At 47.2% G+C, this 461,373-nt stretch carries 419 protein-coding genes, 6 tRNA genes, 1 other RNA gene and 1 riboswitch (2 of these 427 running past the window's edge); of the genes, 158 read left to right on the top strand and 268 right to left on the bottom strand.

All coding sequences use genetic code 11. The features are described 5' to 3' along the window. A protein-coding gene (locus tag BFR57_RS03965) for a Glu/Leu/Phe/Val dehydrogenase dimerization domain-containing protein (RefSeq protein ID WP_006955776.1) crosses the window boundary here: on the top strand, positions 1-759 show its 3' portion. Its footprint begins 279 nt before the window's first position; 759 of the gene's 1,038 nt are visible here — the last part of the coding sequence; its start codon lies beyond the left edge, outside the window; the stop codon is at positions 757-759. 17 nt (positions 760-776) lie between these two features. On the opposite strand, the gene BFR57_RS03960 is transcribed toward BFR57_RS03965, so the two are convergent. Both BFR57_RS03960 and ppsA read right to left on the bottom strand, forming a co-directional pair. Beyond that, a complete protein-coding gene (locus BFR57_RS03960) occupies positions 777-3,812 on the bottom strand; it encodes an FAD-binding and (Fe-S)-binding domain-containing protein (protein ID WP_071462732.1) in 3,036 nt (1,011 codons plus the stop codon). Positions 3,813-3,829: 17 nt separating this feature from the next. Further along, entirely contained in the window at positions 3,830-6,196 is a 2,367-nt protein-coding gene (gene ppsA / locus BFR57_RS03955) for a phosphoenolpyruvate synthase (RefSeq protein ID WP_071462731.1), read from the bottom strand. Between the two features lie 129 nt (positions 6,197-6,325). Here ppsA and BFR57_RS03950 point away from each other — a divergent pair, with 129 nt between their 5' ends. Then, complete coding sequence (locus tag BFR57_RS03950; RefSeq protein WP_006955779.1) at positions 6,326-7,135, top strand: pyruvate, water dikinase regulatory protein; 810 nt, start codon at positions 6,326-6,328, stop codon at positions 7,133-7,135. A gap of 69 nt (positions 7,136-7,204) precedes the next feature. On the opposite strand, the gene BFR57_RS03945 is transcribed toward BFR57_RS03950, so the two are convergent. From BFR57_RS03945 to htpX, 3 genes are all read right to left on the bottom strand, one after another. Continuing rightward, a complete protein-coding gene (locus tag BFR57_RS03945) occupies positions 7,205-8,002 on the bottom strand; it encodes a DUF1338 domain-containing protein (RefSeq protein ID WP_006955780.1) in 798 nt (265 codons plus the stop codon). A gap of 46 nt (positions 8,003-8,048) precedes the next feature. Then, positions 8,049-9,407 (bottom strand): class II 3-deoxy-7-phosphoheptulonate synthase, encoded by a 1,359-nt coding sequence (locus BFR57_RS03940; protein ID WP_071462730.1) that lies wholly within the window; start codon positions 9,405-9,407, stop codon positions 8,049-8,051. 95 nt (positions 9,408-9,502) lie between these two features. Beyond that, positions 9,503-10,378: a protease HtpX gene (gene htpX, locus BFR57_RS03935; protein ID WP_071462729.1), complete on the bottom strand. Its 876-nt coding sequence runs from the start codon at positions 10,376-10,378 to the stop codon at positions 9,503-9,505. Positions 10,379-10,506: 128 nt separating this feature from the next. Here htpX and pepE point away from each other — a divergent pair, with 128 nt between their 5' ends. Next, positions 10,507-11,217 carry a dipeptidase PepE gene (pepE, locus tag BFR57_RS03930; RefSeq protein WP_071462728.1) on the top strand — a complete coding sequence of 237 codons (711 nt, stop codon included), beginning with the start codon at positions 10,507-10,509 and terminating at the stop codon, positions 11,215-11,217. Here pepE and bioD read toward each other — a convergent pair. From bioD to bioB, 4 genes are read right to left on the bottom strand one after another with little or no spacing between them, the layout of a single operon-like run. Next, a complete protein-coding gene (gene bioD, locus BFR57_RS03925; protein ID WP_071462727.1) occupies positions 11,206-11,880 on the bottom strand; it encodes a dethiobiotin synthase in 675 nt (224 codons plus the stop codon). The two genes, pepE and bioD, sit on opposite strands and share 12 nt — an antisense overlap. A gap of 12 nt (positions 11,881-11,892) precedes the next feature. After that, positions 11,893-12,669: a methyltransferase domain-containing protein gene (locus BFR57_RS03920; protein WP_071462726.1), complete on the bottom strand. Its 777-nt coding sequence runs from the start codon at positions 12,667-12,669 to the stop codon at positions 11,893-11,895. A 9-nt stretch (positions 12,670-12,678) separates the two neighbouring features. Next, entirely contained in the window at positions 12,679-13,809 is a 1,131-nt protein-coding gene (locus tag BFR57_RS03915; RefSeq protein ID WP_171903929.1) for an 8-amino-7-oxononanoate synthase, read from the bottom strand. Beyond that, positions 13,769-14,821, bottom strand: a complete 1,053-nt coding sequence (gene bioB / locus BFR57_RS03910) for a biotin synthase BioB (protein WP_071462724.1) — start codon at positions 14,819-14,821, stop codon at positions 13,769-13,771. Before bioB ends, BFR57_RS03915 begins: the two co-directional genes overlap by 41 nt. Positions 14,822-14,927: 106 nt before the next feature. Here bioB and bioA point away from each other — a divergent pair, with 106 nt between their 5' ends. Further along, a complete protein-coding gene (bioA, locus tag BFR57_RS03905) occupies positions 14,928-16,223 on the top strand; it encodes an adenosylmethionine--8-amino-7-oxononanoate transaminase (RefSeq protein WP_083405024.1) in 1,296 nt (431 codons plus the stop codon). On the opposite strand, the gene BFR57_RS03900 is transcribed toward bioA, so the two are convergent. Then, positions 16,216-16,578, bottom strand: a complete 363-nt coding sequence (locus BFR57_RS03900; RefSeq protein WP_071462723.1) for a hypothetical protein — start codon at positions 16,576-16,578, stop codon at positions 16,216-16,218. The two genes, bioA and BFR57_RS03900, sit on opposite strands and share 8 nt — an antisense overlap. 99 nt (positions 16,579-16,677) lie before the next feature. Between BFR57_RS03900 and asnS the strand changes: the two genes are divergently transcribed. Beyond that, positions 16,678-18,078 carry an asparagine--tRNA ligase gene (gene asnS, locus BFR57_RS03895; RefSeq protein ID WP_071462722.1) on the top strand — a complete coding sequence of 467 codons (1,401 nt, stop codon included), beginning with the start codon at positions 16,678-16,680 and terminating at the stop codon, positions 18,076-18,078. A gap of 75 nt (positions 18,079-18,153) precedes the next feature. Here asnS and BFR57_RS03890 read toward each other — a convergent pair whose 3' ends face one another. Next, positions 18,154-18,717, bottom strand: coding sequence for a nitroreductase family protein (locus BFR57_RS03890; protein ID WP_071462721.1), 564 nt, complete (start codon positions 18,715-18,717; stop codon positions 18,154-18,156). 109 nt (positions 18,718-18,826) lie between these two features. On the opposite strand from BFR57_RS03890, the gene sppA reads away from it, so the two are divergent. The 3 genes from sppA to BFR57_RS03875 are packed head-to-tail and all read left to right on the top strand — an operon-like array spanning position 18,827 to position 23,095. Continuing rightward, a complete protein-coding gene (sppA, locus tag BFR57_RS03885) occupies positions 18,827-20,677 on the top strand; it encodes a signal peptide peptidase SppA (protein WP_171903928.1) in 1,851 nt (616 codons plus the stop codon). A gap of 38 nt (positions 20,678-20,715) precedes the next feature. After that, positions 20,716-21,726: an asparaginase gene (ansA, locus tag BFR57_RS03880; protein ID WP_071462720.1), complete on the top strand. Its 1,011-nt coding sequence runs from the start codon at positions 20,716-20,718 to the stop codon at positions 21,724-21,726. A gap of 25 nt (positions 21,727-21,751) precedes the next feature. Then, positions 21,752-23,095: a sodium-dependent transporter gene (locus BFR57_RS03875; protein ID WP_071462719.1), complete on the top strand. Its 1,344-nt coding sequence runs from the start codon at positions 21,752-21,754 to the stop codon at positions 23,093-23,095. A 21-nt stretch (positions 23,096-23,116) separates the two neighbouring features. Here the strand turns inward: BFR57_RS03875 and BFR57_RS03870 are convergent, their stop codons facing one another. From BFR57_RS03870 to rluC, 17 genes are all read right to left on the bottom strand, one after another. Continuing rightward, positions 23,117-24,604 (bottom strand): bifunctional 2-methylcitrate dehydratase/aconitate hydratase, encoded by a 1,488-nt coding sequence (locus BFR57_RS03870; protein WP_071462718.1) that lies wholly within the window; start codon positions 24,602-24,604, stop codon positions 23,117-23,119. 292 nt (positions 24,605-24,896) lie between these two features. Then, positions 24,897-25,688, bottom strand: coding sequence for a YchF/TatD family DNA exonuclease (locus BFR57_RS03865; protein WP_071462717.1), 792 nt, complete (start codon positions 25,686-25,688; stop codon positions 24,897-24,899). Between the two features lie 15 nt (positions 25,689-25,703). Continuing rightward, the gene (locus tag BFR57_RS03860; protein WP_071462716.1) at positions 25,704-26,030 is read right to left on the bottom strand and encodes a hypothetical protein; all 327 of its coding nucleotides are present in this window, start codon (positions 26,028-26,030) and stop codon (positions 25,704-25,706) included. Beyond that, positions 26,008-26,880: a hypothetical protein gene (locus BFR57_RS03855; protein WP_071462715.1), complete on the bottom strand. Its 873-nt coding sequence runs from the start codon at positions 26,878-26,880 to the stop codon at positions 26,008-26,010. Before BFR57_RS03855 ends, BFR57_RS03860 begins: the two co-directional genes overlap by 23 nt. Beyond that, a complete protein-coding gene (gene tmk / locus BFR57_RS03850) occupies positions 26,880-27,497 on the bottom strand; it encodes a dTMP kinase (RefSeq protein ID WP_071462714.1) in 618 nt (205 codons plus the stop codon). The genes BFR57_RS03855 and tmk overlap by 1 nt, the downstream gene beginning before the upstream one ends. 20 nt (positions 27,498-27,517) lie before the next feature. Next, a complete protein-coding gene (gene mltG / locus BFR57_RS03845) occupies positions 27,518-28,465 on the bottom strand; it encodes an endolytic transglycosylase MltG (protein ID WP_253183602.1) in 948 nt (315 codons plus the stop codon). 46 nt (positions 28,466-28,511) lie between these two features. Beyond that, positions 28,512-29,300, bottom strand: coding sequence for an aminodeoxychorismate lyase (gene pabC, locus BFR57_RS03840; protein ID WP_071462712.1), 789 nt, complete (start codon positions 29,298-29,300; stop codon positions 28,512-28,514). A gap of 97 nt (positions 29,301-29,397) precedes the next feature. Further along, the gene (gene acpP, locus BFR57_RS03835) at positions 29,398-29,637 is read right to left on the bottom strand and encodes an acyl carrier protein (protein WP_071462711.1); all 240 of its coding nucleotides are present in this window, start codon (positions 29,635-29,637) and stop codon (positions 29,398-29,400) included. Positions 29,638-29,756: 119 nt separating this feature from the next. Beyond that, on the bottom strand, positions 29,757-30,494 hold the full coding sequence (gene fabG / locus BFR57_RS03830) for a 3-oxoacyl-ACP reductase FabG (protein ID WP_071462710.1): 738 nt from the start codon (positions 30,492-30,494) through the stop codon (positions 29,757-29,759). Between the two features lie 15 nt (positions 30,495-30,509). Then, positions 30,510-31,430, bottom strand: a complete 921-nt coding sequence (gene fabD / locus BFR57_RS03825) for an ACP S-malonyltransferase (protein WP_071462709.1) — start codon at positions 31,428-31,430, stop codon at positions 30,510-30,512. Between the two features lie 8 nt (positions 31,431-31,438). Beyond that, positions 31,439-32,401, bottom strand: coding sequence for a beta-ketoacyl-ACP synthase III (locus tag BFR57_RS03820; protein ID WP_071462708.1), 963 nt, complete (start codon positions 32,399-32,401; stop codon positions 31,439-31,441). A gap of 11 nt (positions 32,402-32,412) precedes the next feature. Further along, entirely contained in the window at positions 32,413-33,438 is a 1,026-nt protein-coding gene (plsX, locus tag BFR57_RS03815; RefSeq protein ID WP_071462707.1) for a phosphate acyltransferase PlsX, read from the bottom strand. Positions 33,439-33,454: 16 nt separating this feature from the next. Then, positions 33,455-33,625 carry a 50S ribosomal protein L32 gene (gene rpmF / locus BFR57_RS03810; protein WP_071462706.1) on the bottom strand — a complete coding sequence of 57 codons (171 nt, stop codon included), beginning with the start codon at positions 33,623-33,625 and terminating at the stop codon, positions 33,455-33,457. 16 nt (positions 33,626-33,641) lie between these two features. After that, positions 33,642-34,169, bottom strand: a complete 528-nt coding sequence (yceD, locus tag BFR57_RS03805; protein WP_071462705.1) for a 23S rRNA accumulation protein YceD — start codon at positions 34,167-34,169, stop codon at positions 33,642-33,644. Between the two features lie 49 nt (positions 34,170-34,218). Continuing rightward, a complete protein-coding gene (locus BFR57_RS03800; RefSeq protein ID WP_071462704.1) occupies positions 34,219-34,815 on the bottom strand; it encodes a nucleoside triphosphate pyrophosphatase in 597 nt (198 codons plus the stop codon). A gap of 12 nt (positions 34,816-34,827) precedes the next feature. Beyond that, a complete protein-coding gene (locus BFR57_RS03795) occupies positions 34,828-35,487 on the bottom strand; it encodes an HAD-IA family hydrolase (protein ID WP_083405023.1) in 660 nt (219 codons plus the stop codon). An 18-nt stretch (positions 35,488-35,505) separates the two neighbouring features. Then, entirely contained in the window at positions 35,506-36,453 is a 948-nt protein-coding gene (gene rluC, locus BFR57_RS03790) for a 23S rRNA pseudouridine(955/2504/2580) synthase RluC (protein WP_071462702.1), read from the bottom strand. 518 nt (positions 36,454-36,971) lie between these two features. Between rluC and rne the strand changes: the two genes are divergently transcribed. Beyond that, complete coding sequence (gene rne, locus BFR57_RS03785; protein ID WP_071462701.1) at positions 36,972-39,989, top strand: ribonuclease E; 3,018 nt, start codon at positions 36,972-36,974, stop codon at positions 39,987-39,989. 77 nt (positions 39,990-40,066) lie between these two features. On the opposite strand, the gene BFR57_RS03780 is transcribed toward rne, so the two are convergent. The 11 genes from BFR57_RS03780 to gyrA all read right to left on the bottom strand — a co-directional run bounded on the left by BFR57_RS03780 (position 40,067) and on the right by gyrA (position 51,790). Next, the gene (locus BFR57_RS03780) at positions 40,067-40,393 is read right to left on the bottom strand and encodes a ComEA family DNA-binding protein (protein ID WP_071462700.1); all 327 of its coding nucleotides are present in this window, start codon (positions 40,391-40,393) and stop codon (positions 40,067-40,069) included. A gap of 91 nt (positions 40,394-40,484) precedes the next feature. Beyond that, positions 40,485-41,189, bottom strand: a complete 705-nt coding sequence (pyrF, locus tag BFR57_RS03775; RefSeq protein WP_071462699.1) for an orotidine-5'-phosphate decarboxylase — start codon at positions 41,187-41,189, stop codon at positions 40,485-40,487. Further along, positions 41,182-42,336: a lipopolysaccharide assembly protein LapB gene (gene lapB / locus BFR57_RS03770; protein WP_071462698.1), complete on the bottom strand. Its 1,155-nt coding sequence runs from the start codon at positions 42,334-42,336 to the stop codon at positions 41,182-41,184. Before lapB ends, pyrF begins: the two co-directional genes overlap by 8 nt. 6 nt (positions 42,337-42,342) lie before the next feature. Continuing rightward, the gene (locus BFR57_RS03765) at positions 42,343-42,627 is read right to left on the bottom strand and encodes a lipopolysaccharide assembly protein LapA domain-containing protein (protein ID WP_071462697.1); all 285 of its coding nucleotides are present in this window, start codon (positions 42,625-42,627) and stop codon (positions 42,343-42,345) included. Positions 42,628-42,696: 69 nt separating this feature from the next. Next, a complete protein-coding gene (gene ihfB, locus BFR57_RS03760; RefSeq protein ID WP_071462696.1) occupies positions 42,697-42,981 on the bottom strand; it encodes an integration host factor subunit beta in 285 nt (94 codons plus the stop codon). Positions 42,982-43,009: 28 nt separating this feature from the next. Continuing rightward, entirely contained in the window at positions 43,010-44,686 is a 1,677-nt protein-coding gene (rpsA, locus tag BFR57_RS03755) for a 30S ribosomal protein S1 (protein ID WP_071462695.1), read from the bottom strand. Positions 44,687-44,802: 116 nt separating this feature from the next. Next, positions 44,803-45,495 (bottom strand): (d)CMP kinase, encoded by a 693-nt coding sequence (cmk, locus tag BFR57_RS03750; protein ID WP_071462694.1) that lies wholly within the window; start codon positions 45,493-45,495, stop codon positions 44,803-44,805. A gap of 118 nt (positions 45,496-45,613) precedes the next feature. After that, positions 45,614-46,939 (bottom strand): 3-phosphoshikimate 1-carboxyvinyltransferase, encoded by a 1,326-nt coding sequence (aroA, locus tag BFR57_RS03745; RefSeq protein ID WP_083405020.1) that lies wholly within the window; start codon positions 46,937-46,939, stop codon positions 45,614-45,616. Continuing rightward, positions 46,929-48,032, bottom strand: a complete 1,104-nt coding sequence (gene hisC, locus BFR57_RS03740; RefSeq protein WP_071462693.1) for a histidinol-phosphate transaminase — start codon at positions 48,030-48,032, stop codon at positions 46,929-46,931. Before hisC ends, aroA begins: the two co-directional genes overlap by 11 nt. Positions 48,033-48,072: 40 nt before the next feature. Beyond that, positions 48,073-49,158 (bottom strand): 3-phosphoserine/phosphohydroxythreonine transaminase, encoded by a 1,086-nt coding sequence (gene serC, locus BFR57_RS03735; RefSeq protein ID WP_071462692.1) that lies wholly within the window; start codon positions 49,156-49,158, stop codon positions 48,073-48,075. Beyond that, positions 49,151-51,790 carry a DNA topoisomerase (ATP-hydrolyzing) subunit A gene (gene gyrA, locus BFR57_RS03730; RefSeq protein ID WP_071462691.1) on the bottom strand — a complete coding sequence of 880 codons (2,640 nt, stop codon included), beginning with the start codon at positions 51,788-51,790 and terminating at the stop codon, positions 49,151-49,153. Before gyrA ends, serC begins: the two co-directional genes overlap by 8 nt. Positions 51,791-51,940: 150 nt before the next feature. On the opposite strand from gyrA, the gene ubiG reads away from it, so the two are divergent. From ubiG to BFR57_RS03700, 6 genes are all read left to right on the top strand, one after another. Next, entirely contained in the window at positions 51,941-52,675 is a 735-nt protein-coding gene (gene ubiG / locus BFR57_RS03725; protein ID WP_071462690.1) for a bifunctional 2-polyprenyl-6-hydroxyphenol methylase/3-demethylubiquinol 3-O-methyltransferase UbiG, read from the top strand. A 17-nt stretch (positions 52,676-52,692) separates the two neighbouring features. Beyond that, the gene (locus BFR57_RS03720; protein ID WP_071462689.1) at positions 52,693-53,355 is read left to right on the top strand and encodes an HAD family hydrolase; all 663 of its coding nucleotides are present in this window, start codon (positions 52,693-52,695) and stop codon (positions 53,353-53,355) included. Between the two features lie 326 nt (positions 53,356-53,681). Beyond that, entirely contained in the window at positions 53,682-56,015 is a 2,334-nt protein-coding gene (gene nrdA, locus BFR57_RS03715) for a class 1a ribonucleoside-diphosphate reductase subunit alpha (RefSeq protein ID WP_071462688.1), read from the top strand. Positions 56,016-56,030: 15 nt separating this feature from the next. Then, entirely contained in the window at positions 56,031-57,164 is a 1,134-nt protein-coding gene (gene nrdB / locus BFR57_RS03710; RefSeq protein WP_071462687.1) for a class Ia ribonucleoside-diphosphate reductase subunit beta, read from the top strand. Between the two features lie 8 nt (positions 57,165-57,172). Continuing rightward, positions 57,173-57,436 (top strand): class I ribonucleotide reductase maintenance protein YfaE, encoded by a 264-nt coding sequence (gene yfaE / locus BFR57_RS03705; protein ID WP_006955351.1) that lies wholly within the window; start codon positions 57,173-57,175, stop codon positions 57,434-57,436. A gap of 104 nt (positions 57,437-57,540) precedes the next feature. Continuing rightward, on the top strand, positions 57,541-57,807 hold the full coding sequence (locus tag BFR57_RS03700; RefSeq protein WP_006955353.1) for a GrxA family glutaredoxin: 267 nt from the start codon (positions 57,541-57,543) through the stop codon (positions 57,805-57,807). A 36-nt stretch (positions 57,808-57,843) separates the two neighbouring features. Here BFR57_RS03700 and hrpA read toward each other — a convergent pair whose 3' ends face one another. Then, on the bottom strand, positions 57,844-61,788 hold the full coding sequence (gene hrpA, locus BFR57_RS03695) for an ATP-dependent RNA helicase HrpA (RefSeq protein WP_083405019.1): 3,945 nt from the start codon (positions 61,786-61,788) through the stop codon (positions 57,844-57,846). Positions 61,789-61,799: 11 nt separating this feature from the next. Then, positions 61,800-62,852 carry an isoaspartyl peptidase/L-asparaginase family protein gene (locus tag BFR57_RS03690; RefSeq protein WP_071462686.1) on the bottom strand — a complete coding sequence of 351 codons (1,053 nt, stop codon included), beginning with the start codon at positions 62,850-62,852 and terminating at the stop codon, positions 61,800-61,802. A gap of 81 nt (positions 62,853-62,933) precedes the next feature. Between BFR57_RS03690 and BFR57_RS03685 the strand changes: the two genes are divergently transcribed. The 3 genes from BFR57_RS03685 to BFR57_RS03675 all read left to right on the top strand — a co-directional run bounded on the left by BFR57_RS03685 (position 62,934) and on the right by BFR57_RS03675 (position 66,332). Further along, positions 62,934-63,173, top strand: a complete 240-nt coding sequence (locus tag BFR57_RS03685) for a hypothetical protein (RefSeq protein ID WP_071462685.1) — start codon at positions 62,934-62,936, stop codon at positions 63,171-63,173. 98 nt (positions 63,174-63,271) lie between these two features. Continuing rightward, positions 63,272-64,732 carry an exodeoxyribonuclease I gene (gene sbcB / locus BFR57_RS03680; protein ID WP_071462684.1) on the top strand — a complete coding sequence of 487 codons (1,461 nt, stop codon included), beginning with the start codon at positions 63,272-63,274 and terminating at the stop codon, positions 64,730-64,732. Then, the gene (locus BFR57_RS03675) at positions 64,710-66,332 is read left to right on the top strand and encodes a GMC family oxidoreductase (protein ID WP_071462683.1); all 1,623 of its coding nucleotides are present in this window, start codon (positions 64,710-64,712) and stop codon (positions 66,330-66,332) included. The genes sbcB and BFR57_RS03675 overlap by 23 nt, the downstream gene beginning before the upstream one ends. A 24-nt stretch (positions 66,333-66,356) precedes the next feature. On the opposite strand, the gene BFR57_RS03670 is transcribed toward BFR57_RS03675, so the two are convergent. Both BFR57_RS03670 and BFR57_RS03665 read right to left on the bottom strand, forming a co-directional pair. Continuing rightward, positions 66,357-68,690, bottom strand: a complete 2,334-nt coding sequence (locus BFR57_RS03670) for an MMPL family transporter (protein ID WP_071462682.1) — start codon at positions 68,688-68,690, stop codon at positions 66,357-66,359. Position 68,691: 1 nt separating this feature from the next. Continuing rightward, a complete protein-coding gene (locus tag BFR57_RS03665) occupies positions 68,692-69,864 on the bottom strand; it encodes a YCF48-related protein (RefSeq protein WP_071462681.1) in 1,173 nt (390 codons plus the stop codon). A gap of 162 nt (positions 69,865-70,026) precedes the next feature. Here BFR57_RS03665 and BFR57_RS03660 point away from each other — a divergent pair, with 162 nt between their 5' ends. Then, positions 70,027-71,379 carry a DUF1329 domain-containing protein gene (locus tag BFR57_RS03660; protein ID WP_071462680.1) on the top strand — a complete coding sequence of 451 codons (1,353 nt, stop codon included), beginning with the start codon at positions 70,027-70,029 and terminating at the stop codon, positions 71,377-71,379. A gap of 47 nt (positions 71,380-71,426) precedes the next feature. On the opposite strand, the gene BFR57_RS03655 is transcribed toward BFR57_RS03660, so the two are convergent. Genes BFR57_RS03655 through BFR57_RS03645 form a run of 3 tightly spaced genes read right to left on the bottom strand, consistent with a single transcriptional unit; the run spans position 71,427 to position 73,869 of the window. After that, complete coding sequence (locus tag BFR57_RS03655; protein WP_071462679.1) at positions 71,427-72,317, bottom strand: NAD(P)-dependent oxidoreductase; 891 nt, start codon at positions 72,315-72,317, stop codon at positions 71,427-71,429. A 17-nt stretch (positions 72,318-72,334) separates the two neighbouring features. Continuing rightward, positions 72,335-73,111, bottom strand: a complete 777-nt coding sequence (locus BFR57_RS03650) for a methyltransferase domain-containing protein (RefSeq protein WP_071462678.1) — start codon at positions 73,109-73,111, stop codon at positions 72,335-72,337. Beyond that, complete coding sequence (locus BFR57_RS03645) at positions 73,108-73,869, bottom strand: Nif3-like dinuclear metal center hexameric protein (protein ID WP_071462677.1); 762 nt, start codon at positions 73,867-73,869, stop codon at positions 73,108-73,110. The genes BFR57_RS03650 and BFR57_RS03645 overlap by 4 nt, the downstream gene beginning before the upstream one ends. Positions 73,870-74,010: 141 nt before the next feature. Here BFR57_RS03645 and BFR57_RS03640 point away from each other — a divergent pair, with 141 nt between their 5' ends. Further along, positions 74,011-74,364 (top strand): hypothetical protein, encoded by a 354-nt coding sequence (locus BFR57_RS03640; protein WP_071462676.1) that lies wholly within the window; start codon positions 74,011-74,013, stop codon positions 74,362-74,364. A gap of 63 nt (positions 74,365-74,427) precedes the next feature. On the opposite strand, the gene BFR57_RS03635 is transcribed toward BFR57_RS03640, so the two are convergent. From BFR57_RS03635 to BFR57_RS03585, 11 genes are all read right to left on the bottom strand, one after another. After that, positions 74,428-74,679 carry a DUF3912 family protein gene (locus BFR57_RS03635; protein ID WP_071462675.1) on the bottom strand — a complete coding sequence of 84 codons (252 nt, stop codon included), beginning with the start codon at positions 74,677-74,679 and terminating at the stop codon, positions 74,428-74,430. 81 nt (positions 74,680-74,760) lie between these two features. Continuing rightward, positions 74,761-75,312 (bottom strand): DUF3833 domain-containing protein, encoded by a 552-nt coding sequence (locus BFR57_RS03630; protein WP_071462674.1) that lies wholly within the window; start codon positions 75,310-75,312, stop codon positions 74,761-74,763. Continuing rightward, positions 75,290-75,832 (bottom strand): chalcone isomerase family protein, encoded by a 543-nt coding sequence (locus BFR57_RS03625; protein ID WP_083405018.1) that lies wholly within the window; start codon positions 75,830-75,832, stop codon positions 75,290-75,292. The genes BFR57_RS03630 and BFR57_RS03625 overlap by 23 nt, the downstream gene beginning before the upstream one ends. Next, the gene (locus tag BFR57_RS03620) at positions 75,829-76,338 is read right to left on the bottom strand and encodes a DUF2878 domain-containing protein (protein ID WP_071462673.1); all 510 of its coding nucleotides are present in this window, start codon (positions 76,336-76,338) and stop codon (positions 75,829-75,831) included. The genes BFR57_RS03625 and BFR57_RS03620 overlap by 4 nt, the downstream gene beginning before the upstream one ends. Before the next feature lie 19 nt (positions 76,339-76,357). Further along, positions 76,358-77,590 (bottom strand): cyclopropane-fatty-acyl-phospholipid synthase family protein, encoded by a 1,233-nt coding sequence (locus BFR57_RS03615; RefSeq protein ID WP_071462672.1) that lies wholly within the window; start codon positions 77,588-77,590, stop codon positions 76,358-76,360. A 12-nt stretch (positions 77,591-77,602) separates the two neighbouring features. Beyond that, positions 77,603-78,340, bottom strand: a complete 738-nt coding sequence (locus BFR57_RS03610; RefSeq protein ID WP_071462671.1) for a DUF1365 domain-containing protein — start codon at positions 78,338-78,340, stop codon at positions 77,603-77,605. Further along, positions 78,333-79,607, bottom strand: a complete 1,275-nt coding sequence (locus tag BFR57_RS03605; RefSeq protein ID WP_071462670.1) for an NAD(P)/FAD-dependent oxidoreductase — start codon at positions 79,605-79,607, stop codon at positions 78,333-78,335. The genes BFR57_RS03610 and BFR57_RS03605 overlap by 8 nt, the downstream gene beginning before the upstream one ends. Further along, positions 79,607-80,332 (bottom strand): SDR family NAD(P)-dependent oxidoreductase, encoded by a 726-nt coding sequence (locus BFR57_RS03600; protein ID WP_071462669.1) that lies wholly within the window; start codon positions 80,330-80,332, stop codon positions 79,607-79,609. Before BFR57_RS03600 ends, BFR57_RS03605 begins: the two co-directional genes overlap by 1 nt. Further along, positions 80,329-80,763 (bottom strand): nuclear transport factor 2 family protein, encoded by a 435-nt coding sequence (locus tag BFR57_RS03595; protein WP_071462668.1) that lies wholly within the window; start codon positions 80,761-80,763, stop codon positions 80,329-80,331. The genes BFR57_RS03600 and BFR57_RS03595 overlap by 4 nt, the downstream gene beginning before the upstream one ends. After that, a complete protein-coding gene (locus tag BFR57_RS03590) occupies positions 80,756-82,162 on the bottom strand; it encodes a deoxyribodipyrimidine photo-lyase (protein WP_071462667.1) in 1,407 nt (468 codons plus the stop codon). The genes BFR57_RS03595 and BFR57_RS03590 overlap by 8 nt, the downstream gene beginning before the upstream one ends. A 1-nt stretch (position 82,163) precedes the next feature. Next, positions 82,164-83,099 (bottom strand): DUF523 and DUF1722 domain-containing protein, encoded by a 936-nt coding sequence (locus BFR57_RS03585; RefSeq protein WP_143441038.1) that lies wholly within the window; start codon positions 83,097-83,099, stop codon positions 82,164-82,166. 183 nt (positions 83,100-83,282) lie between these two features. Between BFR57_RS03585 and BFR57_RS03580 the strand changes: the two genes are divergently transcribed. From BFR57_RS03580 to BFR57_RS03570, 3 genes are all read left to right on the top strand, one after another. Further along, positions 83,283-83,861 carry an LON peptidase substrate-binding domain-containing protein gene (locus BFR57_RS03580; protein ID WP_071462665.1) on the top strand — a complete coding sequence of 193 codons (579 nt, stop codon included), beginning with the start codon at positions 83,283-83,285 and terminating at the stop codon, positions 83,859-83,861. A gap of 81 nt (positions 83,862-83,942) precedes the next feature. Then, positions 83,943-84,563 carry a sigma-70 family RNA polymerase sigma factor gene (locus BFR57_RS03575; RefSeq protein WP_040487855.1) on the top strand — a complete coding sequence of 207 codons (621 nt, stop codon included), beginning with the start codon at positions 83,943-83,945 and terminating at the stop codon, positions 84,561-84,563. Then, on the top strand, positions 84,556-85,236 hold the full coding sequence (locus BFR57_RS03570) for a ChrR family anti-sigma-E factor (protein ID WP_071462664.1): 681 nt from the start codon (positions 84,556-84,558) through the stop codon (positions 85,234-85,236). The genes BFR57_RS03575 and BFR57_RS03570 overlap by 8 nt, the downstream gene beginning before the upstream one ends. Positions 85,237-85,269: 33 nt before the next feature. On the opposite strand, the gene BFR57_RS03565 is transcribed toward BFR57_RS03570, so the two are convergent. The 7 genes from BFR57_RS03565 to thrS all read right to left on the bottom strand — a co-directional run bounded on the left by BFR57_RS03565 (position 85,270) and on the right by thrS (position 92,196). Further along, a complete protein-coding gene (locus BFR57_RS03565; RefSeq protein WP_006955394.1) occupies positions 85,270-85,566 on the bottom strand; it encodes an integration host factor subunit alpha in 297 nt (98 codons plus the stop codon). A gap of 3 nt (positions 85,567-85,569) precedes the next feature. Beyond that, positions 85,570-87,954 carry a phenylalanine--tRNA ligase subunit beta gene (gene pheT / locus BFR57_RS03560; protein ID WP_071462663.1) on the bottom strand — a complete coding sequence of 795 codons (2,385 nt, stop codon included), beginning with the start codon at positions 87,952-87,954 and terminating at the stop codon, positions 85,570-85,572. 13 nt (positions 87,955-87,967) lie between these two features. Further along, positions 87,968-88,948: a phenylalanine--tRNA ligase subunit alpha gene (pheS, locus tag BFR57_RS03555; RefSeq protein WP_071462662.1), complete on the bottom strand. Its 981-nt coding sequence runs from the start codon at positions 88,946-88,948 to the stop codon at positions 87,968-87,970. Positions 88,949-89,073: 125 nt separating this feature from the next. Then, entirely contained in the window at positions 89,074-89,427 is a 354-nt protein-coding gene (gene rplT / locus BFR57_RS03550) for a 50S ribosomal protein L20 (RefSeq protein ID WP_006955397.1), read from the bottom strand. Between the two features lie 14 nt (positions 89,428-89,441). Beyond that, the gene (rpmI, locus tag BFR57_RS03545; protein ID WP_006955398.1) at positions 89,442-89,639 is read right to left on the bottom strand and encodes a 50S ribosomal protein L35; all 198 of its coding nucleotides are present in this window, start codon (positions 89,637-89,639) and stop codon (positions 89,442-89,444) included. Between the two features lie 77 nt (positions 89,640-89,716). Next, positions 89,717-90,259: a translation initiation factor IF-3 gene (gene infC, locus BFR57_RS03540; protein ID WP_083405017.1), complete on the bottom strand. Its 543-nt coding sequence runs from the start codon at positions 90,257-90,259 to the stop codon at positions 89,717-89,719. Between the two features lie 20 nt (positions 90,260-90,279). Beyond that, positions 90,280-92,196 (bottom strand): threonine--tRNA ligase, encoded by a 1,917-nt coding sequence (thrS, locus tag BFR57_RS03535; RefSeq protein WP_071462661.1) that lies wholly within the window; start codon positions 92,194-92,196, stop codon positions 90,280-90,282. A gap of 151 nt (positions 92,197-92,347) precedes the next feature. Here thrS and BFR57_RS03530 point away from each other — a divergent pair, with 151 nt between their 5' ends. Beyond that, positions 92,348-93,232, top strand: coding sequence for an EamA family transporter (locus BFR57_RS03530; protein ID WP_071462660.1), 885 nt, complete (start codon positions 92,348-92,350; stop codon positions 93,230-93,232). Positions 93,233-93,267: 35 nt separating this feature from the next. Beyond that, positions 93,268-93,477 carry a CPXCG motif-containing cysteine-rich protein gene (locus tag BFR57_RS03525; RefSeq protein WP_071462659.1) on the top strand — a complete coding sequence of 70 codons (210 nt, stop codon included), beginning with the start codon at positions 93,268-93,270 and terminating at the stop codon, positions 93,475-93,477. On the opposite strand, the gene BFR57_RS03520 is transcribed toward BFR57_RS03525, so the two are convergent. Beyond that, positions 93,471-94,082 carry a riboflavin synthase gene (locus tag BFR57_RS03520; protein ID WP_071462658.1) on the bottom strand — a complete coding sequence of 204 codons (612 nt, stop codon included), beginning with the start codon at positions 94,080-94,082 and terminating at the stop codon, positions 93,471-93,473. The two genes, BFR57_RS03525 and BFR57_RS03520, sit on opposite strands and share 7 nt — an antisense overlap. A 94-nt stretch (positions 94,083-94,176) precedes the next feature. Between BFR57_RS03520 and BFR57_RS03515 the strand changes: the two genes are divergently transcribed. The 3 genes from BFR57_RS03515 (at position 94,177) to BFR57_RS03505 (ending at position 96,464) form a co-directional block, all read left to right on the top strand. Then, positions 94,177-95,151 carry a DUF3080 family protein gene (locus tag BFR57_RS03515; protein WP_071462657.1) on the top strand — a complete coding sequence of 325 codons (975 nt, stop codon included), beginning with the start codon at positions 94,177-94,179 and terminating at the stop codon, positions 95,149-95,151. A gap of 117 nt (positions 95,152-95,268) precedes the next feature. Further along, positions 95,269-95,345 (top strand) — tRNA-Val (locus tag BFR57_RS03510). A gap of 120 nt (positions 95,346-95,465) precedes the next feature. Then, a complete protein-coding gene (locus tag BFR57_RS03505) occupies positions 95,466-96,464 on the top strand; it encodes an NADP-dependent oxidoreductase (protein ID WP_071462656.1) in 999 nt (332 codons plus the stop codon). A gap of 45 nt (positions 96,465-96,509) precedes the next feature. On the opposite strand, the gene BFR57_RS03500 is transcribed toward BFR57_RS03505, so the two are convergent. The 3 genes from BFR57_RS03500 to BFR57_RS03490 form a co-directional block, all read right to left on the bottom strand. Beyond that, a complete protein-coding gene (locus BFR57_RS03500; protein WP_071462655.1) occupies positions 96,510-96,701 on the bottom strand; it encodes a helix-turn-helix transcriptional regulator in 192 nt (63 codons plus the stop codon). Then, positions 96,698-97,102: a hypothetical protein gene (locus tag BFR57_RS03495; protein ID WP_071462654.1), complete on the bottom strand. Its 405-nt coding sequence runs from the start codon at positions 97,100-97,102 to the stop codon at positions 96,698-96,700. Before BFR57_RS03495 ends, BFR57_RS03500 begins: the two co-directional genes overlap by 4 nt. Before the next feature lie 127 nt (positions 97,103-97,229). Continuing rightward, a complete protein-coding gene (locus BFR57_RS03490; protein WP_253183601.1) occupies positions 97,230-98,168 on the bottom strand; it encodes a GGDEF domain-containing protein in 939 nt (312 codons plus the stop codon). Between the two features lie 383 nt (positions 98,169-98,551). Here BFR57_RS03490 and BFR57_RS03485 point away from each other — a divergent pair, with 383 nt between their 5' ends. Further along, complete coding sequence (locus BFR57_RS03485; protein ID WP_071462652.1) at positions 98,552-99,226, top strand: restriction endonuclease; 675 nt, start codon at positions 98,552-98,554, stop codon at positions 99,224-99,226. 27 nt (positions 99,227-99,253) lie between these two features. On the opposite strand, the gene BFR57_RS03480 is transcribed toward BFR57_RS03485, so the two are convergent. The 6 genes from BFR57_RS03480 to zwf form a co-directional block, all read right to left on the bottom strand. Then, a complete protein-coding gene (locus BFR57_RS03480) occupies positions 99,254-99,955 on the bottom strand; it encodes a dUTPase (RefSeq protein WP_071462651.1) in 702 nt (233 codons plus the stop codon). 126 nt (positions 99,956-100,081) lie between these two features. After that, positions 100,082-100,642, bottom strand: coding sequence for a bifunctional 4-hydroxy-2-oxoglutarate aldolase/2-dehydro-3-deoxy-phosphogluconate aldolase (locus BFR57_RS03475; RefSeq protein ID WP_071462650.1), 561 nt, complete (start codon positions 100,640-100,642; stop codon positions 100,082-100,084). Positions 100,643-100,650: 8 nt separating this feature from the next. After that, positions 100,651-101,667 carry a glucokinase gene (gene glk, locus BFR57_RS03470; RefSeq protein WP_071462649.1) on the bottom strand — a complete coding sequence of 339 codons (1,017 nt, stop codon included), beginning with the start codon at positions 101,665-101,667 and terminating at the stop codon, positions 100,651-100,653. After that, the gene (gene edd / locus BFR57_RS03465; RefSeq protein ID WP_071462648.1) at positions 101,668-103,491 is read right to left on the bottom strand and encodes a phosphogluconate dehydratase; all 1,824 of its coding nucleotides are present in this window, start codon (positions 103,489-103,491) and stop codon (positions 101,668-101,670) included. A 9-nt stretch (positions 103,492-103,500) separates the two neighbouring features. Beyond that, positions 103,501-104,181 carry a 6-phosphogluconolactonase gene (gene pgl / locus BFR57_RS03460; RefSeq protein ID WP_216096862.1) on the bottom strand — a complete coding sequence of 227 codons (681 nt, stop codon included), beginning with the start codon at positions 104,179-104,181 and terminating at the stop codon, positions 103,501-103,503. 16 nt (positions 104,182-104,197) lie between these two features. After that, a complete protein-coding gene (gene zwf / locus BFR57_RS03455; RefSeq protein WP_071462646.1) occupies positions 104,198-105,661 on the bottom strand; it encodes a glucose-6-phosphate dehydrogenase in 1,464 nt (487 codons plus the stop codon). A gap of 128 nt (positions 105,662-105,789) precedes the next feature. Between zwf and hexR the strand changes: the two genes are divergently transcribed. The 4 genes from hexR to BFR57_RS03435 all read left to right on the top strand — a co-directional run bounded on the left by hexR (position 105,790) and on the right by BFR57_RS03435 (position 113,436). Continuing rightward, complete coding sequence (hexR, locus tag BFR57_RS03450) at positions 105,790-106,647, top strand: transcriptional regulator HexR (protein WP_071462645.1); 858 nt, start codon at positions 105,790-105,792, stop codon at positions 106,645-106,647. 15 nt (positions 106,648-106,662) lie between these two features. Beyond that, positions 106,663-107,721, top strand: coding sequence for a type I glyceraldehyde-3-phosphate dehydrogenase (gap, locus tag BFR57_RS03445; protein ID WP_071462644.1), 1,059 nt, complete (start codon positions 106,663-106,665; stop codon positions 107,719-107,721). An 87-nt stretch (positions 107,722-107,808) separates the two neighbouring features. Next, positions 107,809-110,442: a glycoside hydrolase family 16 protein gene (locus BFR57_RS03440; protein WP_071462643.1), complete on the top strand. Its 2,634-nt coding sequence runs from the start codon at positions 107,809-107,811 to the stop codon at positions 110,440-110,442. 30 nt (positions 110,443-110,472) lie between these two features. Beyond that, entirely contained in the window at positions 110,473-113,436 is a 2,964-nt protein-coding gene (locus BFR57_RS03435; RefSeq protein ID WP_071462642.1) for a TonB-dependent receptor, read from the top strand. Positions 113,437-113,553: 117 nt separating this feature from the next. Here the strand turns inward: BFR57_RS03435 and BFR57_RS03430 are convergent, their stop codons facing one another. Both BFR57_RS03430 and BFR57_RS03425 read right to left on the bottom strand, forming a co-directional pair. Then, a complete protein-coding gene (locus BFR57_RS03430) occupies positions 113,554-116,073 on the bottom strand; it encodes an exo 1,3/1,4-beta-D-glucan glucohydrolase (protein WP_071462641.1) in 2,520 nt (839 codons plus the stop codon). Continuing rightward, positions 116,073-117,347, bottom strand: coding sequence for a sugar MFS transporter (locus BFR57_RS03425; RefSeq protein WP_071462640.1), 1,275 nt, complete (start codon positions 117,345-117,347; stop codon positions 116,073-116,075). The genes BFR57_RS03430 and BFR57_RS03425 overlap by 1 nt, the downstream gene beginning before the upstream one ends. A gap of 121 nt (positions 117,348-117,468) precedes the next feature. On the opposite strand from BFR57_RS03425, the gene BFR57_RS03420 reads away from it, so the two are divergent. From BFR57_RS03420 to BFR57_RS03410, 3 genes are read left to right on the top strand one after another with little or no spacing between them, the layout of a single operon-like run. Beyond that, positions 117,469-118,860, top strand: coding sequence for a GH1 family beta-glucosidase (locus tag BFR57_RS03420; RefSeq protein WP_071462639.1), 1,392 nt, complete (start codon positions 117,469-117,471; stop codon positions 118,858-118,860). Next, positions 118,854-120,179: a glycoside-pentoside-hexuronide (GPH):cation symporter gene (locus tag BFR57_RS03415; protein ID WP_071462638.1), complete on the top strand. Its 1,326-nt coding sequence runs from the start codon at positions 118,854-118,856 to the stop codon at positions 120,177-120,179. The genes BFR57_RS03420 and BFR57_RS03415 overlap by 7 nt, the downstream gene beginning before the upstream one ends. A 1-nt stretch (position 120,180) precedes the next feature. Further along, positions 120,181-121,179, top strand: a complete 999-nt coding sequence (locus tag BFR57_RS03410; protein ID WP_071462637.1) for a LacI family DNA-binding transcriptional regulator — start codon at positions 120,181-120,183, stop codon at positions 121,177-121,179. 62 nt (positions 121,180-121,241) lie between these two features. On the opposite strand, the gene katG is transcribed toward BFR57_RS03410, so the two are convergent. After that, positions 121,242-123,416 (bottom strand): catalase/peroxidase HPI, encoded by a 2,175-nt coding sequence (katG, locus tag BFR57_RS03405; protein WP_071462636.1) that lies wholly within the window; start codon positions 123,414-123,416, stop codon positions 121,242-121,244. 214 nt (positions 123,417-123,630) lie between these two features. On the opposite strand from katG, the gene BFR57_RS03400 reads away from it, so the two are divergent. Further along, complete coding sequence (locus BFR57_RS03400) at positions 123,631-125,259, top strand: serine hydrolase (RefSeq protein ID WP_083405015.1); 1,629 nt, start codon at positions 123,631-123,633, stop codon at positions 125,257-125,259. Here the strand turns inward: BFR57_RS03400 and BFR57_RS03395 are convergent, their stop codons facing one another. Then, on the bottom strand, positions 125,260-126,471 hold the full coding sequence (locus BFR57_RS03395; protein ID WP_071462634.1) for a Xaa-Pro peptidase family protein: 1,212 nt from the start codon (positions 126,469-126,471) through the stop codon (positions 125,260-125,262). It lies immediately after the preceding gene. Positions 126,472-126,639: 168 nt separating this feature from the next. Between BFR57_RS03395 and BFR57_RS03390 the strand changes: the two genes are divergently transcribed. After that, on the top strand, positions 126,640-127,245 hold the full coding sequence (locus BFR57_RS03390) for a methyltransferase (protein ID WP_071462633.1): 606 nt from the start codon (positions 126,640-126,642) through the stop codon (positions 127,243-127,245). 12 nt (positions 127,246-127,257) lie between these two features. Here the strand turns inward: BFR57_RS03390 and BFR57_RS03385 are convergent, their stop codons facing one another. Further along, complete coding sequence (locus tag BFR57_RS03385; protein ID WP_290439323.1) at positions 127,258-127,629, bottom strand: thiol-disulfide oxidoreductase DCC family protein; 372 nt, start codon at positions 127,627-127,629, stop codon at positions 127,258-127,260. 217 nt (positions 127,630-127,846) lie between these two features. On the opposite strand from BFR57_RS03385, the gene BFR57_RS03380 reads away from it, so the two are divergent. The 5 genes from BFR57_RS03380 to BFR57_RS03360 all read left to right on the top strand — a co-directional run bounded on the left by BFR57_RS03380 (position 127,847) and on the right by BFR57_RS03360 (position 133,401). Beyond that, the gene (locus tag BFR57_RS03380) at positions 127,847-128,491 is read left to right on the top strand and encodes a hypothetical protein (protein ID WP_071462632.1); all 645 of its coding nucleotides are present in this window, start codon (positions 127,847-127,849) and stop codon (positions 128,489-128,491) included. Between the two features lie 58 nt (positions 128,492-128,549). After that, positions 128,550-128,927 carry a YchJ family metal-binding protein gene (locus BFR57_RS03375; protein ID WP_071462631.1) on the top strand — a complete coding sequence of 126 codons (378 nt, stop codon included), beginning with the start codon at positions 128,550-128,552 and terminating at the stop codon, positions 128,925-128,927. A 146-nt stretch (positions 128,928-129,073) separates the two neighbouring features. Beyond that, positions 129,074-130,738: a BCCT family transporter gene (locus tag BFR57_RS03370; RefSeq protein ID WP_143441036.1), complete on the top strand. Its 1,665-nt coding sequence runs from the start codon at positions 129,074-129,076 to the stop codon at positions 130,736-130,738. A 68-nt stretch (positions 130,739-130,806) separates the two neighbouring features. Then, complete coding sequence (locus BFR57_RS03365) at positions 130,807-132,660, top strand: DUF294 nucleotidyltransferase-like domain-containing protein (protein ID WP_071462629.1); 1,854 nt, start codon at positions 130,807-130,809, stop codon at positions 132,658-132,660. Between the two features lie 6 nt (positions 132,661-132,666). Then, positions 132,667-133,401 carry a 3'-5' exonuclease gene (locus BFR57_RS03360; RefSeq protein ID WP_071462628.1) on the top strand — a complete coding sequence of 245 codons (735 nt, stop codon included), beginning with the start codon at positions 132,667-132,669 and terminating at the stop codon, positions 133,399-133,401. 12 nt (positions 133,402-133,413) lie between these two features. On the opposite strand, the gene BFR57_RS03355 is transcribed toward BFR57_RS03360, so the two are convergent. The 8 genes from BFR57_RS03355 to BFR57_RS03320 form a co-directional block, all read right to left on the bottom strand. Beyond that, complete coding sequence (locus BFR57_RS03355) at positions 133,414-134,673, bottom strand: hypothetical protein (RefSeq protein WP_071462627.1); 1,260 nt, start codon at positions 134,671-134,673, stop codon at positions 133,414-133,416. Continuing rightward, positions 134,674-135,294, bottom strand: coding sequence for a hypothetical protein (locus tag BFR57_RS03350; RefSeq protein WP_071462626.1), 621 nt, complete (start codon positions 135,292-135,294; stop codon positions 134,674-134,676). Continuing rightward, positions 135,291-138,977 (bottom strand): ATP-binding protein, encoded by a 3,687-nt coding sequence (locus BFR57_RS03345; RefSeq protein WP_071462786.1) that lies wholly within the window; start codon positions 138,975-138,977, stop codon positions 135,291-135,293. Before BFR57_RS03345 ends, BFR57_RS03350 begins: the two co-directional genes overlap by 4 nt. A 152-nt stretch (positions 138,978-139,129) precedes the next feature. Beyond that, positions 139,130-140,311, bottom strand: coding sequence for a 2-methylaconitate cis-trans isomerase PrpF (prpF, locus tag BFR57_RS03340; RefSeq protein WP_071462625.1), 1,182 nt, complete (start codon positions 140,309-140,311; stop codon positions 139,130-139,132). Between the two features lies 1 nt (position 140,312). Further along, a complete protein-coding gene (gene acnD / locus BFR57_RS03335; protein ID WP_071462624.1) occupies positions 140,313-142,910 on the bottom strand; it encodes a Fe/S-dependent 2-methylisocitrate dehydratase AcnD in 2,598 nt (865 codons plus the stop codon). A 12-nt stretch (positions 142,911-142,922) separates the two neighbouring features. Beyond that, the gene (gene prpC / locus BFR57_RS03330) at positions 142,923-144,047 is read right to left on the bottom strand and encodes a 2-methylcitrate synthase (protein WP_006955442.1); all 1,125 of its coding nucleotides are present in this window, start codon (positions 144,045-144,047) and stop codon (positions 142,923-142,925) included. A 93-nt stretch (positions 144,048-144,140) separates the two neighbouring features. Then, positions 144,141-145,022 (bottom strand): methylisocitrate lyase, encoded by an 882-nt coding sequence (prpB, locus tag BFR57_RS03325; RefSeq protein ID WP_071462623.1) that lies wholly within the window; start codon positions 145,020-145,022, stop codon positions 144,141-144,143. A 2-nt stretch (positions 145,023-145,024) separates the two neighbouring features. Further along, positions 145,025-145,708: a GntR family transcriptional regulator gene (locus BFR57_RS03320; protein ID WP_071462622.1), complete on the bottom strand. Its 684-nt coding sequence runs from the start codon at positions 145,706-145,708 to the stop codon at positions 145,025-145,027. 157 nt (positions 145,709-145,865) lie between these two features. Between BFR57_RS03320 and BFR57_RS03315 the strand changes: the two genes are divergently transcribed. After that, complete coding sequence (locus tag BFR57_RS03315; protein WP_071462621.1) at positions 145,866-146,636, top strand: TerC family protein; 771 nt, start codon at positions 145,866-145,868, stop codon at positions 146,634-146,636. A gap of 117 nt (positions 146,637-146,753) precedes the next feature. After that, positions 146,754-148,316 carry a peptide MFS transporter gene (locus BFR57_RS03310; RefSeq protein ID WP_071462620.1) on the top strand — a complete coding sequence of 521 codons (1,563 nt, stop codon included), beginning with the start codon at positions 146,754-146,756 and terminating at the stop codon, positions 148,314-148,316. A 71-nt stretch (positions 148,317-148,387) separates the two neighbouring features. On the opposite strand, the gene BFR57_RS03305 is transcribed toward BFR57_RS03310, so the two are convergent. From BFR57_RS03305 to BFR57_RS03255, 11 genes are all read right to left on the bottom strand, one after another. Beyond that, entirely contained in the window at positions 148,388-148,867 is a 480-nt protein-coding gene (locus BFR57_RS03305; RefSeq protein WP_071462619.1) for a hotdog fold domain-containing protein, read from the bottom strand. Positions 148,868-148,937: 70 nt separating this feature from the next. Next, on the bottom strand, positions 148,938-151,163 hold the full coding sequence (locus BFR57_RS03300) for an NADP-dependent isocitrate dehydrogenase (RefSeq protein WP_071462618.1): 2,226 nt from the start codon (positions 151,161-151,163) through the stop codon (positions 148,938-148,940). Positions 151,164-151,236: 73 nt separating this feature from the next. After that, the gene (gene gloA / locus BFR57_RS03295) at positions 151,237-151,677 is read right to left on the bottom strand and encodes a lactoylglutathione lyase (protein WP_040487867.1); all 441 of its coding nucleotides are present in this window, start codon (positions 151,675-151,677) and stop codon (positions 151,237-151,239) included. 78 nt (positions 151,678-151,755) lie between these two features. Continuing rightward, positions 151,756-153,492 (bottom strand): thiamine pyrophosphate-binding protein, encoded by a 1,737-nt coding sequence (locus tag BFR57_RS03290; protein ID WP_071462617.1) that lies wholly within the window; start codon positions 153,490-153,492, stop codon positions 151,756-151,758. A 15-nt stretch (positions 153,493-153,507) separates the two neighbouring features. After that, positions 153,508-154,680 carry an alpha-hydroxy acid oxidase gene (locus BFR57_RS03285; protein WP_083405013.1) on the bottom strand — a complete coding sequence of 391 codons (1,173 nt, stop codon included), beginning with the start codon at positions 154,678-154,680 and terminating at the stop codon, positions 153,508-153,510. Then, complete coding sequence (locus tag BFR57_RS03280) at positions 154,649-155,350, bottom strand: M48 family metallopeptidase (RefSeq protein ID WP_071462615.1); 702 nt, start codon at positions 155,348-155,350, stop codon at positions 154,649-154,651. Before BFR57_RS03280 ends, BFR57_RS03285 begins: the two co-directional genes overlap by 32 nt. Further along, on the bottom strand, positions 155,325-156,170 hold the full coding sequence (locus BFR57_RS03275; protein ID WP_071462614.1) for an ion transporter: 846 nt from the start codon (positions 156,168-156,170) through the stop codon (positions 155,325-155,327). The genes BFR57_RS03280 and BFR57_RS03275 overlap by 26 nt, the downstream gene beginning before the upstream one ends. 32 nt (positions 156,171-156,202) lie before the next feature. Then, positions 156,203-157,003 carry an undecaprenyl-diphosphate phosphatase gene (locus tag BFR57_RS03270; RefSeq protein ID WP_071462613.1) on the bottom strand — a complete coding sequence of 267 codons (801 nt, stop codon included), beginning with the start codon at positions 157,001-157,003 and terminating at the stop codon, positions 156,203-156,205. Between the two features lie 95 nt (positions 157,004-157,098). After that, positions 157,099-158,481, bottom strand: coding sequence for a lysine-sensitive aspartokinase 3 (gene lysC / locus BFR57_RS03265; RefSeq protein WP_071462612.1), 1,383 nt, complete (start codon positions 158,479-158,481; stop codon positions 157,099-157,101). A 66-nt stretch (positions 158,482-158,547) separates the two neighbouring features. Further along, positions 158,548-158,717: riboswitch (Lysine riboswitch) on the bottom strand. Next, complete coding sequence (locus BFR57_RS03260) at positions 158,711-159,802, bottom strand: GGDEF domain-containing protein (protein WP_071462611.1); 1,092 nt, start codon at positions 159,800-159,802, stop codon at positions 158,711-158,713. (Overlaps the previous riboswitch by 7 nt.) An 83-nt stretch (positions 159,803-159,885) precedes the next feature. Beyond that, the gene (locus BFR57_RS03255; RefSeq protein WP_071462610.1) at positions 159,886-160,938 is read right to left on the bottom strand and encodes an NAD(P)-dependent alcohol dehydrogenase; all 1,053 of its coding nucleotides are present in this window, start codon (positions 160,936-160,938) and stop codon (positions 159,886-159,888) included. Between the two features lie 144 nt (positions 160,939-161,082). Between BFR57_RS03255 and BFR57_RS03250 the strand changes: the two genes are divergently transcribed. Beyond that, positions 161,083-163,995, top strand: coding sequence for a ligand-binding sensor domain-containing diguanylate cyclase (locus tag BFR57_RS03250; RefSeq protein WP_071462785.1), 2,913 nt, complete (start codon positions 161,083-161,085; stop codon positions 163,993-163,995). Between the two features lie 2 nt (positions 163,996-163,997). Then, entirely contained in the window at positions 163,998-165,806 is a 1,809-nt protein-coding gene (locus tag BFR57_RS03245; protein ID WP_071462609.1) for a DUF885 family protein, read from the top strand. Here BFR57_RS03245 and BFR57_RS12690 read toward each other — a convergent pair. Genes BFR57_RS12690 through BFR57_RS03225 form a run of 5 tightly spaced genes read right to left on the bottom strand, consistent with a single transcriptional unit; the run spans position 165,794 to position 171,295 of the window. After that, complete coding sequence (locus BFR57_RS12690) at positions 165,794-165,970, bottom strand: DUF2256 domain-containing protein (protein WP_083405011.1); 177 nt, start codon at positions 165,968-165,970, stop codon at positions 165,794-165,796. The two genes, BFR57_RS03245 and BFR57_RS12690, sit on opposite strands and share 13 nt — an antisense overlap. 1 nt (position 165,971) lies before the next feature. Beyond that, on the bottom strand, positions 165,972-167,342 hold the full coding sequence (locus BFR57_RS03240; protein ID WP_071462608.1) for a phospholipase D family protein: 1,371 nt from the start codon (positions 167,340-167,342) through the stop codon (positions 165,972-165,974). Further along, positions 167,339-168,508 carry a VWA domain-containing protein gene (locus BFR57_RS03235; RefSeq protein ID WP_071462607.1) on the bottom strand — a complete coding sequence of 390 codons (1,170 nt, stop codon included), beginning with the start codon at positions 168,506-168,508 and terminating at the stop codon, positions 167,339-167,341. Before BFR57_RS03235 ends, BFR57_RS03240 begins: the two co-directional genes overlap by 4 nt. Continuing rightward, positions 168,498-169,328, bottom strand: coding sequence for a MoxR family ATPase (locus BFR57_RS03230; protein ID WP_071462606.1), 831 nt, complete (start codon positions 169,326-169,328; stop codon positions 168,498-168,500). Before BFR57_RS03230 ends, BFR57_RS03235 begins: the two co-directional genes overlap by 11 nt. Continuing rightward, complete coding sequence (locus tag BFR57_RS03225) at positions 169,328-171,295, bottom strand: PAS domain-containing sensor histidine kinase (RefSeq protein ID WP_071462605.1); 1,968 nt, start codon at positions 171,293-171,295, stop codon at positions 169,328-169,330. The genes BFR57_RS03230 and BFR57_RS03225 overlap by 1 nt, the downstream gene beginning before the upstream one ends. Positions 171,296-171,361: 66 nt before the next feature. Between BFR57_RS03225 and BFR57_RS03220 the strand changes: the two genes are divergently transcribed. After that, the gene (locus tag BFR57_RS03220; protein WP_071462604.1) at positions 171,362-171,823 is read left to right on the top strand and encodes a tetratricopeptide repeat protein; all 462 of its coding nucleotides are present in this window, start codon (positions 171,362-171,364) and stop codon (positions 171,821-171,823) included. A gap of 1 nt (position 171,824) precedes the next feature. Here BFR57_RS03220 and BFR57_RS03215 read toward each other — a convergent pair whose 3' ends face one another. Together BFR57_RS03215 and BFR57_RS03210 are read right to left on the bottom strand one after the other, a co-directional pair. Next, positions 171,825-172,892, bottom strand: a complete 1,068-nt coding sequence (locus BFR57_RS03215; RefSeq protein ID WP_071462603.1) for an alpha/beta hydrolase — start codon at positions 172,890-172,892, stop codon at positions 171,825-171,827. Between the two features lie 18 nt (positions 172,893-172,910). Then, positions 172,911-173,234, bottom strand: a complete 324-nt coding sequence (locus BFR57_RS03210) for a DUF3392 domain-containing protein (RefSeq protein WP_083405010.1) — start codon at positions 173,232-173,234, stop codon at positions 172,911-172,913. Positions 173,235-173,381: 147 nt separating this feature from the next. Between BFR57_RS03210 and xthA the strand changes: the two genes are divergently transcribed. Then, positions 173,382-174,191, top strand: coding sequence for an exodeoxyribonuclease III (gene xthA, locus BFR57_RS03205; protein WP_071462601.1), 810 nt, complete (start codon positions 173,382-173,384; stop codon positions 174,189-174,191). 25 nt (positions 174,192-174,216) lie between these two features. Further along, positions 174,217-174,852 (top strand): energy-coupling factor ABC transporter permease, encoded by a 636-nt coding sequence (locus BFR57_RS03200; RefSeq protein ID WP_083405009.1) that lies wholly within the window; start codon positions 174,217-174,219, stop codon positions 174,850-174,852. Here the strand turns inward: BFR57_RS03200 and yfbV are convergent. Then, positions 174,849-175,280 (bottom strand): terminus macrodomain insulation protein YfbV, encoded by a 432-nt coding sequence (gene yfbV / locus BFR57_RS03195; protein ID WP_071462599.1) that lies wholly within the window; start codon positions 175,278-175,280, stop codon positions 174,849-174,851. The two genes, BFR57_RS03200 and yfbV, sit on opposite strands and share 4 nt — an antisense overlap. Before the next feature lie 213 nt (positions 175,281-175,493). Here yfbV and BFR57_RS03190 point away from each other — a divergent pair, with 213 nt between their 5' ends. From BFR57_RS03190 to BFR57_RS03170, 5 genes are read left to right on the top strand one after another with little or no spacing between them, the layout of a single operon-like run. Continuing rightward, on the top strand, positions 175,494-175,964 hold the full coding sequence (locus tag BFR57_RS03190; RefSeq protein WP_071462598.1) for a PTS glucose transporter subunit IIA: 471 nt from the start codon (positions 175,494-175,496) through the stop codon (positions 175,962-175,964). Then, positions 175,961-176,305, top strand: a complete 345-nt coding sequence (locus BFR57_RS03185) for a Spx/MgsR family RNA polymerase-binding regulatory protein (RefSeq protein ID WP_071462597.1) — start codon at positions 175,961-175,963, stop codon at positions 176,303-176,305. The genes BFR57_RS03190 and BFR57_RS03185 overlap by 4 nt, the downstream gene beginning before the upstream one ends. Beyond that, positions 176,305-177,444, top strand: a complete 1,140-nt coding sequence (gene dapE / locus BFR57_RS03180; RefSeq protein ID WP_071462596.1) for a succinyl-diaminopimelate desuccinylase — start codon at positions 176,305-176,307, stop codon at positions 177,442-177,444. The genes BFR57_RS03185 and dapE overlap by 1 nt, the downstream gene beginning before the upstream one ends. Further along, the gene (locus tag BFR57_RS03175) at positions 177,441-178,130 is read left to right on the top strand and encodes a M15 family metallopeptidase (protein WP_071462595.1); all 690 of its coding nucleotides are present in this window, start codon (positions 177,441-177,443) and stop codon (positions 178,128-178,130) included. The genes dapE and BFR57_RS03175 overlap by 4 nt, the downstream gene beginning before the upstream one ends. 2 nt (positions 178,131-178,132) lie before the next feature. Beyond that, a complete protein-coding gene (locus BFR57_RS03170; protein ID WP_071462594.1) occupies positions 178,133-178,285 on the top strand; it encodes a DUF2897 family protein in 153 nt (50 codons plus the stop codon). 20 nt (positions 178,286-178,305) lie between these two features. Here BFR57_RS03170 and purC read toward each other — a convergent pair whose 3' ends face one another. The 3 genes from purC to dapA are packed head-to-tail and all read right to left on the bottom strand — an operon-like array spanning position 178,306 to position 181,021. Next, positions 178,306-179,019, bottom strand: coding sequence for a phosphoribosylaminoimidazolesuccinocarboxamide synthase (purC, locus tag BFR57_RS03165; protein WP_071462593.1), 714 nt, complete (start codon positions 179,017-179,019; stop codon positions 178,306-178,308). 14 nt (positions 179,020-179,033) lie between these two features. Further along, positions 179,034-180,131 (bottom strand): outer membrane protein assembly factor BamC, encoded by a 1,098-nt coding sequence (gene bamC / locus BFR57_RS03160; RefSeq protein WP_071462592.1) that lies wholly within the window; start codon positions 180,129-180,131, stop codon positions 179,034-179,036. Positions 180,132-180,142: 11 nt separating this feature from the next. Further along, complete coding sequence (gene dapA / locus BFR57_RS03155) at positions 180,143-181,021, bottom strand: 4-hydroxy-tetrahydrodipicolinate synthase (protein ID WP_071462591.1); 879 nt, start codon at positions 181,019-181,021, stop codon at positions 180,143-180,145. Positions 181,022-181,180: 159 nt separating this feature from the next. Between dapA and bcp the strand changes: the two genes are divergently transcribed. Continuing rightward, positions 181,181-181,651, top strand: coding sequence for a thioredoxin-dependent thiol peroxidase (gene bcp, locus BFR57_RS03150; RefSeq protein ID WP_071462590.1), 471 nt, complete (start codon positions 181,181-181,183; stop codon positions 181,649-181,651). A gap of 42 nt (positions 181,652-181,693) precedes the next feature. On the opposite strand, the gene BFR57_RS03145 is transcribed toward bcp, so the two are convergent. After that, the gene (locus BFR57_RS03145) at positions 181,694-182,770 is read right to left on the bottom strand and encodes an AI-2E family transporter (RefSeq protein ID WP_071462589.1); all 1,077 of its coding nucleotides are present in this window, start codon (positions 182,768-182,770) and stop codon (positions 181,694-181,696) included. A gap of 136 nt (positions 182,771-182,906) precedes the next feature. On the opposite strand from BFR57_RS03145, the gene BFR57_RS03140 reads away from it, so the two are divergent. Continuing rightward, a complete protein-coding gene (locus tag BFR57_RS03140; RefSeq protein WP_071462588.1) occupies positions 182,907-184,379 on the top strand; it encodes a M48 family metalloprotease in 1,473 nt (490 codons plus the stop codon). Here the strand turns inward: BFR57_RS03140 and BFR57_RS03135 are convergent. After that, positions 184,371-184,838, bottom strand: a complete 468-nt coding sequence (locus BFR57_RS03135) for a TlpA family protein disulfide reductase (protein ID WP_071462587.1) — start codon at positions 184,836-184,838, stop codon at positions 184,371-184,373. The genes BFR57_RS03140 and BFR57_RS03135 overlap by 9 nt on opposite strands. Before the next feature lie 57 nt (positions 184,839-184,895). On the opposite strand from BFR57_RS03135, the gene arsC reads away from it, so the two are divergent. Genes arsC through BFR57_RS03120 form a run of 3 tightly spaced genes read left to right on the top strand, consistent with a single transcriptional unit; the run spans position 184,896 to position 186,230 of the window. Then, positions 184,896-185,246, top strand: coding sequence for an arsenate reductase (glutaredoxin) (gene arsC / locus BFR57_RS03130; RefSeq protein ID WP_071462586.1), 351 nt, complete (start codon positions 184,896-184,898; stop codon positions 185,244-185,246). Further along, positions 185,243-185,824, top strand: a complete 582-nt coding sequence (locus BFR57_RS03125; protein WP_071462585.1) for an NAD(P)H-dependent oxidoreductase — start codon at positions 185,243-185,245, stop codon at positions 185,822-185,824. The genes arsC and BFR57_RS03125 overlap by 4 nt, the downstream gene beginning before the upstream one ends. 1 nt (position 185,825) lies before the next feature. Continuing rightward, a complete protein-coding gene (locus tag BFR57_RS03120; RefSeq protein WP_143441035.1) occupies positions 185,826-186,230 on the top strand; it encodes a DUF2069 domain-containing protein in 405 nt (134 codons plus the stop codon). Here the strand turns inward: BFR57_RS03120 and hda are convergent. Further along, complete coding sequence (gene hda, locus BFR57_RS03115; RefSeq protein ID WP_071462584.1) at positions 186,223-186,951, bottom strand: DnaA regulatory inactivator Hda; 729 nt, start codon at positions 186,949-186,951, stop codon at positions 186,223-186,225. The genes BFR57_RS03120 and hda overlap by 8 nt on opposite strands. Beyond that, positions 186,951-188,048, bottom strand: a complete 1,098-nt coding sequence (locus BFR57_RS03110) for a DUF2066 domain-containing protein (RefSeq protein WP_071462583.1) — start codon at positions 188,046-188,048, stop codon at positions 186,951-186,953. The genes hda and BFR57_RS03110 overlap by 1 nt, the downstream gene beginning before the upstream one ends. A gap of 187 nt (positions 188,049-188,235) precedes the next feature. Here BFR57_RS03110 and BFR57_RS03105 point away from each other — a divergent pair, with 187 nt between their 5' ends. Then, entirely contained in the window at positions 188,236-189,525 is a 1,290-nt protein-coding gene (locus tag BFR57_RS03105) for an MFS transporter (protein WP_071462582.1), read from the top strand. Positions 189,526-189,546: 21 nt separating this feature from the next. Here BFR57_RS03105 and pgm read toward each other — a convergent pair whose 3' ends face one another. After that, a complete protein-coding gene (gene pgm / locus BFR57_RS03100; protein ID WP_071462581.1) occupies positions 189,547-191,178 on the bottom strand; it encodes a phosphoglucomutase (alpha-D-glucose-1,6-bisphosphate-dependent) in 1,632 nt (543 codons plus the stop codon). Continuing rightward, complete coding sequence (locus BFR57_RS03095; RefSeq protein ID WP_071462580.1) at positions 191,178-191,666, bottom strand: replication initiation regulator SeqA; 489 nt, start codon at positions 191,664-191,666, stop codon at positions 191,178-191,180. Before BFR57_RS03095 ends, pgm begins: the two co-directional genes overlap by 1 nt. 101 nt (positions 191,667-191,767) lie before the next feature. Between BFR57_RS03095 and BFR57_RS03090 the strand changes: the two genes are divergently transcribed. The 6 genes from BFR57_RS03090 to BFR57_RS03065 all read left to right on the top strand — a co-directional run bounded on the left by BFR57_RS03090 (position 191,768) and on the right by BFR57_RS03065 (position 195,253). Then, a complete protein-coding gene (locus tag BFR57_RS03090; protein ID WP_071462579.1) occupies positions 191,768-192,556 on the top strand; it encodes an alpha/beta fold hydrolase in 789 nt (262 codons plus the stop codon). Positions 192,557-192,615: 59 nt separating this feature from the next. Beyond that, positions 192,616-192,831, top strand: a complete 216-nt coding sequence (locus tag BFR57_RS03085) for a DUF2788 domain-containing protein (protein WP_071462578.1) — start codon at positions 192,616-192,618, stop codon at positions 192,829-192,831. 15 nt (positions 192,832-192,846) lie between these two features. Beyond that, positions 192,847-193,170, top strand: a complete 324-nt coding sequence (gene ybfE, locus BFR57_RS03080) for a LexA regulated protein (RefSeq protein WP_071462577.1) — start codon at positions 192,847-192,849, stop codon at positions 193,168-193,170. 3 nt (positions 193,171-193,173) lie between these two features. Continuing rightward, complete coding sequence (gene fldA / locus BFR57_RS03075; protein WP_071462576.1) at positions 193,174-193,701, top strand: flavodoxin FldA; 528 nt, start codon at positions 193,174-193,176, stop codon at positions 193,699-193,701. A gap of 62 nt (positions 193,702-193,763) precedes the next feature. Further along, on the top strand, positions 193,764-194,207 hold the full coding sequence (gene fur, locus BFR57_RS03070) for a ferric iron uptake transcriptional regulator (RefSeq protein ID WP_071462575.1): 444 nt from the start codon (positions 193,764-193,766) through the stop codon (positions 194,205-194,207). Positions 194,208-194,209: 2 nt separating this feature from the next. After that, positions 194,210-195,253, top strand: a complete 1,044-nt coding sequence (locus BFR57_RS03065) for a saccharopine dehydrogenase NADP-binding domain-containing protein (RefSeq protein ID WP_071462574.1) — start codon at positions 194,210-194,212, stop codon at positions 195,251-195,253. Between the two features lie 40 nt (positions 195,254-195,293). Here the strand turns inward: BFR57_RS03065 and glnS are convergent, their stop codons facing one another. From glnS to BFR57_RS03035, 6 genes are read right to left on the bottom strand one after another with little or no spacing between them, the layout of a single operon-like run. Next, positions 195,294-196,976 carry a glutamine--tRNA ligase gene (gene glnS / locus BFR57_RS03060; RefSeq protein WP_071462573.1) on the bottom strand — a complete coding sequence of 561 codons (1,683 nt, stop codon included), beginning with the start codon at positions 196,974-196,976 and terminating at the stop codon, positions 195,294-195,296. Positions 196,977-197,034: 58 nt separating this feature from the next. Beyond that, entirely contained in the window at positions 197,035-197,976 is a 942-nt protein-coding gene (locus BFR57_RS03055; RefSeq protein WP_071462572.1) for a biotin-dependent carboxyltransferase family protein, read from the bottom strand. Then, positions 197,973-198,674 carry a 5-oxoprolinase subunit PxpB gene (pxpB, locus tag BFR57_RS03050; RefSeq protein WP_071462571.1) on the bottom strand — a complete coding sequence of 234 codons (702 nt, stop codon included), beginning with the start codon at positions 198,672-198,674 and terminating at the stop codon, positions 197,973-197,975. The genes BFR57_RS03055 and pxpB overlap by 4 nt, the downstream gene beginning before the upstream one ends. 20 nt (positions 198,675-198,694) lie before the next feature. Continuing rightward, positions 198,695-199,471 (bottom strand): 5-oxoprolinase subunit PxpA, encoded by a 777-nt coding sequence (locus tag BFR57_RS03045; RefSeq protein WP_071462570.1) that lies wholly within the window; start codon positions 199,469-199,471, stop codon positions 198,695-198,697. 13 nt (positions 199,472-199,484) lie between these two features. Next, on the bottom strand, positions 199,485-199,889 hold the full coding sequence (locus BFR57_RS03040; RefSeq protein WP_071462569.1) for a hypothetical protein: 405 nt from the start codon (positions 199,887-199,889) through the stop codon (positions 199,485-199,487). Between the two features lie 11 nt (positions 199,890-199,900). Next, complete coding sequence (locus BFR57_RS03035) at positions 199,901-200,161, bottom strand: hypothetical protein (RefSeq protein WP_071462568.1); 261 nt, start codon at positions 200,159-200,161, stop codon at positions 199,901-199,903. A gap of 112 nt (positions 200,162-200,273) precedes the next feature. Here BFR57_RS03035 and BFR57_RS03030 point away from each other — a divergent pair, with 112 nt between their 5' ends. Next, positions 200,274-200,726, top strand: coding sequence for a hypothetical protein (locus BFR57_RS03030; protein ID WP_083405008.1), 453 nt, complete (start codon positions 200,274-200,276; stop codon positions 200,724-200,726). Here the strand turns inward: BFR57_RS03030 and BFR57_RS03025 are convergent, their stop codons facing one another. Genes BFR57_RS03025 through BFR57_RS03015 form a run of 3 tightly spaced genes read right to left on the bottom strand, consistent with a single transcriptional unit; the run spans position 200,727 to position 203,818 of the window. Beyond that, entirely contained in the window at positions 200,727-201,494 is a 768-nt protein-coding gene (locus BFR57_RS03025) for an SDR family oxidoreductase (RefSeq protein WP_071462567.1), read from the bottom strand. It lies immediately after the preceding gene. Between the two features lie 13 nt (positions 201,495-201,507). Then, positions 201,508-202,590 (bottom strand): phosphotransferase family protein, encoded by a 1,083-nt coding sequence (locus BFR57_RS03020; protein WP_071462566.1) that lies wholly within the window; start codon positions 202,588-202,590, stop codon positions 201,508-201,510. After that, positions 202,580-203,818, bottom strand: coding sequence for an acyl-CoA dehydrogenase family protein (locus tag BFR57_RS03015; protein ID WP_071462565.1), 1,239 nt, complete (start codon positions 203,816-203,818; stop codon positions 202,580-202,582). Before BFR57_RS03015 ends, BFR57_RS03020 begins: the two co-directional genes overlap by 11 nt. Positions 203,819-204,044: 226 nt before the next feature. On the opposite strand from BFR57_RS03015, the gene BFR57_RS03010 reads away from it, so the two are divergent. Beyond that, positions 204,045-204,968 carry an alpha/beta fold hydrolase gene (locus BFR57_RS03010; protein ID WP_071462564.1) on the top strand — a complete coding sequence of 308 codons (924 nt, stop codon included), beginning with the start codon at positions 204,045-204,047 and terminating at the stop codon, positions 204,966-204,968. Positions 204,969-205,042: 74 nt separating this feature from the next. On the opposite strand, the gene sucD is transcribed toward BFR57_RS03010, so the two are convergent. From sucD to sdhC, 8 genes are all read right to left on the bottom strand, one after another. Next, positions 205,043-205,915, bottom strand: a complete 873-nt coding sequence (gene sucD / locus BFR57_RS03005) for a succinate--CoA ligase subunit alpha (RefSeq protein ID WP_006955516.1) — start codon at positions 205,913-205,915, stop codon at positions 205,043-205,045. Then, on the bottom strand, positions 205,915-207,081 hold the full coding sequence (sucC, locus tag BFR57_RS03000) for an ADP-forming succinate--CoA ligase subunit beta (RefSeq protein WP_006955517.1): 1,167 nt from the start codon (positions 207,079-207,081) through the stop codon (positions 205,915-205,917). Before sucC ends, sucD begins: the two co-directional genes overlap by 1 nt. Before the next feature lie 138 nt (positions 207,082-207,219). After that, entirely contained in the window at positions 207,220-208,773 is a 1,554-nt protein-coding gene (gene odhB / locus BFR57_RS02995) for a 2-oxoglutarate dehydrogenase complex dihydrolipoyllysine-residue succinyltransferase (protein ID WP_071462563.1), read from the bottom strand. 13 nt (positions 208,774-208,786) lie between these two features. Next, positions 208,787-211,591, bottom strand: coding sequence for a 2-oxoglutarate dehydrogenase E1 component (locus BFR57_RS02990; protein WP_006955519.1), 2,805 nt, complete (start codon positions 211,589-211,591; stop codon positions 208,787-208,789). Between the two features lie 108 nt (positions 211,592-211,699). Beyond that, positions 211,700-212,413, bottom strand: coding sequence for a succinate dehydrogenase iron-sulfur subunit (locus BFR57_RS02985; RefSeq protein ID WP_006955520.1), 714 nt, complete (start codon positions 212,411-212,413; stop codon positions 211,700-211,702). Positions 212,414-212,428: 15 nt separating this feature from the next. Next, on the bottom strand, positions 212,429-214,195 hold the full coding sequence (gene sdhA / locus BFR57_RS02980) for a succinate dehydrogenase flavoprotein subunit (protein WP_071462562.1): 1,767 nt from the start codon (positions 214,193-214,195) through the stop codon (positions 212,429-212,431). Continuing rightward, positions 214,196-214,543, bottom strand: a complete 348-nt coding sequence (gene sdhD, locus BFR57_RS02975; protein ID WP_006955522.1) for a succinate dehydrogenase, hydrophobic membrane anchor protein — start codon at positions 214,541-214,543, stop codon at positions 214,196-214,198. After that, a complete protein-coding gene (gene sdhC / locus BFR57_RS02970; RefSeq protein ID WP_071462782.1) occupies positions 214,537-214,911 on the bottom strand; it encodes a succinate dehydrogenase, cytochrome b556 subunit in 375 nt (124 codons plus the stop codon). The genes sdhD and sdhC overlap by 7 nt, the downstream gene beginning before the upstream one ends. A 315-nt stretch (positions 214,912-215,226) precedes the next feature. Here sdhC and gltA point away from each other — a divergent pair, with 315 nt between their 5' ends. Further along, positions 215,227-216,507 carry a citrate synthase gene (gene gltA, locus BFR57_RS02965; RefSeq protein WP_071462561.1) on the top strand — a complete coding sequence of 427 codons (1,281 nt, stop codon included), beginning with the start codon at positions 215,227-215,229 and terminating at the stop codon, positions 216,505-216,507. 247 nt (positions 216,508-216,754) lie between these two features. Beyond that, positions 216,755-218,101, top strand: coding sequence for a KamA family radical SAM protein (locus BFR57_RS02960; protein ID WP_071462560.1), 1,347 nt, complete (start codon positions 216,755-216,757; stop codon positions 218,099-218,101). A gap of 18 nt (positions 218,102-218,119) precedes the next feature. Here BFR57_RS02960 and kdsB read toward each other — a convergent pair whose 3' ends face one another. Genes kdsB through BFR57_RS02935 form a run of 5 tightly spaced genes read right to left on the bottom strand, consistent with a single transcriptional unit; the run spans position 218,120 to position 224,173 of the window. Next, entirely contained in the window at positions 218,120-218,878 is a 759-nt protein-coding gene (gene kdsB / locus BFR57_RS02955; RefSeq protein ID WP_071462559.1) for a 3-deoxy-manno-octulosonate cytidylyltransferase, read from the bottom strand. Next, positions 218,875-219,072 (bottom strand): Trm112 family protein, encoded by a 198-nt coding sequence (locus tag BFR57_RS02950; RefSeq protein ID WP_071462558.1) that lies wholly within the window; start codon positions 219,070-219,072, stop codon positions 218,875-218,877. Before BFR57_RS02950 ends, kdsB begins: the two co-directional genes overlap by 4 nt. A gap of 9 nt (positions 219,073-219,081) precedes the next feature. Beyond that, a complete protein-coding gene (gene lpxK / locus BFR57_RS02945; RefSeq protein ID WP_071462557.1) occupies positions 219,082-220,062 on the bottom strand; it encodes a tetraacyldisaccharide 4'-kinase in 981 nt (326 codons plus the stop codon). Position 220,063: 1 nt separating this feature from the next. Then, complete coding sequence (msbA, locus tag BFR57_RS02940) at positions 220,064-221,812, bottom strand: lipid A export permease/ATP-binding protein MsbA (protein WP_071462556.1); 1,749 nt, start codon at positions 221,810-221,812, stop codon at positions 220,064-220,066. Positions 221,813-221,860: 48 nt separating this feature from the next. Next, positions 221,861-224,173 (bottom strand): DNA internalization-related competence protein ComEC/Rec2, encoded by a 2,313-nt coding sequence (locus tag BFR57_RS02935; protein ID WP_071462555.1) that lies wholly within the window; start codon positions 224,171-224,173, stop codon positions 221,861-221,863. Between the two features lie 48 nt (positions 224,174-224,221). On the opposite strand from BFR57_RS02935, the gene BFR57_RS02930 reads away from it, so the two are divergent. Then, positions 224,222-224,746: a DUF2062 domain-containing protein gene (locus BFR57_RS02930; RefSeq protein ID WP_071462554.1), complete on the top strand. Its 525-nt coding sequence runs from the start codon at positions 224,222-224,224 to the stop codon at positions 224,744-224,746. Here BFR57_RS02930 and BFR57_RS02925 read toward each other — a convergent pair. Genes BFR57_RS02925 through BFR57_RS02915 form a run of 3 tightly spaced genes read right to left on the bottom strand, consistent with a single transcriptional unit; the run spans position 224,743 to position 227,873 of the window. Further along, the gene (locus BFR57_RS02925) at positions 224,743-225,969 is read right to left on the bottom strand and encodes a lipoprotein-releasing ABC transporter permease subunit (protein WP_071462553.1); all 1,227 of its coding nucleotides are present in this window, start codon (positions 225,967-225,969) and stop codon (positions 224,743-224,745) included. The two genes, BFR57_RS02930 and BFR57_RS02925, sit on opposite strands and share 4 nt — an antisense overlap. Further along, positions 225,956-226,657, bottom strand: coding sequence for a lipoprotein-releasing ABC transporter ATP-binding protein LolD (lolD, locus tag BFR57_RS02920; protein ID WP_071462552.1), 702 nt, complete (start codon positions 226,655-226,657; stop codon positions 225,956-225,958). The genes BFR57_RS02925 and lolD overlap by 14 nt, the downstream gene beginning before the upstream one ends. Continuing rightward, positions 226,650-227,873, bottom strand: coding sequence for a lipoprotein-releasing ABC transporter permease subunit (locus BFR57_RS02915; RefSeq protein WP_071462551.1), 1,224 nt, complete (start codon positions 227,871-227,873; stop codon positions 226,650-226,652). The genes lolD and BFR57_RS02915 overlap by 8 nt, the downstream gene beginning before the upstream one ends. A gap of 85 nt (positions 227,874-227,958) precedes the next feature. Between BFR57_RS02915 and BFR57_RS02910 the strand changes: the two genes are divergently transcribed. The 5 genes from BFR57_RS02910 (at position 227,959) to BFR57_RS02890 (ending at position 235,486) form a co-directional block, all read left to right on the top strand. Further along, positions 227,959-228,570, top strand: a complete 612-nt coding sequence (locus tag BFR57_RS02910) for a PilZ domain-containing protein (protein ID WP_071462550.1) — start codon at positions 227,959-227,961, stop codon at positions 228,568-228,570. Positions 228,571-228,639: 69 nt separating this feature from the next. After that, the gene (gene mfd, locus BFR57_RS02905) at positions 228,640-232,119 is read left to right on the top strand and encodes a transcription-repair coupling factor (RefSeq protein WP_071462549.1); all 3,480 of its coding nucleotides are present in this window, start codon (positions 228,640-228,642) and stop codon (positions 232,117-232,119) included. A 16-nt stretch (positions 232,120-232,135) separates the two neighbouring features. Beyond that, complete coding sequence (locus BFR57_RS02900; RefSeq protein WP_071462548.1) at positions 232,136-233,242, top strand: CsiV family protein; 1,107 nt, start codon at positions 232,136-232,138, stop codon at positions 233,240-233,242. Positions 233,243-233,270: 28 nt separating this feature from the next. Further along, the gene (locus BFR57_RS02895) at positions 233,271-233,756 is read left to right on the top strand and encodes a MarR family winged helix-turn-helix transcriptional regulator (RefSeq protein WP_071462547.1); all 486 of its coding nucleotides are present in this window, start codon (positions 233,271-233,273) and stop codon (positions 233,754-233,756) included. Next, a complete protein-coding gene (locus BFR57_RS02890) occupies positions 233,753-235,486 on the top strand; it encodes an ExeM/NucH family extracellular endonuclease (protein WP_071462546.1) in 1,734 nt (577 codons plus the stop codon). Before BFR57_RS02895 ends, BFR57_RS02890 begins: the two co-directional genes overlap by 4 nt. Here the strand turns inward: BFR57_RS02890 and BFR57_RS02885 are convergent. Next, positions 235,483-236,475, bottom strand: coding sequence for a hypothetical protein (locus BFR57_RS02885; RefSeq protein WP_071462545.1), 993 nt, complete (start codon positions 236,473-236,475; stop codon positions 235,483-235,485). The two genes, BFR57_RS02890 and BFR57_RS02885, sit on opposite strands and share 4 nt — an antisense overlap. A gap of 99 nt (positions 236,476-236,574) precedes the next feature. Between BFR57_RS02885 and msrB the strand changes: the two genes are divergently transcribed. Beyond that, complete coding sequence (gene msrB / locus BFR57_RS02880; RefSeq protein ID WP_367158746.1) at positions 236,575-237,657, top strand: peptide-methionine (R)-S-oxide reductase MsrB; 1,083 nt, start codon at positions 236,575-236,577, stop codon at positions 237,655-237,657. 4 nt (positions 237,658-237,661) lie between these two features. Here the strand turns inward: msrB and asnB are convergent, their stop codons facing one another. Genes asnB through BFR57_RS02860 form a run of 5 tightly spaced genes read right to left on the bottom strand, consistent with a single transcriptional unit; the run spans position 237,662 to position 242,770 of the window. Next, the gene (gene asnB / locus BFR57_RS02875; protein WP_071462543.1) at positions 237,662-239,677 is read right to left on the bottom strand and encodes an asparagine synthase (glutamine-hydrolyzing); all 2,016 of its coding nucleotides are present in this window, start codon (positions 239,675-239,677) and stop codon (positions 237,662-237,664) included. A gap of 17 nt (positions 239,678-239,694) precedes the next feature. Continuing rightward, positions 239,695-240,762, bottom strand: a complete 1,068-nt coding sequence (locus BFR57_RS02870; protein ID WP_071462542.1) for an aspartate carbamoyltransferase — start codon at positions 240,760-240,762, stop codon at positions 239,695-239,697. Between the two features lie 4 nt (positions 240,763-240,766). Then, a complete protein-coding gene (locus BFR57_RS12945) occupies positions 240,767-240,889 on the bottom strand; it encodes a hypothetical protein (protein ID WP_290439322.1) in 123 nt (40 codons plus the stop codon). Continuing rightward, positions 240,886-242,307, bottom strand: coding sequence for a sodium:solute symporter family protein (locus BFR57_RS02865; RefSeq protein WP_071462541.1), 1,422 nt, complete (start codon positions 242,305-242,307; stop codon positions 240,886-240,888). Before BFR57_RS02865 ends, BFR57_RS12945 begins: the two co-directional genes overlap by 4 nt. Then, on the bottom strand, positions 242,300-242,770 hold the full coding sequence (locus tag BFR57_RS02860; RefSeq protein ID WP_071462540.1) for a hypothetical protein: 471 nt from the start codon (positions 242,768-242,770) through the stop codon (positions 242,300-242,302). The genes BFR57_RS02865 and BFR57_RS02860 overlap by 8 nt, the downstream gene beginning before the upstream one ends. Before the next feature lie 202 nt (positions 242,771-242,972). Between BFR57_RS02860 and BFR57_RS02855 the strand changes: the two genes are divergently transcribed. Then, a complete protein-coding gene (locus BFR57_RS02855) occupies positions 242,973-243,338 on the top strand; it encodes a 2-amino-4-hydroxy-6-hydroxymethyldihydropteridine diphosphokinase (protein WP_071462539.1) in 366 nt (121 codons plus the stop codon). Positions 243,339-243,340: 2 nt separating this feature from the next. Next, entirely contained in the window at positions 243,341-244,048 is a 708-nt protein-coding gene (locus BFR57_RS02850) for an SDR family NAD(P)-dependent oxidoreductase (RefSeq protein ID WP_071462538.1), read from the top strand. A 70-nt stretch (positions 244,049-244,118) separates the two neighbouring features. Here the strand turns inward: BFR57_RS02850 and acnA are convergent, their stop codons facing one another. Next, a complete protein-coding gene (acnA, locus tag BFR57_RS02845; RefSeq protein WP_071462537.1) occupies positions 244,119-246,794 on the bottom strand; it encodes an aconitate hydratase AcnA in 2,676 nt (891 codons plus the stop codon). Positions 246,795-247,054: 260 nt separating this feature from the next. Here acnA and tesB point away from each other — a divergent pair, with 260 nt between their 5' ends. Then, entirely contained in the window at positions 247,055-247,915 is an 861-nt protein-coding gene (tesB, locus tag BFR57_RS02840) for an acyl-CoA thioesterase II (RefSeq protein WP_006955550.1), read from the top strand. A gap of 68 nt (positions 247,916-247,983) precedes the next feature. Here the strand turns inward: tesB and BFR57_RS02835 are convergent, their stop codons facing one another. Both BFR57_RS02835 and udk read right to left on the bottom strand, forming a co-directional pair. Further along, positions 247,984-249,192: a NupC/NupG family nucleoside CNT transporter gene (locus BFR57_RS02835; RefSeq protein ID WP_071462536.1), complete on the bottom strand. Its 1,209-nt coding sequence runs from the start codon at positions 249,190-249,192 to the stop codon at positions 247,984-247,986. Between the two features lie 13 nt (positions 249,193-249,205). After that, the gene (gene udk, locus BFR57_RS02830) at positions 249,206-249,838 is read right to left on the bottom strand and encodes a uridine kinase (protein WP_071462535.1); all 633 of its coding nucleotides are present in this window, start codon (positions 249,836-249,838) and stop codon (positions 249,206-249,208) included. Positions 249,839-250,027: 189 nt separating this feature from the next. Here udk and BFR57_RS02825 point away from each other — a divergent pair, with 189 nt between their 5' ends. Then, positions 250,028-252,805, top strand: a complete 2,778-nt coding sequence (locus BFR57_RS02825; RefSeq protein ID WP_071462534.1) for a pitrilysin family protein — start codon at positions 250,028-250,030, stop codon at positions 252,803-252,805. A 54-nt stretch (positions 252,806-252,859) separates the two neighbouring features. Here BFR57_RS02825 and BFR57_RS02820 read toward each other — a convergent pair whose 3' ends face one another. Beyond that, entirely contained in the window at positions 252,860-253,315 is a 456-nt protein-coding gene (locus BFR57_RS02820) for a DUF3429 domain-containing protein (RefSeq protein WP_071462533.1), read from the bottom strand. Positions 253,316-253,383: 68 nt separating this feature from the next. Between BFR57_RS02820 and BFR57_RS02815 the strand changes: the two genes are divergently transcribed. Continuing rightward, entirely contained in the window at positions 253,384-254,709 is a 1,326-nt protein-coding gene (locus BFR57_RS02815) for a DASH family cryptochrome (RefSeq protein ID WP_071462532.1), read from the top strand. Further along, complete coding sequence (locus tag BFR57_RS02810; RefSeq protein WP_071462531.1) at positions 254,709-256,160, top strand: cryptochrome/deoxyribodipyrimidine photo-lyase family protein; 1,452 nt, start codon at positions 254,709-254,711, stop codon at positions 256,158-256,160. Before BFR57_RS02815 ends, BFR57_RS02810 begins: the two co-directional genes overlap by 1 nt. Here BFR57_RS02810 and BFR57_RS02805 read toward each other — a convergent pair. The 9 genes from BFR57_RS02805 to BFR57_RS02765 all read right to left on the bottom strand — a co-directional run bounded on the left by BFR57_RS02805 (position 256,157) and on the right by BFR57_RS02765 (position 265,558). Then, positions 256,157-257,746, bottom strand: a complete 1,590-nt coding sequence (locus BFR57_RS02805) for an EAL domain-containing protein (RefSeq protein ID WP_071462530.1) — start codon at positions 257,744-257,746, stop codon at positions 256,157-256,159. The two genes, BFR57_RS02810 and BFR57_RS02805, sit on opposite strands and share 4 nt — an antisense overlap. A 111-nt stretch (positions 257,747-257,857) precedes the next feature. Next, a complete protein-coding gene (locus BFR57_RS02800; protein WP_083405005.1) occupies positions 257,858-259,264 on the bottom strand; it encodes a diguanylate cyclase in 1,407 nt (468 codons plus the stop codon). Between the two features lie 66 nt (positions 259,265-259,330). Next, entirely contained in the window at positions 259,331-260,695 is a 1,365-nt protein-coding gene (locus BFR57_RS02795) for an ATP-binding protein (protein ID WP_083405004.1), read from the bottom strand. Then, positions 260,683-261,348, bottom strand: coding sequence for a response regulator transcription factor (locus tag BFR57_RS02790; RefSeq protein ID WP_071462528.1), 666 nt, complete (start codon positions 261,346-261,348; stop codon positions 260,683-260,685). Before BFR57_RS02790 ends, BFR57_RS02795 begins: the two co-directional genes overlap by 13 nt. 12 nt (positions 261,349-261,360) lie before the next feature. Further along, positions 261,361-262,002 (bottom strand): tetratricopeptide repeat protein, encoded by a 642-nt coding sequence (locus tag BFR57_RS02785; RefSeq protein ID WP_071462527.1) that lies wholly within the window; start codon positions 262,000-262,002, stop codon positions 261,361-261,363. A 5-nt stretch (positions 262,003-262,007) separates the two neighbouring features. Beyond that, the gene (locus BFR57_RS02780; RefSeq protein ID WP_071462526.1) at positions 262,008-262,796 is read right to left on the bottom strand and encodes an SDR family oxidoreductase; all 789 of its coding nucleotides are present in this window, start codon (positions 262,794-262,796) and stop codon (positions 262,008-262,010) included. A gap of 2 nt (positions 262,797-262,798) precedes the next feature. After that, the gene (locus BFR57_RS02775) at positions 262,799-263,458 is read right to left on the bottom strand and encodes an iron-containing redox enzyme family protein (protein ID WP_071462525.1); all 660 of its coding nucleotides are present in this window, start codon (positions 263,456-263,458) and stop codon (positions 262,799-262,801) included. A gap of 2 nt (positions 263,459-263,460) precedes the next feature. Continuing rightward, positions 263,461-264,921: an AMP-binding protein gene (locus BFR57_RS02770; RefSeq protein ID WP_071462524.1), complete on the bottom strand. Its 1,461-nt coding sequence runs from the start codon at positions 264,919-264,921 to the stop codon at positions 263,461-263,463. Then, positions 264,914-265,558 (bottom strand): thermostable hemolysin, encoded by a 645-nt coding sequence (locus BFR57_RS02765; protein ID WP_171903927.1) that lies wholly within the window; start codon positions 265,556-265,558, stop codon positions 264,914-264,916. Before BFR57_RS02765 ends, BFR57_RS02770 begins: the two co-directional genes overlap by 8 nt. A gap of 204 nt (positions 265,559-265,762) precedes the next feature. Between BFR57_RS02765 and BFR57_RS02760 the strand changes: the two genes are divergently transcribed. Continuing rightward, entirely contained in the window at positions 265,763-265,945 is a 183-nt protein-coding gene (locus tag BFR57_RS02760) for a hypothetical protein (protein WP_071462523.1), read from the top strand. Here the strand turns inward: BFR57_RS02760 and BFR57_RS02755 are convergent. Further along, entirely contained in the window at positions 265,942-266,850 is a 909-nt protein-coding gene (locus BFR57_RS02755; RefSeq protein WP_171903926.1) for a M14 family metallocarboxypeptidase, read from the bottom strand. The genes BFR57_RS02760 and BFR57_RS02755 overlap by 4 nt on opposite strands. Before the next feature lie 143 nt (positions 266,851-266,993). Here BFR57_RS02755 and BFR57_RS02750 point away from each other — a divergent pair, with 143 nt between their 5' ends. Together BFR57_RS02750 and BFR57_RS02745 are read left to right on the top strand one after the other, a co-directional pair. Further along, positions 266,994-268,175, top strand: a complete 1,182-nt coding sequence (locus BFR57_RS02750; protein WP_071462522.1) for an MFS transporter — start codon at positions 266,994-266,996, stop codon at positions 268,173-268,175. A gap of 5 nt (positions 268,176-268,180) precedes the next feature. After that, a complete protein-coding gene (locus BFR57_RS02745; protein ID WP_071462521.1) occupies positions 268,181-268,756 on the top strand; it encodes a manganese efflux pump MntP family protein in 576 nt (191 codons plus the stop codon). 12 nt (positions 268,757-268,768) lie between these two features. Here BFR57_RS02745 and BFR57_RS12685 read toward each other — a convergent pair whose 3' ends face one another. Then, entirely contained in the window at positions 268,769-268,894 is a 126-nt protein-coding gene (locus BFR57_RS12685) for a DUF3149 domain-containing protein (protein ID WP_083405003.1), read from the bottom strand. A gap of 146 nt (positions 268,895-269,040) precedes the next feature. Here BFR57_RS12685 and BFR57_RS02740 point away from each other — a divergent pair, with 146 nt between their 5' ends. Beyond that, entirely contained in the window at positions 269,041-269,658 is a 618-nt protein-coding gene (locus BFR57_RS02740) for a DUF2238 domain-containing protein (protein ID WP_071462520.1), read from the top strand. Beyond that, on the top strand, positions 269,642-269,836 hold the full coding sequence (locus tag BFR57_RS02735) for an AtpZ/AtpI family protein (protein ID WP_071462519.1): 195 nt from the start codon (positions 269,642-269,644) through the stop codon (positions 269,834-269,836). Before BFR57_RS02740 ends, BFR57_RS02735 begins: the two co-directional genes overlap by 17 nt. Here BFR57_RS02735 and BFR57_RS02730 read toward each other — a convergent pair. Next, positions 269,833-270,708 (bottom strand): mechanosensitive ion channel domain-containing protein, encoded by an 876-nt coding sequence (locus BFR57_RS02730; RefSeq protein ID WP_083405002.1) that lies wholly within the window; start codon positions 270,706-270,708, stop codon positions 269,833-269,835. The genes BFR57_RS02735 and BFR57_RS02730 overlap by 4 nt on opposite strands. 134 nt (positions 270,709-270,842) lie before the next feature. On the opposite strand from BFR57_RS02730, the gene BFR57_RS02725 reads away from it, so the two are divergent. Beyond that, complete coding sequence (locus BFR57_RS02725; protein ID WP_071462518.1) at positions 270,843-271,235, top strand: BON domain-containing protein; 393 nt, start codon at positions 270,843-270,845, stop codon at positions 271,233-271,235. 27 nt (positions 271,236-271,262) lie between these two features. Here the strand turns inward: BFR57_RS02725 and BFR57_RS02720 are convergent, their stop codons facing one another. From BFR57_RS02720 to BFR57_RS02705, 4 genes are read right to left on the bottom strand one after another with little or no spacing between them, the layout of a single operon-like run. Further along, positions 271,263-272,387 (bottom strand): methyltransferase, encoded by a 1,125-nt coding sequence (locus BFR57_RS02720; RefSeq protein ID WP_071462517.1) that lies wholly within the window; start codon positions 272,385-272,387, stop codon positions 271,263-271,265. 32 nt (positions 272,388-272,419) lie between these two features. Then, positions 272,420-273,673 carry an amidohydrolase family protein gene (locus BFR57_RS02715; protein WP_071462516.1) on the bottom strand — a complete coding sequence of 418 codons (1,254 nt, stop codon included), beginning with the start codon at positions 273,671-273,673 and terminating at the stop codon, positions 272,420-272,422. Then, positions 273,670-274,407: an ABC transporter permease gene (locus BFR57_RS02710; RefSeq protein ID WP_071462515.1), complete on the bottom strand. Its 738-nt coding sequence runs from the start codon at positions 274,405-274,407 to the stop codon at positions 273,670-273,672. Before BFR57_RS02710 ends, BFR57_RS02715 begins: the two co-directional genes overlap by 4 nt. Beyond that, positions 274,404-275,105, bottom strand: a complete 702-nt coding sequence (locus BFR57_RS02705; protein WP_071462514.1) for an ABC transporter ATP-binding protein — start codon at positions 275,103-275,105, stop codon at positions 274,404-274,406. The genes BFR57_RS02710 and BFR57_RS02705 overlap by 4 nt, the downstream gene beginning before the upstream one ends. Positions 275,106-275,227: 122 nt before the next feature. Between BFR57_RS02705 and BFR57_RS02700 the strand changes: the two genes are divergently transcribed. The 3 genes from BFR57_RS02700 (at position 275,228) to BFR57_RS02690 (ending at position 277,978) form a co-directional block, all read left to right on the top strand. Beyond that, the gene (locus BFR57_RS02700) at positions 275,228-276,313 is read left to right on the top strand and encodes a sensor histidine kinase (protein ID WP_071462513.1); all 1,086 of its coding nucleotides are present in this window, start codon (positions 275,228-275,230) and stop codon (positions 276,311-276,313) included. Positions 276,314-276,315: 2 nt separating this feature from the next. Further along, positions 276,316-276,912 (top strand): response regulator transcription factor, encoded by a 597-nt coding sequence (locus tag BFR57_RS02695; protein WP_071462512.1) that lies wholly within the window; start codon positions 276,316-276,318, stop codon positions 276,910-276,912. A 232-nt stretch (positions 276,913-277,144) separates the two neighbouring features. Then, complete coding sequence (locus tag BFR57_RS02690; protein WP_071462511.1) at positions 277,145-277,978, top strand: NAD-dependent protein deacetylase; 834 nt, start codon at positions 277,145-277,147, stop codon at positions 277,976-277,978. Here BFR57_RS02690 and BFR57_RS02685 read toward each other — a convergent pair. Beyond that, positions 277,975-279,141, bottom strand: coding sequence for a methyl-accepting chemotaxis protein (locus BFR57_RS02685; RefSeq protein ID WP_071462510.1), 1,167 nt, complete (start codon positions 279,139-279,141; stop codon positions 277,975-277,977). The genes BFR57_RS02690 and BFR57_RS02685 overlap by 4 nt on opposite strands. Before the next feature lie 280 nt (positions 279,142-279,421). Next, positions 279,422-281,263, bottom strand: a complete 1,842-nt coding sequence (locus BFR57_RS02680) for a S8 family serine peptidase (RefSeq protein ID WP_071462509.1) — start codon at positions 281,261-281,263, stop codon at positions 279,422-279,424. 207 nt (positions 281,264-281,470) lie between these two features. Between BFR57_RS02680 and BFR57_RS02675 the strand changes: the two genes are divergently transcribed. Next, positions 281,471-282,376, top strand: a complete 906-nt coding sequence (locus BFR57_RS02675; RefSeq protein ID WP_071462508.1) for an SPFH domain-containing protein — start codon at positions 281,471-281,473, stop codon at positions 282,374-282,376. A gap of 13 nt (positions 282,377-282,389) precedes the next feature. Here the strand turns inward: BFR57_RS02675 and BFR57_RS02670 are convergent, their stop codons facing one another. Beyond that, positions 282,390-283,022, bottom strand: coding sequence for an OmpA family protein (locus BFR57_RS02670; RefSeq protein WP_071462507.1), 633 nt, complete (start codon positions 283,020-283,022; stop codon positions 282,390-282,392). Between the two features lie 168 nt (positions 283,023-283,190). Here BFR57_RS02670 and BFR57_RS02665 point away from each other — a divergent pair, with 168 nt between their 5' ends. From BFR57_RS02665 to BFR57_RS02630, 8 genes are all read left to right on the top strand, one after another. Next, positions 283,191-283,928, top strand: a complete 738-nt coding sequence (locus BFR57_RS02665; RefSeq protein ID WP_071462506.1) for an SDR family oxidoreductase — start codon at positions 283,191-283,193, stop codon at positions 283,926-283,928. Position 283,929: 1 nt separating this feature from the next. After that, on the top strand, positions 283,930-284,913 hold the full coding sequence (locus BFR57_RS02660; RefSeq protein WP_071462505.1) for an LLM class flavin-dependent oxidoreductase: 984 nt from the start codon (positions 283,930-283,932) through the stop codon (positions 284,911-284,913). A gap of 91 nt (positions 284,914-285,004) precedes the next feature. Beyond that, entirely contained in the window at positions 285,005-285,997 is a 993-nt protein-coding gene (locus BFR57_RS02655; protein WP_071462504.1) for a GDP-mannose 4,6-dehydratase, read from the top strand. Further along, positions 285,994-286,728 carry a glycosyltransferase family 2 protein gene (locus BFR57_RS02650; RefSeq protein WP_071462503.1) on the top strand — a complete coding sequence of 245 codons (735 nt, stop codon included), beginning with the start codon at positions 285,994-285,996 and terminating at the stop codon, positions 286,726-286,728. The genes BFR57_RS02655 and BFR57_RS02650 overlap by 4 nt, the downstream gene beginning before the upstream one ends. Positions 286,729-286,732: 4 nt before the next feature. Then, positions 286,733-287,389, top strand: coding sequence for a TVP38/TMEM64 family protein (locus BFR57_RS02645; protein WP_071462502.1), 657 nt, complete (start codon positions 286,733-286,735; stop codon positions 287,387-287,389). After that, a complete protein-coding gene (locus BFR57_RS02640; protein ID WP_071462501.1) occupies positions 287,386-289,116 on the top strand; it encodes a glycosyltransferase family 39 protein in 1,731 nt (576 codons plus the stop codon). The genes BFR57_RS02645 and BFR57_RS02640 overlap by 4 nt, the downstream gene beginning before the upstream one ends. Positions 289,117-289,193: 77 nt before the next feature. Beyond that, positions 289,194-289,892 carry a phosphatase PAP2 family protein gene (locus BFR57_RS02635; RefSeq protein WP_071462500.1) on the top strand — a complete coding sequence of 233 codons (699 nt, stop codon included), beginning with the start codon at positions 289,194-289,196 and terminating at the stop codon, positions 289,890-289,892. Next, positions 289,879-291,444 carry a phosphoethanolamine transferase gene (locus tag BFR57_RS02630; RefSeq protein WP_071462499.1) on the top strand — a complete coding sequence of 522 codons (1,566 nt, stop codon included), beginning with the start codon at positions 289,879-289,881 and terminating at the stop codon, positions 291,442-291,444. Before BFR57_RS02635 ends, BFR57_RS02630 begins: the two co-directional genes overlap by 14 nt. Here the strand turns inward: BFR57_RS02630 and BFR57_RS02625 are convergent. Genes BFR57_RS02625 through BFR57_RS02615 form a run of 3 tightly spaced genes read right to left on the bottom strand, consistent with a single transcriptional unit; the run spans position 291,389 to position 294,497 of the window. Beyond that, the gene (locus BFR57_RS02625) at positions 291,389-292,936 is read right to left on the bottom strand and encodes a DHA2 family efflux MFS transporter permease subunit (RefSeq protein ID WP_071462498.1); all 1,548 of its coding nucleotides are present in this window, start codon (positions 292,934-292,936) and stop codon (positions 291,389-291,391) included. The genes BFR57_RS02630 and BFR57_RS02625 overlap by 56 nt on opposite strands. A gap of 13 nt (positions 292,937-292,949) precedes the next feature. Beyond that, positions 292,950-294,053: an HlyD family secretion protein gene (locus tag BFR57_RS02620; protein WP_071462497.1), complete on the bottom strand. Its 1,104-nt coding sequence runs from the start codon at positions 294,051-294,053 to the stop codon at positions 292,950-292,952. Between the two features lie 15 nt (positions 294,054-294,068). Continuing rightward, a complete protein-coding gene (locus BFR57_RS02615; protein ID WP_071462496.1) occupies positions 294,069-294,497 on the bottom strand; it encodes a MarR family winged helix-turn-helix transcriptional regulator in 429 nt (142 codons plus the stop codon). Between the two features lie 165 nt (positions 294,498-294,662). Here BFR57_RS02615 and BFR57_RS02610 point away from each other — a divergent pair, with 165 nt between their 5' ends. Continuing rightward, positions 294,663-295,655: a catalase family peroxidase gene (locus BFR57_RS02610; RefSeq protein WP_071462495.1), complete on the top strand. Its 993-nt coding sequence runs from the start codon at positions 294,663-294,665 to the stop codon at positions 295,653-295,655. Between the two features lie 221 nt (positions 295,656-295,876). On the opposite strand, the gene bcsG is transcribed toward BFR57_RS02610, so the two are convergent. The 3 genes from bcsG to BFR57_RS02595 are packed head-to-tail and all read right to left on the bottom strand — an operon-like array spanning position 295,877 to position 299,223. Continuing rightward, positions 295,877-297,484, bottom strand: coding sequence for a cellulose biosynthesis protein BcsG (gene bcsG / locus BFR57_RS02605; protein WP_071462494.1), 1,608 nt, complete (start codon positions 297,482-297,484; stop codon positions 295,877-295,879). Continuing rightward, positions 297,477-297,674: a hypothetical protein gene (locus BFR57_RS02600; protein WP_071462493.1), complete on the bottom strand. Its 198-nt coding sequence runs from the start codon at positions 297,672-297,674 to the stop codon at positions 297,477-297,479. The genes bcsG and BFR57_RS02600 overlap by 8 nt, the downstream gene beginning before the upstream one ends. Then, positions 297,664-299,223 carry a BcsE family c-di-GMP-binding protein gene (locus BFR57_RS02595; protein ID WP_071462492.1) on the bottom strand — a complete coding sequence of 520 codons (1,560 nt, stop codon included), beginning with the start codon at positions 299,221-299,223 and terminating at the stop codon, positions 297,664-297,666. Before BFR57_RS02595 ends, BFR57_RS02600 begins: the two co-directional genes overlap by 11 nt. A gap of 125 nt (positions 299,224-299,348) precedes the next feature. Between BFR57_RS02595 and BFR57_RS12845 the strand changes: the two genes are divergently transcribed. From BFR57_RS12845 to BFR57_RS02565, 6 genes are read left to right on the top strand one after another with little or no spacing between them, the layout of a single operon-like run. After that, positions 299,349-299,564 (top strand): hypothetical protein, encoded by a 216-nt coding sequence (locus BFR57_RS12845; RefSeq protein ID WP_071462491.1) that lies wholly within the window; start codon positions 299,349-299,351, stop codon positions 299,562-299,564. 1 nt (position 299,565) lies between these two features. Further along, entirely contained in the window at positions 299,566-300,315 is a 750-nt protein-coding gene (locus tag BFR57_RS02585) for a cellulose synthase operon protein YhjQ/BcsQ (protein WP_071462490.1), read from the top strand. Beyond that, positions 300,300-302,816, top strand: a complete 2,517-nt coding sequence (gene bcsA / locus BFR57_RS02580; RefSeq protein WP_083405000.1) for a UDP-forming cellulose synthase catalytic subunit — start codon at positions 300,300-300,302, stop codon at positions 302,814-302,816. Before BFR57_RS02585 ends, bcsA begins: the two co-directional genes overlap by 16 nt. Next, positions 302,813-305,047 (top strand): cellulose biosynthesis cyclic di-GMP-binding regulatory protein BcsB, encoded by a 2,235-nt coding sequence (locus BFR57_RS02575; RefSeq protein WP_071462489.1) that lies wholly within the window; start codon positions 302,813-302,815, stop codon positions 305,045-305,047. The genes bcsA and BFR57_RS02575 overlap by 4 nt, the downstream gene beginning before the upstream one ends. 3 nt (positions 305,048-305,050) lie before the next feature. After that, positions 305,051-306,211 carry a cellulose synthase complex periplasmic endoglucanase BcsZ gene (bcsZ, locus tag BFR57_RS02570; protein WP_083404999.1) on the top strand — a complete coding sequence of 387 codons (1,161 nt, stop codon included), beginning with the start codon at positions 305,051-305,053 and terminating at the stop codon, positions 306,209-306,211. After that, complete coding sequence (locus BFR57_RS02565; protein ID WP_071462487.1) at positions 306,201-308,033, top strand: cellulose synthase subunit BcsC-related outer membrane protein; 1,833 nt, start codon at positions 306,201-306,203, stop codon at positions 308,031-308,033. The genes bcsZ and BFR57_RS02565 overlap by 11 nt, the downstream gene beginning before the upstream one ends. A gap of 5 nt (positions 308,034-308,038) precedes the next feature. Here BFR57_RS02565 and BFR57_RS02560 read toward each other — a convergent pair whose 3' ends face one another. Together BFR57_RS02560 and BFR57_RS02555 are read right to left on the bottom strand one after the other, a co-directional pair. Then, complete coding sequence (locus tag BFR57_RS02560; RefSeq protein ID WP_071462486.1) at positions 308,039-309,856, bottom strand: ferrous iron transporter B; 1,818 nt, start codon at positions 309,854-309,856, stop codon at positions 308,039-308,041. A 30-nt stretch (positions 309,857-309,886) separates the two neighbouring features. After that, positions 309,887-310,123 (bottom strand): FeoA family protein, encoded by a 237-nt coding sequence (locus tag BFR57_RS02555; RefSeq protein ID WP_006955604.1) that lies wholly within the window; start codon positions 310,121-310,123, stop codon positions 309,887-309,889. A gap of 171 nt (positions 310,124-310,294) precedes the next feature. Here BFR57_RS02555 and BFR57_RS02550 point away from each other — a divergent pair, with 171 nt between their 5' ends. Continuing rightward, positions 310,295-311,236, top strand: coding sequence for a D-2-hydroxyacid dehydrogenase (locus BFR57_RS02550; protein ID WP_071462485.1), 942 nt, complete (start codon positions 310,295-310,297; stop codon positions 311,234-311,236). Here BFR57_RS02550 and BFR57_RS02545 read toward each other — a convergent pair. Further along, positions 311,218-311,760 (bottom strand): DUF6436 domain-containing protein, encoded by a 543-nt coding sequence (locus tag BFR57_RS02545; RefSeq protein WP_083404998.1) that lies wholly within the window; start codon positions 311,758-311,760, stop codon positions 311,218-311,220. The two genes, BFR57_RS02550 and BFR57_RS02545, sit on opposite strands and share 19 nt — an antisense overlap. A 119-nt stretch (positions 311,761-311,879) precedes the next feature. Here BFR57_RS02545 and BFR57_RS02540 point away from each other — a divergent pair, with 119 nt between their 5' ends. Further along, positions 311,880-312,350 (top strand): DUF4199 domain-containing protein, encoded by a 471-nt coding sequence (locus tag BFR57_RS02540; RefSeq protein ID WP_071462484.1) that lies wholly within the window; start codon positions 311,880-311,882, stop codon positions 312,348-312,350. Between the two features lie 129 nt (positions 312,351-312,479). Then, positions 312,480-312,710, top strand: coding sequence for a helix-turn-helix transcriptional regulator (locus tag BFR57_RS02535; RefSeq protein WP_071462483.1), 231 nt, complete (start codon positions 312,480-312,482; stop codon positions 312,708-312,710). 14 nt (positions 312,711-312,724) lie between these two features. Here BFR57_RS02535 and BFR57_RS02530 read toward each other — a convergent pair whose 3' ends face one another. Beyond that, positions 312,725-312,934: a DUF2892 domain-containing protein gene (locus BFR57_RS02530; protein WP_071462482.1), complete on the bottom strand. Its 210-nt coding sequence runs from the start codon at positions 312,932-312,934 to the stop codon at positions 312,725-312,727. 106 nt (positions 312,935-313,040) lie between these two features. Between BFR57_RS02530 and BFR57_RS02525 the strand changes: the two genes are divergently transcribed. Genes BFR57_RS02525 through BFR57_RS02515 form a run of 3 tightly spaced genes read left to right on the top strand, consistent with a single transcriptional unit; the run spans position 313,041 to position 315,911 of the window. Further along, complete coding sequence (locus tag BFR57_RS02525; RefSeq protein WP_071462481.1) at positions 313,041-313,457, top strand: YqaA family protein; 417 nt, start codon at positions 313,041-313,043, stop codon at positions 313,455-313,457. 8 nt (positions 313,458-313,465) lie between these two features. Continuing rightward, positions 313,466-314,047 (top strand): heme NO-binding domain-containing protein, encoded by a 582-nt coding sequence (locus BFR57_RS02520; protein WP_071462480.1) that lies wholly within the window; start codon positions 313,466-313,468, stop codon positions 314,045-314,047. Further along, the gene (locus BFR57_RS02515; RefSeq protein ID WP_071462479.1) at positions 314,040-315,911 is read left to right on the top strand and encodes a GGDEF domain-containing phosphodiesterase; all 1,872 of its coding nucleotides are present in this window, start codon (positions 314,040-314,042) and stop codon (positions 315,909-315,911) included. Before BFR57_RS02520 ends, BFR57_RS02515 begins: the two co-directional genes overlap by 8 nt. Here the strand turns inward: BFR57_RS02515 and BFR57_RS02510 are convergent. Both BFR57_RS02510 and BFR57_RS02505 read right to left on the bottom strand, forming a co-directional pair. Then, positions 315,908-317,701, bottom strand: a complete 1,794-nt coding sequence (locus BFR57_RS02510) for a phytase (RefSeq protein ID WP_071462478.1) — start codon at positions 317,699-317,701, stop codon at positions 315,908-315,910. The genes BFR57_RS02515 and BFR57_RS02510 overlap by 4 nt on opposite strands. 24 nt (positions 317,702-317,725) lie before the next feature. Beyond that, positions 317,726-320,269, bottom strand: coding sequence for a TonB-dependent receptor (locus tag BFR57_RS02505; RefSeq protein WP_071462477.1), 2,544 nt, complete (start codon positions 320,267-320,269; stop codon positions 317,726-317,728). A 194-nt stretch (positions 320,270-320,463) separates the two neighbouring features. Here BFR57_RS02505 and BFR57_RS02500 point away from each other — a divergent pair, with 194 nt between their 5' ends. Both BFR57_RS02500 and BFR57_RS02495 read left to right on the top strand, forming a co-directional pair. After that, positions 320,464-321,375 (top strand): GGDEF domain-containing protein, encoded by a 912-nt coding sequence (locus BFR57_RS02500; protein WP_071462476.1) that lies wholly within the window; start codon positions 320,464-320,466, stop codon positions 321,373-321,375. Then, entirely contained in the window at positions 321,353-322,357 is a 1,005-nt protein-coding gene (locus tag BFR57_RS02495; RefSeq protein WP_071462475.1) for a hypothetical protein, read from the top strand. Before BFR57_RS02500 ends, BFR57_RS02495 begins: the two co-directional genes overlap by 23 nt. 4 nt (positions 322,358-322,361) lie before the next feature. Here BFR57_RS02495 and BFR57_RS02490 read toward each other — a convergent pair whose 3' ends face one another. The 5 genes from BFR57_RS02490 to BFR57_RS02470 form a co-directional block, all read right to left on the bottom strand. Beyond that, a complete protein-coding gene (locus tag BFR57_RS02490) occupies positions 322,362-323,210 on the bottom strand; it encodes a TraB/GumN family protein (RefSeq protein WP_083404997.1) in 849 nt (282 codons plus the stop codon). Between the two features lie 31 nt (positions 323,211-323,241). Further along, positions 323,242-323,583, bottom strand: a complete 342-nt coding sequence (locus tag BFR57_RS02485) for a helix-turn-helix transcriptional regulator (RefSeq protein WP_071462473.1) — start codon at positions 323,581-323,583, stop codon at positions 323,242-323,244. Between the two features lie 3 nt (positions 323,584-323,586). Beyond that, complete coding sequence (locus BFR57_RS02480; RefSeq protein WP_071462472.1) at positions 323,587-323,982, bottom strand: hypothetical protein; 396 nt, start codon at positions 323,980-323,982, stop codon at positions 323,587-323,589. A gap of 110 nt (positions 323,983-324,092) precedes the next feature. Continuing rightward, complete coding sequence (locus tag BFR57_RS02475) at positions 324,093-325,169, bottom strand: MBL fold metallo-hydrolase (protein ID WP_071462471.1); 1,077 nt, start codon at positions 325,167-325,169, stop codon at positions 324,093-324,095. A 74-nt stretch (positions 325,170-325,243) separates the two neighbouring features. Continuing rightward, positions 325,244-326,440 carry a benzoate/H(+) symporter BenE family transporter gene (locus BFR57_RS02470; protein WP_290439321.1) on the bottom strand — a complete coding sequence of 399 codons (1,197 nt, stop codon included), beginning with the start codon at positions 326,438-326,440 and terminating at the stop codon, positions 325,244-325,246. 67 nt (positions 326,441-326,507) lie between these two features. On the opposite strand from BFR57_RS02470, the gene BFR57_RS02465 reads away from it, so the two are divergent. The 4 genes from BFR57_RS02465 to BFR57_RS02450 all read left to right on the top strand — a co-directional run bounded on the left by BFR57_RS02465 (position 326,508) and on the right by BFR57_RS02450 (position 330,130). Continuing rightward, complete coding sequence (locus tag BFR57_RS02465) at positions 326,508-327,032, top strand: XRE family transcriptional regulator (RefSeq protein WP_071462469.1); 525 nt, start codon at positions 326,508-326,510, stop codon at positions 327,030-327,032. A 64-nt stretch (positions 327,033-327,096) separates the two neighbouring features. Continuing rightward, on the top strand, positions 327,097-327,921 hold the full coding sequence (locus BFR57_RS02460) for a DUF547 domain-containing protein (RefSeq protein ID WP_071462468.1): 825 nt from the start codon (positions 327,097-327,099) through the stop codon (positions 327,919-327,921). A gap of 80 nt (positions 327,922-328,001) precedes the next feature. Further along, complete coding sequence (locus BFR57_RS02455) at positions 328,002-329,135, top strand: EAL domain-containing protein (protein ID WP_171903925.1); 1,134 nt, start codon at positions 328,002-328,004, stop codon at positions 329,133-329,135. Positions 329,136-329,212: 77 nt separating this feature from the next. Beyond that, the gene (locus BFR57_RS02450) at positions 329,213-330,130 is read left to right on the top strand and encodes an NAD-dependent epimerase/dehydratase family protein (protein ID WP_071462466.1); all 918 of its coding nucleotides are present in this window, start codon (positions 329,213-329,215) and stop codon (positions 330,128-330,130) included. A gap of 7 nt (positions 330,131-330,137) precedes the next feature. Here the strand turns inward: BFR57_RS02450 and BFR57_RS02445 are convergent, their stop codons facing one another. Together BFR57_RS02445 and BFR57_RS02440 are read right to left on the bottom strand one after the other, a co-directional pair. Continuing rightward, complete coding sequence (locus BFR57_RS02445) at positions 330,138-330,896, bottom strand: SDR family NAD(P)-dependent oxidoreductase (protein ID WP_071462465.1); 759 nt, start codon at positions 330,894-330,896, stop codon at positions 330,138-330,140. Positions 330,897-331,136: 240 nt separating this feature from the next. Next, the gene (locus BFR57_RS02440) at positions 331,137-331,346 is read right to left on the bottom strand and encodes a cold-shock protein (protein ID WP_071462464.1); all 210 of its coding nucleotides are present in this window, start codon (positions 331,344-331,346) and stop codon (positions 331,137-331,139) included. Positions 331,347-331,883: 537 nt separating this feature from the next. On the opposite strand from BFR57_RS02440, the gene BFR57_RS12840 reads away from it, so the two are divergent. After that, on the top strand, positions 331,884-332,051 hold the full coding sequence (locus BFR57_RS12840) for a hypothetical protein (RefSeq protein WP_171903924.1): 168 nt from the start codon (positions 331,884-331,886) through the stop codon (positions 332,049-332,051). Here the strand turns inward: BFR57_RS12840 and BFR57_RS02435 are convergent. The 3 genes from BFR57_RS02435 to BFR57_RS02425 all read right to left on the bottom strand — a co-directional run bounded on the left by BFR57_RS02435 (position 332,037) and on the right by BFR57_RS02425 (position 335,176). Further along, positions 332,037-332,738, bottom strand: a complete 702-nt coding sequence (locus tag BFR57_RS02435; RefSeq protein ID WP_071462463.1) for a GPP34 family phosphoprotein — start codon at positions 332,736-332,738, stop codon at positions 332,037-332,039. The two genes, BFR57_RS12840 and BFR57_RS02435, sit on opposite strands and share 15 nt — an antisense overlap. A gap of 74 nt (positions 332,739-332,812) precedes the next feature. Continuing rightward, complete coding sequence (gene arfB, locus BFR57_RS02430; RefSeq protein ID WP_071462462.1) at positions 332,813-333,223, bottom strand: alternative ribosome rescue aminoacyl-tRNA hydrolase ArfB; 411 nt, start codon at positions 333,221-333,223, stop codon at positions 332,813-332,815. Positions 333,224-333,283: 60 nt separating this feature from the next. Then, positions 333,284-335,176, bottom strand: coding sequence for a GGDEF domain-containing protein (locus BFR57_RS02425; RefSeq protein WP_071462461.1), 1,893 nt, complete (start codon positions 335,174-335,176; stop codon positions 333,284-333,286). Between the two features lie 190 nt (positions 335,177-335,366). Between BFR57_RS02425 and BFR57_RS02420 the strand changes: the two genes are divergently transcribed. Beyond that, entirely contained in the window at positions 335,367-336,638 is a 1,272-nt protein-coding gene (locus BFR57_RS02420; protein WP_071462460.1) for a DEAD/DEAH box helicase, read from the top strand. Here the strand turns inward: BFR57_RS02420 and BFR57_RS02415 are convergent, their stop codons facing one another. Further along, positions 336,639-338,795 carry a TonB-dependent siderophore receptor gene (locus tag BFR57_RS02415; protein ID WP_071462459.1) on the bottom strand — a complete coding sequence of 719 codons (2,157 nt, stop codon included), beginning with the start codon at positions 338,793-338,795 and terminating at the stop codon, positions 336,639-336,641. Positions 338,796-338,958: 163 nt separating this feature from the next. On the opposite strand from BFR57_RS02415, the gene BFR57_RS02410 reads away from it, so the two are divergent. Beyond that, positions 338,959-339,567, top strand: a complete 609-nt coding sequence (locus BFR57_RS02410) for a DUF938 domain-containing protein (RefSeq protein ID WP_071462458.1) — start codon at positions 338,959-338,961, stop codon at positions 339,565-339,567. Positions 339,568-339,681: 114 nt separating this feature from the next. After that, complete coding sequence (locus BFR57_RS02405) at positions 339,682-341,811, top strand: TonB-dependent siderophore receptor (RefSeq protein ID WP_071462457.1); 2,130 nt, start codon at positions 339,682-339,684, stop codon at positions 341,809-341,811. 69 nt (positions 341,812-341,880) lie between these two features. Here BFR57_RS02405 and BFR57_RS02400 read toward each other — a convergent pair whose 3' ends face one another. After that, positions 341,881-342,900 (bottom strand): NAD(P)-dependent alcohol dehydrogenase, encoded by a 1,020-nt coding sequence (locus tag BFR57_RS02400; RefSeq protein WP_083404996.1) that lies wholly within the window; start codon positions 342,898-342,900, stop codon positions 341,881-341,883. A gap of 202 nt (positions 342,901-343,102) precedes the next feature. Here BFR57_RS02400 and BFR57_RS02395 point away from each other — a divergent pair, with 202 nt between their 5' ends. Next, on the top strand, positions 343,103-344,383 hold the full coding sequence (locus BFR57_RS02395; RefSeq protein ID WP_071462456.1) for an FAD-dependent oxidoreductase: 1,281 nt from the start codon (positions 343,103-343,105) through the stop codon (positions 344,381-344,383). A gap of 78 nt (positions 344,384-344,461) precedes the next feature. Here BFR57_RS02395 and BFR57_RS02390 read toward each other — a convergent pair whose 3' ends face one another. From BFR57_RS02390 to BFR57_RS12835, 7 genes are all read right to left on the bottom strand, one after another. Continuing rightward, positions 344,462-344,944 carry a GyrI-like domain-containing protein gene (locus BFR57_RS02390; RefSeq protein WP_071462455.1) on the bottom strand — a complete coding sequence of 161 codons (483 nt, stop codon included), beginning with the start codon at positions 344,942-344,944 and terminating at the stop codon, positions 344,462-344,464. Then, positions 344,937-345,065 carry a hypothetical protein gene (locus tag BFR57_RS12940; protein ID WP_290439320.1) on the bottom strand — a complete coding sequence of 43 codons (129 nt, stop codon included), beginning with the start codon at positions 345,063-345,065 and terminating at the stop codon, positions 344,937-344,939. Before BFR57_RS12940 ends, BFR57_RS02390 begins: the two co-directional genes overlap by 8 nt. A gap of 136 nt (positions 345,066-345,201) precedes the next feature. After that, a complete protein-coding gene (locus BFR57_RS02385) occupies positions 345,202-345,567 on the bottom strand; it encodes a cupin domain-containing protein (RefSeq protein WP_071462454.1) in 366 nt (121 codons plus the stop codon). A gap of 30 nt (positions 345,568-345,597) precedes the next feature. After that, positions 345,598-345,936, bottom strand: a complete 339-nt coding sequence (locus BFR57_RS02380; protein WP_071462453.1) for a tRNA-binding protein — start codon at positions 345,934-345,936, stop codon at positions 345,598-345,600. 49 nt (positions 345,937-345,985) lie between these two features. Next, the gene (locus BFR57_RS02375; RefSeq protein ID WP_071462452.1) at positions 345,986-346,309 is read right to left on the bottom strand and encodes a hypothetical protein; all 324 of its coding nucleotides are present in this window, start codon (positions 346,307-346,309) and stop codon (positions 345,986-345,988) included. Positions 346,310-346,435: 126 nt separating this feature from the next. Beyond that, on the bottom strand, positions 346,436-347,332 hold the full coding sequence (locus BFR57_RS02370) for a LysR family transcriptional regulator (RefSeq protein ID WP_071462451.1): 897 nt from the start codon (positions 347,330-347,332) through the stop codon (positions 346,436-346,438). An 18-nt stretch (positions 347,333-347,350) separates the two neighbouring features. After that, a complete protein-coding gene (locus BFR57_RS12835) occupies positions 347,351-347,524 on the bottom strand; it encodes a hypothetical protein (protein WP_171903923.1) in 174 nt (57 codons plus the stop codon). A 263-nt stretch (positions 347,525-347,787) separates the two neighbouring features. Here BFR57_RS12835 and BFR57_RS02365 point away from each other — a divergent pair, with 263 nt between their 5' ends. The 5 genes from BFR57_RS02365 to BFR57_RS02345 all read left to right on the top strand — a co-directional run bounded on the left by BFR57_RS02365 (position 347,788) and on the right by BFR57_RS02345 (position 355,793). Further along, positions 347,788-349,308, top strand: coding sequence for a type I restriction-modification system subunit M (locus BFR57_RS02365; RefSeq protein ID WP_071462450.1), 1,521 nt, complete (start codon positions 347,788-347,790; stop codon positions 349,306-349,308). Beyond that, positions 349,298-350,578 carry a restriction endonuclease subunit S gene (locus BFR57_RS02360; protein ID WP_071462449.1) on the top strand — a complete coding sequence of 427 codons (1,281 nt, stop codon included), beginning with the start codon at positions 349,298-349,300 and terminating at the stop codon, positions 350,576-350,578. Before BFR57_RS02365 ends, BFR57_RS02360 begins: the two co-directional genes overlap by 11 nt. Positions 350,579-350,689: 111 nt before the next feature. Further along, positions 350,690-353,971, top strand: coding sequence for a type I restriction endonuclease subunit R (locus tag BFR57_RS02355; RefSeq protein WP_071462448.1), 3,282 nt, complete (start codon positions 350,690-350,692; stop codon positions 353,969-353,971). Between the two features lie 3 nt (positions 353,972-353,974). After that, positions 353,975-354,757 (top strand): M48 family metallopeptidase, encoded by a 783-nt coding sequence (locus BFR57_RS02350; RefSeq protein WP_071462447.1) that lies wholly within the window; start codon positions 353,975-353,977, stop codon positions 354,755-354,757. A gap of 61 nt (positions 354,758-354,818) precedes the next feature. After that, a complete protein-coding gene (locus BFR57_RS02345) occupies positions 354,819-355,793 on the top strand; it encodes a hypothetical protein (protein ID WP_071462446.1) in 975 nt (324 codons plus the stop codon). A gap of 131 nt (positions 355,794-355,924) precedes the next feature. Here BFR57_RS02345 and BFR57_RS02340 read toward each other — a convergent pair whose 3' ends face one another. The 12 genes from BFR57_RS02340 to BFR57_RS02290 form a co-directional block, all read right to left on the bottom strand. Continuing rightward, positions 355,925-357,733 carry an AAA family ATPase gene (locus BFR57_RS02340; protein ID WP_071462445.1) on the bottom strand — a complete coding sequence of 603 codons (1,809 nt, stop codon included), beginning with the start codon at positions 357,731-357,733 and terminating at the stop codon, positions 355,925-355,927. A 422-nt stretch (positions 357,734-358,155) separates the two neighbouring features. Continuing rightward, complete coding sequence (locus BFR57_RS02335; RefSeq protein WP_071462444.1) at positions 358,156-359,331, bottom strand: integrase arm-type DNA-binding domain-containing protein; 1,176 nt, start codon at positions 359,329-359,331, stop codon at positions 358,156-358,158. Positions 359,332-359,571: 240 nt separating this feature from the next. Beyond that, positions 359,572-360,510 (bottom strand): hypothetical protein, encoded by a 939-nt coding sequence (locus BFR57_RS02330; protein WP_071462443.1) that lies wholly within the window; start codon positions 360,508-360,510, stop codon positions 359,572-359,574. Next, on the bottom strand, positions 360,464-361,570 hold the full coding sequence (locus BFR57_RS02325) for a tyrosine-type recombinase/integrase (protein WP_071462442.1): 1,107 nt from the start codon (positions 361,568-361,570) through the stop codon (positions 360,464-360,466). The genes BFR57_RS02330 and BFR57_RS02325 overlap by 47 nt, the downstream gene beginning before the upstream one ends. 8 nt (positions 361,571-361,578) lie before the next feature. Then, the gene (locus BFR57_RS02320) at positions 361,579-361,761 is read right to left on the bottom strand and encodes a hypothetical protein (RefSeq protein WP_071462441.1); all 183 of its coding nucleotides are present in this window, start codon (positions 361,759-361,761) and stop codon (positions 361,579-361,581) included. Further along, positions 361,758-362,102 carry a hypothetical protein gene (locus BFR57_RS02315; protein ID WP_071462440.1) on the bottom strand — a complete coding sequence of 115 codons (345 nt, stop codon included), beginning with the start codon at positions 362,100-362,102 and terminating at the stop codon, positions 361,758-361,760. Before BFR57_RS02315 ends, BFR57_RS02320 begins: the two co-directional genes overlap by 4 nt. Positions 362,103-362,187: 85 nt before the next feature. Continuing rightward, positions 362,188-362,439 (bottom strand): hypothetical protein, encoded by a 252-nt coding sequence (locus BFR57_RS02310; RefSeq protein ID WP_071462439.1) that lies wholly within the window; start codon positions 362,437-362,439, stop codon positions 362,188-362,190. Between the two features lie 21 nt (positions 362,440-362,460). Further along, a complete protein-coding gene (locus tag BFR57_RS12680; protein ID WP_083405028.1) occupies positions 362,461-363,942 on the bottom strand; it encodes a replication endonuclease in 1,482 nt (493 codons plus the stop codon). Positions 363,943-364,145: 203 nt separating this feature from the next. Next, positions 364,146-364,505: a transfer-messenger RNA gene (gene ssrA, locus BFR57_RS02305) on the bottom strand. 104 nt (positions 364,506-364,609) lie between these two features. After that, positions 364,610-365,263: an isoprenoid biosynthesis glyoxalase ElbB gene (elbB, locus tag BFR57_RS02300; protein ID WP_071462438.1), complete on the bottom strand. Its 654-nt coding sequence runs from the start codon at positions 365,261-365,263 to the stop codon at positions 364,610-364,612. A 9-nt stretch (positions 365,264-365,272) separates the two neighbouring features. Further along, a complete protein-coding gene (locus tag BFR57_RS02295; protein WP_071462437.1) occupies positions 365,273-366,385 on the bottom strand; it encodes an NADH:flavin oxidoreductase in 1,113 nt (370 codons plus the stop codon). Between the two features lie 97 nt (positions 366,386-366,482). Then, entirely contained in the window at positions 366,483-367,613 is a 1,131-nt protein-coding gene (locus BFR57_RS02290) for a peptidase C39 family protein (RefSeq protein WP_071462436.1), read from the bottom strand. 146 nt (positions 367,614-367,759) lie between these two features. Between BFR57_RS02290 and BFR57_RS02285 the strand changes: the two genes are divergently transcribed. The 3 genes from BFR57_RS02285 to purN all read left to right on the top strand — a co-directional run bounded on the left by BFR57_RS02285 (position 367,760) and on the right by purN (position 371,011). Then, the gene (locus BFR57_RS02285; RefSeq protein WP_071462435.1) at positions 367,760-369,211 is read left to right on the top strand and encodes a TrkH family potassium uptake protein; all 1,452 of its coding nucleotides are present in this window, start codon (positions 367,760-367,762) and stop codon (positions 369,209-369,211) included. 92 nt (positions 369,212-369,303) lie between these two features. Beyond that, positions 369,304-370,359: a phosphoribosylformylglycinamidine cyclo-ligase gene (gene purM / locus BFR57_RS02280; RefSeq protein WP_071462434.1), complete on the top strand. Its 1,056-nt coding sequence runs from the start codon at positions 369,304-369,306 to the stop codon at positions 370,357-370,359. Between the two features lie 10 nt (positions 370,360-370,369). Further along, positions 370,370-371,011: a phosphoribosylglycinamide formyltransferase gene (gene purN / locus BFR57_RS02275; protein WP_071462433.1), complete on the top strand. Its 642-nt coding sequence runs from the start codon at positions 370,370-370,372 to the stop codon at positions 371,009-371,011. Here the strand turns inward: purN and BFR57_RS02270 are convergent. Then, positions 371,008-371,742, bottom strand: coding sequence for a DUF3108 domain-containing protein (locus tag BFR57_RS02270; RefSeq protein ID WP_071462432.1), 735 nt, complete (start codon positions 371,740-371,742; stop codon positions 371,008-371,010). The genes purN and BFR57_RS02270 overlap by 4 nt on opposite strands. A 174-nt stretch (positions 371,743-371,916) precedes the next feature. On the opposite strand from BFR57_RS02270, the gene fadE reads away from it, so the two are divergent. Further along, positions 371,917-374,379, top strand: a complete 2,463-nt coding sequence (gene fadE / locus BFR57_RS02265; protein WP_071462431.1) for an acyl-CoA dehydrogenase FadE — start codon at positions 371,917-371,919, stop codon at positions 374,377-374,379. A gap of 73 nt (positions 374,380-374,452) precedes the next feature. Here fadE and BFR57_RS02260 read toward each other — a convergent pair whose 3' ends face one another. The 4 genes from BFR57_RS02260 to rnhB form a co-directional block, all read right to left on the bottom strand. Further along, on the bottom strand, positions 374,453-375,673 hold the full coding sequence (locus BFR57_RS02260) for a multidrug effflux MFS transporter (protein WP_006955698.1): 1,221 nt from the start codon (positions 375,671-375,673) through the stop codon (positions 374,453-374,455). A 10-nt stretch (positions 375,674-375,683) separates the two neighbouring features. Next, on the bottom strand, positions 375,684-377,459 hold the full coding sequence (locus tag BFR57_RS02255) for a 5'-nucleotidase C-terminal domain-containing protein (RefSeq protein ID WP_071462430.1): 1,776 nt from the start codon (positions 377,457-377,459) through the stop codon (positions 375,684-375,686). After that, entirely contained in the window at positions 377,456-378,400 is a 945-nt protein-coding gene (locus BFR57_RS02250; RefSeq protein ID WP_071462429.1) for a 2-oxoglutarate and iron-dependent oxygenase domain-containing protein, read from the bottom strand. Before BFR57_RS02250 ends, BFR57_RS02255 begins: the two co-directional genes overlap by 4 nt. A gap of 66 nt (positions 378,401-378,466) precedes the next feature. Then, positions 378,467-379,033 carry a ribonuclease HII gene (gene rnhB / locus BFR57_RS02245; protein WP_071462428.1) on the bottom strand — a complete coding sequence of 189 codons (567 nt, stop codon included), beginning with the start codon at positions 379,031-379,033 and terminating at the stop codon, positions 378,467-378,469. Positions 379,034-379,126: 93 nt separating this feature from the next. On the opposite strand from rnhB, the gene BFR57_RS02240 reads away from it, so the two are divergent. After that, the gene (locus BFR57_RS02240) at positions 379,127-380,698 is read left to right on the top strand and encodes an AbgT family transporter (RefSeq protein WP_083404995.1); all 1,572 of its coding nucleotides are present in this window, start codon (positions 379,127-379,129) and stop codon (positions 380,696-380,698) included. On the opposite strand, the gene BFR57_RS12935 is transcribed toward BFR57_RS02240, so the two are convergent. Both BFR57_RS12935 and BFR57_RS02230 read right to left on the bottom strand, forming a co-directional pair. Next, positions 380,695-381,999, bottom strand: coding sequence for a PAS domain-containing methyl-accepting chemotaxis protein (locus BFR57_RS12935; RefSeq protein ID WP_071462774.1), 1,305 nt, complete (start codon positions 381,997-381,999; stop codon positions 380,695-380,697). The two genes, BFR57_RS02240 and BFR57_RS12935, sit on opposite strands and share 4 nt — an antisense overlap. Positions 382,000-382,078: 79 nt before the next feature. Beyond that, positions 382,079-382,495 (bottom strand): VOC family protein, encoded by a 417-nt coding sequence (locus BFR57_RS02230; RefSeq protein WP_071462427.1) that lies wholly within the window; start codon positions 382,493-382,495, stop codon positions 382,079-382,081. A 95-nt stretch (positions 382,496-382,590) separates the two neighbouring features. On the opposite strand from BFR57_RS02230, the gene BFR57_RS02225 reads away from it, so the two are divergent. Next, complete coding sequence (locus tag BFR57_RS02225) at positions 382,591-383,484, top strand: DMT family transporter (RefSeq protein WP_071462426.1); 894 nt, start codon at positions 382,591-382,593, stop codon at positions 383,482-383,484. A gap of 51 nt (positions 383,485-383,535) precedes the next feature. Here BFR57_RS02225 and BFR57_RS02220 read toward each other — a convergent pair whose 3' ends face one another. From BFR57_RS02220 to BFR57_RS02185, 8 genes are all read right to left on the bottom strand, one after another. Next, positions 383,536-385,083, bottom strand: a complete 1,548-nt coding sequence (locus BFR57_RS02220; RefSeq protein ID WP_071462425.1) for a dihydrolipoyllysine-residue acetyltransferase — start codon at positions 385,081-385,083, stop codon at positions 383,536-383,538. An 11-nt stretch (positions 385,084-385,094) separates the two neighbouring features. Further along, on the bottom strand, positions 385,095-386,072 hold the full coding sequence (locus BFR57_RS02215) for a transketolase C-terminal domain-containing protein (RefSeq protein ID WP_006955708.1): 978 nt from the start codon (positions 386,070-386,072) through the stop codon (positions 385,095-385,097). Beyond that, complete coding sequence (locus BFR57_RS02210; RefSeq protein WP_006955709.1) at positions 386,072-387,259, bottom strand: thiamine pyrophosphate-dependent dehydrogenase E1 component subunit alpha; 1,188 nt, start codon at positions 387,257-387,259, stop codon at positions 386,072-386,074. The genes BFR57_RS02215 and BFR57_RS02210 overlap by 1 nt, the downstream gene beginning before the upstream one ends. 145 nt (positions 387,260-387,404) lie before the next feature. After that, positions 387,405-388,436 (bottom strand): succinylglutamate desuccinylase, encoded by a 1,032-nt coding sequence (astE, locus tag BFR57_RS02205; RefSeq protein ID WP_071462773.1) that lies wholly within the window; start codon positions 388,434-388,436, stop codon positions 387,405-387,407. Between the two features lie 4 nt (positions 388,437-388,440). Further along, entirely contained in the window at positions 388,441-389,160 is a 720-nt protein-coding gene (locus BFR57_RS02200; RefSeq protein ID WP_071462424.1) for a DUF599 domain-containing protein, read from the bottom strand. Positions 389,161-389,319: 159 nt separating this feature from the next. Further along, positions 389,320-392,499, bottom strand: a complete 3,180-nt coding sequence (locus tag BFR57_RS02195) for an efflux RND transporter permease subunit (protein ID WP_071462423.1) — start codon at positions 392,497-392,499, stop codon at positions 389,320-389,322. Between the two features lie 12 nt (positions 392,500-392,511). Then, positions 392,512-393,744, bottom strand: a complete 1,233-nt coding sequence (locus BFR57_RS02190) for an efflux RND transporter periplasmic adaptor subunit (protein ID WP_253183600.1) — start codon at positions 393,742-393,744, stop codon at positions 392,512-392,514. A gap of 183 nt (positions 393,745-393,927) precedes the next feature. Next, positions 393,928-395,892 (bottom strand): monovalent cation:proton antiporter family protein, encoded by a 1,965-nt coding sequence (locus BFR57_RS02185; RefSeq protein ID WP_071462421.1) that lies wholly within the window; start codon positions 395,890-395,892, stop codon positions 393,928-393,930. A gap of 195 nt (positions 395,893-396,087) precedes the next feature. On the opposite strand from BFR57_RS02185, the gene BFR57_RS02180 reads away from it, so the two are divergent. Then, positions 396,088-396,942, top strand: coding sequence for a GGDEF domain-containing protein (locus BFR57_RS02180; RefSeq protein ID WP_143441033.1), 855 nt, complete (start codon positions 396,088-396,090; stop codon positions 396,940-396,942). 10 nt (positions 396,943-396,952) lie between these two features. Here BFR57_RS02180 and tilS read toward each other — a convergent pair whose 3' ends face one another. From tilS to dnaQ, 9 genes are all read right to left on the bottom strand, one after another. Continuing rightward, on the bottom strand, positions 396,953-398,293 hold the full coding sequence (tilS, locus tag BFR57_RS02175; protein WP_071462419.1) for a tRNA lysidine(34) synthetase TilS: 1,341 nt from the start codon (positions 398,291-398,293) through the stop codon (positions 396,953-396,955). A 9-nt stretch (positions 398,294-398,302) separates the two neighbouring features. Beyond that, positions 398,303-399,259, bottom strand: coding sequence for an acetyl-CoA carboxylase carboxyl transferase subunit alpha (gene accA / locus BFR57_RS02170; protein ID WP_071462418.1), 957 nt, complete (start codon positions 399,257-399,259; stop codon positions 398,303-398,305). Positions 399,260-399,274: 15 nt separating this feature from the next. After that, positions 399,275-402,754: a DNA polymerase III subunit alpha gene (gene dnaE, locus BFR57_RS02165; RefSeq protein ID WP_071462417.1), complete on the bottom strand. Its 3,480-nt coding sequence runs from the start codon at positions 402,752-402,754 to the stop codon at positions 399,275-399,277. 75 nt (positions 402,755-402,829) lie between these two features. Beyond that, positions 402,830-404,122 carry an NAD(P)/FAD-dependent oxidoreductase gene (locus tag BFR57_RS02160; RefSeq protein ID WP_071462416.1) on the bottom strand — a complete coding sequence of 431 codons (1,293 nt, stop codon included), beginning with the start codon at positions 404,120-404,122 and terminating at the stop codon, positions 402,830-402,832. A gap of 99 nt (positions 404,123-404,221) precedes the next feature. Next, entirely contained in the window at positions 404,222-406,411 is a 2,190-nt protein-coding gene (locus BFR57_RS02155; protein WP_071462415.1) for a M3 family metallopeptidase, read from the bottom strand. A gap of 170 nt (positions 406,412-406,581) precedes the next feature. Further along, positions 406,582-406,658: transfer RNA gene (locus BFR57_RS02150), tRNA-Asp, on the bottom strand. Positions 406,659-406,684: 26 nt separating this feature from the next. Further along, a tRNA-Asp gene (locus tag BFR57_RS02145) sits at positions 406,685-406,761 on the bottom strand. Between the two features lie 139 nt (positions 406,762-406,900). Further along, entirely contained in the window at positions 406,901-408,205 is a 1,305-nt protein-coding gene (locus tag BFR57_RS02140; protein ID WP_071462414.1) for a TIGR03503 family protein, read from the bottom strand. Continuing rightward, on the bottom strand, positions 408,190-408,900 hold the full coding sequence (gene dnaQ, locus BFR57_RS02135; protein WP_071462413.1) for a DNA polymerase III subunit epsilon: 711 nt from the start codon (positions 408,898-408,900) through the stop codon (positions 408,190-408,192). The genes BFR57_RS02140 and dnaQ overlap by 16 nt, the downstream gene beginning before the upstream one ends. Positions 408,901-408,944: 44 nt before the next feature. On the opposite strand from dnaQ, the gene rnhA reads away from it, so the two are divergent. Then, positions 408,945-409,418, top strand: a complete 474-nt coding sequence (rnhA, locus tag BFR57_RS02130) for a ribonuclease HI (RefSeq protein WP_216096858.1) — start codon at positions 408,945-408,947, stop codon at positions 409,416-409,418. Between the two features lie 9 nt (positions 409,419-409,427). Here the strand turns inward: rnhA and BFR57_RS02125 are convergent, their stop codons facing one another. Together BFR57_RS02125 and BFR57_RS02120 are read right to left on the bottom strand one after the other, a co-directional pair. After that, positions 409,428-409,823, bottom strand: a complete 396-nt coding sequence (locus BFR57_RS02125) for a rhodanese-like domain-containing protein (RefSeq protein ID WP_071462411.1) — start codon at positions 409,821-409,823, stop codon at positions 409,428-409,430. A 2-nt stretch (positions 409,824-409,825) separates the two neighbouring features. Next, positions 409,826-410,596, bottom strand: a complete 771-nt coding sequence (locus tag BFR57_RS02120; RefSeq protein ID WP_071462410.1) for a methyltransferase domain-containing protein — start codon at positions 410,594-410,596, stop codon at positions 409,826-409,828. A gap of 59 nt (positions 410,597-410,655) precedes the next feature. Between BFR57_RS02120 and gloB the strand changes: the two genes are divergently transcribed. The 3 genes from gloB (at position 410,656) to BFR57_RS02105 (ending at position 413,735) form a co-directional block, all read left to right on the top strand. Then, positions 410,656-411,414, top strand: coding sequence for a hydroxyacylglutathione hydrolase (gloB, locus tag BFR57_RS02115; protein ID WP_071462409.1), 759 nt, complete (start codon positions 410,656-410,658; stop codon positions 411,412-411,414). A 49-nt stretch (positions 411,415-411,463) separates the two neighbouring features. Further along, positions 411,464-413,086 carry a LysM peptidoglycan-binding domain-containing protein gene (locus tag BFR57_RS02110; RefSeq protein WP_071462408.1) on the top strand — a complete coding sequence of 541 codons (1,623 nt, stop codon included), beginning with the start codon at positions 411,464-411,466 and terminating at the stop codon, positions 413,084-413,086. 127 nt (positions 413,087-413,213) lie between these two features. Next, on the top strand, positions 413,214-413,735 hold the full coding sequence (locus tag BFR57_RS02105) for a hypothetical protein (RefSeq protein WP_253183599.1): 522 nt from the start codon (positions 413,214-413,216) through the stop codon (positions 413,733-413,735). Between the two features lie 26 nt (positions 413,736-413,761). On the opposite strand, the gene ligA is transcribed toward BFR57_RS02105, so the two are convergent. The 3 genes from ligA to smc are packed head-to-tail and all read right to left on the bottom strand — an operon-like array spanning position 413,762 to position 420,208. After that, the gene (ligA, locus tag BFR57_RS02100; RefSeq protein ID WP_071462407.1) at positions 413,762-415,786 is read right to left on the bottom strand and encodes an NAD-dependent DNA ligase LigA; all 2,025 of its coding nucleotides are present in this window, start codon (positions 415,784-415,786) and stop codon (positions 413,762-413,764) included. An 18-nt stretch (positions 415,787-415,804) separates the two neighbouring features. After that, positions 415,805-416,704: a cell division protein ZipA gene (gene zipA / locus BFR57_RS02095; RefSeq protein ID WP_071462406.1), complete on the bottom strand. Its 900-nt coding sequence runs from the start codon at positions 416,702-416,704 to the stop codon at positions 415,805-415,807. A gap of 18 nt (positions 416,705-416,722) precedes the next feature. Beyond that, positions 416,723-420,208 carry a chromosome segregation protein SMC gene (smc, locus tag BFR57_RS02090; protein WP_071462405.1) on the bottom strand — a complete coding sequence of 1,162 codons (3,486 nt, stop codon included), beginning with the start codon at positions 420,206-420,208 and terminating at the stop codon, positions 416,723-416,725. Positions 420,209-420,360: 152 nt separating this feature from the next. Between smc and cysZ the strand changes: the two genes are divergently transcribed. Together cysZ and BFR57_RS02080 are read left to right on the top strand one after the other, a co-directional pair. Next, on the top strand, positions 420,361-421,113 hold the full coding sequence (gene cysZ, locus BFR57_RS02085) for a sulfate transporter CysZ (RefSeq protein ID WP_071462404.1): 753 nt from the start codon (positions 420,361-420,363) through the stop codon (positions 421,111-421,113). A 72-nt stretch (positions 421,114-421,185) separates the two neighbouring features. After that, complete coding sequence (locus BFR57_RS02080) at positions 421,186-421,539, top strand: hypothetical protein (protein WP_071462403.1); 354 nt, start codon at positions 421,186-421,188, stop codon at positions 421,537-421,539. Here the strand turns inward: BFR57_RS02080 and rmuC are convergent. Both rmuC and BFR57_RS02070 read right to left on the bottom strand, forming a co-directional pair. Continuing rightward, entirely contained in the window at positions 421,484-422,791 is a 1,308-nt protein-coding gene (rmuC, locus tag BFR57_RS02075; RefSeq protein ID WP_071462402.1) for a DNA recombination protein RmuC, read from the bottom strand. The genes BFR57_RS02080 and rmuC overlap by 56 nt on opposite strands. 3 nt (positions 422,792-422,794) lie before the next feature. Beyond that, positions 422,795-424,318, bottom strand: coding sequence for a fumarate hydratase (locus tag BFR57_RS02070; protein WP_071462401.1), 1,524 nt, complete (start codon positions 424,316-424,318; stop codon positions 422,795-422,797). Positions 424,319-424,500: 182 nt separating this feature from the next. On the opposite strand from BFR57_RS02070, the gene pabB reads away from it, so the two are divergent. From pabB to BFR57_RS02055, 3 genes are all read left to right on the top strand, one after another. Beyond that, positions 424,501-425,928 carry an aminodeoxychorismate synthase component I gene (gene pabB / locus BFR57_RS02065; protein ID WP_083404994.1) on the top strand — a complete coding sequence of 476 codons (1,428 nt, stop codon included), beginning with the start codon at positions 424,501-424,503 and terminating at the stop codon, positions 425,926-425,928. Beyond that, the gene (locus BFR57_RS02060; RefSeq protein ID WP_171903922.1) at positions 425,921-426,532 is read left to right on the top strand and encodes a CoA pyrophosphatase; all 612 of its coding nucleotides are present in this window, start codon (positions 425,921-425,923) and stop codon (positions 426,530-426,532) included. The genes pabB and BFR57_RS02060 overlap by 8 nt, the downstream gene beginning before the upstream one ends. A gap of 126 nt (positions 426,533-426,658) precedes the next feature. After that, positions 426,659-428,032 (top strand): L-serine ammonia-lyase, encoded by a 1,374-nt coding sequence (locus tag BFR57_RS02055; RefSeq protein WP_071462400.1) that lies wholly within the window; start codon positions 426,659-426,661, stop codon positions 428,030-428,032. Positions 428,033-428,057: 25 nt separating this feature from the next. On the opposite strand, the gene cysB is transcribed toward BFR57_RS02055, so the two are convergent. Next, the gene (gene cysB / locus BFR57_RS02050) at positions 428,058-429,032 is read right to left on the bottom strand and encodes an HTH-type transcriptional regulator CysB (RefSeq protein WP_071462399.1); all 975 of its coding nucleotides are present in this window, start codon (positions 429,030-429,032) and stop codon (positions 428,058-428,060) included. A 153-nt stretch (positions 429,033-429,185) separates the two neighbouring features. On the opposite strand from cysB, the gene BFR57_RS02045 reads away from it, so the two are divergent. The 3 genes from BFR57_RS02045 to yciH are packed head-to-tail and all read left to right on the top strand — an operon-like array spanning position 429,186 to position 430,940. Then, positions 429,186-429,812: a HAMP domain-containing sensor histidine kinase gene (locus tag BFR57_RS02045; protein WP_253183598.1), complete on the top strand. Its 627-nt coding sequence runs from the start codon at positions 429,186-429,188 to the stop codon at positions 429,810-429,812. A 30-nt stretch (positions 429,813-429,842) separates the two neighbouring features. Next, the gene (locus tag BFR57_RS02040) at positions 429,843-430,598 is read left to right on the top strand and encodes a hypothetical protein (RefSeq protein WP_071462397.1); all 756 of its coding nucleotides are present in this window, start codon (positions 429,843-429,845) and stop codon (positions 430,596-430,598) included. A 6-nt stretch (positions 430,599-430,604) separates the two neighbouring features. Continuing rightward, the gene (yciH, locus tag BFR57_RS02035) at positions 430,605-430,940 is read left to right on the top strand and encodes a stress response translation initiation inhibitor YciH (protein ID WP_071462396.1); all 336 of its coding nucleotides are present in this window, start codon (positions 430,605-430,607) and stop codon (positions 430,938-430,940) included. Here the strand turns inward: yciH and BFR57_RS02030 are convergent. Together BFR57_RS02030 and BFR57_RS02025 are read right to left on the bottom strand one after the other, a co-directional pair. Continuing rightward, entirely contained in the window at positions 430,921-432,603 is a 1,683-nt protein-coding gene (locus tag BFR57_RS02030; RefSeq protein WP_071462395.1) for a PP2C family protein-serine/threonine phosphatase, read from the bottom strand. The two genes, yciH and BFR57_RS02030, sit on opposite strands and share 20 nt — an antisense overlap. Beyond that, positions 432,603-432,908, bottom strand: a complete 306-nt coding sequence (locus tag BFR57_RS02025; protein ID WP_071462394.1) for an STAS domain-containing protein — start codon at positions 432,906-432,908, stop codon at positions 432,603-432,605. Before BFR57_RS02025 ends, BFR57_RS02030 begins: the two co-directional genes overlap by 1 nt. 103 nt (positions 432,909-433,011) lie before the next feature. Here BFR57_RS02025 and BFR57_RS02020 point away from each other — a divergent pair, with 103 nt between their 5' ends. Then, on the top strand, positions 433,012-433,806 hold the full coding sequence (locus tag BFR57_RS02020) for a response regulator (protein ID WP_071462393.1): 795 nt from the start codon (positions 433,012-433,014) through the stop codon (positions 433,804-433,806). A 48-nt stretch (positions 433,807-433,854) separates the two neighbouring features. On the opposite strand, the gene BFR57_RS02015 is transcribed toward BFR57_RS02020, so the two are convergent. Both BFR57_RS02015 and BFR57_RS02010 read right to left on the bottom strand, forming a co-directional pair. Further along, complete coding sequence (locus tag BFR57_RS02015) at positions 433,855-435,162, bottom strand: amidohydrolase family protein (protein ID WP_071462392.1); 1,308 nt, start codon at positions 435,160-435,162, stop codon at positions 433,855-433,857. 2 nt (positions 435,163-435,164) lie between these two features. Continuing rightward, positions 435,165-438,242, bottom strand: a complete 3,078-nt coding sequence (locus BFR57_RS02010) for an amidohydrolase family protein (protein WP_071462391.1) — start codon at positions 438,240-438,242, stop codon at positions 435,165-435,167. 145 nt (positions 438,243-438,387) lie between these two features. Here BFR57_RS02010 and BFR57_RS02005 point away from each other — a divergent pair, with 145 nt between their 5' ends. Then, positions 438,388-438,858 carry a cytochrome c gene (locus BFR57_RS02005; RefSeq protein WP_071462390.1) on the top strand — a complete coding sequence of 157 codons (471 nt, stop codon included), beginning with the start codon at positions 438,388-438,390 and terminating at the stop codon, positions 438,856-438,858. 19 nt (positions 438,859-438,877) lie between these two features. Here the strand turns inward: BFR57_RS02005 and BFR57_RS02000 are convergent, their stop codons facing one another. Next, positions 438,878-439,522 carry a cytochrome b/b6 domain-containing protein gene (locus BFR57_RS02000; RefSeq protein WP_083404993.1) on the bottom strand — a complete coding sequence of 215 codons (645 nt, stop codon included), beginning with the start codon at positions 439,520-439,522 and terminating at the stop codon, positions 438,878-438,880. An 88-nt stretch (positions 439,523-439,610) separates the two neighbouring features. Here BFR57_RS02000 and BFR57_RS01995 point away from each other — a divergent pair, with 88 nt between their 5' ends. After that, positions 439,611-439,976, top strand: coding sequence for a response regulator (locus tag BFR57_RS01995; RefSeq protein WP_071462389.1), 366 nt, complete (start codon positions 439,611-439,613; stop codon positions 439,974-439,976). Here BFR57_RS01995 and tyrA read toward each other — a convergent pair. From tyrA to ffh, 7 genes are all read right to left on the bottom strand, one after another. Beyond that, positions 439,948-441,114 (bottom strand): bifunctional chorismate mutase/prephenate dehydrogenase, encoded by a 1,167-nt coding sequence (tyrA, locus tag BFR57_RS01990; RefSeq protein ID WP_071462388.1) that lies wholly within the window; start codon positions 441,112-441,114, stop codon positions 439,948-439,950. The two genes, BFR57_RS01995 and tyrA, sit on opposite strands and share 29 nt — an antisense overlap. A 21-nt stretch (positions 441,115-441,135) precedes the next feature. Next, positions 441,136-441,735: a DNA-J related domain-containing protein gene (locus BFR57_RS01985; protein ID WP_071462387.1), complete on the bottom strand. Its 600-nt coding sequence runs from the start codon at positions 441,733-441,735 to the stop codon at positions 441,136-441,138. A gap of 72 nt (positions 441,736-441,807) precedes the next feature. Next, on the bottom strand, positions 441,808-442,164 hold the full coding sequence (rplS, locus tag BFR57_RS01980) for a 50S ribosomal protein L19 (protein WP_006956616.1): 357 nt from the start codon (positions 442,162-442,164) through the stop codon (positions 441,808-441,810). A 31-nt stretch (positions 442,165-442,195) separates the two neighbouring features. After that, positions 442,196-442,942, bottom strand: a complete 747-nt coding sequence (gene trmD / locus BFR57_RS01975; RefSeq protein ID WP_071462386.1) for a tRNA (guanosine(37)-N1)-methyltransferase TrmD — start codon at positions 442,940-442,942, stop codon at positions 442,196-442,198. A gap of 8 nt (positions 442,943-442,950) precedes the next feature. Continuing rightward, positions 442,951-443,496: a ribosome maturation factor RimM gene (gene rimM / locus BFR57_RS01970; protein ID WP_071462385.1), complete on the bottom strand. Its 546-nt coding sequence runs from the start codon at positions 443,494-443,496 to the stop codon at positions 442,951-442,953. Positions 443,497-443,522: 26 nt separating this feature from the next. After that, positions 443,523-443,771 (bottom strand): 30S ribosomal protein S16, encoded by a 249-nt coding sequence (gene rpsP, locus BFR57_RS01965; protein WP_006956612.1) that lies wholly within the window; start codon positions 443,769-443,771, stop codon positions 443,523-443,525. Between the two features lie 142 nt (positions 443,772-443,913). Continuing rightward, on the bottom strand, positions 443,914-445,278 hold the full coding sequence (ffh, locus tag BFR57_RS01960; RefSeq protein WP_071462384.1) for a signal recognition particle protein: 1,365 nt from the start codon (positions 445,276-445,278) through the stop codon (positions 443,914-443,916). A 157-nt stretch (positions 445,279-445,435) separates the two neighbouring features. On the opposite strand from ffh, the gene BFR57_RS01955 reads away from it, so the two are divergent. Together BFR57_RS01955 and BFR57_RS01950 are read left to right on the top strand one after the other, a co-directional pair. Beyond that, the gene (locus tag BFR57_RS01955; protein WP_083404992.1) at positions 445,436-446,233 is read left to right on the top strand and encodes an inner membrane protein YpjD; all 798 of its coding nucleotides are present in this window, start codon (positions 445,436-445,438) and stop codon (positions 446,231-446,233) included. A 69-nt stretch (positions 446,234-446,302) separates the two neighbouring features. Next, a complete protein-coding gene (locus BFR57_RS01950; protein ID WP_083404991.1) occupies positions 446,303-447,601 on the top strand; it encodes a CNNM domain-containing protein in 1,299 nt (432 codons plus the stop codon). Positions 447,602-447,624: 23 nt separating this feature from the next. Here BFR57_RS01950 and BFR57_RS01945 read toward each other — a convergent pair whose 3' ends face one another. Both BFR57_RS01945 and gshA read right to left on the bottom strand, forming a co-directional pair. Beyond that, positions 447,625-448,260, bottom strand: a complete 636-nt coding sequence (locus BFR57_RS01945; protein ID WP_071462382.1) for a hypothetical protein — start codon at positions 448,258-448,260, stop codon at positions 447,625-447,627. Between the two features lie 122 nt (positions 448,261-448,382). Then, positions 448,383-449,999 (bottom strand): glutamate--cysteine ligase, encoded by a 1,617-nt coding sequence (gene gshA / locus BFR57_RS01940; RefSeq protein ID WP_071462381.1) that lies wholly within the window; start codon positions 449,997-449,999, stop codon positions 448,383-448,385. Positions 450,000-450,156: 157 nt separating this feature from the next. Here gshA and BFR57_RS01935 point away from each other — a divergent pair, with 157 nt between their 5' ends. Together BFR57_RS01935 and BFR57_RS01930 are read left to right on the top strand one after the other, a co-directional pair. Further along, positions 450,157-452,763: a response regulator gene (locus BFR57_RS01935; RefSeq protein WP_071462380.1), complete on the top strand. Its 2,607-nt coding sequence runs from the start codon at positions 450,157-450,159 to the stop codon at positions 452,761-452,763. Next, entirely contained in the window at positions 452,760-452,942 is a 183-nt protein-coding gene (locus BFR57_RS01930) for a hypothetical protein (protein WP_071462379.1), read from the top strand. Before BFR57_RS01935 ends, BFR57_RS01930 begins: the two co-directional genes overlap by 4 nt. Positions 452,943-452,961: 19 nt before the next feature. Here BFR57_RS01930 and BFR57_RS01925 read toward each other — a convergent pair whose 3' ends face one another. The 9 genes from BFR57_RS01925 to BFR57_RS01885 all read right to left on the bottom strand — a co-directional run bounded on the left by BFR57_RS01925 (position 452,962) and on the right by BFR57_RS01885 (position 460,345). Beyond that, the gene (locus BFR57_RS01925; protein WP_071462378.1) at positions 452,962-454,089 is read right to left on the bottom strand and encodes a sodium ion-translocating decarboxylase subunit beta; all 1,128 of its coding nucleotides are present in this window, start codon (positions 454,087-454,089) and stop codon (positions 452,962-452,964) included. A gap of 3 nt (positions 454,090-454,092) precedes the next feature. Beyond that, positions 454,093-455,895, bottom strand: coding sequence for a sodium-extruding oxaloacetate decarboxylase subunit alpha (oadA, locus tag BFR57_RS01920; protein ID WP_071462377.1), 1,803 nt, complete (start codon positions 455,893-455,895; stop codon positions 454,093-454,095). Between the two features lie 24 nt (positions 455,896-455,919). After that, the gene (locus BFR57_RS01915) at positions 455,920-456,165 is read right to left on the bottom strand and encodes an OadG family transporter subunit (protein WP_071462376.1); all 246 of its coding nucleotides are present in this window, start codon (positions 456,163-456,165) and stop codon (positions 455,920-455,922) included. Between the two features lie 227 nt (positions 456,166-456,392). Further along, positions 456,393-456,469: transfer RNA gene (locus BFR57_RS01910), tRNA-Arg, on the bottom strand. A 29-nt stretch (positions 456,470-456,498) separates the two neighbouring features. Next, positions 456,499-456,575 (bottom strand) — tRNA-Arg (locus tag BFR57_RS01905). Between the two features lie 29 nt (positions 456,576-456,604). Further along, positions 456,605-456,697: transfer RNA gene (locus BFR57_RS01900), tRNA-Ser, on the bottom strand. Positions 456,698-456,875: 178 nt separating this feature from the next. Continuing rightward, positions 456,876-457,067: a carbon storage regulator CsrA gene (gene csrA, locus BFR57_RS01895; RefSeq protein WP_071462375.1), complete on the bottom strand. Its 192-nt coding sequence runs from the start codon at positions 457,065-457,067 to the stop codon at positions 456,876-456,878. A 133-nt stretch (positions 457,068-457,200) separates the two neighbouring features. Further along, the gene (gene alaS, locus BFR57_RS01890; protein ID WP_071462374.1) at positions 457,201-459,804 is read right to left on the bottom strand and encodes an alanine--tRNA ligase; all 2,604 of its coding nucleotides are present in this window, start codon (positions 459,802-459,804) and stop codon (positions 457,201-457,203) included. A gap of 73 nt (positions 459,805-459,877) precedes the next feature. After that, entirely contained in the window at positions 459,878-460,345 is a 468-nt protein-coding gene (locus tag BFR57_RS01885) for a regulatory protein RecX (RefSeq protein WP_071462373.1), read from the bottom strand. Between the two features lie 46 nt (positions 460,346-460,391). Here BFR57_RS01885 and BFR57_RS01880 point away from each other — a divergent pair, with 46 nt between their 5' ends. Then, the gene (locus BFR57_RS01880) at positions 460,392-461,096 is read left to right on the top strand and encodes an SIMPL domain-containing protein (RefSeq protein WP_071462372.1); all 705 of its coding nucleotides are present in this window, start codon (positions 460,392-460,394) and stop codon (positions 461,094-461,096) included. Here the strand turns inward: BFR57_RS01880 and BFR57_RS01875 are convergent. Continuing rightward, a protein-coding gene (locus tag BFR57_RS01875) for an agmatine deiminase family protein (protein WP_071462371.1) crosses the window boundary here: on the bottom strand, positions 461,089-461,373 show its 3' portion. It continues 702 nt past the right edge of the window; the window shows 285 of its 987 coding nt (coding positions 703-987); the start codon falls outside the window, past its right edge; its stop codon occupies positions 461,089-461,091. The two genes, BFR57_RS01880 and BFR57_RS01875, sit on opposite strands and share 8 nt — an antisense overlap.

Here is a 461,373-nt window from a genome sequence, read left to right as displayed (position 1 = left end):
GCCCTATTCCGTGCTTACGGTCGTTTCATTGAAACCTTAGGTGGCAAATACATCACCGCTGAAGACGTCAACATTCGCACGGCGGATATCGATATCGTTGCTAAAGAAACAAGCCATGTTGCCGGTACTGCAGATAAAGCAGGCGATCCATCGCCTCATACTGCGCTCGGTACTTATTTAGGCCTTAAAGCGGCGGCAAAACACCGTTTAGGTTCTGATGACCTTAATGGCGTAACGATTGCAGTGCAAGGTTTAGGTGCTGTTGGTTATGACTTTGCCGAATACTGTGCTAAGGAAGGCGCGAAGTTGATCGTAACGGATATCAACGAAGACGCCATGCAACGTGCTAAAGATGAGCTCGGTGCACAGGTTGTGGGTCTTGACGAAATCTATGGCGTCGAGGCTGACGTATACGCGCCATGCGCACTCGGTGCAACAATTAACGATGAAACCCTTAAGCAGTTAAAAGTTAAGATCATTGCAGGTAGTGCAAACAATCAGTTAGCGACTCCAGCCCACGACCAGAAAGTTAAAGACATGGGTATTCTATACGCCCCTGATTACGTCATTAACGCAGGTGGTGTTATCCACGTCTGTTCCGAAGCGGCCAACTTCTCGCTTGAAGAGACTGACAAACGTGTGCGTGATATCTACAACACACTCGATAAGCTTTTTGCACGTGCCAACGAAGAAAACCGTCCAACCGGCGAATTGGCCGACGAGATGGCGCGCGAAATCATCGCTAACGCGAAAAAATAACAGCGTAACGAGCTACCTTAGTGATTAAGGTAGCTCAAAATAACTTCAAGCGGGTGTCTCACCCGCTTACCTTCCAAACGTTTTACCTGCGAGCGGCAAGAGAATCCAGTCGCAGTAATACCACTCGTTCCGTACTGTTTAACCGCTTCAGCCCAATCCATTTGATACAAAGCAATACTCTCTTTCAAATTGCTACGTTCATGCCCAAATGTTCCGGCCATACCACAACAGCCCGCTTGGACAATATCGAGCTGCAAGCCAACACTGGTAAATAGCGCCTGCCAGTGCTTTGCTGACTCGGGAATGAAACTCTGCTCGGTGCAATGTAACAGCAAACCGTAACGCCGATGACTGCTCTCGAGTTCAAGTTTCTCCGCCTTGCCCTGTAACCACTCGATGACTGTTTGCACGTTCAATGCTTCAGCTTTATCACCTAACACCTGGTGATACTCGTCGCGGAATACCAATGCGGTGGACGAATCAACACCCACTCGTTCAATTTCGGTATCGAACAAGGGCGCTAGGTACTCATAAACACGTTCAGCCGTTTGCTTAAACTCCGATAAAAAGCCTTTCACATGTTGAGCTTTACCTTGCCCTACAAACGGTATTAATACAGGTTGATAACCTAAACGAGCAGCGAGTTGCGCGAAAGAATGCACGATCTCAGCTTCATAAAAGCTGGTGAAAGGATCCTGTACGATAGCCACCAGCTGCTGTTGCTGTTCTACTGGTAACTGGGCGAGCTCACTCGGCTCCGCGACTCGGAATTCTGACGTCTGCCACCGTTTAACCAAGTTAGGCACTGAAAATGCGGGTGTATCGACATAACCCACAACTTGTTTCAAGAAAAAGTTGCTCAGTGGGTTTTTGATAATGGCATTACTAAACTTAGGAAACTTTGCACCCACCTTAGCCGTGCTTTCAACACTTCGCACAAGATGATCTTTAATGGGGCGCGGATACCGAGAGTAGTAATGCTGTAAAAACTCAGCCTTAAACGTCGGCACGTCGACACTCACTGGGCATTGATTAGTACAGGCTTTGCACGCCAAGCACTTGTCCATTGACGCCTTCACTTCATGGCTGTAGTCATCTTTCGAATCATTGCGGTTGCGCCACTTTTCAAACCAAGATACTTCGTCATCAGGCTGCTTATCCGCGCGGTAATTCTGTTCCGCAGTTAAGCGCAACCATTCACGCATCAATGACGCACGCCCTTTGGGCGACATACGACGGTCACGTGTCACTTTATACGAAGGACACATTGCTGCTTTGGTATCGTAGTTGAAACACAGTCCGTTGCCATTACAACTCATGGCATTGTCGTAGTAGTCACGTGTCTCAATCGGAATTTGACGGTCAAAATAACCGCGCTTTTGCGCATCAACAGAAACTAACTGCGCTTCGCTGTTTAACGGCGTAGCGATTTTACCTGGATTAAACTGGTTAAACGGGTCAGCGGCTGCTTTTACCTTTTGTAGTTCTTGATAAAGCGCCTCGCCAAAGAATTTCGGCGCATATTCTGAGCGATAGCCTTTACCATGTTCTCCCCACATCAAGCCACCGTATTTGGCTGTCAATGCAGCTACTTTATCACTGATTTCGCGCAATAGAACTTCATCATCTGGATTGGTTAAGTCCAGCGCGGGGCGCACGTGCAACACCCCTGCATCCGCGTGACCAAACATGCCGTAATGGAGGTTGGCATCGTCTAAGATGTCGCGAAACTCCATTATAAAAGCCGCCAACTGCTCGGGAGGAACCGCGGTGTCTTCTGCGAAAGCAACGGGTTTACGCGCACCTTTAGTCGCACCTAACAGCCCGACCGCTTTTTTCCGCATTGCATAAATGGTTTGGATACTTTCTAGGTCATCGCATATTTGATACCCGATCACCCCTTTATTATCTTTAGCTTTAATAAGCTTATCCAAGCGTTTACAAAGCGCATCAATTTTCCGCTGATTTTCCGCTTGGTCCGTCGCGGCAAACTCGACCATGTTGATGCCATTCATGACCTGTCCCTCGACCTCTTCTAGCAGCGGAGAAACGCTATGCCAGATGATGTCTTCACGCGCCAAGTTCAGTACATTGGAATCAATGGTCTCTACTGATGTTGCTTCAGCTTCAACTAAGAACGGTGAGTTATTCAGTGCCGCTTGGAAGTCAGAATACTTTACGTTGATTAAGGTACGGTATTTGGGGATCGGTGTGATGTTGAGTTTTGCTTCTGTGACAAAGCCTAACGTACCTTCGGAACCCGCAATCAGGCGCGATAAATTGAGCGTATGATGCTCTGCATCGAAGGTGTGTTTTAAGTCATACCCAGTTAAAAAGCGGTTTAACGGCGGAAATTTGGCGTCTATCGCCTCGCGCATACCCACACAAGTATTTAGTGCTTGTTTATATAACCGCCCTACCCGCGAATCGACTTCGCTGTAAGTTTGTGCCTGCTGTAAGTCCACCGGTTCACTGGCTAACAGCTCACCACCTTGTAAGACCGTGCGTAACGATAAAATATGATCACTGGTTTTACCGTATACCAACGAGCCTTGACCCGATGCATCCGTATTAATCATCCCGCCGAGCGTGGCACGATTGCTGGTTGATAAGTCCGGTGCAAAAAAGTAGCCATGTGGACGCAACGCGTCGTTCAGCTGATCCTTTACCACGCCGGTTTGTACACGCACCCACCCCTCATCCGCATTGACTTCCAACACGCGATTCATATGGCGACTCAAGTCCACCACAATACCCGGCGTTAACGACTGTCCGTTAGTGCCCGTACCACCGCCTCGAGGGGAAAATGTCACTGAATGAAACTCATCTTGAGCTGCGAGTTTCAGTATCGTTTGAATGTCGGCTTCGTTGACAGGATAAAGGACGGCCTGCGGCAACTGTTGATAAACACTGTTATCCGTCGCCGCGATAAGCCGTCCTGAAAACGTGACATCAATCTCCCCACTAAAATCTGACTGTTCAAGCTCACTAATATATGCCTGATACAACGACGGCAGTGCGCGCTTGGCGTCTAACTTAGGGAGTTGTGTCATAACGTTTTATAGTCCTCTTACAGTTGCTCTGATAAGTACATCCAAGTTTCAATAACAGTGTCCGGGTTAAGCGAAACCGAATCGATTCCTTGCTCGACTAACCATTGAGCAAAGTCAGGGTGGTCCGATGGTCCTTGACCACAAATACCGACGTACTTACCACGTGCTTTAGCCGCTTTAATGGCCATTTCAAGCAATGCTTTAACAGCGTCATTGCGCTCATCAAATAAGTGCGCGATTAACCCCGAGTCGCGATCCAGTCCCAACGTTAGCTGGGTTAAATCATTCGAACCGATTGAGAAGCCATCGAACATATCAAGGAATTTATCCGCTAATAGTGCGTTTGATGGTAGTTCACACATCATGATCACACGTAAGCCGTTCTCACCTTGTTTCAGTCCCTGCTCTTCAAGTAAATCGATAACTTGGCGACCTTCCTCTAGAGTACGTACGAAAGGAATCATGATTTCGATGTTGCTCAGACCCATTTCATTACGTACACGTTTAATCGCTTCGCACTCGAGTGCAAAACAATCACGGAATTCCTCTGAGATATAGCGCGATGCGCCACGGAATCCTAGCATCGGGTTCTCTTCATCAGGCTCGTATTGACTACCACCGACTAAGTTTGCGTATTCATTCGACTTGAAGTCTGACATACGCACAATAACGCGCTCCGGCGCAAACGCCGCGGCTAAGGTTGAGATCCCTTCAGCAAGACGCGCTACATAATACTCACGAGGCGATTCATAACCAGCGATCATAGTGCTGATCGTTGCTTTCAACGCATCTGGTTGATCGTCGAAGTTAAGCAAGGCTTTAGGGTGTACCCCAATCATGCGATTAATAATAAACTCAAGGCGTGCAAGACCTACACCCGCATGCGGTAAACCAGCAAAGTCAAAAGCACGGTCCGGGTTACCGACATTCATCATAATTTTTAATGGTAAATCTGGCATTGCATCAACGCGCGACTCAGTAACTTCAAAGTCAAGTTCGCCCTCGTAGATGTATCCGGTATCACCTTCAGCACAAGATACGGTTACCGCTTGGCCATTGCTAATCAGCTGAGTTGCATTACCACAACCTACAACCGCTGGAATGCCTAACTCGCGAGCGATGATAGCCGCATGGCATGTACGACCACCGCGGTTGGTCACGATTGCCGCCGCGCGCTTCATGATAGGTTCCCAATCCGGGTCGGTCATATCAGTAACCAGCACATCACCAGGTTGGACTTTGTCCATTTCTTCGATGCTATCCAATACACGCGCCACACCTTTGCCAATGCGCTGACCAATCGCGCGACCTTCACAGACCACCGCACTGGTATCTTGTAGTGCAAAGCGTTCGATCGCCTGCCCTTTTTGGTTGGACTGCACCGTCTCCGGGCGTGCTTGCACGATATAGAGTTTGCCATCGATACCGTCTTTAGCCCATTCGATGTCCATCGGACGGCCGTAATGCTTCTCGATGATTAATGCTTGGCGAGCCAGTTCTTCTGCCTCTGCATCGGTAATCGAAAAGGTTTGGCTTTTAGCGGAATCGATGTCCTCGATCAATGTTTGCTTACCATGTGCACGATCTTCAGAAAACACCATTTGGATTTTCTTACTGCCTAAATTACGACGCAGCACTGCGGGACGTCCCGCATTGAGGGTTGGCTTGTGTACATAAAACTCGTCGGGGTTAACTGCGCCTTGAACGACCATTTCGCCTAAGCCATACGATGAGGTGACAAAAACAACTTGGTCAAAGCCGGATTCAGTATCAATCGTGAACATAACGCCTGATGAAGCAATGTCACTACGGACCATGCGCTGTACGCCAGCCGATAGCGCTACGCCTCTATGGTCGTAACCTTGGTGCACGCGATATGAAATCGCACGGTCATTAAATAACGAAGCGAAAACGTGTTTAATGGCTTCCATCACGGCATCGAGGCCACGGACGTTCAAGAAAGTTTCCTGTTGCCCCGCAAACGAAGCATCGGGCATATCTTCTGCCGTTGCCGAGCTGCGTACAGCAAAGCTAAATTCATCGTTGTCTTCACTGAGTTGGCTAAAGGCTTGTTTAATGTCGGTTTCAAAGGCGGGCTGGAAAGGCGTGTCGATGATCCACTGACGAATGGTGCGGCCCGCTTCGGTTAATTTATTGACGTCATTAACGTCGAGGCCGTCGAGCAATTCATATATTTTGTCATTCAGACCACTTTGCTCAAGAAACTGGTTGTATGCATCTGCTGTCGTCGCAAAACCGCCGGGGACTTCAACCCCTGCGCCTGCGAGGTTACTGATCATTTCACCCAGTGAGGCGTTTTTACCCCCCACTCTGTTGACATCTTGCATTCCTAATTGCTGATACCACAGTACGTTTTCTTGCACGTCTTTTTCCTCGATTTAATCCGATGGGAGGTATGATGTGGCCAACATTTTACACATACTTAGCCAACAAGTTAATATCCGATTTACAAAGCTTTCGATTTTTATCTATAGAATAAGGAATAAACGGTCATGAGAACCGCATTTTACGTCTCTGATGGCACCGCACTCACTGCAGAGGCGTTTGGTCATGCTTTGCTTTCGATGTTTCCCACCGAATTTAGACATAAGACACTGCCCTTTATTGATACTCAGGCCAAAGCGGAAATGGCGTGCAAACAGATTCAACGTGCCGCTGAAGACGATGGTGAACCGCCGCTCATTTTTCACACCTTTGTTAATGTAAAGCTTAAGCAACGCATTACCCAATGCGGCGGCATTAGTTATGATTTTCTCGATAACTTTGTCGGCCAAGTCGAGCACGAGCTAGGCATTAAAGCAAAACCGAAGACTCACCGTACTCATGGCGTGCATAAAGACTACAACTTTCGCGTAGAAGCGATTAACTACGCACTCGATAATGACGATGGCAAAAAGTTGAATCAGTTGGATCAGGCTGATTTGATTCTTGTTGGCGTGTCACGTACGGGTAAAACACCAACCAGTCTATACTTAGCCATGCAATACGGCATCAAAGTAGCGAACTACCCGATAACTGAAGATGACGATTTTGAGCGACTCAGTCTGCCCTATGAATTAAAAATGCAGCGTCACAAGTTATTCGGACTCACGCTCGATTCACAGCGTTTGCATGAAATTCGCAGTCAGCGTCGTGAGGGTAGCCAGTATGCGTCGATGCAACAGTGTCGCTTCGAGTTGTCAGAAGTCGAAAAATTATATCGCAAAGAGGCCATTCCCTTTATTAACTCGACACGTTTTTCAGTCGAAGAGATCGCTGCCAAAATCCTCGCACAAACGAATCTTCAGCGGCGCCGTTACTAATCCGTTATTCGTCAGCTAAAACAAAAACGGCGACCTCGTGGTCGCCGTTTTATATTTTTAACGCTTAATTTAACTTGCGTTGGTGCTTTCAAAAATCTTATCCGCAGATGCTGCAACGAAGCCTGAGTACAATTTACCCGGCTCAATTTCGTAGCGTTTAGCGAACTCATAAAAGCATGAAGGAATTTCTACTGTCTTATCGCTAAACTCGACCGGATGGTGATTAGCCATGGTTGAAGACTGCTCAAGATAGACTTCCGGAGAGCCTTTGATTTCGCCACCCGAAGTGTTCAGTTTAAAACCATTATCTTTAAGCGTTTGGTTGACCTCTTCTAGATCAGTGTAACCCGGTAATTGATTAACACTCACGGTGAAGTGGTTAGCACAGAAACCGAATGCAGCCATCCAAGCCGCGTATTCGCTTTCTTCTAATAACGCTTGATAATCTTCATGGCTGACTTGCCAGTGCGTTCCCGAATACAAGAAATCGTCTTTTTTGACGTCTTCTGGATTAATATGGCTCACCATCTCTTTGACCTTAGCCTGCAAGCTATCGCTAAACTCCTCAGTCATCAGCTCGCTGATGAAGACCTTAGGCAACGTTGGATCCTCGTGCTCAAAATGCTTCGCACGGAGTTTCTTAGCTTCAAAGTGATAGTCGCCACCCTCTTTATAGCCTAGATCTAAAAAGTGTTGCGCGAGCGCTTCAAGACGTACCGGGGCAATATCAAACGTTCGGAAAGCAACGTGATCGTTTACAATCGGATGTCCTTTCCCGAGGACTTCGTGCACCTTAGGTGCCGATGGTGTACGAGAAATGTAATCTTGCCAAAGACGTTCAAACAGCTGCTCGACATGTTGAGACATGAAATTTAATCCTTTTAACGTAGAAGTTACTCAAAAAAATGGCGAATTAACCGTGCCCGTTTCGTGCGGCCCCGAGTGACTCAGCGACCAAAAAGGCAAGTTCTAGCACTTGGTCGGCGTTCAGCCTTGGGTCGCATTGAGTGCGGTAGCGGCTGGATAAATCAGCTTCGCTAATTTGGTACGCACCACCCGTACATTCTGTCACATCTTCACCGGTCATCTCTAGATGGATACCACCTGCATAGCTCCCCTCTGCTTGATGTACCGCAAAGAACTGACGTAATTCTTTATGTATGGCGTCAAAGTTACGTGTTTTCAACCCACCATCTGCTTTTGTTGTGTTGCCATGCATCGGATCGCTTGACCACACCACATTGCGGCCTTCTTGCTGCACACGCCGAACCAGACGCGGAAGGTTGTCGGCCAAATTGTCAGCACCCATCCGTGAAATGAGCGTTAGACGGCCTGCCTCATTATCAGGATTGACCGCGTCAATTAACCGAATCAGCTCGTCAGGATCCATGGTCGGCCCCACTTTGACGCCAATCGGGTTGTGAATACCACGCATGAATTCAACATGCGCGTGGTCAAGTTGGCGCGTACGTTCACCAATCCAGATCATATGCGCCGAACAATCGTAAGGTAGACCGGTCAACGTGTCGGTACGTGTCAAAGCTTGCTCGTACGGCAATAATAAGGCTTCATGAGAGGTAAATAGCTGAGTTTCATGTAAAGTCGCATTATTTTCAGCATTAATACCCAACACTTCCATAAATTTAAGCGCGGACTGAATTTGCTCGGCAATCTCTTGATAGCGTTCTTTCAGTGGGTTCGCGGCCAAAAAGCCCAAGTTCCACTTATGCACTTTATGCAAATTAGCGAGGCCACCTTGAGCGAATGCACGCAAAAGGTTCAGCGTTGCTGCAGAGTGATGGTAAGCCTTCAACATGCGCTCTGGATCAGGCGTGCGAGCCGCATCAGTAAATGCCATATCATTTATGATGTCTCCGCGATAACTCGGTAAGCTCACACCATTGATCGTCTCAAGATCACTTGAGCGTGGTTTTGCATACTGCCCCGCCATCCGCGCGACCTTAGTCACTGGACACGAACCTGCAAAGGTCATCACGATGGCCATCTGCAAAATCACTTTGAATGTATCGCGGATCTTTGGTGCATTAAAGTCTGCAAACGATTCAGCGCAGTCGCCGCCTTGCAGTAAGAAGCCCTCGCCATGACAGACATCCGTCAACTGACTACGTAACGCACGTATCTCTTCTGCGAACACTAATGGCGGAAATTGACTCAGTTGTGACTCAACCTGTTGTAAGTGTTCTTTGTTTGGGTATTGCGGTTGTTGCTTGATGGGTTTATCACGCCAACTACGTGCACTCCACTGGCTCATAACATCCTATCCAGTTGTGGTTATCGAAACCACCAATCTAGCGGGGTCAGGCACGAAAAGCAATGCCCAACCCCGCGTGAATGCTAAGTTTTTATTCAAATTCTACGTAATGCTTCAATTCGCTCACTCAACGGTGGGTGTGACATAAACAAACGACTCAAACCACTGCGTTTACCATTGATACCAAAGGCCAACATTGAGCCCTTCAATTCAGGTTCCTGACCCCGCTGCAAACGCTCAAGTGCGGCTATCATTTTTTGCTTACCAACCAGTTGAGCCGACCCCGCATCAGCACGGAATTCACGTTTGCGTGAAAACCACATCACGATGATGCTGGCCAAAATACCAAATACGATCTCTAACACCATAACGATGCCAAAGTAAGCCAACGTGCCAAGACCTCCACCCTGCTGGTTATTACTACGTGTAGCGTTATCAATCGCACTTGCAATAATGCGAGCAAAGAACATCACGAACGTATTCACTACGCCCTGAATCAGCGTCAATGTCACCATGTCACCGTTAGCAATGTGGCTCACCTCATGCGCTAACACCGCTTCGATCTCATCTTGATTCATCTGTTCAAGCAACCCGGTACTGACAGCAACCAGAGAAGTTGACTTACTGCGACCGGTGGCGAATGCATTAGGCGCGTGAGACGGGAAAATAGCGACTTGTGGCATCGGTATACCGGCTTTTTGTGTTTGTTGCTTAACCGTTTCTACCAACCAGCGTTCAGCCGGTGTCCGCGGTTGCTCGATAACTTGCGCGCCTGTCGCCCTAACCGCCATCCAGCGCGAAATAAACAGTGATACGAAGGCGCCACCAAAACCAAACAGACCACACAGTATTAAAAGGCCTAGCGGATTTTGCACGGTAAGACCCGTGTTTGCGCTGATAATATTAAACACGAAACTAACGACCACCAAAATGGCTATATTGGTCATTAAAAACAGCAAGATGCGTTGCATACACATACCCTCAGTAAGCTAGGACAAATCGGTCTAGATGATATGCTAAATATGGGTGATTGGCTTACATTTCTAGTGACGAATACGTAAAATATTTTAATTATTCACGTTAGAACTAGAGCTAACCTATGACACAACACAAGAATCTACTACTTTTGAGCAGTTCTCGCGTCGGAGATACCGACTATCTTGCCCACAACAGAGAATGGATTAAGAACGCCGTAGGCGATGCAACCGTGCTTTTTATTCCCTATGCAGGCGTGGGTATGACGCATAGCCAATATACCGATAAAGTTCGCAACGCGCTTGCACCTGTTAACGTGGCCGTCACCGGTATAGAGGAATATGCCGATCCGATAGCAGCCGTGCGTGAGGCCCAAGCAATTGCTGTGGGTGGCGGCAACACCTTTCAATTATTGAATTTAATTTATCAACAACAGTTGATTGAGCCGCTTCGCGATACCGTAAATGCGGGGACTCCCTATGTTGGCTGGAGTGCAGGTTCAAATATTGCCGGTAAAACCATTAAAACCACCAATGATATGCCGATTGTTGAGCCACCGAGTTTCAATGCTTTGCGTTTAGTTGAGCTACAAATGAATCCACATTATACCGACTATCATCCGCCTGGCTTTAATGGCGAAACACGCGATGATCGCCTCAACGAGTTTATCGCACTCAATAGCGCCGAAACAGTCTTGGGTTTGCCCGAGGGTACAGGGCTCGAAATACGGGCCGGAGAATGTTACTGGCGCGGAGATGCACAGCCCGTGCTCATTGATAGCGCGGGCAAACAGATTCAACACAACTTAGAACGCATTCGCACATTAATCGGGTAAATTAATTAAGTGCCCGAGTGCCAAGTTTTGCCAGTTCGCATCAAAGCTTATCGAGCCAAGCTGCGAACTCGCCATACGCTGCTTTAAGGTGTCGAGGTTCTGTTCAAATCGTGCCATGGGTTCAACGCTAGGCTGATTAGCAATCCAACCTGTAATCGGCACTGACGATGAAAATATCGCTTGTTCAGTAAGCATTGCATGATTCAGACAGCCAAGCTTCATACCCACGGTTAGAATGACCTCAGCACTAATTGCTTTTACAAACTCGGGCATCATTAATCGCTCGGAGAGCGGTAAAAGCCAACCACCGGCTCCTTCAACAACAATGGCATCGGGGTTCAACGCAACAAGTCGCTCAAACTGCTGCAGCATATCCTCAAGTGATAATGAGACAGCGGCTTCTTGTGCCGCGATATGAGGCGCGATTGCCGGCTCAAATGCATAGGGATTAGTTAAAGCATAATCACAATCCAACGTCATATGGCGTCGTGCATTAGTGGCATCAGCATTAATCCAACGTGTGCCATCCCAGTCACAACCGCTCGCAACGGGCTTCATAGCCAGCGTTTTGAGGCCTTTGTCTGCAAGGTGTTGTAACACAGCTTGAGTTACAACAGTTTTACCAGAGTCTGTGTCAGTACCTGTAATAAAATAAACTTTCATATTAACCTTTAATTAATACATCTTGTCTTTAATTAATGTTGCTTCTAGCACTTTCCAGGTCAATGGGAGTCCTTTTGATGTGCGTTTTTGCTCATAATTGGTCTTCAATTTTTGCCATCGCGTCGGCGTCATTAGGCCGCGATCTTGCTGTGGTGTTTGGCTCGCACCTACACCTTTAATATGGCGCAGTAAACTCTCAAACTGCTCAAAATAATCCGTATGAACGACAACCTCACTGGTGACTTCAAATCCTGCCTGACGAAACTTAGCTTCGACTTCAGCTTGTGTGCGGTAAGCTATCGTATGCTGTTTATCATCAAGCGCTGAATAGACGTCTACCAGTTCAGCGAAGGTCCCCGTGAGTAGAGTGTTCATCAGCACTTGACCGCCCGACCGAGTGACACGAAAAAGCTCATTCGCCACGGTGTTTATATCAGGGCACCATTGCAATGAAAAATTAGCAAATACGGTGTCAAACTGAGCATTTTCTGCCGGAATACATTCTGCGCTACCCTGCTTATACGCAACCTGCGGAAACAACTTGCTCGCCTGAGCCAGCATGCCCACAGCGGGGTCAACACCGAGGTAACGACGACAGTGCTTAAGTAGTAGCTGTGTTTCTGAACCCGGCCCACACCCCAGATCTAAGCAGTCGCCCAGATTGCTACTTTGTGCTTTTTGGTATAAACGCTGCGCAAAGGCGTGCTGTGTTTTATTAAATTGCGTATATGTCGTGGCTGCTTTATCAAATCGCTTAGCTACTTGAGTGAGCCATTGTTCAGGTTGCATCGTCACCGGTTATGTCCTTTCTGCATTGAGATGATCGAACATCACATCAATCATCTTCATATCAACCGTACTACTGAGGCTAATACGCAAACGCGCTGTGCCTTTTGGCACCGTAGGTGGGCGCACGACGCTGACATCAATACCGGCTTGCTTTAACTGTTGGCCTGCAGCCATCGCTCTGGCCTCATCGCCCAAAATTATCGTTTGAATGGCGCTATCGGAATCTACCGAGCGATAATGATGCTTTTTGATAAGCTGTTTCACTCGCCAAATTCTCTCGTTTAACGCATCTCTTCGTAACTGTCCTTCGCGCCCTCTGACAATCTCAATCGATGCGAGTATCGCTGCCACCTGCATCGGTGGCATCGCAGTTGAATAAATATATTCGCGACAAAATTGGCGAATCTCATCGATGTCATTTCGGCTGCCAACAAGTGCCGCCCCACTGGCACCCAGCGCTTTTCCAAAGGTGACGGTGCCCAGCTTAACCTGTTGATTGAGCTGTCCTAAGTAACCTTCACCGTGCTCTCCGATGACACCAATACCGTGTGCGTCATCCAATAACCAGTGAACAGGTGATTGTTCAGTGAAGTCGCGGCCTTGGGCAATGCTAAGCCCATCCCCATCCATGCTGTAGATACTTTCACTGATAAACCAGTCGTGACTTTGAGCCTTTATTGGCCACGTTAAGTGAGGTATCCGTTTAAAGCGAATGCCGCTATTCAGCATGCCCTCAACCATGGACGCATGTATCAACCGATCAGCGTAAATGCGTCCGCCCTGTGCTTGACAATGAGCATGCAATAAACAGGTAATGGCGCCATGATTTGCCGCGAATCCTGTATTAAATAGGATAGCATCCTCGAACCCCAACCAGTCGCACAGTGTTTCTTCAAGCTGTTGATGCAACTGGGTGTGGCCACTCAACAACGGTGAGCCTGTACTCCCAACGCCCCACTCATTGATAGCTGCTTGCGCAGCTGCTTTTACCTGTGGATGTTGCGCTAAACCCAAATAATCATTCGACGATAACTGCGCAGGTCGCGCACTGGCGGTGCGCACCTGCTGCGTTCTATAGAGATTTGAGTTGCGACGCTGCTCAAGACGCGTCGTAATAAAGTGGCGGTTGTTGTTGCTCACTGATCGCCTCATTAATCACCGTTTGATGAACTTCGTCGTCATACCCATCGCGGGTTTCAGGTGTAATACCTAAGCGTTCAAAGAGCTTGAGATCAGCATCCGCCTCTGGGTTATTGGTTGTCAGTAATTTCTCGCCGTAAAAGATAGAGTTAGCGCCTGCAAGAAAGCACATCGCTTGCATTTCATCGCTCATATATTCGCGGCCCGCTGACAAGCGCACGTGTGAGGCGGGCATCAGAATACGCGCAACGGCGATGGTGCGCACAAAATCAATCGGATCTAAATCCTCTAAGTTTTCAAACGGCGTACCTTTCACTTTGACCAACATGTTAATCGGCACACTTTCGGGATGCTTAGGTAAATTAGCCAACTGAACAAGCAGTGATGCACGGTCCTCAACGGATTCGCCCATGCCAACAATGCCCCCTGCACAGACTTTCATGCCAGCGTCACGTACGTTGCGCAACGTATTAAGCCGATCCTGATAGGTTCGGGTAGTGATAATGTCACCATAAAACTCGGGCGAGGTATCCAGGTTATGGTTATAATAATCAAGCCCTGCTTGTTGCAGTGCAGCCGCTTGCTCAGGCGACAACATACCGAGCGTCATGCACGTTTCTAAGCCTAATTGTTTTACGCCTTTGACCATTTCAATGACATAAGGCATGTCCCGATCTTTCGGGTTGCGCCATGCCGCGCCCATACAAAATCGGCTTGCGCCCTTGTCCTTTGCAAGTCGAGCTTCTTCTAATACTTTTTCAACGGCCATCAACCGCTCACGATCAAGCCCCGTGTGGTAATGCGCACTTTGTGGGCAATATTTACAATCTTCGGGGCATGCACCTGTTTTAATTGATAGTAAAGTGCTGACCTGTACCTTATTAGGATTAAAGTGTTGGCGATGCACAGTTTGTGCCTGAAACACCAAGTCATTGAATGGCAAGGTAAGGAGTCGACTGACCTCATCAATGGACCAATCATTTCGTATAGAAGTCTGGCTTTGCGCGCTCATATCGCTGTTCTCATTTATTTATTGGCTTCTCATGCTCGACTAGATTACTGCTAATCGATAAACTGTCAATTTTTTACGAACGCAAAACTTTACAAGAGGTTATAAAGTGAGCAACTCGTTACAGCAAGCTATCCAGTTTGATCAGCAACACATATGGCACCCTTACACCTCAATGACGGATCCCTTACCTTGCTATCACGTGGCGTCGGCGCACGGGTGCGAGATTACGTTGAGCTCAGGTGAACGCTTGGTTGACGGTATGTCCTCTTGGTGGGCCGCGATTCATGGCTATAATCATCCTCAACTCAATGCCGCATTGCATGCGCAAGCCGATAAGATGAGTCACGTGATGTTTGGTGGGCTCACGCACCAACCTGCGATAGAAATGGTTGAGCGCTTAATTGATCTGGCGCCCGCACCACTTGACCGTGTGTTTATTGCCGATTCTGGTTCAGTCAGTGTCGAGGTCGCGATAAAAATGGCGCTTCAGTATTGGTTCTCTATCGAACAGCCGGAAAAAAACCAGCTTTTAACCATACGGGGTGGCTACCATGGCGACACCTTTGCAGCCATGTCGGTCTGTGATCCCGTTAATGGCATGCATCATATGTTTCGACACGCCTTATGTAATCAACGTTTTGTTGAGCGCCCAGCAGTAGAGTTTGGTGAGGAATGGGATCCGAGCAGTCTGAATGCTATTCAACAGGAATTGGAGCAATATCATGGTGCTATAGCGGCAGTGATTGTCGAACCTGTGGTTCAAGGTGCCGGCGGCATGCGATTCTATCACCCAGAATACTTAAAGCAGCTTAGACGCTTATGCGATCAGTATGATGTGCTACTCATCGCCGACGAAATAGCCACAGGTTTTGGTCGTACGGGACAACTGTTTGGTTGCGATCATGCGGGTATTGTGCCCGACATCATGTGCGTGGGAAAAGCGCTAACCGGTGGTTATATGACATTGGCAGCGACGCTCACTCATACAAAAGTCGCTGAGGCGATCGGTCAAGGTCAAGGGGGTGGCGCTTTGATGCATGGTCCCACCTTCATGGGAAACCCACTTGCCTGCGCTGTCGCAAGTGCTTCGTTAGCCTTGATTCAACAAGGCAAATGGCGAGCACAGGTTAAGCAGATTGAGCAACAACTGCGTGAAGAGTTGATTCCTTTAAACCAGCATCCTGAAGTAAATAGTGTGCGCGTTCTCGGGGCTATTGGTGTTGTGGAGCTTAATAACGCTGTCGATGTTGCCCGCACTCAGGCATTGTTTGTCGAACTCGGTGTGTGGATACGCCCATTTGGTCGACTCATGTACATCATGCCGCCTTACTACATTAGTACTCAACAACTCAGCAAACTGACTCACGCTATCGCGCAATACCTTAAGTCAGTTACTAGCTGAAGCCAAAAAAGAATAACAACAAACCGCTGATGCTGGCTAACCCCAGTATCAGCGTGTTAACCCAAATGTGTGTACGTCGTTTGTGATGCAACCAAATATTGAGTATGCAAGCAGTCACACTGACAACCAAGCCGAGCGCCATTAAGAATAGGTAGAACCCCACTAAACTGCTCACCCACGTTGTACGCAGATCGATACCGGTCCACTCACTAAACATCGTGCCCGTTTCGGGTTTGGCGAAATCGTAAATGATGAGTGCCGCAATAAAGATCAACCAGCCGAGGATCGAAAGCGCCCCCATCACGCGACGCCATGCACTTAATTTTTGCAGTCGTTTGCTGTCATTGCTACGCATATCGTCAGTTTTAATAGGATCCTACTTGAGTCTGTGCCAAAGACAGGTAACATAGCAACCTTTATTTAGTTAAATTTGCATTTCGGAGATTTCTAACCCATGTCGTATGCTTCTGTCGTGGATGTGTTAGCAGGAAAAGTCGCCGTTGATGAAACAGTTACGGTCCGTGGATGGGTACGGACACGGCGTGATTCAAAAGCGGGTATTTCATTTATTAACGTACATGATGGCTCATGCTTTGATGCCATCCAGGCTGTTGTGCCTGCTGAATTACCTAACTATGAGTCCGAAGTGCTCAAATTAACGACTGGATGTTCAGTCGCTGTAACCGGTGTGGTCGTTGAGTCACAAGGCAAAGGTCAATCGTTTGAGTTGCAAGCGACTGGCGTAAAGGTATATGGCTGGGTTGAAGATCCCGATACCTATCCGATGGCACCTAAGCGCCACAGCATGGAGTATTTGCGCGAATACGCACATTTACGCCCGCGCACCAACGTAACCGGTGCTGTAATGCGTGTACGCAATACATTGTCGCAAGCCATCCACCGTTTTTTCCACGAACACGGTTATCTGTGGGTCAGCACACCGATTATTACTACGTCGGACTGTGAAGGCGCCGGTGAAATGTTCCGTGTTTCGACGCTTGATTTGATGAATGTCCCTAAAACCGAGCAAGGTAATGTTGATTTCTCACAAGACTTCTTCGGTAAAGAGGCGTTTTTAACGGTCTCGGGGCAGCTCAACGTTGAATCCTATGCATGCTCATTGAGCAAAGTGTATACCTTTGGTCCGACATTCCGAGCGGAAAACTCAAACACGAGTCGCCACTTGTCAGAATTTTGGATGGTTGAGCCGGAAGTTGCGTTTGCTGACCTCGATGATGTCGCGCACCTTGCAGAAGACATGTTGAAGTACGTCTTCAAGGCAGTACTTGAAGAACGCCCTGACGATATGGCGTTTTTTGAGCAGCGCATTAATAAAGATGTGGTCGAGCGCCTCACTCGTATGGTCGATAGTGACTTTGTTCACATGGACTACACGGATGCCATTGAGATCTTGAAAAACTGTGGTAAGAAATTCGAGTACCCAGTCGAATGGGGAGTCGACTTACAATCTGAACATGAGCGCTACTTAGCCGAAGAGCACGTCGGTGCGCCTGTAATTCTGAAGAACTACCCTCGTGATATTAAAGCTTTTTATATGCGTCAGAACGAAGATGGCAAAACCGTCGCAGCAATGGACGTATTAGCGCCAGGCATTGGCGAAATCATTGGTGGTAGCGCGCGTGAAGAACGCCTTGATGTGCTTGACCAGCGTATTGCAGAGATGGACCTGCCGGCTGAAGAGTACGAGTTCTATCGCGACTTGCGTCGCTACGGTACCGTACCACATGCAGGTTTTGGCTTAGGCTTTGAGCGTTTAGTGTCTTACGTCACCGGTATGCAAAATATTCGTGATGTAATTCCGTTCCCACGCGCACCCAAATCGGCACAGTTCTAAGCTCGCCCGTTTATCCAATATGAATATAAAGAAGCCAGCAAATGCTGGCTTTTTTATTATTGACACTGGATTGCGTTACTCGCCCACTTGGCTCGCGCTTAAAAAGTAAGGCGAATAGTCCTTCTCAGGTTTTATAGGTGTGGGGACTGCCGGCGTTCCAATATAGAGAAAACCCACAATTTCGTCATCTTCGCTGCATTTAAATTGCTCGCGCACATAGTCGCTTTGAGCCGGCCAACCCGTACGCCAAATAGCCCCAAGTCCTTGTGCAAAAGCCGCCTGTTGCATCGCCATCAGCGCACAGGCTGTGGTAGCAAACTGTTCTTCGCGAGGCACTTTATCGTGCTTTTGATAACGCAAACAGGCAGTAATGATAAGTGGTGCACGAAATGGGATTTGACCCGCTTGTTCAACTCGTTCTTCGGAGAAATCGTTAAGCCTCGCAGCCTGTTGATAGATGTCTGCCAGTATTTGTCGATCACTGCCCATAAACTGATAAAATGCATAAGGGCTGAGGTTCACATGATCGGGAACCCGAACCGCAGCTTTCTTAATGATTTCAAGCTGTTCGGTGGTTGGTGCTGGCTCCATTAAGCGCGGCATTGATGAGCGTGTCTGTAGCAGTTCTAGCGCGTCCATATTACCTCTATTTTGTCTGCTTTTGTCATGCTTCGTTACATTCTTACTCTGGTTAAGCACATACGGATTGTATAAGCTATCGAATTATATCTTAAGTTAGGAAGGCCCTATGCGTTTTATTGGCTCTATATTTAAATATATTTGGCGAATCATCAATGGGTTACGTATCGTTATCCTCAATGTTATTTTTTTCGCCCTACTGATCGGTTTTATTTCCGTTATTGTGAGCGAGGAAGATCCCGTTGAAGTACCGGATAATAGCGTACTTGTATTGAATCCCCATGGTATATTGGTAGAAGAAAAAACTTACCGCGATCCGGTTGACCAGTTTTTCAATCGTGCGTTCGGCGCCGATGATGAGATCCCTGAAGTCCTATTATCGGACGTCGTTGATGCCATTGAAAAAGCAAAAACGGACGATCGTATCGGCGCGCTTTACCTTGACCTATCCTCAATGTACCCGAGTGGTGTCAACAAGCTGCAAGCCGTGGGTGAGGCGTTGAGTGATTTTAAAACCAGTAATAAGCCGATTATCGCAGCAGGTGACTACTTCGAGCAGTATCAATATTACTTGGCCTCATATGCTGATAAAGTCTATTTGAATCCACTCGGCTCAGTTGCTTTTGATGGGTTTGATTATTCACAAGTTTACTTCAAAGAGCTACTCGATAAGCTCAAAGTAAAACCGCACGTGTTTAAAGTCGGTACCTATAAAGCCGCGGTTGAGCCGTTCATACGTAATTCAATGTCTGACGAAGCGCGTGAAGCGAACGAATATTTGTATGATGCGATGTGGGACAACTTTAAAGCAGATGTCACTGCACAACGTCAACTTTCAGACACCATCACCAGCGGTCAACTCGACGACTACATGGCGGCGTTTGAATCAGCGAATGGTGATATGGCGCAAATGGCGTTAGATACCAATCTAGTCGACGCGCTTAAAACACGTACCGAAATTCGCAATGAGTTGATTAACCTGTCAGGTTACGATGAAGATACAAAAACCTTCCGTAACATTGGTTTTTCAGCCTACATTACTGAACCTGACGAAGATCTCAATCCACTTGCTGAATCCAAGAAAGATCAAATTGCGGTTGTGGTAGCCCGTGGTCAAATTGTCAATGGCACACAGCGCGCAGGTATGATTGGCGGTGATAGCACAGCGGCCCTATTGCGTAAAGCGGGTGAGGATGAACGCACCAAAGCAGTGGTTTTGCGCATCGACTCGCCCGGTGGTAGCGGCTTCGCTTCCGAAATTATTCGTCAAGAAGTCTTACAGCTGAAAGAAAAAGGAATCCCAGTTATTGCCTCAATGAGCAGTGTCGCTGCTTCGGGTGGCTACTGGATTGCCGCTGAAGCTGACGAAATTTGGGCAGCGCCAACAACCATTACCGGTTCAATCGGAGTATTTGGCTTAGTCATGACGCTTGAAGACAGCGCGGCCGCAATTGGCGTACATAGTGACAGTGTCAGTACCACAGAAATTGAGTCACTTAATACCCTTGAGGGTATTAGCGACAGCCAAGCACGCATTCTACAACGCTCGACCGAGAACTTTTACCAGTTCTTTATTACCATGGTCGCTGAAGCCCGTAATATGACCCCTGAAGCGGTCGATAACGTCGCACAAGGACGTATTTGGACAGGTCGCCAAGCGTTGGAGCGTGGTTTGGTTGATAACCTGGGTGATTTTGATGATGCAATCCAAGCGGCCGCTAAACGCGCTGAATTGACCGATTACGCGGTCAATACCGTGACACAGGACTTAAGCCCACAGCAGCAGTTCTTCGCTGAGTTTATGGGGCAGTCGAACCTGTCATGGCCGTTTGCTTCAAGTGAACAAAACTGGTTAGTGCGTAACGTACGTCACGTGATAAGCGAGTCAGAAGCACTGCAAAACTTTAACGACCCAAAAAATATCTATACCTACTGTGCACTCTGCGTCCAACCGCGGTAAACTGTGTGATAACACACAGTCACCCTTTGGAGTAGAGTTTGGAACGTAAGAATATTTACGTCGCCTACACAGGCGGTACCATCGGTATGAAGAAATCGGCTCAGGGCTACGTCCCGGCAGCGGGACACCTGAGCCAATGTGTCGAGAACTTACCCGAGTTTTTTCGGGAAGAAATGCCGCACTTCGACATTCATGAGTACGCGCCGCTGATGGACTCATCAGACATGACCCCCACCGACTGGGTTCGTATCGCGCGCGATATCGAACAAAACTACGATCGCTATGATGGTTTTGTTATCTTGCATGGCACAGATACGATGGCTTACACCGCATCAGCACTGTCGTTTATGTTGCAAGATTTAGGCAAACCCGTCATTGTTACCGGCTCGCAAATACCGCTATCCGCTCTACGCTCAGATGGTCAAATTAACTTGCTTAATGCGCTTTATATTGCAGCGAATTATCCAATTAATGAGGTAAGCCTGTTTTTTAATAACACGCTATTTAGGGGTAACCGCGCTACTAAAGCCGATGCCAATGGCTTTAATGCTTTCTCATCACCTAACTACCCTTCATTACTTGAGGCGGGTATCCAAATCAAACTCAATGCAGGCGAGCTCAGCACACCACCTTCCGTGCCTATGTCAGTAGCTGAGATGACGCCACAACCCATTGGCGTAGTGATGCTGTATCCGGGTATTTCACACAAGTTAATTGATAATATGATGCAGCAACCCGTAAAGGCACTCATCATTCAGAGCTACGGTGTCGGTAACGCCCCACAAGATAAAAAACTGCTCGATAGCTTTAAACGCGGCATTGAACAAGGCATTATCATCGTCAATTGTACGCAATGCTTTAAAGGTCGAGTCAATATGGATGGGTACGCGACAGGCAACGCGCTCGCGCAACTCGGCATTGTCTCGGGTAGTGATATGACAATTGAAGCGGCGCTCACTAAGCTGCATTATCTGCTATCGCAAAACCTCTCTCGCCAAGCCATCATTGAACACATTACAACGGACTTGCGTGGCGAATTGACTCAATAATCAACAACAATAAAAAGAACTCATTATGGCAACTCAAAAACCAGCTTTTGCCTCACGTTTAGGCTTTATACTTGCCGCCGCAGGTTCCGCTGTCGGCGTTGGTAATATTTGGGGGTTTCCGACGCAAGCTGCTAGCAACGGCGGTGGTGCATTCCTCCTTGTTTATCTCGTCATGATTCTGTTACTTGCGTATCCAATGTTAGTCGCTGAAATTACCATTGGGCGACTCAAGCGAACAAACCCCATTGACGCGCTCCGCTCTATGTCAGAACGTAAGCTCGTGCGTATGTTTGGCGCATTTTCAGGTATTGCCGGTTTAGTTGTTCTCGCGCTTATTTTAAGCTTCTACGCAATCGTGTCAGGGTGGTTACTTTCCTATATGCTCGCCCCGCTAATGACATTAATCAGCTTGGACACGACTGCCACATGGCTAACCAACTTTAGTGTTGAACGAAACCTCGTCGCGATGTTGGTGTTTATGTTGCTTACAGTGTATGTGGTTCGGGGGGGCGTCAATCAAGGTATTGAACGTTGGTCGCGGCGACTCATGCCCATGTTGTTTATCTTACTGATTGGTATGGCTATCTATATACTCAGCCAACCGGGTGCCTCAGAAGGCTTAGTCATGTACTTACGCCCTGATTTTAATGAGATCTTTAAGCCCGAACTGATTATTAGCGCCATGGGACAAGCATTCTTCTCGCTTTCGTTAGGCGTTTGCGTGATGATGACCTACGGTGCTTATCTCTCGAATCAAGAGAACATTCCTAAAACCGCCGGCTGGGTTACATTAATTGACACCAGTGTCGCTTTCTTGGCGGGCCTGCTTATTTTGCCAGCCATGTTTGTGGCACAAAATAATGGGGTCGAAATCTATGCAGCCGATGGCACTTTAAAGTCGGCCGACACACTGGTGTTCACGGTACTACCGGCCATGTTCGATAGCCTTGGTTTGGCAGGTCTATTCGTTGCATTTGCTTTCTTTATGCTCATGCTTATAGCCGCTATTACTTCTTCAATTTCGATGTTAGAGGCCCCTGTCAACGCGCTACGTGAAGAGTTAAATTTAGAGCGACATGCAGGCATATGGGTCGTTGCCACAGTTGTTACTTTCATTTCCGGCGTGATTGTCGTCAACTTCGAATCGCTGTTTGGCGCTGTCATTACGTTCAGTACGGTGTACATGCAACCCATCATGGCGCTTATCTTTGGTGTGATGTTAACCTGGGTTCTTCGCCAACATGTATTGCTAAAAGCGTTACAGCAAGGTGCTGAAAATATCGAGAAATCGTTATTTTGGAAGATTTGGCCGTGGTACGTGAAGTTTATCTGCCCGATCTTAATCGGATTAGTTATCTGGCAAGGTTAGACCTTGCCAGATAACGTTAGCTTAAGACATGGCAAATAACTGAATAAACTCATCAGCGGCGAGATCTATGGTCGCTGATGCATCATCACACTGGGCCATGATACGATTTGCCCGTTTAGCCGGGAAACAAGTCTTGAGATTGGCTAAAAATTTAGATTTTAGCACTTTCATACCCTCTTCTCTGCGTTTACGATGTCCAATAGGGTACTCGACAACCACCTGTTCTGTTTTCGAGCCGTCTTTAAAAAAGACTTGCACCGCATTGGCTATCGAACGTTTATTTGGATCGAGATAATCAGCACTGAAAGACTCCTTTTCTGAGACTTCCATCAACTCACGCAATTGGTCGATTTCTGGATGCTGCTCATGGAAGCTATCTTCGTAGTGATCAGCGTTAAGTTCACCATACGCTAAACATACGGCCGTCATATATTGTAAGCAATGATCACGGTCGGCGGGGTTATTCAGCGCGCCCCGTTTTGAAATAATTCGAATGGCAGACTCATGAGTCGTGATTTCGATGCGCTCAATTGCGTCTAAGCGACCTTTTACCTGACCATGTAGTTTTATCGCGGCCTCGCACGCAGTTTGGGCGTGGAATTCAGCAGGAAAACTCAATTTAAACAGAATATTCTCCATCACGTAACAGCCGTACTCCCGCTCGAAGAAGAAGCGACGCTCATTTTCCGGTTTTACTTGTTGGTCACGATTGGTTTTGCTAAACAGCACATCGTAGAATCCCCATTGCGGCGCTGACAGCGCACCTGGAATCCCCATTTCACCCCTTAATGCAATATCAGCCAATCTAATAGCCCGTCCGCAGGCATCACCTGCCGCCCACGATTTCCGTGATCCTGCATTCGGGGCGTGGCGATAAGTTCGCAGTGCTTGCCCATCGACCCATGCGTGTGACAAAGCGACTTCTATTTGCTGCTGACTGCCACCCATGAGCCATGTAGCTACAGCCGTGCTCGCGACCTTGACCAATAGAACGTGATCCAAGCCAACGCGGTTAAAACTATTTTTAATGGCCAAGTTGCCTTGTATTTCGTGCGCTTTAATCATCGCTTCAAGCACGATGTCTAACCCCACAGGGGCTTTGCCAGCAGCTCTATTTTGCTGGCTCACGAAATCCGCCACTGCGAGAATCGCGCCAAGATTGTCCGAGGGATGTCCCCACTCAGCGGCAAGCCATGTGTCGTTATAATCAAGCCATCGTATGATACAGCCAATATCCCAAGCTGCTTTCTCTGGATCGAGCTTAAAATGGGTGCCGGGAACACGCACCTGTCCTGCACTCGCATCGAGACCTAAACGTGGGCCCAGATGCTTCGTGCATTCTGGATAGCGCAATGCCAATAAGCCACACCCGAGGGAATCAAGTAAACACGCGTATGCTGTGTCCTTAGCCTCTTTACTCGCTGTCAGTGGTTGTGAAACGTAACTCGCTATTTCCTTGATTTCTTTATCAAAATCGGGACGTTCGTTACTATCAAATTGATCAGACACGAAGAACCTCCTTGCTATTGTTGTATCTTGTCATACGAGTACGTAAAGTGATTCGATCGCCTAAAGTCGGCTAAAAAAAACCCGGAGCAAACCTTTCGCTCCGGGTATAGGGGAATGGCTCATGGGATGAGCCGTGCGCTAATCAAAATAGCAACTGACTAAAAAGTAGTCGTTATAGTTTAGTCTAGAACAGATTTTGGAAAGATCTAATCATTTTTTAAAATTTTTAAACGTTCACTAAATCAAGTAGTTAAGGAGGAAGGAGTCAAGTGACCCACATTATACTCAACACTTATACACAACCTTTAAACAGGTTATAAAAATTCTGAGTTGTGACCCTAGCGACTTCTTCTAACGTGATACCTTTGGTGTCTGCGACGCATTTTGCGACCTCAGTTACGTACGCAGGTTGATTTTGTTTTCCCCTATGCGGGACGGGAGCTAGCCAAGGACTATCAGTTTCAATCAACAATCTCTCAAGCGGCAGTGCTTTAACAACATCTCTTAACGCCTCGGCATTACGAAAACTCGCAATACCAGAAATTGAGATATAGAAACCGAGTTCTTCAATGGCGCGTTCTGCCATCTCCAAGGTTTCGGTAAAACAATGTAATACTCCGCCGCAACGCTCAGCGTGTCCACTTTTTAGCAGTGCTAACGTATCTTCTCGTGCATCCCGGGTATGAATAATCAGAGGTTTATCCAGCTCTACAGCCACATCAATATGTGTTGCGAAGCTTTCTTGTTGTATCGATTTACTGTCAGGATCGTAGAAATAGTCGAGTCCTGTTTCGCCAATCGCAACTACACGCGGCTCACTCGATAGCTGTTTAAGGTGATCATGCATTTGATCGAGCGGGGTTTTATTGTCGCCAACATATAAAGGATGCAGGCCGCAAGAAATACTTACGTCTTCAAACTCCGCTACGGTATCACGCATATGCGGAAAGTCCTCAAGCGTAACATTAACACAGAGAATTTTCTCAATCTGCTGCGCGCGCGCATTATCAACCACTTGCTGTAACGTTAAACCTACTTTGGCAGGATCAATTTTATCCAGATGGCAATGGGAGTCGACAAACATTCTTGCTCCTAACGACTAAAATAACTGAGTCAAAATAGTACCACAGATTTGCCGATAGGGCTGAATCAAAGCCATACAACGTAACCGAAGTAAGGCCTCTTGCTCATCAATTATAAGTCCTACTAAACAGTGACCATCAATACCAACGAGTGAGCTTCCAACCACCAGTTTCCCGCTATACGGCGCTAATCCGTCAGGTAGCATAACCGATACTCGTAAACGTGCTGCCGGCTGCTGCCAAACGCGACACCACAGCATAAGCAGACTATCAATCGGTGTAATATGGTGAGCTAAGCTTTCGGGGGTGTCAAAGCGATAATTAAGTTGTGGGATCACCTGCATGCGCTTGCGTCCAAGTTAACCATTGGTTTTGCAAGATTATAGCCAGATTTAACCCACGTGCTTGAGTCGATAACTGCCTTAATTGTCGGAGCTCACTTATTTTTTGGTCAATTGGCTGCAATGTCGACAAACCGTTAATAACCAATGCTCGGTAATTATCGTACAGGTCGGGAAAAGCCAGTTGTGCCAGCGGTGCTGCGGCATATACGCGCCAAAGATCGGTCAACACGTGCTCGCTCACGTCAATCCATTGTTGAGCGTTTTGTTTGGCACCGAGCGTGGGAAAAGGTGCTTGCCTAGCGATTGCCCGAAGGAGTTGTTGTGCGAGCGCTTGTTGTTCCACAGAATGGTCTTTAGGAAACGATATCGGTAGCCATTGCATCCGGCTGCGTAATGTCGCCAGAATGCGCTCTGGCTGCTGCACAGTTAATAACCAGACTACATCCTCAGGAGGCTCTTCAAGAATTTTTAGAATCGCGTTGGAAGCCTGCTCCGTCATGCGATCCATGGCTTCAAGGTAAATCACTCTGCGCCCACCTTGATTGGCCGTTTGATGAATGAATCGCGTTAAACGGCGCACTTCATCAACGCCTAGCGTACTTTGCTTGTCGTCGACTTTAAATTCAATTATATCTGGGTGGTTATTCGCTTTTCGCAATAGACATGCTTTGCATTCACCACAGGCGCGTTTACTTGGATTTCGACAGAGCAATAACGAAATGAATTCCTGTGCAAACGCTTCCGTCCCATGCTCAGGCGCATGCTTATAGTAGTATGCATGAGAGAGGCGTTGGGACTGAAACGCCGCCAACAGCTGTTGCCAAGGTTTTCGCATCCAAGGAAAAGCCATTAGAACAAGTGCTCCTCTAAAGCGCGCAGAATGGCTTGATGGACCTTAAGCATTTCTTGATTGGCATTAATAATGACAATATTGGGGTCTCGTTTAGCTAACTCCAGATAGCGCGCGCGCGTGCGCCGAAAGAACTCGATATCCTCTTCTTCGATGCGATCCAGTTCACCGCGACCACGGGCGCGCTGCAAGCCCGTTTCTTCGTCCACATCGAGATACAACGTCAGATCGGGAACAAACGAACCGAGTGCAATGGTTTTCAGTTGTTTAAGCAGGTCGGCACCGAGTTCACGTCCTCCCCCTTGATAAGCTTGTGATGACAAGTCGTGACGATCGCCTATCACCCAAACACCGTCCGTTAAAGCAGGTTCAATGACCGTTTTTACCAGTTGTACGCGGCTCGCGTACATAAGTAACAACTCTGTCGCAGGTTGTACCTGCTCTTCCCAACGTTGTTTCACAAGATCACGAATGGCTTCAGCCATCGGCGTGCCGCCTGGTTCACGTACAGTTTCGGTGCGAATACCCTTGGCCTGTAGATGGCTTACGATGCTTGCGATAGCCGAGCTTTTACCTGCACCCTCTAAGCCTTCGATTACAACAAATTTCCCTTCCATTTAAACATCTTTCCTATTGGCTATTCGGTATCTTGATTGAGCTGATAACGGCGCACAGCCCGTTGGTGTTGATCTAATGTCTCAGAGAATACATGCTCGCCCTGTTTATTGGCTACAAAATAAAAGTAGTTGGATGCCACGGGTTGAGCAGCCGCGCGCACAGCCGCTTCGCTTGGAATGGCGATAGGCGTTGGCGGTAAACCATCAATCCGATACGTATTATAAGGGGTCTTTTCTCTTAAATGAGCACGTGTAAGATTACCATTAAAGTCATCAATACCGTAAATCGTTGTCGGATCAGACTGCAAACGCATACCGACACGCAATCGATTATGGAACACACTAGAAACTAAATCTCGCTCGCCCGCCAGGCCGGTTTCCTTTTCGATAATCGACGCCAATATGAGCAGTTCGTAGGGCGACTCCACTTCACATCGGGAATTACGCTGTTGCCACGACTCCTCCACGATACTCTTCATTCTATCATGTGCTCGGCGTAAAATTGATCGGTCGGTTTCATGTGCACGATAGTGATAAGTTTCTGGATAAAACCACCCTTCGGGCGATGCATGCTCAATACCCATGGCTGCAGGCAATTCATCAACACGATCAATTGTTTGCTTCATATATTCTGCTTTATTTAGCTGCCTCATCCATTGGGCTATGGTCTGACCCTCTATCAAGGTGATACTGAATAAAGCTTCTTCATTATTCTTAATTCGATGCCACACCGATAGCCACGTATCGTTGGGTGATAAACGATAAACACCGGCTGGAAGCCTGTCCACACCGACTAAAAACTGGCTTAAACGATAGTCAAGCGCACTAAAATCGCGGTTAAAACGTGAATTAATTCGACTCACAATAGAGCGGGCGGTATCGCCTACAGCGACTTCAAATACGTCGTCATCGTTACCATCTGCTGACGCAAGCGGCTGAGCCAATCGCCACTGAGTTAATGCGAACACCGAGGCTGACATCAAGACAAGGAGACATAAAAGTAAAATTAGAAGTTTAAGCGCACGTTTCATCAATAAATGTTTTCAGATCTGCCGGTATTTGAGTATTGATTACCTTATCATGGATTTGCGATACGGGAATCACTCCCTTTACCGAATTGGTGATAAACATCGAACTCACCGAACATAAATCAGGCACTTTAGCTTCTACTACTTTAAGCGCGGGGAGCACCCCCTGTTCGATTATCGCTTCTCTCATGACTCCCGCGACACCACAACGGTCGATCTTCGGTGTACACCAATAACCATCAGCATACCAAAATAGATTGCCTTGAATCGCCTCGGTAACGTAACCATTACTTGAACATACAATAAAGTCATCAAAATTCGATGTACTAAGCTCTTTATGGAGCAGTACCTGTTCGAGTCGATTGAGTGTCTTTAAACCAGCTAATAACGGTTGCTCTCCAAGTCGAGTGTCTGCGACAGCCACTTTAACTGGCGACTTGTTCGGCTGAGGCGCTGCTGACGTTGTTAAATACCAGTTCGGTTGACAGTCTGGTAGCAAACGATAGCCCTGACGACTATTCCCCCGAGTAATAATAATCTTAGCTACACCCGTCACTTGCTCTCGACAAGCAGCTAACAGACTGTTTTCGATTGCTTTTAGTAGCCTGTCATCCAATGGTATTCCAAGCCGCTCACTTGCCCCTATTAAACGCTGCTTATGATAGGGCCATAATTGGAGCTGTTTATGTTTGAACAGGATCGTCGTGAAATGACCATCCCCGAATTGTAGTCCGCGGTCAAATCCCTTATCCGCATCATAGAGTGTATCAAACATAAACCAGGCCTCCGCTGCGTAGCCTACTCTCGTGACTTTTCACATAAAAAAGGCGGCCATAGGCCGCCCTTTCGGTATTACAGCTAACTGCGTGTAATTAGTCGTCAGAGTGCGACTTAACGTAATCGATTGCAGCTTGAACAGTTTTGATTTTCTCTGCTTCTTCGTCAGGAATCTCAGTTTCAAACTCTTCTTCAAGCGCCATAACCAATTCTACTGTATCAAGTGAATCAGCACCTAGGTCATTTTCGAAAGAAGCTTCTGGTTTAACTTCTTCTTCTTTAACACCTAGTTGCTCGATGATGATTTTTTTTACGCGTTCTTCGATAGTGCTCATGATTATAAAATCCTTAAATAGTCTTCACGAGTGTCAAAATTTTCGGCTAGTTTAGTGAAACCAACGCGAAATATAAAGTAAAAATTTAAAAATATCCTAGAGGTCGTACCCCTTAGGCTTTACACCATGGCCATACCACCATTCACATGAATGGTTTCGCCAGTGATATAAGCTGCGCCCTTGCTCGCTAAAAACACTACGGCAGAGGCAATTTCTTCCGGCTGACCCAAACGCTCTGCTGGAATATTAGCATAGATCGCCTGTTTCTGATCATCCGTTAATGCTTTGGTCATATCGGTATCAATAAACCCGGGAGCGACGCAGTTTACGGTAATGCCGCGCGCTGCTACTTCTTTAGCCAGTGATTTTGAAAAGCCCACCAAACCAGCTTTTGCAGCACAATAATTGACTTGTCCAGGATTACCTGTCGTTCCCACAACTGAGCTGATGTTGATGATACGACCGTGACGGCGCTTCATCATGCCACGAATAACCAATTTACAGATTCGGAATACAGCCGTCAGATTGGTATCGATGACTGCGCTCCAGTCATCTTCTTTCATTCGCATCATCAGGTTGTCACGGGTGATCCCCGCATTATTGACGAGGATATCGATTTTTCCATGCGTCTTTTCAATATCTTTAATTTTTTCTGCAAGATCATCGACTTCGTTGACGTTTAATGCGAGACCTTGGCCCTTGTCGCCAAGATAGTCAGAAATTGATTCAGCGCCCTTGTCACTGGTCGCCGTACCGATAACAAAAGCACCTTGCGCTGCTAATTGCTCGGCAATTTTACGGCCAATACCACGACTCGCGCCAGTAACCAGAGCAACTTGTTCATTTAATGAAAACATGGTGTACCTCTATACTTATTCAGTAGTAAAAGCTTCGGGCGTGTTAAGTGCTTGGCACCCAAAGACTTTGGTAATTCGTTTTGAAAGGCCCGTGAGTACTTTCCCAGGCCCCACTTCATAGGCTGCTTGGACATCCATATCGGCCAGTTTTTGAACCGTTTCTGTCCAACGAACTGGAAAGTACAGTTGGCGAACCAGTGCGTCTTTAATCGCCTCCGGATCGTCATTAACCGTCACATCCACATTATTAATCACAGCACAAGACGCCGGTTTAAAAGTGACCGATTTCAACGCGGACATAAGCTGCTCAGCGGCGGGCTTCATCAGTTCACAGTGCGACGGGACGCTCACTGGTAAAGGAAGCACACGTTTCGCACCTGCATCTTTAAGTAGTTCCCCTGCGCGCGCAACCGCATTGCGGTGCCCAGCGATCACTACTTGCCCCGGTGAGTTATAATTTACCGGAGTCACCACCTCATCTTCGGCGGCTTTCTGACATAACTCAGCAATTAACTCGTCGTCCAACCCAATGACCGCTGCCATCGCTCCTTCCCCCGGAGCCACTGCATTTTGCATGGCCTCACCTCGCAATGCGACAAGACGAACAGCATCACGAAATTCGAGCACGCCCGCGCAGGTTAACGCAGAATACTCGCCTAAGCTATGCCCCGCCATCACGGTAGGTTGGTTTAACCCCTTTTCCTGTGCTAGGCGGAACAGCGCGACACTGGCTGTTAGCAGCAAGGGCTGCGTAATACGCGTATCGTTAAGCTTTTCCTCTGGCCCTTCTTGCGCTATGTGCCATAAATCATAGCCTAACTCTTCTGAAGCTTCCGCAAAGGTTGCCTGAATAACCTCATGCTCTTGCGCAAGGTCAGCAAGCATACCCTGAGATTGTGAACCTTGACCCGGAAATACATAAGCAATTTTTGTCATAGTGTCCTCTAAAATTTGACCAACGCGGAACCCCACGCGAAGCCGCCGCCAAACGCTTCTAAAAGTAAATTGTCTCCGCGCTTAACGCGACCATCACGCACTGCCACATCAAGTGCGATAGGCACCGAAGCAGCCGAGGTGTTGCCTGTTTTATCGAGTGTTATAATGACTTGTGACATCGGTAGTTTCAATTTTTTGGCGGTTGCTTTGATAATTCTTAAGTTCGCCTGATGAGGAATCAACCAATCCAACTGTTCAGGACTAAGATTGTTCTCGGCTAAGGTGTCAGTCACCAATCGACTTAGTTTGTCAACAGCGACACGGAATACCTCATTGCCTTTCATATACATCCAGCCGCCACACTCAGAAACGTCGGTACTTCGCGTTGGTTGCGCGGCACCTAATAAATGAGCAAACTCACCGGCACTGGCTAGATGAGTTGAGAGAATACCCGCTTCAGCGCTACTTTCAAGTACCACCGCCCCTGCTCCGTCACCAAACAAAACCAACGTATTACGGTCTTCAGGGTGGCATAATCGCGCTAATACATCGCTACCAATGACTAAAACACGTTGATGCTGTCCGGTTTTAATATACTGATCGGCCACACTGAGCGCGAAAATAAAACCTGAGCATGCCGCTCCGACATCAAACGCAGGTGTTTCTGTTATCCCTAATAGGGCTTGAATTTCACAGGCCGCACTCGGGAATGCATAATCTGCAGACGTCGTTGCTACGACGATCATATCGATATCGTCTGCGGAGATATTTGCGGCATCCAGCGCTTTACGCGCTGCAGCTGCGCCCATCGAGGCCACACCTTCGTCAACGCCGGCAATGCGGCGTTCCTTTATACCTGTGCGCTCTGTAATCCATTCGTCAGAGGTATCGACTTGTCGACTTAAGTCGTCGTTCGTGCGTCGCAGGTTCGGGAGATAATGCCCTGTACCGGCGATTTTTGAATACGTCATAAAATGGGTGCTTAATGTTGTTCTAATAGGACCGATTCGACACGATCTTGAATTTTTTCGGGAAGACGATGGTTCGCTTCCTTAATCGCGTGAGAAATCGCGCTTTCAAATGCTTTTGCATTCGCACTGCCATGGCTTTTGACAACCACGCCACGCAATCCTATCAAACTTGCACCATTGTAGTGGTCGGGCTTCAACCGCTGCCACGATTTTTTAGTTCGTTTTTGTAAAAACTTAAAGAACCAACTATATAACCAATGCGAGGTCAACGACGCCTTTAACTCGTCAATAATCAATGTAGCGAGGCCTTCACAGCTTTTAAGCGCGATATTGCCAACGAAACCATCACACACAATGACATCTGCTCGCCCACTGAAGAGATGATTACCTTCAATAAAACCAATGTAATTGACATGTTCCGATTGGCTCAACAGTTGTGCGGCGCTGCGCACCTCGTCATTACCTTTGAGTTCTTCCTCACCCATATTGAGTAAGGCGACTGAAACATGTTTATCCGACTCGAGTACTCGAGCCGCAACGGAGCCCATAACACCAAACTGAAATAACGTTTCTGAGTCGCAACTGGGGTTGGCACCTAGATCAAGTAAATACGATCGCCCGCCCGTCATATTTGGAATGGCCGCCATTAACGCAGGCCTTAAAACTCCTGGGATTGGCTTTAGAACAAAGTACGCTTGCGCCATTAAAGCGCCGGTGTTTCCACCACTGACAACACCATCGACTTCGCCATGAGCATGCATATCTAGCGCAATACGCATTGAAGACTGCGGCTTTTGACGCATGGTTGCACCGGGTTTATCGGTCATTTCAACCACTTGTTCGGCATGCACAAGTGTAACTTGGGGATGCTCGGAAAGATCGAGCTGATTAAGTAAGGGGGATAAGATAGCCTCATCACCGACCACGACGAATTGTGTCGTTGTGTTCTGCTTAAGGCTATTTTTTAAGGCTTCGATCGCAACAGAGGGGCCGTTATCGCCCCCCATTGCATCGATCGCTAGTTTTAATTCAGGCATAGCCTGGAATCAACAATTACTTGTTGACGACCTTGCGACCTTTGTAATAACCGTCAGCTGTTACGTGGTGGCGACGATGAGTCTCACCAGAGGTAGAGTCAACCGACAGTGTAGGGCCGCTTAGCGCATCGTGTGAACGACGCATGTCGCGTTTTGAACGACTTTTACGATTCTTTTGAACAGCCATTTACGCTATCTCCTAGTTATTTACGCTTTAATTCTTGCAACACAGCGAATGGGTTATCAGAAGGTTTTTCATCTTCCTCAATTTCGCCCCATGTCATTGCGTCACGGTCTACTGAGCAGTCCTCTGGTGCGTGTCTAGCCACAAGAGGCATTGCCAAAATGAGTTCATCTTCAATTAACCCATGAAGGTTAACTTCGCCGAATTCGTTAGTCTCGATCGCTTCATAGCGCTCTGGTAACTCTTCAGCTCCCTGCTTGGAAGAAACAGGAGCATACGCAAATTGCGCGGTAATATCAACCTCAAATGGCTGATTACAACGCTGGCAGGTTAAAATAACACTGACCGACGCCGTACCGGAAAAATAGCTCATGCCCTGCTCGTCTACGCCAAACTCGACGACCACTAATGGATCAGTCTCGCAAGGCTTCGCAAGCAACTCTTGCAAACGTTTCAATGTTTGAACAGGCACAACCCCATCAAACGTTTGCTTTTTATTCGCGCTCTTTACCGGGTCAACGCTGACCGGAATTCTGACCTTTTGCATAGGCGGCTTATAATACCTTTTATGACAGACTCTGACAAGCTTAATCGGGTTACGCGAGCGGGTTCACGCCGACATTACGTAACAGTTCAAGCAACTTAATAGTAGGTAACCCAATCAAACTGTTCGGATCTTTTCCTGATAACTCTGCAAACAGTGCTGTACCTAACCCTTCACTTTTGAAGCTACCCGCGCAATTTAGCGGCTGCTCAAGCTCGACATAGCGAGTGATTTCCGCCTCTGTAAGATCGGTACGGAACGTAACATAGAAAGGTTCGCATACGGTTTGTGCTTTGTCCGCGCCCGCATCGTACAAACTTAAGCCGGTGTAGAAAGTAACCTTTCGCCCTACGAAGCTGAGTAACTGCGTTATGGCTCGCTCTTTCGTGTGTGGCTTACCCAGAATCTCGCCATTACAAACAGCAACTTGGTCTGAACCAATAATTAGCGCGTCTATCGCGTTGGCCATTGTATAACTGACCTTTTTGGCTTTTGCTTCAGCGAGCCTCTGCACCAACGCTTGCGGCGTTTCTCCTGGTAACGCGTGCTCATCGATTTCCGGTTTGAACGTTTCGAAATCAAGGTGAAGACGCTCCATCAATTCGCGTCGATACGGAGAAGACGAGCCAAGAATAAGTTTTCGAGCCATATCATTCATCCTTTATACAGCAGTTTTTATTCGTTGTAGCACAGTGGGCAAACCCATCAGTTCATCTATCACAGTGACAGCACCATGTTCGATGAGTCGCTCACGAGGGTGAGTACCAAAGCTTACGCCCACCGCTCTCACTCCAGCGTTGTTTGCCATTTGCATATCATGAATAGAGTCACCGATAAGCACTGTCTCGTGCGCTTCAACTTGAAGTTCAGTCATGAGCTCAAGCAACATTTTAGGTGAAGGCTTGCCCTCGCTCTCATCACTGCATCGCGTAGCAGCAAAAAAATCACCCGTTTGAGTTTCAATCAAAACCCTATCAAGCCCACGTCGTGCCTTACCCGTTGCAACGGCCAGTTGCAATGACTCTTGCTGCAGTTGTTGTAGTAGCGTCAAGGCTCCAGTAAACAGGGGCGATGGTGTTTGGTTTCGCTCCACGTATTCATCGCGATACACGGCTAAAAAAGACTGATGAGTCGTGGCGTCAAGCCGACCAAATAAACGCTCGATGGCAGGCTCTAAGCTGATACCTATAATCTCCTGCACCTCGCTACGTGAAGGCACCGGCAGTGACAATCTGCGAGCCGTTTCCTGCATTGCAGAAACGATGCGTGGGACGGAATCCATCAGTGTCCCATCCCAATCAAATACGACGAGTTTGACCACATTAACCTCGGTTCTCTATTAGATACGCGTCAGCTCACTGAGAATAGTCGATAACGAGCTATCCATCGGGGCTTCGAATGAAACTGTTTCATCAGTGACTGGGTGTTTAAATGAAAGTTGCCACGCGTGTAAGAATAATCGCGTCAGTCCGCCCTGTTGCATGCGTTCATTAAAAGGCGCGTCACCATATTTAGGATCACCTGCAATCGGATGACCGGCGTGTAACGCATGCACACGAATTTGATGAGTACGTCCCGTCACAGGCGAAGCTTCAACAAGTGTCGCTTCCGCGAAGCGTTGGTTGATTCTAAAACGCGTATGGGACGGTTTACCCTCGGCATCCACTCGCACAATTCGTTCACCAGATTTCAGCGTATTCTTTTTTAAGGGAGCCTCGACACTGCGTACATTTTTTTGCCACTGGCCGCGCACTAGCGCGAGGTATTGTTTATTCATTTCTTTATCACGCAGTTGGGCATGCAGAGCCTTCAGCACACTGCGTTTTTTCGCAATCATTAGCAAACCACTGGTATCGCGATCGAGACGATGTACAAGCTCGAGCGCGGTATCTTTGGGACGTAACGCGCGCAATCCCTCAATCAGACCAAAGCTCAGTCCGGACCCACCATGAACAGCGAGCCCCGAGGGCTTATTCACTAACATAAGTGCGTCATCCTCATAAACAATGGCTTGCTCAAGCTCAGCTACCTTTGCTAATTTCGGTGACGGCAGTTCTGGCTTAGCGGAAACCTTAACAGGCGGGATTCGGATAGCATCCCCCGCTTTGATTTTGTAGTCCGGTTTTGTGCGTTTTTTATTAACGCGCACTTCACCCTTTCGCAAAATACGATATACCAACGACTTAGGAACGCCCCTGAGCCGCGCGATTAAAAAGTTGTCGATACGTTGCCCTGCTTCGTCGCTAGCAACGTCGTGCCATTGCACTTGATTAAATTCTGTGTCCATGGCGCTATTTTAACATCAACTCCATGCGCGTGTGCACAAAAAATCGTGCTTGTCTTGCATGCATCATTTGTGATTTAATGAAGTGTCAAATTTTATGCCACACTGAGTCGTTGTTAGCAGCCTAGGTAAGGCGCACACTCAGTGGATGGTTTGAGACGACATAAATCGTGTGGTTGGCGACAAACCATGCTCCTCCCCTACGTCGAGATACGGTTAACCGAGATTTCGAATGCACAGGGTTAGTTTGGAGATATTTTTGTCAGCGAGCTACGTTCGTAATTAACGCTACTGGGTAGCGTAGCCCTCGATAACCGTTTGTTTCGAGGAGCGGATTTGAAGACAGACAGTCAATCAGATAAAGAATAGTTTGAGGCGCACGTTAAATTCAGTCAAAAATGAATGTAACGGGTGGCCATGCAAGGTTCCTGATGAACCCCAAGTACAATCAGTTAAAGAAGTAAAGCACGTCTGCTACCGCTATACGCTTACCAGTGGCACAATGATATTGAGTCACTAAAATGAAGAGAATGTTAATCAATGCCACGCAGCTCGAGGAGTTGCGTGTGGCGCTGGTTGATGGCCAGCGCTTGTACGATTTAGACATCGAAAGCCCAGGTCATGAACAGAAGAAAGCAAATATTTATAAGGGTAAAATTACCCGCATCGAGCCGAGTTTAGAGGCTGCTTTCGTCGACTACGGCGCTGATCGCCACGGATTTTTACCTCTCAAAGAAATCGCAAAAACCTACTTCCCTGATGGCTACACTTTTAATGGTCGCCCAAACATCAAAGATGTTGTACGCGAAGGCCAAGAGGTTATCGTTCAAATCGATAAAGAAGAACGAGGTCAAAAAGGCGCAGCCCTAACGACCTTTATTTCTTTAGCAGGTAGCTATTTGGTACTTATGCCAAATAATCCGCGCGCTGGCGGGATCTCGCGTCGTATTGAGGGTGAGGAGCGCTCTGCACTGAAAGACGCATTGAGCGAAATCAACGTGCCCAAAGAAATGGGTCTGATTGTTCGTACTGCAGGTGTTGGCAAGTCAAAAGAAGAGCTTGAATGGGATTTAAACGTCCTTATTCACCACTGGACAGCTATCACAGAAGCTGCCGAGAAACGCACTGCTCCGTTCTTAATTCATCAAGAGAGTAACGTCATCTTTAGAGCGTTGCGCGATTACTTGCGCCGCGACATCGGTGAGGTGCTGATCGACAGTAAGAAAGTGTTTGAACAGGTTCGTGACCACATTCAACTTATTCGTCCAGACTTTGTAAGCCGGGTTAAGCTATATGAAGGCGATGTGCCTTTATTCAGTCATTATCAAATTGAAAGCCAAATCGAGTCGGCATTCCAGCGCGAGGTGCGTTTACCTTCAGGTGGCTCGATTGTTATCGATCCAACAGAAGCGCTTACCTCAATTGATATTAACTCAGCGCGCGCGACCAAAGGTGGCGATATTGAGGAAACAGCGTTTCAAACCAATCTTGAAGCGGCCGAAGAGATTGCGCGTCAGCTACGTCTGCGCGATGTCGGCGGCTTGGTAGTTATTGACTTTATTGATATGACACCAACTCGCCATCAACGTGAAGTTGAAAACCGTTTACGTGACAGTTTGGCGCATGATCGCGCACGTATTCAAGTCGCGCGTATTTCACGCTTTGGCTTACTCGAAATGTCCCGTCAACGTTTACGCCCGTCGTTAGGTGAGTCAGCCAACGCCGTCTGCCCACGTTGCAGTGGTCAAGGCACGATTCGTTCAAGTGAGTCACTTGCATTGTCGATTCTGCGTCTCATCGAGGAAGAAGCAATTAAAGACAACACTGTTCAAGTGCAAGCTCAGGTACCTGTTTCGGTTGCCACTTTCTTGTTAAACGAGAAACGCGCGTCAGTTATTAAGATCGAAGAACGCCACAACGTTAAAGCCGTTATAATCCCAAATCATCACATGGATACGCCTCACTTTGATGTTATTCGCATTCGTGATGACGAGGTGCCAGAGGCTGCAAGCTTTAATCAGGTACAAAAACCTGAGCAGCAAGAAGAAAGTGTGGCAATTACCTTAACCAAAGAACGTCAGCAACTTGAGGAACCTGCGCTTAAAGGCCTACAGGCACCGACAGCGCCACCTGCGCCAACGCCCCGCCCTCAACCACAAGTTAAAGCTGAGGCGCCTTCAATTCTGAAGCGCATCAGTCTCTGGTTGAGTAAGTTATTAGGTACTGACGAAACTGAAGACAAACCGCAGGAGAATCAGCAGCGTTCTAATAATAACCAGCGCCGCGGTCGTAACAACCAACGTCGTAACAACCGTAATAACGGTCGTCGCAACAATAATCGTGCGGCCAATAAACGTGACGCTGAAAAATCAAATGCCGAAACTGACAGTAAGTCAAATGATAATGCTAAGTCAGCTTCGGCGCGCAGTAATACGGAAGGTCGTCCGAATTCTAACCGTCGTAATCGCCGCGGACGCAATAGAAACCGTAATCAAAACCAAAACCCGAATCAGGCTAACGGTAAGCAAGCTGATACCGTCGATAATCAAGTTGAACAACAAACAGCTGATAAGCCGAAAAACGAGCAGCAAGAAAAACGTGATTCACAGCCTAAGAAGCGTCGTGAGCCACGTAAATTAGAGCGCTCTGTTCGTGTTAAAAGTAACCAAGCAAATCAGCCTGAAAGCTCAGATAAGCAGGATCGAGCAAAGCAGTCTGACAAAGCTCAAGAAAAGCCGGCTCAACCAAAGCAACAAGTTCAAAAAGCTGATCAGCCTAAGCAAGATGAGTCAGCAGTGGAGTCAAGCGCTCAGGTCGATAAAACTGCGGCGGATGACGTCATTAAGAAAAAGGTGATGGACCCTCGCATGCAAGCAGCTGCTGAACTGGTTAAACAGGAAGCCGTTGATACTCAGACCACTTCAGAACCATCAACGACGGAATCAAAGGCTGCAAGTGACGCCGTTGAGTCGTATGAAGCGGAAGCTGTTAATGCCGCTGAGGAAAAAGTATCAGTGAAGTCTGAAGCAACAGTTCAGGCAGAGGAACGTCCTGAGCCTGCGCAAGCCGAAGACACGTCGACCAGTGCTGAGCAACCGCTAGTTGATGAAACGACTGAAGTTAAACCTGAAGAACAGTTGGGCGGAGACACTGAGCAAGAACAGTCACCGACTCAGGCGACAGAGCAAGCCTCTGCTCCAGCGTCCGCACCTGCTGCTGAGAACTCACCTAAAGAACGTAACCGTTCACGTCGCTCGCCGCGCCATATGCGTGCCGCAGGTCAGCGCCGTAAACAAGAACGTGAAAATAATCAGCACAGTAAGGAAGCCGTGCAGCCTGTGCTACCGTCAAAGATTGCAGGTGGCAAAGCATTTTCAGGCATGACGAAAGCAACGGCTCAGGTACGCGACTCGGAGTTCACTGCACTGCCTATCGCACAAGCAGACTCACGCAAGCCATTTAGCAAATCTGAACGAATGGCTTCAATTGCATTCGCTACCAAATCAGCTAAAGCTGAGATGACAAAGTGTTCTAGCTAGAATCGACGATTAGAACCTGACTATAAAAAGGCTGCCATTAGGCAGCCTTTTTTGTTATTTCCTACCGACTCTTTGTTTTACTCCAACGTCAGTTTGCTACGATTTTTATCAAGCGTGCGCTGACCAATACCTTTAACCTCAAGTAATTGATCTAAGTTTTTAAAGCCGCCCAGTTGCTCACGAAACTTAACGATATTCTCAGCTTTAGATTTGCCAACACCGACCATTGCTACTGCTATTTGATCCGCTGTGGCGGTATTGATATTGAGTTTATCGGTTTTGCTTTCCGCAGTTTGTAAATAAGGTGCTGTGAACGTATGAATGGGAGCAGCAACCGCTGCTTGGCCAACAGACAAACCCGACAACGCGACGATGGCCGCAGGTAATAAAAATTTACGTAACATTGATTTCTCCTCTTGCCACGCTGAGCAACTCAGCGCAACAAGCATAGTGAACAGGAGAAAAAATGGGGATGGTTTGGCTGTAAATACGTGATTAAGATGCCAATGATGCGACTATCTCAGACGCTGCCTTTGCCGGGTCAGATGCTTTTGTAATAGGTCGACCGATAACCATATAGTCAACGCCCGCCTGCTGCGCTTGCTCTGGGGTCATAACACGCTTTTGATCATCCTGTTGACTCCCTGCGGGACGAATACCTGGCGTCATCAACTTAAACGCATCACCCAATTTCGATTTCAACATTTTCGCTTCTTGAGCTGAACATACAACACCATCTAAACCCGACGCTTGGGTCAATTCTGCTAATGCTAAGACTTGTTCTTGCGCATTCCGCTGAATACCGATCTCTGCTAAATCCTCATCGCTCATACTCGTCAGCACAGTGACCGCGATCAATAACGGTTGGTGAGCCTCCTTTTCTAGTGCCGCCTTTGCCGTGCGCATCATATTTCGACCACCCGACGCATGAACATTGACTACATCTACGCCGAGCCGTGCCGCTTGTACGACCGCTTTTGCGACTGTATTAGGAATATCGTGAAACTTAAGATCGAGAAAAACTGAAAAGCCTTGTTTCACCCAATGTTTAACCGCCTCAGGTCCAGCGGCAGTAAACAACTCCTTGCCGACTTTGAGTCCAACTGACTTCGCATCAAGTTGTGCAATAAGTTGGTTAGCCTCTTCCGCTGTTTCAAAATCCAGCGCAACGTAAATCAAAGGTAAGCTTTTGCTATTCACCGTCTAATCCTTTAATGGGTTTTGTTGAGCCCCATGTCTTGCATGAGGGGCATTGCCAATAGAGGGTTTGTCCTGAGAAGCCGCACTGACGGCAAGCATAACTCGGACGTTGTTTAATATGCTCCGCAACCATCTTCTGTAATATCCGTAAACTCTCGCGAGCATTACCGACATCCGCAGCTCGAATGTGAAAATCCATGAGTTGGTGGAAACCGCGCATGGTAGCGTGCTGCTCCATCGCAGAACGAATAAAGCGTTCTGCGGCATCGCCGCCTTGGTTTTCAAATAAGTATTCTGACAGTTCGATTACCGCGCTGGTACCCGCATTGGCGGCAACACATCGATTAAGAAACTCAACATAGCCAGCTTCGTCATTTAAGCTCATGTAACAGGCTTTGAGAGGTTGCAAAACATCACGGGTGAACTGTTTATCTTGCTCAAGCACGAACTCATAGCAGTGAATTGCGTCCCTGAGTTGGTCACGTGCGGCGTAGATTTGACCCAATAAAATACTCGCTCGGACGCAGCGCTTATCGTATTTAAGCGCTTTTTTGCAATATTTAATTTGCTTAACTACCGATTGCTCGGTCAACGATAATTCGCAGTACAACTGCCCTACCACGGTTTCTATGTGGTCATCTCTATTAAGTCGCAGAGCGACTTTTATCGCCTTATCCCAATCATGAGTCGCTTGGAAAAGCTCGAGCAAATAATGTCTACTCGCACTTCTAAATAATTTGTGGTCTTGCAAACGCGCAAACATTTGCTCTGCTCGGTCATAAATACCCGCCGATAAGTAATCCTTACCGAGCTCAAACATGGCATTGAGCCGATCGTATTCTGTGATGTTACTTCTGTTAATGAGGTTTTGGTGAATCTTGATGGCGCGTTCTACTTCACCTCGGCGACGAAATAACGTGCCTAATGTCCAATGAGTTTCAAGTGTATCACTATCTACGTCTAGCAGTTCGACGAACAGATCAACAGCTTTGTCTGGTTCGTCGGAGAGTAATAGATTAAGTCCCGTTGCATATTTCTTTGAGAACTGTTGTTGTTCTTTACGCTCTTCTGAACGCACACTGTTGCGCCCCATGAACCAACCATAGGCTGCGGCAACAGGAAGAAGTAAAAACAGCAGTTCTAACATAAATACTTACGACTGTTTTTCACGTGATTCAGAAGCCTTTTGCTCAGCTCGCTTTAACCGCCTTTCTAACTTGGCATTGCGCATACGCCATTTAATGCCATAAAGCGTTAACAAGATCAGACCGATGGCGAAACCAACAGCGAGAAAGATCGCGGCTAAACCTGCTACCGAGAAGTCTGCTTTTGCTATGAGAAAGTTTACACTGACTGCGGTTGGGTTTTGCGCACCAAACGCGAGTGCCAGCAGAAACAAGAGGATGATGGGAACTAATATTAATATCCGTCTAAGCACGTTCCGAGCCTCATATAAATAAAAACGGCATGCCAGTATAGCATGCCGTTTTCAACGAACGAACGCAAACTAATTAAAATTGTCGACGCGTTCCCGTAACTCTTTACCCGGTTTGAAGTGAGGAACGTACTTACCGTCCAACTCAACTCGCTCTCCGGTTTTTGGGTTACGGCCGATACGTGGCGCTCTATAGTGAAGTGAAAAACTTCCAAAGCCTCGTATCTCAATACGACGACCCTTTGCCAAACTTTGAATCATCTGCTCAAGAATATCTTTCACAGACGACTCAATCGTTCGCGGAGGAAGGTCCGAAAACTTCAGGGTTAATTTCTCAATCAACTCCGATTTTGTCATCTTGCCACCCTCCTCACTCAAGGTTTAATTAATCGTCGGTCTTAGCAGCCTTGAACGCGTCAGCCATAGCACTGTTAATACCAGAGCTATCTTGCTGTTTGTTCACTTGCTCAACGGCTTCTTTTTCTTCAACTTCGTCTTTCGCACGGATAGACAAGCTTAACGTACGGTTCTTACGGTCCACGCCCATGAAGCGCGCTTCAACGCTATCGCCAACGTTCAACTCAGTGCTTGCGTCTTCAACGCGCTCACGTGAGATGTCAGCTGCACGGATATAACCTTCAACGCTATCTGCTAATTCTACTTTAGCACCTTTAGCGTCTACTTCAGTGATAGTACCGTTTACGATAGAACCTTTCTTGTTCGCCGCTAAGAAGTTGTTGAACGGGTCTTCTTCAAGCTGTTTGATACCTAAAGAAATACGCTCACGCTCTGCGTCAACTTGCATTACGACTGCAGTCACTTCTTCGCCTTTCTTATAATCGCGGACCGCTTCTTCGCCAGTTGCGTTCCAGCTGATGTCTGAAAGGTGAACCAAACCGTCGATACCGCCTTCTAGGCCGATGAAGATACCAAAGTCAGTGATTGACTTGATCTTGCCAGAGACTTTATCGCCTTTGTTGTGGTTCTTAGCAAACTCTTCCCAAGGGTTAGGTTTACACTGCTTAAGGCCAAGAGAAATACGACGACGTTCTTCGTCAATTTCAAGGACCATAACTTCAACAGTGTCATCCAAGTTAACCACTTTAGAAGGATGAACGTTTTTGTTAGTCCAATCCATTTCTGACACGTGTACAAGACCTTCAACGCCTTCTTCGATTTCAACGAAGCAGCCGTAATCAGTCAAGTTAGTCACGCGGCCAGTCAGGCGAGTGCCTTCTGGGTAACGGTTTGCGATATCCGCCCATGGATCTTCGCCAAGCTGCTTAAGACCAAGTGATACACGAGTGCGCTCGCGATCAAACTTAAGTACTTTAACAGTGATTTCGTCGCCAACATTAACGATTTCGCTTGGGTGCTTAACACGTTTCCAAGCCATGTCGGTGATGTGCAACAAGCCATCTACGCCGCCAAGGTCAACGAACGCACCGTAATCGGTAAGATTCTTAACGATACCTTGAACTTCTTGACCTTCTTGCAAGTTCTCAAGAAGCTCTTCACGCTCTGCACTGTTTTCTTTCTCGATAACTGCGCGGCGAGAAACAACAACGTTGTTGCGCTTCTGATCAAGCTTGATAACTTTGAATTCAAGGTCTTTGTTTTCAAGGTGTGCAGTTTCACGTACTGGACGTACGTCAACCAATGAACCTGGCAAGAACGCGCGAACGCCGCCAAGATCCACAGTGAAACCACCTTTAACTTTACCAGAAATGATACCAGTAACAGTTGCGTTATCTTCGTATGCTTTTTCCAGCTGCAGCCAAGCTTCATAGCGCTTAGCTTTTTCGCGTGAAAGAATTGTTTCACCGAAACCGTCTTCAACCGCGTCTAACGCTACGTCGATCTCGTCACCTACTGTGATTTCAAGTTCGCCGTCAGCATTACGGAATTGTTCGGCAGGGATAGCACTTTCAGATTTCAGGCCTGCGTCGACTAAAACAAGATCTTTTTCGATCGCAACGACAGTACCTTTAACGATAGAACCCGGACGAGTTTCGACTTCTTTCAGGCTCTCTTCAAACAGCTGTGCAAAATTTTCTGACATATGTATTAACTTCACTTTTTAGATGACATCCACTGGACATCCTGTTCAGCGGGGTTATTAAAATCACCTGCACGTATCCTTACAGCAGGTCCCTAAATAGCTCGTCTTATGACCAGCTAGCTAGTTTGTGACAGTTTGCTATGTGCAAACTCCATCACCGAATCGACGACTTCATCTATGCTTTTGTCACTTGAATCAATGTACAAAGCATCTTCAGCCGGTTTGAGCGGCGCAACAGCGCGATTTGTGTCGCGATCATCTCGCTCTTTTATTTCGGTTATTAATTGGTCAATGTTAGCATCAAAACCCTTTTCCTTCAATTGTAGGAAGCGACGTTGTGCGCGTTCCTCAGCTGAGGCAGTTAAGAATACTTTAGCATCCGCATCAGTGAACACGACAGTGCCCATATCTCGACCGTCTGCTATCAACCCTGGTAGCTCTTTAAAGCCACGCTGGCGGCGTAACAATGCTTCTCTAACCCTTGGTAGAGCGGCGATCTTCGATGCCATGTTGCCCACACTTTCAGTGCGAATCGTTAGAGTAACGTCCTCACCCTCTAAGATGATATGAGTAAGTCCTTTGTCTTCCTCCGCTTCAAACTTCACATCGAGGTGTGAAGCTAACGTGACAAGTTTCTCTTCTTCGTCAGGCTCAAAATCATGATGAATCGCGGCTAATGCCAACACACGATAGATTGCGCCACTATCAAGAAGATGCCAGCCTAACTTCTCGGCCAACAAACGGCTCACTGTGCCTTTGCCTGAGCCACTTGGCCCATCGATTGTAATTACGGGTACGCGAGTCGCCATAAATTCCTCTATTTGCCCTGCTCTTTGCAGATTTAAGCGCGCAATTATACTGATTTGTGAAAATTTTGCATCTTTTGTCACGCGCTGTTTACATCAAAGTTTGATATAAGACTATATTTTAATCGTGACAAAGCCGTGAAAATTCATCAAAAAACTGGGGGTACGTCTTTGAGCAACATTGAGGATCATTGATGCTGACGCCTACCGGAGAAAACGCAATCAAGGCACTACACATCGCCATGCGATGGTCATCGTAGGTGTCTAGCGTAGCGTGCTGCCAATGCTGAGGGGCCGTCACAGATAAATAGTCATCGCCCTCTTCCACCTGTGCGCCGACTTTACGTAGTTCAGTCGCCATCGCTGCCAATCGGTCGGTCTCTTTCACGCGCCAACTGGCGACGTTACGAATCACCGTCGTCCCTTGAGCAAATAATGCCATAGGAGCGAGCGTCATTGCCGCATCAGGCACGTTGTTGCAGTCAATATCGATCGCAGTGAGCTCAGCGTTTCGGGAGACACGAATTGCGTTATCCAGCATGTCTACGTTTGCGCCCATTTGCTGTGCAAGTTCGGCGAAATGTACATCGCCCTGAATTGAATTTTTACCCACACCATAAATCGTGATTGGACCACCACTAATTGCGGCAGCGCCAATCCAGTAGCTCGCTCCGCTTGCATCACCTTCAACAAAATAACTGCCTGGCGAACGATAGCTCTGGCGACCGGGAATTTTGTAATGACGGTCACTGTGTTTATCAATTTGAATGCCAAAATCACGCAGCATCGATAAGGTGAGTTCGATATAAGGAACCGAGATAACCTCGTTCACTAATAACAATTCGCTGTCGTCAGCAAGCAAAGGTAAAGCCATCAACAACGCCGAGATGTATTGACTCGACGCGCTACCATCAATAGTCACCTCTCCGCCCTTAAAACCACTCTCGATAGTCAACGGTAAGAAACCGGGTTCTGCATGACACTGAATGTTTGCGCCGGCCGCGATTAAGCTATCGATTAGCGCCGCGATTGGGCGCTCGCGCATGCGCGCATTGCCATCAAGCCGCATCACTTGCGTGTTGCTCAATGAGGCGGCGAGCACAGCGACAAGAGGACGGACGGCGGTGCCGGCATTGCCAAGATAGAGTTCGTTATGAGCGGGTTGCCAACGGCCACCACAGCCTTCGACTTGGTATTCGGAGGGATCCAAATCACTGCGTTTAACAGATACGCCGAGTGTCATTAAGGCTTCGATCATGCGCGCCGTATCATCACTTTCAAGCACGTTCTTTAAGGTCACAGGTTGGCTACACAATGCCGCCATCAGCAGTGCACGGTTTGAGATGCTCTTCGAACCCGGCAGTGTAACCGTGCCGCTACACGCTGAACGCGGCGCAAGGTGTAGCGGATCAGGTAAATTCAACAACGTAATACCTTTATTTAACAATGCGCTCCATTGCTTCGATGAACGCTTGGTTCTCTTCTCGCAGACCGATACTTACACGCAGATGATGAGGTAATTCGTAGCCTGCGACTGGACGTACAATCACGCCTTCATGCAATAACTTTTGATAAATATTACCAGCGTCCGGTCCCACTTCAATAGTAAGGAAGTTGCCATACGAAGGAATATAGTTGAAGTCGTGTTGCTCACAAAAGCGAATCAACTGCTGCATCCCTTGTGCATTCGCGCGCACCGCTTCAGCAAGATAATCATCATCATCTAATGCCACTTCCGCCGCTTTCAATGACAGCGCATTAACATTAAACGGTTGGCGAATACGGTTCATTAAGTCGGCAATCGCCGCAGAACTCACCGAAAAACCAGCACGTAACCCTGCAAGACCATAGGCCTTTGAAAAGGTGCGTGTCACCACTAAATTTTCAAACTCCGCAAGCCACTCAATGGAAGGCGCGCGCTCGTCATTCGGAATATATTCGTAATAGGCCTCATCAAGCACGACCAAAACGTTATCAGGTACTTGTTTGACAAAGTTATACAATGCATCTGTCGTCAAAAATGTACCCGTCGGATTATTTGGGTTGGCGACGAATATCATCTTCGTTTTCGGTGTTATCGCCGCCAGCATCGCATCAAGATCATGTCCATAATCTTTGGCAGGAACCGCGACCGGTGTTGCCCCAATCGCTTTCGTCACCAATGGGTAAACAACAAACGCATGCTGAGAAAAAATAACTTCGTGTTGATCACTGACAAAGGTACGCGCTAATAGCTCGAGTACGTCATTTGAGCCATTGCCTAAGGTCACTTGATTTGTCGCTACCGAGAACTTGTCAGCAATTTTGCTTTTAAGATAAAAGCCATTAGCGTCCGGGTAACGAATTAAATCATCGATTTCACTCTGGAGAGCTTGCTTAACACGTGCACTGATACCCAACGGATTCTCATTTGAAGCCAACTTAACGACTTTATCTAAGCCTAGTTCACGCTGCAGTTCATCCATTGGTTTGCCCGCTTGATAGGGTTGTAACTCCCTAACGCCGGGGTTTGCCATCTGGGTTGCATCAAACTTTGCCATGCTCATTCCTTCTTTTGTTCTTTTATTTTGATAAGCAGATTTAGCCGTTTGTACGCTCAAATTCGCGCATAAAGTCAATCAACGCCTCAACGCCCGCATAAGGCATGGCATTGTACAGGCTCGCACGCATGCCACCGACAAATCGATGACCTTTGAGACCGACTAGGCCTGCCTGATGAGCTTGCTCTAGAAAGTGCTTGTCGAGCTCATCGTCAGCTAATTGAAAGGGTACATTCATAATAGACCGATAGTCAGGGTGAACTTCATTTCGATAGAAGTCAGACGCGTCAACATAGTCATACAAAGCCTTGGCTTTACGCTGGTTGAGCTCACCCATACCCGCAACACCGCCTTGTCTTTTCAGCCACTTAAACACGAGCCCAGAGAGGTACCAAGCAAAGGTATTGGGGGTGTTGTACATCGAGTTATCTTTGGCCTGTAACTGATAGTCCATAATCGAACTCACCTCAGGTTGTGGTTGACCTAAGAGTGATTTCTTAACAATCGCGATAGCAAAGCCTGAAGGACCAATGTTTTTTTGAGCGCCTGCGTAAATAACTCCAAAACGGCTAACATCGAGTGGTGCAGAAAGGATATTAGAAGACATATCGGCAACGATAGGTGCCTGCACATCAGGAATATCATGAATCGCAATGCCATCCACTGTCTCATTCGGGCAATAGTGGAAGTAACGCGCATTGTTACTTAATTGCCATTCACTGGCGGGTTGGATACGTTTGCCCTGCTCTGTTTGTTGAGCTGCGCCCACAACATTAACTTGGCTCACATACTTCTCAGCCTCTCGAATGGCATATCCTGACCAAGTGCCGCAATCAAGATAATCGACAGTGTCTGTTTTTGCTGCAATGTTTTGTGGCACGGCAGAGAACTGACCGCGACCACCACCTTGCAAAAACAATACATGATAATCATCCGGTACGCTCAACAACTCTCGCAAGTCTTGCTCAGCTTCTTGCGCCATTTTTACGTAAGCAGGATCGCGGTGTGAAAATTCCATCACCGAGACACCTGTGCCGTTCCATTGTAAGAACTCTTCCTGTGCTTGCAGCATGACCTCGGCCGGTAACATCGCCGGCCCGGCCGAAAAGTTAAAGATCTTACTCATCGTTTGCCTCAGATTTATCAGACGACTGTTGTTCAGATGTCGCTTCACTTGCTTCACCTTCAACAACCACATCTTCGAGATCGTCCTCGTCGACTTCATCAATGCGCTGTAAGCCAACAACTTGTTCATCATCACCGGTACGAATCAAACGCACGCCTTGCGTGTTACGACCGACCATCGAGACTTCATTGACGCGCGTACGAACCAGCGTACCTTTGTTGCTGATCAGCATGATCTCATTGCCATCCACGACTTCCATCGCGCCCACTACAGCACCATTACGTTCGCTGACTTTTATCGACACAACACCTTTAGTAGCACGGCTCTTAGTCGGATATTCCTCGACCAAGGTGCGTTTACCAAAGCCGTTTTCTGTGACCGTCAGAATCGCCGCTTGTTGTTCATCTTCGTAGGTACCCGGAACGATAAGGCTGACGACTTTCTGTCCTTCCTCTAGACGGATACCACGCACACCGGTAGCAGTACGACCCATTGAACGTACTTGATCTTCTCTAAAGCGAACGACTTTACCGCCATCTGAGAACAGCATGATTTCTTGCTCACCATCAGTGATATCAACACCGATAAGTTCATCACCATCATTCAGATTAAGCGCAATAATACCGCCGTTGCGCGGACGCGAGTATTCGGGTAACGGTGTTTTCTTAACCGTGCCGTGCTTAGTCGCCATGATGACGAACTTTTCTTCTGGGTAATCACGGGTCGGCAAAATTGCAGTAATACGCTCGTCCGATTCAAGCGGTAATAGGTTGACAATAGGCTTACCGCGCGAAGCGCGACTCGCCAACGGCAACTGATAGACCTTCATCCAATAAATACGACCACGGGTCGAGAAACATAAGATGGTGTCGTGAGTATTGGCAACCCACAGGCGCTCAACGAAATCGTCGTCTTTCATCTTCGTGGCTGCTTTACCTTTACCACCGCGGCGTTGCGCTTCGTACTCAGTTAATGGCTGATACTTCACATAGCCTTCGTGAGACAGCGTTACCACAACGTCTTCTTCGTTGATCAAGTCTTCCATGCTGATATCGTGCGCAGCCGCGGTGATTTCGGTTTTACGTGCATCACCGAAGTTGTCACGAATTTCAACCAACTCTTCGCGAATCACTTCCATCAAACGTTCAGTTGAGCGCAAGATATGCAGGAGTTCTTCGATCTGCTTCAACAGACCTTTATATTCGTCAAGGATCTTCTCGTGCTCTAAGCCGGTCAGCTTATGCAAGCGAAGATCCAAAATAGCCTGTGCTTGCTCTTCGGTCAGGTAGTAGCTACCGTCACGAATACCATACTCTTCTGGTAGGTGTTCAGGACGCGCTGCATCCACACCCGCGGACTCAAGCATTGCCGCGACATTGCCTAACTGCCAGCCACGCGCGACCAAACCCTGCTTAGCTTCTGCTGGGGTTGGCGAGCGACGAATAAGCTCAATCACTTCATCGATATTCGCGAGTGAAATCGCCAAGCCTTCTAAAATGTGAGCGCGTTCACGCGCTTTACGTAATTCATATACCGAGCGACGTGTCACTACTTCACGGCGATGACGAACGAACGCATCCAATACCTGATAAAGGTTGAACAGCTTAGGTTGACCTTTATCAAGCGCAACCATGTTAATACCGAACACGACTTGCATTTGCGTATTGGCGTACAGGTGGTTGAGTACCACTTCGCCCACATCACCACGACGAATCTCAATAACGATACGCATACCGTCTTTATCCGACTCATCGCGCAAGCCACTGATACCCTCAAGGCGTTTTTCTTTCACCAACTCAGCGATTTTCTCGATCAAACGCGCTTTGTTCACCTGATATGGAATTTCACTGACGATAATGCTTTCACGACCTGACTTTTCGTCAACTTCGACCTCGGCTTTAGCACGCAAATGAATGCGGCCGCGACCTGTTTTGTAGGCCTCGACAATACCGGAACGGCCCGAGATTGACGCCGCCGTTGGGAAGTCAGGTCCTGGAATAAACTCCATCAGCTCTTCAATGCTGATTTCTGGATTATCAATCAGCGCTAAGGTGCCATTGATAACTTCGGTTAAGTTATGTGGAGGAATGTTGGTCGCCATGCCCACCGCTATGCCCGATGAACCATTGACCATTAAGTTAGGCACTTTAGTTGGCAAAACGTCTGGAATACGCTCGGTACCATCGTAGTTATCAACAAAATCGACGGTTTCTTTGTCGAGATCGGCTAACAACTGATGGGCAATTTTTTCCATCCGAATTTCGGTATAACGCATGGCTGCGGCTGAATCACCGTCAACTGAACCGAAGTTACCTTGACCATCAACCAAGGTGTAGCGCAGCGAGAACGGTTGTGCCATACGCACGATGGTATCATAAACCGCACTGTCGCCATGTGGGTGATATTTACCGATAACGTCACCCACCACACGGGCAGACTTTTTATAGGGTTTGTTGAAGTCGTTCCGCAATTCATTCATCGCGAAAAGTACGCGACGATGCACGGGTTTCAAACCATCCCGAACATCTGGAAGCGCTCGACCCACAATCACGCTCATCGCGTAATCAAGATAAGAACTTTTTAATTCATCCTCGATATTGATGGGTGAGACTTCTCTAGCCAGATCGCTCATATATGTATCCCTAAACTCAAGCTATACTTAATCGTTGTTATAATTAATCAGGTATTGTACCCGTCACGGGGTGAACACGCACCCTCTTTTTCAAAAACGTCCGCTGATGTAAACTCTATAGAAGTTACGCCAATTTGGAACCTCTAACACATGTCAGAACGAGCCTCTTTAAGTGCCCTTAGCAATAACGTTGACGAAAAAGAAATCGAAAAATTTTCCGCCCTTGCTTCGCGATGGTGGGACACCGAAGGCGAATTCAAACCGCTGCATCAAATTAATCCATTGCGATTAACCTTTATTGAACAGCAAGTAGGCGGGTTATTCAACAAGCATGTTGTTGATGTGGGTTGCGGTGGTGGTTTATTAACCGAGGGTATGGCGAGTCGTGGCGCTCAGGTAACGGGTATCGACCTTGCGCATGACTCGTTAGAAGTCGCTCGACTTCACGCTTTAGAGTCGCAACTCAGTGTCAATTACCAGCAAATAAGCGCTGAAAACTTTGCTGCGGAACATACCGCACAGTTTGATGTCGTCACATGTTTGGAAATGCTCGAACACGTTCCTGACCCTGCCGCCATTGTTGGTGCAGTATGTGAGATGGTGAAACCGGGCGGTTACGCTATTTTCTCTACGTTGAATCGTAACGTGAAATCTTGGCTGCTAGGTATTGTGGCGGCTGAGCATGTTTTACGTTGGGTACCCAAAGGGACTCACCAGCATCAACGATTTATTAAGCCATCTGAGTTACTTCGTATGACAGACGCGCATGGATTGCAAGCTATAAAGATGAATGGCATCGTATATAAGCCGTTGCAAGGCTTTATGTTAGACGAACATGATGTCGACGTTAACTATATCGTTGCACTTCACAAACCAACCCGTTAACTCAATAGGGAACTCGCGTGAACAAACATCCGGTAGCTGCAGTTTTGTTTGACCTTGATGGCACATTATTAGATTCAGCACCGGATTTGGGCTTTGCGCTCAATCAAGTCTGTCGCGAACAAGGACTGCCCGAGATACCCGCTGAGATTTTTACCCCAGTAGCATCGCACGGCTCTCGCGGGTTATTGGCATTAACGCAACTGGATGAGGACGCGCTGCTTGCGCTAAAACCAAGATTTCTTGATATCTATCGCAACAACTTAGCGTTACATAGTAAGTTATTTGACGGTATCGAGATGTTACTGAGTTCGCTTCGCCGAAATCAGATTAAAATAGGTATCGTCACCAATAAACCTGAGTTTCTTACGCACCCACTGATTGCACAGTTTGAAGCGCTACAAAGTATTTCGGTAGTCGTCTGTGGTGATACGTTGGAAGAAGCCAAACCGTCACCCAAACCACTTTACTACGCAGCAGAACAACTTGCTGTCGACCCCAAGGACTGTGTTTATATTGGTGATGCAGAGCGCGATATCGTGGCAGGCCGTAATGCAGGTATGGTAACGGTACTTGCCGAGTATGGCTATATCTCAAGTACTGACCAACCGCAACAATGGTTAGCAGATTACGCCATCGCTCATCCCAATGCCTTGATGGAGCTACTCGCTTTACCGGATTAAATGATCTAAATCGTTCATTTTTTGATGGTTTTTATGACACCTTTTTTGCATAGAACACTTGTTTCTAAAGTCATGATTTTTTCAACTAAAAAATTATAAAATTTACACTTTCACGCAAGCCTATGCACGATAAGCGCTTGCAAAATTTCAAGCGGCTTTAAACGAATATTTACTACTAAATATACTTGATCGATGTGCGGGTTGTATCTAGTATGCCTGTAACACATCGACTACTAGATATTGTGTTCATTTGGTATACAGACCGAAAATTACACAATATCTTGTGGCCACAAATCTATAACAAACAGCTAAGAGTCGGCGCTAAAATGAACGAGCAACTTTTCGTTACCAAACGCAGTGGTCAACGCGAACCACTGAATTTAGATAAGATTCATCGTGTCATCATGTGGGCTGCAGAGGGCCTCAATAATGTCTCTGCTTCTCAAGTCGAAATTAAGTCACATATTCAGTTTTATGATGGGATCAAAACCGAAGATATTCATGAAACCATAATTAAAGCTGCGGCAGACCTCATTTCAGAAGAAGCGCCTGACTATCAGTACATGGCTGCACGTCTGGCCATCTTTCACTTACGTAAACGCGCGTATGGCAAGTTTGAACCCCCTCGCCTCTACGACCATGTCAAGAAAATGGTTGACGAGAAACGTTACGACGCACATTTGCTAGAAGATTTCAGTGAGCAAGAATTCGACCAGATGGATGAAATTATTGATCACTGGCGTGACATGAACTTTTCTTACGCTGCGGTTAAACAATTAGAGAATAAATACTTGGTGCAGAACCGGGTCACCGGTGATATCTACGAAAGCGCTCAGTTTCTTTATATTTTAGTGGCTGCTTGTTTGTTTGCTAATTACCCTAAGTCCACTCGTATGGACTACATCAAGCGCTTCTATGATGCGACGTCAACGTTCAAAATATCGTTGCCAACGCCGATCATGTCTGGCGTGCGCACGCCAACCCGCCAGTTCAGTTCATGTGTATTGATTGAGACGGGCGACAGCCTTGACTCGATTAATGCCACAGCCAGCGCTATTGTTAAATACGTATCGCAACGCGCGGGTATTGGTATCAATGCGGGACGCATTCGCGCACTCGGCAGCCCTATCCGCAATGGTGAAGCTTTCCATACCGGCTGTATTCCATTCTATAAGTATTTCCAAACTGCTGTGAAAAGCTGTTCTCAAGGCGGTGTACGTGGTGGTGCGGCAACGCTGTTTTATCCATTGTGGCACCTTGAGATTGAAAATTTATTGGTACTTAAAAACAACCGTGGTGTGGAAGAAAACCGCGTTCGTCACCTTGACTACGGTGTGCAGTTCAATCGCTTGATGTATCAACGCCTAGTTAAAGATGATTTCATCACACTGTTTAGTCCATCAGATGTACCTGGCTTATATGACGCATTCTTTGAAGACCAAGAAGAGTTCGAGCGTTTATACGTCCAATACGAAAACGACGAAAATATTCGTAAGAAGCGTATTAAAGCCATCGAGTTGTTTAGCTTGTTTATGCAAGAGCGTGCGAGCACCGGCCGAATTTATGTGCAAAACGTCGATCACTGTAATACTCACAGTCCGTTCGATTCAAAAGTTGCGCCGGTTCGCCAGAGCAACCTGTGCCTAGAGATTGCGCTGCCGACTAAACCACTGCGTCATGTAAATGACGAAGAAGGTGAAATTGCGCTATGTACTCTATCAGCGTTCAACTTAGGTAAAATTGAGTCGCTCAGCGATTTCGAAGAGCTCGCGGATCTTGCCGTACGTGCTCTCGACAGTTTGCTAGATTATCAAGAATACCCCGTACCTGCGGCTTATAACGCAACAATGAACCGTAGAACACTCGGTATAGGGGTCATTAACTTTGCGTACTATTTAGCTAAACACGGTGTGAAGTATTCCGATGGTTCAGCCAACGGTCTCGTGCACCGTACGTTTGAAGCTATTCAGTTCTATTTGATGAAAGCGTCAATGGAACTCGCTAAAGAGAAAGGCAAATGTCCTAAATTCAATGAAACCACCTACTCTCAAGGTATCTTACCGACAGATACCTACAAGAAAGATTTAGATGCGTTTTGTTCAGAGCCACTCCACCTCGACTGGGAGCAGCTCCGTAAAGACATTCAAGAACACGGCATGCGCAACTCGACGTTGTCCGCCTTGATGCCTTCAGAAACGTCGTCACAAATCTCTAACGCGACGAATGGTATCGAACCGCCGCGTGGGTTTGTCAGCGTCAAAGCATCTAAAGACGGTGTGACAAAGCAAGTGGTGCCCGATTACGAAAACCTGAAAAACAATTACGAACTATTGTGGCAGATCCCCGATAACAAGGGATATTTGCAACTGGTCGGCATTATGCAGAAGTTTGTCGATCAAACTATTTCGGCCAACACCAATTACGACCCGGGTAAGTTCAATGGTGCTAAGGTACCTATGAAACAATTACTTCAGGATCTATTAACAGCGTATAAGATGGGCGTAAAAACACTTTACTATCACAATACGCGCGATGGTGCAGCCGATAACCAATCCGATATTTCCGCTGAACAAAAACGTCAACGTAAGCAAAGTGATCGCCCTGCCGAGGTGGTGATTGAAGAAGACGACGATTGCGCAGGCGGTGCGTGCAAGATTTAATAAGGAGCGATTTGCGTGTCTTATTCAACGTTTAACCAAGAACAAACTAACCCGTTGGCCGAACCCATGTTTTTTGGGAACTCGGTCAACGTTGCACGTTACGACCAACAAAAGCACAGTATTTTTGAAAAGCTTATCGAAAAACAGATAAGCTTCTTCTGGCGTCCAGAGGAAGTCGACGTGAGTCGTGATCGTGTTGACTTTAACAAGTTAACCGCCAGTGAAAAGCATGTGTTTATTTCAAATTTGAAATATCAAACATTGCTCGACTCGATCCAAGGTCGAAGCCCCAATATTGCGCTACTGCCTATCGTTTCGCTGCCTGAGCTCGAGACTTGGATTGAAACTTGGTCTTTCTTTGAGACCATTCACTCGCGCTCCTACACGCATATTTTGCGTAACTTGTTTAGCGATCCGAGTGAAATTTTCGAAGATATCGTCATTAATGACCAAATCAAACTGCGCGCTAACGACATCTCTCGTTACTACGACGATTTGATTTTCTACACGCAGCTGTGGCAAACCCATGGCGAGGGCAAGATCACCGTCGATGGTGAAGAGCATAACGTGACTCGTCGCGAACTGAAGAAAAAACTCTTCTTGTGCATCAACTCAGTTAACGCGTTAGAAGCGATTCGTTTTTATGTAAGCTTTGCCTGTACTTTCGCATTTGCAGAGCGCGAGCTCATGGAAGGTAATGCAAAGATTATTCGCCTTATCGCGCGCGATGAAAACGTGCACCTGACTTCGACTCAGCACATGATCAACCTCTGGCAAGACGGTGAAGACGACCCAGAAATGGCAGAGATCGCTGAAGAGCTCGCCGATGAAGCCTATGAAATCTTCATGACCGCGGTTAAACAAGAAAAGCAATGGGCACACTACCTGTTTAAAGATGGCTCGATGATTGGCTTAAACGAGAGCATGTTATGTCAGTACGTCGAATATATTGCCAACTTACGTATGCAAGCGATCGGCTATGATGCGCCTTTCCCAGAGCAGCGCTCAAACCCATTGCCGTGGATGAATAAATACTTGGTATCCGATAACGTACAGGTTGCACCACAAGAAGCTGAAATCAGTTCTTATTTGGTCGGCCAGATTGACAGCAGTGTGGATGCCTCGGACTTAGGCGACTTTGACCTTTAGCGCGCCTGATGACAGCGAAACTGTTTAAAGTCAAAGTCAACGGTCAGCATGAGCTGACCGTTGACGCTTCAGAAGGCACTTTACTCGATGCGCTCGAAAAGCATCAGTTAGAGGTACATTATCACTGTAAAAGTGGCTTTTGCGGTGCCTGTCGTTCTAAACTAAAAAGTGGCTCAGTTCGCTATCTCACCGACCCTCTCGCCTATGTTCGCAAAGGTGACTTTTTACCCTGTTGTTGTGTCCCAGAATCCGACCTTGATATTGAACATTAATCTCACTGTTCGAAAAAAACGATAACCCTCATCGTGCAGATACATTGTAGAGCACCCGCGAAATATGGATAATAGAGTCAAATTCAAGGATTAGAGGATTATTCATGTTTACAGTTATTTTTGGTCGCCCAGGTTGTCCCTTTTGTGTTCGCGCTAAAGAAGTCGCTGAACAGCTAAAGGCAGACCGTGATGACTTCGATTATCGTTACGTTGATATTCACGAAGAAGGCATTACCAAAGCTGATTTAGAGAAAACAGTTGGTAAACCGGTGCACACTGTTCCACAGATTTTCGTCGACGAAACTCATGTAGGTGGCTTCACCGAATTTGAAGCTTACGCTAAAGAGCACTTAGGTTTGTACGCCGCTTAATCCTCTCGGTTAAGTGAGCAAAAAAATAAAGGCACCTTAAGGTGCCTTTATTTCGTTTATAGCTTGCTTAATGCGCTTCTCGGACACAGGGTACTTAGTCCCCAGCGTCTGCGCAAAGAGCGACACGCGCAACTCTTGAATCATCCAATAGATCTCACGAACCTCGGTCGGTACGATACGTCGATAGCGTTTAACCAAAGCATTGTAGCTCTCGGTCAACTCATCAAGCGTTAATGTTGCCAGTCTATCCTTGTTCGGATTTTCAGGTAGCTTTTCGAGGCGACGCTGCAACGCGCTTAAGTAGCGTTCAATATCTGGCAACCGCTCGGCACCGACCTCAGATACAAAACCACGATAGACAAGTGACTCGACCTGCTTCTGAACATCACCACGCGATTGAATCTGGTCCAATGGGATTTTTCCTTTCAGTTGCTTCTTCAGCTCGTTGGAGCGGATTAAACATTGCTCAACCTGCTGCGCGATAAGCTCAACGCGCTCATTCAGCTCAGCACGGGTTTTTTCTACTAGCGCGTTAAACGCGGACTCCGTGCGAACCTCGTCTTGCTCTGTAACAAAATCTTGATACAGGTTATCCACTGCTGCATCAATACAGTCCTTAATGAGCGCATCAACTTTACCCCAGGGGTTAAAGTACATCGCCAGTTTCGCTTTATTAGATAAGCTTTTCTGTAAGTATTTGATAGGTGAAGGCACTTGTTTAAGCACTAAGGCACGAATTCCTCGGGCATGCGCCAGCTCAGCCTCTTTCTGATGATCGAACATCTGAACTTGTAATTGTTCATCAGGCGTTACCGTTACCGCAGGGTATGCCCGCATTTCAAAACCGTGCTGCTTTTCGCTCACCACCTTGGGCAAATCATTAATCGACCAGGTTTCCAGTGGTTCACGTTCAACTTCCTGCCCCGCTGTCTTATCGAGACGCGCCTGCACGCGACCCGATAGCGCATTCTTAAGCGCCGTGAGGTCGCGACCCTGACGTACCAGCTTCTTACCATCAAGAATTTTAAAATTCATTTGCAAGTGAGCATCAATTTGTTCGGGCTTGAAGTCACTCGGCTCCACTCGCACGCCCGTCATACGCAGTAGCTTCTTGCACATGGCTTCCAGCATACTCAACTCACCTGGTTCAATATCCGCAAATACGGCCTGAGCAAAGTTAGGTGCCGGCACAAAATTTCTGCGGATCGGCTTGGGCAATGACTTAATCAACGCAGTGATACGTTCTTCACGCAGCGCGGGAATATGCCAGTCAAATCCTTCATTCTCGACTTGATTGAGAATTGCCAACTGAATATTCACCGAAACCCCATCATCTTCAGCGGAGGGTTCAAAGTGATAGCTCAGCGGCAATTTAAGGTTACCTTGTCGCCAAAACTCGGGGTAACTTTGTTCCGTAATATGGCTGGTATCCGCGTCAATCAAATCGTCACGTTTGAAGAACAGCAACTTAGGCTCAGACTTTGCAGCCTTATGCCACCAGCCTGCGAGCAGCTTTTCGTTATAAATTCCCTCTGGAATATGACGCTCGTACGCCTCAAATAACTCCTGTTCATCAACGAGAATATCCCGGCGGCGCGATTTTTCTTCCAGCGCTTGTACACTCGCGATCAAATCCAGATTGTGCTTGATAAAAGGCAATTGACGTTTAATTTGGCCCTGCGCCAGCCCCTCTCGAATAAAAATATGTCGCGCGAGCGTGGGATCGATGGGACCAAACTGCACGCGCCGACGCGCCACCAGTATCAGCCCGAGCAACGTCACTTGCTCGTCAGCAACAACGCTGCCTTGTTTTGCCTCAAAGTGCGGTTCAAGATACTGCTTCTTAACCAAATGTCCTGCAGCCTGCTCAATCCACTCAGGCTCAACTTTGGCGTTAACGCGCGCATATAACTTTGATGTTTCAACGAGTTCAGCACTGACAACCCATTTAGGCGGCCGCCCAAATAAATGAGAGCCGGGAAAAATATGAAAGCGAGTTTGACGCGTTCCTTGATACTCGTGCTTGGCATCCTTTAAACCGACTTGAGACAGTAAACCTGCTAGTAGCGCTCGGTGCACCTGTTCGTAAGTCGCCGCCTCCTCATTAATGCGTAATCCTAACTCACGTGCCGTTTGTCGGCTTTGGGTATAGACATCCTGCCATTCACGCACACGTAGAAAATGTAGGAACTCTTTCTTTAATTGCTTACGAAACTGGTTACCTGAGAGCGCTTTCTGTTGCTCCCTTAAATAATTCCATAAGTTGAGATAACTCATAAAGTCTGAATTGTCATCGGCAAACCGTGCATGTGCTTGATCAGACTTTTCCTTTGCATCACTCGGGCGCTCGCGTGGGTCTTGAATACTGAGCGCCGAGGTAATAATCAGCATTTCGCGCACGCAGCCCTGCTCATGTCCGGCGAGCACCATACGTGCGAGTTTGGGATCGAGCGGTAAACGTGCCAATTGTCGACCGGTGTCTGTTAATCGTGGTTGCTGTTGTTTTCGGTTGGGCGCAATCGCGTTGAGTTCTTCCAGCAGGTTTAAACCATCTTTAATAAATCGTTCATCAGGTTTCTGGACAAACGGAAAGCGTCGAATATCCCCCAGTCGCATCGCCGACATCTGCAATATAACTGCCGCTAAATTGGTCCGCAGAATTTCAGGATCGGTATATTCTGGGCGACTGAGAAAGTCTTCCTCGCTATATAAGCGAATACAAATACCCGGTCCCACGCGACCACACCGACCTTTACGCTGATTTGCACTGGCTTGTGAAATGGGCTCAATCGGGAGACGTTGTACTTTGGTTCGATACGAGTAGCGACTCATCCGCACGGTACCGGGATCGATCACGTAGCGTATACCGGGGACCGTTAATGACGTCTCCGCTACGTTGGTAGCAATCACGACACGGCGTTGGCTGTGGGACTGAAAAACTCGGTTCTGCTCGCTCGATGATAACCGCGCATAGAGCGGCAATACTTCGGTATCACGCAATTGCAAATCGGCGATGGCTTCGGCGTAGTCCCGTATTTCCCGCTCGCCGCTGGCGAAAATCAAAATATCACCCGGCCCTTCAGCTTGAAGTTCTTGCACCGCATCTAACAAACTCGCGAGGACATCGTTCTGCGCCTCTGGTTGTTCCGATGGATCGCGATAACGCACCTCAACGGGATACGTGCGGCCACTAACGGTGAGCACCGGCGCATCATCAAAATGCTTAGAGAAACGTTCGGTTTCGATAGTGGCGGAGGTGATAATAATTTTAAGACCCGGGCGCTTGCGACGTAGTTGATGTAACACGCCAAGCAAGAAATCGATATTTAAGCTGCGTTCATGCGCCTCATCGATGACAATTGCGTCGTACTGTAGCAATAAAGGGTCATTTTGCAGTTCCGATAACAACATACCATCGGTCATTAATTTGACCGCAGTGGTCGGTGCCGTCTCATCTTGGAAACGGATCTTGTAACCCACTTGCTGCTTTTGTGTATCGCCTAGCTCTTCGCCAATACGCGCAGCGACACTGCGTGCGGCTAACCGACGCGGTTGCGTATGTGCGATAGTGCCTTTGCGTCCATACCCCAACTCGAGCAACATCTTAGGTAATTGAGTCGTTTTACCCGATCCCGTTTCACCTGCGATAATTACTACTGGATGCTCGCGCATCGCTGTTAAAATGCGATCACGCTCTTGAGCAACTGGTAGTTGTTCAGGATAATCGAGTTTGAACTGTTGCTCTTGTCGAGCGAGCAAATGCAATTGCGCAGCCTCAATATCCTGCTCTATGTGTTGTTGCACATCCATGCGCCGTTTTGCATCGTTTATCTTGACACTGCCACGCAGCCGCCCTCTTAAAAGCGCGGCATCCGCTAACGTACATTCAGCCAGTGCATCGGCAAATTTTTCGAGCAAATACTTTTGCGCTTGCTTTTGTTCCGCAGTTAACGGCTTAGTTTTCTTGGGGGTACGACTCATAAACGCCCGCTTTAATCCTCATCTTTGTAAATCGCTGTATGCACTTTGCCATTACGAATATAACCCCGGTACATACCTTCGGTATTAAACGGTGTTGCAATGTGACCTTGTGCATCCATGATAATGACACCACCCGTGCCACCGGCTTGTTCTAAAACACCATGAATAACCGCATCACCTGCTTCTTGCACAGTTTGATTCTGATACTTAACACGCGAACAAATATCCGCAGCCACATGGTAGCGAATAAAGTACTCGCCATGACCGGTTGCTGATACACCACAACTACTATTGTCCGCCCAAGTGCCAGCGCCAATAATCGGTGAATCCCCTATTCTACCATAACGCTTAGCGGTCATCCCGCCGGTTGAAGTGCCTGCACTGAGCGTACCCGACTTATCTAAGGCAACAGCGCCCACAGTGCCGTATTTATAATCGAGATCAAGATAGCGCCAAGCTTGTTGTTCGGGCTGCTCACTTTTACGAATCGTTTGTTTGGCTTTAATTAACTGCTGATAGCGATGTTCGGTATCAAAGTAACTGTTATCAACCTGCGCTAACCCTTGCTGCTGAGCAAATTGTGCTGCGCCGTCGCCACTCAACATCACATGAACCGACTTATCCATAATCGTGCGCGCCAACTCAATCGGGCTTTTGACTGTTTTTACGCCCGCGACGGCGCCCGCATTGCCCGTTGCCCCGTTCATGATCGAGGCATCAAGCTCATGCTCACCATCCCACGTGTAAACCGCACCCTTACCCGCATTAAATAACGGTGAATCTTCCATCACTTGAATCGCGTGAATCACCGCGTCGGTGCTACTGCCGCCTTGCTCAAGTACCGCGTAACCCGCCTGCAGAGCCTCTTCGAGTTTAGCATGGTACGCTGCCTCTTGTTCTGCGGTTAAATTAGCCCGGGTAATCGTGCCTGCACCGCCGTGAATAACCAGCGCAATGGGTGTCTTGTCATCCGCGGACTCATGTGTTTCAGCTTTGGTTGCCGCGGTAGTGAACGTTCCCACCAACGCGAGCGTAAGCATAGTTACTGTTGTTTTTATTTTCATGGTTCTATCCTTAATAAGGGATTCGAACTACACATTACAGGGTAATCGAAACCACAATGCAATGTTTTTGGAGGTAACTGTATGCCCACTTATCGCGTTAACTACGATCACCTTGGTGCACCCGAGCAAGTGCAACTCAATGTACCAACGGTTGAGCATTCAGATAGCGACCGCGACTTGCGCGACGAAATAGCCCGTCGACTCGCTGAGCGTGTTCTTCCTCATGCCGAGCTGGCGATTAATCACGATGACCACCGTAACGTCGAAGAAAAACTCTACAAAGCGTACGAATTGAAAATTACTCATATTGAGCGGCTTTAGTTGCCGCTCTTAGCGACTTCAATATCAAAGTGCTAATATTGCAGGGCTACCAACAATGGTGTAGCCTCCAAGCCAACTAAATTGAGTCGGTATGAGACATGCAATCCGTTCCAGAAAACAATAAAAACCAACCCACCTTCTACTGGCATGACTACGAAACGTGGGGGGCGCGGCCACTGATTGATAGGCCTGCGCAATTTGCCGGGATGCGCACCACATTGGACTTTCAACCCGTTGGGCGTCCGTTAACCATTTACGCGCAGCCCACGCCGGATTTTTTACCCGACCCCGAAGCGGTACTCATAACCGGGATCACTCCGCAATATGCGCTTAACCAGGGCGTTAACGAAGCCAACTTTGCGCAAGCTATTGTGCAAGAGATGAGTCAACCTAATACCATTATTATTGGCTATAACAACATTCGATTTGACGATGAAGTAACGCGCTCTCTGTGTTATCGCAACTTTTATGACCCCTATGCTCATACTTGGCAAAACGGTAATTCGCGCTGGGATCTGATTGATGTGGTACGCGCCTGTTACGCACTGCGTCCCGAGGGTATTCATTGGCCGGAGGACGAAGATGGCCGTGTGACCTTGCGACTTGAAAGGTTGACCCAAGCTAACCGTATTGATCACGGACAAGCGCATGATGCCATGTCCGATGTCCGAGCGACCATCGCGATGGCACAACTGATTGCAGAGAAGCAACCGAAACTGTGGCAGTTTGCCTTACAGCATCGCCATAAGAATGACCTGATGAACCTCATTAATTGGCAGCAGATTAAGCCTTTGGTGCACGTCTCGGGTTTGTATGGCGCCGATAATTTCTTCGTATCCGCCGTGCTGCCGATTGGTTTTCACGCTCAACGTGCTAATGCACTGATCGCTTGGGATCTACGTATTAACCCAGCAGATTTTGCGGATTATTCGACTGAGCAATTACGAGATTTACTATTTGCCTCCCGTCAGCAGCATCAGAACAACGGAACCCTACGCCCTGGCGCAACTCAGATTACGCTCAATCGTTGCCCGTTCTTAGCACCGTTGGCAACGCTGACAGAGGAAGCACAACAACGTACTCAAATCGACTTGGTCACGCTTAGGGAGCGGACTCGTTGGTTGGCCGAGAACAGTGACTTCCGTGATCGCGTCATGGCGATTTTTGATAACGCGCTCGAGCGTGGCGAACAGCCGCTTTTAGACGTTGATCAGCGCTTGTACGATGGTTTCTTTGACGCGCAAGATAAGCAAAACTTGCAGATGATTCGTGCGATGAAGCCGGAACAGTTAGCTGGCGTCGAGCTTAACACGCAAGATAATCGCCTACCCGAGCTATTGTTTCGCTACCGCGCACGAAATTATCCGGCGACATTGGATCAAAGCGAGCTTCAGCGCTGGCAGCAATTCTGTCGTCAACGCCTTACCGAACCGTCCAACGGACAGCTTTCGATAACCGAGTTTGCAGAAAAACTTGAAGGTTTGGCTCAGCAGTATCAGGATAATAAACATCGTATGCAGCTGCTAAAATCACTTTATGACTACGCACAAGGGCTTTGAACACAGTTTTGACTATATTATCGTCGGTGGTGGATCGGCTGGCTGTGTGCTCGCAAACCGGCTCACTGAGAATGGACAGTTCCGCGTTTTACTCTTAGAAGCCGGGCGCAAGCCGCCCGGCTTTTTCTCCACGATGCCCTCTGGCTTTGCCCGCTTTATTCATAGCCCGACCTTTAATTGGCTTTACCGCGGTCAAAGCTTCGCTCAACAAACAACCTACACACCTCGGGGTAAGGGGTTAGGTGGCTCAAGTGCCATCAATGCGATGATTTACTGCCGAGGTAGTCAACAAGACTATCAACGCTGGGCAGATGCGGCTGGCCACGAATGGAGTTATTCTGCTTTACTCCCCTACTTTAAAAAGTCCGAAGCCAATCAGCGTGGCGCTAGCTATTATCATGGCGATCAAGGTCCGTTGAGAGTCAGTGATAAAGTCCCCTATTACCCGGTCTGTCGAGCATTTGTGGAGGCCTGCCAAGAACTCGGTCTGCCGTACAATTCTGACTTTAATGGCGATACCTTAACGGGGGTCGGCCCATTCCAATTTACTATGGCGGATGGCGAACGTTGCAGCACCTATAAAGCTTACTTAAAACCGGTGGCAGACCGACATAACTTAACCATACTGTCGGGTTACAATGTTCATCGTGTGCTATTTGATGGACACAATGCCCAAGGTGTCGAGGCGCTTTGTAAGGGGCAAAAGCAACATTTTTATGCCAATCGTGAAGTCATTCTTGCTGCCGGTGCACTCGCATCACCTGTTATTTTGCAACGTTCGGGAATTGGTGACAGCGAATCACTTAAATCGGTGCATGTTCCGATGGTATACCATGCGCCCGAAGTGGGTAAGAATCTTGCCGAACACGCAGATATTTGTGTCCATGTAAAAAATAAAAAACGTAACGGATTGACACTTACGCCTTGGGGTTTGCTGAAACTCTTACCCGCGTTTTTTTACTACCTGATCAATAAAAACGGACAATTAAGCCATTCATTGGCTGAGGTGGGTGCATTTTTCGATGTGAGCGATAACGATTGGGCGAATGACAACGAACCTAAATTTCAATGCCACGTGTTACCCGTCATGTTTAAAGACTCAGGTTATAACTGGTGGCCCACATTAAAGCATGGCTTCAGTATTCATGTCTGTTTGCTCCGACCTGAGTCGCTCGGAAGCGTTCAAATTAATCCCGAGGATCCGTTTGGAAAACCACTCATCAATTACCGTTTTTTCGAAAATCCCAATGACTTAGTCGCGTTGACAGCGGCGGTTAAAAAGGTGTGTAGCTTACTCGAGACCGATGCCCTGAAGCCATTCGTAGGTAAACGGTTGTTCCCTCGACCCTATAAACGAGATACCGAACTCGCCCAGCAAATTACCGAGGAAATCGGGCTGATCTACCACCCTGTAGGTACATGTCGGATGGGTCAAGACCAGCATTCCGTCGTTGATCCACGATGCTGTGTGCGCGGAGTCAACAAATTACGAGTTATTGATGCGTCAATAATGCCAACGCCTATCAGTGGTAATACCAACGCCCCTACCATCGCTATAGCTGAAAAAGGCGCCGACTTGATTAAAGCCGACGCCTTTTAATTTTTCTCCGTTAATTACACGCGTTTATTTTTGATGCAGTTTTCCGACCTTAAATAGACGCGCTAACGCAGGGATCAAGATCAGCGCACCGAGCATATTCCAAAGGAACATAAAGGTGAGCAAAATCCCCATATCCGCTTGGAACTTAATCGGTGAGAAGATCCAGGTCGCAACACCAATCGCTAACGTCAATCCAGTAAAGCCGACCGCTTTACCCGTGTTCTCAAGTGCATAACGATAGGTAGCTGGCAGATCCATACCACGCTGCAAACCTTCCTTAACCTTACTATAAATATAGATGCCGTAGTCGACACCAATACCTACACCGAGTGCAATAACCGGTAAGGTCGCAACTTTAATGCCTATCCCTAACACCGCCATTAACCCTTGACTCATGACTGTTGTAAACGCGAGCGGTAAGACGATGCAGGCGACTGTGCGGAGGCTTCTAAAAGTCACTAAACACAGGAAGATCACCACGCCATAGACCCACAGCAGCATTTTGTTCTGGGCGCTCTCAATGACGGAGTTTGTCGCTGCTTCAATACCTGAGTTACCCGCCGCCATCAGCAAATCAATACCTTCTTTTTGGTAGTTCTGCTTAAACGACTCGACAGAGGCGACCACATTCTTCAATGTTTCCGCTTTATGATCATCAAGGTAAATAATAATCGGCGCCATCGAACAATCGTTATTAATCAAGCCATCTGGGATACGGCTCAACGATGCATTGGTAACAAACTGGTTACGATTTAAGGTGAACCACTTTAGGTTACCTTCGTTTATGGCAAACATACCCATTTTGGATACATACACAATCGATTTTACGTCTTGTACTCCGTTGGTGTTTTGCATGTGCCAACTAAAGCGATCCATAAACTCGAGGTTATTGTATGCGATGCATTGTTGTGGTTCGGTCGCAGCCATCACCACAAAAATATCGGTACTTGAGCTGTAATTATCGACAATATAAGCATTATCGAGGTTATAACGGCTATCTGGACGTAACTCGGGTGAGCCTTTATCCAAGTCACCAATCTGCATTTGCTGACCGTAGTATAGACCCCAAGCCAACAACACCACGGCAACGCCTAAGGCACTGTATGCCCATTTAGGCTGTGCAAACTTCTCAAAGGTACGCACCACGATGTGTTTTTCACTTTCCGCTTTGCGGTGATATTCGACACCTTTATCAGATACGCCGAAATACGACATCAAAATCGGTAGTAAGCCCAAGTTAGTCAGTACCACAACCGCCACACCAATACTGGCCGCTATCGCAAGTTCTTTAATCACTGCGATATCAATTACCATCAGCGTGGTAAAGCCAATCGCATCACTCGCTAGTGCCGTTAGGCCGGCAATATATAAACTCCGAAAAGCAAGCTTGGACGCTTCAAACTTGTCGAAGCCATGCGTACGGTTATAACCAATGGCATTAATAATTTGCACACCGTGAGATACGCCAATCGCAAACACTAAAAACGGTACTAGCATTGAGTATGGATTTATCCCACTGCCAATCAGATCGATAATACCCAATTGCCAAATCACAGCAATGATTGAGCAGCCCAGTACGGTGAAGGTACTGCGCCAGCAGCGACTGTACACATATAACATAGCCAAAGTGATAAGGATCGCCAGCAAGAAGAACAAACCAACTTGCTCGGCACCATCGATCAAATCACCTATCAACTTGGCAAAACCGGTAATGTGAATACCAATTTCGTCGCTTTGATATTTGTCACGTACTAAGGTTTCTAAGCGCTCCGAAAATTCCCCGTAATCCAGCTTTTCGCCCGTTTCGGGATTCACTTCGTCGAGAGGGACATAAATGATGGTTGACTCGAAGTTGTTCGCAACCAAGTTACCCACCTCACCGGAGCGAAGCACATTCTCTCGAAGTTGAGCAATGGACTCTTGACCACCATCATAGCCGTCTGGGACAACCGGACCACCAACGAAACCTTCCTCAGTGACTTCCATCCAACGTACATTGGGTGTCCATAAGCTTCGTAAACCTGAGCGATTAACACCAGGAATGTAGAACACTTCGTCGGTAATTTGTTTGACCGTTTCTTGGAACTCAGGCTCAAAAATATCGCCTTGCTTATTTTCAACGGCAATACGCACAACGTTGCCAAGACTCGATAGATCCTTTTGGTATTCAAAATAATTTTGAATAAACGGATGCTCAGTCGGAATCATTTTGGTGAATGAAGCGTCTGGGCGTACTTGAACGGCGTTATAGCCCAACACAAGGGTGACCGCCGCAAATAATAGTAACCAAACTAAACGAAACTTGAATAATGCCCGTTCGAGTAAAGAGGGTTTTTTATTTTCGATATTATTATCCACGCTACTCTAGCCCCTTTTCCGCTGTTTCACTTTGGGTTGTTTTTGCTGGCCAATAGTAAATACCAGAACGACTGGTCAGTACCTTTTCGCCGTTAAATTCAACCATTTCGCCGAATACAGCACTGCTTGGATGTGTGTGTTCAGTCACGTCGAGAGAGGGAGTGATTGCTAAAATGACACCTGAGTTACCCACAATCCACTGGGTACCTTGAGTATCCGCGTAGCCACTCATCAAGTTGGCATCCGCTGGACTGTCAATTGCGGTATAACGCTCACCTAAGTCATCAGAGACGAAAATATTGCCACGCAAACCATAGGTCCATAACCGACCTTGATTATCAAAATGAGCACCAAACAATGATCCATCGTACGGCGGTGCAACCGACAACCATGATTCACCGTTATCCCGGCTCGCATATGCGGTGCCCGCTTCACCGGCAATAAATACATTGTCGCCCTGCGTAGCAATGGCGTTTAAGTGAAACCCATTCGGGTTATCTAGACGACCACTAATAAGTTGCCAGGTCGTGCCCTTATCTTGGCTGACCAACAAGGTGTTGTACGCGCCCACCGCCAGCACATCGCCATTGGCTAGCGTTTTAATATCTAATATCGGTTTTGAAGGACCTGTCTCTTGTTTTGCACGCTGTGCATTTTCTAAATAGAACTTGGCATCATCGAGCGCCCACTGCAAATCACCCGACTCATCACCTTCTGCGGCGATTTTTTGTTCAAGTTCTGCAATGCGTTGCTGATAAAACGCAACTTCAAGATCGAGCAGATCAAAACCATCAAAGATACGCTGCCAAGTATCGCCGCCATCGGTCGTTTTTAATATCACGCCATGGTGACCTGCGGCATAGCCTATTGAGTCGGATGCGAAGTCGACGCTGGTCAGTAACACACTGGTCGGAACATTAGCCTGTTTCCATGTGTTACTATCTAAATCTCGAGTGATGATATTGCCATGTGAACCGACCGCAACAAGGCGGTTAGATAGCTTAGCGGTTGCAATAAGCGGGTTTTTTATAATTAGTTTGCTGCTTGCTTGCATTGCCGGCGCGTAAATCACATCAAATCCTTGCTGCGACGACACATCGGTTTCTTGTGCGAATGCAAAAGTGCTCAAAACCCCACTGAGCAACAACCCAAAGCGGGTTGGGGACAGACGCATGGAACCTCCTAAACAAAAAAAATGTCTTAGAATTGTATAAGGTTATATTCATTTGAAAACCTTTTTCGCATATTTTCCTGCTTTTTTTAGTGAAACTATTGTCTTACAGGTCTAACCTCTGGCAAAGTGATGTACGAAAGTAGAACAACAAGGAAATTACCCATGAATAAACTGATGCTAAAAGCGGGTGTATTCGCCCTATCAGTTATCTCCGCCAGCGTAATGGCTAAGGTCACGCCTGACCAAGCCGATCGTTTAGGTAAGGATTTAACACCGATTGGTGCTGAAAAAGCCGGTAATGCAGACGGTTCAATTCCAGCTTGGAATGGTGGTTATTCTGATGCAAGCGTTGAAATTGTGCGCGGCACAGACCCGTTCGCAAGTGACGAACCACTGTTCACAATCACCCATGACAACCTCGACCAATACAAAGACAACCTGACGCCAGGTCAGATTGCGATGTTTAATAAGTATGACGATTACAAAATGATCGTTTACCCAACGCGTCGTTCTGCAACTTATCCTGACTCACTTTGGCCAAAAATTAAAAAGAACGCAGAAAATGCTGAGTTAGTGGCGGGCGGCAACGGTATTCAAAACTTCGAAGTCACGACTATTCCATTCCCTATTCCAGAGACCGGTGTTGAAGCCGTTTGGAACCATATCACGCGTTTCCGCGGTGGTAAGGTCACGCGTAATGTGGCTCAATTCCCAGTACTGGCGAGTGGCGACTTCGTTCCTGTTGAACTAAAAGAAACCTTGGTATTCCCAGAGTATCTGGAATCAGGCCGTGGCCCAGAAGATGACAACATCCTGTTCTATTTCTTACAAGAAGTAGAAGCGCCTGCGCGTTTAACAGGTACTGTATTGTTGGTACATGAAACCATTAACCAGGTTAAAGAAGGTCGTCGCGCGTGGATTTACAACGCCGGTCAACGCCGCGTTCGTCGTGCGCCTAACGTAGCCTATGATGGACCTGGTACAGCGGCTGATGGTCTTCGTACCTCAGACAACCTTGATATGTACAATGGTGCACCTGACAAGTATAACTGGGAGTTAAAAGGTAAGAAGGAAGTTTATATTCCTTATAACAACTTCAAAATCATGAACCCTGAATTGGACTATGATGAAATTATCCAAGCAGGTCACATGAATCAGGACCTCATCCGTTATGAAAAACATCGCGTGTGGGTTGTCGAAGGCACCCTTAAAGACGGTGAGCGCCACATCTATTCTAAGCGTACCATGTACTTAGATGAAGATACGTGGACAGCGTCTATCATTGACCATTACGATGGTCGTGGTGAATTATGGCGTGTCGGCGAAGCGCTTAATACTCAGTTCTATAATCAGGACGTACCATGGATGGCGGCCGAAGCGCTGTACGACCTTAACTCAGGTCGCTACATTTCGTTAGGTCTAGGTAACGAAGAAAGTGATTACATGAATTGGGACATTGAACCAGACCGTAGTGACTTTACTACTAACGCATTGCGTCGTACCGGTTTCCGTTAAGCCGTACGTTTTGCAAACATCAAAAAAGGAGGCGTCAGCCTCCTTTTTTATTTTTTCCAGTCACCTGCTAACTTATCTAATCGTACCATCAAGCTTGAAGTGTCCCAGCGCGAGCCTCCTAGGCTCTGCACTTCAGCATAGTATTGATCGATCATCGCAGTCGACGGCAGCGCGGCTCCATGACGATTTGCCTCGGCAATCGCAATACCCAAGTCTTTACGCATCCAGTCAACAGCAAAGCCGTGATCATATTCTTGGTCCCACATGGTTCTATAGCGATTAACCAATTGCCATGAGCCAGCAGCGCCTGCACCGATGGCATCGACCAACGCATCAGGATCCAACCCTACTTTCCGTGCCAAATGCAGCCCCTCAGCCACGCCTTGTATGACATTGGCAATGCACACCTGATTAACCATTTTAGCAAGCTGACCTTTACCCGCTTCGCCCATACGCACGATTTTCTTCGCATAGCAGTTCAATACAGGCTGCGCTTTATCAAAGGTTGCTTGTTCACCCCCGACCATCGTTGTAAGAATGCCCTTCTCTGCGCCTGCTTGACCGCCAGAAACCGGAGCATCCAAGAATTCACCCTGATGTTGCGTAACTGCCGTATCGAGCTCACGCGCAAGATCGGCCGACGCCGTCGTATGGTCAATAACGATTGCGCCAGACTTTAACTGCGCGAGTAAGCCGTCATCACCATAAAAAACGCTACGCACATCGTCATCGTTACCCACGCAAACCATCACAAAGTCTGCATCAGCTGCCGCTTGAGCGGGGGTATCGGCGCGACGCCCTTGGTACTCATTAACCCACTGTTCAGCTTTGCTTGGTGTCCGGTTGTAAACACAAACATCAAAGCCCTGTTGCTGTAGGTGGCCTGCCATCGGGTACCCCATCACACCCAAGCCGATAAAACTGCAACGTTGTGCCATGCCTCTCTCCTTAATTGTTATTCGCTGGCTTTGCGTATCAACCAATGCTGATAGCGGCCTAACTCCCGAAAGGGAGATTGTTGGTTATACTCCATTTCTAGGTCAAGCAGCTCATCATACCGTTGTTGATGCTCTACCTCACGTAGGTAATCATGAAAACAGCGGACACCTGTTTTCGACTCAACGCAGAGCTTGGCGTCTGCTATCCACTGCTCGACGTCTTGCGGGCGACGTGGTTGCTGAGGGCTCAGTCGAACGGTTTTTTTGACCTGTAAACCACGTGCTATATAGTCAAAGTTACCGTACACCGCATTCGCCATCAATTGCGCATCTCTGTTGTAAAACATGAGCGACAGCGTGCCACCTGGCTTGAGCAGCTTGGCAAGGTGCTGCAGCGCGGCTTTACCATCATCAACCCACTCCAATACTGCATGACATAAAATCAGGCTGAATTGCTGGTCGGGTAGCTGTGTTGCCAATTCTTCGAGGGGGGCTACCATATATTGTGCTCGGCGCGTTAAACCCAGTTGTTCGTGGTTTTGTTGAGCTTCTATCACCATATCCTGGGCAATATCCGTATGAATAACTGCATGCCCCTTAGCAAGAAACCATTCATTCACTTGCCCGAGGCCTGCGCCAACATCCAGTATCGTTCGCTTAGGTCCATCAACGAATGGCGCTAAGTCACGCTTTAGCACGGCCATACGAAGTCGCCCCTTGGTCGAACCATAAATATTACGAGCGAACTTTTGGCTAATCCCGGTAAAGTTACCGCGTGATTGTTTTTTCTTCATGCTGGGTTATCGATATCGACAAAGCTCACGTCGAGGTTAAATTGTTGTCCCAAATGTTCACCGAGTGCTTTCACACCATAGCGTTCGGTCGCGTGATGCCCCGCAGCGAAAAAGGCAATCCCCTGCTCGCGGGCACTGTGCACGGTTTGCTCGGATACCTCGCCCGTAATAAATGCATCAACACCGAGTGCGGCCGCTTCATCAATAAACCCTTGTCCGCCCCCCGTGCACCATGCCAATCGGCTAATCGGTTTTTGACAAGGTACATAGCACGTCAATGGGCGGTTTAGTTTTTCAACTAACGCGTTGGCCAGCTGCTCACTGGTATGAGACTGTTGCACGCGACCAAGCATCAATACGCTACCCGGATCGCTAGGATTAGCCGTACCGTCGATTGACCAATTCATTAGCTTGGCTAATTGCGCGTTATTGCCCAATGAAGAGTGGGCATCGAGCGGCAAGTGATAAGCAATCAAGTTGATATCGGCTTCCAACAACGCCTTAATACGACGTTTTTTCATCCCCACAATAGGCTGAGGTTCGTTTTTCCAAAAATAACCATGATGCACTAACAGTGCATCAACACCCGTAGCGATGGCCTGATCGACGAGAGCCTGACTTGCTGTAACACCTGTCATGATGCGCTTTACATTCGATTTGCCTGCCACTTGCAAGCCATTAGGACAAAAATCTTTTATTTGACGTGCTTTTAACAACTCATCTAAATAATCAGTGAGCTGACTTACTTCAATTGTCATGTATTCACCTACTTTTACGGCGTATTTACCGAATATTTTACCTTAAATTAGACATAAATCCGAAAAAACGGTATAAACATATGGGTAGACTACTTTTTAATCGTTTCTGTTAAATTTTTATAATCGAATAGGGTTTGATTAATGAGCAAACTGGATAAAGATAAAGTTCTCGCAGATTACACCGCAGCTTACAAAAAGGCACATGGTAAAGCCCCATCAATTGAGGCGAAAAGCGGTTGGTACAGTGTTAACGGCGGTAAGAACGTTCGCTTGGCGCAGCTTGCAGAAGAAGCTGAAACACTGGCTGCAGATCAAGGTGCAACACCGGCTAAAAAAGAAAGCAAACCCAAAGCCCCAGCGAAATCTAAATCTAAGCCGGCCGCTAAAAAAGCAACGGTTAAATCAGGCGGTAAAGGCGGACTCACTGCAAAAGAACTATGGCAGCAAAAGCTAGCAGAAAAAGCCGGCAACTGTCGCTTACCTCGTGGTTCTTAATGCTACTTGTCGAGCAAAAAAAAACCAACCTCGAAGGTTGGTTTTTTTATTTGAAACGATAGATTACAAGACGTCTGGGTTACGCCCCGCAACCCGTTCAATCGGCACTTTAATTTTGCGATAACGATAAACAATAAATTCTTCACGTTTAAAGCTTATTAGCTCAGCGCCAAAGTCAGCTTGAGAGACTAAATACGAGCCATCTTCATTCTGTTGCTTCACGATACCGAGCTTACCGCAGTGCGGGCCTCGTTTAACAAAAATGGTCTGACCGTTGATGCGCGGATTGTTATAGGAAAACGTCGGTCCTGCCATAAATGACTCAACTACCTTAAAATTCAAAGATAGCTATTATATCGACCACTGCGCCATTTTCTACAATCATTTCTGCGCTAATTACTGTTTGCCAATGTAAAGTGTAATCTCGCCAACGGGCAGACCATACTTGTACATCTGGGTACGGTTGATCATGTTGTTTTCATCGACCAAATACATCCAATCATCTAGTGATAGTGACATCATCTCACCATCAACCTCGACTTGCAGCACGTACTCCCAATTCAACGCATTACCAGCCGTTGTGCCCACCGCTACGCCCTCTACATCCGAGGCGCGGCCTTCATAGGTGTTGGGGCCTGTTTTAGTTAGCTTCCAAATACGCTCTTGAGTGCGACCATCAGCATAAGTAAACTGTTCATCGAGCGTTCCTTCATTGCCTTCCCAAGTGCCTTGCATCTCAACCGTGAAACGCTGAATGACCTTACCTGCATAGTCTTGTACCACACCGTGTGCAACCAAATCACCGTTGAAGAACTCTTCCAACTTGAGTGCCGGTTGTTCACCTTGGTAATCTTCAATTGCCGTCGAGCACGCCGTTAAGGAAAGCAGCGTTAATATCGCCAACGTCCATTGAGTAATGCGTTTTTTACTGTTTCCCAATAAGTTCATCTCTCTCCTCCTCAAATCGTGACTCTGGCGACAACCAAATCGCTAAAAACTGCTCTGTAAACTGAGCTGACTCAATGACGCCCAGTTGCTTTTCGCCTTGATAAAAAGCTGCGTAACCTTGCTCAGTCTCTCTTAATAACAGGCAATCATCTTCTTTGATATCAGGCCACATTGCGGTGAGTTGATCGAGCCACTGCGACTGTTGTTTAGTGTTAAAGCCAAGCTTTTCCCATTCTTCTGCGGTTGTCTCGACTAAATCTTTGGCTTCGATATCGCGCAAATAACGTAACAGCAGTGCCTTCGACGTTTGTTTTCGTTCGGTCCAATTAAACTGGCCGTTAGGTGTGTATAGATAAGCGTCATACACATCCCAAAACAACACACTCAAGCGCGTTTGGCCAACCTCTTGGTATCCTTCTGCAATGGGTTTTTTACATACCTCTAGCGGTTGTGCACTGACCATCGCACTGGCACCTAATGCCACCACGGCACCAATAGTTGGTATCAGCTTTGCATTCATAAGACTAACCTCTCGTTAGGGCTTGCAGTCATTGCTCGGCAGAAAAACAACATAAAGAGACCCCACACTACGGCATAAACGAGCAAAGTCCACACAATAGAGTCCGCTGTGCCGGCACCAAACCCAATACCGACGTAATAGGTAAACGGTCCAGAAATCGCGCCCAAAAGAGCTGCCACTAACGGCATTTTTGCCAACCAGTCCAAGGCAACGGGTGCCATAGCAGCAAAGCCGACCCACAACAACGCGAGCCATAATGGGAAAACCGCGCCAACAAAATCGATAGCACCGACGCTAATGGCAATAGCCTCTAGCAATAGACCCACCGCAAATAATTGCGCCATTTTCTTTATAGTGACTTGAGCAACCCAATAACTATATCCGAGCTGCGCTATAGCCAATAAGACCGTCAACCACAGGTAATCATTACGTCCTGCAACGGCACTTAGCCACAGCACGTTAAATAATACGAAGCTAACGATTTTGTGTTGTAGCGAAGTTGACATAGATCTCCTTGGAGGTGCGTTAAGACGTCTTCGACGCAGTGACTTGTACTACAGATACGGTTTTTTCTAGAAATCCGCCTTCGCAATAGCCAAAATAATAATTCCACAATCGCGCGAAACGGTCATCGTAACCGTACTCTTCTAACTCAGCACGTCTGGCGTAGAAACGGTCGCGCCAGCACGCTAACGTCTTAGCATAGCTTTCGCCGAAGTCTCGCACATCTCGCACCACCAACGATGTTTCTTTCTTAAACAAGTCGGTCATCAGCGACAGCGACGGTAAAAAACCACCTGGAAAAATGTGCTTCTGAATAAAATCGACCGATCGCGAGTAACTATCATAGCGTTGGTCGGCAATGGTAATTGCCTGGATGCTCATTAAACCATTAGGCTTTAAACGGTCATTGCAGACTTGGAAAAAACCCGGCAAAAAACGCTTACCTACCGCTTCGATCATTTCGACCGATACCAATTTATCGTACTGACCAGTGAGATCGCGATAGTCTTCTTTCAACAGTGTGATACGGTCTTCCAGTCCGAGCGATTTGATACGCTCCGCTACATATTGATACTGCTCTTCAGAGATCGTTGTAGTCGTCACTTGGCAACCATAATTCTGCGCAGCAAAAATTGCTAAGCCGCCCCAGCCAGTACCTATCTCTAATAGGTGATCCGTAGGCTTCAACTCCAATTTCCGACACAGACGATCCATCTTATTTAATTGAGCTTGTTCAAGTGTCTCATTGCCTTGTAAGAACAAAGCACTCGAGTACTGCATATTTGTGTCTAAAAAACGGGTGTACAGCTCATTACCTAGATCATAATGCGCTGAAATGTTCTTCTTGGCTTGCGCTTTATGATTTCGATTAGCCCAGTGACGGTATTTATTGATTGGGAATGTAAGCCAAGCAACTTTTCGCTCCAACTTATCGAGCGCATCCATATTCCGTGCGAACACTTGAATTACAGCGGTTAAGTTCGGCGTTTCCCACGCTTTATCAATAAATAACTCCGCGGCGCCGATGCTTCCGCCGGTCAACAAGCGCACATAAAACTTAGCATCTAGCACATTAATTTCAGCACTTAAATCTGAATACTTGTCGCCATAATGACCCACCAGTTTGCCTTGTTCTTTAACGACCAACTGGCCTTCGCCTAAATGCGCAAGCAGTGCCTGTGTCATACGTTTGGCTGCTTTGTCTATCCAGCCATAAGTCAGCGGTGCTTGCATTACAGTTTCGCCTTGAGACATCGATCGTACCCTTTATCTGGTCTTGCTCTTTTTTGTTTTGGGATGGTCATATATCGGAATACGCTTAATAAACAACTTCAACGCTTGCCAATAGATTCCACCGATTATTCGTAGCGCCATAAACGGCATTGTCTTCATTACGTGTTTTATCGATTTACGGTTTAATTCACTCCTAGACAACTTCATGCCCGCTATAAACTCAGCCTTTTCACGACAGGCTTTTATAGTGACCGACAAGTTGTCCTGTGGAGGTTCAATATACCACCGATATCGCATATCCATTGGATTAAATGGTGAGACATGAAACGCCTTATCATGCTCAGGTACGGCTTCACTCAAATCGATTAGATAATAGTGTCTTTCTAACCATGGCGTGTTGCTAACTTCTGCTAGAACATGAGTAAACTGGTTACCCTGTTGTAGGAAATACAAATTGAGTGGCGAAAAATAAATGCCAAAGCTACGCAGATTACCAACAAACCAGATTCGACCGCTAAGCGCTCGCGAATTGAGCTGGTTCATTTTTTCAAGCACAGCCGTTTTTAAGTCCCCTGTTGAGCCCCGTAAGTAATCATTACGCCTGAACCACAGCGGCGCAAAGCCTCGGGTACTGAGCCAGCGGCTTTGCTGGTGGATATCATCCAATTCATCAAGGCACACGCACCACTGCATAAAACGGTAGTTAAATTGGTGATGTTTAGGCGTGCGGCGTTCATGAAACACCCGCCCCCAATAAATACCACTATCCATTATCTATATTGAGCTCCGGTGCAATCATATTAACTACATCAATGGCACTATGTACGCCGTCTTCATGGAACCCGCTATACCAGTAAGCACCACAAAAATAGGTATTGCGATGACCATTGATCAGGTCTCTATCTTTGCGAGCAGCCATTGAAGTTGTACTATATTGAGGGTGTGCATAAAACAGCTTTTTAATCACCTTGTCCGGATTAATAGCCTCACTATTATTGAGCGTAACAAGGTAGTGCGCATGCGTCTTTAAACCCTGCAAAATATTCATGCTGTAGGTAACTGAACTTGGCTCACGCTGCGCCGACTCACCGACTCTTAAACGATAATTCCAGCTCGCCCAAGCGGCTTTTCGAAGCGGCAATAGAGCACGATCGGTGTGCAATACAACCTCATTCAGTTTATAGGGGATGCTACCCAAAATACGCTTTTCCTCGTCGCTTGCGTCCACCATGAGCGCCAGTGCTTGGTCGCTATGACAAGCAAAAACCACTTGGTCAAAGTGTTCAACATGGCCGTCGATGAAGGTCAACGATGCGCCCTTTTCCGTACGTCGGACTTCGGTAATATCTTCCGATAGACGTATGCGGTCGCTAAACTTTTTAGTCAGTTTAGGAATATAGGCGCTCGAACCACCTTCGATGGTATGCCACTGCGGTCGATTGCTGATATCTAACAGGCCATGGTTTAAGAAAAAACGTAAGAAAAAGCCTAACGGAAACTGGTAAGCATCTTTTATGCTTGAAGACCAAATTGCAGAGATCATCGGTAGCAAATAAAAGTGGGCGACTTGCTCATCTAAATTCAGCGAATCGATGAACTCACCCAAGGTTATATGGTCGTTATCGCTATTCTCTTGTGCAGCCTTTTTTGCCGCTTCGTTAAACGTAACAATACCTTTAAGTAATCTATAAAACTTGGGTCGAAACAAGTTACGTTTTTGGGCAAACAAAGTAAGTAAAGTATGTCCGTTATACTCAAGACCTGACTCTGGATCTTGCACACTAAAACTCATTTCAGTATCACGCCACGGTACCCCTACTTCAGTCATCAGACGTTTGAAACGCGGATAGGTTCTATCATTAAACACGATAAAGCCGGTATCAACGCCCACGGGACCTGTTTTATCATCGACCTCAATGGTATTTGTATGACCGCCGATATAATCGTTTTTTTCGAATACCGTCACCTCATGGTGGTCAGTTAAGTAATATGCCGTTGTTAAGCCTGCAATACCACTTCCTACAACTGCTATTTTCATTAATTTCCCTTCGACATACGTTTACTGAGCGCTACTTGCCACGCTTGAGGCAGAATAGACATGGTTTTTAACATCAATGTAAAAATGGTAGGAAAACCGATATCCCGCTTGTTCTTGTCGATACCTTTGCGAATACACTGAGAGGCATAATCGACAGAAACTCGCATCGGCATTTCAAAATCGTTAGCATCGGTCATCGGGGTTTTAACAAACCCCGGTGAAATTGACAGCACTCGAATACCTTTAGGTGCAAGATCCACTTCTAAAGACCGAGCTATATAATGAATGGCTGCCTTCGAGCCACCATAAGCTTGCGCGCGGGTAAACGGCAGCAATCGCGCGAGACTACCCACCAGTACTAATTTTGAGCCTGGTTGCAATGTACGTAGCAAACCTTGAACACAATTCATTGTGCCTTGCACATTAACCGTAAATACCCGTTCAAAGAGCTCTGCGTCAAATGATTCAATATCCAAGTATTCACAGACACCCGCACTCAAGATTGCGACATCGATTTGATTGATAGAACCTAAAAGCTCAATCGTTTTTTCACGGTCAACGGTGTCAAATTGTAATGTTTCGACATAGTCAGGAAACTCGTCCGCCAGCTTCTTCAGCGCTTCGGCATTACGCCCGCAAGCGATCACGTTGTGACCCTCACAGGCATAATCTGCGACGAGTTGTTGGCCAATTCCGCTAGTAGCACCGGTGATGAGCACTTTCATGATGACACCAGCCTTTGTTTAATCTTATCAATAACAAACCCAACTAACGGCACGTGCTCATATAACATGGCGCCGAGATCGTAGTGGTCTTCTTGCAGTCTTATTTTTTCGTCTTCAAACTGCACATGTGAGACGCCTGGTAGAATAATTTCACGTCCATTAGCTAACTTCGGATGTGAAAAGCGCATTTGCCAACTCAAATAAGCCTGCTTATCGCCAACAACCTCATCTTCAAACGTAAAATGGCAGTACTCTACGTTTTCCATTGTATGCTCAAAATATTTGCGCAAGTCGTCACGGCCCACGACTTGGTGAATAGGATCATTAAAAGCAACATCGTCATGATATATCGAGTCTAAATCATCGAGTTGATCCGTCGAAAATTCCTCGTAAAAGCTCTTTAGCTTTTCTACTAACTCTTTATTATCCATTTTTCACCTGCTTAAACGTCGATAAGAATCGCTCACGTGCCTCGCTATGATCGACTATCGGAGACACGTACCCCGTTTTGTGCTGTTTCAAATACGAATGTGGCCAATGAATATGTTTACTCGGTACATCCGCTAATTCTTTAACCCAAGTACGGATGTAGGTTCCCTCGGGATCAAATTTCTCACTCTGGCGGACAGGATTAAAGACGCGGAAGTAAGGCACCGCATCAGTACCGACCGATGCACTCCATTGCCAGCCGCCGTTGTTAGCGGGAAAGCTGCCATCCACCAGGTTACGCATAAAGTACTGCTCACCTTTGCGCCAATCGATCAGTAGATCTTTGACTAAAAAATTAGCCACAATCATGCGCAAGCGATTATGCATCCATCCCGTCTCATTGAGCTGTCGCATGCCGGCATCGACGATAGGAAAGCCTGTGCGCCCGTCACACCAAGCTTGAAAATCTTCTTCAGCCTCTCGCCAAGGTAACCCTTGGGTTTCGGTTTGGTAATTTTCACCTCGGCTTAACCGCGGTTCATGAAACATGAGGTGCTGGTAGAACTCGCGCCACGCCACCTCCGTTAGCCAAGTGTCTGCGCCGGGCTCAAGTCCGTGTGGAAATTCCGGTGAAAAAGATGACAATGCACGCGCAACCGTTTTCGGTGCAATCGCGCCCATTTCAAAGTACGCGGACATCATCGATGTTCCGTCAACGGATGGCTGGTCGCGGCGCGCTTTATAGTCGTCAACCTGATGTTCAATAAATTGACCCAGTTTGCCCATAATGGCTTGTCGTCCGACTGGATAGTCTTGACTATTTTTACGTTCTAACGGACACGGCGGTAGCTCGGTGCTGGTTGCTACGGTATTTTCAACACTCCAAGACTCTGGGGTCCAATCATTGATTTTAGCAACCTCTTTACGCCAAGCTCGATTGAACGGTGTGAACACTTTGTAGTAGCCGCCCTGCTGTGTTTCTACGTATTCTGGTGCGACCAATAAGTTGCCGTCAAATAGCGCTAAGTCAATATCGCGTTGCTTGAAGCATGCATCAGCTTGCTTGTCCCGTTTAACTTCGTCTAGCGGATATTCACGATTAGCGTATACGGCATGAACATCGTTTTGTTCGCAAAAGTCAGCGATTGCAGCCCCACTTTGACTAAACCGTTCGATAACAAAGATAGAAAAGCCGATGCCCTTATCTGCAAGCTCCTCTTTAAACGCGGCCAGGTGACGCCACCATAAATCGACTTTTATGGGTGCCCAATCATGCGCTTGCCAGGTACGCTTTGGCACTAGAAATACAGCATATACCCGATCATGGTTAGCACATGCAGCATCTAAGGCAGGATTATCAACGGTTCTTAAATCACTCCTAAACCAAACAACAGCGGCCATATTACAATCCATATCTCAGTTTTAAATCTTCAGGGTATGGTGTGACATACCACTGCTCAGCTAAATATTCGCTAGGGAACTCTCGCAGGTAATGACGGATTAGTGTGAGTGGCGCCATCAGCGGTAGCGTTCCGTCATGGTAATCGAGTATTAACTGACTCAACTCCTGCTTCTGCTGTTTATCTAAGTACTGTTTAAAATAACCTTGAATATGCTGCAGTACATTTGTGTGGTTGCGTCTTGAGGCAGGTTTACTTAATGCCCCCATCACACGCAAAATGTAGCGTTGGCAAAAAGCTTCATCGATAGCCTGCGCTTCACCAACGTCACGGCCTAGGGCACGATATTCGGCCTGATTGTGTGCCATTAGAATAAGTTTTGCTTGTGTATGAAACTTAAGCAAGGCGGCTTTGTTTAACGGATGCGATAACGACTTCCAACGACCATATAGGAATACGCGTAAAACAAAGTTCTCGCGTAGATGGGGATCATTCAGGCGCCCATCCTCCTCCAAAGGCAGTGCGGGCTCTAATTGGTGCAAGCGTTCAGCAAATAATCCCATTGCCTCCTTGCGAGCACTACCTGTCTTAGGGTCATATAATTTTACACGCTCCATGCCGCAGCTAGGTGACTTAGCGCATAAGACATAACCCGACAGATCCGCTAGCTTGGGTTTTACTTTGTCCGCGAAATGCTTGAGCGATTCAGTAACATCTTCGCCGGTTTTAGGAATGACCGCGCGTACTTGCTCGTCCTTATATTCTAAGCGGATGGTTGGACGCGGTACTGGCAACCCGATGCCGACTTCTGGGCAAAATTTAACGAACTCGACGTGTTTAGCCAGTTCATTTTCGCAAAAGGGTGAACGCTTGTGACCCCCATCGAAACGTACTTCATCGCCCAGTAAACAGGCGCTTATTCCAACTTTTAGGCGCATCAAAACTCCATTTATTTACAAGCTTATAATACATTATATATATTGTTGCGTGGGTGTTGCTATCTAACATAACGGACTTATAGCAAAAAAGGTTTGATTAAGTTGTACAAATTTAGATCCAAGCCGAATAGACATACGTAAAGCACGTTAAATCAACCCAAAAATTCAGGATAGTTGTATCGTATGGATAAAGTGCAGCGTTTACCTCTATTTCCGCTAACGGCTCATGTTATGCCGAATGGAAAGCTAAAATTGCGCATCTTCGAACAACGCTACACACGGTTAGTGAAACAGTGCATGGCAAATCAAAGTGAATTTGTTGTATGCATGTTTGATCCTGGCATCGATAAATATGATCCTGAATATATTCTGCCCTTTGGCACCGCGGTCACCATTGTTGACTTTGAAATGCTCAACGATGGTTTTCTGGGTATTACTGTGCATGGTGAGCGTCGAGTTCACATAAAACATCACGAATTCGAGGACGATGGTCTTCGAGTCGGTGACGTTGAAGTACTCCCTTTTTGGCAGCACACACCAATTACGGATGAGGTTGCCGTGCTTAAAGAGCGCCTTGAAGAAATTTATGGTGTTTACCCAGAACTCGGTGATTTGTATGATGAAAAACCGTTTGAACAACTCGATTGGGTGTGCCAGCGTTGGCTGGAAATTTTGCCACTCGACGTTCACACCAAACAAGAGTTAATTAAATCGCAATCAAGTGAGCAAGTTGCTGATTATCTGCTAAACTTGGTTACGTAACTTTTTTGAGATCGACTGATCCAAACTTAAACTTGTTCTCGTAGTTAGATATACCAACTAACAACAATAGCAGGTCTAGTTATGCAAACGGTGACATCTCATACTTCACAACGGGGAGTTATGACCACATCCCAGCAGGACACTGCAGAAAAAGCTGCGCAACTTTTGGCTCAAATTGCTGAAACGCGTAGCCGTCAAGCGTTCAGTGAATTGTTCTCACACTTTGCGCCTAAGTTGCAAGCTTATGGAACGCGTCAGTTTGGTAACGAACAAACTGCAATGGATCTTGTGCAAGAAACGATGACAAATGTGTGGCATAAGGCACATTTATTTAAAGCTGATAAGGGTTCACCTTCGACTTGGATTTTCACGATTGCGCGTAATATTCGATTCGATTTATTAAGAAAGAATAAAAAGCGTAAAGATGATATAAGTGCAGATGAACTATGGCCAATTCTGGCCGAGCAGAATGATAACTTAGACGACGATTACGCGTTGGACCAAGACATTCTGTTGCAAGAGATTTCTCACTACTACGGTCAGTTGCCAGATGCACAACGTATCGTGGTAGAAAAAATATATGTCGAGGGTAAGTCGCAGCAAGAAGTTTCCGACTCTCTTGGAATTCCATTGGGCACGGTTAAGTCTCGTACGCGCCTTGCATTAAAGAAATTGAAAGAGTTAATAGTTGAGCATGATTAAGTCACATCCCTCTGAAGCAATTTTGTATCAGTACGCTTCAGGCGACCTTAGTGCGTCAATGACATTAGTTGTTGGTACACATATTGATATGTGCCCTATTTGCAAGCGAACAGTTTGTGAAATAGAGGAAGATTTATGTAACAAGCATTTGGATAGCCTTGTTGAAACGATTTGTGCCCCCTCTAAAGGTGCCATGTCGAAAACCCAATGCGACCAAATGTTAGAGGCGATTTTTAACTCTCAGGCCAAGCCTGCCGCTCAACGCGAAGATTTGATTAGTCTTGAGGGTCGTCGCTTCAATTTACCGACGACTTTGGCGCATAACGCTCATCGTATCGGAGAATGGACCCATTTAGTGGGTAAGCTATGGAGAGCGCCTGTTGATTTGTCCGATGATGGACAAACCAATTTAATTTATATGGAGCCCGGCGCCCAAGTACCGGAACATACTCACAAAGGTCAAGAAGCCACACTTGTGATTGATGGTGTATTCAATGATGAGCACGATGCTTATTATGACGGTGATTTTATCTTGTTGGATGCGGATCGTAAGCACACACCTCGTACTGCGACGGAAGACTGCTTGACCCTTGCGACACTAGACGCACCGTTGTTCTTTACATCGGGTATCAGTCGCCTGCTTAATCCATTTAGTAGTTTATTTTTTCGCTAACGTTTTAAGCATAACTAAACGATAAAGCCCGAGCTATTGCTCGGGCTTTGTGTTTTCTACGCGGCTTTTGAATTTTTGACCGGGTTTAAAACTCACCACTCGGCGAGCAGAAATAGGAATATCCTCACCCGTTTTCGGATTCCGACCTGGGCGCTGATTCTTAGTTCGAAGTTCAAAGTTACCAAAGCCTGATAACTTGACCATTTCCCCCGATTCTAAAACAGAACGTATTTCTTCAAAAAACGCCTCTACTAAATCCTTAGCGTCTTGCTTACTTACCCCGTACTTGTCAAAAAGTACCTCAGCGAGTTCTGCTTTAGTCAGCGCCATATCCTAATCCCTCAAGGTTGCATCAAACTCCGACTGTAACGTCGATACTAGCTTTTCCATAATGCCGTTTATTTCGACTTCTTCAAGGGTCTTTTCGTTATCTTGAAGTGTGACGGAAAGAGCTAAACTACGCTTACCTTCTGGCAGGTTATCACCTTGGTAAACGTCAAATAAGTTTAGGTCAATCAACTGATTAACGCCAATGTTCTTCAACGTAGTTAACACTTCACCCGCCGCGATACGTTCATCTAAAACAATCGCTAAGTCACGACGGATACTCGGAAACCGCGACACAGGTTGAGCCGATGGAATGCTACGTTGGTTAATCGCATCAATTTGCAATTCGAACACAAAAGCACGTTGATTAAGACCGAATGTCTTCTCAAATCTAGGGTGTAAGGCCCCTATATAGCCGATACAACGCTCACCACGATATATCGCAGCAGACTGTCCTGGATGCAGAGCGCTGTGTTCGCTAGCAACAAAACGAACATCATTGACACCGGATTTCTTCAACAAGGCTTCAACATCACCTTTTACATCATAGAAATCGACGCCACGGTCTTCCGCCGACCAATGTTCGCCATAGGCCTTACCTGAACGCACGCCAGCAAACATCGGTTGCTGCATCACACCATTTTCAGCCACTTCATCAGGGATAAAACGTAAGCCTGTTTCAACAAAGGCTAATACTGATTGCTGACGCTTTTGGTTATGCGCTAGCGCATTCAATAGACCCGGCCACAAGCTTAACCGCATTGATGACATGTCCACCGAAATAGGATGGGGTAATGTTAACGATGCACTTTCATCAAATAACGCCGCTTGATGTTTCGGGTCTACGAAGCTATACGTAATTGCTTCTTGATAGCCCCGCTCGATCATCGCATCCACTAAGCGGTGTGTGCTGATTAGTGATTCCTGTTGTGCGCGCATACGTAATTGTGCAGCGGGCGCAGCTGCCTGAATATTGTTATACCCAAATACGCGCGCAACCTCTTCGATAAGATCTTCTTCAATGGCAATATCAAATCGATAAGTCGGCACTTTGACCAACCACTCGCCTGTCTCCACTTTGACGTCAAAGCCTAGACGCTCGAGAATTTCAGTCACGCGAGCAGCTTCAATATCAATTCCTAATACACTCGCGAGGCGTGCCGCACGCAGCGTCACCTCAGCTGGCTTAGGTAGATGCTCGTCTGATTTGGCTTCGACGATAGGACCTGCTTCACCACCACAAATTTCAATCAACAACTGTGTTGCGCGCTCCATGGCTTGGCGTTGCAATTCTGGGTCAACACCGCGTTCATAACGATGAGACGCATCCGTGTGCAAACCAAAACGACGTGCTTTACCTAAAATCGCATCAGGCGCGAAGAATGCGCTTTCGAGGAATATATCTTTGCTTTCTCGTGTTACACCACTGCCGAGGCCACCATAAACGCCCGCCATAGCCAATGCCTGCTTGTCATCAGCAATAACTAGCACATCGCCATCGAGTTTCACTTCTTGCTCATCCAATAAAGTTAAGGTCTCACCTTTATTGGCATAGCGCACATGAACATCGCCTTGAACGCGGTCGAGGTCGAATGCGTGCATCGGGTGGCCCAGCTCCAACAATACGTAGTTGGTGATATCAACCACAGGATCAATGCTACGTATACCACTGCGACGCAGTTTCTCGCTCATCCACAACGGTGTTTGTTGCTTAACGTCAACATTCTTTACTACGCGCCCCAAGTAACGAGGGCACCCAACCGGTGCATCTAAGTGAATTGCTTTGGCGTCTTCGAGAGTTGCTTCAACTGCGTCAACTGTCGGCTCGGACACATCAATGTTATTCAGTACACCGACCTCACGTGCTATGCCACGAATACTCAGGCAGTCACCGCGGTTGGGTGTTAAATCGATATCAATACTTAAGTCATCCAGACCCAAATACTCGCGGTAATCTTTACCGATGGGTGCGTCTGAAGGTAGCTCAATGATACCGTCGTGGTCATCAATTAGACCCAGCTCTTTAAACGAGCACAACATACCATGCGATGGATGTCCGCGCAGCTTTGCCTTCTTAATTTTGAAGTCACCCGGTAATACCGCGCCAACCTTAGCGACCACAACCATTAAATCCTTACGGCAGTTCGGTGCACCGCAAACGATATCAAGTAATTCATTCTCACCCACATCGACTTTAGTGACCTGTAACTTATCGGCGTCTGGATGAGGACCGCATTCAACGACTTTACCAACGACAACAGTATGAAAGTCTGCTGCAACGGGCTCTAAACCATCAACCTCAAGGCCAGCCATACTGAGTTGCTCGCTCAGCGCTTCACTAGAAATGTCTGGATTGACCCAACTTCTTAGCCAATTTTCACTAAATTTCATGTTCGCCGCCCTCTTAATTAAACTGTTTTAGGAATCGCAGGTCGTTCTCGAAGAACGCACGCAGATCGGTCACGCCGTAGCGCAGCATGGTTAATCGCTCTACACCCATGCCAAAAGCGAAGCCTGTGTATTGCTCAGGATCAATACCGACTGCACGAAGTACATTTGGGTGAACCATTCCGCAACCCAATACTTCTAACCATTTACCATCTTTACCCATTACATCCACTTCAGCGGAAGGTTCAGTAAACGGGAAATAAGAAGGACGAAAACGAACCGTTAACGACTCCTCAAAAAAGTTATTTAAGAAGTCTTCTAAAATGCCTTTTAACTGCGTAAAGCTCACGTCTTTATCAACCATCAAGCCTTCTACCTGATGGAACATCGGTGTGTGCGTTTGGTCGTAATCGTTACGATATACGCGACCTGGCGAAATGATACGTAATGGTGGCTGCTCAGCCTCCATGGTACGGATTTGCACACCCGAAGTTTGCGTTCTTAGCATCGTTGAGGGAGTAAAGTAGAACGTATCGTGGTCTGCACGTGCAGGGTGATTCGCTGGAATATTGAGCGCGTCAAAGTTGTGGAAGCCGTCTTCTACTTCTGGGCCCTGCTTCACACTGAAACCTAAGTCACCAAAGAATGATTCAATACGGCGAATGGTTTGTGTAACAGGATGTACGCCACCCACTTGGCTAGCGCGTCCAGGTAAGGTCACATCAATACGCTCAGCATCAAGCTTTGCTTCGAGCTCAGCCGCCTTTAAAACCTCTTTGCGGGCGTTAATATCAGCTTGGACTTGTTGTTTAGCTTGATTAATTTTTTGTCCAGCGTCGCGACGCTCAGATGGTTCAAGCTGACCTAAGCCTTTTAACAGCTCAGTTAATCGGCCTTTCTTGCCCATGTATTCAACGCGCACTTCGTCCAGTGCTTGCGGCGAATCAGCTTCAGCAATAGAGTGCTGCGCCTGTTCAACGATTTGTTCTAACTGCATTCGTTCCCTCAACCTATCATGCAAATTACGAAAGCTCTATTCTAACGAAAAAGCCATAAAAAAGGGAGCCAAATTGGCTCCCTTTTAAATCTGTTTATCGGTTTTTGGCAAAGCCTTTTTGCCGATTACAGTGCACCTTTCGCCTTTTCAACCAAGGCTGCAAAACCGCTTTGGTCATGTACAGCGATGTCGGCAAGGATTTTGCGATCGATTTCTACCGATGCTTTCTTCAGACCGTTGATAAAGCGGCTGTATGACAAACCGTTTTGACGCGCTGCCGCATTGATACGAACAATCCACAATTGACGGAATTGACGTTTCTTGTTGCGACGGTCACGGTATGCGTATTGACCTGCTTTAGTAACTGCCTGCACCGCAACGCGATATACGCGACTACGAGCACCATAATAACCTTTCGCCTGCTTTAGGACTTTCTTGTGACGCGCACGCGCGATCACACCACGTTTAACTCGTGCCATTTGCTAATCCCTCCTTACGCGTATGGTAACATACGATCGACTAATTTGACGTCGGCCTCGTGGACCATGCTCTTCGCGCGAAGCTGACGCTTACGCTTAGGTGTCTTCTTAGTCAGAATGTGACGCAAGTGAGATTGCTTGCACTTGTAACCGCCTGAAGCAGTCTTTTTAAAGCGCTTTGACGCGCCCTTGTTTGATTTCATTTTTGGCATGAAATAAAACTCCGCATTGTTGATTAAAAGTGTGACAGGGTGAGTTCAACCGAGGCTGAACTACTTGTGTACCACAATCACTTCTTAGCCGGTGCCAGAACCATAATCATCTGGCGACCTTCGGCCCTTCTAGGGAACGACTCAACAGTTGAGATTTCGTCTAAATCGTCTTTAATACGAGTTAGCAGCTCAATACCCAACTCTTGGTGTGCCATTTCCCGGCCACGGAAACGGATAGTGACTTTAGTTTTGTCACCTCCCTCGAGGAAACGACGCAGGTTGCGCAGTTTTACCTGGTAGTCGCCCTCATCTGTGCCAGGTCGGAATTTGACTTCCTTAACCTGAATCTGTTTCTGCTTTTTCTTCTGCTCTTTCTGGTCTTTACTCTTTTCGTAGAGAAACTTACCGTAATCCATAAGGCGGCAGACAGGTGGCTCAGCATTTGGACTCATTTCGACCAAATCAACACCAGCATCCTCTGCTGCTTCAAGAGCTTCATTGATACTTACAATACCGATCTGTTCACCTTCCGTGCCAATTAAGCGAACTTCATTAACACGAATTTCGTCATTGATACGATTTTTGTCAGCGCTTTTCTGAGTTCTTTTTCCGCCTTTAATGGTTTATTCCTCCAAACTAATTAATTGATTTTGCGTGTACGCACTTCTGCTTGTAACTGCTCAACAAACTGTTCGAGCGGAAACTTACCTAAGTCTTCACCGCTACGAGTACGAACCGCAACCTCGCCAGCCTCGACTTCTTTATCGCCAACAACTAGCAAATATGGAACACGTTTTAAAGTGTGTTCTCGGATTTTAAAGCCTATCTTCTCATTTCTCAAGTCGGCTGATGCACGAATTCCCTTTTCATTCAGGGATTTCACTACTTTATTGACGTAATCGCGTTGATTATCGGTAATATTCATCAACACAACTTGCGTCGGTGCAAGCCACAACGGGAAATTCCCCGCATACTCTTCAATAAGAATGCCCATAAAACGTTCAAGTGACCCGAGAATGGCTCGGTGAATCATTACAGGCGTATGGCGATCGTTATCTTCACCTACGTAAGTCGCATTTAAACGACCCGGTAAGGCGAAATCTAACTGTATTGTACCACACTGCCACGCACGACCTAAGCAATCGAACAAAGTAAATTCAATTTTAGGACCGTAGAAGGCACCTTCACCTGGTAGATAGGTGAAGTCGATATCATGTGCTTTCAAGGCATCCGCTAAAGCTTTTTCACTACGATCCCAAGTTGCATCATCACCAAGGCGTTTCTCAGGGCGTGTTGAAAGCTTCACATCGATCTTATCGAAACCAAACGTTTCATATGTTTCGTAGACCATTTTGATGCACGCAGCGACTTCTTCTTGCACCTGATCTTCAGTACAAAAAACGTGCGCATCATCTTGTGTGAAGCCACGTACACGCATCAGTCCGTGCAGCGCACCTGAAGGTTCATTACGATGACACGAGCCAAACTCTGCCATACGCAACGGCAAATCACGATAAGACTTAAGGCCCTGGTTAAAGATCTGTACATGACCTGGGCAGTTCATTGGTTTTACCGCGTACTCACGGTTTTCTGATGATGTCGTAAACATCAGGTCTGAAAACTTCTCCCAATGACCCGACTTTTCCCACAATACACGGTCCATCATCATCGGACCTTTAACTTCTTGGTATTGGTATTCGCGTAGTTTCTCACGCACAAAGTCTTCGAGTTCGCGGAAAATGGTCCAGCCATTATGATGCCAAAATACCATGCCTGGCGCTTCTTCTTGCCAATGGAACAGGTCTTGCGCCTTACCAATTTTACGGTGGTCGCGTTTTTCGGCCTCTTCTAAACGTTGCAAATACGCTTTTAACTGTTTTTTATCCGCCCACGCAGTACCGTACACACGTTGCAACATCTTGTTATCTGAGTTACCACGCCAGTATGCGCCCGCCATTTTCATCACTTTAAAATGTTGGCAGAATTTCATCGTTGGCACGTGTGGTCCACGGCACATATCAATGTATTCTTCGTGGTGGTAAAGACCAGGCTTAGCATCCGTTGGAATATCTTCGTCGAGAATTTCGACTTTGTATGGTTCATGGCGCTCTACAAACGTTTCACGCGCTTCTTGCCAGCTGACTTTCTTCTTGATGACCTGATACTCGGTTTTCGCGAGTTCTTTCATGCGTTGTTCAAGTTTATCGAGATCGTCCTGCGTTAAAGTGTGATCAACGTCAACATCGTAATAGAAGCCATTATCGATGACTGGACCTATCGCCATTTTTGCGTCCGGCCATAATTGCTTAAACGCATGGCCTAATAAGTGAGCACAGGAATGACGAATAATATGTACACCGTCATCATCTTTCGGTGTCACGATCTCAATACGCGCATCGTGCTCAATCATTTCACAGGCATCGACGAGTTCCCCGTCAATACGACCTGCCACGGTGGCTTTAGCTAAGCCAGCACCAATATCTTGAGCCACATCCATAATGGATACAGGTTGATCAAATTCGCGTTGACTACCGTCAGGGAGAGTGATTACAGGCATGAAACTTCCTTTCTACAGTGGTGACACCTACCAAGTGCCACATGCGCTAACATCGATTCTTTGTCGAACCATACGAAATTGTTTACGTTCGGTACCATCGAACGTAAACCCACACTATAATGCAGGCTTTTTGTGAGAGCAAGGGTAACACATGGATCTAGCGAGTGTTTGGGGGCAGCTAGCAGCGTTAACAGCAGCCGCTTTTTGGGCAGTGGCTTCGATACTTTATCATCGCGCCGGTGCACACTTTTCGGCGTTACAAATGAATCTCATCAAAGGCGCAATTGCCAGTCCGTTGCTATTCGGTATGAGTGCCCTGTTTGGCGCACCGTTGGTATTTAGTGCAGGGCTCTGGTTACTCGCCCTCAGCGGAGTAATTGGTATTACCGTAGGCGACAGCTGCCATTTTGCCGCATTGCGCCGTTTGGGCCCTTGGCACGCCATGCTACTCGAATACTTAGCGCCGCCTCTAGCTGCGTTTATGGCTTGGTTATTTTTAAACGACGGTCTTTCAGGTATCGAAATTATCGGTGCGTTCGTGACTTTGTTGGGTGTTTTGTTGGTCGTCACCGAACGTGCGCCTAATCAGCAGCCGTCGCTATCCATCAGCGGAATCCTGTTTGGCTGTGGTGCTGCGCTCTGTCAAGCAACTGGGCTGGTAATGGCTTTTTCGGTATTACAAAATGATGTCATTGATCCGCTCAGTGCGGCATTTATTCGCCTTGCCGCCGGTTCTATTCTATTAGCGCTGATTGTTGGAATATCACAACGCCACGCTTTTCAAGCCATTTTTTGCCAGTGCCGAGCCATTAATCCGATGCCACTGCTGGGTGCTATCTTTTTTGGGACCTTTTTAGCGATTTGGTTACAGCAGCTATCTATTGCACATATTAATCCGGGTTTAACACAAACACTTCTGTCCACTGCACCACTTTTTTTAATTCCAATTTCTTTATTGAAAAAACAAAAGATTACCGTGCGTTCGCTGTTCGGCGCACTGGTTTCATTAGGTGGTATAGCGATTCTATTTCTATAATTAAGGCGACCCTAAAAAAACAAACGGTGACCGTTATGCACGAGGAAGACCTGACCAATGCAATCATCCGTTGCCCCCACTGCGGGCATACGACGCAGCTCGGTGTAGATAGCAGTAACGGCGATCAGGATTACCAAGAAGAATGTTCAGCCTGCGGTGACCTGATTCATATCCAACTCACCGTCGACCCCATTAATGCGCAAACTCGTTTAAAGGTTGACGGCAACGATGAACAATTCTATTGACCGCGTGCGGCAAGGACGCGTTCCACCGTTGTGACAGTCGTGATAGTTTGTTGGTCCATCTCAATGTTCACATTATCGCCTGGCTTTAGTTCAGCCAAGTTCGTTAAGCGCAATGTTTCGGGAATAAGGTGCAGACTAAACTGATTACCCTTTACCTGCCCAACCGTCAAGCTCGCACCATTGACGGCAATAAAGCCCTTCGCGAACAAATAAGGCACTTGAGCTTGCGGTAACGACAACCAAGCTGACCAATTATGTTCACTGACTTCAACATCAAGGATCGAAGCGGTGCAATGAATATGCCCTGATACGTAGTGACCGCCAATTTCATCACCGACCCGCAACGAGCGTTCGAAGTTAACCTCCGAGCCTACTTTCAGTTCGCCTAGGTTAGTCAGCCGCAGCGTTTCATCGATCACATCAAATGAAACCTGTGTCTCATCAAAGTGAACCACTGTTAAGCAAACACCGTTTATCGCTATACTGGCCCCCAGTTGAACGCCATCAAGATGGTGCGGCTCAACTGAGACGGTCAAATGACGAAAATCGCTTTTATCAGTCAGCGATTCCACGTTGGCTTTGGTTTGAACAATACCTGTGAACATTTAGCTTATGTCCTTAGTTGACAACACAATACTGACCAGTTTAAAGCTTTTATTTACGCGACTCCAGCCAAAGCGTTGTGTCAACGCATGGACAGTGGCAATTTTATTAGTTTCGTTGGTAGGTTGTTCGCAGCCCTCGACTGTATCCAGTTTGCACGATCTACACGAGCGCGTAGCCTTTACCTTAGATATTGAATTAACGCCGCTCACATTCGAGCCCCGACCGCCACAGTTACCTGACGTTCGCGTCCTCAAGCCGACGGCATCGACACCCACCATGAGCTTTTTAACAGCGCTACAACTGAATCATTGTCGTGCTGGGCAGCTCATTGCTGAGCGTAACAGTGCATTAGGTCGCCTTGATGATGGATTCTCTCGTTTTCAAGATGATCAAAGCCTCATTAAAGCGCTCAGACAATGTGCTAAGTCACCGAAGTCAGAAGCTTTTGCAGCTGAGCTCATTACCGCTGCGCAGCAACTCAGCGACACAACGTCTGCTCGTCTGGCACGCGCGTTTGCAACGGACAAAGGATTCAGACATGCGCTAACGATGGCTGCAACGCCATTAGTAACAATTTCCGACACTGAGTTTAGTCACAGTATAAGTGCCTTGAATGCGGTCACTTCATGGCTTGAGGAGCCAAATACAGCTGTTGATCTGAATCAGCACTTAAAAGTTTTGGCGCAAGAAAACTACTTGCCCCAACTGATGCGAAGCGTCGCTGAGTCTTCTGTTCTACTCGCGCAATTTTACGAGCAAATCGATAACATTGCTCAGCCTGCGGGGTGTTTATCGAAAGGTGTGCCAGAACGCGCTCACCGTTTACATAGCGCCTTTATTTCAGTTTTTATCAAACAAACACAAGGCGACTTAGCGGATTTACAACGCCAGTATCAACGCTTTAGTGAAGCTCTAAACACGCTTGCAATGAAAGCGCCGCAACCTGAGCTTAAACGCTATATAAATCAATGGGCCCTTTACGACGCGCGGTTAACGCAGGCAACTAAGTCGTTCGTCCAACCCTGGCAACAGTTTTTTGAAGCATGTGGATTTAAGGCTGGACGTTAAATTTCGTACACTTTGGTGATTTAACAAGCAAACACACGCTATCGGGTAAAAAAGTACTTGCATGCTTAACTTCAAATCAATAATATAGCGCCCGTCTTCACGACAACCCCAAACAGTGCGTCCGTAGCTCAGTTGGTTAGAGCGCTGCCTTGACATGGCAGAGGTCGGTAGTTCGAGTCTACTCGGACGCACCACTCCTTAAATTTAACAACTTTTATTTTTATACCGTCTGATCCGCTCAAGTTGCTCTATTCGTAAGTTTCGCACATAGTTAATCTGCATCGTCAGTACACTTACCTGTAGCGAGGAGCTTCATGAGCCAATATAAAGCAATTAAACTAGTCAAACGTCCTCAACCTGGTCCTGTCTCCAAGGATATTTTCGAGATCGTTGAACTCGATCGTCCCAGCGTCGACGACGGTCAAATACTGATTAAACAAACCCACATGTCATTGGATCCCGCCATGTTTGGCTGGATGAGCCCAGACAAAGAAAGTTATATTCCACCGGTTGAACTCGGCTCTGTGATGCGCAGTTCAGGTGTCGGTGAAGTCGTTGCAAGTAAACACCCTGATTTTGCCGAAGGCGACCGTGTCATGGGAATGATGGGCTGGCAGGAGTATGCGCTCAGCGATGGTCAAGGAATTAATAAAGTGCAAACAGATGCGCCCGATGAAATGGTGCTTTCGGTGTTTGCTCTTCCCGGCCTTACCGCGACACAAGGTCTATTAAACGTGGGGAAACCCAAACAAGGTGAAACGTTGGTAGTCACAGGCGCAGCCGGTTCCGTCGGCTCGATTGTCGGTCAAATGGCTAAAGCCGATGGCCTCTCGGTTATTGGCGTAGTCGGTTCAGACGAAAAAGCAGAGTGGATTGTTAACGAACTTGGGTTTGACGGCGCAGTCAACTACAAGACTGATGATATTCCCGCCAAGTTAGCTGAATTAACCCCTAATGGCATTGACCTCTATTTTGAGAATACCGGCGGTCCGATTCAACATGCGGTCATGGGACGTATGAATGCACATGGACGCATTGTTGTCTGTGGCATGATTGCGGATTACGATAAAGAGCAACCAAGCCCTGGACCGAGCTGGATTCCAATCATTAAGAAGCGACTGACAATTAAGGGCTTCACGATGCCTGACCATTTTGATCAAATCCCGACCTTACTGAAACAATTAACGCCTTACGTGACAAATGGCGATATCAAATATCGGGCTCACGTGCTTGAAGGCTTAGAGTCTGCGATTGAAGGACTTAACATGTTTCTAAGTGGTGAGAACCAGGGTAAATTACTGGTCAAACTATAATAGTTCAGCCGCTTGCGTCTTCATCGCAGGCGGCTGTACAACCGACTACTCGTCAAAAAAAATGTCTTCAATAGAGCATTGGAATACCTTGGCAATTTTAAATGCCAGCGGTAAACTCGGGTCAAACTTACCTGTTTCAATCGCGTTGATTGTTTGACGCGAAACCGACAGTGCTTGCGCAAGATCATTCTGAGTCCAGTTTCTCTCAGCCCTTAACACTTTGAGTCGGTTTTTCATTGGTATTTCCTCATCCCTAATAAAAGCGCAACAATATAAGTGACGCCGAGTACCATCATCAAGTGTGAAATCTCAAAATCAAAGCCTAACAAGCTATTTTGCGTTAGAGATGTCGCCGCAAGGCCTAAAACAACACTAATGCCAAGTGCTAAACTCATGGCCTCGAGTTGAACTTTTCGTTGTAGCTCGTCTTGATGGTCTAAGTGACGTTTGTTCGCCCATATCATGGCAGCGCCCATAATAATATTTACCACCGTAGCCAAATAGGTCATTGTCGCGCTTTCCCACCATTGTGGTCCAAAGCTCGACAACGCCAGTGTCAGTACCCATAACCCTGTCCAAACCGCCAGTAACTTATTCGATCGGCACTGCTGTTGCTGCCATTCGTTACGTTCAGTCATTTTTGTTCTCCATTCAGTAAAGTAAACAAAACACGTCATAATGTAAAATACACTTTACCATAGTAGACACACAAAAAATAAAGTCAAGTTTATTTGACATGCGAATCAATTATTGTGGATGAGTCTCTCAGCGCGCCAACTCAACTCGGTTTCGACCGTTTCGCTTTCCTTTGTAAAGCATCTCATCAGCGCGCTGAATGAGCAGATCCAAGCTGCGCTCATTGCTTTTCATTGCGATACCGACGGTGATACTGACCGAAACTTGGTTGAGCGGGGGTGGTAACTCGATTGCGTTGATATTGGAAGTTAATCGCTTAGCTAACTTGACCGCCTCTTTATGGTGCGTGTTCGGCATCGCCACGATAAACTCTTCACCACCAAAACGACCAACCACATCGACACGTCGAAGCGTTTGACGAATGGTTTTAGCAACCTGCTTAAGTACCTCATCACCCCGCGTATGACCCCAAGTATCGTTAATTTGTTTGAAGTGGTCGACGTCTATCATGAATAGGCAGAAAGCTGAGTTTTCACGCGCCGCTTGATCTAATAAAGCTTCAGCACGTTTAATGAAATGACTACGCGTATCAAGCTCGGTTAAGGTATCCCGTTCGGCTAATCTTCTTAACTGTGCTTCGAGAGACTTTCGGTGTTCTACTTCTTGTTGCAAGGCTAAATTCTGGTCGCGCTCTTCATTTAATAAAGAAAACTGCTTACGTTGGAGTATTTCAAGTCTTAACAACGCGCAATAACCGACAATATTAGCCATGATAAGAAGAAGAACGAGACGCGAGGCAGTAGGTACGGAGACGTCGGCATAAGCTACTGAAGCTACTATGAATCCAACACTGAGAAATCCACTCGCCCAACTGGCAATGGTTAATAGACTTGGAATGAGTAAATAGAATGCCATGATGGCGACAACAACCGCCGTAATTTGAGTATAAAGGCTTTCGGGCCTTAATGGGACAATCGAGATAATACCCGCAGCAAGAACCCATAACGGCAAGGCATGTAGAAGTGGTTTTCGAGAAAAGCTACCGACCCGCCCAATAATCAGCGCCAAAATGACGCACGTTGAAACCACTATAACCCGCATCGAGATTAATATGTAAAATTCAGTTGAGTCACCAAGCAAGTTGTAATCTGTGATAGCAAACATCGCAAATATAAAAGAGACAAGTACCAACGCTAATCGAGATTCACGTCTAACTCTTAGCTGAATAGACTCTCGGTAACTTAGTTCCTGCTGTATCTCTTTAAACTGCCCTGTTAGCCAATGTATGTCGCTTTGTTTTTGTTTTAATGACAAACGGGAAAATCCTATAAATGAGTTATTACGATAAGCACTCTAATCGTAAACTAAAGCTAAATGCTTAACAAATGAATCAGGTTTAACTTAAAGAGAAATGCGACACGGTTCAAATAGACATTAACGATCCCACGACCATGACCGCTTATATGGCCCAATTCATGGGGACGTTGGTATTACCTCTATTGCAATTTGCGCTCCCGGCGCTTCTCGTTATAGCCAGTATCGTTTCATTGATAAAATCTTTATCGAACCAACAACGCTATGAACGTGTTACCCAATCGTCCGAGCCTGCCGTATTGAAAACCTTTGATTGGGAACACTTTGAGCAACTCGTTGGCGAATTTTTTAGCCGCGAAGGCTATCACGTGAAGTCGACGCCAGCGGGTCCGGATGGTGGAATTGATTTAAGGATTGAACGAAACGGTCAGTTATATTTGGTGCAGTGTAAGCAGTGGAAATATCGTAAAGTGCCTGTTTCAGTCGTACGAGAACTGTTTGGTGTTGTCATCGCAGAGGGTGCCGCAGGTGGATTTATCGTAACTTCTGGCGAGCTGACTCATGACGCATACGTATTCGCAGAAAGTAAACCCATACATATTATCGATGGAGAAACCTTCCATCGATTTGTGCGACAACGCGAAAAAGCCGCTGTTCGGTTTCCCCCCAGCCCTAACACACGTGCAACTACACAGGTTTGCCCTAAGTGTGAAGGGCCGATGGTGAGACGCACAGCTCGTCGTGGACCTAATAGAGGCGAATCTTTTTGGGGCTGCAAACGGTTTCCAAAATGTAATGGCACGCGCCCATAGCTGGGTTAGTCGCGCATGATGCGCGACCTACGCAACATGGGTGTCATAGTAATTAAGTAAAAGGGATATTGCATCATCTAGCGGTGAGTTACTTTTTAAGATGTCAGCACTGTCGAGTAGCAAACGCATCATCACTTGGTTATCCTCTTCCTCTCGCCACATCTTAATGTAACTGCCCTCTTTATAACCCCGTTGTTGACGCACATGATTCAGCGCATTTTTTCCTACGTAACTGATATAAACGGCTTCCGCACTGCCGTAGGCTTGATACAGCATGCTAAATAGTTGCGTTAAGGATTCATTACCAAAACACAACGGGCGGTTTAGGTCTGGGCGTCCTTCTAACGCGGTATGACGCAACAACCATCGGGCATCACGCGCCTCATCGGCACGGGCACGAATGCTCGCTTCAGCGAGCTTAAGTGCGGCGGTCTCAACAGGACTGGCACTGCCATCTTCAACCAAAATTTCGATAACGTCAGACACAGCGAAGTGCAGCACATCGATCAACTCCATATTAGCTTGGGCGTGGTCAACTGTTTGCTTTTTCCACCACTTGTAGCCGAGGTGTTCATAGCGTTCACCGAGCTCCACAATGACAGCCGCGAAATCATCACGCGTCAGTTTTGGTGCCATCGGCCAGTGTGCATCGAGACCCTGATTAAATTGAGTCTGTAGCGTAGCAATTTGTTGGGCTTGTTTGACCGTTAATTGAGTATCGGTGGGCATGAATGCGTCCTTGGTTGACTAATAGGGCAAAATCATAGCGTATAGTAGCGGCTCGTAGGATGCCCGTGCAATAGGAAGGGTCAATAGATGTGGGTTATCTGGAATACAGATAACCCAGTTGCAATATTACTTCGGTATGATCCATGAACCACCCACGCAACTTACGTTAGGTAACGCGAGGTAGTCTTGATAGTTGCTTTCGTTGATACCGCCTGTAGGGCAAAAGCGAATATCAGGGAAAGGGCCATGAATCGATTTCAATAATTTTACGCCACCAACGGCTTCAGCTGGAAACAACTTGAAACGATCATAACCATATTCGATCCCCATCATTAATTCGGATACTGTTGCAATGCCGGGAATCAATGGAATATCAGCGGCCTTGCCAGCCTCTAATAATGTCGACGTGGCACCTGGGCTTATCGCAAATTGTGCACCTGCCGTTTGCACTTGAGTAAGCTGAGTGGTGTTAGTGACTGTACCCGCGCCAACAATAGCATCGGGTAGCTCGCGGCGCATTTCCTCAATCGCGTGCAACGCAGCGGGCGTCCTTAAGGTTACTTCCAGCACTTTAAAGCCTTGCTTACAAAGTGTTCTCCCGAGCGGCACAGCCTGTTGAATGTCATCAATGACAATGACTGGAATAACGCTTGACGCATTAAGAATATCGTTAGCAGAATAGTTCATCAGGGGCCTCAATCGATATCAGCTGTCGCTGGTGCTTTACGCAATGTTTGTTTTAAGTACTGTGCCACGCCGCGCATGCCCGCATGTTCGGCAGTGATCACATAACAGGGGATTGACTCGGCTAAATTACAGAAACGACCTTTTTGCTCAAATCGTGTTCTAAATTCGGAGGCGGCCATTAATGGCAGTAATTTGGGTACCACGCCTCCTGCAATATACACACCGCCGCGAGTGTTAAGCGTGAGCGCAAGGTTGCCTGCAAAACTACCCAGGCTGGCAAAAAACTGATTGACCGTCTCTGTCGCTATCGCATCGCAGTTTGTCAAAGCGCGCGCTCCAATCGTCTTTGCTCGCAACGGCGGTACTGCTCTGTCGTGGTAGTGGGCGATGGCTTGATAAAGGTTTTCAATACCGGGACCGGAAAGGAGCCGCTCTGCTGAGACCCGACCATCAAAGCGACGTGCCAGAAATTCGTGAATCGCCCATTCTTTCTCATTAAGTGGCGCCCAATCGGCATGACCGCCCTCGCCCGGCAACGGCATTACATCGCCGTTAGGCATGTGCACCAAGTGTCCCACACCGAGACCGGTACCTGCGCCAAGTACGGCACAGGGAGCGGTTTCGACCTTTTTACCACCACCGATTTTCTTCGTTTCGCTTTTATCAAGCGTCAATAAGCTCATCGCAGCGGCCGCAAAATCGTTCAATACGATGAAGCTAGTTAAGCCTAGCGCTTCACGCGTACCGCGCACGGAAAATTGCCAGTGGTGGTTAGTCATTTGAATCGAGTCACCCTCTGCTGGACAAGCAATGGCAATCGCTACGTGCTCTAACGCAACGTCTTGCTGATCGCGATAAGCAATCAAAGCATCGGTAAGATTTAAATAGTCCGCACAAGGAAACACTTGTATGCGATCGAGTTCAAAGGTTTTTAAGTTGATACGACCGAAACGCGCATTGGTACCACCAATATCTGCGACCACGGCAAATTCCGTGCTTAGGTCGAGTTGTGAGTCGTTTACCATTTACTGATCTTCCCTAAAGAGCACGGATGCGCCTGACTCAGCGCCACTCAAATTATCTCGAAAGTTGCCAAACAACTCGCGTCCCATGCCAAATTGATATTCTGATAAATCAGGCGCGACTATATCACGCGCATGCAATTCATTCTCGTCAACAAGCACCTCTAAGCGGGCATTTTCAAAATCGACGCTGACTAGGTCACCATCCTTGATCTTCGCGATCACGCCCCCATCGACCGCTTCAGGCGTTACGTGGATAGCCGCAGGCACTGTCCCTGATGCGCCTGACATGCGCCCATCCGTGACTAAAGCCACATGGTAACCGCGCTTTTGTAGAACACTCAGTGATGGCGTTAGCTTGTGTAATTCGGGCATGCCATTCGCTTTGGGACCTTGATAACGCACAACGACTACACAATCTTTGTTTAGCTTGTCCGCTTTAAACGCATCGACCAGCTCATGCTGACTGGTGAACACCACCGCGGGTGCAGTGATCGGTTTGATGCCCTCTGGTAGAGAGGATGTTTTGATGACCGCACGCCCCAAGTTACCAGACAGGACCTCTAAGCCTCCATGCTTATTGAATGCTTGGGTGTGCGGTCGTAAAACGTCTTCGTCGAGCGATTCTTCAGCAATATCGACCCACGTCAGTTGCCCCTCTTCGGTGAGCGTTGGGCGCTGCTGATATTTGTCGAGTCCGTGGCCGACAACTGTCTCAACGTCGTTATGTAATAAACCTGCTCGCAATAGTTCGCGAATTAAGAACGGCATACCGCCGGCGCGTTGAAAGTGATTAATATCCGCTTGTCCGTTTGGATATATTCGGGTCAATAACGGCGTAACGGAGGATAATTCAGCAAAATCATTCCAATCGACTTGATAACCCGCTGCTTTCGCTACCGCTACAAGGTGCATGGTGTGGTTAGTCGAGCCCCCGGTTGCCAACAGACCAATGATACCGTTTACAATAGTCTTAGCCGTCACAATCTCACCAATAGGACGGTAATCTGCTCCTAGATCGGTTATACGTGTGACGTGCTGCGCAGCGGCACGAGTCAATTGCTCACGCAGTTCACTGCCAGGATTCACGAACGAAGCGCCGGGCAGGTGCAACCCCATCATCTCAATCACCAACTGATTAGAGTTGGCGGTGCCATAAAACGTACACGTTCCCGCCGAGTGATAAGATGCAGATTCAGCGTCAAGCAACTGTTCCTTATCAACTTTACCTTCCGCATAAAGCTCGCGGATACGCGCCTTTTCTTTATTGGAAATACCCGACGGCATGGGACCTGCAGGTACGAAAATAAATGGCATATGACCAAAGCTTAATGCAGCGATCAAAAGACCGGGTACGATTTTATCGCAAATGCCAAGCATCAAGCCGCCATCAAACATGTTGTGTGACAAACTTACTGCGGTTGCCATGGCAATGACATCGCGACTGAGCAGGCTCAACTCCATACCCGGTTGTCCTTGTGTAACCCCGTCACACATAGCGGGCACACCACCGGCTACTTGTGCGACGCTGCCAACATCACGAATCGCCTTTTTTAGCTTTTCCGGATAATCATGGTAAGGCTGGTGAGCTGATAACATATCGTTATACGCTGTCACGATACCAATATTGGCTTTCGTCAAGCTGCGTAATTCACTTTTATCTGACTGCCCACAAGCGGCGAAACCATGCGCTAGATTACCGCATGACAATGCACTACGGTGTGGACCTTGACGACGTGCGTGTTTCATACGTTCCAGATATGCGTGGCGTGTTGTTTCGCTGCGCGCTTCAATACGCTGCGTTACACGTTCTACTATCGGATTCATAAGCACCTCTTACGCGGCTGAATAGTAAACATTGATGGGCGTTGTTTCTGCATGAACAAAATCACTAATCGGGTATTTTTTCGGATCAGGCTGCTCGAGCGCTGTTTGCAATACGGACCATTTATCATCGCCAGTAATATGAAAAAATACATTATGACTGTTCAGCAAACGCTGTTTAGTCAAGCTCAGTCGCGTATAAGGTGCCGTCGTTGGCTCTGTCGCGATAAGCGCCTGTGGCCGAGTTAGCCCAGCTTCAAGTTGCTGACAACATGGAAACAGTGATGCGGTATGGCCATCGTTGCCCATACCCAACACCACCACATCAAATTTCGGTAAATTCGCGACTCTGGTTTCTAAGGCATTAGCAGCATTTTCGGCATGTTCATGACCTGTAAAAAGACTGACGTACTTAGCAGCAGCCGCTTTATTCTTCAATAAGCAAGTTTTTATCAGCTTATCGTTGCTGTCGTCTGAATCGGGTAACACCCAGCGTTCATCAGCTAACAAAATAGTCACCTTTGACCAATCGAGTGGCTTTTGATTTAGCTCAGCAAACAAGGGCTTAGGAGTGCGTCCGCCGGATACGACAAGCGTCGCTGCGCCTTTTTGTTCGATGGCGCACGCAAGAATTTCTGCGATACGATCGCTTAATGAACTCGATAATGCTTGGTTACTATCAAAAGTATTCACGTTGATTCCCTCTATTTTATTCATCCCACTGTCTTCCGTCATGCGCCAATAAAGAAACGGCGGAAACAGGTCCCCAGGTGCCTGCGTGATAAGGTTTTGGTGGTTGTTCGTTTTGTTCCCATGCCGCGAGAATGCCGTCGACCCAGCGCCACGCATACTCGACCTCGTCACGGTGCACAAATAAGTATTGGTTACCCTGCATTGCCTCGAGCATGAGCCGCTCATAGGCATCGGCAATACGCTTTTTCTCAAACGTCTCATCAAAACTTAAGTCGAGTGTCGTCGCTTTAAGGTGCATCTGTTTACCCAATCCCGGAATTTTATTAAGCATCTGAACTTCAACGCCTTCATCCGGTTGTAGGCGAATAACGAGTTTGTTGGGTTGTAAGTCAGCGGTTGTATCGCTGAAAATATTGTGTGGCTGTTTCTTAAATGTAATGACGACCTCGCTGCGCTTTTCTGGCATTCGTTTGCCCGTGCGCAAATAGAATGGAACGCCTGACCAACGCCAGTTATCAATGTTGACTTTGAGGGCAACAAAGGTTTCTGTATCGCTGTTCTCGCGAGCGCCCTCTTCCTGCAAATAACCCGGCACTTTCGCCTCACCGATAAAGCCACCTTGATACTGACCTCGTACCGAAACATCTTTGCAGTTCGACGTATCAATCGGTCGTAAAGCTTTCAACACCTTTAACTTCTCTTCACGAATGCTCTCTGCATCAAGTCGCGAAGGCGGTTCCATGGCTATCAATGAAAGTACTTGTAATAGATGGTTTTGCACCATATCACGCAACTGACCTGCGTCGTCGTAATAGCTCCAGCGCCCTTCAACACCCACTTTTTCCGCAGCTGTTATCTGAATATGGTCAATTGCAGAGTTATCCCAGTTTGACGCAAAAAGAGCGTTGGCAAAGCGCAATGCCAACAGGTTTAATACAGTTTCTTTACCGAGGTAATGGTCGATTCGATAAATTTGGCTCTCTTGAAAATATTGCGCTACCGCTTGGTTAATCGTTTGTGACGAAGCTAAATTGTGGCCGATAGGTTTTTCTAAAATAACCCGAGTACTTGGTTTTATCAGAGATTGACCGCTCAATCCCGCGCAAATTGTCGCGTATAAGCTCGGTGGCGTGGCGAGGTAGAACACGCAATCGACGTCCTTAGCAACCGCCACTTTCAGCGTTTCGTAGGCTTCATCTTGCGAAAAATCCATTTCAACATAATGAAAGCGCTTACAAAATCGCTTCAACACGTCGTCAACTAACTCATCACTAGACACAAACGTTTGCAGTGTTTCCTTAACGCGCTCTTCAAACTGACTGGCACTTAATTCCTCTCTGGCGACACCAATAATTTTGCTCTCTTGATGCAATAACCCACTGCGATCTAATTGAAAAAGCGCAGGAATTAATTTGCGCCGTGACAGGTCACCCAGCACCCCGAATAACACTAAATCACTGCGTTGCAAACTGTCTGTCATGCATGCCTCGATTAATTTTAGTTGCTTGTTTTTGTAACTTTACTACATTTAGACTAGTGTAAAGGCGACAAGTTTGTCAATATAACAAATATTTTCGTAACTAAATTACATAATGAGTCGTAAAACATATGGATTTGATTAACCGTATCTCGTCAGAGCAGAGTCAATTCAGTAAATCTGAACGTAAAGTAGCTGCATTGATTTTGCATGAGCCCGAGCAGGCCATTCACCGAAGCATTGCCAGTTTGGCGGCTCTGGCGGAGGTCAGTGAACCGACCGTCAATCGGTTTTGTCGTCGCTTGGGCTGTAAGGGCTATCCTGACTTTAAGTTGCAGCTAGCACAAAGCCTCGCACAGGGTACGCCATTCGTGAACCGAGATATCGAAGAAAACGATAATGTTGATCAAATCACACAAAAGATTTTTGACTCGACATTAAATGCGTTGAGTATTGCCCGCCAGTCGCTAGATAGCCGCCCTATTGCTGCCACCGTTGAAGCCATGGTGAGTGCTCGAAAAATCGCATTTTTTGGTTTCGGTGCGTCCGCCTCTGTGGCCCACGACGCACAGAATAAATTTGCCCGATTTGATACACCATCGGTGTTTTCAGATGACCCGCTGGTCCAACGTATGTGGGCTATTAATAGTGAGCCAAATGACGTCCTTGTTTGCATTAGTCATACAGGTCGCACCAAGGCGCTCTGCGAAATAGCAGCCATTGCACACGACAATAAGGCAACGGTCATTGGTATAACGGCACCGAATAGCCCGCTATCCGAAAACTGTCAATTTACCGTCTCGACAAACGTGCCCGAAGATACCGACCAATATATGCCAATGGCCTCTCGTATTGCTCAGCTAGTACTGATCGACGCAATTATTGCCGGTTACACATTGCAACGAGGACCAAAATTTAGAGAAAAGCTCGCGCGTGTAAAAGAGGGTCTCAAGGGCTCCCGTTACAGCAAACAAACCACAACAAAATAATAGTTAGGAGTAGTTATGCCCATTCGTATAGCAATTAATGGTTTTGGACGAATCGGAAAAAACATTGTACGCGCTCTTTATGAACGAGGTCTGACTGACCATATCGAGCTCGTCGCGATTAATGACCTTGGCTCACCCGATGTACTTGCACATCTGCTTCAATTTGACACGGTGCACGGTCGATTTGCTGCGCAAGTCGAAGCTGGCACCGATAGCTTGTCGATAGATAACCACACTGTAAGTGTTTACGCTGAGCGTGACCCAAGCCAGCTACCCTGGCAGGCGCTAAACATTGATGTTGTACTCGAATGTACAGGCTTATTCACGGAACGCGATAAAGCCAAAGCACACATTGATGCAGGCGCAAAAAAAGTAATTATCTCTGCACCAGGCAAAAACGTTGATGCGACCGTCGTGTTCGGTGTTAATGATGAAATACTAACAGCAGACATGGATATTATTTCGAACGCCTCATGCACAACTAACTGTTTGGCACCGGTGGCGAAAGTATTGCACGAATCACTGGGTATTGAGTCCGGTTTGATGACCACCGTGCATGCATACACTAACGATCAGCGCTTAACTGACTCCTATCACAGTGACTTACAACGTGCCCGAGCGGCTGCACAAAACATGATTCCATCAAAAACAGGCGCTGCTGCGGCTGTCGGACTCGTCATCCCAGCATTACAAGGTCGGTTTGATGGTTTGGCTGTGCGTGTCCCTACTCCCAATGTTTCTCTGGTCGATCTAAATTTTATCGCTGCACGTGACACAACCGTCAAAGAAGTAAACGCCATCATAAAGGAGGCTGCTAGCCAAGCTCCGCTGAACCAAGTATTGGCGATCAACGAGTTACCCTTGGTGTCCTCTGATTACAACCATAATGATCATTCGAGTATTTTTGATGCACGTCAAACTCGCGTTAATGGACGTTTAGTTAAAGTCATGGCGTGGTACGACAATGAATGGGGCTTTAGTAATCGTATGCTTGATAATACAATAGCCTTGATGGGTGCGGCGTCCAAAAAGGTTGTCACAAATTCTACACAAGAAGTTAATACCACACATTGACGTTGTTAATTTTTTGTTCTAGTTTGTGAAAGCGCTTACATTTTCAACGCAGCCGTACAACAAGAACGATGAATCAGGAATTCAATTATGAACCCGATAACAACAAAAATACGCCCTATTGCCGCAGCGCTCGTAGCGCTCGGCCTCGTAGGGTGTGGTGGTGACAGTGTCGAAACCAACACTAATTACACCCAAATTGATACCACTGCTCCCGTTGAGGACTGGGAACTTGTATGGAGTGACGAGTTCAGCGGTGACAGTATTGACGAACGTAAATGGAACTTTGAAGTCAACTGCCAAGGTGGCGGCAACAACGAGCAACAGTGCTACACCGACAGTCCTGACAACGCGTACGTCTCCGATGACACTTTAAAAATTGTTGCTTTACCTGCTGAAGAAGGTGCTGAAAAGCCCTACACGTCAGCACGCTTGAACAGCAAAATGAAAGGTGACTTTAAGTACGGCCGTATCGAAGTGCGCGCGAAAATGCCTTCTGGTCAAGGCAGTTGGCCGGCGGTCTGGATGATGCCGACGGATTCAGTCTATGGTACTTGGCCGAAATCTGGCGAAATTGATATTGTCGAAGCCGTTAACCTCAAAACGACCGACGAAGAAGGTAACGTTGAGAACAATGTCCATGGTACCCTTCACTACGGTAGCGAATGGCCTGATAACGATTCATCTGGTAAGTCCTACGCTGTAGAGGGTAATCCTGCGGACGAATTCCACACTTATGCTATCGAATGGCAACAGGGTGAAATTCGTTGGTACGTAGACGACTACCTGTATGCAACCCAAATGGAATCAACCGTTCGCTATAACAGCAAAGGCGAAGCCATTGGTCTAAACCACCAAGGTTGGTATACCGAGTTTTACAACCAAAGTACCGGTGAGCTTGAAGTTGCCTACGGTCCTGAACCTTTCGACCAGCGCTTCTACCTCATCATGAACCTGGCAGTTGGCGGTGATTGGCCTGAAAACGTTAATAACTTGGGTATTGATGAAAGCGCTTTCGCAGAAGGTCAGACGTTGGAAGTCGACTATGTTCGCGTTTTCCAATGCTCACAAAACCCGGATACGGGTAAAGGTTGTGAAACCGTCCGTGCAGGTTACAAAGACGAAGAAACGTTAGTCACGGGCAAGGCCCCTATTCCAGTCCCTCCGAGTACAACTATCCCTGACACACTGACCATTTTTGACGGCACGCCTAATCCAGCATGGCCTGCGTGGGATTGTTGTGGAGGCTCAACACCCGAGTTGGTTAGTGATGCCGATAAAGGTGATGTGTACAAGTTTGTGGTCAACGAAACACCGACTGTAAATGGCTTTGTAAGTCGCGAAGCATTCATTGAAGACGAAACCGTTTCTCCACAACCTTACGACGCAACGCAGATTATTGAGTCGGGTTACTTTACGTTTGACTTAAAAGTGGTTACCCCGCCGAGCAATGGCAGTGCAGAATGGCTATTTAAAGTTGAAAGTAACGACGCCCAAACAGCGGGACAAGTCCCATTAACAGCAAGTGAAGAAGGGGTTGCGCCCACCGTGGGCGAATGGCAAACCTATACCTTTCCAATCCAAACGCTGGTTGACGCAGGCTTAGAGCCTACCGCAATTGATGTGTTAATGATCTTCCCGACATGGGATATGGGTAATGGTGCGGAATATCTCGTTACTAACGCTGAGATCGTATCGCCTGAAGCAGCGTCGCCTGAATTGGTTTTATTCGGTGACAGCGAAAACCCTGACTGGCCCATGTGGGACTGTTGTGGCGGCACAACGCCCGTTGTTGTCACTGATGAAGAGCGTGGCAATGTCGCGGAATTTTCTGTCGGCGCTGAACCCGCAGTATTGGGCTTTAAGCCACCCGAAGACTCAGGCATCAAGTTTGATGCGAGCGCTCTAATGGTCGAAGGCGTGGTTCAGTTCGATTTAAAGGTCGTCGAGTCACCGTCTAATCCTGACGCTGTTTGGAAATTCAAAATTGAATCCAACAACGCTGAGTCAGCGCTTGAACTTGATCTCACTGCGGGCAGCGGCGGTGCAGAGCCGGTCGTGGGTGAATGGCAAACCTATACCTTTAGTTTGCAGGAAATCGCCAATCAAGACTTTGACCTCTCTGCAATCGACGTTGTCATGATGTACCCTGCTTGGGGTACAGGTGAAGGCGCCGTCTACCGTGTGGATGAGGCACGCATTTATAATCCTAGTGCTGGGCAAGAAGGCTTGGCGATATTCGAAGAGTCGTTGAATGAAGACTGGAATCTGTTTGATTGCTGTGCGGGTTCAACACCCGGAGTCGTCGATAGTGGCGATGATCATGGACAAGTCACTGAGTTTGTCATTCAAGGCAACCCTGAGACAGTACTTGGCTTCCAAGCTAAGGACGAGGTCTCATTTGACGCTTCAGCGATGTTAGCTAACGGTGCAATCAGTTTTGATATGCGAGTTTTGAGTCAGCCGGAAGGCGCTGACGCACAGTGGTTATTTAAAGTTGAATCGAGCGATAGCAGTATATTTGTGGAAGTGCCTCTGGCCAGCGGTAACTATGGCGAGGAGCCAGTTGCAGGCGAATGGGCAACATATAACTTCACCCTACAATCACTGTTTGATGCAGGTTTAGACATCAGCGATATCAAAACCATTATGATTTTCCCGACCTGGGGTCAGTCGCTCGGTGCTGAGTATCAAGTCGATAACTTAGTCATCGATAACTTCTAAGCGGTACGACAAACAGAAATGGATAGAACAATGAAAAAACCAATGACGTTTAGCATAAGTCCTGTTGCGACGGCAGTGTCACTCGTACTGACCGCGGGTCTGGCGTTTCCTGTGTACGCGCAAGATCAAGGACAAGATAACGAAGAAAAAGCCAAAGAAGAGTCCATTGAAGTCATTAATGTCAGTGGTATTCGCGGTAGTTTAGCGCGCTCAACTGACTTTAAACGTCAGTCGAGTGGCGTTGTCGATGCAATTTCAGCGGAAGAAATGGGTAAATTCCCTGATACCAACTTGGCAGAATCACTACAGCGCATCACCGGTGTATCGGTGAGCCGCAATGATGGCGAGGGTAGCCAAATCACGGTACGTGGTTTTGGTCCAGAATTTAACTTAATTACGTTAAATAACCGCCAAATGCCAGGCACAGGTTTTACTCGCTCATATAGTTTAGAGGCGCTTTCCTCTGAGGGTGTAACAGCTCTAGAGGTGTATAAGACAGCTCGAGCAGACACGCCGAGTGGCGGTTTAGGTGCAACAGTAAATATTGTTACCACTCGTCCGTTCCAACACTCCGGGCAGAAATTCGTGGTGATGGGTAAAGCACTGCACGATAGTTCAGTCGAAAAAGGCGATAGCGTGACGCCAGAACTGGCTGCGGTATACAGTAATACGTTTGCCGACGATATGTTTGGTGTGTCAGTCTCGGTATCTCAACAACGCCGCGATTTTCGCCAACAGTATGCCAATATTCAAGGTTGGCAGGCCAATGTAGGCCTACCGGACCTTGACGAGGGGGACTATGTTGACCCCCGTCCGATGGGTGAAGATGGTGAGCGTATTGGCAACCACTTTTTCCCAAAAGATATGAACTACGGCTTCACCGACGTTCAAAACGAACGCACCAATGGCCAAGTAACATTTCAATTTGCGCCCACTGACACCATGGTGCTCACCGCTGATTACACGGGTTCGCGCCGAACCTCGGGTCGTGTCGGGTTTGGCTGGGGTATTTGGAACGAATTTGGTGGCAACATCAATTCGTATATCTTAGATGAGAACGGTACAGCTGTTTATGCCGATATCGCGGGTAATGACGCGTCATTTACCGCAAACTGGGATACCACTGAAATAGAAGCGGACTCCGTCGGTTTAAATCTAACATGGGACATCACACCCGACTTTCGACTTTGGGTCGATGCACATGACTCAAGTAACAGCATCGACAACGGTGCGGACCCGGGTCTCGGTTCAAATGGTCAAATCATTATGGGTTCTGACCAGTTACAAACCAAAATCTACGACTATCGTAACGGAGAAATCCCTCAAGCAAGCGTACTTTGGAACAATGGGACTTCGGTACTAGCGCCAAACGAAATTGGCTCTAACTTTGGTCAATTCATTCACTCCCCAGGTGAGTCAAACGTAAAACAGTATCAGGTTGAAGGTACTTGGTATAACTCTGTGCTGGATATCCCTCTGGTTTCTGTGAAAGCGGGTATTTCACGTACCGACCAAGATATGGGTGGTTACGAAGCATGGAGTGGTTTACGCGGTGGACCCGGCTTCAGCCCGAGCTTCGCCGAAATATTCCCTGACGGCATGTTCGAGTACCATGATACCAGTGGCTTTTTAGACGAATTTGAAGGCGGTGGTTCTGATTTAGCACAGAACTACTATTACACCTACGATTATAACGAAGCCCTGGCGCGCCATGTCGCTTATCTAACCGAAGATCTTATGGGTGCCGATGAATTCGTCGCTGATGCGTATTATGATGGTATCGATAGCCAAAGTTACGTGCGCGAACAAACCGACGCTATCTTCCTACAATCAGAGTGGGAATTCATGATAGGTTCGTTCTTAACTGAGCTCAATGTTGGTGTTCGCTACGAGACCACTGACGTTACTAGTACGGTACGTCAACGAGTTGAGCAGCAAGTCAATTGGGTGAGCGCGTCAGAGTGGATCATGCAATACGAGCAAGGTGATGCAACCTTCTTAACGCAAACCGGCGAACACGATGTGTTCTTGCCGATGCTCGACTTAAAGGTTAACTTCACCGATCAACTGATTGGTCGCTTCTCGACGGGTAAAACCATCTCTCGTGCTCCGTTAGGCGCATTGGCAGGCGGTCGTAGCTTATCAGCGAGTCCGAAACCTGGCGCACGCACAGGTAGCTCAGGTAACCCTAACCTGTTGCCATTTGAGTCAACCAACCTCGACTTAGCCATTGAATATTATTATGGCGAAGGTAGCTATGCATCGGTTGGTTACTTTAAAAAAGATGTTGATAACTTTGTTCAAACAACCATCACCGAAACGACCGTAGAAGGTTTGCGTGACATCTTTGAGGGACCTCGCTATCAGCAAGCTGTCGCTGATGTTGAAGCGCGCGGTGAGCAAGCCACCAGTACGGCAATCTTTGAGCAAATGATAGCCAACGGTTACGGTAATGCGGATGGTGCTATTGAACCAAATGCAGATGACCCTTTAATTGTTTGGAGCATTAGCCGCCCAAGCAACACCGATAGTAAGAGCGTAGACGGCTTTGAAATTGCAGCTCAGCACCTCTTTGGTCGGTCGGGTTTTGGTTTAGCTGCCAACGCAACATTCGTCGATGGCGATGTGCGTTTTGACGTCAACAGCTTGGAGCAACAAGCACCGCTTACAGGCTTGAGTGACTCAGCTAACTTCCAAGCATTTTACGAGAAAGATGGTTGGTCTGTCCGCGCTACATACGCGTGGCGTGATAGTTATCTAATTGGTGTTGGTCAGGCACAGGGCTCTTCAGATGCGCCACCACAGTTCGCTAAGTCTTATGGACAGTGGGACTTAAGTGTTAACTATGACGTAACTGAAAAGCTAACGGTATTCTTTGAAGGTATTAACCTGAACAACGAAACCGAAGAAGGTTACGGACGCTACGAAGAGCAGTTCCTGTTCGCACGTCAATACGGTCCACGTTACGCAGTCGGTGCACGTTACACCTTCTAAGTTTGCGTAACTCAGTTGCTTGTTGTCTTCCCTGGACCAACAAGCAACACTCATTAAAAAGGCCAGCTAAGTTATTAGCTGGCCTTTCTTTTACACAGAGTCAGTAAGCTGTGTCACTTAGTCATCTTCACCCAACGGACAAAGCGCCTCACCGTTAATCCCATCGGCCACCTGCAAGCGTACATCGCGAATGCTCACAGACGTGCTTGCTGAGCTGCCTAAACGCACCACTTCACCGGTGCTCGCGGTGGTAACACCCGCTTGTTCTAAGCATTGAACAGATACGTCTAACGTCGTCCATTGCTCTGCTGAGTCATCATTTAAATAGCCGTCAATAGCTTGGCTAAATTCACAGCTGTCGGCGCCACAGTTAAGTGACAAAGTTAACGGCTGATTCGGATCGGCTTTAACGGTTAGACTCAACACACCACCGTCTACACTATACGCGCGCAGATCACGTGGGAAAGGGCTAACAAAACTAAAATAACCTGTGCCGTCCCCTGTGAAAGTGAAGCGTCGCGCATCCTCTTGCACTTGATCATCAAAGGTTTCAGTTTGCACGCCGCTCAGTGACTGAATGCTGCTGGTCACTTCGCTTCGCTCATCACGGTTACCTATCATTAAACGCCACGGCGCTTGCGGCGCGCGATCAAAGATAGCCATTTCTAACGGCACATCGCTGCCCGCGAAATCCGTGTTTAATGTGTCAATGGTTACATTGTCATCAAAGCTCAAGCCATAACCTAGTTTAAACAATGGGTCGTAGCCTACCTCGTCACCGTTGAGTCGACCTTGAGTCGGCGCTTTAGGCCATGAGAACGGGAGTTGCCCTGTAATCGGGTAACGCACCTGCCCATTTTCATCGGTCACCAATACATCAGCTACACCCCCACCTTCGCTACCCGGTAGCCACGCAGCTACAAAAGCATCTGATGCATTCATTTCTGGGTTGACGTACATCGGACGACCACTGATAAACACTGAAACGACAGGGATACCTTTTTCTTTAAGCCGCTTTAGCAGCTCGAGATCAACCGCGTTGCCGCGTTGATAATCTACATTGTCAATGTCGCCATTACCTTCTGCGTAGGGTGTTTCACCATAAACGACCACTGCAATATCAGGTTTTTCTTGATATTCACCATTAATAGCAAGCTCTGTTTCGCCGCCAGCTTGTGTTACAGCCTCAGCGATACCATCATATATCGACGTACCACCAGGGAAGTCTTCATTTGAGTTACCTGTACCTTGCCAACTAATGGTCCAGCCACCCGACTGTTGACCGATATTGTCAGCTGCAGGACCAGCCACTAATACACGCTGATTCGGTTTGATTGGCAACACATTATTATTGTTTTTCAGCAGTACCAAAGACTCACGTACCGCTTGACGTGCAATTGCGCGGTGTTCTTCAGCACCGATGAGTTCGGTTTTACCCGATAATGGACGGTTAGCAGGTGACGGTTTATCAAATAGTCCTGCTCGCATTTTGACACGTAAAATACGGCGCACTGCATCATCGATACGGGACTCAGCAATGGTGCCATCTTTCACCTGTGCAATAAGATTTTCGTACAAAGGCTTCCACGCCTGAGTAGGCACCATATAGACATCAAGACCTGCATTTGCAGCTTGTGGGCAGTTATCATTCGTGCAACCTTCAATTTGTCCATGACCGTTCCAGTCACCGACGACAAATCCGTCAAAGCCCATCTTCTCTTTAAGCACATCCGTCAGCAGGTATTTACTGCCATGGATTTTTTCACCATTCCAACGATTAAAACTCGCCATTACGGTTTGCGCGCCAGCTTCGAGTCCACCCACATAACCTTGCGCATGAATATCAAATAACGTTTGTTCATCGACTTCGGTATTACCTTGGTCAATACCGTCTGTGGTTCCACCGTCACCAATAAAGTGTTTTACCGTACTAATAACGTTTTTCTCAGACAAAAAGTCGCCGTCTACATGACCTTGCAATCCGCGCACGATGGATGCTGAATAATCACGCACAACCGCAGGGTCCTCCGAGTAACTCTCATAGGTACGTCCCCAACGCACATCGCGTGCAACCGCAACAGTCGGAGCAAACACCCAGTCGATTCCTGTGACCATCACTTCGGTGGCCGTCACTTCAGCGATATCTTCTATAAGCGCTGGGTTGCGCGCTGCACCTAAACCAATATTGTGCGGAAATATGGTTGCACCTAACACGTTGTTATGACCGTGCACCGCATCAGTCCCCCACATCGTGGGGATATCAATACCATCGACGCTGTCATCGACTGAAGCCTGATACATCGCCTCAGCAAGCGCAATCCAATCTTGTGGCGTTGCATATTTATCGTTATTTGGGAACGCCCCACCACCATTCAAGTAACTACCGAAGCCATATCGGCGCATATCTTCGACAGTAATGTCACGGATTTCTGGCTGGATCATTTGCGCGACTTTTTGCTCCAGTGTCATTTCACCGAGCAGTTCGTCGATACGCTGCTCCATCGCCGATTTTTGCGCAACTGGAATGTCAAGTTGTGGCCATACTGAATCGTTTTCAGTGGGTGCCTGTGAATCGGTACTACAGGCCGAAAGAATGGCTGCCGGTAGCGCAGCCAATAGCCATTTTTTGTGTCTCATTATTCTGCAACCTCAGCTGTTTGCTTTGCTTTTTTAAAGGCTCGGGGTACGTGACCCGCGAAACCGTAATAGGCGATATAGGCGTAACACATCAACGGCACGACAAACGCGGCTTGCACGCCGATCATATCGGCTAAAGCGCCCTGACACAGCGGTAATACTGCACCGCCGACAATCGCCAAACAAAGAATGCCCGAGCCCTGCCCCGTGCTCTCTTTTAAACCTTGCAGTGCTAAACTGAAAATGGTTGGGAACATAATCGAATTGCATAAGCCGACAAACAAAATCGACCACATGGCTAATGTTCCTGAACTGAAGATTGTGGTCAGTATCAGCAACATGGCACAGACCGCATTAAATAACAGTACGCGGTTACCAGCGAAACGTTGCATAACGGCTGCACCAATAAAACGACCCACCATGGCGCCACCAAAATACCAAGAAATGTAGTGGGAAGCTTGTGAAGTCGACATACCACCGATGTTGTCTTGTGACAGGTAGATGGCAAGGAAACTACCGATACCAACTTCCGCACCAACGTAGACGAAGATACCTAACGCGCCCAAGACTAAGTGCTTTTGACCCCAAGCACCACCCTGCGTCGGTAACGGAGCTGCTTGGTCGACTTTACCCATTGCAGGTAGCTTTAAGCGAACAAACACCAAGGCCATAATGACGAGGGTCGCAGCAAGAATGAAATACGGCAATGAGACCGTGTCTTTCGAAACACCCGAAACTTCAGGATCTGCAACGCCACCAAAAATAAGCCATGTACCAAAAAACGGAGCAACGGTGGTACCAAGCGAGTTAAACGCCTGTGTCATTGTCAGACGGCTGGATGACGTTTTTTCGGGTCCTAAGCGTGTCACATAAGGGTTAGCGGCGACTTGGAGAATCGTCACACCCGACGCTAGAATAAATAACGCGCCCAGAAATAACCCGTACACTTCCATTTGAGCAGCTGGGTAAAACAATACACAGCCGGCACCCGCTGTCAGTAGACCGACAATAATTCCAGATTTATAGCCAATTTTACCGACCATTAAGCCGGCGGGCACCGAAATAATAAAGTAGGCACCGAAGAAACAGAACTGAATCAACATAGATTGAGCGTAGTTCAGATCGAATAGCAGGCGAAGGTATGGGATAAGAATATCGTTGAGGCAGGTAATAAAGCCCCAAATAAAAAACAGTGATGTAAGTGCGGTGAGTGCAAACCGATAATCGGTCGGCTGTCCACTCCCATGCAACGCTGAGGTTTGTGGAGTTGTCATAATTCCCTCTTGCTTTATTTTTGACGATAGCCATCGGACCATCTAATATTATGTAAGCGCTTTCATGTATAGCATAATTTAATTCAAAGGCAATTAAAACCTGCCCGACGAGCGAACTCTTATGAAAAAAATAACGCTTCCTAGTCAATCTGCTTTAAACCACGCCAATTTTACATTTGGTGTCGCGACCTCGTCGTATCAGATAGAGGGCGATCGTGCGGGTCGCGAGACCTGTATTTGGGACACTTTCTGTAATCAGCCCGATACCATAAAGGATGGCAGCAATGGCGATATCGCCTGCGACCACATCCACCGTTGGCAAGAGGATGTGGAACTCATTAGTGAATTGGGTGTTGATGCATACCGTTTTTCTATCGCTTGGGGACGTGTGATTAAAGCCAACGGCGACATCAACCGAAGTGGCTTAAATTTTTATATCAAGCTTGTCGACGCACTCTCTGAAAGAGGAATTCAATCCCACGTAACACTATACCATTGGGATCTACCGCAGTATTTGGAAGATCAAGGCGGATGGTTAAACCGCGAGACGGCCTATCGGTTTGCTGACTATGCCGCCGTTATTGCCGATGCGCTAGGTAGCAAAGTAGCCAGTATTGCAACGCTGAATGAACCTTTCTGCAGTGCATATTTAGGCTATGAGGCGGGTATTCACGCACCGGGGCCACAAGCTGATGCAGGTTCTCGTCGCAAACAGGGACGCCAAGCTGCACACCACCTACTTTTGGCACACGGTTTAGCGCTTCAAGCACTGCGCCAACATTTTGCACAGAGCAATGCACCACAGTTAGGGGTTGTACTTAACTTTAGTCCTTGTCACCCGCTGAACTCTAGCCCAGAGGATCTGGATGCTGCTGAATTTGCTCATCAATATCACAACTTATGGTATTTACAACCAATGCTCACGGGTCACTATCCGAGCGTGTATGAGCGGCTCCCTGTTGAAGACCGTCCCCAAATTGAGCCCGGTGATATGGCGCTTATTAATCAGTCACTTGATTTTCTGGGAGTGAACTACTACACCCGTACCGTGTTTAGAGCAAACCAACAACATGGTTTCAAAGATGTACCCGCAACAGGTGAAGGGCTTACCACCATGGGCTGGGAGGTCTACGCTAAAGGACTGACTGAAATTTTGCTGTCATTGGATAGCGAGTTCGATAACTTACCGCCGATTTTCATCACAGAAAACGGCATTGCGACAGCTGACGTCTGTGACAATAACGAAGTTAACGATGCCATGCGCGTCGATTACTTCCAGAGCCACCTACTCGCTGTTCATGATGCAATCCAACAAGGTGTCGACATTCGGGGCTATTTTGCCTGGAGTCTCATGGATAACTTTGAGTGGGCAGAAGGCTACACACAGCGCTTCGGAATTGTTTATGTAGACTATTCCACCCAACGTAGAACGCTTAAAAATAGTGCAAAAGCTTTACAGCAACTCCTCTTAGCTAGACAATCACGGCATCACGCTGTGGAGGATATATGCTAAGTCGCACCGAAAAAATAGCCTACGGCTTGGGTGACACCGCCAGTAACATCATTTTCCAAACGGTCATGTTGTTTCTGGCTTTTTTTTACACGGACATTTTTGGTATCTCCGCGGCTGCCGTGGGTACCATGTTTTTGGTAGTGCGGCTAATTGATGCGATCACCGATCCACTGATGGGGTTGCTGACTGACAAAACGCGCTCGCGCCACGGTCAGTTCCGCCCCTATTTAATCTGGATGGCCATCCCTTTTGCTGTTTTTAGTGTATTCGCATTCACCACGCCCGAATTCGATAGTAACGGCAAACTCATCTATGCCTACATCACGTATACGCTCCTGATGCTAGCATACACCGCCATCAACATCCCCTACTCAGCGCTGGGTGGTGTACTCACCGAAGACCCCTCAGAACGTGTTTCAGTGCAGTCGTATCGATTCGTGCTTGGTATGCTGGGAGGTTTACTGGTCACCACGTGCACTTTGCCACTCGTTGATTGGTTAGGTAGCGGTAGTCAGGTTGTTGGGTATCAATTGACAATCGCAGCACTAAGTGTGCTCGGAATGTTACTTTTTGTGCTCTGCTTCTGTGGAACTAAAGAACGAGTGAAACCTCCGAAGCAACAGCAACTTGCTTTACGCAAAGCACTAAAAACATTGTGGCAGAACGAACAGTGGCGAAGACTCTCCATCGCAGCCGCTTTGGTACTGACAGGCATCGCATTAAAAAACACCCTAGCCGTTTACTACGTAAAATATTATTTGTTGCGTGATGACCTCGTGACCGCCTTCGTAAGCACCGGTATGGTAGGTAATATAATCGGTTGTGCACTCGCTCAATATGTATGCCGATATATGGACAAAGTGCACGCCTATATTAGTATTCAGGTACTTGCGGCTGTCGTTTGTGTCGCTGCCTATTGGGTGGCTCCTGATCAGTTGATTGCCGCTTTTGTCATGTATTTTTGGTGGGGGTTATTCCTACAAATGGGTACACCCATGTTATGGGCAAAAATAGCAGACGTAGCGGATTACGGCTATTGGAAAACCGGCGTTCGGGCGACTGGCTTAGTTTATTCATCGGTGGTCTTCTTTATAAAGTTCGGACTAGCACTGGGTGGCGCTATCAGCGGTTGGTGGTTAGCCTTTTACGATTACGCCCCGAATCAAATTCAAAGTGTAGAAACACAACATGGTATTCAAATCGCCTTTACCATTTTGCCAGCATTTGCTTCATTGCTGGTAGCAGCAGTAATGCTACGCTACAGTTTGAAGCAAAAGCGCGTACAACAAATTTCAAAAGCCTTGGAGCAATACTCATAATATGGCGACTATTTACGAAGTCTCTAAACTCGCGGGCGTTTCACTAGCCACCGTTTCACGAGTGATTAATAACAATACCCCTGTGCGCGAAGCTACTCGTGTAAAAGTTTTAGAAGCGATGGATAAATTAGGCTATCACCCAAACTCTATCGCGCAGTCGCTCGCATCGAGCCGCTCCAACTCAATTGGCATTGTCGTTTCCGAACTCAATGGCCCATTCTTTGGTACCTTACTCAGTGATATTGAAACAGCTTTTCGACGTGCTGGAAAACACGTCATCATAGCGGCCGGACACAGTGATGAACGGTTAGAAAAAGAGAGTATTGCCTTTTTAAAAAGTCGTAACTGCGATGCTCTTATCTTACATGTCGAAGCGGTTTCAGATGACTACTTACGTCAACTTAATGAGAGCGGCACGCCATTTGTTATTCTCAATCGTTTTGTTGAGAGTTTGTCGGATCGCTGTGTGACGCTGAATAACCAGCACGGCGGTTACCTCGCCACTCAGCATTTGCTTCGTAACGGGCACCGTAAAATTGGCTACATATCCGGTCCTATGTGGAAAAATGATGCTGAACAGCGCTATCTAGGTCACTTGCGAGCGCTCGCTGAATATGGAATTGAATCTAAAAGTAGCTTATTTTACGAAGGTGACTTTCATGAACTTGGTGGGGTCAAAGGCGTTGCTGCACTACTACATGCTGATGCTGATATCACCGCTATCGTGTGTGCGAACGACGAAATGGCAGCAGGTGCTGTTACAACGGCACGTGAACAGGGTCTGCGACTGCCCGATGACTTGTCTATTGTCGGCTTTGATAACGTCAACTTCTCCCACTACATGTATCCAAAGTTAACCACTATCGATTATCCCATTGGCGGCATGGGCGTTATGGCAGCGCGCTGGGTACTCAAACACATTTATCATCAAAAACTCGATAATATCCAGACCGTGTTTGAGCCTCGAGTGATCGAACGCGATTCAGTTCACAGTATTTGAGCGCATAAAAAAAGCTCGTGCTTAGCACACGAGCTTTTTAAGATATCGACTTTTAACGCAGACTAGGCTGCTTTAACATCAAAACGGTCTGAATCCATTACTTTGACCCACGCATTGATAAAGTCTTTTACGAATTTCTCTTGGTTATCATCTTGTGCATAGAGCTCAGAATAAGCGCGCAAAATAGAGTTCGAACCAAAGACTAAATCGATACGATTCGCTGTCCACTTGACCGTATCAGTCGCCCGATCACGGATTTCATAATGGTCACCCGTTTTCTTCCACACATTTTCCATGTCAGTCAAGTTGACAAAGAAATCATTAGTCAATGTGCCCTGACGGTCGGTGAAAACGCCATGTTTAGATTCACCATAGTTAGCGCCAAGTACGCGTAGACCACCGACAAGCACTGTCATCTCAGGTGCCGTTAACCCCATCAATTGAGTACGATCGAGCATCAATTCCTCTGCTGGAACTTGGTAGTCCTTCTTCAAGTAATTGCGGTACCCGTCGTGTAAGGGCTCAAGTGGTTCAAAGCTCTCAGCGTCGGTCCACTCGTCGGTCGCGTCACCGCGCCCTGGCGTGAACGGGACAGTGAAATCGTATCCTGCTTTGTGCACAGCTTTCTCGACTGCGGCCGTGCCACCTAAAACAATCAAGTCAGCGATACTTACAGGCTTCTCAAGTTCGCTTCGAACACGCTCTAACGTCGCCAACACACGCTGTAATTTCTCGGGCTCATTACCGTGCCAATCCTTTTGAGGAGCAAGACGAATGCGGGCGCCATTAGCACCGCCACGATAGTCTGAGCCACGGAATGTACGTGCACTATCCCATGCCGTAGATATCAACTCGTAGTCTGTTAAACCGCTTTCAAGTAGCTTTTTCTTGAGCTCAGCCACTTCGCTATCAGACAGACTGTAGTCCACTTTCGGGATTGGATCTTGCCAGATCAAATCCTCTTCAGGCACATCGGCTCCAAGATACCGATCTTTTGGACCTAAATCGCGGTGCGTCAACTTAAACCAAGCACGCGCAAACACTTCGGCAAAATAGTCAGGGTTATTGTAAAACTTCTCAGAAATCTTGCGATACTCTGGATCTTTAATCATCGCCATGTCGGCATCAGTCATGATTGGGTTGTGGCGAATCGAAGGATCCTCTACGTCAACGGGCTTGTCTTCCTCTTTGATGTCGATAGGTTCCCACTGCCAAGCGCCTGCCGGGCTTTTCTTAAGTTCCCAATCGTAGTTGAATAACAAGTAGAAGTAGCCGTTATCCCACTGAGTAGGATGAGTTGTCCAAGCGCCTTCGATACCGCTCGACATTGTGTCACGTCCCATACCCTTGCCAGCGCTGTTGCGCCAGCCTAGACCTTGCTCTTCTACATCGGCCGCTTCAGGTTCAGGGCCCAAATTCTCTTCTTTTCCATTACCATGACATTTACCAACCGTGTGACCACCGGCTGTCAAAGCGACCGTTTCCTCATCATTCATAGCCATGCGTTTGAACGTTTCACGCACGTCTTTCGCAGTACGCAACGGATCGGGTTGGCCGTCAACACCCTCTGGGTTGACATAGATAAGACCCATTTGCACAGCGGCTAACGGATTCTCGAGTGACTCTCGTTCTTGATCCGAGTCATAACGGTTCTTAGTTGCATCCAACCATTCTTTCTCGCTACCCCAATAAATATCTTCTTCTGGATGCCAGATGTCTTCCCGTCCCCCGGCGAAACCAAACACCTTGAGCCCCATTGACTCATAGGCCATGGTTCCAGCAAGAATAAACAAGTCAGCCCACGACAGTTTGTTGCCGTATTTCTTTTTCACCGGCCACAAAAGACGGCGTGCTTTATCTAAACTTACGTTGTCAGGCCAGCTGTTCAACGGTGCAAAACGTTGGTTACCTGTACCGCCACCACCGCGGCCATCAGCGAGACGATAAGATCCCGCTGAGTGCCACGCCATGCGAATCATAAAACCACCATAGTGGCCCCAGTCGGCTGGCCACCATGATTTGCTGTCGGTCATCAATTCCTTTACGTCTTTCTTTAACGCTGCCAAGTCTATTTTTTTAAATTCTTCTGCGTAGTCAAAATCCGAATCCATTGGATTCGCTTTGGTATCGTGCTGGCGCAGAATCTCTAGTTTGAGTGAGTTGGGCCACCAATGTGTATTCGTTTTTCCCGTATTGGTCATGCTACCGTGCATGACTGGACATTTACCTGAACTCATATGTCGCTTCCCTCTTTTCGTTGTGTTGAGCTAATTACGAACTTTTCTAGTTATTAGATTTATAGCATTCAAACGATAAATAGCCCAAAGTTATTAAAACGGTCGTTCTAACAGGATTTTCCGATTAGAAATAAAATAATATTGGCTATTCCGTTGATTTATTCACCAAATTAAACGATAAAATACTCATCATTTTTATTAACCCGTTCGTCTCATGAAACAACTTTTACTCTGTTTACTCTTCTTAGTTATCCCAATGGCATCAGCGAGTGATTTCTCGGGTACCTGGCGCGGTCAGCTCAATCTGGGTCAAGGGGTTTCTATCGTACTCGGTTTTGATATCAGTCATAATGAAGATGGTGAAGTAAACGTCCTCATTGACAGCCCAAATCAAGGCATGCATGACTTTCCAGCCAGCTCAGCCGCTATCAAAAATAATCAACTAACAATCCAATCTGACGAGCTCGATGCCCAATTTTCCGGTCATCTGAATAACCAAAAACTGAGCGGTGAATGGAAACAGGGTCAAGCAATGCCGATTGATCTCTCTAGGTTAGCCAGTAATGATGAGCAACGGATGCGCTTTGAGGGCACTTATAAAGGCACATTGGATATTAATGCCAATACATCACTGCCCCTGCAGCTGAATATCGCTGTTTTAGCGAATGGCTATCTAGCGACGCTCGACAGCCCTGCGCAGGAGTCCTTTGGTATTCCGGTTGATCAGGTGAACATCGATGACACGCAACTTACATTTCAAGCCAGCATGATTGGTGCATCTTATTCGGGCACCCTGACTGAGAGTGAATCATCGCAGTGTTATAAAGGCCAGTTTTCTCAAGGCGGAAAATTACCGCTTACCTTGTGTATAAAAGCGACAGAACAGACGTCCAGCACACAGCAAGTAAACCCTGCCGACTATAACGTCGATGGCGCGGTAATTACGTACAGTAACGGTCAGTGGCAGGTAGAACGCTTTACTCATCACGTACCTAAGGATGCCCAATTTGAAATTGGCTCGGTAACCAAGACCATGGTGGCATTTTTACTAGCCGAAGATCTAGCCAACGAATCGCTAGCCCAAGACACGCAACTAGCGGAGGTTTGGGATAAGTTGCCAAAGCCCATCGGTGATATTTCTTTAGTTTCTCTGGCAACTCATTTCTCGGGTTTACCGCGGCTACCTGCCAATCTTGATGTAACGGACGACACTAATCCTTATGCCGACTATCATCTTAATCAACTATCCGATGCACTGCGCAACACTGAATTATCATCACCCATGGGTTATCAATATTCAAACTTTGGCTATTCCGTGCTTGCCGAAACGCTGGTCGCTTTTCACCATCAATCACTCGATACACTGCTCACTCAATCATTGTTTAAACCATTAAACATGAATCACAGTTACCTCGCCTTAGAGAATGAGGATCACGTTAAAGCACATATTAACGCCCTCGCTCAAGGTCATCGTTTTGATGGCGATACAACATCTCATTGGTATTTTGATGCGATGGCGGGCGCAGGCGCTGTGGTATCCACTGTTGATGATATGGTTTCTTACATAAAGCTCATGATGCAACCACCCGAGTCACAGAAAGACACGGTAGAAACGGTTTTAGAGCCGCGCGAGTCACTGAGCACACAGACTCAACAGGCACTGGGTTGGCTAATTCAAAACAAAGGTCAACAACGATGGGCTTGGCATAACGGTCAAACAGCTGGGTTTACCAGTTATGTTGGATTTACATTAGATGGTCATCGTGGCGTCGTGTTACTGAGTAACCAAGCACGTCCGGTTACTCAGCTGGGTCAACAGTTGCTGTTGACCCCCGTAAAATGATCACCCTAGATTGAGCGGATCATCCAGCGACCGAGACGGTTCGGTAAACCATTTCGGTCCTTCGTCAGTCATATAGAAATGATCCTCTAAACGAACGCCAAACTGTTCCGGCTGAATCAACATAGGCTCGTTGCTAAAGCACATTCCCTGTGCCAAGGGGGTATCATCGCCTCCCACTAAATAAGGCCACTCATGCAAATCCATGCCAATGCCATGTCCCGTTCGATGAGGCACGCCCGGTAGCTGGTAATCAGGTTTAAGCGATAAGCGGGCGAGTTCATGTCGCACTGCATCATCCACGCTAGAGCATGGCTGACCTAAACGTGCCGCGTCAAAAGCAACGTGTTGCAATTGGCGCTCATACTGCCAGAACTCACGTTGTTCAGACGTCGCTTCACCAAAAGCATAGGTACGTGTGATATCAGAGTGATAGCCGTGCAGCTTGCAGCCCGTATCGATCAGCACCCAATCGTTGGCTTTCAAGTATTGCTCGTGCTGTACTCCGTGCGGATAGCTGGTTGCTTGACCAAACAAGACGATACAGAAAAAGGATCCCGAAGCACCAACTCGACGATGTGCCTCATCAATAAATGTCCGCACTTCCGTGGCACTTATGCCCTCTTTCAGCATCGATGCTGTCGCGCGATGAACGGCAATCGTCATATCCATGGCAGTTTGAATGAGTGCAAGTTCCGCATCTGATTTATGCATTCGACACTCAGCAATGACCATTTTCGCATCACACAATTGCTCTGCAGGCACGTACTGCTCGAGTCGAGCGACGAAACTGTAGGCGGTTGACTCGTCGATACCCAACCTTAATTGAGTGCCGAACGTGTCCTTTAACGTGCTTGCCATCAGCTCAATGGGCGATTCATGCTCTTCCCATAATAGCGGCTCGAGAGGAACTTGCATCGCTTGCTTTAACGAGCCTAATTCGAACGCCGGAGCAATGAGCCTTGGTGAACCCTCGACGGGAATAATGGCCCCCACTAGCCGTTCACTCGGATACCAACGCAATCCAGTAAAGTACTCAAGATTCGTACCTGCATTGAGGTAAATGGCATCAATACCCTGCGCTTTCATGAGTATCTGAGCATGCTCAATACGTTTACTATACTCGTCAATGCCAATCGGCTGCGCCTCGTCAGCCATATTAACCAGTTGGGCCAACGCTTCCGCTTGCGTTTGGTAGCCAATGCCTCGTGTCATTCTGAACTCCAGTGCTATGTGAAACATTCAAAACAATCGTTAAGGCTCGCACGACGCTCGCGAAAAGGCAAACAAGGTATTTCTTGAGCGCACACTCACGAGGGTTTAATTTGTTTAATTTTCTAGTAGAATAGATGGCATATTCATTCGAAAATATAGGAGTATCATGTGTTCAACTTTGACACATTGAGTCAGTATTTTCTTGCTATTTACTTTACTATCATTGCGATTCACTACAGTAGTGTCGCTTTGGGCCGAAAGGTACGAACTCAACAAAAACAGGTTCACGCCGGGCAACCTTTTACAGCGCAGTGGTGGGTGCGACAAACCTTTAACCTTTTTCGCACGCTGATATTACTACTTTGTATCGCTCGTGTTGGCTGGGATATTGATGGGTATTTAGGTGTATTCGGCATACTCTATCAACCCGTTGTCGTGTACCTCGGCGTCATTTTGATGTTGCTATCGTTGTTTCTCGTCAGTTTTAGTCATGCCTATATGCAGGCTCAATGGCGATCAGGAATTGATGATAACACCGAGCATCCACTATTAGTGGAAGGTCCTTTTAAGCGCACACGCAACCCGATATTTAAGGGCGTATTATTAGGTCAGCTAGGCTTGTTCTTGGCGTTCCCATCGGTGTTTACGCTGCTATGTCTTGTCACTGGGATATCCATGATAGTATTGCAGGTGAAACACGAAGAAACCGCGCTCGAGCACAGCCATGGTGAAGTTTACCTTCACTACAAGTCAGCCACTCCACGTTGGCTGTAAGCCGAATAGCAGTTAAAGATTACACTGTTCGCAACGCTCCTGACCCGTTAGCCAGCGCGATAAGCGGTTTCGGTGCTTAGCGAACAGCAAATAAGCCCGATCGGCTAGCCAACGAATACCAGGCCACCTGAGAGGCGCGATGTAAACGCCTTTTCCCACCGCCTGCCAAGCAGCATATGTCACATCAAGCCCATAAATTTCTTTTCCACTGCTGTCGACACCATGCAAGTATCGGTTAGCCGCAATCGGGTCAATGTGAGGATAGCGATCGTTAAAGTCCTCAGCATTAATGTTTTCGAATAACAAACGGTTACGTTTATCCAGCTTGCTTAAATGTTTCATTTCCTTAACACATAATGGGCAACCTCCATCATAAAAAATGATAACTCGACTCGCATTTGAAAGTTGCTGATTCACCACAAAATACTCCAACGCTTAAGGAACAAAATGTAGTTGATATACGTTAGATAGCCACATATCGATTAATCAAACTCATTGCTGGTCTGGCAATTCGTACAACGTTTAAGTAATTTCACTGATAGTGAGCTAAAGGGCCTCAAGCTAATCTCCTCTGCGAAAATTTTTTTTCAGAGAGGAAAATATGAAAGTTCAATTTTCTATAGCATCGTTAGCATTACTGGCATCCGTTTCATTTCCTAGTCTTGCGCAAAGTTCATATACTCTGCCAGCTCAATCATCGAACCAATTAACGTTGAGTGGCATAAGCACTGAAGTCGATATGGATGGAGGCTCCGAGCAAAATGCCTTTGACGGTGGTGGCGCCCTGGCGGAGTTGAGGCTGCAATGGCAACATGATTGGTACGTTGGACTTTCAGCGCGATTTTCCGAGACCCGGTACAACGATGTCGATCTGTTAACCGATGAGCTCACCGCCAGTATCGGAACTCATCATTTCCTCAACGCTAAGACTCGTCTATTCTCTGAGCTATTACTACAACGACTAACGATGGAAACAGACACTGGAAAAGCGCGTGTAGAAGACCAGGAAATAGGGCCCGCTATTAAACTCGGTATCGAACACCAAACCCAAACACAACTGACGTTTTATGCGTCAGCGCGATATAGCCACCTTACCCGCGAAATCAGCTATTGGCGCACTGAATTAGGTGTTTTTTACATGTTTAACCCGCGCACCGCAATGGGCTTAAGTTATCAACGCGATACTGCATCAGACACGGAATACCAACAAGATAGTTATCTTCTCAACGTTCGTTTTTGGTTTTAAGTAGGGTTCACGTGAACAAAATGGCATACTTCAAACTTTTTAGTTGAGAGTATGTGCAATGGAATCACACAATACCTGTCCATGTGGCAGCGGAAAGCCATACCGCGTCTGCTGCCAACCTTTAATCGCAAATAAACAGCAAGCATGCACACCTGAGCAATTGATGCGCTCACGATATACCGCCTATGTCGTTGGCGACTTACCTTATATCCGTAAAACGTGGCACCGCGATTACTGCCCTGCTGATTTATCTCTTGAAGGATTACCTCAATTCATCCGTTTACAGATTATGTCTCATCATCATTCAAACAATGAGGGTTACGTTCACTTTCGTGCATTTTATAACACGCAAGGTGAGCTTACATGGATGGAAGAACAGAGTCAGTTTGTTAAGCTAGGTGAACGCTGGCTCTATACGTTAGGTGACGTAAAATAGTCGGTGACAACTTTGAACCCTCTGTCATTTGCTATAAAAACAAGGGTTTTTACTCGCGTGGGTGAACTGTTTACTCTAAACTTCGGTAAAATAAGTATAAATTTGCAGAATGTACTCACTAATCACAACAAATAAAGGGGATGTCCATGAGCGAGAACAAGGATATAGACGAAAGTAAGGCGGAAAAGGATCCGATGATCCCTGATGGGGAGGTCAATCCCATCAATACCGATTACAAAGTTGGACAAGACAACGTCGTGATGAATTTAGGCCCGTTTGGATTAGACTTCCATAATCGGGTCTTTGCTGTTTCAGGCCTTGCGATTGTCGCATTTGTTCTGTTTGCCCTAATTTTTCAAGAGCAAGCTGAGCCTCTGTTTAGCGGTATTCGTGGTTGGCTTACCTCTAACCTCGATTGGTTTTTCTTAAGCGCAGCTAATATTTTTGTAGTCGTTGCGTTGGTACTCATTTTTACCCCCTTGGGTCGAGTTCGAATCGGTGGTACCGAAGCTAAACCGGATTTCTCCTACCTCGGATGGTTCTCGATGCTATTCGCTGCGGGTATGGGTATCGGCTTAATGTTTTATGGTGTATCTGAGCCAATCTCTCACTTCTCATCTTCGCTCGGTGGCATTTCCATGGAAAATGGAGTGCGTACTGACTGGGCGCCTTTAGGTGGCGCAGGTGGTAACGAGGCTGCTGCGCGCGAACTGGGCATGGCAGCGACTATTTTCCACTGGGCACTTCACCCATGGGCTATTTATGCAATCCTCGCGTTGGGTCTGGCTATCTTCTCATTTAACAAAGGCTTGCCACTGACTGTCCGTTCAATTTTCTATCCGATTTTGAAAGAGCGCGTTTGGGGTTGGCCTGGTCACATTATCGATACCATTGCCATCTTAGCGACGCTATTCGGCCTCGCAACATCATTGGGATTGGGTGCCTCACAAGCAGCTGCTGGTCTAAACTTTTTGTTCGATGTACCAAAAGGTGAAACCACCGAAGTGCTACTAGTATTGGGTATCACTGCAATCGCACTGACATCAGTGTTGGCTGGTTTAGAATCAGGCGTACAACGCTTATCGCAAATTAACATGACATTAGCAGCCCTACTGCTATTGTTCGTGATTATTGTAGGACCGACGCTTGCGATTATTACAGGTTTCGGTGAAAACCTAGTCAACTACGTTGCTAACCTACCTGCTCTCTCTAATCCTGTCGGACGTGAGGACTTAAACTTCACCCAAGGTTGGACTTCGTTCTACTGGGCGTGGTGGATCGCATGGTCACCGTTCGTCGGTATGTTCATCGCACGTGTATCACGTGGTCGTACCGTTCGTGAATTCCTAGTATCTGTATTGCTAGTGCCTTCACTTGCCTGTGTATTTTGGATGTCTGTATTCGGTAACATTGCTATCGAACAAGTGATTAATGGCGCACAAGACTTGGTTGACGCTGACTTGTCACTCAAACTGTTCGTCATGCTCGAAGAGTTACCTTGGGCTGCCGTAACCTCGTTCATCGGTATCATCTTGGTTATTGTATTCTTCGTGACTTCATCTGACTCTGGCTCGTTAGTTATCGACACCATCAGTGCAGGTGGTAAAGTCGAAGCGCCTGTACCACAGCGTATTTTCTGGTGTACTTTCGAGGGGCTGGTTGCAATCGCCTTAATACTAGGCGGCGGACTTGTTGCATTACAAGCAATGGCAGTTTCTGCTGGTCTACCGTTCACTATCGTTTTATTAGCAGCCTGTGTTGCTGTCGTTCAGGGCTTGCGTTCTGAGCCACGAATCGGTAAAAACGGATAACGCGCAGCGGTTGTCTTGAAACAAAGGCGGCGCACTTAGCGCCGCTTTTTTGTACCCGAGGTGATGTCATGGAAGCCGAACACGTTGAAATTCTCAATTTCATTAAGCAGTACGCCCCCTTTACCATTTTGCCAGAAGACGAACTACAAGCCATCGCACGGCAAATCGAAGTCGGTTATTTTCAAAAAGGTGAGCAGGTACTTGAATACAACCAACCTATTAGCGATCTCTACGTCATACGTAGCGGTGCAATAGAAACCTATAAACGTAATGGCGAACTATTTAACCGTCTTAGTGCTGGCGGTTTTTTCGGTGAAGCAGGCCTATTGCGAAAGGGACGCGTCCGTTACCCTGTCAAAGCATTAGAAGACAGTCTTATTTATTATGTGCCAGGCACATTATTTAATCGACTTTACGACGAGTATGATGCCTTCGCCGATGCAGTCGAAGTTGAGGAGCATCAACGCGTTAATTTAGCCGTTCGTGAACGGGAACAACGTAATGATTTGTTTATTGAGACAGTAGAAACATTACTGAGTCGCCAACCGGTGATCATAGAGTCAGATGCGCCGATCGTCGAAGCCGCGCAAAAAATGACTGACGAACAAGTGTCATCGTTACTCATTTGTGGTGATAATCCCGATGACGTACTCGGCATTATTACCGACAAGGACTTACGCAAGCGTGTGCTCGCGGTCGAACGTTCTCCCAACGATCCCGTGCGTGATGTCATGTCGTCTAACTTGGTTTATATCGAGCATAATCAACGCATATTTGAAGCGATGTTAACCATGCTAAGAACCAACCTGCATCACTTACCTGTATTAAAAAAACAGCGCTTAATTGGTGTTGTTGCCTTATCTGATGTCGTGCGTCACGAATCGAAATCAAGTCTTTACGTAGTCAGTAGTATTTTTAAACAAAATACGTTTGAGGAGTTGGCACAACTTAAAGAAAGTGTTGAGGCAAGCTTTGTTCGTTTGGTCAACGAAGACGCCAATTCGCGAATGATCGGCTCAGCGATGGCCACCATCGGTCGTAGTTTCAAGCAACGTCTTTTGGAGTTAGCGGAAATCGAGTTAGGTCCACCACCTATTCCCTACTGCTTTCTCGCACTCGGTTCAATGGCTCGTGATGAGCAATCTATCGTAACCGACCAAGATAACGCACTGGTATTACATGACGACTTTAATCCAAAACAACACGATGCTTATTTTAAAGCTTTGGCTAAATTTGTCTCGGACGGTTTGCACGAATGCGGCTATACGTATTGCACGGGCGGTATTATGGCAACCAATAATCAGTGGCGCCAGCCATTGCGGGTTTGGAAAAAGTATTTCACTGATTGGATAGATAACCCCTCTCCCGAGCGCTTACTGCACTCCTCTATCTTTTTTGACTTAGACGGCGTATGGGGTGAGTTTAGCTTTGCCAAACAGCTTAATGAACTAATTCGTGTAAAAGCCAAAAATAATAATCGTTTCTTAGGCTCTATGGCGCGTAATGCGTTGAGTCGAACACCGCCGCTGGGCTTTTTCAAAGATTTCGTGATGGAAAAGGATGGTAAGCACCGCGACAGTATCAATACGAAGCGACGCGGCACAGCACCGGTGGCTGATCTAATTCGCGTACATGCGCTGGCGGTCGGATCGACGCAGCGTAACTCGTTTGCTCGCCTAGAGGATATAATGGAGGCCAACATACTGCCCAAAGGTCGTGGACCCGATTTACGTGACGCCCTCGAGTTAATCTCAATGGTGCGTATTCGACACCAGGCTATTGCTCTGACTGAGGGCGACACGCCCGATAATAATGTCGCACCAGAACAACTATCAGACTTTGAGCGCAAAAACCTAAAAGATGCTTTTCAGATTCTCAGCAATGCACAGAAATACTTACGCTACCGCTATGCAGGAGGCTAAGCCGGCATGTTTTATTTAAAGCCGCGTGAGGTGATTAACTCGGACGCTGAGCGTGATTGGCCAACCGACTTTTCGTCATGGGCAGCGCATGTCAAAACTCCGATGTTCAAACACTATTTTGAACAAGGCATGGTCAACAAAGAGACCTTGATTAAAGATGCCCCGATGGTTGCCGTTGATTTCGAAACCACAGGCTTAGATTGTCAGTGTAACAGTATCGTTAGTATCGCTGTCGTACCCATGACAACGCATCGTATTTTTATGTCACAAGCGCGACAATGGGTCGTCAAACCACGACAAGATCTAACCGACGAATCTGTTGTTATTCATGGCATTACTCATTCTGATATCCAATCAGCGCCTGACATCGAAGATATCTTACCTGAATTGCTCGAGTTAGTTGCAGGTAAGGTTTGGGTCGTACATTACAACGGCATTGAGCGCCCTTTTCTGCAGAAAGCGATGGATGCACGATTTGATGAGCATATTCACTTCCCTGTCATCGATACCATGGCCATTGAAGCCCGCTTTCATCGTCAACGGCGATCATTATGGTCAAAACTAATGGGAAAACAGCCTTTATCCATTCGTCTTGCCGATAGTCGCGAGCGCTATAACCTGCCTTTTTACGCGCCCCATGATGCGCTTACAGATGCGCTAGCATGTGCTGAGCTTTTGCAGGCGCAAATCCGACACCGCTACAGTATCGACACGCCGCTGCAAGATATTTGGCTTCCCTAACCCAACGCGCAGCTAAGCGACCCGTTTCGGCGGTGTTACAACTAAGTCTTCAATAATCTGTACGTTATTGGTCGTACTTACGGGACGCTCTTGCCGCTGCAGCGGCAACTGCGCTTGTACGTTGCGAGCAAGCGTTTGATATTCACTGAGTACTTGAAACAGCCAAATTTCTCCATGCCATTGCAGTTCGTGCTTGATGAGGTAATCGAGCGCAGACTGCGGCTGTTGGCTTTGAGCAACATCAATGAAAAATTGGTCAACATCGTGTTTTAATTGACGCTGTTGGGTCTCAAGTATCGCATCGCCAAACTGCTCGACTGCTTGTGCCGACTCTCTCAAAGTTGCTTTTTCATTACGCAAATGCCGCGTTTGCTGTAACGCGTCATGCAACGCCGCTAACGTTTCACGCTGCCCACCTGAACTTTGAACGTCAGCATGCGCTGCTGCACGAATAGCACGAGCTTGATTAAACAGCGTCGGCACCTGGCTTTGTTCGGTATAATCACTGACCTTGAGTTCGGGGTGTTGACGAAGAAACTGCGCCATATTACCAACCAACAAACTGCGCGACTGCTGCTCACGAAAACGGCTCATTAACTCGATCATACGATGTTGGATTTCTAGCATGCTGGCGCGCTGCAAGCTAGTGCGTCGTTGTAACTGCACGACTAAAAGATGCCTCAGCTTTACATGGCCATCAGCGAGCGCAATGCACTCGTCGTAGTCAATCATCGATAGACCTTCGAGCAGCCGTTCAATTTGATTCTGCGCGCGTTGATTTTCAGCCATCTTTTCGTCAAGGTGAGCGGCAAAACCAAAATCGGTATTGAGTCGGTTCCATAAGCTGTGAATCGCCTCATCGAACTCAGCTACCAAATCATGTACACGCTCTTCAATCACCTGTAACTTCAATTCTGCCAGATAGATATCGCTGCGCTGTTGCGCTTTTCTGAACGCATCCACCTGACCACGAATAGCTTCAAGTTTATCGGCCACGTCCGCTTGAATAGAACGCCGTCTCTCGTCCACGACCAGGTTAGCAATCAGTTGTGCAACAGGTGCCCGTAAACGGTATCCTTGACCGCTCTCAGGCTGATAGATGATCCGCGCATGTAAAAGGTTGCGTAATACCCCCTCATTAACGCTGAGCTCATCTAGTACGCCGGTTTGATACGCCTGCATTAAAATAGCTGCGTGCCGACCTATCAGGTTAAGTCGCTTTTCACCTTGTTGAAGTCGCTGATCAGAAACGTTGAGTTGCTCTCCAGCCATTTACAGTAATGCCTCTTGCTCTGGTTTTTCGTCAACCGGTAAGTTTTCTTCGTCACGAATGAAGCGAATCACATCAATCAAATAATCCACTTTCCCAGTTACAATAAAGTAAGGTCTATCCCCATGAGGCTGCATTAAATAACCATGCTCGACCAACCGCTTAGCAATTTGCTTTATTTGCGCATCGACCGTTTCAGCTTGCGAATTAAAAAAGCGGTCACGCGCTAAATTTGCTAGGCGTTGCTTTAAGCTTGGATTGTCCTCACATGCCATCACCCACTCAGGCAGTTTTACGGTATCGCCCGGGACCAGTGTACTGTCATGACCGAGCGCCTCTTGTGTCAGTGTGAGCCACTCTAACAACGGCATCAATGTAGTAAGAGTCTGAGTAAACTGCTGACGTAAATGATCGCGCCCCTGCTTATCGAGCTGCTGATAGCTCAAGAAAAATACGCCGCCGTCAGCTGCCTGACTCACTGTTCTGTTGAGCGGGCGTAAATAGTCATTTATCTGGTTTTGTAGTGTCTCATCCTGTAATTGCTGGTGATATTCCGGAAAACGTTGGGCACAGATAAACTCGCCCGCCAGCAGCGTTTCGATTATGGGGCCATATGTCATCATGCGCTGTACTCCTGTTGCACGAGGTGAGCCAGTTTCTCAGACAAACCCGAAGCCTTTGGTTGAATACGTTTCAACTGCCCTTTACCGACCTTATCCGGATGCGCCTCAATTAAATAACGATGCTTAAATAGCATCAGCACGTCAGACTCCGGATTAGGAAATGCGCCGACGATTTGAATTTGGTTACTGTCGCACGCATCGAACAACTTCTCTACGTTGTGATAAGCCAAGGTCCCTATTTCATCAATGGGCCAGTGTAAAATGATCGCCTCAGCATCACTGCGCAGTAACCGAGTAAAAGCCAGCAAGAACTTACACAAAATGAGATAGGCCATACCATGACTCGATGATTCTGCTAACTGACGGTCATTTCGTATAACAAGCTCGTTGCCTGATTCGGTTAAGAACAACTCGATTTTTAATAAGGACTCGATACTGTACTTTTGGTCAGCACGTAAAATATCCGCAACCATGCCAAGCTGTAATAAATAGTCCTCGTGCGGAAGTCGTTCGCCAGATTCCTGCCAACGTTCATAGCTTGCGACAAACTGCTTGAGAGGTTCCCAAAAACCCAACGCATCGATAGTTGAACTGATTTTAACTTCAGCGCGCTCAATACCGGACAGTGATAATTCATTACCCACCGCATCGGTTAAGCGGCGACTATATTGAGCTACGCGCTTATGGATATCGTTGAAAACAGTGAAGAAGTCGACTAAATCCTTACTAATATTATGACCGGTCGCCAATATAGCTTGCTGATGTTCTTCAAGGTAATTCAGCATGGCTTGGTAAAGCGCTAAATTGGAAGCAATATCGTCGCCTACATTCATGCGTTCTCGACTTTCTTCCATAAAATTCAGGAAGTCAGCTTGTGCGTCACGTCGCAATTGATTATCGAACTGGCGGAGCTGCTCATTCAACGCTTTTTCACTATGCAAAAAGCGCTCATATACATCATCGCAGCGCCCTAACAGTTCACTACTATCACTGTGCTCTAGCGACCCTTTGTGGCGAGCCTGCTGTAGTTCGGGCGTTAAAGCCGGTATGTGTTCGAGTTTGTTCACGCTCTCTCGCAAACGTTGCAAGAGCGTAGTGGCGTGCTCCAACGTTAACTTGGTACGCTGACGTTGCTCAACATCATGCGCCTTGCTTTGCTCAAACCCATCCTTAGCCAAACGCTTTTTATCTTCAAGCGCTAGAATTTCAGACTGTAGCTGTTGCTCACGCTGTTGCCATTGCGGGCGCGCGGACTGCCAAACTGACTCTTTAAAGTGGCGATACTCACGCACTTGTTCCTGGCGCTCGAGCGCTTGCTGTATGGCCTGGTCTAGCTGTTCCTCACGCTGCTTTAACTGATTAATATCGTGTTCATTAACGCCTTGTTGGGCAAGCTTGTCACTAAATGCGCGTTCCAATGCTTTAATATCATCCTTGAGCTGCGCACGTTCCTCTGCCTGCTGCTGCCGCTCAAAGTCTTGAGATTCGTGCAACTGCGCAACAGCATCTTGTTGCTCCGCCTTTAACTCTATCTCCGCGCTACGCTGCTGTTCGATAAGCTCTTGCGCACTATATTCGATGTGTTCATTAAGGCTGTCTAAGCGTTCCTCAAGTGTCGCTTTCTGCGCACCCAGTTGCTCAGCTCGTTCAGAGATTTGTCGTTTGATCTCCGCTTTTAAGCGAGCTTGTGCATCAAGTGCATATTCCACTTCACGTTGTTGCTTGTGAAGCTGTTGCTGCACCATTTGTAGCTGCGCCTCGGCATCGGTTACACGTGCAGTTTCACCGGCCAACTGCTGTTCAATGTCTTCGATGCGCTTAACCAGTGACTGTTGTTGTGTCTGCAGTCGTTCTAGTTCAGCCCGGCCTTCTGTGTCATCGTGATAAGTCGCTTCAATCGCCGCAAGATCAAGCTGCAAGCCGAATACACTGGTGTTATCTTGTCCGAGCACGGGGTTCAGATCGGTTCGCTCTAACAACGCGGGTGAAATGACCTTACCAATCGTCTCATGCCATTCCGATGCGTGGCTGTGTAAAAAGCCTCGCAAACTATCTGGGTCGGGTTCCAGCTCAATGGTCTTTTGTTTAATTGCAGTCTTAACCGAAGCGAGTTGCTCTCGTTCACGATTGAGGTCTTCGCTGACGCGTAAGCGGTTGCGTTGGGCTAAGTTTAATTGGTCACGCGCATGCTCTAGATGGTCGCGCTGCAACGTAAGGTGCTCTTGCGCATCAGCGACACGTTCAACCATCGCATCCAACTGCTGTTGCTCTTCCCCATTGGCATTATGACTCTGCTCGGAGTTAAGCGCAGCCAGCTTTAGTTTGACCGCCTCTCGCTCATCGCGCCAACGTTCCGTTTGTTCATTGCGACGCAATTGGTGTTGCTCGCGGAGCGCGCTCAACGCCTCACTGTGCCTCGCATGGAGTTCAGCAAGCTCAGTAGCCAGCCCATCGAGTTTAGCTTGATGTTTACTATCACGCCGCTGCTGTCGCTCAGTCAGTTTTAGCTTCTCGCTATCCAGTTGTTGACGTTCACTCTGATGCGCCTCGAGTAATACAACACGCTGTTGCTTAATTTCATCCGCTTGCTCCCGCAACGCTGGCAAGCGCTCAATTTTTTGTTCCCATTCCTCAATATTCGCGTCGCGAAAGACATCCGCTTTATTTTGTGCTTCATCTAACTGCCGCTCTACTTGTTTAAGCTCAGCCCTATATTCACTCAAAGTTTCATTAACCTGATCGCGTTGCTGTTCATAATCGGCGGTGCGCTGACTGATCCGTTGCTCTATCGTTTTTAACGTTGCTTTTAAATCACGCTCTTGGTCGGCTAATTGCTCTCTATGCTTCGACAATAGTGGCTGGATAGCCCAGAGCTCGGCTAATTCATCGCCGTATCGGTGAGCGTTATTCGATAACTCGGTAAATGCCGTCTGTAATTCCTTGAGTCGCATATTTTGACGCATTTGCTCGATCCAACGTCGAATTTTTTCGCCGCGGATCGAGCTGTGAGGAACGGTGTGGCCATCTTCTTCTAAAATCGCTGCCAACATGCTTCGCAAGGTATCCATCTTGCCTTCTTTAGCATGCACGGCACTGACCAGCTTCTCGATATGGCGTAATTTATGAGGTGCGTTCACCAATGCAAAGCGTGCCGCCAATTGACGCAGTTTTACGCTATCTTTTTGAGTATGTTGCAACGCTTGTACATCATTTTGAATCAGCGTGCGAAATTCGCTTGTTGCACTGATTTTATGGCTAAAAAGATAGCCTTTTGCACGCAATCGCTTCAACCACTCGTTGTAGTCAACCGCAATGACTTTATCGCCATGCGCGTCGAGGTAATCTTGTGGGCAATATTCGGCATCGATAAAGCGATAATCGACGCCGTCACTGCGTTTGGTTAACACAACTTGAACGTTACGTTGCGCTGCCGACTGATAGGTGTAGATGATATAGCTATTACTATATGGAAGATAAAACTTATCAAAATTATCGCGTGTTTTAGGTACGACTTTATTGGGCTGCTCACCATAAAACACCGGAATCATTCGCTGTAGAGTGGTTTTCCCAGATGCGTTGCTACCACAGATATTGGTATGCCCTTCTACGTCCAATTCCACGATACCGGGGAGATGGCCGTTGATCATAATTATTTTTTTAAGACGAGCCGCATTACCTGCCATATTATTCCTCGTAACACCTTCACCAGAGCCGCTAATCATAGCATGCATTTTACGCCATGAGCGATGCACTAACGGACAATTTACATCCGCTTGAGACATAAAAAAAGCGCCCGTAAGGACGCTTTTATCGATTTTTCCCAGCTTAAAGTGGATTAATCCAATACCTCTGCAGGTACTCTCACCCAGCCTTCCATAAGCACACGTGCACTTCGACTCATAATAGCTTTGACAGCACGCCATTCACCATCTTTCAGGAGCGTTTCAGCACCGACTTGCAACGTACCCGACGGATGACCAAAGTTAACCATAGTGCGCTCTCCACCACCGGCCACTTGGTTTACTAAAGTACCTGGTATAGAGGCGGCTGTGCCAATCGCCACCGCAGCCGTTCCCATCATCGCGTGATGCAGTTTACCCATCGACATAGCACGGACAAGCAAGTCAACATCATTGGCTTCAATCACTTTACCACTCGAGGCGGTGTAAGTCTTACCCGGTGCTACAAAGGCTAATTTCGGCGTATGTTGACGCTGCACGGCTTCTTCTACCTGATCGATCAGTCCCATACGAACCGCGGCATGAGCCCGAATCGTCTCGAGTCGCGTCAAGGCTGCTGCGTCACCATTAATCGCTTCTTGCAACTCAGTTCCTTCATAACCTAACGCCTCGGCGCGCAAAAATACGGTAGGAATACCCGCATTGATAAAGGTAGCCTCTAAGGTTCCGACGCCAGGCACCTCAAATGTATCGACAAGATTTCCGGTGGGAAACATCTGTTCACCATCGGCGGAGGGATCCATAAACTCGATCGCGACTTCAGCCGCTGGAAACGTCACACCATCAAGCTCAAAGTCACCCATTTCTTGCACTTGTCCGTCTTGCATCGGCACCTTATTGACAATAGTTTTGCCAATGTTTGCCTGCCAAATACGGACTTCAGCGATACCGTTTTTAGGCACGCGATCGGCATCAACGAGACCTTGAGTTATTGCAAAGGCGCCCACTGCAGAGGACAAGTTTCCGCAGTTACCGCTCCAGTCGACAAAAGGAGTATCGATCGCTACCTGACCAAATAGGTAGTCAACATCATGGTTGGGTTGCGTGCTTTTCGACACGATGACCGTTTTACTGGTGCTTGACGTCGCGCCGCCCATACCATCAGTATGCTTAGCGTAAGGATCGGGGCTGCCAATCACGCGCATCAGAAGTGCATCACGTACGTTACCTGGCTGCTGCGCCGCCTCAGGTAAGTCCGCTAAGTTAAAGAATACACCTTTTGAAGTCCCGCCACGCATGTAGGTGGCGGGAATTTTCAACTGTGGCTTAAATTTCATATCAACTTGCCTCAGCCTCAAGAAAGTCTTGCGCAAACCGTTGAAGCACACCACCCGCCGAATAAATGGATACTTCTTCTTTGGTATCCAAGCGGCAGATCACAGGCACTTCAATATCTTCACCATTGGCTCGGTGAATCATTAAACTCAGTCGCGCACCAGGAGCCGGTTCGCCCTTAACATCATAGGTTTCAGAACCATCAAGTTCTAACGTCTTGCGAGTTGTGCCCTCTTCAAACTGCAGCGGCAAAACGCCCATACCAATTAAGTTGGTACGGTGAATACGCTCGAAACCCTCTGCGACGATAGCTTCAACCCCAGCTAAACGGACACCTTTCGCGGCCCAGTCGCGCGATGAACCTTGACCATAGTCAGCACCTGCCACGATGATCAATGGTTGCTTTTGAGTCATGTAGTGCTCAATCGCTTCCCACATGCGTACGGTTTTACCCTCAGGTTCAATCCGTGCCAACGAACCTTGAATCACATTGCCAGCATCATCCCGCACCATTTCATTAAACAGTTTCGGGTTGGCAAACGTTGCACGCTGAGCCGTTAAGTGATCGCCGCGGTGAGTCGCATAAGAGTTAAAGTCCTCTTCAGGCAACCCCATCTTAGCGAGGTATTCACCGGCAGCACTGTCAGCAAGAATCGCATTCGATGGTGACAGGTGATCGGTCGTGATGTTGTCGCCAAGTACCGCTAGAGGACGCATCCCTGTTAAGCTTGGTTTAGCGGCCAATGCACCTTCCCAGTAGGGTGGCCGACGGATGTAGGTCGACATTTCACGCCAATCATAGAGTGGGTTAATATCGTCACCGTAATCGACCGAAAGATTAAACATCGGATCGTACACTTTCCGGAACTGCTCAGGCTTAACGCTCGATTTAACAATAGCGTCAATTTCTTCGTCACTTGGCCAGATGTCTTTTAATGTGACTGCGTTGCCGTCAGTGTCATAGCCCAGCACGTCTTTCTCGATATCAAAGCGCATAGTGCCCGCTATCGCATAAGCCACGACCAATGGCGGTGATGCCAAGAACGCTTGTTTTGCATATGGGTGAATCCGACCATCAAAGTTCCGGTTACCCGATAGCACCGCTGTCGAGAATAAATCGCGGTCGATAATTTCTTGTTGGATCTTAGGATCAAGTGCACCACTCATACCGTTACAGGTAGTACATGCAAACGCCACGACACCAAAACCGAGTGTTTCCAGCTCTGGCAACAGTTGCGCTTCTTCTAAGTACATCTTAACCGTCTTAGAGCCTGGTGCGAGTGAGCTTTTTACCCATGGCTTACGCGTTAAACCCAATTTATTGGCGTTACGCGCTATCAAGCCCGCCGCAATCATATTGCGTGGATTACTGGTGTTCGTACAACTAGTAATAGCTGCGATAATTACCGCACCATCGGGCATTTTTCCATCTTCAGGTGACTCAATATGCTTCGCCACTCCCCGCTCAGTCAACTCGCCAGCGGGCAACAATGAGTGAGGGTTTGACGGCCCTGCTAAGTTACGTTTTACTTGGCTTAAGTCAAACGTTAGAACACGCTCATATTCTGCGGTTTCAAGACTATCGCCCCACAACCCTGTCTCTTTGGCGTATTGTTCCACCAACTCAACCTGATCGTCATCACGTCCGGTTAATTTAAGATAATCAATGGTCTGCTCATCGATGTAGAACATCGCCGCCGTGGCACCGTATTCTGGCGTCATATTAGAAATAGTCGCCCGATCGCCGACAGTCAGGGCTTTAGCACCTTCACCATAAAACTCGAGGTAAGCGCCGACCACACGTTCTTTACGCAGGAACTGAGTCAATGCGAGTACCAAATCGGTGCTGGTAATGCCTGGCTGTAACTTACCGGTCAATTCAACGCCCACGATATCAGGCAAGCGTAGATAAGACGCACGGCCAAGCATGACACTCTCAGCCTCAAGACCACCCACACCCACAGAGATGACACCCAAAGCATCAACCATCGGCGTGTGGCTGTCCGTGCCTACGCAGGTATCTACAAAGGCGACGTTGTCACGCACCTGCACAACGGGTGACATCTTCTCCAAATTGATCTGGTGCATGATGCCGTTACCCGGAGGGATAACATCCACGTTTTTAAAAGCAGTTTTAGTCCAGTTAATGAAGTGGAAGCGATCATCATTGCGACGGTCTTCAATAGCACGGTTCTTCTCGAACGCGTCCTTTTCAAAGCCCGCGTGCTCCACCGCAAGCGAGTGGTCAACAATCAACTGAGTGGGTACCACCGGGTTCACTTTTGCCGGATCACCCCCTTTCTCAGCGATAGCATCACGCAATCCCGCCAAGTCGACCAACGCGGTCTGACCTAAGATATCATGGCAAACGACACGGGCTGGAAACCACGGAAAATCGTGCTCACGTTTGCGGTAAATTAATTGCTCAAGTGACTGCTTAAGAAGCTCCGGTTCACAGCGGCGCACCAAGTTCTCGGCAAAGACTCGGCTCGAGTAAGGTAGCTTGTCGTAGGCGCCCGCTTCGATATCTTCCACCGCCGCTCGAGCATCAAAGTACTCGAGCGTGGTGCCTTTTAACGATTTACGATAATTCGAACTCATTCCACCACCTACTTATCGTTCGCTGATAGCAGGTACTGGACGTGCTTCTGGACCGGTGTAATCCGCAGAAGGACGAATAATACGATTATTTGCGCGTTGTTCTTTCACGTGCGCCGTCCAACCCGTTACACGTGACATCACAAAGATTGGCGTAAACAGTTTTGTAGGAATATTCATATAGTTGTATGCAGACGCGTGGAAAAAGTCCGCGTTCGGGAACAGCTTCTTCTCACGCCACATGACTTCTTCACAGCGCACAGAAACATCATACAAGCGAGAATCGCCATTCTCTTCGGCCAGCTTCTTAGACCATGCTTTGATGATGTCATTGCGTGGGTCAAACTCGCGATAAATCGCATGACCAAAGCCCATGATCTTCTCTTTACGCTCGAGCATACCCATGAGTGTTTTCTCAGCATCTTCTGGATCTTTCATGTCCTCGATAAGCTCCATTGCGGCTTCGTTGGCACCGCCGTGCAATGGACCACGCAATGAACCGATCGCACCTGTTACACACGAGTGGATGTCAGACAGCGTCGATGCGCATACACGCGCTGTGAAAGTTGATGCGTTAAACTCATGCTCTGCATACAAGATCAACGACGTGTTCATCACGTCAGCATGTAATTTAGACGGCGATTCATCATGCAATAAGCGTAGGAAATGCGCACCTGTGGACTGCTCTTCAGAATCAGTATCGATACGCACGCCATCGTGTGTAAAGCGGTACCAATAAAGCACCATACCAGGGAAGGTTGCAATCATGCGTTCGATTTTATCGTCCGCTTCATCGAAGCTTTCTTCAGTCTCAAGGTTGCCTAACATCGAGCAGCCTGTACGTAGCACGTCCATCGGATGCGCTTCTTTTGGAATACGCTCTAATACGTCTTTGACTTCCTGCGGTAGGATACGCATGGATTTTAGACGCTTACGGTATGCATCTAATTCAGCTTGATTGGGTAATTCACCCTTCGCTAGCAAATACGCGACTTCTTCAAAGCTCACCTTCTCCGCTAACTCTTTGATGTCATAGCCGCGATAAGTGAGGCCTGAACCTGATTTACCCACGGTACATAGTGCGGTTTCACCCGCTGATTGGCCGCGTAATCCTGCACCACCTAGTTTTTTCTCTGCCATGGTTTTATCCCTTCTTAATTTGTTGTGATTGACTTGCGCCCAAGGCGCAAGCTACAAAATCAATTCTTGCGCCCAAGGCGCAAACTACCGAGCTTATTTTTTGAATAGGTTGTCGAGTTTTTCTTCGAACTCATGGTAGTTCAAGAACTCATAGAGTTCTGCACGCGTTTGCATATCATCAACAACCGCTTTTTGATCGCCGTTTTCGAGAATACTATTGTAGACGTTTAGCGCCGCTTTGTTCATCGCACGAAATGCGCTAAGTGGATACAATACGATATCGACACCGACATCGGCTAGCTCTTGCTTATTAAATAAAGGCGTAGCACCAAACTCAGTAATATTTGCCAATACAGGCACATCAAGTGCTTCAGTAAAGGCTTGATATTGCTCCAGTGTGTGCACCGCTTCTGCGAAAATCGCATCCGCGCCCACTTCGACGCACGCTTGCGCGCGCTCGATGGCAGCATCTAAGCCTTGTTGTTGCAACGCGTCAGTACGCGCCATAATTAAAAATTGGTCGTCAATACGGGCATCAACGGCAGCCTTAACGCGGTCAACCATCTCATCCTGAGTAACGATCTCTTTATTCGGGCGGTGACCACAACGCTTCTGCGCGACTTGGTCTTCAATATGAATACCTGCTGCACCTGCACGCGTCATTTCTTTAACAGTGCGTGCGATATTGAAAGCACCACCCCAGCCTGTGTCTGCATCAACAAGCAGCGGCAAGTCTGAAGCGCCCGTAATACGGCGAATATCTTCGCACACGTCATTCAGTGAAGTCATACCCAAGTCAGGTAATCCAAAAGAGGCATTAGCAACACCAGCGCCTGACAAATAAAGGGCTTTGTGACCCACTTTCTCAGCCATCATGGCTGTATAAGCGTTAATCGTACCCACGATCTGTAAAGGATTTTCTTGTTCAATTGCACGACGCAGTTTTGCGCCCGCACTTTGGATTCCGCTGCTCATTATCACTTCTCCTGTTGTGCTAGTTTAATTTCGATGTTCTTACGCGACGCGCTGATATGACGTCGCATCAATAAATCCGCTAATTCACCATCCCGATTGCCAATCGCTGTCAGAATCGCTTTATGTTCATCAAAGGCGCGTGACACGCGAGGTCCATTCATACCCATCTGAACACGATACATCCTGACCAAATAATAAAGCTCATCACAAAGCATATTAATCAGGTAGGGATTCTTGCTACCTAAGATGACACGATAATGAAAGTCTAAGTCACCCGCTTCTTGATAGTAACTTTCACCTTCGCGAACACGTTGATGAGACAAGTGTTGATCAAGCAGCCCTTGTAATTGTTCGATTTCTTCCGTCGGCATATATTCCGCGGCTAAACGACAGGCCAATCCTTCGAGTTCTTCGCGAATTTGGTATAAGTGAATGAGGCCTTCGTATGACAGTCGCACCACTCGGGCACCGGCATTGGGAATACGTTCGATAAGGTGACAACGTTCTAAACGCGCCAGAGCCTCACGTAACGGCGCACGGCTAATATTGAACTTGCGCGCTAATTCAGGCTCACTGATTTTACTGCCAGCAGCAATTTCGCCCTCGACCACAGCGCGTTGGATCTGCACCAAAACACGGTCAGCAGAGGTAACAGCAGGTTTGGCAATCGGTGATAGCACTTCCATATGAATTGTCGACATAATTAAGCGATGAGCTCATTTTGCATCAACAACACAACTGTTTACAAGTAGTCAAAGCTATTTATTGTCGACAATAATGGAAAGATTGCTTTTCAGTGAGATGCCCGTCACTATATTTCAACGATTTATGGAGGACCACGCTATGTTTGAATGGATTGCTATGCCCGAGGCATGGATTGCTTTAGCCACGCTGACAGCATTAGAGATCGTATTGGGTATTGATAACATCATCTTCATTTCTATCCTAGTGGGTCGCTTACCCGAGCATCAACGCAATCGCGCCCGTACCATTGGTCTAATGCTTGCAATGGGCACTCGCTTATTATTGCTATTCTCGCTCACTTGGGTGATGTCATTAACAACACCCTTGTTTGAAATTGTAGGAAAGTCGATTTCGGGACGCGATCTTATCTTGCTCTTAGGAGGCCTATTTTTACTCGGTAAAAGTACCTTAGAGATACACCACGCACTCGAGGGGGAGTCGAGCGAGGGCCAGAGTTCCGTGCAAGCTAACTTCGTTGCCATACTTGTTCAGATTGCTGTGCTCGACATCGTGTTCTCGCTTGACTCAGTTATCACCGCGGTTGGATTAGCCGATCACCTATCGGTCATGGTCATTGCCGTCGTTCTGTCCGTTGGCGTCATGTTGATTGCGGCTAAGTCGGTCTCAGATTTTGTCGACAAACACCCCACCATTAAAATGCTGGCCTTAAGTTTCCTTATTTTAATTGGCATGACTTTAGTTGGCGAGGGAATGGGCTTTCATGTACCAAAAGGTTACGTATATTTCGCCATGGCATTCTCGCTTGCTGTGGAGTTTTTAAACATCCGCGTGCGCGCCAAAAAACGCGCTGCAGAACCTGTGCAATTGAGAAAGTCTATCCCGGGGGACAGCCAACCCAAAAACCAATAAATTCATCGCTAAAGGTTTTAATCATGGGCATTGGCTAGTAAAGTATGACCACTTTTTTCGACTTCGACCAAAGTCGAATGGGTCAACATTAATTTTTATAACAAACGGATAATTAAAATGGATCCAAAAAATATTGTCGACAAAGACGCTAGTTTTTTCGGACAGCCAGGGGGACTTCAAACCCTGTTCTTTACCGAAATGTGGGAGCGCATGAGTTACTACGGTATGCGCGCGTTGCTCGTGCTATTTATGACCGCTTCAATGCAAGAAGGCGGGCTTGCTATCACCGTAGCTTCAGCAACTGCAATTTACGGTCTTTATACCGGTGCTGTCTATTTCATGGGCCTTCCAGGTGGTTGGATTGCTGACCGTCTTCTGGGTGGCCAACGCGCAACCTGGTACGGTGGCATCATCATCATGCTGGGCCATATCGTACTGGCAATCCCAAGCGAAGCCAGCTTCTTTATTGGTATGATCCTCGTTGTACTCGGTACGGGTCTATTAAAACCGAATATTACGGCTATGGTCGGTCAACTGTATAGTTCAGATGATGACCGTCGTGACGGCGGTTACACCTTGTACTACATGGGTATCAACATTGGTTCCATTATCGGTTACTTCGTTACCGGTTACTTGCAAGAAAATGCCGGCTATCACTGGGGCTTCGGTGCCGCAGCCGTAGGTATGGCATTGGGTCTAATTCAGTACAAGTTAACCCAGCCCAAGTTAAAGGGTGTTGGCGAGAAGCCCGCTAAACCGATGAGCGCTGGTGCTGCCAAGCGTAGCTGGGCAGTAATTTATTTGCTATTGGCGGGTTTGGCAACCGTCACCTATCTAGCGCTAAACAATATTATTGTTATTGATCCAGTGGTATTAGCTGGCAACGTGGCCGTTATCTTTACTATCATTTTCTTCGTGTATTACCTGAGTATTTTCCTGTTTGGTAAACTGACACGCAATGAAATGAAACGCCTCGGCGCCTTGTTCCTCGTGTGTATCGCATCAACCATGTTCTGGGCAGGCTTCGAGCAAGCCGGTTCTTCATTTAATTTGTTTGCACGTGACTTAACCGATCGTATGATTGGCGACTTTGAAATTCCAACGACTTGGTTCCAATCGTTAAATTCAATTTTCCTGGTCACGTTGTCACCATTCTTCGCGGCGCTTTGGATTAACCTCAGTAAACGCATGATTAACCCTTCTTACGGCTTTAAGAGTGCAATCGGTCTGATGATCATGGCAACCGGCTTTATCGTCATGTTCTTCGCCTCGCAAGCCGCTGCAAGTGGCCTTAAGGTCGCGCCTTACTGGCTAGTGGCTGTTTACTTCATTCACACCGTGGGTGAACTATGCTTGAGCCCTGTCGCATTAAGTGCCGTAAGTAAATTGTCGCCAAAACGCATGGCGGGCCAGTTAATGGGCGTATTCGTACTGACCTATGCGATGGGTAACTTAATTGCTGGCTTGTTAGCAGGTGGTCTTGATCCTGAAAACCCTCAAGCCATGCCAGAGCTCTACTGGACGATATTCCTATTCGGTGTCAGTGTGGGTGCGGTAGTATTCGTTCTCGCCTTCTTCACTCGTAAGTGGGAAAAGCTGCCACCAGACGATGGTGAAGCCGACAACGATGATCATCCAGGTGCGGTTATTGACGCTAATGAGCCAGTCAATAAACCGTAAAGGGAGATGTATCGCATCATTAAAAAAGGGGCTTCGGCCCCTTTTTTAGTGGTTTATGTTTTTTAGTGGTTTTATGACTTAGGCTTTACCGGCTTTTCCGAAACATAAATCGTAATATGCCCTGCGGCCACCACAGTACCATCGTCTCGATAGGCAGTGACTTCGATAGGCTGATCGCCAACTTGCCATGTTTGCTCTGTCGCTCGCGCTTCAATGCGCACATCACTATTGGTCTTAGCCAAGTAATTGACCTGCATCCCCTTAGGCAGCCAACGTAAGTGCTTAGGAATTGACGCCTCAGCTAATGCCCCCATCGCCATTTCCATGCCATTACATACAGCAATCGCGTGTACGGTACCAATATGATTTTCAACCGCTTTGCGTTTTTTAAACGTCAGCTGACAAAAGTTAGGCTCAAGCTCAGTGACTAGCGGCTTTATCGAAGCAAAGTAAGGCGCTTTGCGAGCGAACATCATGGAGAAGATACGCGCCCCCAACGGCAGCTTTAAACACTGTGCTCTTAGTTTTAGTAGATAATTTTGTTCACTCACGTGTGTTCCTCAACAGTTAGACATAAAAAAAGCAGGCCGCAGCCTGCTTTTTATCACAACCTTATGTTCATTATAAGCTTGCGAGCGTCTCGTTCAATACTGAACATGGGCGCATAGCAGCAGATACCTTATCAGCGTCTGGCTGATAGTAACCACCGATCTCGACTTGCTTGCCTTGAACACCGTTCAATTCGTCCATGATAGCTTGCTCGTTCTTCTGCATAGCTGCAGCGAGTTTCTCAAAGCGCTCTTGAAGCTCTTTATCCTCAGTTTGCTTAGCCAGAGACTCAGCCCAATACATCGCCAAGTAGAAGTGCGAGCCGCGGTTATCAATCTCACCCACTTTACGCGAAGGCGATTTGTTCTCTTCCAAGAACTTCGCGGTCGCATTATCAAGCGCATCTGCCAAAATCTGTGCACGACGGTTGTCGGTCGCACGACTGAGATGCTCAAGTGAAGCAGCCAACGCAAGGAATTCACCCAGTGAATCCCAACGTAAGTGGTTCTCTTCCACAAACTGTTGTACGTGTTTAGGTGCTGAACCACCCGCGCCGGTTTCGAATAAACCGCCACCGTTCATCAATGGGACAATCGAGAGCATTTTCGCAGAAGTACCCAATTCAAGGATCGGGAACAAGTCAGTCAAGTAGTCACGTAATACGTTACCCGTTACTGAGATCGTGTCCTTGCCTTCTTTCACGCGCTTCAACGTGTGGCGTGTTGCTTCTTCAGGCGACATGATTTGGATATCCAAACCATCGGTGTCATGCTCTTTTAAGTAAGTCTCAACTTTGCTGATCAACTGAGCATCATGGGCACGGTTTTTATCGAGCCAGAATACGGCAGGCATGCCACTTAAACGTGAGCGGTTAACGGCAAGCTTAACCCAGTCACGGATAGGCTCATCTTTAACCTGACACATACGCCAGATGTCGCCTTCTTCAACCGCGTGTTCAAATACTACATCACCCGCTTGATTCAATACTTTTACCGTACCATCCGCCGGGATTTCGAAAGTTTTATCGTGCGAACCGTATTCTTCCGCTTTTTGCGCCATCAAACCAACATTAGGCACTGTACCCATGGTTGCAGGATCAAACGCACCGTTTTCACGGCAGAAGCTAATCGTCTCTTGATAAACACCCGCATAGCAACGATCGGGGATCATCGCCTTAGCTTCTTTCTGTCCACCTTCTCGGTCCCACATTTGGCCCGAGTCACGAATCATGGCAGGCATTGAAGCATCAATAATAACGTCGCTTGGTACGTGTAAGTTAGTGATACCTTTGTCTGAGTTAACCATTGCTAACTCAGCCTGTTTGGCATAAACGGTATTCAAGTCATTCTCGACTTCCTGACGCTGTTCATCGGTCAGTTTATCGAGCTTAGAATACAAATCGCCGATACCGTTGCTGGCATCAAACTCAATTTCTTTCATTAAATCGGCGTGTTTTTCAAGTACATCTTTGAAATAAACACGCACCGCGTGGCCAAACATGATCGGGTCAGAAACTTTCATCATGGTGGCTTTTAAATGCAATGACAGCAAAACGCCCTGCTCTTTAGCCGCAACCGTCTCTTTCTCGAAGAACGCTTGTAGCTTTTTACGACTCATGACAGCAGCATCAACAACTTCGCCGGCCAGCACTTTGATACCGTCCTTGAGTACGTTTTGCTCACCGTTACTCTCCAATACGATTTTAAAGCTATCGTCTTGGCTTGAAGTCATTGATTTTTCAGATCCGTAAAAGTCGCCTTCTTCCATGTGCGCAACGTGGGCTTGGTTGTCTTTACTCCAAGCGCCCATGCGATGAGGATGCTTCTTAGCGAAGTTTTTAACCGCCATCGGTGCACGGCGATCTGAGTTACCTTCACGTAGCACAGGGTTCACCGCACTACCTTTAACGCGGTCATAACGTGCGCGAATGTCTTTTTCTTCGTCAGTCTGCGGATCAAACGGGAAGTCAGGTAATTTGTAGCCTTGTGCTTGCAGCTCTTTAATGCATGCAGTCATCTGTGGAATAGATGCACTGATGTTCGGCAATTTAATAATGTTAGCTTCTGGTGTCTTCGCTAATTCGCCTAACTCAGCCAATGCGTCTGACTGGCGCTGTTCCTCAGTAAGATACTCAGAGAATTGCGAAATGATACGACCTGCAAGTGAAATATCACGCGTTTCAACTTTAACGCCTGCCGCTTTAGTAAAGCTTTGGATGATAGGCAGCAGCGAGTAAGTAGCTAAACGTGGTGCTTCATCCGTTTCAGTATAAATAATCTTCGATTTGTCGTTCGACATAATGATTCCTATCGTTTATCAGACTTCGTAATAGGTTGAACTGTGGGCGAATTATACGGGATCTACCCTCTAATTACCATTCACCCGTATTTTCCATCGTGTCCCAAGGTGCCTCTGGTTCACGCGCGCCACCTTTTTGCAGTAGTTCGATCGAAATGCCATCCGGAGAGCGGACAAATGCCATGCGTCCATCACGTGGCGGACGGTTAATCGTCACGCCGTTATCTTGTAACTTTTTGCACAGTGCATAAATATCGTCCACTTCATAGGCTAAATGGCCAAAATTACGCCCGCCGTCATACGACTCTGGATCCCAGTTATATGTCAGCTCCACCATCGGCGCTTTGTTTTCGTTGGCCGCATCTTCGTCTTCGGGTGCAGCTAAAAACACCAATGTAAAACGCCCGGCTTCAACTTCTTTCCGGTACATTTCTTTAAGGCCCAACAAGTCACAATAAAAACGCAATGACGCGTCGAGATCCTCGACCCGAACCATGGTGTGTAAATATCTCAACGTTAACTCCCTACAACAGTATTTACTTCAGTTTAATCATATCGTTAATACAACACGATTCGACCTTTGGCGAATGTTTCAGCCAAACAGTTTTCTCTTCACCGCTCGACCAGCAATGCGCAGCTTCTGACGGGTCGGAAAGCGCTTAAAAGTTGACTTTACCGTACCTTGAGTAAAGCGCGTGGGTTTACTGTAATCAATATTAACATCAACCAATACACTCTGTCCTTTAGCTGCGACGTCGAATGCTTGGGCTATATACGCATCGAGCTCAGCTTCGGTTTCAATACGTATATAATGCGCTCCGGTCGCTAATGCCATGCCTTCAAATTTCGCGCCCACCAATCCCGTACAGGGTTTTCGCGCATAAGGCATTTGCTGCGCTTGCGCGATTTGAGATAGTTCGCCGTCGTTGAATACAAAACAAACAACGCCAATCCCCTGCTGTTGCGCTGTCAGCAACTCCATTCCCGTCATAACAAAACAGCCATCTCCCACAATGGCAATGGTTTGTCGCTCGGACTGTGCCAGCTTTGCGCCGATTGCGGCAGGAACAGCATAGCCCATCGCGTTATAGTCAGTGGGAGTCAATAATGTCATGCCGGCTTTTAGGGGCAATAATTCCGCCGCTAAGTACGTATGATTTCCATCATCCAAAACAATGATCGCGTCATCCATCATTTGTGCGGCAATTGACGTAAAAAACACGTATGGATTAATGCGCTCGTGACTATCATGCGCTTGCCATTCGTCGAAATAATCCTGTTTTAATTGCTTAATTGTAGCCTTGAGCGACGCATTTTCGGGACGTGAAGGCTGCCCGTCTAGCGCATCATTTAACAATCTCAGTACCTCGGTCGCGTCCCCTTTGATACTCTCTTTGCTCGGATAATTTCGGTTGAATACCGACTCATCGATATCAATATGAATGAGATTTTCGGGCACTTTCGCGCTGAAACTGCCTGTTGGGATTTCGGCAAAGCGTGTACCAATCGCGATCATTAAATCGCAGTCTTTAAAGCTTGCTTGCGCTGCGGGTACCGCCGAAGCTGAAAAACCAAAGCCCACATGCAGTGGATGATCATGAGGAAAAACCGACAATCCCTGCAAGGTGGTCGCCACCGGTGCTTGCAGATATTCTGCTAAATCAATTAGTGGCTGTTGCGCGTGTCGAGCGCCCCAACCGACAAACAGTCCGGGTCTCTTACCCGCTGATATGAGTTCAACAGCCCGTTGAATGGCTTGCTCATCGATAGCAGGTGTAGTGGGCTGAGGCGGCTGTTGAGGTTGAGCAACGGTTGCATCAAATAGCTGCAAATTGACAGGGATTTCGACTAACACAGGACCTGGCTTTCCTTCGGTCGCCAGTTGGTAAGCTTGATACAGCACATCGGTTACATCATTTTGATGATTAACACGAAACGCGCCTTTGGTAATCCCCTTTGCCAGTTCCAACTGGTCAACACCATGCAAGACAAAATCGAACTCGGTATCAGTGCGCACCCCGCCCGAAATCACAAGCATCGGAACACCATCAAGATACGCCTCACCAATACCACTCGCTGCATGAGTGAAACCCGCTGCGGGAACAATGGCGAGTACACCAATGCCCTCGTGCATTTGCCGAACGCGACTCATGCCATCGGCCATAAACGCGGCGCCCCCCTCGTGGGTGACTAACACAGGCGTAATATGCTCACTGGCGTTCAGCGCATCATAAAACTCTGTGTTGTGCACACCAGGAATACCAAACGTATGCGTCACCCCGAGTTTTTCGAGCGCTGCTACGGCTAACTGTGCTGCATTTTTTCTCACACCCGCTCCTTATTATTAGCTTCTTATTAAGTGCGATTCATTGAGTTGATTAATGTCGTTGCACCCCATTAACGCCAAGCTAACGGAGAGTGCTTTCTGCCACTGTTTCAGTAGTTGTGTCACGCCAAACTCGCCATAGCCAGCCAGTGCGTATATCCATGCACGCCCTAAAAGCCCACCATCGGCGCCCAGTGCCAGTGCAATTAACAAATCCTGTGGGTTACGCAGCCCGCCATCAAGCCAAAGTTCAATGCGATCGCGACATCCCTGATTCAATAAGTGTTGGTGAATCTCGGGTAATATATCAATCGGACATGGCGCGCCATCCAGTTGACGCCCGCCATGATTAGAAATAATCAAACCGTCGGCACCGACTTTTACAGCCTGCAGTGCATCATCAGAATGTAAGATGCCTTTGACTACTAACTTGCCTGGCCAACGGGAGCGAATCCACGCAATATCATCCCACGTGACACGGGGATCAAACTGTGCGTCGACCCAACTTTTGAAATCTGTCAACTGTCGTGCATTGGGCACCGCATCGGTGAGATTACCAAAAACGTGGGGGCCGCCTTTTAAGCCTACGTCCCATAACCATTGGGGATGTGATACAAAGTCATAGAATCGCCTTAACTTAGCGAGCCCCGTGCTTGATTCAAAGCCATTTCTGACATCTCGATAGCGCACACCCAACACCGCCAAATCGACCGTCACAACAAGCACTTCAACACCTTGTGCTTGCACGCGGTCGAGTAGCTGTGCGGCGAATTCGCGGTCGCGCATCATGTATAATTGAAACCATGCCGGTTGAGTGTCGCGATGCTGATGAATTTCATTAATACCGCACAGTGACACGGTAGATGCACAGAAAGGAATATGTTCTTGTTGAGCAGCTCGGTACGCCTGTGTTTCACCGCGACGCGCCATCATGCCTGCTAAGCCCACAGGTCCTAGCGCAAGAGGCGCTGCATAAGATTGACCCAGTCGATTAACCGCAAGGTTTATATGTTCAACATCACGCAGCACACGTTGTTGTAAGCGCCAGCGTGAAAACGAATGGACATTAGCGTGTGCGGTTTGTTCAGCGAATGCACCACCATCAATATAATCAAATAGTGCACGCGGCAAACGCCGCTTAGCAGCTTGCCTAAAATCCTCACCGCCCGCTGGGGTAATCGGGTATCTCATAATGATTCAAACGTTGTTTTAATGAACGCCAATTCGGCAGAAATGAATCCATTAACGCATAAAAACGCCTGTTATGGTAGCGCTCAAATAAGTGCGTAAGCTCATGAACAACAACGTACTCAAGCAACTCTAAGGGAAAGTGCACCAACTGGAAGCTCAGCCAAATCTTCTCGGTTCTTGTGTTACAAGTGCCCCATCGTGTATGCATTTTGCGGATGCCGAAACAACTTGCTTTGACACCCATCAAGGGTTCCCAATAAGCAAGGAGCACCGTGATCCTCTCACTTAAGTAGCGGCGCAATTGTCGTTCGACGTGTTGTTCAGTCAGTCCCTTATCGCCCCGTACAGTCACGTTGAACAATGCCGAACCAGCCTCAGGGCCAGCCACCTTAGCGTTTCGGCAAGCCTGGCATACATACCAGCGACCGGAGAGTAAAACCCGCTCCGTACTCAATAACGGCACGCTGGGCGAGCGCGCCGTATCACGCAACTGTTCACGACGTTGTGTAATCCAGTCATGCCGCTCTGCGATGAGTTCATCAATGTACCGTTGAGGACAGCGTTTAGGTGCACTCACCTCTAACTCATCAGCCGAGCGTAAGCGCAAATAAATATGCTTTATCGGCTTACGCAGAATGTTAACTTTAAGAGGCGTCGTTGCTTGTTCCATGCCCACCTTGTTTGACGATAAGCTGCTTTAACTCGGTGATCTCTGACCGTAAACCAGCGATTTGCTCGTTTAACTGCTGTTCGCGATTTTGTTCAAGCTCTTGCTCACACGCCTGCAGTTCGAGTCGGCTTTCTTTGTCCATCACATTGACGACAATACCTATCACCATGTTCAGAAAAGCAAAAGCGGTCAAGAAAATGAAAGTCATGTAGAACAGCCAACTCCATGGATAGACTTCCATCGTCTCATATTGGATATCCGTCCAGTCTTCAAACGTCATCACGCGGAACAGAGTAAGCATCGAACGTGCGATGTTTTCCCAGAGGAACGGATTAATATCTTTAAATAGATAACTCCCCAGCGCAGCGTAGATGTAGAAGATAATGAACATCAACAACACGACGTAACCCATCTGCGGCAGTGCTTTTAGCAAGGATGTGATGAGCGTTCGTAATTCGGGAATGATCGATATCATTCGGAGAACCCTGAACACACGCACAAGGCGAGCCAACAAGGCAAGTTCAGAGTCATTCACTGGAATGAGACTGACCACGACTACCAGCGTATCGAACACGTTCCAGCCATTTTTAAAGAAGTGCTTTTTATCACTGTCGGCGATGAAACGAATAGTAATTTCAACCACGAAGAAAACAGTAATAAACCAATCTAAACCCACCAGCATCGTATTCACTAAACCTGGTAATTCATAGGTTTTTGCACCAATTTCCAACGCCGAGATGATGATTACGGCAATTACCGCAAACTCAAATAAGCGGTTGTTTTTTAGCGTGGCTAAGCGCCCTTTTAGTGCTTCATACATACGTTTGCTTTACCTTGAATATCGAAACACAGTTACAGATAGAAAACCCAAACTAAGTACCCTGCCAGCAAAAAGCGATAAATTACATAAGGCCACATGCCAACTTGATTTAACCATTTCAAAAATAGATGAATAGCGGTAATCGCCGTGATAAACGACGCCAACGTTCCGATAGCAAATGCCGTCCAGTCTATTAATACGTCTTCACTGACAACATCCAACAATTTAAGCGTGGCAGCCGCTACCGTGATCGGGATGGCCATGAAAAATGAAAACTTTGATGCGGTCTCTCGTGTCATCCCAAGAAACAGTCCCGCAGTAATCGTTGACCCCGAGCGTGAAGTGCCTGGAATGAGTGCAATAGCCTGAAACAGACCAACAATAAGCGCATCTTTCAAGCCTATCTGCTCTAACGTCCGTTCGCCGCGGCAGTACTTATCTGCCACAGCTAATAAAATGGCAAAGACAACTGTAGTGGTGATAATCACCGCAACAGCGCGCAATACGGAGTCGACGTAATCAATAAGGAAGTAGCCAGCTACACACGCGGGTATCGTGGCTATAACAACCATCCAAGCAAGTTTGCTTTCTCCGACATGCTCGCCTTTGGGAATCGAGCGCAAGCCGTCAACCAGCAACGTACTCACTTCCTTACGAAAATAGCCTATTACAGCAAGTAAGGTCCCAACATGAACAGCCAAGTCAAAAGCAACCCCCTGATCTTGCCAGCCGGTCAGTACTGGCAACAATATGAGGTGAGCTGAACTAGAGATGGGTAGAAACTCTGTAATTCCTTGTAAAATACCCAACCAAATAGCGTGTAAAAAATCCATGTAAATGCCCGCGTCTCGTTGTTATTGTAATTGCGCAGGCATTATACCCATAACCCTAGTTATTTTAATCAGCCAAAGCTGAATTTTTCGAAGCTTTATCGTTTTATTCGTTCGTGTAACCGATTAATGACCGAATCGGTATCGGATGAAGGAATTAAAAAACACAGGTTATAAGCGCTTGCACCTTGGCATATCATGCGTACCGGTGTAGGTGATACTGCATCAAAAACCCATTGACTGAGCTGAGACTGTCGTCCAATTTGGTTACCGATTAAGGCCACTAAAGATAGATTCTGTTCTAACTCTACTCGAGCAAATGCTTCAATCTCTTCAATCGCAACCGACGGCAAAGTAACTTGGTTGTTGGCTTGACTCCCACCCTCATCCAAAGTTAGGGCAATACTCACCTCAGATGTGGTAATCAAATCGACACTGATGTCGTACTTAGCAAAAATGCCAAAAAGCTTCGCCAAAAAACCCGATGCATGAAACATATCAATACTATGAACCGTCATCAGCGTTTGCTTCTTACGCACAGCAATAGCACGTACATCAGGACGAAAAACGGTATCTTTCACCAGCCGAGTGCCGCCACGCTCTGGAAACTGGCTATGACCAACAAACACCGGAATATTGTGTTCGATCGCGGGAATCAAACTTGCTGGGTGTAGCACTTTTGCGCCAAAAGTTGCCATCTCTGCTGCTTCATCAAAGCTCATTTCAGGAATAGGGAACGCTTCCTTACATAGGCGAGGATCGGTTGAATAAACACCCGCAATATCGGTCCAAATTTGCACTTCACTGGCCCCTGTCGCCACTGCAAGAAGCGCTGCGCTGTAGTCACTTCCCCCTCTTCCTAATGTCGTCGTCACGCCAGCTTCGGTGGCGCCAATAAAGCCTTGAGTGACATATTGAATATCCGGATTTAAGGTAAGCAATTGTTGGGCTGTTCTGGTGCGAGTTGCGTCCATATTCGGACGAGCATGGCCAAAGCGTTCATCAGTGACCAACCACGTTTCAGCGGTCATCACCTCAGCCATCGTTTGAGTTTGTTCTTCCCACACCGCACAAAATAACAAACTTGAGCAGCGCTCACCAAAACTCAACAATCGATCACGCCATTGGGAAAAGCGCGTCGACGTTTGCTCCGGCATATCCTCTAAGTGCTGACGCAGATCTGCATGGATGTGCTCAAGCTCAGCTTGCCAATACCGTAAACGGGCTTGTCTCAACCGTGAGATTTGGGAAATAATAGCCTGATGGCGTTGCTCTACCTGTGCCAAAATATCTGCACTATCGCTCGCCATGTGTGCGATTTTAACCAGCGCGTCGGTCACGCCACCACAGGCACTGACCACTACGATTAAACGTTGAGTTTGTTGCTGCACATTGGCTACAGCTGCGGAAATAGCGTCATAGGTTGCAACGCTGGTGCCGCCAAATTTGGCTATACTGAGATTATTATGAAGTTGATTCATTTGATCCTCTGAACAAATTACAACAATGTTCAGAGAGCTTGGTCCACGCTGAGATGACTCAAGAATGCAGCCAGAAGCTCTCCACCCGATAGGTGACAACTGCAGGTTTTCAAACCCAACAGTCGGTAACACATTATCCAACCAATGCATTACCTCGGCGGTTGACTCCCTCACATTACCTGAGTGTTGGAACTCAATCAGCAATGCTACCTAGCAACCGCACCTCTTCCTAAGCCGTATTATTGACTTTTCGGTGTTCAGATTCAACCGCCGAAACAAAACTTCGGACTTGATTTCGTCCATTCGATTTAGCTTGATACAAGGCTCTGTCTGCTTGTGATATTAATTCTTCAGGGCTCTTAACTCGGTCAGTGCTTGACACGCCTATACTGACACTGGTCGTCACAGACTCATTAACCTGCATATTAAGTTGCCTGCGAATACGCTCAGCCAAGCCCAGTGCATCGAGCTGCGATGTGTTGGGCGCGATGATTAAAAATTCTTCTCCGCCCCAGCGACCAACCACATCGTAATCTCTCACCGATTCGCCCAAGCGCTTAGCCAGCTTTATCAATACTTCGTCACCAAATAGATGACCGTACTCATCATTAATCGCTTTGAATAAATCAACGTCAAGCAACAGCACTGAAATCGGTAGTGACCGACGTTCTTTGTACAAACTAAACAATGTCGAGTCGAGATACTGTCGATTAAATAATTGTGTCAACTTATCGGTTTTTGCCATTTTCTCCAATCGTAGACTCTGTTCATGTAACAATTGATTGGCTTCTGTCCGTGTCTTCTCGTAAAAGCGATACAACAGAAGACTTATAACAAACACCTCGAGTGTGTTTAAGAAGGCGCCTAGGGATAAGTGAGGGGCTTTATTAACAAATATTGTCGTGTACAACTGAAACATAAATACAGAGAAAAACAATAAAGTGATCCAAAGACCTTTATTTTTACCAAGAAGAAAGAAAGCAAAAGGTGGGAACAAAGCAGTCCAAAGATAGCCGTTATTATTGCCTGACGCTAACAACAGGAATGTTGAAATTAACATACCTATCATTACCACAAACAACCAACTGACTAATTCTATCAAATGGCGTTTTTTAAGTAAGTAAAGTAAGCCGCCAGCAATACCTGCACCTATGGCATCCATGAGCGCAAGGTCTAGATCATTAAACAAAAAGGCGTTTAATGCCGCCAATGATAACAACGCAATAACCCCGATAACCAGACACACTTCCAACAATTGGTTGCGACGGAAATTCGGATCAAGCTTACCTGTAATATAGGTAGGACGAAGTAACTGTTTCACGAGGATTGATTAACCGTCCAAATAAAAAAAGATTGACGGAAAAATCAACGTCCGTCAATCTTTTTGATTGAAGATTAGTTGAATCAAGCAGATTGCTTCAAAGTATCCATATCAATTACAAATCGATACTTAACATCGCCCTTCTTCATTCGTTCAAAGGCCTCATTGATATTTTTAATATCAAGCATTTCCACATCGCAGTGGATGCCGTGCTCACCACAGAAGTCCAACATTTCCTGCGTTTCAGGCATACCACCAATCAAAGAGCCAGCTAATACACGACGCTTCAGCACTAATTGCCCCGCCTGTAATGCAGGATCAACGGGTTCGAGTAACCCAACCAAAATATGGGTACCGTCAAATTTTAGGCAGTTTAAATAAGGATTCAAATCATGCTGAACGGGCACGGTGTCGAGCATGAAATCAAATGTCTCGGCAACGGCTTCCATTTGTTCTGGATCCGTAGAAATTACCACATGATCCGCGCCTTGCTTTTTAGCCTCTTTCACCTTGCTTTCTGAGCGCGTAAACAATGTCACTTCAGCGCCCATCGCTTTAGCGAACTTGACACCCATGTGACCAAGCCCACCCATACCAATCACACCGACCTTATCGCCTTTTTTAACGCCATAATGGCGTAATGGCGAATAAGTCGTGATCCCGGCACATAACAAAGGCGCGCTTTTCGCAGGATCGAGTGCGTCGGGAACGCGCACAACAAACCGATCACTGACAACGACGCTTTCAGAATAGCCACCGTAGGTCACTGATCCGTCATGTTTGTCCTCACCGTTGTACGTCGGCACCATGCCATTTAAACAATATTGCTCGAGACCCTGATCGCACGCTTCACAGCTTCGGCAAGAATCAACCATGCAGCCAACGCCTACGATATCGCCCTTTTTATAGTCTTTCACATCAGCACCCACCTGTGTGACGCGCCCAATAATCTCATGCCCCGGTACCACCGGATAAATCGTGCCGCCCCAATCGTTTTGCACATAGTGAATGTCGGTATGGCAGACACCACAATACAAAATATCGATGGCTACATCGTCAGCACGAGGTTCACGGCGCTCAATAGTATGGGGAGCCATACCCGAGGTTTCAGATTGTGCCGCATAAGATTTAGTCATGCTTAATCTCCAAGGTTGATATATTTTCAGATTCAATTATTACGAATGTTGTAAGTATTGGTAATCAATTTACAATTCACGTACCATCTGATTGCAAGCAATCCTTTAAGTCGTGAACTAATGATCAAACCCGTGATACCCAACATGCTTAAACTGTTTTCACTCGTTATCGCTGTTTCGCTCTTCAGTATAGACAGCCACGCGCAAAGCGCTCCTACTGTCTCGGCCATCAATACTATCGACTTTGAGCTGCCCGTTGATCAATCCATACACTACATGACCCGTCAAAGCTGGACTACGCGCGACGGCTTGCCGCACAACTCAATTAATGCCATCGCCCAAGATAAACAAGGGTTTCTTTGGTTTGGCACATGGCAAGGCCCCGTACGTTTTGATGGCAAAGACTTTGATATTTACGATGATATTCGTGTCACTGGATTACCCGATATTGGTATTTTCTCAATCGCACTCAATCCGTGTGACGATAGTATCTATGTTGCAGGTGCCCGTGGTGGTATAAGCCGCTTCCACGATAATCGATGGTTACCACTTGAGCCCGCTCCACCGTTCGTTAATGAGGTTGAAATCGATAGCAATTGTACGATTTGGGTATCGAGCAGTGAGCAAGGGCTTATTAACTACGAAAATAACGAACGCGTGTCCCAATTTACCACCGACAATGGCTTGCCCTCTAACAATGTTTATCAGGCGCGAGTCGATACGGCGGGCAATTTGTGGGCCGCAACTGCAGGCGGGCTCATGGTTAAAAAATCTGGCGCCACGCAGTTTCAGCGAGTGGGTGGGTTGCCCGATAACCGCATTCGCAAGCTATTTCTCGATCACGATGGGCGATTGCTTGTTGGTACAGGGAGTGGTCTGTTTCAACAACAGGACGAGCGCTTCAAGTTCAAAAAACTATTGCCGGACATTAACTATACTATCAGCGCAATTAACAGAACACAGGATGGTGCCCTTTGGCTAGGCACCTACCGTAACGGCATATTACGCTTTTTCAAAGGTGAGTTACAACAAGTCACCACCGAGACCGGTCTCCCTAATAATCACGTGCTTGATATTTTAGAGGATCAAGAGGGCAGCGTATGGGTCTCGACCCATGGTGGGTTGATGCAATTTCGTCGCTCGTTGTTTACCACCATGCAGTCTCATAATGGGCTCGCTGGAGACTTTGTACGCACCGTTTATGAATTCAAGAATAAACTCTACGTGGGAACCAGTAGCGGTATCAGCCGACTAACCGAGTCTCGTTTAACCACTTTCGAGGCGCCTCACCCATTAGCCAACCAATCGGTGTTATCCTTTGAACAATACCAAGGTCAACTACTCATCGGTACCTACACGAACGGATTATTCATGTGGGACGGTGAGCGTGTGACACAACACTTAACCTCAGACACTGTGCTCCGGTCTGAGGAAGTGCGCGCTCTAACAACATCGGATGACTATGGCATTTTTCTCGGTTCCCCCACGGGCGTAACGCAGCTCGTAGACACTGACCAAGGATGGCAGACGCGCACGATTACGACTAAAGATGGGATACAAAATAATTACATCACCGCACTACGCGTTATTAATGATGAGTTATGGATCGCCTCTGTTAGCGGCGTTTCGGTTGTTGATTTAGCCACCTCAACGGGTGGAGAATGGGCAGTAAAGCAACTCGATTTTTCTGATTTACATAATGCTCAACTCACTTTCCAAATTAGCCATAAAGGTCCCTATGTCTTTTTGGCGACCGACCGTGGGTTGATATACCACAACCAGAACAATAATAAATGGCAAATAATTAACCGTGATCAGGGTTTACCATTTGATAACTACCTTGCGATGTCGTTCGATGGAGACGCCAATATTTGGTTAGGCTCGAATCGTGGAGCGATTTTTATCGCTCACGACGTATTTAACGATTTTCTCGAGGGCACTATCGATAAACTGACCTATCAACGCTTTACCGAAGTCGATGGCATGGGCAGCTCACAAGTTAATAGCGGCGGGCCCTCGATGATACGCAGTGATAATGGTCGCGTGTGGATGAGTACCGCGCGGGGAGTATCCTCGGTTGCACCTTCTGATTTGAAAGCAATGGTCCAAATTGCTCCACCCGCGGTGATTGCTTCAGTCACCGCCGATGGAAAACGAGTGAGTTATGGGAGTCGAATTCCAGCAGATACGCAACGCTTAGTGGTCAATTATGCAGGATTAGGTTACTTGATGGCGGATCACATTGAGTACCAAGTACGTTTGGTCGGTTTTGATGATCAATGGCTACCTCGCGGGTCGATGACAACGTCAGAATATACATCGCTCCCTGCCAACGATTATGTATTTCAGGTTCGAGCGGCGTATCCTGGCGGCGCATGGAGCGAACCAGTTAGCTTTGCATTCACCCGTTCAGAGCACCCTTGGCAACAGTCGTGGTTCTGGCTCACCATTGCTTTGGCTGGCATTGCCATCACCACCGTATTAGTCAGAGCGCGCATCCGGTTCTTAAGTAACCAGCGCACACAACTCGAGTTGATGGTCGCTGAAAAAACCAAGGAGCTCAAAGGCTTGGCGCGCCAAGACTCATTGACTCAGCTGGGTAACCGACGCGCGTTCGATGAGCAATTGCAATATGAGGTCAAGCGCTGTGAACGTTCAGCCCAACCCTTGTCTCTTGCGATTATCGATGTCGACCATTTTAAACTAATCAATGACCGTTACTTACACGTGATCGGAGACCAAGTGCTTATCGAACTCTCTTCACTGCTCAGTAATATGCTTAGAGATGTCGACTACATCGCGCGTTGGGGCGGTGAAGAGTTTGCCCTTTTAATGCCTGAGACTAACGCTAAAGAGGCACTCAAGGCGGCAGAACGCATTCGACAAACGGTGGAAGACACTTCGTTTAATCACCTTGCCAACGATCTATCTGTAACGGTCAGTATTGGCGTTGCGTCGAGTGAACACTACCCAAATCACAGTGCATTACTCGTGGCGGCCGATAAGGCACTATATGAAGCGAAGCAACGCGGCAGAAATAGAACGGAGTTAGCCTAGTTATGAAACATTCTTTGATTGTATTAGCATTAGCGGGTTTCCTTGCTAGTTGCGGTGACGCCCCACAACAAACGCAAAGTACAAAGGCATCCTCATCAATTAAAAGTGTCTCCGTGTCGCAAAAGCTCGATGAGCTCTACACCCATTATTTTGATGAAAGTCTGAGCTTGAACCCTTTGACAGCCACCTACATCGGACGCACGGGTTATAACGATAAGCTACCGAATTTTCTCTCACCAGCACATCGACAGCAGCAGCTCGAATTAGAGCAAAAGTACCTTGATAAGATTGACTCGATTGACATCGACTCACTGACAGAGAAGCAAAAAATCAGTTACCAAATATTCCGTCAAGATCGAATAGACGCGATTGAAGGTAGCAAGTTCCCTGCTCATCTAATACCCATTAATCAGTTTTATAACATCGCTAACCAATACGCGATGTTGGGTTCGGGTACCTCGGCTCAGCCTTTTAATAATGCCGCAGATTACGCCAACTGGGCAGCGCGTATGCATCAAATTCCTGTAATTTTCGATCAAGCGATTGAAAATATGCGGAACGGAGTAAAACAAGGCGTTGTGCAACCCAAAGTGCTTATTGAAAAGGCCATTGCGCAAATTAGAGCGCAACAGGTCAGAAATATAAAAGAAAGCATTTTTTGGCGTCCCGTTGACGACTTACCACAAACACTGTCAGAGCAACAAAAGCAGACCATAAGAGCACAATACAACCGAATTCTGAGTGACGAGGTCCTTCCTGCATACCAGCGTCTTGCTGATTACTTAGAAGAAGATTATCTCCCTCACACGCGCACCAAAAGTTTTGGTATTGGGCAACTTCCCAATGGGAAGGCCTGGTATCAACATCAAATAAAGGTGAACACCTCGATCGATATCAGCGCCGATAAAGTTCACCAACTTGGCAAACAAGAGGTTGCTCGTATTCATGACGAAATGCGCAAAATAATGCGGGAAGTTGATTTCGAAGGCGATTTAAAACAGTTTTTTGACTTTATGACCAACGATGATCAATTTATTTATCCGAGTCGTCAGGCGATGCTAGAAGACTATCGTTCATTGCGCGCTAAAGTCGATGAGCGCGTACCTCAGCTCTTCAATATTTTTCCGAAAGCAGACTACGAAGTCAGACCGGTCGAACGTTTCCGCGAGCAATCAGCGAGCTCGGGTAGCTATCAGTCAGCACCTCAAGATAATTCTCGACCCGCTGTATTTTATTTAAATACCTATGACCTGTCCTCGCGTCCTACCTGGGCTAAAACTGCGCTATTTCTTCACGAAGCGGCTCCAGGTCACCACTTTCAAATCAGCATTCAGCAAGAACTTAAGGATTTGCCACTGTTTCGTAAGTACGGACGTGAAACAGCTTACACTGAGGGTTGGGGATTATATGCCGAGTCGCTGGGCGATGAATTAGGCTTATACCAAAACCCGTACCAACGCTTTGGCGCTTTGGCGGCTGAGCTATGGCGGTCAATTCGTTTGGTCACTGATACAGGTATTCATGACAAAGGCTGGACACGTCAACAAGTACTCGAATACATGTATGACAATGCACCGGTCGCCGAGGCACGCGCTGTATCTGAGGCTGAGCGTTTCATGGCGCTCCCGGGTCAGGCATTAGCCTATAAAATAGGCCAGTTGAAGATTGCCGAGTTACGTCGCATGGCTGAGCAAAAACTTGGCGCTAAATTCGATATTAAAAGTTTTCACCGCGTGGTACTTGAGGACGGTGCATTACCCTTGTTCTTGCTGGAAAAAAAGGTACGTCTCTGGATAGCTCAGCAACTTTGATCAACATCCGACTGCTGGCGCGCCGCTTGGCGTGCCTTCCCAGCGCAGCGTTTCGAGCAGTATTTGACATGCTCCCAATCGCGCTCCCACTTTTTACGCCAAGTAAAGGGGCGCTGACAATGAGCACAGCACTTTGTTGGTAAGTGGGGTTTCTTATGCGTCATGTTACAGTAAATGGTCAACCGGTAAGCGAGCTGTTAGCCAGACTACAAAACGTCGTCTGAGCCCAGCATCAGGTTCGCGATAGATGCGTTTAACAGGTACATGGCTTCGATCAACCCAATAGAGCTTATAAAAACGATTTAACCTTACCTGATACGCGCGTAGTGGTAGTTCGTGATCAAATATTTCAATAATACGTTGAGCTAAGTTGGGTGATTCAATAATGAGTCCAGCCTCAGTATTGATTTGTGCGGAGCGAGGATCAAAATTAAATGAGCCAACAAATACCGAGCGTTCATCTACCGTTACCGTCTTGGCATGCAAACTCGTCGCCGACCTACGAAAGTAAGGTAGCACGCGGTTTTGTGGTGACTCTTCCGTGCGTCGCAACTCATATAGCTTAGCCCCCGCTGTCAGTAAGCGTCGACGGCGACGTTGATATCCAGCATGCACAGCAGGTACATCCGTAGCAGCCAACGAGTTGGTCAAAACTTGAAACTGAATACCGCGTTCCAACATCGACTCAATTTGCTGTACACCATTCTGCGTCGGCACGAAGTAAGGTGAGACCATGCGTACCTGTTGAGTTGCCTTGCTTAACACCTTGACCATTTGTTGAACGACCAAGCGCGATGGCTTACGCGACAATGAAGCTTTATAGGGGTCATCACTTATCCATTGAGCTTCTGCCTCATGCCAGTTTACCCGACTCAAATCAAGAGCTTCTTCTGATAGGCCGCCAAATACGTATTCGTTCAATTGTTCCGCATGCGCTTGTTTGCTGAACTGCTGCCAGCGCTCAATGAACGCTTCAGTACGACTTCGACCCGCAATATTTTCAATTGATACAGCGAGGTCACATTGCCAATAGCTCAACCAGTCATCGGCTATTTCACTGACTCCCTGACCTTTCATGAGCACATCTAAGTCGGAAAACAACTGCCCCGAATGAGTGCCAAAGTACTCATCACCGATGTTGCGTCCACCGACAATGGCATACTGATCATCAACAATAAACGCCTTATTGTGCATGCGCCGATTCACTCGACGAAAATCAGTAAAGTAGTTTAACCAGCGGAGTTTGCGATGAACCAACGGATTAAACAATTTTACCTGAAAGTTTGGGTGCTGACTCAGATCTCGCAACAAGCGTTCAGTAGGTTTGCTGGTAAAGTCATCTAACAACAAGTAAACCTCAACGCCTCGTTCGAGCGCTTGCTTGCACTCATTTAATAACGTTAAACCGCTGGCATCATCTCGCCACAGGTAATACTGAAGTTTAATGCTGTGTTGTGCCATACGAATAAGCGCAACACGCTGAAGCAAGCTTTCCCGTGCATCATCAAGCAAGGCAAACTGATTTTGATATTTCATCGGAGATGCTCAATCGCCTGTTGTATGCCAGCGAGCGTCAAAGCCTCCATACGATTCGACATGATCTCCTTAATCAAGTGAATAGACGGATAGTACTTCCAGTGCTGTTGAGCTTGAGGGTTCAACCATACCGCGCGCTCAAACCGGGCCAAGAGACGCTCCAGCCATACCTTACCGGGTTCCTCATTCCAGTGCTCTACGCTACCGCCTGAGAACGCGATTTCATAAGGGCCCATGGTTGCATCACCTACGATAATTAAACGGTAGTCATCACCAAAACGTTTTATCAGCGACTCTGTACTCACAAAACTCGAACGTCGACGAGCATTGTTGTGCCAGACTCCCTCATAAACACAGTTATGAAAGTAAAAGCGTTCTAAGTTATGGAACTCGCCCTTGAGTGCGGTAAACAACTGTTCCACCTGATAAATGTGGTCATCCATTGATCCACCAATATCAAGTAACAACAGTACGTTTACTGCATTATGGCGCTCAGCCTGCCATTGCAAATCGAGCAGGCCCCCCTTCTTGCTCGTCGCGCGAATCGTTTCGTCGAGATCGAGTTCGGTCTGAGCCCCCGTCCGAGCAAACTGCCTTAGCGAACGCAGTGCTAATTGATACGACCGCTGTTCAAGCGCTGCATCCTCATCTAAATCACGAAACTCACGTTTGTCCCAAACTTTGGCCGCACTGCGATTACGGTTCCCATCCTGGCCAATACGGATACCGTTAGGATGATAGCCATAAGCGCCAAACGGCGATGTACCGCCTGTTCCAATCCATTTGTTGCCGCCTTGATGACGAGACTGTTGTTCTTTTAAGCGCTCTTTAAACGCCTTCATCAACTCATCCAGACCACCCAACTGCTTCAACTTCTGCTTGTCTTGCTCAGATAATTCTCGCATTAAGGGGTTGTTGAGCCAGTCCTCTGGGATTTGTTCTGCGACATCAACCTCTGACACTTTATCAATATACTCGGCAAATGCGCGATCGAAACGATCAAAATAACGTTCGTCTTTTACCAACATAACCTTAGATAACTGGTAAAAGTCATCGATACTCCCCCAAATAACACCACGTTCTAGAGCTTCTAGCAGTGTTAAGTATTCAGTGATCGACGTCTTCAACCCATGTTTTCTGAGGGTGAAATAAAACTCAGTAAGCACGTGATGCCCGCTCAATTAATTCGATATCTTGTTCGTGTTTTAGCAACGCGCCAGCGAGCGGTAGCATGGACGGCCGCTCGCGATACTCAGCCAGTTGCTCTGGCGAAATATCTTCAGTTAACAGTAAGCGAATCCAGTCCAGTAGTTCAGATGTTGATGGCTTTTTCTTGAGTCCCGAAATCGAGCGCACGCCGAAGAATACGGCTAAAGCTTCGTCTAATAAACGGGGCTGAAGGTTGGGGTAATGAACGTGCACGATTTCACTTAATGTGGTTTCGTCGGGAAACTGAATATAGTGGAAAAAACAACGACGCAAAAAGGCGTCTGGGAGTGTCTTCTCATTATTCGAGGTAATAATTACAATTGGACGTTGCTTTGCCTCAACTTGCTCTCCCGTCTCGTAAACGTGAAATGCCATTTGGTCGAGTTCTTGCAGCAAGTCATTAGGAAACTCAATATCGGCTTTATCTATTTCATCAATGAGTAATACAGGTCGCTTATCCGCCGTAAATGCCTGCCAAAGTTTTCCTGGCTTAATGTAGTTCGAAATATCGTGCACTTTCTCACTACCGAGTTGGCTGTCACGTAAGCGCGAAACCGCATCATATTCATAAAGCCCCTGTTGTGCCTTGGTTGTTGACTTGATGTTCCACTGTAAAAACGGCGCTCCCAATGTCTCAGCGAGCTCCATCGCCAGTCGTGTTTTGCCAGTGCCAGGCTCGCCTTTTAATAGCAACGGCTTTTCTAGTGTCACTGCGGCATTAACCGCTTGCGACAAACCTTCGGATACAATATAGCGCTCTGTGCTTTTAAAACTCATTAACTTTTTACCTTATCCAGTCGGTTTAAAATTCGGGCTAAGTCCGCCTTGACGAAAGGTTTCGTCAGGTAGTCATCCATTCCTGATCTCAATGCCTGTGTACGCGTTTCAGGATACGCATTCGCAGTTAATGCCACAATATGAGGTTGGTTAATAGGTAGGTCGCGAATACGCTGCGTTGTCTCCATACCATCCATTGTCGGCATATGTAGGTCCATAAAAACCACTTCGACGACATTGCGTTTCAACACTTCAACCGCCTCTTGCCCACTCGATACTTTTATCACCTGCTGATCGAGTGATGTAAGCATTTCACTGACAATCAGCTGGTTAATCGGGTTGTCATCCACGACTAATATTCGTCTTGGCGCCAACTCGGGTAGTTTCGGCTTATCAAGTGCTTCAGGATTAACTTGGTCACTATACACTGCATACATAGGCAACCTTAAACTAAAGCACGCACCCTGTTCGGGCTCACTTTCAACGTAAATTGACCCACTCAATAATTGCACCAAGTTTCGCACAATCGCTAACCCAAGCCCGCTACCACTCTGCTTTTTACTTAAGCCTTGCTGTTCCTGCTCAAATAGTTGCCAAATACGCTGTGTATCTCGAATACCAGACCCGGTATCACTGACTTTGATAAGCAAATCACCCCGTTCTCTAGCGGGTTGATCACCCTGTTCCACAGCCTGCCAATCAACATGTAGAGTGATAGTCCCCTTATCAGTGAATTTGACCGCGTTGTTGAGCAAATTAGTCAGTATCTGGACAATGCGTGCGCGGTCACTAAATATGCGCTCGGGCAATTGCTTGCTTTGTCGAATAACGAAGTTAACACCTTTCTCTTCGATAGCAGGACGATACATCGCCTCAATATGTTGCATTATCCGCGGTAACAACAAGACATCTTTATTGAGCTTGAGTTGTCCCTCTTCAGCCCGTGTGAGATCCAATAAGTCATTCAGCATTTGCAGTAAGTGGTCGCCACTCTCTTTAACCGTGAGCAACAGTTGCCGCTGGCGTTCATTGAGTGCGGTTCCTTCTAACACACCGACCAGACCAAGTATCCCGTGTAGTGGCGTTCTCACCTCATGAGACATATTAGCTAAAAAGACGTTCTTCGCGCTGGCCGCCCGCCTAGCATTAATTTCAGCTTGCTTCTGCTCCGTTACGTCAGTCACTGTGCCCGCATAGCGAGTCGCATTGCCATGCTCATCACGTTCAATGACGCGACCGCGGTCAAGCACGTAAACATAATGCCCATCACGATGCCGGATACGGTGCTGGCTCTCATAAAATGGTGTGATGCCATCAAGATGGTCCTTTACCGCACGCCAGACGCGATCGTAATCGTCTGGATGAAGTCGGCTCGACCAACTATAAGGACTCTGCTCTAGCTCCTCCCTTGACCAACCAAAAATTTGTGCCCAACGGTCATTGAACACCGTTAAGTTCGATTGAGGATTCCATTCCCACGTACCTAAGCGCGTTGCGTCCAGTAATAGTTGCAGACGATTACGCTCCGTCTCTAACTTTATCTCAAGCTCTTTCCGCTCGGTAATATCAATCAAATAACCAAACAGCAGCGGCACGCCATCCTCGGTATCCATTTTTATAATTGACGTATCCGAGACCCATACATGGCGCCCATTTTTATGTCGGATACGATAGTCATTGTGGGTTATACGGTAACCAGTTTCGCCACTTTTTAACCGTTTAACCTCTTCATTCACTCGAGGTAAATCATCTTCATGTACAAGAAATTTGAAGTGAACGTCTCTATCAAGGAATTGCTGCTTGGTATAGCCAAAAATTGATTCGACGTTTTCAGAAACATAACGAACGGGCCACAGATCAGTGTCTTGCCAAACAAACAAGCACATACTGTTACCCGCTGCGAGCAGTTCAGCAAAGTTTTGGTTGCCAATTTGTTTGGGGTTTGGAACACTTAATTGGTTTTTCATTGATTTACGCATAACATAGAGACAATGCGTTTCATTCTAACCATAAAAAAGCGTGACTGACAGCCTATGAGCCGCAACGACATTAACCAATGGCAGACTGACTTGCTCGCTCGGGTCGATTCCCTAATAGCCACCTTGCAGCAACAGCCTGCTTTAACAGTTGAGTCTGTCGACGATAAACGCCCTGATCAACGTCCATCGGTTGCTAAGCGCGCTAAATATCACTACGTCAAAGCCGCGGAATGCTATCAAGACACCCCCTTTAGAGCAGCCAAACATTTTAGGCGAGCGGCGATGCTCGGTCACAGTAAATCCATGCGCTTCTTAGGTCAGATGTATCAGACAGGAGAGCATTTACCACAGAGTGATTTTCACGCATTCGCGTGGATATTGCTTGCCAGCAAAGCGGGCGACAGTCAAGCAAGTGACATGCTCGATGCGCTTAAACAGCGCTTAACAACCGTGTTAATCATTGCAGCGGCACGATTGGCCGCTGAACGATTTGAACAAATGTGTGATATCGATTAACTCAGTCCCACAACTGGGTGCGCTCACCCAAACGTCCATTGGCTATCAGTGTTTGCAATTCATCAGCCATCCAGCGACCGGCATCGATTGCTTTCTGCCAATAATCAATACGCTGCGTCGCATCAAGCTGCGCGAAGTCTTTACGGTCTGGAATTTTTTGATACGGTAGTTTCTGTAAAAATGCATCGGTCGGGCTAATAAATAGCGTGTTCGGCCAATCACGCCCCTTACTGCGTCGCCACTTCAGGCGTTTATCGAACCAACCTGGAATCGCTTGATGATGAAAGTGAGGATAGAGTGTCAGTCCGTCTACCCGTGATAAGTCGATATCGAAGTGATAATCAGTGATTCCACCATCGCGATAAACACCTTTGGGAGCGCCAGGAATATCGCGCACACCTTCAAGCACCAGAGGAATGGAGCCCGTCGCTAGTAACGCTGGCTGAAAGTTTTGTTCGGTTAACGCTACATGGCGTGTCGGTAAGTCTGACCAGTGCTTTGATATCGTCAAATCGGATGCAGGATGATGAAAAACCACACGCTCATAATAGCGCCCTAACCAGCGTCGATTGACACTATTAGCCAGCGCTGAAGACAGCAGACCTAACGCTTGTCGACGCCCTTCCAACGCCGTTGAGCGCAAACAGCGCACAGCAATAAAATGATGATGCACCCGAGTTTGCGACAAAATATCTGATACCGCAGATTCAGGTACATATTTGTGCAAGAGCTTTTCTGCCTCCGACGTTATCTCGCGCTGATCAGGTTGAGCACTGTACGTTTGGTGGCTATAGAGTTGGGCAAATAGCCGACTTGCAGCAACGGGATCATTTTGTCCTAACGATGCGAATCGCCATGCGCCAGCCGAAGTTCCTAAGGTGTTGAGGGGAGCCTTTTTATTAGCAAAAAACTCACCAAATAGCCATTCATCGATACCTTGAAGTACAAACCACTTGGGACCTCCCGAAGCACCCATCAGTAAGCCTACGTCATCGGCTTTCAACCCGTTATTCTGAATATGCGATAACGCTGAATGGCCGGCTCGGAGCGCGACAAAAGATTGTGTCATGGCACCCTATCCTTTTACTTATAATTGTTTTTTTCGTTCTGCCAACACACCCAGTACTAATAGCGTAATAAGTACGGCCGGTCCAAGCAGGTGAAGCGGAATAAGATGAATCCAGCTTGCCAACAACGGCGTAAAACCAATCAGCAGATAGCCATACCCGAATGCACATAAAGCAACAAATACCAGCGCTCGAACGATAAAAGGGTATTTTCCAACCATCTTTTTTACCAGTCGGTTAACTTCATCACCATAAATCACGAGCAATGTTGCCATAATCATCATAGCAATTTCATAGGTATGCTGCCGAAGCATCATGCCAAGTTGATTCATCAATTGTAGCAATCGAATTCTCCTCAAGCTTTTCTTAACTCAGGAGTATACCGATTTTTACTTTCCCAAACATCCCCCGAAGCCCCTTTCCCTCTCGCAGCTCCGCGTCAACTTTGGTATCCTCAAATTATCATCAATCACAGTTAACTATGGTAATCCATGAAATTCATATCATTTAACATCAATGGAATCAGAGCACGTCTGCACCAGTTGCAGGCGATGATAGATAAACATCAACCAGACGTAATCGGATTACAAGAAACAAAGGTTCACGATGACCAGTTTCCGCAGCAAGCGGTTGAAGACATGGGCTATCACGTGAACTTCTTTGGTCAGAAAGGCCATTATGGTGTCGCACTACTGAGCAAAAAACCGTTGGCGAATGTGCAGAAGGGTTTTCCAAACGAACCTGAAGACGCCCAGCGTCGTATGATAATGGGTGACTATCCATTGGCGGATGGCTCCTCAGTGCGTGTGTTAAATGGCTATTTTCCCCAAGGCGAGAGCCGCGACCATCCCACCAAATTCCCAATGAAAGCGCAGTTTTATCGTGATTTGATCGATTATCTGAATAATGACTTATCCCCAGATCAACCTGTTATTGTGATGGGCGATATGAATATCTCACATCAAGACTGCGATATTGGCATCGGTGACGCAAATGCTAAACGCTGGCTGCGCACTGGCAAATGCAGCTTCTTACCTGAGGAGCGTGATTGGCTAAACGAAGTCTTAGACTGGGGGCTCGTGGATACGTATCGTCAATTGAATCCAGAGCAGGACAATGAATTCAGCTGGTTTGACTATCGTTCACGCGGGTTTGATGACAACCGTGGCCTTCGTATTGACCTTATTCTCGCGACTAAACAGTTAGCCGAACAATGCCAAGAAAGCGGTATCGACTACGCACTGCGCGGTATTGAAAAGCCCTCTGATCACGCACCGATCTGGAGTCGTTTTTCAGTTTAGTTAGTCAATATAAAGGATCGTAATCATGGCGCTGCTTCTTAACATTGTCGCTCTGTGTATACTCATCGCCACATGGGTGAATGACAATTGGCGAATGTTGAGGCGCAGCCGTCTTCTACAGCATCTACTATTTGGCTCGGCGGCCATCATTTCGTTTATCTGGTTGTTTTCAGCCAAGCTGGAACAAGGTTTAAGCGTTCATTTTCTGCTAATCACCACTGTCACACTGATGCTTGGCTTTCGCTATGCCCTGCTCGCGGGCGTCGCTATTATCGCTATTAATGGTTTGTACAGTAGCTACCCTATCACCAGCGTTGGTGCTCTTTACCTGAGCCATATTGTGATACCTGCGGCGGTGACCTACGTCGCTTATGCGGTCATTTATCACCGACTACCAAGACATCCATTCATCTACATTTTTCTAAATGCATTTCTTGCTGCAGCGATTGCTATTGCCGCCACTCACCTAGCTCATGCCGCCTGGGCGCTCACCACAGAGACCTTAACCACAAAACAAGTATGGGAAAATTACTTAGTGATAACGCCATTAGTTATGTTCCCAGAAGCGCTTCTCAACGGTATGGCCGTGACATTAATGGTGGTTTACCGCCCAAACTGGTTAGTGACGTTTAATGATGAACAATACATTGACCCGAATTAATGCTGTTCCGGTGGAAGAACCGCCAATGCTTTTTGGAGTACGCTGGCTAAATCCATATACGTTGGTCCGCCTACAGAGGGCCGCTCTAGCACGGCACGGCTCTGTTTAAGTTTATCGCGTAATTCCCAGTACCAGCTTCTCAACCGTATCGGCAACGGTTGATTAGCGCGCCAACCAAACCACGCCATTAACTGCAAGGGCATACTGAGAATCACCAAAGAGGTGACCAAACCTTGTTGCCAGTAAGCATGTAAAAACTGCCAATGCAAAACGGCGTTAACCACTGCAATCGCGGGCACCCATTTTTCCATTAAACGCAGCAAAGGCACCAGGCGAGTCTCACGAAATGCGGCGACAACTGCATGACGAGGCCAACGTTTGGCGTATTGATGTCCGTCTTTAAAGAGTCGGAATACACTTACTTTCACACATTATTCCTTATTTGCAGCTACGCTTCAGTTATTCAAGTTATCAACGTTTTCTGTGGATAACTTTGTTGATAGGGTGTACTCATTAACTCACACCGCCCTAGCTATATACGCTTTTGCTTACTGGACGTATTATAATCAACTTAAGGTTTGTTTTGCACCTATCCAGCGAATTCAGATAAGCTACCGATATCATCGTTCATTGGAGAGTTCATGCCCGCTTTCTCTTTGCTTGCACCCTGTTCGGGTCGTTTAGTTGACTCAAGCCACCACCCAAGCCCACTCATTCGTGCGCATTGGTTAGGGCGTACCACATGTATCGATGTATCGAGCAATCAGTTACTTGCGCCAACGGCTGCGAAAGTCGACTACGTTTCGCCAGCGGGAAACTTTATTCATCTTCTCAGTTCTCAGCATGGACGCATCATGTTGTTCCTTGGCGCATATGAGCAGTCAACAAAAATACCTGCTATTCAGCGCCATATTAGTAGTGGCAATGAAGTTGAACGTGGCGCACCACTCTTATCACTTAATCAAACGTTACTAAGACAACAGACAAACTTATACAATTTAATGGCCGTTATACTGCAGCCCAACATCGAATTCGATACACTTACGCTACGTAATAGCGGTGCTGTCACCGCGTTAGAATCAGAATTAGTTATTCAAAAGGACGTATCATGATCAAAGTGCATGGGATTAAAAACTGTGACACGGTTAAAAAAGCATTAAAGTGGCTTGAACAAAATCAAATTGGATACCAGTTTCGTGATGTTCGTGAAATCCCACTGAGCGCCGAAGAGGTGGAAAGCTGGTTAGCTAAAATCCCTGCTGAACAACTGGTTAATAAACGTAGCACAAGTTGGCGCCAACTCGATGAGTCGCAACGCGATCTCAGCAACCGCAATGAAGTCAGTCAACTTATCGCCGAGCAACCTACCCTATTTAAGCGCCCACTCGTTGAAGCGGGTGACGAGATGCGAGTTGGGTTCAATGCGCAACAGTGGGAGGCATGGTTAGCCTGATGTCTAGCAGCGAAACGTTACAACTGGCCAAGTCGTTATTGGAACGTCCATCGATTACGCCTGCCGATGAGGGGTGCCAAGTACTGTTAGGTGATCGGCTAAAGGCACTCGGGTTCGAACTCGAAACTATGGTATTTGATGACACCACCAACTTATGGGCTCGATACGGTCAAGGCAAACCCGTGCTATGCTTCGCTGGTCACACCGACGTTGTGCCACCGGGCGATCCTAACGACTGGTTGTTTCCACCATTTGAACCAACTGAACATCAGGGTTACCTATATGGTCGCGGCGCTGCGGATATGAAAGGCAGTCTAGCAGCAATGATTGTTGCTGTTGAACGTTACCTGCAAGCGGTTGATGAGCCACCGTTTGATCTTGCATTTTTAATTACCAGTGATGAGGAAGGCCCATTTATTAATGGCACGAAACGTGTCATGGAAACGCTAGAGGCACGTAACGAAAAAATCAAATGGTGTATCGTCGGTGAGCCTTCAAGCACTGAAAAACTGGGTGACGTCGTTAAAAACGGCCGCCGAGGTAGCCTCTCAGGCTCACTCAGCGTCATCGGCGTGCAAGGTCACGTGGCTTACCCCCACCTGGCTGAAAACCCCGTTCATAAAGCCGCCAGCGCGCTGGCTGAATTGGTGCAAACACACTGGGATGATGGCAACGACTATTTTCCCCCTACCACCTTTCAGGTTTCTAATATTAATGCGGGCACCGGCGCAGGCAATGTTATCCCGGGTCGGTTAGATGTTGAGTTTAACTTTCGTTTTTCGACTGAGTCGACCGCTGAACAATTAAAGCAACGAGTGGAAGCGATACTCGAGGTGCACCACCTCAACTATCGACTCAACTGGAAGCTGAACGGTCCCGCATTTTTAACCGAAGAAGGTTCATTAATTGATACCGTACAGCGCGCAATCACTGAAACCTGTGGATATTCAACTCAGCTGTCGACAGCGGGTGGTACCTCCGATGGGCGCTTTATTGCTCCAACAGGTGCACAACTGGTTGAACTCGGTCCCGTTAATGCCACCATTCATAAAGTCGATGAGTGCGTTAAGATCAGCGACTTGGATCAATTAACTGATGTGTATCAAGCGATTTTAAAAGGAATGGAAAGCGCCTTATGATGACTGCGATACAGCGTCTTGGTTTGACAGAAGACCATTTGCTGAGAATGCCAGAGGGTCATTTGCTACATCCATTAGCCGCACGCGCTTTTTTGGATATGCAGGCTGCTGCTAAGCGCGACGGCATTAGCCTAGCGATCGCATCGGCCTTCCGTAGCTTTGACCGTCAACGCATGATTTGGAATCGAAAATGGCGCGGTGAACGTATCATCAATGATACCGATGGTCAGCCCTTAAATACTGACACACTGAATGACGAAGAAAAGCTTCATGCGATTTTGCATTGGTCTGCCTTACCGGGGGCGAGTCGACACCACTGGGGAACTGATATGGATATATGGGATCCCTCGGGTTTTACAGAAGATAATCAGTTGCAGTTAATCCCCGCAGAATACGAGGATATCAATGCACCGTGTTATCAACTATGGTGTTGGTTGAAAGCACACGCCCATGACTATGGTTTTTTCTTCCCATACAGAGTTTATCAAGGGGGCGTTGCGCGCGAACCATGGCATCTTAGCTATCAACCATTGGCTCAACAATTACAGGATGCGCTTACCGTAGGTGAACTGGCAGAAGCCATAGAACACGCTGATATTGAGGGAAAAGCAATCATCCTAGAGCACCTAGATAGCATTAAGCAACGTTATTTTGATACCATCTGTGAAAGCAGTCAGGGAGGCTAATTATGCAAGACCATTGGGTATGGTTAATTATCTTATTAGTTGTTGGTGTTGTACTGAGTAACCTGATGGTACTCAAGTACAGTAGTAAATTTAAGTGGCCAGCCAAAAAAGAGTCGCCCAAAGAAAACGCTAAGGACGACTCATCTAAACAGTAAATCGAGGTCAGCGGTCTAGTTTACGAAAACTGGACACCCAAACGCTGGCCTACTTCTTTATAAGCCTCAACGACACCGCCGAGTCCTTGACGGAAACGGTCTTTATCCAGTTTCTCGCGGGTTTCAGCATCCCATAATCGACAACCGTCTGGCGTAAATTCGTCACCTAACACCAGTTGACCATCGAACACTCCGAACTCAAGTTTATAGTCAACTAACAAAAGCCCCGCTTGCTCAAAAAGTGACTTCAGTACCGAGTTGACCTTAAATGTCAGCTCTTTCATTTGCTCGATTTGTGCCTTGGTGGCCCAGCCAAAAGCTTCGATATGGTATTCGTTGACCATCGGATCATGCAAAGCGTCGTTTTTCAAAAAGAACTCAAAGGTTGGTGGATTTAAGCTTTTGCCCTCTTCCACACCTAAGCGACGAACCAACGAGCCCGCGGCGACATTACGAACAACACACTCGACCGGAATCATGTCGAGTTTCTTAACCAAAGACTCCGTATCGCTTAGTAATTCGTCCAGCTGTGTTGGAATACCCGCGTTTTCCAATTGCGTCATGATGAAATGGTTAAAACGGTTATTAACCATTCCTTTATCTTCAAGTTGCTCCACTTTTTCCCCGTCAAATGCGGACGTGTCATTGCGGAACTCCAACACTAACCGTGATGGGTCATCCGTTGTGTAAACGGTTTTTGCCTTACCACGATACAGCTCGTTACGTTTTTCCATAGGTTGTGTCGCCTTTACTGTTGACTTGCTACTTTTAATGCTTGCTCAAAAGCTGGCTTGACCGATTCGAGCCACGCTTGATCGACTACTTCATCGTTTGACCAAACGGTGATTGCGGTATCATCACCAAACTCGACTAATCGAACTTCATATTCACCCTCTGGGATATTTAGCGAATCATAATCATCGCCTCCCATAAATAAGAAGCCTGAATCAGGTTCTGAATATTCAACGAAATACGTGCCCGCTTCACGGTTCAAGTCATCAATCGCTAAGCCAATTTGCTCCAACGCTTGACCTGTTAACACCCATGCATCGTCAAAGTCTAGCTCAACAATATAAGCAGGCTGCTGCTTCGCATTACTTCCTACCGAAATAGGCACACCCGCTTCTCGAATCTGCTGAATTGACTGTTGGTGCACACGGTTGACTTGAGATACAACCTTGTTCACTAAATCAACCGCTAAGTTATGTTGCGTCAGCTGCGACATATCGACGCTCTCGCCATTCACCGTTTGCGACACATCATCCAGTGCAACTTCTAACACCGTTGTTCTTCCGTGACTCTCAGGTGCTTGTGTCAGCACATAACGGAAACTTTGTTGCAACGATACCGTTGTTTCATCATCCCCAAAAAACCAAGCGCTATCGTCACCCTCAACTTCATATTCGTCTTGAATCGTGAGCGGCTCTGTCGTCCATTGATTCTCACCGGTTTGCGTGTAGTTTAACCCTTTGCGCTGCAATACTTGCTCTGCCGCTTTCCACACCGTATTCGCGACGGTATCAGGCATGCCTTCAACGAGGTCGAAATAGACACGAGGCTCGTCTTCATTCTCTAACACACGGCTACCTAAAGCCACTGGATGAACCTGTCGTGGCGATACCACACGAACATCCTTGCCGACTGGACCTGCCACGTCAGCAGGTGGAATTTTATACGTATTGCTGTAATCGGGAGTCTCTAAATTAGATGGCACCGTCAACTCTTGACGTTGGTTAAGCTCTACATATTCAAAGTCGCCATTCGGCTGCTCCTTTTCGATCGAGCTACACGATGCGAGGGTAATCGTCGCCAACGAAATCACGATGGCTGTACGGCGAAAATTCATTTCCACTCCTGCTACTTAAGTAGGTGTAATTGATTAAGTGCGCGCTCTATAACAAGCTGGCTATCTTCATTGGGTGGGGTCAATGGCAAGCGATAATTAGCGCTGCATTTTCCCATCAAAGCCAAGGCCCACTTAACTGGAATTGGGTTTGACTCAATAAACAACGCATTATTTAAGTCACGCAGTTGGGCATCAATCTGCTCCGCTTTTTCGCGCTCTCCGCGCGTTGCGGCATCAACTAAGGCTTTTATCTGAGTAGGAACGACGTTGGCGGTTACGCTAATGACACCGTGACCTCCGCGTAACATAAACTCACATGCGGTCGGATCATCCCCACTTAACAAGATAAACTGATTGCCACACCGACGCTTCAGTTCTTCAACACGCGATACATCGCCCGTTGCTTCTTTAATGCCAATGACATTATCAATTTCAGCTAATCTTTCAACCACTTCTGGAGGCATATCTAGCGCCGTTCGGCCTGGGACATTATATAAGATCTGTGGTTTATCGGATGCCTCAGCGCACGCTGAATAATGCGCAACCAGGCCTTCTACAGAGGGTTTGTTATAGTAAGGTGTAACGTTGAGAAACCCATCAACGCCAAAATGAGTCATTTTTTCTGTGAGTTGAACGGCTTCCGAGGTCGAATTCGAACCATTTCCACCAATCACTTTAATGCGGCCATCGGCAAGCTCAACCATTGCTGCAACCACATCAATATGTTCTTCATGGCTAAGTGTCGTTGACTCCCCCGTCGTCCCAACCGCCACTATCGCATCTGTACCTGACTCTACATGGAAATTGACGAGTTCTTCGAGTTCGTTATAGTCGATATTTCCATGTTTAGTTAGCGGCGTCACCAAGGCAACAATACTACCTGTTAACATATAGGCTCCAAATTCCTAATCATGGGGCCTAATGTTACTGGTAGCCCCAAATAAACACAAGACTAGGAACACATAGCGCGCAATTTGTTCCCTTCATTTTAATCCAAACTGAGCTTCGCTATCATATATACACTGGATATTCATTCGTAGGAGTTGAAAATGGAACGATTACAAGCAGGTGATAAAGCACCTAACTTTGAACTTTTAGATAAAAATGAAGAAAAAGTATCTCTGCACGAATTACTGAAAGATCATCGCGTGTTGGTGTATTTCTATCCGAAGGCAATGACACCTGGCTGCACTGTACAAGCGCAAAACCTGCGTGATGAGAAAGAGAGCCTACTCAAACACAACGTCGTATCAATCGGAATCAGCCCAGATGCACCGAAACGTTTGGCCAAATTTACTGAGCGTGATGAGCTCAATTTCACCTTACTTAGCGACGAGGATCACGCCGTTGCTGATCAATTCGGCGTCTGGGGACCGAAAAAATTTATGGGTAAAGAGTATGATGGCATCCACCGCATTAGCTTTTTAGTTGAGCAAGATGGTACCGTCAGTCACGTATTTGATAAATTCAAGACTAAAGAACACCACCAAGTGGTACTTGACCACTTAGAACAAAGTTAAATTCGATGCAGGCAAGGCGCAACCAACGTCTTGCCTGCAATTCTACTGAACCTCATCTTGCTGTAGTAAGGCGTCGCGGCTCGACCACGCAGTGATCACCGCTTTCACCAAGCTAGCTAACGGTATCGCAAAGAACACACCCCAAAATCCCCAAATACCGCCGAAAACGAGTACCGCTGCAATTATATACACCGGGTTTAGGCTGACTGCTTCAGAGAACAGCAGTGGCACCAGTACATTTCCGTCAAGCGCTTGAATAATAAGATAACCTATCATCACATACACGAATGGGCCCGTAGCACCAAACTGGAATAACGCAACCAAAGCGACTGGAATAGTCACCACAACGGCACCGATATATGGAATCAGTACTGACAACCCAACCAGAATCGAAAGCAATGTGGTGTACCGCAAATCGAACGCAAAAAATACGGCAAAAGAAGTCACGGCGACCACGATCACTTCAATCGCCTTGCCTCGAATGTAGTTCATGATCTGCAAGTTCATTTCTTGGCCTACTTGCGTGATCAAACGGCGGTTAGTCGGTAAAACACGGCTGACATGAGCTAACAGAACGTCTCTGTCTTTCAACATAAAGAACACCAGCAACGGCACAACGATTAAGTACACTAACATCGCCATTACATTGACGAGTGAAGTTAATGAGCTCGTTAATAGCTGCTCACCGAGCCCGACAACGCGCCGCTTGACGGTTTGCATCAATTCAGTAATTTGCGCCTCATCGATGACAGAAGGGAAAAGCTCTGGCAACTTATGTAGCCAGACCTGAAGATTGGCGAGCATATCTGGCATCTCACGTATCAGAGTGGTGCTTTGTTGCCATACCACAGGTACTAAGGTGAGTAAGCACAAGGTTGCGATACAGACCGTAAAGCTCATCACGATGATGGTCGCTGGTAATCGCCCGACACCGGCGTCGATTAGGCGATTAACGGGCCAATCAAGTAGATACGCCAAGGCAATCGCTGCCAATATCGGCGCTAAAATCCCACCGAAAAATACAATCAGTAAAACCGAAACGACCAGTAACAAAAATAATGTTACCGCATTCGGATCTGAAAACTTATTCCGATACCACTGCTGAATATATTGGAACATGCCGAGCTTCCTGTTCGGTGTGATTAATGATTCACGATGCTTGCAATCTTACGGTAACACCATAGAGTAGAAAAGGAACTTATTGTAAATTAATAACTCTACGTAGCATATTGCGTCATAACAGCGGTTAATGTGAATGTTGTACCTAAAAAAATTTCAGCGCTCAATGACAAGTGGTATTACCCTTGCGCTTATGATGGCGCTGCCAACCGCGTTCGAAGTACCTAAAGCGCACGCGCAACAACAACGGAACCTCCCAGAAATTGGTACCACGGGTGCTGGGTTTATGAGTATCGAGCGCGAAAAAGTCGTTGGCGATTATTACATGCGCCAGCTGCGTGCCTCCGCGCCTATCATTCAAGATCCGGTATTAAATAGCTACTTGAAGGATGTTGGTCAACGTCTTATCCGTAACGCGGATAATGTGCGGTATCCGTTTTCATTCTTTTGGCTCAATATCAATGAAATAAACGCCTTTGCTTTTATGGGGGGGTACGTAGGTGTACATACCGGGCTGATTCAACAAGCCCGCAACGAGTCTGAACTGGCCGCCGTGTTAGGGCACGAAATTGCGCACGTTACGCAGCGACACATTGTGCGAAGCATGGAAGAGCAACAGCAAAATATGCCACTCACCATTGCAGGTGTTGTGGGCTCGATTTTATTGGGGCTTGCCAACCCAGAAGCCGGAGCAGCAGGTCTTTACACCACGCTTGGCGCTACCGGCCAAGCACAAATAAACTACACTCGCCTGTTTGAGCAAGAGGCCGATCGTATAGGAATCACAACGTTGGCTAATGCCGGCTTTGATCCCATGGGTGCGCCTAACTTTTTTGGTCGCTTAGCCGATCAGTACCGTTATGTATCTAAGCCCCCTGAAATGTTGTTGACGCACCCTGTTCCTGAATCACGTATTGCGGATACACGTACCCGAGCCGAAGCCATGGGCCGCCGCGACGTGCCACAAAGTTTGGATTTTGAACTGGCAAAGGCTCGTATTGACGCACGCTACACCCGCACAACTCCCAATAGTGAGTTTGTCAAAATGGCCCAGAGCGAAAACGTTATCAATCAGCAAGCAGGTGGCTATGCCCTAGCCATAAGAGCTCTTGACTCAAGTAATCCGGCAACGGCACAACAATGGCTAGCGCCCTTAATTGAACGCAACCCGCGAAATCGTTTTTATATTGATGTGCAAACCGATATCTACCTCGCACTGGGTGAAAACCAAAAAGCACTTGAAATGCTCAAACGGGAGTACACTCGGAGCCCAGATGATCCAGTCATCACTCTAAACTATGCCAACGCGGCTATTCGTTCGGGCGAAGCGGAACTCGGTGTGAAATTGCTCCGCAACTATCTGCTGAGTGAACCCGATTCGGTAACGGCCATGGATCTACTGACAGACGCATATCAGCGAACAGCGGATCGCGCGGCCATGTACGAAACACGAGCTGAAGCCTTGGCATTGCGTGGCCGTTTCGATTTAGCGATCGATCAGTTACAAACAGCGCAAAACCACACGCAAAACAAGTTAACGGAAAAACGCCTCAACGCGCGTATTGATCAACTTCGGGCAGAGAAGGAACGCCTAAAAAGGCTACTCTAAGCGCGCCTCTGCGACTGCTTTTTTTAGGGTCGTTTGAGTTTGTTCACCCAGCAGTGGTCCTGTGACCTTACCGCCAGGGCCGACAATGTAAGTTGCCGGTAACATTTTGGGCTTATCAAACGGCAACTGAGGAGCCGGTTGACTCAACGCAAGCGGAAAATCGATGCCATGCTTTTCTGCCAACGCGTTGATCTGTTGATTATTCATCGGGTCAAAGCTGATGCCAACTAACGTTAGTTGACTGTCATTGCTCACAACGTCGTGGTGGAACTCATTGAGCTCAGGCAATTCACGTAAACAAGGTGCGCACCACTCTGCAAAGTAGTTTACAACAACCGTATTGCCTTGGCCGCCCTGCCAATCAATCTCACTTCCATCATTTAGCTGAATATCGGGTGCCTTGGAACAGGCGACTAAACTCAACGTTAAAACACTTGCAATTAGCAATGACAATTTCATATTTGCCCCGTATTCGTTATTATAAGTCTATACGTTAGACTAATAGAGTGAACTGATATGACTGCAGTTACCATATACCATAATCCTCGTTGTTCAAAGTCGCGCCAAACCCTAGAGCTACTGCAAAACGAGGGGATTGAACCGACCATTATTAAATATTTAGATACGCCACCGAGCCAAGCTGAGCTCAGCAGCTTACTTCAAAAGCTTGACCTTAGCCCACGCCAACTGATGCGTACCAAAGAAGCGGTCTATAAAGAGCTGAACTTGGCTGATGAATCAGAGCATGAGGTTTTGCTGACAGCGATGGTTAACAACCCCAAACTGATTGAGCGCCCTATTGTGGTTAAAGGCGATAAAGCGGTATTAGGCCGCCCGCCAGAAAATGTATTGGAGCTCATCAAGTGAGCGCTTGTACCCTGATTATCTTCTACTTCAGCCGGGGCGGCCATACGCGAGCGCTCGCTGATGCTATCGCTGAAGGCGTGCAATCAACTGGATCTGAAGTACTTATGCGTACAGTAGAGACCGATAGCGACGCCGCAAGTATGCGTGACATACCGCTAAGCAAAGAGGAGTTAGTCAACTGCGATGGACTCATTATGGGTAGCCCAACGCGATTTGGTCATATGAGCGCAGCACTACAAAAGTTCTGGGAGTCAACGAGTCGCGAATGGCTTAATGGCCAACTCATCGATAAACCTGCAGCAGTGTTTACCACCTCAAGCTCACTGCACGGTGGACAAGAAAGTACCCTACTCAATATGGCGTTGCCGCTACTTCATCACGGTATGTTGCTGACGGGTATTCCATACGATCAACCCAGTCTGCACCATGCCGATGCAGGGGGCTCTCCTTATGGCGCAGGCGCGCTAAATGAAACCCCTAACGGCAAGCTGACTGCTAACGAACGCGCCAGTGCGATAGCTTTAGGCCAGCGCGTAGCGAAAATTGCGCAACAGTTGAAATCAACCAAGGATGTATAAAATGGCAGCCGATATGGCACCGAAAACACGTTTTTTCCGGATCGCAACTCAACTGGGCTACTGGTTATTGTTAGCACTATTGGTTATTTGGCATGGCGTCATGCCAGAAACCGATGAGGCGGCTTTACCGACCTATTTATCATTAATTTTCTGGGTACTTCCCATGCTTTTCCCACTGCTCGGGCTGGTTAAGGGAAAACCATACACCCATGCGTGGTTCAACTTTATTCTGATGTTCTATTTCTTGCACGGTCTGACAACAGTTTACACGCACCCAGATGAGCGTTTATGGTCGGTGTTAGAGATTATCTTTACTACTGTTGCCTTTGTTGGTGCAACTGGATTTGCACGTCATAGAGGACGTGAACTGGGGTTAGGCCTTAAAAAGCAAAAGGACGCTAAATAGCCAAGACCTGTTTTATAAAAGGGATAGTCAGTTTACGTTGGTGTGCGATGGATGCCTTATCAAGCTGATCTAAGTGCGCCAACAGACTCCCCGTGTCTCGTCCTAATCGGTGTAACATAAACATCGCGACGTCATGGGGTAATTGTAACCCTCGCCATTGGGCTCTCAACGTTAACGCTCTTGCCTTACCATCGTCGTCCAGTGGACTTAACTGAAATGCGGTTGCCCATTGCAAACGGGAGCGCAGGTCAGGCAACTCAATATCCAATTGACTGGCGCTTGCCGAGGCCGTCATCACCAAACGACAGCGCCCTTCATCAGTAACTCGGTTGATTAGCTTAAACAGTTCATAGCACCAGTTGGGGCTGGTCAGTACCGCGTCAATGTCATCCAAACATATAATATCAAACGCATCTAACCCGGCGAGCACCTGCTCTGCATCACTGTGTTTTAACTCAGCCAATGGCAGATACATGACATGCGTATTTTGACTACCTTGCGATACCACTGCATGTAACAAATGGCTTTTTCCCGCGCCCGAGGGACCCGACAATAGGGTAAGCCGCACACCTTGAGTTTCATCAACGTCTTTATCAGCAATACGTTTTAACCAACGCACAACGCTATCATTCTGTTGTTCGAGATACGTTGTGAAGTTCTCGTCATCGGGCAACTGGACGGCGAGTGTCAGTTGCTGTGGTTGCTGCTTTCCTGCCGCCATTATTGTTTTGCCACCCACCGATAAGTCGTTTCATCATCGGTATCTTGTGTCACGGCTGCGAAAGGGTCTCGGCGTTTTTGCTGTAAGCGACCATCAAGTTCAATCGCTTGTAACAGATGATCGGGCGTATCGGTTAACGTCACTTCAAAGCGACTGAATGTCGCGCTGTAGTCGGTCAACTTGACTTGTTGCACAGAAGTCACACTGGCAAAAAAACGTTGTACATCTAAAATGCTTTGCCATCCCTCGATGCCCTCAATACGAATCGGAAATTGAATGGCTTTACTCTCACCTGACGCCACTAATGCGAACTCACTGGCGAGTGTTTCGTGGAGTTGTTCTATAAATGGCGTTGCCAAAAAGTCTTTTGAGTTGGCATACACCTCTCCCGACTTACGTACATCACCGACACGCGCCACCCAATCAAGGCGCCAGCGACCTTGCTGCGGTGTTTCGTCATCAGGAACGCCGAGATCGACGACCTTGGCGACAAGATAACCATCCGCACGATAGCGTTGCGAAGCATTAGCAATCGGCGTAAGAAATCGACCCCAAATATCAGAAACAGAGACTGAGGTTGCATCAGTTAAGTCCATTAGAGGAAATTGCAATGGCAGTCCACGTTGTTGCGCTAGATGGCGAACTTGCTGAATAAAAATGGATTCGTCATTAGCCGCCAAAATGTTTCGCTTACCCCGTTCGTCGCTATTGGCGATCCACATCAGTAGCTCAGGTCTGCGACTGCCCCAATAGGGCAATTGGTTGACTTTAAATAATTCGGCAAGTTTACGACCGTCAAAATTCGCAGTGAGATAGAGTGTCCCGCCATCGCGACGGTAACCGTACTGTAATAAATAGTCCTGTATTTGTCTCATGGCATTACGAACAGCACTATTGCTTAAGGTTTCCTCGGTGCCCGATATTTTCATCACCACTTGTTCAAAGGCCGCGCGCAAGGCATCATCGCGCTGACTTGATGTCTGCGATGCTACCTCTATTTCCGCCGAAAATAGATCATCGATAAGTCGACCTTGAGCTGAGAAGCAAAGTAATAAACTGACTACACAGATCATCTGTCGAACTATTGCGCGCGTCATAAGTTAGCCTTAAAAAAATCGGTCATAAAATGCATGTTAAACACCCAAGCGCAACACGGCAAGTGACAACTTGTGGATAACCTTGTGGGAATGCATTCAACAACACAAATTGAAGTTATTCGCCGATAACCTAGTCAAAATCAGGTCATATCGCTAGAATAAAGCAAACTTCGCGATCAGGAACATTATGCTTAAAAAACAATTACGTGGCATTAGCTCGTTATTATCGAGTATCAGTTTGATTGGCGTCTGTGTCGGTATGACCAGTACGTTACTCAGTTTACGTGCCACGATTGAAGATTTTGGCACCCTGGTCACAGGCTTCATTATGTCGGCCTACTTTATTGGCTATTTATTTGGCTCGACTCGCGCGCCCAAAGATATTCGCCGAGTCGGTTATATACGCTCGTTTGGCGGACTGGCTGCCCTCGCCGCTGCCAGCGTGTTAGTTCAAGCCATTTGGATTGACCCGGTCGTCTGGTTTGTCATGCGTTTTATTACCGGCTTCGCTATTTCAGGTATCTTCGTCATTGTTGAAAGTTGGCTAAATACCATGGCTGATAACAAGAGCCGTGGCACCTTGTTATCCATCTACCTTGTTATTATTTACAGTGGTCTGATTGCCGGTCAGTTAATACTCGGTGTCGCAGATCCGGGTGGTTTTATCGCCTTTGCCATTGTGGTACTGCTTATCAATTTAGCACTAATCCCCATCTTGGTAAGCGTCACCGTTGAGCCAACCACTCACGAAAATCGCAAAGTACCCGTTAAAATGCTGCTCAACACAGTACCTTTAGGTGTCATTAACGCCTTCGTAATGCAGGCATGTTACGCCATGTTTTATGGTATCGGTCCAATGTATGCCTCGTATATTGGTCTTTCCGTGTTGCAAATCACGTTCTTTATGTCGGCGTTCATTGTTGGCGGGCTTCTCTCACAAACACCGTTTGGCTTGCTATCCGACCGTATCGATCGCCGTATCGTCATTGCAATTTGTGCGGCAGGCGGAACCGCAGCCGCTATTGTACTTGCACAGCTTGGTGCAGGTAACGCCTTATTGATCTATCTCGTCGTTGCAGTGCTCGGTGCCTTTATTCTGCCGCTCTACTCGCTCGGTATGGCACACACCAACGATTACCTCGAGAAGGACCAGATGGTTGGCGCCACGGGCGCTATCATCAAAATCGGTGGTGCAGGTAGTATCATCGGTGCGCCGGCGGTCGCTGCGTTGATGCAGTTCGGTGCTATTAACTACTTCTTCCTACTGCTTGGTGGTCTCACCGCTTTTGTGGGTTGTTACGCACTGTACCGCATCACACGTCGAGCTAAAGCTGAGGAACAGTTACATAGTAACTTTGCTATTCTAGCACCGTCACAAACCTCTGATGAGCTATTAACGTCCATGGCGGAAGAAGCGCCAGATGAAGAGGACGATACCGAAGAAGAAGTGGATGGTACGGCGGTACTGAAGCGCTAACGCGCTTCAGTACACCAACAATTACTGAATAAGCTCAGCGACCCAGTCGCGCGCTTCAGCAATGATTTGCTCGAGGTGTGCGGCTGATTTAAAGCTTTCCGCATAGATTTTATACACCGGCTCAGTGCCTGAGGGTCGTGCGGCAAACCAGCCATCTTCTAACACGACCTTAACACCGCCAAATTGAGCGTCATTACCCGGCGCTTTTGTGAAGATATCGACAACTTTACTTTCAGCTAACGTGGCCAATTTCAATTTGTAGGCTCGAATATCCTTGAAGCGCGCGTTCTGTTCCAACGACGATGCCGTATCAACCCGCTGATAAAAGGCTTCGCCGTGCTGTGCACATAACTCTTTGTAGTAATCACTCGGGGATTTACCGGTGGCAGCTTGTAATTCGGCAGCTAACAATACCATCACGATGCCGTCTTTATCAGTGGTCCAAACATCACCTTGGCGATCGAGCAAAGTGGCTCCGGCACTCTCCTCTCCTGCAAAACCAATATCGCCCGCACGTAGCTGCTGAGCGAACCATTTGAAGCCAACAGGCACTTCATAAACCTTGCGTTGATTATCTTCTACAACGCGATCAATCATTTGGCTGGAAACGAGTGTCTTACCAATCGCAACATCGGCTCCCCATTCCCGCGACTTACACAAATAATCAATCGCAACAGCAAGGTAATGATTAGGATTCATTAAACCATCCGGTGTAACGATACCATGGCGATCATAATCTGGGTCGTTTCCACCGGCTAAATCGTATCGATCTTTATAAGCCAACAGACCTGCCATGGCATAAGGCGAGGAGCAGTCCATGCGTATCTTGCCGTCTTTATCGAGGCTCATAAACTGAAAACCTGGATCGACGTGATCGTTGAAAATATCGATATTGAGCCCATAAGTCTCTGCGATTTGGTGCCAATAGTCAGCACCTGCGCCACCCATTGCATCGACCGCGAGACGCAAATTTGCACCTTTGATGAGGTCCATATTGATACAGCGTGGCAGATCGTCAATATAGTGCTTACGCCAATCAACAAAGATTAACTTTGGATGCGATAACACATCTTCCCGTTCACAAGTATTAACCCCTTGAAGACCAGACGACAATAGTGCATTCGCGTATTTTTCAATGACTCGCGTAGCATCAGAATCGGCCGGTCCACCATGCGGCGGATTATATTTAAAGCCGCCATCCTGTGGCGGATTATGTGAAGGCGTGATGACCACCCCGTCACATTGCTTTTGATGGTTTGCGTTGTACATCAAAATAGCGTGACTCAATGCAGGCGTGGGCGTATAACCATGCTCTGTTTGTACATGTACTTCTAACCCATTACCTAAAAACACATCGAGTGCCGAAATGTAAGCCGACTCTGAAAGTGCATGGGTGTCCTTGCCGAGTAGAATCGGACCCTCAATGCCCTGCTCTTCGCGGTAGGCACAAATAGCTTGGGCAATCGCTAAAATATGTGCCTCGTTAAAACTTCGCGCCAGCGCAGAACCGCGATGGCCTGACGTTCCAAAGCTCACTTTTTGATGCGCATTACGTGGGTCGGGTTCGTACACATAATAAGCACTGACCAGCTGCGCGATGTTCACACTATCCGCTGCGGTTGCGGGCTGTCCCGCTCGTTCATGCACCGTCATTATAAAAAGTCCCTAATTTGCTCGACTTCAGGTTTGCTGTATCCAAGCTTTTGCGCAACCTGAGTCAACATCGATTTCTTCTTCGTCGTGTTATTGTTCGTCACCACCCAAAAAGGTGACGAGGGGATCGCCTTCGGATTAGTACTATTACCACTGGTCAGCAACGCTTCTTCCGAGCGCGCAAAATACTGACGATCGCGGCCACGAATAGTTAACACGGTTTCAAACTGCTCGGGATGAGTCTTATACAGCATGCTCAAAATGTAGAGGAAACGCGCCACTACACTTTTCTGTACATTAACATCTTGCTGGTTTAACCGGTTAAAAACAGAGTCAGTAGCGCTCTCTTCGACCTGCATCGGCTCAACCTGAGCAACACTGTCGAAGCCCAATAAACGGCGCAAAATATCTGATGCGCTCTCACCGATTTGCTGCGTGTGGCTCGCGATATACGCGTATAAATCGTCTTCAACTTCGATGCGTTTCATCGGTTTTTAATTCCTCATTGTTATCGATTCGTGGGGTTGACTTGCAACCAACCACTAAAGCTCGGAAAATATTAGCAAAGTTTAACACTAAAGGCACAACGATGGCAGAGTCAGAATTACTGCATTATGAAACCATGGGCGACAAGCAAAACCCCGCTGTTATTATCATTCACGGTTTATTCGGTGATGGTGATAACCTCAAAAGCCTTGCTCGCGATTTAGTCGATGACTATTTCTGCGTACTCCCCGACGCGCGTAATCACGGTGAATCCCCTCATCGTGACAGTATGACTTACGCGGAAATGGCAGATGATATCGTGGCCCTGGCTGATGCATTAACTTTAAAAGAATTTTCGTTAGTCGGTCATTCCATGGGGGGCAAAATAGCCATGGAAGTGGCTATGCGCTATGAAGATCGTGTACAAGCAGCTGTTTTCGCTGATATTGCTCCAGTCGCTTACCCTGCTCATCACAATGGCATTCTAGATGCCCTAGCAGGTTTGGACCTAAAACAAATAGGCAGCCGTAGTGAAGCCGATAAACAACTGAGTTCGGCAATAAAAGAGAAAGGCGTGCGCCAATTTTTACTGAAGAACCTCCGCAAGGACGGCGACCATTTCGCGTGGCGACTCAATTTAAATGCGATTACCGAGCAATACGAACACATTGCCAGTAGTGTTAGTGACGGCCATTATTCAGGGCCTTGTTTGTTTATAAAGGGCGGGAACTCAGACTATCTAACCGAACAACACAAAACGCAAGTGACCCAACGTTTTAGTAATACGCAGGTCAAAGTTGTTGAAAACACAGGCCATTGGTTACACGCCGAAAAACCACGTATTTTCAACCGTCTGGTCAAGGATTTTCTAGCTAGCCAAGGTCGTCTTTAACGGTCGACTGTGCTATTATAAGCGACGTTTCTATCGGCCTATAAGGTGGTATCTTAAGGATGTTGGCTGAATATTATGAGCAAATAGAAGTACTCGTTACTAATATTACGCTAGGTATACTTTTCTTATTGATAGGCTTAGCCATTCGTGACGTACTTAAGCGTTCGTCAGTTCCCAAGTTTGGACGCGTCATCGTGTGGATGGTTTTATTTCTGGGCTGTTTTGGCTTTATTGCCAAAGGTATCATCCAAGTAGTTTGGGAGGTCGGTGTCTAAATCGACCGAAAACACATGGCAAAAGAAAACACGGATAAAGTAACGATCGATTTGTTCGTTGATCAGCCTCGTAAAGGACGACCTCGAACAAATCCGCTACCGCGTAATGAGCAATTAAAAATTAACAAGCGTCGGCAATTGCAACGAGACCGGCGTCAAGGTAGAAAGCGTATTGAATTAAAAGTCGACCAATCTGTGCATGAGCATTTGAATGAGGTCGCGTCATCCTCCGGCTGTAACCGTAGCGATTTAGTCGAGGCGATGATTAAAATCTCGCTGGCAAACCCAGAACAATTGCTGCCAGCTGTCGTTAATTTAGTAAAATCAGGTGAAAGTTGATTTATGGCAACTGTTGGAATTTTCTTTGGAAGTGATACGGGTAATACCGAAGCGGTCGCCCACATGATCGAGAAAGAACTGGGCAAGAAGCTTGTTGAGGTCAAAGATATCGCAAAATCGAGTAAAGAAGACATCGCGAGCTACGACCTTCTCTTATTCGGAATTCCCACTTGGTATTATGGTGAAGCCCAATGCGATTGGGATGATTTCTTCCCCGAACTAGAAGAGATCGACTTTACCGATAAGCTAGTAGCTATTTTTGGATGTGGTGACCAAGAAGACTACGCTGAGTACTTCTTAGACGCGATGGGTATGGTACGCGATATCGTTGAAGCAAGGGGTGCCATCATCGTCGGTCACTGGCCAACCGAAAGCTATCATTTTGAAGCTTCAAAAGGTCTAATCGATGAGAATCATTTTGTGGGTTTAGGTATTGACGAAGATCGCCAACCTGAACTAACTAAAGACCGAGTTACACAATGGTGTAAGCAGGTTTATGAAGAGATGTGTCTCGCAGAGCTAGCCAACTAGGATAGTTTTGCGCTATTTTGAGCAAAGCTACTGAACAACTAAACAAGAAAGCGAAGAGCACCATGGCGACAAATGATGAACAATTGAAAAAAGCTGGTCTTAAAGTAACGTCTCCACGCGTAAAAATTCTGGAGATTCTTAAGCAACCAGAGAATCAGCATATTAGTGCCGAGGACGTCTATAAAATTTTGCTCGAGCAAAAAGATGAAATCGGTCTCGCCACGGTTTACCGCGTGTTAAACCAATTCGATGATGCGGGTATTATTACCCGTCACCATTTTGAAGGCGGTCGTTCGGTCTTTGAGCTGAGCGCTAAAGAACACCATGATCACCTTGTCTGCTTGACTTGCGGTCATGTATTTGAGTTCGAAGATGATGTTATCGAAGAACGTCAGGTGCGTATTGCTGAGCAGAATAAAATCAAGCTGACTAACCACAGTTTATACCTGTACGGTGAATGTCAACGAGGTGAAGACTGCGAGTATAAAGCAGCTGAGGAAGCCTGATTATGGCGCTGCGCTGGCTGATTTATGGTGCAAATGGATACTCCGGTAAACTCATTGCCCGTAAAGCAGTCGCTCGCGGTTATCATCCTGTTTTAGCAGGACGTAATAAGTCCGAAATTGAGCATATTGCTGGAGCACTCGAGCTCCAGCATCGCATTTTCTCTCTTTCAGATCCCTCTCAAGTCAAGCAACAGCTGCATGATGTCGACCTCGTCATTAATTGCGCGGGTCCCTTTAGCAAAACCGCCGCCCCGCTTATTCAGGCGTGTATTAGCACCACTACGCATTATCTCGACATTACAGGCGAGATTGACGTGTTTGAATATGCACATTCGCAGTCTGAGGCAGCCAAAAAGGCAGGTGTCGTGTTGTGTCCAGGTGTAGGTTTTGATGTCATTCCTACGGATTGCTTGGCTGCACGTCTGTATGCACAAATGCCTGACGCAACTCATCTCGCGTTGGGATTTGATTCGGCCTCAAGAATGAGCCGCGGCACAGCTAAAACAAGTATTGAGCGTTTAGGACATGGAGGCGCAGCACGCATCGACGGTATTGTCAGCTCAGTGCCATTGGCATGGAAAGAGCGCCGCATTGACTTTGGCAACGGTGTTAAGTCGGCGATGACTATTCCATGGGGCGACGTGGCCACCGCATTTTACACCACATCGATACCCAACATTGAAGTTTATATTCCAGCCCCACCTAAGTTAATTAAACGACTTCGTAGAGTGAACTGGTTACGATGGTTGTTTAAGTCACGTTGGGTACAGAACCAACTGAAAGCAAAAGTCGATCAGCGCAGTAGCGCGGGTCCAGATGAAGACGCACGTAAAGCTAACCCGACCTATATTTGGGGAGAGGTCAAAAATAAACGTGGAGACACGAAATCTATGCGCTTCAAAATAAAAAATGGCTATACCGTCACAGCAGAAGGAGCCGTTGAAGTCGCACTTTATATTTTACAACATGAAGCTTTGCCAGGTGGCTATTACACGCCATCCCGCCTATGTGGCGCTAAACTACTTGATCAGTTCATTGAACATTAAAAAAACCGGCTGATGAGCCGGTTTTTTTGTTGATAAGCACTTATGCAGCATCGCCCTGCTGTTCGATTTTAGCCCAGCTATCACGTAGACCCACGGTTTGGTTAAAGATGAGGCGCTGTTCTTTCTCAGCGTCACTATCCAACACATAATAACCTAAACGTTCAAACTGGTACGGTTGCTCAACTTTCGCCTCGGCTAAGTTGGCTTCAACAAAGCCGTGCTTAACCACGAGTGAGTCAGGGTTTAGCGCAGCGAATAAGTCATCTTCCGCAGCAGGATTCGGCACACGGAACAGACGGTCATAGATACGAAACTCAGCTTCTTTCGCTGTATCTGCCGAAACCCAATGGATAACACCTTTCACTTTACGACCATCGGCTGGATCTTTGCCCAAAGTATCAGGGTCATAGGTACAGTATACGGTCGTTACTTGCCCGTCACTATCAACATCACAGCGTTCAGCCTTAACCACATAACCATTTCTGAGACGAACTTCTTTGTCTAACACCAGTCGCTTAAACTTCTTATTAGCCGATTCACGGAAGTCTTCACGTTCAATGTAGACTTCACGTGAGAAAGTCACTTGGCGGCTCCCCATATCCGGGTTATTCGGATGATTAGGCGCATCAAGTAGCTCCTGCTGACCCTCTGGATAGTTTTCGATAACCAGTTTAATAGGGTCCATTACCGCCATCGCACGCGGTGCGTTTTCGTTTAAGTCATCACGTATACAGGCTTCAAGCATACCCATTTCAACTTGGTTATCCATTTTGGTGACACCAATACGACGACAGAACTCACGGATAGACGATGGCGTGTAGCCACGACGACGCAAACCCGCAATACTCGATACACGAGGGTCATCCCAACCTGACACTTTGCCTTCCTCAACCAAGTTATTGATGATGCGTTTACTCATCACGGTATATTGCAAGTTCAAGCGCGAGAATTCGATCTGCTGAGGATGACAGTCGATACTGATATTATCCAAAACCCAGTCGTACAAACGGCGATTATCTTGAAACTCCAAAGTACACAATGAATGCGTAATGCCCTCTAACGCATCAGAAATACAATGTGTGAAGTCATACATTGGATACACACACCATTTGTCACCGGTTTGGTGGTGATGCACGTGTCGCACGCGATAAATCACCGGATCGCGCATGCACATGAACGGCGATGCCATATCAATTTTAGCTCGCAAGCAACACTCACCATCCTTAAATTCGCCCGCTGTCATACGCTTGAATAAATCCAAGTTTTCTTCGACCGACGTGTCCCGGTAAGGGCTGTTGGTGCCCGGCTCTTTCAGCGTGCCGCGCATTTCACGCATGGTCTCTTGGTCAGAGAAATCCACGTACGCGAGTCCTTTTTCAATGAGCTCCATCGCAAACCCGTGTAACTCATCAAAGTATCCCGATGAATAACGAGGGTTACCTTCCCACTGATAACCTAACCAAGCAACATCGCGTTTGATCGACTCGACGTAATCAACTTTTTCTTTTAAAGGGTTGGTATCATCGAATCGCAGGTTACAGGTACCCTGGTAATCTTCGGCAATACCAAAGTTCAACACGATTGATTTAGCATGACCAATGTGCAAAAAACCATTCGGTTCCGGTGGGAAGCGAGTATGTACTGACGTATGCTTTCCTTCTGCCAAATCTTTATCAATAATTTGGCGAATAAAATTACTTGGACGATGCTCAGTTTCTGACATGCGTGTATGTTCTCCAACAACTTTTGAGCTCAAAAAAGGATATTACTTATGATCGCAATTAATGATCCGTCTGGCAAGCAGGTGTGATGCCAAAAAAGTCATAATAGTTCGTTAATTGCTGTTGTACTTTAGCAACTTCAACTCGAGTAAACTGCACGGTTTGACCTGGTCGACATTGTGCCAAACGTGACAAATCCAGTGGACTTATATTACCAAGCTTGGGGTAGCCCCCCAACGTCTGGCGATCGTTCATCATAATAATGGGTTGGCCATTCGGCGGTACCTGCACTGAGCCAATATTGATTCCCTCAGAGACTAAGCCTTTACCCGCATACTCAATCGCGGGTCCTTCAAGTCGAATCCCCATCCGATCACTCTGTTGGCTAATCTTATACTCGTGGAAGCTCAGTTTTTCGCGCTCAGCCATAGCAAACTGGTCGTACTGAAAACCAGGTATCAGACCTAAGACCGGTGGCTTACTGTAATCAGGACGGTAACGCCAAGGAATACGCTGCGTTAACTCACAGGTTGAGGGCTCAATAGCCAATGTATCGCCTTTTTGCAGCGCACTACCATCACCGCGGTGACCGCCTAACTGCTCACGCTTAACCGTTGCGCAACTGCCCCATTGCGGCTCGACCTGTATTCCACCTGCGACGGCTAAATAAGCACGCAGTCCGCTCCTTGCAGGTCCAATACTCAACACTTGACCCGCTTCAACCTGAAACGTCTCCCAAATATTTCGGTCCTCGTTATCCAGCTTTAAGCTCACATCAGCACCGCATACAGCCACTGCGGCAGCAGAGGTAAACTTAAACTTAGAGCCCCCTAATACAATTTCAATTTGAGCGGCACCTGCTTCATTTTTTAGCAGGTAGTTGCCCCATAAAAAGGCATTTTCATCAATAGGTCCGCCGCGCGTTAAGCCTTTTTTTAAATAGCCTAAGCGACCAAAATCCTGAATCGTGGCGTACATGCCGGGTTCGATCACTTCAATCATTCGAATGCCTCCACTGAGCCGCCAGCCGTGATAAACTCATCCTTTGAAATCGCCTTAAATCGCACCGTATCACCCGAGTTAAGTTGATTCAGAATGCCTTTCTGAGGTTCATATAATGGAAAGGTCGTGCGACCAATGATGTTCCAGCCGCCAGGCGATGCTAAGGGATAAATCGCTGTTTGCCGTTCAGCAATGGCAACACTCCCCGCTGGAATTCGTGTTCTAGGTGAGTCCAACCGAGGGGCCTGTAAATCTTCGGCGACTTCGCCCATGTAAGCAAAGCCCGGTGCAAACCCCAATGCATATACGCGATAGCTGTCCCGACAATGGCGCTCTATAACCTCCTCGACACTGCATCCGTGAAGCTCCGCAATACGTGCTAAATCAGGCCCGACCGTCTCATCGTAATAAACAGGAATGACGTGTGTTTGCCCCTGCTCCGCGTTAACCTGTTGGAGTTCAGGCAGGGACTCAATGATAGCTTTGATCGAGGCACGTATATCGGTATCTGAATGCCGAGTAATATCGTAATAAACCATGAGCGATGAGTATGCCGGTACGGTTTCGAGTATCGCTAAATCGCTGCTGGCTATCGCTGAATCAAGTTGCAGTACGCGTTGGTTCGCCTCGATGCTGATTTCATCTGCAAAATAGACGATCACCGCATCAGCACCCGCATTGACTATGGAAGGTTTCACGCTCAGTTTCCCTCTTGTTGTTATTCGGGTATCGAGTGCAGTAACTCACGTATTTTCGACACGGTTTCGACCGCGGATGGGTTGTCGCCGTGAACGCACAGTGAGTCGATACTAATCATTCGCTCGTTACCATCTTTGTCAATAATAGGCTCGCGTCGAGCAAACCGGTTCGCTTGTTCAAGTACATCGGCTTCCTCGGTCAGAACCGAGCCGCTTTGCTTTCGTGATACAAGCCGACCTTTATGGTTATAGCGACGGTCTGCAAAACCCTCAAACCATAAGTAAACGTCATAGTTAGATGCTAATGCCTGCCACTCAGAGTTTTGCGGCGTTGCCATAACCATCAGTGGTAGCGGTTGACGTTGTTGGGTTTGCAAGTAACTAACTGCCTTACACACCGCTTTAAATATCTCACTGTCACGCAGCATATCATTATACAACGCACCGTGAGGCTTAACGTAAGCAACCGATTCATCATAACGTGCGGCGATACCATTAAGTGCACCGACTTGATACATGATGAGAGCAATAATTTCTTGCTCTGAGCAGTCCATGTGCCGCCGCCCAAAACCAACAAGATCTGGATAGCTCGGGTGGGCTCCAATCTTGACTTGGTGTTGTGCTGCCAGTGCCACCGTCTGAGTCATCGTCAGTGGGTCGGATGCGTGAAAGCCACATGCAATATTAGCGCAGTCGATGTGCGGCATGATAAGTTCATCCTCGCCCATCTTATAAGCGCCAAAGCTCTCACCGATATCACAGTTGAGTGTAATTTTTCTAATCGTATGCGTATTCATACGACAAAGTATATCATGATTTGGTTTTGTCTTGTTTACGTGCGGTAATGTCACCTGTTAACCGAGTGTAGCTCACTGCAAACAAATACAACCCGACACCGATACTGGCAATTTGCAGGGCAGGTAAAGCCAGCACGACTAGCTGGTGTTTAGCGAAAATAGCGACAGCACCCACGAGCCCCATCGTCGTTAAGCCGCTTGCTATCAAAGTAATCGGAGGCAGCCAACTTAATAGCTTTTGAATACGCAACAATGCGAGTAAACCACCCAAAATGATGCCCCATGCAACTGGCACACCCAGTTGATACCAACTCAATTGATAGTCAGCAATCGCAGCGACTAATTGGTCTTGTGAAGCGGTATAAAAAAATAGACCCACCGCGCCCGCTAAAATGACAATTCGCTTAAAAAGATTCATGCCTGCTTTCCTTACAGCGCTAAGCTCACACAATAAATAATAATGCCTATCACGGGCACCCAAACAATTGGAGACTGATACCACTTGAGCGGCTGTTTACTTTGTTCATTCAGCTTATTTAACGTGGGCAACCGATACAGCCAAATTAAAGCCACCAGCATTAAGCCTGCGCCCGTTAGCCGAATGATAGTATCAAACTCACTTACGACTCCGAGTACGGCTAAAAGTAAACCTACAATCAGCAGTACTATTGCAGTAACACGTTGCCACATTTATTCACCTCGTTATTATTATGCTTTGGTCGAATACCACCATAACGCTTTTTTAACAGACAAAAAAGAATATGTTACCTTAGAGCCTACGCTGACACGGATAGAACAATACATGCAGATAGTTAAACGAATGGCGCTGATCATTGCGGCCGCTGGCGTGACCTTTGGTTTAATCGTAATAAGTATCGTCGTATACCAATACACCATCATGGCACCCGACCCACCCCATGCCGGTGACTGTCAGTTACAACAACTCGAACAAACTCAAGATCGTGCCGCTGAAGTGCACACCTATCAATGTACTCGCGGCTCAGAAACCACTTGGCAGGGCACCGAGATATGGCTCTATGAACCTTTAACTGAAGAGTGGCAGCGGATATTAACCGTTGCAGGTGAACCCTGTGTGCGTATTCACCTCAACGACCGTCGTTTAACGGTTTCACATGCGGCCAATAAGCTCGATTTTAACCTCGCTGAACCGGTCTTTATCTACAAGGATAAAGACGGCACAAGCCATAGCTTGGCCGTCGCAATCGATAACCAAGCAACGGCATGCGATGATTAATTAGGTCAGTTTGAGCACCCAACTCAGTGGCAAGCGCTTCATTAAAAAGCCAATAACGCGCCACGGCCAACCGGGTACATAGGCTTTGACGGGCGCTCTTTCTATGGCTTTTACCAATTTACGACAGCCCTCTTCGGTGCCAATCATAAACGGTGTGTTCTTTACTTTTTCATTAATTTCCGAGCGAATATAACCCGGGAATAATGTGGTGACTTTGATAGGACTGTTCTTGCCATAGGTCTTAAGCAAATCAGCGCGGATCCCTTCCGACATCGATGCTAAACCGGCTTTGGTTGCCGCATATACCGTCATTGCACGAGGCATACCGCGCAATGCACTCATCGAAGCGATGGTGATCAAATGACCTCGTTCTTGTGCTCTGAAAATACCCATAGCCGCCTCGCATTGCGCCAACGCTGCAACGAAGTTCGTTTCAGCCGTGGCTCGATTAGCAGCAAAGTAACCCGTGCCTAACGAAGCACCTTTGCCCATCCCTGCATTAACAACGATTTTATCAATCGAGCCTGCTTCTGATTTAAAACGCTCAAACACGTCAAATACATCGTTGTGTTGGTTAACATCAAGCGCTGCAATGTATACGTTAGCCTTTGGGTAAGCTTGCTCGATGTCACTTTTTAACGCTTCTAAACGCTCAATACGCCGAGCACACAGGCACAAGTGGTATCCCTTGCTGGCGAACTCTTTCGCCATACCCTCGCCGAGCCCCGAGCTCGCGCCAGTAATTAATACGGTTTGCTGTTCTTGCATAGTACACGTCCATTTATTGTTTTATTTTGCGACGGCAACGCCATAACAAGTAGTTGACCAAAAACCAGAAGTTTTTAAACGCTGGATTATTCGTCTGCTTATGGTGGTAACGATAATAAATCTGCTGTGCAATTACGGCGAGACGGAATAAACCAAACACCTCATAGAACTTAAAGTCAGCCACCGCTACGCCCGTCTGCTGGCAATAATAGGCGATGATTTCTGCTCGATTTAACATGCCTGGGTAATCACTCGGCTGACGCTTCGTCGCTCGGGCTATTTTATCGTCGTCGGACTGAATCCAGTAGGCCAACGCATTACCCAAGTCCATCAGCGGGTTACCGAGTGTCGCGAGCTCCCAATCAAGGATACCAATGATGTGAGTCGGGTCATCGGCATCCAATACTAAGTTATCCAAACGAAAATCATTGTGCGTCATACAAATGGTCTCTTCGTTTGGTTGGTTTTCTCGAATCCAGCGCATGATGCCTTTAGCGCCAAATACATTCCATGTTTTCGCCCGTTCGAATCGATTGCACCACCCTTCTACTTGGCGCTGGGTATAGCCCTTACCCTTTGCTAACCGTTTTAAGCCCGATTCATTGATATCCACGTTATGTAACGCGACAAGGCGGTCAATCGCGTTTAAACAGAGTTGCCGCGCTTGTGGTTCACTTAATTCCAGTTGGCGAGGAAAGTGACGACGCGGAATAATTCCCTCAACATGACGCATCACATAAAATTCAGCACCGATAACCGACTCATCCTTGCAGTGTGCAAGCACCTCCGGCACCTCTGGAAAATGAGGCTTGAGCGCCTTTTGGAATCGATATTCACGTCCCATGTCGTGGGCAGATTTCGCCTTAGTACCATCGGGTGGGCGCCGCAAAACAAGAGTAATATCTCGGTAGTCGAGTCGATAAGTCCAATTTGATGCCCCACCGGTATACTGAGTAATGGCTAAATCGCCCGAAGACTCACTGACCACCTCAGGTAGTTCGGCTTTTAGCCACGCATCAAGTGACTCAATCGGTAATGACTCTTCCGTTCTAACGGGAGAAGACTGGTCAAGTACGCTATTTGCATCAACGCTCATTCATTCGCTCCTGCCATGCTCTTACTTCAGTTTTAGCAATGGTTGCACGATGCACTGCGTCAGGGCCGTCGGCAATACGCAATGATTTAGCGACCGCTAATAAACCGGGTAAAGGCGTATCATGACACATCGCGGCGCCACCATACAGCTGCATGGTTTCATCCACCACACGTTGCAGTACTTGCGGCGCGACCAATTTAATTGACGAAATCGCTTTAATCGCCTTCATTGCACCCATCTTATCAATTTGCCATGCTGCATGAAGGGTGAGTAAACGCGCTTGATCAATGGCAACCCGTAAATCTGCGAGACGTTCTGTATTGCCACCCAACTTTAACAAAGGTTGCCCAAACGCAATACGCGATGTGCCACGCTCGATAAACATATCGAGTGTGCGCTCGGCGGCACCGATGGCGCGCATGCAATGATGAATACGGCCTGGACCTAAACGCCCTTGCGCTATTTTAAAACCTGCACCCGGTCCTACGATGATATGGTCCTTAGGTACGCGCACATCATCAAATACCACTTCGCCATGACCATAAGGCGCATCGTATTCGCCTAGCGCAGGGAGCATGCGCTCAATATATACGCCGGGTGTATTTAAAGGCACAACCACCATCGAGTGACGGCTGTGCTTATCAGCATCCGCGTCCGTCAAACCCATTACGATGGCAAATTGAGCGTCGGGATGCCCGAGCCCGGTGCTCCACCATTTACGTCCGTTTATCACCCACTCATCGCCGTCAGCGGTAATCGTGGTTTGCATGTTGGTTGCATCAGATGACGCCACATCAGGCTCCGTCATACAAAACACCGACCGAATATCCCCTGCCAGGAGAGGTTCAAGCCATTGCGTCTTTTGCGAGGCACTGCCAAAGTGGTACAACACCTCCATATTGCCGGTATCAGGTGCATTACAATTAAAGATTTCCGGTGCCAATAAGCTGTGTCCCATACACTCGGCAATAGGCGCGTACTCGAGTGTTGTTAGCCCCCGCCCAAGCTCAGCGTCGGGCAAAAATAAATTCCACAAGCCCGCTTTTTTAGCCATTGCTTTTAATTCAGCTACATGCGGTGGCACCTGCCATTCACGCCAGTGAGGGCCGGCATTAAGACGTTGGTTTTCTTTACGGTAGTCAGACTCATAAGGGACGATATGCTGTTCGATAAATTCTTGTACACGTGACAAATAATCACGACTTTTATCTGAAAGTGAAAAGTCCATTCTACGTTTCCTTTAAATACCCAATAACCACATTGTAGGCATGAATGATTTTCTGGTACAACCAGTTTAAGTCGATTACTCCGCTTGCACTAGAGTCAAATTTCTATTACGGTCAACTACAAAATATAAAAATTTACTTATGCGCTTAATAATATCCGCCTTCCTACTTTTGCACTTATCAGGCTGTACAGCCCTCGTTGCTGACCAAGTAGCCCACCCCCATGGGATGAATCTAAACTTTACCGATGAACAAGCAGCTCAAGAAATCTTTAGTCTGCAGTCCCGTAAGATCGGTAACCTCGATTACTTTTATGGCTCCGCCGCTGGATTTGCTCAACAAGAAAACGCGTTTGAAAGCACCTTTACTGTGGCGCTGACAAACAGCAAAACAGGCACCACTACGACAACCCAATATCACTATGACGACAGCCACGCTCGTAAACTTTCAAAACAAAGTGAGCCGCGCGGTCAGGTCATTATGCTACACAGCTACAGCACCGATAGCCGTTCACTTTATATTGATAGTCGAGCACTCCGGGCGCAAGGGTACGACGTGTTGCTGTTCGACCTGAATGGTCATGGGCGTGCACGCGATAAGCCGATGAGTTTTGGTCCGGCGGATGTTGAACGTTTGCATCAATTAGTCACTTTGATCCGTGACAACTCAGACTTGCCGCTGTTGCTGTACGGAAAATCCTATGGTGCAAGCGTAGCTGCACAATATATCGCGAAGCATGGCAAGATCGATGGTTTCATCGGCATCGCCCCGATGAATAACTTTACCGAAGCTGCGCTTATCGAAACAAAACGCAGTTCGCCTTGGCTAACCCAATTTATTGGCGATGATTATATTACCGCAGGTATTGAACGCGCTGCCGCTTCGGTCGGAGCGAATGTCGAGAAGGCCAATACTGCACGTATTTTGGCTAATCAGTTACAACAAGCTAACTGGCCACCATCACTCATTTTTGTTGGTGAGCTTGATAAACTGAGTAAAAAGGAAACCTTTACCTCGTTTGATGACAACTCAAACGTTAAAGTCATCACCCTACCCGAGCGCCCACATATCGCGATGATGGTGTACGACAACAAGATCGATAAACAGCTATCTGAATGGCTTGTGATGTTTGAAGAGGGAAAATTACGTTAAACACATTACGTTAAACGTAAGATACAAAAAACCCGGCGCAAGGCCGGGTTTTTTATGAGCTTAAACAACGTTGATTACCAACCTGTTTTCTCACGTACTGCTTTGCCGATATCAGCCAAGCTACGTACAGTCTTAACGCCAGCTGCTTCAAGTGCAGCAAATTTCTCGTCTGCTGTACCTTTACCGCCTGCGATGATCGCGCCGGCGTGACCCATACGCTTACCTGGAGGCGCAGTGACACCTGCAATGTAAGAAACAACAGGTTTGGTCACGTGGTTTTTGATGTATTCTGCAGCTTCTTCTTCTGCAGTACCACCGATTTCACCGATCATGACAATAGCTTCGGTCTCTGGATCCTTCTCGAACAACTCTAAGATGTCGATGAAGTTAGAGCCTGGGATCGGGTCACCACCGATACCAACACAAGTAGACTGACCGAAACCTTCGTCAGTAGTCTGCTTAACGGCTTCATAAGTCAATGTACCAGAACGCGAAACGATGCCGACTTTACCTTTCTTGTGAATGTGACCTGGCATGATACCGATCTTACATTCATCAGGAGTGATAACGCCTGGGCAGTTTGGACCAATCATACGAACACCTTTGTGCGTCAAGTATTCCTTAACGTACAACATGTCCAATGTTGGGATACCTTCAGTAATACAAACAATCAGTTCGATACCCGCATCTGCAGCTTCGATGATTGAATCCTTACAGAAAGGTGCCGGTACGTAGATAACTGATGCTGTTGCGCCAGTCGCTTCCACCGCTTCTTTAACAGTGTTGAAGACAGGTAGACCTAAATGCTCTTGGCCACCTTTACCCGGTGTTACACCGCCAACCATTTGCGTACCATACGCAATTGCTTGCTCAGAGTGGAACGTACCTTGACCACCAGTGAAACCCTGGCAGATAACTTTGGTGTTTTTATCGATCAAAACGCTCATTATTGACCTCCTGCCGCAGCAACCACTTTATCAGCAGCGTCAGAAAGGCTTTCTGCTGCGATAATGTTTAGGCCACTTTCATTCAATTTCTGCGTACCTAGTTCAGCATTGTTACCTTCAAGGCGAACAACAACCGGTACTTTAACGCCCACTTCTTCGACGGCACCGATGATACCTTCAGCGATCATGTCACAACGGACGATACCACCAAAGATGTTAACCAGTACGGCTTTCACAGAGCTGTCAGACAAGATGATTTTGAATGCTTCAGAAACGCGTTCTTTAGTTGCACCGCCACCAACGTCAAGGAAGTTTGCAGGTTCGCCACCGCTTAACTTAACGATGTCCATCGTACCCATCGCCAAACCAGCGCCGTTAACCATACAACCGATGTTGCCGTCGAGTGCAACGTAGTTGAGTTCCCACTTAGCCGCTTCTGCTTCACGCGCGTCGTCTTGTGACGGATCGTGCATTTCGCGGATTTTTGGCTGACGGTACAATGCGTTGCTATCGATGCCTACTTTAGCGTCTAGGCAGTGCAAGTTGCCTTCGTCAGTGATAACGAGCGGGTTAATTTCAAGCAATGCCAAGTCGTATTGCTCGAACATTTTCGCTAAGCCTAAGAAGATTTTGGTGAACTGCTTCACCTGATCTGCAGAAAGGCCCAATTTGAAACCTAATTCACGACCTTGGAAAGGCTGTGCGCCTACGGTCGGATCGATTTCAACTTTCAAGATTTTCTCTGGTGTTTCTTCAGCGACTTTCTCGATTTCAACGCCGCCTTCAGTTGATGCCATGAACACGATTTTACGTGAACCACGGTCTACAACTGCACCTAGGTAAAGCTCGTCTGCAATGTCAGTGCAGCTTTCAACTAAAATCTTAGCAACCGGCTGACCATTTTCGTCGGTTTGGAAAGTTACTAAGTTTTTACCTAACCACTGCTCAGCAAAAGCGCGAACTTCGTCAGTGCTTTTTACCAACTTCACACCGCCCGCTTTACCGCGGCCGCCAGCGTGAACCTGACATTTAACAACCCAAGTGTCTCCACCAATACGTTTTGCCGCTTCAACTGCTTCATCAGCAGTATCGCACGCAAAACCTTCAGATACTGGCAAACCAAACTCTTTAAAGAGTTGCTTACCCTGATACTCATGCAAATTCATGATGCTCTTCCGATTCGTTGAAACAACAAAAGCAGCGAAATGCTGCCTACCCGAATACCGCGCCGAATTCTAACGCGTACGGCGCAAAAATAACAGCCGTAAGCTGGAATCCAACTTACGGCTGAGTGCTCAGCGTCTTTAGATATCCAGGATAAGACGTTGAGGATCTTCCAACAGCTCTTTAACCGTGACTAAGAAGCCAACCGATTGTTTGCCGTCGATAATACGGTGGTCATAAGACAGTGCCAAATACATCATTGGCAATATCTCAATTTTACCATCCACCACCATGGGGCGTTCTTGGATTTTGTGCATACCCAAAATCGCGCTTTGTGGTGGGTTCAAAATAGGAGTTGAAAGCAGTGAACCAAACACACCACCATTGGTGATCGTGAAGTTTCCGCCCTGCATTTCTTCCAATGTGAGTTTTCCATCACGTCCTTTGATAGCCAAATCACGAATACCGTTTTCCATGTCTGCGATAGACATTTTGTCGGTATCACGTAACACAGGCGTTACCAACCCACGTGGTGTTGAAACCGCGATGCTTACATCGAAGAAGTTGTGATAAACGATATCATCACCGTCAATCGATGCGTTGACATCAGGGAAGCGTTTTAATGCTTCTGTGACCGCTTTAACGTAAAAGCCCATGAAACCTAAGCGTGTACCGTGTGTTTCTTCAAACACATCTTTGTACTTCTTACGAAGGTCCATAATCGGCTTCATGTTGATTTCGTTAAACGTCGTCAACATTGCCGTATCGTTCTTAGCTTGTAATAAACGCTCCGCGATACGTTTACGCAAACGCGTCATCGGCACACGTTTTTGGTCACGGTCACCCGCCGCTTGCGGCTGCTGAGACGCACTCTGGTTGCTGCTAGAGCTTGACTTAGACTGCTGACCTTTAACGTGTTTCTCAACATCTTCTTTGGTCACACGACCACCTTTACCGGTGCCTTTTACGTCACTCGGTTTCAAGCCGTGCTCGCCTAACAAACGACGTACGGCTGGGCCCGCAACTTCGCTGTCGCCTTCATCTTTCTGCTCCGTTGAAGTGTCTTCAGACTTCGCTGAGGATTTATCAGCAGAGCCTGATGCAGCAGCGCCCGCTTCAACCGTGCCAATCACATCATCAGCACCCACAGTGGCGCCTTCGTCTTGCGTGATTTCAGCTAAGACACCATCTGCTGGCGCGACAACTTCAAGAACCACTTTGTCAGTTTCAATATCGACAAGGTTTTGGTCGCGCTTAACAGCGTCGCCTGCTTTCACATGCCAAGTTGCAATGGTTGCATCAGAGACAGATTCAGGTAACTGCGGTACTTTGACTTCAATTTTTTCGCCCGAGCCTGATTTTTCAGAAGCATTGTCGTCTTTTGACGAACTTTCTTCATTCTTATCTTCTTTAGCCGAATCTTTGCTATCGCTCTCGTCGTTGCTGTCGTCACCCGCGCCTTCTTCGATTTTGCCAATCACTTCTTCAGCAGTCACCGTGGTGCCTTCGTCAGCAATGATTTCGCCAATGACGCCATCGGCTTCAGCGACAACTTCGAGCACTACCTTATCGGTTTCGATGTCAACCAGATTCTGGTCACGCGACACTTTGTCACCTGGTTTTACGTGCCAAGTTGCGATGGTGGCATCGGCAACAGATTCGGGTAATTGAGGAACTTTAATATCAATCGCCATGGTTCATCTTCACCTATTTAATGGTTAGCGCTTCGTCAACGAGTTTTTGTTGCTGTTTATTGTGCTCAGATAAATAACCGACTGCCGGAGCAGCTGATGCGGCTCTGCCTCGATAGGTTAATTGAGCACCTGATGGAATAGCCGCCCAGAAGTTATGTTGGCTACTGTACCAAGCACCTTGGTTCTGGGGCTCTTCCTGACACCAAACAAAATCTTTGACGTGCTGATAATCTTTCATAATCTCTGCGACTTCTTCCGCAGGGAACGGATAAAGCTGTTCGATACGGATAATAGCCACATCATCTTGTTCGCGTTTACGGCGTTCTTGTAACAGATCATAGTAAACTTTACCTGAACACAAGACCACGCGTTTTACTTTTTTCGGATCCAAGTCATCAATTTCAGCGATGGCATTTTGGAAGCCAGTATTCTCTAAGTCACTCATTTCAGAGATAGCTAATGGGTGACGTAATAACGATTTAGGTGTCATCACCACAAGCGGACGGCGCACCGGACGCAATTGCTGACGACGAATCATATGGAACACTTGCGCAGGTGTCGTAGGCACACAAACTGACCAGTTATGATCAGCTGATAGCTGCAAGAAACGTTCAAGGCGTGCAGAAGAGTGTTCTGGACCTTGTCCTTCGTAGCCGTGCGGCAGCAACAAAGTCAAACCACATAAACGGCCCCACTTCTGCTCACCGGAGCTTAAGAACTGGTCAACCACGACTTGAGCACCGTTGGCAAAGTCACCAAATTGAGCTTCCCACATGACCAATGACTTGGGCTCAGCGGTCGCATAACCATATTCGAACGCAACTACCGCCGCTTCCGATAAGACCGAATCGTAGATCTCTACCACACCTTGATCATCTTTAATGTGATTCAATGGCATGTAAGTCGATGCATCTTTTTGGTTGTGCAACACGGCATGACGATGGAAGAACGTACCACGACCCGAGTCCTGACCGGTCAAACGGATATGGATACCTTTATCCAACAAGGTGGCATAAGCTAAGGTTTCTGCAAAACCCCAGTCCATCGGCTTATCGCCTTTAGCCATTTTCATGCGTTCTTGATAGACCTTAGCAACGCGAGAGTTCAGCTTATGTTCTTCTGGATACTGAGCAATCTTCTCACCCAATGTCGCAAGCGTCGATTTTGACACTTTATAGTCATAGTCGACGTCCCAATCGTTGCCCACGTACGGGCTCCAATCGACCGAATGCTTACGCATCGGACGGTGTTCTTCGACGACGACCTCACCCTTATCTAAGGCATCACGGTAGTCTTGTACCCATTGTTTAGCGTCGTCTTCACTAACCACGTTAGCCTTTGACAAACGCTCTGCGTAGATTTCACGCGGCACTGGGTGCTTTTTCACTTTCGCATACATCAGTGGCTGTGTAGCACTTGGCTCGTCTGCTTCGTTGTGACCGTGGCGGCGGTAACATACCAAATCAATTACAACGTCACGTTTAAAGGTATTGCGGAAATCCAATGCCAATTGCGTTACAAAGACCACAGCTTCAGGGTCATCAGCATTAACATGGAAAATCGGTGCCTGAACCATCTTCGCAATATCAGTACAGTACTGAGTTGAACGCGCGTCTTCTTGCTTAGATGTGGTAAAGCCAACTTGGTTATTCACCACGACACGTACCGAGCCGCCTACCTGATAAGCACGCGTTTTAGACATGTTAAATGTCTCTTGTACGATACCTTGACCAGCGATTGCCGCATCCCCATGAATGGTTATCGGCAATACTTTATCGCCTTTAGGATCTTGTAGACGATCCATGCGCGCGCGCACCGAGCCCATAACCACTGGATTAACGATTTCTAAGTGTGATGGGTTAAAGGCTAGCGCCAAATGAACATCGCCGCCGGGCGTTGCAAAATCTGACGAGAAGCCCATGTGGTATTTAACGTCACCTGAACCTTTGTTTGCCGCATGTTTGCCGGCAAACTCATCAAATAAATCTTGTGGCTTTTTACCGAGTACATTGACTAACACGTTTAGACGACCTCGGTGGGCCATGCCAATAACGACTTCTTGCGTGCCCTGCTCGCCTGAGCGACGAATCAATGACTTCAATAGTGGAACTAAGCTATCGCCACCTTCGAGTGAGAAACGCTTAGCCCCTGGAAACTTAGAGCCTAGGTATTTTTCTAAACCGTCGGCAGCAGTCAGTTCACGTAAGATGCCGGTCTGCTGCTCTTTATCAAAGCTTGGCTTACCGCGAACACCTTCTAAGCGCTGCTGAATCCAACGTTTTTCCTCTGTCGACACGATGTGCATATATTCTGCACCAATCGGGCCACAATAAATATCTTCTAACGCTTTGTGAATATCCTTGAGTTTCATCGTTTCGCTGCCAACGGCTAGCGAACCAACGTTGAACTCACGGTCCAAATCGTCTTTAGTTAAATCATGAAAAGCAAGTGAAAGGTCGGGTACCTCTTCTTGTTTCCACAAGCCAAGAGGATCGAGGTTAGCGTGTTGATGACCACGAAAACGGTATGCATTAATGAGCTGTAAAACGCGTACTTGTTTCTGATCCGCTACTGACGACTGACCGCCAGCTTGCTTGAGTTTATTCTTCGCAAGCGTACGAAACTGTTCCCGTACGTCACTTAATTTAGCATCTACTGCATGGTCATTGGTTGGCAATGAGTCGAACATATTTCGCCACTCATCACTCACTGCAGTAGGATCATCGAGGTAAGCTTCGAACATTTGTTCGATATAAGCGATATTGCCTCCGGCTAGATGCGATGATTCTAGCCATTCACGCATTACACCCTCTTGCATTGCGTATCCTTCACACTCAATTTGTTCAAACTATAAGAAATAGCCATCCGTGAGCCGGATGGCCATCTTCAGCATCAATTATAACGATTTCTTGCTAAGGCGCTGCAATTAAACTGCACGGCTCAGCAACATCGATTTAATGTGACCGATTGCCTTAGTTGGGTTCAACCCTTTAGGACAAACATTCACACAGTTCATGATGCCGTGGCAACGGAACACACTGAAGGCATCGTCAAGATCATCAAGACGTTGTTCAGTCGCCGTGTCACGACTATCGATCAAGAAACGGTATGCATGCAACAAACCGGCAGGACCGATAAACTTATCTGGGTTCCACCAGAATGATGGGCACGAAGTTGAGCAACAAGCACAGAGAATGCACTCGTATAAGCCGTCTAACTTCGCACGCTCTTCTGGCGATTGCAGACGTTCACGCGCCGGTGGCGTTTTCTCATCATTGATAAGGTACGGCTTAATTTTCTCGTACTGTTTGTAGAACTGACTCATATCTACAATCAAGTCACGGATGACCGGTAAGCCAGGTAACGGACGAATCACGATCTTGCCACCTTTCAAAGATGACATTGGCGTGATACAGGCCAAACCATTTTTACCGTTCATGTTTAAACCGTCAGAGCCACACACGCCCTCACGACATGAGCGCCGGAACGCTAACGACGGATCTTTTTCTTTCAATTTAATCAAAAGATCCAGCACCATCAAATCCTGATTCTCTTCAATTTCAAGAGAATAGTCTTTCATGTAAGGTGCGTCATCAACATCCGGGTTGTAACGATAAATCGAAATATTAACTGTTTTCATCGTTTTAACCCCTTATTAATAAGTACGTGCTTTCGGAGGGAAAGCTTCACGTAGCTTAGGTGCCATATTCACTTCACGCTTAACCATCTGCTCGTCTTCTGGACGGTACACACTGTGTACTAACCAGTTATCATCATCACGGTCAGGATAGTCAGCACGACTGTGCGCACCACGGCTTTCCGTACGGAAGTTGGCCGCCACAGCAGTAGAATAAGCTGTTTCCATCAAGTTATCGAGCTCCAAGCACTCAACACGCTGCGTGTTGAACTCTTTCGATGTGTCATCCAAACGTGCATTTTTCAGACGCTCACGGATTTCTGCCAGCTCTTTAAGACCATCAGCCATCGCATCGCCTTCACGGAATACCGAGAAGTTCATCTGCATGCATTGCTGCAAGTCTTTCTTAATCTGCGCAGGATCTTCACCTTTCTGGGTATTTTCCCAACGGTTAAAGCGGCTTAGCGCTGCATCAACATCGTCTTTTGACGCTTCGCGTGCTTCAGCATTCGCAGCCAAGTGTTCACCTAAGTGCATACCTGTCGCACGGCCGAATACGACCAAGTCAAGTAATGAGTTACCACCTAAGCGGTTTGCACCGTGTACCGATACACAGGCGATCTCACCACAAGCAAACAGACCTTGTACTGGTTTTGATTGACCATCGCTATCGATGTCCAATACTTGACCGTTCACGTCTGTTGGAATACCACCCATCATATAGTGACAGGTTGGGATGACCGGAATCGGTTCTTTAACCGGATCGACATGAGCAAACGTGCGTGATAAGTCGCATACACCCGGTAGACGGCTTTCAAGCGTCTCTTTACCCAAGTGATCGAGCTTCAATTTCAAGTGCGTGCCCCAAGGGCCATCGCAACCACGACCTTCGCGAATCTCGGTCATCATTGAACGTGCAACGACGTCACGTGATGCCAAATCTTTTGCGTTTGGCGCATAGCGTTCCATGAAGCGCTCGCCATCTTTGTTAAGCAAGTAACCACCTTCACCACGGCAACCCTCGGTTACCAAGCAACCTGCACCTGCGATACCGGTTGGGTGGAACTGCCACATTTCCATATCTTGTACAGGTACACCGGCACGCAATGCCATACCTACGCCATCGCCCGTGTTAATGTGCGCGTTGGTCGTAGAGGCATAAATACGCCCTGCACCACCGGTCGCCAATACGACCGCTTTAGCTTTCACATAGTAGACTTCGCCGGTCTCAATATTCATCGTCGTGACACCGCACACAGCGCCGTCTTGGTTTTTAACGATGTCGAGTGCATACCACTCAGAGAATACCGTAGTCTTGTTTTTCACGTTTTGCTGGTACAGTAAATGTAGCAAAGCGTGACCTGTGCGGTCAGCAGCAGCCGCTGTGCGCGCCGCTTGCTCGCCGCCAAATTCTTTTGATTGGCCACCGAAAGGACGCTGATACACTTTACCATTTTCAAAACGAGAGAATGGCAAGCCCATGTTTTCGAGCTCTAAGATCGCTTCTGGACCGCTCTTACACATGTACTCAATTGCGTCTTGGTCGCCGATATAGTCTGACCCTTTGACGGTATCAAACATATGCCATTGCCAATCGTCTTCGTGGGCGTTACCCAGCGCAACGGTGATACCACCCTGCGCAGAAACAGTGTGAGAACGCGTTGGAAACACTTTGGACATCAACGCACAGCTCATACCTTCTTGGGAAATTTGCAACGCAGCACGCATGCCTGCGCCGCCCGCGCCGATTACAACGGCATCAAATTCTAAAGTTTTTACGTTCACTTAAACACCCCACAGTACAAACAAGCCAGTGAGCCAAACGATGATGAGCCCAACGCTGAATACGAACTGAATAAAAGCGCGTACACCCGAGGCTTTAACATAGTCCGTAAGTACTTGCCAGATACCAATCCAGCCGTGTACTAACACGCCGGTAAGCGCTAACAACGTGAACACTTTCATCCACAAATTCGAAAATAAGCCCGTCCAGTTGGCGTAGGTTACGTCCGCTGTTGACGCAAAGAAGCCCACCATGAACAAGACATATAGCAACATAACGACTGCTGAAGCACGCAACAAAATGAAGTCATGCGGGCCGCTACGTCCAAAGGTTCCAGCTTCTCTTACCATAACCACACCCCTACTAAAACTGACACGATAATCGAAATCACGATGGATGCAGTGGCACTGGCGCGGCCTGAATCAAGCTCTTCCCAGAAGCCCATATCCATGATCAAGTGACGAATACCAATGATTAAGTGGAATCCTAACGCTGTCAAAATACCCCAGCCAATGAACTTCGCGATAAAGCTAGTCATTATGCTTTCTACTTGAGCAAACCCCTCAGGACCACTGAGAGACGTTGCGAACGCCCAAATCAAGAAGGCCAGTGACACAAGCATAACGACACCGGAAACCCGATGCAGGATAGATGCTTTGGCAGCGGCAGGAAACTGAATGGTAGATAAGTCTAAGTTTACAGGTCTTTCTTTTTTCACGATAGATTGCCTTTCAATAAAGCACCAAGAAATGTAAAGAATGCCCGGAGCACTGTTAATTAATGCCACCTCGACGTATGTGAGTATATCGACCATAGCATTGAATTACAATGTCCAATGCCTATAACGGACATCGAAAGAATTTGGATTAAGACTAAAGTTGTATCTCGCATAAAAATGTAATCCTGTATTCACTTTATGCACGTATAATGATCGGGTAGTCGTAGCCAAGTCCTTTACAAAAATTGACATTTGGCACGCATTTCGAGTTAAATTAGCGCACTTTTTAAAAAGTAGATGCAAGGAGAAGTCCTTATGGCTGATCGTAAAGCCACTTTACAGATCGATGGACAGTCAATTGAGTTACCCGTTTTATCCCCTTCAGCTGGTAAGGATGTCGTTGACGTTCGCAGCTTAGGCAAACACGGATATTTCACCTTTGACCCAGGATTTTTAGCGACCGGCTCATGTGAGTCTAAAATCACGTATATTGACGGTGAAAACGGTGTCTTATTGCACCGCGGATACCCGATTGGCGATCTCGCCACACAAGCGGATTATCTAGAAGTCTGCTACATGTTGCTTCATGGCGAAGCGCCTGACGAAAAGCAATACCAAGATTTCCGTAAGACCATCACAAAACATACGATGGTGCACCAGGGCTTGCATAATTTCTTTAATGGCTTCCGTCGCGACGCGCATCCAATGGCAATGTTGTGCGCGGTGACAGGCGCATTGTCTTCGTTCTACCATGATGATTTGGACATTCATGACGCGGATCAGCGCTTGCGTAGCGCCTACCGCTTGATCGCGAAGATCCCAACAATCGCAGCGATGGCATATAAGTTCAGCATTGGTCAACCGTTCGTTTACCCACGCAACGACTTAGGCTATGCCGAAAACTTCCTGAACATGATGTTTTCTGTACCTGCAGAGGATTATGAAATCAGTCCTGCTGTTGCAAAAGCAATGGACCGTATCTTTATCCTTCACGCCGACCACGAACAAAACGCTTCAACGTCGACTGTTCGTTTAGCGGGCTCTTCAGGTGCTAACCCATACGCATGTATCGCGTCAGGTGTTGCATCGCTATGGGGTCCTGCACACGGTGGCGCGAACGAAGCGTGTTTGCGTATGTTGGCTGAAATTGGTTCAGTAGAAAACATTCCTAAATACATTGAAAAAGCAAAAGACAAGAACGACCCGTTCCGTCTTATGGGCTTTGGTCACCGTGTTTATAAGAACATGGACCCACGTGCAACGGTCATGCGCGAGTCATGTCACGAAGTACTGAAAGAATTGAAACGTGACGATCCACTGTTGGATGTTGCGATGGAACTTGAGCGCATCGCGCTTGAAGACGACTACTTTGTAGAGAAGAAGTTGTTCCCGAACGTCGATTTCTACTCGGGCATCGTACTCAAAGCGATTGGTATTCCAACCAACATGTTTACCGTAATCTTTGCACTATCACGTACGGTAGGTTGGGTATCACACTGGCACGAGATGATGAGCGAAGAGAGCCAAAAAATCGGCCGTCCTCGCCAACTATACACTGGTCACACACAACGCGACTTCAAACCTATCAAGAAGTAAGCTGTGATGTAGTGGATATGCAAACAAAGCGCCCCTCGGGGCGCTTTTTTTTGGCTCGAGTTAAGGGTAACAATAACTCTCTACCCCATCACAACATCCAAATAAGCGATTGCCTCAATCGATATTATTAAGAGTACATACGATTAAATCCCGCGGTTTACGTGCAAGACACCAGTAATTTCATTATAATACAGCGCAATTTTGTCTATTGCGCCGCTAATGGCATTTACAACATATAGAGAGGCTTATGCAGCAAGTAGTTAACGTACAGCAACCCGTAATTACTCCGCGTCGCTTCAAAGTTTACCAACATCGTCAGTTGGATAAGATTGAAGCACTTAAACGCGTACCCGATGATATTCGATTCGAAATGAAAGTGGTCGCGAACGTATTGCCGTTCCGAGTCAACGAGTATGTTTTTAATGAGCTCATCGACTGGGAAAACGTACCTAACGATCCGCTGTTTCAGCTCACCTTTCCACAAAAGGATATGCTCGATCCTAGTGCATTCCAACGTATGGCTGATTTGATGTCAGGCAAGCATACGACCAATGAAGTCTTTGACCTCGCTACTCAGTTGCGCCAAGAGATGAATCCGCATCCAGCCGGACAAATGCAGATGAACGTACCTCATGTTGATGGCGAACCACTGCCAGGCATGCAGCACAAGTATCGCGAAACGGTTTTATTTTTCCCTGCTCAAGGTCAGTACTGCCATAGCTATTGCACCTTTTGTTTCCGCTGGGCTCAGTTTGTCGGTAAAGCGACGCGCTTCAACTCCAATGATGCCGATCAACTACATCGCTATCTGGCACAGCATAAAGAAGTGACTGACTTACTCGTTACAGGCGGTGACCCAATGGTCATGCGTACACGTAAGTTGAAGCATTATTTAGAGGGGCTACTGCAGCCTGAATTCGACCATATTAAAACGATCCGTATTGGCACCAAAGCGCTAACATTTTGGCCTTATCGCTTTATTACTGACCCTGATGCAGACGAATTAATGCGTTTGCTTGAAAGGCTTGTACGTGGCGGTAAACACGTCTCCATCATGGCGCATTTGAACCATCACAACGAATTACGCACCGAAGTCTGCGAAGAAGCAATTCGTCGTTTACGCGCCACAGGCGCACAGATCCGCTGTCAGGCGCCTTTATTACGCCACATTAATGACGACCCTATAGTATGGGCGGATATGTGGGAGCGCGAAGTGCAGCTCGGTATGATCCCCTACTACATGTTTGTCGAGCGTGACACGGGGGCTAAACGTTACTTTGAAGTGCCACTTGAGCGTACATGGGAAGTATTCCAACAAGCTTATCAACAAGTATCGGGTATTGCGCGCACGGTTCGAGGTCCGTCGATGAGTGCAGGTCCTGGTAAAGTTGAGGTACAAGGTGTCACTGAGGTGGCGGGCGAGAAAGTGTTCGCGTTGCGCTTCATTCAAGGCCGTAATCCGGACTGGGTACAACGTCCATTCTTTGCAAAATATGACCCAGACGCAACTTGGTTACATCAATTGAAACCGGCCTTTGGTGAGGACAAGTTCTTTTTCGAAGATGAGTATGCACAAATGGCAGCGATGGACTAACCATCGCTGCTACGCGCTTTATTTTATACGCTGGCGGGCTTGCTCTAAGTCCTCTGGCGTATCAATTCCAGCGGCGGGTGGCATAATTGCCTCAGCGACGTGAATTTTCTCGCCATGCCATAGCACGCGCAACTGCTCCAATGACTCTATACGCTCAAGCGGGCTCTCATTCCAAGCCACATAGCGTTTAATAAAGTCCGCACGATAGGCATAAATGCCGATATGTCGCATGTAACCATCGACCTGTTCAGGCTGCTGGTCGTTCAATGACTTAAATTGGTCACGGTTATACGGAATAGGCGCTCGACTGAAATAAAGCGCGTACCCTGCCGAGTCACACACCACTTTTACTGCATTCGGGTTGAACACTTCATCGGTGGTCGCCATCGGCACCGCTAATGTCGCCATCGGTGCAACACGTTGATTCGCCAAGTTATCAGCCACCTGCCGGATAATTTCAGGCGGAATAAAAGGCTCATCACCTTGTACGTTAACCACGACTTGATCTTCTGAAAGCGCTAGTTGTTCGACAACTTCGGCAAGACGTTCAGTACCCGATTGGTGATCACTGGCAGTGAGCATACTGCGTCCACCAAAACGCTCAACCACGTCAGCGATTCGCTGGTCATCTGTTGCAATAATCACTTCCGCAGCACCGCTTTGTAACGCACGTTCGTATACGTGTTGGATCATCGGCTTGCCGCCGATATCCGCTAACGGTTTGCCTGGCAAGCGGCTTGACGGGTAGCGTGCTGGAATAATGACGGTAAAACTCATAAAGGTACCTGTTCCATTTCTTCTGAATTTAATGACTTGGCCTTTTCACTCATTAATACGGGAATTCCCTCTTCGAGTTCAAACGCTAATTGCTCGCCGCGGCAAACCAGCCACTGCTTAGCTTCATGCCAAACTAATCGCCCTTTACAACTCGGACAAGCTATTATATTCAGTAAACCTGTATCAAAACTCACAGTTAAACCTCATTTATGGATATGCCGAATCGCCTCGAGCAAGTCAGCATTAAATTTCTCAGGAAAGTGTGCAGATATCGGTTGATAGTACCAATTATCGGCGGCTATGCCACGACACTTCGCCGCATCTTTTTGTGTCATCAGCAATGTTTTATTTTGGTACTGTCGTAAGTCATCGGCAGTAAATCGATAATGATCGGGAAACGCTTGAGTACTCTCAAGCTTGATATGCTGATGCTGAAGACTGGTAAAAAAGCGCTCCGGGTTACCAATTCCAGCAACCGCATGAAAGGCCGTGCGTTCGGGTAGCTCAACTTCTTCATCATCGATTACGCGGCGCCACGGCTGTGCTTTAACCTCGCCGACATAATGTGCAAATGGATGTTGCGCATAAAGTGAAATGACCCAACGCGCACCGCGCAACCGCCAAGGCCCTTCTCGCAGGGGACCAGCAGGTAATAGCCAACCGTTACCCAAGCCACGCTCAGCATCGACTAAAATTAATTCCAAATCTCTACCCAGCGCGTAGTGCTGCATACCATCGTCACTTATCACGAAATCAACATCCGGATGCTCGGCAACTAACTGCCTAACCGCATCAGCACGTTTGGGACTAATCACCACAGGGACGTCGGCTATCTGTCGAATCATGAGTGGTTCATCGCCAGCGAGCTCTGGGCTGTCATCCGTGGTCACTACGTGCGGGTATTGCGCGTTAGCACCGTAGCCACGACTCACAATACCAGGCGTGTAACCCTCTGACTTAAGCAACTCAACTAAAGCAATAACCGTAGGCGTTTTACCCGTGCCACCCACACTGATATTGCCAACTACAAGTACAGGTACAGGTGCTTGATATATTTTTAAAATACCAAAGCGGTACAACGACCGTCGCAGATTAGTCAATAACCAAAATAGGAGTGATAAGGGGGTCAGCAGGTACAGCAGTGGATGCAAACGCTTACGATACCACTGCCTCTCCAGCCACATTTTAATTCACCCCACTAAATTGCAAGTTATGTAACTGATAATACGGACCCTCATTGTCAAGCAGCGACTGATGGTTTCCGCGTTCGACAATGTGTCCATTGTCCATCACTAGAATCTCATCGGCATTCTCAATCGTGGATAATCGGTGTGCAATGACAATTGAAGTCCGATTGGTACGTAAAACACCCAGTGCTTTTTGAATATGCCGCTCAGACTCGGTGTCCAGCGCTGACGTTGCCTCATCGAGAATCAGTATAGGAGCGTCTTGCAGAAGTGCTCGAGCGATAGCGATACGCTGTCGCTGCCCCCCCGATAGCATCACACCGTTTTCACCGACCATGGTATCTAAGCCATGGCTCATATTATCGGTAAATTCAGTCACGTAAGCTTGTTCAGCGGCTTTGATGATATCTTCCCGAGATACATTTTTAGATGTGCCATAAGCAATATTATTGGCAATCGTGTCATTAAATAAGGTGACATGTTGTGATACCAAAGCAATTTGGCGGCGCAAACATTTAAGACGGTAGTCTTGTATGTTTCGCCCATCAATGGTGACCTCACCTTCACTAACATCGTAAAAGCGCGTCAATAAGTTCGAAATAGTCGACTTACCACTTCCTGAACGCCCAACCAATGCCAGTGTTTTGCCTTCATCAACCGCAAAACTAATGTTTTCTAAAGCCGGATCATCATGTTCATTGTAGCGGAACGTAACATGGTTAAATTTAATATCCCCTTTCACTCGATCCACCATGTGGGTGCCTTTATCCACTTCAACCGGTTGGTCGAGAATACCAAAAACACTCGTTGCTGCGGCTAAACCGCGTTGAAAGTCACTGTTCACATTACTCAACTGCTTCAATGGTCGCAGCAGCATAATCATCGATGTCAGCAACGTCGTGAATGCACCCGCCGAAAGGTTTTGCAACATTTCGGGAAAGCTGGCTATTACCAGCACCATGGCTAGACTCAGTGAAGCAATAAACTGAATCACCGAAGTACTAATCGCACGCGTACTCACTAACTTCATATTTTGGTTGCGGGTGATGTTATTGATTTCACCAAAGCGCTTAGATTCTAATTTTTGGCCTTCGTGCATCACGACGACTTTGTGACCATTAATCATCTGTTCGGCCGTCGTTGTAACGTTACCCATCGCGGTTTGAATACGGCCACTTACTAGACGAAACCGCTTTGAGACAACCGCGACAAACTTGGCGATTACAGGACCAATCACTAAAAACACCAAACTCAACTGCCAGCTCTGATAAAACATCAGACACAACAAGCCCACCACGAAACCACCGTCACGAATAAGCACCAGTAGAGCTCGGCTCGACGCTTCGGCAACTTGCTGAGTGTCATATGTGATTTTGGAAATTAAGTCGCCCGTCGAATGGTTATCGTGAAACGAAACAGGTAGCTTCATGAGGTGTTCAAACAGTTGCTGACGCATCCGTGTCACTACTTTAAAGCCGACCCAGCTCAAGAAGTAAGTCGAAATAAAGTTAAATAATCCGCGCACAATAAAAAATACCGGCACGAATACAGCCCCCCAAAGCAAAACACTCGAGTCTTGTTGGGTTAACCCTTCATCAATTAGGGTCTCAATTTGCGAGAAAAATAGAGTATCGACGCCGGCGTAGCCCAACATACCAATAATAGCGACGATAAAAGCAGATCTGTAAGGCTTTATATATGATGCGAGCCGCTTCAGCGTACTCGGTTGTTCCTTTTTAGAATCCATGCAATGCCATTAGTTTCTGAAAATCCCCGCTATTTTATCTGCTTTATATCACTGTTGGCTAGTCGAACTGTAGGACTTTGCATTCGTTTTATCGAATAACATGGGTGTTTTGAGTGTCCATGACTGGGCATCTATCTCAATCGATAGCTGCCCATAGTCCGCTGTAGTGGCCCACTCACTACCAGATTCAAGTACGCGCTGGTGGGTATACTTGTCTGGCATTCCATAATTATTTGCACCGCCAACACTCACCACGGTCAGTTGCGGCTGAGTCGCTTTCAGCATCAGGGAGCCTAGCGAAAAAGCGCTACCATGATGCGGAGCAACCAATATTTCGACGTCACTGACACGCTTTTCTTCCACCAATGTGCGCTCTTCGCCGAACCCAATGTCACCGGTGACAAGCCAGTCAATCGCACCGTAGGTAAACCAATATACACAGGAACTCGAGTTACTCGCTGCAGCGCGTGCCTGTTTAGGCCATACTACTTGCCATTGAATATCACGCCAGACACCGTTTTGTCCCGCCTGACAAGGTTTCTGCGTTAATGCGCCCGACCAGTCCACATCTGACAGACGCGCTTGTGCCGTACGCCAGTCGCCACTGTGATCGGCATCTTGATGTGTTAGCGAGACGCGCTCGATACGTAACCCACGCTGTTTGATAAAGGGGTCAATAACCGATTCAAAATGACTCCGCCCCATGTAAAATCGGCGCCCTAAATCGATTAGCCAAGCCGCGTTATCACGCTCAATCACTAGCGCCTGGGCTTGGCCTACGTCTAAAACATGAAAGCTCACGTCTGATTGATGCCAACGCCCCCAAAGCACGAAACCAGCGAAAAGTCCCCCCAAGGCGCCACTCATCCACCAGTAATAACGCATGAACCACAACGGCAATAGGAGTACCAACCCAAGCAACCAAAGCAAAACATTTTCGGTTGTAACGGAACTTCCATCCAACCATCCGATAGGTGTCTTTGCGAGCCATTCCAATAGGGGCTGTAGCACGATCAACGGCTGTTCGGCTAACCACCATAAGTTTGCGGCAAACGTGTCTGCCCAAGTAATAGCAGCAATGGCCCCCATCAAGGTTAATGGCAGTACCCAAAAAGCAAAAACCGGCACTACTAGCAAGTTACTGAGTGGCGCAACCAAAGAGACTCCGCCAAATATCGTCAATGATAGCGGTCCCATCAACGCTAAAAATAGCAGCTGTAAATAGACCGTTTGAAGCAACCTTATTGCCCAACCAACGGACGAGTTTACTCGCCATCCCCATTGGCATAATAAAATCACCGCAACAGCCAGTACCGAAAACCAAAAGCCGATATCGTGCCAACTGCCAGGATCGATCACGATAAGAATCACAGCGGCATGCCAAAGCCTTTTCCAGTCACGCGTCGTTAAGCCAAGCCAACGCTGCCCCCAAAATAACAGCAACATGAGCCAAGCGCGTTGAGCTGAAATTGCATAGCCCGCTAAACTGGTATAAAGCAGTGCAACAACCAAGGCAACAACAGCGGCAACGGGGTTTAATAACAAACGCTCACGATTAAGTAAAAACTTGCCCTTATGCGGCAGGCTTGCAATACCGCGTTGGAGCATTAAAAAAATGAGTCCCGCTACTAAACTGATATGTAACCCAGAAATGGCCATCAAGTGTTGCAGTCCATTGCGCTGCCATACATCACGTTGTTCAAATGGGATACTGCCGCGGTAACCGATAGCTAGAGCCTGTAACATTCCAGCAAATTCGAGTTCAGCCGCCTCAAAAGCCCGATAAACACGCCATCGCACCGACGCTTCAACCTGTGTAAGCTGCATCTGTCGCACGTAACCTTGTTTGACTAATTGCTTTGCCCACAAGTAACGAGCAGGTCTTGCCGAGCCTTGATTCCAGTATGTGGTCGGCATTTTAAGCTTAATTTGCGCGCGATACTGTTGCCCCGGACTCAGTGTCTTTCGCGGTAGGTCGCCGTACCAATAGAGTTGCACCCGACATTGGCAATACTCAGTTATTACTTCATTACCCCGATGGACTCGAGATAAGGTAGCAACAAAGCGACTACGTTCATCACTGTGATAATCAATATTTTCGATAGTTAGATAGACTGAAAGCCACTGCCTTTCTGGCAACTGAGTGTGTTGTTGAGCGAGGTTTGATACAAAATGAGTTCCAATCAGTATCCCTATACAAAGCATAATAAATTGGTTGAGAAATTTTCGGGTGTGGCGGCAAAACGGTACAGCACAAATCGCTACAACAATCACTAAAGCGACTAGCCACTTTTCGATTAAGTGAGTAGAATACAGCGCCATAACTGTTCCGGCGAGCAAAGTAAACGAGCTGTATCCCATTCGGTGTTTCCAGTTCAGTCGCACAATTAGATGTAAACGGGAATTGCAATGGCAAGACGCATGATCAAAAAATGGATGCCGAATCATGAGAAAATTCGCCAGACACGCGCACTTAAAGTATTCGGCTCGTTGCTACATGATGCCAATTTGTGGCATTTAAACCGTCGTTCTGCCTCAGGCGCCTTTGCAGTAGGTCTGTTTTGCGCGTTTATCCCCGTTCCATTTCAAATGTTGCTTGCAGCCGCGGGGGCTATTCTATTTAGGGTTAACCTCCCCCTTTCAGTAGGCTTAGTTTGGATATCCAACCCTATCACCATGCCGCCACTGTTTTACTTCTGCTACGAAGTCGGTCGAGCGGTGCTTTCCGCACCCGCGCATCCATTTAACTTCGAGCTAAGTTGGGACTGGCTGATTTACAGTATCGAAACCATTGGCCCCGCATTTTTATTAGGCTGCTTTATCATGGGTACGCTCTCAAGCTTAGTCAGCTATATTGCGATTCGAGTGATGTGGCGCGTATCAGTTGTGCGCGCTTGGGAAGCGCGCCAACACAGAAACCAAAAGCGCGATTAATGATGTTCGTGTAGCGCTTGAGCGGGCTCAATTTGAGTGGCTCGCCATGCGGGATAAAGCGTAGCGACGGCGCTCATAATCACTGCCACACATGAGACTAAGGCGACATCGAACCAACGCCACTGTGAAGGCACCTCACTGACAAAATAAACGTCGTCCGACAGCACCTGAAAATGCAGTAGTTGCTCCATCAATAAAATAATATCGGGCAACGCCGAGGCTAGTAGAATCCCCAGAAGGCTTCCCCATACAGCTCCTTTTAGGCCGCTAAGTGTGCCCTGCCAGAAAAAGGTCGCGACAATTCGGCGATTATCTAAACCCATAGTTTTTAACATCGCAATTTGCGGACGTTTTTTAGTTACTGTCATCACTAATGTTGAGACTATATTAAAACAAGCCACCGCCATCACCAGTACGAGAACCAAGTAAATCACCGTACGAACTAACTCAATATCGCGATACAAATGACCCTGCGTTCGCATCCAGTTATCAACATAGACCAGTTCTGGTAATCGATTACCGACCTCATTGGCAATTCGTGGTGCCTGAAATACATCATCTACTTTTAACTCGACGGTAGAAACACCTCGCTCGATCTCACCTATCGTGCGTGCGGTGGCGAGACTGACATATCCCATTTGATGGTCGAGCTCGCCTCCAAACTCAAATAGACCCACTACCTTAAGAGCATGACGTTGGGGAGAACGAAACTGTTGGCTACTTTGATCGGCTACTAACAACTCTAATGTGTCACCCACCTCGACCCCGTAGCTTTTAGCAATCCCCTGACCTAAAACAATGGTGTTCGGACCACCAAGACGCGCCAAGCTGTTATCGCTAAAAAATTCGGTCGCACTCGGATGCGGCCCGCCGACAGCAATACCCTCCAAAACAATACCCTTAAACTGATCGCCTGAGCGCAACATGGCTGTTTGCTTGATAACGGGGTATGCTTCAACAACACGACTATCTTGCTTAGCGATTTCGACAATATTCTGCCAGCTACTAAAAGTGCCCTCCACTTTAGTAAACGAGACATGGGGAACCGCTCTAAGCAGCTTTTGCTCCAACACATTTTGAAATCCGTTCATCATAGAAAGGCTAGCAATTAATACTGCGCAACCCAGCACGATGCCGACCGTAGATGACGACGCAATAAATGCAAACAAGCCTGAACGGCTGCGCCGCTCGGAGAAACGTCTAGCTAGCTTAAGTGTAAGCATGCGCTTCACCCACGGCTGACAATGTGCCATTGTGCAGACGATAAATAGAGCCAATTCGCTCTGCTAACTCCATATCGTGTGTCACGATAATAAATGCTGTGCCAAATTCTTTATTCATTTCCAAAATTAGCTCGAATACCGATTCCGCTGTCTGTCCATCTAAGTTACCGGTGGGCTCATCCGCCACAACCAATTTAGGCTTATTCGCAAAGGCCCGCGCAATGGCAACTCTTTGCCGTTCACCGCCGGATAGCTGAGCGGGTCGATGGTGCATACGTTCGGTTAACCCGACACGTGCTAACAACGCACGCGCTTGTTCGGTTGCTTGGTGCTCTGACTCACCCGCAATGCGTAACGGCATCGCAACATTTTCTAGCGCATCAAATTCGGGCAACAAATGATGAAACTGATAAACAAAACCAATATTTCGGTTTCTTAATTGCGCTTTTTGCGAACCATTAAGTTCTGTCAAAGCCACGTTCTCAAATAACACATGCCCTTCAGACGGTGTGTCCAACCCAGCTAAAATGTGAAGTAACGTGCTTTTACCCGAGCCCGAACTACCGACAATTGCCATCAGCTGGCCTTGGGCGACTGTTAAGCTCACATTTTTCAATACCGTCACTTGATTATCGCCATCGCGGAAGGTTTTACTCACGTTGTGCGCTTGAATTAAATCGTTAGTCATATCGTAACGCCTCAGAAGGTTCAGTTTGGGCGGCTTTGGCTGCGGGATAAAACGCCGCGACGAGAGTAAGTATAAGTGCTGTAGCGGCAATGAATAGCACTTGCTGCCATTCAAACTGCACAGGCAGTTGTTGCCCCAACCCAGCCACAAAATGACTCCCAAGAGCCTGTAAAATCGGATTGATAAAGGTCGCTATCAACACCCCTAACAGGGTGCCTAATAGGGTACCCACGATACCTATGTAACAACCTTGAATCAGAAAAACTCGCCGCACCTGCGCTTGTGTCAGGCCGATAGTTTGTAAAATTGCAATATCATGCCGTTTATCATCGATCACCATAGCCAGCGCGGACAATGTATTGAAGGCTGCAACCGCTATAATCAGCGCCAGCATCAGCCACATCATACGCTTTTCCATGCCTACGGCATCAAATAACTGACCATAACGCTGCCGCCAATCAGTAACGGTCAAGGTACTATTCGATCGAATGAATGACGCGATTTTCGGTGCGTTGAATGCGTCTTGCAATTGCACCTGAACATGTGTCTTTGACGCATTAGGATCGCGAATGAGTCGCGCCACATCATCAATATTTGCAACAGCCAAGTGTTTATCCAAGTCTGACTGCATCGCAAATACACCCACCAAACGAAACGTGCGTTGCGAAGGAAGCATACCCAATGGGCTGTATACAGCCCCTTTCGAAGAGACAATACGCACCCTGTCGCCGATAGCGAGCTTCAACTGATTCGCCAACGTTTGACCCAAAATAATGTTGTAATCGCCTGCTGCCAAGGACGACCACTGTCCGGCAATCAACGCGCTTTGCAAAGCCGGTGGGATTGACTGCGATTTTGCTCTGGCAATATCGAAGCCCTGCAACGTTACGACCGCAAGGTTACCCGGCACCTGTATCAATGCCTCAGTAGAAACATAGGGGGATATCGACTGTATCTCTCCGGCTGAGCGCAAATCCAAGACCGTAGCTAATTCACTTTGTACCTGGTCACCCTGTACTTGGATGTGCGGTACCCCGCCGAGAATGCGTTGCTTAAGCTCACCTTCAAAACCGTTCATGACTGACATCACCACAATGAGCGCCATTACGCCTACAGCGATTCCGCCTAATGCAAACCGTTGAATAAACCGAGTAAACGCAGAGTATGCTTTTGTTCGGCTATACCTCAACGCGATAGAGAATGTAATTGACCGCAAACGATGCCCTTGAAATGATGGTTGCTTATTAGAAAAGCTCAAGGATAATGAGTTGTTAGCAGCCTGACAACTTTGCGAGACAAAAATGCAGCCGAATCAGTCCATTAATTTGCGTCCTATTGGTGAGTATTTCACCGTAGCTGATAGCTTACCTGTGCAGCTCAATCCGGTTGCAGCAGAACGTATACCCTCTGACGAAGCGTTACAGGCTGAAATTCCAGAACTCTTTAAGCTCTGTTCAGAGCTCGCTGGCAGCGATCAATCTGCGTTACAGCGTGTTCGCTCAGAAAATCCTAACTCACCTGCATTGATTGACGCGCTCGCACTGATTAATCAGCGTATGGGGATGATGTTGGGCTACGTTCTGAGTCATACTCATAACGACGATTACTCACTTACAGCGCATGAGTTCGGTGGCGGAGGCTTTCGCGTGAAGGTAACAGAACCCTTTACTGTGGGAGATAAGTTTCAAGCTAACTTAATTTTTCGCGAAGAGTCGTTGGCGGTTTACTGTTATGTCGAATGCGTCGAGTGCGAGACACAGACTGAGAATACGCGCGAAGCTACATTCTCGTTTTTGCAAATCCGCGAGCAAGATCATGAGCATGTGATACGTCATAGTTTGCATAGCCAAACCCGTCACCTTAAAGCACGAGCGGAACAGAGGAAGCAAGCAGATAAGCCAGAAAACTCATAGTGATAACATCCAAATCACGTCTATTTTGAGTATAATGCAGCACAGAATTGCAGTTAACGTTAGGTAGTCATGACTAAAGTTTCGGTTTTCAATCCACCTTTTGCAGACTCAGCCCAAAAAGACATTACTTGGACTGAGTTAAATGGAAGCTCACCCGCTCTTGCGCTTGCGAAAGTTATCGATCGTACGCCAGGACGCGTGCTGGTCGTCACAGCAGATGCCAACCAAGCGCATCGTCTAGAGCAAGAAGTACGCTATTTCGCGGGTGAGAACACCGAATATCATGACGATATAACGGTCTTTCCGGATTGGGAAACACTGCCTTATGACACATTCTCGCCCCATCAAGATATTATCTCTGAGCGTCTCAGTGTTCTAGCACGCCTCCCGCAAGCACGACGAGGCGCCTTGATTGTTAGCTTAAATACCTTGTTGCAACGTATCGCCCCTGTTGAATTTGTGCAAAGCCAATCTCTCGATCTCAGTATTGGTCAGCAGCTCGATGCCTTAGCTCTACGTGAGCAGCTCGAACGTAACGGCTATCGTGCGGTTGAACAGGTCATGGAACATGGCGAGTTTAGTAGTCGCGGTTCGATATTAGATCTATTCCCGATGGGAAGTGAGTCACCATTTCGAGTCGATTTCTTTGATAACGAGATCGACAGTATTCGTCCATTCGACCCTGAGACACAGCGTTCACTAGAGCCCGTCGATTCGGTCAAGTTACTACCTGCGCACGAGTTTCCTCTAACTAAGGCGGGTATCGAACACTTTCGCGCCGCTTTCCGCGAGCGTTTCGAGATAAGCAATGAACGCGAATCCCTGTATCAACAAGTTAGCAAAGGACAGGCGCCTGGCGGGATTGAGTACTACTTACCATTGTTCTTCGAACAGACGGCAACGCTATTTGATTACCTACCTGATGACGCGCTATTGGTTACCTTTGGCGACATTCAGGGGACGCTTGAAAAGCTCTGGACTGATATTAGTCACCGCTACGAGCAGCGCCGATACGATCAACAAAAGCCGTTGTTGCATCCAAACGAAGTGTTTATGTTGGCGGAGCAAGTTCACAGCCGTTTCAAACATATGCGGCGCATACGTGCGGCCGTCCCGGCTGGTAAACCGACCCCCGGCGCAGTCACTTTTGATACTAACGCAGTGACTGATATCGCCGCAGAGCATCAAAATAAACAACCTTTTGCCAAGCTTAAGCAACTCATTGAGGATGCTATCAACCGCCAGCAACGTCTATTATTTATGACCGAGTCTGCTGGTCGAAAAGAAGCACTGCACGATATCCTCGGCCGCATTGGCTACCCTGCCCCAAGCGTCATGCACTTCAGTGATTTTGAGCAATCAGACGAGCCTCTAGCAATTACAGTCGGACCCATCATTAACTCGGTGTTTTTGGGCTCAGAAGACATTTACCTGATTACTGAAACGGAGTTAATGGGCAACCGCGTCTCGCAACGTCGTCGCCGTGAACAAAAACCAACGCAAAGCTCCGATGCACTCATTCGAAACCTAGCCGAGTTAAAGACAGGACAACCTGTTGTTCACATCGATCACGGTGTGGGACGCTATCAAGGGCTCACGACACTTGACGCGGGCAACGTTACCACTGAATTTGTTACTATCGAGTATGCTCAGCAATCAAAGCTCTATGTGCCGGTGGCAAGTTTAGACGTGCTGAGTCGTTACAGTGGCGGCGAAGAAAATCATGCCCCGTTACATAAACTCGGCAATGATAGCTGGGAGAAGGCTAAAAAACGGGCGGCGGAAAAAATACGGGACGTTGCTGCTGAATTATTGGATGTTTACGCCAAACGCGCTTCTAACGAAGGTTATGGGTTTACAATAGACCAAGATGATTATCATCGCTTTGCTGAAGGGTTTCCATTTGAAGAAACTACTGACCAGCTCAATGCTATTAATGCCGTCGTACAGGATATGGCAGCAGCTCAACCTATGGATCGCTTAGTTTGCGGCGACGTCGGATTTGGTAAAACAGAAGTTGCGATGCGCGCCGCGTTTATTGCCGTCAACGACAACCGTCAGGTCATGGTATTAGTGCCTACAACGTTGTTAGCGCAGCAACATTACGAGAACTTTAAAGATCGCTTTGCCGACTGGCCAGTGCGCATTGAGGTACTATCGCGCTTCAAAACTGCAAAACAGTCGAAACAAATTCTTGCGGACACCGAAGAAGGCAAGGTTGATATACTCATCGGTACCCACAAACTGTTACAAGGTGATATTAAACCTAAAGCCTTAGGCTTATTAATTGTAGATGAAGAACACCGCTTCGGCGTAAGGCAAAAAGAGGCAATCAAACGCCTGCGTGCCAATGTGGACATCTTAACGCTCACGGCCACTCCGATTCCGCGTACACTGAACATGGCAATGAACAATATCCGTGATTTGTCGATTATCGCAACACCACCGGCTCGACGCCTCGCTGTTAAGACCTTTGTGCGTGAACATGACAATGCCACCATTCGAGAGGCCATCTTACGAGAAACCTTACGCGGTGGACAGGTTTACTTCCTGCACAACAATGTCGACACCATTGAGAAAACAGCCCGCGACATCGAAACGCTGGTGCCAGAAGCAAGTGTGACCGTCGCACATGGCCAGATGCGCGAGCGTGACCTTGAACGTATTATGAGTGACTTCTATCACCAACGCTTTAATGTCTTGGTTTGTACTACAATTATCGAAACGGGTATTGATGTACCTAGCGCCAATACGATTATCATTGATCGCGCTGACCATCTTGGCCTGGCTCAGTTACATCAGTTGCGAGGACGCGTTGGACGATCTCATCACCAAGCCTACGCTTATCTTCTCACGCCACATCCAAAGCGGATGACCAAAGATGCGCTAAAACGCTTAGAAGCGATTTCACAGCTAGAGGATTTAGGCGCTGGCTTTATGTTGGCGACCCATGATCTTGAAATTCGCGGTGCAGGAGAGCTGCTTGGCGACGATCAAAGTGGTCAAATTGAAAGCATTGGTTTCACCCTATATACCGATATGCTCGAGCAAGCGGTTGAGTCGCTCAAAGATGGCAAAGAGCCGACACTCGAAGGCCTCACACGCAGTCGTGCAGAAATTGACTTGCGTATACCCGCACTACTACCAGACGACTATATAGCTGACGTCAATACGCGCTTAAACATTTATAAGCGCATCGCAAGCTGCAACAATGACGAACAACTTGAAGATATTCAGGTCGAGTTAATTGATCGGTTTGGTCTGTTACCGGATGCCAGTAAAAATCTGGTGGCTCAAACACGTATTCGCAATCACGCCGAAGCGTTAGGAATACGTAAAATCGATATGGGCAATCAAGGCGGTACGATAGAGTTTAATGAAACACCCAAGGTCAAGCCTGAAACGATTATTGGTCTTATTCAAAAATGTCCTCAAAATTACCGCTTAGAGGGGCCGACGAAACTCAAAGTCACTCAATCGATTGAGGATACTCAAAGTCGCTTAAAACTGATACAGTCACTTTTAGAAGAGCTCGCCAGTGATACATAAATTTGGGGAAAACAACATGAAGTTTAAGGGGTTAGTTGTTGGTTTGCTGACAACCTGTAGCTTATTGGGGTTGCCCAAGGCACAAGCGAAACAGGATCCCGAATATTGGCGTTGGTTTGAAGTTGAAGTTTTATTGTTTAAGCATACAGTCGACCAAGATATAAGCGAGCGCTTTCCACTTAAGGTAGAACCCATAAAAACGGGGTCTGCCACCGACCTTATCGCCACGGTAGTCAATCGGGATTATCACAACTTGCGTGCTAATCTGGCACTATGTGAATTACCTGAAAATGACTGGCAGTGGCGTGAGTTGCCCTGTCGTTATAACGACGAAAGCCTTTCGATAAAAATCAACGGAAGCCCATTTAATCGGCCGAGTAAGCTATCTCAGCTTGATCGCTTACCTGTACACTTTGCCGGTAAAACCAAAGATCTCAATACTGCTCGCAACCCCTTCTTAGTGGCTAAAGATCACTGGGTACTTAATGAGACGGAACAAACCTTAGAGCAGCGAGGACTTGCTGAGCCACTCCTACACTTAGCTTGGCAGCAACCTGTGTTTGGACGGGACGACAACTACAAATTTCGTCTCTATGGCGGGAAGAACTTTGCCGAGCGTTATCAATTCAATGGATTCATGAAGCCTGACGATGGAGTAAAGTACGCGCCTAGCGACCCAGGTGTCGACAACGATCCGCTCGCGCGCCGTATGCAAAATATTGATGAGCTTTTCACTATATTAAATCAAGGGGACCATCGATTCGGTGTAAACAAAGGCGGACAATCTCTAGCCCCACTGCAGCCAGAAACCACCGACACGCCCGTCTGGGAACTTGATGGCACCTTGCATGTATTCTTAGTTGGCAATTATTTACATATCAAAGGTGACTTCAATCTGCGTGAAGAAGCGCTTGTCGCTCCACCTAGTGGAAGTTTGACTGATCAAGCCTCAGAAATGCTCACATCCAAGCAGGCTCAAGTCGATGGCGAGCGATTTTTACGTAGCTATCGATTTGACCAGTTACGTCGAGTAATCAGTCATGAAACACACTACTTTGATCATCCAAAATTAGGTATGATTGTGCAAATTCGTCGCACAGATTTATCCGCGCGACGTTACTAAAGCATCGAATTAACAGGCAGGAGCGACAATGGAAAAGTATGAAGAACTTTTACTTGCGTTACGTAAAGTCATTCGCGCCATTGATCTTCACTCCAAACAACTTAATAAATACTCTGGATTAACAGCTCCACAACTCCTGATACTTCGAGAGATTGTGGCTCGTGATGGCATTACCGCCAGTGAAGTTGCTCAAAACATCACTTTAAGCCCAGCCACCGTGTCAAATGTCATCGAACGCATGGAACACCGTGGTTTAATCTATCGTAGACGTAGTAACACCGATAAACGGCGTGTTCTGATGTACATCACCGAACAAGGCCAGTCTTTACTGGCCCAAGCGCCTCAGCCTCTACAAGAAGACTTTATCGAAAAATTTCAAGGTCTTGATGAATGGGAGCAATCGCTACTGCTGTCATCTATGCAACGCATTGCCACGATGATGGATGCCGAGCGGCTCGATGCAGCTCCAGTCTTAGAGGTAGGAAGTTATCATAAAATGGACAAGCACTCATGAAGAAACTCTTAATTGCTACCGCACTGTTGCTTAGTACAGGAACCGCTTTCGCACAACAATGCGGTGAAGAGCAAGCGAGTATTACACCGATTTCAGTGATTCAAGGCCACGCTTGGCAATCTCCTTTGCTTGATCAGGAGGTGACCACCGCAGGAACGGTGACGGCAAACTGGACAGCCGACAATGAACTGGCTGGTTTTTTCCTACAAAGCAATGAACCCGATGATGATCCCCTCAGTTCCGAAGGTATCTTCGTGAGTGTCGCAAATGAACAAACATTTACGGAAGGTGACCTTGTGGTTGTTACAGGGCGTGTTGCTGAAGTCAACGAACAGACTCGTTTAGTTGACGTCAGTGCTATGCAATCATGTCCGCAAGCGCGTCCTATGCCCGCGCCCGTCACTGTTCGACTGCCTTTCAAAAGCAATGAGCAGCGCGAACAGTATGAAAATATGCGGGTCACTTTAGTAGCATCTGATGGTCATGACTTAACGATTTCCGGTCATTATCAACTGCCACGACATGGATATTTTGACGTTTCCAGTGGCCGCCTATTTACCCCCTCCCAAATTGTTGAGCCTGGTAAATCGGCGCGTGAACAAATGCAACGTAACCAGTTAAACCGAGTGCAAGTCGATGATAACAGTGACATTGAGCCGTCGACTCTACCGTTCAGTGCATTAACCAGCAAGGCACAAAACTCCGTACGCAGTGGCACGACACTGGAACCTATCGTCGGTATACTAACGGAGTTTCGCGGCAGAGCGCGTATCCAACCTACTGAGGCTATTGTAGCTAAACACATTGATGAACCCGAGTCACCTAACGAAAAAGGTGACCACTTACGCATTTCCAGTTTTAATGTGCTTAACCTCTTCAATGGCAATGGCGAACAGAACGGCTTCCCAACCGAACGCGGGGCTCAAAGCTTCGACGCCTACCAGCGCCAGCAAACTAAAATCTTATCGGCACTGGTCGAAATTGACGCTGACGTATTTGGTTTAATGGAAGTTGAAAACGACGGCTACGGCCCTGACAGTGCGATTGTTCAGTTAGTCAACGAGCTCAATAGCGAGCAAAGCAGTCACTATGTAATCGCTGAGCCTCGAGCCCAACGTCTCGGTGATGACCAAATAGCCGTTGGATTAATTTATAATCGAAACAGAGTGAAGCCCTTAGGGCACGCGCACACGTTAACAGAAGGGCCATTCCGTTCTGGTAGCCGCCCTCCTCTCGCCCAAGTATTCGAAGATAAACAAACAAGCAAACAATTCACTGTAGTGGTCAATCACTTTAAATCTAAAGGTGGCTGTCCAGAGCAAGGCGCCAATGCCAATCAACGTGATGGGCAGTACTGTTGGAATCAACAGCGGGTAGACTCTGCTAAAGCGCTTACTGAATGGATTGCACAAAATGATTTTCCAGCGCCGGTATTGCTTGGCGATTTTAACGCCTACTTTAAAGAGGACCCAATACGTTATATCGAGTCGCAGGGCTTTACTAATGTATCGGAGGCTGAAGACTACTCTTATGTCTTCGATAGCCAGGCGGGCGCTCTCGACCACGTATTTGTTGATAAAACGCTTGCTGAATCGATAACAAATGTTCAGCATATTCACTACAACAGTGATGAGCCCACAGTGTTCAGTTATGAGGACACCGAATACTTTGAGCCGGGTCCCTATCGCTCATCGGATCACGATCCTGTCATCATCGATGTTGAATTTTAGCCTCGTTTATTACCAAATCTGAGCTCAAATTCAACACCAACCATCCAGTGGCCTCGCCTCGTTTCGAAGCGCTCTTCGCGAGGCCAATGGTGACCGACCCACGTCTCCATTAACAGCCAAGATTTATAAATCTTACGTCTATCAAGTACGCGGATACCGTAGTCCGTTACCGTAACCGGCGCTTCATTTTCACCTTCAGACCAAATTTCGGTAGCGTATGCGTGGTCAACATCTGTCAAAAAGTAAACGATGGCTGAGGAGCTCCAACGTACACCCTGAGTTTCTTGTGCAAATGTTCCAAGTGCAGACCACTTAGCAACAACGTCTGTGGTTAACTGTGTTTCCGTATCGACCCGTTGCGCAACGCCATAGCCATCGCTATCGCGCCAAAATACCGATGACTCCCAACGCATTAAACTTGCATCAGAAAGGATACTATCAACGCGGTAACGTGCGCGGGCATACGTATCAAATCGAATACCGCCGCGGATTCCAATACTGTAGGTTAATCGATGGGCTTCATTAACTTGACGGCTAAACCCCAAACCAACAAGCCACTCATCATCCGTGGTGGGTGAATTAATAACAGAGGGCCGACCAACATCTTGTTGATCAAGAAACTCGCCCTCATCGACCTGACCAAGAAAAGCAGAAAAATCTTTCTTGGCATGAGGAAGCTTGAATTGCGCTCGAAACCGCGAATCGACCTCAAATTTGTGGTAGCCCGACCATTGAGGGGCTACCGTTAAACGCCCATAAGTTTCGTGCTCATCGCTACTCATTCCGCGGTCAGCAAAAAAACCATCTATCCAACGAGCGCTCGATTCGACGGTCGTCTCTAATCCTTTACGAAAGCCCTCAAGCCAACCGTCTGAGGAACCGTCTTGAGCATGTGGCTGTGCATCTTCCGTTGTTGTCTGCGCGTGGATAGGCGTAGCAACTATCCATAACACGAGCAGAAAAATTCCATTCACATAAATCTTTTTCATCCCGACTGACCTATATTGTTATTAGATGCGGTAAATGCAGGAGGCTTTATGTCCAAATATATTTTTCCCATGCTCGCTTTATTTTTCACTCACTTGAGCATGGCACAAAATCAAATCAACGAAAAGCAATCTCACGAGCAAATAGCAACTTTTGCGGGTGGGTGTTTTTGGTGTGTTGAAGAAGCATTTGAACAAATGAACGGTGTTCGCGAGGTGATCTCCGGTTATAGTGGTGGATCCGAGGCTAACCCCAGCTACGAGCAGGTTTCAGCCGGGCAAACAGGTCACACTGAGAGCGTTCAAGTTTACTACGACCCGAACATAGTCTCCTACGCCGCACTGACACAGAAGTTTTGGCGTATCATTGACCCGACTGATAACAAAGGTCAATTTGTTGACCGAGGTCAGCAATATCGTCCAGAAATTTTTTACCACACCGAGCAGCAACGCCAAATTGCTCAGCAAACGAAACAGTACCTAGCCGAGAAAGGTCCATTCAAAGAGCCGATCGTCGTGCCGATAACTCGGTTCAAGTCCTTCTATCCCGCTGAGGACTATCATCAAAATTATTATGATAAAAACCCTATCCGCTATAAAGTCTATACGTTTAACTCCGGGCGCTATGATTTCATCGAGAAGTACTGGGGAGACACCTCAGGTATTGATTATCAACAGTACACCAATCAAAACCCCAATGGAGTCAATCAATCGGATGCAGCGCAAGCGCGCTGGAGAGGTTACACCAAACCGAGTGATGAAGTGTTGCAGCAAAAGTTAACTGACATTCAGTATGAGGTGACACAAGAGGATGGTACTGAGGAGCCATTCAACAACGCTTATTGGGATAACAAGCGCCCCGGCATTTACGTTGACATTCTTAGTGGTGAGCCCTTATTTTCATCTACAGATAAATACAAATCAGGCACTGGTTGGCCCAGCTTTACCCAACCAATCACATCCGATGCGGTAGTGGAAAAAGAGGATAACAGTTGGTTTTACACGCGCACAGAAATCCGCAGCCGCTATGGCAATAACCACATCGGTCACGTATTCAGCGATGGTCCCGAGCCAACGGGTTTACGCTACTGCATGAACTCCGCTGCACTAGAGTTTATCCCTTTGGATGAGATGCAAGAGCGCGGTTACGGCGAATACATTAACTATGTATCCGCCGACCAATAGTCCCTTAGGCTGTCCAGCCGAGTTCTTGAGCGCGTTGCTTTGCCTGCTCAGGAACATCGGTTGCGACAAAGTGGTGGTGTAGCACTTGTACGCCCAACATGTGGTTGATCACCGCATCGAGCTGTACTTGCTCTTCCGGCGTCACATCACTTGAACTATGACGCGCGAATACTGCCTCGACCTCGTTAAAGTCGAGCAGCCCTGCATCTTTTACCGCTTGCTCACTTAAAAATTCTTCCGCCAGTCGCTCTACTGCCTTCCACTTTTCTGGATCGGTATGCGCGGGCGGCGCCATAAAGGCAAATTTTTCGCGTTTATAGAGCGTCTCGGGCAACAGCCCTTTCATCGCTTCACGCAAAACGTATTTCTCTTTATTGCCTTTAATACGTAAATGCGGCGGTACCGTGAACGCATATTCGGCCAAGTGGTGATCAAGGAACGCGGGTCGTGCTTCCATCGAATTCGCCATGTCCACGCGGTCACCGCCCCAAGTCAGAATTTGACCCTCCAACATAGTTTTAATCCACACGTACTGCGCGCGATCAAGTGGGTGTCGTCCGGCCAAATAAGTTTCATCTAGCGTATCCGCTATTGCCTGACCCGGGTCATAGTCCTCTAATTGCTTCTGTAAATCCCTGTTAATAAGCGGTTTAGCTACGCTACTGCAAGAGAGCCAAGGCTGTACACAGCTCGGCGTGAAGCCCACTTTTTTATTCAAAGCGTCGCTGCTAAACTCCTCGCGCGCCAACATGGCTCCCTTAAATAGCTGGTTGTTTTTCTCCAGTAGCTTTTGCCACTCGAGGCGCTCAATTTCGGGTAGATGATCGAGGCCATGCAAAAACATATCCTTGCGAAATGCTGGATAACCGGCAAATAGCTCATCCGAGCCCTCACCCGTCATAACGACTTTATAACCCGCCTCATGCACTTCCTGACTCATCAGGTACTTGGCAACACCGAGCGTGTTGTAGATAGTCCGTTCAGTGTGCCATAGCGTTTTTACAAAATGGTCGTACAGATCGTTCGCCTTAAGCGCCATAATATGATGATCAGCGTCAGTCGCCTCGGCCATTTCACGTGCAATCGGTGTCTCGTCATAGTCATCCGAGTCAAAACCAATAGTAAAAGCTTTAACTGAGGTTTGTGTCGATGCCGATGCTAAGCCCAAAATCGAACATGAATCGATGCCTCCGGAGAGATAACAGCCTACGGGTACGTCAGCAGTCATTCGGTGTTGCACCGCCTCTAAGAGCTTTTCACGCACGCCTTCGACATATTCTGTCTCATCGACCTCGTCACCTGGATAGTCGTGTTCGTTAGGAAAATTGACGTCCCAATACTTCAACGTATCAATATTAAGCTTACCATCAGCACGTCTAATTTTAACCACCTGCCCAGGCTGCACTTGATGTACGCCCTCAAATGCCGTTGAACCGGGCACCATCACTTGAATCAGTTGGTGATATAAGCCCTCAGCTGAAAACGCGCGCTTTACTTGCGGATGAGCGAATAGGACTTTTAACTCCGAGCCAAAAACGACACCTTCGTCCGTCTCGGTCCAATAAAGCGGTTTAATACCGAAGCGGTCGCGCACTAAATAAAGTGCATCTTCGTCTTTATCATACAAGCCAAATGCGAACTCGCCGCGTAGCTCCTTTAATGTGGCTTCGAGGCCATAGCGTTCAAATAGATGCAGTACGATTTCTGAGTCACTTTTGGTACGAAAGCGCGCACCCCGTGCCGTCAAATCCGCTCGAATACGTTTAAAGTCATAAAACTCACCGTTGTGAGTTAGCATCAGTCGTTCATCAGCAGACAAAAAAGGTTGCTTAGCACGCTCTTCATTTAAGTCAATAATTGATAACCGAGCATGACTGAAACCAATCCCCTGCTCCGGCTGTATGTGATAGCCATATCCATCAGGCCCCCGATGATGCATTATCGCAGCCATATTGACCAAGGTCTGAGCGTCGATAGAATCATTGACGCGGTGATTGAATACTCCAGCAATTCCGCACATCTTCGTTTTTCCTTGTGTTATACGACATCGATAACGCGCTCGGCGCGTTGAACCATACACGTGAGTAACGCCATCCTCAAAAACACCGCGCCCCGGGCTTGGCTGAAATACCAGTTATGTGGCGTATGATCGAGATCCGTTGCTAGCTCAGGTCCACGTGCCAGGGGGTGCAAGATAATGGCATCTTTTTTAAGCGGTGACTGAGCATCAAGGCTGAATGATTTTCCATAAGTGTTAAACGTTTCACCCTCCCACGATATCGCATTAATGTAGACCACATCGATATCCGGTAAGGTCGCGTTAAGGTCCGTAGACGTACGCACACGAATGCCCGCTTGTTCTATTTGCTCACGTTGTTGTTCGGCGAACAACTGCCCTGTGACCGATTCATCATGAATAATGACTAACTCTTTCACCGCATCTGGAAATTTGAGCAAGCTTTTAATGAGACTTCTCACCGTGCGCATTTTATTGGGAACACCAATAATGCCCACACTCACTGCGTGCTCCTTAGCATCGGCCGTGGTGAGTTCCGGCTTCCATTTAAACAAGGCATATAGATCAGCTAACGCCTGGGTCGGATGCTCATCACACCCGTTGCCCGCATTAATGATCGGAATCCGCAACGAATCGATCATTTCCTCTAACGAGGACTCGTTGTTATCTCGGAGCACCACACAGTCGCCGTAGTTATTAAACATTTCAGCGACATCGGCGAGGCATTCGCCTTTCGCAATCCCAGTAGTAGAGCGATCAGTGATCGACATGATATCGCCGCCTAAACGGTGCCAGGCACTCTCAAATGAAAGTCGCGTGCGCGTACTCGGCTCATAAAAGGCAGAAATTAAGATTTTGCCCTGCAACGACGTGCTAAAACGTCGTGGATTGGCCTCGTACTTTGCTGCGAGTCGAAACAACTGCAACATACCATTTTGTGTAAACTGATCCGACGAAACAATGTGTTGATTAGCCAGTTTCAACAGGTAATCACCATCCTCTTGAATCGCTCTTAGCAATGCTTTGGGATGTGCGTCGCCGCACACGTCAGGTCTGTCCCGCTCAAAGGAAACATCCTTTATATTCATACAGTTACCATATTGATTTAGAAAAATAATCTTTTAAAAACAGACCGGTAAGTACAACCGGCGCTAATACTGTGAGAATGAGCGCCCCCGTGACCAATAAATAAAATGCAGTTTCTGAAATAATCATTGTCCATTCTCCTGCAATTCATGCCACGAAAACTGACGTTTGTTGAATACAATACCGATTGCACAAATCAGGCCTGATACAGCACAAGAAACCAATGCTGCGACGTAAAATCCAATCCAAAAATAAGCGACCAGCCCGACTATCGTACCCGCCGCCATTGCTATTCCAGCGAAAGTTCCTTGCAGGCGTCGCCAGTAAAGTCCTATCACAATGGGCCAAATGGTGCTTGCCACAAAAGCTCCCGCAAAGTTTAATAGCGCGCCCAAGGTCGCTATTCGCGGTAAGCACAAGAGCCAGGTCATCACGCCAAGGCCGAGTAAGCAATAACGATTAAACCGCATCAGTTGCTGATCAGATGCGGTCTTCTTAATTAATTTATGATAGATATCCTGGGTGACTAAGTCAGACGAGGCCGCCAGTAACGAGTCAAGACTAGATGCCAACGCCGAGAACACCACAATAAACACCAGTATGGCACCTGTTTTGCCAAGCACCGATGAAGCCACCGCCGGACCTATCATATCGGCCGATGCTGGAAATATACCCAGTTGAGGCGCAGCCAATGCGATAAATCCAGTGACAATTGGAATCGGTAACCACAACAAACCACCGGTTAAATAAGCTTTATACGCAACGTCCTTACGAAAGGACAAGGCGCGCGACCACCACACGTTTGAGTGAAATATCTCACCCAATCCGAAAAATATATTATTAAATAAAAACATCACGGCTGCGGGAAATAGCAGATCTAATAGCTGCGGGTGCGCTTGACTCAACTCTGTATGTATACTGGTTAAGCCCACGTTATCGATCAACCAGTAAGCTACAACAGCAACACCGACGATAATAATTAAGGCTTGAATAAAGTCGGTAGCGATAACTGCACGTAAGCCGCCAAACAACGTGTAGCCCACACACATCGCTAAAATAATCGTCATGCCTATGTAGTAATCTAAGCCACTCAATGCTTCGAGCAGAATTCCACCTGCCATACCGAGGCTCACCAGCCAGCCGAACGCATACACGACTGAAATAACCAAAAACACCGCCCAAGCGAAACGGCCATAGCGCAACCGGATAAAATCGCCCGACGTATAGCCTTGAGGTAGCAATTGTTTAATACGTTTGGCCATCGGCGCGAATAACAATAACCCCAGCGCGGCAAACGAGTAACCGACCATTCCCCACACACCCAACTGATAAGTGAGTTGAGGCGCCACCAAGGTTGTATTACTCGTCACCCATGTCGCCATGGCGGTAGCTGCTGCGAACGCGAAGCCAACATTCCGCCCCGCTAGTGCGAAGTCCTCATGTGATTTGTTTTTTCGCCCGAGCCAAACACCGAATGCAATCCATGCCAAGGCAAAGCCAACGATAATAAACAGTGCAGTCTGTGTATCCAGCGCAAACTCAGTCATGACGCACCGCCTTCTTATGTCCCATGATTAATGTCAGCAGTAATAACAAAAATAGCAGTGCGCCCAACGCGAACAATGTCACTGCCTGCCAAATCGGATAGTGCTCAACGGTGACCTCAATCGCCGTTTGGCTGACCACGCGCTGTTGATGCACGGCGCGAATATAATAATGACCCGATTCGAACCCCGTCAGGGTCACTTGGTTGAAGTCACCCATGACTGGCACGGTCTGCAATACGCTCGAAAAGGACTTGGTATGACTCACTTGGAGCGTCAAAGGCCGGAGTGCTGGCGAGACTTGCTGTAGCTCGACAACGAAATACCCCGCGCGGACCTCTTCGGTAGGCCCTGAGAGCACGACGGTATCCTCGCTCTGCGCCATCGCCGAACAAGATATTAATATAGATAACAACGCAAATAGCGCTTTGTTATAGCTTTTCAGCCACACCTGAAAGCTTGTCATATCATGAATTCTTATTATCTTTGACACAAATTTCAGCCTATCAGCGGTTCTCGGGCTTTTCAACTTAACTGGCTGAGTATGGCAAATTGATACATATTTTTTAACAACTCGCCAATTTCAATAAAATCAGATAGCTTGATACAAACCAATTAGTTTTGAATTGCGTATAATCTTTCAATGTAATCAACCACAAAGTTAATCTATGAAGTATTTATGTAGTTTAGGCTCAAATATCGAACCAGAACTCCACTTTTCTCGCGCTAAGCACTATCTTTATCAAATTTCTGATGAACTTGCTTTTACACGCGACATTCTTACCCGTCCCGTTGATATCGATACCCCACACCCCTTTCTGAATGCATTATTCACTATCGAAACAATGCTGACAGCTACGCAATTAAAGCAACGCTTTAACGAAATTGAAGAGCAACTCGGTCGGGACCGTGACGATCCGAATCGCAGCATCAAAGATCGTACAATTGATATTGATATCCTCGGTCCTGTCGATGAAGAGCCCGAGGTGCCCACCTATTTACAAGATATTGCTTACGAACTGAAGGAAGAATAACCATGGCAAAGAATGTGCTGATTACTGGTGCGGGCCGACGCTTTGGCTATGAGCTAGCCAACCACCTCATTGACGAGGGCTATCAAGTGTTCGCCCATTACAACAGCTCTAAAAACGGAGTTGAGGCGCTCGAACAGCGCGGTGCGATTCCTTTACAAGCCGATTTTAACGAGCCTAGCGCGGTACAGTCATTGATTGAGCAGATTAAAAAAAAGACCGATACGCTCGATATGTTAGTCAACAATGCATCGTGCTTTTTTGATAACGAGACTGTTGATAGCGGCACCGACGCATTAGCGGCCGTTTATAATGTTCACGCGGTAGCTCCTTACTTACTCATTACTGGACTTAAGTCGTTATTAGAGCAAAGTGATAACCCATTGGTGGTGAATATTACTGATATCTACACTGACAGCCCTTCACCGAGCTATATTGCTTACTGCGGCGCAAAAGCTGCGCTAGCGAATATGACGCAGGGTTTTGCTAAAACTTTAGCGCCCAAAATTCGGGTCAATGCCATCCAACCGGGTCCGATTCTCTTCTTACCAGACCACGATGACACGCATCGTCAGAAAGTTATGTCCGAAACACCACTGAATGTTGAAGGTGGTCTGCAGCCGATGATAGAGACAGTGAAGTTTTTACGCGACAATCCTTTCCTTACGGGTGAATCAATTAAGGTTGATGGCGGGCGAGCCCTCAATATTTAGCCTGCTCACCTCCAAAAAAAAAGCCGCCCGCATAGAATATGCGGGCGGCTTTATTATCGCTATCAAGTGCTTATTTCTTTTCGAGCATCTGACGCAGTACGTAATGCAAGATACCGCCGTTTTTGTAGTACTTCATTTCATTTGAAGTATCAATCCGGCATTTGGCTTGGAATTCCACTTCCTTGCCATCTTTACCTTTCGCAACGACATCGAGCATCTGCCCAGGTTTAAGATCTTTACTTAAACCTTTGATTGAGATGGTTTCATCGCCTGTCAAGCCATGCGCTTCAACGCCTTGACCGTCTTCAAACTGCAACGGTAAGACACCCATACCAATCAGGTTAGAGCGGTGGATTCGCTCATAGCTTTCGGCAATCACGGCTTTAACACCCAATAACCGCGTACCTTTCGCAGCCCAATCTCGGCTTGAGCCAGTACCGTACTCTTTACCGGCGAGCACAACTAACGGCGTATCGTTCTCGATGTATTTCATTGCTGCATCGTAAATCGACATTTCTTCGCCAGTCGGAATGTACTTGGTGAAACCACCTTCAACGCCATCAAGCATTTGGTTTTTAATGCGAATGTTACCAAAGGTACCGCGCATCATGACCTCGTGATTACCGCGACGAGAGCCATACGAGTTAAAGTCTTTCACTTCTACACCATTCTCTTGCAGGTAACGACCTGCTGGCGAGTCCGGTTTAATCGAACCGGCTGGTGAAATATGGTCAGTCGTGATGGAGTCAGCAAACACTGCAAGTACATTGGCATCTTCGATGTCGCTTGGATCAGCCAACGGCTCATTAATGTCGTCAAAGAAGGGTGGATTCTTCACATAGGTTGAATCATCCTGCCAATCATAGGTTTTACCTTCCGCGACTTTAATAGAACGCCACTCTTCATCGCCTTTAAAGACTTCGCCATATTCCTTACGGAACATTTCGTTATCAACCGTCTTAACGGCTTCGGCAATTTCAGAACTGCTTGGCCAGATGTCTTTTAACATCACATCGTTACCGTCTTTATCTTTACCGAGCGGATCTTTGCTCAGATCGGTACGCGTTGTACCTGATAACGCATAAGCCACAACCAACGGTGGCGAAGCCAACCAGTTTGCTTTCACATCCGGGTGAACACGACCTTCAAAGTTACGGTTACCCGATAGCACTGAGGACACCGTCAAATCGCCCTCGTTGATCGCATCACTGATCTCGTCATCTAACGGACCTGAGTTACCGATACATGTAGTACAGCCGTAGCCAACTAGATGAAAACCAAGTTCTTCAAGGTATGGTGTTAAACCGGCTTTCGCCAAGTAGTCAGTTACCACTTTAGAGCCTGGCGCAAATGAAGACTTAACCCAAGGCTGGCGAATAAGACCTTTCTCAACCGCTTTCTTAGCGAGCAAACCTGCCGCCATCAACACACTGGGGTTTGATGTATTGGTACAGGACGTAATTGCAGCTATCACAACATCGCCGTGAGAAAGCTCAAAGTCTTGGCCTTTAACCGGAACCGACTTATCTTTTTCGTTGGCTTTGCCGTTAGTCTCTAAGATGAGATCAAAATTGCTACCCAGTTGCTCCATGTTCACACGGTCTTGTGGACGCTTAGGTCCCGCAAGCGATGCGCGCACTTCACTCAGATCTAACTCAAGCGTATCAGTAAACTCTGGCTCGTTGTCATTGCTACGCCACAAGCCTTGCTCTTTACAGTAGGACTCAACCAGCGCCAGCGTCTCTTCATCACGTCCTGACAAACGCATGTAGTTGATAGTTTCTTCATCCACTGGGAAAAAGCCACAGGTCGCACCGTATTCTGGCGACATGTTTGAAATGGTTGCACGGTCCGCCAGTGGCAAGTTATCCAAACCTGGACCATAAAATTCAACGAATTTACCCACTACGCCTTTCTCGCGTAGCATTTGCGTTACCGTCAACACTAAGTCAGTTGCCGTCACGCCCTCGTTCAGCTTGCCTGTCATACGGAAACCGACGACTTCTGGAATCAACATTGACACCGGTTGTCCGAGCATAGCGGCTTCGGCTTCGATACCGCCAACACCCCAGCCTAATACGCCAAGCGCGTTAATCATGGTGGTGTGAGAATCCGTACCCACTAACGTATCTGGGTACGCAACGGTTTTCCCATTTTCTTCTTTGGTCCAAACACTCTTACCAAGATACTCAAGGTTGACTTGGTGACAAATGCCGGTGCCCGGCGGTACAACGCGGAAGTTTTCAAACGCTTTCTGACCCCAACGTAGGAACTCATAGCGCTCTTTATTACGCTCCATCTCGATGCGTACGTTTTCTTTGAACGCCTCGGGAGACGCATATTTGTCAACCATCACTGAGTGGTCGATAACTAAGTCGACAGGCGAGAGCGGATTGATTTGCTCTGGGTTCTGCCCTGCGTTGCTGACCGCATCACGCATCGCTGCCAAATCAACAATGCCTGGCACGCCTGTAAAATCCTGCATCAGGACACGTGCTGGACGATATTGGATTTCGCGATCAATTTTGCGCTCTTTCAACCAGTCCGCCATTGCAGAAAGGTCTTCACGAGTGACGGTTTCCCCATCTTCGTTACGAAGTAGATTTTCTAACAGTACTTTCATCGAAGCGGGCAATTTATCGATATTGCCGAGCTCCTTGGCTGCTTTCGGTAAACTGTAATACTCGTACGAGTTACCATTAACATCCAATGTACTTAACGTATTCAGACTGTCTTTGCCTGACATAGTACTCTCCCGTTCGCTCTTGCGTTAGTTAAGCTGATAGGTTTTTATTAATATAGTCAATGAGGCTAGGTTCAACCAAGCCTTTTAATTTATGCAAACATATTGCGCTGTAAAGGGCTACCAACAAGCGCTCAAATTTCACTCATAACCATCTATTTTTACGAATAATTGTGTCTATATAAGTAGTGATTAAAGACTAAATCAGATCATTTCGTTAAACTAACTGCATTGATATTAATCATAAACAAAGGAAATAGGCAATGAGCCAAGTATTGGATAACCTCCTTGATTTACTTCGCTTGGAAACAATTGAACAAGGTTTATACCGTGGAAACAGTCAAGACTTGGGTTTTGGCGCGGTATTTGGTGGTCAAGTGATCGGTCAAGCCTTATCAGCAGCCAAAGAAACTTTACCTCCTGAACGTCTTTGTCATTCTTTTCATAGCTACTTCTTACGCCCGGGCGATGCAAAGAAACCTATCGTTTATGATGTCGAGGTTATCCGAGACGGTAATAGTGTCTCGACTCGTCGAGTTAAGGCGATTCAGCACGGCAAAGCTATTTTCTACATGACAGCATCGTTCCAGCAACACGAAGAGGGCTTTGAGCATCAAGACGCGATGCCGGATGTACCCGGTCCTGAAGGGTTAGTCTCGGACATTGATATTTATCGTGAACACGAAGAACTCATCCCTGCACCGCTGCGTAACAAATTCATTAGCGAAAAGCCCATCGAAATGCGCTTTGTTACCTCATACAACCCATTTAAACCCGAAAAAGACGAGCCGAAACGTTACGTTTGGCTACGTGCTAATGGCGCCATGCCTGATGACCCACGTGTGCACAAATATTTACTTGCTTACGCTTCGGACTTTAACTTTTTGCCTACCGCATTACAGCCACACGGTAAGAGTTTCGCACAGCCGAAGATGCAGGTCGCGACCATCGATCATGCGATGTGGTTTCATCGTGATTTTCGCATGGATGATTGGCTACTGTATGCGATTGACAGTCCTTCCGCGAGTGGTGCTCGCGGCTTAGTTCGCGGTCAACTATTTAACCGTGAAGGCACCTTAGTTGCATCGACAATACAAGAAGGCATGATCCGCGACCGAAGCTAACCACGCTAACCTTTAGACACAAAAAAGCCGGCTTAACAGCCGGCTTTTTGATTCGTATCAATCACATGCTAACTTAGTCCAATAAAGAAGCCAGCAATGGCTGCACTCATCATATTAGCGAGCGTTGCCGCTAATAAAGCGCGCATACCTAATCGTGCAATATCGTGACGCCGACTCGGTGCCATACCACCGAGACCACCGAGCAAAATAGCAATCGATGAGAAGTTTGCAAAACCGCACAGAACAAAGGTAATGATAACTTGCGAGTGCTCACTTAACTGATCTTTGTAATTGACGAAATCAAGGTAAGCAACAAATTCATTGATCACCAGTTTTTGTCCGATAAAACTACCGGCCAACTGTGCTTCATCCCAGCTCACACCCAAAACATAGGCGACTGGCTGGAATACATAACCAAATATCTCTTGTAAAGTCAGCTCGGGATAACCAAACCAACCGCCGACCCAGCCAAAGATGCCGTTTACCAGTGCAATTAATGCCACAAACGCCAGCAACATAGCACCCACATTCATCGCCAACTGTAGACCGCTTGAAGCCCCTGTTGCCGCAGCATCAATCACGTTAGCCGACTGATCGTCAACTTCGACTTCGGTCAGGTCATTGCGTGGCTTTTCCGTCTCCGGAATCATCATCTTGGCCATCAAAAAACCTGCGGGAGCGGCCATAAAGCTCGCAGCAATCAAATACTTCAGCTCTACGCCCACACCGGCATAACCCGCTAATACGGAACCCGACACTGAGGACATCCCGCCGACCATTACCGCGAATAATTCTGAACGCGTCATCGTGCCGATAAATGGCCGCACCATCATCGGCGCTTCAGTCTGGCCAACAAAAATATTTGCCGCAGCAGACATGGATTCAGGGCGACTAGTTCTTAACATTCGCTGTAAACCTCCCCCGAGAATTTTTATAATCCACTTCATAATACCTAGGTAATACAGCACAGAGATAAGTGAAGAGAAGAAAACGATGACGCTCAGAACCTGTATTGCAAATACAAACCCAAAGTCTTCACTGGCAAGCGAGCCAAAGAGGAAATTAATACCTGCGCTCGTGTAGCCGATGACTGTCGAAACGCCTTGGGCAAAGCCAAATAACATTTCTCGTCCGACTGGTACATACAGTACAAAACAAGCAAGTAAAAGTTGAATCGAAAAAGCGCCAATAACCGTGCGCCAGCGAATGGCTCTGCGATTAGTAGACAATAAGAAAGCAACGAAAAAGATAACGGCAATGCCAAGTAAACTATTCATAAAGGACCGTAGGTTATTCAGCCAGCAGCTGGCGTATTTTTGTTTTTATTATATCAATCGCAATTTCATTTCGCCCGCCTCGGGTTACTACGAGATCAGCATACTGCTTGGAAGGAAATATATGGTCGAAGAAAGCTGGACGAACATATTTTTCATACTGCTCTGTGACCGATTGCAAATTACGACCACGCTCTTCGATATCGCGCTTAATACGCCGTAGCAAACAAATATCAAGCGGTGTGTCCATGAATACCGAGATATCGAACTCTTCTCGTAAAGAAGGATCAGTTAGCAGTAAAATACCCTCAACCATAATGACTTTCGCGGGGGCTACAGGAATACTCTCAGGCAGTCGCGTGTGAGTTGTATGACTATATTGTGGCATTTCAACGGCGATACCATCACGCAGATCGCGAATATGCTGCTTAAGTAAGTCATGTTCAAATGCAGACGGCTGATCATAGTTCGTCAACACGCGCTGCTCCATCGTCATGTGGCTTTGGTCTCTGTAATAGGCATCCTCGGCTAAAATCGCAATGCCGTCACTACCTAACTCTGCAACCAGTTCCTGATAAACTGTCGATGCAAAAAGACTCTTACCCGAGGCCGATGCCCCCGCAATAGCAATAACTGTCGTTTTACTCACAACCCTGTCATTTCCTTGTAACCTCTTTGACCGCGCGCAATTATCCTTGATTCCACCGCTAATTAAAACCCTTGCATGAAAATCGATTCTGTCTAATTTAGTTACAATTTTTAAACATCGAAGACTACATACTTTCTCTGACCCTGTTTAATATAGCATCGTTAATTACAACAATTAGGATTACACAACATGAAAATGGTAAAAACACTCACGGCGGTAGCTGTTGCATCCGTCCTGCTCGGCGGCTGCCAAGCCACCTCTGCGGAACGTGAGAACACGCAAACCGTTGCTGTACAGCAAAAAAACCTACCTCAAGTTGATATTAATTACGAGACTTTTACCCTTGATAATGGTTTGACCGTTGTTGTGCACGAAGATCGCAAAGCACCGATCGTAGCCGTCAACGTGTGGTACTCGGTCGGCTCTAAAGATGAAAAAGAAGGCAAGACGGGCTTTGCCCACTTGTTTGAACACCTCATGTTTAACGGTTCTGAAAACTACGATGACGAGTATTTCGGTCCGTTTGAACGTGCCGGTGCGACAGAAATGAACGGTACAACTAACAACGATCGTACCAATTACTTCGAAAATGTACCGACACCCGCCCTGGATATGGCGTTGTGGATGGAGTCCGATCGTATGGGCCACCTACTCGGCGCGATTACTCAAGACAAGCTCGATGAGCAGCGCGGCGTCGTTCAAAACGAAAAGCGCCAAGGTGAAGCACAACCTTATGGTCGAGTTTGGGGCTACTTAGCTGAACAAACCTTTCCTGAAGGCCATCCATATTCATGGTCGGTTATTGGCTCAATGGAAGATCTTAATGCGGCAAGTTTAGATGACGTTCATCAGTGGTTTAAAGATTACTACGGCGCAGCCAATGCGGTTGTAGTATTAGCGGGTGATATTGATGTCGAAACCGCTAAAGCAAAAATGCAAAAATACTTTGGTGACATTGCACCGGGTAAAGCGATTAAGAAGACGGAGCAATGGATAGCTAAACGTGATGAAAGCAAACGCGCTGTGATGGAGGATAACGTCCCGTCATCACGTATTTACAAGGTGTGGAACACCCCACCGATGGGAACAGAAGACTCTGAATACCTATCCTTACTTTCAGATATCCTTGCCGGCGGTAAAAACTCACGTTTGTATCAACGCCTCGTTTATGATGAGCAGATCGCGACCAGTGTATCTAGCTTCCAATATGCGCGTGACGTTGCAGGCCAATTTATGGTGATTGCAGACGCCAAGCAAGGTGTTGAGCTTGAACGCATCGAAAGCATCATTAACGAAGAGTTGAACAAGCTACTCGCCGATGGACCGACTCAAGAAGAACTTAATCGTACACGTTTTTCAACCATGGCATCTTTCGTTCGCCAAGCTGAGAAAGTGGGTGGTTTCGGTGGTAAATCCGACATTCTTGCGTCAGGCGCAGTCTATCATGGCGATCCAGGTTTTTACGCCCAAGAAATGGACTGGGTCGAGAGCGCCTCAACGGCGGATCTTCAAACTACGGCAAATGAGTGGTTAAGCCGCGGTGACTTTACCCTATTTGTGGAGCCACAACCTGACTATACTGCTGGCGAGAGCATGAGTGATCGCAGTCAGTTACCGGATGTAGGTGACCTACCGCAGCTTGAACTGCCTGAGCTTCAACAGTTCACATTATCGAATGGGCTTGAAGTCTACTTAGCTGAGCGCCACGACACACCAACCGTTGAGCTCTCTTTGAGCTTTGATGCAGGTTATGCCGCTGATGCAGGTAAAAAGTCGGGTACCGCTAGTTTTGCGATGGATATGCTTAACGAAGGTACTGAAAACTACTCGTCAATGGAGCTCGCAGCTCGTTTAGAGAGCTTAGGTAGTCAGTTGTCGACTCGAGCCGGCTTGGACACTTCGACCATCTCGTTAGATACATTGACCGTTAATTTAGGCGAGAGTCTTAACTTAATGGATGAGGTGTTACAACGTCCGACCTTTGCTGAGGATGAGATCGAGCGTAAACGCGCAAACTGGATCGAAAACATTCGCAAGGAACAGGCGCGTCCACAATCGCAAGCGCTACGCGTTTTGCCAGGCTTAATGTTCGACGAAGACCATGCATATAGTCAGCCGCTAACGGGCTCAGGCACGATTGACTCAATTAAAGCGTTAACGCGCGAAGATTTAGTGTCATACGTAAATACCTGGTTACGTCCAGATAATGCAAAATTGGTCATCGTCGGTGATACCACCGAGGCTGAAATCAAGCCCATGCTTGAAAAGGCATTCAGCGAGTGGCAAGCACCGACAACCGCAGTACCGACTAAGCAACTTGATACGCCAGCGCCTCGCTCAGAATCGCGTGTATTCTTGATTGATCAGCCAGGTACACCACAGTCGTTGATTATTGCAGGTCAGTTAGCGCCTTCTGGCACAACTGCGAAAGCTGATTTAATTGATGTGACCAATACCATTTTAGGCGGTTCATTCACTAGCCGTCTTAATATGAACCTGCGTGAAGACAAAGGTTGGTCTTATGGTGCTCGTTCAATCTGGTTAGACTCTGAGGGCCCTGGTTTGTTAATCGCATTAGCACCTGTGCAAATCGATAAAACAATCGAATCGATTGAAGAGATCCTCAAAGAATACAATCAGTACGAAGGTGATAAACCAGCCACTGAAGATGAGCTCAAGAAAGTGATCGCTAATAAAACAGCTAAGCTCCCTGGCGCCTATGAAACAAAAAGTGCGTTAATGAGTGCGCTCACCGAAACCTTGAACAAAGGTAAGACGATTGAGTACTTAGAAGCTTATCCGAGCCGAGTTTCGGCCATCACGCTTGACCAAGTTCAGAGCGAAGCGAAGGATTTACTGCGCCCTGACGCATTAACATGGGTTATCGTAGGCGATCTCGACGTTATCGAAGATAAGGTTCGTGAAATGAACCTAGGCGAAGTCACCATTTTGAAAGAAACAAAATAACGACGGCGTTAACATTAAAAAGGGCTGCAAATGCAGCCCTTTTTTATATCCGTACTAAATAATATGATTCCCTAGCACCAGAATCTGACAAACAATAACCCCTACCGTGAGCATTAAACGCATAGGGTAATAGCGCGATTGACTGGTCATGGTTGTTCCACGCGCAAGTTTACGCTCAAAAAATAGTACTAAAGCAAAGCCGACGATTTGCAGTAGCAGCGACCAAAATATTGTGTTGAGTAATAAGGTTAGCCAAGCGAGTAATGCAAACACGTTGCTTGTAATAATTAAACCTTGGGTCGACTCAGTGTCCGCTCGGTGAAGCGCCCGCCCCCATAATATACCCGCTAAAAAACTCAATATAACCGCCCCATAAGAAACCAGTGCAGGTAAAGGGTTTCCAATTAACGGCAATTCTATTGCCATTAAACTTGATAGTGATAACCCAAGAAACGGAAGCAAACCGCCAAAGCCAAGTAAATAGATCCATTTTGTTTTTACTGATGTCATGGTCACGTCCAATTTATTGTTTTTTTCGTATATCCAAAGTACGTCATATCATATGTAAAGTTCAATTCATGGAAGCAAAACATCAAACAGGATTAATCTGGTTTAACCTCGATCTGCGACTCATTGATAACTTAACGCTGATTCGTGCCGCAAAACAGTGCCAACAATTGGTATGTTGTTTCGTAATTGATGAGAGCTGGTTTAAAGGAAACCGATATGGCCTCAACGGCATCAGCCAGCCGCGTTGGCGTTACTTGCAGCAGGCTATCGCTGACTTATCGGCCTCACTACAACAGTATGGTCAACAACTAATTATTCGTAAGGGCCAGCCGACAACCGAAATATCGACACTGATCAGCACACTAGCAATAGACGCGGTTTACTGCAGTGATGATGCAGGCGTGTACGAACGACGTCGTTGGGATACGCTCGTCCGACGCTTCCCATATATTAGCTTCGAGCGCGTGAGCAACCACACACTTTTAAGCGAGGAAGCGTTGCCGTTTTCATTACAAAACTTACCGAATACGTACTCTCAGTTTCGCAAGTGCTTTGAGCCGCTCGCCGAAACATTTCCCGCGGGACGTGCCCTAAACCAATTAACGGCACTGCCGCCGATGCCTCAGCGCACCGTTCCATCGGACAGCGTTCCTTTTGTTGAGCCAAGTGGATACTTGAATGGCGGAGAGCTGGCCGCACACCAACATTTAACCGATTATTTCGACTCGAATGCACCTAGCAGCTATAAAGAGACGCGCAATGCGCTTGATAAATTTGCTGACTCAACCAAACTCTCTGCTGCACTCGCTCTAGGTAACTTGTCACCACGCCAAGTCATTGATGCATTGCGAAAGTATGAACAAGCGCAAGGGGCCAATGAATCGACGTATTGGATTGCCTTCGAGCTAATGTGGCGCGAGTATTTTCACTGGTACTTAAGAAGCTATCAAGAAAAAGTGTTTAAATTCAGTGGTATCCAAGACAAAAAACCTGCGACAAGCTTTTATCCTCAGCGTTTTGCGGCTTGGTGTAAGGGTCAGACCCCCTATCCTATCGTAAATGCCTGCATGCACCAGCTTAACCAAACAGGTTACATGTCGAACCGAGGACGCCAGTTGGTCGCAAGCTGTCTTATTCATGAGCTACAACTAGATTGGCGTTACGGCGCGGCTTATTTTGAACAACAGCTAATCGATTACGATGTGGCTTCAAACTGGGGCAACTGGCAATACCTAGCGGGCGTAGGTGCTGATCCTCGAGGTTCAAGGCGCTTTAACCTCGATAAGCAAACGCAAACCTACGATCCAAACGGTGAGTTTATTAAGCGCTGGCATGGCGAACAAGCTGTCTCACAAATCGACTTTACCGATGCGGCGGACTGGCCTTTAAGCTGATGGCAATAAACGTTGTTTGGTTTAAAAGGGACCTCAGGCTAAGCGATCATGAACCGCTCAAAGCGGCTATTTCAACCGGGCGCCCCACACTACTCTGGTTTAATTTTGAACCTTGGTTGGTGAATGATCCGCACTACGATGAGCGCCATTGGCGCTTTATCGTCGAATCAATTCGTGACATTAATCGCAAGCTAAAAGCATACAATACTCAAATTTACGTCACCTATGGCGATACGGTTGAACAACTTCAGATTTGGCATCAACAGTTTTATATCGAAAGCCTTTATAGTCATCAGGAAGTTGGTCTACTGAATACATTCGACCGCGACAAACAGGTCGCCAGCTGGTGTCGCCAGCACCACGTAAATTGGTACGAATCCCCTACTGGGGCTGTGCAGCGAGGTCTTAATAACCGCCAACAATGGCAAAAACATTGGTATGAGACCATGAAAGCGCCACTGGCAACACCTGACCTTGCGCGCATTCAGCCAGTTAAAGCAGTGAGTGTTGACTATCGCACACTACCTAAAACATGGTTTGAGCGAAACTCGTCATTTCAATATGGTGGTCCTACAGCCGCGGTCGCTACTTTAACGAGCTTTCTTGAGCAACGTGGACACGCATATCATTACAGTATTTCACAACCTCTGCGAGCACAGCACCACTGTAGCCGTTTATCACCCTATTTAGCATGGGGTAATCTCAGCTTACGCGAATGTTATCAAGCGACTGTCGATAAGCGCCGTGAAACAGGGTGGCAACGGCCACTCAATGCGTTTCTATCGCGGCTACACTGGCACTGTCATTTCATTCAAAAATTCGAATCCGAGACGGCGATGCAACATGCAGCGCTTAACCGTGCTTACGAAAACTATCCTTACCGCTCGGATACCCAAGTCGAGCAGCACCTTCAGGCTTGGCAACAAGGAAAAACAGGTTACCCCATGGTCGATGCTGCAATGCGTTGCCTGATGAAAACCGGCTATATTAATTTTCGCATGCGCGCACTGTTAGTCAGTTTTTTATGCCATTACCTTCATATCCATTGGCAACATGCAACCACTTACCTCGCCACGCTGTTTCTGGATTTCGAGCCTGGTATACATTATCCACAAATTCAGATGCAAGCGGGTGTTATTGGTACCAACACCATACGAATGTACAATCCCGAAAAGCAAGCAATAGAGAAAGACCCCACAGGTGAATACATTGACCAATGGGTGCCGGAGCTCGCAGATCTTCCACTTCAGCTCAAACATGCGCCGTATCGTATGACGCCGATGGAAGCACAAATGTATGGGTTTAAATTAGGTGACGACTATCCACAACCCATAATCCATGTAGATGACTATCGTCCGGTTGCTCGCGATACATTACATCGCATCAAAAAAAGTATGGCGGGAAGAAAAGAAGCACAGCGCATCTTAAAACGACACGTCGTATCGCGTTAATTTAACTTAATGATGTCTGGCGACGGTCGGCCAATATAGTAGCCTTGTAAAAACTCGATTTGTTGTTCAGTCAAGTAGCCATTGACCTGCTCAGTTTCAACAAATTCAGCGACCATCGGTATTTTCAGCTCACGACATATGCTAATCATGCCATTTAATATACTCGCGCTACTCGCATCCTCGAGAATATTCTTAATGATACTGCCATCGATCTTCAGGTAATCGGGCCTTAGTTGAATTAAGCGCGAAAAATTTGAGTAACCAACACCGAAGTCGTCAATCGCGATCTCTGCGCCTAGAGATCGCACTCGGCGAGTAAACTCATCAACCATGGAGAAATCCTCAGTTGACTCGGTTTCAGTGATTTCAAAAATTAACTTAGACTGCGGGTAAGCTTCGAGTTGGTCCGTAATAAAAGCAACTGTTTCGGCGTTCAAGATGTCCTCAATGGATACATTGACCGATATTTGGACATTATGTTGTGCCGAATGAACAACCGCTTGCTCAACCACTCGACGAGTAATTTCGGGGTAATAGCGCGTCGTTTTGGCTTTGTCGAGAAAAAATCCAGGTGGTATGTCTTGTTCACCATCGCGCATACGGACTAAAGCTTCATAATAATCTGGGCGTTGCCCATTGCTGCTTCGAATCGGTTGGTAATAGTTGATAAAGCGATTATTTTTTATCGCTGACTGTATTTTTGGTAACCAGTTAATTGAATTTTTAGCAGAGAATTCACGCTCATTAACGACATGTATACGCTGTCCAGAGAATACTGTTTTCGCCCTTGCTAACGCACTTTCCGCTAATTGTAATAACTTAGTTTTGCCAACGCCCATGCCGATAGCGATATCGAGCGCTACATTGGCTCCGTTAACTTCAATTTGTCGGTCAATGATGTGGGCATAAAACCGTTGCAACTGCTGTTCAAACAACGCAGGCACCATTCTAAACGATGGTAGTAAGGCAAACTTGTCACCATACAGCCGGTATATATTAATATGACGCGGATAGAAAAAAGACTTACAACTCTCACTGAAGTTAAATAGCAGGCGGTCGCCAAACTCCAAGCCATAAAAATCTGCGTAACTGCGAAACTTCCTAATATCGATGATCGCGACGGTTTGCGTATTAACTCGTTTGATGTCAGCAATAAGGTCAACGCGGGTGGGTAATCCCGTGGTGTGATCGAATCGCGTTTCATTCAATAGCTCATCCAAGAACACTTCGCGGGAAATATCCTGCAGCATAAGTACTTGCTCTTGCAGGTTTTGGCTATCGTCGAACAAGGGCACAAAGATCGCCTTGAACCAATCAGCGCGCCGATTCCCTAAATTGAGTTTTACGGTACCCTGCCAATGGCTTTGTTGAGTGACACTGTAATCAAACTGATCTAACAATTGACCACGGACATCGGCATGCAACAACTTACTGAGCGGCAGCCCGGGTGAGATAGCTTGCTGACTATCAAGCTGTTTGAGCGTTTCGCTAACCCAAACGATATGCCCGTTTGCGTCTACTCGAACACACAACGATGCACTCTCCATAGCAAGCATCAATTGTTCAAGTATCTTACAGTCTCTCACCTTGTTGTTTCTCCACACTACTTTTTATAGTTATTATTTAATGACCATAGCATTGTTAAGGCTAGCTGTTAATCTGCAAATGATCAGGGGTTATCACTGATCGTGGTTTGTTTAAGCAGCACTCGCTACAACTTGCCGCCGACCTTGTTTTTTCGCCATCAAAAGCGCCCTATCGGCTCTATCAATCGCCGACATTGCATGTTCATTTGGTTGACAATAAACCACGCCAAAACTGCACGAGACGCGATCATTGAGACCGTCGATTTGTAACTGACTAATCCCCAAGCAGAGGCGCTCTGCGACCGCCTGCGCTTCAGAAAACTCAGTCTCAGGCAGCATAATCATAAATTCGTCACCCCCGAAGCGCCCCATGATATCATTTTCTCGCAGTTGTTGATTAACGTAATTGGTGACACTAACCAAAACCCGATCACCCACGATATGACCATGCATATCATTAATTTGCTTGAAGTAATCGAAGTCGAAAATAATAAGGCAACACGGTGTCTTTGATTGGCTCGACTGCAACTTGTATTCGAGTCGCTGCACAAAGTGCCCCCTTGATGCCGCTTTGGTTAGCCCGTCACGGGCGACTCGAGCCGTCAGCTCGGCGTTGTGCGCCATCAACGTAGGTATGGTCATAGCAAACCAAACACAGGCTGCAGTTATCGTCATCGCAAATTGATAGACCAAGGCAAAATCAATGAGTTGTAACTGTGACACCAGTAGCGCCATAACACCACTAAACAACGCCAAGATAAATACACTTGTCAGCGGACTCGCGGTTGTCGCTATCCATAAAAAAGGCAGAATGATAAAAAACACGGTAAACGAAGCTTCAAACCGCTGTGTGTGATGCACTAAAAATAGTGACAAACACAGTAAAACAATCACTAAACTCAGCCGTGAAGCAAAGGCCCGCCATTTAACTGAACTCAAACTAAAACTAAGCTCGCCAAGGTATTCTTGAACGTGTGGATAGCGCCACGACACAATAGCAATGAAAACGGGGGCTAATACAATCACACCGGCCATATCGCCTATCCACCAAGGTAGCCAGGATAACCAACGTTGCGCGCCAGTCATCAAACCACCTTCCCAGATCGCCATTATCCCCAACAGTGAGGTAAACATGGTGCTTAAAGCTGCTACCAAAAGAAATGTCAATACGGTGCGCGCAAAGCCATTGACACCATTGCTCATGTGAACGCGTTTTACCGCATATGCGCCGAGTCCTAAAGGCACCGTATGAGCTAAGACAAACAACAGGCTGGTGGTCATCCAACTCGAGACAGATAACGGCTCATTATAAATTTCAGCAATCCACGCAGTGCTTACAAATCCCGCCACCGCAATCGGTACGATTGCTCGCCATCCCAATACAAGCATAGCAGCGAAAGAGAGTCCCGCAGGGGGAAACCAAATGCTTGCATGAGGTGCAAACTCAAGTACTACCGCGACTCGCCATAAAGCCAACCAAGCGACTATCAAGCCGAGATAACGCATTACTCTATGCATAGCTAACCATTGTTATTATTATCGTTAGACTTAGAGTAATTAATATTCATTCATTATCAAATATATTTAAAAAGAAAGTGTACAAATAAAGGCGGACTCATCTCGACTAAACTGCACGCGAATATCCAGCTGTTCAGCAATATTACCAACAATCGATAGACCCAGTCCCGTGCCGTCAATATCTAAATGACCACCGCGGTAAAAGCGTTCACTCACTCGGGCGATATCGAACTGTGTTTGCTCACTTACCTGGTTAGTAATAGCTAGCGCTTGCTTGCGCTGTTCGATAGTAATAACGCTACCTAACGCACCATATTTAATCGCATTATCGACTAAGTTTGATAGTAAAATGTGTAACAAATCCGGATCGCTATGCACTGTTGCGGTATCGTCTAACCGAAGCTCAAAAGTTTGCTCTTTTTGCTCGGCTTTTTCATACCACAACGCAACAACCTCGCGTACTTGGCGTGCAAGCTTTAATGGCACCGTTGAATTCATTTGTCGTTCGGTTCGAGATAGCAGTAATAAATTATCGATCAGTCGAATCAGCTGATTGACTGATGCCATCAACGGCTCTAGGGTTTGTTTCTGCACGTTAGACGACGAGTCAATTAAATTCTGAATCCGCAATTTAAGGTTAGCAACGGGCGTTCTTAATTCATGTGCAGCATCGGAGGAGAACCGCTTTTCACGAGCAAAAGACTGCTCTACACGTGATAAATAATGATTTAAAGACCGACTAATGACAGCCACTTCCTCAGTATCGTCAAAGCCACTTAGCTGCTCATAGTTATCACTCGGTTTTGAGCGTATCGTTTTTGCGAGTCGTTGAAAGCTAGCAAAGTTAAAGTTAACGCTCCACCACCCCAACCAAATAATCACCGGTAACATCAATAGAATAGGCACTAAAGTATCAATGGTTAGGTCACCGCGGAGCTCGGCACGAAAGTCATCTTCTTGCAGCACGAGCATTCGCAAGCCGCTCTTTAGATTGGTTGCTCCAAACACATACCAATACGAATCACCTTGCTGTAATTCCGAAATACCATCAGTGTATTGAATTTTCTGTGAATTAAGCCAATCACGACTCGCGTATATGACATCCCCGCTCACCGTCTCTAAGCGAATGGCGAGCTTTCTTTCGTAGTCCTGTAGCCATTCAGGAGTATGGTAAACCAGCACAGCATTCGATTCAGTCGCATCAAGTTGCTGACTAATATTACCTAGCTCAAATTGACTGATTAGCGCGTTCATGGTGTGCGCTTGCTGTATCAGCTCGGCATCAAATAACTCATCAACTTCGTGGCTGACCTCAAAATAAATCCATAACGCGGACACGCTGCTACCAAACAAATATACCACCGAGACCGTTAACAAAATTCGGCGGCGAATTGATTTTAGCTTGCTAAAAAATTGGGTTAATTTTTGCATCGTAATCGGTAACCAACACCCCTAATTGTCTCGATAAGCTCACGCTGCCCTAGCTTTTTGCGCAAATTATGCACGTGAACTTCAAGGGCATTACTTTCAACTACATGCGTATCTGAACTCAGTAGTGCTTCGATTTTATCTCGTGGATGAACCTTCATCGGCTGCATAACAAACAATTGCAGCAGTTCGTATTCTTTCCGAGATAATGTTATTTCATGACCATTAACAAAGGCTTCTCGACTCGATGTATCGATGGCAATAGGCCCGCACTCTATTGTTGCTGAGGCATAACCACTGCGTCGGCGCAATAACGCGCGTAAACGCGCCGCTAACTCATTGACATCGAACGGCTTTGTCATAAAATCGTCAGCACCCGCATCAAGCAAGTGGATGATATCACTGGTTTGGTCACGAGCGGTCAGCACCAAAATCGGAATATCAACGCCCTTTTTACGTATACTTTGCAGGACACGTTCGCCGTCAATATCGGGCAGGCCTAAATCCAAAATGGCAACATCATACTCCTGACGATTAAAGTTGGAAATTGCGGCAGCGCCGGTCCGCACCCAAGTTACCGTGAACTGCCGTTGAGATAATCCTATCTCAACGGCTTGTCCCAATGTTTGATTGTCTTCAACCAATAATAACTGCATGATTTATCCCTATCATTTGCTTAACTTTCTATTCGCCTTTTTAATCAGTGCTTGCACTTCATCCCTGCGCTTCGCATCTGCCAAAGGACGCTCAGGACGCGCCTCGGCTAGTAGTGCTTGTTTGGCAAAATCCAATGCCTGCTTATATTTGCCCTGTTCGTATAAGTAATCGGCGTAGAAGTAGTTACTATCAATCCCTTGGGGATTTATTTCCAGCGCTTTTTTAAGCAGTTTCTCCGCTTCGTCATCATCACCGAAGCCGAACGGCCAGCCTGGCACCTTGTAGTATAAGGTGCCTAAACTCGCGTAAGCAGAGCCAGACAGCGCGTTAGGATCAATGACAAGCGCCTTTTCCAAACTCGCCTTCGCCTCTTTAGCGAGGCCCAGAGCCCCAAGGCCACCGACAGCGCCCGCTTCGGTACTTTTGATAATACCGAGCCAAATATGCGCCTCTGCATTATTCGGTTCCGCATCAACCCAAGCTTGCGTCTCCTTAGCTAAAGATTCAAATGCTTGTTCTTGGGCATCATCAGTTAGCGTATAGTTAACCTCAGCCCAACGATGTTGAATATCTAACAGTTTGCTCTGTGCCGTGACCGTTTGACTGGTCAATAAGAGTGCACTAGTAATCGCTGCGTAAATTAATGATTTCATATTAATCACTCCTTAATTAGTGACTTAAGCGTACGGTTAACTTTAAACAAGGCGCCATCCAACCACTGCGGTCGAATACTGTTTAAGAGCACAAATAACTTCTCGGGAAAGCCGATAATTCGGCCTATCTGACCCTTTTCTATTTGCTTAATAATGCACTGGGCCACGACCTCCGGCGTATCTTCGGTCGTCTTGGTACGCGCATTAAGTGCTTGCATTAACGGTCCGTTAAACCCCGTTTTTATGGCACGAGGTCCGGTATACATCACGTGTACAGAGGTATCTGATAACTCTCGCCTTAATGATTCGGTAAAGCCTTTGAGTCCAAACTTTGTAGCACAATAGAGCGTTTGCCCTGGAAACCCGATACTGCCAAACACCGACCCCACATTTAGAACAAAGCTACGACGTAACTTAAGCTCAGGTAGCAGCTCAGCTGTCAGCAAGATAGGCGCCAGCAAGTTAATAGTTAACATCGCCTCAGCTTGTGAATATTGCTGTTCAAACACACCCTCGGCGGCCAGGCCTGCATTATTGATAAGTCCGGTAACCGGCAACGTGTCACTTTGCGAGTGAAGGTGCTCCACCAACAGGTTGCGAGCATTGGACTGAGTAATATCCGCAACCCAGTAGTCCTGCTGTAACGATTTCGCTAATTGAGTGAGCGCCGCTTCATTACGCCCAACTAAGGTCAGACGTGCTCCCAACTCAGTCAGTTGACTTGCCAACTCACGACCAAGCCCACCGGTCGCTCCGGTTAGAACGATGTGTTGTGCGTTCCAGTCCACACGCATAGTTACTCTCCAGCCAAAGTAGGAATTGCGCGGAACATCTCACCGTAGAGGTGGTAGACACTACGGGCCGTACGAATAATCGCTTGCTGAGCCTCAACATCGGTTAATTGATTCATGAGATCTTCAAAAAATTTAACGTGGTCCTGGTCCAAATCGCCGTGCGACAATAAGTAACTAAATGCGCTGTTAGGTAGCTCAAGGCGCGCCTGAACCTTGTGTGCAGCTTGTGTTGCCAACTGCACACTGGTGCCTTCGAGCACATGTGCCATGCCGAAAAAAGCAGCGGGGTGATAGCGCTGCATGTGGTCATACACCACAGATACCATCGCATCAGTGCTCCAGTGAGGTTCCGCATTTTTAATCTGTTCAGGATCCGCACCGGTTGCCTTCAAATCGTTCAAAATCCAACGCTCGTGACCGTACTCTTCTTCGATATACTCGACGACCGCTTTGCGTAACCACTCGAGCGAGTCGGGCAACAAACTACCGGCGCGCATCAATAGTGGTACCGTATGTTTTACATGATGATAGGCTTGTCCCAAAAAGGCTTGGTAGCGCGCTCGAGTAATATCACCCGCAAAGGTATCTTTGATAACAGGTGCACTCAGCAAGAAGGCTTGTTCAGTCTTGGTTTGGTCACATAATGCGTTGAAAAATGTCATAGTTAGTACTCCAATGATGACATACTGAATGGATAACGGCTTAAAATGGCTTGGCGTCGTAGTCGCCCCGTCCCCGTGAGTTGCTGGTTCGCCACAGTAAATGGCGTAGAGATAAATTCGATATCCTTTATTTGTGCATAGTCCGGCAGTTTCATATTCACTCCCTGCACTGCTCGCTCGATTTCATTACGTTCAGCCGAGCTAACAATGAGAGCCCGCAGTGGGTGCGACTCATCGCCACTGACACACACTTGGCTAATTACCGAGTTTGTTAGCAGTTCTGTTTCGAGCCACTCGGGATCGACGTTACGGCCGTAGGGCGTCACGATGATGTTCTTCTTTCGACCATCGATATATAAATGACCAGACTCGTCAAAGTGGGCGAGATCACCTGTGGCAAGCCACTCAGCGGCCAAAGCCTCGTCTCCTAAGTAACCCAACATTAGGGGAGAACGGATAAACAATTCACCGCTTCGAATTTGCCCAGACACGTGTGGAAGCAACGTGCCAACAGAACCTAAGGGACGTGCCTTTGAGATATCATTTAAAGCAACCACAGAAGCGCATTCGGAAAGGCCATATCCGACAACGATAGGAAGCCCGAGGTCCATCGCTCTTTGCTCTTGCGCTGTGGCAAGTCGAGCGCCTCCGACAGCAATAAACTCAAACTGCTGCGCGGATAACCCAAAGTACTCAACACCGGCACAGATCACCTCGAGTAAAGCTGGCGGGATGACCAAGGTAGAGATTTGGTAATGCTTCAAACAATTAATAAACTGCTCAACGTCCAAGTCACTAGCCCCCTTGAGACCTAATGAAGGGCTCGGCAATACAACGACTTCGGCACCAAGCGCTAGCGTCACATAGACACCGGCGATATTTTCTAATAGCACAGCCAGCGGCATGACAACCAAGTGCCGAGAGTGCAGCTGACTGGGCAGCTTATCGAGCAGACTCGTTACCACTGTGGCTATACCATCTGCCGATAAACAAACACCTTTCGGCTGCCCTGTACTACCTGAGGTGTAGGTGATTTTTTGTGTTCCATCAGGCAAACGTGCTTGCAGCTCAGTCGATGAGAGTTTAAAGATAGCGGGAAAGCCCGTCTTACCGGGTATACGTTCTATTGTAACGACTTCACGTAGATCGGTATCGAGCTGCATACCGATAAGTAGTTGCGCTGCACTATCGTGTAGTACATTTTGCTGTTGTTCGACACTAAAAAATGGCGGAATAGGAATCAGTATTTTAGCTGCCCGTAAACATGCAAGATCCCAAATAACCCAGTCAAAGCTGTTGTCTAACGCCATTGCGATACGAGTTTCCGAGCGAGAATTAAGCCAAGCAACCGCATCCGCTACGCGCGCCCAAAGCGCTCTGTAAGTTAACTTTTGCTCTGCACTACGTAACGCCACACTGTCGCTCAATGCATGACGCTGCAGTAAAGTCATTAGATCAAGCATGAGCGCGCTCCTGAAATGGTTGCTCTAGAAAGCACGCTGGCTCCGCATCAGACGCTGGGTAGCTATCAGTCCAGCCTGCAAACACACTCGGTTGGTGAGCGTAGTATGAGCCCCATTCTGCGTTTGCATCCACTTGCAACTTACTTCGTTCAGCAAGCGCTATCTTTTGCAATACGATGCCGCGGCGCGCTAAAAAGTGAGCCAAACCACGCGTTGCTGTAAATAACACCACTGTCCTGCGAATATCACGTAATGCCAGCACGATAGCCTCGACAAGATCCGGTAAATAACGTCGCCCAAGCGTTGCCATTGAACCCACCTCGGCGATTTCTAACCGTGCTGGCATGCGCTTACCTAAGATCGAGTAGTTGACCAACGGCTGAGTCATATATTGCTCAGAGAATAACGTGCGTTGCTCGGCGAGCTGGACACCGCAAGCGGCGACGAGTAAATCATTCTGATAAACCGCAAGGATATTTTCTGGTAGCTGTGTGATGCAGGCATTAAAGCTGAACCAGTAACGTTCACATATAAAATGCTCCGCCTCTAAACGCCTTGGATCGGACGGTTTGATCCAACACGCGGTGAGCCGAATGTGACTATTCTCTTTAAGAGTGAATTTCTGATTCGATGGCATGAAGCTATCTCCAACATAATGAGCATGACTGCCGAAACTAGAGATAACTTTAGAGGGGTTTTCTTAAATATTTCTTAAGATAAATTTTATGGGAATGATTTCTTTACATCAGAGAAGTTCAGAATAAATTTCAAACGACATTGTTGCGAATAGTTATCATTTAAACTAATCTTGTCAATTATCATGTAAATAAGGAAGACGATTATGCAACCGATCGCCTCACAAGTTGGTCGTATCAGTATTTCGATTGACCGCAATCAATTGCTCAAGCTCATGCAGTCGCAAGCGATAGTGGCTTGCGACTTAAAAGCATGTGATGCAAACAGTCAATCCTGCCTCAAGCAACTTGTGCTCGAGTGTAGCAAAAATGACTTTAATGACGGTTAGCGTAAATAGTTTAACGCGCCAACAACCGCAGCTACTTGTGCGTCAATACATTGCTCGGGCGTGGCATTTTCACTATCTGGGTAAACCTCTGTCGTCGTCGCATACATCGCTTGACTCAGACCAATACACAAACCCAGTTCATGGGTTGGATAACTAATCACGCCGGGGATATCAATATCCGTTCCAATTAACCGGTTATTCTCGTCTGCCGGAGCTATATGAGTGACTTTAGCCACTTCCGCGAGTACCGCTTGCTGAAACTCAATTTGTTTATTTTCCGAGTTAGTGACTAAATAGAACCCATCCGGAATGTTCCAATTAGTATTTATTTCACCATCTCGTGCTGCTTTGGCAGGACGAAACTCTGAATTGTCAGTGTTCGTTGTCTCGTGCAAATCAACATGCGCGAGTAAATCAACATCGAGATCCTCTATCAGTTGTAGTACAAAACCTGACTCTTGCGCGGGGCTCGGCTGATAAAACGAACGATTAGGGTCAACGGCATCGGGGTTCCAACGATTAATAGTCTCGTAACCCCAAGGACTAATACACGGAGTTACAATAAAATTGAACACGTCTTGATGCGCTTGCATTTGCTCATCAATAAATTTAAGCGCACCATGCACTCCGCTGGTTTCATAACCATGAACACCGCCGGTCACGAGTACCGTCGGCTTTTCATCGTCCCAGTCAAGTGACAACACCGCATACAAAGGGTAACGCCGATTCGCGTAATCCAACTGACCATATTCACGCACGTCAAACCGCGCTTTAAAGCGCTCTATTTGACTAAGAACGTCAGCTTCGTACGAACGTTGAACCCGCTGTTGTTGCAACCACTCTTTCTTTTCTGACTCGCCCCAAGGCTGACCCGGGACACCGATTGGATATTGCTGTTGTTGCAAAATCTTGACTCCCAACAGTTATTGTTCAAAAGGCTATGCTAACACAGCGCCCATTACGAATTCGATTAAAACGCGCGAACGATAGCAACCAACGTTGAAAAGCATTACCATAGGCGGCAATTTTTTCTCGCTGTAAAAATTCCATGAGTTATTCACGACTGCAAATCGCACTCGCCATTTTTGCTATGGCCATTGGGACCTTTTCAATCGGCATTGGCGAGTTCGTCATGATGGGGCTTCTTCCCAACGTAGGGGCTGACTTTAATACCACCGCTCAGCAGACAGGTCACCTGATCAGTCTATATGCGCTTGGTGTGGTAATAGGCGCCCCCCTTATCACTTTACTAGGTGCACGCATTCCACGTAAGCCGCTGATCATCACGTTAATGATGGTGTATGCAATCAGTAATTTACTCAGCGCTCGCGCAGATAGCTTTTTGGAACTGCAACTGTTCCGCTTTATCAGTGGCCTACCTCACGGTGCCTACGGCGGTATCGTATGCCTAATGGCCGCAGGGCTGGTTAATAAGTCGCAACGCGGCATGGCGGTCACCATGGTCATGATGGGCTTAACCATTGCAATTTTAGTCGGTAACCCGCTCGCTACCTGGTTCGGTCAATTGCTGGATTGGCGCACCGTGTATATCGGAGTCGGTGTTGTGGCATTAAGTGCGGCGATTTTAGTCGTTGCCTGCGTACCACAGCCCAAACAAACGTCAGCCACGCGCGTACGAACCGAACTACGCGCGCTAAAAAATAGTCAAGTATTGCTCACGCTGGCTATCGGGAGCGTAGGCTTTGGTGGCATGTTCGCCGTATTGAGTTACCTCTCGCCTACTTTACTTGAAGCAACTAAAGTACATGAGTACTGGATACCCATTGCACTACTTATCTATGGCTTAGGTTCATTCACCGGCAGTATTGTCGGAGGCAAACTGACCGACCTTAATATGAAATGGGCAATTGCAGGTGCTTTAACCTGGGCCATCATTGTGCTGGCTGTTTTTCCGCTCAGTATCTATTCGCTCTACACTATTTTGCCGATGGCATTTTGCTTGGGTACAACCGCAATGTTGGTTCCTGCACTACAAGTCAGACTCATGGATGTTGCCGGCGAATCACAAACACTTGCCGCTTCGCTCAACCATGCAGCATTTAATATTGCCAACGGTTTAGGTGCCTTTTTAGGCGGCTTATCGCTGAATACGTCCCTTAGCTGGCAAGCAACGGGCTGGGTTGGTTGCTTATTGGCACTTGCGGGGCTTATGGTGTTTACCATCACCAAATATCACAGTCGCAAAAGCTCAGTACACTTAAGTTTGTAGATATTATGAATATTTTCTCGATGTTTTTAATTGGCTTAGCCATGTCAACCGATGCTTTTGCAGCTGCAATTGGTAAAGGTATTGCTATGCGTACGCCGACCCTCAAGCAAGCACTAAAAATAGGTCTTTTGTTTGGTGTCGTCGAAGCGATTACACCGATGCTAGGTTGGTTATTGGGTAAAGCCGCTGCGCAAGTTATTTCCGAGTACGATCACTGGATAGCCTTGGTATTACTCAGTCTGTTAGGCCTGCACATGATAAAAGAGGGGCTGTCACCAGACGATGAACAGGAAAGTGAAGTCGATCCGACCCAACAACCCTTTTTGAAGCTATTTCTGACCAGTATTGCCACATCTATTGATGCAATGGCGGTCGGTGTGGGCATGGCATTTCTTGATGTAAATATCTTACTTGTTGCTGTGATTATCGGCTGCTCAACCTTTGCAGCGGTAACTATTGGCGTCATGATCGGTCGCTATGCGGGCTATATTATCGGTCGCTATGCGGAAATAGTCGGCGGCATCGTTCTTATCGGTGTCGGTATCGCTATAGCTGCAGAGCACGTCGGGTTACTGGGGTAACCCGACGACTATTTAGGCGTTTTTAGTTTTTACATAAAAGTAGATTGCATAAAAAACACATAAGCCAATCACTATCGCTAAGCCAGTAAATGAAAAGAATATCACAGGGTCTTTAAAGAACTGTTGCCAAATACTCATCACGCTATCTCCAAACAAGTTATCTACCGCTCAGTTTAATAACTCAACCTTGTTAACCCATTGACCTAAGTCATGAAAACTTTAACTTGCAAGACAGGTTAAATGCGTTAACTATGGTTTGATGGCTTGCTAATGGAGACAATTTCATGCACAAACTTTTGTGGGTGCTGATCTTTACGGGCTGCTTAATTTGGTCGGCGTATCATCCAAAAGATCCGATGACATGGTGGTTAGAAGTTCTACCCGCGTTGCTAGGTGCCCTTTTGCTAGCGGTCACCTATCGACGATTTACCTTTACGCGTTTAGTGTACGGTTTAGCCCTCGTACATTGCGTTATTTTAATGATCGGTGGTCATTATACTTATGCCGAAGTCCCGTTCTTTAACACCCTCGGCGACTATTTTGGTTGGCAACGGAATAATTACGACAAACTAGGTCACTTTGCTCAAGGCTTCGTCCCAGCCATGGTGGTGCGTGAGTTCGTTGTGCGTAATCACCTTATTTTCGGTCGCCTATGGCAGTTTGTATTTATTACCTCATTTTGTTTAGCATTCAGTGCTTTTTATGAGTTGATTGAGTGGTGGGTTGCTGCGGCCACCGGCGAAGGTGCAGAGGCCTTCTTAGGCACACAAGGTTACGCTTGGGATACACAGTCAGATATGGCATTTGCGCTTTTTGGCGCAACGTCAGCTTTGTTGTTACTCTCAGGCATACATAATCGGCAAATTGAACAGAAGCGTTCACTCTATGGCAGAACACAATAAACACAATAATGAGTCTAATCTAGGTCTTAGTATGGGCATCGGCATCGCCCTAGGCACCGCTATAGGTGTTGCTATGGATCAACTTGCAATGGGTGTTGCATTAGGCGTCGCATTCGGCGCCGCCTATGGCTTTGCAACTAAAAAGAAGCCTGACTCGGATAGCGATAAATCAGACTAAGCGCGCGGTAAGTAGTCACCCAGATAATCGTCGTCAGCGAATAACTCGGCGAGAATGGCTTGCTCGGTTTGGTTTCGATCATGCTCTTTTGTAGGCAATCGAACAATTAAATGCAGCTCTTCCGCACATTGCAGTTGGATGGTCACGCGCGGTTCAACAACGGGTTGTTCGAGCCCTGTCCGATAACTCAGACGTGCAAAATGTCGTTTAGCTTGATCAATGTACGGCTCGCTGTATTTCTGTGCTAATTGTAATAACTTTTCTTGTGCCGGTCGCCATTTGTGCTGACGCAGAAACGGCACACTGAACGTATGTAAAACAAAATCTTGCGAATAACTTTCATTGATCACCGCCTCACTCGCGAACAATGAATTAGGTAACACGATGAGTCGACCACTCCGCTGTTGCATGGCTTTTCCCGGCCCAACCTCAAGAATCGTTGTGGTCAACAGGTTCTGATCGATAACGTCGCCACGAAACTCTTTAACCTGTATGCGATCACCAATGTTAAACGAGCGCGCTCCCCCTTTAATGAGTGCCCCCGAAACACAAAGAATCAACTCTTTGGTTGCAATGACGAGAGCCACTGCGATGGCGACCATCGATAACGCAAAGGTTCTTAACTCATGCCCCCAAATCACCACCAAGCCAAGAATTAAGATAATCAATAAAATATTTCGCAGTTGGATAAGCCAACGTCGACGCATCTCACTTGATTGAATATTGCGACGAATAAAGCGACGCAGCAAAAAGCGACTCACTGCCACGACCAAGATTAATAATAAGGTACTAATCGTCAGACGAATCAACGACTCGGAGTTCTTTAACTCCTCTATAAATGCATTAAGTGCCGACTGCATGACGTCTGACATAGATAACCCTCAAAAAAATAGAAAATAACGTTCAACTATTATGATCGTTTATTGCAAAACTCGTGTAAATACACTGTGACAGCTATATTTTTCTACTATATTAGAAATCGTTCTAATTAAACAGGAGGTGTTTCATGGCATCAGTAAAAACTTTATCACTCGTAAGTTTGATGGCATTAGCAAGCTTAAGTCTTGCTGCGTGTTCACAAGAATCAGCAGAAGACAAGACTGAACAAGCAATGGAGTCTGCAAAAGATACAGCCGATAAAATGGGCGATGCTGCAGAACAAAAAATGGAAGAAGCTGGAGAGTACCTTTCAGATTCTGCTATTACTGCAAAAGTTAAAACGGCTCTGTTTGACAACGGCGGCTTAGATAGCTCAAAAATCAGTGTCGAAACCCGCAACAAAACCGTTTACTTAAGCGGTACGGTAGCGACCGAAAATGATGCTGAAACTGCCGGCCAATTAGCTGAAGGCGTTGACGGTGTTGAAGACGTCGAAAATGACATTGTAGTAGGCAACTAAGTTTTTTTACTAAAGTTACGAGCCCGTTTAAACACGGGCTCGTGCGCTTATCAACGTATTGCGCGGCGTGAGCTCACGTTCGCAGAAAGCCTTTAATGAGACCTCGTAGCCTTGCTCCTGCAAAAAAACAGCTCTATCAAGCAATAACCAACGTTCAATATACGGCTGAAATTTCAGTCTTACCTGTTCTATCGCCTCAGTAACTAAAAACCGCTGCTTACCTATTGCTAGCCAGTACTCGGCATCAAAACTTAAGTCTAGACTCATCCCATGTTGTGCTGCAGCCCAGCGACAAAAATCCTCAAATGGGCCCGCAAAGATTGCTTTGGATACAGAATTAAGCGGTCGGTAGCAAGGATCACTTAACTGATCTTGACGCCAAGACTCATAACTTAAGCGCCACACAAGCTCCGTTTGACGCAGGCCTCGCTCTCGTCGCCCCGCTGTAACAAGCCCCTGGGCTGCGAGCCTTAGCGCGTTTTTACTCAGTCTAAAGTCACACGCTTGTGCAATCTTGGATAACGGTTCGTAGTAAGCCTGTCGAGTCAAATGATAGCAGCAAGGCGCCACGAAAATATCCCGCACTTGCGCCTCAGTAGCATGCTCCAACAATCGAATATGTAAGTCGCCGCAGGCGTGCAGAGCCATTGCCGTTTGACTGTTACGAAGCGTTTGCTGAATTTTACCATCATCCGTCGTCGCTAATACATCCTGTTGAATAAACGTCTGCGGCAACTGATGATGCCGTGCTAGCTCAGCGCCCTCCGCACACAACGCCGATTGCCATTCAATACTGACCACCGGGCGTTGTTGAGTAAAGCTCAATAATCGCCCTAAATGCCCTTTGCCAGCACACCATTCTGTGGCTATCGCCAACTGGTTCGGTACCTGAGCGATAAACGCCTGCACTTGCGCTAATTTTCGGCCTTTGATGCCTTGGGTAAGCCAAAATGGCGGAGGAAACTCTGAGGCTTCACTCGGTTCATAGGGCCAAACGGGATCAACTAATGACCGCATGCCGTCAAGTACCCTAGCTAGCGTCGACTCATCTTCCCACGGCCACTCGGAGTGTTCGAATGCAACGATATCCCAAAAAGCCCTGCTATCTGAAAGCGCCTGACTGTATTGCTTAAGCAGTTCTTTTAAGTCCACAGCATTAACCTAATCAATGACCCGTTATTAGTTTATCTTACTCGATAGCCATTCTTCCAGACAGCCTGAGGTTCTAATAAAACATGCATCCCCTGCTCCGGTGATGAGTCGATCAACACCATGTCTGCGCGTTGCCCGACTGCCAGCCGTCCTCGATTGTTAATTCTCCAACGGCTAGCCGCGAGCGCGGTTGCTGAGTTAATCGCAACTTGCCAGTTTACGTTTTGTGCTTCGAGCCACATCAGTTCCGCAATTAGACTAATACCGTGTGCGGTACCTGGGTTTGGCGCATCACTCCCCACCAGCACATCAATCCCGCTTTCATCAAGCAACCGAGTGTTAAGTTTTAAGTTATTATAAAATTTAGTTGATACCATACTCCCGCCACCACTACTTAAATTATTTGCTTTCTGCTGATTAAAACAGTCCCCACAGGCTGGTAACAGTACCTGTTTATTAAATTCACCGTGCACTAGGTGCTCATAAATAATGTTGGTTGGTACGATAAATACCTGTGAATCTTCCATTGTATCAATCAGTTCTTCACTCATGGGCTTGTCAAAAAAGCCATGCACCAAGCCATCAGCGCCCGCAGCAACCGCCTGCTCTGCGGAAAGGTGATCGGCGACATGCACGACGGCTAACACCTGCTGAGCATGCGCCGCCTGAATTACACGTTGCAGTTGTTGATAACTGATCGATGGTCGGTGAGGGTAAGCAGCGCCTTCTGCGGTATACACAATCTTAATAAAGTCAGAACCTTCAGCAATCCGTTCCGATACAGCCTCTTCGGCGCTATCATCGTCAGCGAGCGGGTGAGGGCTAAACCCAAACTGTGTTCCATGTCCTTCAGGCGCCGTAACCAACCGGCCAGCCCCCCACATATCAGCCTCCTGTTGCAATTGCACTGAGCTACGCTGTTGCCGAGCTTTAGCTAACTCGGTTGGATGCCCGAATAGATCAATCACCGTTGTGACACCAAAATCAAGTGCTTGTTCTCGTGCTTTACCCCACGCGTGAACATGGCTATCAATCAACCCAGGAATAAGCCACTGACCCGGCTTGGTCGGATAAACGCGTTGATTAGCATTCGGTGGCTGCGAGCCAACGCGCACAATAACGCCCTCTTCGACCGAAACATAATGCGCTTGTAACACGCTCTCACCATCGAATACATTGATAGGTCCAACGACAAAGCTATTATCTTCGACGGGAGCAGGCTCAGGTAATAACCACAGTAGCGCAGCGACAACAACAATGCCGATGATCCATGTAAGTTTACTCATGAGTGGCTCCCACTAAAGCGTCCAGATAGGCCTTTAAGTACTGCCATCATGCTTATACTGAACAGACACAAGTAAATAATATGCCAATACAAGCTGACCTCATCACCCTTTCCGATGACCGCATAACCCAATTGCACTAAATGATAACTCGGCAGCCCATAAGCGACCCACTGCACCCAGTCGGGCATTAAAAACAGCGGAAACCACAAGCCAGACAGTAACGCCATGGGCAGATAAACCAGATTAACGACGCCGGCTGCAGCGCGATCGGCGACTAAGGCCCCAATGAGCATCCCTAAAGCAGCGAAAGGTAACGTACCTAAAGTAAAAATAAGCGTTAAGAGTCCCCACTGCCAAAACCACAATCGAACACCAGCAAGCCAAGCAGACTCGATGTAAAGCAAGAGTAGGATCACTGCAGAAAAAAGGGCGCTATTGACGAGCTTGGCAAAAATAAAACTATTAAACTGCATAGGCGATAATAGCTTTAAGGTGAGCCAACCATGTGTGCGTTCACTCGCAATACTCACCGCAAGGTGAAAAAACGGTGGCCCCATAATGCCAAAACAAGCATATGAAATAAGAAGGTAATCACTGTGGCCGTTGGAAAAATCCACCATGATGCCAAAAAAGAAGTAAAACACGACTGGGAATGCAAACGCCGGGAGGTAAAAGCTAGGCGATCGCAATAACACCCGCATATCCATTTGAGCTTCGACTAACCATTGGTTCATGACGCATTTTCTCCGATCAAGGTGGACATCAGTTGTTCTAACGACATACTTTTTATAGGTAATTTTTCGGCGGGCGCCTGTTTACGCAAAAGCACGACAGAGTCAGCCAATTGATAGGCTTCTTCGATATAGTGTGTGGTTAAAATAATTGCGACCCCCTGACTTTTTAGTGACTCGATACAACGCCACATCTGCTGTCGTGTATTGAGATCCATTCCAACGCTGGGTTCATCCAAAAACAGTAATTGAGGTCGCCCAATCAGTGCCAGTGCAAACATGACACGCTGCTGCTCACCACCCGACAAGACAGCAAAACGCTTGTCCAGTAACGACGCGATAGGAAGGAGTTGCTTCAATTCCTCGATACCGACGGGACTGCTGTAGTAACTCCGATAAAGTGTAATCTGCTCGTGCACGGTCAATTGTCCATTCACAGCCCCCTCTTGCATGACCACGCCCCAACGCTGTTTTAATGAGGGACTGCGATATTTGCTCGGCTGCTGTTCATCAAACAGGCTGATTTGGCCTGCGTCCGGAGCAGTCAGTCCAAGAATGCAGCGAATAAGCGTTGTCTTACCGACGCCATTCTCACCTAGCACCGCAACGACTTCACCACCGTTAACATTCAATGAAAAGTCGCTAAGTACGGGTGTGTTAGCGTAGGACTTCGATAAATTTTTAATTGATAGAACCGTCATTACTCACCTCCATTTTCTGCTAGATTAGTGAATTAGCGATAAAGGGGTCAGTCATCTTTGTCATTTGATTGTGATGACAATTGTCACTAGCATGAAATGAAGGTTCGTTTCATAATGCGGCTATGAAACTAAAACAACCACAGCTCTGTCTTGAACGTAAGTACGCTTGGGTTTACTTGATGAACCTGGGCTTCTTCGTCGTGCCGATGTTTCTATACCCGTTCACGGTATTGGAATATCTCGCGATGACAGCTGCGCTGATTGGCTTTGTGGCAAGCTACTATTGGGCATTCAGCGTTTCCTCAGCTCACATGTTGAAACCGATTATCGTTATGTATGGGATCGCATGCGCAATTACCCCAATTAACCCCGCATCAATCACCATGTTCGCCTTTATTGGCTTTTTCCTGGGGTTCGCCTATCGTCTGCTACCCGCTCTATTGGGGCTACTTGCTATTATATTGACACTTGCGTTGTTGCATTACTATGTCGTCGACACGTGGTCTTGGTTTGTTTATTACGGCGCAATATTAACCACGGCGATTCTTATCATTGGACGTGTCGAGCGCGTGCGTCAAAAGCACTTGTTGAGCCAACAACGCACTGATCTAGAAATTGAACAGCTCGCTACAACATTAGAACGCGAGCGCATTGCTCGCGATCTGCACGATACTTTAGGGCATACGCTCACTAGTGTGCTACTCAAGGCTGAATTGGCTCAGCGCCACATCCACTCGGGTCAGAGTGATGCAGCCAGTCATCACTTAAAGGAACTGACCGATATTGCACGGACGTGTTTAAAGCAAGTCAGAGAGAGCGTGACCGGTTATAAGCATGGCGGTTTTGACTTTGTGCTACAACAACTGTCCGTGCGCTTACAGGAAGCGGGATTCAAAGTTCATGTTGAGGGGACGCTTAGTCAGTTAAATAGAGCTTATGAAACGCCGCTTGTTCTAGCGCTCACCGAACTCGTGACAAATATCATCCGTCACAGCGAAGGGGATCACGTTCTCATAAAGCTTATAGACAAGGCTGATAATATCCACATTGAAGTATTCGATAATGGTCATGTGACTGAGTTCGAGTTTGGTAATGGCTTGTTAGGGGTTAATGAACGCATCGTACGCCTCGGTGGACATATTGATATCAACACAACAAAAGGCTGCCAAGTAAAGCTCTTCTTACCCGCAGCCGCAGTGGAATCCTGACTATGAAAATATTATTGGCGGAGGACCAAGCAATGGTGCGGACTGCCTTGGCGAGTCTGTTGCGCTTGGATGGTGGTTATGAGGTAGACGAAGCCGCTGATGGAAACGAGGCTAAAGCTCAACTTAAAAAGAACGCTTACGATTTACTTCTGACAGATATAGAGATGCCTCACATGACCGGGATTGACTTAGTGCAGTGGGTTAAGGCTAATTCAACAACCACTAAAACGGTGATCATTACTACATTTAACCGGTGTGGTTACGTGAGTCGCGCCGTCCAAGCGGGCGTCGATGGTTTTCTACTCAAAGATGCGCCGGTCGAGCAACTCATGCAATCGTTAACCGCTATTTTGGCAGGCAAACGCGTCATTGACTCTGAGCTACTGCTCAACAGCTTTAATCAAATTGATCCGCTAACAGAAAAAGAACGCAAAGCCCTCCGATTAGCCGCCGATGGGCTAGCAACATCAGCGATTGCCAAGCAACTATTTATCGCTGAGGGCACTGCGCGTAACTACCTATCGGAAGCGATTGCAAAAGTCGGTGCTAAAAACCGCGTCGAGGCGGCTCGTATTGCCCAGCTAAAAGGATGGTTATAGATTATTAACTAGGTATCGTTAACCAAAGACTCCCCATCAGCAATAAAGTTAACGTTATAATTGGTACGAATAATGCCGTCGAATGCTTCTTCATAGCGCCCCCAATTTGTTGTTATTTTTGTTAACGTATTGTTATAGAAAAAGATTTATCGTGTGTCAATGCTTTGCACTTCGTGCTACGCTTGATCGCGCAATCACTTCGACCCTCTTTTTCAGAAAAAGTTCAATTTTTATGTATGATCACGCGTCTGAAATAGCTAACGCTGCTGAATTGCTTCGTGGCAACACCCCGTTTACTTTGTTGTCAGGCGCGGGGCTAAGCACCGATTCGGGCATCCCCGCCTATCGTAATGCTCAAGGTCAGTGGGTTCACGCGCCACCCATGCAACATCATGACTTTATGAATAATGATGCGGCGCGAAAACGCTATTGGGCGCGTAGTCTTGGCGGCTGGTTAAATTTATATCATGCGCAACCAAACCGCGCACATCAGGTTATCGCACAGTTTCAACAACACGGGTTAATAGATACCATTATTACGCAAAATGTCGATGGGCTTCATCAAAAGGCGGGTAGCTCATCGGTGATTAACCTTCACGGATATGCCAACGACATCGTCTGTATGACATGTGGCGATCGCTCACCTCGCTTCGAATTACATCAACGATATGCCCAGCTCAATCCGCAATTTAATCAATCAACCACCGCCATTAAACCGGATGGCGACGCAACACTATCAGCACCAACGGATGAGTTTAAACTCATCCATTGCGATCATTGTGGCGGGATCTTAAAGCCTGATGTGGTCTACTTCGGAGATAATGTACCCAAAACACGAGTTGAAGCCTGTTATCAAGCCATTGATAATAGCGCAGGCTTGTTTGTCGTAGGCTCCTCTTTAAAAGTTTTCTCGGGGTTCCGCTTTGCCCGATACGCTCATCAACACAATAAACCGGTTATTCTTCTTACTAAAGGTATTACTCGTGCCGATGAGCTAGCCACCATAAAACTCGACGCAAACATCTCTAGCACATTACTTCAATTGAGCCATTTGCTCATCGACTAATCATCGTCCAGTTTGTCCATAGCGGTGACGATACGTTCACTTAATTGTGATAATGAGAGTGTATTATCATGCAAAGAGTCGGCTTGCTCAGACGCATCATCACACAGTTCACTCAGTGTCTGAATATTAATACTTATAGAGTCTGTAGCACGATTTTGCTCCTGTGTTGCATCTCGTACGGCCGCTATTTCGTCGCTAATAGCAGTAATCATCTGTAACATGGTCTGTGCTTGGCTGATACTGCTATCCGCGATGCTTTCCGCGTACTTTGACGATTCAAGCGCTTCATCGGAGGTGTTCGCCGACTCGGCGATTAATGCGCGCAATTCTTCGGTCATACTCGTTATATCTTTGGTCGATTGCTGGGTTTTATGCGCTAAAGCCCTCACTTCGTCAGCAACGACGGCAAAACCCCGTCCTTGATCACCCGCCCGTGCCGCTTCAATCGCCGCATTGAGCGCTAACAAATTAGTTTGTTCAGCAATATTTTCGATAATCACTACAAAATCATGAATTTTAGCAGCGCTTTTCTCAACCTTATCAAAACTCACATCAAACCGAGAAACAGCTGCGGTCAAGGCTTTTAATCGCTCGAGCAGAGACTGAAACTGCGCGTTAGAGCTTTGACTGAGTTCACTTACCTGCTCGGCATTTTCATTTACACGATCAATGGATTGGGCAACTTCAGACATACTTGTTGAGACTTCTTCTGTTGTCGTTGCTAACTGACTCGATTGTTCATTCAGTCGATCGGAGGTCAACCGCGAGCGGTCAGAGCTTTTCGAAGTCTGCTCCGCCAGTTTATTCAGTTGTTCCGCCGAGTCATCGACCTCTCTTAAGATACGTTGAAAACGCTTCAGCGCCCGACTTAAATTACGTGCAATGCGACCAAATTCATTTTCCTTATCCAGATCAACTCGAGCATCTAAGTTACCATCACCAATCGCTTGTGCCATCTGCGAAAGTTCGGTCAATCCAAAGTGTAGACTACGACGAACCAATATGAACAGCAGAATGGATAACGAGATTAGTAACACTATAATGCCATTGAGTAACACCGACGCACCAACAAATGTGCTGATATAAAAACAACATGCGACTAGCAGAACGACTAATAGATTAATGGTGTTGAGGGTATTTACGGGTAACTTTCTAAACGTCATTGATACGGCTCTTTAATGAATTTTCAACGGTTATAATGACCCATTGTTGAGTGACCGCTATATGTTTATTGTTATAAAAAGGGGATATTTCTATATTTTAAACAAATATGCGTACTCAACGGAGCGATGCTTCAAAATAATTGAAAAGTTACTAAAAAACCAATCAAAGGAGCACACGACAGTGCTGTTCGGCGAGAGTTTAACCATTAAGTACGTTTTAAATACAATAAACGCAGGCCGATGAAAGCCTGCGTTTATTATTTAATTACAACAATCTTTACTATGGATTATAAAAAGCATCCAGTGTTACGCCACTGAAGCTTTGATAAGCACGAATTCCAATATGCCAAGTACCTGACTGTGGATTCGAGAAGCTACAGCTTTCATTATTGCCACTTAAATAAGGACGACAATCGTAACTATTGGTTCCGGGTTGGCTTCCATATTGGACATATAAGTCGGCATCACCTGAGCCGCCTGAGATATCAATATCTAAGCTGCTCATACCCGCAGGTACTTCAATCGTATAACGCACCCAGTTACCTGTTGATGCGGAAAGGTCGCTGACACTACCGCCACCACCGGTCGCGCCGCCATCACCCGGATCTCCCGAGCCGCCACCCGAAGCGCTGGTTACTGCACTGCTGGCATCGACAATACCGGTGCCACAACCACTACAACTTCCTGGAAAGCTTCGTGCTGTTTGCTTCAATATGCTCTCAACATCATCCGGGCTAGCGCTCGGGTTAGCCTCTTTAATCAATGCCGCTACACCCGCTACGTGAGGCGTGGCCATTGATGTTCCTTGGCTATAACCATAAGTATCACTACCTGGTGTACTACTACCCGAGTTGTAGGTAGAAAGTACGCCATTCGGATCGTTTGCGTAAGACATTGCGCCACCCGGTGCAGCAACATCCACGTTAGAGCCGTAGTTAGAGTAGTAAGCTCGGCTTCCATTGCGGTTAGTCGCCGCAACGTTCACGACGCCACTACAGTTACCCGGATTATAATTGGTCGAGTTATCATTGCTATTGCCTGATGCCACAACCACCGTGGTGCCGTTACCTCGGGCAATATTAATAGCCTGCTGCGTTGCGCTCGAGCAAGAGCCCTGTCCACCTAAGCTCATATTGATAACGTCGGCTGGATTCGCATTGCTTGGTACGCCCGATACCGAACCACCTGAGGCCCAAATAATACCATCAGCGATATCTGCCGTGGTACCGCCGCAACGACCGAGAACACGCACAGGTACGACTTTTGCCCCGTATGCAACCCCAGCAACGCCTTGGCCATTGTTAGTTACAGCGGCAATGGTGCCCGCAACATGCGTACCGTGCCAGCTTGAGTCCTGATCTTGAGCAGGATAGCCGTTACCGCAGGCTCCCGCACTCACCCAGTCACCCGGATCGCGAGGATCAGAGTCACGGCCATTACCATCATTACCAATGAAGCTATTCGAAATCATGTCATAGCCGGGTAAGATGTTACCTACGAGATCACCATGAGGGCGGTACCCAGTATCTAGAACAGCCACCACGGTGCCTGCTCCAGTCACGCTATTCCAGGCGTTTTCAACATTAAGCCCGCCAGTGGACTCGTAATAGTGCCACTGATCGTTGTAATCCGGATCGTTGGGAGTCGCAAAGTGACGTAATAATTTGTTTTCTTCAACACTCGCCACCTCAGGGTGCTTGGCAATTTGCGCCATCATCTTTTTCGCCTGTCCGGGCGGAATTTTCTTATCAAGATCAAACACAAAATGGTTAGCCAGACCCATTTCACGCTCAAACTTAATTGAATCCCCGGTCTGGGCAGAGAAATCGCGTGCGACACGACTCGCTGCATTGGCTACTGCGGCTGCACGATTAAGACCTCGTTGCGCTGCTTGATTCGCCATCTCATTCATTACTTGTGAACGTTCTTTAAAGGTAACAATGAAGCCTGTCGTCAACGATTGTTGAGGCGTTATGTTTTGTGACGGAAGTCCTACTGACGCCTTAGGCGGCTGAAAAGATTGGTTAACCGCGACAGCTGAGGGGACCACTGCGGTCGAAAGTGCAGCACTCACCCACACGGCAAGTCTTTGATTTTTCTTAGAACTTATATGTTTATACATGGTTAACCTTTTTTTGTTATTTGAAGATCACTGACCAAAGCCAGTTACTTATCATTAACACATGTATATTTTGTGTAAACAAATGTGACGTCAATTTTACATTACATTTACACATATTGACATCACAAAAAGGCATAAGCAACGTCTGTATTTGTTTTTAGCGGGGTGTCACTATATGCTCCAATAAAATCAATTTGAGGAAATCAAATGTCAGCATTTCAATCCCCTTTACCCACGCTGTTGATCATTTTAGCGATCATCATTTTATTAGTGCTATCTGTTCGAATCGTTCCGCAGCAACAAGTTTATGTTATTGAGTTGTTTGGTAAATATCGCCGTATGCTCACTCCTGGCTTAAACTTTATTATTCCGATTATCGAACGCGTAGCTCACAAGCAGTCAATGCGAACGCGAGAGTTACAAGTCAGTGTTGAAACGAAAACACAAGATAATGTCTTTGTAACCGTCCGCGTCAGTGTGCAGTATCGAGTCGAGAATAAAGACGCCGTTTACAATGCTTTCTACCAACTCGAAGACCCCGAGCGTCAGATGGAAAGCTATATTTTTAATTCGGTGCGTGCGCAAATACCTAAACAACCACTCGATGAAGTATTTGATAATAAAGATGCGATCAGCGACGCAGTGCAAGCAGAATTAGAGAGCGTTATAGAAGGTTACGGCTTCAATATTATTGCATCGTTGGTTACCGACATTGACCCTGATGAAGAGGTCAAACATTCAATGAATAAGATCAACGCAGCCGAACGTGAGCGTCGAGCAGCAGAACACCAAGCAGAAGCTGAAAAAATCCTCGCGGTTAAGAAAGCTGAAGCCGATAAAGAGTCAAAAATTCTACAAGGTGAAGGTGTCGCGGGACAACGCAAAGCCATCGCTGAAGGCTTAAGCGAAAGTATCGCGTTGGTGCGTAAAGAAGATAGCGATATCAGCGCTCATGATGTTATCGATCTTCTTAAATTTACTAACTATGTCGACACCCTTGCAGCCCTTGATACTGCAAATAGCAAAGTGATTATGGTACCGATGCCAACGAATCAGTTTGAGCAGTTTAATCAGGCCGTTATTCGAGGAAATGAGGCTAGCGCTAAAGACTAGCCTCATGACTTAGTTATTCCTGATTTGGAATAATGCGTAGTTCGACGCGGCGGTTTTGTTGACGACCTTGTGCAGTGTCATTGCTCGCCACAGGCATACTCTCACCAAAACCCTGCGTCGTCACACGACGTGAGTCGACACCATAACCGACTAAATAGTTACGCACCGCGTTGGCTCGATTCAGCGATAATTGTTGGTTATGTTCAGCAGATCCCGTGCTGTCCGTATGACCCTCAATCATCATGGTCGTTTTATTGTACTTATTCAGCACTGCGGCTACGTCTTCCAACACAGGATAGAAATTCTGAGAAATATTCGCACTATCGGACGCAAAGGTGATGTTTCCGGGCAGTTGCAAACGAATATTATCGCCATCACGAATCACTTGCACACCAGAACCGGCTAGCTCTTCACGAAAAGCCTCCTCCTGCTTATCCATGTAGTTTCCGATGGCGCTACCCGCAAGTGCGCCGACAGCTGCGCCCCAAAGATAACGGCTTTTATCATGATCGCCCGTACCTTTACCGATAACGGCACCTGCGACCGCACCAATTGCCGCGCCCTTCTGTGTATTGCTCATGGTATTCGAGCAAGCCGACAGTGCCAACGCACTCGCCACACCTAAAACGATGAGTCGTTTGTTCATAAACAATCCTCTTTGCCTATATTCGTTCCACTAAAATTAGCATGTCTTTACAAAATATCTGTAGCGCTTTTCATGATCTTTACGCATGTGCTAAAGCGAAACGATCAATCCAAAATAGCTACGACACGTAGAACAAAGGCACACATATAAAGTAAATTGGAGTAAAAGATGTCTGAAGTAGCAAACAAAGTCGTTATTATCACGGGTGCAAGTAGCGGTTTAGGCGAAGAGACTGCTAAAATGTTGGCTCACAAAGGCGCAAAGCTGGTTTTAGGTGCTCGTCGCGAAGAGCGGCTTAAAGCGCTCACCGATACTATCAACAGTGAAGGTGGCGAGGCTATTTACAAGACCGTCGACGTGACCGATAAAGCCCAAGTGCAAGCGTTAGCCGACACCGCATTAGAGCACTTTGGACGGATTGATGTACTGGTTAATAATGCCGGTCTCATGCCACTGGCTCCACTCGATGAATTGAAAATTGATGAATGGGACCAAATGATCGACGTTAATATTAAGGGTGTCATGTATGGAGTGGCAGCTGTACTGCCGAGTATGCGCAAACAGAAGGCCGGTCACATTATTAACTTGTCATCCGTCGCAGGTCATGTGGTGTTCCCTGGCGCTACCGTTTATTGCGCGACAAAATTTGCTGTCAAAGCAATCAGCGAAGGCATTCGTCAGGAATCAAATGGCGAGGTCAGAGCGACCAATATTTCACCGGGTGCTGTAAGTACTGAATTGACTGACCATATCAGTCACAAGGACTCGAAAGAAATGGCGGATGATCTGTATCAAGACGCAATCGGCTCTGACTCTATCGCACGTGCAATCACGTTTGCGATTGAACAACCGAGCGAAGTCGACGTTAATGAGATGATTATTCGTCCTACAAAGCAGGAGTTGTAGTTTGCCGCAAGTGAGTATTTTAGACTTAGCGCCCGTGCCAGATACTGGCACGGTTGCTGAGTCGCTTAAAAACGCTGTTCATATTGCTCAACAGGCCGAGAAATGGGGTTATCATCGTTATTGGATGGCTGAACATCATAATATGACAGGAATCGCGAGCGCCGCAACAGCGGTTGTTCTAGGTCATATCGCGAGTCAGACTCAATCCATTCGGATCGGTTCCGCTGGTATCATGTTACCCAATCACGCGCCCTACATTGTTGCCGAACAATTTGGTACGCTCGATGCTTTATATCCCAACCGCATCGACTTGGGGTTAGGTCGAGCTCCGGGTACTGATGGAAGAACACTGCGCGCTCTTAGGCGAACACCCAATGACGCCGAGCAATTTCCTAATGATGTGCAAGAGCTGCTCGGCTATCTCGCCGAGGCTGATGAAGACGATTCGATTAAAGCGATTCCCGGTTTTCAGCAAAACATTCCTGTTTGGATACTCGGCTCGAGTACTTTTGGTGCTCAACTCGCCGCGCGACTCGGGCTACCCTACGCGTTTGCATCTCACTTCGCTCCCGATCATCTAAGCCATGCCTTAACGCTCTATCGAAAGCAGTTCAAACCGTCACGATACCTTGAACAACCGTACGCGGCTGCCGCATTAAACCTTTTTGCAGCGGATACCGATACCCAAGCTCGCCGCATGATGACATCGATGCAGCAACAGTTCATTAATTTACGTCGCGGGATGCCCGGACGCATGCAGCCCCCTGTCGATGATATTCAAACGATCGCGGATCCTTATGAGTTAGCCGCAGTAAATCATGCTTTAAACTTCACCGCGGTGGGAACTAAAGACACGGTTGCTCGCCACCTCAATCAATTTATTGAGCAAACACGAGTCGACGAGGTAATCCTAACTTGCAACGCCTATGATGTTGACGACCGCTTACGCTCGTTTGAGATTGGCTCTGAAATATTATTCAATTAATACAAGGTTAAATTTACTCGTTGTCTTAATAGTTTTTTAAGGTTTCCTTGTTAAAAAGTCGGTTTACTATTAATTAAATTAAGCCGACTTTATGTCCAGTACACTATTAGTCACAGGTGTTGCAGGTTTTATTGGTTTTCATACCGCATCCTACTTATTGTCACAAGGGTACAATGTCGTTGGAATAGACAATTTAAACGACTACTATTCTGTGCAACTTAAACACGATCGATTAAATCAACTCAAACGATTTAAACAATTTTCATTCCACAAAGTGGACATCGAGAATGCGATTGCACTCTCTGACTGTCTTGCGCAATATCCCATTTCACAAGTCGTTCATCTGGCAGCTCAAGCCGGCGTCCGCTATTCCATAGAGAATCCGCAAGCATACGGTCGTAGCAATTTAATAGGTTTTTTAAATATCTTAGAGTGGGTTCGCAGTCATCCGGTCGACCACTTTATTTATGCCTCATCAAGCTCGGTGTATGGTAATACTGAGCGTGTCCCTTTTTCGACGAGCGCAACCGCCGACAAACCGGTATCTCTGTATGCAGCGACCAAGCGCGCTAATGAACTCATGGCCGAAAGCTACAGCCATTTATATAATATTCCTGCGACGGGACTCCGTTTCTTTACGGTTTATGGTCCATACGGCCGCCCGGATATGGCGCCCATGAAATTTGCCAAACAGATTATGCAAGGGGGTCAAATTGATGTATACAACCATGGTGACCTATCGCGTGATTTTACGTTTATCGATGATATTGTAGAGGGCATCTACCGCCTGTTGGATAAACCTATGCCAACACAGTCAGAAGGTACGCGCCACCGCGTGTTAAATATAGGTCGTGGCGAACCTGTTAATTTGCTTAAATTTATCGAAATACTCGAGAGCGCGTTCGAAAGACCAGTTAAAAAGCGTTATCTGCCCATGCAAGATGGTGACGTGAGCACAACCTGGGCCGATGTCACCGAGTTACAAGCGCTAACAGGATACGCTCCGAACGTCGATATAGAGACGGGTATTCAACTATTCGCAAATTGGTACAAGAAATACTATGCACATGGACAGTTAGCATGATTGAGTTTTCAGTAATACTCCCAGCAAAAGATGAAGCCGATAATATTGGTGTCCTTTTAACAGAAATCGATAGTGCCTTAAAAGATAGCCATTACGAAGTTGTGTTAGTCGATGACGGTAGCAGCGATGCAACAGCAGACAAAGCCTTGGCGGCAGCGCAAACCATGCAGGGACAGGTTTCGGTCATTCAACATCAAGCAAGCTGTGGGCAAAGTACTGCACTCTATACCGCTGCCCAGCATGCCCGCGGAGATTTTATTGTTGTGCTTGATGCGGATGGCCAAAATGATCCGGCCGATATTCCATCTTTAAAGCAGGTAGCAAACGAGCTACAGTCGCACCACTTTTGCGTAATTGGACACCGCCAACAACGAAAAGATACGGCTTGGAAGCGATTTCAATCGCGTGTTGCCAACCGCTTTAGACAGGCTGTGTTGAAAGACGATACACCGGATACTGGCTGTGGGTTGAAAATTCTCCCTCGCCATACTTATCTACAACTACCCTATTTCCACCATATGCATCGCTTTGTGCCTGCATTGGTTAAGCGTATGGGCGGAGAAGTAAGAAGTGTTCCAGTAAATCATCGCGCGCGGTTACAAGGCGTCTCAAAATATAATGCTTGGAATCGGGCTTGGGCCGGCTTACTCGATATTTTAGGTGTTCTTTGGCTCATCTACCGTTCCCGAAAACCGCAAATTAAAGCCATCAAGCGCAGTCAGGAGTCCTAGTTCGATGCAACGCGCGGTCAAACTTTTAGCGATTGTTGGTGTCTTCTTTGCGCTCGCGCTAGCCATCCAACAAGGATGGTTGGACGCGATATCAACCTCCGAACGAGCCATGCAAACGATCAAGCAGGCCGGTTTCAAAGGCTATGCCATTGTATTAATCGCAGCGACTTTGTTTATGGCAATTGGCGGGCCGCGCCAGCTCATCGCGCTCGTATTGGGATTTATACTAGGAACCGGCTGGGGCTTTGTGGCCGCTATGCTAGTCAGTGGTTTATCACTCGCGGTCACTTACTTTACCGCGCATATGTTTCTCCAGCCGTTGATCAGCAAGCGTTTTAAAACTCAAAGCGATCGTTTAGTAAAATGGATTAACGTGGCAACAACACGAAAAACAATGATGATTCGACTGATGCCCGTTGGTAGTAACCTACTGACGAATTTGTTTGCGGGCGCGGCCAATGTCGACTTCAAGCGCTTCCTAGTGGGTAGTTTAGTGGGGTATATCCCACAAACATTGGTCTTTGTGTTGGTAGGCAGCGGCATAGGTTTAGCGCAGTCAGAAAAACTCCTTATTAGCGGATTACTGTTCGTTATCGCATCAGCCATTGGTATCCATCTCTATCGCTCACAGAGAAATCTGTCGGAAGGAGTACCGTCATGAAATGGATCGACGCATTTGAGCAACGACTTTCCTCCGAACGCTCCGGTGAATTCCTATTCTGGCTATTGGTTGTAGCGGCTTTACTTATTTTCTCAGGACTTGGGCTTCGCTCACCTTGGCCACCGGACGAGCCCCGTTTTGCCGATGTAGCGCGTGAGATGGTCGTCACTGGGCAATGGTTTTTTCCTGCCCGTGGCGAAGAGTTTTACCCCGATAAGCCGCCCATTTTCATGTGGGCTATCGCGTTATGCTATTACTTGATTGGCAATATAAAAATAGCCGCGTTATTACCTAACGCACTGTGTAGCCTAGTCAGTTTAGTGGCCGTATTTGATATCAGTAAACGGATATGGGGCCTGCGTATTGCGAGGCACGCAACACTGCTTCTACTCATTACACCGCAATTTTTAATTCAAGCAAAGTTCGCCCAAATCGATGCCATGGTCGCCTGTTGGATCACACTGGGATGCTATGGTCTATTGCGTCACTTCTTCTGCGGTCCCCATTGGCGTTGGTATTTCCTCGGCTGGGGATTCATGGGATTGGGCATTATAACCAAAGGCGTTGGCTTTTTGCCCCTGCTGATGCTGTTACCGATTGCAATTTATCACTTTACTCAGCAACGCTTAACGGGCAGCTGGCGCTGGCGCGCATTGCTAGGCCCTATCGTTATGCTAGCTGTAGTAGCGTGTTGGCTCGTACCCATGTACTTGATTGTCAGTCACAACGGTACCCCTGAATACCTTGCATATCGCGATAATATCTTGTTTAAACAAACCGGTGAGCGCTACGTCGATCCATGGCATCACTTTAAGCCTTGGCATTACTTTGTCAGTAGCGTGGTTCCTGCATTCTGGTTACCGCTGAGTGTATTATTATTGACGCAGATAAGAACCGTCTTACAGCAGATTAAGCAGGACCCCCGTATTGCTGTGTTATTTGGTTGGGTCATTTTGGTCATCTTCTTCTTTAGTTTAAGTCCTGCCAAACGTGGCGTTTATATACTACCCGCATTACCTATATTCTGTATCTCACTGGCCGCCGCTTGGCCCGATCTTTCGCTCAATCGTGCCAGTCGATGGTTTTTACGCGCCTTGCTCGCATTAATCATCACCCTTTTCACAGCACTGACTTACCTTGCTGCGATACACCATCACAAGCTTGTCGACAAACTCGATAACTACACGCAAAGCTTTCAACTGCTCGATAGTTTAGCCATCATTTTTGCGATTATCGTAGGAGCTATTTGCCTTGCATGCGTAGTGCTATGGCGCAAGAGTTTATGGTTAAAATATGGCTCAGCAATAGCTATTATCTGCGTTACTGTAAGTTGGCTCGTGTATCCTCTCGCGGAACCCTTAAGAACACCCAAAAATGTCATGCTGACGGCTGCTGCCAAAGTGAGTGACGGCGAGTTAGCTATTCTTGATCTCAAAGAACAACACTTGCTTTTTTCGCCCATTCCATTAACTCACTTTAGCTATTTTACCGACAATGCTGAACAGTTCCGTAACGCATGGCTATGGATAAACGAAGCACCCAACCGCTATATCATGGCGCCGGATAATATGCATTTTGAGTGTTTTGACCCAGCGGATGGCGAATCATTAGGTATCGCACACCGTGAACATTGGCTTCTTTTCAGCGCCAAGGATGCAGCAAAATCGTGCCCAGCCCCCGATCACGTCATACGTTATCAAAGCCCAGCCAGTGATATTAATGAATAAACAACCTGTTTAAACTTAAGATTTAATTAATATAGTTTTTATAAATTCCGCATAGTGATGAATTTATTAAGACAACTATGCGGAATTATTTTGTTGATTTAACCGAGCGTTCTAGCCGTTATTTGTTGCTAATATCGGTACCTCTTTACTTGGCTCTATTTATTTTGTTTGACGGGCTCGGTATAAAATTTAGTCTATCCCAGTGGTTCTATTCTATTTCTGGTCATTCCTGGGCGTTAAAGCATAACCTTATTACCGAGTCTGTACTTCATGACGGCTTCCGTGCACTTAATATCGTGGTCGTCGCCGGTATTTTAATTTTTTATCTATCACAATGGTTTAAACCTTTACGCGTCACCTCTGTGACTCGCTTATCGCAATTTATCGGCGCTTTGTTGTTGTCGTTTATCGCCGTGAACCTGATGAAAGGCGTTACCGGGATGCACTGCCCATGGGATCTCAGCATGTTTGGGGGCCGCTTTGATTACCAACCGCTATGGTTAGCCGCTAGTCAACCTGATCCCGGCCGCTGTTTTCCTGCGGGACACGCAAGCATAGGATACGCCTGGTTCTCGTTATTTTTTTATCTGCGTAAAGATTTCCCCCACTTTGCTCGAAAAGCCCTAATCGGTTCACTACTCATTGGTTTATTGCTGGGTTTTGCGCAGCAGTTACGCGGCGCACACTTCATTTCAGACGATATCACCACGGCTTTTATCTGCTGGGCCATCAGTGCATTGATATTTATTGGAGATAAACCCCATGAAATCCGTTAAATTATCCAGTCGACTTCTGATACTGATCGCTACGCTGTGGTTGACCTTAGCCTACTGCGGTCCGCTTTTGTCTGCGCTGAACGATTATCAAACTTCGCTTATCGCAAAAATAGGCTTTCTCTTTGTTATAGCTTGCGTATATGCAGTACTGTTTTTAATTGCACGCGCATTTCATTGTCTTAAAGCTGCTATATTCGTGCTATTTATCACGGCCGCGGTCGTCACCTATTGGATGAATCAATATGGTGTTGTGATTGACCCTGATATGCTGGTCAATGCGCTTGAAACAGATACTTCAGAAGCCAGCGACCTTATTTCAGTTAAACTCATTTTGTCTGTCTTTCTCTGGGGCGTTGTGCCAGCAGTAGTTTTGCTTTGGATGCCTGTGAAACCGCAACCTTGGGTACGCACGACACTATTAAGTATAGGCGCTGGATGCATCCTTGTTACCGTCGCTATGGGCGTGTTGATGACTCAATACAGTGAGTATTCATCACTATTCCGCAATCACCGTGACATCAAATATCGAGTTATCCCTTTCAATGTCATATCTGCCAGTGTCTCGGTTGCTAAAGCCAAATTATCGACGCCAGAAACCTTCATCGCGCTGGGCCAAGATGCCACCCAACAACCGGATAATGACAAAACACCCAAAGTCATGGTCGTGATCGTGGGTGAAACAGCGCGCGCTGATCATTTCAGTTCAAATGGTTATCCGCGGCCGACCACCGCGGGTATCGATCAGCTTGCCAAGCAAGGAGAACTCATTAGCTTCTCAAATGCAACGTCGTGTGGCACAGCGACAGCCATCTCAGTGCCCTGTATGTTTAGTTTTTATCAAGCAGAAAACTATGATAACCGTGCGCGTTCGACCAGTAATGTATTGGATGTACTCAATAATGCGGGCATCGATGTATCATGGATTGAGAATAATTCGGGCTGCAAAAACGTCTGCGATCGAGTGGAAGAAATTACTGCAGAAAATTACTGTGATAGTGATCAGGAATGCTTCGATACACGGATGCTTGAAGTTCTGAAAACCAAGTTAGCCAATACAAAGCAAGACAGCATTATTGTATTACATTCAATGGGAAGCCACGGCCCTGCTTATTACAAACGATCGCCTCAAGCCCTTAAAAAATTTCTCCCCGAGTGCACGACCATCGAGCTCAATCAGTGCTCAGTCGACACTATTAAGAATGCTTATGACAATAGCTTGATTGTGACCGATAAACTCGTCACTGGCGCGATTAATACACTTAAAGAGGCACTGCAATTGGATACAAGCCTCATGTACATTTCCGATCATGGCGAGTCACTCGGAGATAATGGTGTTTATCTGCACGGACTGCCTAACTGGATGGCACCCGATGAACAACGCCGTGTACCATGGATTGTTTGGCCAGCCAAGGCGTGGGCAGCACATCCTGATAAAGCTTCGCATTATCCCGTTAACCATGATTATTTAGCGCATTCGCTTTTGGGCTTTTTTAATGTTAAGACTTCGCTTTATCAGCGGCAGCTTGACTTGGCTGCGCAACTGGCGCCCTAGTCGAGGACTCGGTCCGGAATAAAAGTAGCAAAGGTAAAGAACATAAAGCCATCCATGCCATCGCTTTAAAATCATTCAGATAACCGATGGCGGCGGCTTGCTGGGTTAATTGCTGATTCATTTGAGCGATCGCCATACCTGGCCCGTTTTCTATTGCGATTCGTATGAACTCTTCTTTTACTGGCGCTCTAAACATCGTCAAAGACTCGCCCAATACCGCATGGTTCGTTTGTGTCGCACGCGCAGCCAGCGTAACCATGACAGAAATACCAATACTACTGCCGATATTACGCATTAAGCTAAACATTGCCGTGGCTTCAGTTCGCAGCTGAGGCGCCAGTGTTGAGAACGTCACCGTGCTGAGCGGCACAAATACAAAGCCCAGACCCAATCCCTGAATAATACCCGTTCTGACCACATCCATCGGGCTAATAAACAGGTTAAATGCCGCCATTTCGAATAGCGAATAGGCCGTCAGCGATAAGCCCAACCCCACTAGCCAGCGCACATCGACACGATTGATCAACCTGCCGACCATAAGCATGGCACACATGCTTCCAATGCCTCGCGGCGCTAGGATCTCGCCTGTAGTAATCACAGGAAAGCCCATCAAGTTTTGCAAAAATGGCGGCAGTAACGCCAACGTCGCGAGTAGGATAATCCCCACAATGAAAATAAAGATAAGACCAGTAACGAGGTTGCGATCTTTAAATAGCGCGGGTTCGATAAAGGGGTTTCGGCTAGTCAGCATATGTGCGACAAACAAATATAAAAACAGAACCGCAACAATGCACTCGACAATAATTTCACTGGAAGCAAACCAGTCCTCGCCTTGACCACGGTCAAGCATCAATTGTAAGGCGCCTATCGACAGCGAGAGCAACGCAAATCCGAACAGATCAAATCGGCGTTTTTCGGTTTCTGTTTCTTTGACAAAGGCAACAATACCGGCAAATGCCAGCAAACCAACGGGTATATTAATAAAAAATACCCATCGCCAGTTGTAATACTCTGTCAGGTAACCGCCCAGTGTAGGCCCAAGAATGGGACCCACCATGACACCGACGCCCCAAATGGCCATGGCAGAACCGTGCTTTTCTTTCGGATACGTATCGAGCAAAACAGCCTGCGATAACGGCACCAATCCCGCGCCAAACACGCCTTGTAGTAACCGGAAAAACACCAGTTGTTCCAATGAAGTAGCAACACCACACAAGACCGAGGCGGCGGTGAAGCCAAATACCGACAGTAGAAACAGTCGCTTACGGCCAATTTTTGCAGCAAGAAAGCCGGTCATCGGTGTCATCACTGCTGCTGCTACGATATACGACGTTAACACCCAGGCAATCTGCTCTGACGTGGCCGACATGCTGCCTTGCATATGAGGCAGCGCCACGTTAGCTATGGTGGTATCAACCGCCTGCATGATGGTAGCAAGCATGATAGAAATTGTTATTAAGCCACGGTTCTTAGCGAGCTGTTTTGCATTCATAACAACGTGACCCTTAAGCCGACTTATCGTTACTTAATGCTTGCATCCAGTGAGCTAGCGGCTGCAAAAATTGAGGTCCCCGCTTGTGCCAACCGGTATCAATAGAAATTTCCGTACTCATACCGGCTCTTAGTGGTGGCTTGTCGGGCGTATCCGAAACAGCGATGCGAACAGGAATCCGTTGAACGACTTTGACCCAGTTCCCCGTCGAGTTTTGAGCAGGCAAGAGCGCAAACTCAGAACCTGACGCAGCAGCGATACTTTTTACCTCACCGTGCCATGCGACATCAGGATAAGCATCCACATGAATGACCACTTTCTGTCCCACTTTGACGTGCGTTAGCTGAGTTTCCTTTAAGTTAGCCTCGATCCATGGCGCCTCAGTCGCGACCACCACCATCGCTGGATTACGTGGATCGATGTACTGACCTGCAGAGGGGGTTTTACTCGCAAAACCTGCCATCGGTGCAACCACATGCGTCTGTTCAAGATTTCGCTCAGCCTCATCTAACGCAGTTTTGGCTTGCAGATAACGTGGGTGTTGCTTAACGTCGATATTCGGTTGCCCCGCTAAACTAGCCGCTATACGTTTCAGCCCTTGCTCAACCGACTTCACATTTTCCTTAGCAACGCGCCACTGGTGTCGATACTTATCCAAGGTCGATTCTGACACCGAGTCCGACTTTACTAATCGTTCCTGACGCGCAAATTCACGCTCGGCAAATGCTGCATTTGACTGCGCGAGAACGAGCTGCTCCTGCTGTTCTGCGTATTGCGCCTTCAACGTTTCAATTTCAGTAACGACTTGTGCCACCTGAGATTTCGCCTGTGCCACCTTAATCGCATACGGCGCATCAACAATATCAAACAATAGGTCACCCTTTTTTACTGGCTCGTTTTCCACCACGAAAAGTTGCGCAACATTACCCGATATCTCAGGCACGATAGACACCTTATCATTTTGCACGTAGGCGTTTTCAGTTTCGACAAACCGCCCGCCGGTGAGGTAGATCACACCTGATATCAAAATGACAACAGCGGGTACCAGCACCAATAAAATCATGCGTAACTTAACAGCGCCCGACATTCGGAGCGGATTGTTATACCGGGTGTTCATAGTGAAGAGCGTCCTTTAGCTTTCGGTTAAATTGTGTTTCATGGATTTCAGTGCGTTAAGAATTTCATGACGGGTCGATTCAGAGATCCCCGCCAAAGTTTTCGCGCGCGTTTGCGCGCCGAGCTCTCGCAGTTGGCTCAACACCGGCTCTGCTTGCTCGGTTAAGAACAGTCGCCATACACGACGATCGTCTGGGTCGGCTTTGCGTTCAACCCACCCGCCCTGCTCAAGTCGGTCGATATGGCGTGCAACAGTAATCGCTTTGAGCTCAAGTAGCTCAGCTAAACGCGACTGTTGAATTCCTTGGCAGCGAACGAGACGTGCCAAAATAGACCATTGAGCGCGCGTTAAACCGAGTGATTTAGCGCGCGCATCGAAGTCCCATTTAGCCATGCGTGCCACGTCCGCAAGCAAGAACATCAACTCTCTGTCAGGGTGTTCCATAACGCCTCCCCAATTAGTAACTAAGGTTATTATAAGTTAGCTTACTATTTTTCTAAACTAAATGAGTTTAATAAGTCTTAACTCATTGGCAACTCTTCTAAACATGGCGCAATCCGTATTGCGTCCATACGCGTAATAAAACTCGGTATTTATTGGGAGTAAACTATGCAAACCACAACGACTTTCATTGCCTTAGTGTCACTTTTATCATTCAGTGCCACCGCACAACAGCCGCCTACCCAAGCACCTCAATCGGCTAGTGCGAATGACTTTATAGAGGTATTCAAACAACTGAGTGGCGAACATCCTGGCGTACGTAAAGGTCACGCCAAAGGTGTTTGTGCACTTGGCTCATTTGAACCCTCCGCAACCGCACAAGCGCGCTTTGATACAGCCTTATTTAGCGATAAAGCACCGATTACTTTACGCTTTTCAATGGGTGGTGGTAATCCAAATGCCAATGAGGCAGCGAACGCCCCTCGCGGGATGGCAGTGATGTTTGATTTAGCCAATAACAGGCAACACAAGATTGCCGGATTAACCACGCCTATGTTTGCGGGTAAAAACCCAGAACAGTTTCTTGGCCTTTTGCGTATCAATTACGCCATTGCTCAGGGTGAAGCCACTGGCGCTGACCGCAAAGCTTATCTTGAAGCTAATCCAGAAGCCGCACGTCAGGGGGAATGGTTACAGTCGCATCAACCGGCAGCAGAATACACATCGGCTAACTATTTTGGTATTCACACATTCTATACCACGTTGACTAACGGCGAATTGCAGGCATTTCGATGGACATTAGTGCCTAAGGCAGGCGAAACGCTACTTACAGAGCAAGAGCAGAAAAATTTACCCAAGTCTTTCCTTGCCAAGCGACTGAGTGAGCGCCTCAAGGACGGACCGGTCGAATACGAATGGCACTGGCAACTTGCTGAAAAGGGTGATCCAATCAATGACCCGTCACAAGTTTGGCCAAAAGATAGAGAAACCATCAATGTCGGTACACTGAAAATAACCGAGTCCGGTGGAGGATCATGTACACCGATCAATTTTGACCCGAATCAGGTCACTGACGGTATCTCTACCAGTCAAGATCCGGTGCTTCAAATACGCTCGCCCGCCTATGCGATTTCTTATGGCAAACGTTTGCAAGGACAGTAAACTTTTTTAGAGATTAAACATTCGAAATATTGAGTGTTTAATCTCTTAACTTTTTAACAAAGTGTTCGATAATAACTCATAGGCATGTGAGCCTCATGGAGGGCTGCATGCACAGGCGACTCGGGTCAGTCAGCTAACGAGATAGATGGAGTTGTTTCAAATAATCACCATTTGCTCACTGAACTGTCTGAAACGCTAGAAAAACTGAATCGTCGAGAGAGTTAATCACGAATCTCGACCCAGTTTTGTCCTTTGAGTTTTAATACGTGCTTATCCTGCCACAGCATAAAACGGATATCTTTATTCTCACTCACCCACTCGGTTTCGGGAATGCTGTTTACCAATGCTTGAGGCTGGTATTCACCGCCTGAGAAAGGTTGTTGCGCCAAAACATTCATAATGAGAGATGAAATCGCATTTTGATTGGTTTGTTTCTCAACACGTATAGGCTTCGAATTTGAATATTCAGCGCCAATGAGTTTAAGCATTACGGGAACATGGGTCAGCGAATAAGTCGGAATCTCGCGCAAGCCAGCCAGTTGAACACCATCGCCTTTCAAACCTGCGCCATGTTCAGGAACCACGATAAGTAGCAGCTTACGCTCTTGTCGCTCAGCCTGATCAATGAGCGCAGCTATTTGTTCGAACATCAATAATGCTCGCTCTTTATAGCTTTGTAAGCTTGTTTGATTTGAATTAAGTTTCCGGTTGCCGTCATGCAAGGTCAGAGAATTGTAGAAGCCGAAACGTGCTTGACCTTGCTCTCTTTGCGCGAGCCAGCCATCAATGACTTGCTTGTCATCAAAAATAGCAGCCCCATCAAACGCGACCATAGTCGGCGAAAGCGAACGTTGAATATCTTTGTCAGTTTTTATTCCACCGCTATTCAACAATGACGACTTAAAGTTATCGAACTCGCCATCATGGTTCATAAACAGTTCAGATTTAAAACCAAGTCTTGTTAGATCATCAGCCAGCAAACATTGTCGACTAGGTTGATATATCTTTTGGTGTGGCTTTTGACCACAGCTTGCCTGCAGTATGCGCAGTGCCGATGGACCTGAGTAGGATGATACTGAGTTGTAGTTATCTAAAATAATATCAAACTTAGAGAAAACCGAATGATTCTCGAGTCCGACAGCTTTTATATCTTCCCACGAGATGGAGCATATATTGACGAGTAAAATATCGAAAGCACCGCTCACTTCTCCATTTATCTTGGGCGCATTAACTAGCCACTCACCTTGCCTTTGATAAAAATCATTGATAAACATCTCGGGGCTTTCGACACGCGTTCCAGTTTGGCTTTTTTCTGCAATAGGTTTTAAGGCAACTGTGGGACCAGAAGGCTCTGAGACTTGCGAATAAACACCGGTAAAAATAATCGCAAGTAACGCAAGACTCCCCATTCTAAAAATATTTTTAAAATAAAGAAATGCAATCCATGCCACAACTAACCAGGCGATCATCGCCATTGAGATGTAACGTTCAGCCAGCTCTAGCCAATAACCTAGACTAAATTGCGCGAGCTGCTCCAAGTTGTTTAGCAAGGATTCAAAAGGAGGTAAATGACTGTCGTAGTAGAATAGCGCGACCATCAATGGCCATATTAAAATATCTCGTAACCGCGATAGCCATTGCGCTTTAATCGGCACAACAATTAGGGTGAATACCGCAAGGTTATAAACCATTGAAAACGACATAAGCGAAAGCCAGCATAAAACTGCTTTCAACAAAAATACAAAAGACCATCGACCCGGACTACGGAAACTAAACAATGCACTACTTAGCCATTGTTCACGAAATAATTGGTACTGATGGTTATCCATGACGTCCAGTTCCTTTTAACGACTTTTGCCGCCGTGGCTTGCTCACAACACGAACAAAACCAAATTTCACAGTCATGCTTGCCAGACGCTTCCCAAGCCAGCGCCAAAGCGCCAGAGTCAGCCAGCCCACTAACACGCCAAGTACAAAGCTCAAACCAACATAAACTTCGGTAACATGCTCAGGCATCATTGGAGTCTCCTCTCACACGAGCGACTGGAGCCGGTAGCGGGTGGAAGTACTCAAATTGACTATCATTTTGTTCGCTATCAGCGGACGATGATACTAACTCTGGCGGTTGCCAACCCTGTGCATCAGCAATGACGACCAATTCATCTAGCGCCTCCTTGATGGCGAAAGTGGAATCAAAGCGCGCTTCGCGACTAAATAAGTTACGTGAGGAAAAGCCTAACAACTGAAGTAACGTACGGTCGACCTCTGACTTCTCACATGCAAAAAGAAATATATACACCGTGTTACCCACGGCAGTACAAACATCGCCTTGCCGTCTTACCGCGAAACGCGACAAAATGGCGTCGGCTTTAATGCCTGTTGCTACCACACCGACAATTAACTGAATGTCCACTTTTTGGTAATTCGCTAACTCAGTCATTCTGCGTACTTGCTGACTAAACTGAGGTGGCGCAAGATAGCCCTCTACTTCGGAAGGCACAAATAACTGTTGTAAGGTCGCCAGTTCCGGTAAATTACCTTCAAACTGCCACATATTTAGACAGTCAATAATACTATCAATCTCATCTAACGAGAGAGGTTTAGGGGCTACATAGGTCGCACCGGCATTGACTAAAATCCGTTCATCGTGATGACGAATTCTGTAGTCGACTTCTCTAATAATAATTTTGAGGAAGGGACCGACACTACTCCGGATACGATAGACCAATTCGATAAGCTGCTTACGCGATGCCGTCAACGAGTCATGAATGATCAGTATATCGTTACTACCCTGTTTAAATGCATCCTCTAGCCGTGCAGTGTGGGGTAATAGTTGCCAATGGTTCGGTGCGATTTCAGTCGGTTTAATGGCGTCGTTAACGGCATAAACCATCGATCCAGCGAGGCGTTTAAATGTCGGCTTGCCCTCAGACTCAAACGGAGTCACTTTTAGATAACCGCCACCTTGTTCCTCAGAAAGACGCTGAAGGGTTATCTCCTCTTGCAATAAGTCATCACCGACAAACCAATGCATGATAGTCCATACTGAGAATGGTCTTCCTTCCTCCATGAGATGCATGGAGGTAAAGCTCATGCGGTGTGCTCTTAGCCAACTTCTTCCCAACGGCGTCGTTTCATCACCTAAATAAGCAACCCAAACAAGCTTGTTACGGTTAAGCGCCCAGCGTGCTAGTAGCAACAGTGTTTCACGGTCATTTAATAGGTGAGCAATAAGGGGATCAGAAAACTGTGAAATAAACACGATACAGTCTGCATGCTGTCTCATTTTATCGAGCAGATTAAATAAATCTGACTGTTTCATTTTCGAGCGATATTTCCACTCAGCCACACCAGCATAGGCGGTCAACGGCGCATTAGCATCGACTTGCTTTAACAGACGGTGGGTGTCACGCGATAGAAAAACCTGAGTAGCGTTAGCTTTGCTCAATTCCTTAACAACACTCAATAACCAATTTCGGCTATCACTCAAGCAAGCATGCACCTCTCCAAGCTGGAGTGGAGGTAACACACTCTCGTCACCGATAAGTCGACCCAGTTTAATGCTCACGAGTCATATAATCCTTTAACAGGTTACCTAAAAAATGAACAACTAAAATCATGTTGTGTGAATATTAATTTTATATCATAATTATTACAATATAAATTACGTTAAAATATTTGTAACTTAAACATATGACAAATAAACTTTGGCGCAATAACTTATCCCAATCAACAAAAGAGGCGCAAAGCTTCGAGAAACACGTTGCGGGCTGGCAGCAAGAGCAGTTTTTGGAACTGAATGTGCCCGTTCGCGTGCAACGCGCTCGTACATATTGGCGCTTATTCGCCTCCGATCTCAAGTCGTTATGTAACGAATACGGTAAACACCACTCACGAGGCGCTAAATAAATTGGCTATCATCACTGTCCAAAGCGTGTTCTCCGGCGCTGGAGCAACTACCATTGCTGCCAATCTAAGCAATGCTCTGCTTAGACAAGGCACCAAACTCAGCACAGTTGATGCGTGCTCCCATAATGATTTACGGCTTTGGTATGGTATGCCACTCGCACAGTCTGGTGGCTGGGCGCTCGGCTATCTTGGTAAAGCCCCTGATAGCCGTGAGTTTGCTTTTCGCAGTGATTTCGGAGCGACCTTTCTACCGCTAGGTGAAGTTAGCGATAAGTATGATGAACTTACTACTCAAATTGAAAGTGACCCTCAGCAATGGCTCAGTTGGTTAAAAGCGGGCAATGATGATTGGTTGATTATCAATTTACCTAGCCATTGCGCGCGTTTATACCAAGCATTGATTCCATATGTCGATTTGCATTTGAGTGTATGGCAAGCAGAGCCTCGCGTGTATCCTCGCATGCAACAATTTATCAATAAACAAAACCTCCATAGTGAGGTGCCAAATGCGTTTGTGTTTCAAGAAAATGGCGTCGCTCCACAACTCGAACTTAACCGAGATATAAGCAATATCATCAACCATGAACTCGCTGATGAAGTGCTATCGCCCGTCGGTATCATGCGTGATCAACATATCACTGAAGCGCTTGCGACACAGCAAAGCTGTTATGAGTACAGCATCGCAGCAAGCGCTAACGCTGACTTTGTCGAGTTGGCCAATTGGGTAGTCAAAAAATGTTCGCCCGCATAGCTAATCAGTGGCGCGAAGCTCGACAGTCTAAAAGCCGTCTCGCTAGTATCCGGCTGTTTACAGTTTTAGCGTTAGACCTCATCTTTATTAATCGCCCTAAAGATGTGCACTTAAACGATCATGGTATCGCGTACTGGATGCCGCAACTTGGTCAGCAACGCCTCCAGTTGCTCGACCCTATCCGCTGGTTGATACAAGTGGGTTGGCTAGCATTTATTTATCAACCACCCGAGTCATCGGCGCGTCCTTCACCGTCTCAGGTTAAACGGCGTACTCAGTGGTTTGGTTATTTCAGTGGTAGCGTTAATCGCATACTGACTATTGCTGCAACACCCTTAAGACCTTTGGTTCGTAGCGAGCGACGTGCGAATATCGGATTGCTCGCTATGGGTTTAGCGATTTTAGCGTTTGTACTTACCCTGCCTATGGATGCGGCACAACAAGGCCTTCTGCTACTTATTTTTTGGGGTATCGCTTTATGGGTTCGCAAGCAAGCGGGTCAGTTCCCGATGATCGTCATGATGTTACTCTCTTTCTTTGTGAGTACTCGCTATATTTATTGGCGTATTACAGAGACCATTAACTGGAGTCATCCGCTTGATGGCACGCTTGGGTTCATTTTATTAAGCGCAGAAGTATACGCGTGGGTCATCTTGCTATTTGGCTACATGCAAACAGTCTGGCCATTAAAGCGGAAAATTGCGCAATTACCTGACAACCTTGATGAATGGCCGACGGTTGATATCTATATTCCAACGTATAATGAGCCACTTGCTGTCGTAAAACCCACCATTATGGCAGCACAGGCGATCGAGTGGCCTGCCGACAAGCTCAATGTCTATTTACTTGATGATGGCCGACGCAGCGAATATAAGCAGTTCTGTGAGCAGTTGGGTGTGGGTTACATCGTGCGACCTAATGGTGTTCACGCCAAAGCAGGCAATCTAAATCATGCGCTGACCAAAACAAGTGGCGATTACATTGCCATTTTTGATTGCGACCACGTGCCCACCCGCGGGTTTCTGCAAATGACCATGGGCTGGTTTTTTAAAGACCCTAAACTGGCGCTGGTGCAAACCCCTCATCACTTTTTCTCGCCCGATCCTTTTGAGCGTAATTTATCAATTTTCCGTAACCGTCCAAACGAAGGCGAGCTTTTTTACGGATTAATTCAAGACGGGAATGACATGTGGAATGCTTCGTTTTTTTGTGGCTCATGTGCCGTACTAAAGCGTCAACCACTCGAGGAGGTTGGTGGAATTGCTGTTGAAACCGTTACCGAAGACGCCCATACAGCGCTGAAAATGCATCGTCGAGGGTATCAAACCGCTTACTTGAACATCCCTCTTGCTGCCGGCTTAGCGACAGAAAGTCTTGCTGATCATATCGGTCAACGGATGCGGTGGGCTCGTGGTATGGCACAAATTTTTAGACTTGATAATCCGTTATTAGGCAAAGGTTTAAACTGGGCACAGCGGTTATGCTATAGCAATGCAATGCTCTATTTTTTGAACGGTGGGCCGCGCTTAATATTTCTAACTGCGCCGCTCGCCTTCCTATTATTAGGCAGCTATATCGTTTACGCACCTGCAGTCATGATTGCAGTGTATGCATTACCGCACATCATTCACGCAAATTTAACCAACTCGCGAAAGCAAGGTCAGTATCGACACTCATTTTGGGCGGAAATGTACGAGACTGTGTTGGCTTGGTACATACTTAAACCGACAACTGTCGCACTGTTTGCGCCTCATAAAGGTAAATTTAACGTGACCTCAAAAGGCCAGCGAGTCGATAAAAACTATTTTAACTGGCAGATTTCTACACCTTATATTGTGTTAGTTTTAATCTCGTTACTTGGATTCATTTTTGGTGTTTACAAATTTTTCACCATTGAAGACGATCAACAACTCACGGTTATTATTAATATGGTCTGGCTCACCTACAATCTAATCATTTTAGGGGGCGCCGTAGCGGTTGCCGAGGAGGCAAAGCAACAACGCTCCGCCCACCGTGTTGCGGTTGATATTCCAATACATGTCATCACTGAGTCGGAGCATAGTTTCAGCGCACGCATGGTCGACTTTTCCGCCCAAGGCGTGGGGATCACTTTGCCGAGCCGTCAATTACTTCGACCCGGACAATCCATATATTTAAATATTCAACAAGCCACATCGCGCCGTGCTTTGCGCGCTGAGGTGATTTCCTGCAGGGACGATGTGGCGGGTGTAGAGCTAAAATTTGCCAATGCAGAAGAGGAACAAGCTTTTGTAATGGCTACTTTTGGACGTCTTGATGCATGGCTCGGTTGGCGGCCGCAACAGGACGAACAACCGCTCGCGAGCCTGCGCGAAGTGGTCGGTTATGGTCTCACAGGATACCAACGAATTGCGGCGCAAATAGCTCCGTATCTATTACCATTTTTTAAACATTTAAATTGGATTTGGCAAAAGCTCTCCACGTTTTTGCCTATTTACCCAGGTAAGGCGAGAAAATCATGAACACGCGTCAGTTAGTGGTATTTGTTATTGCAAGCATCATTGCATGCTCACTCGGTTCAGCTTCTATTCAGGCGCAAGAAAACGCGCCGAATCGCGAACTCAATGATGGCTCAAACGTGCTGACTTATCGCACCCAATATCCGGTCGACGCACTCACGTCCCTGCAACAGTTGCGCTTAGATGGTTTTACGCCAAGTATCGAGTTGGGCTTGGGTAGCCGTGCAGATCGCTTGGTCAATAGCGCAACCTTGACGCTTAATTATCGCTATTCACCAGCAATACTTGCAGATATCAGCCAAGTTAATATCCTGCTCAACTCTGAAACCATCAAAACTATTTCGCTTAACGCTGATGACGCCGACACAACTCAAACAATCCGGGTTGATCTACCAGCGCCGTTGTTTACCGACTATAATCGCATAACTTTTGAACTTGTCGCACAAAGCGTCAATGAACAATGTCGAGCACCAAGCGCGAGTACTTGGTTCGAAATTCTCTCTGGCAGTCAGTTAAACGTCAACTACTTGCAGCTTCCAGTCGCTAATGAACTGGCTTATTTCCCTGAGCCATTTTTCTATCGTTCCGATTTTTCAAACGTCAATATTCCGTTCTTTTTGCCTGAGCAACAAAGCACCGAGTTGTTAACAGGTGCTGGTATCTTAGCGAGTTACTTTGCCAGTGAAACTCAATGGCGACTATTAGATATTAAACCCCATATTTATCAGCAAAAACGTGATCTCAATGATCAACTGCTTACCGCTTGGGGTCGCCAACATGCCGTAGTATTTATGACCAATGCACAACGCCCGGCAGTATTTAAGCCATTGCCAGAGATTACCCAGCCGCGGGTCGAGTTACTTGACCATCCGCTGTATCCTCAGCTTAAAGTGCTAGCAGTGATGGCGCCAGATGATGCAGGTTTAATTGATGCTGCACAGGCGTTAGCCGCTGCAGCAGGTTCACTCAGTGGCGCTTATGCCACATTCAATCAGTTTGATGCGGAGCCGCGCGCTCCCTACGCTGCACCTAATTGGATCTCAACTGAGCGCGAAGTTAAATTTTCTGAACTGGTGAATGATGTGAGCGAGTTGCAGCGTCAAGGTGTGAAGGCGCCGCCAATTTCTGTCCCACTGCGACTCCCACCAGACCTATTTATATGGCAGAAATCTGGCGTACCTTTGGATCTTGAATACCGCTACACCGCCCCAGTTTCAAACGATGATAGTCGCTTGTTGGTATCCATAAACAACGAGTTTGTAAAATCGTTCAAACTCGATGAGTCAGGCGTTGCCAGTGGCGTCGGTGAGTTACGCGTGCCTATCATCGATACGCCAATACTCAGTGGTAATAACTTAGAGTTACCCGCGTTTAAACTTGGCGTAGTGAACCAATTACAGTTTAATTTTAAATTCAGCCAAATCGGTGCGGGTTGCAGCCTACAATCTGCGAACTCATCGGTCGGAGCGATTGATGGCTCAAGCACCATTGATCTTGTCGGTTTTGATCACTACGCGCAACTGCCCGACTTACAGTTGTTCGCGAAGGCAGGCTATCCTTTCTCACGGTACGATGATCTTTCAAATACGTTGATTGTGCTAGACGAAAAGCCGAGTCTTGACCTGCTCTCATTATTTTTCGCCAATATAGCTAAAATGAGCGCATCAACTGGTTATCCCGTTTACAACCTGAGCGTCACTCACGTTGAACAAGTACCAAACAACGCTAGCGAGGACATATTGGTACTGGGTCAAAGCGCGACACAACAATGGTTAGCGCGATTTGGCGATAAAAACTTAACGGCTCAATTGCTGGGACACAAACTTGCGGGTCAGTCGCAATTGTTCGCTAACCCAAACGCAGTACTGCAGAATAGTGGGCCATTAGCGGCTTTGGTTGCCTTTCAGTCACCGTTAAATCCGGCAGCGTCAGTAGTGATGCAAACTGCCACATCCAACGAGCATCTCAATATGCTCAAGGAACGCTTGCTCTCGCCCAGCGATAGTATCCAATTCCATGGCTTTTTAAGCTTGGTTTCTGTTGCAGGTATTACCAACTATGCTGCGACTCAGCAGTATTTTATTGGTGACTTAAGCTTTTGGAACCAGGTTAAATACCACACTGCTCAGCACCCGTTTATTTTAGTCTTGGTGGTGTTATTTGCCGTGCTAGTAGTCGCTTTGGGTCTATACCGCTGGCTAAGAAGCAGTGCCAAACGTAAGCGGGAGTTATAATCTATGCGTGCACTTTGGCTGCTACCAATGTGTTTGATTGTCACAACCATCCTGAGTGGTTGTGACAGGCCGACCCAACAAGAGACTGAAATGTGGCAACCCAAACCGCAAACACTGCAATTCAGTTATCACTGGCAGCGCTTTAATGAGCAACTCATTGACGCCCAGTTTAGAGTCATTGATCGTAGCAGCGACGCCTTAATCACAACATCCGAAGGGCAAGTCTACAGCCTACTTTTTAGTTTATTTGCAAACCAACCAGAGCATTTTGAAAAACTATTAGCATGGCTCGAAAACAACCTTGCTGACGGTGACCTCAGTAAACAATTACCCGCATGGCAATGGGGCTACAACGCCCCGACAGACAGTTGGGAAGTGCTCGATACCAACTCGGCGACCGACGTCGACATTCTGCTAATTTACGCGCTTTATCATGCAGCGGATGTCTGGCAAAAGCCAGCTTATCGAGCGACAGCAGAGGCACTCACGCAACACCTAATGCAACAAACGGTCACGTTTAGAAATGGCGACTTGCTTCTGTTACCCGCGCCTATCGGATTTAACAAAGCCGATCGCATTACGTTTAACCCGAGTTATGCGCCGCTTTTTGTTCTAGATGGCCTGTATCGTTTGAGTAACGATGCGCGCTGGCTCGCGCTCGCGCAAGCACAGCAGAGATTTATGCTTAAGCATAATCCGAGCGGCGTCGTAGCCGATTGGTTGACCGTGTCCGACAACGGCGAAGTGCTCAACGCTGAAGAGGCTGAGGGTAGTTACGATGCTATACGCAGTTATTATTGGTTTGCCCTCGATCCTAAGCAGCGTTTGTTAGAACATTACCTCACTATGGCTCACGAAAGTCAGTCGCGCTCTCAACCACCAGAAATCCTGGATTGGTTAACCGGAGATGCTAGTGGCGAGGCTAATATCGGGTTCTCAGCACTGCTTATCCCCTATTTTAAGAAAACAGCCCCACTCGCCTACCGTCACGCGTTACAACGGGTCGAGACCACGCCAGTGACAGACTACGCTGAGCATTACTATGATCACGTACTCATTTTATTTGGACTTGCTTACCAGCAGTGTTTTACAGTGAATGCCGATGGCACCCTCAATCTATTTTGGGCTTCTGGCGATATGAACAAGGCTTGCTATGCGAATTAACGTGTTACTCAACTTACTGCTTGTTACGGGTTTTCAAACAGCATCTCTACCCGTATTGGCACAAACGTCAGACGCAATCGACCTATTAATCGAACGCATAGAGCAAGCTGAAGCAGCGGGCAGAAACTATCACCGAGATCGACTCATTGAGCAGTTACAACGCACAGCGCCCAATCACCCGCGTGCTATCGAATTTAGACTCATTGATGCTTTAGCAAGCAACGATTTAGCACGTGCCCAACAACTCCTAGATGAATTGCAGAAGTCGCAACCCAATGGTGACGCAGCGCAACGTAGTCGGGAGCGGATTCGGTTGGCACAGCCGCCTTATCAATCGCTCATCGCCCAGGCAAGGCTCAATATGCTGACAGGTAAAACCGATATTGCGCGGACACTCTATCAGCAGGTTTACCAACAAGAGCCGCGGCTCGAGCCCTATCGTTCAGATTGGCGCGAACTAGAACGGTTAGCTCAACAAACGGTTGAGGAGCCCGTCGTCGTTGAGGTTGAGCCTGAATCCAGCCGTGCTAACGAAGTGGAAACAACGCCAAAAGCTCGCCTCACCCGCACGGTGACCTATTCTCCTATCGTGAGTGATAGCGGCACTGTCGCACGAAGCGCCACCACACTGAGTATCGCGCCCGTTGCTTCTGTGGCAACCGACTCAAGTAACACAGTGAATTCGGAACTAAAAAACCAAGGCCCCTATTTAACCGTCGGTTTTCTACGCAATGAGCGCGACTCGGTCGATGGCAACACGTCATTTGCAAGCGATACGCTGTTGCTGGAATACCGCAGGCCCACAGATGCCGGTATTTGGACCTTCAAAGTGGATGGCTTTGTCACCGAAGCTGGCGAATTTGATTTAACCAACACCTTCCAAAAAGACCGTTTTGGTACGGGGTTGTTATGCCAAACAGCCGCATGTAATCAAGGTGTATTGCCTAATTTAAAGGAAAACGGTGCCTCTATCGGCATCGCCTTTGATAGCGATACATGGCACGCAGACATAGGCTTGAGCCCCATTGGTTTTGATAAAACTGAGCTTTTAGGGGGGCTAGAATACAGCGGTGACCTCGGCGAATTCGGTTGGAGTTTAGGTATAGAGCGTCGGATCGAAACGACATCTATTTTAACCTTTTCAGGCCAGCAAGATCCATTTTCTTCGCGTCATTGGGGACCCGTTGTGCGCCAGGGGTTAGGAGGCAGCCTCAATTGGGATCAAGGCGGTTTTATGGGATGGTGGTCTAATTTTGGAGTCAACCATTACGGTGGGCGCAATGTTGATAGTAATAAACAGTGGTATGCCTATACCGGTGCTTATTTTCGCATCATTGATACGGAAGCCTTTGCATTTACCTCAGGGCTTACTGCCCTAAGTTGGGGATTCGATAAAAATCGCGGTGAGACCACTTTTGGCCACGGTGGTTACTATAGCCCAGCGCACTACGCTTCGCTGAGTTTACCGATTGAATTTTATGGTCGAATCGATCGTTTCTCATATATTTTACGCGCCTCTTTCGGTCAATCCACCAGTCGTTTAGATGATGCTGAGTTTTACCCAATATCTAATCTGCTTCAACAGCAAGCCGGAAACCCTATACATACAGGCAATCCAGATGGTGGTGGATTCGGTCGTAGCTTTCGCGCTGCCTTTGAGTATCGGATAACTAACCACTGGAGTGTGGGTTTAAACGCACAAATAGAGCGCTCAGAATTCTATACGCCTAACAATTACCAACTGTATTTTCGCTATCATTTCAACGGTGATGGGAACGCATTCAGACCGCCGAACCCACCATCGCGTTACGTTGACTTTTAATTTCATTAAAAAATGTGGGCTGCGATTACAGCAATGAGATAAGCTAAAATGCCGTAGCCTGCATATAACCCCCATGCGATTCGACTTTTACCCGTTTCAGCACGTAACATCGCGACCGTTGCAACACATTGCAACGCAACAACATAAAATAGCAGCAAGCCAATACCGGCACCTAACGTTAATCCATCGGCCTGTATCTGCGCCGCTAAACCGGCGATGTTTTTCTCGGCGCCCGACATACCAAACATCGTACCCAGCGCACCGACAAATACCTCACGCGCTAAAAACGACATGATCATGGCAACGCCATAGCGCCAATCTAAACCCAGAGGTTCAAATATAGGCTCAATAAAATGACCAATTTTACCCAATAATGAGTTTTCTAGACCTGCCCCTTGAGGAAAATAGCCCAACGTCCATAAGCATAAGGAAATAACAAAAATGACTGGCGCCGCACGCTTAATGAATTGCACACCACTATTTAATACACGCTGAAACAAGGGTTTCCAATGCGGTAAGCGATACGAAGGCAGTTCCAATATAAACGGCATGTCTTTGAGTTCTTTGCTTTTGCGCGTAAACACGTTCATCAAGGTACTCACGACGAGTGCCATCAGAATCCCGAAGAAATACAGCCCAAAAAAGGCAGCACCCTGCAGGTCAAACACGCCTAAAAACGTTGCATCTTTTGGAATAAGCACGGCTATAAGTAAGGCATACACTGGCAATCGCGCTGAGCACGACATCAGAGGAATGGTGAGCATCGTAATCAGGCGTTTGCGCGGCGACTCAATGGTACGCGCCGCCATAATTGCAGGGATAGCACACGCATGCCCCGATAAATAGGGGATAAAGCTACGCCCAGACAAACCAAATAAACTCAATGGCTTATGGCATATGAGCGCGGCTCGCGCCAAATAGCCGCTATCCTCTAATACACCAATAATGAGCGTCAAAACCATGATTTGAGGAACAAACACTAAAAACGCACCGACGCCACCGAATATAGCATCATTTAAAAAGTCAGAAACAATACCTGGCCCTATCATTCCGGTTAATGTATTGGCGATCCAACCTATTGCCGCCTCGGTACCATCCATGAGTGGCTGCGCCCAAGTAAAAATACTCTGAAACAAGAAAAACATAATCGCTAGGAAGGCAATACCACCCAGCACATTATTCAGCAGAAAGGTGTCAATACGGTTCTGATTTTTTAGCACCACATCGGAGCGAATACCATACTCCGCGTTAATCGCACGCGCGCGTTCGATAAATTTTCTTTGCTCGCCAAGCTGAATGTTTAGCTCAGTCGGTGCTTGTGCTTGTTTAGCCAAGCCCGGTAACGCCTCCTTAAACGCGGCAACGCCCTTTAGCGTCTTTGCCGAAAGCGCATAGACCGGTGCGCCAAGTTCCTTTTGCAACGCTTTGATATCAATATCCAAACCATAACGCTCAACTTCATCGATCATATTCAGCACAAAAACAACGGCTTTATTATTTTTACGTGCCAAAGCTTGAACTTGAAGTGCAAAGACTAAACTACGCTCAAGTCGCGCCGCGTCTAACACACATACGACGAGTCGAGTATCATCATCGTCTACAGCGAGGTTTAACTTTTCGACAGCGATTTCTTCGTCTTTTGATAGGCTATGCAGTGAGTAAGTACCGGGAAAGTCAACCACTTCAAACTGATCAAACTGACCCGTCTTAAGTTCGACGGTGACACCGGGGAAATTAGCGACTTTTTGTCGTAAGCCGGTTAATTGGTTGAACAACAAGCTCTTACCACAGTTGGGTTTCCCCACTAAGACAATGCGTTCCATATACGACCCAAGTTGTTTTAAATGATAGGCTTAACTGGCCAAGGCAAGATTAATTTTTTCAGCAACCGCTTGTTCGAGTGAGTAAACACAATCACCGACTTGCACCACCAAAGGACCTTTAAAGGGCGAGCGGCGTACGCACACGACTTGCTGCCCCTCACTGAACCCCATTTCTTGCAACCGGCTGATAACCGGTCCCGTGAGCTGCGAGTTAATTGTCTCAACGACAGCAGCTTGCTTAGCCTTTAATTCCCAAAGTGTTTTCATACGCCCTCCCGAATGAGAACTATTATCATAAATATTAAGATTATCTTCAATAGATTGCTTGATCCAAAGCAAGTTCCTATCTAATGTGGTAAAACGCAGTCTGGCAGGGCTTATTAGGCGAGTCGTAAAGCCAAACGTACAACTTAGCAAGCTAACTAACTGGAGTATAAAATGAGAGGAGTCGTACTCGACGCTGCCAGCTTAGGCAATGATGTCGATTGGCAACCCATCGCAGCACAATTGGATGACTGGCAAGTATTCAGTGAAACCAAAGCTGAGCAAGTGGTGGAACGTATCCAAGATGCCGATATCGTATTCAGCAATAAAGTTGTGCTTGATAACGAAACGCTACGCTCTGCGACTCAACTCAAATGGATAGGCATTCTCGCTACGGGCACCAACAATGTCGATCACGACACAGCTAGAGCACGCGGCATTAAGGTTGCTAATGTTGAAGCTTACGGAACTGCGAGTGTGGCTCAACACACACTCACTCTAATACTTAATCTTGCGACGCAAGCACAACGGTATCATCAGCTCGTTGCCACAGGTGCGTGGCAAACTGCATCTCGTTTCTGTTTAAATGACTTTCCGGTGGTTCAGTTAGCCGGCAAACACTTGGTTATAGTCGGTCATGGTGAGTTGGGGCAAGCCGTGGAATCCTTAGCAAAAGCCTTTGGCATGAAAGTATCGATAGCGGCTCGACCCGGCAAAAAAAACGACCCACGCCCCAGCCTCGATAGTTTATTACCCGAAGCAGACGTCATTTCATTTCATTGCCCATTAACCGATGATACGAAAGACCTATTAAACAGTAACAATTTAGCGCACTGCAAACCGGAACTACTCATCGTGAACGCCGCTCGGGGTGGGATCGTTAATGAACACGATGCGGTTGAGGCTTTAAGAAACGGTGTCATCGCGGGATTAGCAGTCGACGTACTATCGGAAGAACCACCTCGCAACGGCAATCCCCTACTCGATGCGATGAACGAACCACTTAACTTAATCGTCACGCCTCACTCCGCGTGGTTAGCACCCGAAGCACGCCAAGCAATTATCAATATCAGTGCCAGTAACTTGCGTCAGTTTCTTCAGGACGATGGGCAATAACATCCGCGAGCAACAGTATTCACCCAACCAGAGTCGAGCGGTGCAGCCGCCGCTCCAACGCGCTTTATAAGCGGTTCAATAAAGCTGCTTTCGGTATTACAAAACGCACCGTCTGCGTAGGGTCCTAAGTAAACTAACTCACTGTTGGCATCGAAAATAATCACGGCGGGCGTTGCGGGCAAAAAGTGCCTAAGCATCGGCAACTCGTTGAGCAAAAGTTCGACATTGGTGCCATTACTGTCGTTCACTTTACGCTTAACGACTTGCTTGTGGGCTTCTGTTCGCCAATTACACATACAGTGGGTATCCCTCACATGAAAAACGCGTGAGTCTGTTTTATAACCCTTCTGACGAAGCCACTGACCGAGGCGTTCGCCGACTTGTCCCTGCGCGACTTGTGCCTGCAACTGCCCAGATTGATCGAACCACATTAACGGCTGATACAGCAAATAACTACTCAGCGCGATGATCAGCACCAGTGCGCTGACGGCTATGGCAATAAGTTTAATCCGTGTTTTATTCAAACCGATAGATCCAACGATAAAAAGCCACTCTATTTTGGCATAATTTATAGTTATCACGAAGCCAATTAATGGCTTATAGTATTGATGTGTTTCACAAAAAATTAACAAAGGACTGAGTTATGAAAGAGCTCAAATGGGGTATTATTTTTAGTATCGCAATGCTGCTCTGGTTGACGGTTGAGCGACTCACTGGCTTGCACCATCAAAATATCGAGTACCATTTCTTCCTAACAAATATCTTCGCAATTATCGCTATCGCCATTTACGTTCTCGCGCTACGCGATAAAAAACAGAGTTTACCCGAGCAAAAAATGACTTGGCTGACCGGTTTTATTAGCGGCGTTAAGCTTACACTCGTGGTGGCTATTTTAGCGCCCTTGGTGCAACTCATATTTCATACCACTATATCACCTGAGTTCTTTGACAATATGCGTCATCACGCCGTGACATCTGGCATGATGAGTCATATGCGAGCGCAAGAGTACTTTACCCTCACTGCGTATATTTTTCAGGCAATTATTGGAGCCATTGGTTTGGGGCTAATTACCAGTGCGATTGTCGCTTTCTTTTTACGCTCAAAAGACCAGTAACACACGCAACTAAACCTTCAAAAAAGCGTCTTATCTCTGACAAATAGTTTTGCCATCGTAATGCGCCTGTTGATCCTTTAGGACTCAGGCGCGTAACCATAGCTCAGTTGTATTGCAGTAGAGGTAAAGATGTCATCAATTAAGTCAAATTTCATCGCTAAAGATTTTGCACGTCGCGTTAAACAACGCCGCAAGACGCTGATGCTTCCATTGACACAGCTCGCTAAGAATCTGGGAGTAAGCGAACCTGAATATACCCAAATTGAGTCCGGCAGCCGCCCGCCTTCGCGCAAACTACTAACGCAAATCTCGATAGAGCTGCGCACCTCAGAAAAATGGCTTATCGAGGGTGGCTATTAAACACCCTTACGATTCTATTTTGCCAGTTCGCGCTCGGTTTTTAATCCTAGTACGCGGTTAAAAAAGATCGCGGCAGGACAGAACCCGGTAAACGATTGCTGTAATAAATTAGCCCCGACAAATACCGTCAACCACACGAATCCTGGATGGACCCATACCGTTAGTGCCACAGACAAAAGAATCATGATGCCAGCAAATGCCGTAACCGCTTTTTCAACACTCATGGTAATACCTCTAAAAAATTACATTATGTTTTTATATATAATATCAATTGCACCAGTTTACAAGTAAAATCAGTAGCATTAATTTTTAGTTCCAAAGTGCGCTCTAATGCTCGCAGGCTACGTATCTCTATTTTTCTCTTCCCTCATAGCCGCTACCTTATTTCCAATGGGGTCCGAGTTAGTGCTTATTGGGTTAATCAAAAACGGTTGGCCAGTGGTGACGACGGTTGCCGTTGCTTCGATCGGGAATGTCCTGGGCTCAGTTGTCAATTACGTGATCGGTTACCTACTCCACCGAGGCTTTATGCAGACTCGCTTAAAAGTCTATAAAGCAAATCTGATAAGGGCTGAAGCGATCTTTCTGAAATTCGGGCGTTGGACCTTACTTTTTTCCTGGTTACCGATTATTGGTGATCCATTAACGCTTTTTGCCGGTTTATCTAGGGTTAATTTTAGTTTATTTTTGCTGTTAGTGTCTGTGGGAAAAGTGGCTCGTTATGCCGTAGTGGCCACCAGCGTTTAGGGATAAATATGATAGGTATCATTCAGCAAGTACTGCTCGAGTTACTCGAAGAAAAAGGTGGCGATGAACTTAAGCAACGTGTTTTAAAGACAGCCCACGTCGACCCATCAATAAATTACCGTATTGATAAAAACTACAGCGATGACGAATGTCTTCGATTAATTGCCGCGTCTGTTGAAGAGACAGGCTTTACCGAAAACGAAGTCTATACCCTTTACGCATCTGCTTTTCTAAAAAAAGCGCAGGCTTTATTTCCACGGTTTTTCGAAATCGCAGACGATTCCGAAGGTTTCCTACTCAGACAAGCACGCATTCATGCTGTTATGGCTTCGGGGTTAAAGCAGCAAGAAGAACGACAACATGTTAATGACAAATTTTCTGCCTCCCCAATCGAGCCCGGTAAAGTCAGAGTGATTTACCGATCGCCTAATGGTCTCTGTCGTCTATATCAAGCCCTGGCATTTGAAGTCGCCTCGCTGTATGGCGATGAGATTGAATTCGACGAGCCCTGTTGCATGCATAAGGGCGCAGTGCATTGTGAGTTCATAATAACCTGGCCGAATAAACGTCAGGAGGTGGTTCATGGCTGATACTCATCATCCATCGTTACGCCAAGTTATTACTCAAATAGCGGACCAGTTATGCGACACCATCGATAACAACTTCGATATTCACGTAAGCGTTGATACACAAGATACTGAAGGTCAAAAACTTGCGTTACTCGTCAACTTTCTATTGGAGAACGTACGCCGCTCACTGACTGATATGCAGTCACTTAATGAGCAACTCGAAGACAAAGTGAAAGAACGTACTTCGTTACTTGATCTTATTTTAGCGGGCTCAAATGATGGTGTGTGGATTTGGGACATTGCAAGCGATGAACTGACACTATCAGGTCGTTGGTACTCAATGCTTGAACTCCCCCACGACGCTAATACCCAATCGCCTGAGTTTTGGTATCAACAAATTCATCCTGCGGATCGCGAGCGCTTCAGCAATGCTATTCGTGGCTTACGCAAAGGCGAATCTGAACATCTCAATGTCGAATATCGCGTCAAAACCACGCGCCACGGATATCGGTGGATGCTGTGCCGCGGCGTTTGTCAGAAAGATAATGAACAGCAATGTTCAATCGTCGCCGGAACACAGACAGATATATCCGCTATGCGTATCTTTGACCAAGAGTCTGGCATGCCCAATGAGCGCTACTTACGTGAACGTGTCGAGGATGCGCTTGATGAGCAACAACCACTGTTTTTGATTTATGTAACGGTTGAAAATATCGACGCGATCCTCAATGCAAGCGAGCATGCCAGTAATGCTCTTTTGTATCCTGTGATTCAAGAACGACTGAACCATGTCGATGGTATACACCTGGTAGCGAGTAAGCTCAGCGCCATAACCTTTGCTGTCATTGGCTTTGAGTCAGAGTTGACCCATAGCGGATTAACCATTGAGGACGTATGCCAGCAAATACGTGACAACTGTGCCAATACTCACAACACGTTTAAAGACGACACGCGCTTTGAAGTGGCCGTCGGTGCGGTCGTGTCCTCAATGCTGAAAGTCGAGCAGTCGCAACAGCTTATCAACTATGCGTGGTCGGCATTGCGCCGCGCGCGTCAGTTAGGGCAAACATGCATTTTCACCGAGGCCCATATCACACAGGACAGTCGTCGTATTCGAGTCGAGCAGGAGCTGCGCCGCAGCTTAATGCAGAATGCACTCGCACCGGATTATCAAGCGATTTATGCCGGAAAAACCAAACAGCTTATCGGCTTTGAAGCACTCGCGCGGTTCCGGCACCCCGAGCTCGGCATTGTATCGCCAGGGGAATTTATTCCCATCGCTGAAGACTCTGGGCTGATGCGAGAACTGGGATATGCAATCTTAGATCGTACCATCGAGACCATTCAAACATGGCAGCATAACGCACTGCACGATCACCCGTTCTATATCGCCGTCAACGTATCGGCAATACAGCTCGAAGACTCCTACTTCGCCGATAATGTATTGGCTAAACTTGAGGGCGCCGGTGTCGACCCCCAACGATTAAAACTCGAAGTAACCGAATCAACGCTGGTCGAGAGTTTTAAAAGTGCAGCCCTACAACTCGATAAACTCCGCCAAAATGGTGTAAGAATTGCCTTGGATGACTTTGGTACTGGGTACTCATCATTGAGCTATTTACGCAGTTTATCCATCGACACACTCAAAATTGATCGGAGTTTTGTCGCTAAATTACATGAAAATGAGCAAAAAGCAGCGATTATTAAAACAGTCTATGAATTAGCGACCCAGCTAAAACTGTCCGTCGTCGCAGAAGGCGTTGAGGAAATCGAAGAGCTCAATTTCCTCAACAGTATCGGCGATATGGCGATTCAAGGCTTTTTACTTGCTCGCCCAATGCCGGCGGAGCAGGCTATCGCACAAGTATCACAACATCACAACTAATCGAGTATGGCCTGCAGTGGGACTAACTTTAAATTTTGTCCCGCTTCTGGCATCCGATTACGCCCATCTTGAACAACGAACGCGCCCCGTTCAAACCCTTTCCCAAGAGACCTTGTAGTGACTTCAAGTCCATCCGTTTCAGACGCGCCGTCGATTTCTAAATCAACATTCGTTCGAATTCGGAAGTGATGACGCAACGCGTAAGGTGCTTCAGCATCGAAAACCACATAGCTATCACTGCCCTGACTCGACACAAACAGCAGCATCTCGTCATCGTATTGCGCGAGCGCCAAGCCTTCGATGTCAGGCACAATTTCGGGGATATCAGCCGCCTTGATTATTAACTCGCCCTGTTCAGCGCTATTAACGGCCGCATCAAACAGCCAGATGCCGACATCTTCTTCCCCCACAAACAGCCGTTGCGTTTTATCGTCTACTACACACCCCTCAGGTTGCGAGGGAACAGACATCTCGCGAACCTGCTCCACGCTATCTGCACCTTTGACCCAAAACTGTAAAATTCGACCTGACTTGCCATTCACATAAACTGACAGTCTATCGGTGCGCTCTTGATAACCCATGCACAGGCCGTATATTTCGTCCAGATCAGTACTCACCTGTTGCGCCACGCTGACTTCGCCAGCTTGACTAATATCGAAGAACTGAAGACTATTGTTGTCACGCAACGAGGCGACCGCCACGTTGCCTCTGACATCCACATTATTCAAACGGCCGACAGCTAAGTGCTGCACTATTTCACCGTTCATTGAATAAACGTAGAGTCCAGTCCGTTTATCGGTTGCTAAGATGAGACTTTCCTCAGCTGCAGAGGGTGATACCCAAATGGCTGGGTCATCAATGGCGTCGCCGCGACGCGGTGAAGGTTCGGTTTCAAGTGTTGCTGCCACTTGCGCAATGGGTTTCATTGGGGCATGCCGTTTGGCATCACCTTGCGCTACCTCAACCTCGATCGCATCAGTGCCTGATTCCCGTGTTAACAACACTCGGTCACCGGGCAACAGCGAAATATCGTGGTACTCGAGCGTGGTAGAAACGAGCTCTGCCTCGGTTTCGCCCAGCGTATCGTCTTGAGTCGAAATCTTAAGTAAGCGCGCAGGCGTTTCTTCTAACGCCAGTAAGCGGCCATCTTGTAAGACTTTAAGCGCTTTTATCTCACCTTGAATCTGGCCATAAGGTGCGCGCACCGCCTTTAGATGACGTTTCTCCTCTGCTTCGGGTTCAGCGTTATAAGCCCAAATTGCCTGATCAGACTCTGCCACGTAAAGCGTTTCACGCTGCGAGTCGACCGCACAGGCAGTTGAATCGTAAGGCACATTTAAATCACGAATCGTAACCGGCTCTTTCAAGTAGGTTTCGTCTTGTCTTAGCAAGCGTTGTTCAGCGCCACCGCGGCCACCAATCAAGAACAGCGATAACTGACTGTTCTCGGCGCTGTCATAAAAGCACAAATCTTCGACCACACGCGTTTCGATCTCACCTTTATACAAAGGCAATAGGCGCCCCTGATGATAACGCCATACAAACAGCTCTTGGGTATTGCCTTCCATCGCTGCCAATATCGACTCACGCTCACCTAGCGCATAATGTTTCAGATGATAAAAATCGCCTGCAATCAGTTGTTGCTCGCCGCGAGTAATGCCCTCACTGGTCACTTTCAAAACTGAATTGTCGGGCAAAATCTCACGGTGTCGTTCATCAGCTTTTGCGCTGGCAGTGTGAAAAGCCAATAACATGGATGCACTGAGTACTGCTACTTTAAATAAATTCATTTTTAATCTCTCTCATCTCGTTGCTTACCAATTGACCCACTGCACACCCAAGGTGTAACTGCGACCATAAGATTCATACTGCGCGTTGTAGCGCTTGTCGCCGGTATAAACAAAGTACGCTTCGTCAGTGATATTGTTGACGGCAAAATTAATACTGATCTGGTCACTGATCAGCCATTTGCTCGAGAAGTCCAAAGTGAGATTGTCGTCTTCGTAAATGTCATAGCGGCTATCTTCAACATCGCCCAGTTCTGCGAGGTACTTAGATTTATAGTTCGCCGCCAACCGCAGACTCAGCTGTTGTGTTTCATAACCGATAGCAATATTGGCCGTAGTATCCGACTGACTCGGCAACGGAATATCACGCTCCATAAGTTCGCCATCATCCAGCCAATCAACCGTTGCTTCAGAATCAGTAAAAGTCAGGTTGGTATTAATCAGGAAGTTATCTAACCAGTTATTAAAGCCGCTAAACTGATGCACTAAGTTAAACTCTAAGCCAGCGACGTAAGCGTCATCACCATTAATGTAAGTCACCGCCTCGTCAAATGATTCATAGCCGGGGCGACCCGCAATATCCGCCTCATAAACAAAATTGTTAATCGATTTATAAAAGGCTGTGGCAGAGATAACCCCTAAGGTTTCATCGTAGTGTTCTATACCCAGATCGAGGTTGCGCGACGTCAAGGGTTCTAATGCAGGATTACCAAATTCAGCTTTAATATCACCGTCGTCATTTTCAACAAAATAGCTCGGACGGATTTGTTCAAAGCTCGGCCGCACCAACCCGGTGCTATAAGCCATGCGCACAATTGTTGAGTCGCTCAGCTCATAGCGGCCAATTATGCTCGGTAGCCACTGGGCATCGCTGAATTCGGCATACTCTGGCGAGAACTCACTCAACTCATCATTGTAACGGGTTCCGCGCGCATCACGCTGCTCATGCTCGTAGCGTGCACCGGCGATGACTTGCCATGGGCCCGAATTCACATCAGCCATAAAATACGCGGCATTAATATCTTCATCGATCCGATATTGCGCAATACGTGACTCCACCTCATCACGGAAGTCAGTCAACACTAACGTATTTAATGTACCCCACAGTGCATCCGCGGAGATACCTGGGCCAAACCGATCAAAGCCATAGTCAACGTTGCGGGTTGCATAGTCTGCAAGCGTAAGTGACGAGACACCTAAGTCAGCAAAGTCCTCAACAATGAAGATATCCTCACGTGCGGTTTTCTCGCGCTGACTGAGACGTATACCGCCTTTGAACGTGACTTGGTAACTCGGTTGTAGCCATTCGTATGCTAAGTCAACTTTTAGGCTATCTGCGTTCTCTTCGGTATACGCATCACTCACTTCAACTTCATCAATGCTATATTCGTCAGCTTGATAAGCACTATCAGGGGCAAGTAGTTGTAGTTGTTCAACACCTCGATAGCCCAACCCATCATCAAATGATTGCACAAACTGGGCACCACCAATCGCAAACGGCTGCGATTCACTCGCTTCACTGGTACCCAGTTCGATAGTCAGTTGCCAATCTTGCCACGTTTGCTCAGTACCTATCATGTAGGCCTGTATTTCCTGAGTCTCTTTACGATCTTTGAGCTCACGGGTGATTTCACCAGCGCCTGAAGTATTCTGAGCGAGCGGATCTTCAAACTCAGTGATAATACCTTGGCGAATTTCAGTGTCTGCAAACTTGCTGTAAAGCGAGCGTAGGTAATATTGCGACGTATCACTTGGTCGGTAGTCAAGGTTTAATGCCAAGCCCGTTCGCTCACGTGTCACTTGATAAGCACGTTGTTCGAACTCTTCTAAACCCGGCTCATCAAAATCCCAATTACCACCTGTTTCAACGTTATCCGTGGTAAATGAACGATCTTGATAGCTACCTGCGATAGCGATACCCAAGCTGTCTTCTTTGTCGCCGATGTCAAAGGTATTACTGGCTACGGCCGACAACTTCGAATTGGTCTCACTCGCCTGTGCGTTATAGCCCAGCTCCGATGAAAGAGAGTAAAAAGCACCCTCGCGATCAAACGCCGTCATACTCTTTAGTTCAATATTTCCACCTAAGCTACCTGCAGGAATATCCGGCGTCAGCGTTTTGCTTACAATCACCGATTCAAGCAAGTCGGATGGGATCACATCCAGTGCAACGGCGCGACGGCCCGCTTCGGGTGCCGCCAATGACGTGCCATTGTATGATACAGAGTTCAGATCCGGCGCCAAACCACGAATACGGATAAACCGCCCTTCACCTTGGTCGCGCTCTACCGACAAACCCGGCATACGCTGCAGTGCGTCACTGACGCTGTCGTCTTGCAATTTGCCCATATCATCCTTTTTTAGAACGTTGATGATACCGCCTGCATCACGTTGTTGCTGAACAGCCTTTTTAACGGACTCGCGGTAGCCAACCGTGAGTACTTCTTCAATGGGTGCGTCGTGTGCTTGCTGTTTTGATGTAGTGGATTCCGTCTGCTGACTTTGTGCAACTGCACAACTGCTGCTAAGTGCAGCAGCGACACAATAAACGAGGTAAGTTTTTTTCATCATGTTCGTACCCTGATGGTGAATGTTAGGCACATACTCTAGGTGGCAAACATTTCATTTTATGTGGTGCGAACAGGTTCTCATGAGCTGTTCGGATTGCAGTCCGAACAGCTCAATTAAGTGACGTTTCTGTCATGTAAATGTCATGCCGCTCCTGTACCTTGAGCGTTAGCATAAGCACTGCATGGAGCTCAGGTATGTCGCGCAATACGCTTTTATCTCGCATGGTTTACGACTGGCGCCTGCCATTTATGTTGTCCATACTTGCAGTCTCACTGTTACTTGCCAGTCAAGTCGGCTCCCTCAAACCTCGTTCCGCTATCGATCCGCTCGACATTATCGGTGAGTTTTCAACCCTGTTGATTGTCTTGGCCGGCTTGGTTCTGATTGTGACGCAACGACTCGATGGCATTGTCACCCAACTGTTTTTCTGGGGCGGCTGTGTACTGACTTTTTCACTATCACTGGATCTGTTGGATGAGTTTTTTAGCTATCCAGAAGCACTGCGGCTAATTAGTTGGCTAGAATCATTACCACAACCTTTCGGTTTAGTGATTCTCGGGTTCGGTGCCGCTGAGTGGATAAAAGAGCAGCACCAAGTGCGTCGTCAACTCGGTGTCCGAGAGAAGCACTTACGTGCCCATGAGTGGGTTGACCCACTCACGACTTTATACACACTGCCCTACTTTGAAAAAGTACTTGAGCGTGAGCTTGCACTGCACAAGCATAATCAGCAACACGTCGTAATGGCCAGCATCAACTTACAGGCATTTGCACGTTATAACGAAGAAATGGGCATGCAAGCAGGCGATCTACTACTGAATAAAGTCAGTGAGCTGACCGCTCTGTACTTACGTCCCGGCGACTGCCTGTGTCGCTACCATAGTGATAAGTTTCTCATACTCTTACCCGCGACAGACTTTCCTGAAGCGCTCAGTCTGATCCGACTATTGGCCGACATGCTGCGGGAACAACTTGCCTTACCGAATTATATGGCGATAAAGACACGTGTAAGACGCGTCAATGAAGCGTCGCCGAAACACGCGATGAAACAATTATTGCAACAACCAGAAGCGATTATTGCCGATGCGTCGCGAGCCCATCATTAAATCACGCGAGCTCATTGCTCGGCCGTTGATTAAAGCGCTATTGCCTATCGCGGAACGGCGCGGTATTAGCGCTCATCAACTGCTAAAAGGCACGCACGTATTTGATGCTGAACTCAAGCTTTCAGCAGGACGCAGTAACGAGCAAGATCTGGCGCGCATTGTTGCTGCGGCAGAACAGCTCATCGGTGATGCTCAACTCTGGCCGTTAGTGGTTCAATCTCTGCACCAGCAAAGACTGTGTCCCGCATTCGACTGCATTCGCTATGCCACCACATTCAACGCTGCACTGCTTGCCTCACTCCGCTATCAAACGTTGTTGCATCCTTTTATACTAGTGCGCCCTAAGCGGATACAACAACGCCTTCACATCGACTGGCTTCCCGTTTCGGGCTTGCCCGATAAACACAATAAAACATTCCGTGACGCATGCGACAAATTGATGTTGGCGCTGGTAATACACGCAGCCCGCGTTTGCCAAGTTAATTTATCCGACTGGCGAATCGGCGTGCACGATCCAAAGAGCCTCCCCGTTAACTGGCACACATGGATTAGCACGATCGACTCGCGCCCTATTCCTTGTCTTTCTTTTCCCTTGCACCAATTGCCAATCCAAAACCCCACCGCCTCAGCCAATGACCTGCAGCAGGCACATTCATTTGCCAAGCTGCAATGCGAAACCTTAGACGCTCAAGCGCCCTTAACCGAGGCCCTCTTTTGGATGTTAAAAAAAGCAAAGCAGGGGGATGAATCATCACTGGAAGAGCTGTCCAGCGCCCTCAACATGAGCGCTTCGACATGCAAGCGGCTACTCGCCTCACAAGGTATGAACTTTAAACGACTGGCAGACTACGCGCGGCTAAAGTATTTTCTCTACCACTCAGAAGCTAAACCCCACACTCAGGCGGAACTCGCCGCCAAGCTCGGTTACAGCCACCCCAACAACCTCAGGCGAGCCCGCCGACGCTGGCTCGCCAGTTTTTAGGCGTTTAGTTCACCTCACTTACACTATATCCATTTTCCTCAAGCAGCGTCAGTACACCCTCATCCCCCACCAGATGACCCGCACCGACGGCGATAAATGCTGTTTCACTGTGGTTATCAGTGGCAAGTTTCTCTATCCACTCTCGATTGCGCTTATAGAGCAGTTCCTCAGCCATTTGAGGTGGCATTGAGTCATTTAAGAGTTTGCCCAATGCCGTTAAATCGCCTTGCTGCCAACCGGCAATAATGCCGTCTAAAACCTCGTTAACTTGATCAATTTCAGTCAACGTTTGCTTGATAATTTCTTGCTCGCCCACATCACTTTGTGCCTGCACTAACGCATTAATCTGACGTTCAACCGTTTCCAAGCTTTTAATAGGCAAGCTATTGGCATCTGCAAATTGCTCAATTTTGCTTTCAACCCCCGCTTCCTGCACATAACCGGCGTGATTTACCGCAGTAGCAACTAATACAATTTGTGCGAACCAGGCATTAAGCGGGTTAAGATTTTGCTCTGGGATGCCATATTGTTGAGCGACCTGTGTAAACGCCTGCCAAGTCTCACTATCAACGTTCTCTTCCAGCGTGCCTTGTGAGCGCATTGCATGAGCCATAAACGCCGCTTGCGCATTCTGTAATTTTTCGGGTGCCACTTCCATCCAAATCACCTCACTTTGAGTGAGTGCTTGTTGCGTCTGGTCAGAGAGTGCAAACCCATCGCCTTTCGCGGCATGTACCGTACCCATGATCCAAAGTGTCTTATCGCCCTGCACGGCCTTAAAAAAGACCTCCGCCGAGCTTAGCGTACTCCAGAGCAATGCCAATAACGTCACGATGACAAGTTTTAATTTCATGATATGTATCCTTTATTGCTATTCTTTGCGATCAGCGTTGGGTGATGAATAAGGTTAAAGCCACGCCAATAAACATCCCTACCACCAGTGTCACCAAGAGTGGCAGAGCATCGAGCCATGTTGGTCGCTGTGCATGGTTGTTTTGTTGGGTTGTAGGTTCAGCCCGTACACTGTTGTCGGCATCCTCGACTAACTCCTCACGTGCGAGTTGGCATACTGCACACAATGCCTGCACCGTGTCTTTTGAACCAATGCCATCACGCTCTACCCGCTGTATCGTGCGCAGACTTACACCGCAGGCATCGGCAAGCTGTTGTTGTGTCCAATCCCATTGCGAGCGACAGGCAATGACTTTGTCTTGATTGATACGCATAACCTACCCCAGCAACCAAAGCGCCAGCTTTGCGCTCAAAAAGCCAGCGGCCAAACCAATCACAAAGAACGATAAAATTAGTTTCCAAGAGCCCTTTTGCCCCTTAAGTGACGATTGCGACTCGGTGCGAACCACATCATCGCCTAACAATAAATCGCAACGAATGGTTGATAATAAAAAGCCACCCACATCAAAATGTATTTTAAATGTCTCGCCCTCAATCAAAAATTCGTGTGTGCTTGATAAGCCAAAATTACGTCGACTACTTACGCACTCACCGTCGACAAATACTTCCTCTTTCGCTGAAATCCCACTGGCACGTGCTTCGATAACATGCCCTTCGTACTCAAACTTAAATTCAAAATTTAAGTGTAGTTTTTTTAGTAATGACCCTTTCATGTGAAATATCCTTTAATCGCCTTATTGCAGGAAGAACACTAGCAGTCGAATGTAGAAGTACCTACGCCAGGCGCGTGGCAGTCATATGTCAGGCATACGACAGACCACTGTCACCTTGCTGACACATGCTCATCAAGCACGATGACTTTGGCTTTAAGCGGCATCACTTCAAGCATATTCAAAAAGCGTGTTAACGCTGAGTGAGAAGACACATCGCCCATTCCCCAGCTGGCATTACCATACCCCCATGGAATCATTACTTGGCACTCCAGTTCATTGGCTGCAGTAATGGCATCCTCAGGCGTCATATGCACATAGCGATACCACTTGGGGCTGGTCGGCGAGTAATAAGAAGCGATGGGGAGCAAGCAGACGTCGATTGCACCATAGCGTTCATGAATATCTCGAAAGTGCTCAGAATAGCCGGTGTCACCCGCATAGAATAAAGTTTTGCCTTGGCTCTTTATCAACCAGCCATTCCATGAAACGCGCGCGTTATCTTCATAAATGAATGGAATATAGGTGCGACTACTAAAATGGTGAGCGGGCAACGCGGTAATAGTCGTACCCCTCGTTTGAGTATTCAATGTATCCTCAGAGAACCAGCCCATTTCGATAACCTGTGCCCCGATTTCGGGGAATTTTTCACCCATACGCAATGGCACACGGTAGCTCGGATGGTCGCCTATAGACTCGACATCCGCTTTATTAAAGTGATCATAATGCAGGTGGGAGTATAAAATCGCGTCGGCTTGGCTTGCCTGTTCAGCCGATAAATTGGGCAGGTGAGAACGGTACTCGCCGTTAAACCAAGCATGTAGCCAATTAATGGGCCAATCAAATTCTTCAAAAACCGGATCGGTGATTATCGTCGCATCGCTTGGTGTTTTGATTTGGAACAGCGCATGGCCGAACCATTTTACTTTAAAGGCTTCATCATATTCAGATTGTAAATAAGGTCCCGTGTAATTGCAGGCTTCATCAGTGCATTGAATATCGGCGCGCTCACGGTAGCAATCGGTTTCGCATGTAGCGGGATACTGTTTTTCACCGGGATCTCGGTTTTCAAAACGATGGTCATCCGGATGCTCTATTTGCTGCTCCGAGTTAATCACCTGAATTTGATTAGTGGAACAACCGGAAACCAATAAAACAACAAAAGAAAAAACAAATAAAACGCGGCTCATAGCTGATTATCTGATGATTATTGTGTGTTGTATCATCGCACATCATATAATGTTGAGTCATTGTTAAAATGTAACTAAATACGATGTGTACGTTCAGATAGAAATGCCACTACACAGCCCACTAGCAAGCCCCAAAACGCACTACTGATACTAAAAAATGATATATCAGCCACAGTAACAATGAACGCGATTGCCGCAGCATAAGCACCCGATGTATTGCTAAAGGCGCGTTGCAGATTCTGCGTAATCACCGGCAAGAGTGCCAAGCCAGCCAGCGTCGCCGTTGCCGCTTGCGGCATCATCATGAATAGGCTCACGATAAGTGATCCTGCGAGTCCCATCAGAATATAAAATCCTCCGGCAGCCACCGCCGCTTTATAGCGCTGCGCTGGATCGGGGTCTGCATCCTCGGTTTGGCAAATTGCGGCGGTAATTGCCGCGAGGTTTATCGCAAATGCGCCCAGCGGCGCCAGTAGCAATCCCGCTAAACCGGTTGTTGTGATAAGTGGCGATGTTGGCGGTGCGTAACCATTGGCACGCAGCATCATCACGCCGGGAACGTTTTGTGAAACCATAGTGACCACGAATAACGGAATACCCACACCAATAAGCGCAGGCCAGTTGAAGTCGGGCCATACCCAGATCCACTGCGGTGCTTCCATCATTAGCGGTTGCTCATTAAGCTTGCCCGTAAAAAATGGTAATGTGATAGCCGCTAGCAGTAACCACAAAAAAACCCATCGCGGTGTATACGCACGGCAGATAAAGTAAATGATGATGAGACCACCCGCGATAATAGGAAACGAATTAAGCGCCGGCAGAATTGCACTCACAAACTTAAGTAGTATGCCTGCCAAAATAGCCGCTGCAACATGGCTAGGGACCCATTTCATCATCCTGTCAGCAAGACCACTGACCCCAAACACAACCATTAAACTAGAGGAAAAAACAAAAACCCCGACCGCCTCAGCCACCGTTAAACCCGTGAGTGAGCCAATCAGCAACGCGATGCCCGGTGTTGACCAAGCCGTCAGTACGGGAGCTTTGTAATATAACGATAAAGCGATCGTTGAAATGCCCATCGCCAGCCCAACCGCCAGCAACCAAGCACTTTGCAGTGCGGGCGATGAGTCCAGTTGCGATGCTGCTTCGAGTATCAGTACAACGGCACTGCTATAACCTACAAAGACAGCCGTCGCGCCTGCTGATACTTGGCTCAGTAAACGAATCATGGTGTTTCTTAATGCCCCATAGTGCGTTATAACGTACAAAGTTAATCATAAGATAACAGCGTGCGTTATAACGCACAAATCCTAAACCATAAACTTTTGATAAATCATGCAAAATAATCATCACACCGTTGCTCGACGATTAAAGCAACTGCGCAAAGATAAAAGCTGGAGCCTGACGGCATGTGCAGAACACACCGGGGTGAGTAAGGCAATGTTAGGACAGATCGAGCGACAAGAGTCTTCGCCTACCCTCGCGACATTGTGGAAGTTAGCCACCGGCTTTAATGTATCGTTATCCTGGTTGCTCAACGATGAACAGCAACCCATGACATTTGACTTTGCTCACGAGCGCATTCAAGTCGAACGACTGTTGCCTTTTGATCCTTTGACCCAGCAAGAGGTTTACAAACTTTGCATGGCTGAAGGCGCACAGAGCCATTCCGATGCACACCGACGCGGTACCTTCGAAATGTTGTATGTACAGTCAGGCGTACTCGATGTTGTGGTAGGTGAAACACAGGTAACCATCAAAGCCGGTGACGCGTATCGCTTTGACGCCGCCCAGCCGCATAGTTACATCAATCGCTACTCAGGTAAAACTGAGTTTGTGGCGGTGATAAGTTATGTTTAACATGATGAACTTTCCGCCGCTTTTAGCGTAAAGCTAATTAAGGCTTTCTACTTTTGTTGAAATTATGTCAAGGCACCCTCTCGCGTGTTACCTGCGTTGTATCCTTTGTTCGTTGATCCTTGCACTTTCATATAGCGCCCAGGCTATCTCATCAACCTTTGACCATAGCCATGCGCTGTTCAATCAAGTGTTAAAGCGCCACGTCGTCGTATTCGATAATCAGCATAAATCAGCGGTTGATTACCAAGCCATTGCTAAGCAACGTGGTCCCCTGAAGGAATATTTAGCAGAGCTGTCGGCAGTCACTCCACAACAGTACACGTCTTGGACCCCCGATCAGCAATTGGCGTTTTTAATCAATGCGTACAATGCCTTTACTATCCAGTTAATTATCCAAAATATCGATGCTTTTAATAGTGGCGAAGCCCAGTCAATCCGTGATTTGGGTAGCTTTTTCAAAAGCCCATGGGAGCAGTCGTTTTTTGAGTTGCTCGGTAAACAGCGCACTTTGGACTGGCTTGAGCATGAAAAGATCCGCGTCGATTTCAATGAGCCACGCATTCATTTTGCGCTCGTCTGCGCAGCTGTCAGTTGTCCCAAGTTACGTAGTGAGGCCTATCAGGCGAATCAATTAGACGAGCAACTCGAAAACCAAACCCGATTATTTTTAAGTGATCGCGATAAAAATGGTGTTGATGAAGCGGGGATCTATCTATCTAAAATCTTCAAATGGTACGGAGATGACTTCAACGGGATACACCCGTTTTTACGTGGCTATTCTGAAGCACTCACGGACTCTGCGTCTGCTGCAAAAGCATTGGCGCGTTCAAAGCTGCCGATTCGGTATACCGATTACAATTGGGCGCTGAATGAAACCGGTGTTAATTGACGTCATAAACTTGGTATCCCTCTATTTTATATGATAAAACATAGAGTTATAGAGTGGTCATTACAATTCAAGAGCAGGCAATGTATTTTATTTTTTCAGATTCGGAGTCCGACAGGTTTGAGCGTCTTTGCAACCAAACCCTCAACCTGACAGTTAAACCGCTGCAGCTTGACTCTGTTGAAAGTCAGCCAAATGCCTGTATCGTGCTTGAACTGAAAAGCTCCATGACTCTTTTGCTCGATATTTGTGAACACCTCAAGGAGCAGAAATTTCAAGGCTTAGTTTATGTTCTCTCAGAGGCTCTCGACAAACGACAAGATACTCTGATGCACAAAGTGTTGACCTCCTATGGGCTCGATGCCTACATCGTGAACGGGCGCGAATGTACCGAACAAGCACTTGAATGGGTTTGTCGACATAGTACAGACTCACGTCAGCGTTCCATTAAGCCAGATGCTTGTTATGATCAAGATTTGATAGAGGAGCTCGTCATTTCGGGAAAAATGACCGTCTATTATCAAGCTCAGTTTCGAAGTGACTCACTTGAACTGGTTGCCTTCGAAGCATTAGCCCGATTAATTCACGACAATAAGCCCATTCCACTCAACGAAGTGTTCGACGTGATTCATGAACGTGGGCTTTGGACGCATTTAACCCGCTCAACCTTAAGCAACTCATTACAAAATCATCATGCGCTTTTTGCTCGTTACTCCGAAGCTAACCTCGCAGTCAACTTGTCAGCAAAGGAGCTTAGCGAAGCCAGTTTTTCTGAGCAATTTAAGGCATTCATGAACGACGCCCCTATCGCTCATCCAAGGCTGATGTTTGAACTTACCGAAAATGAGCTCTATTCGACTCGCTCGAGTGTTTCAAGAAACCTACTACTCATTAAGGGTAAAGGTGCGCGACTTTCGATAGACGATTATGGAACAGGACTCTCTAATGCTGCGAGGCTCACCACTGCGCCTTTTGATGAGGTAAAACTCGATAAATCATTTATTCAGAATATTCACGATATCAGCGAACATTCATTTGCTAAGTCGACCGCTGAAATAGCCCGTACTTTGCACATGAAAACGGTTGCTGAAGGTGTTGAAGATCAACGCATACTCGACTGCATTCGTGAGTTAGGTATCGATCAAGTTCAAGGCTTTTTGTTACACAAACCACAGAGCTTTGAACAGCTTATGGAGACCGATATACGCCTCGCCTAATGATTAAGCAAGACGTGTTCGAAACCTTTTGATAGGCTAGTCCCATAATATAAAACACGCAGCGGTAACTCTTTCGTATGCAAACAATTTTGGGCGCCAGCGGACAAATCGGTATCGAACTGGCACGGGCTCTTCACCGTAATTACACCACTGACATTCGTATCGTCAGTCGCAACCCAGCCAAAGTAAATCCAACCGATAGTACCTTGAGTGCAGACCTCTTGAGTGCCCAACAAACGGCGCGTGCCGTCGAGGGCTCATCAGTCGTCTACCTCACTGCGGGCTTGCCTATGGATACAGAACGCTGGGAACAACAATGGCCCGTGATCATGCGCAATGTCATCGATGCCTGCAAAGCACACGACGCGAAGCTCGTATTTTTTGATAATACTTATATGTATCCGCAAACGGCCGAACCTCAAACTGAAGATATTCTCTTCGAGCCTCGCGGTAGAAAGGGTCAAGTGCGCGCAGACATCGCCCAAGAGTTAATCTGTGCGCAAACAGAAAAAGATATCGTTGCGCTGATTGCACGCGCACCGGAATTCTACGGACCCGAGAAAACTCATAGTATCACTCAGTCGACCCTAATTGAGCCGCTCAAACGCGGTAAAAAGGCACGGGTCTTTTTAAGGGATGACACACAGCGCACCCTCATCTACACGCCAGACGCCAGTCGCGCCTTGGCACTGCTGGGCAATACGCCCGATGCCTTTGACCAAACTTGGCACTTACCTTGTGACGATAACCGTTTAACCTATCGCGGCATGGTTGAAACGATTGAAACGATCACACAAAAGCCCTGCCGCTACTCAATAGTGAAACCTTGGCAACTAAAATTGGCGAGCGTTTTTAGCAAAACGCTGCGCGACGCACAAGAATTAATGCCGCGCTATCAAGTCGATAACGTTTTTATATCCGATAAATTCAAGGCGCGATTTCCGGAGTTTTCAATTACCTCTTATCAGGAGGGTCTTAAAGCTTGTTTCGACTAACTCACCACTAAAACGGCAAAGGTAGTTTTGCCGTTCGCCCTCCATCCACAACCAGCACCTGACCTGTAATAAACTCAGCTTGCTCACTCGCAAGAAACGCCACTGCATTACCGATATCCTCGGGCTTACCGGTTCTTCCTAAAGGATGTTGCGCCAACAACTTTGAACGTGCTTTCGTCGGATTTGTTTGTGAGGCTATATACTTTTCACTCAGCTCCGTATCTATCCAACCAGGAGCGACTGCATTACAACGCACTCGATACTGGCCTAAATCCACTGCCATGGCTCGTGTCATGCCATGCACACCTGCTTTTGTTGTAGAATAAGCGATATGTTCTGGGTTTGCTGCCACCCCCTCGATAGAGCCAATATTAACAACGCTGGCATTTCTCTTAGCTTTTAACTGTGGCAATAATGATTTGGTTAAAAAAACAGGTGCGCGTACGTTTATAATTGCCATACGCTCCCACTCGGCTTCAGTCATATGCTCAAGGCTTTGCTCAAACATCATACCTGCGTTATTAACTAAAAGATTGGCACCGCCAAAATAGTCCTGCGCAGCCTCTGCTATCGTTTCAGTCGAGCCTAAATCGGATAAATCCGCTTCTAGCCAAGTCACATTAAAATTATGCGCGAGTTCATGGTCAAGCGCCTTTCGCTGAGCGACAAGCACTTTATATCCCGCGTCTAACAACTTTAGTGTGATACCACGACCGATGCCTCGCCCGCCTCCAGTAACAACGGCAACTTTCTCGTCTGCTTTCATAGGGAGCCCCAGATTATAAATAAGTACTATTCATTCAAGTTGAGGAAAAGTGATGCGTCAAATGACTCAGGAAGAGAAAAATTCCCCAGCACTTGGCTGGGGAGAACATTAGCCAGGGAGAGAGTTTAGGCCAACGACTACATATTAATGAAAATGATTGTTATTTGCAATATTTATTTTAGGCACAAAAAAAGGAGCTCGAAAGCTCCCTTTTGGATAATAGGTACTACTCAGCAGTCGTTACAGTACAACGATGTTTTCTGCTTGAGGACCTTTAGGGCCTTGAGTGATCGCGAACGATACACGTTGACCTTCGTTAAGCGTTTTGAAGCCATCGCCAGTGATTGCACTGAAATGAGCAAATACGTCAGCGCCGCCTTGCTGCTCGATGAAACCAAAACCTTTTGCTTCGTTAAACCATTTAACTGTGCCGTTTACTGTATTAGACATAATCGTAATCCTGATAAAAATAATATATTAAGCCGCCACGACCAATGCCATGAGCGGATGGTGCGGGTAAAAACGGAAATTTAAAACTACAGGACGAAGATTGACTACAAGTAATGCGACGTAGAGGAGGTTTAACTAACTTTCTTATCCAACGCCGCCTACACTACGCGAGTTTAAATATTAGTCAACGATTATTTTCAATTTATTGTAGATACCCACGCATACTTAAAACAAGGAGTCTAAAACGCTAATAAAAACTTTCTTGATGCTTTGAATTATCAGCTAGACGATATCGTTGATTAGCACCACCGTGTCTTTTGCAGTGAAGAAGAAGTTCAATCTAAGGGTTACAGTCGTTTCTGGTAAAAGCTAGCGGCTGGTGAGTTTTTCTCTGGACGTTTCCAGCGTATTGATAGCTTTGGTAATCCCGTTTGGTTAGAGGCAACCTACAACCCTGTTCATAATGAAGCCGGTCAACTCTACAAGGTGGTTAAATTCGCCTCGGTAATTACCGATCAGGTTAAACGAGAACAAGGCATGGCTGTGATTCGAGAAACCATTGATGCTATGCGCGTGTTAGCACAAAAAATTGAGCAAACCAGTCACCACATCGCTGAACTTAACACTCAATCAACGAAAGTCACTGAGTTAGTCGACAGTATCCAAGGCATTGCCGCCCAAACCAACCTCTTAGCACGAGGTTGATGAACACGAAGCGGTGCTCGCGGCGGTGATGGCTGGCATAATAGCAGCCACCATGACCGCAGCCTCAATAGCGGCCACCGCTTGTTTTGCCGCGGTAGACACCATTTCACCCTTTTCTAGCTGCTCAATGCGCTTTTTGCGCTGTTTCAGTTCTTGCTTAGTGAACACTTGCGGCAACAGCTTAGCGCTATTGGCTAAAGCGACTAAAATCGCCACACGCGGTTCAATCGCATCATCATCACTCATCACAGCACTGCGCATGCCTTCACGTATTTGCTGTTCGGGTTCTGGATTAAGCTCGGGATAAACGCGTCGCTCAAACAGCCATAAAACCTTTTCCTTTTCTGCTGCGACGATATGAGCGTCCGCCAAACTCTGGGCAACTTTGTGTTTTAAATCTTTAAGTTGGCCTAGCTTTTGTACCCAGTCCTGTAGCTTACGTTGTCGCTTAGCAGACTTTATTTGACCCAACGCTTCGTCCAATAACGCATCATCGGTACTGGCTTCATCCACAACCGACACTTTATTTTTATTATCCGCTTCAATCGCAATACGCTCATGCATCAAAAGCTCTGACAAAAGCGCGGCTGCGGTTGCATATTCTACATAGGCACCGTTCATGGTGCCGCGCTCTTCACTCAACGCGAGTAACATAACGGCTTGGTACAGACGAATTGTATTTGCCATAATCGACCTTAATAATTTTGGTTATTGATAATAGCCCCATAAATTCACATTGAGCAAATTTCCACTCGTGCCGACTAAAACTCCTTCTTGCGCAGCGCCTTCTTTTGTCCCTGTTGTTTTTTACTTTTCAGGCGTTTCTCTTTTGCCGATCGACTCGGTTTAGTCGCGATACGCTTTTTCTGCACATAAGACACACTGCGGATTAAGCCAATTAGTTGCTCAAGCGCCAACTCACGGTTGCGCGCTTGGCTGCGTGTTTCCTGCGACTTGATGATGACTTTCCCACTTTGGGTAATGCGATGATCGGACAACTTAAGTAAACGCTGCTTATAAAAATCAGGCAGTGAAGATGCCTGAATATCAAAGATCAACTGTGCCGCGGTAGCGACTTTATTGACATTTTGGCCACCTGCACCGCTTGAGCGAATAAATTGCCACTCGATTTCATGGTCAGGGATTTCAACCCGTTGAGATATCTTTATCATTAACTTCTTCAGTGTTTTGTCAGAAGCATAAGGTTAAGCGTCTTAAACAGTAGGCACAAGTTAAGCAGTAACGACACAGTTTTTACCCGTTCTTTTAGCCGCGTAAAGTTGTTTGTCAGCACGTCGAATCGCACTGCGGCTATCGTCATCGTGCTGGATAGGCGCAGCTCCCATACTTAAACTCAAACATGAACGATCCGTTTTGGTGTACTGGTGTGGAATATTCAACTCAATCACCTTTTCACGCAACTCATTAAGTTTGCTTTCAAGGTCATACGCAGAGGGAACAATCATTGCCAGCTCTTCGCCACCATAGCGATACACTTTGAGGGGTGTATTACTGCGTAGGCACTCTGCTATCTCCTTGATAGCGCTATCGCCCGCCTCGTGCCCGTAGTTATCATTATAGGCTTTAAACTCATCAATATCTGCAATCATCAAATGATACGGCTTACCGGATGAGATAGCCGCGTCCAAATCACGATCAAACGCCCGGCGATTAAATAGCCCCGTTAAACCATCCATATGAGCTAAGGCATCAAGCTTTCGATTCGCTTCAGCTAACTCCGCTGTGCGCGATTCCACTTCACGTTCCAGCTCGTCTTGCGCGGCAATAAAGCGTGATGCCATGGTTTGAAATGCCTTCAACGCCTGTTTTACTTCGCCTCGCGCCTTAATTTTAGTCGTTTTATGGGTTTGTGCTTCTCGGTAATTGCGCTGCCCCATCAAAGAAGCGACTTTGGCAACTTCTTGCAAAGGTCGGCTGACTTCGCGTTGAATGAGCCAGTAACTCATCAGTAAAATCAGAATCACCAGCCCCACGCCGGCACCAACAAGTTGTAACGGCAACACGATCGCCTGGTTGCGCACCTCAGCAAGCGGGTATGTGGTAATGTGCCACCAACCTGGGCCCGGCAGCTTATTGACGAATAGTAACTGACCTTCCACTTCGCCACTCAAAATAGTGGGTGTCTCTGAAAAGCCTCTATCAACCACCAACTGACTCAACTGCTGATACAAAGGTTCGCTGTAGGTTTCTGAGGTGAGTGTCGAACGCGAAATAATAGCGTCTTGCGTGACATTAGATGCGGCAATCAAGTCGCCATTATCATTTAAGACCACATGCTCTGCGTTAGGCCGTTTCTTTTTAGTTAAATCGCTCACTAAACTACTGAGCACCACATCAAAACTCGCATTTGCGAGATGTTTACCCGCCAGGTCGACAGGCTTTTGATACGTAATGGTCAGTACATCGGCTGAAATATCATAATAAAGCCCGGTCCAGTTAGGTTTTCGCTCGGGGTTATTGACCTGCAATGTCGACCGCACAACCGAATAATCCGTCATCACCAAGTCTTTGTCTGCAAGCAGTCCCCACGGTGATTCGGTTGAATACATTAATAAAATATTTTCGGGCATCGAAAAGTGTGAATTCGACACCTCATTTTGCCAAGCGGGTCCGAGTTCATTAAGTGTATATTGAGCCGCAATCACGCGTGACTTAAGTTCGTCATCTAACGCAACGTCACGCTTGCCTAAAAAAGCGCTCAAGTGTTGAAAATATTTACCGCCTGCGGTTACGCCTCGGTCAAAGCTCGGTTTAAGCCTCAAGACGCCGGGCGAGGTTTTCTCATACCAGTCGTTAAACTGCTCAATGGGGCGCGACTCATTACGCATCAGTTTGTAATTCGATAGAAACTGCTGTGCCAGAATGTCACCGTTTTCTTCTACGTGATTAAAAAAAGCTTCGTTACGCTCAAGCGCGGGTGCCAAATCTTGTTCCACCAGTCCAATGACACGTTGTCTTGCATCATCATAAGCGACTTGAAATGTAATTGCCGACGCAATAACAACAATCGAAATTGCCCAAATACTGATTTTAAACAGCAAGGCATTGGTGAGCTTTTCGCGTTTTTTTATACGTCGGTGTTTTGTTCTTCTTTCCAAAATCATTCGCTTTTTTAATTATAATTGGGCGTGCATGTTTAAACTTTATAATATTTTTTAAGAGTGTTTACTACTGTATCCGTCTGTCTGTTTTTGTTCACCCATTCATTATTGAATCATCAAATACAATGCGTTGTTGGTCTCAGTGATGTAGAATGCGTCCTTCTTATCCCTTGTTTAGGTTGCCAATTTATACATGACTTTTTCTGATCTCGGACTTTGCCCTGAAATTCTTAACGCCCTTACACGCCAAGGTTATACTGAACCCACTCCTATACAAGCACAAGCAATCCCAGCCGTCATGGCCGGTAATGATGTGATGGCAGCGGCTCAAACGGGCACCGGCAAAACTGCAGGGTTTACCTTACCGATTTTAGAAATACTCAAAGGCAATGAGCGTGCAAAAGCCAACACTGCGCGCGTGTTGATCCTCACCCCCACCCGCGAACTAGCTGCGCAAGTGGGTGAAAGCGTTGCCAACTACGGTAAAGACTTACCGTTAAGTTACGCCGTTGTCTTTGGGGGGGTAAAAATCAACCCGCAAATGATGAAGCTACGTAAAGGTGTGGATATTCTCGTCGCAACGCCTGGGCGTTTGCTCGACCTTTACCAGCAAAATGCGATTCGCTTTCCACAGCTCGAAACGTTGGTATTAGATGAAGCCGACCGTATGCTCGATATGGGCTTCATCCATGACATCAAGAAAATCATCAAGTTACTCCCCGCAAAGCGCCAAAACTTGATGTTCTCTGCAACGTTTTCGGATGATATTCGCAAACTCGCCAAAAGCTTAGTAAACAACCCGGTAGAAATTTCGGTAGCACCGCCGAATGCCACGGCCGAGCGTATCGAGCAAACCCTATATGCTGCCGAAAAAGCGCATAAACCGCGTATGTTGATGCAGATCTTGCGCAATCTCAACTTGCCACAAGTGATTGTATTCTCGCGCACTAAACATGGTGCGAACCGGCTGGTTAAACAACTTGATAAAGACGGCTTTTTAGCTGCCGCGATACACGGCAATAAGAGCCAAGGCGCGCGCACCAAAGCATTAAGCGATTTTAAATCAGGTGCGGTGCAAATATTAGTGGCAACCGACATCGCTGCACGTGGATTAGATATCGAAAAGCTACCCTATGTAATTAACTACGACTTGCCACAAGTGGCGGAGGATTACGTTCATCGTATCGGTCGAACAGGCCGTGCGGGACAAGTCGGTCACGCCATCTCCTTGGTGATGGACGAAGAATTTAGAACACTCAAAGCCATTGAAAAGCTGATCGGTCAGCCCATTGAACGTCGCACGCTTGAGGGATTTGATGAAGTCGAACTGACCGGCAAAACACCTCCACCGAAGCGCGAGCAACGTCCACCACGTAAGTCACGTGGTGCGCCGAGTGACAAACAAAAAAGCCCTGGCCGTGCTAAGCACCGACGCCAGGGCTCGAACAAGTCAAGTCAACGCTAGTTAGAATTGATAACTGACCGATGCCGAGTAGTTAGCCGGTGCGCCGTAGAAACCCTGCGCCCAGTACAAGCTATTTAAATACTTCTCATCGGTCACGTTATAACCGTTGACGCGCACAGCAAGTTTATCCGTCACCTGCCAGCTTGCCATCAACCCAAGTAAGCCATAAGACGGCTGGTGCGTCACGATAGTCTCACCTGCATTGTCATAGGCAGGACCGACAGTGCCTTGCACACGTGAGGTCGCATCTTTCCACTGATAAGTCGCGCCAACACGCACGTCTGGCAAGCTTTGGAACTGATAGGTCAGCGACGTTCTGAACATCTTTTCAGCCGTGTAATCCTCAACCAATTGATCGCCATCAACATCAAATACGGTTGCCGACACTTGACCTTGCAGACCCGTGAAAAGTTCGCCAGCGAGTTCAAGCTCCACACCTTCGCTGGTAATACCCTCAGCCGCACGATAGACCGGTTCAAGTACGCCCGTTGACGGGTTTTCAGCGTCACCATCACCCACCGCAAGGTTCTCTTGTTTAACGTGGAAATAAGCGGCACTCAGGAGTGCTTTATCACCAAACAGGTCGGCTTTAATACCAATTTCTGAGTTCTTACCTGTCAGCGGTTCCAAACGCTCGAAGTTACGGTTCACCTCAGACTGAGCAAGAAACGTTTCGGTATAAGAGGCGTAAGTGGTAATCGCGTCATTCACCGCATACGTCACTCCGACATACGGAATAAACTGCGCGTCATCACGTGACTGATCAACGCCGTAGCCAACACCGTCGGTTTGAAAATCATTGTAGCGACCGCCAAGCAATACTTTAAAGTCGTTGGTCAACGCTAATCGTGCTTGCGCGTAAACGGCTTTTTGCGTGTTATCGATAACACTTCCATCCCGTCCATCAGTAAACTCAGGGAACGGTGTATTGCCATCCCAGTCGGCAAGTGAAGGCATCGCAGGGAAGCCATTACCGGTGTGGAAGTCGTACAGAGAAACATCAACATAATCTAAGCGCGAGTAGTTAGCGCCAACAACGACCTCGTGCAATTGGCCCCAAGCCTCAAAAGTACCATTGGCGTAAACATCAAAGGTATCTTGCTTGTCGTCTAAGTCATACTCACTGCCATACCCGACGAGACCAAGCCCCGTTTCAGGATCCAGCCCGAGCTCAGCATCGCCAAGATAGGTGTAAAACAACAGGCTATCTTCATCGGTACGAACGCGGTTATACACTGCACGCAAGTTCCAGTTGTCGGATAATGCTGTTTCAACATCAATAAAGCTGCGGCTTTCGCTTACTTCCCACTGCGACCAATCCGCCGCAACGTTGGTAGATTCATCATAATTTGTCGGCGTGCCATCACCGTAATAAAGCGTCAATGCGCCCCACATGTTGCCATCGGTATGGCTCTTATGCTCGCTATGACCCACGGTCATCATGGTGTCGTCGGTTAGAGCAAAATCAAAAACACCGTAAAAGACCTTGGTGTCGTTTTCGTAACGGTCAAGATACGACTCGCCATTATCCGCCGCTGCAACCACACGACCACGCACACGATCCGACAACTTCCCAGACGCGTCGATTTCTAAACGTTTGTTACTCCAAGAGCCCAGGCTACCCTCGACACTAATTTGTGTTTCCGAAGTTGGGCGTTTGCGCACCATGTTGACGGTGGCTGCGGGGCTACCGACACCGGTCATAATCCCGTTCGCGCCATGGATCACTTCAACGCACTCGTATAAAGCCGTATCAATTCGTCCATGGGTGTTACTGTTCACGAGCGGCAAGCCAACGCCATCAATCTGAAAGTTATTCAGTTCAAAACCACGCGAGGTGTAGTAAATACGATCGGTTTCGACATTCTCAACGTTAACCGCTGAAGCACTGTTCAATACGGAGTTGATGTCATCCAGACCAAAATCTTTGATTTGCTGCTGGTTAATAACCGTAATCGACTGCGGTGTTTCTTTTATGGTCAAACCGAGCTTAGTCGCACCTTCTGCTGAAGAAGACTTATAGCCCTCCTGCTTTTCACCAGTGATCTTTAGACGCTCAATCACCTGTTCAGTCTGTTGCGGTTCTTCCGCTACGGCATAGGTGCTTGTTAATGCACTCATCACGCACACAGCTAACAAAGATTTTTGCATTTTCATGGGGTTCCTCAAAATCAGTCTCGTTTAAGTGCGCACATCATAAATGAAAACGATTCGCGTTTAAAGTTTAATTTAAGTCTTATGCTGTAACGCTTTAAATAGCCAGGTTCCGCCTCAAAATGCTATCGTTAGACCAAAATCACATTTGAATCACGCCTGCTATATGACAATCGATGACTTGCCTTACTCACAAGCATGTGAAAACAACAAACAGCCTATTCTTGAGATATTGAACAGTGCTTTAGCCAACAGCCAGCGCGTTCTTGAAGTCGGCAGCGGCACGGGTCAACACGCGGTGTACTTTGCCCAACACCTGCCCCACTGCACTTGGCAGCCGACGGATCAAGCGCATTATCTGACAGGACTGAATCAACGGCTCGATAAACAAGCCCCTTCTAATGTTTTGCCCACGCAAGTCTTTAATGTATTTGAGGATCTGCCAACCGGTGACTTTGACGCCCTGTTTACTGCGAACACCTGCCATATTATGCCCGCGGCCGGCGTAGAGCGTTTATTTGCATTGCTTAGTGCTGAGTTAAGCAGTATTCAAACCGTCTGTATTTACGGCCCATTCAACGAGGGTGGCGAGTTTACTTCACAGAGCAATCGCGCATTTGATGAAAAGCTAAGGGCGCGCGACCCCGAGATGGGCATTCGTGACAAAGAATGGATTCAAGACCTAGCTAGGCAGGCGGGCTTTACCCATGCGCAAAGCCACACCATGCCTGCTAATAATCAACTATTAGTGTTTCGCAGAGATAACCTAAGCTGATTAATAACTAAATATTTTACTTTGCCCATTGAAAATAAGAATGATTATCAAATACAATACAAAGAATAATCATTCTTATTTACCGCTTATTTAACTAGTAGGGCAAAATATCTAATGAACATGTTTACTAAAAGCAGTATCGCTTTAGCCATTGCGAGCATGACACTCTCCTCTACTGCTTTCGCGCAACAAGACACTGAAACGAAAAACTCAGATCCATCAGAAGACGTTTCTGAACATATTGAAATTACGGGTAGCCCGCTTGATCGAGCAACCACTGCAACAGGTTTACCACTCACATTGCGACAAACGCCTCAGTCAATCTCAATTATCGATCGCACCTTTATCGATGGTTTTGCGTTAGACACCGTAGCCGATGTCATGCAATTTGCACCGGGCATACAAGCACAACAGGCCGAGACTGATCGCTTTTTCTTCCGCTCGCGAGGCCGTGATGTAACTAACTTCCAGTTTGATGGTGTGCCTATCGCTTATAACAGCTTCTTTAGCGAAGCGCTCGCAGACTCGGTTATTTTCGAACGTGTTGAAATCGTTCGTGGAGCAACCGGTCTACTGACTGGTGCAGGCGAACCCTCCGCGGCCATCAACCTGATTCGTAAGCGTCCAAAAGCTGAAGATGGCGGCTATGCCAGCTTGGGGATTGGTTCATGGAGCAATTACCGCTTTGAGGCCGATCATTCGCAGACCTTGTCAGAAACGGGTAATGTCAAAGCGCGTGTCGCGATGGCTTACGAGGAAGGCGACAGCTATGTTGACCTATCAGAAAAAGAAAACGCACAAATTTATGCGGTAGTAACCGCTGATTTAACCACTCAAACACGTTTAACCGCCGGTGCAGATTACAGTGAACGCAACCCGAAAGGTAGTATGTGGGGCGCACTACCTTTATTTTATTCGGATGGCACCCAAGCGGACGATCTGCCAGTAAGCACCACCACAGCATCCCCTTGGAACCGTTGGGATCGTCAAAGCACAAACGCGTTCGTACAAGTCGAACACGCCTTTGATAACGGCTGGGATGTTCAGTTTGATGTTGAGCGTCGAGAAGGAGAAATGGATGGCTACCTGCTCTACTTCTCGGGTTTTCCCGACAAAGAAACCGGCACAGGTTTAGGTACCTCGCCTAACCACTATGTCGCTGACCGTGAACAAACATCTGTACGCTTCTTAGCATCGGGGCCATTTGAGCTGTTTGGACGTGAACACCAGCTCACTGCCGGCGCCCTGCACTCAAAACAAACCGTTGATTCAGTATCATACGGCACTAATGACCCTATTACGGTCCCGAGTATCTTTGACTGGGGTAACGGTGTAGAGCCCGTTGACTTTAACCAAACACCGAATTACAGCACCTTTGAGTCGTACAAGCAGCAGGGTATCTACGCGGCTGCACAACTGAGTCTGACTGATGAACTCACGACCATCATTGGCAATCGTTTAACGACTTACGAAACAACCGTAGAGTCACCCTTCTCACCGAGTGACTTTAAGAACTCGGGCGTGAACACCCCTTACTTCGGCATTGTTTACGATATCTCGGATATTATTTCGACTTACGCAAGTTATACGGAGATCTTTAAGCCTCAAAGCGCCATTGATGCAAACTTTGAGCTGGTCGGCCCCGTCGAGGGCTCCAACACAGAAATCGGTATAAAGGGTGACTTCTTTAACGAAGCACTTACCGCTAGTTTTGCAGTCTACAAAGTTAAAGAGGATAACTTAGCCATCACTGATCCCGATGCTGCAGAACCATTACCGGGCACCAACATTTATCCGTCAATAGGTGTCGCTGGTGCAGAAAGTGAAGGTTATGAGCTTGAGTTAAATGGAAAACCCAACGACGCGTTAAACATCTTTGTAAGCTATACGCACAATGAGTCAACGGATCGTGACGGTTCGGACTATGCCCCATTCTTGCCAGAGAACATGATCAAAACCAGCGTGCTATTTCAAGCGTCTGATGCGTTAAAAGTGGGTATTAACGCGAATTGGCAAAGTGATATCTCGAACCCTGACATTGGTCCTAATGGTGAAACATTTACTCAGGACAGCTACACCGTGGTTAATGCAATGGCAAGCTACCAACTGACACCTCAGTGGGACTTAAGCTTCAACGTCAATAATCTCTTTGACGAAAAATATTACTCAAGCATCGATTTTTATAATCAAGGCTTCTTCGGTGCAGAACGTAATTTTGAGCTGTCTGTGAAGTACGCTTGGTAAATTGTCGCTAACGTAAACACCGCGCAGTGCGCATAGGCACTGCACGGTGTTGGATTAGTCAGCAACGAGTTAAAACGCTAAGCAAATCTTGCCAAAGTGCTTGCCCGACTCTTCGTAACGGAATGCGTCAGCCAATTCTTCAAGACCAAAAGTCTTGTCGATAACAGGTTTCACGCCATTGGCTTCGAGCGCGCGCACAAAGTCTTTTTGATCATCGCAACTGCCCACGATAAGCCCTTGTAAGCGCGCTTGTTTGGCCATCAACTTAGCCGTTGGGACTTCACCCGCACTACCGGTTAATACACCAATTAATGCGATATGGCCGGCAATGGCAACGGCGTTAATTGACTGCGGTAACGTACCAGGGCCACCCACCTCAATAACGTGGTCAACACCGCGTCCATCCGTCAGCTTACGAACCGTTTTACCCCAGTCAGGATCGTCTTTGTAGTTAATAAGATGATCGGCACCTAATGCTTTATATTTCTCGAGTTTCTCGTTCGATGATGAGGTCGCGAACACCGTCGCACCCAGACTTTTCGCGAGCTGGCACGCAAATACCGAAACACCGCCACTACCCAGTACCAACACCGAGTTGCCTGGTTTAATGCCGCCGTCGACGACCAACGCGCGCCAGGCGGTAAGACCCGCCGTAGTTAGCGTTGCCGATTCAGCATGGCTATAGCCTTTAGGTTGGTGAGTAAAAAAATGAGCCGGGCGCACGACCACTTCACGGGCATACCCATCGATACCATCACCGGGCGTTTGCTTAAAGTCACCCACAGGCGCTGGACCACTTTGCCAGTAGGGAAAGAACGTAGAAACCACAGGTTCACCCACGGCAAACTCTTCAACACCCTCGCCCACGGCCTCGACAACGCCCGCACCGTCTGACATCGGGATGCGCCCATCTTCGGTTGGAATAAACCCAGCGGCAACACCATAGTCATGAAAATTCAACGAGCTGGCTTTAACCCGCACGCGGATTTCTCCCGCCGCGGGCTGACCCGGGTCGTCCAATTCAGTAACCTCGATATTATCTAAACCAAAAGGGTCTTTAAGTTTTAGCGCTTTAATCTTGTCCGTCATGTTCGTGATCCTTTAATAAAGGTGAGTACTGAATTGTAGTTTTGATAGCGAAGAATGGATCAGCCTGTGCCGTCTTTAGCTCAATCCTGATGTAAATCAATTTAATCTGTTTATTTATTAATTGTTTATGATGTATGTATTGACTAATTTTTAACCGCCCACCATATTCAAATAATACTCCTGAATACAACAGGGACGCTTAATGAGCAAAGTTATTGTCGTTGGTGCCGGATTGGGCGGCGTTTCAGTTGCTTTTGAGCTACGCGAGAAGCTATCAGCAACCGTTGATATCGAAGTGATTCATGAAGGCACTGAATTTAACTTCGTGCCGTCAAATCCATGGGTCGCGTTAGGTTCTAGAACACGCGAGCAAGTCGTCCTCCCCATTGCGCCGATATTCGATAAACATCACATCGGATTTAACAGCTCAGGCGTAAAACAAATTGATGTGGAGCACAAACGACTCACCCTCGGTGATGGCAGCCAAAAAGACTACGACTTTTTAGTTCTTTGTTCGGGACCCAAGCTCGCCTTTGAACAAATTCCTGGTGCTGGTCCAGAGCACGGCTATACGCAATCGATTTGTACCGTTGACCATGCAGTAAAAGCACATCAAGCCTTTCAACGACTCATCGACGATCCAGGCCCCGTATTGGTCGGAGCACTACCCGGCGCGAGCTGCTTTGGTCCCGCCTATGAGTACGTGCTTTCGTTAGAGTATGAGCTACGTAAACGTAAAATCCGTGACCGGGTGCCCATTACTTTTGTTACCCCAGAGCCGTATATCGGTCACATGGGGCTAGGCGGTGTTGGCGATTCAAAAGGTCTGATGGAACATCAGTTTCGAGAGCACGGAATAAAATGGGTCTGTAACGCAAAAGTGACAGAATTCAAGCAAGACAAAGCATCCCTTGAGGTCATCAACGACGACGGCAGCATCAAGTCCCAGCAACAGCTACCGTATCACTTAGCGATGTTTCTTCCCGCCTTTAAAGGTTCGCCGGCCATCGCCGAGGTCCCCGATTTGTGTAACCCCAAAGGCTTCGTTAAAACCGACAAATATCAACGCGCCCTCGCCTATCCAGAAATTTATGCCGCCGGTGTTTGTGTCGCCATCGCACCTATTGAAGAAACCCCGGTGCCTGTAGGCGCCCCCAAAACTGGCCTCATGATTGAATCAATGACCTCCGCTATTGTGGCGAATATCCAATCGACCTTAGCAGAGCAACCTGCAACCACAGAGCCCACACTCAGTGCATTATGCCTGGCTGATATGGGCAATACGGGTATGGCATTTTTAGCGGTACCACAAAACCCTCCACGCAACCAAAACTGGACAGGTTCCGGACGCTGGGTGCACTGGGCAAAAATAGCCTTTGAAAAATACTTCTTCCATAAAGTGAAACATGGCACCAGCGAGCCGGTCTACGAACGCGTTGGCATGCGCATGCTAGGTGTTAGCCGGTTAAAACCGAAAGATTAGATTCGGCGTGACTAAAAACTCGAACCCGGTTGCTGAAGAAATGCCAACTCCTCAGTGGTTGGGGAACATCCGAGCGCCTCATTTAATGGGCAAGTAAACGTCGGTGATCATTTCACTCTCTGAGACGTCAGGGAAAAAGCTTATCCGTTCAAAGTAAATCGGAAAATCTCTGATTTCATGACCTGAATCCGCTAGCCATTGCGTGTACAGAAAGTTCACCACAATACCTATCGCGTCATCGCTGCCCGTATGTCTCACTCGCGCACACTTGCCGGCAGGAATAACACTATCGATAACACCATAGTCATTGGGTTCAGCGGACTGCTCTATGGAGCAACACAGATCAAAGCGGTAGTCTTCCGGCGCCGTCGTATTAGGGTCATCATAAACCAAATTGAACGTTCGACTTTTGCCCGGTGGAAGTCGATTCAGCTTGCGCCACTCTATAAACTTTTGAATCGTTTGCCCCAACCGATTTGGGGCGCCACGATGAGGCACCACAGCAATTGCAATTTCATCAACGTCAATCACATCGACATCAAAGTTATCGGTGTTACTCATTATGTTGTTCCTTAGCGTTAATATGGGGTCGTATTGAGCGTGCCAAGGAGCCCAGTTCGGTATCAAGGTGTGTTTCTATGTAGTTGATCACTTCCAAAAACCGACGTTGATAGTTCGTCATACCGCACATTCCCCACTCAGCAGGTCATCATTAAAACCCAACTGAGGTTGTCAGGCTTGATTAAAATTGCTCAATTCACAACGTTCGGTTGATACGCTGTTGCCATAGTAGGTTGCCATCTAGATAAAGTGATTAACTAAACCCATACATCATTCGCCGCCGTTTTACTATCCTCTTCGTCGCCAGTATTTACCACGCCACGCGGTTCAATTAGCAACACGTGAGCTTCATGCTCAGCATAGGGTTTGTGCTCGACACCTTTAGGTACGACATACATTTCACCCTCGGATAACTCTACGTAACCGTCTCTAAAATCAATACGCAACTGGCCCGCAAGCACAATAAAAGTCTCATCGGTATCTTTATGATCATGCCAAACAAAGTCGCCCTGCAACTTGACCACTTTAAATTGATAATCGTTCATCTCTGCAATGACCTTAGGCGACCACTGTTCGTTAAACAGACCTAGTTTTTCTTTAAAGTTGATAGCGTTGTGTGGCATTTGAGTTCCTTATTAGTTTGATTCATTGGGCTAAGCCAGCCGAGTCCCATTGGGTACATCCCTATCCACGGTCGACAGAACGACAGAGCCATCAGCTCGATGCAGTCCGGTCACTAAACACTCCGACATAAACGGACCGATTTGCTTTGGTGGAAAGTTGACGACCACTAACACCTGCTTACCGATTAGCTCATCCGGTGTGTATAAATCAGTGATCTGCGCGCTCGACTTTTTAATGCCAATTTTGTCACCGAGGTCGACCTGTAACTTATAAGCAGGTCTACGCGCCTCCGGAAAAGCTTGAACATCGACAATCGTACCAACACGAATATCGACTTTTTCAAAATCAGCCCAATTAATAGATTCCATAAGTCGCCCTCAGTGATTTTTCCAATTACGTACTGATGAGTTGGGTTAATTACGCATCATTGTCTGCATTTACCAAATGTAGCTTTAAACCACCCGTATATTTAACAATGTAGTTGTACAGCAAAAACACGACTGCAAATGACAGGTAGGCGAGAATAAACATCAGTATCGGGGATAACAACAGTAGGCCGATTTTCCAAACTAAACCTTGCACGGAAATTGAAATAATGTAATCAAAGGAAATGGTCGTTTGAATGCCGAACACGAGAGCAATAAAACCAAATACTGATATAAATAAATTGATTATCAATGCGACAGCAGCAAGTACTTTTGCGCTTTGTTTAACGTCGATTTTTTTGAGCTCATACTCCATTATAATAAACCTTTATATTAATGCCCTGCTTTCCAAACTATCTGTTTATACATACTTTGACCAGTTAAAAATCGATAAATCCATCCTCGCGCCAAAGGCGCGAGCTACCCATTGGCACGAGCTACATTACCCCAACCCTTTTTCCAGAAAATTAATCGTTTCATTAACCGCTGAACTGGCATATTGACGGCTCGCAAATAGTAAACTGACCGGCGTAGGCGGCGGCATATAAGCACTTAAAATTTGTATGAGTTCGCCACTAGTGATTAAATCAGCAACTGAATACTGAGGTAAAAAGCCAATACCCAGCCCCTTTTGCGCAGCCTGTCGCGTAGCGCGATTCTCATCACTAAAAAAGCGCCCTTTTACCGTTATCGGGATCTCTTTTCCAGAGCGATAAAAGCGCCAGCGACAACCCAAAGCCGATGGATTTCGAGGAATACACCAATGCGCCCCATGTTCTGCTGCTAACTCCTCGGGCGTACTCGGCTCACCAAACCGCTTGAGGTAACTAGGTGAGGCAACGGCAATATGCTGAACAGGTTGAAGTCGCCGATAATACAGCGTCGAGTCGCGCAACTCGCCAAAGCGAATAGCAATGTCGACATCTAGCTCTTTGAATGCAATCACTTCATCAGACAAGGTAAGGTGAATATTGAGTTGAGGATAAAGCGATAACAGCTCTTCAATTTGTGGTGCCACCTGCGCTGCACCAAAGTTGACCGGCGCAGAAATCGAAACCGTGCCCTTGGGTTCAGATTGATACTCACCCATGTGCTCCTCGGCTAACTGAGCCTCAGACACAATCACCCGACAATGACACAAAAACAGCTCGCCCTCGCCGGTCAGTGACAATCGGCGGGTCGTCCGTTTGAGTAACTTAACCCCCAAATGAGCCTCTAAACGGTTAACCGCCTTACTCACCGCGCCTTTGGTAATACCAAGTTGCTCCGCCGCCCGCGTAAAACTGGCGGCATCAGCAACCGCAGCAAAGGTCGCCATATCCGACAAGCGCTCAAACATTGCGTCTCCTCAATATATTCAGCAACAATCAGCGCATTTATTTTGCTTACCTCGGCATATCGCATCGTCATAGCCATGCGGCTTAATCATCGGCTGAGGCGGCGTAACATCGACCTTAATGTAGCCTTGCGAAAACATCATCCCCCGCGACATCTCACCTAATGCGCTGATCAGTTTTTTACGATTAAACATAGTTTTGACTCCTGTGATAAGTGACAGGAATCATTTTATTGTTTAAGTATGAGGGATAAAGTGGGCTTATGGAAACTTATTGTTTCCGGAGGATGGTTAATGGGCAATATTGTTAAATGGGAATATTCTGGGTGTTGTATTTTTATGCAGAGGAAAGACCAGCCAACTTCAACAGTGACATCATTGCCAGCCGTGGCATAATGACTACAAATAATGGATAACAATAACGCTTAGAATTAGGTTGTACGGGGACGTTAATAACAATGACAACGATTAGCCAGGACAGCATCAACAAAGCACTTTGGAACGCTTGTGACACCTTTCGCGGTACGATAAATGCCGGAACCTATCAAGACTTTCTTCTGACCATGCTTTTCCTTAAATACATCTCGGATGTATGGCAGGACCATTACGACCAATACGTAGCCCAGCATGGTGATGAGCCTGAGCTGATTGAAGAAATGATGAAGAGCGAACGCTTTGTGTTACCGCGTGATGCTAGCTTTTACGCGCTCTATGACCGTCGTTATGAGCCGGGTAATGGCGAGCGTATTGACCAGGCATTACACGCAATTGAAGAAGCCAACGGCACCAAGCTAAAAGACGCTGGTAAAAGTGTGTTCCAGGACATCAGCTTTAATACCGATAAGCTCGGTGAAGAAAAGCAGAAAAACGATATTCTGCGACACCTGCTCGAAGACTTCGCCAAGCCAGAGCTTAACTTAAAACCGAGCCGCGTTGGTTCACTGGATGTTATCGGTAACGCGTACGAGTATCTGATTAAACACTTTGCCGCTAGCGGCGGACAAAAGGCCGGTGAGTTTTATACCCCACCTGAAATATCCGACTTAATTGCCGAATTGCTCGACCCACGCCCCGGTGACAGCATCTGTGACCCTGCCTGTGGCTCCGGTTCTTTATTGATGAAGTGTGGCCGTAAAGTTATCGCGAACCATGACAGCAAAGAGTATGCCCTGTTTGGTCAGGAAGCCATTGGCTCTACCTGGTCGTTAGCCAAAATGAACATGTTCCTCCATGGCGAGGACAATCACAAAATTGAATGGGGCGACACCATTCGCAATCCTAAGTTGCTGGATAAAAACGGCGACCTCATGCTGTTTGATATCGTAACCGCTAACCCACCCTTCAGTTTGGATAAATGGGGCCATGATGACGCTGAGAATGACAAATTCAGCCGTTTCCGTCGTGGCGTCCCGCCAAAAACCAAAGGCGACTACGCGTTCATTCTGCACATGATAGAAACGCTTAAACCCGGCAGCGGGCGTATGGGCGTAGTTGTGCCACACGGCGTATTATTCCGAGGCTCGAAAGAGGGCAGAATTCGTCAGCAACTGATTGACGAAAATCTGTTAGACGCCGTTATCGGTTTGCCCGAGAAGCTCTTCTACGGCACCGGTATCCCAGCAGCTATTTTAGTTTTCAAAAAGTCTAAATCAGACGAGAGCGTGTTATTCATCGACGCCTCGCGCGAATTCAAACCCGGTAAAAACCAAAACCAGCTAAGCGACGACAACATTCAGAAAATCGTCAATACCTACCGTAGTCGCGAGACTGTCGACAAATACTCGTACCTGGCAACACTCGAAGAAATTCAGGAGAACGACTACAACCTAAACATCCCCCGCTACGTCGACACCTTTGAAGAAGAGGAGGAAATCGATTTGATGGCGGTGCGAGCAGAACGCCAAAAGCTAAAAGCTGAACTGCATCAGCTAGAAAGCCAGATGGAAGAATATCTGAAGGAGTTGGGTTATGGTGCCTGAAGGGTGGAACACTCGTAATTTAGGCGACCTTATAACGTATAAGAAAGGATTCGCTTTCACATCCACTGATTATAATGATTCTGGCGTCAGAATTATTAGAATTTCAGATACGACTCGAGACTCAGTGCACTCTGAGAATCCAGTCTATATACCGAATGAAGTCGCAGCTAAACTAGATGCTCACTTACTTTCAACTGGAGACATCCTGCTTACTACAGTGGGTTCTCGCCCCCACCTGATTGACTCTATGGTGGGTAAAGCAATCAGGGTTCCCTCAGCGGCGTCAGGAAGTCTTCTTAATCAAAACTTAGTAAAACTAATTCCTATTGAGGGCCAAGTCACCAATGAATATTTATTTGAGATACTTAGAAAGCCTAAATTCCGTCATTACATTTCAACTCTAGTTAGAGGTAACGCTAATCAAGTTTCAATCTCTTTGTCTGACTTGTTCAAGTACAAAGCTTTAATGCCAAACGTCAGGGAACAAAAGAAAATAGCCCAAATCCTCTCAACCTGGGATAAGGCCATCACCACCACCGAGCAACTGCTCGCCAATAGCCAGCAGCAGAAAAAAGCCCTAATGCAACAACTGCTCACGGGCAAAAAGCGCCTGTTGGATGAAAATGGTGTGCGGTTTAGTGAAGAGTGGCTACGCAAAATATTTGGAGATATCTGCAGTTTTTATAAAGGGTACACATACAAGTCCTCTGAATACTCAACGAGCAAGACGCAGTATGGTTTTTTAACTTTAAAGAGTATCGCAAGAGGTGGTGGTTACAGCGAGTCCGGCATTAAATTCTTGCTAAACGAAGTAGATGAACAATTTGCAATTAGCGAAAATGATCTGGTTTTTGCAGTTACAGATTTAACCAGAAACGCAGAAGTTGTTGGCGCTCCAATATTAGTCCCTCGATTACCATTTTACAAAACCTACATATCAATGGACTTGATGAAGCTCGTTCCTCATAAAAGCATAGACAAAAGATTTCTTTTCCATCTTTTGAGGCTCAAGAAAATCCGAAATTTCATGAGAGCAAGAGCAAGCGGCTCGACTGTCTTACACTTAGATGTTAAAGGCTGTAAAAAATTAGAACTAAGCATTCCAGCCATACAAGAACAAAAAAAGGTTGCTTCTGTTCTAGACTCCGCAGATGTGCAGATTAATCTATTAAAAAGAAAACTTGACTACCTAAAGCGAGAAAAGAAAGCCTTAATGCAGCAGCTCCTTACCGGCAAACGCCGCGTGAAAATTGATGATGAGATAGCATGACGGAGCTGAGTTGTTCGACTTTCCCGAGCAACTTAATCTGGTAGCTTATTTTTTGATTTAAAAATAATAAAAGCGTCTGTTGCCATCAGGCAACAATACGCGGAGAAGACAATGGAACAGTTTGCCCCCAAATTTCAGGAAGAATACGCCGCTAAAATACCGGCCATGACGCTATTAGCCGGTTTGGAGTGGTCGTTCTTATCACCACAGGAGGCATTAGCGCTACGTGGTGGTAAACAGGACCGGGTGGTGCTGCGTGAAGTATTACGTGATGTGCTGAGAGAGCGTGCCTTTCATTACGCCGGTAAGAGCTATCCGCTATCCGAAACCTCCATTGACAATATCATTTCGCATCTATGCAGCCCGGCCCTAAATGAAGGGTTACGTCACGCCAATGAGGCGATTTATAATCATTTAATGTACGGTATTCCGGTGACGGAATTCGTTGACGGTAAAAAAGTGACGCCAACCGTCTCTATCATCGACTGGCAGAACCCGGACAACAATCTATTCCATTTTACCGAAGAATACACCGTAACGCGTGCCGGTGGCTTTGACAGTCGCCGACCGGATCTGGTTTGTTTTGTAAACGGTTTGCCGCTGGTGATCATTGAAGCCAAACGCCCGGACGGTAACGCGCAAAGAGGCCCAACGATAAACGAAGGCATCTCACAGAGCCTGCGTAACCAGCGCCCTGACGAAGTCCCTCACCTGTTTGCGTATTCTCAACTGTTGTTGTCGGTTAATGGCATTGATGGGCGTTATGGCACCGTAGAGACACCGGAAAAGTTCTGGGCCGCCTGGAAAGAAGAAGACATCAGCGACGCTGAAATGTTGGCGCTAAAGAATAAGCCGCTGGACGATGCCACCCTTCAACATCTATTCGACCACCGTGATAAGCGCGACCTCAGTTGGTATCAAAACCTGATTGCCGGTGGTGAGCTGATGGTAACGGGCCAGGATAAACTGCTGATAAGCCTACTGTCGAAAGAGCGCCTGTTCGATATGGTGCGCTACTTCACTATTTTTGATAAAAAAATCGGCAAGATTGTAGGCCGCTACCAGCAAGTGTTTGGCATCAAACGTTTGCTTGAGCGTATTCAAAAACGCAACAGTAAAGGCGGTCGCGAAGGCGGCGTTATTTGGCATACCACAGGCTCAGGCAAGTCCTTCACCATGGTGTTTTTATCCAAAGCGCTGATTCTGCACGACGAGCTAAAACAATGCCGCGTGATAGTTGTCACCGACCGTGTTGATTTAGAAAACCAGCTCTCGAAGACCTTTGCTTCCGGTGGCGAGTTGTCGAGTAAAAAAGACAAAGAAGCGGCAATGGCCACATCGGGTAAGCGCCTAGCTCAGCAGATTGGTAAAGGCAATGAGCGCATTATCTTCACGCTCATTCAGAAGTTTAACTCCGCCACCAAACTGCCCGAGTGCCATAACGACAGCCCGAATATTATCGTGCTGATTGACGAAGGCCACCGCAGCCAGGGTGGCGAGAACAACATTCGCATGAACCAGGCACTGCCAAACGCCTCCTTTGTAGCCTTTACCGGTACACCGCTGTTAAAAGACGATAAAACCACCAATAAATTCGGACCTATTGTTCACGCCTACACCATGCAGCGTGCGGTCGAAGATAAAACCGTGACTCCCCTGCTCTATGAAGAGCGTATACCCGACCTGGATGTGAACGAACGCGCTATCGACGCCTGGTTTGAGCGTATGACGGACGGCTTAAGTGACGAGCAAAAAGGTGATTTAAAGAAAAAGTTCAGCCGCCGGGGTCAGGTGTATGGCACCGACGAACGAATTAAGCTGATTGCGTACGATATTGCTCATCACTTCGACAAAAACATCGATGAAGGTTTAAAAGGCCAGCTGTGCTGTGACAGCAAGGCCTCTGCCATTAAATACAAAAAATATCTGGACGAGGTTGGCCTGTTTGAATCAGCCGTAGTCATGAGCTCGCCTGATACCCGCGAAGGCAATACTTCGGTTGACGAGAAAACCATGCCGGAAGTCACTAAGTGGTGGAAGGATCATGTCGGCTCATCAGATGAACAGAATTACACCAAAGCGCTGGTTGAGCGATTTGATAAAGATCCTAAGCTGAAGTTGTTGATTGTGGTTGATAAGCTATTAACCGGTTTTGATGAGCCGAAAAACGCCGTGCTCTACATCGACAAACCGCTTAAAGGTCACAACCTCATTCAGGCGATTGCTCGGGTTAACCGCCTACACCCCGACAAGAAATTTGGTCTGCTGATTGATTATCGCGGTATTCTGTCCGAACTGGATACCACCATAAAGGAATATCAGGATCTGGCTTCACGTACACAGGGCGGGTACGACATCGACGATATTGATGGCCTGTACCAGCAAATGAGTACCGAGTACAAACGCTTACCCCAGCTTTATAAAGAGCTCTGGGCGATATTTGACGGTGTTAAGAATAAATCAGACACCGAAGCGCTGCGTCATGCCCTGTTGCCGCGCATGGAAGAAATGAACGGCGAGATGGTCGATAGAAATCAGAAACGCCGCGAAGACTTTTACGAAGCACTCACAGCCTTTGCCACTTGCCTTAAAGTTGCACTGCAGTCGGCTACCTTCTTTGAAGATAAGAGCTTTACCGATAAAGACCGTCGACAATACAAAGAGACAGTGAAACAACTGTCCAGTCTTCGCCAAACCGTGCAACAGGATTCCGGCGAGCGTGTCAGTTACGACGAGTACGCTCACGAGGTGAAAAAATTGCTGAATAAACACGTCGTTGGTGTCGAAGTACGTGATTCTGAAGGCGTATACGAAGTCGGTAAAATGGGCCAGAAACAAACACCGGAAAACTGGAGCGAAGATAAAACCCGTAACGAAACCGATATCATTAAAACCCGCGTCACTAAAATGATTGAACAAGAGCTCGGTGACGATCCTTACGCTCAGGAAGCCTTTTCTAAACTATTGCGTGAAGCCATCGAAGAAGCGGAAAAGCTGTTTGACCACCCGCTGAAACAGTACATGCTGTTCCGCGAGTTTGAGGAGCAGGTACAAGAGCGTCGCCTGGATGATATCCCTGAACGGTTGACCGGCAACCATCATGCACAAGCCTATTACGGCGTGTTCAAAAAGCACCTACCTGAAGCGTTTACAGTCATGGATGAACAAGCGCAGGATAAATGGGTAGAAATTGCGTTTGATGTCGATAGCATCGTTAGCCAGTCCGTTGCGGAAAACTCGATTAACCCTAATAACATTGAAGCTGATATTCGTAAAAAACTACTGCCGAAGATTTTCGCGGAATGCAAAGCCGTCGGCGGCGGTATCGAACAGGCGAAAAAGATTGTCGAAGCCATTGTGCAGGTGGTTCGTGTTGGACAATTGGGTCATTAAGCCATGAACGTTGCGATACGTTTTGCTGATCAGGTTGCTGAGGATCGTCAGCCATACGGGGATAAACTTAGCTTTTATTACTCCGAGGAACTGATTGAGTTTGAGCGCGTTGCCGCTAAAAGCCCTGACCGTAAAATCAAAATCAAGGTATTGCCGGATTGCTCGGTAAAAGTCGTCGCACCGGTTGATAGCTCTGATGACGACGTATTGCGTGCCGCCAAAAAACGTGGGCGCTGGATTTACCAGCAACTACGAGAGTTTCGTAAACAACTAACGCACATTACCCCCCGCCGTTATGTCAGCGGTGAAAGCCATTATTACCTGGGCAAGCAATACGTACTCAAAGTTCTGATAAAACCCGACCAGGCATCAGGCGTTAAGCTGCTTCGCGGCCAACTCGAAGTCAACGTGCGTGAGTACACGACTGAGCGTGTTAAGACAGCATTAGAAGGCTGGTATAAGGTAAAAGCCAAAGACGTCTTCCACAAGCGCTTAGACGCCGTTTTAGAGCAAGCATTGTGGGTTGATAAACGCCCTCCTCTGCGAATACTCACCATGCAAACGCAATGGGGCAGCTGCTCGCCTAACGGACGCATTACTCTAAACCCTTTGTTGGTTAAAGCACCACGGGAATGCATCGACTACGTCATACTACACGAGCTTTGCCATATCGCTGAACATAACCACAGCGAACGCTTTTATCGGCTAATGGGACAGGTTATGCCGAATTGGGAACATGTTAAGGCTCGGCTGGATCAGATGGCTGGGAAGATTTTTAATGGGTGAAAACTCAAACATTTTTGGTTGAATATAGGGATAAATATCAAATTTTTTTGAGGTTTACTATATGGCAAAAAAGAAAATCTGGGCATATGCTAAAGATAAAAATACAGAAGAATATTTAATAGGTGTGGATCATCCTCTTCGATTATTTTTTGTGTGGGAGGCAAGAAAAATCCAAGAAAACGATCCTGCAGCTTTTGAGAAACTTCAATTTTTTAGTACGCATAGAGTTGAACAAGAGCGGAAGAAAATGCATCTGCATAAAAACGGCTTCTTCCGCTACAATCCTAATCAAGTATCTAGGGAGCCCGAAGATGGAGATTCAGACTCTATATCACATATGCTAGCAATCGCCGCGATAGCACAGCTTAATGAAATAAATTTGGTTTGTGGCACTGAAAGTTTCTCAATTAAGCCTACTTCAGTTGATACAGAGCGTCGTATTCAGCTTATATCGGAAGGCAGATATAGGTATTACATACCAGATATAGTTTTTACGTTTGATGAGGACTCTCATTGGGCAAAAAGGTGGGGGAAAAAGCTAGCTGTGGAAGTTAAACATTCACATGCTTGCGAAGATATCAAGATAAAAGACTTTGAGTCACACGGGATTCCAATAATCGAAGTGGGTATAAAAAGCATATCAATTGAGAAAAAACTAAATATAAAATCTCCTGATATGCAACAAATGGAAAAGTACTTTAAGTACCTTAAGCATATATTTTCAGAAAAAGTATATGGTAAAATTTTATCTAATCCCGTATCAGTAAATTTTCACACTGAAAAAATAAAAGAAAAAACTAATGAATTAGACTTTGCTAATAGAAAGCTTAAGAAGTTAATATGTAGCTATAATAAGCTCAAGAATGAAAGCCAGACTGAAATAGAAAACAAAAATTCAAAGCTAGATAGAAATCAAGGAGATTTAAACGATCTACGTCAAGATTTGAGCGATAAGAAAAAAACCTTATTAAAATTAGCGTCAGAATTGGATGTTGAGCGTTCAAAAAGCTGGTTTGATAAGCTACTTGGAAAATAGTTTTAAATTCAATCTAGATTAAATAAAGTTACTGAGAGAGCATGAAAAAAGCTACTAAATTTATAGTAGCTATTCAACCAGTAGGTCTCCTGGATTTTACTAGACAGCCAGTATATTTTCAAAGTTAACCTTCATTGCTCCTCTTGATTTTCTTGAAAAACATCAATAATACTTTTAATCCATTCGAATATTGGTCGAAAGGCTTCACAACTTTCCAATCTAGCATTCGCTTGAAAGTATTCAGAGAACTCCGTTTTGCTTTGTTCATCAATTTTCTGGACCAAATAACGACTATCATTTTCGAGATATTGACCTAATTCATTTGATAAGTTGATAGTTGTTTTTAAGTTTGCATTTTTCGCAGTAGTCATTTGGTCGCAAAAGCCAATTGCATTCGCATCAACTGCTTGAGCCATAAACTCTTTCGATACTAAAGACTCTATAGTTACAGGTAAATCTAACTCATTACCTTCAACCTTGAGTATACCTTCCGCATCTTCAATCCAACTGGGTCTAGGCAGAAAGCCCAAGTAGATTCCTCTATCACGATTTATAACTCTTACCCTAGTGCCATCAAAAAGCTTATAAGCTCCTTGCTTTTTGGGTAGAAACTGACTTCTTCCTTCATAGTCATCGTCTAACAAGCCCATAATTGGGAAAGGATACTTTCTACCGAGATCAGCTAAGCCAAGCACGAATGATACTACTTTGTTTGCATTTCCAGCTGAAATAAACTCACAAATAGGATCCTGCTCAGGATATAGAAGCCTTGACGCATGTTTTAGAATAGTAACGTCTGTTGGACCTTCCACTATTACCTGTGGCATTTCAGCATCCTGCAAACGATCCTTTAGTTCATTTGCGGATTCGTGTAATTTCTCAATTTTTTCATGTAAATCTTTAGCTCTATCAGAAATTAGAGCAGCAATGCCAACTGATCTATCAAAGTCAGTTACCGAATCTAATGGCTTCGCGACAGTTGCTTTACCCTCGAAACCATGGCCGTCACAGCTTCGCACCAACCATTTTTTAACATTATCTTGATTCAGAGAATAAAAAGCTGGAGAATGGGAGGTAAGAAAGATTTGATTATTATTAGCGAAGTCCGACTGGAATTGATTTGCTAGGTCAAATGCCCTGCCCAATTCCAAAGAATTTTCTGGCTCCTCGTACCCCCAAATATGATTCTTTTTAGATTGAGATGCAACAAAGCTAAGAATAAATGGGATATGCCGAGCCTGAATTCCATCGCCTCGTTTTTTTAAAGGAACATCATGATGAGAAAATTTAGTTGTAAAATCTAATGCCGTAAACAGGTGTCTTAAGTCTCTAGGCATTCCTATTGAGCTTTCAAAGCCCAATCGTGCCTCTATATCTTGAGCCATTTCACTAGTACTCTCATTGATCCGCTTTACTAAGCCAGCTGAAGCAGCTGATATACCGGCTTTCTCGTCATCAATTAGAGCATCGTGAAGCAAAGTAAGATAATGCGCGAAGATATCTCTTCCCCGGACAGCGGGAACATAATGAAATGCTATTTTTGAAAGAAAACGCCCGAGAGTCGTGTTCGGAATATTTTTATTTCCAACAGTAGTTGTTTCTGGCTGGTCTGAGTATCTAGTCCATGTGCGCTTAACTACAAAAGTCTCCGGAAGCGATGTCCAGTTTTCATAATTGTTGAACGTAACTTTAATCCAAATTGTCATCTTTCCCTTTGCAGCTCTTGCTTCCTCTGAGCGCGATCGAGAAAGATCTTCTATAAATTCTATTGGCGAAGTTAACTCAGTTTCATTATTAAAAAAAAGATTAAGCGCCTTGAGAATATTCGATTTCCCTGCATCGTTCTGACCAATCAGAATATTTACATCTTCACACTTAGTCAAAGATAAGGAATAAACTGAACGAAAGTAGCTTACTTCAACTTTTTCAATGATTTTCATCTTCTAATCAACTCCCTGTGACTTTATTTTTAATCTATTATTCACCTTTTTACAAAGAAATTAGCATTTGTTAAATCCCAAAGCAGGATCAGAATAGTTTACTCTCTGGTTAAACGAGCATGCTAGAGTTTCAACGCTAAGTAAAGGGGGCACTAACTGCTTGTTACTTTGACGCTGCATTTTGAAACGAAGAAATGGTCGAAACACAAAGATATTCATATCCAAGAAGTCAGGGGAAATGTTGGATACTTAGATGAAACGTAGAGCGGGAGCCGGCCCGTCAAAAATGAATTGTTACAAAAAAGGCTGCAAAAGCTAATTAAGCACGGAGGAGCTACTAAGCAGTCTCAGTAGTTCCTCCTTTATCCCATACAATCTCATATGCCCGCCCGGAAGGCTTTATCAAGATAATCCCCCCACCACTACTGCATCAGTTCTCGGCGACGCTCCAAATACTGAGCCCTGTTGTAAGCACTTCGTATCTGGTTAGGGTCAGTATGCGCCAACGCAGATTCAATCAGATCAGGATCCTTCCCTTCTTCATTTAGAATAGTACTCGCCAAAGCTCTTAAACCGTGGCTAACGAGCTTATCTTTGTAACCCATACGTCGTATCGCCATATTCGCAGTTTGACTGTTTACATGCGTGTTAGGGTTCTTCATTGAAATGAAAATATGCTCTCTGTTACCGCTAATCTCTTTCATTTTATCAAGCACTTTTATGGCTTGCGTCGGTAGAGGAACAATGTGCTGACGTCGCTTTTTCATTCTTTCAGCCGGTATAATCCAATGAACCTCACCGTTATCTAACCTTTCAATTTCACCCCATCTGGCGCCAGCAGCTTCAGATGGCCGAACCATCGTAAGTAACTGCCATTTAATTAAATGCCTAGTAACCTTACTGACGCTAGTGTTTTGGAGTTTATCCAAGAATACCGGTAGTTCATCCTTTCCTATTGTTGGTAAATGCTGCTTTTTGGGCGACTGAAAAGCTGCTTTCACTCCAGCTAGGGGGTTAGCCTGGATAACACCAGTATTCGTGGCGAAGACCATGATTTCATTAACACGTTGAATAACACGCTTCACAGTTTCCAAGCGCCCCGACTTTTCTATCGGTTTAAGTAACTGAATAAACATAGGCGCGGTAATTTCATTTATCGGCTTTTTGCCTAAGTCTGGGAATACATGAAGCTCTAATGATCGCCAAATGTCATCCGCATAATCATCCGTGACTTTGGTTTTCTTAGTTTCAAACCAATCTTCAGCAACTTTACGTAAAGTCGACTCTTGCTCAGTTCGCTGAGTTCGAATACTTTCATCTCTAGAAAGCTTAGGGTCTATGCCTTCAGCAACTTTTGCCCGAGCCTCTTCCGCTAAGCTTCTGGCCTTCTTTAGGCTAACCTCAGGGTACATCCCCAACCCCATATTCATACGTTTCTTTGTGACTGGATTCAGGTAATTAAAATTCCATAACTTTGAACCACTGGAAGCTCTAACGCGCAACTGAAGCCCCCCACCATCAGAGAGAACGGAATCTTTTTTCTCTGGTTTAGTGTTTTTTATTCGAGTGTCGGTAAGCGGCGTCACAGCTCGTGGCATATCAATATCACCAATCGTTGTATTCCTGGATTGTATGCCAATCGCTCAGGAATACAACCAGGAATACAAAAACGTTAGGCTGCCCTGGAATATCGTGGTATTAACTGAGAATATAAAGCAGCTTGAAGGGCTCTATAAATGGGGCTTAAGGCAAAAAAAAGGGCGCTACTGGAGCGCCCTGATTTAATAATGTGGTGGAGCTGGCGGGAGTTGAAGGCATAAATACTTTTTTCATTTCAACTAGTTATCTGTTTCATTGTTTTTAAGTTTTTCAGCCAATTTTTGAGGAAGTGAATCCAACATAGCTTGCTGCTCATCATCTAGAGGTTGAAAAATATTATCACTCACGAAGACCTTATCAGATAATGGAGGGACTGGACATACTTTTAGAGCTTCAGAGTCTATTAAATTAGTAGCCTCAGGAATAAAATAGTCGAGTGCAGCTTGGCTAATGGTCAATAACTCATCGGTCAGTATTAAACAGTTATCAGTAGCTAACATATAATTTTGAAACAACTGAATATCATTCATAGACTTATGTTCGAAAACTACTTTATCAGGCGCACCTTCCATGGGTTTCTTGGGTGTTTTCTCATGTAGAGAGTTATGCAATTTCCATAGCTCCGTCCAACCATCGAGACAAGTAATGTGAAAGGAAAGGAATGTAATCGATTTTGCTTTAGTTTCTAAAGGTATGGAATTAATATTTTCTGCGTCCTCTTTACTGATTAGCTTTGAAGTAAAGCTTAGTTTAGAGAATAGACTAAATATCATATCAGAATTGAATTCTGGAATATGAGCTATGAAAGGGACATGAATAGCACGATTAAACTTCTTATATGCTTGGTCTTCGTCTTGAAGTAAAAGTTTATAATTAACCCTAACCCCATCGACCCTGTGAATTAGTGTAATCAGAAAGTTTTGAAACTCATTCAAAGCCTGAGCTTTTTGAATTTCTGAGTCAATGTAGTGCGAATAGCGTTGGATATCACTATTAAATACTGCGACGGAAGCAACAATAAATGAACCTGATATAGCTAAAAGACTAGGTTCGAAAATTGATGCGAGCAAAAAAAATAACGATATAATGAAAAATCCCTTAGTGAGAATACTTGAATATTTTAATTGCTCTTTAAGACTTCCCAGTTGATTCTTCAGCGCGTGATATCCATCTGCCATAAATTTTCCTTATCATTCCCCAATCTTTATGCCCAAGTTGATGAGCTACCCACATCGGATTAGCGCCGTTTGATAGCATTGTAGACGCATATGTATGTCTACACGTATAAGGTTTTGAATATCTAACATTAGCTTTCATCAGAGCTTTAGTCCAGAACCTTTCCCGAGGAATACCATCATACTTCCACCTCCCTAAGGTTCTAGGATCAAGGAAAACAAACTCAGAGTCATTTTCGTAAGCTTTAATTCGTTTAATCACATACTCGGCTTGCTCTGAAAGTTCATGCGTCCTGTTACTACCAGCCGTCTTTGTTCCCGCTTTCCGTCCTTTTACTATTGATTCTCGAATGAAAATGACCTGTCGCTCCAAATCAACGTTTTCCCAACGTAAGCCCATTTGCTCACCCGTTCGAAGCCCTGTCCAAAAAGCGAATTCATAGAAATCTCGTGCATAACCTTCAGGCAAAGCAGCTAATATTTTCTCGCGTTCTTCAGGTGAAAACGGCTGAACTTCCTTTGTTTGGTGTTTTAAGCGTTTTACCCGCTTCATGGGGTTTTGGTCAATAATATCGTCGTAAACCAAAAAGTCGAACCCCTGACTCAACAGCGAGTGAACCTCATTGACAGTCTTCGCGCTAATCGTTGCTGTTCGTTGCCACTCTCTAAATGTCGAGGGCGTGAAGTCATCTACAATGATTTTTCCAAAATTTGGGATAACGTGGTTATCCATCCGACCTCGATTCGCTTTCTCAGTGCTAAACGCCCAATGTCTGTAACTTTGTTCATACCAACGAGTCATCATTTGCTCAATGCTCATGTGAGCCGCTTTATTGTCACTTAACTGAAAAGCCTGCTTCGACTCTGGAAACTCTTTTACGTAGTCGAACTCGCCGAATTGAATCATGATTTTGACCCGCTCCAACTTTTGATGGATGCGCTTTAAATTGTCCAATGTCGGCTTAACACGTAACGTTTCACGGCAACGCTGATGGCGATACATAAATTCCATACGTACTGCATTTTTGCCAGCGTAAATACCTTTATATTGAGTCTTTTCCATAACGAATTTTAACCGTTAGTTTCTATCCAACGTTCGTAAGCTTCAAGGTTAATAAAGTAGCGACCATTCACCTTTTTATATTCTCGTGACAACATCCAGCGCCCTTTTTGAATCAGCGCATAAACAGCTTTTTGAGTAAATCCAGTTAGCTCACAGAAATGACCGAGTAATACCCATCGTGGTTGATTCATGATTGAGTCTCCTCTTCATCCAGCTCAGCCTTCCGCTCAACTTTGTGACGACCCATAACGATATCCCAATATTTACCAATCACCTTAGATGCTCTGTAACCCACATTTCGTGTACTGAGCTCTGTTTCCTCTGGACAGATTTCCTCATAAGACAAGCCGATAGCTTTTTCATATTTCTTCATCGTATTAGAGCTATGAACCATTCTAAGTACACGCCAGCCATACCGCTGACCAATAACGATAGCTCCAATAGCTGTTTCGATTGTGCTCACATGCCCTTTAAATTCAGCTATTGAATTATGTAAGCGAGCGTTTTGTTCATCCGTCAGAAAGTCGAACATAATAGTTAACCTTAAATTTGATTTAACTTGAAATTAACTATATAACCTCAAATTAAATCACTGTCAAACATGAGATTAAACTTTTCTACTCTGGAATGTGCTCTTCTACGTATGAACCACCTAGCTCTCGACGTGTAAATTGACGTAAACCATCGTGAAACTTGACGACAACTTCAATTTCGTCGTTCATCGCCAATACACCTACTATTAATCCAATGTCCTCAAACTTAGGTTGTTCGATACCTGCACGATGGATCGCCATGTGTATCAGTGAGGTTGCTTCTTCTAAGTCAAATTCTAGTTTTTGAGTATCGTTTAAAACTGGTTTTTGCTTCATTTTGATGTTCCGTACAGTTATTTACACAAGTCCAAGGTGACCACCGTTTCCTCTGCATGCCGCCCTGGCGGGCGGCGATGCATCGGACTGCGGTGGTGATGCAATAATTGTCCAGAGCTTAGTGCGCGTCTTTCTCACTTTTCCCGCATAAGCTAAGCCCTTAACCACCTTGCTTTTGGGCTCTCCGTAGCGGTTTACGTTTTCTGACTGTCCAGCTTCAATGATTTCACCTGTTGAGCGATTAAAGGACTCTGACTGCTCATAGTAAGGTTTAATCGTTTGCGTTCTGCTTGAAACACTAACGCCGCCCACCGCTTCACAATAAGTTGCCCAGTTGGATGCATCAGCCGCTAACCTTGCGGGTTCTATAAGAGGATCGAGAGTTTCATCGCGAAGTCTTCTAAGCTCTCGGTAAACAGTGACACTTGCGCCACCAAATTGCTGGAATTGTCTTATGCTATGAGCACTTGCCCAAGCTCGGGCGCAGTCGGTGGCATGTCTGCTCACACGCCTGCATCCCTCGCCCTCTGAATCTAAGCCAATCATATTTTTAGCGAGATACTTAGCTAGGTAGGATGCAGATGAACCTTTAGCGCGATCGATATCGATAAAATCAACTCTGCGCTCTAGTGCGCCGCGCTCGTTCGGTGACTCTTGCAGAGCGTAATGTTTAATGATCCGTTTTACTTGCTTTAGCTCAGGCTCTTCACAATGAACGATTAAATGCCAATGCGGCGTTCCGTCGTGGTGCGGTTCAACAACCCGCATGCCGTATATATTTACGTTGTCTCGTTTAAGTTTTGCCCTAACTCGTCGCCAAACCGTATTGAGGTGCCTTTGACACTCCCTTACCGTTTGACCATCATATTTTTGGTTCAAGCTCCCAGAGCGCGAGTGAGTTGCGTGCATATAGGCTGGACAGGTTAACGTTACCATCATCGACGCATGACCATAACGCTCCGCTAGTTCATCAAACCCTTTAACCCTTGTAATCCATTCGTAGAACAGGATCTGTTTGTTGGTCGTGTTGTGCTCAGAAATTTCTTTTAGCGAAACGCGCTCGCCGTCTAAACTCTGAATAAAGTGCCGCTCTAAAAATTCGTTGGATTTTTGTTCAGACTCTCTGAAACGACCGTATGTAAGATCGCCGCAATACTTCGCTCTTCGATTAGAGACTAAGCCAATGCACCGTTCCAATTCAGATAGTAGCTCTTTACTACGTTTTCTGATTTGGCTTTTCCAGAAACGTTTATCACGCACTCTCGTTTTAATTTCGTTCTCGTTGTAGTGGGATAAATCGAAACCATATCGTTTTGATTTCGTATACGAAGTTGAAACGGTGAGGTAGCGAAATTGAGTGGTTAGCGTTTCGGCAAGTGATTCATGTTGGCGTTCATCGAGTAAGTCGAAATCAAGAAGCAACGAAGCTTGTTTAATTGAGCGAAGAAAATTTTCTGCCGCTATGGCATCGAAGTAATCGAAACTACGTAAGATGCGATTCAAAAAATGAGTTGAGTATGGTGTTGCGAGTTGACCAAAATGCTCACCAAAGTTGTCACCCCGTTGGCAAAAGTTGGCATCAGGTTGGCAAAATGGAGCGTATTTGAGAGCAGTCGAGCGTAATTTACGAACAGAACGTGTGACGCTGGAAAGCTTGCCACGCTTGGGATAGGGAGAAGCGGCGCGCGATGCGCCGCTATATAATGTGGTGGAGCTGGCGGGAGTTGAACCCGCGTCCGCAATACCTACATCCTCGGTCCTACATGCTTATTCAGTCTTTTTATTAACCAGCATGACGCCGACTGACAGGCTTCAACTACTGGCGAGTCCGATTAAGTTTAACGCTTCAGCTCCGGACAAAGCATCCACGCGAGTCTACCTTAGGTCGAGCCATCCTGATCCAGTCTCGTAGACAAAGCGCTGGGGGACGGGCTTAGCGGGTTATTAAGCCGCTAGAGCGTAGTTGTCGTCGTTTGCAACTATAACGTTGAGGCTTTTTACGAGGCCAGCCTCACCTCGGCATGCACCTTGGGTTTCGTGTATCCCGTCGAATCCAGATCAGCCCCAAAGCAAAGTACATTGTACCTGATTCGCGCGTGTTGCGCTATCTCTTAGACAGCGCAACCGCCGAAATATTAAGCACTTAACAAATTTATTTTACTGTGCCGCGTTATGCGGCCATAAACAACACTTTTTCAACCAGCTTTTTGATACCTTCATCGGCATCGAGCAGGCATTCTGCCAACATGTATGCCGGTGTGGTGACCACGCGGTGAGCGTCATCAACGACGATATCACGCACGCTGCAGTCCACATGTTCGCCACCCATCTGGTTATATGCGTTGGCGGTATCGGCATCGGTGCCAATGGTACCTTTTACGCCTTTACCGTAAACGTGTGGCAGCAATACCGGTGCAATGCACATGTAGCCTGCGGGTTTCTTAGCGTCTTTAAAGGCTTTACCCACCGCAAGTACTTCGGCGTTAACGGTTGAGTCGGCGCCTTTCTCGGCAAAGTTACATAGGTTTTTCGCAACGCCAAACCCACCTGGCAGAATCAATGCGTCAAAGTTCGCCGCGTCGAGTTCTGAAAGTGGCTTAATGTCGCCGCGCGCAATGCGAGCAGACTCGGTCAATACGTTGCGTTGCTCGCCACTGGCTTCACCTTTTAGGTGGTCGACAACATGCATTTGTTGCACATCGGGTGCAAATATTGAATATTTAGCGCCCTGCTTCTCTAAGTGCAACAATGTCAGTACGGCTTCGTTGACTTCGGCGCCATCAAAGACACCGCAACCTGATAAGATAACCGCTACGTGTTTCATCATTTCTCCTTACTTGACGTGCTTATCGTGCTCGTCGCGCCATTTCCATTCGTTTTCGAGTGTTGCAATGGGTTGCAACATGGCAAAGTCGAGATCCTCGATGGTTTCCCCTTTCTTTAACCGATGCGGTAAGTCGGGGTTGGCGAGCGCTTTTTTACCAATAGCGAGCAAACCGTTTTCATAATGCGCTGCAATGTGTTCGTAATTGCTTTCATCAATACCACCGTTGACGATAACCGGAATGTCGCTAAAGTCTTGCACGACTTCTGCAAGCGTACTGTTACTGCCGTCTTTAAACGGTTTACGGTCAACGCTGGTGTCTGTGGTATGTATATAGTCGACGCCGGCTTCTTTCAAGCCCTTCACGATACGGATCATACCGTCTTCGCCTTCTGGCCACTGGTAATCGGGATCGGTCACAGTAATTTGACCCACACGAATGCCCACGATGAAGTCGTCATCGACCGCTGATTTTGCGGCTTTAACGACCATCTCGACGAACTTCAGGCGTTTTGCCATGCCACCGCCCCATTGATCCTCGCGCTGGTTAAAGTGGTCGCTTAAAAACTCGTTGAGTAGATAGCCATTAGCGGCATGCAACTCAATACCATCGAAACCGGCTTCTTTGGCACGGTTAACGGCACCGATGATACCTTGCATGGCAGCATCAAATTCGGTTTCACCCATCGCTTTAGGCTCTTTCCAGCCATCACTTTCACCGTAAAGACTGAGCGGTTCGCCTTTCGGCTTCACTGCGCTCGGCGCGATAGGTTCATCGGTGTATTCATTGTGCTGCATTTGCGCACCCGCGTGCATCAATTGAGCAATAAACACGCAGTCGTGTTTGTGAACGCGTTCGACAATCTCTTTCCATGCGTCGGTTTGAGGTGCATCGGTCAGTCCAGGTTGGTTTTCATAGCCCTGACTGGCTTGCTGGTCGGTGTAGATACCTTCGGTGATGACCACGCCCCAGCCGCCTTTGGCAAAGCGCTCATAATAGTCGCCCATCAGCTCGGTGGGCTTACCTTTTTTATCCGCACTGGTGCGGGTCATAGGTGCGACAACAAAACGATTTTCGAGTTTGTGTCCTTTCAGTTCAAAATCATCAAATGCAGAGCTCATTAGACCTTCCTTATACCAGTGTTTGTTTCTTATATAGTTAAGGGCTACGCATCTATAAAGTAAAACCGATCAGTTTGAACTTCAATTTAACCTTGTCTTAACTGTTACCCACAATCACGGCGGCCTTTTGTTTACGGCCGCCGAATCCAAATGCCTTGTTAAAGGTCGCTATTGGAATCGGCAAATACTGACGTTCGGTCGGTGACTCCCAGGGTAAGGTGTCGTAGTCCGGATCATTGATATAAATAAAGTCATCGTCCGCGGCACAGATCAATACCCAATGGGGCGCACGTATACCATCAAAATGATAGGTTGAGATGAGCGCTAGTACGAGCCGCCCCTCGCCCAAATCAGCTTTCAGCTCAGCAACACCGTAGTCGCACACATCAATAGCAACGCCGTGACGGTTCAGGTAATCGATATCGGCTTGTTGGATTCGTTGCATGACTTCTTTCTTTTGCTCTTGCCGCACTGAGTCAATAAACAGTGCATCGTCGGTATTCACCGCAACGCGTACTGACAACCCGCGCTTGAATGCTGCTCGCGCAAGTCCGTGCGGTCCGCAGCCACCATGACCCGAAGTCATATAAATGGTGGTCGCCTCGCGCCAAATTTCGAGCTCTTCTTGTGAGGCATCAGCGGTCGGACGTCCAAAGTAATCCAGCGCCATCAATAAACTTGCTGGCCCGCAAGTGAACTCCGTCGACTGTGTCATCATGGGCACGTAGCGCTCGGTTGCGCCGACGCTGTTATCCTCACCCAGCTCATAGCGCGGCAATAGTTTTTGCAGTATCAACGCATCCTGCGATTGACTGGCGCTCGGTGGGAAGTAAGCCTCGCGTAGCTCAACTGCACGAAAACCGGCATTAATAAACAACTGTTGTGCGAGTTGGTTAGACGTCGCAACTTCGGTTCGCAAGAATAAGCTGTGTCGCAGATCCGCTCGATCTTCGGCATGTTGAAGTAACTGTTTTCCGAAACCGCTACCACGAAATTGCGGACTTAATACCAGCGCATACAGCCGCGCCAGATTGGTGTTGTTACGGAACAACACCACGTAATAGCCCACCACGCGTTTATCGTTGAGCATGACAAAAAAGTCCGCCGTGTTCGACTCGATAAACCGGCGAAAACTACGCTTGCTGATGGCATCGTCTGGAAAAGTTGCCTTTTCTAATTGCACAACACTATCAAGATGGGTGACATTTGCAGGGACAAGGTTCATCATACCTGTCTGTGGGTATCCTTAACCGGTGTGGGCGTATGCCCAGAAGAATGCAACAGCGCATCGGCTCTTGACTATTATCGTACGATTTTTGCCCGTTTGAAATGATTATTTGTGTATTTTTTAGAGTCTCTACAAAGGGTTAACCATTGAATATACATGCAACCTTGCGGCTATTGGCGTGGCCGTTTCTTTGGATAGGTAGTATTCAACTTGTTTTCGCATTGCTGTCGATGCTGGTCTTTAGGGATAAAACCTTTAGTCAGTTTTTAGATGGTTCCCTGATTTGTTTTGCACTGTCATTGTTGGTTTATTTGCGTTATCGCAAGGGCAATATGGCGCGTTTGTATTATCGCGAGGCGCTCGCCTTTGCCACCATGACATGGTTTTTAATGGGCGTTTTAGGCGCCCTGCCTATCATGTTCATTACTGGCGTCAGCTTTACCGACTCGGTGTTTGAGTCGGTCAGCGCGATGACCACCACAGGTGCCACGATCTTGACCGGGCTCGATCATATGCCCAAAAGCTTCCTGCTATATCGACAGTTTCTGCAGTGGATGGGGGGCTTGGGTATCGTTATTTTCGTGGTCGCTATTTTGCCCATGCTCAACGTCGGTGGTATGCGCTTGCTTAAGGCGGAAACCCCCGGCCCCATTAAAGACGATAAGATTGCTCCTCGTGTCGCCAAAACCAGTCGTTATTTATGGTTAGTTTATTTGTGTTTAACCCTCGCCTGTGCCTTTAGCTATTGGCTTGCCGGCATGAATGCGTTTGATGCCATTGCTCATTCGTTTTCTACTGTATCTACGGGTGGCTTCTCGCCCTATGACGCCAGTATGGGTCATTTTAATAGTCATACGATTTTGGGCGTTGCCGATGTGTTTATGGCGCTCGGTGCTATCAGTTTTGCACTGCATCACAAAAACTTTACCGTACGCTCACTTAAAGGTTACTGGCAGGACGAGGAAACACGCTACTTTATCTTAGCGATTCTCACCATTTCCGCCATTTTAACGGCGATGGCGGTGATCAATCATACCCATCCTTCATTTTGGGTGTCGGTCTCGCAGGCGGTGTTTCACGTCATTTCGTTTATGACCAGTACCGGCTTTGGCGCTGATGATCTATCCGCGTGGCCCGCCGCTACCGCGGGCTTTTTGATTATTGCGAGTTATTTAGGTGGCTGTGCCGGCTCGACCGCAGGCGGTAACAAATTCATCCGTAACATTATTACTTTCCGTGCGATAAAACATCATATGTTGCAGGCAATTCATCCCAGTGCGGTGATTCATGTGCGCTATCAACATAAAGTAGTTCGTACGCCGGTACTCGCCGCGGTCACCAGTTTCATGTTGTTAGTTGCCATTTGCACCATGGTGCTCACGGTTTTACTGATGATGACTGGACTCGACTTTTTTAGTGCCTTTAGTGCTGTCGCTGCATGCATTAACGTACTCGGTCCAGGCTTTGGCGAAGTGTCGAGCAACTTTATTCCCGTTACCGACACGGGGACCTGGCTACTGACCTTTGCCATGATCTTGGGTCGTTTGGAGTACTTTACCGTACTGACCTTGCTATTGCCTAAGTTCTGGCGCGACTAGTTTTCCGCGTAAAACCGCCGATTGGGAGTACCTATTCGGTGGTTTTTCGTGCTAAACTTGCGCGCAAATTTTTTGCCGCTTAGGAACTGCTCGTGAGTAACAACAAACCCTCTTTAAGCTACAAAGACGCAGGCGTTGATATCGACGCTGGCAACGCGCTTGTTGATCGTATTAAAGGTGTCACCAAACGGACCAGCCGCCCCGAAGTGATGGGCAATATTGGTGGTTTCGGTGCATTGTGCGAGATTCCTGAAGGCTACAAAAAGCCGGTATTAGTTTCAGGTACCGATGGCGTGGGCACTAAGCTGCGCTTAGCAATTGATTTAAAACAACACCGCGGCGTGGGCATTGACCTGGTCGCGATGTGTGTCAACGACCTCATTGTACAGGGTGCTGAGCCGCTGTTCTTCCTCGACTATTATGCAACTGGAAAACTCGACGTTGATGTGGCTGCGGACGTGGTGACTGGTATTGGCGATGGTTGCGAGCAGTCAGGTTGTGCATTGATTGGCGGCGAAACGGCAGAAATGCCTGGCATGTATGAGCATGGTGATTTTGATTTAGCGGGTTTCTGTGTGGGTGTTGTCGAAAAGGATGACATCATCGACGGCACTAAAGTCGCCGAGGGTGATGCGCTGATTGCTCTGGCTTCAAGCGGTCCTCACTCCAATGGCTATTCATTAATCCGCAAGATTATTGAAGTCAGCGAAGCAGATTTGGAATCACACCTCGAGAACCGTACGCTCGCTGAACACTTACTCGAGCCGACACGCATTTACGTGAAGTCAGTGTTAGAACTGATTAAGCAAGTGCCTGTACACGCGTTGTCGCATATCACCGGGGGTGGTTTCTGGGAAAATATTCCACGCGTACTGCCAAAAGGCGCTAAAGCCGTTATCGATGGTAACAGCTGGGAATGGCCGGTGATCTTTGACTGGTTAAAAGAAAACGGCAATGTCAGCATGCGCGAAATGTACCGCACCTTCAACTGCGGTGTGGGCATGGTCATCGCGGTACCACACGCTGAAGCAGAGCGTGCTGTTGAACTACTTAACCAGCTTGGCGAAGATGCTTGGGTGATTGGGCGTATCGCAGATGCCGCCGAAAATGACGAGCAAGTTGAGATTTTAGCTGACGAAACCCGCTAGTGGACGGCTCATGAAACGTATTGTAGTGCTGATTTCGGGCACCGGCTCGAACATGCAAGCCATCGTAGATGCTTGCGAAAAACAACAAATTAACGGCGAAGTTGTCGCCGTTATCGCTAACAAAGACACCGCCAAAGGTCTCGAAAAAGCCGCTGAACGCGATATCGCGACCCATGCGTTATCGCATAAGACGTTTGATAGCCGTGAAGCATACGATGCCGAGTTACAGGCGTTAATTGATACTTATCAACCCGACTTGGTGATCTTAGCGGGCTTCATGCGTATTTTGACCGCGGAGTTCACTCGTCACTTTGCCGGTCGCATGTTGAATATTCATCCCTCTTTATTACCTAAGTACAAAGGCGTCAATACTCATCAACGCGCATTAGATGCCGGCGATAAGGAGCACGGTGTTAGTGTTCACTTCGTCACTGAAGAGCTTGATGGCGGCCCGGTGATACTTCAGGCAAAAGTACCAGTCTTTGAGGGTGACACGGCCGATGACTTGCAGGCGCGCGTGCACGAGCAGGAGCACCGTATTTACCCGTTAGTGGTCAAATGGTTTTGTGATGACCGCCTTGTACTCGGTGCACAAGGCGTTGAACTCGATAACCAGCCGCTCGGGCCGCACGGTTACGCGAGCGAGGATTAATCCTCGCTCAACTTCGGATAAGTCACGCCGGTTAATGCCATCGTGGCTTGCTCGTCACCTTCTTTAAACTGCTGCAATTGCACCAGCAAGTAGTTCATTTCAGGCGCGAACCAATAATAGGTCTCGCGCTTTTTATTATCCCGCACACGTTCAACTTTAATGGTGTCCAACTGGCCATAAGGCGTGCTAATAGTCTCTTCACCAATCCGTTGAAAGCGATACGTTTTACTATGGCCCTCTTCATCAATTACTGCATAGCTAAGCGGTTCACGTTCAGCGGCAACATCTAAACGGAGCTTCTCGGCAACCGAACCTTCATCGTATAATGCACCCTGCCAGTTGATGTCTATTGGCTTACCGGATTCCACATTCACTGCTTGATGGGTTTCGGCATCGAAGCTGGCATGAAACGATCGATCTGAGCCTGTGCCCTCGCGCTTATATTGGAAGTCGACTGGAATAAAGCCTTGTTCATCATTCACACGGAACACCGATTCCGTCGTGCGCTCATCGGATAGTATAAACCACGAAATATCGGTATGACCGTACAACTGCCACTCGCCCGCGTTAGTTTGGCTTAAATAGCGCTGTCCGTCTCCATAGTCGCTTCCACCCCGTGTGATGCTGTATTCTGCCTTATAAGGCGCAAGCTCGACGGGCTCTGCCCAAACTGCCATACTGGCACACGATGCAGTGGCTAATACCATTGCGGTCACTAATTTTTTCGCCATCGGAGACTCCTTTTTACACTAACTCCGTATCTATATAACCGCCCTACTGGCAGCTTGCCTGTACACTCTATGACAAAAGATTCAAACAGGTGTTCAAATTTTTCTTGAAAAACATAGCCGTCTGATCTAATTTGCACATATTACTGGTCAGACCTCTAACTTGGAGTGATTTATATGAGTGTCGCACTTTGGATCATCGCAACCCTCTTGGTTGCCGGTGTATTAACTTACAAACGCGCCAGCTTGGTTGCCTTCAGCGCAGGCCTTGTGGCGATGTTTGCGGTTGGCAGCATAGCCGGCATTGTTGGCCCTGTACTTTGGGTCATTCTTGCCGTTATTTTGGTGCCTTTGAATATTACATCAATCCGTCAGAGCTTACTTACTAAGCCTATTCTAACGGCATTTCGCAAAGTAATGCCAGAAATGTCAGACACTGAGCGTGATGCGCTTGAAGCAGGTACCGTTTGGTGGGAAGGCGAAGTATTTGGTGGTGACCCTGATTGGAGCAAGCTACACAACATTCCAAAGGCTGAGTTAAGCGCAGAAGAGAAGGCGTTTTTGGACGGCCCTTGTGAAGAAGTCTGCAAAATGCTCGACGACTGGCAGGTCACGCATGAGCTGACTGACATGCCTGAGCATGTGTGGCAGTACCTGAAAGACAACAAGTTCTTTGCCATGATCATCAAGAAAGAATACGGTGGTCTTGAGTTTTCTGCGTATGCGCAGTCACGCGTTTTACAGAAACTAGCTGGCGTCAGTACGGTATTGGCATCAACCGTGGGTGTACCTAACTCATTAGGTCCAGGCGAATTGTTGCAGCACTATGGTACTAAAGAACAGCAAGATCATTACTTGCCACGCCTTGCTAAAGGCGACGAGATCCCATGCTTTGGCTTGACCAGTCCTGAAGCGGGTTCTGATGCCGGTGCGATTCCTGACTCAGGTGTTATTTGTAAAGGTGAGTGGAACGGCGAAGAAATCGTCGGTATTAAGCTCAACTTCAACAAACGCTATATCACCCTTGCGCCTGTTGCGACTGTGATCGGTCTTGCCTTTAAAATGTACGATCCAGACGGTTTACTGGGCGACAAGAAAGAACTCGGCATTACCTGTGCATTGATTCCACGTGACACGGATGGTGTTGAAATCGGTCGTCGCCACTTCCCGCTTAACGTGCCGTTCCAAAACGGTCCGATTCGCGGCACCGACGTATTCGTACCGCTTGATTACATCATCGGTGGCGCGAAAAACGCAGGTAAAGGCTGGCGTATGCTGGTTGAGTGTTTGTCCGTGGGTCGTTGTATTACTCTACCTTCGAACAGTGCCGGTGGTATTAAACAAATGGCACTGGCAACCGGTGCATACTCACGCATTCGTCGTCAGTTCAAACTGCCTATCGGTAAAATGGAAGGTGTTGAAGAGCCGATGGCACGCATTGGTGGTAACGCCTACTTGATGGATTCAGTAACCACGCTTGCGACTGCAGGTATCGATTTAGGTGAAAAACCGTCGGTTATCTCGGCTATCGCAAAATACCACATGACAGAGAAGCTACGCGCGTGTATGGATGACGCCATGGATATCCACGGCGGTAAAGGTATCTGCTTAGGTCCTAACAACTACTTAGGTCGTGGCTATCAAGGTGTGCCTGTTGCGATTACCGTGGAAGGCGCCAACATTCTTACCCGTAGCATGATGATTTATGGTCAGGGCGCAATCCGTTGCCATCCTTATGTCCTTGAGGAAATGAACGCATCAGCTGAAAGCGGTCCAGAAGCGTTAAACAAATTTGATAAAGCGCTGTTTGGTCACATTGGCTTTGCCGCAAGCAACTTTGTCCGTTCATTATTCTACGGCTTTGGCGGTCACCGCTTAAGCTCAGTGCCCGCGAGCGACTCAAGCAAGCAGTACTATCAGCAAATGAACCGCTTCAGCGCTAACTTAGCCTTGTTGTCGGACGTTGCAATGGGTATGTACGGCGGTAACCTAAAACGTAAAGAGCGTATCTCTGCACGTTTAGGTGACATGCTGAGTTACTTGTTCATTGGCTCTGCAGTACTGAAACGCTTCCATGACCAAGGTCGCTTAAAAGACGATTTACCACTCATGCATTGGGCGATGCAAGATACCTTGTATAAGCTACAAGAAGCGCAAATCGAATTGTTGCGTAACATGGGTGGCGTGGGTACTGCGATGCGCGCTGTCATGTTCCCATTCGGTCGTATTGCACATCGTCCAAGCGATAAAGCCGATCATAAAGTGGCACGCATCCTGATGGAGCCAAACGACGTGCGCACCCGTTTAGGTGAAGGTCAGTTCTTGAGCCCCGAAGGTCACTTTGGGTTCTTAGAAGAAACCTTAGTCAATATGATTAAGTGCGAGCCATTGCACGCGAAGATCTGTAAAGCCGCTGGCGAACGCTTTAGCTTTACCCAGCTCGACGCACTGGCAGAGCGCGGCCTTGAGTTAGGCGTAATTAACGAGGAAGAAGCTGAGTTAATGAAGCGCACTGAGGAAGGTCGATTGCGCACCATTAACGTAGATGACTTTGACCCAGCAGACTTGTTGGCAGGTCAGGCAGCGTTTGATTACGCATTGAAAAACCTGACGGATAAGAAACAAGGTGAAGCTGCTTAAGCAGAGACTCACCGGTTCCTTGCTCGTAAAAAGGCGCTCAATTGAGCGCCTTTTTTTATGCCCTTAATCACGATTAGGCCGCTGACTCCGGCTCTTCGTAACGCATCAACCGGTACGTAACGACAGCAATAATGCCAGTAGAGCCAATTACCCATGCCATCGCATAGTCGGTTAAGCCGCTAACTGAGTTAACGCCCATAGAAACTAAGCCTGCAATTAAAAACTGTAAACTCCCCGTCACCGCTGAGGCAGAGCCTGCACGCTCTTGTTGATTAGCCAGTGCCCCTGCCATGGCATTGGGGAAAACAAGGCCCAGCGTGGAGATGTAGGCGAATAACGGCACTAAAATGCCCCATACCGGTGCTTTTACATAGGCAGCAACCGCCATCCCCACTGAAACGACCGCTAAAATAGGCAAAGATACGTTAAGAATTTTACGTGCCGGGTAATACTTTAACAGCCATCCGTTAAGCTGCGAAAAACCGATGATACCCACCGCATTTGCGCCAAACAGCCAGCTATAAGCTGATGGTGTAAAGTCAAACAGCTCGATGAACATCAATGGAGAGCCTGTGATGTAAGCAAACAAGCCTGCTTGTGCGATGCCACCTGTCAGTGAATAGCGCAGAAAACTGCGATCTTTTAATACGTCCCAATAGGTTCGGCCGCTATGTCGCATACGCACGTCATAGCGACGCCCGCGGGTTTCAGGCAATACGAGATGAATAACAAAGGCGCAAGCAACGCCGAGCACGCTGACAATCCAAAAAATGGCTCGCCAACCAAACCATTCGGTTACATAGTTACCAAACAGTGGTGCCAAAATAGGCGCCACACCCATCACCAAAATCAAAAAGGAAAACACGCGCGCAGAAGCCTGCGGTGTGTAGAGATCTCGCACCACAGCACGGGCAATGACAATCCCCGCACAGGCGCCAATCGCTTGGAAAAAGCGCAGCACGATTAACCATTCGATGTCAGGCGCCCAAGCACAGGCAATGGACGTCACAACGTAGATAGCGAGGCCAATATACAGCGGCTTTTTACGACCAAATTTATCGGTCGCGGTGCCGTAGAGTAACTGACCAATGAACAAGCCAAAAAAGAACGCGCTGAGCGAGAGCTCAACGCGATGTGTATCGGTTTGATAGTCTGCCGCAATTGCCGTAAATGCCGGCAAATACATGTCGATGGAAAGCGGCGCGAAAGCTGTCAGCAACGCAAGAATAATAACTACAAAATCGAAACGTGCTGAATCAGATACGGTAAAGGAATCGCGCTGCGTTCCACTCATGTGTTCACTCCTATTCTTTTGCGGGTACAAACTCCTGCGTAGCAAACTGTGTTGGTCGCTTGAGTTGATCAAATTGGCGCACATAGTCGGCGAAGGCTTGTGCATAGTCGATACCGGTATTGTGGGCTCGACCTCGGTCAGACAAAGTTAAAAAGGTTTTATAGCCACTTTGTCCACCAGCAATGTAACTATTAGTCACCACGCGATAGGTATCCCGTGGTCGTACGGCTTTCCAAGTTTGCTGCTCGTCATCCCACACTTTGATGTCGGAAATACGGTCGCCAAAGCCTTGCTGTAAGTTAATTGAGTACTGAATGTTCGCACCGTAAGGATAGGCACCGATATTATCGTCACCCGTTACGGCAAAATTCAGAGCCTCTTCCAAGACTTGCTTTAACTCAGAACCACTGATCTCGATCGTCATCAACGTATTGCCGTACGGTAATAACTTATATGCATCACCTACGGTAAAGGTACCTGGCTCGATATCGCCACGTGACCCATCACCGTTTTGAATCGCAAAGTCAGCGTCGGGCGCTGCGGCTAAAAAAGATTCGGCAATTAAACGTTGCAAGCCTGAACTTTGTTGTTGCCCACACTCGGCACGACGTGGTGTGCCAATGGGTTGCGTACAAATGCGCTGTGGCACCTTAGCTAAGACTTCATTTGCAAACGCGTCAATCTGTTGTTGGTACGTATCCAACCACGCTTGCTGCTGTGTATCGGGTTCTATGCGCGTAAAAACGCCCGATTGGTCCAACGCATCAAGTACCGGCTGTACGGTCGTTACTGCGCCCGCCTTGGGCTGTACATCAGAGCCAATCAAATAGTGCGGACGCCCCGAGCAACTTGCCACCCGATCACCATCAAAGGTGACGTGTAACTCACCGACTACTTGGCTGTATTTATACGCATGCGCGATACAAACCGGATCGCCTTCCGCGTTGGTCACCTGCGTTGGATAAGCGCCGTCGGCATCGATACCGAACGCGCTAAAATCCCCGAGCAAGGTGTGCGAGTCACCACCAATAATAACATCCACGCCCGGCAACTTGCCCGCGAAGTCGATATCATTTTGGTATTGCACATGCGTTAATAGAATAATCTTTTCAATACCCTGCGCCTGCAGTTCCGCAACGGTGCGCTGAGCAGCGGCTAATTCATCGGTTAACCGTGTGGTTTTATCCGGGTGCGAGGTTTGCATGGTGCGCTGGGCGATCGTTAAACCGACCAGTCCAAGCGACTGCCCATCACGCTGAATAATCGTATAAGGCTGAAAAGAATCCGTTGCCGTTTGCGGTGTTAACGGCGAAACACCAGTTTCGGGTTCAATATTGGCGGACAACTTCGCGGTATTACAGCGCGTCGTTCCAAGCTGATCTAAAAAGGTTTTTAATCCAGCATCCCCGGTATCAAATTCATGATTACCAATGGTGAACGCATCAAAGCACGTATCGTTCATAAAGCGCGCATCGGCGGCGCTGCCCAAGCGTTTGAAAAACACGCTACCGGTAATTGCATCGCCCGCATGTAATGTCAGGACGTTTTGATTGTTCTGTCTAATCTGGTCAATCATCGCCGTCATACGCGGGAAGCCACCCGCTTCGACTTGCCACGCCTGCCCTGCCCAATCAAAGGTTAATTCGCTCGGAGCCAGGTGCGAGTGATGATCGTTGATATGTGCGATAGTCAATTCAAAAGGCTTCGGCGCCGCGGGTTGTTGCGGCGTAGAAGCGCAAGCACCCAACAAGGTGAGTGCCAGCGACGAAATTACAACCTGTTTCATTTTACCAAACCTATTTCGCGTAACCGTTCCATCAGATAGTCATCAGCGGTAATAGGTTCATCTTTTTGTGGATTTTCTTCAGAAATACATGATTCCAACGGTGTAATCATCACATCTGGATTAAAATGCAAAAAGAATGGAATCGAATAACGCGATTTAGCGCTGTAAGGCATCGGAGGGTTCACCACGCGGTGAGTTGTTGACGGCAACTGGTGGTTAGTGAGTCGTTGCAGCATATCACCCACGTTACAAATAATAGCACCTTCAATAATGGTGACCGGCACCCAAGTACCGTCCTTCGCCAATACTTCAAGCCCAGGTTCACGCGAGCCCACCAACAGCGTCAGTACATTGATATCCTCATGCGCGCCGGCGCGCACCGACTGTGTCCCTTCATCGATAATCGGTGGGTAATGCAGCGGACGTAGGATTGAATTACCCAAGTTGACTTTGTCGCGGAAGAAATCTCGCGGCTGGTCTAAAAACACCGCCAACGCATCTAATACCTTGTTGCCTAGTTTATCAAGTTCTTGATAGATCAAGGTCATATCGCGCTTAAACTCTGGCAGTTCCTCGGGCCACACGTTGGGCAGCAACTGTGGATACGGCGGCTCGCCTTCGAGCTCACGTCCCACATGCCAGAACTCTTTTAAATCGACATGTTTTGCATCTTTTGCAATCTCAGTACCAAACGGCGTATAACCCCGTGCACCACCTTCTCCAGGACGGTGATATTTCATTTTCACGTCTTCGGGCAGTGCGAATAGCTCACGGCAAGTATCCAGAGCTCGTTCAATCAACTGTGTATCAACACCATGATTTGTCAGCGCAATAAATCCATATTCTTCATAGCCGTTACCGACATCCTTGGTAAATGCTTGAAAATCTTCGTCGTAACGACGCATATCCACGTGGGGAATCGAGTGATTAGTTGATTGCATGGGTACATCCGTAAATTGTCGAAAAACAGCAAAACAAAAGGCTGTATAGTTTAAAAAGAAACCGCTTTAATCACAAGCGTTGAGGGCTTCACGTACCGGTCTAAAACTGCGTCGATGAATGACACACGGCCCATGTAGCTTCAGTAATTCAAGGTGACGCGCGGTGCCGTAGGCTTTATGGCGATCGAACTCATACTGTGGGTAGGTTTGGTGCCACTCCAGCATTTGTCGATCCCGCTCGACTTTGGCGAGTATCGATGCCGCAGCGATGGTCGGTTCACTGGCGTCACCGCCTACGACAGCGCGTGCTGGCACGACGAGATCGGGTACACGATTGCCATCCACGAGCACCTCAGTCGGAGCTTCTGGCAGCGCTTCCACTGCACGCTTCATCGCCAGCATTGACGCCCACAGAATATTGAGTTGGTCAATTTCGTCGACATCACTTTGCGCAATACTCCAGTAAAGCGCTTTTGCTTTTATCTCTTCACTCAAGCGCTCGCGCTTTTTTGCACTCAACTTCTTAGAGTCATTGAGTCCCTCAATCGGCTGCTCAGGGTCCAAAATAACAGCAGCGGCTACAACAGGTCCCGCGATTGGGCCACGCCCCGCTTCATCTACTCCACAAATCATCGCGTAAAGTCTCTACCTTCGTTTGTTAACACTGTGATAACATTTTCCACAGCATTTTAAATTTAACCATTCTAACTTTAATAAGAGGATACCATGAGCGATTCTGAAACGCCTACGCCTACGGCAAAACAGTCGCCGAATACATTGCTGAATCGGTTCCTAGATGGCATCGAAAAAGTCGGTAATAAGTTACCGGACCCGGCAGTGATGTTTTTTGGCCTACTGATTATTGTCGCCTTTGTTTCGTGGGGACTTTCGTATGTCGACTTTGCCGAACGCCACCCCGTCACCGGTGATGCCATCACCATCACCAATTTATTAGCGAGCGATCAACTGACGTCATTCCTCACGGGGATGGTCAATACCTTTATGACCTTTGCGCCACTCGGTGTGGTCTTAGTTGCCATGTTGGGTGTCGGGGTAGCCGAGCGTTCGGGCTTTATTAACGTAGGTATCAAATTGATGCTGCGTGTTACACCCAAAATGCTGTTAACCCCCATGCTTATTTTGGTTGCAATCGTCAGTCACACTGCTGTAGATGCGGGTTATGTGCTGGTTATCCCGTTAGGTGGTGTTATTTTCTACGCGGCAGGACGTCACCCGTTGGCAGGTATCGCAGCCGCATTTGCCGGTGTCTCAGGGGGCTTTAGCGCGAACTTTGTGCCCTCGGCGATTGACCCCTTACTACAAGGCTTTACCGAGAGCGCTGCACAGATTATTGACCCTTCAGTACAACTGAACCCGCTTAACAACTATGCATTCACAGCGGTGTCTTCATTGGTGGTGGTTGCCATTGGTTGGTTTTTAACGGACAAAGTCATTGAGCCACGCCTTAAAAACGTGCCCATTGATGGCGACCAAGAGGATATGCCGCAGCTTGATGATGTCACACCACAAGATAAAAAAGCGTTTAAGACAGCGGTGATGACCATGCTCGCGGGTGCCGCCCTGCTGACCTATCTTGCAGTCATAGACCAGTCACCACTCGCAGACAGCGAGGGCAATCTTGCCAGTGTGACGGCGCCCATATTTGGCATGATTGTACCGCTGATATTCTTATTCTTCGTGGTACCAGGCATTGTGCACGGCTTTGTCGCGAAAACCTTTACTAACTCACAGGATGTCATCAAAGCGATGTCGACCGCGATGGAAGGTATGGCGTACTACATTGTCATGGCATTCTTCTGCGCACTGTTTATTAAGGCATTCGGGGATTCACAGCTAGGCACGTTGCTATCCGTCAAAGGTGCCACCTTCCTCGCTTCATTAGAGTTATCTGGTGGGGTGACCATGGTGGGTATTGTTTTTCTAGTGGCGTTCATCAACCTGTTTGTTGGCTCATCATCCGCTAAATGGGCGCTTATTTCGCCGATCTTAGTACCGATGTTGATGCAACTCGGTTACTCGCCTGATTTGACGCAGGCCGCCTATCGAGTCGGGGATTCGAGCAGTAATATTATTACGCCGTTATTGCCCTACTTCCCACTGATCGTGTTGTACTGTCAGCGCTATGTTAAGAGTACGGGCATTGGTACCTTAGTATCCATGATGCTACCGTACTCGATTGCGTTACTGGTTATTTGGTCTATTTTCTTGGTTCTTTACTGGACACTCGGCATTCCGCTGGGCTTTGGCTCAAGCTACGCTTACCCAGCAGCCGGCTAATGACCCACGTTCAAGCGGGCGACAGCGTTCACCACGTTGTTCGCCCCTTGATCAATTTCCTCCATAATGGCGCGAATTTCCTGCATCTGTTCTTCGCCGGTTTGGGCGACCTGCTGAATCGCCGCCATATTTTCAGAAATTCGGGCAGAAACGCCCTCACTCATGGTCATCACTTGACTGATCTCAGCGGTTGCCTGCGTTGTCCGGGTAGCCAACTGACGCACTTCATCCGCCACCACAGCAAAGCCTCGCCCATGTTCACCGGCACGCGCTGCCTCAATCGCCGCATTCAGTGCTAACAGGTTGGTTTGATCAGCAAGACCATTAATGGTTTTTACCGTTTCACTGATTTTAACCGACTGCGACTTGAGTTCTTGCACTACTGCATCCGCTTGCTCGCTCCGTTTGACGATATCAGCAGCCGTGTTCGTATTACGTTGAATACCCTTCATCGCATCTTTAACAATATGCGCCGTTTGTAGCGAGGTACTCTGAGCTATTTCAGCCGCTTCTTCAGCTTGCTGTGAAGCAACGGCTTGCTCGGTTATATCGGTCGCAAACTTAATAATCGATTGCACTGTGCCGTTGTCATCTTTAATCGGGTTATAGGTCGCTTCTAAATAAATATTCTCGCCATTTTTGCGAATACGTTTAAACTGACCGGCTTCAAACTGACCCTGACTCAACTTTTGCCAAAAATCAGGGTGTTTTTGATAGAAACTGTCATCACAGAATATTCGATGATGTTTACCCTGAATATCCTCGAGTCGATAACCCATGGTTCGGCAAAAGTTATCATTTGCCCACAACACGTGACCTTGGGTATCAAACTCAATAGCCGCCATCGAGCGGCTAATCGCTTCGGTAATCGAACGTTGTCGATTGAGCTGCTCCACCTCGGCGGTGACATCCGAAGCAATTTTCATAATACGATTCACGCGCCCCTGAGCATCGCGCACGGGAAAGTATGTCGCCTCTAACCACAGTTCCTCACCTGTTGGACGTCGACGCTTAAACCGACCTTTTTTCGCAACCCCCTGAGCAAGATCCCGCCAAAACTGGTGATAGTCGTCCGAGGAGGCAAGCTCGCTATCACAGAATTGCCGATGATGGCGCCCGACGATAGCCTCTAATGAACACTGCATCGCGGCTAAAAATACGCTGTTAGCATCAATGACGTCACCTGCTGGGGTAAAGTCGATGCGTGCGACGTGGTCATCAATTGCGTCAAACGTCGACTGCAGCTGTGAAGCGACTTGCTGTGTCGTCTCAAGTTGTTGTTTTAATTGCCGATTAAACATACTTTCCTCCGGCATTTTAGAGCGTGCACTCTAAAAAGTGTTACTAACAATCCTTGCAACTAAGCGATGAACTTATCTCTTAAGCTTTGGATGGATTAAAGGTGATTTCCCACAAGTGGCCATCTGGGTCTTTAAAGTAGGCACCATAGCAATGCCATGGTTGCCAATGGGGTGGCTTGATGGATTCTGCAAAGGCGTGCATAGCGCGATCAAATAAGGCTTCCACTGCAGCTTCCGATTCCACATTGAGGCTTTGCATCGTGGTACCCATGCAAGGCGAGTGGACGCTATTGATCTCTAGTTGGCGATTAAAGCTTTCGCGTGGCCAAAGTGCAATTTTCACGTTCCCCTGCGGCGAAAAAAATGCCACTTGGGTGTCATCTTCTCGATTACCTTGCAAGCCTTTATTAGGCCAATCAAATACTTGATTGTAAAACTCAAAACTTCGATTGAGGTCATCGACAACCAAAGTGATGACACTTAAATATCCACTCATACGACCTTTTAAACTCCATTTAAACTAAGCTAGGCACTCACCCCAAAGTGCGCTATTCTCCGCGCCAATCACATGATTTGCACTAAGGGGGGATAATGGAAAACGACAAAAAGGCGTTTCTTTATGCACTTTCCGCTGTGTTGCTATGGTCTACGGTAGCAACCGCCTTCAAGATCACGCTTAACTACCTTTCCCCTCTGCAAATGGTGACCGCTGCGAGTACGGTTTCATGCCTCGTGCTGACCTTGGTGGCATTTATTCAACGTAAGCAAGCGCAACTTTTGCTTGAGCTGCGTAGGATGCCGCTCTATTACCTATTAATTGGTGTGCTCAACCCCACCGTTTACTACTTGGTGCTGTTCGAGGCCTACTCGTTGCTTCCCGCTTCGGAGGCTCAACCGCTCAACTATACCTGGGCCATTGCGCTCACATTTATGGCAGCCGTATTACTTAAACAAAAGATTCGTAAGCGGGATTGGTTTGCCAGCGCTCTGGGCTACTTAGGCGTGCTGGTGATTGCAACGCGGGGCGATGTTATAGGACTTTCATTCAGTAATCTAGAAGGCGTTCTTTGGGCGCTACTATCAACCTTTCTCTGGGCCTTGTACTGGATTATCAATACCAAACGTAACGCTGATTCGGTCGTACAGTTAGTACTTGCTTTCGGTTTATCGCTTCCATTCTTGTGGGTTGCATCAGTATGGTTTGACGATTGGAGCGGGATCCCATGGCAAGGCTGGCTGGCAGTAAGCTATGTTGGCTTATTCGAAATGGGGATTACCTTCTTACTGTGGATGAGCGCAATGAAAACTGCGACCAACACATCCCTTATTAGTAATTTGATATTTTTATCGCCGTTTATTTCGCTGATTTTACTCAACCAAATCATTGGTGAAACAATTCATCTGAGCACCATCGCCGGCTTAGTCCTGATTATCTCGGGATTGGTTTTTCAGCGTATTCGCATTAAAAAGAAATCTCTGGGCTGATGGCCATTAAAAAAGGCGCTCTATGGAGCGCCTTTTTACTATCTAGCCTTGTTAGACCATATTTACCAGCATGCTGGTGGGATCTTCAAGAAACTCTTGCCAACGCTTGTTAAAGCGCGCGATGGTGCCGCCATCGATAATACGGTGGTCACCCGACCAGCTCACCGTCATCATCTTACGTGCAACCACTTGACCATCCGCATCAAAACGCGGCAGTTCTTGTACTTTACCTAAAGCGACAATCGCTGCCTCCGGCTTATTAATAATCGGCGTTGCCACCGTGCCACCAATAACACCGATGTTTGAAATGCTGATAGTACCGCCCTTCATGTCCGCTTGCGGCACTTTGCCTTCACGTGCGGCTTGGGTTAGACGTGTCACTTCATTCGCAACATCGATAATACTCTTGTTTTGTACCTGTTTTACGTTAGGTACCAACAAGCCAATTTTGGTATCAACCGCCATGCCGATGTTGTGGTCGTCAAAATAAGTGACTTCCGTGCAATCATCGTTGACCTGTGCATTCATGATAGGGAACTCTTTCAGCGCCAATGACAGCGCCTTGATAAAGAACGGCATCACCGTCAGACGAACACCTTGTTCTTTATATTGCTCTTTGAGTTTTTCCCGCAATGCAATCAAGTTCGTCAGGTCAAACTCGTCCGAGTAAGTGAAGTGCGGAATTGTGCTGACAGAGTTCATCATCTGCTTCGCCATCGCCGCTTTCACACCACGGATTGCTTCGGTACGCGAACCACCGCTCTGCTGTGCAGAAGTAGTCGTTTGCTGTTGCGTACTCGCTTGTGATGCTGACTTATCACCGGCAACAAAGTCTTTAATGTCTTGTTTTAACACCCGACCTTTTTTACCAGAACCTGGCACATCCGCGATGTTAATGCTATTTTCACGCGCTAAACGACGCACCGCAGGACTCGCAACGGCCTTACCTTGACGCGCTGGTTGCGCCGGTTCTGCCCCACCATCAGCCGATTGACTTGGTGTGTTCTTCTGCTGCGCTTGTGCTGAATCTTTAGTCTGCTTGCTTGGCTCAACGCCACCGGCAGGTTGCAGTGCGAATAACGGTTTGTGAACCTCAGCGATATCACCTTTCTTGTGATAAAGCTTAACCACTTTGCCATCTTCTTTAGCCGGGATTTCAACTGTCGCTTTGTCAGTCATGACTTCGACAACGGGCTGATCTTCTTTGACCTCATCGCCTTCGCTGACGAGCCATTCAACAATTTCGCATTCCACGATACCCTCACCGATATCCGGCAGAATGAAATCAGTGGTTTCAGCATCATCCGAAGAAGCAGGTGCGGCATCGTCAGATGCCGGCGCAGCATCATCAGAAGCATCACCTTCGGCGTTGATGCGGAATAACGGCTCGTGAACTTTTGCGATATCACCTTTCTGGTAATACAGCTTCTCAACAACGCCATCATCCTTCGCAGGAATTTCAACCATCGCCTTGTCGGTCATTACTTCAACAACCGGCTGGTCTTCTTTTACGGTATCGCCTTCGGCTACAAGCCATTCAACAATTTCACACTCGACGATGCCTTCACCAATATCCGGCAGAATAAAATCTTTACTCATGACATTGACCCTTAGTAGTTCATCGTGCGTTTAATGGCTTCGTAGATCTTCAGATGATCCGCCATATATTCTTTCTCATGGCACAATGGATAAGGAACATCCAAACCACACACGCGCGCAATCGGCGATTCAAGATACAAGAAGCATTTATCCTGTACTGTCGCTGCGATTTCACTCGCAAAGCCGCTGGTTATCGGCGCTTCTTGGCTGATAACTAAACGTCCCGTTTTCAACACCGACTCAGTGACGGTTTTTACGTCCCACGGCAAAATCGTGCGCAGATCGATTATTTCACATGAAACACCGTCTTTCTCAGCAAGTTCAGCCGCTTTTTCAGTCATTTCCATTTGTGCGCCCCACGCGAGTAGCGTGATGTCAGCGCCTTCTTTAACCACCTCAGCTTGACCGAGAGGAATCGTGTACTCTTCCTCTGGTACATCACCGGTTGAAGCTCGGTATAAGCGCTTAGGCTCCATGAACAGAACCGGGTTGGGGTCAAAGATACTGCTCAGCAATAACCCTTTGGCTTCGTATGGGTTACGTGGCATGACGATTTTTAGGCCCGGCGTATGTGCAAAATAGGCTTCCGGAGATTGCGAGTGATAGTGACCACCTGCAATACCACCGCCATACGGCGTACGAATCGTTAAACCACCGACGTTAAACTCGTTACCTGAGCGATAGCGGAACTTAGCTGATTCGTTAACGATTTGGTCAAACGCTGGGAAGATATAATCGCCGAACTGGATTTCTGCGACGGCGTAGCTGCCTTGTGATGCCAAGCCATTCGCGAAACCAATAATACCCTGCTCAACGAGCGGCGTATTAAAGTTACGGTGTTTACCATATTTCTCGGTTAAGCCTGAGGTCGCGCGGAATACGCCACCGAAGCCGCCAGTATCTTCACCGAAGCTGTATACGTTGTCGTGCTTAGCCATCGCCAGGTCTAAGGCGCTGTTGATGGCTTGTAGTAAATTCATTTTAGCCATTAGTCCAGTCTCCCCGACGTTTTCGGATAGGCATCCGGATATTTGCGAATGTGTTCTTTAAGTTCTTCAAGCTGTTCTTTAAGCAACTCATTCGGTTGGTCGTAAACGTCATTGATAAGTTCATCAATGTGAGGAGCTGGCACTTTCTCGGCCTCTTTCAGTGCTGCTAAAACGCTGGCTTTAACTTTCTCATGCTGACTGGTGATGTGCTCTTCGGTCAACCAACCTTCGTTCAGCATCCACTTTTGCAGACGTTCAAGCGGATCTTTCACTTTCCACTCGTCTTCTTCATCACGTGTACGGTAGCCGGTCGGATCGTCTGAGGTTGAGTGACCCGACATACGATAAGACATCGCCTCGATTAATACAGGCTCGTCTTCTTCAACGGCGAGACGACGTGCTTCTTGGGTTGCTTTCAACACAGCAAACACATCATTACCATCGACACGGATAGTTTTGATGCCGTAACCAATACCACGGGGTGCGATACCATCACCGCCGTATTGCTCACCTTGAGACGGTGTAGAAATCGCATAACCGTTATTTCGACAGAAGAAGATTACCGGCACTTTATAAACTGATGCCATGTTCAGTGCAGCGTGGAAGTCACCTTCAGATGCAGCACCCTCGCCGAAGTAGCAAATAGTACATTTGCCGGTTTTATCCATTTTTTGGCCAAACGCGTAACCGGTCGCCTGTGGAATCTGAGTACCCAGAGGCGAACTGATGGTCATGAAGTTAAGCTCACGACATCCGTAGTGAACCGGCATCTGACGCCCTTTACCAAGATCTTGTTCGTTTGAGAACAACTGGTTCATGAACTGTTCTACGGTAAATCCACGATAAGCCAGCGCGCCTTGCTCACGGTATTGACCCATGATCATGTCGCCTTGATCTAACGCCGCCGCTGAAGCCACGCTTTCAGCTTCTTCGCCACGCGAAGCCAGGTAGAAACTAATACGACCTTGGCGCTGTGCGGCAATCATGCGTTCGTCCAAGGTACGGATGAACAACATAGTGTCATGAATTTTTACGATGAGATCCTTGTCGTACTCTGGCATCTCAACGCCTTTGTGTAAGCTGCCATCTTCTTTCAGAAGCTGGAGCATGGGAATAGTTACTGAGTCACTGTCAAACCACTGTGACTGGGTCACTATCTCTGTATTGTGTTTTTTATCCTTGGCCATAACCTTCTCTTTCGGTTTTAAGCAGGGTGTAAAGTTGCCGCTACTTTACCTTTACGTAAAGTGTCATGCAAACAGCCCACGGGAGAATATCCAGTGGGCCTAGTGTAAATGGAAACGAACAGTTTTAACAAATATTATGCGGAGATTAGACCAGCTCGAGTGATTCTGTCGGCACTCGGATTACGGTCAACAAAGCGCGTTGCCCCAATGCCACCTGCGCATTAGGGAAAATAATATGTTCGCCATCATGCTGTGCGTAAATATTTTCACCACCATCAATCGCTAATAGGTCGCCTTTGTCAAAAGCGGTAAAGTTAGCTACGTCATCGGCGAAATTAAGTTCAAATTCTTCGTGTTGACGATTAATTGTTTGCGCTTCAGCAAACATAAAGTGCTGTTCTGGTTCAAACTCAGGGAAACTAAGCACTTGCTCACCCACTAGCCGACGCAGCGTATCTTCTGCCGCTTGGAAATCCGCACGATTATTCTCGCCAAATTTTTTCACTTTACCCAGCTCAACGGTAAATGCCTGAGCCCCGAAGGTGTTGTATGAAAAATAGGAAAATGTTGTGGTCGGTTGCTGGTTTAATAAAATGGTATCAACACCGCAGGCGAGTAAGAACTGCAATTGTTCACGGTGATATGGCTTACCGTCGGTAAACGGATGGACGGCAAATTTTTCACGCTTAGAGTCGCGAATGGCGGTGTGCAAATCATAATGATAACGGCGACGCTCTCCCTTTGGAGCCGATGCGTAAAAACGCTCGCAATAGCCTTCAATTTCTTTCGCACGCTCACGTTCTTTATTCTGTTTACTACCTTGACTATGCGCACCGCTAAATAAACGGTTCATATTTTCTTCGACAAACCGCTGTTCAATATTAATTGAAGCTGGATTAGCAATAAGAAATAGTACGCGATGAGCAACTGTCTGTTCACCCGAAATAATGTCCTGAATAATATCGCTGCAAATTTCAATGGGTGCGGTTTCGTTACCATGAACAGCACACGATAAAATAATATCTTTGTCGCCGGCATGGTCCGGTTCAACGACCAACACGCCACTGTCCCAAACCGTTAATTGAGTACCGTTATCTAATCTCTTCTGAAATTGTTCGGGGTAGCCCCATTCGTGCTGTCGAGTCCAGTTAAGAAAATTGCTAAACACTTGGTCCACCATCTTACTCCTTCACTTTTTTCCCGGGGACAAACCCTTTGGTAGCTAATAAGTCACGTAATACCCGTGACTTATACTCACGTCGGTACAATACCCAAACGACAATGGCACTTGATACCACCAGCATCACAGGGTGCAAAAACCATGACATGTACGCGAGTGCAAAATAATACGTTCTTAAGCCTTTGTTATATTCATGACCGGATTGGTCCAATACTTTCGCAGCATGACGAGCAAACTCTTCACGTTCTTCTTCTGGACGTTGGTTCTGCTGATAATTTACGCTGACACCGAGCAACACCGACACGAAACCAAACTGTCTTATAGCCCAAGTAAATTTAAAAAAGGCGTAGATAAATATAAGCGCTAGCACAGCAAGCTTAAACTGCACCATATTCACATGCGCGGTGGGTGTTAGCGGCAGTTCGTTGAGTACATTTACTAGCTGGTCGGCATGCGCGAGTACGGTAATTACACCCGCCAACACCAAAATGGTCGAAGAAGCGAAGAAAGTCACTGTACGCTCTACGTTGCCGATAAGTGAGGCATCGGCAATTTGATTGTCTTTGTGCATCACATTACGCATCCAGTCGATACGCAGCTCACACAGAATACTCGACAAACAGTGTGTGGTTTTAGCGCGTTTACGCGCGAACAGGGAATAACCTATCCAGCAAACAAAAAAGAACAACAAAACAATGATGTCGATCACTGATAGCAGCATAGCGTCCCCGTGCCTGTTGATTGTGCCTACATTAATCGCCTTATGTTAACAGTTTATGACAACTTTGATGAGCGCATTTTAAATTTTCACGGCGGCTGTAATTTCGGTCAGGCACAAAAAAGCCGAGCACGGAGGCTCGGCTTTTTTATGCGCATTAACTTAGTAATCTTTTAATGCTTCTTCAGTGGTCTCTTCTTTTGGTTTAGGCGGTTTCGCTAAACCATACCAAGACAACATTGTTTGCGTGTTGCGTTTTGCATCATCCAAAATCAGGTAGAGACATGGAATCAGCAACAACGTAATAATCGTTGCGAAAATAATACCAAACGCTAAGGAGATCGCCATTGGAATAACGATCTTCGCCTGCAATGACTTCTCTAAAACGATTGGCAACAAGCCAAAGAATGTAGTCAATGAAGTCAGCGTAATCGCACGGAAGCGTCGACAGCCCGCATCTAACACCGCATGACGCAATTGCGTACCCTCTTCACGCGCTCGGTTGACATAGTCGACCATTACCAACGAGTCATTCACCACGACCCCAGCTAAGGCAATGATGCCGAACAAGCTCAAGATACTCACCGGCATACCCAGAATCCAGTGGCCAATAATCGCGCCGATGATACCAAACGGAATCACTGACATAATGATCAGAGGCTGACTGTATGAGCGCAGCGGCACAGCCATCAGCGCGTACACTGCAAACATAGCTAATACGCCACCCACGGCCAATGAACTGGTCGCTTCCGCCTCGTCCTGAGTCGCGCCTTGCAAACCAAACCCAACACTTGGGTGACGTTCCAAGATCTCAGGCAATTTCACATTGCGGATCTCTTGCACGATGCTAGACGGCTCGACTTCATCCTTGTTCACACGGGCTCTCACGTTAACTGAACGCTGACGATCGATACGCGTAATGGTGTCATAACCCTTCGAGTGCTCAATCTCAGCCAATTCGGTAAACGGGATCTCGCCGCCGTCTGCAGTACGTAACTTCATATCTTGCAAGTTACCCACGGATTGGCGCTGAGATTCAGGATAGCGAACCATCACTTTAATTTCTTCGTCACCACGCTGAATACGTTGAGCTTCAGCACCGTAGAAAGCATAACGCACTTGCGTAGCCAACTCGCCAAGGTCAATGCCCATGGCTTCTGCGAGCGGTTTGGTTTTGAGCAAAATCTCATCTTTGCCGTCACCGAACGTATCTTCGATATCAAACACACCATCATAAGTCGACATGACTTGCTTCAGCTCATCCGCCGCGGATTTAAGCTGGTCGAGGTTTTGGCCTGTCAACTGGAACTCAATATCGAAGCCACTGCCGCCGCCAATACCACCTTGGAAGTTAACGGTACGTACACCGGCTAATTCAGGCACGTTTTCGCGCCATTTATTAACAATCGCGTAGCCGTCGATCTCTCGTTCTTCACCTTTCTTCAATTCAGCGAAGATAGTACCGCCAGTATTACCGTTCATCCAAATATTGGTATGACGAACAACGCCTGAACCTTCTTCTTCAGCGATGGTGTCATCAACAGACTTCAGTCCGTTCTCGACCGCTTTCAAGACTTCAATGGTACGCTCTTCCGATGTCCCTGGCTGCATCTCAATGTTTGCCTGAATAAAGTCACTCGGAATATCGGGGAAGAAAACCCAACGCACAATACCACCGCTAATCAAGCCAACCATTAAGATCAACATGCCAACGAAGGTCGCTAACGTTGTGTAGCGATAATGAAGACACTTCTTCAGGAAAGGACGATAGTAACCGTGTACAAAACGTTGCACAGCAGCAGCAAAGCGATTACGGAAACGCTGGAACGCATTCGGTTTGTCCTTACCATCTTTCGAGTACTTCATGTTGGCGATATGCGCAGGCAGTATCAGCTTAGACTCGATTAGTGAGAACATTAAGCAAAGGATGACAACCCAGGCAATAGACTCCCAGATTGCGCCCATACCGCCATCCACCATCAGCATAGGCACGAAGGCCACCATGGTGGTCAGAACACCGAACGTCGCTGGCATCGCAACCCGCTTAGCACCACGCACCACGTTGTCTATCGATTTGCCATTTTCTTCGATCTCGGTATAGGCGCTTTCGCCTATGACAATGGCATCATCCACGACTATACCGAGCACCAATATGAATCCAAACAAGGAGATCATATTAATGGACACATCAAACATCGGTAGCGGCATCAGCGCGATTGTACCCAAGAAGCACACGGGAATGCCGATCATCACCCAGAACGCTAATCGTAGCTGTAGGAACAAAGACAGCATCAGGAATACCAACAAACCACCCATCCACATGTTATTTAACATGAGGTCGAGACGGCCTTGCAGGTAATATGACGAATCCCCCCAATACGCGACTTTTACTTCATCAGGTAGCGAGGTATTTTTGCGTTCCGCATAGTTTTTCACAACTTCAGCGATTTTAAGATCGTTCTGATCGCCTACCGAGTTAACCCGCACAAAGGTCGCTGGCTTGCCATCAAAGCGGGTGAACGCCTCAGTCTCGACAAAGCCATCGGTCACTTGCGCAATGTCACCTAAGGTCAAACGAGTACCATCAGGGCGACTAATCAACACGATTTTCTCGAATTCATCACCCACGTACGCCTGATTATTAGCGCGCAGTAAAATATCGCCATTAGGCGTTTTAATAGAACCACCGGCGACATCGAGCGAGGTGCCGCGCACGGCATTAACGATTTGCTGGAAACTCAAACCATAGCGTTCGAGATCTTCTTGCGAAATTTCTACAGCGATTTCGTAACCACGTGCACCCACGACTTCTACTTTGGTAATTCCGCCTACTTGTTTAAGCTCGTCACGGACTTCTTTAGCCAGCTCTTTGCGCTGACGCTCCGTCACATCACCGTAGACAGTCATCCAAATCACATTGCGGTTAGGTCGCACACGATAGATGTTTGGCTTTTCAATTTGTTGTGGGAAGTTAGGGATGGCGTCCACTAGCATTTTAACTTCGTCCATCACTACTTGAACATCGTAATCGGGTTCAACTTCAATAGTGACTGAGCCGAGGCCTTCCTGTGAACGCGATGTCATCTCTTCAACGCCATCAACGTCTTCGAGCGCATCCTCAATCAACATAATGACGCCTTGTTCTACTTCTTGCGGCGCAGCACCTGGGAAGGGTACTTGAATGCTGATTACGTTTAATGAAATTTCTGGAAACATTTGCTTGCGAACACTGAAAATCGACATCACGCCCGCAACCACAATCAGGAATAATAGCAGGTTAGCGGCAACCGAGTTGCGCGCGAACCATGCGATAATGCCTTTATTAGTATCTTCTGTACTCATCGTCATGACCTCTTAGCGGTTCGCGTTGCTCGCCGTTTGTTCATTACCGGCTTCGCTACTATCCGACTCGGCAGACTGCTTGTTGTCGCCACTTTGTTGTTCTTTTTGTGCAGTCGATTCCATTTGCGCAGGGAGCGGATCACCTTCTAAGCGAACGGGCGTTCCAGGCAACGGATTAGCTAACTGAGTCAGTACCACTTTATCGCCTCGCTCAAGGCCCGAACTGATAATCGAATCATTACTCTGGGTGCGAATCACTTGCACCGTACGGTGCTTAAGCACTCGCTCGTCATCGACAATCCATACTGAGCTGTCTTCATTGATCGCGTATGTTGGCACGCTCATGACATTCGATACCGATTGCCCTTCAATTTTGGCATCAACAAAACGGCCATAACGCAAGGTTGCGTTGTGTGTATTCCCTTCCAGATTGTATGGGTCATCGACTTCTACCACGCCATAAATAACGCGGCTATTTTCATCTAACACGCCTTCAGTGCGAACTAAACGACCCTGCCAGTCAGTACTAATACCGTTTACCATCGACTGTAAATGAACCTTGGGTTGTTTACCTTCGCTCGGCATATCGAGATACGTTGTATCTAAGTCGCTCAGTGGCAGGCGAACTTCGGCGGTACCGGTGCCATATAACATAGCAATTTGACTGCCTGAGCCGACAAACTGACCTAAGTCAGCTTGCTTAGAGCGCAAGATCGCATCGAATGGCGCACGAATCGTCGTACGTTCGAGGTTACGCTGTGCCATCGCTAGGTTTGCTTCAGCGGATTCAACCGCTGATAGCGCGCTGGCTAGCTGAGGCTTGCGAAGACCCAAGGCAGGTGCCTCGCCGTCTTTGAACATCGCCCACTCTTCTTCAGCAACACGAGCACGAGCTTTTTCTTCTTCAAGCGAAGCTTGGGCTTGTAGCAATTGTGCCTTTGCTTGTTGGACAGCGACCTTGTAATCACTCGGGTCAATCTGCAACAACATGTCACCTTTGCTGAAAAAGCCGCCCGCATTAAAGTTATCGGCGATTTCAATAATTTGGCCGCTCACTTCTGATAACAGTTGCGTACTGTGTTTTGGTCGAACCGTACCCTGCGAATCAACAACAAACGTCATGTTCTCGGGTTGGACTTCTTTCACCTCGACCATCGGGGCGGGTTTAACGTTTTGTTTTTTCTCAGGCGGCTTACCCGCCATACTAGCGACCACGGCTAGCGCAATAAACAAAACTATAATCATCGGTGGGATAAAGGCTCTTTTCTTAATCTTCATAATTGTCGCTCAGTCAATTGGTTAAGAATATTTTGTTATAGCCTTATTATCGCCGCAATAAATGTAAATTGTTAGCACAGATGTGTTGCTATTTATGAGTTTCGCCCCCTAAGTTGTAACGGACTATTACAAACTTAGCTGAAACCCTTGCTATCCCTCTAGTAACCACCGTTCTGCCGCTTCCACCGCAGCCGGTTTACCACTTAACAACACAACATCATCAACTGCTAACTCAATTTGATCAGTTAAATCAGTCACTTCGACATCATCACGGCGAATCGCCTTGAGCTCTACATTACGTTTAGACCAATCTAACTCTTCCACCGACTTGCCGACTGCCCATGCGTGTTGAGGTAAAGGCACTGCATGCAAAAACTGAAGTTTCTCTAACCGTTCGGGATCCATATCCGTATGCGAACCAGGGAAAAAGCCATGCATATCGCCATAATGGTTACGTCGCTCTTGTTCTAGGCGCGTGAGAATGCGACGAATAGGCACACCTGAGCGGTTCAGCACGTGCGATATCAACATCAAACTCGCTTCTAGGGTATCCGGCACAACCTGCGAAGCACCGGCTTCTTGCAGCGCAGTCAAACGGCTATCATCGCGGCTTCGCACTAAGATAAAGGCGTCTTCGTTCATAGCACGAATTTCTTTCAACGTTTTTATCGCATAGGTGTCGTCGGCATAACTGATCACAATCAATGGCGCATGTTGCGCGCCAACGGCACGCAAGATATCGCGCTTAGCGCTGTCGCCAAAATACACTTTGGCGCCCCCTGCCACCGCTTCTTGCACACGCATCGGATCATTGTCTATCGCGACATGTTTAATACCTTCAGCTTCTAAAAATCGTGATACGGTCTGTCCGACCCGTCCGAAACCACAAATAAGTGCCGGGGCCGATTGTTCCTCTTCGGATTGATCGGAGCGGATACCTGATGAATCTCCTTCATCGTGTGCCAAGAACGCAACCAAAGGCTGTAGCTTTTGAATGACTAATGGGGTAATCGCCATACTTAACACACCCACACCAATCAGAATGGAACTGATCCGAGGCTCTAAAAGACCATAGGAGGCAGCCAAAGACACAAGTACAAAACCAAACTCGCCCATTTGAAATAATGATACTGCCGTCGCCCATGCATCACGTCGGTGTTCACCCATCATGCGCGCTACGCCTTGAATCAATAATACCTTAATCAGCGCCATAACCAGCAAAGTCGCGACTATCCAATGAAACTCGAAAACCACTGCGTTGAGCGACAATTGCATACCGACGGTGGTAAAAAACAGTCCCATTAAAATGTCACGGAAAGGACGAATATCGGCTTCGAGTTGATGTTTGTACTTACTTTCGCCAAGCATCATACCGGCTAAAAAGGCCCCAAGCGCCATCGACAAACCAAATAAATGGGTTAGGCCGCCAGCGACCAAAGCCACCAATAACGTGGCGAGTACAAACAACTCATCAGTGCGTTGACGAGCAATTTCACGAAATAGGTACGGTAAAACCCATTTACCAATCAAGAGTAATACCGTGATCACAGCCGCACCTTTAAGCAGCGCTAACAATAGACTGTAAACAATATTGTCGCCGCCTTGTCCTGCAAGGAGCGGGATGGCAATTAATAAAGGGACGACCGCGATATCTTGGAATAACAATACGGCAACGGTCATTTGGCCGCGTCGCGTTGCCGTTTGTGAGCTTTCACTGAGCTGTTTTATCACCACCGCGGTTGACGAAAGCGCCAGCGCTCCAGCTACAGCGAGTGCGGCTGTTGGGCTATCAAGCAACCAAAGTCCGAGGCCCATGAATAAGGCCAGTGAAACAAGCACTTGAGCCGAACCTAAACCAAATACCCAACGTCGCATTGCGAGCATCTTAGGAAGCGAGAATTCCAAGCCTAGAGAGAAAAGCAACAACACAATACCGAGTTCTGCGATCAGATGGTATTCATTCGGGTCAGCTATCCAACCCATCACATCGGGTCCTGCGATAACACCCGCGGTAAGATACGCCAAAATGGCGGGTAACTTTATGCGGCGAAACGCCCATACCAAGACTACGGCCACTGCAAGTAACATTAGTAGACTGGCAAATGTACCGTACATAGGCTTCTCCTCATCATTGTGTTTGTCCTGTCAAAATAATAACACTGCTAGAGTGACAATGAGTTTACTTATTTAACTTCATGATATTAATTGATTTTTACTCTATGGCACAAATTTTGCTTTAACTAGTATTATCAAAAATAATTGATCGTCATGTTAAATAAAGTCAATTCGAAAAACAGCGTTAAATGTAGCATGCCACAAAAACTTTCGAGCTATTTGTCACGTCGCGAAGACTGGCAGAAGTCACGTTCACTCGCGGAACGCTTACAAACGACCCTTGATGTAAGTGAATTCTTTGCACTGTTTGCCGCTCATTTGAACACGCGCGTTCCGATAAAACAGATTCGCTTTGAAAGCGAGTCTTTGCATCACCATGTGCTGATACAAGAGGGAGCCACCGCAACCGAGCATGCGGTATTAGTTTATGCTGATGACCAACTACTCGGACAAATAACGTACACTTTTCTACAACCGCTTTCATTTTTACAAAAGTTACGACTCAAAAAGATGCATGCTCATCTTGTCTTTCCGCTAAGGAACTTATTAGCATTCCAACAAATGAGCCAACTCGCCTCACGCGATCCTTTAACACAACTTTATAACCGTACCATCATTAAGCCTCGACTCGCTAAGCTCATTAAAAATGCACATCAACGTACGCATACAGTGATGATGATTGACTTGGATAACTTTAAACACGTCAATGATCGCGAGGGCCATGACGTCGGTGACGAGATCCTACAAGAAATTGCCAGCATCATTGGCGAAGAAATTGATCACGATCATGTTGCGGTTAGGTTTGGTGGTGATGAGTTTCTATTGCTTATGCGTGACACCGATCTACGCTCTGCACATGCACTTTTTAAGCGTATGCAACAACGTCTATGTGAACAACCTTTGATAAGCCAATATGGTATCAAGATCAGTGCCGGCTCGGTGCGCGTGCATCCATATTTCAGTGTCGAGCAGGTACTAACCCAAGTCGACGAAAATATGTATGCGGCAAAACATGCCGGTGGCGCGTGCCATATCTTCGATAGTCATTAAGATGCGCGTATTACCCCGAGCGCTCAAAGCTGACTTTGAAGGGTGGTGGAGTTGACGAATCCGTACATGTTAGCCAACCACACACAGGCAACCATAACCAATCTCCAACGAGTAATACGGGTAAATCGTCGCGTAACCACCATGGAATACGTGCTTGCTTCAACCACGCCCTGAGTAACTTCCCACCCTGTCGACCTGGTTGGTAGAGTTTCTGTGATTTTATTGGCGTCGATAATTGTGCGATCGTGGTAAGTTCAATAGATACTTGGCGCTGCTGATCCTCAGTAAGTTGCCATTTGACGCGATCCCATGGACGACCTAGCTGGGCACCCTGCCCATATAATTGAGGCGATTGAGTATCGGTCTTAAACCACCATAATGCCTTGGCATACAAATAAACGCTAGCCGCGCCCAAGCGCACTTCGACCTTTGCATCGCTCGAAGCATTCAGTGCTTGTTGCTGAATTTCTTGCAGTTGAGCATGTGACGGCATGCGCTGACAATCGGTATGCCGCGTTAACCAAAAACGAATAGCAGCGCGTTGCAGTGGCTCCGAGTAATCACTCAACTGAGCCACACTTAGCCCCGTGCCTAACCAATGATTTTGACACCATGCATCGTTGAGTTTGTCAGCCAAGAGTTCATCTAGCAGTGCATCTTGTTCCGCACAAAGCGCCGCTGAACGGAGCACGCTATGACCGAACTGAGGCCAGCGTTGCTCGATCTTGGGAATCACTTCATGACGCAGGTAGTTACGTTCAATTTGGGTATCGTAGTTTGTGTCGTCTTCAATCCAGGTCAACTGATGTGCGTGAGCGTAGCTTAAAATATCTTCTTTGCTAACATCCAATAACGGCCTCACCAGTCGCCTTTGTCCAATGAAAGGCTGCACCTCAGCCATCGAGGCAAGACCGCGGGGCCCGCTGCCACGTTTTAATTGCAGCAAAAAGGTCTCAATCTGATCGTTGCGATGTTGGCCTAATAAGATAACCGCATTGTCATCGGTAAGCGCTGCTAAACGTTGATACCGACGTTCGCGCCCCATCGCCTCTTTAGACACTCGCGTCTGTTGTTCAAACAATAAGTCTTCAAAGTGGCTCGTCATGCCATAATCGTCGACGCTTTGCTGAATGGTCTGTGCCCATAACGGTGAGTCGGGATGAAAATGATGGTCGAGATGGATAGCAAGGTAGGCGTATTGTGGGTTTTCTTGCCGAAAGCGGTTTAAACAATCGAGTATGGTCTGCGAATCCGCACCACCACCCAAGGCAACAACGAGTTGTTGCCCGGGCACTAATTCTAGGCGCTGTAAACTGTGCTGAAATTTAGAGTACAGCGTATCGGTGTTCATGGTCGGCTATTAGCAATAACCGAAAGACATCAACTTCTGATAGCGCTGATCGAGCAGTTGCTCTTTATCAAGGCCAATCAGCTCGCCTAAGTCAGCGTTTAATTGATCTTTTAAGCGACTCGCCATTTCATCCATATTGCGATGTGCACCACCCAGCGGTTCTGGAATAATCGTGTCGATCAAACCCAGTGCTTTACTCTTATCCGCAGTTACACCCATCGCTTCGGCTGCTAAAGGCGCTTTCGACGCACTCTTCCAAAGAATCGATGCACAGCCTTCAGGCGAAATAACTGAATACGTGCTGTATTGCAGCATGTTAACTCGGTCGCCCACGCCAATCGCTAATGCACCGCCTGAGCCACCTTCACCAATTACAGTACAAACGATAGGCACTGTTAAACGCGCCATCACTTTTAGATTACGCGCAATGGCTTCACTCTGCCCACGTTCCTCAGCACCAATACCAGGATAGGCACCCGGAGTATCGATGAAGGTAATAATTGGCATATTAAAACGTTCGGCGGTTTCCATTAAACGTAATGCTTTACGATAGCCCTCAGGCTTGGGCATGCCAAAGTTACGGCGAATTTTGTCTTTCGTCTCGCGCCCTTTTTGTTGGCCAATGACCATCACAGGCTTACCATCAAGACGCGCCACACCACCGATAATCGCTTCGTCGTTAGCGTAAGCACGGTCACCTGCCATCTCATCAAACTCAGTAAAAATGCGCTTGATGTAATCGAGAGTATAAGGACGCAACGGATGACGCGCTAATTGAGCAACCTGCCAGGCACCTAACTCCGAAAAAATTTTCTCGGTCAGCTCTTTACTCTTCTGCTTAAGCCGTTTGAGCTCTTCTTCGATGTTTATATCGAGCTCACCACGTTCGCCAACATTCTTTAATTCTTCAATTTGGGCTTCGAGTTCGGCTATCGGTTGTTCAAAATCCAAAAAGTTTAGGCTCATTATTTAATGTTTCCTCTAAAACTCGAGCGTGACCCACTGTTCACCCAGTAGATCCTGTAAATGATGTATAAGTTCGTCGGTCGGCTCAACATACCATTGAGCCCCAACGTTCATCGAGGCCAACGCGCGTTCGCCTCGGTAATGAATTTTTACTGGGCAAGTGCCTTGCGCAAAGGGTCGCATTGTCTCGGTAAGACGCTTAGTCATCCCCTTTTCAATTTGTTCACCGGTCACCGTGATGGCGAGATGTTTAACAAAACTGGCACGTGCCTGCTCAATTGTCATTACTTCTCTAGCGACCATTCTATTACTGCCAGAGAAGTTATCAAATCGTACCTCACCTTTTGCCCACAAAATTCTGTCTTTTTCGAGCATGTGTTGGTAACTTTCGTATTCGTTACTATACAGCATCACGTCCATACGTGCGCTTTTATCGTCTAACGTAACAATAGCAAATCGCTGCCCACGTTTATTGGTGATCACACGGACATCAATGACCAACCCCGCTACGCCTACATATTCATTCTTGCGAGTTTCATTGACGTTTGCCAGTGCCCCCACGACATAGTGCTGCAATTCTTTTCTAAAACGGTTGATGGGATGACCGGTAAGATATAACCCCAATGTCTCACGTTCACCCTCAAGCCACACCGCTTCTGGCCATGGTCGTACTTTCTCAAACTCGTGCTCGACGGCATCAGGTTCTGTCGTCAATACACCGAACATATCAGCTTGTCCAATACTCTCAGCTTGACGGTGCTGAACTGCCTGGCGCATCGCTTTCTCAAGCGAAGCCATCAAACTTGCTCGGTGCGGACCTAAGTTATCCATCGCACCCGCACGAATCAAGCGTTCAAGGACACGCTTGTTCAGTTTCTTCAAATCAACTCGACAGCAGAAATCAAACAAGTCAGTAAAGGGACCACCGTCATTACGCGCCTCTAGAATCGCTTCAATAGGTGCCTCACCCACGCCTTTAATAGCCCCAATACCATAGACTACGCGCTGCTCGTCATCCACCGTAAACTTATACACGCCTTTATTAACGTCCGGAGGAAGCAACACTAAGCCCATGCGTTCGCATTCGTCCGCTAGGGTGACAATTTTGTCGGTGTTATCCATATCCGCCGACATGACCGCAGCCATAAATTCAGCAGGATAGTGCGTTTTCATCCACAAAGTTTGGTAAGAAACTAACGCGTACGCGGCCGAGTGAGATTTATTAAACCCGTAGCCCGCAAACTTCTCGACCAAGTCGAAGATTTTCATCGCCAACTCGGGGTCGATGTTGTTGTTGTGCGCACCCTCGCGGAATACTTCCCGCTGTTTCGCCATCTCTTCAGGTTTCTTCTTACCCATAGCTCGACGCAACAAATCCGCACCACCGAGCGAGTAGCCCGCCATGACCTGGGCTACCTGCATTACTTGCTCTTGGTACAAAATAACGCCATAAGTCGGCTCAAGTATGGGCTCAAGACACTCGTGCTGGTAGGTTGCATCAGGATAGGACACTTCTTCTCGACCATGTTTACGATCAATGAAGTTATCGACCATACCCGATTCGAGTGGTCCAGGTCGGAACAGCGCCACCAATGCGATAATGTCTTCAAAGCTATCGGGAAGTAGCCGTAAAATCAGCTTTTTCATGCCGGCAGATTCGAGCTGGAATACCGCGGTGGTTTCAGCTCGCTTAAGCACTTCAAAACACTTTTTATCAGTCAGACTGATTGCATTAATATCGATGAGCGGCTCGCCCGCCTCCTGTTTACGAGCATTCACCATATCCAACGCCCACTGGATAATGGTCAAGGTCCGCAAACCGAGGAAGTCGAACTTCACCAGACCTGCCGACTCTACATCGTTTTTATCAAACTGGGTAACCGGATTTTTACCCTCGTCATCGCAGTACAGTGCGGCAAAATCGGTAATAGTCGTCGGCGAAATGACCACGCCGCCCGCGTGTTTACCTGCGTTACGTGTCACACCCTCTAAGATACGGGCGAAATCTATCAATTCTTTGACTTCTTCGTCGGCATCATAGCGCTCCCCCAATTCAGGGACTTGCTCGAATGCTTTTGCCAACGTCATGCCTGGATCGCCGGGCACTAGCTTGGAGATGCCATCAACAAAGCCATAAGGGTGGCCCAGTACACGCCCTACATCGCGAATCGAGGCTTTAGCAGCCATGGTACCGAAGGTAATAATCTGTGATACCGCGTCGCGCCCATACAGTTCCGCGACATGGTCAATGACTTCGTCGCGTCGATCCATGCAAAAGTCGACATCAAAGTCGGGCATCGAAACACGTTCTGGATTCAAGAAGCGTTCGAATAGTAGATCAAACTCGAGTGGATCCAGATCAGTGATTTTTAAGGCGTAAGCAACCAGAGAGCCTGCACCCGATCCACGTCCTGGGCCCACAGGAATATTGTTATCTTTACTCCACTGGATGAACTCCATGACGATCAGGAAGTACCCAGGAAACCCCATCTGGTTAATCACATCAAGCTCGGTTTGCAAACGCTCATCGTAAGGGGGTCTTTTCGCTTGTCGTTCCGCCTCGTCGGGGAATAAGAACTCCAGTCGCTCTTCTAAGCCTTCACGGGATACCTTTACGAGATAGTCACCTTCCGTTAAGTTCCCGGTCGGGAACGCAGGCAGAAAGTACTCACCTAAACGAATGGTGACATTACAGCGTTTAGCTATCTCAACGGTGTTCTCTAATGCCTCGGGTATATCCGCAAACAGCTCTTGCATCTCTTCGGCACTGCGCAAGTATTGTTGCGGAGAATATTTTTTCGGCCGTCGCTTATCACCGAGTTGATAGCCATCATGAATGGCGACGCGAATTTCGTGCGCTTCGAAATTTTCTTCTTCGAGGAATACTACTTCGTTAGTGGCCACCACAGGCAGCTCATGCTCGGCCGCAAGTTGAACCGCACTATGCAAATACGCCTCTTCTTCTGCGCGACCCGTGCGAATAAGTTCAAGATAAAAGCGATCAGGAAAGTGTTGCTTATAGAACGCTAGGCTCTCTTGCAAAGGTCCTGGGTGGCCTTTCAACAACGCGCACCCAACATCGCCTTCGCGGGCACCAGAGAGCAGAATAATGCCTTCGTTATGCTGCGCCAGCCAGGCCTTATCAATCACCGGCTTGCCTTGTACATGGCCGCGTAAGTACGCTTTGGAAATCAACTGTATTATTTGCTGATAGCCCTCGTTATTCATTGCCAATGCGGTCAGGCGAAAAATCTCACCTTCGGGATAATCCCCCCATACCCACAAGTCAGCCCCGATAAGCGGTTTGAGTCCTTTGCTGTGAGCAGCACCGTAATATTGCACCAGACCACAAAAGTTCATTTGATCGGTAAGCGCCATAGCGGGCATATTCATGTCCGCCACGCGCTGACAAATGGGCTTCACTTTTGTAAGCCCATCCACCATCGAAAAGTCACTGTGAATTCTTAAATGAACAAAAGAAGTATCTGCTGCCATTAAAAGCCTAATTGGTAAACTGCGTACTGAACATTAAGGCAATATTCTGCCTTATCGTGTTATTCAAGTACATGCTTAGTGCAGTTTTAAACGGGGTTTAACCGCGTGATTCAGTTTATCCACAGCGATTACCAGCAGCATCTTCCACCAGCCATGCAACGCACGTTGGTGCATACGGTAAAGGCTTGCATAAGCATAACGCGCTAAAGTGCCCTCGATAGACATCGATAGACTCTTACTTTGCATTAAGTTCCCCACAGCCGAGAAGCGACTGAGCGACACCAATGAGCCACGGTCTTTGTACTTAAATGCTTTGGCCGCTTTGCCCTTTTGCATGCGACGGATATTTTTATAAAGACAGTCAGCCATTTGATGAGCCGACTGCGCACGCGGTGGAACAAAGCGGTTTTCGTCGATGGCGCAAGCGGCACAATCGCCAATGGCATAAATCGAATCGGCGCCTTTTGCTTGTAAAAACGAATCAACTTCGATTTGATTATTTTTCCGCGTCGACAGACCGAGCTGCGCTAGGAAATCAGGTGCCCTCACGCCGGCTGCCCACACCATCAGATCGCCTTTGATACTTTGTCCATCATTGAGTACCAACTGACCTTTTTGGGCTTCCTTAGCGGGATTACCAAGCAACACTTTTACACCAAGTTTGTTGAGCTTTTTATGTACCGATTGTGATAAACGCTCGGGCAACGCAGGCAATAATCGTTTACCGGCCTCAACTAACGTGATATTCAGTCGATCGCGGGTGAGGTGGCCCAAGCCGTATATCGATAGCAGAGATACTGAATGTACCAATTCGGCCGCGAGTTCGACGCCGGTGGCGCCGCCGCCTACAATAGCGACGTCCAAAGTGACATCATGACCATCTTCGAGTGCCTGATTAACGCGCAAAAATTCGTTCAGAAGGTGGTGGTGAAAAGCATCGGCTTGCGCCGTTGAATCGAGGAAATAGCAATGTTCAGCGACACCCGGCGTACCAAAATCAGCAGTGACGCTACCGACGGATAGAATCAGCTTGTCATAGGTTAAAGTGCGCGGTGCCAGCACTTCTTCGCCTTCTTCCTCTATCGCCGCTAAGGTAATGGTTTTACTGTCTTTATCAACGGCTTCCAGTGTGCCTACAATGAATCGAAAATCGGAACGAGCCCCTTGGCCCCGGTAATCAAGTTCTGCGAGCCGCGAGTCGAGCGCACCTGAAGCCACCTCATGCAGTAACGGTTTCCAAACGTGTGTACTGTTTCGGTCAACTAATAGCACCTCAGCCTTACCTGAGCGCCCTAAACTTCTTCCTAATTGAGTCGCTAACTCTAAACCACCTGCACCGCCTCCAACCACGACAATTTTTTCTGTCATTGCTTGTAATTTCCCTGCCAATAAATGAAAAAGCCACCGGCGATCATAACGCCAGTGGCTTTTATTTACAGCAATATATTACAGATTTACTAAATGTTTTTAGTCAACTTTTGGTTCCGTTAAACCACGACGCTCAAGCAAGGCTTCAACGGTCGGTTTTTGGCCGCGCCAATCGATGTATTGCTGCATCGGATCTTTGCTGCTGCCTTGCGATAAGATATCACGACGGAATGCTTGACCATTTTCCAACGTCAAACCACCGTTCTGATTCATATATTTAAACGCGTCTGCCGCAAGCACCTCACTCCACATATAAGCGTAGTAACCGGCAGAGTAACCACCCGCAAAGACGTGCGCGAAATAAGTCGAGCGATAACGTGGTGGTACCGCTTCAACCGCTACACCGTTTTCTTCGAGAGCGTTTTGCTCGAACTCACCCACGTCACCGATATCTTCGCCGGCGGGTACTGTGTGGTATTCCAGATCGAGCAATGCAGCTGCAACGTATTCTAAGGTGTCGAAACCTTGGTTGAAGTTACGTGCCGCAAGTACTTTATCAAGCAACTCTTGTGGGATTTGTTCACCCGTTTTGTAGTGTTTCGCGTAGTTAGCGATCACTTTCGGGTTCAAAGTCCAGTCTTCTTGGAACGTTGATGGAAACTCGACATAGTCACGAGGAACGCTTGTACCTGCTTGTGATGGATATTTCACGTCAGAGAACATGCCGTGTAATGCGTGACCCATTTCGTGGAACATCGTTGATACTTCATCAAAGCTCAGCAAGGTGGGTTCGCCTTCAGGTGCTTTGGTGATGTTCATGTTGTTTAAGATAACGGGCTTTTGATTAAGTAGTTCTGATTGACTACGGAACGAGCTCATCCAAGCACCACCGCGCTTGCTGTCACGTGCATAGTAGTCGGCGTAGAACAACCCAATGCTTGAACCATCTACGTCGAACACTTCATAGACTTCAACATCTGGGTGATAAACAGGGATATCGTTACGCTCTTCAAATGTAATACCGAACAACTGATTCATCGCATAGAACACACCGTCTTTTAATACACGGTTGAATTCAAAGTATTGTTTCACTTGATCGCCATCAATTGCGTATTTAGCTTCACGTACTTTCTCAGCGTAATAGAACCAATCCCAGGGCTTCAATTCGAAGTCTTTACCGTCTGCGTCGATAGCCGCTTGAATTTCTTGGGCCTCGCGCTCAACGTTAGAAACTACCGCGGGCACCAAGTCACGCAACATATTTTGCGCGGCTTCTGGGTTACCTGCCATATTAGTCTCTAAGGTGTAGTCACCCCAGCTATCATAGCCCAGTAAGTCGGCTTTCTGTGCACGCAACTCAACCAGCTTCTTAACTAAAGGACGTTGATCCGTTTCGGTATTTCCCGTACCGCGGTTAGCTGATGCTTCCCAAACGCGTTGGCGTAACTCACGGTTCTCAAGCTCTGCAAGAATCGACTGGCGCGTCGTGTTCGTCAGTACGATAGCGTACTCACCTTTATGGTCACGACTTTCAGCAGCACTTGCTAATGAACGAATACGGCTTTCACTCAAGCCCGCTAATTCGGCTTCATCCTTAACGTAAATAACGTTCTCTTGCGTTAAATTCATCAAGTTGTTGCGAAATTCAGTGGTCAAGCTCGACAATTGCTCGTTGATATCACGGATTTTTTGCTTATCCGCATCACTTAACTGCGCACCTGAGCGTACAAAGCTTTTGTAGGTATCTTCAAGCAAACGCAAAGAAGCCGTATCGAGGTCCAGTGACTCACGCTTGTCATACAAGGTTTTGATACGTGCAAATAAGTCTGCATTGAGCGAGATGTTATCGCTATGCGCTGACATCTCTGGCGCTAACTTGACTTGCAAATCACGAATTTGATCGTTGCTGTTTGAAGATGACAGGTTATAAAACACAGCGCTTACGCGATTCAGGATCTGACCTGATTTTTCCATTGCAACGATGGTGTTCTCAAAGGTAGGCGCTTCTGAGTTTGAAGCGATTGCTTCAATCTCTTCCATGTGCTCTTTCATACCGCGCTCAAATGCAGGCTCAAAATGTTCGAATTTGATCGCATCGAAATCAGGTGCTTGATACTGCAGTGGGCTAGGCTCAAAAAATGGATTTTGTTGAGCAACGTCTTTACTCGCTTGTTCCGCTTTTGCGGTTTCTGCTTGTTGTGAAGTCTGTTGGTTCTGTTGTTCAGCGTCGCTACATGCGGCAAGCGATAGCGCTGTACCAATAGCAACGGCTACGAGCGTTTTACGCATAGTTATCTCCTAACTTGTTATTGTGTAGTCATAATGCGTTTACTTTATGGTTATATTGTAACAGTGGCAAGTGTCTAACGCTCAAACGGCGTTTTTTTTCGATTAGCGCAGGGAAGGCATGAATTATAGGCAAAAAAAAAGCCCCAAGTGGGACTTTAATTTTTGAGAAGTGGCGGAGCGGACGGGACTCGAACCCGCGACCTCCGGCGTGACAGGCCGGCATTCTAACCAACTGAACTACCGCTCCACATTCTCAGAGTGTGCGTGACTTAATGGCGGAGCGGACGGGACTCGAACCCGCGACCTCCGGCGTGACAGGCCGGCATTCTAACCAACTGAACTACCGCTCCACTAAGTCACTGTGTTGGGGGCTGCCCCCTCAACGCGGCGTGAATATTACGAGTGACCACCGATTCAGTCAACCCTTTTTTTAAAGATTTTTGTATTTTTCCGTTCGTTTGTCTGTTAAATGTTCAAATCAGACGCTTTTTAATCATTTTTTCCATTATCTTGAGATTTGGGCTTTGCCGAGCGCTTTTTCAAGAACCATATCGCGCCTACACCGAGTAGGAGTAAAATAAGATTAATCGCGATAATAATAATGATGTTCGCTACCGCCTGTGACTCTTGTTCATCGAGCTGGCGTTGTTTTTCTATGCGTTCCTGCTCAAGTGCTGCACGTTTAGCAGCCAACTGTTCAGCTTTACTCGGCGGCTCAGGCCCTGGACGACTGGAAATAAAACTATAGTCATCGATGACGAGCTCAAACTCTCTACCCTGTTGATTAGTAGCAAATATTGTCATATCGACTAAGTGCTTACCGTAATCCAAATTGGCAATAGGCACACTAATTTCACTTTTTTCGATATCCGTCAGTGAAAATGTGCGCTGTTCGCCATTTGGAAAGTCGACTTGACCGTTTATTGCGACGCTGCCCTGCTTTATACGCTCATCATCAATTTTTATAACCAGTTGATGATCGCGTTCCGCTTGCTCTGCAAGCTTCATTTCAAAGCTGACAGGACTCGCCTCAACAACCACAGGATCAGTTTCATAAGAGCGATCGTAAAGTGGCGTGGTCAACTCATAAGTGGGTAGGTACTGACCGGGGGTAATATTTAACTGAAAACGGCTCGTAAAGGTACCGTCGCCAGCATGCTCATCGTAACCCCTGCCATTATCAGAAAATTGACCAATTCGCTGCGGGTCAACGCCGAAGTTATCGAAGTCTGCATTATTGGTACTAACAAAAAGCACATCTAAAATAACGGTTTCGTGAAACCGCGCCGTTTTCACCGGGTGCTCGCCGTTATACAGGGTACCCTCTACTTTTATGTGCTCATTTTCATATAAAGGTGTCGGCAACGGCTGCGCTTGAAACTTTATATCCGATACGATAACCGCTTCATTTTGCTCGTCGACACGTCCCGCCACTTGCCAGGGCCCTGGCATCGGCTCCTTGATACGAATCATGTCGAAGTTTTCGTTGGTGTACCAAGTTACTTTTTCTATGGGATGGCGAGCCTCGTACCATTTACTGCCGTCGGGCTTTATTAATATTAGGGGGGAACTGCCGCGCTCGCGAAAAAACAACAATGTAATTTCTTTAATATTGTCATCAATGCGAAACCTTTGCCCTTCAATCGGTAAGCGATTGGCCATAGGGTCATTAATGACATTGAGCTGTGCAACCCCCGCCTCGGCTTGCTCGCGCTCCTGCGCTGACTGTGCTAGCGCAGCGCTACTGAACGCTAATAGGAATCCTAGTAATGCAGTTATTACGAATCGAGCCACAAGCACGCGCCACCTTCAGATTTTACAATCGCCAAACGTTGTTGATGTTGTTCTTGTTCATCGGCTGAGGCACGTAAAACCTTTAGCGGGGGGCGATCTTTTATTGCTTGGTGAGCAATATGTCCAGGCTCTTTATTTTCATTTTCTTGACTTTGACTGTTCAATTTTAACGCTGTTTGTCCGCCTGTCATTGCCAGATACACATCAGCAAGGATCTCAGCATCTAACAAAGCGCCGTGTAATTCACGCGCTGAATTATCAACATGAAACGCCTTACACAAGGCATCCAAACTGTTGCGCTGCCCGGGCCGCATCTCACGCGCTAACTGGAGAGAATCCAAGACGTCGCAGTAATCATAAGTTTTACCATACATTTTACCCAGACGCTGAAACTCGGCGTCCATATGGCCGACGTCAAATGGTGCGTTATGAATGACTAGTTGTGAGCCTTTAATGAAATCAATGAAAGCATCGACCACCTGGGCAAATACGGGCTTATCAGCTAAATATTCATTGGTAATACCATGCACTGCAATGGCTTCGTCTTCGACCACACGTTCCGGATTGATATAAACGTGGAAGTGGTTACCTGTAGGCTTCCGATCAATCAGTTCAACGCACCCTATTTCGATAATGCGGTGCCCCTCAGCGGGGTTGATACCTGTGGTTTCCGTATCTAAAACGATCTGACGCATAGTGTTCGATTCCTGATATACTCGCGGTTTAGGTTCAGTTTACAGTGAGTAGCATGGCTAAAGTACATATTTTCACAGACGGCTCATGTCTAGGTAATCCAGGTCCTGGTGGCTATGGTGTGGTACTCGAGTATGGTCAACACCATAAAGAGCTTAGCGGTGGTTACCAGTGTACCACCAACAACCGAATGGAATTACTCGCATGCATCAAGGGGCTGCAAACCCTCAACCGAGCCTGTGAGGTTATTCTGACGACCGATAGTCAATATGTAAAGCAAGGCATTGAGCAATGGATCCACAATTGGAAGCGCAATGGATGGCGTACGTCGAATAAAAAGGCGGTAAAAAATGTCGACCTGTGGCAGCAGTTAGATCAGGCTATTGCGCGTCACAACGTGACATGGGAGTGGGTAAAAGGTCATGCAGGTCACCCGCAAAACGAACGCTGCGACGAACTTGCACGCGCCGCAGCAGAACAAAACCCGACCGCCGTTGATAAAGGCTTTAGTGCCGAGTGATTTCGGTGCTTAGTCTTCGCCGGCAACAACTGGACGCTTTTCTTCCTGCCAAGCGTTCATCCCACCATCAACGCTATAGACCTGCTCAAAGCCCATACGTTGCAAACTTTCCGCAGCTAAGGCTGAACGTCCACCGGTGCGGCAGATGAGATACAACGGCTTTTCGGCAATGCGTTCTAAGGCGTCATCATAACCGGCTACATCGGGATGTTGATTGAGCTGCATTTCCAACACACCCCGCGGCATGTTGACCGCCTCGCGGATGTGCCCTTGCGTATATTCCGCTGGCTCACGCACATCAATGATACGCGCTCCGTCTCTAAGCGCGTGCTGAAGTTGTTCAGTTGTCACTTCATTAACGTTGTTTTTTGCCGTCTGACAAAGCTTTTTAGCATCGATTACCATAATTACCTCTCTTCATAATGCCAATTTGCAGATTGTTTTACTCTCGCCGCAGGTAGCGCTTGTGTCAAGTTTAAACGCTCTTTTCTTACCTTGTTGGCTTGTGGTTTGATGTAACACGATTTTTTCGCAACCAACCAGTAACCCGCACTGAGCCAAGGACAGCGTCGGCAAATCCACTCACTATGGCCGCCCGTTTCTGTCGCCTGTTGGGTTAAAAAGTGTTCAATAAAGTAGCATTGCCGTTCGACCCTAAAACCCAGCAAGGATAACCAATCTTTTACGCGTGCATGAGTAAAATAACGTCCCTGCCAAGGAAAAGGATGACTTTTACTGCGCCACAAGCCGCTCAGTACAGCCGGACTCAATGGATTAAAGCCTGCCAAAATTAACGTACCGTCATCCGCTAAAACACGCAGTAGTTCACGTAGAATTTGATGTGGATCGGCAGCAAAATCCAACACAAATGGACAGACTAATGTGTCTATCGTCTCGTTTTTAATTGGCAAGTGAGTATAGTGAGCGCTTATAAGATTTCCATCATTTACTTGCTGCGTTGTTTGGCAAATATTCACAGGCCGGCCCAAGGTAAAGCCACTGACATTTAACTGCTGGGCTAAGTTACCCAGCGTTAAAGTGACGCCGTTTAGACAGTGCGCGCGCGAGTCGTCTAACTGCTGTTGCACACAGGCTTGAATAAGGCTGCCATTGGCGAGTTGCTGCCAATTTTGTGGTTCCTGCATCTCACTGCGACGATATGCGGGTTGAATAAACAAGGGCCGACCTTTGTGTTAGGCTAGAGTCTACGCATAATCATAGCGAGGAAACCAAGAGTATGCGAGTACATCCAGTTAAAGCGTTTGATGATAATTATATTTGGTTAATTGAATCGAGTCAGGATCGTGTCATTGTAGTTGATCCTGGTGATGACAAACCGGTCGTCGAGTGGCTTGACGCTAATAATAAGCATATTGCTGGTTACCTCATCACTCACCATCACCATGATCATACCGGTGGCCTCGAGGCGCTAAAAGCACGCTATCCGGCGACCTGCTACGGTCCTGATAATCCGGCAATCAGCGGGATTGATTATGCAGTCATGGAAGGCGACACGGTTAACCTAGCCGGCTTATCCTTTGCAGTGCTGGCTACGCCTGGACACACACTCGATCATATTAGTTTTTACGGTGAAACGGCCCTGTTCTGTGGCGACACTCTGTTTTCGGGCGGTTGTGGACGTATGTTCGAAGGCACACCTGAAGTGTTCGTTGCATCGCTCGATAAATTACGCCGCTTACCAGGCGAAACGCGGGTTTTTTGTGCACATGAATACACCCAAGCGAACTTAACCTTTGCTTCGCTTGTCGAACCCGACAACGCGGTTTTGCAGAGCTATTTAGAAAAAGTAAAACTCATGCGTCAGGATGACCAAATAACTTTACCCTCCACTTTACAGTTGGAGTTAGCGATTAACCCGTTTTTACGGTTTGATCAATCACCGGTTCGTGATGCAGCCAGTGAATATGCGGAGAAAGATATCGAAGGAGCTGAAAACGTCTTCGCTATTATCAGAGAGTGGAAAGATAACGCGTAGTCACGTAGTATATCCACGTTATATTATAACATTATTAAAGAAACTGACCATGAATGTACGTTATAAATTATTAACGAGTTCAGTGCTAAGCGCTTCTCTGTTAACGCTTTCAGGCTGCCAAATGACCTCTCTCCTGCATTCTGATGAGAATGTAAGTGTTAATCAAAGTCAGCCTGAAACCACCTCAGCAACACCGGTTAATATTGCTGAGCTGCAACCCGTTCCAGTAGAAGTGACACCCGACAAATCGAACAGCGAAAAGGCTGAGCCCGTACCTATAGATGATCTTTGGCAACGGATTCGTTTAAAGCTGGCTTTTCAAGTACCAGATAACGCACGTGTTAATTCACAACGTAATTGGTATTTAAGTCACCCAGAATATCTTGAACGTGTCGGAAAGCGCGCCGAACCCTTTCTTCATTTAATCGTTGAGGAAATTGATCGCCGCGGTATGCCAATGGAATTTGCCTTGCTACCGATTGTCGAAAGCGCATTTGATCCGTTTGCTTACAGCCACGGCAGTGCGTCAGGTGTGTGGCAGTTTATTCCATCGACAGCCCGTCATTATGGCCTTAAAATTGACTGGTGGTACGACGGACGCCGCGATGTTTATGCCGCAACCCGCGCAGCGCTTGATTACCTCGAAGCCCTGCACGATTACTTTGATGGTAATTGGTTACATGCACTTGCTGCGTATAACTCAGGTGAAGGTCGAGTCGCTGCGGCTATCCGCCGCAATAAGCGTAAAGGCGAGCCCACCGACTTTTGGAACTTAGACTTACCGCGAGAAACCCGTGCCTATGTACCGAAATTACTCGCCTTGGCAGATATTCTTGCAAACACCGACGAGTATGGCATTGTTTGGTACCCGATCGAAAACCAGCCGCAACTAAATGTCATCGAGGTACCAGGTCAAATTGATCTGGCGCTGGCAGCCGATATGGCCGAACTTCCTTTGGAGACGCTACATCGCTATAACTCAGCATACAACCGTTGGGCAACAGCACCCGACGGGCCTCACCGCTTACTACTTCCGCAACCGAACGCGAGCATTTTTGAGAGTGCGATAAATAAAACCGATCCTAAAGACTGGTTAAGTTGGAAACGTCACAAGATCCGTTCGGGCGAGAGCTTGCTGACCATCGCGAAAAAGTACAACACTTCAGTAGACGTAATTCAGAGTGTTAACGAGCTCAATGGTGCATTAATTCGAAGCGGTGACTACCTGTTGATTCCTGTTGCTACTAAAGATTTAGAGCAATACACCTTGTCCTCAAACCAGCGCCGTATCGCCAAACAAAGTAAACAGTACGGCAAATCTAAGGTGAACTATCAGGTTCAGTCGGGTGATACCCTGTGGGACATTTCACGCGCGTTTAATGTTGGAGTGAGAGAGTTAGCTAGCTGGAATTCAATGGCGCCTGGCGACTATTTGAGACCTGGTCAGAAACTGGTGATTTGGCAGAAAGGTGAATCGGCACCGCAATCAACAGGCATATTACGCACTATTGTCTATCAAGTGCGCAGTGGTGATTCACTCGCCCGTATTGCCAATCGCTTCAACGTGACCATCTCACAAATTGAGCAGTGGAATAACATTAGTCGTAGCCGCTACCTCCAACCTGGCCAACGACTGACACTTAAGGTCGACGTAGTTAACGTTAACTCTTAAACAGTTAAATTTTGTTGGGCGCGCCCTGGTATCACATGGGTGCGCCTAGCTATGCGGATTGAGGTATTGATTCATCATTCAAATCATTCGATACTGGCGACTTACTTGTCCCTGTAAGGTCGATTTCATGATGCGTTTAGTGCTTACACTGCTGCTTATTCCAACTCTAATCTTAATGGCCCTACCGCAGTCAGTTATGGCTGCAGATTGGCGGGCAGAAGGAAAAGGCCAGTTGACTTACCCCTCGGGTCGTAAAGAAGCGATAAACTTTGGCTTTGCTTATGTTAAACATTTTGATACTCATATTTTTAAGGCGGGCGATGCACAACTACGCACTGATGAAATCCCACCTAATTACATTCTCAACGTAATCGTTAACGACGAGGGTCTAATCTACGTTGCTGAATTTGCTAACGGCTTTTTTAAATCGTTTAATTTAGATATCGGTAGTCACAGCGTTCGTGTGTATCCGCGCGGTGAGTTTGATGAAGAAAAGCCGTTTAAACATTTGGTATTTGAACTTGATGAGCGCAGTTTCTTAGTTGATACCACACACCCAACGTTAAAATTTGAGTTTGATGAAACTGGTATTAGCGAAATTAATGGAAGCGGTCTTATCAAAGACTTGAGCATGCGGCGCAGCAAATAGCGTGCCGCATACTCTAATGAGACAACTTAACTTGATTGAATTAATGCTATTAGATCGTCTTCCGTTTTAATCGGTACGCCCAAGCTTTCTGCCTTAGCCAATTTTGAACCCGCATTATCTCCAGCAAAAACCGCCGACGTTTTCTTAGACACGGAACCGCTCACTTTAGCGCCAAACGACTCCAACGCTTTTTTCGCTTCATCCCGTGTCATTTGTGTCAATGTGCCTGTTAACACGAACGTTTGACCCGCTAAGGTGTCGCTCTTCGGTCCCACCGCCTCGCCTTCTGGAAAGCTAATCCACTGACGCAATTGGTCTACAACTTTTTGATTATGGGCTTCTCGAAAGAACGCAACAATATGCTTGGCGACCACCTGACCGACATCATCAACTTCTTGTAATGCGTCAACATCGGCTTTTTGAAGCGCGTCAAAGGTGCCAAAATGCGCCGCAAGGTTGTTGGCGGTGGCCTCGCCCACCTCGCGAATACCTAAGGCATAGATAAACCGAGGTAATGTCGTCTCGCGTGTTTGAGCAATCGCGTTCACCAGGTTTTGCGCCGACTTCATACCCATCCGAGGCAACGATGCAATCACAGGCGTTTTTAACTCGTACAGGTCCGCCGGTGACTTAACCCATTCTTTGTCGACCAGTTGCTCAACCAGCTTATCACCGAGACCATCCACATCCATCGCCTTGCGCGAAGCAAAATGTTTGATCGCCTCTTTGCGTTGGGCGGCACAAATAAGTCCACCGCTACACCGTGCTACCGCTTCGCCTTCGATACGTTCCACCTCTGAGTCGCACACTGGGCAACGTGTGGGAAACTCAATGACTTGAGCATCCGCTGGTCGCTCATTTTCTAAAACATTAACGACTTGAGGAATGACATCACCGGCACGGCGAATACTCACAGTGTCACCGATCATGACGCCTAAACGTGCAATCTCGTCGGCATTATGAAGTGTCGCGTTCGATACGGTGACACCGCCGACTGAAACGGGCTCTAAGCGAGCCACAGGGGTAATTGCCCCGGTGCGACCCACCTGAAAATCAACGCCAGTAATACGCGTTAGTTGCTCTTGCGCAGGAAATTTACGCGCAATCGCCCAGCGCGGCGCACGTGCAACAAAGCCCAGCTCAGTCTGCATACGAATTGAGTCAACCTTGTAAACAATACCGTCAATTTCGTAACGTAGCTTGTCGCGCTTATCTAACATAGCTTGATAATACGCCTCGCACGCCTCAACCGATTCAACTCGTTTCACTTCATCGTTAATCGGCAAACCCCACGCACTTAACTGCTGCAAACGTTCATAGTGCGAGTCAGCCAACTGGTCTTGATCTTGTTCGCTTACCACGCCCAAGCTGTAAGCGTAGAAGTGCAATGGTCGTTTTGCAGTAATTCTAGAGTCGAGCTGACGCAGGCTACCTGCCGCAGCATTACGAGGGTTGGCAAAGACTTTCTCATCACGCTTACGTGCGGCTTCATTGAAACGCTCGAATGCATCCGTCATCATGAACACTTCGCCACGCACCTCAACGCGCTCCGGTGCCTCGGCATTTAATTGTAGCGGCACATTTTTAATAGTCTTAACATTTGCGGTGATGTCCTCACCTGAATAGCCATCACCGCGGGTCGCTGCTCTCACCAGCTTGCCATTTTCGTATAAAATACTGACAGCCAAACCATCAAGTTTAGGTTCGCAGCAGAACGCCCACGCCACCGAACTATCTACTCGTTGTTGAATTCGCTCAGCGAACGCAGAAAACTCCTCGCTGTTGAACGCGTTGTCTAATGACAACATCGGCAGCTCATGAGTCACCGAAGTGAACGCATCAAGTGGCTTGCTACCGACTTTTTCAGTCGGTGAGTGTTGGCTTTTTAGTTCGGGGTTATCGGCTTCGAGTGTCTGCAGTTCGCGAAATAGCTTATCGTATTCGCTATCGGGTATCGTTGGTTCATCCAGCTCATAATACTCTTTATTATAGCGTGTCAGCTGTTGCTCTAGCTCACGCATTCTCTGCTCTACAGTCGATGGACGGCTCATATCTTTGTATATATCTCTTTAAGGCGTGGATTCGTATTGGCGTACTTTTTGATGTGCTTGCTGAATCGATTGGCGCGTTAGCAGTTGACGAGAACCATCGAGTACTTGCCCTTGTGGAATTTCAGTAGCAAGCTTTTTCGCCGCGTTCAACATCATATTGAAGGCCTGCTGTCCGTCATAGTTAATCGGTAACGTCATAAATAAAGCGACACCATCCGTTTCAAACTGTTCGATGTTATCAAGATCAAACGTACCTGGATTGAACATATTGGCCACGGAAAAAATCAAGGTCCCAGTGCCGTTAGTATTTTCGTAACGATGGAAGATCCCCATCTCACCAAATTTACAACCCAATTCTGTCATCATTTGCAGCAATAACGCGCCTTGCACGTTGCCTTTAACGAACAACGAAATCACATCCTGCGGCGGCTGAGGCTTTTCTTCGCCTTGCGTTGCAGGCGAAGCTTCAGAGGCCGCTTCCGGCTCGGGTTGCTGTTCTGTTTCTAGCTCAGGTTCATCCAGATTTTCATCTTCCTCGGGTTCAGCAACATGCGGCGCGGGTTGAGGAGCGATTTCAGGTTCTTCAACCGATGCAGGCTCCTCATCTTGATCGACGCGCATGGATGGTAAGGGTGTTGCGTCGTCATCCGTCTCTAAATCGAGATCCATCGACATTTGCGCAGCTTGGCTCGAGGTTGTCTTAGGCTCATCGCGCGTGGCTTTAATCGTTTTCACCGCACCAATGCCGTCGGCATCAAAGTCATCATCAGATTGCTGCTGATGACGCTTTTCAGCGACTTCACTCTGCGCTTGTTTATAGATGCTATTGTTGCGCCGCATCGTCCATAAGCCGTGGGCAATAATGCCAGCAATCAGCAATACTCCAATAATACTGAGTGTTATCTGTAAATTGCTCATGTCATACTTCCTTTATTATTATGCTTCGGTCATTGCCACAGCTTGTTCAATATCGACAGCAACGAGTCGCGATACGCCAGCTTCTTGCATGGTTACACCGGCCAAGTGCGTTGCCATTTCCATGGCGACTTTATTATGGCTGATATAAATAAACTGAACTGTTTCTGACATTTCTTGTACCAAGCGGCAGAATCGCCCTACGTTGGCGTCATCCAAAGGCGCGTCAACTTCATCGAGCAGACAAAACGGCGCTGGATTTAGCCTAAAAATAGCAAATACTAATGATAAAGCGGTCAACGCTTTTTCTCCACCGCTGAGTAGGTGAATCGTGCTGTTCTTTTTACCGGGCGGTTGCGCCATAATAGTCACACCGGTTTCCAGTAAATCACTATCCGTTAACTCAAGTGATGCTGAGCCACCCCCAAACACTTTCGGGAACAGCTTTTGCAAGTCACCATTCACGGCATCAAAAGTTGCCTTAAAGCGCTGCCGTGTTTCGCGGTCAATTTTCTGAATGGCCGCTTCAAGTGTTTCTAACGCCGACGATAAATCATCATACTGCTCATCGAGATAATCTTTACGTTGTTTTTGCGTTTCTGCTTCTTCAATTGCGGCTAAATTAATAGCGCCCAAACGACCAATTTGCTGAGTAGTACGCTCGAGTTGTTGCGAGTACGTTTGCTCAAGTTGGCTCATACTCGAACCTGCATCCACCGCCTCATGCAATCTAGGTAACACTTCCTTGAGTGTTTTTTGGGTTTGTGAGAGCTGTTCAAGCACGCCTTGCGTGCGCTCATCTAGTTTGGCGTGCTCAATATCGATACCCTGCAACGCTTGCTGTGTACGATCAATTTTAAGTTGTAGTTGCGAGCGGCCTTGGCTGAGCTCATGAATATCCTGCTCTATTTGTGCCAGCTCATCTCGCGCTTGTTGCAACGTTTCACTGCGTTCTTCGCGCTGTGCTAACAAGTCTTCGAGTTGCGCCTGCTGTGGCTCTTTGCTTTCAATTTTCTGTTCAGCAAGTTCACTCAGCTCAAGCTCAATCGCCTTCAAGCGTTGGCTTTGTCGCTCGGACATTCGTTGCAGCTGAGCGTGTTGTTCTTGTGTACTCGTCAGTTGTAAACGGTGCTGATCGAGTTGCGTACGAACACTTTGTGCTTGTTGCTCACACTCGCGCAGGTGCTGTTCGACACTTGCACGTTGAGATTGATTGAGTTCAGTTTGTAATTGCTCAAGCTGCTGTTCCAATTCGTCCGCGGTAGACTCACACAATGCCGCCTGCTGCTCGGCACTCTCTAATTTAGCTTTAATGTGCTCTTCTTTATCGGCAAGTTGTAACAAAGTGCTCTCAAAACGCTGATACTGCTGTTCCGCACTCTCTAACTGCTGCTGCGCGCGTACCCACGCCTCGCGCAGTGTATTGTGAGTTTGTTCGACACGCTGTTTTGTACTTTTAGCTTCATCTAATTGCAGCGCTAAACGATCGTACGTTTCAACTAGTTCGCTTATTTGGGCCTCAATCACGTGCTGACTTTGCTCTAGTTGCGCCAGCTCAGCTTGCTTGTGTAATAATCCTTGTTTGTTTTGCTCGCCTGCACGATGCACCAATCCAGGCAGAACAATATCGCCCGCTTTTGTCAGTGCCGCGATGGCCTGCGGACATTGCCGTAACAAACGTTGTCCATCGTTCACTGTATCAGCGATTAAGCAACGTTGAATCAACGGCCAGTCACGCACAGCGCCTGACACCACATCAATCAATCCCGTTACGCCTTGCGGCAACGTTATAGGTTGTTCGGAGCTTGCTAGCATGGCGCCCTTCGGCAGCGAATCGGTCAATGCGTTATCTTCACTCCAGTAACTATTGAGCCAAGGCGACAACCAGACCTCCACGGCATCTCGCCACGCCGGTTCAACATCGAGCATTTCCGGTATGCCGCGCAGATGATGATCCTTGGCCCACTGCCTTACGTGCTCATTGACGCTGCCATCCTCGCCTACCAGCCATTCTCGCAACAGTTCAGCCCTTGTTTGTTGGCTGTGTTGCTCGCGTTGCAAGTCTTGCAATTGCTCTTGGCACGCTTGCAATTCGTGTTGTACAGCTTCATACGATTGCGTCGCATTGGCTAACTCGGATTCGCTATAATCCAGTTGCGCCCGAGTATCGGTTAATTTTTCTTGCTGCTGCGCGATACCAATAGCTTGTGTTTGTTGACGTACTTGCACACGCTGCTCGGCAAGATCGGTTAGCGTTTCACGACTGTGGCTAATGGTGTGTTCAGCTTGTTGCAAAGCTAATTCGTTGCGTTGCTTTTGCTGCTCAACCTCACGTACTTGCCGCCGAGTTTGCTCTTCATCTTGTTCAATACGTTGCAGTTGCTCTCGTGCTTCGTCGTGCCGCGTTGTAGCTATTTCCAATTGCGCTTCAAGTTGCTCTAAGCCAGGCTCAAGCTCAGCGATTTTCTGCGCTAAGCGCTGAGCACTTTGGTTGTCTTCTGCATCATGTTCGGTCAACTGCTCACGTTCTTGGTTTAACTGCGTAACGCGTGCTTCCCGTTGTTGTTCGAGTTGGCGTTGGTGCTGCATAGCCTGTTCAATACGCATAATCTGATGATTACACTCATACACCGCTTGCTGCGCTTGTTCGACCCGTTGCTTGAGCTCCTCAGCTTGTTCACGCAAAGAGATGACGCCTTTCTCATCTCCTGTTTGTTCAGTTTGCCAACGATCGAGCTCTAATCGATAGTGATTACGTTGCTCCCGAAGTTGGTCTTGTTTCTCATTTAATTGCCACCAACGACTACTTAATAATAATGCTCTTAAGTCGCGTTCTTGCGCTTTCAGTTCTTTATAACGTTGTGCGGCCGCAGCTTGGCGCTGTAATTTTTGTAGTTGTTGGCCAAGCTCTTCTCGCACATCACTAATTCGCTCTAGATTTTCTCGGGTATGCAGTATGCGGTTCTCGGTCTCTTTGCGACGCTCTTTGTATTTCGAAATACCTGCGGCTTCTTCAATAAAAACACGGAGTTCCTGCGGCTTAGACTCGATAAGGCGGGATATCATGCCTTGCTCAATGATCGCGTAACTGCGTGGACCTAAGCCTGTGCCAAGAAATAAATCAGTGATATCTCGTCGCCGACACTTGCTGTTGTTTAGGAAATAGTTTGACTGACCATCTCGACTCACTTGTCGTTTTACTGAGATCTCATTATAGGAAGCGAACTCGCCTTGAATGCGGCCACTAGTATTGTCAAAGACTAATTCCACGCTGGCTTGGGATACGGGTTTGCGCGCGTTGGACCCGTTAAAGATCACATCAGTCATGGCGTCGCCACGCAAGTTCTTGGCTGAACTCTCACCCAGCACCCAACGCACCGCATCAATTACGTTCGACTTGCCACAGCCATTAGGGCCAACGACACACGTCATTTGATCGGGGAAAGGTACTTTGGTGGCATCGACGAACGATTTGAAACCAGCCAATTTTATATGTTTCAGGCGCATTTTATTGTCGTTATATCCATCGCGCGAGTTCGTTTAAGCGTGAGCTAGAAACTCTAGCAGATTCATTTGAGTTTTGTAACAATTTAGCCACTGCAAAGCAGGCGTTTTAGCATTATCCTAATACTATACATCAACTCAACAAAGGTTACTCAATGCAAAAAGCAGTGTTTAGCGACTCGGGCTTCGCGTATTTGCTTCGAGGGTTTCAATTAATGACCACCAAAGGCCTTAAACGCTTTGTGGTAGGTCCGATCTTGATTAATTTTGTGCTATTTGCCGCGGCATTTAGTTGGCTTATGAGTCGCACCAGTGGTTGGATTGACCAGTTAATGGGATGGTTACCGAGTTACTTCCAGTGGCTGGAGTATCTGATTTGGCCACTGACCGTGATTTTCATACTCGGCTTGTTTGCGTTTATTTTTACCGCTATCACCAATATCATTGCGGCACCATTTAATGGCTTACTCGCCGAAAAGGTCGAACAATACGAATCAGGACAGCCATTGGGCGATAATGGCGTGCTAGGGTTAATCAAGGATATTCCACGCACGGTCGGTCGTGAGTTCCAAAAACTCGCCTATTACCTGCCGCGCGCTATAGGTTTCTTTCTCCTATCCCTGTTTGTGCCGGTCATTGGTCAAGTTATCTGGTTTTTGTGGGTATGTTGGATGCTCGCAATACAGTACATGGACTATGCATTCGATAATCATAAACTCGACTTCGGTCGTATGCGTTTTGAATTGCGCGCACAAAAGTTGCGCTCGCTGAGTTTTGGCATGGCGATCACAATTATCACCATGCTGCCGTTTATCAATTTGATTATTATGCCCGTCGCAATTGCTGGTGCGACTTCAATGTGGGTCGATCACTACCGTTCTAAAGCACTAAACGCAGACATTGTATAGCACTGTTAACGTCTGTTTAACGCATCGCGGCTTCGTCAAAATAATTTACAAGTTATTTCGGAGCCGCAACCTATGAATAGCAACGCACTTTATACTTATCTCTATTTGCCAACGAGCAATATCATTTTGATTAACAGCCCGGCTGAGCGCTCATCGAAACGCCGCAGTCGCGCTAAATTGGCTGATGCTGCGCAGTGGCTCAAGCAGTTTCCACCTATCGATCAGCAACGCTTTGCATCAGCGGTCAAACTATTACAACACAGCCAGAGCCACGATATGCTGTGCGTACGCTTACAATTGAATAGCCTACAACATGTGCTGATGGCAGTGCGTCTTCAGCGACAGCAATGGATCTGCGGTCAAGTCACAGTTAATCATCCGCAGACGCCTCGTTATCAGCCTCTTTATGAAGCGTCGTTGCACTAAGTTGTTTACTGGTTTGCACCCCCATCGTGCGAAACTTTTCAACGCGGGTGAGTAGGTTACCACGCCCTTGACTGAGTTTTTTCATCGCATCTTGATAGCGCTGTTCAAGGGTGTGAATTCCTGCTCCTATCTTGTCTAAATCCTCAACAAAGCCGACAAATTTATCGTACAGTTTGCCGGCCTCGGCCGCGATATGCTGAGCGTTCTGATTTTGGTGCTCGTACTGCCAGATGTTGTGGATGGTGCGTAAAGCAACGAGTAAGTTAGTTGGACTCACCAACATGATTTGTTCATCAAGCGCCAGCTTAATTAACTCAGGATCTTTGTCTACGGCAAGCAGAAATGCCGGTTCAATCGGCACGAATAGCAATACATAATCAAGTGTTTTGATACCCTGTAGCTGCTGATAATTTTTTTTGCCTAATTGCTTGATGTGTTGCCGAAGTGACTGCACATGCTCATTCAATGCTTGTTTGCGGACCGCTTCATCATCGCTATTAAAGTAGCGCTCATAGGCCGATAAACTGACCTTCGAATCAATCACAACATCGCGTTCGTTAGGTAGATGCACAATCACATCGGGACGCAACCGCTTGCCATCATCATCCGCAAATGACGATTGGGTATCGTACTCATGCCCCTCCCGCAAACCAGACTGTTGCAAGATGCGCTCAAGCACTACCTCACCCCAGTTGCCTTGATGTTTATTATCACCTTTCAACGCACGCGTCAGTGCATCCGCCTCTTGCGCCATCTGTTGGTTCAGTGTCTTCAATGACAACAGTTCACTGCGTAATGCCGCGCGTTCTTTGGTCTCATCGCTATGTTGTTGCTGTACTTGCTGCTTAAAGCTTTCGAGTTGTTGTTTGAAAGGGGCGAGCGTTGCTTGCAGGCTCTGTTGGTGCTGTTGCTGCATTTGATTAGAACGTTGCTCGAATATACGGTTGGCGAGGTTCTCAAACTGCTGCGCCATACGTTGCTCAGCTGCCTCCAGTGTGTGTAATTTATCCTCGCTTGCACGACGCTCTTGTGCCGCCGTTGCTCTGAGCGTTTGCCACTGAGATTCAGTATAATGTAGACGCTCACGCAAGTGTCCAAGCTGCTCCGTTTGCTCGTCAACTGTTTGCGACAATGCATCAGCTCGTTTCACCTGAGTACGCCACAACACAGCAAACGCGACACCGGCTAAGGTAGCCACAAACAAAAGCACCACCCAAATGGTGGTGCTCATTGTCATCATGTCGTTCAACACGATTTATGCTCCTAGCTTTTCGTCGAGCTCTGCAATTTTTACCTTCCAGATCGCAGGGCCTTGTTCATGGGCATTCTGACCATCACTGTCGACAGCCACTGTCACAGGCATATCCTCAACTTCAAACTCATAGATAGCTTCCATGCCCAAGTCTTCGAAACCGACTACACGCGCTTTCTTAATCGCTTTTGCCACCAAGTAAGCAGCGCCGCCCACGGCCATCAGGTAAACCGCTTTATGCTTGCGAATACTTTCAACCGCTTCAGGACCACGCTCAGCTTTACCGATCATGCCAATAATGCCCGCCTCTTCGAGCATCATATCGGTGAATTTATCCATCCGTGTTGAAGTCGTTGGACCCGCCGGACCGACAACCTCTTCACCGACTGGGTCAACAGGACCCACGTAATAGATAAAGCGATTATTGAAGTCAACCGGTAGCTCTTCGCCATTAGCAAGCATCTCTTTAATGCGCTTATGAGCGGCATCACGTCCAGTCAATAGTTTACCCGATAACAACACCGTCTCGCCCATTTTCCATTCTTGGATATCTTCTTTTGTGACCTCGTCCAAATTAACACGGCGGGCATCGTCACCCAGTTCAAATGTCACTTGTGGCCAATCTTCTAATTTCGGCGGTGTTAAGTCGGCAGGGCCTGAGCCATCAAGAGTAAAGTGCGCATGACGTGTGGCAGCACAATTTGGAATTAACGTGACCGGCTTTGATGCTGCGTGAGTCGGCAGTGACTTAATTTTGACATCCAATACCGTCGTTACGCCGCCTAAACCCTGTGCACCAATACCCAACGCATTAACACGGTTAAAAATCTCTAGACGCAACTCTTCTTCAGCATTCTGAGGACCACGTTCGATGAGCTCATGGATATCAACGGGATCCATCAGGGATTCTTTTGCCAGCACGGCTGATTTTTCTGCAGTACCACCGACGCCAATGCCAAGCATGCCTGGTGGACACCAACCTGCACCCAGTTTCGGTAAGGTTTCAACAACCCAGTCAGCAATCGAATCACTCGGGTTCAGCATTGCCATTTTTGATTTGTTTTCTGAACCACCACCCTTCGCTGCAATCATCACTTCGACTTTATCGCCTGGCACCATATCTAAATGCACTACCGCAGGTGTGTTGTCGCCTGTGTTTTTACGCGTACCGGCGGGATCGGCAACGATGGATGCGCGTAATGGATTCTCAGGGTTGGTGTAAGCGCGACGCGTGCCCTCATCGACCATCTGTTGCACCGTCATATCCGTTTTATCCCACTGAACGCCCATACCCACTTTGACAAAGCAGGTCACGATACCCGTGTCTTGGCATATCGGGCGGTGTCCTTGCGCGGACATACGCGAGTTAGTCAACACTTGCGCAATCGCGTTTTTTGCTGCCTCACTCTGCTCACGCTGATAAGCTTCATCGAGCGCTTGAATAAAGTCGATAGGATGGTAGTAGGAAATGTACTGCAATGAGTCTGCAATACTGTCGATAAAATCACTTTGACGAATGATGGCCATTCACTGCACCTCAGCTTAGCTATGATGTTAATATCGCCGCAAACAGGCACGTAACGCGGCAGAATTGTGCTGCTCATAATAGCGTTTTCAAATCCTGATGACTAGAGACGATTGGCTGAATGGCTATGGTATACTGCGATTAACATCAGTATGAGCCGTAAACTTTTGGGGTAGACGACACCGTGCAACTGACACTTCGCGAACTAACCGAACAAGGGATTCCAGCTAAATCTGCTAACGTCGAGGCTTGGGATCTTTGGGTTCAGCAACGCTTTGCTACTATCGAAGCGCATCATTACAGCCTTTGGTTGGATTCGGCAGCCTTCGAACATCCCAATAGTCGTTATCATATTTTATTAAAACAACCCGAGTACGTTTTATCGGCCCGAGGTCAATCAACCACGCTGAATCGAGTCAATGACGAGACAACCTTGCAACTCAGGAGCTCAGCGGCGTCATTTATCGACGCTGCGAGCCACGTGCATCAGCAGTTAGGCGAGCAGTTACAAATCGATGGAGATACTCAAACGCTACCATTTTGTGGTGGCCTTGCGGGTTTAATGGGTTACGACCTAGGGCGCCAGTTAGAGCGGCTACCGGAGTTAAATACCGCTGAGTACGAGACTGACGACGCGATATTTGGTGTCTACGTTAACGCACTGATCATTGATAAACAGCAAAAGCGCGTCTTTTTACTCGCCCCGACAACCGAGTTTGCCGAACAACGGAGCGAGTGGTTAGCTGACACAACCCATACCCCTCCGCCGTTCAAACTCACCGAAAGATGGCAGAGTAATATGTCTGCCGAAAATTATCTCGCGCGATTTGACGCAGTGAAAGCCTATTTAGCCGCGGGAGACTGCTATCAAATTAATCTAGCCCAACGCTTCAGTGCTCGCTATCAAGGCTCTGAGTGGCTGGCATATCTGAGGTTACGAGAGAGCAATCGAGCACCGTTCAGCGCGTTTATGCGTTTACCGTCAAGCGCCGTCCTGAGTGTATCGCCTGAACGGTTTATCTCGGTCTCCGCGCAAGGACAAGTCGAGACCAAACCAATTAAAGGTACACGACCACGCAGCACATCAGCACAACAAGATGAAGCCAATCGCACTGCGCTTATCAATGCTGAGAAAGATCGCGCAGAAAATCTGATGATTGTTGATTTATTGCGTAATGACTTGAGTAAGCATTGTCTGCCCAACTCCGTTAAGGTACCCAAGTTATTTGCAATTGAAAGCTTTCCAGCGGTGCATCACTTGGTCTCTACGATTGTGGGTCAATTAAAACCTCACAGTGATACCTTTCTATTGTGGGGCGGCGCTTTCCCAGGCGGGTCGATTACCGGGGCGCCCAAAGTACGAGCAATGGAGATCATTGAGGAGTTAGAACCCAACCGCCGCAATGTCTACTGTGGTTCTATGGGGTATGTCTGCGTCACAGGTAACAGTGATAGTAGTATTACCATACGCACTTTGATTGCCGAGCGCGGCTCACTGCACTGCTGGGCGGGCGGCGGTTTAGTTTATGATTCCGATGGAGGCGAAGAGTATCAAGAAACCTTTGATAAGGTCGCGCGTATTCTACCCGTGCTGGAGTCGACTGATGATTAAAACCCGTAACGAATTTTTGCGCCGCTTTAACTTGCAACCATCGCCCAGCATTGAGCGTCGTGTGGATAACGTACTGAAACAAAAGCTGCGCCCTGCCGCGGTAATGATTTTGCTCGTTGAACGTCCCCACGGTTTATCGCTATTACTAACCCAACGCGCCAAGACGCTACGTAAACATGCTGGACAAATCAGCTTCCCAGGTGGACGCTTCGACTCATCTGATCGTCACTTACTAGAGACAGCGCTGCGTGAGACTGAAGAGGAAATCGGCTTAAGTCGAGATAACATTGAAGTCATTGGTCGTTTACAGGACTATCCTGTATTAAGTTATTACAACATTCGGCCTTTTATTGGCTTTGCTCGCATCCAACATGAGCTTAGTCGCCAACCTAGCGAAGTTGCTGAGATATTTGAAGTGCCGTTAGCCGATATCCTTGATCCATATAATCATTACGCTTATCGAATCCGTAAATTCATCTACGATCGTGTCTACTTTATTCCATGGCAGCATCGCAATATTTGGGGGGCCACAGCGGGCATTTTGCGTGAACTTGCTGAACATTTGCAGCCCGAACTAAAACAACAGGTAAGTCCACTCAATTAGCGATTAAATGCCCGAGGTGGGCTATACTTCTCATTTCTATATTATTCCGCAATTTTACTTGCCAGACCGGGTGGCAAGCATGCGACAATAGATGCAATTTCTCGAATTAACCAATGGGTCAGATGTATGATCAGTGTTTTTGATATCTATAAAATAGGAATCGGTCCATCGAGCTCTCACACGGTAGGGCCGATGAAAGCTGCCTATTATTTTTTAGAAGCAGCCAAGGAAAAAGGCGTTCTTGCTGACGCTGACGGTATTGAAGTTGAGCTATTTGGCTCGTTAGGCCAAACCGGTAAAGGCCATGGTACAGGTAAAGCCGTCATCTTGGGCTTAGCCGGTGAGCTGCCTGAGACTGTGGATACCGATAATGTCGAAAACTTTCTCGCGCAGACCCGAGATACGGAGAAGCTGGTATTACTTAAAGAGAAAGAAGTCGACTTTCCAAAAGAAGGCGCCATCGTTTTCCATCGCCGTAAAACCATGCCTAAGCATGCGAATGCAATGGAGCTAAGACTCCTCAAACAAGGTGAGGTTATTTACAAAGATCTTTACTACTCCATCGGTGGCGGGTTCATCGTACGTGACGAAGACTTTGACGAGACACTTGAAGAGGCCATTGAGCAGTCGGATAAGCCAATCCCCTACCCGTTCGACACTGCGGCTGAATTGCTTCAACATACTAAAGATACAGGTATGCGCATCAGCTCACTAATGATGGCAAATGAGAAAGTATTTAGAACGGAAGACGAAATTCGTTCGGGTCTAATGAAAATTTGGCGCACGATGCAACAAAGCATCGAGAACGGTATTAACACCGAGGGTATTCTACCAGGCGGCTTAAAAGTCAGACGTCGCGCCTCTTGTTTGTATCAACGTTTGAAAAAAGAGAAATCGACCGAACCCATGCAGTTTATGGATTGGGTGGATCTATTTGCGCTGGCTGTAAATGAGGAAAATGCGGCAGGTGGTCGTATTGTAACTGCACCGACCAATGGCGCTGCGGGTATCGTACCGGCAGTGATGAGTTATGCCGATAAGTTCATCGAAACTTTAGATGAAGATTCTGTGGTTCGATTCTTGTTAACCTCTGCTGCGATTGGCATTTTGTACAAGAAAAATGCGTCGATATCGGGTGCAGAAGTGGGTTGCCAAGGTGAAGTCGGTGTAGCCTGTTCAATGGCTGCCGCGGGTCTTGCTGAGTACATGGGGGGCTCGGCCCTAACCGTCGAAAATGCGGCCGAAATTGGCATGGAACATAACTTAGGTCTTACCTGTGATCCTGTCGGAGGCCTAGTGCAGGTTCCCTGTATTGAACGCAACGCGATGGGCGCCATTAAAGCAATTAATGCTGCTCGACTTGCCATGCGCGGTACCGGTGACCACAAGGTCTCGCTTGATAAAGTCATCAAGACTATGTGGGAAACCGGCAACGATATGAAAACTAAGTATAAAGAAACTGCCCGAGGTGGCTTAGCGGTTAACATCATCGAGTGCTAACCGCGCTGGCTATCGAGTTACCGGCTTATAAAGTCGGTAACTCGATATCCGAAAATAACTTCTCAATTTCCTCGTGACTGCGTAACTGCATTGCTTCCTCAACCCTCGATTTGGTCAAATGCGGCGCAAAATTCTCAATGAAGTCAAACATATAAGTTCTTAAGAACGAACCACGACGAAAACCTATCTTGGTTGTACTGGGGTCAAATAAGTGCGCTGCGGGTAAGGCAACCAGATCGGTATCTTCCTCGGCATCATACGCCATTGTCGCCACTACACCGATGCCTATTCCCATACGTACGTAGGTCTTGATGACATCAGCATCCGTCGCGGTAAACACGATCTGTGGTTCTTCACCAGCAGCGTTAAAGGCTTTATCGAGCTCCGAACGTCCAGTAAACCCATGTACGTAAGTAACTATTGGGTGTTGCGCGATATCATGAATAGAGAGCTTATCAATCTGCGCCAGCGCATGATCTTTTGGCACAATAATCGACCGGTTCCAATGGTAACAAGGCAACATAATAAGGTCTTGGTACAGATGTAACGCTTCAGTCGCAATAGCAAAGTCGGCTTTACCTTTGGCGGCGGCCTCACTGATTTGTGACGGCGACCCTTGATGCATGTGTAACGATACTTTTGGGTATTGCTCAATGAACCTTTTAATCACTCGCGGTAGAGCATATCGCGCTTGCGTGTGCGTTGTTGCAATATTGAGTTTACCGCAATCAGGTTGTGTATGCTCGGCGGCAACCGCTTTTATCGCCTGCACCTGTTCAAGCACCTGTTGCGCGATATGAATGACTTCCTGTCCAGCGGGAGTAACATGGGTCAGGTGTTTACCGGTACGGCCAAATATTTGTACACCGAGTTCATCCTCAAGCATACGAACCTGCTTACTAATACCAGGCTGGGAGGTAAACAAACTCTCAGCGGTAGAAGAAACATTCAAATTATGATTCAGTACTTCGACAATGTAACGTAATTGCTGTAATTTCATATAAGCAGACCTTATTTGCTGCCGTTTAATATGAAAAAATCATATATTAAATTTGAATCCTATGCCAAACGCATTCTGCAATAATCGATAGAGGCACGCATGTCCAAACCGTCCATTGATTTTTCCACATTACTCGCTGTGTCGGTGCACGACATGAAAAATTCTTTGGGGTTACTTGTACAACAGCTCGAGGATGTCGCAGGTAAAGTTACTGACACTGAAACTCAGGGCGAACTAGCGCACATGCACTACGAGGCACAGCGCATTAACACGAACCTTGTACAACTACTTGCACTTTACCGACAACAGGGCTCATTGCAAATTGAGAGTGAGCAAACGTATCTAGATGAGGTGATTGAAGAGCTGGTGATGAACAATCGATTTTACAGCGAAAGTAGGTCTATAACGCTTACGGCTGACATCGCCGATGATATCTTTTTCGTCGGCGATAGAGCATTAATCACACAAGTTTTAAACGATGTATTCATTAATGCTATGCGCTACACCGCCGATAAGCTTATTATAAAAGCCAAACGTGTTGCAGATCGTGGATGTTCCATTACGATAGAGGATAACGGCCCTGGCTATCCAGACTCATTACTCGCTCTAAACGACCTGCAGCCGCGCTACTTAGACATGGAAGGCAGCCGCACTGGGCTCGGACTCTATTTTGCTCGATTGATAGCGGAAGCGCATGAATACAAGGGACAGCATGGATATATTAAATTGGAGAATTCTAGCTCGTTAGGTGGTAGTCGTTTTACGCTATACCTACCCTAACCTTTTAGATAGTAGCGACAGACTCAAATTATGGTTTATACAATAATAATATCGCTGATTGTGTTACTCGTGCTGATGGCCATTATGATCAGCGCCGTACAGCAATATCGACAGAAACAAAATTTAGAACGCAGACAACGTTACGCCAAGTTTCGTGCAGTGCTTGATCAGGTTGAAGACCTAATCAACATTACCGGCTACTTTCCGATTGGCAAGTCGGTCTATGCACTACTGAACGCGCGCGCTAAAGATTTATTAATCAACATGAACGATGTCATGCCTTCAGAGGCGCTTAAAGATCGTATACATGAGTATGAAACGCGTTTAAAAGGCCTAGACGTAAACGATACCTCGCTCATTTCTGAAGATTTCGAGTTGCCGCATAATGATAAACAAATTATTGCCATGATTAACGCGCTCAAACGCCTACGTAGTGCCCTTCGTAGCGAGCATGCCAAAGGTCGTGTTGACACACAGGTATACAATACGGAAGATCAGCGCTTACAAAAGTTGCAACTTAAAATTAGCATCGAGACTTTAATCAAACGGGGCGAAAACGCATACAATAGCAATATGCTTGGCTCAGCACGTCAGTATTACGAGAAAGCGCTACGCACTATCGATGAGCATACATACAGTGACGAATATACTCAGCGACGTCATGAGCAAATTCAGGCATCATTAGAGCAAATAACCAGCGAACTCCGCGATGCTAATAGTAATGATGCGCGCAAACGTAAAAGCGACGAACTTGAAGAACTATTCCAACCGAAGAAAAAGTGGTAACTCGGCATGTCAGACTGGAAAGATAAACTCTCGCAGATGGTATACAGCACCGATCACGGACGCATCGACCCTGAACCTGACCCCGAGGATATTCCTGAGGGCGATGGGATTGTGCGTTTACAACGAGAAACAAAAGGACGCAAAGGAAAAGGGGTCACTTTGGTCAAAGGGCTTGCACTACCTCATGATGAGCTCAAACAAGTCGCTAAAAAGCTTAAACAACAATGCGGTGTAGGTGGGTCAGTTAAAGACTATGTGATAGAGCTACAAGGTGATCAACGCGACATCATCGAAAAGTGGCTGAGTGACCAAGGCTATCGTGTTAAGCGAGCGGGCGGCTGAGCGAGTACCTGACATACAGTAGTGAGCCGCCGTCGCGCCACTCAACCTCATCGGCTACCTGAGTTATCAGGTTAATCCCACGACCAAAAGTATCCTCTGATTCATTAGCGGAATTGCCCGCGTGCTTTCCATCGAATCGGTGTTCAGTATTTGACGATAGCGTAAATGATAATTGCTGTGAGGTCGGGTGGTAATCAATATCAAAGTATATTTCCAAACCTTGTAATTGCTCAATACGCGATTGTCTCTCCTCGTAATAACGCTCAAAACTCTCTTGCTGTTTAAGCTCAGACTGCATATCGAGCACCGAGTGCTCCAAAAGATTGTTGAAACTCTCAGCGAACAATAAGTACAACGATGTTTTGTGCGGCTGCAATGCATCGAGCTTAGCCAGCGAGTCGACCATGCGTTGCATAGGATCTCGATTGCGAATGTCGTGTTCTGTCAACACAACGCGCAATTCAAAAGGAAGATTATACTCATTCTGCGGCTTTGCCTGAGGTTCTAGCCCCGTTGCCTGGCATTTCAAACACAGTAGCGACAAATCATCATTGAGTGGTGTATCACCAGTAAAGCTATCAATGCGCTCCACAATGGCGCTAAACTGTGCTTCCGAACACTCTGAATCAAGCATTTCAGTGACCCAGTCGGCGAAGCGCTCTTCACCAATCATTTCTCCTTGATGGTTACACGCCTCCACTACGCCATCACTGAACATCACTAAGCGCTGTCCGGGCGTGACAAAATAATGCTCTAACTGACTGTTGAATTGCGCGCGTGGTAGGATCCCTAGTGCCATATGCTGTGGTTTAATACGATGCTCAAGTTGCCCTTGCGTATCGAGCAACAATGCATCGGGCACGCCACCACTCCAACAACTGATTCTATCGCCATTCGCGGACATTTCGACCACCAGTGCGGCACAAAACATATCATCTGGCAGTACTTTATAGAGTCGGCTGTTAAACTCAGTCACCATGTCACCGACCGACAAGCCACGCTCGGCCATACTAAAAAATGCCTGCGCGACCGGTAAAGCGCCTGTGGCCGGAGCAAGACCATGCCCCGTGAAATCACCCAAGAACAAATAGTAATTGCCGAAGGGACCAACCCGCCCGAGGCAAACATCCCCGTTAAAGCTACTCGTTGGGCGTAGATAGCTTTTCACGAAGGGCTGCTGCAACTGATTTTCGGCGAGCGCATTCTCTAGCATATGCTGCACCACGTTTTGCTCACGCTCCATACGAGCAGAGTGCCAAGCGAGTGTCCTGTTTTTTTGTACCAATGAATAACTTAGCTCGCGAACTCGTGCGTGTGCATTAACTTTGGCTTGCAGTATCACGGGTTCAAACGGGATGCTGAGAAAGTCATCGCCGCCGACTTTTAAACATTCCAATAATGTTTCTTGCGAATCTAGAGCCGTAAGAAAAATAATCGGCAAGTGGATATTGCCAGACATGGCTTTGAGTCGCGGAGCCGTCTCAAAACCATCCATTTCTGGCATCATTACATCAAGCAGTACTAATTGTGGTTGCACCTGCTCGAAAGCATCTAGCGCCTCACGACCGTTGTTCGCACAGACCACTTCATGCCCAAAAGATTCGAGTAACCCCGTCAGCATGATCTGGTTGGCTTTTTGATCGTCGACTACCAGAACTTTCATTATGCAATGGTAAACATTTTTTCGAACCGAGAGATATCGAGGATACGTTTTACTTCAGGGCGCGCGTTAATCAAGTGAATCCCTTTAACGGTGCTGCCTAGTGATTTTCTCATGTTTAGCAACATCCCCAATGCTGAGCTATCAAGATATTCGGTTTCACGTAAGTCAATAATAACTAAAGGCTCACTGTCGCCAATATGGCTGTAGGCCTGCCTAAACTCTTGAACCAAGCTAAAATCAAACTTTCCTTTTATGGAAATGATTAACTGCTTTTGGTCCGCTGAAAACTCGCGAGTGACGCTCATAACTTCCCCTTTTTAATTATTATTGCTCCTAGCATAACGTTTTTTAATTGAGTTTGCCGAGTAAATCAAATACTCTTTTTAAAAACACCCATTCAAAATAAATATGTCACTGTCAATTAATGAACTTCGTATTCTGCTGGTCGAACCCTCTGACGTACAAAGAAAAGTTATAAAACACCACTTAGGTCAAGCACAATTAACCGAAACGCGCGGTGCATCAACGATTGCAGAGGCAAAAACTTTAATCCGTGAGTGGCAACCCGATATTGTTACCAGTGCAATGTATTTTGAAGATGGGACTGCGCATCAACTCATCGATTATATTCAAGAATCTAACTTAGAAGATACGGTACATTTTATGTTGGTGTCGAGTGAACATCGACCCGATCAGCTGGAACAATTTAAACAAGCCGGTATTGTCGCTATTCTCCCTAAGCCCTTTTCGAGTCAACAATTAGAGCGCGCCATTAAAGCCACAGTGGATTTAATTGAGCCCGAGTCAGTTGAACTTAATTTATTTGATGTAGAGGACTTGCGAGTGTTACTGGTGGATGACAGTGTGACCTCACTCCATGCATTGCGTCGTGTATTCGAGAACATGGGGGTTGAACATGTTGTCGAGTCGAATAATGGTCTCGCTGCCATTGATGTTCTTAATCAACAATCGTTTGATCTTATTGTTACTGACTTTAATATGCCCGAAATGAGTGGCAGTGAGTTTGCTCAGCACGTTCGCCAAGACCCGTCTCATGCACACACTCCTATACTGATGGTCACTGCGCAAGCTAACGAGCTGCAAGTAACCAATATCAAGCAAAGCGGTGTCGACGCGCTAACAGATAAACCCTTTGAACCGGCAACACTAAAAAAGCTATTAATTAATTTATTAGACCAATAAAAAAGCCACTTCGGAAAGTGGCTTTTTATATCAAACTACGTTGATGGATTATTCGCTACGAGCGGGCTTTTGCTGGTACTTATTATAAAGTTCAGTGTGGCGGCTTTCTAAGCTGACCGCACGACCATTAATAAACAAGTGAGTCAACGATTGTCCCATCGGGTCAAGTAAATCACCTTTCGAAACAACAATCGACGCCTGTTTGCCTTCCTCGAGTGAGCCCAACTTATCGGCAACGCCCATAAACTCAGCAGGTTTAAGTGTAATCGCCTTGAGTGCTTGCTGAGCATCTAAGCCATAAGCAACGGCGTTACCTGCAGCAAATGGTAAATTACGAACATCCCAGTAGCCTGGATACGCAATCGCAAAGTTCACCCCAGCTTCAGCAAGACGAGCGGGGGTAGAAAATGCTTGGTCGTAGCCATCATCTTCACGCATTGGCAGACCAAATGGTGAACCGAAAACAACCGGGATTTGTAATTCAGCCAGCTTGTCCGCGATGCGCCATGCATCGTAAGCCCCCACTAGGACTAAATCAAAACCATAGCTTTGGCTGACTTCAATGGCTTGCTCGAGCTGACGCTTATCTTGTGCATGCACATATAAACGCTTACTGTCATCAAACAACCCTTTCATCGCTTCCCAACGCTGGTCCTCAGGAATATCTCGACCCGCACGTTTAGCATCATAATAGGCTTTAGCGTCAGCAAACACTTGCTTGAGCTTTTGCAGGGCTTCAGCATTGGCTTTACGTTGCTCTTCTGCTGAACGGCGCTCCCACCATGTATCTACCACATAAGTGCGTGGCCAATTAATGTGTACGCCCTCTTCTGCCGTGACTAACGCATCTTGCCAGTTCCAGCCATCTAGCTGCATGAGTGAAGATTGCCCACTCACCATGCCGCCTTCTGGCACCACTTGCGCATACGCCACCCCATTGTAGCGAACCGTCGGGATCACTTCGGAGTCAGCGTTAAAGGCAATGTGTCCCGCGACCTCTGGTGTTACATCACCCACTTCATCGGCATCACGAGTCGCGCGCACCGCCTCAATCTCATTCAAACCTAGCGTCGTGTCCATAGCAATTACACCTGGATACACGTGTTGCCCGCTGATATCGATTGCTTGCGCGTCGGCGGGTACCGCCAGATCTTGACCTATCGCGACGATTTTACCATCAGCAAACAATAAGTCGGTTTGGCTTAAAACGCCTTTAGTCACCGTGTGTAAAGTACCGTTCTGCAACACGATGGGCTGTGCTTGTTTCTTACCTGGCACCTCGTCGTGCGCCACCGATTGCGTCACTGCGCAGGCGCTAAGCAAAGCCGCGGTCAGTGCTCTATTAAGTAATTTCATGATTAATGTCCTCCATGGCTATGCGATTTGGCAGCGAAATGGTCGAGCCAAAAGTCATGCTGAGTTTCGCAGTGCCACTCGGGTTGCTCTTTTTTATACGCGTCTTGTTCGCCTTGCTTCGCGGCATCGCCTGCTGCAAGAACTTTCTGAATAAGCGCTTGTTTCTCTTGTTTAACTTGGGCTTGACGTTGTTTATCAAGTTCACGGTCAAAGAACTTACGACCGTTAATCCACGTCTGTTGCGCCTGCGCGTAGCTGCTCAATGGGTAATGATTCCAAAGCACAAAGTCCGCATCTTTACCTTTCTCGATACTGCCCACGTACTGATCGACCTTGAGCTGCTTCGCTGGATTAATGGTGATCATTTTCAGCGCTTCGTGCGGTTCCATTCCACAATAACGCACCGATTTAGCCGCCTCGGTATTCAAGCGACGTTGCAGATCTTCACTATCCGAATTGATGCTAGTAAGTACACCACGATCATGCATTAAGCACGCGTTTTGTGGAATCGCATCATAGACCTCAAACTTGTATGCCCACCAGTCGGCAAAGGTCGAACCTGACGCCCCATGCGCGGCCATTTCATCAGCCACCTTGTAGCCTTCGAGAATATGAGTGAACGTATCCAAGGTAAAGCCAAAGTCCTCGGCGACCTGCATCAGCATCAAAATCTCCGATGCGACGTAGGAATGCGCGTGAACAAAACGCTCAGAATTCATGATTTCAATCAGTGCATCTAAACGATAGTCAGGACGTGGCGGTGCGGCTTTACGTTTCTCCGCAGCACTCAAGCGATCGTATTCACGTTTACGCTCTTGGTATTCCAGTGCGGCTTGGAAGCCATCGCGAATGATAGTTTCAACGCCCATTCGTGTTTGCGGATAACGAATCGTCATATCATCGCCCCAGTTGCTCTGCTTCACGTTTTCACCCAAAGCGAACTTGATAGAGGCGGGTGCTGCGTCAAACTTCATCACATCACCTGTGGCGCCCCAACGCAATTTAATGACTTGCGCTTGGCCACCAATCGGGTTAGCAGAGCCGTGTAGTAGCTGTGCCATAGTCGTACCACCGGCAAGCGAGCGATAAATATGAATATCATCAGAATTTATCACATCACCAATGCGAACTTCTGAAGTCACCGCTTCTGAACCTTCGTTCACCCCTTGGTCGATGGCAATGTGCGAGTGTTCGTCAATGATACCCGGCGTTAGATGCATACCGGTACCATCGATTTCACGAACACCGCTTGGCGTGCTGAGGTTTTTGCCGACTGCAGCAAAGTTACCGTCACGAACCAACACATCGGTATTTTCTAATATACCTTGATCGGTTGCGGTCCAGACAGTTGCGTTTTTAATCAACACATCTTCACGCTCGGGTAGGCCTTTTTGCCCATAGGCAACGTTCGGGAACGTTAATTCGCTGACGAACGTCGGCTCTGCTTGTTCTGCTGTCTGTTCATCTTTGTCCGTTGCTTGATAGTTCAACGCTAACCGTTGTTCGCTACCACTTGGCGCCACAGCGACTAACTCAGCTGCATTCTGCGCTGTCTGCATCAACTTAAAGCGCCACGTGCCTGACTCACCGGCGACATCAAGATCAGCCACAAAAGACAGTTGGTCAATACCCGAATCAAGATGACGTAACTTACTACTTTGATCGCCTAACTTAACTTCGCCCGAGAAACTTGGTTGAGCCGTCACGCTCAGCGTTAAAGAGTTACCTGACCAGTCAGTCGTATATTCACCCGCAAAATCCACTTGTTCACGAGGAATCAAATCAATTTCTTGACCTTGTGTCCAAACCGACTGGATCACGCCGTCTTTGAACAAATCACCTTTAGCCATAACAAAGTCGGCCATGTAGCCTTGTTGCAACTTACCTGCTTTATCTTCGATTCCCGCAATTTTGGCAGGGATGGTGGTCAGTGCGGCTAACGCTTGCCGTTCGGTTAAGCCGTTTTCGATGGCTTTCTTTACATTAGGCCAAAATTGATCGGCTTTATCTAAGCCGTACAACGTCAATGCAAAGTCAACGCCGGCGTTGGCTAACATACCAGGGTTGGCGGGTGCGCGTTCCCAGTGGCGGAGTTTCGCAAGATCAACATCAAGGTAAGCATCTACGCCTGAGACGTCTGGCGCTGCGGGGAAGTTGACTGGCACAATCAGATCAGAATCCGTTGCCTTCACTTGTTCTAAGCGCGCGTATTCGTAGCCTGAGGCTAGGTAGATCGCAGGCACATTGAACTGATCAAATACCTTATCAGCGCGTAATAGCGATTTTTCATCTTCGACTTTAAATACAATACCGGTTTGCTCGATGTTTTTTAGTGCATCAAGCGCAGCGTTGAACTCAACAGGTCCGTTATAGGCTTCTTTACCGTAAGCTTTTTCGTACCACTGTGCGTCTGAGAGCGTTTGCCGTACCAACGCAATGCTACCCATTAATGAGGTGGGGTACTGTTGTTGCGACGTACCTTTATCGAATGAGCCAAACTGACGCGTCGTGGGCTGGTAGATCGTCTCGTTGGCGATTTTATCAGCCAGCGAAACGGCTGTTCCGTAGCCTTGTAAAATGCCATCTAAACGTGCCGTTTGAACGCTAGTGAAGCCGCTAGCAATCCATTTTTTAGCAGCATCTGGCGTGTTTTCGAACGCTGTATACCAATGCTGCTGGGCATGAATGGCGTCGTTTGCCGCATTGCCACCTTCACGGTGGTTATTATAAATCGGTGTTTCAGACCAATCCGGTTGAGAAGCTTGCTCAACACCATAATCGGTGTAAGCGTCGATGAACCCTGGATAGATATGATATCCCGTACCATCAATCACTTTTGCGCCTGCTGGTACTTTACCGTTCTTAGCGACAGAAACGATCTTACCGTTATTGATCACTAAGGTCGCATTAACGATAGATTGGCCAGGCTCGGTGGTAATGGTGGCATTCTGAATAGCAACGAGCGATGGTGTATTGTCGCGCATGCCATTAACGCGTGTCGTTTGATCGGCACTCACGGACGTTGCGAAAACGCTCGTAACCGCCAAAGCCAACGCGCTCAGCTGGTGCTTCGCATTCATGGTTGTTCCCCATTGGTTATTATTTTTTCGTGTAAAGAGTTAAACTCTGAGTGTAAAGTAAAACGTATGTAACACTAGCAACAAGACATAACAGATAGAATGTGCAATATTATCGTTAAATAATCTAGCGCAAAGGAACTCAAAAATGAAAGCAACAACTATTTCTGCTGTTTTAGCCGGTGTGATGTGCCTGAGCATGTCTTCATTTGCTCACGCTGACAAACACGCATTCAACGACGCCGAATCCGCGGTTAAATATCGCCAAAGCGCGTTATCGATTATGCGCGATAACTTTGCAGCGATGGCTGCAATGGTAAAAGGTGAGGAACCTTATGACGCCGCCGTATTCAGTAACCGAGCAAGCGACTTCGCGCGCCTTACTCATATCCCATGGGACGGTTTTGCAGTTGAAGGTGCGATGCCAGGTGATGACACCGACGCATTACCCGCCATTTGGGATAACTGGGAAGACTTTGAATCACGCGCAAACCAGCTCATTACTGATGCGGATAGTCTGGTCGATGCAGCGGCGTCAGGATCGATGGATGAGATTAAGCCTGCTTTCATGGCAGCAGCGAAGAACTGCAAAGGTTGCCACGACCAATATAAAGATTAAGTTGTTACGGGTGATGCTGTTAAAGCAGCATCACCAAGATAAACCACACCGCAAGCGCGATCACCAAGCCTTGCCACCCAGATTTTAACATTGGCACTTTACTAGCCGTGTATCGATACCCTGTAATCATCGCTCCCAGTAGGCGGTATCCGAGTACGCGGTAAAGCAAAACAGCCAGAACATGCAATGCCACCAACCCCAAAATCACATTAAACTGCGTTTTGTGCCAGTCCGTCAAAAAGTCCGCAACATCGGACGATACCCAGTCATTCAGTGGACCTGAAAACAGGATTCCATCAGTCGCGAAGAGTCCGGTACCTATTTGAATCATCAATATCAGCAACAGTAGCAAAACCGAATAGGCCCCTGCCGGACTGTGTGTATTACCTGACTCATAGCGTTTGCTAAATAGCGCACCCAAATGACTCAGAACTCGTTTAGGTGAGCTGACAAACGCGCTAAAGCGAACATTTTCACTACCGAAAAAGCCCCATCCAACACGGGTGATTAACAGGGCTGCAAGCGCAATCGCAATATCCTGATGCAGATCCATTCGCCCTTCTTCACCGGTCCACCATAGGCCTGCAACGGCCGCGACCATTAGCCAATGATAAATACGGATAAAGCTATCCCAGATTTTAATGCGCTGACGCTTCTCGTTCACAGATCATCTCCTGACTAGGCAAATCTTACGTTCAGTGCTAGGGTAAAACGAAACGCTTAAGAACGGTAGTATCATAAGGACGTAAAACATGAATATCTTAATCGCTGATGATGACTTTATCAGCACAGAAGTACTGAAAGCGATGCTCACGCAGTATGCGGAAAATCTTTATCACGCAGAAAATGGTGGACAGGCGCTGCAAGTCGCGCAGCAACATGCGATTGATATTTTCTTTATCGACTACGAAATGCCTGATATGAACGGTGATGAGGTAGCGCGTCGTCTACGTACGGAGTCTCGTTATGCCGAAACGCCAATTATTGCCATTACGAGTCACCAAAGTGCGACCGAAATGGAAGCTTGCCGAGAAGCAGGGATGGATGCAACATTGCATAAACCCGCTTCTCCAGACGCGCTAGCCGAACTTATGAGCCAGTATCAAGCGAGCCGGTAGTGGCTCCTCTAAAGCGCTGGTCATCCGATAACTGGACGAGCGCTTCACTTTCTTGCAGAAACTGTTCTGCAAATTCGCCAAAATACCCATTCACTTGCTGAAATGTTTCGACGAAGTTCGCTTTATCCCCCCGCTCCAACATCGCCAAAATGTTTTGAAAGCGCGCTAAATAACGCTTAATGACTCCGAATTGTTCTGGGTGAGACTGAATAATATCAGCGTACAACTCAGCATTTTGAGCAAATAGACGTCCAACCATCATCAGTTCCATCCGATAGATGGGTGAGCTCAATTGTAGCAGTTGCGCGATATCCGCTTGTTCTTCTGCCATGTGCGCGCCATAAACAAAGGTACTCAAATGGCGCATCACCTGAATCCAGCCCATGCTGCTATCATGCGCTTGTGCTTTAACCCATTCGACGTGCGCCCCCCAATTCGTTAATTGCGCAATAAGCCATTGATAGGCTTCCGCCCCACGTCCTTCACAAGCGACCACCAACTGTTTAGCGAGGTTAGGCACTGACGGACCAAACATCGGATGCAAACCAACTACAGGTCCCTCATGTTGCGCTAACATTCGCTGCAGAGGTTGATGCTTAATGCTGGTCAAATCTGCCAACACACAGTCATTGGGCAATTGCGGAAGTTCACTGATAACTTGATTGGTCACGTTAACCGGAACAGCGATAATAACCAGTTGCGGCTCAAATTGAGCAATGTCACTTAACGCATCTCCTTTGTCGATCACTTCAACAACGTAACCGGTTTGTTTAAACAGACGACAAAAAAGGCCACCCAAACGACCACGTCCACCGACAATAACGACTGGTCGTTCCAAATCACACGAGGTAGGTGTCGCTTGCGCGGTTTGTGTACGATATGACTCGCGAATAATACGGCGCAATACATCCTCTATTAGATCGGGGCTGAGTTCCATCTGCTCAGCTTGCTGACGCCGCGCAGAAATCATCTGCTGTTCACGTTCCGGGACATAGAGCGGTGCTTGAAGGTGGCGTTTCACATCACCCACTTGTTTAGTTAATTCAGAGCGTTGTTTTATTAACTCAATCAGTTGAGCATCGGTGTTATCAATCGCTTGACGCAATTGCTCTAATTGCTGCTTGGCATCGTTATTCATGCGCGTTTCTCACTTCCCCGGCTACGACTTGGTAATACGCTGGTATGCGACCTGTATTGCTTGCATCTCGCTCACTGAGCCCCCTTTATCAGGATGGCATTGATGTACCCGTTTGCGATACTGACGTTTGACTTCGCCCATATCCGAAGTGGGCGCTAGCTCAAGCTGTTGCCACGCTTCATCAAGTGCCATACTTTGACGCTTACGCGTCGAGCCAGCCATACGAGACCAAAAATCATTTAAAAGTTGTTCCACATCCTGTTGTGTTGTTTCAGTAAAGTTGGACCAATCTAAGTAATAGTTCGCTAGTGGGTCTTGCGCTTGCAGCTCAGTCACATGTGCTGCGTTGTCTAGACCCGTTGAGCGCGGCGTTGCCTTTATTTCAAGCGTATAAATCTCAAGTTCCGTATGCTTATGCCATTCTTGACGGATAAGATACAGACAGTGAAACAGAATGAAGTGCGTTTCGAATAGTGCCTGAGTGTCCGATAGTGCTTGATCGTCAAAAATAACGTAAGGCTCGGCTTTGAGCGCTTGGATTAACTCGTACTCGGTCCAACGTGATTGTTTATTAAGCAGTTCTTCTAACGCTGCTTTTAGTATTTGAATCGATGCTTGCATGGAATCAGTCTAGCACAAACAAAAAAAAGCCCGGCAACTGAATTGCCGGGCTTTTTCTGCATCGAATGCTGCTTACAGCTTCTCGCGGATACGTGCAGACTTGCCCGAACGCTCGCGTAGATAGTAAAGCTTAGCACGACGTACTGCACCACGACGCTTAACAGTGATGCTGTCGACCAGTGGGCTGTGCGTTTGGAAAGTACGCTCTACGCCTTCACCGCTAGATACTTTACGAACAGTGAATGCAGAGTGCAAACCACGGTTACGAACACGGATAACAACGCCTTCAAACGCCTGAAGACGCTCACGGTTACCCTCAACTACTTTTACATTTACACTAACCGTATCGCCTGGAGCGAATGCCGGTAAATCTTTCTTCATTTGCTCTTCTTCAAGAGCCTTAATGATGTTCTGGCTTACTTTTGCCATGGTATATCTCCTTTCCTAGATAAACTGTACGTTAGTCTTCGGACTCTTGTTGTTGAATAAACTCATTCAGCAACTGTTCCTGCTCGTCAGTCAGAGCTAGGCGATTAATTAACTCTTTGCGTTGCAACCAGGTTTTACCCAGAGCTTGTTGCAAGCGCCACTGTCGAATTTTTTCGTGGTTCCCGCTCAAAAGAACAGTCGGAACCTGCTGACCATTATATGTTTCAGGCCGCGTGTAATGTGGGCAATCCAGTAACCCATTGGCGAATGAATCTTCGGCTGCCGAATCTTGGTGACCTAGGACACCAGGTACCATTCGAGCCACCGCATCGATAAGCACCATTGCTGGTAACTCACCGCCACTGAGAACGTAATCACCGATTGACCATTCTGCATCAACATATTGGTCAATTACACGCTGATCAATGCCTTCATAACGACCAGCGATCAGTATCATGCGATCATTTTGCGCTAATTGCGTCACGCCACCATGATCGAGTGTCTGCCCTTGCGGTGATAAGTAGATAACCGGTGTATCTTCACCCAACGCCGCTTTAGCTGCTTTAATTGCATCGACTAAAGGTTGCACCATCATTAACATCCCAGGACCACCGCCATATGGGCGATCATCAACTGTGCGATGTTTATCATGAGTAAAATCGCGTGGGTTCCATACCGAAACCGTTAGCAAACCTTCCTTGATAGCTCGACGTGTCACACCATGTTCAGTGATTGCCGAAAACATATCTGGAAACAAACTAATGACACCAATGTGCATTGTTTGCCTCAAAAGTCAGCGGGCCAGTCCACCTGAATTTGCTGCTTCTCGTTGTCCACGTCCAGTACATACTGGCTTTGCACAAACGGAATCAGTCGCTCAGACTTTCCAAACGCATCATTTGAGTTTGCCGTCACGACCAATACATCATTGGCTGCGGTCGGCATGATTTGCTCTACTACACCCATATCGTAGCCTTGCATATTTACTACACGTAATCCGATAAGATCACGCCAGTAAAATTCGTCATCAGCTAACTCAGGCAATTTCTCTGCGTTAATGCAAATGCTCAAACCGGTTTTTGTCGCTGCTAATTCGCGGTCATTGATGCCCTCTAACTGAGCAATAAGCCCGTTGTTATGACGACGCCACTGAACCACATTAACGACTTCTTCCGTCGTTTGGCGAGCTGCATTCCCCTGCAGAGTCCAAGGGGTATAATCAAAGATATCTTCAGGGTTCTCTGTAAATGACTGAATTTTCAACCATCCTTTGACACCGTAGACGGCACCGATGTGGCCCACGACTAATGCGTCTGATGTTTGTTTCGTCATTACTTCGCTCCCTACTGCCTAGTTAATTACGCCGCTGCGCGCGCGTCTTTAACCAAACGTGCTACACGCTCAGAAAGCGATGCACCTTGAGATACCCAGTGTTCGATACGATCTAAGTCAACACGAAGACGCTCTTCTTGACCACGAGCTACCGGGTTAAAGAAGCCTACGTTCTCGATGAAACGACCGTCGCGAGCGTTGCGACTGTCTGCGACTACCATTTGGTAGAAGGGGCGTTTTTTAGCGCCACCACGTTGTAAACGAATGGTTACCATTGCGTTCCTCAATTTTTCTGTGTAAATGTAAAACGTAATTGCTATAAACAGCAAAGCCCTCCGATAGGTTCGGAAGGCTCGGCAATTCTACTGATTTTTACAATAAATGCAAGCTTATCGGGCGATAAAGGCGAGGTTCGGATTAACGACCTCCAAACATCCCTGGCGGTAGTTTGCCGCCCATGCCACGCATCATTTTTTGCATGCCACCACCTTTCATCTTCTTCATCATCTTTTGCATTTGCTGGAACTGTTTCAAGAGCTTATTGACATCTTGCACCTGAGTGCCAGAACCTGCCGCAATTCGACGCTTGCGCGATCCCTTGATGACGTCTGGATGTTGACGCTCTTTAGGTGTCATCGAGTTAATGATGGCTTCCATGCGCAAGGTCATTTTGTCATCCATTTGCCCCTTGATTTGGTCGGTCATTTTGCCCATGCCCGGCATTTTTGCCATCAACCCCATCATTCCGCCCATTTCACGCATCTGAGCTAACTGATCACGAAAGTCTTCAAGCGAAAACTGACCCTTCTTCATCACCTTGCGAGCAACCTTTTCGGCCTTCTCGCGGTCAACTTTTTGCTCGACCTCTTCCACCAGCGACAAAATATCGCCCATGCCGAGAATACGTGATGCAACACGGTCTGGGTGGAAAGGCTCAAGGGCATCGGTTTTTTCGCCAACACCTAAAAACTTGATGGGCTTGCCAGTAATGTGACGAATTGATAACGCTGCACCGCCCCGCGCATCACCGTCGGTCTTGGTCAAGATAACCCCGGTCAATGGCAGTGCCTCGTTAAACGCTTTCGCCGTATTTGCAGCGTCTTGACCTGTCATTGAGTCAACAACGAAGAGTGTCTCAACCGGCTTGATCTCGGTATGTAGATGCTGAATTTCCTGCATCATGTCTTCGTCGATCGTTAGGCGACCAGCGGTATCCACGAGCACCACATCAACAAATTGCTTTTTAGCCTCCGCAATCGCACCTTGGGCAATTTCAACCGGGCTCTGTGCTGTTGTCGATGGGAAAAACGATACATCCACTTGCTCAGCCAAGGTCTCAAGCTGTTTAATCGCCGCCGGACGATAGATGTCCGCACTGACCACCATGACTTTTTTCTTCTGGCGCTCTTTAAGGTATTTAGCCAACTTACCGACTGACGTTGTTTTACCGGCACCTTGCAAACCCGCCATCAAAATAACCGCTGGCGGTTGCGTGCTTAAATCAAGCGGTACGTTAGCTTCGCCCATCGCGGCTTCAAGCTCTGATTGAACGATTTTAACAAACACTTGGCCTGGCGTTAGGCTCTTGTTGACCTCGGTGCCTACCGCACGCTCTTTTACTTTGCCAATAAATTCCTTCACGACAGGCAAGGCAACGTCAGCCTCAAGTAACGCCATACGCACTTCGCGCAACGTTGACTTGATATTGTCTTCTGTCAGACGGCCTTTGCCGCCAATGCTTCGCAACGTCTGGGTGAGACGTTCGCTTAAATTCTCAAACATAACCGCGATCTCTTCTGTTGTCGCAAAACGAGCTAATTTATATTATGGGGATAGTATATCTGAAAACCAACAAAGTTTCGCCCTTAGAGCGCTTGGGTTTAATTAATCAAGGGCGTATACTCATTCGTAATTCAGTTAATCTAGGGAAGCAAACGCAGTGCTTATTTCCGCATTACTCAGTGCGACACTCGTGCTTTACGTCGCCAGTGCGCTATTTATGCTGCAACAGGTTTTCAAACCGCGTTCTTCGCTGACGGCAATCAGTTTGGTTACAGCAGTGATCGCATTGGTGTGTCACGGTGGATTAATTTATTTGCGTTTAGCCAGCGATGAATTCGATCACTTGAACGTATCCTCTAGTTTATCCATCGTTGCATGGTTGATCGCGTTACTTTCGCTCTTTCGCGTCCAGCAATCTAACAGTTTGTTACTTAAACCGGTCATCTACTTATTTGCGGCGCTATCAGCCTTGCTGCTGGTATTAACGCCTGCCGATCTAGGCGCCTATATTGGCTTTGGTCATGGTCTCGTCATTCATATTGTGCTTTCGCTGGTCGCCTACGGTGTACTCGCGTTAGCCACGTTGTATGCGATCCAAGCAAGTTACATCAATTACTTACTTAAGACTAAAAAGACGAGCGGGCTATTTAAGCAACTCCCACCATTGATGAATATTGAACGCTATTTCTTTAGGCTGCTATCAGCGGGTACGTTACTGTTAATATTAGCAATAGCTTCCGGTTTTGCTTTTTTAGATGACATGTTCGCTCAAAACCAAGCTCACAAGACGATTCTCGCAATGGCTGCCGCTTTGGTTTATATCATCACCTACCTAACCCACAAAGCGACTGGTCTGCGCGGTAAACCGGTTATGGTATTAAGTATCTTGGGTACGGTTTTATTAACACTCGGCTATTTTGGTAGCCGCTTTGTCAAAGATATCATTCTCAGCTAAGTCAAAGCTTGACTTAATGGCTGAAAACACTAAATTGTCAGATTCGTAACGACTAAGAGGATAGTAAGTTTGGACGATATATCGACGAGTATGTTACTCGTAATACTCGTAGTTCTCATCGCTCTCTCTGCATATTTTTCCGGCTCTGAAACGGGCATGATGTCGATTAACCGCTATCGGTTGCGCCATCTAGTGCAAAATAACCACCATGGTGCACGTCGAGTGCAGTTCCTGCTAGAACGCCCTGATCGCTTAATCGGTCTAATTCTGATTGGCAATAACTTGGTTAATATCGCGGCCTCCTCTATTGCCACCATTTTGTGTATTCGTTGGTTCGGTGATGCCGGTATTGTTATCGCCACGCTCGGCCTTACTTTGATAATCCTAATTTTTGCCGAAGTCACGCCTAAAACAATCGCGGCACTGCACCCGGAGCGTATCGCTTTTCCAAGCTCAATTATCCTACGCCCACTGTTGCTAGTAATGTACCCGTTTGTTACCAGTGTAAACTTCATTACCAACTCATTTATGCGACTGCTCGGTGTCGACCCTAAGCGGGCCCAAGTAGGCGACGCACTCAACTCAGATGAGTTGCGTGCCGTGGTGAATGAAGCAGGCAACATGATCCCAGCTTCTCACCAAGAAATGCTTGTCAGCATTTTGGATCTCGAAAAAGTCACGGTCGAGGATGTGATGATTCCGCGCAATGAAATTGTCGGAATCGATATCAACGACGAATGGTCACGAATCATTAAGAAAATTGAGCATGCACAACATACGCGAGTTTTGTTGTACCGTAATGATATTGATGATGCGGTCGGCTTTCTTCACGCCCGTGATGTCATGCGTTTGATGACCAAAAATCAATTTGAGGCCGACAAGGCGACGTTAGTGCGTGCTGCACGCGATATTTACTTTATCCCTGAAGGAACACCGCTCAACGTACAACTACTAAAGTTTCAACGTCGTAAAGAGCGCATTGGCCTCGTTGTTGATGAGTACGGAGATATTCAAGGCCTGGTCACGTTAGAAGACATTTTAGAAGAAATTGTCGGTGACTTTACTACCTCCATGGCGCCACAGCCGAGTGAAACCGCTGTTGCGCAGCCTGATGGTAGCTACTTAGTTGAGGGTGCTGCTAACCTGCGCGAGCTCAATAAGGAGATGAATTGGCAGTTTCCTACCGATGGACCCAAGACGCTTAGTGGATTAATCATTGAGCAGTTTGGTGATATCCCAAATGCCCGTCTCAGCTTACGTTTGGGCGGCTATCCTGTGGAACTCATTGAGGTGGGTGATACGATGATAAAACAGGTTCGCGTGCTACCTCAGCATTTTCAAGAACCTCGTTCAGCCAGCGGTGAATAATACCGCTGGCTATTAACTAGCGCTTACCAATCGAAAAATAAGTTATACAGCCAGCCGTGCTTAAGATCTTCTTCACAGGTTTTGAGCTGTGTAGCGTACCGCAACGAACGACTCTTTACTTGTTTCGATACTTTCACAAGCCACGGTTTACTAAGGTAAGATTTACGAGCATAACCGCCCCACCCTTCGTGATAGTTGAGGTATTGTGCGTAGGCATCCCATTTGGACACACCATTGATTTCATAGCTTTTATAAATAAACCAACCCATAAAGTCGATAGCATCTTCGAAGTCACTTCGACTCGCCCAGCCATTACCTGTTTCTCGCTGGTAATCTTCCCAAGTCATATCTTTAGCTTGCGAGTATCCGTAAGCACTACTCACTCGCCCCCAAGGTATAAAGCCAAGAAAGTAATAGCGAGGGGGTACCGCATCATGCCTAAAGGAACTCTCTTGATACATCATAGCCATCGGCACATGGATGGGCACGCCCCATCGTTCACGCACATCAGCGGCAGCATGATACCAATCATTATGTTCTTCAAAGATATCGCAGATATTCTCAGGGGATTGCGGAGGCGGTGTGGCACAGCCGCTTAACGCGCTTATCAAAACGGCTGAAGTAATAATCGAACTGCGCTTATAAATTTTTTTTTGCATGATTCTGAACTTTTTGATGACACACGTATCAGAGTAAACAGTTATGTTGTGTTCACCCCCTGAACTATTCGGCGCAGCGGTTTATCGTTGCGCCTTTTTCTTTTCTGGCGTAGCTCTTTTAATTAGCGTGTGGGTCGCCCCGAACATTTTGCCTTTTCGAAATAGTTACTCAAGAAGGTATCAAAATCAACCACGTTATCCGAAGCTTTACGTGCGATGAAGTCATCTTCCGAAGCGGCCTTCCACCGTGCGAAGTCATCTTCGCTAAACGTCTCATAGTCGGCTTCACTGAATAAACGCTTATATTTAAGCGCTAATTCCTTGCCCAAGCGGCTTGCATCCCAATCATTGCTGCGCAAGATTTCTAGAACCTGGCCTGACAAAGTCAACTCAGGATTCAATACGCACGGGTAAAGCGCCTCAACAGCGGCAACATAACCCGACTCAGAATGCGGCGAGTCGTCCATAATGCGGGCGAGCGCAGCCAGCTCTGCAAATAATTCCTCCAGCCAGTCGGTCATTAATCGATCGTGGCCATTTTGCCATAGGCTCAGCGAAGGATTACGACCTTGCATAACCGCTTTATTGAAGTTTTGATCGGTTTTCTGCTGTGCCTCCCAATCCATCGGGGCGCTCTCCGTCAGCAAACAATAAAGTAAGAACAGGTCAAGAAACTGAATTTGTTGCGCCGTAATACCCACCTCGCTAAACGGATTTACATCCAAAGCGCGGACTTCGATATACTCGACGCCACCGCGTTCGAGCGCTTGTGTCGGCGTTTCGCCACCTTTTGCGGTGCGCTTAGGTCGAATAGGCGAATAGAATTCATTCTCTATTTGCAGAATGTTGCTATTAAGCTGGTGATACTCACCGTTTTCTTTTACTCCAATCGACTTAAAATTCTCGGATGGCGTCGTGATTGCTCGACGCAAACCCGCCACGTAATCATCGAGATTGTTGTAGGTGATTTTTAGGCTTGCTTGTTCTTTGTTGGTATAACCCAGGTCACTCATTCGCAGCGATGTGCCGTAAGGCAAGTAGCATGTACCTTTACCCAGTTTAGCGAAGTCCCACTCGGTCAACTTATTTTCAGTTTGGGTCTGAGTAAAAAATGACTCACACAACGCCGGCGATGCGCCAAATAAAAATGGAATCACCCATGACAGTCGTTTGTAGTTCCGAATCAAAGCAAAATATTTTTCAGATCGAAAAGCCGCGTTATCCTCAGTGCCTTCGTCTTGAGCAAGTGCAGCCCAAAGCGCCTCAGGCACAGAGAAATTAAAATGAACGCCCGAGATAATCTGCATGGTTGCTCCATATCGGTGAGTCAGTCCCACACGATACAAAGACTTCATTCGACCTGAATGCGACTCACCAAATTTAGCCACACGGATATCGTTATCAGAACCGATATAACACGGCATACTCAATGGCCATAACAACTCGTCGCCCAAGGCTTTGAAGGTATGGGTATGAATATCTTTCAATTGCGATAAGGTGGTGCGAATAGATTCAGCCACCGGAGTAATAAACTCGAGTAAATTTTCCGAGTAATCCGTCGTAATGGTGTCGTGCGTTAACGTCTTTCCCAACGCTTCGGGATGATCCGTCGGCGCAAGTGTGCCGTTCTCTAATACACGCAAAGCCTCACGTTCGATGCCACGGTGGATACCTTCCCAAATGGCGCTTGAGTGACTTTCTGTGAGTTCGGTGATTTTTCGTTCGAATTGAGTTTGCAAAAGGGACTCCGATACTACCTTTTCTGACGCGTGCGGTTAGCTTACTTAGATTTGCTTCGCACGTCCATGATTGGCTTAATAAACTTGGCGTTACGCGTGTGTCGTGGCACACTTAGAGGGCACCCATTTTCTTTCACAGCGTTTTGGCAAGTGACGAATGACAACATTCTGGACACGGTTTCAAATTGGCTTTATTGCCTTTCAACTTATTAGCATCATCAGTTACCTGATTTTACCCGCGCCGTTAAGTGATTACATATTACTGACTTCAGTTACGGTTGGATTAATTGCAGGTATTGTCATCTTTACTTGGACCCGGCAAACCTCGCTGACATCCCCACTGCGCCAACCATTTCTAACCGCCAGCTCGCAACAATTATTGCAGCAAGTATTCAATGATTTGCCGACACGGGTCTATTGGCGCAACAGCGACCTAGAATATCTCGGGGGTAATGACGCGTTTTTGCGCGATATTCAGTGCAGCACTGAAGCGCTTGAAGGCAAACGTGACGAACAACTGACCTGGTTGGCAAAAAACCCTATATTACAGGAGCGCGACCGCCTCACACTCGAACATGGCTTAGCTTCCTGCAATGCCGAGATTGAGCTTAACTTGGCGAATAACACACGCTACATCGAGCACTCAAGTGTTCCACTTTACGACGACCAAAAGAATGTCATTGGCATCATCGGTAGCTATTACGATATTTCGTCAATCAAGTCGGTCGCTGAGCAAATGGAACAAGCAAAAGAGGCGGCTGAGCAAGCCAACGTTGCTAAAGGCGAATTCCTCGCCAATATGAGCCACGAAATTCGCACGCCGATTAATGCGATTGTCGGGATGGCCAATCTGTGCTTAAAAACACAATTATCCGAAAAGCAAAAACGCTACATCAAAGTCATCGACTCATCGTCACAAGCCCTACTGGGGGTCATTAATGACATCCTCGATTTCTCCAAAATCGACGCCGGAAAATTAAGCATCGAGCGGATTCCATTCGATTTACAGGACGTGTTGACTTCGTTAGCCGATATGTTCGCTTATAAGGCGTATGATAAGGATCTCGAATTTATTATTAACCTGCCCGCGAATATCCCAACGCGCCTGTTCGGCGACCCATTACGGCTCAACCAAGTACTGGTTAACTTGGTCAGTAATGCGATCAAATTTACTGAAGACGGTGAGATCAACGTCGCTGTCACCTTACTTGATAAAAATGACGATAAAGTCTGGTTGCGTATATCGGTCACTGATACGGGTATCGGTATGGATGAAGAACAACGCGCTAATCTGTTTAAGGCCTTTACACAAGCAGACTCTTCTACCACTCGTAAATACGGTGGCACCGGTCTTGGCTTAGCCATATCACGACGTTTGATTCAACTCATGGGGGGAGATATTGGCGTTACCAGTGGTGTAGGTCAGGGTTCAACATTTTACATTGAACTCACGCTGCCAATGCAACCTCAGCAAGATGATTCTCACCACCAGTATCTGATACAAAAATTACGGGGTAAACGTGTGCTCGCCATCGATGATAATTTGAGCACGCGCGAAATGATTCAAGAGATGCTGCGAAGCTATCAAGTCGACGTACGGGTGTGCCGTACTGCAGAACAAGCACTGGATATCTTACGCGAAGATGACATACCTTATGACGTACTACTTGTAGATTGGCGACTCCCAGGTATGGATGGGTTATCGTTGTGTCAGAAAGTGAGTCAGTCACTGGCTGATGAGGCGCCCAAAATGATCTTAGCCACGGGCTATTATGCAGAGGAAATGAGTGAGCAAGCTGCCGCGGCCGGTATTTCCGATATTCTTTCGAAGCCATTTACAGCAACGACATTGGGCCATAGTTTAGCAACCACATTGTATAAGCGCGAAGATATAACCGCAGCCAATGAATTACCGTCAACCAACCTGCCAGACGCGATCAAAGGCGCACCGATTTTATTGGTCGAAGATAACGAAATTAACCAACAGGTTGCGCTCGAGCTCCTCAAAAGCCAAGGTTTTAAGGTGGATATAGCAGAGCATGGTCAAGCCGCGCTCGATGCGATTGAACAGAAGCGTTATGCGTTAGTACTGATGGATATTCAAATGCCAGTAATGGATGGACTCACTGCCGCGAAAAAGATCCGCGCGCTTTACGACTACAAACAGCTCCCTATTCTCGCGATGACCGCTAATGCTATGAGTGGTGATGAGGAACGCTCACTATCGGCAGGCATGCAGGGGCATATCGCTAAGCCGATTGATGAAAAGCAGCTCTTAAAAGCGATCGTTAAATGGTGTGTGCCGGGACACTACGAGGATGACTCGAAACAGCAAGCTGAAGTTGAAGTAAAGACTGAGCCCAGCAACCCGAACGAAAAGAAAATTCGTTATCCGCAGGTTAAAGGAATCCAATTCGAACAAGCGCTGGCACGCCTGCAACATAACGTGCCATTGTACTTGAAGTTAGTTGAGCAGTTGTTTACTGAGTATCAAAATAGTGCCATGAAAGTTTCTGACTTCATCACTCGCGGACAACACGAAAGCGCGCGCCGCTATTTCCACTCACTGAAGGGTGCGGCGGGCAATTTGGGCTTAGAGGCGTTGCAATCTCGCGCAGCTGATTTGGAAAAGCACATGGCTGCAGGCAACATTGATAAGGTCGCGGATACCATTACCGGGCTTGAGAAATCCTTGAATCACGCTTACCAAGCGGCTAATGACCTTTCGGCGATCTATCAGCACCAACAACAGGAGCAGTCATGATCCGCTTTATATTCATTATTCCATTAGTGTTGAGTTTGCTCTGGATTGTCTACCTGAAAATGCATGGTTGGACGCTGAAGCAGGGCCAGAAAGGCTTTATCTATATTGCTATTATTAGTACGGTTATCGCACTATTTTATACGGTCATGATGTGGCTTACAGGCCGAGGCGGCCTGTAAGCCATCTAAGTCTGGCCTATTAAACCAACGCTAACAAAATCCCTGCCGCAACCGCAGAACCTAATACACCGGCAACATTGGGGCCCATCGCATGCATAAGCAAGAAGTTGCTTTGGTTTGAATCCAACCCTACCTTGTTAACCACTCGAGCCGCCATCGGCACGGCTGACACACCTGCCGCACCGATAAGAGGATTGATGGGGTCCTTGCTAAATTTACCCATCAATTTAGCCATTAAAATACCGCTCGCAGTACCGATGGCGAACGCTATGGCGCCTAAAATAAGGATACCCAAGGTTTGGAAACTCAAGAACTGTTCGGCTTGCAACTTCGATCCCACTGCCAAACCTAAGAAAATCGTCACAATATTGATCAGATCATTCTGCGTTGTCTTAGTGAGTCGCTCTACAACGCCTGACTCGCGCATCAAATTCCCTAAACAAAACATGCCTACCAGCGGCGTTGCACTCGGCAATAACAGCAAGGTCAGCAATATGACCGCCAGTGGAAAGAAAATCTTCTCACGGCGTCCTACGGGACGTAATTGCTTCATCTTAATCTGACGCTCTGACTCTGATGTTAACAAGCGCATAATAGGTGGTTGAATAATCGGTACCAATGCCATATACGAGTATGCTGCAACAGCAATCGCACCGAGTAAATCAGGCGCCAGTCGAGAAGCAAGGAAAATGGCAGTAGGCCCATCAGCACCACCAATAATTGAAATGGCCGCTGCATCTGCCATCGAGAACTCAATACCAGGCACCATATTCAGCGCAATTGCACCGAACAATGTTGCAAAGATACCAAACTGTGCAGCACCACCTAGTAACATCATTTTCGGGTTAGCAAGCAACGGACCAAAGTCGGTCAGAGCGCCAACGCCCATGAAAATAATAAGTGGGAACATGCCTGTATCAATACCCACTTTATAAACATAGTAAAGTACGCCCCCCGCCTCAGTGAAACCAGCAAGCGGGATATTGGCTAAAATGGCACCAAAGCCGATGGGTAGCAATAACAGTGGTTCAAACTTTTTAGCAATGGCTAAGAACAGTAAGATCCCACCGACGATGATCATCGCAGTTTGACCTACGGTAATCGCTGATAATCCGGTGGTTTGCCATAACAACGTAAGCTTATCCATGGATTACCCCAGCGTTACCAATTCATCGTCAACCGATACTGCATCGCCTTCTTTAACATGGACACTGCTGACAGTACCATCCTGCTCGGCTTTGATGTCGGTTTCCATTTTCATCGCTTCCATGACGATAAGCACATCACCCGCACTGACCTGATCGCCCTCGCTTACATTCACCTTAAATATATTTCCGGCCAAAGGCGCAACCACGGTGGTGCCTTCACCCGCAGGTGTGTTGTCATTGGAGCCGGACTGCGGAGCCGGTTTGACGGATTCCAGTTCGCCCGCAGCACTGACCGACACTTGATAAGTCTTACCATTGACTGCCACATCGTAATGCTCGGTTCCCCCTTGGACTGAACTGCCAGTGCTTGCACTCGAAGCTGCCTGCTTAGGTTTGTCAGTAGCTTGCGGTTTATCCGCAGATGGAGCAGGTTCAAATGCATCAGGGTTATCGCGGTTTTGTAAGAACTTAAGACCGATTTGCGGAAACAACGCATACGTAAGCACATCATCGACGACATTATCTGCCAGACGAATACCATCTGCTTTGGCCTTTTCATTAAGTTCTTGAGTCAGCTTGTCGAGCTCGTCATCAATTTGATCGGCAGGACGGCAGGTAATCGCCTCACCGCCTTCAAGTACACGTTGTTGTAACTCTTTATTGACTGGCGCAGCGGTGGCTCCATATTCGCCTTTTAATACCGCCGCGGTCTCTTTAGAGATATTGGCGTAGCGCTCCTTACTCAGCACGTTGAGTACCGCCTGCGTACCGACAATTTGTGAAGTGGGCGTAACTAATGGGATAAAGCCTAGATCCTCACGTACTTTCGGAATTTCTTCTAGCACTTGATCAAACTTATCCAGCGCGTTCTGCTCTTTCAGTTGGTTTTCCATATTAGTAAGCATACCGCCAGGCACTTGCGCCAATAAGATACGCGCATCGACCCCTTTTAGCGAGCCTTCAAACTGGGCATATTTTTTACGAACATCACGGAAATAACTCGCTATATCCTCAAGTTCAGTGAGTGACAAACCGGTATCACGGTCAGACCCTTCTGTCATCGCAACCAGCGTTTCGGTCGGCGAGTGTCCGTAAGTCATGCTCATCGGCGAAATAGCCGTATCCAGCATATCAATACCAGCGTCAATGGATTTTTGATAAGTCGCGACACTAAGACCGGTTGTCGCATGACACTGCATCGCGATTGGTAAATCGGTCTTTTCTTTTAATGCTGACACCAGTTCGAATGCATCATTGGGACGCAATAGGCCCGCCATATCTTTGATACATAACGAATCACAGCCAAGGTCTTCGAGTTCCTGTGCCATCTCCACCCATTTTTCCAACGTGTGCACCGGTGACACCGTATAAGACATGGTTCCTTGCGCATGGCCATCCACGTCTTTTGCCGCTTTAATCGCGGTCTTCAAATTACGCACGTCGTTCATCGCATCAAAAATACGGAACACGTCGACACCGTTTTCGCGCGCGCGCTCAACGAAGCGACGGACGACATCATCAGCGTAATGGCGGTAACCCAATAGATTCTGCCCCCGCAATAACATCTGCTGGCGGGTATTGGGCATAGCTTCTTTAAGTTTTCGAATGCGTTCCCAAGGATCTTCACCTAAATAACGAATACACGCGTCGAACGTGGCACCGCCCCACGACTCTACCGACCAAAATCCAATCTTATCGATTTTGTCAGCGATGGGTAGCATATCCTCGAGCCGGAGCCGCGTAGCTAATAACGACTGATGGGCGTCTCTAAATACAAGCTCTGTTAACTTAAGGGGCTTGCTCATATGGAATTCTCCTCGTTATTCGCGTTATTTTTTGCGTTGGGTACGGTAGGCGTGAACGGCTGCAGAGATGGCTGCCACAGTATCATCAGAAGGTTGATTGCCTGCTTTAGATTGCTTACGTGCGCTTCGCGGCGTCGGTTCATGGGCCGCGCCTTTAGGCAAGTATTTAGCCATCAACGTCATGACAAAAATCAAAAGCAGCAAAAAGGTGATGACTGAGGTCATACCCACCGCCATAATTTCCGCTGCACTAATAAATAACTCAGACACGACTACTCCTCGCGGATTTCCGTACAATTGTTATAAAAATATTAAATACCATGCTAACAGGCTTAGCAAGCGGATAAAGGGGGATATACTGACTATTCAGAATATAAATGAGTAGAAATGAAAAATAATTATTTATAAATCAACAGGATAAGAGACTGGAAATAAAAAAATAGCCAAACGGCTGGGACAATAACTTAATCAGTGAGATGACATGATATTCTAGGAAATGGCGCGCTCGGGAGGACTCGAACCTCCAACCGCCTGGTTCGTAGCCAGGTACTCTATCCAGTTGAGCTACGAGCGCGTATTGTGCAGTTTAAGCTGTATGAAACATGGCGCGCTCGGGAGGACTCGAACCTCCAACCGCCTGGTTCGTAGCCAGGTACTCTATCCAGTTGAGCTACGAGCGCAAACATTGTTTCAAGCAACGTTAAGTACATGGCGGAGAGGGAGGGATTCGAACCCTCGATAGGGCTACAAACCCTATACTCCCTTAGCAGGGGAGCGCCTTCAGCCACTCGGCCACCTCTCCCTAACGTTGTGGCGTGCATTCTAGCGAGACTGACAATAATGTCAATTGCTTTTTTCCGTTTTTGTGACCAAGCGTGGGATATTTAACCATCTCGATGGTTTTTTACTCAAAAGCCATCAAAAAAAGAAAAAGCCAGCATAAAGCTGGCTTTCATTTTGCGGAACAGTATACGAAAAAGCTATCCCTTATCAGGCTGCTCCTCATCGGTTTCGGACTGAATCCGCATATAAATTTCTTCACGATGAACAGAAACGTCTTTAGGTGCATTGACGCCGATCCTAACCTGATTTCCTTTAACACCTAACACTGTGACGGAAACATCGTCTCCAATCATCAGCGTTTCGCCTACTCGGCGAGTCAAAATTAACATACCTTACTCCTTAAAATACTGTTCCGCGTTCAGCTTGACTAAGAACGGTTCCTTGAACGTAAATATCTAAATTTACCTTTGAGTGTAACAAGTTATCTTTTCATTACACTATACCGACCATTATAAATTCAAGTTATTTTTTGAATGACTGCTCTAGCCAGCTGGTTGCAGTCGCTAAAGCTTCACTCAAGTGCTCAGGGTTTGAACCGCCCGCTTGGGCCATATCAGGACGTCCCCCGCCTTTACCACCAACTACATTGGCTGCTTGGTTAACTAAGTCACCTGCTTTAACAATGGACGTTAGATCCTTAGTCACACCCGCTATCAAACTTACTTTCGAGCCTTGGGCAGTTGCTAATAATACGATGCCAGAGCCTAATTGGTTCTTTAAATCATCGACTATTCCGCGAAGCGCTTTTGCCTCAGTGTCTTCAAGCTGAGCAACAATCACTTTGTGCCCACCTATTTCCACCGCTTGTTGGACTAGGCCACCACCGGCTTGTTGTGCTAGTTTTTGCTGTAACTGTTCAGCTTTACGCTCGAGTTCGCGGTATTTTCCTTGTAGTTGCTCTACTTTACCGATCAGACCGTTTTCATCTGTTTTAAACTCTGAGGTTAACTGATTCAATATTGCTTGTTGCTGCTCCATAAATTCGATTGCGGCAGCGCCGGTAACCACTTCTAAGCGACGTACACCCGATGCAATACCCGTTTCATGAATAATTCGGAATAAGCCAATATCGCCGGTTGCGGTTACGTGAGTGCCCCCGCAGAGCTCCATCGAGAAGTCGCCCATGCCTACGACACGAACATCATCGTCATACTTCTCACCGAACAGCGCCATCGCACCCGCTTTTTTCGCTTCATCGATATTCATCACTTGCGTTGTTAGTCGAACATTCTTACGAATCTGTTCATTAACGACACGCTCAAGCTCGGCAATTTGCTCTTTTGTAAGCGGCTCAAAATGAGCGAAGTCAAAACGCATACGTTCAGCTTCAACAAGCGAGCCTTTCTGTTGTACATGATCGCCCAGGATGTCGCGCAACGCAGCATGCAACAAATGAGTTGCCGAATGGTTACGGCGAATGTTATCGCGGCGTTCGGAATCAATTTCTGCCACAACGGCATCGCCTAGTTTTATCGTACAGTCGGCCTGACCATGATGCGCAATCGCTTTACCAATATATTGCGTATCTGTGACCTGGAAACGACCTTGATTGGCAATCAACACACCCGTGTCACCAACTTGGCCACCGCTCTCAGCATAAAATGGTGTATTGGCTAACACCACTACACCCTGCTGACCAGCCTCAAGTGACTCAACCGCTTTGCCATCATGAAACAGCTCGACCACAGTCGTTTGTGCCTTATCCTCAGTATACCCGTCAAAAACTGACTCCGTGGTGGCTTTTACTTGAGCGTTATAGTCGACACCGAACTGTGAAGCTTTCTGGGCGCGTTCCCGCTGCGCTTGCATCGCTGCATTAAAACCCTCCTCGTCAATGACGAGTTCATTTTCGCGCGCGATATCTGCGGTTAAATCCATCGGGAAGCCGTACGTATCATAAAGCTTGAACACCACCTCTCCGTTTAAGGTATTGCCAGAAAGCTGCTTAATCTCGTCATTAAGAATCGCTAAGCCGCGTTCAAGTGTTTTCTCAAACTGCTGCTCTTCGCGCTTCAACGCGTCTTCAATAATATGACGTTTTTCAACCAACTCAGGGTAGGCTTCGCCCATCAGCTTGACCAGTTCGTCAACCAGCTGATAGAAAAACGTTTGTTTAGCACCGAGTAAATTGCCGTGACGAACGGCTCGACGGATAATACGGCGTAGGACGTAACCTCTTCCTTCATTCGATGGCATGACACCATCGGCGATTAGAAACGAGCAAGAGCGAATGTGGTCAGCAATAACACGTAACGATTTGCTGCTTAAGTCACTGACGCCAATAATGTCTGCACTGCATTTGATGAGTGCTTGGAACGTATCGATTTCATAATTGCTATGGACACCTTGCAGGATAGCCGCAATGCGCTCTAATCCCATACCTGTATCGATCGATGGGTTGGGTAACGGCTCCATGGTACCATCCGCTTGGCGGTTATACTGCATGAAGACCAAGTTCCAAATTTCAATATAACGGTCACCGTCCTCTTCAGGCGTGCCAGGAGGCCCGCCCCACACTTCTGGACCATGATCATAAAAGACTTCCGAACAGGGGCCGCAAGGACCTGTATCACCCATCGACCAGAAGTTATCTTTAACGCCTATACGAGAAATGCGATCCTCAGGTACACCGATGTGCTTAGCCCAAATATCGTAGGCTTCATCATCTTCTTCAAATACGGTAACCCATAGCTTTTCGGCTGGAAGTTGCAATTCTTGGGTTAAAAAGTGCCACGCAAACTCAATTGCTTCAGTCTTAAAGTAGTCACCGAAGCTGAAGTTTCCAAGCATTTCAAAAAAAGTATGGTGACGCGCTGTATAACCGACATTTTCAAGGTCGTTATGTTTACCACCAGCGCGTAAGCAACGTTGTGCAGAGGTCGCTCGGGTGTAGTTTCGCTTGTCAGTACCTAAAAAAACGTCTTTAAAAGGCACCATACCCGCATTAGTGAATAATAATGTGGGGTCATTAGCGGGAATCATTGAGGCGGAGGGGACCCGTTGGTGACCTCTTTGCTCAAAAAACTGAATAAATTTTTCTCGAATTTCAGCGCTTGTAATGCTCATTAAACACCCTGTTTTTTACACGCATTTGCCATAATTTATGATCCCTTAGATTACCATGTGAAGGTTTTGATCACTAGTCATCATCATGCGCTTGTATTGCAAATTTGATTTGCTCTTGCGAAAAGCCACGTTGCATTAAAAATCGTGCCCGTTTAGCCCAATCTTTGCGGTCACTCGGTTGTGTCACACCGAACTTGCTTTGATAAACCTGCTGACAGAGCTCAAACCAATCCACTTCTAATCGTTGCAGAGCTTCCTCAACTAGTACTTTATCAACGCCACGCTGTTGCGTGGCCTGTGCCACGATTTTGGTGCGTCCTTGGCGCTGCATAACTTTTTCTCGCGCAAAGCTTTGAGCGAAGCGTTCATCACTTTGCCAACCCTCTTTTTGCATGCGATCAACGACCTGCTCAACGAGCGAACGCTCGAAACCGCGTTGGCTCAGTTTGTAAATTAATTCAAAACGACTATGCTCTCGCTTAGTTAATAGTTTAAAACATTTCTCTCTGAGCACCTGCTCATCATCATGTGAACTTTTCAAACTGTATTTACTCCAACGTACAACTGAATAGCAAAGGATAAGCTCTATGAAACCATTTTTTCCAACACGGAATTTTGTCATCGCCACCGCGTTGGCTTTTCTTGCCAGTATGTCATTCAATGCAACGGCGCAACCCCGCAATCCCGATCAAATCCGCGTCACGGGTGCCGCTTCCGCTTCTGCCGTTCCCGACCAAGTCAGTCTGCAGTTTAGCATCGAGCAACGTGGTGACAAATTAAGTGCGATGAAAGATCGAGTGGATCAGTCAACGCAAAAGTTATTGCGCGATTTAATGAAGCGAGATATTCCCGACCGTAATATTCGTTCATATCAATTACAGGTCTACCCTCAATATCAAAATGATGATGGCCAGACCAAACAAGATGGTTTTGTAGTGATGCGTGAAATATCAATCACGTTGCCAGACATCGAACAATACGACCAAATTGTCGATTTGGCGCTTGCGCAGGGCGTCACGCGGGTCAGTCAAGTTCGTTTCGAAGTCTCTAATCAAAAAGAGCTATATCAACGTGCATTGGCCGATGCATTCGCTGCGGCACGCGATAAGGCAACCCAGTTGGCTGGTGTCGCTGAACGCGAAGTCGGCTCGGTATTAGAAATTACCGAGCAGTCGTATCCGCGTCCGGTGGTATTTCATATGGCTGAAGCCCGCATGGACGCAAAGTCGGCGTCAATGCCAGGCGAACAGCAAATTGAGGCGCGTATTGAAGTGGTGTTTTCTCTTAAATAACAGGTAATGGAATATCGGCGGGCACCTGATGACTCACACAGTGTAGTCCGCCACCACCGAGCACCAATTCGCGTGCAGGATGACTTAAGACCTTCCGACCGCCGGCATGGTGCTGAATAATCTCTAACGCGTGTTGGTCTGTGGGTAGGTCAAATTGTGGTACCACAATGATCTTATCAGTGGCGATAAGATTGGTGTAGCTGCAGCAAATGGGTAACGTCATATCACGCACAAGACTGTTACTATCACTTATAATACCCGCTCTATCCTGCTCCAT

This window comes from Idiomarina sp. MD25a (assembly GCF_001870515.1).
GTDB lineage: Bacteria > Pseudomonadota > Gammaproteobacteria > Enterobacterales > Alteromonadaceae > Idiomarina.
This window is presented reverse-complemented; position numbering and strand designations above follow the sequence as displayed.

Bases quoted from the DNA above. Each gene is read 5' to 3' on its own strand.
- BFR57_RS03960 (WP_071462732.1), bottom strand. From the start codon at position 3,812: ATGACACAACTCCCTAAGTTAGACGCCAAGCGCGCACTGCCGTCGTTG.
- BFR57_RS03950 (WP_006955779.1), top strand. From the start codon at position 6,326: ATGAGAACCGCATTTTACGTCTCTGATGGCACCGCACTCACTGCAGAG.
- BFR57_RS03945 (WP_006955780.1), bottom strand. From the start codon at position 8,002: ATGTCTCAACATGTCGAGCAGCTGTTTGAACGTCTTTGGCAAGATTAC.
- BFR57_RS03940 (WP_071462730.1), bottom strand. From the start codon at position 9,407: ATGAGCCAGTGGAGTGCACGTAGTTGGCGTGATAAACCCATCAAGCAA.
- htpX (WP_071462729.1), bottom strand. From the start codon at position 10,378: ATGCAACGCATCTTGCTGTTTTTAATGACCAATATAGCCATTTTGGTG.
- pepE (WP_071462728.1), top strand. From the start codon at position 10,507: ATGACACAACACAAGAATCTACTACTTTTGAGCAGTTCTCGCGTCGGA.
- bioD (WP_071462727.1), bottom strand. From the start codon at position 11,880: ATGAAAGTTTATTTTATTACAGGTACTGACACAGACTCTGGTAAAACT.
- BFR57_RS03920 (WP_071462726.1), bottom strand. From the start codon at position 12,669: ATGCAACCTGAACAATGGCTCACTCAAGTAGCTAAGCGATTTGATAAA.
- bioB (WP_071462724.1), bottom strand. From the start codon at position 14,821: ATGAGCGCGCAAAGCCAGACTTCTATACGAAATGATTGGTCCATTGAT.
- BFR57_RS03900 (WP_071462723.1), bottom strand. From the start codon at position 16,578: ATGCGTAGCAATGACAGCAAACGACTGCAAAAATTAAGTGCATGGCGT.
- asnS (WP_071462722.1), top strand. From the start codon at position 16,678: ATGTCGTATGCTTCTGTCGTGGATGTGTTAGCAGGAAAAGTCGCCGTT.
- BFR57_RS03890 (WP_071462721.1), bottom strand. From the start codon at position 18,717: ATGGACGCGCTAGAACTGCTACAGACACGCTCATCAATGCCGCGCTTA.
- sppA (WP_171903928.1), top strand. From the start codon at position 18,827: ATGCGTTTTATTGGCTCTATATTTAAATATATTTGGCGAATCATCAAT.
- BFR57_RS03875 (WP_071462719.1), top strand. From the start codon at position 21,752: ATGGCAACTCAAAAACCAGCTTTTGCCTCACGTTTAGGCTTTATACTT.
- BFR57_RS03865 (WP_071462717.1), bottom strand. From the start codon at position 25,688: ATGTTTGTCGACTCCCATTGCCATCTGGATAAAATTGATCCTGCCAAA.
- BFR57_RS03860 (WP_071462716.1), bottom strand. From the start codon at position 26,030: ATGCAGGTGATCCCACAACTTAATTATCGCTTTGACACCCCCGAAAGC.
- BFR57_RS03855 (WP_071462715.1), bottom strand. From the start codon at position 26,880: ATGGCTTTTCCTTGGATGCGAAAACCTTGGCAACAGCTGTTGGCGGCG.
- tmk (WP_071462714.1), bottom strand. From the start codon at position 27,497: ATGGAAGGGAAATTTGTTGTAATCGAAGGCTTAGAGGGTGCAGGTAAA.
- pabC (WP_071462712.1), bottom strand. From the start codon at position 29,300: ATGTTTGATACACTCTATGATGCGGATAAGGGATTTGACCGCGGACTA.
- acpP (WP_071462711.1), bottom strand. From the start codon at position 29,637: ATGAGCACTATCGAAGAACGCGTAAAAAAAATCATCATCGAGCAACTA.
- fabG (WP_071462710.1), bottom strand. From the start codon at position 30,494: ATGTTTTCATTAAATGAACAAGTTGCTCTGGTTACTGGCGCGAGTCGT.
- fabD (WP_071462709.1), bottom strand. From the start codon at position 31,430: ATGACAAAAATTGCTTATGTATTTCCGGGTCAAGGTTCACAATCTCAG.
- BFR57_RS03820 (WP_071462708.1), bottom strand. From the start codon at position 32,401: ATGACGTATTCAAAAATCGCCGGTACAGGGCATTATCTCCCGAACCTG.
- plsX (WP_071462707.1), bottom strand. From the start codon at position 33,438: ATGCCTGAATTAAAACTAGCGATCGATGCAATGGGGGGCGATAACGGC.
- rpmF (WP_071462706.1), bottom strand. From the start codon at position 33,625: ATGGCTGTTCAAAAGAATCGTAAAAGTCGTTCAAAACGCGACATGCGT.
- yceD (WP_071462705.1), bottom strand. From the start codon at position 34,169: ATGCAAAAGGTCAGAATTCCGGTCAGCGTTGACCCGGTAAAGAGCGCG.
- BFR57_RS03800 (WP_071462704.1), bottom strand. From the start codon at position 34,815: ATGGCTCGAAAACTTATTCTTGGCTCGTCTTCTCCGTATCGACGCGAA.
- rluC (WP_071462702.1), bottom strand. From the start codon at position 36,453: ATGGACACAGAATTTAATCAAGTGCAATGGCACGACGTTGCTAGCGAC.
- rne (WP_071462701.1), top strand. From the start codon at position 36,972: ATGAAGAGAATGTTAATCAATGCCACGCAGCTCGAGGAGTTGCGTGTG.
- BFR57_RS03780 (WP_071462700.1), bottom strand. From the start codon at position 40,393: ATGTTACGTAAATTTTTATTACCTGCGGCCATCGTCGCGTTGTCGGGT.
- lapB (WP_071462698.1), bottom strand. From the start codon at position 42,336: ATGTTAGAACTGCTGTTTTTACTTCTTCCTGTTGCCGCAGCCTATGGT.
- ihfB (WP_071462696.1), bottom strand. From the start codon at position 42,981: ATGACAAAATCGGAGTTGATTGAGAAATTAACCCTGAAGTTTTCGGAC.
- rpsA (WP_071462695.1), bottom strand. From the start codon at position 44,686: ATGTCAGAAAATTTTGCACAGCTGTTTGAAGAGAGCCTGAAAGAAGTC.
- cmk (WP_071462694.1), bottom strand. From the start codon at position 45,495: ATGGCGACTCGCGTACCCGTAATTACAATCGATGGGCCAAGTGGCTCA.
- hisC (WP_071462693.1), bottom strand. From the start codon at position 48,032: ATGGCAAAGTTTGATGCAACCCAGATGGCAAACCCCGGCGTTAGGGAG.
- serC (WP_071462692.1), bottom strand. From the start codon at position 49,158: ATGAGTAAGATCTTTAACTTTTCGGCCGGGCCGGCGATGTTACCGGCC.
- gyrA (WP_071462691.1), bottom strand. From the start codon at position 51,790: ATGAGCGATCTGGCTAGAGAAGTCTCACCCATCAATATCGAGGATGAA.
- ubiG (WP_071462690.1), top strand. From the start codon at position 51,941: ATGTCAGAACGAGCCTCTTTAAGTGCCCTTAGCAATAACGTTGACGAA.
- nrdA (WP_071462688.1), top strand. From the start codon at position 53,682: ATGAACGAGCAACTTTTCGTTACCAAACGCAGTGGTCAACGCGAACCA.
- yfaE (WP_006955351.1), top strand. From the start codon at position 57,173: ATGACAGCGAAACTGTTTAAAGTCAAAGTCAACGGTCAGCATGAGCTG.
- BFR57_RS03700 (WP_006955353.1), top strand. From the start codon at position 57,541: ATGTTTACAGTTATTTTTGGTCGCCCAGGTTGTCCCTTTTGTGTTCGC.
- hrpA (WP_083405019.1), bottom strand. From the start codon at position 61,788: ATGAGTCGTACCCCCAAGAAAACTAAGCCGTTAACTGCGGAACAAAAG.
- BFR57_RS03690 (WP_071462686.1), bottom strand. From the start codon at position 62,852: ATGAAAATAAAAACAACAGTAACTATGCTTACGCTCGCGTTGGTGGGA.
- BFR57_RS03685 (WP_071462685.1), top strand. From the start codon at position 62,934: ATGCCCACTTATCGCGTTAACTACGATCACCTTGGTGCACCCGAGCAA.
- sbcB (WP_071462684.1), top strand. From the start codon at position 63,272: ATGCAATCCGTTCCAGAAAACAATAAAAACCAACCCACCTTCTACTGG.
- BFR57_RS03675 (WP_071462683.1), top strand. From the start codon at position 64,710: ATGACTACGCACAAGGGCTTTGAACACAGTTTTGACTATATTATCGTC.
- BFR57_RS03665 (WP_071462681.1), bottom strand. From the start codon at position 69,864: ATGCGTCTGTCCCCAACCCGCTTTGGGTTGTTGCTCAGTGGGGTTTTG.
- BFR57_RS03660 (WP_071462680.1), top strand. From the start codon at position 70,027: ATGAATAAACTGATGCTAAAAGCGGGTGTATTCGCCCTATCAGTTATC.
- BFR57_RS03655 (WP_071462679.1), bottom strand. From the start codon at position 72,317: ATGGCACAACGTTGCAGTTTTATCGGCTTGGGTGTGATGGGGTACCCG.
- BFR57_RS03650 (WP_071462678.1), bottom strand. From the start codon at position 73,111: ATGAAGAAAAAACAATCACGCGGTAACTTTACCGGGATTAGCCAAAAG.
- BFR57_RS03645 (WP_071462677.1), bottom strand. From the start codon at position 73,869: ATGACAATTGAAGTAAGTCAGCTCACTGATTATTTAGATGAGTTGTTA.
- BFR57_RS03640 (WP_071462676.1), top strand. From the start codon at position 74,011: ATGAGCAAACTGGATAAAGATAAAGTTCTCGCAGATTACACCGCAGCT.
- BFR57_RS03635 (WP_071462675.1), bottom strand. From the start codon at position 74,679: ATGGCAGGACCGACGTTTTCCTATAACAATCCGCGCATCAACGGTCAG.
- BFR57_RS03630 (WP_071462674.1), bottom strand. From the start codon at position 75,312: ATGAACTTATTGGGAAACAGTAAAAAACGCATTACTCAATGGACGTTG.
- BFR57_RS03625 (WP_083405018.1), bottom strand. From the start codon at position 75,832: ATGAATGCAAAGCTGATACCAACTATTGGTGCCGTGGTGGCATTAGGT.
- BFR57_RS03620 (WP_071462673.1), bottom strand. From the start codon at position 76,338: ATGTCAACTTCGCTACAACACAAAATCGTTAGCTTCGTATTATTTAAC.
- BFR57_RS03615 (WP_071462672.1), bottom strand. From the start codon at position 77,590: ATGTCTCAAGGCGAAACTGTAATGCAAGCACCGCTGACTTATGGCTGG.
- BFR57_RS03610 (WP_071462671.1), bottom strand. From the start codon at position 78,340: ATGGATAGTGGTATTTATTGGGGGCGGGTGTTTCATGAACGCCGCACG.
- BFR57_RS03605 (WP_071462670.1), bottom strand. From the start codon at position 79,607: ATGAAAATAGCAGTTGTAGGAAGTGGTATTGCAGGCTTAACAACGGCA.
- BFR57_RS03600 (WP_071462669.1), bottom strand. From the start codon at position 80,332: ATGAAAGTGCTCATCACCGGTGCTACTAGCGGAATTGGCCAACAACTC.
- BFR57_RS03595 (WP_071462668.1), bottom strand. From the start codon at position 80,763: ATGGATAATAAAGAGTTAGTAGAAAAGCTAAAGAGCTTTTACGAGGAA.
- BFR57_RS03590 (WP_071462667.1), bottom strand. From the start codon at position 82,162: ATGGCCGCTGTTGTTTGGTTTAGGAGTGATTTAAGAACCGTTGATAAT.
- BFR57_RS03585 (WP_143441038.1), bottom strand. From the start codon at position 83,099: ATGCGCCTAAAAGTTGGAATAAGCGCCTGTTTACTGGGCGATGAAGTA.
- BFR57_RS03580 (WP_071462665.1), top strand. From the start codon at position 83,283: ATGGATAAAGTGCAGCGTTTACCTCTATTTCCGCTAACGGCTCATGTT.
- BFR57_RS03575 (WP_040487855.1), top strand. From the start codon at position 83,943: ATGCAAACGGTGACATCTCATACTTCACAACGGGGAGTTATGACCACA.
- BFR57_RS03570 (WP_071462664.1), top strand. From the start codon at position 84,556: ATGATTAAGTCACATCCCTCTGAAGCAATTTTGTATCAGTACGCTTCA.
- BFR57_RS03565 (WP_006955394.1), bottom strand. From the start codon at position 85,566: ATGGCGCTGACTAAAGCAGAACTCGCTGAGGTACTTTTTGACAAGTAC.
- pheT (WP_071462663.1), bottom strand. From the start codon at position 87,954: ATGAAATTTAGTGAAAATTGGCTAAGAAGTTGGGTCAATCCAGACATT.
- pheS (WP_071462662.1), bottom strand. From the start codon at position 88,948: ATGCAGTTAGAACAAATCGTTGAACAGGCGCAGCACTCTATTGCTGAA.
- rplT (WP_006955397.1), bottom strand. From the start codon at position 89,427: ATGGCACGAGTTAAACGTGGTGTGATCGCGCGTGCGCGTCACAAGAAA.
- rpmI (WP_006955398.1), bottom strand. From the start codon at position 89,639: ATGCCAAAAATGAAATCAAACAAGGGCGCGTCAAAGCGCTTTAAAAAG.
- thrS (WP_071462661.1), bottom strand. From the start codon at position 92,196: ATGCCTGTAATCACTCTCCCTGACGGTAGTCAACGCGAATTTGATCAA.
- BFR57_RS03530 (WP_071462660.1), top strand. From the start codon at position 92,348: ATGGATCTAGCGAGTGTTTGGGGGCAGCTAGCAGCGTTAACAGCAGCC.
- BFR57_RS03525 (WP_071462659.1), top strand. From the start codon at position 93,268: ATGCACGAGGAAGACCTGACCAATGCAATCATCCGTTGCCCCCACTGC.
- BFR57_RS03520 (WP_071462658.1), bottom strand. From the start codon at position 94,082: ATGTTCACAGGTATTGTTCAAACCAAAGCCAACGTGGAATCGCTGACT.
- BFR57_RS03505 (WP_071462656.1), top strand. From the start codon at position 95,466: ATGAGCCAATATAAAGCAATTAAACTAGTCAAACGTCCTCAACCTGGT.
- BFR57_RS03500 (WP_071462655.1), bottom strand. From the start codon at position 96,701: ATGAAAAACCGACTCAAAGTGTTAAGGGCTGAGAGAAACTGGACTCAG.
- BFR57_RS03495 (WP_071462654.1), bottom strand. From the start codon at position 97,102: ATGACTGAACGTAACGAATGGCAGCAACAGCAGTGCCGATCGAATAAG.
- BFR57_RS03485 (WP_071462652.1), top strand. From the start codon at position 98,552: ATGACCGCTTATATGGCCCAATTCATGGGGACGTTGGTATTACCTCTA.
- BFR57_RS03480 (WP_071462651.1), bottom strand. From the start codon at position 99,955: ATGCCCACCGATACTCAATTAACGGTCAAACAAGCCCAACAAATTGCT.
- BFR57_RS03475 (WP_071462650.1), bottom strand. From the start codon at position 100,642: ATGAACTATTCTGCTAACGATATTCTTAATGCGTCAAGCGTTATTCCA.
- glk (WP_071462649.1), bottom strand. From the start codon at position 101,667: ATGGTAAACGACTCACAACTCGACCTAAGCACGGAATTTGCCGTGGTC.
- edd (WP_071462648.1), bottom strand. From the start codon at position 103,491: ATGAATCCGATAGTAGAACGTGTAACGCAGCGTATTGAAGCGCGCAGC.
- zwf (WP_071462646.1), bottom strand. From the start codon at position 105,661: ATGACAGACAGTTTGCAACGCAGTGATTTAGTGTTATTCGGGGTGCTG.
- hexR (WP_071462645.1), top strand. From the start codon at position 105,790: ATGGATTTGATTAACCGTATCTCGTCAGAGCAGAGTCAATTCAGTAAA.
- gap (WP_071462644.1), top strand. From the start codon at position 106,663: ATGCCCATTCGTATAGCAATTAATGGTTTTGGACGAATCGGAAAAAAC.
- BFR57_RS03440 (WP_071462643.1), top strand. From the start codon at position 107,809: ATGAACCCGATAACAACAAAAATACGCCCTATTGCCGCAGCGCTCGTA.
- BFR57_RS03435 (WP_071462642.1), top strand. From the start codon at position 110,473: ATGAAAAAACCAATGACGTTTAGCATAAGTCCTGTTGCGACGGCAGTG.
- BFR57_RS03430 (WP_071462641.1), bottom strand. From the start codon at position 116,073: ATGAGACACAAAAAATGGCTATTGGCTGCGCTACCGGCAGCCATTCTT.
- BFR57_RS03425 (WP_071462640.1), bottom strand. From the start codon at position 117,347: ATGACAACTCCACAAACCTCAGCGTTGCATGGGAGTGGACAGCCGACC.
- BFR57_RS03420 (WP_071462639.1), top strand. From the start codon at position 117,469: ATGAAAAAAATAACGCTTCCTAGTCAATCTGCTTTAAACCACGCCAAT.
- BFR57_RS03415 (WP_071462638.1), top strand. From the start codon at position 118,854: ATGCTAAGTCGCACCGAAAAAATAGCCTACGGCTTGGGTGACACCGCC.
- BFR57_RS03410 (WP_071462637.1), top strand. From the start codon at position 120,181: ATGGCGACTATTTACGAAGTCTCTAAACTCGCGGGCGTTTCACTAGCC.
- katG (WP_071462636.1), bottom strand. From the start codon at position 123,416: ATGAGTTCAGGTAAATGTCCAGTCATGCACGGTAGCATGACCAATACG.
- BFR57_RS03400 (WP_083405015.1), top strand. From the start codon at position 123,631: ATGAAACAACTTTTACTCTGTTTACTCTTCTTAGTTATCCCAATGGCA.
- BFR57_RS03395 (WP_071462634.1), bottom strand. From the start codon at position 126,471: ATGACACGAGGCATTGGCTACCAAACGCAAGCGGAAGCGTTGGCCCAA.
- BFR57_RS03380 (WP_071462632.1), top strand. From the start codon at position 127,847: ATGAAAGTTCAATTTTCTATAGCATCGTTAGCATTACTGGCATCCGTT.
- BFR57_RS03375 (WP_071462631.1), top strand. From the start codon at position 128,550: ATGGAATCACACAATACCTGTCCATGTGGCAGCGGAAAGCCATACCGC.
- BFR57_RS03370 (WP_143441036.1), top strand. From the start codon at position 129,074: ATGAGCGAGAACAAGGATATAGACGAAAGTAAGGCGGAAAAGGATCCG.
- BFR57_RS03365 (WP_071462629.1), top strand. From the start codon at position 130,807: ATGGAAGCCGAACACGTTGAAATTCTCAATTTCATTAAGCAGTACGCC.
- BFR57_RS03360 (WP_071462628.1), top strand. From the start codon at position 132,667: ATGTTTTATTTAAAGCCGCGTGAGGTGATTAACTCGGACGCTGAGCGT.
- BFR57_RS03355 (WP_071462627.1), bottom strand. From the start codon at position 134,673: ATGGCTGGAGAGCAACTCAACGTTTCTGATCAGCGACTTCAACAAGGT.
- BFR57_RS03350 (WP_071462626.1), bottom strand. From the start codon at position 135,294: ATGATGACATATGGCCCCATAATCGAAACGCTGCTGGCGGGCGAGTTT.
- BFR57_RS03345 (WP_071462786.1), bottom strand. From the start codon at position 138,977: ATGGCAGGTAATGCGGCTCGTCTTAAAAAAATAATTATGATCAACGGC.
- prpF (WP_071462625.1), bottom strand. From the start codon at position 140,311: ATGAAATTTAAGCCACAGTTGAAAATTCCCGCCACCTACATGCGTGGC.
- acnD (WP_071462624.1), bottom strand. From the start codon at position 142,910: ATGAGTTCGAATTATCGTAAATCGTTAAAAGGCACCACGCTCGAGTAC.
- prpC (WP_006955442.1), bottom strand. From the start codon at position 144,047: ATGGCAGAGAAAAAACTAGGTGGTGCAGGATTACGCGGCCAATCAGCG.
- prpB (WP_071462623.1), bottom strand. From the start codon at position 145,022: ATGAGCAGCGGAATCCAAAGTGCGGGCGCAAAACTGCGTCGTGCAATT.
- BFR57_RS03320 (WP_071462622.1), bottom strand. From the start codon at position 145,708: ATGGAAGTGCTATCACCGATTGCCAAACCTGCTGTTACCTCTGCTGAC.
- BFR57_RS03315 (WP_071462621.1), top strand. From the start codon at position 145,866: ATGTTTGAATGGATTGCTATGCCCGAGGCATGGATTGCTTTAGCCACG.
- BFR57_RS03310 (WP_071462620.1), top strand. From the start codon at position 146,754: ATGGATCCAAAAAATATTGTCGACAAAGACGCTAGTTTTTTCGGACAG.
- BFR57_RS03300 (WP_071462618.1), bottom strand. From the start codon at position 151,163: ATGTCGAACGACAAATCGAAGATTATTTATACTGAAACGGATGAAGCA.
- BFR57_RS03285 (WP_083405013.1), bottom strand. From the start codon at position 154,680: ATGAGATACCCGATTACCCCAGCGGGCGGTGAGGATTTTAGGCAAGCT.
- BFR57_RS03280 (WP_071462615.1), bottom strand. From the start codon at position 155,350: ATGGAACAAGCAACGACGCCTCTTAAAGTTAACATTCTGCGTAAGCCG.
- BFR57_RS03275 (WP_071462614.1), bottom strand. From the start codon at position 156,170: ATGTATGAAGCACTAAAAGGGCGCTTAGCCACGCTAAAAAACAACCGC.
- BFR57_RS03270 (WP_071462613.1), bottom strand. From the start codon at position 157,003: ATGGATTTTTTACACGCTATTTGGTTGGGTATTTTACAAGGAATTACA.
- lysC (WP_071462612.1), bottom strand. From the start codon at position 158,481: ATGAATCAACTTCATAATAATCTCAGTATAGCCAAATTTGGCGGCACC.
- BFR57_RS03255 (WP_071462610.1), bottom strand. From the start codon at position 160,938: ATGACTAAATCTTATGCGGCACAATCTGAAACCTCGGGTATGGCTCCC.
- BFR57_RS03250 (WP_071462785.1), top strand. From the start codon at position 161,083: ATGCTTAAACTGTTTTCACTCGTTATCGCTGTTTCGCTCTTCAGTATA.
- BFR57_RS03245 (WP_071462609.1), top strand. From the start codon at position 163,998: ATGAAACATTCTTTGATTGTATTAGCATTAGCGGGTTTCCTTGCTAGT.
- BFR57_RS12690 (WP_083405011.1), bottom strand. From the start codon at position 165,970: ATGACGCATAAGAAACCCCACTTACCAACAAAGTGCTGTGCTCATTGT.
- BFR57_RS03240 (WP_071462608.1), bottom strand. From the start codon at position 167,342: ATGAAATATCAAAATCAGTTTGCCTTGCTTGATGATGCACGGGAAAGC.
- BFR57_RS03230 (WP_071462606.1), bottom strand. From the start codon at position 169,328: ATGAGTTTTAAAAGCACAGAGCGCTATATTGTATCCGAAGGTTTGTCG.
- BFR57_RS03225 (WP_071462605.1), bottom strand. From the start codon at position 171,295: ATGAAAAACCAATTAAGTGTTCCAAACCCCAAACAAATTGGCAACCAA.
- BFR57_RS03220 (WP_071462604.1), top strand. From the start codon at position 171,362: ATGAGCCGCAACGACATTAACCAATGGCAGACTGACTTGCTCGCTCGG.
- BFR57_RS03215 (WP_071462603.1), bottom strand. From the start codon at position 172,892: ATGACACAATCTTTTGTCGCGCTCCGAGCCGGCCATTCAGCGTTATCG.
- xthA (WP_071462601.1), top strand. From the start codon at position 173,382: ATGAAATTCATATCATTTAACATCAATGGAATCAGAGCACGTCTGCAC.
- BFR57_RS03200 (WP_083405009.1), top strand. From the start codon at position 174,217: ATGGCGCTGCTTCTTAACATTGTCGCTCTGTGTATACTCATCGCCACA.
- BFR57_RS03190 (WP_071462598.1), top strand. From the start codon at position 175,494: ATGCCCGCTTTCTCTTTGCTTGCACCCTGTTCGGGTCGTTTAGTTGAC.
- BFR57_RS03185 (WP_071462597.1), top strand. From the start codon at position 175,961: ATGATCAAAGTGCATGGGATTAAAAACTGTGACACGGTTAAAAAAGCA.
- dapE (WP_071462596.1), top strand. From the start codon at position 176,305: ATGTCTAGCAGCGAAACGTTACAACTGGCCAAGTCGTTATTGGAACGT.
- BFR57_RS03175 (WP_071462595.1), top strand. From the start codon at position 177,441: ATGATGACTGCGATACAGCGTCTTGGTTTGACAGAAGACCATTTGCTG.
- BFR57_RS03170 (WP_071462594.1), top strand. From the start codon at position 178,133: ATGCAAGACCATTGGGTATGGTTAATTATCTTATTAGTTGTTGGTGTT.
- purC (WP_071462593.1), bottom strand. From the start codon at position 179,019: ATGGAAAAACGTAACGAGCTGTATCGTGGTAAGGCAAAAACCGTTTAC.
- bamC (WP_071462592.1), bottom strand. From the start codon at position 180,131: ATGAATTTTCGCCGTACAGCCATCGTGATTTCGTTGGCGACGATTACC.
- dapA (WP_071462591.1), bottom strand. From the start codon at position 181,021: ATGTTAACAGGTAGTATTGTTGCCTTGGTGACGCCGCTAACTAAACAT.
- bcp (WP_071462590.1), top strand. From the start codon at position 181,181: ATGGAACGATTACAAGCAGGTGATAAAGCACCTAACTTTGAACTTTTA.
- BFR57_RS03145 (WP_071462589.1), bottom strand. From the start codon at position 182,770: ATGTTCCAATATATTCAGCAGTGGTATCGGAATAAGTTTTCAGATCCG.
- BFR57_RS03140 (WP_071462588.1), top strand. From the start codon at position 182,907: ATGTTGTACCTAAAAAAATTTCAGCGCTCAATGACAAGTGGTATTACC.
- BFR57_RS03135 (WP_071462587.1), bottom strand. From the start codon at position 184,838: ATGAAATTGTCATTGCTAATTGCAAGTGTTTTAACGTTGAGTTTAGTC.
- arsC (WP_071462586.1), top strand. From the start codon at position 184,896: ATGACTGCAGTTACCATATACCATAATCCTCGTTGTTCAAAGTCGCGC.
- BFR57_RS03120 (WP_143441035.1), top strand. From the start codon at position 185,826: ATGGCAGCCGATATGGCACCGAAAACACGTTTTTTCCGGATCGCAACT.
- hda (WP_071462584.1), bottom strand. From the start codon at position 186,951: ATGGCGGCAGGAAAGCAGCAACCACAGCAACTGACACTCGCCGTCCAG.
- BFR57_RS03110 (WP_071462583.1), bottom strand. From the start codon at position 188,048: ATGACGCGCGCAATAGTTCGACAGATGATCTGTGTAGTCAGTTTATTA.
- BFR57_RS03105 (WP_071462582.1), top strand. From the start codon at position 188,236: ATGCTTAAAAAACAATTACGTGGCATTAGCTCGTTATTATCGAGTATC.
- pgm (WP_071462581.1), bottom strand. From the start codon at position 191,178: ATGACGGTGCATGAACGAGCGGGACAGCCCGCAACCGCAGCGGATAGT.
- BFR57_RS03095 (WP_071462580.1), bottom strand. From the start codon at position 191,666: ATGAAACGCATCGAAGTTGAAGACGATTTATACGCGTATATCGCGAGC.
- BFR57_RS03090 (WP_071462579.1), top strand. From the start codon at position 191,768: ATGGCAGAGTCAGAATTACTGCATTATGAAACCATGGGCGACAAGCAA.
- BFR57_RS03085 (WP_071462578.1), top strand. From the start codon at position 192,616: ATGTTGGCTGAATATTATGAGCAAATAGAAGTACTCGTTACTAATATT.
- ybfE (WP_071462577.1), top strand. From the start codon at position 192,847: ATGGCAAAAGAAAACACGGATAAAGTAACGATCGATTTGTTCGTTGAT.
- fldA (WP_071462576.1), top strand. From the start codon at position 193,174: ATGGCAACTGTTGGAATTTTCTTTGGAAGTGATACGGGTAATACCGAA.
- fur (WP_071462575.1), top strand. From the start codon at position 193,764: ATGGCGACAAATGATGAACAATTGAAAAAAGCTGGTCTTAAAGTAACG.
- BFR57_RS03065 (WP_071462574.1), top strand. From the start codon at position 194,210: ATGGCGCTGCGCTGGCTGATTTATGGTGCAAATGGATACTCCGGTAAA.
- glnS (WP_071462573.1), bottom strand. From the start codon at position 196,976: ATGTCAGAAACTGAGCATCGTCCAAGTAATTTTATTCGCCAAATTATT.
- BFR57_RS03055 (WP_071462572.1), bottom strand. From the start codon at position 197,976: ATGATTGAAGTGATCGAACCCGGCATGTACGCCACGATTCAGGATTTT.
- BFR57_RS03045 (WP_071462570.1), bottom strand. From the start codon at position 199,471: ATGAATACGCATACGATTAGAAAAATTACACTCAACTGTGATATCGGT.
- BFR57_RS03040 (WP_071462569.1), bottom strand. From the start codon at position 199,889: ATGAATCTTTTTAAGCGAATTGTCATTTTAGCGGGCGCGGTGGGTCTA.
- BFR57_RS03035 (WP_071462568.1), bottom strand. From the start codon at position 200,161: ATGTGGCAACGTGTTACTGCAATAGTACTGCTGATTGTAGGTTTACTT.
- BFR57_RS03030 (WP_083405008.1), top strand. From the start codon at position 200,274: ATGCAGATAGTTAAACGAATGGCGCTGATCATTGCGGCCGCTGGCGTG.
- BFR57_RS03025 (WP_071462567.1), bottom strand. From the start codon at position 201,494: ATGCAAGAACAGCAAACCGTATTAATTACTGGCGCGAGCTCGGGGCTC.
- BFR57_RS03020 (WP_071462566.1), bottom strand. From the start codon at position 202,590: ATGAGCGTTGATGCAAATAGCGTACTTGACCAGTCTTCTCCCGTTAGA.
- BFR57_RS03015 (WP_071462565.1), bottom strand. From the start codon at position 203,818: ATGGACTTTTCACTTTCAGATAAAAGTCGTGATTATTTGTCACGTGTA.
- BFR57_RS03010 (WP_071462564.1), top strand. From the start codon at position 204,045: ATGAATCTAAACTTTACCGATGAACAAGCAGCTCAAGAAATCTTTAGT.
- sucD (WP_006955516.1), bottom strand. From the start codon at position 205,915: ATGAGCGTTTTGATCGATAAAAACACCAAAGTTATCTGCCAGGGTTTC.
- sucC (WP_006955517.1), bottom strand. From the start codon at position 207,081: ATGAATTTGCATGAGTATCAGGGTAAGCAACTCTTTAAAGAGTTTGGT.
- odhB (WP_071462563.1), bottom strand. From the start codon at position 208,773: ATGGCGATTGATATTAAAGTTCCTCAATTACCCGAATCTGTTGCCGAT.
- BFR57_RS02990 (WP_006955519.1), bottom strand. From the start codon at position 211,591: ATGCAAGAGGGTGTAATGCGTGAATGGCTAGAATCATCGCATCTAGCC.
- BFR57_RS02985 (WP_006955520.1), bottom strand. From the start codon at position 212,413: ATGAAAACAGTTAATATTTCGATTTATCGTTACAACCCGGATGTTGAT.
- sdhD (WP_006955522.1), bottom strand. From the start codon at position 214,543: ATGGTAAGAGAAGCTGGAACCTTTGGACGTAGCGGCCCGCATGACTTC.
- gltA (WP_071462561.1), top strand. From the start codon at position 215,227: ATGGCTGATCGTAAAGCCACTTTACAGATCGATGGACAGTCAATTGAG.
- BFR57_RS02960 (WP_071462560.1), top strand. From the start codon at position 216,755: ATGCAGCAAGTAGTTAACGTACAGCAACCCGTAATTACTCCGCGTCGC.
- kdsB (WP_071462559.1), bottom strand. From the start codon at position 218,878: ATGAGTTTTACCGTCATTATTCCAGCACGCTACCCGTCAAGCCGCTTG.
- lpxK (WP_071462557.1), bottom strand. From the start codon at position 220,062: ATGTGGCTGGAGAGGCAGTGGTATCGTAAGCGTTTGCATCCACTGCTG.
- msbA (WP_071462556.1), bottom strand. From the start codon at position 221,812: ATGGATTCTAAAAAGGAACAACCGAGTACGCTGAAGCGGCTCGCATCA.
- BFR57_RS02935 (WP_071462555.1), bottom strand. From the start codon at position 224,173: ATGGGATACAGCTCGTTTACTTTGCTCGCCGGAACAGTTATGGCGCTG.
- BFR57_RS02930 (WP_071462554.1), top strand. From the start codon at position 224,222: ATGGCAAGACGCATGATCAAAAAATGGATGCCGAATCATGAGAAAATT.
- BFR57_RS02925 (WP_071462553.1), bottom strand. From the start codon at position 225,969: ATGCTTACACTTAAGCTAGCTAGACGTTTCTCCGAGCGGCGCAGCCGT.
- lolD (WP_071462552.1), bottom strand. From the start codon at position 226,657: ATGACTAACGATTTAATTCAAGCGCACAACGTGAGTAAAACCTTCCGC.
- BFR57_RS02910 (WP_071462550.1), top strand. From the start codon at position 227,959: ATGCAGCCGAATCAGTCCATTAATTTGCGTCCTATTGGTGAGTATTTC.
- mfd (WP_071462549.1), top strand. From the start codon at position 228,640: ATGACTAAAGTTTCGGTTTTCAATCCACCTTTTGCAGACTCAGCCCAA.
- BFR57_RS02900 (WP_071462548.1), top strand. From the start codon at position 232,136: ATGAAGTTTAAGGGGTTAGTTGTTGGTTTGCTGACAACCTGTAGCTTA.
- BFR57_RS02895 (WP_071462547.1), top strand. From the start codon at position 233,271: ATGGAAAAGTATGAAGAACTTTTACTTGCGTTACGTAAAGTCATTCGC.
- BFR57_RS02890 (WP_071462546.1), top strand. From the start codon at position 233,753: ATGAAGAAACTCTTAATTGCTACCGCACTGTTGCTTAGTACAGGAACC.
- BFR57_RS02885 (WP_071462545.1), bottom strand. From the start codon at position 236,475: ATGAAAAAGATTTATGTGAATGGAATTTTTCTGCTCGTGTTATGGATA.
- msrB (WP_367158746.1), top strand. From the start codon at position 236,575: ATGGCACAAAATCAAATCAACGAAAAGCAATCTCACGAGCAAATAGCA.
- asnB (WP_071462543.1), bottom strand. From the start codon at position 239,677: ATGTGCGGAATTGCTGGAGTATTCAATCACCGCGTCAATGATTCTATC.
- BFR57_RS02870 (WP_071462542.1), bottom strand. From the start codon at position 240,762: ATGAATATAAAGGATGTTTCCTTTGAGCGGGACAGACCTGACGTGTGC.
- BFR57_RS12945 (WP_290439322.1), bottom strand. From the start codon at position 240,889: ATGATTATTTCAGAAACTGCATTTTATTTATTGGTCACGGGGGCGCTC.
- BFR57_RS02865 (WP_071462541.1), bottom strand. From the start codon at position 242,307: ATGACTGAGTTTGCGCTGGATACACAGACTGCACTGTTTATTATCGTT.
- BFR57_RS02860 (WP_071462540.1), bottom strand. From the start codon at position 242,770: ATGACAAGCTTTCAGGTGTGGCTGAAAAGCTATAACAAAGCGCTATTT.
- BFR57_RS02855 (WP_071462539.1), top strand. From the start codon at position 242,973: ATGAAGTATTTATGTAGTTTAGGCTCAAATATCGAACCAGAACTCCAC.
- BFR57_RS02850 (WP_071462538.1), top strand. From the start codon at position 243,341: ATGGCAAAGAATGTGCTGATTACTGGTGCGGGCCGACGCTTTGGCTAT.
- acnA (WP_071462537.1), bottom strand. From the start codon at position 246,794: ATGTCAGGCAAAGACAGTCTGAATACGTTAAGTACATTGGATGTTAAT.
- tesB (WP_006955550.1), top strand. From the start codon at position 247,055: ATGAGCCAAGTATTGGATAACCTCCTTGATTTACTTCGCTTGGAAACA.
- BFR57_RS02835 (WP_071462536.1), bottom strand. From the start codon at position 249,192: ATGAATAGTTTACTTGGCATTGCCGTTATCTTTTTCGTTGCTTTCTTA.
- BFR57_RS02825 (WP_071462534.1), top strand. From the start codon at position 250,028: ATGAAAATGGTAAAAACACTCACGGCGGTAGCTGTTGCATCCGTCCTG.
- BFR57_RS02820 (WP_071462533.1), bottom strand. From the start codon at position 253,315: ATGACATCAGTAAAAACAAAATGGATCTATTTACTTGGCTTTGGCGGT.
- BFR57_RS02815 (WP_071462532.1), top strand. From the start codon at position 253,384: ATGGAAGCAAAACATCAAACAGGATTAATCTGGTTTAACCTCGATCTG.
- BFR57_RS02810 (WP_071462531.1), top strand. From the start codon at position 254,709: ATGGCAATAAACGTTGTTTGGTTTAAAAGGGACCTCAGGCTAAGCGAT.
- BFR57_RS02800 (WP_083405005.1), bottom strand. From the start codon at position 259,264: ATGCATAGAGTAATGCGTTATCTCGGCTTGATAGTCGCTTGGTTGGCT.
- BFR57_RS02795 (WP_083405004.1), bottom strand. From the start codon at position 260,695: ATGCAAAAATTAACCCAATTTTTTAGCAAGCTAAAATCAATTCGCCGC.
- BFR57_RS02790 (WP_071462528.1), bottom strand. From the start codon at position 261,348: ATGCAGTTATTATTGGTTGAAGACAATCAAACATTGGGACAAGCCGTT.
- BFR57_RS02785 (WP_071462527.1), bottom strand. From the start codon at position 262,002: ATGAAATCATTAATTTACGCAGCGATTACTAGTGCACTCTTATTGACC.
- BFR57_RS02780 (WP_071462526.1), bottom strand. From the start codon at position 262,796: ATGCGTGTGGACTGGAACGCACAACACATCGTTCTAACCGGAGCGACC.
- BFR57_RS02775 (WP_071462525.1), bottom strand. From the start codon at position 263,458: ATGACATTTTTCAACGCATTATGTGACCAAACCAAGACTGAACAAGCC.
- BFR57_RS02770 (WP_071462524.1), bottom strand. From the start codon at position 264,921: ATGCTTGATCTAATGACTTTACTGCAGCGTCATGCATTGAGCGACAGT.
- BFR57_RS02765 (WP_171903927.1), bottom strand. From the start codon at position 265,558: ATGCCATCGAATCAGAAATTCACTCTTAAAGAGAATAGTCACATTCGG.
- BFR57_RS02760 (WP_071462523.1), top strand. From the start codon at position 265,763: ATGCAACCGATCGCCTCACAAGTTGGTCGTATCAGTATTTCGATTGAC.
- BFR57_RS02750 (WP_071462522.1), top strand. From the start codon at position 266,994: ATGAGTTATTCACGACTGCAAATCGCACTCGCCATTTTTGCTATGGCC.
- BFR57_RS02745 (WP_071462521.1), top strand. From the start codon at position 268,181: ATGAATATTTTCTCGATGTTTTTAATTGGCTTAGCCATGTCAACCGAT.
- BFR57_RS12685 (WP_083405003.1), bottom strand. From the start codon at position 268,894: ATGAGTATTTGGCAACAGTTCTTTAAAGACCCTGTGATATTCTTTTCA.
- BFR57_RS02740 (WP_071462520.1), top strand. From the start codon at position 269,041: ATGCACAAACTTTTGTGGGTGCTGATCTTTACGGGCTGCTTAATTTGG.
- BFR57_RS02735 (WP_071462519.1), top strand. From the start codon at position 269,642: ATGGCAGAACACAATAAACACAATAATGAGTCTAATCTAGGTCTTAGT.
- BFR57_RS02730 (WP_083405002.1), bottom strand. From the start codon at position 270,708: ATGTCAGACGTCATGCAGTCGGCACTTAATGCATTTATAGAGGAGTTA.
- BFR57_RS02725 (WP_071462518.1), top strand. From the start codon at position 270,843: ATGGCATCAGTAAAAACTTTATCACTCGTAAGTTTGATGGCATTAGCA.
- BFR57_RS02715 (WP_071462516.1), bottom strand. From the start codon at position 273,673: ATGAGTAAACTTACATGGATCATCGGCATTGTTGTTGTCGCTGCGCTA.
- BFR57_RS02710 (WP_071462515.1), bottom strand. From the start codon at position 274,407: ATGAACCAATGGTTAGTCGAAGCTCAAATGGATATGCGGGTGTTATTG.
- BFR57_RS02705 (WP_071462514.1), bottom strand. From the start codon at position 275,105: ATGACGGTTCTATCAATTAAAAATTTATCGAAGTCCTACGCTAACACA.
- BFR57_RS02700 (WP_071462513.1), top strand. From the start codon at position 275,228: ATGAAACTAAAACAACCACAGCTCTGTCTTGAACGTAAGTACGCTTGG.
- BFR57_RS02695 (WP_071462512.1), top strand. From the start codon at position 276,316: ATGAAAATATTATTGGCGGAGGACCAAGCAATGGTGCGGACTGCCTTG.
- BFR57_RS02690 (WP_071462511.1), top strand. From the start codon at position 277,145: ATGTATGATCACGCGTCTGAAATAGCTAACGCTGCTGAATTGCTTCGT.
- BFR57_RS02685 (WP_071462510.1), bottom strand. From the start codon at position 279,141: ATGACGTTTAGAAAGTTACCCGTAAATACCCTCAACACCATTAATCTA.
- BFR57_RS02680 (WP_071462509.1), bottom strand. From the start codon at position 281,263: ATGTATAAACATATAAGTTCTAAGAAAAATCAAAGACTTGCCGTGTGG.
- BFR57_RS02675 (WP_071462508.1), top strand. From the start codon at position 281,471: ATGTCAGCATTTCAATCCCCTTTACCCACGCTGTTGATCATTTTAGCG.
- BFR57_RS02670 (WP_071462507.1), bottom strand. From the start codon at position 283,022: ATGAACAAACGACTCATCGTTTTAGGTGTGGCGAGTGCGTTGGCACTG.
- BFR57_RS02665 (WP_071462506.1), top strand. From the start codon at position 283,191: ATGTCTGAAGTAGCAAACAAAGTCGTTATTATCACGGGTGCAAGTAGC.
- BFR57_RS02655 (WP_071462504.1), top strand. From the start codon at position 285,005: ATGTCCAGTACACTATTAGTCACAGGTGTTGCAGGTTTTATTGGTTTT.
- BFR57_RS02650 (WP_071462503.1), top strand. From the start codon at position 285,994: ATGATTGAGTTTTCAGTAATACTCCCAGCAAAAGATGAAGCCGATAAT.
- BFR57_RS02645 (WP_071462502.1), top strand. From the start codon at position 286,733: ATGCAACGCGCGGTCAAACTTTTAGCGATTGTTGGTGTCTTCTTTGCG.
- BFR57_RS02640 (WP_071462501.1), top strand. From the start codon at position 287,386: ATGAAATGGATCGACGCATTTGAGCAACGACTTTCCTCCGAACGCTCC.
- BFR57_RS02635 (WP_071462500.1), top strand. From the start codon at position 289,194: ATGCGGAATTATTTTGTTGATTTAACCGAGCGTTCTAGCCGTTATTTG.
- BFR57_RS02630 (WP_071462499.1), top strand. From the start codon at position 289,879: ATGAAATCCGTTAAATTATCCAGTCGACTTCTGATACTGATCGCTACG.
- BFR57_RS02625 (WP_071462498.1), bottom strand. From the start codon at position 292,936: ATGAATGCAAAACAGCTCGCTAAGAACCGTGGCTTAATAACAATTTCT.
- BFR57_RS02620 (WP_071462497.1), bottom strand. From the start codon at position 294,053: ATGAACACCCGGTATAACAATCCGCTCCGAATGTCGGGCGCTGTTAAG.
- BFR57_RS02615 (WP_071462496.1), bottom strand. From the start codon at position 294,497: ATGGAACACCCTGACAGAGAGTTGATGTTCTTGCTTGCGGACGTGGCA.
- BFR57_RS02610 (WP_071462495.1), top strand. From the start codon at position 294,663: ATGCAAACCACAACGACTTTCATTGCCTTAGTGTCACTTTTATCATTC.
- bcsG (WP_071462494.1), bottom strand. From the start codon at position 297,484: ATGGATAACCATCAGTACCAATTATTTCGTGAACAATGGCTAAGTAGT.
- BFR57_RS02600 (WP_071462493.1), bottom strand. From the start codon at position 297,674: ATGATGCCTGAGCATGTTACCGAAGTTTATGTTGGTTTGAGCTTTGTA.
- BFR57_RS12845 (WP_071462491.1), top strand. From the start codon at position 299,349: ATGACAAATAAACTTTGGCGCAATAACTTATCCCAATCAACAAAAGAG.
- bcsA (WP_083405000.1), top strand. From the start codon at position 300,300: ATGTTCGCCCGCATAGCTAATCAGTGGCGCGAAGCTCGACAGTCTAAA.
- BFR57_RS02575 (WP_071462489.1), top strand. From the start codon at position 302,813: ATGAACACGCGTCAGTTAGTGGTATTTGTTATTGCAAGCATCATTGCA.
- bcsZ (WP_083404999.1), top strand. From the start codon at position 305,051: ATGCGTGCACTTTGGCTGCTACCAATGTGTTTGATTGTCACAACCATC.
- BFR57_RS02565 (WP_071462487.1), top strand. From the start codon at position 306,201: ATGCGAATTAACGTGTTACTCAACTTACTGCTTGTTACGGGTTTTCAA.
- BFR57_RS02560 (WP_071462486.1), bottom strand. From the start codon at position 309,856: ATGGAACGCATTGTCTTAGTGGGGAAACCCAACTGTGGTAAGAGCTTG.
- BFR57_RS02555 (WP_006955604.1), bottom strand. From the start codon at position 310,123: ATGAAAACACTTTGGGAATTAAAGGCTAAGCAAGCTGCTGTCGTTGAG.
- BFR57_RS02550 (WP_071462485.1), top strand. From the start codon at position 310,295: ATGAGAGGAGTCGTACTCGACGCTGCCAGCTTAGGCAATGATGTCGAT.
- BFR57_RS02540 (WP_071462484.1), top strand. From the start codon at position 311,880: ATGAAAGAGCTCAAATGGGGTATTATTTTTAGTATCGCAATGCTGCTC.
- BFR57_RS02535 (WP_071462483.1), top strand. From the start codon at position 312,480: ATGTCATCAATTAAGTCAAATTTCATCGCTAAAGATTTTGCACGTCGC.
- BFR57_RS02530 (WP_071462482.1), bottom strand. From the start codon at position 312,934: ATGAGTGTTGAAAAAGCGGTTACGGCATTTGCTGGCATCATGATTCTT.
- BFR57_RS02525 (WP_071462481.1), top strand. From the start codon at position 313,041: ATGCTCGCAGGCTACGTATCTCTATTTTTCTCTTCCCTCATAGCCGCT.
- BFR57_RS02520 (WP_071462480.1), top strand. From the start codon at position 313,466: ATGATAGGTATCATTCAGCAAGTACTGCTCGAGTTACTCGAAGAAAAA.
- BFR57_RS02515 (WP_071462479.1), top strand. From the start codon at position 314,040: ATGGCTGATACTCATCATCCATCGTTACGCCAAGTTATTACTCAAATA.
- BFR57_RS02510 (WP_071462478.1), bottom strand. From the start codon at position 317,701: ATGAATTTATTTAAAGTAGCAGTACTCAGTGCATCCATGTTATTGGCT.
- BFR57_RS02505 (WP_071462477.1), bottom strand. From the start codon at position 320,269: ATGATGAAAAAAACTTACCTCGTTTATTGTGTCGCTGCTGCACTTAGC.
- BFR57_RS02500 (WP_071462476.1), top strand. From the start codon at position 320,464: ATGTCGCGCAATACGCTTTTATCTCGCATGGTTTACGACTGGCGCCTG.
- BFR57_RS02495 (WP_071462475.1), top strand. From the start codon at position 321,353: ATGCGTCGCGAGCCCATCATTAAATCACGCGAGCTCATTGCTCGGCCG.
- BFR57_RS02490 (WP_083404997.1), bottom strand. From the start codon at position 323,210: ATGAAATTAAAACTTGTCATCGTGACGTTATTGGCATTGCTCTGGAGT.
- BFR57_RS02485 (WP_071462473.1), bottom strand. From the start codon at position 323,583: ATGCGTATCAATCAAGACAAAGTCATTGCCTGTCGCTCGCAATGGGAT.
- BFR57_RS02480 (WP_071462472.1), bottom strand. From the start codon at position 323,982: ATGAAAGGGTCATTACTAAAAAAACTACACTTAAATTTTGAATTTAAG.
- BFR57_RS02475 (WP_071462471.1), bottom strand. From the start codon at position 325,169: ATGAGCCGCGTTTTATTTGTTTTTTCTTTTGTTGTTTTATTGGTTTCC.
- BFR57_RS02465 (WP_071462469.1), top strand. From the start codon at position 326,508: ATGCAAAATAATCATCACACCGTTGCTCGACGATTAAAGCAACTGCGC.
- BFR57_RS02460 (WP_071462468.1), top strand. From the start codon at position 327,097: ATGTCAAGGCACCCTCTCGCGTGTTACCTGCGTTGTATCCTTTGTTCG.
- BFR57_RS02455 (WP_171903925.1), top strand. From the start codon at position 328,002: ATGTATTTTATTTTTTCAGATTCGGAGTCCGACAGGTTTGAGCGTCTT.
- BFR57_RS02450 (WP_071462466.1), top strand. From the start codon at position 329,213: ATGCAAACAATTTTGGGCGCCAGCGGACAAATCGGTATCGAACTGGCA.
- BFR57_RS02445 (WP_071462465.1), bottom strand. From the start codon at position 330,896: ATGAAAGCAGACGAGAAAGTTGCCGTTGTTACTGGAGGCGGGCGAGGC.
- BFR57_RS02440 (WP_071462464.1), bottom strand. From the start codon at position 331,346: ATGTCTAATACAGTAAACGGCACAGTTAAATGGTTTAACGAAGCAAAA.
- BFR57_RS12840 (WP_171903924.1), top strand. From the start codon at position 331,884: ATGGCTGTGATTCGAGAAACCATTGATGCTATGCGCGTGTTAGCACAA.
- BFR57_RS02435 (WP_071462463.1), bottom strand. From the start codon at position 332,738: ATGGCAAATACAATTCGTCTGTACCAAGCCGTTATGTTACTCGCGTTG.
- arfB (WP_071462462.1), bottom strand. From the start codon at position 333,223: ATGATAAAGATATCTCAACGGGTTGAAATCCCTGACCATGAAATCGAG.
- BFR57_RS02425 (WP_071462461.1), bottom strand. From the start codon at position 335,176: ATGATTTTGGAAAGAAGAACAAAACACCGACGTATAAAAAAACGCGAA.
- BFR57_RS02420 (WP_071462460.1), top strand. From the start codon at position 335,367: ATGACTTTTTCTGATCTCGGACTTTGCCCTGAAATTCTTAACGCCCTT.
- BFR57_RS02415 (WP_071462459.1), bottom strand. From the start codon at position 338,795: ATGAAAATGCAAAAATCTTTGTTAGCTGTGTGCGTGATGAGTGCATTA.
- BFR57_RS02410 (WP_071462458.1), top strand. From the start codon at position 338,959: ATGACAATCGATGACTTGCCTTACTCACAAGCATGTGAAAACAACAAA.
- BFR57_RS02405 (WP_071462457.1), top strand. From the start codon at position 339,682: ATGAACATGTTTACTAAAAGCAGTATCGCTTTAGCCATTGCGAGCATG.
- BFR57_RS02400 (WP_083404996.1), bottom strand. From the start codon at position 342,900: ATGACGGACAAGATTAAAGCGCTAAAACTTAAAGACCCTTTTGGTTTA.
- BFR57_RS02395 (WP_071462456.1), top strand. From the start codon at position 343,103: ATGAGCAAAGTTATTGTCGTTGGTGCCGGATTGGGCGGCGTTTCAGTT.
- BFR57_RS02390 (WP_071462455.1), bottom strand. From the start codon at position 344,944: ATGAGTAACACCGATAACTTTGATGTCGATGTGATTGACGTTGATGAA.
- BFR57_RS12940 (WP_290439320.1), bottom strand. From the start codon at position 345,065: ATGACGAACTATCAACGTCGGTTTTTGGAAGTGATCAACTACATAGAA.
- BFR57_RS02385 (WP_071462454.1), bottom strand. From the start codon at position 345,567: ATGCCACACAACGCTATCAACTTTAAAGAAAAACTAGGTCTGTTTAAC.
- BFR57_RS02380 (WP_071462453.1), bottom strand. From the start codon at position 345,936: ATGGAATCTATTAATTGGGCTGATTTTGAAAAAGTCGATATTCGTGTT.
- BFR57_RS02375 (WP_071462452.1), bottom strand. From the start codon at position 346,309: ATGGAGTATGAGCTCAAAAAAATCGACGTTAAACAAAGCGCAAAAGTA.
- BFR57_RS02370 (WP_071462451.1), bottom strand. From the start codon at position 347,332: ATGTTTGAGCGCTTGTCGGATATGGCGACCTTTGCTGCGGTTGCTGAT.
- BFR57_RS12835 (WP_171903923.1), bottom strand. From the start codon at position 347,524: ATGTTTAATCGTAAAAAACTGATCAGCGCATTAGGTGAGATGTCGCGG.
- BFR57_RS02365 (WP_071462450.1), top strand. From the start codon at position 347,788: ATGACAACGATTAGCCAGGACAGCATCAACAAAGCACTTTGGAACGCT.
- BFR57_RS02360 (WP_071462449.1), top strand. From the start codon at position 349,298: ATGGTGCCTGAAGGGTGGAACACTCGTAATTTAGGCGACCTTATAACG.
- BFR57_RS02355 (WP_071462448.1), top strand. From the start codon at position 350,690: ATGGAACAGTTTGCCCCCAAATTTCAGGAAGAATACGCCGCTAAAATA.
- BFR57_RS02350 (WP_071462447.1), top strand. From the start codon at position 353,975: ATGAACGTTGCGATACGTTTTGCTGATCAGGTTGCTGAGGATCGTCAG.
- BFR57_RS02345 (WP_071462446.1), top strand. From the start codon at position 354,819: ATGGCAAAAAAGAAAATCTGGGCATATGCTAAAGATAAAAATACAGAA.
- BFR57_RS02340 (WP_071462445.1), bottom strand. From the start codon at position 357,733: ATGAAAATCATTGAAAAAGTTGAAGTAAGCTACTTTCGTTCAGTTTAT.
- BFR57_RS02335 (WP_071462444.1), bottom strand. From the start codon at position 359,331: ATGCCACGAGCTGTGACGCCGCTTACCGACACTCGAATAAAAAACACT.
- BFR57_RS02330 (WP_071462443.1), bottom strand. From the start codon at position 360,510: ATGGCAGATGGATATCACGCGCTGAAGAATCAACTGGGAAGTCTTAAA.
- BFR57_RS02325 (WP_071462442.1), bottom strand. From the start codon at position 361,570: ATGGAAAAGACTCAATATAAAGGTATTTACGCTGGCAAAAATGCAGTA.
- BFR57_RS02320 (WP_071462441.1), bottom strand. From the start codon at position 361,761: ATGAATCAACCACGATGGGTATTACTCGGTCATTTCTGTGAGCTAACT.
- BFR57_RS02315 (WP_071462440.1), bottom strand. From the start codon at position 362,102: ATGTTCGACTTTCTGACGGATGAACAAAACGCTCGCTTACATAATTCA.
- BFR57_RS02310 (WP_071462439.1), bottom strand. From the start codon at position 362,439: ATGAAGCAAAAACCAGTTTTAAACGATACTCAAAAACTAGAATTTGAC.
- elbB (WP_071462438.1), bottom strand. From the start codon at position 365,263: ATGAAACACGTAGCGGTTATCTTATCAGGTTGCGGTGTCTTTGATGGC.
- BFR57_RS02295 (WP_071462437.1), bottom strand. From the start codon at position 366,385: ATGAGCTCTGCATTTGATGATTTTGAACTGAAAGGACACAAACTCGAA.
- BFR57_RS02290 (WP_071462436.1), bottom strand. From the start codon at position 367,613: ATGATGAACCTTGTCCCTGCAAATGTCACCCATCTTGATAGTGTTGTG.
- purN (WP_071462433.1), top strand. From the start codon at position 370,370: ATGAAACGTATTGTAGTGCTGATTTCGGGCACCGGCTCGAACATGCAA.
- BFR57_RS02270 (WP_071462432.1), bottom strand. From the start codon at position 371,742: ATGGCGAAAAAATTAGTGACCGCAATGGTATTAGCCACTGCATCGTGT.
- fadE (WP_071462431.1), top strand. From the start codon at position 371,917: ATGAGTGTCGCACTTTGGATCATCGCAACCCTCTTGGTTGCCGGTGTA.
- BFR57_RS02260 (WP_006955698.1), bottom strand. From the start codon at position 375,673: ATGAGTGGAACGCAGCGCGATTCCTTTACCGTATCTGATTCAGCACGT.
- BFR57_RS02255 (WP_071462430.1), bottom strand. From the start codon at position 377,459: ATGAAACAGGTTGTAATTTCGTCGCTGGCACTCACCTTGTTGGGTGCT.
- BFR57_RS02250 (WP_071462429.1), bottom strand. From the start codon at position 378,400: ATGCAATCAACTAATCACTCGATTCCCCACGTGGATATGCGTCGTTAC.
- rnhB (WP_071462428.1), bottom strand. From the start codon at position 379,033: ATGATTTGTGGAGTAGATGAAGCGGGGCGTGGCCCAATCGCGGGACCT.
- BFR57_RS02240 (WP_083404995.1), top strand. From the start codon at position 379,127: ATGAGCGATTCTGAAACGCCTACGCCTACGGCAAAACAGTCGCCGAAT.
- BFR57_RS12935 (WP_071462774.1), bottom strand. From the start codon at position 381,999: ATGTTTAATCGGCAATTAAAACAACAACTTGAGACGACACAGCAAGTC.
- BFR57_RS02230 (WP_071462427.1), bottom strand. From the start codon at position 382,495: ATGAGTGGATATTTAAGTGTCATCACTTTGGTTGTCGATGACCTCAAT.
- BFR57_RS02225 (WP_071462426.1), top strand. From the start codon at position 382,591: ATGGAAAACGACAAAAAGGCGTTTCTTTATGCACTTTCCGCTGTGTTG.
- BFR57_RS02220 (WP_071462425.1), bottom strand. From the start codon at position 385,083: ATGAGTAAAGATTTTATTCTGCCGGATATTGGTGAAGGCATCGTCGAG.
- BFR57_RS02215 (WP_006955708.1), bottom strand. From the start codon at position 386,072: ATGGCTAAAATGAATTTACTACAAGCCATCAACAGCGCCTTAGACCTG.
- BFR57_RS02210 (WP_006955709.1), bottom strand. From the start codon at position 387,259: ATGGCCAAGGATAAAAAACACAATACAGAGATAGTGACCCAGTCACAG.
- BFR57_RS02200 (WP_071462424.1), bottom strand. From the start codon at position 389,160: ATGCTGCTATCAGTGATCGACATCATTGTTTTGTTGTTCTTTTTTGTT.
- BFR57_RS02195 (WP_071462423.1), bottom strand. From the start codon at position 392,499: ATGAGTACAGAAGATACTAATAAAGGCATTATCGCATGGTTCGCGCGC.
- BFR57_RS02190 (WP_253183600.1), bottom strand. From the start codon at position 393,744: ATGATTATAGTTTTGTTTATTGCGCTAGCCGTGGTCGCTAGTATGGCG.
- BFR57_RS02185 (WP_071462421.1), bottom strand. From the start codon at position 395,892: ATGTACGGTACATTTGCCAGTCTACTAATGTTACTTGCAGTGGCCGTA.
- BFR57_RS02180 (WP_143441033.1), top strand. From the start codon at position 396,088: ATGCCACAAAAACTTTCGAGCTATTTGTCACGTCGCGAAGACTGGCAG.
- tilS (WP_071462419.1), bottom strand. From the start codon at position 398,293: ATGAACACCGATACGCTGTACTCTAAATTTCAGCACAGTTTACAGCGC.
- accA (WP_071462418.1), bottom strand. From the start codon at position 399,259: ATGAGCCTAAACTTTTTGGATTTTGAACAACCGATAGCCGAACTCGAA.
- dnaE (WP_071462417.1), bottom strand. From the start codon at position 402,754: ATGGCAGCAGATACTTCTTTTGTTCATTTAAGAATTCACAGTGACTTT.
- BFR57_RS02160 (WP_071462416.1), bottom strand. From the start codon at position 404,122: ATGACAGAAAAAATTGTCGTGGTTGGAGGCGGTGCAGGTGGTTTAGAG.
- BFR57_RS02155 (WP_071462415.1), bottom strand. From the start codon at position 406,411: ATGCGTAAAACGCTCGTAGCCGTTGCTATTGGTACAGCGCTATCGCTT.
- dnaQ (WP_071462413.1), bottom strand. From the start codon at position 408,900: ATGCGTCAGATCGTTTTAGATACGGAAACCACAGGTATCAACCCCGCT.
- BFR57_RS02125 (WP_071462411.1), bottom strand. From the start codon at position 409,823: ATGGTAATCGATGCTAAAAAGCTTTGTCAGACGGCAAAAAACAACGTT.
- gloB (WP_071462409.1), top strand. From the start codon at position 410,656: ATGCGAGTACATCCAGTTAAAGCGTTTGATGATAATTATATTTGGTTA.
- BFR57_RS02110 (WP_071462408.1), top strand. From the start codon at position 411,464: ATGAATGTACGTTATAAATTATTAACGAGTTCAGTGCTAAGCGCTTCT.
- BFR57_RS02105 (WP_253183599.1), top strand. From the start codon at position 413,214: ATGATGCGTTTAGTGCTTACACTGCTGCTTATTCCAACTCTAATCTTA.
- ligA (WP_071462407.1), bottom strand. From the start codon at position 415,786: ATGAGCCGTCCATCGACTGTAGAGCAGAGAATGCGTGAGCTAGAGCAA.
- zipA (WP_071462406.1), bottom strand. From the start codon at position 416,704: ATGAGCAATTTACAGATAACACTCAGTATTATTGGAGTATTGCTGATT.
- smc (WP_071462405.1), bottom strand. From the start codon at position 420,208: ATGCGCCTGAAACATATAAAATTGGCTGGTTTCAAATCGTTCGTCGAT.
- cysZ (WP_071462404.1), top strand. From the start codon at position 420,361: ATGCAAAAAGCAGTGTTTAGCGACTCGGGCTTCGCGTATTTGCTTCGA.
- BFR57_RS02080 (WP_071462403.1), top strand. From the start codon at position 421,186: ATGAATAGCAACGCACTTTATACTTATCTCTATTTGCCAACGAGCAAT.
- BFR57_RS02070 (WP_071462401.1), bottom strand. From the start codon at position 424,318: ATGGCCATCATTCGTCAAAGTGATTTTATCGACAGTATTGCAGACTCA.
- BFR57_RS02060 (WP_171903922.1), top strand. From the start codon at position 425,921: ATGATTAAAACCCGTAACGAATTTTTGCGCCGCTTTAACTTGCAACCA.
- BFR57_RS02055 (WP_071462400.1), top strand. From the start codon at position 426,659: ATGATCAGTGTTTTTGATATCTATAAAATAGGAATCGGTCCATCGAGC.
- cysB (WP_071462399.1), bottom strand. From the start codon at position 429,032: ATGAAATTACAGCAATTACGTTACATTGTCGAAGTACTGAATCATAAT.
- BFR57_RS02045 (WP_253183598.1), top strand. From the start codon at position 429,186: ATGAAAAATTCTTTGGGGTTACTTGTACAACAGCTCGAGGATGTCGCA.
- BFR57_RS02040 (WP_071462397.1), top strand. From the start codon at position 429,843: ATGGTTTATACAATAATAATATCGCTGATTGTGTTACTCGTGCTGATG.
- yciH (WP_071462396.1), top strand. From the start codon at position 430,605: ATGTCAGACTGGAAAGATAAACTCTCGCAGATGGTATACAGCACCGAT.
- BFR57_RS02030 (WP_071462395.1), bottom strand. From the start codon at position 432,603: ATGAAAGTTCTGGTAGTCGACGATCAAAAAGCCAACCAGATCATGCTG.
- BFR57_RS02025 (WP_071462394.1), bottom strand. From the start codon at position 432,908: ATGAGCGTCACTCGCGAGTTTTCAGCGGACCAAAAGCAGTTAATCATT.
- BFR57_RS02020 (WP_071462393.1), top strand. From the start codon at position 433,012: ATGTCACTGTCAATTAATGAACTTCGTATTCTGCTGGTCGAACCCTCT.
- BFR57_RS02015 (WP_071462392.1), bottom strand. From the start codon at position 435,162: ATGAAATTACTTAATAGAGCACTGACCGCGGCTTTGCTTAGCGCCTGC.
- BFR57_RS02010 (WP_071462391.1), bottom strand. From the start codon at position 438,242: ATGAATGCGAAGCACCAGCTGAGCGCGTTGGCTTTGGCGGTTACGAGC.
- BFR57_RS02005 (WP_071462390.1), top strand. From the start codon at position 438,388: ATGAAAGCAACAACTATTTCTGCTGTTTTAGCCGGTGTGATGTGCCTG.
- BFR57_RS01995 (WP_071462389.1), top strand. From the start codon at position 439,611: ATGAATATCTTAATCGCTGATGATGACTTTATCAGCACAGAAGTACTG.
- tyrA (WP_071462388.1), bottom strand. From the start codon at position 441,114: ATGAATAACGATGCCAAGCAGCAATTAGAGCAATTGCGTCAAGCGATT.
- BFR57_RS01985 (WP_071462387.1), bottom strand. From the start codon at position 441,735: ATGCAAGCATCGATTCAAATACTAAAAGCAGCGTTAGAAGAACTGCTT.
- rplS (WP_006956616.1), bottom strand. From the start codon at position 442,164: ATGGCAAAAGTAAGCCAGAACATCATTAAGGCTCTTGAAGAAGAGCAA.
- trmD (WP_071462386.1), bottom strand. From the start codon at position 442,942: ATGCACATTGGTGTCATTAGTTTGTTTCCAGATATGTTTTCGGCAATC.
- rimM (WP_071462385.1), bottom strand. From the start codon at position 443,496: ATGACGAAACAAACATCAGACGCATTAGTCGTGGGCCACATCGGTGCC.
- rpsP (WP_006956612.1), bottom strand. From the start codon at position 443,771: ATGGTAACCATTCGTTTACAACGTGGTGGCGCTAAAAAACGCCCCTTC.
- ffh (WP_071462384.1), bottom strand. From the start codon at position 445,278: ATGTTTGAGAATTTAAGCGAACGTCTCACCCAGACGTTGCGAAGCATT.
- BFR57_RS01945 (WP_071462382.1), bottom strand. From the start codon at position 448,260: ATGCAAAAAAAAATTTATAAGCGCAGTTCGATTATTACTTCAGCCGTT.
- BFR57_RS01935 (WP_071462380.1), top strand. From the start codon at position 450,157: ATGACAACATTCTGGACACGGTTTCAAATTGGCTTTATTGCCTTTCAA.
- BFR57_RS01930 (WP_071462379.1), top strand. From the start codon at position 452,760: ATGATCCGCTTTATATTCATTATTCCATTAGTGTTGAGTTTGCTCTGG.
- BFR57_RS01925 (WP_071462378.1), bottom strand. From the start codon at position 454,089: ATGGATAAGCTTACGTTGTTATGGCAAACCACCGGATTATCAGCGATT.
- oadA (WP_071462377.1), bottom strand. From the start codon at position 455,895: ATGAGCAAGCCCCTTAAGTTAACAGAGCTTGTATTTAGAGACGCCCAT.
- csrA (WP_071462375.1), bottom strand. From the start codon at position 457,067: ATGTTAATTTTGACTCGCCGAGTAGGCGAAACGCTGATGATTGGAGAC.
- alaS (WP_071462374.1), bottom strand. From the start codon at position 459,804: ATGAGCATTACAAGCGCTGAAATTCGAGAAAAATTTATTCAGTTTTTT.
- BFR57_RS01880 (WP_071462372.1), top strand. From the start codon at position 460,392: ATGAAACCATTTTTTCCAACACGGAATTTTGTCATCGCCACCGCGTTG.